Origin of the sequence: Thermosynechococcus sp. TG215, from assembly GCF_031583455.1 — a bacterium.
Classification (GTDB): Bacteria; Cyanobacteriota; Cyanobacteriia; order Thermosynechococcales; family Thermosynechococcaceae; genus Thermosynechococcus.
In genome coordinates this window covers 1,479,657-1,929,029 of record NZ_CP134178.1, presented here as the reverse complement: position 1 = coordinate 1,929,029, position 449,373 = coordinate 1,479,657, and the positions used below count along the sequence as shown (strand labels likewise).

At 53.7% G+C, this 449,373-nt stretch carries 443 protein-coding genes, 7 tRNA genes, 3 rRNA genes, 1 other RNA gene, 10 pseudogenes, 1 CRISPR repeat array and 2 riboswitches (2 of these 467 running past the window's edge); of the genes and pseudogenes, 211 read left to right on the top strand and 253 right to left on the bottom strand.

Annotated elements, in window-relative coordinates:
- A protein-coding gene (locus RHJ02_RS09445; RefSeq protein ID WP_206199950.1) for an LL-diaminopimelate aminotransferase crosses the window boundary here: on the top strand, positions 1-1,119 show its 3' portion. The gene continues 114 nt to the left of window position 1, outside the view; the window shows 1,119 of its 1,233 coding nt (coding positions 115-1,233); the start codon falls outside the window, past its left edge; the stop codon is at positions 1,117-1,119.
- 71 nt (positions 1,120-1,190) lie between these two features.
- Entirely contained in the window at positions 1,191-3,674 is a 2,484-nt protein-coding gene (locus tag RHJ02_RS09440; RefSeq protein ID WP_310800166.1) for an O-antigen ligase family protein, read from the top strand.
- On the opposite strand, the gene RHJ02_RS09435 is transcribed toward RHJ02_RS09440, so the two are convergent.
- Together RHJ02_RS09435 and RHJ02_RS09430 are read right to left on the bottom strand one after the other, a co-directional pair.
- Positions 3,671-4,378 carry a fimbria/pilus periplasmic chaperone gene (locus tag RHJ02_RS09435; protein ID WP_310742956.1) on the bottom strand — a complete coding sequence of 236 codons (708 nt, stop codon included), beginning with the start codon at positions 4,376-4,378 and terminating at the stop codon, positions 3,671-3,673. The genes RHJ02_RS09440 and RHJ02_RS09435 overlap by 4 nt on opposite strands.
- A gap of 69 nt (positions 4,379-4,447) precedes the next feature.
- Positions 4,448-4,521, bottom strand: a tRNA-Met gene (locus RHJ02_RS09430).
- A gap of 194 nt (positions 4,522-4,715) precedes the next feature.
- On the opposite strand from RHJ02_RS09430, the gene RHJ02_RS09425 reads away from it, so the two are divergent.
- From RHJ02_RS09425 to nagA, 9 genes are all read left to right on the top strand, one after another.
- Positions 4,716-5,321, top strand: coding sequence for a hypothetical protein (locus tag RHJ02_RS09425; RefSeq protein WP_206199947.1), 606 nt, complete (start codon positions 4,716-4,718; stop codon positions 5,319-5,321).
- A 52-nt stretch (positions 5,322-5,373) separates the two neighbouring features.
- Complete coding sequence (locus RHJ02_RS09420) at positions 5,374-6,072, top strand: response regulator transcription factor (protein WP_310800165.1); 699 nt, start codon at positions 5,374-5,376, stop codon at positions 6,070-6,072.
- A 73-nt stretch (positions 6,073-6,145) separates the two neighbouring features.
- On the top strand, positions 6,146-8,713 hold the full coding sequence (gene leuS / locus RHJ02_RS09415) for a leucine--tRNA ligase (RefSeq protein WP_310800164.1): 2,568 nt from the start codon (positions 6,146-6,148) through the stop codon (positions 8,711-8,713).
- 107 nt (positions 8,714-8,820) lie between these two features.
- Complete coding sequence (cysC, locus tag RHJ02_RS09410) at positions 8,821-9,306, top strand: adenylyl-sulfate kinase (RefSeq protein ID WP_310743551.1); 486 nt, start codon at positions 8,821-8,823, stop codon at positions 9,304-9,306.
- 59 nt (positions 9,307-9,365) lie between these two features.
- Positions 9,366-9,572: a DUF2839 domain-containing protein gene (locus RHJ02_RS09405; RefSeq protein WP_302678153.1), complete on the top strand. Its 207-nt coding sequence runs from the start codon at positions 9,366-9,368 to the stop codon at positions 9,570-9,572.
- 7 nt (positions 9,573-9,579) lie between these two features.
- Positions 9,580-10,827 carry a D-alanyl-D-alanine carboxypeptidase gene (locus RHJ02_RS09400; protein WP_310800163.1) on the top strand — a complete coding sequence of 416 codons (1,248 nt, stop codon included), beginning with the start codon at positions 9,580-9,582 and terminating at the stop codon, positions 10,825-10,827.
- Between the two features lie 3 nt (positions 10,828-10,830).
- Positions 10,831-12,462: an ATP-binding protein gene (locus RHJ02_RS09395; RefSeq protein WP_206199942.1), complete on the top strand. Its 1,632-nt coding sequence runs from the start codon at positions 10,831-10,833 to the stop codon at positions 12,460-12,462.
- Between the two features lie 50 nt (positions 12,463-12,512).
- On the top strand, positions 12,513-12,740 hold the full coding sequence (locus RHJ02_RS09390; protein ID WP_011057929.1) for a ferredoxin family protein: 228 nt from the start codon (positions 12,513-12,515) through the stop codon (positions 12,738-12,740).
- Positions 12,737-13,888: an N-acetylglucosamine-6-phosphate deacetylase gene (gene nagA, locus RHJ02_RS09385; protein WP_310800162.1), complete on the top strand. Its 1,152-nt coding sequence runs from the start codon at positions 12,737-12,739 to the stop codon at positions 13,886-13,888. The genes RHJ02_RS09390 and nagA overlap by 4 nt, the downstream gene beginning before the upstream one ends.
- Here the strand turns inward: nagA and RHJ02_RS09380 are convergent.
- Positions 13,859-14,128, bottom strand: a complete 270-nt coding sequence (locus RHJ02_RS09380; protein WP_149818861.1) for a CD225/dispanin family protein — start codon at positions 14,126-14,128, stop codon at positions 13,859-13,861. The genes nagA and RHJ02_RS09380 overlap by 30 nt on opposite strands.
- A 226-nt stretch (positions 14,129-14,354) precedes the next feature.
- Between RHJ02_RS09380 and RHJ02_RS09375 the strand changes: the two genes are divergently transcribed.
- A complete protein-coding gene (locus RHJ02_RS09375) occupies positions 14,355-15,221 on the top strand; it encodes a tetratricopeptide repeat protein (protein WP_302676020.1) in 867 nt (288 codons plus the stop codon).
- Position 15,222: 1 nt separating this feature from the next.
- Complete coding sequence (locus RHJ02_RS09370) at positions 15,223-15,762, top strand: GNAT family N-acetyltransferase (RefSeq protein ID WP_310800161.1); 540 nt, start codon at positions 15,223-15,225, stop codon at positions 15,760-15,762.
- On the opposite strand, the gene recA is transcribed toward RHJ02_RS09370, so the two are convergent.
- Both recA and RHJ02_RS09360 read right to left on the bottom strand, forming a co-directional pair.
- Entirely contained in the window at positions 15,729-16,787 is a 1,059-nt protein-coding gene (recA, locus tag RHJ02_RS09365) for a recombinase RecA (protein WP_206199939.1), read from the bottom strand. The genes RHJ02_RS09370 and recA overlap by 34 nt on opposite strands.
- A 74-nt stretch (positions 16,788-16,861) precedes the next feature.
- A complete protein-coding gene (locus RHJ02_RS09360) occupies positions 16,862-17,650 on the bottom strand; it encodes a hypothetical protein (RefSeq protein WP_206199938.1) in 789 nt (262 codons plus the stop codon).
- Between the two features lie 32 nt (positions 17,651-17,682).
- Between RHJ02_RS09360 and RHJ02_RS09355 the strand changes: the two genes are divergently transcribed.
- On the top strand, positions 17,683-18,141 hold the full coding sequence (locus tag RHJ02_RS09355; RefSeq protein ID WP_225901551.1) for a co-chaperone YbbN: 459 nt from the start codon (positions 17,683-17,685) through the stop codon (positions 18,139-18,141).
- 14 nt (positions 18,142-18,155) lie between these two features.
- Positions 18,156-19,313, top strand: coding sequence for a DUF58 domain-containing protein (locus RHJ02_RS09350; RefSeq protein ID WP_310800160.1), 1,158 nt, complete (start codon positions 18,156-18,158; stop codon positions 19,311-19,313).
- On the opposite strand, the gene RHJ02_RS09345 is transcribed toward RHJ02_RS09350, so the two are convergent.
- On the bottom strand, positions 19,310-21,991 hold the full coding sequence (locus RHJ02_RS09345; RefSeq protein WP_310800159.1) for a CHAT domain-containing tetratricopeptide repeat protein: 2,682 nt from the start codon (positions 21,989-21,991) through the stop codon (positions 19,310-19,312). The two genes, RHJ02_RS09350 and RHJ02_RS09345, sit on opposite strands and share 4 nt — an antisense overlap.
- Positions 21,992-22,427: 436 nt before the next feature.
- On the opposite strand from RHJ02_RS09345, the gene RHJ02_RS09340 reads away from it, so the two are divergent.
- Together RHJ02_RS09340 and RHJ02_RS09335 are read left to right on the top strand one after the other, a co-directional pair.
- Positions 22,428-22,688 carry a hypothetical protein gene (locus tag RHJ02_RS09340; RefSeq protein WP_206199935.1) on the top strand — a complete coding sequence of 87 codons (261 nt, stop codon included), beginning with the start codon at positions 22,428-22,430 and terminating at the stop codon, positions 22,686-22,688.
- Between the two features lie 163 nt (positions 22,689-22,851).
- On the top strand, positions 22,852-23,067 hold the full coding sequence (locus tag RHJ02_RS09335; RefSeq protein ID WP_206199934.1) for a hypothetical protein: 216 nt from the start codon (positions 22,852-22,854) through the stop codon (positions 23,065-23,067).
- Here RHJ02_RS09335 and RHJ02_RS09330 read toward each other — a convergent pair.
- Together RHJ02_RS09330 and RHJ02_RS09325 are read right to left on the bottom strand one after the other, a co-directional pair.
- A complete protein-coding gene (locus tag RHJ02_RS09330) occupies positions 23,064-24,521 on the bottom strand; it encodes a DUF58 domain-containing protein (protein ID WP_310800158.1) in 1,458 nt (485 codons plus the stop codon). The two genes, RHJ02_RS09335 and RHJ02_RS09330, sit on opposite strands and share 4 nt — an antisense overlap.
- Entirely contained in the window at positions 24,518-25,459 is a 942-nt protein-coding gene (locus tag RHJ02_RS09325; RefSeq protein WP_310800157.1) for a MoxR family ATPase, read from the bottom strand. Before RHJ02_RS09325 ends, RHJ02_RS09330 begins: the two co-directional genes overlap by 4 nt.
- A gap of 130 nt (positions 25,460-25,589) precedes the next feature.
- Here RHJ02_RS09325 and RHJ02_RS09320 point away from each other — a divergent pair, with 130 nt between their 5' ends.
- The gene (locus RHJ02_RS09320; RefSeq protein ID WP_310800156.1) at positions 25,590-26,330 is read left to right on the top strand and encodes a hypothetical protein; all 741 of its coding nucleotides are present in this window, start codon (positions 25,590-25,592) and stop codon (positions 26,328-26,330) included.
- Positions 26,331-26,458: 128 nt separating this feature from the next.
- Positions 26,459-28,987, top strand: coding sequence for a glycogen/starch/alpha-glucan phosphorylase (locus RHJ02_RS09315; RefSeq protein ID WP_310800155.1), 2,529 nt, complete (start codon positions 26,459-26,461; stop codon positions 28,985-28,987).
- 76 nt (positions 28,988-29,063) lie between these two features.
- On the opposite strand, the gene RHJ02_RS09310 is transcribed toward RHJ02_RS09315, so the two are convergent.
- Positions 29,064-29,426 (bottom strand): DUF6464 family protein, encoded by a 363-nt coding sequence (locus RHJ02_RS09310; protein ID WP_149818841.1) that lies wholly within the window; start codon positions 29,424-29,426, stop codon positions 29,064-29,066.
- 112 nt (positions 29,427-29,538) lie between these two features.
- Between RHJ02_RS09310 and RHJ02_RS09305 the strand changes: the two genes are divergently transcribed.
- Positions 29,539-30,189 carry an exopolysaccharide biosynthesis protein gene (locus tag RHJ02_RS09305; protein WP_206199929.1) on the top strand — a complete coding sequence of 217 codons (651 nt, stop codon included), beginning with the start codon at positions 29,539-29,541 and terminating at the stop codon, positions 30,187-30,189.
- A 34-nt stretch (positions 30,190-30,223) separates the two neighbouring features.
- Positions 30,224-30,850 (top strand): hypothetical protein, encoded by a 627-nt coding sequence (locus RHJ02_RS09300; RefSeq protein ID WP_206199928.1) that lies wholly within the window; start codon positions 30,224-30,226, stop codon positions 30,848-30,850.
- Positions 30,851-30,861: 11 nt separating this feature from the next.
- Here RHJ02_RS09300 and RHJ02_RS09295 read toward each other — a convergent pair whose 3' ends face one another.
- The 4 genes from RHJ02_RS09295 to RHJ02_RS09280 form a co-directional block, all read right to left on the bottom strand.
- Positions 30,862-31,719, bottom strand: coding sequence for an aminotransferase class IV (locus RHJ02_RS09295; protein ID WP_206199927.1), 858 nt, complete (start codon positions 31,717-31,719; stop codon positions 30,862-30,864).
- 12 nt (positions 31,720-31,731) lie between these two features.
- The gene (locus RHJ02_RS09290; protein ID WP_310742943.1) at positions 31,732-32,055 is read right to left on the bottom strand and encodes a DUF1825 family protein; all 324 of its coding nucleotides are present in this window, start codon (positions 32,053-32,055) and stop codon (positions 31,732-31,734) included.
- 85 nt (positions 32,056-32,140) lie between these two features.
- Complete coding sequence (pdxA, locus tag RHJ02_RS09285; protein ID WP_302678138.1) at positions 32,141-33,166, bottom strand: 4-hydroxythreonine-4-phosphate dehydrogenase PdxA; 1,026 nt, start codon at positions 33,164-33,166, stop codon at positions 32,141-32,143.
- Between the two features lies 1 nt (position 33,167).
- Positions 33,168-34,160 carry a 30S ribosomal protein S1 gene (locus RHJ02_RS09280; protein ID WP_149818829.1) on the bottom strand — a complete coding sequence of 331 codons (993 nt, stop codon included), beginning with the start codon at positions 34,158-34,160 and terminating at the stop codon, positions 33,168-33,170.
- Between the two features lie 223 nt (positions 34,161-34,383).
- Here RHJ02_RS09280 and mscL point away from each other — a divergent pair, with 223 nt between their 5' ends.
- Together mscL and RHJ02_RS09270 are read left to right on the top strand one after the other, a co-directional pair.
- Positions 34,384-34,800, top strand: coding sequence for a large conductance mechanosensitive channel protein MscL (mscL, locus tag RHJ02_RS09275; RefSeq protein WP_310438163.1), 417 nt, complete (start codon positions 34,384-34,386; stop codon positions 34,798-34,800).
- Positions 34,801-34,812: 12 nt separating this feature from the next.
- Positions 34,813-36,084 carry a sugar ABC transporter substrate-binding protein gene (locus RHJ02_RS09270; RefSeq protein WP_310800154.1) on the top strand — a complete coding sequence of 424 codons (1,272 nt, stop codon included), beginning with the start codon at positions 34,813-34,815 and terminating at the stop codon, positions 36,082-36,084.
- Between the two features lie 42 nt (positions 36,085-36,126).
- Here RHJ02_RS09270 and RHJ02_RS09265 read toward each other — a convergent pair whose 3' ends face one another.
- From RHJ02_RS09265 to RHJ02_RS09245, 5 genes are all read right to left on the bottom strand, one after another.
- Positions 36,127-37,326: an aspartate aminotransferase gene (locus RHJ02_RS09265; protein WP_310800153.1), complete on the bottom strand. Its 1,200-nt coding sequence runs from the start codon at positions 37,324-37,326 to the stop codon at positions 36,127-36,129.
- Positions 37,327-38,457, bottom strand: coding sequence for an iron-containing alcohol dehydrogenase family protein (locus tag RHJ02_RS09260; RefSeq protein ID WP_206201677.1), 1,131 nt, complete (start codon positions 38,455-38,457; stop codon positions 37,327-37,329). It lies immediately after the preceding gene.
- Positions 38,458-38,526: 69 nt separating this feature from the next.
- The gene (gene psbM / locus RHJ02_RS09255; RefSeq protein ID WP_149818817.1) at positions 38,527-38,637 is read right to left on the bottom strand and encodes a photosystem II reaction center protein PsbM; all 111 of its coding nucleotides are present in this window, start codon (positions 38,635-38,637) and stop codon (positions 38,527-38,529) included.
- A gap of 25 nt (positions 38,638-38,662) precedes the next feature.
- On the bottom strand, positions 38,663-39,760 hold the full coding sequence (locus RHJ02_RS09250; RefSeq protein WP_310438165.1) for an FAD-dependent oxidoreductase: 1,098 nt from the start codon (positions 39,758-39,760) through the stop codon (positions 38,663-38,665).
- Between the two features lie 23 nt (positions 39,761-39,783).
- On the bottom strand, positions 39,784-40,137 hold the full coding sequence (locus RHJ02_RS09245) for a hypothetical protein (protein ID WP_149818813.1): 354 nt from the start codon (positions 40,135-40,137) through the stop codon (positions 39,784-39,786).
- Positions 40,138-40,329: 192 nt separating this feature from the next.
- On the opposite strand from RHJ02_RS09245, the gene tmk reads away from it, so the two are divergent.
- A complete protein-coding gene (tmk, locus tag RHJ02_RS09240; RefSeq protein WP_206199919.1) occupies positions 40,330-41,043 on the top strand; it encodes a dTMP kinase in 714 nt (237 codons plus the stop codon).
- Here tmk and RHJ02_RS09235 read toward each other — a convergent pair.
- From RHJ02_RS09235 to RHJ02_RS09225, 3 genes are read right to left on the bottom strand one after another with little or no spacing between them, the layout of a single operon-like run.
- Positions 40,969-43,587, bottom strand: coding sequence for a DNA polymerase III subunit alpha (locus RHJ02_RS09235; RefSeq protein ID WP_310800152.1), 2,619 nt, complete (start codon positions 43,585-43,587; stop codon positions 40,969-40,971). The two genes, tmk and RHJ02_RS09235, sit on opposite strands and share 75 nt — an antisense overlap.
- Before the next feature lie 36 nt (positions 43,588-43,623).
- Positions 43,624-44,082, bottom strand: a complete 459-nt coding sequence (gene psbQ / locus RHJ02_RS09230; RefSeq protein WP_149818809.1) for a photosystem II protein PsbQ — start codon at positions 44,080-44,082, stop codon at positions 43,624-43,626.
- A 39-nt stretch (positions 44,083-44,121) separates the two neighbouring features.
- Positions 44,122-45,882, bottom strand: a complete 1,761-nt coding sequence (locus tag RHJ02_RS09225) for an NFACT family protein (protein ID WP_206199917.1) — start codon at positions 45,880-45,882, stop codon at positions 44,122-44,124.
- Between the two features lie 90 nt (positions 45,883-45,972).
- On the opposite strand from RHJ02_RS09225, the gene RHJ02_RS09220 reads away from it, so the two are divergent.
- The 5 genes from RHJ02_RS09220 (at position 45,973) to RHJ02_RS09200 (ending at position 48,877) form a co-directional block, all read left to right on the top strand.
- Positions 45,973-46,509 (top strand): RDD family protein, encoded by a 537-nt coding sequence (locus RHJ02_RS09220; protein ID WP_302676047.1) that lies wholly within the window; start codon positions 45,973-45,975, stop codon positions 46,507-46,509.
- Positions 46,510-46,544: 35 nt separating this feature from the next.
- Positions 46,545-46,739, top strand: a complete 195-nt coding sequence (gene rpmG / locus RHJ02_RS09215) for a 50S ribosomal protein L33 (protein ID WP_149818803.1) — start codon at positions 46,545-46,547, stop codon at positions 46,737-46,739.
- A 13-nt stretch (positions 46,740-46,752) separates the two neighbouring features.
- Positions 46,753-46,968, top strand: coding sequence for a 30S ribosomal protein S18 (gene rpsR, locus RHJ02_RS09210; RefSeq protein WP_011057896.1), 216 nt, complete (start codon positions 46,753-46,755; stop codon positions 46,966-46,968).
- Between the two features lie 122 nt (positions 46,969-47,090).
- Positions 47,091-48,164: a metal ABC transporter substrate-binding protein gene (locus tag RHJ02_RS09205; RefSeq protein ID WP_206199914.1), complete on the top strand. Its 1,074-nt coding sequence runs from the start codon at positions 47,091-47,093 to the stop codon at positions 48,162-48,164.
- Positions 48,161-48,877, top strand: coding sequence for a metal ABC transporter ATP-binding protein (locus RHJ02_RS09200; RefSeq protein ID WP_206199913.1), 717 nt, complete (start codon positions 48,161-48,163; stop codon positions 48,875-48,877). Before RHJ02_RS09205 ends, RHJ02_RS09200 begins: the two co-directional genes overlap by 4 nt.
- On the opposite strand, the gene RHJ02_RS09195 is transcribed toward RHJ02_RS09200, so the two are convergent.
- Positions 48,874-49,317, bottom strand: coding sequence for an NUDIX hydrolase (locus tag RHJ02_RS09195; protein WP_206199912.1), 444 nt, complete (start codon positions 49,315-49,317; stop codon positions 48,874-48,876). The two genes, RHJ02_RS09200 and RHJ02_RS09195, sit on opposite strands and share 4 nt — an antisense overlap.
- A gap of 371 nt (positions 49,318-49,688) precedes the next feature.
- Here RHJ02_RS09195 and RHJ02_RS09190 point away from each other — a divergent pair, with 371 nt between their 5' ends.
- Complete coding sequence (locus RHJ02_RS09190; protein WP_149818796.1) at positions 49,689-50,009, top strand: DUF1815 family protein; 321 nt, start codon at positions 49,689-49,691, stop codon at positions 50,007-50,009.
- Positions 50,010-50,093: 84 nt separating this feature from the next.
- Positions 50,094-50,969: an alpha/beta fold hydrolase gene (locus RHJ02_RS09185; RefSeq protein WP_206199911.1), complete on the top strand. Its 876-nt coding sequence runs from the start codon at positions 50,094-50,096 to the stop codon at positions 50,967-50,969.
- A 57-nt stretch (positions 50,970-51,026) separates the two neighbouring features.
- On the opposite strand, the gene RHJ02_RS09180 is transcribed toward RHJ02_RS09185, so the two are convergent.
- A complete protein-coding gene (locus RHJ02_RS09180) occupies positions 51,027-52,265 on the bottom strand; it encodes a DUF4912 domain-containing protein (RefSeq protein ID WP_310800151.1) in 1,239 nt (412 codons plus the stop codon).
- Between the two features lie 317 nt (positions 52,266-52,582).
- Here RHJ02_RS09180 and RHJ02_RS09175 point away from each other — a divergent pair, with 317 nt between their 5' ends.
- Entirely contained in the window at positions 52,583-53,833 is a 1,251-nt protein-coding gene (locus RHJ02_RS09175) for a SufS family cysteine desulfurase (protein WP_310800150.1), read from the top strand.
- On the opposite strand, the gene RHJ02_RS09170 is transcribed toward RHJ02_RS09175, so the two are convergent.
- From RHJ02_RS09170 to RHJ02_RS09150, 5 genes are read right to left on the bottom strand one after another with little or no spacing between them, the layout of a single operon-like run.
- Positions 53,830-55,188: an OB-fold nucleic acid binding domain-containing protein gene (locus RHJ02_RS09170; RefSeq protein WP_310438168.1), complete on the bottom strand. Its 1,359-nt coding sequence runs from the start codon at positions 55,186-55,188 to the stop codon at positions 53,830-53,832. The genes RHJ02_RS09175 and RHJ02_RS09170 overlap by 4 nt on opposite strands.
- A 27-nt stretch (positions 55,189-55,215) precedes the next feature.
- A complete protein-coding gene (locus tag RHJ02_RS09165; RefSeq protein ID WP_206199907.1) occupies positions 55,216-55,848 on the bottom strand; it encodes a hypothetical protein in 633 nt (210 codons plus the stop codon).
- Complete coding sequence (locus tag RHJ02_RS09160; RefSeq protein ID WP_315862888.1) at positions 55,845-56,246, bottom strand: HI0074 family nucleotidyltransferase substrate-binding subunit; 402 nt, start codon at positions 56,244-56,246, stop codon at positions 55,845-55,847. Before RHJ02_RS09160 ends, RHJ02_RS09165 begins: the two co-directional genes overlap by 4 nt.
- Positions 56,222-56,533: a nucleotidyltransferase domain-containing protein gene (locus RHJ02_RS09155; RefSeq protein ID WP_310438169.1), complete on the bottom strand. Its 312-nt coding sequence runs from the start codon at positions 56,531-56,533 to the stop codon at positions 56,222-56,224. Before RHJ02_RS09155 ends, RHJ02_RS09160 begins: the two co-directional genes overlap by 25 nt.
- A gap of 18 nt (positions 56,534-56,551) precedes the next feature.
- The gene (locus RHJ02_RS09150; protein ID WP_149818787.1) at positions 56,552-57,097 is read right to left on the bottom strand and encodes an Npun_F5560 family protein; all 546 of its coding nucleotides are present in this window, start codon (positions 57,095-57,097) and stop codon (positions 56,552-56,554) included.
- Positions 57,098-57,156: 59 nt separating this feature from the next.
- On the opposite strand from RHJ02_RS09150, the gene rsmH reads away from it, so the two are divergent.
- The 7 genes and pseudogenes from rsmH to RHJ02_RS13090 all read left to right on the top strand — a co-directional run.
- The gene (gene rsmH / locus RHJ02_RS09145; RefSeq protein ID WP_206199904.1) at positions 57,157-58,029 is read left to right on the top strand and encodes a 16S rRNA (cytosine(1402)-N(4))-methyltransferase RsmH; all 873 of its coding nucleotides are present in this window, start codon (positions 57,157-57,159) and stop codon (positions 58,027-58,029) included.
- Positions 58,030-58,117: 88 nt separating this feature from the next.
- A complete protein-coding gene (locus RHJ02_RS09140) occupies positions 58,118-58,558 on the top strand; it encodes a hypothetical protein (RefSeq protein WP_206199903.1) in 441 nt (146 codons plus the stop codon).
- A gap of 9 nt (positions 58,559-58,567) precedes the next feature.
- Positions 58,568-60,334, top strand: a complete 1,767-nt coding sequence (locus tag RHJ02_RS09135; RefSeq protein WP_310800149.1) for a penicillin-binding protein 2 — start codon at positions 58,568-58,570, stop codon at positions 60,332-60,334.
- A gap of 24 nt (positions 60,335-60,358) precedes the next feature.
- Entirely contained in the window at positions 60,359-60,910 is a 552-nt protein-coding gene (gene psbP / locus RHJ02_RS09130; protein ID WP_310453708.1) for a photosystem II reaction center PsbP, read from the top strand.
- Positions 60,911-60,920: 10 nt separating this feature from the next.
- Positions 60,921-60,993 (top strand) — tRNA-Ala (locus tag RHJ02_RS09125).
- A 176-nt stretch (positions 60,994-61,169) separates the two neighbouring features.
- A complete protein-coding gene (locus tag RHJ02_RS09120; protein ID WP_206199900.1) occupies positions 61,170-61,472 on the top strand; it encodes a hypothetical protein in 303 nt (100 codons plus the stop codon).
- Positions 61,460-61,657, top strand: a pseudogene (locus RHJ02_RS13090) (hypothetical protein); the annotation flags it as partial. The gene RHJ02_RS09120 and the pseudogene RHJ02_RS13090, both read left to right, overlap by 13 nt.
- Positions 61,658-61,837: a CRISPR direct-repeat array (repeat unit 37 nt; unit sequence GTTTCAATCCTCGATCGCCCCGAAGGGCGATCGCAAC).
- 64 nt (positions 61,838-61,901) lie between these two features.
- On the opposite strand, the pseudogene cas5c reads toward RHJ02_RS13090, so the two are convergent.
- The 4 genes and pseudogenes from cas5c to RHJ02_RS09100 all read right to left on the bottom strand — a co-directional run.
- Positions 61,902-62,495 (bottom strand): annotated as a pseudogene (cas5c, locus tag RHJ02_RS13085) (type I-C CRISPR-associated protein Cas5c); the annotation flags it as partial.
- 89 nt (positions 62,496-62,584) lie between these two features.
- A complete protein-coding gene (cas3, locus tag RHJ02_RS09110) occupies positions 62,585-64,804 on the bottom strand; it encodes a CRISPR-associated helicase Cas3' (protein WP_310822167.1) in 2,220 nt (739 codons plus the stop codon).
- Positions 64,805-65,046: 242 nt separating this feature from the next.
- Positions 65,047-66,168, bottom strand: a complete 1,122-nt coding sequence (locus RHJ02_RS09105; protein ID WP_206199898.1) for an aldo/keto reductase — start codon at positions 66,166-66,168, stop codon at positions 65,047-65,049.
- 1 nt (position 66,169) lies between these two features.
- Positions 66,170-66,685, bottom strand: coding sequence for a bifunctional nuclease family protein (locus RHJ02_RS09100; protein WP_206201676.1), 516 nt, complete (start codon positions 66,683-66,685; stop codon positions 66,170-66,172).
- Positions 66,686-66,946: 261 nt separating this feature from the next.
- Here RHJ02_RS09100 and wecB point away from each other — a divergent pair, with 261 nt between their 5' ends.
- Both wecB and RHJ02_RS09090 read left to right on the top strand, forming a co-directional pair.
- Positions 66,947-68,071 carry a non-hydrolyzing UDP-N-acetylglucosamine 2-epimerase gene (wecB, locus tag RHJ02_RS09095; protein WP_310800147.1) on the top strand — a complete coding sequence of 375 codons (1,125 nt, stop codon included), beginning with the start codon at positions 66,947-66,949 and terminating at the stop codon, positions 68,069-68,071.
- A 26-nt stretch (positions 68,072-68,097) separates the two neighbouring features.
- Positions 68,098-68,748 (top strand): SEC59/DGK1/VTE5 family protein, encoded by a 651-nt coding sequence (locus tag RHJ02_RS09090; protein WP_310800146.1) that lies wholly within the window; start codon positions 68,098-68,100, stop codon positions 68,746-68,748.
- Here RHJ02_RS09090 and RHJ02_RS09085 read toward each other — a convergent pair.
- On the bottom strand, positions 68,735-69,379 hold the full coding sequence (locus RHJ02_RS09085; RefSeq protein WP_310800145.1) for a dienelactone hydrolase family protein: 645 nt from the start codon (positions 69,377-69,379) through the stop codon (positions 68,735-68,737). The genes RHJ02_RS09090 and RHJ02_RS09085 overlap by 14 nt on opposite strands.
- Before the next feature lies 1 nt (position 69,380).
- A complete protein-coding gene (locus tag RHJ02_RS09080) occupies positions 69,381-70,337 on the bottom strand; it encodes a LysR family transcriptional regulator (protein WP_190278237.1) in 957 nt (318 codons plus the stop codon).
- A 95-nt stretch (positions 70,338-70,432) separates the two neighbouring features.
- On the opposite strand from RHJ02_RS09080, the gene RHJ02_RS09075 reads away from it, so the two are divergent.
- Positions 70,433-71,179, top strand: a complete 747-nt coding sequence (locus RHJ02_RS09075; RefSeq protein WP_310800144.1) for a pentapeptide repeat-containing protein — start codon at positions 70,433-70,435, stop codon at positions 71,177-71,179.
- Positions 71,180-71,188: 9 nt separating this feature from the next.
- Here the strand turns inward: RHJ02_RS09075 and ispF are convergent, their stop codons facing one another.
- The 3 genes from ispF to uvrB all read right to left on the bottom strand — a co-directional run bounded on the left by ispF (position 71,189) and on the right by uvrB (position 74,429).
- Positions 71,189-71,671 (bottom strand): 2-C-methyl-D-erythritol 2,4-cyclodiphosphate synthase, encoded by a 483-nt coding sequence (gene ispF / locus RHJ02_RS09070; protein ID WP_302678113.1) that lies wholly within the window; start codon positions 71,669-71,671, stop codon positions 71,189-71,191.
- An 80-nt stretch (positions 71,672-71,751) separates the two neighbouring features.
- Positions 71,752-72,261 carry an allophycocyanin subunit beta gene (gene apcB, locus RHJ02_RS09065; RefSeq protein ID WP_149818761.1) on the bottom strand — a complete coding sequence of 170 codons (510 nt, stop codon included), beginning with the start codon at positions 72,259-72,261 and terminating at the stop codon, positions 71,752-71,754.
- A 158-nt stretch (positions 72,262-72,419) separates the two neighbouring features.
- On the bottom strand, positions 72,420-74,429 hold the full coding sequence (gene uvrB / locus RHJ02_RS09060) for an excinuclease ABC subunit UvrB (RefSeq protein ID WP_310744482.1): 2,010 nt from the start codon (positions 74,427-74,429) through the stop codon (positions 72,420-72,422).
- Between the two features lie 360 nt (positions 74,430-74,789).
- Between uvrB and pyrR the strand changes: the two genes are divergently transcribed.
- Positions 74,790-75,332, top strand: a complete 543-nt coding sequence (gene pyrR / locus RHJ02_RS09055; RefSeq protein WP_302676066.1) for a bifunctional pyr operon transcriptional regulator/uracil phosphoribosyltransferase PyrR — start codon at positions 74,790-74,792, stop codon at positions 75,330-75,332.
- A gap of 15 nt (positions 75,333-75,347) precedes the next feature.
- On the top strand, positions 75,348-76,142 hold the full coding sequence (locus tag RHJ02_RS09050) for a site-specific DNA-methyltransferase (RefSeq protein ID WP_206199892.1): 795 nt from the start codon (positions 75,348-75,350) through the stop codon (positions 76,140-76,142).
- A 113-nt stretch (positions 76,143-76,255) separates the two neighbouring features.
- Here the strand turns inward: RHJ02_RS09050 and RHJ02_RS09045 are convergent.
- A tRNA-Ser gene (locus RHJ02_RS09045) sits at positions 76,256-76,342 on the bottom strand.
- 137 nt (positions 76,343-76,479) lie between these two features.
- Here RHJ02_RS09045 and RHJ02_RS09040 point away from each other — a divergent pair.
- Both RHJ02_RS09040 and RHJ02_RS09035 read left to right on the top strand, forming a co-directional pair.
- Positions 76,480-77,469, top strand: a complete 990-nt coding sequence (locus RHJ02_RS09040; protein ID WP_206199891.1) for a cysteine synthase A — start codon at positions 76,480-76,482, stop codon at positions 77,467-77,469.
- Between the two features lie 88 nt (positions 77,470-77,557).
- Positions 77,558-78,397 (top strand): M48 family metallopeptidase, encoded by an 840-nt coding sequence (locus tag RHJ02_RS09035; RefSeq protein WP_225901546.1) that lies wholly within the window; start codon positions 77,558-77,560, stop codon positions 78,395-78,397.
- Between the two features lie 6 nt (positions 78,398-78,403).
- On the opposite strand, the gene shc is transcribed toward RHJ02_RS09035, so the two are convergent.
- Entirely contained in the window at positions 78,404-80,332 is a 1,929-nt protein-coding gene (gene shc, locus RHJ02_RS09030; protein ID WP_302676068.1) for a squalene--hopene cyclase, read from the bottom strand.
- 87 nt (positions 80,333-80,419) lie between these two features.
- Here shc and RHJ02_RS09025 point away from each other — a divergent pair, with 87 nt between their 5' ends.
- From RHJ02_RS09025 to cobT, 4 genes are all read left to right on the top strand, one after another.
- Positions 80,420-81,133, top strand: coding sequence for a phycocyanobilin:ferredoxin oxidoreductase (locus tag RHJ02_RS09025; RefSeq protein ID WP_206199888.1), 714 nt, complete (start codon positions 80,420-80,422; stop codon positions 81,131-81,133).
- A gap of 85 nt (positions 81,134-81,218) precedes the next feature.
- Positions 81,219-81,512, top strand: coding sequence for a nucleotidyltransferase family protein (locus tag RHJ02_RS09020; protein WP_310742934.1), 294 nt, complete (start codon positions 81,219-81,221; stop codon positions 81,510-81,512).
- Positions 81,513-81,556: 44 nt separating this feature from the next.
- Positions 81,557-82,327 (top strand): peptidoglycan editing factor PgeF, encoded by a 771-nt coding sequence (pgeF, locus tag RHJ02_RS09015; protein ID WP_310438179.1) that lies wholly within the window; start codon positions 81,557-81,559, stop codon positions 82,325-82,327.
- Complete coding sequence (cobT, locus tag RHJ02_RS09010; protein WP_206199885.1) at positions 82,324-83,412, top strand: nicotinate mononucleotide-dependent phosphoribosyltransferase CobT; 1,089 nt, start codon at positions 82,324-82,326, stop codon at positions 83,410-83,412. The genes pgeF and cobT overlap by 4 nt, the downstream gene beginning before the upstream one ends.
- Positions 83,413-83,452: 40 nt before the next feature.
- Here the strand turns inward: cobT and RHJ02_RS09005 are convergent, their stop codons facing one another.
- The 9 genes from RHJ02_RS09005 to RHJ02_RS08965 all read right to left on the bottom strand — a co-directional run bounded on the left by RHJ02_RS09005 (position 83,453) and on the right by RHJ02_RS08965 (position 90,768).
- On the bottom strand, positions 83,453-83,989 hold the full coding sequence (locus RHJ02_RS09005) for a hypothetical protein (protein ID WP_310744480.1): 537 nt from the start codon (positions 83,987-83,989) through the stop codon (positions 83,453-83,455).
- On the bottom strand, positions 83,986-84,954 hold the full coding sequence (locus RHJ02_RS09000) for a metal-binding protein (RefSeq protein ID WP_302678105.1): 969 nt from the start codon (positions 84,952-84,954) through the stop codon (positions 83,986-83,988). Before RHJ02_RS09000 ends, RHJ02_RS09005 begins: the two co-directional genes overlap by 4 nt.
- 43 nt (positions 84,955-84,997) lie before the next feature.
- A complete protein-coding gene (locus tag RHJ02_RS08995) occupies positions 84,998-86,785 on the bottom strand; it encodes a serine/threonine-protein kinase (RefSeq protein ID WP_310800143.1) in 1,788 nt (595 codons plus the stop codon).
- A 94-nt stretch (positions 86,786-86,879) separates the two neighbouring features.
- Positions 86,880-87,680 carry a tetratricopeptide repeat protein gene (locus RHJ02_RS08990; protein ID WP_310800142.1) on the bottom strand — a complete coding sequence of 267 codons (801 nt, stop codon included), beginning with the start codon at positions 87,678-87,680 and terminating at the stop codon, positions 86,880-86,882.
- A 38-nt stretch (positions 87,681-87,718) separates the two neighbouring features.
- A complete protein-coding gene (locus RHJ02_RS08985; protein ID WP_310800141.1) occupies positions 87,719-88,201 on the bottom strand; it encodes a 2Fe-2S iron-sulfur cluster-binding protein in 483 nt (160 codons plus the stop codon).
- A 50-nt stretch (positions 88,202-88,251) separates the two neighbouring features.
- Positions 88,252-88,923, bottom strand: coding sequence for a V4R domain-containing protein (locus tag RHJ02_RS08980; RefSeq protein WP_286626872.1), 672 nt, complete (start codon positions 88,921-88,923; stop codon positions 88,252-88,254).
- A 56-nt stretch (positions 88,924-88,979) separates the two neighbouring features.
- On the bottom strand, positions 88,980-89,465 hold the full coding sequence (locus tag RHJ02_RS08975; RefSeq protein WP_310742931.1) for a phycobilisome protein: 486 nt from the start codon (positions 89,463-89,465) through the stop codon (positions 88,980-88,982).
- A gap of 9 nt (positions 89,466-89,474) precedes the next feature.
- Positions 89,475-90,050 carry a hypothetical protein gene (locus RHJ02_RS08970; RefSeq protein ID WP_310800140.1) on the bottom strand — a complete coding sequence of 192 codons (576 nt, stop codon included), beginning with the start codon at positions 90,048-90,050 and terminating at the stop codon, positions 89,475-89,477.
- Entirely contained in the window at positions 90,031-90,768 is a 738-nt protein-coding gene (locus tag RHJ02_RS08965; protein WP_206199877.1) for a V4R domain-containing protein, read from the bottom strand. Before RHJ02_RS08965 ends, RHJ02_RS08970 begins: the two co-directional genes overlap by 20 nt.
- A 332-nt stretch (positions 90,769-91,100) precedes the next feature.
- Here RHJ02_RS08965 and RHJ02_RS08960 point away from each other — a divergent pair, with 332 nt between their 5' ends.
- Both RHJ02_RS08960 and larC read left to right on the top strand, forming a co-directional pair.
- Positions 91,101-91,481 (top strand): MGMT family protein, encoded by a 381-nt coding sequence (locus tag RHJ02_RS08960; RefSeq protein WP_149818723.1) that lies wholly within the window; start codon positions 91,101-91,103, stop codon positions 91,479-91,481.
- 72 nt (positions 91,482-91,553) lie between these two features.
- Positions 91,554-92,753 (top strand): nickel pincer cofactor biosynthesis protein LarC, encoded by a 1,200-nt coding sequence (gene larC / locus RHJ02_RS08955; protein WP_310742928.1) that lies wholly within the window; start codon positions 91,554-91,556, stop codon positions 92,751-92,753.
- On the opposite strand, the gene RHJ02_RS08950 is transcribed toward larC, so the two are convergent.
- Positions 92,745-92,963 carry an Hfq-related RNA-binding protein gene (locus RHJ02_RS08950; protein WP_206199875.1) on the bottom strand — a complete coding sequence of 73 codons (219 nt, stop codon included), beginning with the start codon at positions 92,961-92,963 and terminating at the stop codon, positions 92,745-92,747. The genes larC and RHJ02_RS08950 overlap by 9 nt on opposite strands.
- Before the next feature lie 29 nt (positions 92,964-92,992).
- On the opposite strand from RHJ02_RS08950, the gene dapF reads away from it, so the two are divergent.
- The 4 genes from dapF to RHJ02_RS08930 are packed head-to-tail and all read left to right on the top strand — an operon-like array spanning position 92,993 to position 96,597.
- Positions 92,993-93,853, top strand: a complete 861-nt coding sequence (gene dapF / locus RHJ02_RS08945; protein ID WP_206199874.1) for a diaminopimelate epimerase — start codon at positions 92,993-92,995, stop codon at positions 93,851-93,853.
- Between the two features lie 7 nt (positions 93,854-93,860).
- A complete protein-coding gene (locus tag RHJ02_RS08940) occupies positions 93,861-94,763 on the top strand; it encodes a VWA domain-containing protein (RefSeq protein WP_310742927.1) in 903 nt (300 codons plus the stop codon).
- Between the two features lie 9 nt (positions 94,764-94,772).
- Entirely contained in the window at positions 94,773-95,492 is a 720-nt protein-coding gene (locus tag RHJ02_RS08935; RefSeq protein WP_206199872.1) for a peptidase, read from the top strand.
- Positions 95,485-96,597, top strand: coding sequence for a DUF819 family protein (locus RHJ02_RS08930; RefSeq protein WP_310453701.1), 1,113 nt, complete (start codon positions 95,485-95,487; stop codon positions 96,595-96,597). The genes RHJ02_RS08935 and RHJ02_RS08930 overlap by 8 nt, the downstream gene beginning before the upstream one ends.
- Here the strand turns inward: RHJ02_RS08930 and RHJ02_RS08925 are convergent.
- Complete coding sequence (locus tag RHJ02_RS08925) at positions 96,589-97,908, bottom strand: class I SAM-dependent methyltransferase (RefSeq protein ID WP_310742926.1); 1,320 nt, start codon at positions 97,906-97,908, stop codon at positions 96,589-96,591. The genes RHJ02_RS08930 and RHJ02_RS08925 overlap by 9 nt on opposite strands.
- A gap of 80 nt (positions 97,909-97,988) precedes the next feature.
- A complete protein-coding gene (locus tag RHJ02_RS08920; RefSeq protein WP_310822105.1) occupies positions 97,989-99,260 on the bottom strand; it encodes an FAD-dependent hydroxylase in 1,272 nt (423 codons plus the stop codon).
- 120 nt (positions 99,261-99,380) lie between these two features.
- Here RHJ02_RS08920 and RHJ02_RS08915 point away from each other — a divergent pair, with 120 nt between their 5' ends.
- Positions 99,381-99,971, top strand: a complete 591-nt coding sequence (locus RHJ02_RS08915; protein ID WP_310744284.1) for a DUF3318 domain-containing protein — start codon at positions 99,381-99,383, stop codon at positions 99,969-99,971.
- On the opposite strand, the gene RHJ02_RS08910 is transcribed toward RHJ02_RS08915, so the two are convergent.
- Positions 99,968-101,125 carry a DUF445 family protein gene (locus RHJ02_RS08910; protein WP_310744970.1) on the bottom strand — a complete coding sequence of 386 codons (1,158 nt, stop codon included), beginning with the start codon at positions 101,123-101,125 and terminating at the stop codon, positions 99,968-99,970. The two genes, RHJ02_RS08915 and RHJ02_RS08910, sit on opposite strands and share 4 nt — an antisense overlap.
- 126 nt (positions 101,126-101,251) lie before the next feature.
- Entirely contained in the window at positions 101,252-101,566 is a 315-nt protein-coding gene (trxA, locus tag RHJ02_RS08905) for a thioredoxin (RefSeq protein ID WP_149818701.1), read from the bottom strand.
- 128 nt (positions 101,567-101,694) lie between these two features.
- On the opposite strand from trxA, the gene RHJ02_RS08900 reads away from it, so the two are divergent.
- The gene (locus tag RHJ02_RS08900) at positions 101,695-103,341 is read left to right on the top strand and encodes an AarF/ABC1/UbiB kinase family protein (RefSeq protein WP_310744471.1); all 1,647 of its coding nucleotides are present in this window, start codon (positions 101,695-101,697) and stop codon (positions 103,339-103,341) included.
- A gap of 4 nt (positions 103,342-103,345) precedes the next feature.
- Here the strand turns inward: RHJ02_RS08900 and RHJ02_RS08895 are convergent, their stop codons facing one another.
- The gene (locus RHJ02_RS08895) at positions 103,346-103,627 is read right to left on the bottom strand and encodes a DUF3593 domain-containing protein (protein ID WP_149818699.1); all 282 of its coding nucleotides are present in this window, start codon (positions 103,625-103,627) and stop codon (positions 103,346-103,348) included.
- Positions 103,627-105,417, bottom strand: coding sequence for a translational GTPase TypA (typA, locus tag RHJ02_RS08890; RefSeq protein WP_206199866.1), 1,791 nt, complete (start codon positions 105,415-105,417; stop codon positions 103,627-103,629). The genes RHJ02_RS08895 and typA overlap by 1 nt, the downstream gene beginning before the upstream one ends.
- Positions 105,418-105,556: 139 nt before the next feature.
- On the opposite strand from typA, the gene RHJ02_RS08885 reads away from it, so the two are divergent.
- Positions 105,557-108,025, top strand: coding sequence for a cyclic nucleotide-binding domain-containing protein (locus RHJ02_RS08885; RefSeq protein ID WP_302678098.1), 2,469 nt, complete (start codon positions 105,557-105,559; stop codon positions 108,023-108,025).
- A 28-nt stretch (positions 108,026-108,053) separates the two neighbouring features.
- Here the strand turns inward: RHJ02_RS08885 and RHJ02_RS08880 are convergent, their stop codons facing one another.
- The 3 genes from RHJ02_RS08880 to RHJ02_RS08870 form a co-directional block, all read right to left on the bottom strand.
- A complete protein-coding gene (locus RHJ02_RS08880; protein WP_206199864.1) occupies positions 108,054-108,509 on the bottom strand; it encodes a hypothetical protein in 456 nt (151 codons plus the stop codon).
- A 15-nt stretch (positions 108,510-108,524) separates the two neighbouring features.
- A tRNA-Tyr gene (locus RHJ02_RS08875) sits at positions 108,525-108,606 on the bottom strand.
- A gap of 71 nt (positions 108,607-108,677) precedes the next feature.
- Positions 108,678-109,190 carry a hypothetical protein gene (locus RHJ02_RS08870; RefSeq protein ID WP_206199863.1) on the bottom strand — a complete coding sequence of 171 codons (513 nt, stop codon included), beginning with the start codon at positions 109,188-109,190 and terminating at the stop codon, positions 108,678-108,680.
- Between the two features lie 41 nt (positions 109,191-109,231).
- On the opposite strand from RHJ02_RS08870, the gene RHJ02_RS08865 reads away from it, so the two are divergent.
- Positions 109,232-111,196, top strand: coding sequence for a CHASE2 domain-containing protein (locus RHJ02_RS08865; RefSeq protein ID WP_206199862.1), 1,965 nt, complete (start codon positions 109,232-109,234; stop codon positions 111,194-111,196).
- Here the strand turns inward: RHJ02_RS08865 and RHJ02_RS08860 are convergent.
- Genes RHJ02_RS08860 through RHJ02_RS08840 form a run of 5 tightly spaced genes read right to left on the bottom strand, consistent with a single transcriptional unit; the run spans position 111,193 to position 114,289 of the window.
- A complete protein-coding gene (locus RHJ02_RS08860; RefSeq protein ID WP_310744981.1) occupies positions 111,193-112,332 on the bottom strand; it encodes a geranylgeranyl reductase family protein in 1,140 nt (379 codons plus the stop codon). The genes RHJ02_RS08865 and RHJ02_RS08860 overlap by 4 nt on opposite strands.
- A gap of 57 nt (positions 112,333-112,389) precedes the next feature.
- On the bottom strand, positions 112,390-112,608 hold the full coding sequence (locus RHJ02_RS08855) for a GDCCVxC domain-containing (seleno)protein (RefSeq protein WP_206199861.1): 219 nt from the start codon (positions 112,606-112,608) through the stop codon (positions 112,390-112,392).
- A 16-nt stretch (positions 112,609-112,624) separates the two neighbouring features.
- Positions 112,625-113,002: a SaoD/DsrE family protein gene (locus RHJ02_RS08850; RefSeq protein WP_149818687.1), complete on the bottom strand. Its 378-nt coding sequence runs from the start codon at positions 113,000-113,002 to the stop codon at positions 112,625-112,627.
- A 36-nt stretch (positions 113,003-113,038) separates the two neighbouring features.
- Positions 113,039-113,194, bottom strand: a complete 156-nt coding sequence (locus RHJ02_RS08845) for a DUF2256 domain-containing protein (RefSeq protein ID WP_206199860.1) — start codon at positions 113,192-113,194, stop codon at positions 113,039-113,041.
- Between the two features lie 9 nt (positions 113,195-113,203).
- On the bottom strand, positions 113,204-114,289 hold the full coding sequence (locus tag RHJ02_RS08840) for a GTP-binding protein (protein WP_206199859.1): 1,086 nt from the start codon (positions 114,287-114,289) through the stop codon (positions 113,204-113,206).
- 208 nt (positions 114,290-114,497) lie between these two features.
- On the opposite strand from RHJ02_RS08840, the gene pyk reads away from it, so the two are divergent.
- On the top strand, positions 114,498-116,282 hold the full coding sequence (gene pyk / locus RHJ02_RS08835) for a pyruvate kinase (protein ID WP_302678094.1): 1,785 nt from the start codon (positions 114,498-114,500) through the stop codon (positions 116,280-116,282).
- 14 nt (positions 116,283-116,296) lie between these two features.
- Positions 116,297-117,250: a serine hydrolase gene (locus RHJ02_RS08830; RefSeq protein WP_206199857.1), complete on the top strand. Its 954-nt coding sequence runs from the start codon at positions 116,297-116,299 to the stop codon at positions 117,248-117,250.
- On the opposite strand, the gene psaK is transcribed toward RHJ02_RS08830, so the two are convergent.
- The gene (psaK, locus tag RHJ02_RS08825; RefSeq protein WP_225901542.1) at positions 117,227-117,478 is read right to left on the bottom strand and encodes a photosystem I reaction center subunit PsaK; all 252 of its coding nucleotides are present in this window, start codon (positions 117,476-117,478) and stop codon (positions 117,227-117,229) included. The genes RHJ02_RS08830 and psaK overlap by 24 nt on opposite strands.
- Before the next feature lie 95 nt (positions 117,479-117,573).
- On the opposite strand from psaK, the gene RHJ02_RS08820 reads away from it, so the two are divergent.
- Positions 117,574-118,266 (top strand): phosphoribosylanthranilate isomerase, encoded by a 693-nt coding sequence (locus RHJ02_RS08820; protein WP_206199855.1) that lies wholly within the window; start codon positions 117,574-117,576, stop codon positions 118,264-118,266.
- On the opposite strand, the gene RHJ02_RS08815 is transcribed toward RHJ02_RS08820, so the two are convergent.
- On the bottom strand, positions 118,216-118,950 hold the full coding sequence (locus RHJ02_RS08815) for a DUF2993 domain-containing protein (RefSeq protein WP_310438196.1): 735 nt from the start codon (positions 118,948-118,950) through the stop codon (positions 118,216-118,218). The two genes, RHJ02_RS08820 and RHJ02_RS08815, sit on opposite strands and share 51 nt — an antisense overlap.
- Positions 118,951-119,091: 141 nt before the next feature.
- On the opposite strand from RHJ02_RS08815, the gene RHJ02_RS08810 reads away from it, so the two are divergent.
- Positions 119,092-119,682, top strand: coding sequence for a Uma2 family endonuclease (locus tag RHJ02_RS08810; RefSeq protein ID WP_310742918.1), 591 nt, complete (start codon positions 119,092-119,094; stop codon positions 119,680-119,682).
- Here RHJ02_RS08810 and RHJ02_RS08805 read toward each other — a convergent pair.
- Together RHJ02_RS08805 and RHJ02_RS08800 are read right to left on the bottom strand one after the other, a co-directional pair.
- A complete protein-coding gene (locus RHJ02_RS08805) occupies positions 119,679-122,237 on the bottom strand; it encodes a DUF3536 domain-containing protein (RefSeq protein WP_310800138.1) in 2,559 nt (852 codons plus the stop codon). The two genes, RHJ02_RS08810 and RHJ02_RS08805, sit on opposite strands and share 4 nt — an antisense overlap.
- Before the next feature lie 107 nt (positions 122,238-122,344).
- Positions 122,345-122,734: a universal stress protein gene (locus RHJ02_RS08800; RefSeq protein ID WP_206199852.1), complete on the bottom strand. Its 390-nt coding sequence runs from the start codon at positions 122,732-122,734 to the stop codon at positions 122,345-122,347.
- Positions 122,735-122,888: 154 nt separating this feature from the next.
- Here RHJ02_RS08800 and RHJ02_RS08795 point away from each other — a divergent pair, with 154 nt between their 5' ends.
- The 8 genes and pseudogenes from RHJ02_RS08795 to RHJ02_RS08770 all read left to right on the top strand — a co-directional run bounded on the left by RHJ02_RS08795 (position 122,889) and on the right by RHJ02_RS08770 (position 130,178).
- Entirely contained in the window at positions 122,889-124,091 is a 1,203-nt protein-coding gene (locus RHJ02_RS08795; RefSeq protein ID WP_302678089.1) for a phosphoglycerate kinase, read from the top strand.
- 409 nt (positions 124,092-124,500) lie between these two features.
- Positions 124,501-124,827 carry an HU family DNA-binding protein gene (locus RHJ02_RS08790; protein ID WP_190278230.1) on the top strand — a complete coding sequence of 109 codons (327 nt, stop codon included), beginning with the start codon at positions 124,501-124,503 and terminating at the stop codon, positions 124,825-124,827.
- Positions 124,828-124,832: 5 nt separating this feature from the next.
- On the top strand, positions 124,833-125,897 hold the full coding sequence (gene cobD / locus RHJ02_RS08785) for a threonine-phosphate decarboxylase CobD (protein WP_310744465.1): 1,065 nt from the start codon (positions 124,833-124,835) through the stop codon (positions 125,895-125,897).
- Positions 125,898-126,321: 424 nt separating this feature from the next.
- Entirely contained in the window at positions 126,322-127,629 is a 1,308-nt protein-coding gene (locus RHJ02_RS08780; RefSeq protein WP_310744464.1) for an aminopeptidase P N-terminal domain-containing protein, read from the top strand.
- A gap of 47 nt (positions 127,630-127,676) precedes the next feature.
- Positions 127,677-127,965: pseudogene (locus RHJ02_RS13080) on the top strand (N-6 DNA methylase); the annotation flags it as partial.
- Between the two features lie 13 nt (positions 127,966-127,978).
- Complete coding sequence (locus tag RHJ02_RS08775; RefSeq protein WP_206199847.1) at positions 127,979-128,854, top strand: DNA adenine methylase; 876 nt, start codon at positions 127,979-127,981, stop codon at positions 128,852-128,854.
- Positions 128,855-129,078: 224 nt separating this feature from the next.
- A pseudogene (locus tag RHJ02_RS13155) lies at positions 129,079-129,231 on the top strand (DNA methyltransferase); the annotation flags it as partial.
- A gap of 314 nt (positions 129,232-129,545) precedes the next feature.
- On the top strand, positions 129,546-130,178 hold the full coding sequence (locus tag RHJ02_RS08770) for a hypothetical protein (RefSeq protein ID WP_310822103.1): 633 nt from the start codon (positions 129,546-129,548) through the stop codon (positions 130,176-130,178).
- On the opposite strand, the gene RHJ02_RS08765 is transcribed toward RHJ02_RS08770, so the two are convergent.
- The 8 genes from RHJ02_RS08765 to mnmA all read right to left on the bottom strand — a co-directional run bounded on the left by RHJ02_RS08765 (position 130,179) and on the right by mnmA (position 138,145).
- Entirely contained in the window at positions 130,179-131,213 is a 1,035-nt protein-coding gene (locus RHJ02_RS08765; protein ID WP_206199845.1) for an AI-2E family transporter, read from the bottom strand.
- Positions 131,214-131,219: 6 nt separating this feature from the next.
- Complete coding sequence (locus RHJ02_RS08760; RefSeq protein WP_206199844.1) at positions 131,220-131,846, bottom strand: DUF3153 domain-containing protein; 627 nt, start codon at positions 131,844-131,846, stop codon at positions 131,220-131,222.
- A gap of 194 nt (positions 131,847-132,040) precedes the next feature.
- Positions 132,041-132,676 (bottom strand): peroxiredoxin, encoded by a 636-nt coding sequence (locus tag RHJ02_RS08755; RefSeq protein ID WP_149818527.1) that lies wholly within the window; start codon positions 132,674-132,676, stop codon positions 132,041-132,043.
- A gap of 119 nt (positions 132,677-132,795) precedes the next feature.
- Entirely contained in the window at positions 132,796-133,491 is a 696-nt protein-coding gene (locus RHJ02_RS08750) for an N-acetylmannosamine-6-phosphate 2-epimerase (protein ID WP_206199843.1), read from the bottom strand.
- On the bottom strand, positions 133,488-136,079 hold the full coding sequence (locus RHJ02_RS08745; protein WP_302678083.1) for a TIGR03960 family B12-binding radical SAM protein: 2,592 nt from the start codon (positions 136,077-136,079) through the stop codon (positions 133,488-133,490). Before RHJ02_RS08745 ends, RHJ02_RS08750 begins: the two co-directional genes overlap by 4 nt.
- Positions 136,080-136,104: 25 nt before the next feature.
- The gene (locus tag RHJ02_RS08740) at positions 136,105-136,785 is read right to left on the bottom strand and encodes a hypothetical protein (protein WP_206199841.1); all 681 of its coding nucleotides are present in this window, start codon (positions 136,783-136,785) and stop codon (positions 136,105-136,107) included.
- 5 nt (positions 136,786-136,790) lie between these two features.
- Positions 136,791-137,021, bottom strand: coding sequence for a DNA-directed RNA polymerase subunit omega (locus RHJ02_RS08735; RefSeq protein ID WP_206199840.1), 231 nt, complete (start codon positions 137,019-137,021; stop codon positions 136,791-136,793).
- A 14-nt stretch (positions 137,022-137,035) separates the two neighbouring features.
- A complete protein-coding gene (gene mnmA, locus RHJ02_RS08730; RefSeq protein ID WP_206199839.1) occupies positions 137,036-138,145 on the bottom strand; it encodes a tRNA 2-thiouridine(34) synthase MnmA in 1,110 nt (369 codons plus the stop codon).
- Between the two features lie 234 nt (positions 138,146-138,379).
- On the opposite strand from mnmA, the gene RHJ02_RS08725 reads away from it, so the two are divergent.
- The 6 genes from RHJ02_RS08725 (at position 138,380) to hisD (ending at position 143,297) form a co-directional block, all read left to right on the top strand.
- On the top strand, positions 138,380-138,664 hold the full coding sequence (locus tag RHJ02_RS08725) for an RNA-binding protein (RefSeq protein ID WP_181494467.1): 285 nt from the start codon (positions 138,380-138,382) through the stop codon (positions 138,662-138,664).
- A 102-nt stretch (positions 138,665-138,766) separates the two neighbouring features.
- Positions 138,767-139,762: a ketol-acid reductoisomerase gene (gene ilvC, locus RHJ02_RS08720; RefSeq protein ID WP_149818542.1), complete on the top strand. Its 996-nt coding sequence runs from the start codon at positions 138,767-138,769 to the stop codon at positions 139,760-139,762.
- Positions 139,763-139,783: 21 nt separating this feature from the next.
- A complete protein-coding gene (gene ruvB, locus RHJ02_RS08715; protein WP_206199838.1) occupies positions 139,784-140,872 on the top strand; it encodes a Holliday junction branch migration DNA helicase RuvB in 1,089 nt (362 codons plus the stop codon).
- Positions 140,856-141,332 carry a DUF29 domain-containing protein gene (locus RHJ02_RS08710; protein ID WP_310800136.1) on the top strand — a complete coding sequence of 159 codons (477 nt, stop codon included), beginning with the start codon at positions 140,856-140,858 and terminating at the stop codon, positions 141,330-141,332. The genes ruvB and RHJ02_RS08710 overlap by 17 nt, the downstream gene beginning before the upstream one ends.
- A gap of 30 nt (positions 141,333-141,362) precedes the next feature.
- Positions 141,363-141,860: a DUF29 domain-containing protein gene (locus tag RHJ02_RS08705; protein WP_302676147.1), complete on the top strand. Its 498-nt coding sequence runs from the start codon at positions 141,363-141,365 to the stop codon at positions 141,858-141,860.
- A 141-nt stretch (positions 141,861-142,001) separates the two neighbouring features.
- The gene (gene hisD, locus RHJ02_RS08700) at positions 142,002-143,297 is read left to right on the top strand and encodes a histidinol dehydrogenase (RefSeq protein WP_206199836.1); all 1,296 of its coding nucleotides are present in this window, start codon (positions 142,002-142,004) and stop codon (positions 143,295-143,297) included.
- A 6-nt stretch (positions 143,298-143,303) separates the two neighbouring features.
- On the opposite strand, the gene RHJ02_RS08695 is transcribed toward hisD, so the two are convergent.
- On the bottom strand, positions 143,304-144,401 hold the full coding sequence (locus tag RHJ02_RS08695) for an ArsA-related P-loop ATPase (RefSeq protein ID WP_302678080.1): 1,098 nt from the start codon (positions 144,399-144,401) through the stop codon (positions 143,304-143,306).
- Between the two features lie 821 nt (positions 144,402-145,222).
- Between RHJ02_RS08695 and RHJ02_RS08690 the strand changes: the two genes are divergently transcribed.
- Positions 145,223-145,504 carry a hypothetical protein gene (locus tag RHJ02_RS08690; RefSeq protein WP_302678079.1) on the top strand — a complete coding sequence of 94 codons (282 nt, stop codon included), beginning with the start codon at positions 145,223-145,225 and terminating at the stop codon, positions 145,502-145,504.
- Here the strand turns inward: RHJ02_RS08690 and RHJ02_RS08685 are convergent.
- Positions 145,473-146,870, bottom strand: coding sequence for an IctB family putative bicarbonate transporter (locus tag RHJ02_RS08685; RefSeq protein ID WP_310800135.1), 1,398 nt, complete (start codon positions 146,868-146,870; stop codon positions 145,473-145,475). The two genes, RHJ02_RS08690 and RHJ02_RS08685, sit on opposite strands and share 32 nt — an antisense overlap.
- 31 nt (positions 146,871-146,901) lie before the next feature.
- Entirely contained in the window at positions 146,902-147,192 is a 291-nt protein-coding gene (locus RHJ02_RS08680) for a hypothetical protein (RefSeq protein WP_206199832.1), read from the bottom strand.
- A 300-nt stretch (positions 147,193-147,492) separates the two neighbouring features.
- Here RHJ02_RS08680 and RHJ02_RS08675 point away from each other — a divergent pair.
- The 7 genes from RHJ02_RS08675 (at position 147,493) to RHJ02_RS08645 (ending at position 155,077) form a co-directional block, all read left to right on the top strand.
- A 16S ribosomal RNA gene (locus RHJ02_RS08675) occupies positions 147,493-148,982 on the top strand.
- Positions 148,983-149,098: 116 nt separating this feature from the next.
- Positions 149,099-149,172, top strand: a tRNA-Ile gene (locus RHJ02_RS08670).
- 12 nt (positions 149,173-149,184) lie between these two features.
- Positions 149,185-149,257, top strand: a tRNA-Ala gene (locus tag RHJ02_RS08665).
- A gap of 144 nt (positions 149,258-149,401) precedes the next feature.
- Positions 149,402-153,016 (top strand): 23S ribosomal RNA (locus RHJ02_RS08660).
- A gap of 129 nt (positions 153,017-153,145) precedes the next feature.
- Positions 153,146-153,262: ribosomal RNA gene (gene rrf / locus RHJ02_RS08655) — 5S ribosomal RNA — on the top strand.
- Together the 16S, 23S and 5S rRNA genes with 2 tRNA genes alongside form the textbook arrangement of a ribosomal RNA operon.
- Positions 153,263-153,419: 157 nt before the next feature.
- The gene (locus RHJ02_RS08650; RefSeq protein ID WP_225901541.1) at positions 153,420-154,754 is read left to right on the top strand and encodes a S41 family peptidase; all 1,335 of its coding nucleotides are present in this window, start codon (positions 153,420-153,422) and stop codon (positions 154,752-154,754) included.
- Positions 154,754-155,077 carry a helix-turn-helix transcriptional regulator gene (locus RHJ02_RS08645; RefSeq protein WP_302678076.1) on the top strand — a complete coding sequence of 108 codons (324 nt, stop codon included), beginning with the start codon at positions 154,754-154,756 and terminating at the stop codon, positions 155,075-155,077. Before RHJ02_RS08650 ends, RHJ02_RS08645 begins: the two co-directional genes overlap by 1 nt.
- Here the strand turns inward: RHJ02_RS08645 and RHJ02_RS08640 are convergent.
- The 13 genes from RHJ02_RS08640 to RHJ02_RS08580 form a co-directional block, all read right to left on the bottom strand.
- Complete coding sequence (locus RHJ02_RS08640) at positions 155,074-156,207, bottom strand: cob(I)yrinic acid a,c-diamide adenosyltransferase (protein ID WP_206199830.1); 1,134 nt, start codon at positions 156,205-156,207, stop codon at positions 155,074-155,076. The genes RHJ02_RS08645 and RHJ02_RS08640 overlap by 4 nt on opposite strands.
- Before the next feature lie 34 nt (positions 156,208-156,241).
- Complete coding sequence (locus RHJ02_RS08635; RefSeq protein WP_206199829.1) at positions 156,242-156,421, bottom strand: hypothetical protein; 180 nt, start codon at positions 156,419-156,421, stop codon at positions 156,242-156,244.
- A 17-nt stretch (positions 156,422-156,438) separates the two neighbouring features.
- Complete coding sequence (locus tag RHJ02_RS08630) at positions 156,439-157,161, bottom strand: Stp1/IreP family PP2C-type Ser/Thr phosphatase (RefSeq protein WP_302676141.1); 723 nt, start codon at positions 157,159-157,161, stop codon at positions 156,439-156,441.
- Between the two features lie 24 nt (positions 157,162-157,185).
- Positions 157,186-158,895: an AarF/ABC1/UbiB kinase family protein gene (locus RHJ02_RS08625; RefSeq protein WP_302676140.1), complete on the bottom strand. Its 1,710-nt coding sequence runs from the start codon at positions 158,893-158,895 to the stop codon at positions 157,186-157,188.
- Between the two features lie 68 nt (positions 158,896-158,963).
- Positions 158,964-160,190 carry an MFS transporter gene (locus tag RHJ02_RS08620; RefSeq protein ID WP_310800134.1) on the bottom strand — a complete coding sequence of 409 codons (1,227 nt, stop codon included), beginning with the start codon at positions 160,188-160,190 and terminating at the stop codon, positions 158,964-158,966.
- Between the two features lie 49 nt (positions 160,191-160,239).
- The gene (gene mutS / locus RHJ02_RS08615; RefSeq protein WP_310744459.1) at positions 160,240-162,864 is read right to left on the bottom strand and encodes a DNA mismatch repair protein MutS; all 2,625 of its coding nucleotides are present in this window, start codon (positions 162,862-162,864) and stop codon (positions 160,240-160,242) included.
- Between the two features lie 76 nt (positions 162,865-162,940).
- Positions 162,941-163,273, bottom strand: coding sequence for a hypothetical protein (locus RHJ02_RS08610; protein WP_206199824.1), 333 nt, complete (start codon positions 163,271-163,273; stop codon positions 162,941-162,943).
- A 98-nt stretch (positions 163,274-163,371) separates the two neighbouring features.
- Entirely contained in the window at positions 163,372-164,775 is a 1,404-nt protein-coding gene (locus RHJ02_RS08605) for a PP2C family protein-serine/threonine phosphatase (protein WP_206199823.1), read from the bottom strand.
- 91 nt (positions 164,776-164,866) lie between these two features.
- Positions 164,867-166,168 (bottom strand): MFS transporter, encoded by a 1,302-nt coding sequence (locus RHJ02_RS08600; RefSeq protein ID WP_206199822.1) that lies wholly within the window; start codon positions 166,166-166,168, stop codon positions 164,867-164,869.
- A complete protein-coding gene (gene recO / locus RHJ02_RS08595; protein ID WP_206199821.1) occupies positions 166,165-166,992 on the bottom strand; it encodes a DNA repair protein RecO in 828 nt (275 codons plus the stop codon). Before recO ends, RHJ02_RS08600 begins: the two co-directional genes overlap by 4 nt.
- A 64-nt stretch (positions 166,993-167,056) precedes the next feature.
- Complete coding sequence (locus tag RHJ02_RS08590; protein ID WP_302678071.1) at positions 167,057-167,377, bottom strand: nucleotidyltransferase family protein; 321 nt, start codon at positions 167,375-167,377, stop codon at positions 167,057-167,059.
- Positions 167,374-167,787 carry an HI0074 family nucleotidyltransferase substrate-binding subunit gene (locus RHJ02_RS08585; protein WP_310800133.1) on the bottom strand — a complete coding sequence of 138 codons (414 nt, stop codon included), beginning with the start codon at positions 167,785-167,787 and terminating at the stop codon, positions 167,374-167,376. Before RHJ02_RS08585 ends, RHJ02_RS08590 begins: the two co-directional genes overlap by 4 nt.
- Before the next feature lie 25 nt (positions 167,788-167,812).
- On the bottom strand, positions 167,813-169,339 hold the full coding sequence (locus tag RHJ02_RS08580; protein WP_206199818.1) for a UbiD family decarboxylase: 1,527 nt from the start codon (positions 169,337-169,339) through the stop codon (positions 167,813-167,815).
- Positions 169,340-169,403: 64 nt separating this feature from the next.
- On the opposite strand from RHJ02_RS08580, the gene lpxA reads away from it, so the two are divergent.
- The 3 genes from lpxA to RHJ02_RS08565 are packed head-to-tail and all read left to right on the top strand — an operon-like array spanning position 169,404 to position 172,239.
- Entirely contained in the window at positions 169,404-170,207 is an 804-nt protein-coding gene (gene lpxA, locus RHJ02_RS08575; protein ID WP_310800132.1) for an acyl-ACP--UDP-N-acetylglucosamine O-acyltransferase, read from the top strand.
- Between the two features lie 54 nt (positions 170,208-170,261).
- The gene (locus RHJ02_RS08570) at positions 170,262-170,795 is read left to right on the top strand and encodes a hypothetical protein (protein ID WP_206199816.1); all 534 of its coding nucleotides are present in this window, start codon (positions 170,262-170,264) and stop codon (positions 170,793-170,795) included.
- Between the two features lie 7 nt (positions 170,796-170,802).
- Complete coding sequence (locus RHJ02_RS08565; RefSeq protein WP_206199815.1) at positions 170,803-172,239, top strand: serine/threonine-protein kinase; 1,437 nt, start codon at positions 170,803-170,805, stop codon at positions 172,237-172,239.
- Between the two features lie 7 nt (positions 172,240-172,246).
- On the opposite strand, the gene RHJ02_RS08560 is transcribed toward RHJ02_RS08565, so the two are convergent.
- A complete protein-coding gene (locus RHJ02_RS08560; protein ID WP_310744457.1) occupies positions 172,247-172,945 on the bottom strand; it encodes a DUF1995 family protein in 699 nt (232 codons plus the stop codon).
- Positions 172,946-172,950: 5 nt separating this feature from the next.
- On the bottom strand, positions 172,951-173,280 hold the full coding sequence (locus RHJ02_RS08555; protein WP_225901540.1) for an Hpt domain-containing protein: 330 nt from the start codon (positions 173,278-173,280) through the stop codon (positions 172,951-172,953).
- 203 nt (positions 173,281-173,483) lie between these two features.
- Here RHJ02_RS08555 and argC point away from each other — a divergent pair, with 203 nt between their 5' ends.
- Positions 173,484-174,536, top strand: coding sequence for an N-acetyl-gamma-glutamyl-phosphate reductase (gene argC / locus RHJ02_RS08550; protein ID WP_206199812.1), 1,053 nt, complete (start codon positions 173,484-173,486; stop codon positions 174,534-174,536).
- 3 nt (positions 174,537-174,539) lie between these two features.
- Here argC and RHJ02_RS08545 read toward each other — a convergent pair whose 3' ends face one another.
- The 3 genes from RHJ02_RS08545 to hemH form a co-directional block, all read right to left on the bottom strand.
- Complete coding sequence (locus RHJ02_RS08545) at positions 174,540-174,710, bottom strand: hypothetical protein (RefSeq protein ID WP_206199811.1); 171 nt, start codon at positions 174,708-174,710, stop codon at positions 174,540-174,542.
- 6 nt (positions 174,711-174,716) lie between these two features.
- Entirely contained in the window at positions 174,717-175,007 is a 291-nt protein-coding gene (locus RHJ02_RS08540) for a hypothetical protein (RefSeq protein WP_206199810.1), read from the bottom strand.
- A gap of 80 nt (positions 175,008-175,087) precedes the next feature.
- On the bottom strand, positions 175,088-176,254 hold the full coding sequence (hemH, locus tag RHJ02_RS08535) for a ferrochelatase (protein ID WP_206199809.1): 1,167 nt from the start codon (positions 176,252-176,254) through the stop codon (positions 175,088-175,090).
- A gap of 120 nt (positions 176,255-176,374) precedes the next feature.
- Between hemH and RHJ02_RS08530 the strand changes: the two genes are divergently transcribed.
- The 3 genes from RHJ02_RS08530 (at position 176,375) to RHJ02_RS08520 (ending at position 178,512) form a co-directional block, all read left to right on the top strand.
- Entirely contained in the window at positions 176,375-177,967 is a 1,593-nt protein-coding gene (locus RHJ02_RS08530; RefSeq protein ID WP_310800131.1) for an Hsp70 family protein, read from the top strand.
- Between the two features lie 12 nt (positions 177,968-177,979).
- Entirely contained in the window at positions 177,980-178,243 is a 264-nt protein-coding gene (locus RHJ02_RS08525) for a DUF3146 family protein (RefSeq protein ID WP_302678062.1), read from the top strand.
- A 65-nt stretch (positions 178,244-178,308) separates the two neighbouring features.
- Positions 178,309-178,512: a hypothetical protein gene (locus tag RHJ02_RS08520; RefSeq protein WP_011058047.1), complete on the top strand. Its 204-nt coding sequence runs from the start codon at positions 178,309-178,311 to the stop codon at positions 178,510-178,512.
- On the opposite strand, the gene RHJ02_RS08515 is transcribed toward RHJ02_RS08520, so the two are convergent.
- The 3 genes from RHJ02_RS08515 to RHJ02_RS08505 are packed head-to-tail and all read right to left on the bottom strand — an operon-like array spanning position 178,490 to position 182,920.
- The gene (locus RHJ02_RS08515; protein ID WP_206199806.1) at positions 178,490-179,635 is read right to left on the bottom strand and encodes a tyrosine-type recombinase/integrase; all 1,146 of its coding nucleotides are present in this window, start codon (positions 179,633-179,635) and stop codon (positions 178,490-178,492) included. The two genes, RHJ02_RS08520 and RHJ02_RS08515, sit on opposite strands and share 23 nt — an antisense overlap.
- The gene (locus RHJ02_RS08510; protein WP_310800130.1) at positions 179,610-181,916 is read right to left on the bottom strand and encodes a heavy metal translocating P-type ATPase; all 2,307 of its coding nucleotides are present in this window, start codon (positions 181,914-181,916) and stop codon (positions 179,610-179,612) included. The genes RHJ02_RS08515 and RHJ02_RS08510 overlap by 26 nt, the downstream gene beginning before the upstream one ends.
- Before the next feature lie 23 nt (positions 181,917-181,939).
- Positions 181,940-182,920 (bottom strand): bestrophin family protein, encoded by a 981-nt coding sequence (locus RHJ02_RS08505; RefSeq protein ID WP_206199804.1) that lies wholly within the window; start codon positions 182,918-182,920, stop codon positions 181,940-181,942.
- 187 nt (positions 182,921-183,107) lie between these two features.
- Between RHJ02_RS08505 and RHJ02_RS08500 the strand changes: the two genes are divergently transcribed.
- Together RHJ02_RS08500 and RHJ02_RS08495 are read left to right on the top strand one after the other, a co-directional pair.
- A complete protein-coding gene (locus RHJ02_RS08500) occupies positions 183,108-183,317 on the top strand; it encodes a chlorophyll a/b-binding protein (protein WP_206199803.1) in 210 nt (69 codons plus the stop codon).
- 227 nt (positions 183,318-183,544) lie between these two features.
- The gene (locus tag RHJ02_RS08495; protein ID WP_206199802.1) at positions 183,545-184,282 is read left to right on the top strand and encodes a hypothetical protein; all 738 of its coding nucleotides are present in this window, start codon (positions 183,545-183,547) and stop codon (positions 184,280-184,282) included.
- Here RHJ02_RS08495 and RHJ02_RS08490 read toward each other — a convergent pair.
- On the bottom strand, positions 184,271-185,536 hold the full coding sequence (locus RHJ02_RS08490; protein WP_206199801.1) for a hypothetical protein: 1,266 nt from the start codon (positions 185,534-185,536) through the stop codon (positions 184,271-184,273). The two genes, RHJ02_RS08495 and RHJ02_RS08490, sit on opposite strands and share 12 nt — an antisense overlap.
- Before the next feature lie 89 nt (positions 185,537-185,625).
- On the opposite strand from RHJ02_RS08490, the gene RHJ02_RS08485 reads away from it, so the two are divergent.
- Both RHJ02_RS08485 and RHJ02_RS08480 read left to right on the top strand, forming a co-directional pair.
- A complete protein-coding gene (locus tag RHJ02_RS08485) occupies positions 185,626-185,787 on the top strand; it encodes an IS630 transposase-related protein (RefSeq protein WP_310800128.1) in 162 nt (53 codons plus the stop codon).
- 201 nt (positions 185,788-185,988) lie between these two features.
- Positions 185,989-186,132 (top strand): transposase, encoded by a 144-nt coding sequence (locus RHJ02_RS08480; RefSeq protein ID WP_310742907.1) that lies wholly within the window; start codon positions 185,989-185,991, stop codon positions 186,130-186,132.
- An 84-nt stretch (positions 186,133-186,216) separates the two neighbouring features.
- Here RHJ02_RS08480 and galE read toward each other — a convergent pair whose 3' ends face one another.
- Positions 186,217-187,269 carry a UDP-glucose 4-epimerase GalE gene (gene galE, locus RHJ02_RS08475; RefSeq protein WP_310800127.1) on the bottom strand — a complete coding sequence of 351 codons (1,053 nt, stop codon included), beginning with the start codon at positions 187,267-187,269 and terminating at the stop codon, positions 186,217-186,219.
- 44 nt (positions 187,270-187,313) lie between these two features.
- Here galE and RHJ02_RS08470 point away from each other — a divergent pair, with 44 nt between their 5' ends.
- Entirely contained in the window at positions 187,314-188,939 is a 1,626-nt protein-coding gene (locus tag RHJ02_RS08470; RefSeq protein ID WP_206199798.1) for a peptide chain release factor 3, read from the top strand.
- Positions 188,940-188,946: 7 nt separating this feature from the next.
- Entirely contained in the window at positions 188,947-189,555 is a 609-nt protein-coding gene (gene recR / locus RHJ02_RS08465; protein ID WP_206199797.1) for a recombination mediator RecR, read from the top strand.
- Between the two features lie 166 nt (positions 189,556-189,721).
- Here the strand turns inward: recR and RHJ02_RS08460 are convergent.
- Positions 189,722-190,261 (bottom strand): annotated as a pseudogene (locus RHJ02_RS08460) (response regulator); the annotation flags it as partial.
- Between the two features lie 248 nt (positions 190,262-190,509).
- Here RHJ02_RS08460 and thrS point away from each other — a divergent pair.
- Positions 190,510-192,327, top strand: a complete 1,818-nt coding sequence (gene thrS / locus RHJ02_RS08455) for a threonine--tRNA ligase (RefSeq protein WP_302676116.1) — start codon at positions 190,510-190,512, stop codon at positions 192,325-192,327.
- A gap of 180 nt (positions 192,328-192,507) precedes the next feature.
- Here the strand turns inward: thrS and RHJ02_RS08450 are convergent, their stop codons facing one another.
- Positions 192,508-192,957, bottom strand: a complete 450-nt coding sequence (locus RHJ02_RS08450) for a SufE family protein (RefSeq protein ID WP_310800126.1) — start codon at positions 192,955-192,957, stop codon at positions 192,508-192,510.
- 151 nt (positions 192,958-193,108) lie between these two features.
- Positions 193,109-193,254: riboswitch (cobalamin riboswitch) on the top strand.
- A gap of 291 nt (positions 193,255-193,545) precedes the next feature.
- Between RHJ02_RS08450 and metE the strand changes: the two are divergent.
- A pseudogene (metE, locus tag RHJ02_RS08445) lies at positions 193,546-195,201 on the top strand (5-methyltetrahydropteroyltriglutamate--homocysteine S-methyltransferase); the annotation flags it as partial.
- Positions 195,202-195,228: 27 nt separating this feature from the next.
- On the opposite strand, the pseudogene RHJ02_RS08440 reads toward metE, so the two are convergent.
- Positions 195,229-196,076 (bottom strand): annotated as a pseudogene (locus tag RHJ02_RS08440) (IS630 family transposase).
- 79 nt (positions 196,077-196,155) lie between these two features.
- Here RHJ02_RS08440 and RHJ02_RS08435 point away from each other — a divergent pair.
- The 5 genes and pseudogenes from RHJ02_RS08435 to RHJ02_RS08415 all read left to right on the top strand — a co-directional run.
- Positions 196,156-196,752: pseudogene (locus RHJ02_RS08435) on the top strand (5-methyltetrahydropteroyltriglutamate--homocysteine S-methyltransferase); the annotation flags it as partial.
- A gap of 252 nt (positions 196,753-197,004) precedes the next feature.
- A complete protein-coding gene (locus RHJ02_RS08430) occupies positions 197,005-197,157 on the top strand; it encodes a His/Gly/Thr/Pro-type tRNA ligase C-terminal domain-containing protein (RefSeq protein WP_255521535.1) in 153 nt (50 codons plus the stop codon).
- A gap of 128 nt (positions 197,158-197,285) precedes the next feature.
- Positions 197,286-197,942, top strand: coding sequence for an NAD(P)H-dependent oxidoreductase (locus tag RHJ02_RS08425; RefSeq protein WP_206199791.1), 657 nt, complete (start codon positions 197,286-197,288; stop codon positions 197,940-197,942).
- A gap of 171 nt (positions 197,943-198,113) precedes the next feature.
- Entirely contained in the window at positions 198,114-198,620 is a 507-nt protein-coding gene (locus tag RHJ02_RS08420; RefSeq protein WP_225901709.1) for a GNAT family N-acetyltransferase, read from the top strand.
- A gap of 44 nt (positions 198,621-198,664) precedes the next feature.
- Positions 198,665-198,931, top strand: coding sequence for a DUF5340 domain-containing protein (locus RHJ02_RS08415; RefSeq protein WP_206199789.1), 267 nt, complete (start codon positions 198,665-198,667; stop codon positions 198,929-198,931).
- Here RHJ02_RS08415 and menA read toward each other — a convergent pair.
- Positions 198,919-199,815 (bottom strand): 2-carboxy-1,4-naphthoquinone phytyltransferase, encoded by an 897-nt coding sequence (gene menA / locus RHJ02_RS08410; protein WP_206199788.1) that lies wholly within the window; start codon positions 199,813-199,815, stop codon positions 198,919-198,921. The two genes, RHJ02_RS08415 and menA, sit on opposite strands and share 13 nt — an antisense overlap.
- 33 nt (positions 199,816-199,848) lie before the next feature.
- Positions 199,849-200,238 (bottom strand): hypothetical protein, encoded by a 390-nt coding sequence (locus RHJ02_RS08405; RefSeq protein ID WP_310453677.1) that lies wholly within the window; start codon positions 200,236-200,238, stop codon positions 199,849-199,851.
- A gap of 201 nt (positions 200,239-200,439) precedes the next feature.
- Here RHJ02_RS08405 and RHJ02_RS08400 point away from each other — a divergent pair, with 201 nt between their 5' ends.
- The 5 genes from RHJ02_RS08400 to RHJ02_RS08380 all read left to right on the top strand — a co-directional run bounded on the left by RHJ02_RS08400 (position 200,440) and on the right by RHJ02_RS08380 (position 208,199).
- On the top strand, positions 200,440-201,465 hold the full coding sequence (locus tag RHJ02_RS08400; protein ID WP_206199786.1) for a hypothetical protein: 1,026 nt from the start codon (positions 200,440-200,442) through the stop codon (positions 201,463-201,465).
- Between the two features lie 70 nt (positions 201,466-201,535).
- On the top strand, positions 201,536-203,683 hold the full coding sequence (locus RHJ02_RS08395) for a polyribonucleotide nucleotidyltransferase (RefSeq protein ID WP_206199785.1): 2,148 nt from the start codon (positions 201,536-201,538) through the stop codon (positions 203,681-203,683).
- 12 nt (positions 203,684-203,695) lie between these two features.
- Positions 203,696-205,879 carry a glycine--tRNA ligase subunit beta gene (gene glyS, locus RHJ02_RS08390; RefSeq protein WP_310800123.1) on the top strand — a complete coding sequence of 728 codons (2,184 nt, stop codon included), beginning with the start codon at positions 203,696-203,698 and terminating at the stop codon, positions 205,877-205,879.
- A gap of 144 nt (positions 205,880-206,023) precedes the next feature.
- Entirely contained in the window at positions 206,024-206,923 is a 900-nt protein-coding gene (locus RHJ02_RS08385; RefSeq protein WP_310800122.1) for a hypothetical protein, read from the top strand.
- Positions 206,924-207,035: 112 nt separating this feature from the next.
- Complete coding sequence (locus tag RHJ02_RS08380) at positions 207,036-208,199, top strand: GuaB3 family IMP dehydrogenase-related protein (RefSeq protein ID WP_206199783.1); 1,164 nt, start codon at positions 207,036-207,038, stop codon at positions 208,197-208,199.
- Here RHJ02_RS08380 and RHJ02_RS08375 read toward each other — a convergent pair.
- Genes RHJ02_RS08375 through RHJ02_RS08355 form a run of 5 tightly spaced genes read right to left on the bottom strand, consistent with a single transcriptional unit; the run spans position 208,196 to position 211,465 of the window.
- Entirely contained in the window at positions 208,196-208,876 is a 681-nt protein-coding gene (locus RHJ02_RS08375) for a C40 family peptidase (protein ID WP_315863409.1), read from the bottom strand. The two genes, RHJ02_RS08380 and RHJ02_RS08375, sit on opposite strands and share 4 nt — an antisense overlap.
- Positions 208,877-208,899: 23 nt before the next feature.
- On the bottom strand, positions 208,900-209,625 hold the full coding sequence (gene purQ, locus RHJ02_RS08370; RefSeq protein WP_206199782.1) for a phosphoribosylformylglycinamidine synthase subunit PurQ: 726 nt from the start codon (positions 209,623-209,625) through the stop codon (positions 208,900-208,902).
- A complete protein-coding gene (locus tag RHJ02_RS08365) occupies positions 209,622-210,227 on the bottom strand; it encodes a hypothetical protein (RefSeq protein ID WP_302676104.1) in 606 nt (201 codons plus the stop codon). The genes purQ and RHJ02_RS08365 overlap by 4 nt, the downstream gene beginning before the upstream one ends.
- Before the next feature lie 5 nt (positions 210,228-210,232).
- On the bottom strand, positions 210,233-210,502 hold the full coding sequence (gene purS / locus RHJ02_RS08360) for a phosphoribosylformylglycinamidine synthase subunit PurS (RefSeq protein WP_206199780.1): 270 nt from the start codon (positions 210,500-210,502) through the stop codon (positions 210,233-210,235).
- Positions 210,503-210,505: 3 nt separating this feature from the next.
- Entirely contained in the window at positions 210,506-211,465 is a 960-nt protein-coding gene (locus RHJ02_RS08355) for an SPFH domain-containing protein (RefSeq protein ID WP_206199779.1), read from the bottom strand.
- Positions 211,466-211,704: 239 nt separating this feature from the next.
- Between RHJ02_RS08355 and RHJ02_RS08350 the strand changes: the two genes are divergently transcribed.
- Genes RHJ02_RS08350 through RHJ02_RS08330 form a run of 5 tightly spaced genes read left to right on the top strand, consistent with a single transcriptional unit; the run spans position 211,705 to position 216,366 of the window.
- The gene (locus tag RHJ02_RS08350; RefSeq protein ID WP_310800121.1) at positions 211,705-213,111 is read left to right on the top strand and encodes a UbiA family prenyltransferase; all 1,407 of its coding nucleotides are present in this window, start codon (positions 211,705-211,707) and stop codon (positions 213,109-213,111) included.
- A complete protein-coding gene (locus RHJ02_RS08345) occupies positions 213,108-213,515 on the top strand; it encodes a GtrA family protein (RefSeq protein WP_310800120.1) in 408 nt (135 codons plus the stop codon). The genes RHJ02_RS08350 and RHJ02_RS08345 overlap by 4 nt, the downstream gene beginning before the upstream one ends.
- A complete protein-coding gene (locus tag RHJ02_RS08340) occupies positions 213,493-214,851 on the top strand; it encodes an FAD-binding oxidoreductase (RefSeq protein WP_310800119.1) in 1,359 nt (452 codons plus the stop codon). Before RHJ02_RS08345 ends, RHJ02_RS08340 begins: the two co-directional genes overlap by 23 nt.
- Entirely contained in the window at positions 214,848-215,582 is a 735-nt protein-coding gene (locus tag RHJ02_RS08335; protein WP_310800118.1) for an SDR family oxidoreductase, read from the top strand. Before RHJ02_RS08340 ends, RHJ02_RS08335 begins: the two co-directional genes overlap by 4 nt.
- Positions 215,583-215,589: 7 nt before the next feature.
- Positions 215,590-216,366 (top strand): SAM-dependent chlorinase/fluorinase, encoded by a 777-nt coding sequence (locus tag RHJ02_RS08330; protein WP_310800117.1) that lies wholly within the window; start codon positions 215,590-215,592, stop codon positions 216,364-216,366.
- On the opposite strand, the gene RHJ02_RS08325 is transcribed toward RHJ02_RS08330, so the two are convergent.
- Complete coding sequence (locus RHJ02_RS08325; RefSeq protein ID WP_310800116.1) at positions 216,358-217,608, bottom strand: VWA domain-containing protein; 1,251 nt, start codon at positions 217,606-217,608, stop codon at positions 216,358-216,360. The two genes, RHJ02_RS08330 and RHJ02_RS08325, sit on opposite strands and share 9 nt — an antisense overlap.
- 72 nt (positions 217,609-217,680) lie before the next feature.
- Positions 217,681-220,692, bottom strand: a complete 3,012-nt coding sequence (locus RHJ02_RS08320; RefSeq protein WP_310800115.1) for an SMC family ATPase — start codon at positions 220,690-220,692, stop codon at positions 217,681-217,683.
- An 89-nt stretch (positions 220,693-220,781) separates the two neighbouring features.
- Between RHJ02_RS08320 and RHJ02_RS08315 the strand changes: the two genes are divergently transcribed.
- A complete protein-coding gene (locus tag RHJ02_RS08315; RefSeq protein WP_206199771.1) occupies positions 220,782-221,390 on the top strand; it encodes a Uma2 family endonuclease in 609 nt (202 codons plus the stop codon).
- A gap of 497 nt (positions 221,391-221,887) precedes the next feature.
- Positions 221,888-222,289, top strand: a complete 402-nt coding sequence (locus tag RHJ02_RS08310; RefSeq protein ID WP_206199770.1) for an AbrB family transcriptional regulator — start codon at positions 221,888-221,890, stop codon at positions 222,287-222,289.
- Between the two features lie 10 nt (positions 222,290-222,299).
- Here the strand turns inward: RHJ02_RS08310 and RHJ02_RS08305 are convergent, their stop codons facing one another.
- The 12 genes and pseudogenes from RHJ02_RS08305 to RHJ02_RS08255 all read right to left on the bottom strand — a co-directional run bounded on the left by RHJ02_RS08305 (position 222,300) and on the right by RHJ02_RS08255 (position 238,009).
- On the bottom strand, positions 222,300-225,947 hold the full coding sequence (locus tag RHJ02_RS08305; protein ID WP_310800114.1) for a hydantoinase B/oxoprolinase family protein: 3,648 nt from the start codon (positions 225,945-225,947) through the stop codon (positions 222,300-222,302).
- 45 nt (positions 225,948-225,992) lie between these two features.
- Positions 225,993-226,430, bottom strand: a pseudogene (locus RHJ02_RS13150) (DUF2290 domain-containing protein).
- Entirely contained in the window at positions 226,405-227,115 is a 711-nt protein-coding gene (locus RHJ02_RS08300) for a hypothetical protein (protein WP_310800113.1), read from the bottom strand. The pseudogene RHJ02_RS13150 and the gene RHJ02_RS08300 overlap by 26 nt, the downstream one beginning before the upstream one ends.
- Before the next feature lie 150 nt (positions 227,116-227,265).
- Positions 227,266-229,956, bottom strand: a complete 2,691-nt coding sequence (cphA, locus tag RHJ02_RS08295) for a cyanophycin synthetase (RefSeq protein ID WP_206199766.1) — start codon at positions 229,954-229,956, stop codon at positions 227,266-227,268.
- 93 nt (positions 229,957-230,049) lie between these two features.
- Positions 230,050-230,916, bottom strand: a complete 867-nt coding sequence (locus tag RHJ02_RS08290) for a cyanophycinase (protein WP_206199765.1) — start codon at positions 230,914-230,916, stop codon at positions 230,050-230,052.
- A gap of 125 nt (positions 230,917-231,041) precedes the next feature.
- Positions 231,042-231,707, bottom strand: a complete 666-nt coding sequence (locus RHJ02_RS08285) for a Uma2 family endonuclease (protein ID WP_206199764.1) — start codon at positions 231,705-231,707, stop codon at positions 231,042-231,044.
- 23 nt (positions 231,708-231,730) lie between these two features.
- Positions 231,731-232,402, bottom strand: coding sequence for a Uma2 family endonuclease (locus tag RHJ02_RS08280; RefSeq protein ID WP_206199763.1), 672 nt, complete (start codon positions 232,400-232,402; stop codon positions 231,731-231,733).
- Between the two features lie 30 nt (positions 232,403-232,432).
- Complete coding sequence (locus tag RHJ02_RS08275; RefSeq protein ID WP_206199762.1) at positions 232,433-233,995, bottom strand: polysaccharide deacetylase family protein; 1,563 nt, start codon at positions 233,993-233,995, stop codon at positions 232,433-232,435.
- Between the two features lie 110 nt (positions 233,996-234,105).
- Positions 234,106-234,909: a phosphate ABC transporter ATP-binding protein PstB gene (gene pstB / locus RHJ02_RS08270; RefSeq protein WP_225901538.1), complete on the bottom strand. Its 804-nt coding sequence runs from the start codon at positions 234,907-234,909 to the stop codon at positions 234,106-234,108.
- Entirely contained in the window at positions 234,903-235,850 is a 948-nt protein-coding gene (gene pstA, locus RHJ02_RS08265) for a phosphate ABC transporter permease PstA (RefSeq protein ID WP_206199761.1), read from the bottom strand. The genes pstB and pstA overlap by 7 nt, the downstream gene beginning before the upstream one ends.
- Before the next feature lie 2 nt (positions 235,851-235,852).
- Positions 235,853-236,866 (bottom strand): phosphate ABC transporter permease subunit PstC, encoded by a 1,014-nt coding sequence (pstC, locus tag RHJ02_RS08260; protein ID WP_206199760.1) that lies wholly within the window; start codon positions 236,864-236,866, stop codon positions 235,853-235,855.
- Between the two features lie 135 nt (positions 236,867-237,001).
- The gene (locus tag RHJ02_RS08255) at positions 237,002-238,009 is read right to left on the bottom strand and encodes a PstS family phosphate ABC transporter substrate-binding protein (protein ID WP_310744447.1); all 1,008 of its coding nucleotides are present in this window, start codon (positions 238,007-238,009) and stop codon (positions 237,002-237,004) included.
- A 271-nt stretch (positions 238,010-238,280) separates the two neighbouring features.
- Between RHJ02_RS08255 and RHJ02_RS08250 the strand changes: the two genes are divergently transcribed.
- Positions 238,281-239,168, top strand: coding sequence for an alpha/beta hydrolase (locus RHJ02_RS08250; RefSeq protein WP_310744446.1), 888 nt, complete (start codon positions 238,281-238,283; stop codon positions 239,166-239,168).
- Here the strand turns inward: RHJ02_RS08250 and RHJ02_RS08245 are convergent.
- Genes RHJ02_RS08245 through RHJ02_RS08235 form a run of 3 tightly spaced genes read right to left on the bottom strand, consistent with a single transcriptional unit; the run spans position 239,165 to position 241,091 of the window.
- Positions 239,165-239,956 carry a YdcF family protein gene (locus RHJ02_RS08245; protein ID WP_310744445.1) on the bottom strand — a complete coding sequence of 264 codons (792 nt, stop codon included), beginning with the start codon at positions 239,954-239,956 and terminating at the stop codon, positions 239,165-239,167. The two genes, RHJ02_RS08250 and RHJ02_RS08245, sit on opposite strands and share 4 nt — an antisense overlap.
- Before the next feature lie 4 nt (positions 239,957-239,960).
- Positions 239,961-240,692 (bottom strand): photosystem II S4 domain protein, encoded by a 732-nt coding sequence (locus tag RHJ02_RS08240; protein WP_310800112.1) that lies wholly within the window; start codon positions 240,690-240,692, stop codon positions 239,961-239,963.
- Complete coding sequence (locus tag RHJ02_RS08235; protein WP_310822095.1) at positions 240,693-241,091, bottom strand: hypothetical protein; 399 nt, start codon at positions 241,089-241,091, stop codon at positions 240,693-240,695.
- A gap of 65 nt (positions 241,092-241,156) precedes the next feature.
- Between RHJ02_RS08235 and rpmI the strand changes: the two genes are divergently transcribed.
- Genes rpmI through lgt form a run of 3 tightly spaced genes read left to right on the top strand, consistent with a single transcriptional unit; the run spans position 241,157 to position 242,567 of the window.
- Entirely contained in the window at positions 241,157-241,354 is a 198-nt protein-coding gene (gene rpmI, locus RHJ02_RS08230) for a 50S ribosomal protein L35 (protein WP_206199755.1), read from the top strand.
- A gap of 41 nt (positions 241,355-241,395) precedes the next feature.
- Complete coding sequence (gene rplT, locus RHJ02_RS08225) at positions 241,396-241,746, top strand: 50S ribosomal protein L20 (RefSeq protein ID WP_149818464.1); 351 nt, start codon at positions 241,396-241,398, stop codon at positions 241,744-241,746.
- A 14-nt stretch (positions 241,747-241,760) separates the two neighbouring features.
- Positions 241,761-242,567 carry a prolipoprotein diacylglyceryl transferase gene (gene lgt / locus RHJ02_RS08220; RefSeq protein WP_302676175.1) on the top strand — a complete coding sequence of 269 codons (807 nt, stop codon included), beginning with the start codon at positions 241,761-241,763 and terminating at the stop codon, positions 242,565-242,567.
- Here lgt and RHJ02_RS08215 read toward each other — a convergent pair.
- The 3 genes from RHJ02_RS08215 to RHJ02_RS13145 form a co-directional block, all read right to left on the bottom strand.
- A complete protein-coding gene (locus RHJ02_RS08215; RefSeq protein ID WP_206199753.1) occupies positions 242,564-243,154 on the bottom strand; it encodes a chromophore lyase CpcT/CpeT in 591 nt (196 codons plus the stop codon). The genes lgt and RHJ02_RS08215 overlap by 4 nt on opposite strands.
- A 61-nt stretch (positions 243,155-243,215) precedes the next feature.
- Positions 243,216-244,736: a uroporphyrinogen-III C-methyltransferase gene (gene cobA / locus RHJ02_RS08210; RefSeq protein ID WP_310744444.1), complete on the bottom strand. Its 1,521-nt coding sequence runs from the start codon at positions 244,734-244,736 to the stop codon at positions 243,216-243,218.
- 3 nt (positions 244,737-244,739) lie between these two features.
- Positions 244,740-246,068, bottom strand: a complete 1,329-nt coding sequence (locus tag RHJ02_RS13145; protein WP_310742884.1) for a M23 family metallopeptidase — start codon at positions 246,066-246,068, stop codon at positions 244,740-244,742.
- 616 nt (positions 246,069-246,684) lie between these two features.
- On the opposite strand from RHJ02_RS13145, the gene RHJ02_RS08200 reads away from it, so the two are divergent.
- Complete coding sequence (locus tag RHJ02_RS08200; protein ID WP_206199751.1) at positions 246,685-247,155, top strand: hypothetical protein; 471 nt, start codon at positions 246,685-246,687, stop codon at positions 247,153-247,155.
- Here RHJ02_RS08200 and ribD read toward each other — a convergent pair.
- Both ribD and RHJ02_RS08190 read right to left on the bottom strand, forming a co-directional pair.
- Positions 247,127-248,266, bottom strand: a complete 1,140-nt coding sequence (gene ribD, locus RHJ02_RS08195; RefSeq protein WP_206199750.1) for a bifunctional diaminohydroxyphosphoribosylaminopyrimidine deaminase/5-amino-6-(5-phosphoribosylamino)uracil reductase RibD — start codon at positions 248,264-248,266, stop codon at positions 247,127-247,129. The two genes, RHJ02_RS08200 and ribD, sit on opposite strands and share 29 nt — an antisense overlap.
- A 9-nt stretch (positions 248,267-248,275) precedes the next feature.
- Positions 248,276-248,590 carry a DUF6679 family protein gene (locus RHJ02_RS08190; protein WP_024125163.1) on the bottom strand — a complete coding sequence of 105 codons (315 nt, stop codon included), beginning with the start codon at positions 248,588-248,590 and terminating at the stop codon, positions 248,276-248,278.
- Between the two features lie 290 nt (positions 248,591-248,880).
- On the opposite strand from RHJ02_RS08190, the gene dnaK reads away from it, so the two are divergent.
- From dnaK to RHJ02_RS08170, 4 genes are read left to right on the top strand one after another with little or no spacing between them, the layout of a single operon-like run.
- Positions 248,881-250,905 carry a molecular chaperone DnaK gene (gene dnaK / locus RHJ02_RS08185; protein ID WP_206199749.1) on the top strand — a complete coding sequence of 675 codons (2,025 nt, stop codon included), beginning with the start codon at positions 248,881-248,883 and terminating at the stop codon, positions 250,903-250,905.
- A 49-nt stretch (positions 250,906-250,954) separates the two neighbouring features.
- Positions 250,955-251,935, top strand: a complete 981-nt coding sequence (locus tag RHJ02_RS08180) for a DnaJ C-terminal domain-containing protein (RefSeq protein ID WP_206199748.1) — start codon at positions 250,955-250,957, stop codon at positions 251,933-251,935.
- 3 nt (positions 251,936-251,938) lie between these two features.
- The gene (locus RHJ02_RS08175) at positions 251,939-253,024 is read left to right on the top strand and encodes an acyl-CoA dehydrogenase family protein (RefSeq protein ID WP_310800110.1); all 1,086 of its coding nucleotides are present in this window, start codon (positions 251,939-251,941) and stop codon (positions 253,022-253,024) included.
- A gap of 46 nt (positions 253,025-253,070) precedes the next feature.
- A complete protein-coding gene (locus RHJ02_RS08170; protein WP_255451731.1) occupies positions 253,071-253,583 on the top strand; it encodes a DNA-3-methyladenine glycosylase in 513 nt (170 codons plus the stop codon).
- Here RHJ02_RS08170 and RHJ02_RS08165 read toward each other — a convergent pair.
- Positions 253,574-255,265, bottom strand: coding sequence for a SulP family inorganic anion transporter (locus RHJ02_RS08165; protein WP_206199746.1), 1,692 nt, complete (start codon positions 255,263-255,265; stop codon positions 253,574-253,576). The genes RHJ02_RS08170 and RHJ02_RS08165 overlap by 10 nt on opposite strands.
- Positions 255,266-255,550: 285 nt before the next feature.
- On the opposite strand from RHJ02_RS08165, the gene RHJ02_RS08160 reads away from it, so the two are divergent.
- Positions 255,551-255,850: a DUF6825 family protein gene (locus RHJ02_RS08160; protein ID WP_206199745.1), complete on the top strand. Its 300-nt coding sequence runs from the start codon at positions 255,551-255,553 to the stop codon at positions 255,848-255,850.
- On the opposite strand, the gene RHJ02_RS08155 is transcribed toward RHJ02_RS08160, so the two are convergent.
- Genes RHJ02_RS08155 through RHJ02_RS08145 form a run of 3 tightly spaced genes read right to left on the bottom strand, consistent with a single transcriptional unit; the run spans position 255,847 to position 257,562 of the window.
- Positions 255,847-256,602 (bottom strand): DUF429 domain-containing protein, encoded by a 756-nt coding sequence (locus RHJ02_RS08155; RefSeq protein WP_310742882.1) that lies wholly within the window; start codon positions 256,600-256,602, stop codon positions 255,847-255,849. The genes RHJ02_RS08160 and RHJ02_RS08155 overlap by 4 nt on opposite strands.
- The gene (locus tag RHJ02_RS08150; RefSeq protein WP_206199743.1) at positions 256,583-257,347 is read right to left on the bottom strand and encodes an EI24 domain-containing protein; all 765 of its coding nucleotides are present in this window, start codon (positions 257,345-257,347) and stop codon (positions 256,583-256,585) included. Before RHJ02_RS08150 ends, RHJ02_RS08155 begins: the two co-directional genes overlap by 20 nt.
- A 38-nt stretch (positions 257,348-257,385) precedes the next feature.
- Positions 257,386-257,562: a hypothetical protein gene (locus tag RHJ02_RS08145; RefSeq protein WP_190278217.1), complete on the bottom strand. Its 177-nt coding sequence runs from the start codon at positions 257,560-257,562 to the stop codon at positions 257,386-257,388.
- A gap of 203 nt (positions 257,563-257,765) precedes the next feature.
- On the opposite strand from RHJ02_RS08145, the gene RHJ02_RS08140 reads away from it, so the two are divergent.
- A complete protein-coding gene (locus RHJ02_RS08140; RefSeq protein ID WP_206199742.1) occupies positions 257,766-258,197 on the top strand; it encodes an NfeD family protein in 432 nt (143 codons plus the stop codon).
- Here the strand turns inward: RHJ02_RS08140 and RHJ02_RS08135 are convergent.
- Genes RHJ02_RS08135 through RHJ02_RS08125 form a run of 3 tightly spaced genes read right to left on the bottom strand, consistent with a single transcriptional unit; the run spans position 258,184 to position 259,251 of the window.
- Positions 258,184-258,612, bottom strand: coding sequence for a ferredoxin (locus RHJ02_RS08135; protein WP_206199741.1), 429 nt, complete (start codon positions 258,610-258,612; stop codon positions 258,184-258,186). The genes RHJ02_RS08140 and RHJ02_RS08135 overlap by 14 nt on opposite strands.
- Before the next feature lie 22 nt (positions 258,613-258,634).
- A complete protein-coding gene (locus tag RHJ02_RS08130; RefSeq protein ID WP_206199740.1) occupies positions 258,635-259,021 on the bottom strand; it encodes a DUF1257 domain-containing protein in 387 nt (128 codons plus the stop codon).
- A gap of 20 nt (positions 259,022-259,041) precedes the next feature.
- A complete protein-coding gene (locus tag RHJ02_RS08125; protein WP_190278215.1) occupies positions 259,042-259,251 on the bottom strand; it encodes a DUF2997 domain-containing protein in 210 nt (69 codons plus the stop codon).
- A gap of 353 nt (positions 259,252-259,604) precedes the next feature.
- Here RHJ02_RS08125 and RHJ02_RS08120 point away from each other — a divergent pair, with 353 nt between their 5' ends.
- Together RHJ02_RS08120 and RHJ02_RS08115 are read left to right on the top strand one after the other, a co-directional pair.
- On the top strand, positions 259,605-260,063 hold the full coding sequence (locus RHJ02_RS08120) for a hypothetical protein (protein WP_310453659.1): 459 nt from the start codon (positions 259,605-259,607) through the stop codon (positions 260,061-260,063).
- Positions 260,064-260,068: 5 nt separating this feature from the next.
- Positions 260,069-260,764 (top strand): Crp/Fnr family transcriptional regulator, encoded by a 696-nt coding sequence (locus RHJ02_RS08115; RefSeq protein WP_206199738.1) that lies wholly within the window; start codon positions 260,069-260,071, stop codon positions 260,762-260,764.
- Here RHJ02_RS08115 and RHJ02_RS08110 read toward each other — a convergent pair.
- The 12 genes and pseudogenes from RHJ02_RS08110 to RHJ02_RS08055 form a co-directional block, all read right to left on the bottom strand.
- Positions 260,753-261,256 (bottom strand): hypothetical protein, encoded by a 504-nt coding sequence (locus RHJ02_RS08110; RefSeq protein ID WP_206199737.1) that lies wholly within the window; start codon positions 261,254-261,256, stop codon positions 260,753-260,755. The two genes, RHJ02_RS08115 and RHJ02_RS08110, sit on opposite strands and share 12 nt — an antisense overlap.
- Positions 261,257-261,258: 2 nt before the next feature.
- The gene (locus RHJ02_RS08105; RefSeq protein WP_206199736.1) at positions 261,259-261,849 is read right to left on the bottom strand and encodes an HAD-IIIA family hydrolase; all 591 of its coding nucleotides are present in this window, start codon (positions 261,847-261,849) and stop codon (positions 261,259-261,261) included.
- Positions 261,842-262,804, bottom strand: a complete 963-nt coding sequence (locus RHJ02_RS08100; RefSeq protein ID WP_310744440.1) for a glycosyltransferase family 9 protein — start codon at positions 262,802-262,804, stop codon at positions 261,842-261,844. Before RHJ02_RS08100 ends, RHJ02_RS08105 begins: the two co-directional genes overlap by 8 nt.
- 263 nt (positions 262,805-263,067) lie before the next feature.
- Entirely contained in the window at positions 263,068-264,741 is a 1,674-nt protein-coding gene (locus tag RHJ02_RS08095; RefSeq protein WP_310800109.1) for a YadA-like family protein, read from the bottom strand.
- A 27-nt stretch (positions 264,742-264,768) separates the two neighbouring features.
- Positions 264,769-265,257: pseudogene (locus RHJ02_RS13140) on the bottom strand (hypothetical protein); the annotation flags it as partial.
- A gap of 927 nt (positions 265,258-266,184) precedes the next feature.
- Positions 266,185-266,592 carry a hypothetical protein gene (locus RHJ02_RS08085; protein WP_302678013.1) on the bottom strand — a complete coding sequence of 136 codons (408 nt, stop codon included), beginning with the start codon at positions 266,590-266,592 and terminating at the stop codon, positions 266,185-266,187.
- The gene (locus tag RHJ02_RS08080) at positions 266,589-267,839 is read right to left on the bottom strand and encodes a competence/damage-inducible protein A (protein ID WP_206199731.1); all 1,251 of its coding nucleotides are present in this window, start codon (positions 267,837-267,839) and stop codon (positions 266,589-266,591) included. The genes RHJ02_RS08085 and RHJ02_RS08080 overlap by 4 nt, the downstream gene beginning before the upstream one ends.
- A 4-nt stretch (positions 267,840-267,843) precedes the next feature.
- A complete protein-coding gene (locus RHJ02_RS08075) occupies positions 267,844-268,890 on the bottom strand; it encodes an MraY family glycosyltransferase (RefSeq protein WP_310453656.1) in 1,047 nt (348 codons plus the stop codon).
- 31 nt (positions 268,891-268,921) lie between these two features.
- Positions 268,922-270,199 carry a serine hydroxymethyltransferase gene (gene glyA, locus RHJ02_RS08070; RefSeq protein WP_206199729.1) on the bottom strand — a complete coding sequence of 426 codons (1,278 nt, stop codon included), beginning with the start codon at positions 270,197-270,199 and terminating at the stop codon, positions 268,922-268,924.
- Between the two features lie 66 nt (positions 270,200-270,265).
- On the bottom strand, positions 270,266-271,411 hold the full coding sequence (locus RHJ02_RS08065; protein WP_302676194.1) for a CO2 hydration protein: 1,146 nt from the start codon (positions 271,409-271,411) through the stop codon (positions 270,266-270,268).
- A complete protein-coding gene (locus RHJ02_RS08060) occupies positions 271,408-272,904 on the bottom strand; it encodes an NADH-quinone oxidoreductase subunit M (RefSeq protein WP_225901535.1) in 1,497 nt (498 codons plus the stop codon). The genes RHJ02_RS08065 and RHJ02_RS08060 overlap by 4 nt, the downstream gene beginning before the upstream one ends.
- Entirely contained in the window at positions 272,889-274,718 is a 1,830-nt protein-coding gene (locus RHJ02_RS08055) for an NAD(P)H-quinone oxidoreductase subunit F (RefSeq protein WP_302678010.1), read from the bottom strand. Before RHJ02_RS08055 ends, RHJ02_RS08060 begins: the two co-directional genes overlap by 16 nt.
- A 99-nt stretch (positions 274,719-274,817) precedes the next feature.
- Here RHJ02_RS08055 and ggt point away from each other — a divergent pair, with 99 nt between their 5' ends.
- Both ggt and RHJ02_RS08045 read left to right on the top strand, forming a co-directional pair.
- On the top strand, positions 274,818-276,545 hold the full coding sequence (ggt, locus tag RHJ02_RS08050; protein ID WP_310742873.1) for a gamma-glutamyltransferase: 1,728 nt from the start codon (positions 274,818-274,820) through the stop codon (positions 276,543-276,545).
- 9 nt (positions 276,546-276,554) lie between these two features.
- Positions 276,555-277,139, top strand: a complete 585-nt coding sequence (locus tag RHJ02_RS08045) for an L-threonylcarbamoyladenylate synthase (protein WP_206199725.1) — start codon at positions 276,555-276,557, stop codon at positions 277,137-277,139.
- On the opposite strand, the gene RHJ02_RS08040 is transcribed toward RHJ02_RS08045, so the two are convergent.
- The 4 genes from RHJ02_RS08040 to RHJ02_RS08025 form a co-directional block, all read right to left on the bottom strand.
- The gene (locus RHJ02_RS08040; RefSeq protein WP_011057956.1) at positions 277,136-277,321 is read right to left on the bottom strand and encodes a hypothetical protein; all 186 of its coding nucleotides are present in this window, start codon (positions 277,319-277,321) and stop codon (positions 277,136-277,138) included. The genes RHJ02_RS08045 and RHJ02_RS08040 overlap by 4 nt on opposite strands.
- A 71-nt stretch (positions 277,322-277,392) precedes the next feature.
- Positions 277,393-277,830: a DUF29 domain-containing protein gene (locus tag RHJ02_RS08035; protein WP_206199724.1), complete on the bottom strand. Its 438-nt coding sequence runs from the start codon at positions 277,828-277,830 to the stop codon at positions 277,393-277,395.
- Between the two features lie 16 nt (positions 277,831-277,846).
- Positions 277,847-278,296 carry a DUF29 domain-containing protein gene (locus tag RHJ02_RS08030; protein ID WP_310800107.1) on the bottom strand — a complete coding sequence of 150 codons (450 nt, stop codon included), beginning with the start codon at positions 278,294-278,296 and terminating at the stop codon, positions 277,847-277,849.
- Between the two features lie 52 nt (positions 278,297-278,348).
- Positions 278,349-279,152: an inositol monophosphatase family protein gene (locus RHJ02_RS08025; protein ID WP_206199722.1), complete on the bottom strand. Its 804-nt coding sequence runs from the start codon at positions 279,150-279,152 to the stop codon at positions 278,349-278,351.
- A gap of 74 nt (positions 279,153-279,226) precedes the next feature.
- Here RHJ02_RS08025 and proB point away from each other — a divergent pair, with 74 nt between their 5' ends.
- Together proB and RHJ02_RS08015 are read left to right on the top strand one after the other, a co-directional pair.
- On the top strand, positions 279,227-280,336 hold the full coding sequence (gene proB / locus RHJ02_RS08020) for a glutamate 5-kinase (RefSeq protein WP_206199721.1): 1,110 nt from the start codon (positions 279,227-279,229) through the stop codon (positions 280,334-280,336).
- A gap of 166 nt (positions 280,337-280,502) precedes the next feature.
- A complete protein-coding gene (locus RHJ02_RS08015) occupies positions 280,503-281,510 on the top strand; it encodes a GntR family transcriptional regulator (RefSeq protein ID WP_190278210.1) in 1,008 nt (335 codons plus the stop codon).
- Between the two features lies 1 nt (position 281,511).
- Here RHJ02_RS08015 and RHJ02_RS08010 read toward each other — a convergent pair whose 3' ends face one another.
- Positions 281,512-281,691, bottom strand: a complete 180-nt coding sequence (locus RHJ02_RS08010; RefSeq protein WP_206199720.1) for a hypothetical protein — start codon at positions 281,689-281,691, stop codon at positions 281,512-281,514.
- Between the two features lie 410 nt (positions 281,692-282,101).
- Between RHJ02_RS08010 and RHJ02_RS08005 the strand changes: the two genes are divergently transcribed.
- The 6 genes from RHJ02_RS08005 to RHJ02_RS07980 all read left to right on the top strand — a co-directional run bounded on the left by RHJ02_RS08005 (position 282,102) and on the right by RHJ02_RS07980 (position 286,889).
- Positions 282,102-282,854: an RNA methyltransferase gene (locus RHJ02_RS08005; protein ID WP_310800106.1), complete on the top strand. Its 753-nt coding sequence runs from the start codon at positions 282,102-282,104 to the stop codon at positions 282,852-282,854.
- 110 nt (positions 282,855-282,964) lie between these two features.
- Positions 282,965-283,912 carry a serine hydrolase gene (locus RHJ02_RS08000; RefSeq protein ID WP_225901534.1) on the top strand — a complete coding sequence of 316 codons (948 nt, stop codon included), beginning with the start codon at positions 282,965-282,967 and terminating at the stop codon, positions 283,910-283,912.
- Positions 283,913-284,683, top strand: coding sequence for an ABC transporter ATP-binding protein (locus RHJ02_RS07995; protein ID WP_206199717.1), 771 nt, complete (start codon positions 283,913-283,915; stop codon positions 284,681-284,683).
- Complete coding sequence (locus RHJ02_RS07990) at positions 284,676-285,530, top strand: DUF6671 family protein (protein WP_310800105.1); 855 nt, start codon at positions 284,676-284,678, stop codon at positions 285,528-285,530. Before RHJ02_RS07995 ends, RHJ02_RS07990 begins: the two co-directional genes overlap by 8 nt.
- A gap of 99 nt (positions 285,531-285,629) precedes the next feature.
- The gene (locus RHJ02_RS07985) at positions 285,630-285,950 is read left to right on the top strand and encodes a hypothetical protein (protein WP_310742869.1); all 321 of its coding nucleotides are present in this window, start codon (positions 285,630-285,632) and stop codon (positions 285,948-285,950) included.
- A 12-nt stretch (positions 285,951-285,962) separates the two neighbouring features.
- The gene (locus RHJ02_RS07980) at positions 285,963-286,889 is read left to right on the top strand and encodes an NAD(P)H-dependent glycerol-3-phosphate dehydrogenase (RefSeq protein WP_206199714.1); all 927 of its coding nucleotides are present in this window, start codon (positions 285,963-285,965) and stop codon (positions 286,887-286,889) included.
- On the opposite strand, the gene RHJ02_RS07975 is transcribed toward RHJ02_RS07980, so the two are convergent.
- Positions 286,873-287,409 (bottom strand): anti-sigma factor, encoded by a 537-nt coding sequence (locus RHJ02_RS07975; RefSeq protein WP_225901533.1) that lies wholly within the window; start codon positions 287,407-287,409, stop codon positions 286,873-286,875. The two genes, RHJ02_RS07980 and RHJ02_RS07975, sit on opposite strands and share 17 nt — an antisense overlap.
- 41 nt (positions 287,410-287,450) lie before the next feature.
- Positions 287,451-288,116 (bottom strand): sigma-70 family RNA polymerase sigma factor, encoded by a 666-nt coding sequence (locus tag RHJ02_RS07970; protein WP_206199712.1) that lies wholly within the window; start codon positions 288,114-288,116, stop codon positions 287,451-287,453.
- A gap of 247 nt (positions 288,117-288,363) precedes the next feature.
- Here RHJ02_RS07970 and RHJ02_RS07965 point away from each other — a divergent pair, with 247 nt between their 5' ends.
- Positions 288,364-289,221 carry a phosphatidate cytidylyltransferase gene (locus tag RHJ02_RS07965; RefSeq protein WP_149821646.1) on the top strand — a complete coding sequence of 286 codons (858 nt, stop codon included), beginning with the start codon at positions 288,364-288,366 and terminating at the stop codon, positions 289,219-289,221.
- A gap of 661 nt (positions 289,222-289,882) precedes the next feature.
- On the opposite strand, the gene ald is transcribed toward RHJ02_RS07965, so the two are convergent.
- From ald to RHJ02_RS07935, 6 genes are all read right to left on the bottom strand, one after another.
- Positions 289,883-290,974 carry an alanine dehydrogenase gene (ald, locus tag RHJ02_RS07960; protein WP_206199711.1) on the bottom strand — a complete coding sequence of 364 codons (1,092 nt, stop codon included), beginning with the start codon at positions 290,972-290,974 and terminating at the stop codon, positions 289,883-289,885.
- A 7-nt stretch (positions 290,975-290,981) separates the two neighbouring features.
- Complete coding sequence (gene pheA / locus RHJ02_RS07955) at positions 290,982-291,830, bottom strand: prephenate dehydratase (protein ID WP_206199710.1); 849 nt, start codon at positions 291,828-291,830, stop codon at positions 290,982-290,984.
- Between the two features lie 69 nt (positions 291,831-291,899).
- Positions 291,900-292,264, bottom strand: an RNA gene (gene rnpB, locus RHJ02_RS07950) — RNase P RNA component class A.
- Between the two features lie 7 nt (positions 292,265-292,271).
- Positions 292,272-292,994 (bottom strand): DUF928 domain-containing protein, encoded by a 723-nt coding sequence (locus RHJ02_RS07945; RefSeq protein ID WP_206199709.1) that lies wholly within the window; start codon positions 292,992-292,994, stop codon positions 292,272-292,274.
- A gap of 98 nt (positions 292,995-293,092) precedes the next feature.
- Entirely contained in the window at positions 293,093-293,602 is a 510-nt protein-coding gene (locus RHJ02_RS07940) for a peroxiredoxin (RefSeq protein ID WP_310742866.1), read from the bottom strand.
- Positions 293,574-293,951 (bottom strand): DUF2996 domain-containing protein, encoded by a 378-nt coding sequence (locus RHJ02_RS07935; protein ID WP_310445776.1) that lies wholly within the window; start codon positions 293,949-293,951, stop codon positions 293,574-293,576. Before RHJ02_RS07935 ends, RHJ02_RS07940 begins: the two co-directional genes overlap by 29 nt.
- Positions 293,952-294,012: 61 nt before the next feature.
- On the opposite strand from RHJ02_RS07935, the gene rimI reads away from it, so the two are divergent.
- The 6 genes from rimI (at position 294,013) to aroC (ending at position 298,756) form a co-directional block, all read left to right on the top strand.
- Complete coding sequence (rimI, locus tag RHJ02_RS07930) at positions 294,013-294,555, top strand: ribosomal protein S18-alanine N-acetyltransferase (RefSeq protein ID WP_310742865.1); 543 nt, start codon at positions 294,013-294,015, stop codon at positions 294,553-294,555.
- A 99-nt stretch (positions 294,556-294,654) separates the two neighbouring features.
- Complete coding sequence (locus RHJ02_RS07925; protein WP_206199707.1) at positions 294,655-295,830, top strand: transaldolase; 1,176 nt, start codon at positions 294,655-294,657, stop codon at positions 295,828-295,830.
- 80 nt (positions 295,831-295,910) lie between these two features.
- Positions 295,911-296,354 (top strand): ChuX/HutX family heme-like substrate-binding protein, encoded by a 444-nt coding sequence (locus RHJ02_RS07920; protein ID WP_310800104.1) that lies wholly within the window; start codon positions 295,911-295,913, stop codon positions 296,352-296,354.
- A gap of 6 nt (positions 296,355-296,360) precedes the next feature.
- Positions 296,361-297,299, top strand: coding sequence for a TIGR01777 family oxidoreductase (locus RHJ02_RS07915; RefSeq protein WP_310800103.1), 939 nt, complete (start codon positions 296,361-296,363; stop codon positions 297,297-297,299).
- 11 nt (positions 297,300-297,310) lie between these two features.
- Entirely contained in the window at positions 297,311-297,649 is a 339-nt protein-coding gene (locus tag RHJ02_RS07910) for an iron-sulfur cluster assembly accessory protein (protein WP_206199704.1), read from the top strand.
- 15 nt (positions 297,650-297,664) lie between these two features.
- Positions 297,665-298,756: a chorismate synthase gene (gene aroC / locus RHJ02_RS07905; RefSeq protein WP_206199703.1), complete on the top strand. Its 1,092-nt coding sequence runs from the start codon at positions 297,665-297,667 to the stop codon at positions 298,754-298,756.
- Here aroC and RHJ02_RS07900 read toward each other — a convergent pair.
- Both RHJ02_RS07900 and murI read right to left on the bottom strand, forming a co-directional pair.
- Positions 298,753-299,475, bottom strand: coding sequence for a Bax inhibitor-1 family protein (locus RHJ02_RS07900; protein WP_206199702.1), 723 nt, complete (start codon positions 299,473-299,475; stop codon positions 298,753-298,755). The genes aroC and RHJ02_RS07900 overlap by 4 nt on opposite strands.
- 77 nt (positions 299,476-299,552) lie before the next feature.
- Positions 299,553-300,446, bottom strand: coding sequence for a glutamate racemase (gene murI / locus RHJ02_RS07895; RefSeq protein ID WP_310800102.1), 894 nt, complete (start codon positions 300,444-300,446; stop codon positions 299,553-299,555).
- 297 nt (positions 300,447-300,743) lie between these two features.
- Between murI and alr the strand changes: the two genes are divergently transcribed.
- Positions 300,744-301,895, top strand: a complete 1,152-nt coding sequence (alr, locus tag RHJ02_RS07890) for an alanine racemase (RefSeq protein WP_206199700.1) — start codon at positions 300,744-300,746, stop codon at positions 301,893-301,895.
- A gap of 7 nt (positions 301,896-301,902) precedes the next feature.
- On the opposite strand, the gene RHJ02_RS07885 is transcribed toward alr, so the two are convergent.
- Positions 301,903-302,352 carry a nucleoside deaminase gene (locus tag RHJ02_RS07885; protein WP_310800101.1) on the bottom strand — a complete coding sequence of 150 codons (450 nt, stop codon included), beginning with the start codon at positions 302,350-302,352 and terminating at the stop codon, positions 301,903-301,905.
- Between the two features lie 103 nt (positions 302,353-302,455).
- Here RHJ02_RS07885 and rfbB point away from each other — a divergent pair, with 103 nt between their 5' ends.
- The 3 genes from rfbB to rfbC are packed head-to-tail and all read left to right on the top strand — an operon-like array spanning position 302,456 to position 304,960.
- On the top strand, positions 302,456-303,535 hold the full coding sequence (rfbB, locus tag RHJ02_RS07880) for a dTDP-glucose 4,6-dehydratase (RefSeq protein WP_310800100.1): 1,080 nt from the start codon (positions 302,456-302,458) through the stop codon (positions 303,533-303,535).
- A complete protein-coding gene (gene rfbA, locus RHJ02_RS07875) occupies positions 303,532-304,419 on the top strand; it encodes a glucose-1-phosphate thymidylyltransferase RfbA (protein WP_206199697.1) in 888 nt (295 codons plus the stop codon). The genes rfbB and rfbA overlap by 4 nt, the downstream gene beginning before the upstream one ends.
- The gene (gene rfbC / locus RHJ02_RS07870) at positions 304,412-304,960 is read left to right on the top strand and encodes a dTDP-4-dehydrorhamnose 3,5-epimerase (RefSeq protein ID WP_206199696.1); all 549 of its coding nucleotides are present in this window, start codon (positions 304,412-304,414) and stop codon (positions 304,958-304,960) included. Before rfbA ends, rfbC begins: the two co-directional genes overlap by 8 nt.
- Positions 304,961-305,017: 57 nt before the next feature.
- On the opposite strand, the gene psbD is transcribed toward rfbC, so the two are convergent.
- On the bottom strand, positions 305,018-306,076 hold the full coding sequence (gene psbD, locus RHJ02_RS07865) for a photosystem II D2 protein (photosystem q(a) protein) (RefSeq protein WP_206199695.1): 1,059 nt from the start codon (positions 306,074-306,076) through the stop codon (positions 305,018-305,020).
- Positions 306,077-306,371: 295 nt separating this feature from the next.
- Between psbD and RHJ02_RS07860 the strand changes: the two genes are divergently transcribed.
- From RHJ02_RS07860 to tsaE, 5 genes are read left to right on the top strand one after another with little or no spacing between them, the layout of a single operon-like run.
- The gene (locus tag RHJ02_RS07860; protein WP_310800099.1) at positions 306,372-307,148 is read left to right on the top strand and encodes a WecB/TagA/CpsF family glycosyltransferase; all 777 of its coding nucleotides are present in this window, start codon (positions 306,372-306,374) and stop codon (positions 307,146-307,148) included.
- Positions 307,145-307,867, top strand: coding sequence for a cell division ATP-binding protein FtsE (ftsE, locus tag RHJ02_RS07855; RefSeq protein WP_225901530.1), 723 nt, complete (start codon positions 307,145-307,147; stop codon positions 307,865-307,867). Before RHJ02_RS07860 ends, ftsE begins: the two co-directional genes overlap by 4 nt.
- Positions 307,836-308,744 carry an ABC transporter permease gene (locus tag RHJ02_RS07850; protein WP_206199693.1) on the top strand — a complete coding sequence of 303 codons (909 nt, stop codon included), beginning with the start codon at positions 307,836-307,838 and terminating at the stop codon, positions 308,742-308,744. Before ftsE ends, RHJ02_RS07850 begins: the two co-directional genes overlap by 32 nt.
- 48 nt (positions 308,745-308,792) lie before the next feature.
- Positions 308,793-309,485 (top strand): magnesium protoporphyrin IX methyltransferase, encoded by a 693-nt coding sequence (bchM, locus tag RHJ02_RS07845; RefSeq protein WP_206199692.1) that lies wholly within the window; start codon positions 308,793-308,795, stop codon positions 309,483-309,485.
- A complete protein-coding gene (gene tsaE, locus RHJ02_RS07840; RefSeq protein WP_206199691.1) occupies positions 309,486-309,944 on the top strand; it encodes a tRNA (adenosine(37)-N6)-threonylcarbamoyltransferase complex ATPase subunit type 1 TsaE in 459 nt (152 codons plus the stop codon).
- Here tsaE and trmFO read toward each other — a convergent pair.
- Together trmFO and RHJ02_RS07830 are read right to left on the bottom strand one after the other, a co-directional pair.
- A complete protein-coding gene (trmFO, locus tag RHJ02_RS07835) occupies positions 309,847-311,220 on the bottom strand; it encodes an FADH(2)-oxidizing methylenetetrahydrofolate--tRNA-(uracil(54)-C(5))-methyltransferase TrmFO (protein WP_310800098.1) in 1,374 nt (457 codons plus the stop codon). The two genes, tsaE and trmFO, sit on opposite strands and share 98 nt — an antisense overlap.
- Before the next feature lie 2 nt (positions 311,221-311,222).
- Positions 311,223-312,626 (bottom strand): cation:proton antiporter, encoded by a 1,404-nt coding sequence (locus tag RHJ02_RS07830; protein WP_310742859.1) that lies wholly within the window; start codon positions 312,624-312,626, stop codon positions 311,223-311,225.
- A gap of 157 nt (positions 312,627-312,783) precedes the next feature.
- Between RHJ02_RS07830 and RHJ02_RS07825 the strand changes: the two genes are divergently transcribed.
- The 4 genes from RHJ02_RS07825 to ndhM all read left to right on the top strand — a co-directional run bounded on the left by RHJ02_RS07825 (position 312,784) and on the right by ndhM (position 315,871).
- Positions 312,784-313,467: a response regulator transcription factor gene (locus tag RHJ02_RS07825; RefSeq protein WP_206199688.1), complete on the top strand. Its 684-nt coding sequence runs from the start codon at positions 312,784-312,786 to the stop codon at positions 313,465-313,467.
- A gap of 46 nt (positions 313,468-313,513) precedes the next feature.
- Entirely contained in the window at positions 313,514-314,875 is a 1,362-nt protein-coding gene (locus RHJ02_RS07820) for a CHASE3 domain-containing protein (protein WP_310800097.1), read from the top strand.
- 131 nt (positions 314,876-315,006) lie between these two features.
- Complete coding sequence (locus RHJ02_RS07815; RefSeq protein WP_310822092.1) at positions 315,007-315,354, top strand: hypothetical protein; 348 nt, start codon at positions 315,007-315,009, stop codon at positions 315,352-315,354.
- A gap of 181 nt (positions 315,355-315,535) precedes the next feature.
- Positions 315,536-315,871, top strand: coding sequence for a photosynthetic/respiratory NAD(P)H-quinone oxidoreductase subunit M (gene ndhM / locus RHJ02_RS07810; RefSeq protein WP_206199685.1), 336 nt, complete (start codon positions 315,536-315,538; stop codon positions 315,869-315,871).
- Between the two features lie 265 nt (positions 315,872-316,136).
- Here the strand turns inward: ndhM and RHJ02_RS07805 are convergent, their stop codons facing one another.
- The 3 genes from RHJ02_RS07805 to RHJ02_RS07795 all read right to left on the bottom strand — a co-directional run bounded on the left by RHJ02_RS07805 (position 316,137) and on the right by RHJ02_RS07795 (position 318,656).
- Positions 316,137-316,307 carry a chlorophyll a/b-binding protein gene (locus RHJ02_RS07805; protein ID WP_011056299.1) on the bottom strand — a complete coding sequence of 57 codons (171 nt, stop codon included), beginning with the start codon at positions 316,305-316,307 and terminating at the stop codon, positions 316,137-316,139.
- A 115-nt stretch (positions 316,308-316,422) separates the two neighbouring features.
- Positions 316,423-317,970: a serine/threonine-protein kinase gene (locus RHJ02_RS07800; protein WP_206199683.1), complete on the bottom strand. Its 1,548-nt coding sequence runs from the start codon at positions 317,968-317,970 to the stop codon at positions 316,423-316,425.
- A 167-nt stretch (positions 317,971-318,137) separates the two neighbouring features.
- Positions 318,138-318,656 (bottom strand): hypothetical protein, encoded by a 519-nt coding sequence (locus tag RHJ02_RS07795; protein ID WP_206199682.1) that lies wholly within the window; start codon positions 318,654-318,656, stop codon positions 318,138-318,140.
- Between the two features lie 245 nt (positions 318,657-318,901).
- On the opposite strand from RHJ02_RS07795, the gene RHJ02_RS07790 reads away from it, so the two are divergent.
- The 3 genes from RHJ02_RS07790 to RHJ02_RS07780 all read left to right on the top strand — a co-directional run bounded on the left by RHJ02_RS07790 (position 318,902) and on the right by RHJ02_RS07780 (position 323,320).
- Entirely contained in the window at positions 318,902-319,720 is an 819-nt protein-coding gene (locus RHJ02_RS07790; RefSeq protein ID WP_206199681.1) for a photosystem II manganese-stabilizing polypeptide, read from the top strand.
- A gap of 13 nt (positions 319,721-319,733) precedes the next feature.
- Complete coding sequence (locus tag RHJ02_RS07785; protein ID WP_206199680.1) at positions 319,734-321,326, top strand: ABC transporter ATP-binding protein; 1,593 nt, start codon at positions 319,734-319,736, stop codon at positions 321,324-321,326.
- A gap of 107 nt (positions 321,327-321,433) precedes the next feature.
- Positions 321,434-323,320: a PhoX family phosphatase gene (locus tag RHJ02_RS07780; protein WP_206199679.1), complete on the top strand. Its 1,887-nt coding sequence runs from the start codon at positions 321,434-321,436 to the stop codon at positions 323,318-323,320.
- Here RHJ02_RS07780 and RHJ02_RS07775 read toward each other — a convergent pair.
- Positions 323,317-324,597 (bottom strand): putative peptidoglycan glycosyltransferase FtsW, encoded by a 1,281-nt coding sequence (locus RHJ02_RS07775; RefSeq protein ID WP_255521439.1) that lies wholly within the window; start codon positions 324,595-324,597, stop codon positions 323,317-323,319. The two genes, RHJ02_RS07780 and RHJ02_RS07775, sit on opposite strands and share 4 nt — an antisense overlap.
- A gap of 93 nt (positions 324,598-324,690) precedes the next feature.
- Between RHJ02_RS07775 and trpA the strand changes: the two genes are divergently transcribed.
- The gene (gene trpA, locus RHJ02_RS07770; RefSeq protein WP_315863719.1) at positions 324,691-325,485 is read left to right on the top strand and encodes a tryptophan synthase subunit alpha; all 795 of its coding nucleotides are present in this window, start codon (positions 324,691-324,693) and stop codon (positions 325,483-325,485) included.
- Here trpA and RHJ02_RS07765 read toward each other — a convergent pair.
- The 12 genes from RHJ02_RS07765 to RHJ02_RS07710 form a co-directional block, all read right to left on the bottom strand.
- The gene (locus RHJ02_RS07765) at positions 325,482-327,206 is read right to left on the bottom strand and encodes a ShlB/FhaC/HecB family hemolysin secretion/activation protein (protein ID WP_225901529.1); all 1,725 of its coding nucleotides are present in this window, start codon (positions 327,204-327,206) and stop codon (positions 325,482-325,484) included. The two genes, trpA and RHJ02_RS07765, sit on opposite strands and share 4 nt — an antisense overlap.
- Positions 327,207-327,403: 197 nt before the next feature.
- A complete protein-coding gene (nblS, locus tag RHJ02_RS07760; protein WP_302676237.1) occupies positions 327,404-329,362 on the bottom strand; it encodes a two-component system sensor histidine kinase NblS in 1,959 nt (652 codons plus the stop codon).
- Between the two features lie 46 nt (positions 329,363-329,408).
- Positions 329,409-331,940: a mannose-1-phosphate guanyltransferase gene (locus RHJ02_RS07755; protein WP_310800094.1), complete on the bottom strand. Its 2,532-nt coding sequence runs from the start codon at positions 331,938-331,940 to the stop codon at positions 329,409-329,411.
- A gap of 175 nt (positions 331,941-332,115) precedes the next feature.
- On the bottom strand, positions 332,116-333,627 hold the full coding sequence (gene atpA / locus RHJ02_RS07750; RefSeq protein ID WP_206199675.1) for a F0F1 ATP synthase subunit alpha: 1,512 nt from the start codon (positions 333,625-333,627) through the stop codon (positions 332,116-332,118).
- A gap of 40 nt (positions 333,628-333,667) precedes the next feature.
- Entirely contained in the window at positions 333,668-334,225 is a 558-nt protein-coding gene (gene atpH, locus RHJ02_RS07745; protein WP_206199674.1) for an ATP synthase F1 subunit delta, read from the bottom strand.
- Positions 334,222-334,752, bottom strand: coding sequence for a F0F1 ATP synthase subunit B (locus RHJ02_RS07740; RefSeq protein ID WP_206199673.1), 531 nt, complete (start codon positions 334,750-334,752; stop codon positions 334,222-334,224). Before RHJ02_RS07740 ends, atpH begins: the two co-directional genes overlap by 4 nt.
- Positions 334,753-334,763: 11 nt before the next feature.
- On the bottom strand, positions 334,764-335,180 hold the full coding sequence (locus RHJ02_RS07735) for a F0F1 ATP synthase subunit B' (protein ID WP_206199672.1): 417 nt from the start codon (positions 335,178-335,180) through the stop codon (positions 334,764-334,766).
- Between the two features lie 61 nt (positions 335,181-335,241).
- Complete coding sequence (atpE, locus tag RHJ02_RS07730) at positions 335,242-335,490, bottom strand: ATP synthase F0 subunit C (RefSeq protein WP_009767951.1); 249 nt, start codon at positions 335,488-335,490, stop codon at positions 335,242-335,244.
- A gap of 73 nt (positions 335,491-335,563) precedes the next feature.
- Entirely contained in the window at positions 335,564-336,322 is a 759-nt protein-coding gene (gene atpB / locus RHJ02_RS07725; protein WP_149818298.1) for a F0F1 ATP synthase subunit A, read from the bottom strand.
- Positions 336,323-336,363: 41 nt separating this feature from the next.
- Positions 336,364-336,834, bottom strand: coding sequence for an ATP synthase subunit I (locus tag RHJ02_RS07720; protein ID WP_206199671.1), 471 nt, complete (start codon positions 336,832-336,834; stop codon positions 336,364-336,366).
- Between the two features lie 15 nt (positions 336,835-336,849).
- Positions 336,850-337,305 carry a Mini-ribonuclease 3 gene (locus RHJ02_RS07715; RefSeq protein ID WP_206199670.1) on the bottom strand — a complete coding sequence of 152 codons (456 nt, stop codon included), beginning with the start codon at positions 337,303-337,305 and terminating at the stop codon, positions 336,850-336,852.
- Positions 337,306-337,359: 54 nt separating this feature from the next.
- Complete coding sequence (locus RHJ02_RS07710) at positions 337,360-337,770, bottom strand: STAS domain-containing protein (RefSeq protein ID WP_225901526.1); 411 nt, start codon at positions 337,768-337,770, stop codon at positions 337,360-337,362.
- Positions 337,771-337,911: 141 nt separating this feature from the next.
- Here RHJ02_RS07710 and RHJ02_RS07705 point away from each other — a divergent pair, with 141 nt between their 5' ends.
- The 5 genes from RHJ02_RS07705 (at position 337,912) to hemB (ending at position 342,285) form a co-directional block, all read left to right on the top strand.
- On the top strand, positions 337,912-338,229 hold the full coding sequence (locus RHJ02_RS07705; RefSeq protein ID WP_206199669.1) for a hypothetical protein: 318 nt from the start codon (positions 337,912-337,914) through the stop codon (positions 338,227-338,229).
- Between the two features lie 18 nt (positions 338,230-338,247).
- On the top strand, positions 338,248-339,693 hold the full coding sequence (locus RHJ02_RS07700; RefSeq protein WP_315863702.1) for a deoxyribodipyrimidine photo-lyase, 8-HDF type: 1,446 nt from the start codon (positions 338,248-338,250) through the stop codon (positions 339,691-339,693).
- Positions 339,694-339,765: 72 nt separating this feature from the next.
- A complete protein-coding gene (gene map / locus RHJ02_RS07695; protein ID WP_206199667.1) occupies positions 339,766-340,590 on the top strand; it encodes a type I methionyl aminopeptidase in 825 nt (274 codons plus the stop codon).
- 5 nt (positions 340,591-340,595) lie between these two features.
- On the top strand, positions 340,596-341,144 hold the full coding sequence (locus tag RHJ02_RS07690; protein WP_149818284.1) for an NUDIX hydrolase: 549 nt from the start codon (positions 340,596-340,598) through the stop codon (positions 341,142-341,144).
- A gap of 154 nt (positions 341,145-341,298) precedes the next feature.
- The gene (hemB, locus tag RHJ02_RS07685; protein WP_149818282.1) at positions 341,299-342,285 is read left to right on the top strand and encodes a porphobilinogen synthase; all 987 of its coding nucleotides are present in this window, start codon (positions 341,299-341,301) and stop codon (positions 342,283-342,285) included.
- Here the strand turns inward: hemB and RHJ02_RS07680 are convergent.
- The 3 genes from RHJ02_RS07680 to RHJ02_RS07670 form a co-directional block, all read right to left on the bottom strand.
- Positions 342,282-342,830 carry an NADPH-dependent FMN reductase gene (locus RHJ02_RS07680; RefSeq protein ID WP_206199666.1) on the bottom strand — a complete coding sequence of 183 codons (549 nt, stop codon included), beginning with the start codon at positions 342,828-342,830 and terminating at the stop codon, positions 342,282-342,284. The genes hemB and RHJ02_RS07680 overlap by 4 nt on opposite strands.
- 61 nt (positions 342,831-342,891) lie before the next feature.
- On the bottom strand, positions 342,892-343,887 hold the full coding sequence (locus RHJ02_RS07675) for a hypothetical protein (RefSeq protein WP_310742850.1): 996 nt from the start codon (positions 343,885-343,887) through the stop codon (positions 342,892-342,894).
- A 98-nt stretch (positions 343,888-343,985) separates the two neighbouring features.
- Positions 343,986-344,567 (bottom strand): PAP/fibrillin family protein, encoded by a 582-nt coding sequence (locus RHJ02_RS07670; protein ID WP_206199664.1) that lies wholly within the window; start codon positions 344,565-344,567, stop codon positions 343,986-343,988.
- A 105-nt stretch (positions 344,568-344,672) separates the two neighbouring features.
- Between RHJ02_RS07670 and RHJ02_RS07665 the strand changes: the two genes are divergently transcribed.
- On the top strand, positions 344,673-345,812 hold the full coding sequence (locus RHJ02_RS07665) for a glycosyltransferase family 1 protein (protein WP_206199663.1): 1,140 nt from the start codon (positions 344,673-344,675) through the stop codon (positions 345,810-345,812).
- Positions 345,813-345,983: 171 nt separating this feature from the next.
- Entirely contained in the window at positions 345,984-351,062 is a 5,079-nt protein-coding gene (locus tag RHJ02_RS07660) for a DEAD/DEAH box helicase (RefSeq protein WP_310744422.1), read from the top strand.
- Here RHJ02_RS07660 and RHJ02_RS07655 read toward each other — a convergent pair.
- The 3 genes from RHJ02_RS07655 to RHJ02_RS07645 form a co-directional block, all read right to left on the bottom strand.
- Positions 351,054-352,208 (bottom strand): class I SAM-dependent methyltransferase, encoded by a 1,155-nt coding sequence (locus RHJ02_RS07655; RefSeq protein WP_310800093.1) that lies wholly within the window; start codon positions 352,206-352,208, stop codon positions 351,054-351,056. The genes RHJ02_RS07660 and RHJ02_RS07655 overlap by 9 nt on opposite strands.
- Positions 352,208-355,150 carry an L-glutamate gamma-semialdehyde dehydrogenase gene (gene pruA / locus RHJ02_RS07650; RefSeq protein WP_286626629.1) on the bottom strand — a complete coding sequence of 981 codons (2,943 nt, stop codon included), beginning with the start codon at positions 355,148-355,150 and terminating at the stop codon, positions 352,208-352,210. Before pruA ends, RHJ02_RS07655 begins: the two co-directional genes overlap by 1 nt.
- A gap of 77 nt (positions 355,151-355,227) precedes the next feature.
- Complete coding sequence (locus RHJ02_RS07645) at positions 355,228-355,407, bottom strand: hypothetical protein (RefSeq protein WP_149818268.1); 180 nt, start codon at positions 355,405-355,407, stop codon at positions 355,228-355,230.
- Positions 355,408-355,535: 128 nt separating this feature from the next.
- On the opposite strand from RHJ02_RS07645, the gene priA reads away from it, so the two are divergent.
- Positions 355,536-357,962, top strand: coding sequence for a primosomal protein N' (gene priA, locus RHJ02_RS07640; protein WP_310800092.1), 2,427 nt, complete (start codon positions 355,536-355,538; stop codon positions 357,960-357,962).
- On the opposite strand, the gene cruF is transcribed toward priA, so the two are convergent.
- From cruF to RHJ02_RS07600, 8 genes are all read right to left on the bottom strand, one after another.
- Positions 357,918-358,832, bottom strand: a complete 915-nt coding sequence (gene cruF / locus RHJ02_RS07635) for a gamma-carotene 1'-hydroxylase CruF (protein WP_302676252.1) — start codon at positions 358,830-358,832, stop codon at positions 357,918-357,920. The two genes, priA and cruF, sit on opposite strands and share 45 nt — an antisense overlap.
- A 79-nt stretch (positions 358,833-358,911) precedes the next feature.
- Entirely contained in the window at positions 358,912-359,598 is a 687-nt protein-coding gene (locus RHJ02_RS07630) for an energy-coupling factor transporter transmembrane protein EcfT (RefSeq protein ID WP_302676253.1), read from the bottom strand.
- Positions 359,599-359,608: 10 nt separating this feature from the next.
- Positions 359,609-360,322: a TrkA family potassium uptake protein gene (locus RHJ02_RS07625; protein ID WP_302676254.1), complete on the bottom strand. Its 714-nt coding sequence runs from the start codon at positions 360,320-360,322 to the stop codon at positions 359,609-359,611.
- 139 nt (positions 360,323-360,461) lie between these two features.
- Positions 360,462-360,740, bottom strand: coding sequence for a glutaredoxin family protein (locus RHJ02_RS07620; RefSeq protein WP_206199655.1), 279 nt, complete (start codon positions 360,738-360,740; stop codon positions 360,462-360,464).
- A complete protein-coding gene (locus RHJ02_RS07615; RefSeq protein ID WP_302676255.1) occupies positions 360,737-361,204 on the bottom strand; it encodes a VOC family protein in 468 nt (155 codons plus the stop codon). The genes RHJ02_RS07620 and RHJ02_RS07615 overlap by 4 nt, the downstream gene beginning before the upstream one ends.
- A 109-nt stretch (positions 361,205-361,313) precedes the next feature.
- Complete coding sequence (locus RHJ02_RS07610) at positions 361,314-361,628, bottom strand: hypothetical protein (RefSeq protein ID WP_206199653.1); 315 nt, start codon at positions 361,626-361,628, stop codon at positions 361,314-361,316.
- A 48-nt stretch (positions 361,629-361,676) separates the two neighbouring features.
- Positions 361,677-363,002 carry an aspartate aminotransferase family protein gene (locus RHJ02_RS07605; protein WP_206199652.1) on the bottom strand — a complete coding sequence of 442 codons (1,326 nt, stop codon included), beginning with the start codon at positions 363,000-363,002 and terminating at the stop codon, positions 361,677-361,679.
- A 4-nt stretch (positions 363,003-363,006) separates the two neighbouring features.
- Positions 363,007-363,840, bottom strand: a complete 834-nt coding sequence (locus RHJ02_RS07600; RefSeq protein ID WP_206199651.1) for a DUF975 family protein — start codon at positions 363,838-363,840, stop codon at positions 363,007-363,009.
- Positions 363,841-364,098: 258 nt separating this feature from the next.
- On the opposite strand from RHJ02_RS07600, the gene RHJ02_RS07595 reads away from it, so the two are divergent.
- The 8 genes from RHJ02_RS07595 (at position 364,099) to RHJ02_RS07560 (ending at position 374,852) form a co-directional block, all read left to right on the top strand.
- Entirely contained in the window at positions 364,099-364,509 is a 411-nt protein-coding gene (locus RHJ02_RS07595; RefSeq protein WP_310742844.1) for a DUF4351 domain-containing protein, read from the top strand.
- Positions 364,510-364,512: 3 nt separating this feature from the next.
- A complete protein-coding gene (locus RHJ02_RS07590) occupies positions 364,513-365,466 on the top strand; it encodes an Rpn family recombination-promoting nuclease/putative transposase (protein ID WP_310800091.1) in 954 nt (317 codons plus the stop codon).
- 3 nt (positions 365,467-365,469) lie between these two features.
- Positions 365,470-366,423 carry an Rpn family recombination-promoting nuclease/putative transposase gene (locus RHJ02_RS07585; protein ID WP_310800090.1) on the top strand — a complete coding sequence of 318 codons (954 nt, stop codon included), beginning with the start codon at positions 365,470-365,472 and terminating at the stop codon, positions 366,421-366,423.
- 217 nt (positions 366,424-366,640) lie between these two features.
- Positions 366,641-371,812 (top strand): hormogonium polysaccharide biosynthesis protein HpsA, encoded by a 5,172-nt coding sequence (hpsA, locus tag RHJ02_RS07580; RefSeq protein ID WP_310800089.1) that lies wholly within the window; start codon positions 366,641-366,643, stop codon positions 371,810-371,812.
- Between the two features lie 17 nt (positions 371,813-371,829).
- Positions 371,830-372,501, top strand: coding sequence for a hypothetical protein (locus RHJ02_RS07575; RefSeq protein ID WP_206199637.1), 672 nt, complete (start codon positions 371,830-371,832; stop codon positions 372,499-372,501).
- Between the two features lie 31 nt (positions 372,502-372,532).
- Positions 372,533-373,585 carry a type II secretion system protein J gene (locus RHJ02_RS07570; RefSeq protein ID WP_206199636.1) on the top strand — a complete coding sequence of 351 codons (1,053 nt, stop codon included), beginning with the start codon at positions 372,533-372,535 and terminating at the stop codon, positions 373,583-373,585.
- Between the two features lie 32 nt (positions 373,586-373,617).
- Positions 373,618-374,202, top strand: coding sequence for a Tfp pilus assembly protein FimT/FimU (locus RHJ02_RS07565; protein ID WP_206199635.1), 585 nt, complete (start codon positions 373,618-373,620; stop codon positions 374,200-374,202).
- A gap of 32 nt (positions 374,203-374,234) precedes the next feature.
- Positions 374,235-374,852 (top strand): prepilin-type N-terminal cleavage/methylation domain-containing protein, encoded by a 618-nt coding sequence (locus RHJ02_RS07560; RefSeq protein ID WP_206199634.1) that lies wholly within the window; start codon positions 374,235-374,237, stop codon positions 374,850-374,852.
- 10 nt (positions 374,853-374,862) lie between these two features.
- Here RHJ02_RS07560 and RHJ02_RS07555 read toward each other — a convergent pair whose 3' ends face one another.
- From RHJ02_RS07555 to RHJ02_RS07535, 5 genes are all read right to left on the bottom strand, one after another.
- The gene (locus RHJ02_RS07555) at positions 374,863-377,103 is read right to left on the bottom strand and encodes a heavy metal translocating P-type ATPase (protein ID WP_310822087.1); all 2,241 of its coding nucleotides are present in this window, start codon (positions 377,101-377,103) and stop codon (positions 374,863-374,865) included.
- Positions 377,100-377,294, bottom strand: a complete 195-nt coding sequence (locus tag RHJ02_RS07550) for a heavy-metal-associated domain-containing protein (RefSeq protein WP_206199632.1) — start codon at positions 377,292-377,294, stop codon at positions 377,100-377,102. Before RHJ02_RS07550 ends, RHJ02_RS07555 begins: the two co-directional genes overlap by 4 nt.
- A gap of 74 nt (positions 377,295-377,368) precedes the next feature.
- The gene (locus RHJ02_RS07545; protein ID WP_206199631.1) at positions 377,369-378,703 is read right to left on the bottom strand and encodes a cytochrome c biogenesis protein; all 1,335 of its coding nucleotides are present in this window, start codon (positions 378,701-378,703) and stop codon (positions 377,369-377,371) included.
- Complete coding sequence (hemF, locus tag RHJ02_RS07540) at positions 378,704-379,720, bottom strand: oxygen-dependent coproporphyrinogen oxidase (protein ID WP_206199630.1); 1,017 nt, start codon at positions 379,718-379,720, stop codon at positions 378,704-378,706.
- 63 nt (positions 379,721-379,783) lie between these two features.
- Positions 379,784-380,425 carry a cofactor assembly of complex C subunit B gene (locus RHJ02_RS07535; protein ID WP_206199629.1) on the bottom strand — a complete coding sequence of 214 codons (642 nt, stop codon included), beginning with the start codon at positions 380,423-380,425 and terminating at the stop codon, positions 379,784-379,786.
- An 87-nt stretch (positions 380,426-380,512) separates the two neighbouring features.
- On the opposite strand from RHJ02_RS07535, the gene RHJ02_RS07530 reads away from it, so the two are divergent.
- Positions 380,513-381,028: a L,D-transpeptidase gene (locus RHJ02_RS07530; protein WP_225901523.1), complete on the top strand. Its 516-nt coding sequence runs from the start codon at positions 380,513-380,515 to the stop codon at positions 381,026-381,028.
- Here the strand turns inward: RHJ02_RS07530 and RHJ02_RS07525 are convergent.
- Positions 381,025-382,389, bottom strand: coding sequence for a CPBP family intramembrane glutamic endopeptidase (locus tag RHJ02_RS07525; protein WP_310742835.1), 1,365 nt, complete (start codon positions 382,387-382,389; stop codon positions 381,025-381,027). The genes RHJ02_RS07530 and RHJ02_RS07525 overlap by 4 nt on opposite strands.
- Positions 382,390-382,514: 125 nt before the next feature.
- Between RHJ02_RS07525 and pheS the strand changes: the two genes are divergently transcribed.
- The 3 genes from pheS (at position 382,515) to acnB (ending at position 386,894) form a co-directional block, all read left to right on the top strand.
- Complete coding sequence (gene pheS / locus RHJ02_RS07520) at positions 382,515-383,525, top strand: phenylalanine--tRNA ligase subunit alpha (protein ID WP_206199627.1); 1,011 nt, start codon at positions 382,515-382,517, stop codon at positions 383,523-383,525.
- 12 nt (positions 383,526-383,537) lie between these two features.
- Complete coding sequence (locus RHJ02_RS07515; RefSeq protein WP_190278069.1) at positions 383,538-384,173, top strand: ParA family protein; 636 nt, start codon at positions 383,538-383,540, stop codon at positions 384,171-384,173.
- A gap of 114 nt (positions 384,174-384,287) precedes the next feature.
- Complete coding sequence (gene acnB / locus RHJ02_RS07510; protein WP_206199626.1) at positions 384,288-386,894, top strand: bifunctional aconitate hydratase 2/2-methylisocitrate dehydratase; 2,607 nt, start codon at positions 384,288-384,290, stop codon at positions 386,892-386,894.
- Positions 386,895-386,902: 8 nt separating this feature from the next.
- On the opposite strand, the gene RHJ02_RS07505 is transcribed toward acnB, so the two are convergent.
- From RHJ02_RS07505 to RHJ02_RS07495, 3 genes are read right to left on the bottom strand one after another with little or no spacing between them, the layout of a single operon-like run.
- Entirely contained in the window at positions 386,903-387,280 is a 378-nt protein-coding gene (locus RHJ02_RS07505; protein ID WP_206199625.1) for a CrcB family protein, read from the bottom strand.
- Positions 387,267-387,689 carry a fluoride efflux transporter CrcB gene (gene crcB, locus RHJ02_RS07500; RefSeq protein WP_206199624.1) on the bottom strand — a complete coding sequence of 141 codons (423 nt, stop codon included), beginning with the start codon at positions 387,687-387,689 and terminating at the stop codon, positions 387,267-387,269. Before crcB ends, RHJ02_RS07505 begins: the two co-directional genes overlap by 14 nt.
- 5 nt (positions 387,690-387,694) lie before the next feature.
- A complete protein-coding gene (locus RHJ02_RS07495) occupies positions 387,695-389,308 on the bottom strand; it encodes a cation:proton antiporter (protein ID WP_310800087.1) in 1,614 nt (537 codons plus the stop codon).
- 138 nt (positions 389,309-389,446) lie between these two features.
- On the opposite strand from RHJ02_RS07495, the gene RHJ02_RS07490 reads away from it, so the two are divergent.
- Together RHJ02_RS07490 and RHJ02_RS07485 are read left to right on the top strand one after the other, a co-directional pair.
- Positions 389,447-390,238 carry a proteasome-type protease gene (locus RHJ02_RS07490; protein ID WP_190278070.1) on the top strand — a complete coding sequence of 264 codons (792 nt, stop codon included), beginning with the start codon at positions 389,447-389,449 and terminating at the stop codon, positions 390,236-390,238.
- A gap of 12 nt (positions 390,239-390,250) precedes the next feature.
- Positions 390,251-390,658, top strand: coding sequence for a ferredoxin (locus RHJ02_RS07485; RefSeq protein WP_149820658.1), 408 nt, complete (start codon positions 390,251-390,253; stop codon positions 390,656-390,658).
- Here the strand turns inward: RHJ02_RS07485 and RHJ02_RS07480 are convergent.
- The 3 genes from RHJ02_RS07480 to RHJ02_RS07470 form a co-directional block, all read right to left on the bottom strand.
- On the bottom strand, positions 390,540-391,121 hold the full coding sequence (locus RHJ02_RS07480; protein WP_206199623.1) for a helix-turn-helix domain-containing protein: 582 nt from the start codon (positions 391,119-391,121) through the stop codon (positions 390,540-390,542). The two genes, RHJ02_RS07485 and RHJ02_RS07480, sit on opposite strands and share 119 nt — an antisense overlap.
- Positions 391,118-392,290 (bottom strand): ABC transporter ATP-binding protein, encoded by a 1,173-nt coding sequence (locus RHJ02_RS07475; protein WP_206199622.1) that lies wholly within the window; start codon positions 392,288-392,290, stop codon positions 391,118-391,120. The genes RHJ02_RS07480 and RHJ02_RS07475 overlap by 4 nt, the downstream gene beginning before the upstream one ends.
- Positions 392,291-392,353: 63 nt before the next feature.
- Complete coding sequence (locus RHJ02_RS07470; protein WP_206199621.1) at positions 392,354-392,614, bottom strand: ParB N-terminal domain-containing protein; 261 nt, start codon at positions 392,612-392,614, stop codon at positions 392,354-392,356.
- A 145-nt stretch (positions 392,615-392,759) separates the two neighbouring features.
- Between RHJ02_RS07470 and RHJ02_RS07465 the strand changes: the two genes are divergently transcribed.
- A complete protein-coding gene (locus tag RHJ02_RS07465) occupies positions 392,760-394,094 on the top strand; it encodes an alkaline phosphatase PhoX (protein WP_206199620.1) in 1,335 nt (444 codons plus the stop codon).
- Positions 394,095-394,187: 93 nt separating this feature from the next.
- Here RHJ02_RS07465 and RHJ02_RS07460 read toward each other — a convergent pair whose 3' ends face one another.
- From RHJ02_RS07460 to RHJ02_RS07435, 6 genes are all read right to left on the bottom strand, one after another.
- On the bottom strand, positions 394,188-394,631 hold the full coding sequence (locus RHJ02_RS07460; RefSeq protein WP_206199619.1) for a DUF4278 domain-containing protein: 444 nt from the start codon (positions 394,629-394,631) through the stop codon (positions 394,188-394,190).
- A gap of 39 nt (positions 394,632-394,670) precedes the next feature.
- Positions 394,671-394,783, bottom strand: a riboswitch (Glutamine riboswitch).
- A gap of 175 nt (positions 394,784-394,958) precedes the next feature.
- Positions 394,959-395,222, bottom strand: a complete 264-nt coding sequence (rpmA, locus tag RHJ02_RS07455) for a 50S ribosomal protein L27 (protein WP_206199618.1) — start codon at positions 395,220-395,222, stop codon at positions 394,959-394,961.
- A 1-nt stretch (position 395,223) separates the two neighbouring features.
- Positions 395,224-395,559 (bottom strand): 50S ribosomal protein L21, encoded by a 336-nt coding sequence (gene rplU / locus RHJ02_RS07450; RefSeq protein WP_206199617.1) that lies wholly within the window; start codon positions 395,557-395,559, stop codon positions 395,224-395,226.
- A gap of 118 nt (positions 395,560-395,677) precedes the next feature.
- On the bottom strand, positions 395,678-396,082 hold the full coding sequence (locus RHJ02_RS07445; RefSeq protein ID WP_206199616.1) for an FHA domain-containing protein: 405 nt from the start codon (positions 396,080-396,082) through the stop codon (positions 395,678-395,680).
- A 42-nt stretch (positions 396,083-396,124) separates the two neighbouring features.
- Positions 396,125-396,571, bottom strand: coding sequence for an Rrf2 family transcriptional regulator (locus RHJ02_RS07440; RefSeq protein ID WP_302676304.1), 447 nt, complete (start codon positions 396,569-396,571; stop codon positions 396,125-396,127).
- On the bottom strand, positions 396,568-398,103 hold the full coding sequence (locus RHJ02_RS07435) for a SagB/ThcOx family dehydrogenase (protein WP_310800086.1): 1,536 nt from the start codon (positions 398,101-398,103) through the stop codon (positions 396,568-396,570). Before RHJ02_RS07435 ends, RHJ02_RS07440 begins: the two co-directional genes overlap by 4 nt.
- Positions 398,104-398,224: 121 nt before the next feature.
- Between RHJ02_RS07435 and RHJ02_RS07430 the strand changes: the two genes are divergently transcribed.
- A complete protein-coding gene (locus RHJ02_RS07430; RefSeq protein WP_206199613.1) occupies positions 398,225-398,755 on the top strand; it encodes a pentapeptide repeat-containing protein in 531 nt (176 codons plus the stop codon).
- Here the strand turns inward: RHJ02_RS07430 and cbiE are convergent.
- Positions 398,746-399,993 (bottom strand): precorrin-6y C5,15-methyltransferase (decarboxylating) subunit CbiE, encoded by a 1,248-nt coding sequence (gene cbiE / locus RHJ02_RS07425; RefSeq protein WP_310800085.1) that lies wholly within the window; start codon positions 399,991-399,993, stop codon positions 398,746-398,748. The two genes, RHJ02_RS07430 and cbiE, sit on opposite strands and share 10 nt — an antisense overlap.
- Positions 399,990-400,604, bottom strand: a complete 615-nt coding sequence (locus tag RHJ02_RS07420) for a cobalt-precorrin-8X methylmutase (protein ID WP_310742831.1) — start codon at positions 400,602-400,604, stop codon at positions 399,990-399,992. The genes cbiE and RHJ02_RS07420 overlap by 4 nt, the downstream gene beginning before the upstream one ends.
- Before the next feature lie 36 nt (positions 400,605-400,640).
- On the opposite strand from RHJ02_RS07420, the gene RHJ02_RS07415 reads away from it, so the two are divergent.
- Positions 400,641-400,725 (top strand) — tRNA-Ser (locus RHJ02_RS07415).
- Between the two features lie 150 nt (positions 400,726-400,875).
- Positions 400,876-401,172: a hypothetical protein gene (locus tag RHJ02_RS07410; protein WP_206199610.1), complete on the top strand. Its 297-nt coding sequence runs from the start codon at positions 400,876-400,878 to the stop codon at positions 401,170-401,172.
- Here RHJ02_RS07410 and murQ read toward each other — a convergent pair.
- The 5 genes from murQ to RHJ02_RS07385 form a co-directional block, all read right to left on the bottom strand.
- A complete protein-coding gene (murQ, locus tag RHJ02_RS07405) occupies positions 401,169-402,095 on the bottom strand; it encodes an N-acetylmuramic acid 6-phosphate etherase (RefSeq protein ID WP_206199609.1) in 927 nt (308 codons plus the stop codon). The two genes, RHJ02_RS07410 and murQ, sit on opposite strands and share 4 nt — an antisense overlap.
- A complete protein-coding gene (locus RHJ02_RS07400; protein ID WP_206199608.1) occupies positions 402,092-402,661 on the bottom strand; it encodes a glyoxalase-like domain protein in 570 nt (189 codons plus the stop codon). Before RHJ02_RS07400 ends, murQ begins: the two co-directional genes overlap by 4 nt.
- 469 nt (positions 402,662-403,130) lie before the next feature.
- Positions 403,131-404,159 (bottom strand): pyruvate dehydrogenase (acetyl-transferring) E1 component subunit alpha, encoded by a 1,029-nt coding sequence (gene pdhA, locus RHJ02_RS07395; protein WP_206199607.1) that lies wholly within the window; start codon positions 404,157-404,159, stop codon positions 403,131-403,133.
- A 128-nt stretch (positions 404,160-404,287) separates the two neighbouring features.
- The gene (locus tag RHJ02_RS07390) at positions 404,288-404,530 is read right to left on the bottom strand and encodes a hypothetical protein (protein ID WP_302676312.1); all 243 of its coding nucleotides are present in this window, start codon (positions 404,528-404,530) and stop codon (positions 404,288-404,290) included.
- A 27-nt stretch (positions 404,531-404,557) separates the two neighbouring features.
- Positions 404,558-404,890 carry a DUF565 domain-containing protein gene (locus tag RHJ02_RS07385; RefSeq protein WP_206199605.1) on the bottom strand — a complete coding sequence of 111 codons (333 nt, stop codon included), beginning with the start codon at positions 404,888-404,890 and terminating at the stop codon, positions 404,558-404,560.
- 57 nt (positions 404,891-404,947) lie between these two features.
- Here RHJ02_RS07385 and RHJ02_RS07380 point away from each other — a divergent pair, with 57 nt between their 5' ends.
- Positions 404,948-405,907, top strand: a complete 960-nt coding sequence (locus RHJ02_RS07380) for an alpha-E domain-containing protein (protein WP_302677938.1) — start codon at positions 404,948-404,950, stop codon at positions 405,905-405,907.
- Between the two features lie 25 nt (positions 405,908-405,932).
- Here the strand turns inward: RHJ02_RS07380 and RHJ02_RS07375 are convergent, their stop codons facing one another.
- The gene (locus RHJ02_RS07375) at positions 405,933-406,571 is read right to left on the bottom strand and encodes an ATP synthase F0 subunit B (RefSeq protein WP_206199603.1); all 639 of its coding nucleotides are present in this window, start codon (positions 406,569-406,571) and stop codon (positions 405,933-405,935) included.
- Positions 406,526-407,032, bottom strand: coding sequence for a pantetheine-phosphate adenylyltransferase (gene coaD, locus RHJ02_RS07370; protein WP_206199602.1), 507 nt, complete (start codon positions 407,030-407,032; stop codon positions 406,526-406,528). The genes RHJ02_RS07375 and coaD overlap by 46 nt, the downstream gene beginning before the upstream one ends.
- A gap of 736 nt (positions 407,033-407,768) precedes the next feature.
- Between coaD and RHJ02_RS07365 the strand changes: the two genes are divergently transcribed.
- Positions 407,769-408,461, top strand: coding sequence for a hypothetical protein (locus RHJ02_RS07365; RefSeq protein WP_310800084.1), 693 nt, complete (start codon positions 407,769-407,771; stop codon positions 408,459-408,461).
- Between the two features lie 40 nt (positions 408,462-408,501).
- Here RHJ02_RS07365 and RHJ02_RS07360 read toward each other — a convergent pair whose 3' ends face one another.
- Entirely contained in the window at positions 408,502-409,227 is a 726-nt protein-coding gene (locus RHJ02_RS07360; RefSeq protein WP_206199600.1) for a hypothetical protein, read from the bottom strand.
- Positions 409,228-409,372: 145 nt separating this feature from the next.
- Between RHJ02_RS07360 and RHJ02_RS07355 the strand changes: the two genes are divergently transcribed.
- Positions 409,373-410,053, top strand: coding sequence for a response regulator transcription factor (locus RHJ02_RS07355; RefSeq protein ID WP_206199599.1), 681 nt, complete (start codon positions 409,373-409,375; stop codon positions 410,051-410,053).
- A gap of 1 nt (position 410,054) precedes the next feature.
- On the opposite strand, the gene RHJ02_RS07350 is transcribed toward RHJ02_RS07355, so the two are convergent.
- The gene (locus RHJ02_RS07350) at positions 410,055-410,963 is read right to left on the bottom strand and encodes a ChaN family lipoprotein (protein ID WP_302677933.1); all 909 of its coding nucleotides are present in this window, start codon (positions 410,961-410,963) and stop codon (positions 410,055-410,057) included.
- A gap of 113 nt (positions 410,964-411,076) precedes the next feature.
- On the opposite strand from RHJ02_RS07350, the gene RHJ02_RS07345 reads away from it, so the two are divergent.
- The 3 genes from RHJ02_RS07345 to RHJ02_RS07335 all read left to right on the top strand — a co-directional run bounded on the left by RHJ02_RS07345 (position 411,077) and on the right by RHJ02_RS07335 (position 413,355).
- Positions 411,077-412,336, top strand: coding sequence for a bifunctional oligoribonuclease/PAP phosphatase NrnA (locus RHJ02_RS07345; protein WP_206199597.1), 1,260 nt, complete (start codon positions 411,077-411,079; stop codon positions 412,334-412,336).
- Between the two features lie 34 nt (positions 412,337-412,370).
- On the top strand, positions 412,371-412,889 hold the full coding sequence (sixA, locus tag RHJ02_RS07340) for a phosphohistidine phosphatase SixA (RefSeq protein WP_206199596.1): 519 nt from the start codon (positions 412,371-412,373) through the stop codon (positions 412,887-412,889).
- Between the two features lie 91 nt (positions 412,890-412,980).
- Positions 412,981-413,355 carry a hypothetical protein gene (locus tag RHJ02_RS07335; protein ID WP_206199595.1) on the top strand — a complete coding sequence of 125 codons (375 nt, stop codon included), beginning with the start codon at positions 412,981-412,983 and terminating at the stop codon, positions 413,353-413,355.
- On the opposite strand, the gene RHJ02_RS07330 is transcribed toward RHJ02_RS07335, so the two are convergent.
- Both RHJ02_RS07330 and RHJ02_RS07325 read right to left on the bottom strand, forming a co-directional pair.
- On the bottom strand, positions 413,324-413,740 hold the full coding sequence (locus RHJ02_RS07330; RefSeq protein ID WP_206199594.1) for a nuclear transport factor 2 family protein: 417 nt from the start codon (positions 413,738-413,740) through the stop codon (positions 413,324-413,326). The two genes, RHJ02_RS07335 and RHJ02_RS07330, sit on opposite strands and share 32 nt — an antisense overlap.
- A 79-nt stretch (positions 413,741-413,819) precedes the next feature.
- Positions 413,820-414,317, bottom strand: coding sequence for an orange carotenoid protein N-terminal domain-containing protein (locus RHJ02_RS07325; RefSeq protein ID WP_206199593.1), 498 nt, complete (start codon positions 414,315-414,317; stop codon positions 413,820-413,822).
- A 303-nt stretch (positions 414,318-414,620) separates the two neighbouring features.
- On the opposite strand from RHJ02_RS07325, the gene RHJ02_RS07320 reads away from it, so the two are divergent.
- The 3 genes from RHJ02_RS07320 to RHJ02_RS07310 are packed head-to-tail and all read left to right on the top strand — an operon-like array spanning position 414,621 to position 418,514.
- Positions 414,621-415,715, top strand: a complete 1,095-nt coding sequence (locus RHJ02_RS07320) for a glycosyl transferase (protein ID WP_206199592.1) — start codon at positions 414,621-414,623, stop codon at positions 415,713-415,715.
- A gap of 2 nt (positions 415,716-415,717) precedes the next feature.
- Entirely contained in the window at positions 415,718-417,592 is a 1,875-nt protein-coding gene (locus RHJ02_RS07315; RefSeq protein WP_310800083.1) for a tetratricopeptide repeat protein, read from the top strand.
- On the top strand, positions 417,576-418,514 hold the full coding sequence (locus tag RHJ02_RS07310) for a 5'-nucleotidase (RefSeq protein WP_225901520.1): 939 nt from the start codon (positions 417,576-417,578) through the stop codon (positions 418,512-418,514). Before RHJ02_RS07315 ends, RHJ02_RS07310 begins: the two co-directional genes overlap by 17 nt.
- 105 nt (positions 418,515-418,619) lie before the next feature.
- Here RHJ02_RS07310 and RHJ02_RS07305 read toward each other — a convergent pair whose 3' ends face one another.
- From RHJ02_RS07305 to rpiA, 3 genes are all read right to left on the bottom strand, one after another.
- Positions 418,620-418,937 (bottom strand): hypothetical protein, encoded by a 318-nt coding sequence (locus tag RHJ02_RS07305; RefSeq protein ID WP_302676320.1) that lies wholly within the window; start codon positions 418,935-418,937, stop codon positions 418,620-418,622.
- Positions 418,938-419,315: 378 nt separating this feature from the next.
- Positions 419,316-419,750 carry a hypothetical protein gene (locus RHJ02_RS07300; RefSeq protein WP_302676322.1) on the bottom strand — a complete coding sequence of 145 codons (435 nt, stop codon included), beginning with the start codon at positions 419,748-419,750 and terminating at the stop codon, positions 419,316-419,318.
- Positions 419,751-419,885: 135 nt separating this feature from the next.
- On the bottom strand, positions 419,886-420,593 hold the full coding sequence (gene rpiA, locus RHJ02_RS07295) for a ribose-5-phosphate isomerase RpiA (RefSeq protein ID WP_206199588.1): 708 nt from the start codon (positions 420,591-420,593) through the stop codon (positions 419,886-419,888).
- 164 nt (positions 420,594-420,757) lie between these two features.
- On the opposite strand from rpiA, the gene RHJ02_RS07290 reads away from it, so the two are divergent.
- Positions 420,758-422,416, top strand: coding sequence for an alpha/beta hydrolase (locus tag RHJ02_RS07290; RefSeq protein ID WP_206199587.1), 1,659 nt, complete (start codon positions 420,758-420,760; stop codon positions 422,414-422,416).
- Here the strand turns inward: RHJ02_RS07290 and pgsA are convergent.
- From pgsA to RHJ02_RS07275, 3 genes are all read right to left on the bottom strand, one after another.
- Positions 422,401-422,907, bottom strand: coding sequence for a CDP-diacylglycerol--glycerol-3-phosphate 3-phosphatidyltransferase (pgsA, locus tag RHJ02_RS07285; protein ID WP_302677929.1), 507 nt, complete (start codon positions 422,905-422,907; stop codon positions 422,401-422,403). The two genes, RHJ02_RS07290 and pgsA, sit on opposite strands and share 16 nt — an antisense overlap.
- Positions 422,908-422,977: 70 nt before the next feature.
- Positions 422,978-424,021: a class II fructose-bisphosphatase gene (glpX, locus tag RHJ02_RS07280; RefSeq protein ID WP_206199585.1), complete on the bottom strand. Its 1,044-nt coding sequence runs from the start codon at positions 424,019-424,021 to the stop codon at positions 422,978-422,980.
- A gap of 165 nt (positions 424,022-424,186) precedes the next feature.
- Positions 424,187-426,421 (bottom strand): glycoside hydrolase, encoded by a 2,235-nt coding sequence (locus tag RHJ02_RS07275; protein WP_302677928.1) that lies wholly within the window; start codon positions 426,419-426,421, stop codon positions 424,187-424,189.
- Positions 426,422-426,672: 251 nt separating this feature from the next.
- Here RHJ02_RS07275 and RHJ02_RS07270 point away from each other — a divergent pair, with 251 nt between their 5' ends.
- From RHJ02_RS07270 to RHJ02_RS07245, 6 genes are all read left to right on the top strand, one after another.
- Positions 426,673-427,440, top strand: a complete 768-nt coding sequence (locus tag RHJ02_RS07270) for an Eco47II family restriction endonuclease (protein WP_206199583.1) — start codon at positions 426,673-426,675, stop codon at positions 427,438-427,440.
- On the top strand, positions 427,406-428,725 hold the full coding sequence (gene dcm / locus RHJ02_RS07265) for a DNA (cytosine-5-)-methyltransferase (RefSeq protein WP_225901519.1): 1,320 nt from the start codon (positions 427,406-427,408) through the stop codon (positions 428,723-428,725). The genes RHJ02_RS07270 and dcm overlap by 35 nt, the downstream gene beginning before the upstream one ends.
- A gap of 82 nt (positions 428,726-428,807) precedes the next feature.
- Positions 428,808-429,890 (top strand): zinc-dependent dehydrogenase, encoded by a 1,083-nt coding sequence (locus RHJ02_RS07260; RefSeq protein WP_310742823.1) that lies wholly within the window; start codon positions 428,808-428,810, stop codon positions 429,888-429,890.
- Positions 429,860-430,168 carry a DUF2499 domain-containing protein gene (locus RHJ02_RS07255; protein ID WP_310742822.1) on the top strand — a complete coding sequence of 103 codons (309 nt, stop codon included), beginning with the start codon at positions 429,860-429,862 and terminating at the stop codon, positions 430,166-430,168. Before RHJ02_RS07260 ends, RHJ02_RS07255 begins: the two co-directional genes overlap by 31 nt.
- A 183-nt stretch (positions 430,169-430,351) precedes the next feature.
- Positions 430,352-432,229, top strand: coding sequence for a cation:proton antiporter (locus RHJ02_RS07250; protein ID WP_310742821.1), 1,878 nt, complete (start codon positions 430,352-430,354; stop codon positions 432,227-432,229).
- Between the two features lie 128 nt (positions 432,230-432,357).
- The gene (locus RHJ02_RS07245; protein ID WP_206199579.1) at positions 432,358-433,716 is read left to right on the top strand and encodes an S-layer homology domain-containing protein; all 1,359 of its coding nucleotides are present in this window, start codon (positions 432,358-432,360) and stop codon (positions 433,714-433,716) included.
- Positions 433,717-433,719: 3 nt separating this feature from the next.
- Here the strand turns inward: RHJ02_RS07245 and RHJ02_RS07240 are convergent, their stop codons facing one another.
- The 3 genes from RHJ02_RS07240 to RHJ02_RS13135 all read right to left on the bottom strand — a co-directional run bounded on the left by RHJ02_RS07240 (position 433,720) and on the right by RHJ02_RS13135 (position 436,215).
- Positions 433,720-435,108, bottom strand: a complete 1,389-nt coding sequence (locus RHJ02_RS07240) for an NAD-dependent malic enzyme (RefSeq protein ID WP_206199578.1) — start codon at positions 435,106-435,108, stop codon at positions 433,720-433,722.
- A gap of 56 nt (positions 435,109-435,164) precedes the next feature.
- Entirely contained in the window at positions 435,165-435,605 is a 441-nt protein-coding gene (locus RHJ02_RS07235) for a hypothetical protein (protein WP_206199577.1), read from the bottom strand.
- A gap of 412 nt (positions 435,606-436,017) precedes the next feature.
- Entirely contained in the window at positions 436,018-436,215 is a 198-nt protein-coding gene (locus RHJ02_RS13135) for an IS630 transposase-related protein (RefSeq protein WP_399364981.1), read from the bottom strand.
- A 432-nt stretch (positions 436,216-436,647) separates the two neighbouring features.
- On the opposite strand from RHJ02_RS13135, the gene RHJ02_RS07225 reads away from it, so the two are divergent.
- Positions 436,648-436,953, top strand: coding sequence for a hypothetical protein (locus RHJ02_RS07225; protein ID WP_310453568.1), 306 nt, complete (start codon positions 436,648-436,650; stop codon positions 436,951-436,953).
- Here the strand turns inward: RHJ02_RS07225 and lepB are convergent.
- Positions 436,950-437,519, bottom strand: coding sequence for a signal peptidase I (lepB, locus tag RHJ02_RS07220; RefSeq protein ID WP_206199575.1), 570 nt, complete (start codon positions 437,517-437,519; stop codon positions 436,950-436,952). The genes RHJ02_RS07225 and lepB overlap by 4 nt on opposite strands.
- 75 nt (positions 437,520-437,594) lie before the next feature.
- Here lepB and RHJ02_RS07215 point away from each other — a divergent pair, with 75 nt between their 5' ends.
- Complete coding sequence (locus RHJ02_RS07215) at positions 437,595-437,987, top strand: DUF1823 family protein (RefSeq protein ID WP_206199574.1); 393 nt, start codon at positions 437,595-437,597, stop codon at positions 437,985-437,987.
- Here the strand turns inward: RHJ02_RS07215 and bioA are convergent.
- The 11 genes from bioA to RHJ02_RS07160 form a co-directional block, all read right to left on the bottom strand.
- Positions 437,963-439,288, bottom strand: coding sequence for an adenosylmethionine--8-amino-7-oxononanoate transaminase (bioA, locus tag RHJ02_RS07210; RefSeq protein WP_310800081.1), 1,326 nt, complete (start codon positions 439,286-439,288; stop codon positions 437,963-437,965). The genes RHJ02_RS07215 and bioA overlap by 25 nt on opposite strands.
- Positions 439,266-439,529 (bottom strand): YlxR family protein, encoded by a 264-nt coding sequence (locus RHJ02_RS07205; protein WP_310800080.1) that lies wholly within the window; start codon positions 439,527-439,529, stop codon positions 439,266-439,268. Before RHJ02_RS07205 ends, bioA begins: the two co-directional genes overlap by 23 nt.
- A 5-nt stretch (positions 439,530-439,534) precedes the next feature.
- Positions 439,535-440,722, bottom strand: a complete 1,188-nt coding sequence (gene nusA / locus RHJ02_RS07200) for a transcription termination factor NusA (protein ID WP_206199572.1) — start codon at positions 440,720-440,722, stop codon at positions 439,535-439,537.
- A 40-nt stretch (positions 440,723-440,762) separates the two neighbouring features.
- Positions 440,763-441,224, bottom strand: coding sequence for a ribosome maturation factor RimP (gene rimP / locus RHJ02_RS07195; protein ID WP_206201652.1), 462 nt, complete (start codon positions 441,222-441,224; stop codon positions 440,763-440,765).
- Positions 441,225-441,439: 215 nt separating this feature from the next.
- A complete protein-coding gene (locus RHJ02_RS07190; protein ID WP_206199571.1) occupies positions 441,440-441,739 on the bottom strand; it encodes a hypothetical protein in 300 nt (99 codons plus the stop codon).
- A gap of 74 nt (positions 441,740-441,813) precedes the next feature.
- The gene (gene arsJ / locus RHJ02_RS07185) at positions 441,814-443,067 is read right to left on the bottom strand and encodes an organoarsenical effux MFS transporter ArsJ (protein WP_206199570.1); all 1,254 of its coding nucleotides are present in this window, start codon (positions 443,065-443,067) and stop codon (positions 441,814-441,816) included.
- Positions 443,068-443,077: 10 nt separating this feature from the next.
- Positions 443,078-444,088, bottom strand: coding sequence for an ArsJ-associated glyceraldehyde-3-phosphate dehydrogenase (locus RHJ02_RS07180; RefSeq protein ID WP_206199569.1), 1,011 nt, complete (start codon positions 444,086-444,088; stop codon positions 443,078-443,080).
- 87 nt (positions 444,089-444,175) lie between these two features.
- Positions 444,176-444,787, bottom strand: coding sequence for a DUF4033 domain-containing protein (locus RHJ02_RS07175; protein WP_302676344.1), 612 nt, complete (start codon positions 444,785-444,787; stop codon positions 444,176-444,178).
- Positions 444,774-445,490: a hypothetical protein gene (locus RHJ02_RS07170; RefSeq protein WP_302677902.1), complete on the bottom strand. Its 717-nt coding sequence runs from the start codon at positions 445,488-445,490 to the stop codon at positions 444,774-444,776. Before RHJ02_RS07170 ends, RHJ02_RS07175 begins: the two co-directional genes overlap by 14 nt.
- Before the next feature lie 74 nt (positions 445,491-445,564).
- Complete coding sequence (locus RHJ02_RS07165) at positions 445,565-446,881, bottom strand: DNA methyltransferase (RefSeq protein WP_310800079.1); 1,317 nt, start codon at positions 446,879-446,881, stop codon at positions 445,565-445,567.
- Between the two features lie 139 nt (positions 446,882-447,020).
- A complete protein-coding gene (locus RHJ02_RS07160) occupies positions 447,021-447,578 on the bottom strand; it encodes an SPOR domain-containing protein (protein ID WP_206199566.1) in 558 nt (185 codons plus the stop codon).
- Positions 447,579-447,662: 84 nt separating this feature from the next.
- Between RHJ02_RS07160 and RHJ02_RS07155 the strand changes: the two genes are divergently transcribed.
- Both RHJ02_RS07155 and RHJ02_RS07150 read left to right on the top strand, forming a co-directional pair.
- Positions 447,663-448,718 carry a thiamine phosphate synthase gene (locus RHJ02_RS07155; protein ID WP_206199565.1) on the top strand — a complete coding sequence of 352 codons (1,056 nt, stop codon included), beginning with the start codon at positions 447,663-447,665 and terminating at the stop codon, positions 448,716-448,718.
- A protein-coding gene (locus RHJ02_RS07150) for a bifunctional 2-polyprenyl-6-hydroxyphenol methylase/3-demethylubiquinol 3-O-methyltransferase UbiG (RefSeq protein ID WP_286626604.1) crosses the window boundary here: on the top strand, positions 448,715-449,373 show its 5' portion. The gene runs 532 nt beyond the window's last position; the window shows 659 of its 1,191 coding nt (coding positions 1-659); its start codon is at positions 448,715-448,717; the stop codon falls past the right edge of the window. The genes RHJ02_RS07155 and RHJ02_RS07150 overlap by 4 nt, the downstream gene beginning before the upstream one ends.

Here is a 449,373-nt window from a genome sequence, read left to right as displayed (position 1 = left end):
CTCGGCATTGGGGATGTCACCGAACCGCTGCCGGCAGCCTGTCGTCAAGCAATGATTCAAGCGGTGGAAGAAATGGGCGATCGCGCCACCTTCAAAGGCTATGGGCCTGAGCAGGGGTATCCTTGGCTACGGGAAAAAATTGCCGCCCACGACTTCCAAGCCCGCGGCTGCGACATTGATGCCAGTGAAATTTTTATTTCCGACGGCTCCAAGTGCGACACAGGGAATATCCTCGATATTTTTGGCGACGGCAACCGCATTGCCGTTACCGACCCCGTTTATCCCGTCTATGTGGATACCAATGTCATGGCAGGGCACACGGGGGAAGCCAATGAACGCGGGGAGTACACTGGACTGGTCTATTTGCCGATTACCGCTGAAAACCACTTCACCGCCACGCTACCCAGTGAACCTGTGGACTTAATCTACCTCTGCTTCCCCAACAATCCCACCGGTGCGGTGGCCACACGGGAGCATTTAGAGGCGTGGGTGGACTATGCCCGTGCCCACCAAGCAATTATCTTCTTTGATGCCGCCTACGAAGCTTTTATTACCGATCCCGCTATTCCCCACTCCATCTATGAAATTCCCGGTGCCCGCGAGTGTGCCATTGAATTCCGCTCCTTCTCGAAAAATGCCGGATTTACGGGAACTCGCTGTGCCTTTACCGTAGTACCCAAGGGTCTCAAGGGGCAAACCCCCAGTGGCGAGGCCGTCGAACTCTGGGCGCTGTGGCAACGGCGGCAATCCACGAAGTTTAATGGTGTGTCCTACATGGTGCAGCGGGGCGCCGAGGCGGTTTACTCTGAAGCCGGTCAAGCCCAAGTACGGGAACTGGTGGCCTTCTATATGGACAATGCCCGTCTCATTCGCGAAAAACTCACCCAAGCGGGCTTTGCAGTCTATGGTGGGGTCAATGCTCCCTATGTCTGGCTGAAGACGCCCCAAGGGATTGGCAGTTGGGACTTTTTCGATAAATTGCTGCACACTTGCTATGTAGTGGGTACCCCCGGTGCTGGTTTTGGGGCAGCGGGTGAGGGCTATCTGCGCCTTTCGGCCTTTAATAGTCGGGAAAATGTGGTTGAAGCCATGGATCGGGTGGTGGCAGCCTTTGCCTAAGAATTCACCTAGAATCAGGACAAGGCTCATCAAAGCGGTTGGAGCGGCTTTAAACCCTTTTAGCATCACCGATGACGGCAAAACATTGGGGCGAACAGGCAGCGAAACAGGAGGGCATTCTGCTGGGGTTGTTCACAGCAGCTGGCTATACCTTTTTTACGCTTCTACCCGATAGTCACAGTCTCATGGTGGCGTGGCCTTGGGTCTTACTCTGGCAAGCCGCGCTGGGGGTGCCTCTGCTTTGGTTTTTGCAGGTGTTGGCCTATCAACGGCGGGTGCAGCCCTTGGGAAATGGCTTTGATGGCGTAGTGCTATTACTCCTGTTGGCATTGGCGATTTCAGGGACGTGGAGTACTTTTCCCCATCAGGCTCGCTGGTATGGCTGGGCACTGTTGGGAGGTATTGCTGTTCTTTATCCCCTCGGGGCTTGGTTGCGCACCCCAGAACGCCGCTGGCAAATTGTGCGCTTTCAAGGCTATCTCACTGCCCTCGTGATTCTTGTCAGTTTAGGCCTTTGGCTGGGCACAGCGATCGCCCCGGCAATTTTTGATACTCCCCAAGGATTAACGCCCCACCTCAATGTGGACACTTTGGAACTCCGCAACTGGGCACCCTTTGGCCACCAAAATTACGTGGCGGGCTATCTCCTATTGGCTCTACCCTTGGTAGGACTGTTGGCCATAGAAGCAGAAGCCAGTGGATCGCGCCGGTTTTGGATGGCGGTGCTGCTTTTGGGTCTAGTTACCCTCTATACAACATTTTCACGGGGGGGCGGCCTCGGCTTACTGGCAATGGTCATTCCCCTTGGCGTGGGTTGGGTTTGGCACTATCGCCGCCAGCGTCGCTCTTGGTGGGGCTTGTTGGCTTTGGTGGGCTTAGCGGTGGTCGCTTTGGCCAACGATCGCCTGCGCCGCAGCTTAGTGGCTCTCTGGCAGGGAGGACAAGGGAGCGAACTAGCCTACCGCTGGATTACCAGTATTGTTGGCTGGCGGATGGGGGCCGCCCATCCTCTGAGGGGCAATGGCTTAGGCAGTGTGCCCCTGTGGTATCAGCACTATCGTCCGGGCTGGGCTGGCCGTGAAGCGGAGTGGATCTATCAACTCCACAGTACCCCCGTACAACTGTGGGCCGAACTTGGCCTTTGGGGCATTGCCGTATTGCTCTTGGGGGTGGGGCTACTGGTTTATTGGGCAATGCGCTATCGTTGCTGGTGGCCGAACTTAACACAACGGGAACAACGGCTGGCGATCGCCCTCTACCTTGCGCTTTGGGGCTACGGCGTACTCAGTCTTACGGATTTTCAACTGGACAATGTTGGCATTGGTGGCCTCTTCCTAATTGAACTTACCCTCTTAACAACCCTGATTCGCACAGGCCAAGGGCAAACTCCTCCCCAACGGTTGCGGGTACGCTGGGCACTCTCGCTGGTGGGCGTGGCTTTAGGAATCATCCTAGTGATGGTGGGTTGGCTGACACCGATTCACCGTGCTTGGGCAAGTAGCAGCGAAGGTTTTCTAGCCCTCTTGGAAACCCCTCCCGACTGGAATCGCTTTACTGAGAAGCTCTTCCATGCTCAGGAACTCGCCCCTTGGGAACCCTACTATCCGCTGCAACGGGGGTGGCACTATGGCCAGCGGGGCATGATGACAGACAACCCCACAGCACGGGCAAACCTCTTGCGTACAGCAACGGTTGAGTTTGAAAAAGGAATTGAGCTGTCCCCCTACCTTGAGTTTGGTTATAGTAACTTGGCATGGCTTTATTGGCGCGAGGGCAATTTGGGTGCAGCAGTTCCTACCTTTGCCAAAGCGGCTCAACTGGTACCGGCTAAACGGGGCAATTTTCTGGGTCTCGGCTTAGCCCTCATTCGTAAGAATCAACCGCAACTCGCCACCCAAGCCCTGATCCTTGAGGTGCTGCGCCATCCCATCTTCATCACCAGTCCGGCTTGGCGGGTTGCTCCCCTCGCACCCTTTTATCAACCAGTTCTGACGGCGGTCACGGAGCGTTATCGTCAGCTTGAGCAGGACATTGCCAGCGATCGCCCCTCAGGCGCCTATGTGCGTCAAGTGTCAACCCTCCTCCGCTGGTGGCAAGGGGAACTCCCTCGGGACACCGACCCCCTAGCTGCATGGCTGCAACCCTTGGCCAACCCCCAAGAGGCAACATTGAAGGCTCCTGCAACGCTGCAAACCTTTCTCAAGGCATGGGATGACCCTAACAACCGCCGTGACCTCTTGGCCTCCGTTTGGTCAGGTAGCCCGGAGCAACTGGAACAGATGGTGCGCTCCATAGCTGGTCAGCCAACACCCCTTGAGTGGTTGCGTTCGGCGGCGCCTGCCGTGGCGATTACCTATACCCGTGCCGGTTTTGGCGTCAATAGTCGCCACATTGATGGCCCCCAACCCACCGACTTTTTCATTGCCATTGACAGTCTGCCAATGGTGACTTTATTCGCGCCGCTGTGGCCAGACAACACCTTTTTGCCAGAACTAGATCAGGCTCTAGAGGGCGATCGCCAGCGTCTTTTTGCTGCTCTTAATCAAAGGCTCTAACGGCAAACCCCCGTGGGTCGCTCAATTTGGGTGGTGGGGGGATGGGCAGCAATGTCCAAGACAATCTGTAGGATTCGCACGGCTGCACACTGGTCTTGGGGCAAAGGCATGGGCATTAAGGGCCGCGTCACCCCTGCAAGAACATATTCCCGTTGCGGGCGCAGCTCAAAGAGCCGTTGACCATTCTCCGCCAAGCCTCTGACTGTGATTTGATCCGCCTCGATATGCACATTGCCCCGATTACTGACAGTCATTTGCAGGGTTCCCTGCTGCACTTGGGCATTGAGGAGTTGCCCCTGCCGCCGAATGACCGCTGGTTTGATAAATACGGGTAGGCTATGCACCGTTACGAGGCGCGTTTCTGAGCCGATTCCTTGAGGGGCTGGAGGAATTTCTGCAACTAAAAGCCGATATGTCCGCTCGACATCAGCAGCCGGCAAGCGATGGCCAAGGCGAATTTCAGCCCGTCCGCCCACGGGCAGATGCAGGAGGTTGGGAAAGGCGACTAGCTCTAGGCTATTTGCGGGTAAGAGATGGAGTTCATCTTCCCCCGTTGCCCGCTGTTGCCACTGCTGCACCCGCACCTTAAAGTCGAGGGGGACATTGCCCGTATTAGCGATCGCCAGTACCGTAAAAGGTTCTTGGGGTGCCAGTTCAATCTTCAGCGCACTCAAGCGATATTGAGCCGTCTGCGCTGTGGACATGCCAAGAATCAAGCTAGGGAGAGGAATTAAAGGAGCTAAGAAGCGCCAGAATCGATTAAACATCATGAATGGCGGGGCATGGATTTGAACCATGGACCTTCGGGTTATGAGCCCGACGAGCTACCAGACTGCTCTACCCCGCGTTGCTCTAGCTTGTCTAAGATAGCGTATTCCCTAGAGGATTGGCAAGCGATCGCTAGAAGATTTATAACATCCTATCAATACCCTAAGTTTTTCTTGGGTCAACTGTAGCAACCCTTACTTCCATCATCCCGACAAACAGATATAAAGAAAGTATTAAGATTACCTAGGTCTTTTTAGACTAACTCCTTGAGCAATGCTGCTACCGCCTCTTCTCCTCGATACTCTGAGGGAAATTTATCAGCGCCAAGGCTCAGCCCTCTCTGCCAGTCCCCTGCGAACTGAAAATCAGCTTCTCCTGTTGATTGAAGGACTCCCAGAAGCGAGCCGTGCCACCCTAGAAACACTACTGGTGTCCTACGCTCGGGCTAAGGCGTCTCTCCCTATCAATTTGGCCTACCTCTTGGCACTAGAGGGTGAAATCCTGAACCTGCTTGGTGTGACATCCGCAGTACGCCCCTTGTTTACGCCACCAGTGGTACAGACGCTGCAAAACTATCTGCCATGGTTTAGGAAGGCAAGCCAGATCGTGCAGAATCACCTCGGTTGTGCCCTTGTGCGTAACTACTGGTTGATTACCCGCCCGACTCATCCTTGGCTGCGCACGATTCGGGTTGAGACCTTTTACACTGAGCAAGTACCTGCTCCCGATCGCTACCTCAATGAGAAGCAGCAAGACCTGCTACAAACATGGTTAGAGCAATTTCTTCTCTACTGTTATCGCCTTGTACCCACACTGCCAGCGGAGGCGATCGCAGCGGGAATTCCAGTGCCGCCTCAGTTGCTACAAGCAGCCGCCTAACTCAAGAGGATTTCGCTAAAATTTTGGTGTCCATCAGCCATCAATTCATGTTGTGGAGCACATTCTGCTGCTAGAGGATGAAACGGAACTCGCCGACCCCTTGGGTCACATCCTGCGCCAAGAGGGCTACCACGTTGACGTGGCCTACGATGGTGAAACGGCTCAAACCTACTGGCAAACGCAGCGCCCCTACCACCTCTTAATTTTGGATTGGATGGTGCCACCGCCTACGGGGCTAGAACTTTGTCAACGATTGCGCCAAGCTGGTGATGAGACTCCCGTTCTCTTTCTCACTGCTCGAGATACGGTGGATGACAGGGTGCGGGGTCTGGATGCCGGTGCTGATGATTACTTGGTTAAACCCTTTGAACTGCGGGAATTGCTGGCACGGGTACGAGCACTGCTGCGACGGCGCCACACGATGGGGTGTACGGCACCGATTCTTTGCTGGCAGGATCTGCGGCTCGATGTCGAAGGTCGCTTGCTCTACCGAGGAACACAGTGTATCTCCCTCTCTGAGAAGGAAACAGCGCTCCTAGCTCTTTTCCTCAAGCACCCGACGGAACTTCTCAGCCATGAATTGATTGCTAGTCAACTGTGGCCGGATCAGACCTGTGTCAATCGCAACCTATTGGCCGCCCAGATTCGACTGCTACGGCGCAAAATTGAGCATGCCGACGAACCCTCCCTCATTCAAACGGTCTATGGTCAAGGCTATCGGCTACGCCTCGTTGCGGCACCGGCAAGCTAAGACCACTGTTGCCGTATCTTGGAGAGGAACGTGCCAGATACAATAGATAAGCTGTTCTTTTGGGAAAACTGTTGTGGACGATCGCTACGACCCCCAAGTGATTGAGGCCAAGTGGCAACAGGAATGGGCTGCCCGCCAGATCGATCGCACCAACACCGATCCGCAAAAGCCGAAATTCTATGCCCTCTCGATGTTTCCCTACCCCTCTGGGAATCTGCATATGGGGCACGTCCGCAACTACACCATTACTGATGTCATTGCCCGCTGTCGGCGGATGCAGGGCTATCGCGTTCTCCACCCGATGGGCTGGGATGCCTTTGGCCTGCCGGCAGAAAATGCTGCCATTGAACGGGGGATTCATCCTCGCGTTTGGACACAGCAAAACATTGCCCAAATGCGCCAAGAACTGCAACGCCTTGGCCTGTCCTACGATTGGGAACGGGAAGTAGCCACCTGTCACCCCGACTACTACCGCTGGACGCAATGGCTCTTCTTGGAATTCTTTGAGGCGGGTTTGGCCTACCAGAAGGAAGCAGCGGTGAACTGGGATCCCGTGGATCAAACAGTTTTGGCCAATGAGCAGGTGGATAGCGAAGGGCGATCGTGGCGATCGGGCGCCTTAGTGGAACGGCGACTGCTTAAGCAATGGTTCCTGAAAATTACCGCCTATGCTGAGGAACTGTTGAATGACTTGGAACAACTGACGGGCTGGCCAGAGCGGGTGAAATTGATGCAGGCCAACTGGATCGGCAAGTCCACGGGTGCCTATCTGGAATTCCCAATTGTTGGCAGTCATGAGAAAATTGCTGTTTTTACCACCCGTCCCGATACCGTCTATGGGGTGACCTACGTGGTGCTGGCGCCCGAACATCCCCTGACACCGAAAGTCACCACTAGCCGCCGCCGCAAAACCGTCGAAGCCTTTATTGCCAGTGTCCAACAGGAAAGTGAACTGGAACGCACAGCGGGCGATCGCCCCAAACGCGGTGTGGCCACCGGTGGCAAAGCCGTCAATCCTTTTACTGGGGAGGAAATTCCTATCTGGATTGCCGATTATGTCCTCTACGAATATGGGACTGGAGCCGTGATGGGCGTACCTGCCCACGATGAGCGCGATTTTCAGTTTGCCAAAGCCCACAAGCTCCCCATTCGCCAAGTGATTATTCCCCCAGACGGCAAAGCCAGTGCCCGCCTCAAGGCCGCCTATACGGAGCCGGGGAGATTGATCAACAGTGGTCCATTTGATGGCATGGACTCCACCGCCGCCAAAGCAGCGATTACCGAGTATGCTGCTACCCAAGGTTGGGGACGCGAACAAGTGCAGTATCGGCTGCGGGATTGGCTCATTTCTCGCCAACGCTACTGGGGTGTGCCCATTCCGATCATTCACTGTCCGCAGTGTGGGGCGGTGCCGGTGCCGCGGTCAGAGTTACCTGTGCTGCTGCCAGAAGAGGTGGAGTTTAGCGGTCGTGGCCCTTCTCCCTTGGCCAAACTTGCGGCGTGGCGCGATGTTCCCTGCCCGAAATGTGGTACCCCTGCCCAGCGGGAAACGGACACAATGGATACCTTTATTGACTCCTCTTGGTACTACTTCCGCTACGCCGATGCGCGCAACAGTGAAGCCCCCTTTGACCCAGCGGCCATCAAGGACTGGTTACCCGTGGATCAGTATGTAGGGGGGATTGAGCACGCCATTCTCCATTTGCTCTACTCGCGCTTTTTCACCAAAGTTTTGCGCGATCGCCAGCTTGTCCATGTCAGTGAACCCTTCCAACGCCTACTCACCCAAGGCATGGTTCAAGGGCGCACCTACAAAAATCCGCGCACGGGCAAGTACATCATTCCTAGCCGCATCGCCGATCTCAGCCAACCCACCGACCCGGACACAGGGGAGCCCCTAGAGGTGGTCTATGAAAAAATGTCCAAATCTAAGTACAACGGCGTTGCCCCCGGCGATGTGATTCAGAAGTACGGGGCGGATACTGCCCGCATGTTCATCCTTTTCAAGGCGCCCCCCGAAAAAGACCTCGAGTGGGACGATGCCGATGTCGAAGGCCAATTTCGCTTTCTCAACCGCGTTTGGCGCCTCGTGCAAACCTTCAAAGCCAAGGGTGGTCAGCTGGGTCAACCCCTGCCGGCAAGCCTCACTAAAACGGAAAAAGAGCTGCGCCGTGCCATTCACACTGCCATCAAAGAAATTAGCGACGATCTGGAAGGCGACTATCAACTCAATACCGCTGTTGCCGAACTAATGAAACTCAGTAATGCCCTTGGCAGTGCCGACTGCCACACTTCGGGGGTCTATAGCGAAGGCATCCAAACCCTACTCACCCTACTCGCCCCCTTTGCCCCCCACATCAGTGAAGAACTCTGGCACCAACTGGGTGGCACCGACTCCATCCACCGCCAGCCCTGGCCAAAAGCAGACCCCACTGCCCTCGTTGCCGATGAAATCACCCTTGTCATTCAGGTCATGGGCAAAACCCGTGGCGCGATCCAAGTGCCTGCCACGGCTAGTCAAGTGGAACTGGAGGAAGCCGCCAAGCAGTCGGAGATTGGCCAACGCTACCTAGCGGGCAAAACGATCAAAAAAGTGATTGTCGTTCCCGGCAAGTTAGTGAACTTTGTCTTAGCCCCCTAGACCCTCACTGGTTGCCGCAGTCCACTTAACTGTATTGACCTCCTATGACCCACTCCGAAGGCTTAACTCTCTAGTTTACTGGTCTCTCTGGGGCTGGTAAAACAACGCTGGCTCACTATGTCCACAAGCAGCTTCAGGCGGCTGGCCATGCTGTTGAACTTCTCGATGGCGATATTGTCCGCCAGCATTTGACAAAGGGGCTGGGGTTTTCTAAAGAGGATCGGGATGAAAATATCCGCCGCATTGGCTTTGTGGCTCAACTGCTGACTCGCCACGGGGTGATCGTGATTGTCTCGGCAATTTCGCCCTATCGCGAGATTCGGGATGAGGTGCGGCATAAAATTGGCCGCTTTGTTGAGGTTTATGTGAATGCCCCCTTGACAGTGTGTGAGCAGCGGGATGTAAAGGGACTCTATAAACGGGCGCGGGCAGGGGAGATTCGCAATTTTACGGGGATTGATGACCCCTATGAGCCACCCTTGAATCCAGAGGTGGAATGCCGCACGGATTTGGAGACGATTGAGGAGAGTGCGGCTAAGGTGTTGCAAAAGCTGGCGAAGTTTGGTGTGGTGTGCCCAATCGTTGAGTCCTAGAGGGTCATTGCCCCGCAAAAGTATCTAGGATAGAGATTGTAACCGTTCGAGCAGCGAGTATGGGTGAGGCAAAACGGCGCAAAGAAACCCTCGGTGAGGCCTACGGTCAAGAAAAGGGGGGCTGGCTCAAGAAGGAGCAACTGCTGCTGATTCAGAAGTGGGTGACGCGGGGCACGTGGGTAGGGATTGGCCTGCTGGTGGTGATTTGGTTAACGGTTCGCTTTATTGGCCCCAGTTTGGGATGGTGGCAATTGACAGCAAATTAGAACGGGTATGCTAGATTTGTTGGCAGCATTGGCATGGTACTGGGGACAGCCGCGCATTGAGGCATTAAAGGCAGTCATCTTTCCCTCTGAGGTGGCACTGTATCAGTATCGCGATCGCTACCTGCAAACCTTGGCTCAGGAAGGCTTCTTGCCCAATCAACAGGGCATCTGGGTTCAAAGTGCTCAGCAGTTACTCGTGAACCACCAAGGCGATCGCCCCCTTGCGGCTGCATCGGTCACTAAAATTGCCACGAGCCTCGCTGTGCTGGATAAATACCCCTTTGACTATCAGTTTCTGACTCGCATCGGCACCACAGGCACGCTGCAAAATGGTGTTCTCAGGGGGGACTTGGTCTTGATTGGCGGCAATGATCCCCTCTTTGTCTGGGAGGAGGCGATCGCCATCGGTAATGCCCTCAATCGCTTGGGCATTCGTCAAGTGCAGGGGAATTTAGTCATCGTTCCCCCTTTTGTAATGAACTTTTACCCTGAACCCCAGACCGCCGCAGCGCTATTCAAACTCGCCCTAGATCACCGCCGCTGGACGCCTGAAATTCAAACGGCCTATGAACAGCACCTGAAGGGACAACCCCGCCCCCAAGTAAGTATGACGGGTGAAACACGCTTCCAAAGCACGATCCCTGCGAGTGTTACCCTGCGCCTCGAGCATCGCTCACTCCCCTTGGGGGAAATTGTGCGGCAAATGAATATCTACAGTAATAATGAGATTGCGGAAACGCTAGCCGAGATGGCAGGGGGTGCTGCAACCGTAGCTCAAGTGGCCGCCCGTAAAGCCAATGTACCCCCCAGTGAAATTCAACTGATCAACGGCTCAGGTCTGGGGGAGGAGAATCGCATTTCTCCCCGGGCGGCGTGTGGGATGCTTTTGGCGCTTCAGAAGATGCTCGCTCAGAAAAACCACAGTTTGGCGGATGTGCTACCCATGGCGGGGCGCGATCGCGGCACCGTTGAGTATCGTCAGTTACCCACCGCCACACTGGTGAAAACCGGTTCCCTTTGGAATGTGAGTGCGTTGGTTGGCGTCTTACCCACAGCAAAATACGGCACTGTCTGCTTTGCGCTTCTCAATGGCGGAGACAACCTAGAAGGGTTTCGGCGGGCACAGGATCGCTATGTGCAGCACCTGAGTCAAACGCTACAAGCGACCCAAAGACTGGGTGCTGAATTTCACCGCCAAGCCCCTGCTCCGCGGTTTGGCGACCCCCAACGCATTCAGCTCCTGAAGGCGCAATAAACGATGACGGCTCAACAACTGGGAATTGTCGTCCAAGGTTCCCTCAGTCAAGGCCTTGAAGTGCGGCTCAGTGGTAGCGTCTCCGTTGAGGAACTGCGGGTTGGTCAATTTTTGGTGGTGCAAGGCCAGCGATCGCGCTTCTTTTGTCTGCTGACGGATGTCGTGCTTGGTACGGCCAATCCCCGCATTCTGCTCAATCCCCCCGCCCTTGAGGATACCTTTTTGCAGGAGGTACTGGCGGGTACGGGCACGTTTGCGACGCTAAGTGTGGCACCGATGTTGATGATCCTCAACGATGAGCAGGATTTACTGCCCGTAAAAACGATCCCTGCCCATTTCAGTCCTGTCTATGAGGCCAGTGAACGGGAGTTTCGCGCCGTGTTTGGCTGGGAAGACGATCCGCAGCGGCGCAACTTTGCCATTGGGACTCCCTTAGATATGGCAGTCCCCATCTGTTTGGACTTGGATCGCTTTGTCGAGCGCAGCAACGGCATCTTTGGCAAGTCGGGGACGGGCAAATCCTTCCTAACGCGGCTGTTGCTGTCGGGGATTATCCGCAAACAGGCGGCGGTGAACTTGATTTTTGATATGCACTCGGAGTATGGCTGGGAAGCCACCCGTGAAGGCAAGTCAGTCAGCACCGTTAAGGGATTGCGGCAACTGTTTCCACAGCAGGTGAAGATCTATACCCTTGATCCCGAATCCACGCAACGGCGGGGGGTGCGCGATGCCCAAGAACTCTACATTGGCTTTGATCAAATTGAGGTGGAGGATCTGGCGCTGGTGCAGGGGGAACTTAACCTTTCAGAAGCCAGCCTCGAAAATGCCATTATTCTGCGCAATGAGTTTGGCAAGGGTTGGATTAGTCGCCTTTTGGTGATGACAAATCAGGAGATTCAGGAGTTTTGCGAAACGAAGATGGGCAGCAAAGCCTCGATCATGGCGCTGCAACGCAAACTGACACGGCTAGAGCAACTGAAGTACCTGCGGAATACCTGTACCAAGAACTACATTGGTCAGATTTTGGACACTCTTGCGGCGGGTCAACATGTGGTGATTGAGTTTGGCTCCCAAGCCAATATGCTCTCCTATATGCTGGCGACGAATATTATTGCCCGCCGCATCCACCAAGCCTATGTGCAGCAGTCGGAGATTTTTTTGCAAACCAAAAATCCCAGCGATCGCCCGCGTCAACTGGTGATCACGATTGAGGAGGCTCACCGCTTCTTGAATGCAGCGACGGTGAAGCAAACGATTTTTGGGACGATCGCCCGCGAAATGCGCAAGTACTTTGTCACGCTCCTCGTTGTTGATCAACGGCCTTCGGGCATTGATAGCGAGATCATGTCGCAAATTGGCACCCGCATCACCGCACTCCTTAACGATGAAAAGGACATTGAGGCCATTTTCACTGGGGTGGCGGGTTCGCAGCAGTTGCGATCGGTGTTGGCCAAGCTGGATTCTAAACAACAGGCGCTTGTGCTGGGTCATGCGGTGCCGATGCCTGTGGTGATCCAAACCCGCAGCTATGACGAAACCTTCTATGCCGAGATCGGCGATCGCGATTGGGAGGAACTCCCTACACCCATGTTATTGGAGGCGGCTCAAGCGGCGAAGTCAGATCTGGGGATCTAGCCTAGAGCTTTAGAATTGATCCTGAATCAACTCTCAGTGAGGAAAACGCTGTGGCGCACACCATTGTCACGAATACCTGCGAAGGGGTTGCCGATTGCGTTGAGGCGTGTCCGGTGGCCTGTATTCATCCGGGACCGGGGAAAAATGCCAAGGGCACCGATTGGTTCTGGATTGATTTTGCCACCTGTATTGACTGTGGCATTTGTTTGCAAGTGTGTCCCGTGGAGGGGGCAATTGTGCCTGAAGAACGCCCTGATCTGCAAGCAACGCCGGCATGATGACTGAGCAATGGCTCGATCGCGTGCGGCTTTTGGGGAGCGATCGCTGGCAACAAGTACAACTCACAAATGGTAAAGTGACGGCGATCGGCACTGACCTGATTCCCCCCGATGGCTCTGAGGTGCTGGACTTCGGCGGCGATTATCTCTCCCTTGGGGGCGTCGATCTGCAAATTAACGGTGCCTTGGGCATTCCCTTTCCTTGGTTAAAGACCACCGAACCACTGCCAAAAATTGGCCGCTATCTTTGGCAAGAGGGGATTGATGCCTACGCCCCGACGATTGTGACTGCTCCCCTAGCGGAAATTCACACTGCCTTGAGGGTGATCCACGAATACGTGCCCAATGCGCAAGAGCCTGAAGCCAAAATTTTAGGTGTGCATTTGGAGGGGCCTTTCCTCAATCCCCAGAAGCGCGGTGCTCATCCTCAGTCCCATCTTCAGCCCTTGAGCCTAGAAAGGGTGCAAACAGTTTTAGGGGAGTTCAGTGACACCGTTCAGATTCTCACCCTTGCTCCAGAGTTAGATACCAATGGTGAAGCGCTGCCCTATGTGCGGCAGTTGGGAATTACCGTGAGTTTAGGTCACTCTTTGGCCACCGTGGAGGAAGCGCAGGCGGCTTTTGATGCCGGTGCCACAATGATCACCCATGCCTTTAATGCCATGCCCCCTCTACATCATCGCGAGCCGGGACTGTTAGCAGCAGCCTTGACAGATCAGCGGGTCTGGTGCGGTGTGATTGGCGATGGGGTGCATGTTCATCCACAAATGCTGAAGGTGTTGTGGCAGTGCGCAGGCGATCGCCTGTTTTTGGTGAGTGATGCCCTTGCTCCGCTGGGGTTAGGCGATGGGGTCTATCCTTGGGATCAGCGGCAGATTGCAGTGAAAAATGGGACGGCACGACTGGCTGATGGCACCCTCTGTGGCACCACTGTGCCGCTGTTGGCAATGGTGGGACGCCTAGTGGATTGGGGAGTTTGCGATTTTGAAGCAGGGTTGACCCTCGCAACGGTGAATCCTCGCCGCGCCATCGGTTTGACGACAGAACTCCTACAGCAGCCGGTGACCCATCTTCTGCGCTGGCGATCGCCCCACCACTATGAACGACTGGCCAGCGAGCTACATCCCCCCTTGCTCAGCCATGATTGAGAGCACCATGAGTACCGCATAAAGGGCACCACCGAGCAATCCCGCAATCACCGAAATCCAAGTAAATAGCTTGGCCTTGTTTGAGGCCTCCAACGCCCCGGCGCGATCGCCTACTGCTAACCTTGAATTGACTTGGGCAGCAAAAATAATAGCGACAATACCGAAAGGCAAACAGCAGCAAATCGTGGACAGAATCGCTGGAACCATGTAGTTAGGAATGTTTTCATTTGAAGGGTTCATTGTTAAATTTCCTTAAAAATCAGGTTTGAATAGGGTTTAAAAAATTGACAGCAATTGATTAGCGATCTTTGAATAAGCACAGGCTAGCCTATTTTTTCTCTAAAGGCAATCATCTCCCTTCCACTTTTGTCAAGAGTTGCCCTCAGTCACCGCAAACGTCGGTAGGGTATGGCAAACTAAAGAGGAATTCACTTAGCTTGCAACACGGAAATTGATCGTGCCTAAAATGCTTGCCCGTTTAACCCTGAGTCTGGGTCTTGTTCTCCTGAGTGGCAGTCTGGCAACGGCACAAGTGGTGTTACCGCGCACCCTTGAACTCAATGCCAAGGAGATGGAGCAAAATGGTTTTATTGTGGCGCAAGAAGCCCTGCAACTGGCACAGTTCCAGCAATTTCAAGAGGCGTTGGTGCGGGCAAAACTGGCAGTGCAGTTGGCACCTCAAGCCCACGAAATTTGGGCATTGCTGGGGGGACTCTACCTCACGGTCAATCAACCCAAGGATGCAGTGCCAGCCCTAGAGCAGTCTTTGAAACTCAATGATAAAAATCCGGGGGCTTATTTCAACTTAGGCTCTGCCCATTTTCGCCTCGGACATTATGGAGCCTCAGTGCGGGCGATCGAGCAGGGATTGGCACTGAAACCCGATGCCAAAGAGGAATGGTTCAACCTTGGCAACGCCTATCTAAAACTGGGACAAAAGGATCGGGCGATCGAGCAATACCGCCGCTCATTGCGCTTGGATCGTCAGTTTTGGCCAGCCTATACCAACATTGGCCTCGTGCTCTATGAACAAGGCAATATCCGCCAAGCGGCAAAAAACTGGGAACAGGCGGCAAACATTGACCCCAAAGCCAGTGAGCCGAAACTTGCTTTGGCCACAGCCCTGCTGCAACTGGGGAATGAAGCAAGAGCACTACAACTGGCAGCGGAAGCCCTGCGTCTCGATAGCCGCTACGGCACGGTGGAATTCCAGCGGGAAAACCTCTGGGGCGATCGCCTAGTGGCCGATACGCAAACCCTATTGGCCAAGCCCCCTCTGCGGGCACTGATGAGCCAACTCCAACCTGAGCAATCTGCCCTTCCTCAGCCCTAGAATGATTGAGATTCGTGCGGCAGAGATCACTGACCTTGCCAGCATTGCCCAATTAGTGGCCTTGAGTTTTCACCCCGGTGGTGGTTGGCAAGCCCTTTGGCGCAGCTTTGTCCAGTTGGGGATGGAGCAGGATTTGCGCGATCGCTGGCAGCGCGAGCGTCCCCACTACCAGTGTTGGCTAGCCGTCATATCCATGGGAACGTCTGCTCTATGTGTGGGGAGTGTGGAAGTGCAGCTCCGTGAGATCAAGGGTGAACCCAAACCTTACCTGTCCAATTTGGCAGTGCATCCGGACTACCGGCGGCGTGGCATTGGCCGTCGCTTGTTGCACACTGTTGAGGGCAGCCTTTGCTCTACCTATTGCGATCTCTATCTGCACGTCCTTGCTCACAATCAAGCAGCACAGCAATTATATGCCCGCTGTGGCTTTGCAGTGGTTGAGGAAGGCTTCACCTTTTGGGGAGAGCGGAAATTGCTCCTACGGAAGTCCTTCGCGGGCGATCGCCCCTATTCTCCGTCACCCATGTCATCGTGGGTATGAGTCACCGTATTGGCGGAGACAACTGCCCCTTGGTCTAGCTTTTGCCGCACCTGCTGTTCGACCTCTTGGGCAAAGCTGGGGTTCTCCTCCATGTATTTAATCGTGTTGTCGCGGCCTTGGGCCAAATTTTCGCCGTTGTAGGAATACCAAGCCCCTTTGCGGCTAATCACACCGGTTTCCTCGGCCATATCAAGAATGCAGCCAAGATTGGAAATACCCTTACCAAAAATAATGTCAAACTCGGCAATGCGAAAGGGCGGTGCCACCTTGTTTTTGGCCACCTTAACTTTGGCGCGAATCCCAAATTCCTCCGTTCCCTTCTTCAGGGTTTGCACCCGCCGAATATCCAAACGCACTGAGGCGTAGAACTTAAGTGCTGTTCCCCCCGTTGTCGTTTCTGGGTTACCGTAGGTAATACCAATTTTTTGCCGCAATTGGTTCAAAAAAATCACGGTGCAGCCCGTTTTGCCAATATTGCCGGTAATTTTGCGCAGGCCTTGGCTCATGAGGCGCGCTTGCAGCCCCACATGGCTGTCGCCCATTTCCCCTTCTAGTTCAGCGCGGGGCACCAAGGCAGCAACGGAGTCCACCACCACAATATCTACGGCTGTCGAGCGCACCAGTTGATCAACAATTTCTAGACCCACTTCGCCAGTGTCTGGCTGGGCAACCAGTAGGTTTTCAATGTCCACGCCGAGGGCAGCCGCATAGGTGGGATCAAGAGCATGTTCAGCATCCACAAAGGCAGCCACGCCACCGGCTTTTTGGACTTCAGCTACGGCATGGAGCGCCAAGGTAGTTTTCCCCGAACTTTCAGGGCCATAAATTTCAATGATCCGCCCCTTCGGCAGTCCACCCCCCAAAGCAAGGTCAAGGGTGAGTGCCCCGCTAGAGATGGTTTCCACTTTCATGCGGGTGGCATCCCCAAGGCGCATGATGCTGCCCTTACCAAAGTTGCGTTCGATTTGGGAGACGGCAAGCTCAAGGGCTTTGCGCTTTTCGGGGGAAAGGGTGGTGTCACTCATAGCAAGCTGAAGAAGTTGGCACTTTTCTAGGTTAGCGGATTGGCGAAATTGATGGCTTAAGCTGCGAGGGTGAGTTAGATCAGCTTGCGACGCACAACGATGGCATTATCACCCACCACCGGATCACGGACAAGCAGGTGACCTTCGGTATCCACCACAATCACGGTCTGATACCCCAAGTCATGGGCAGTTTGCCAAAGGTTCTGGGCTAGTTGATCCTGCTTTGTAGGACTGAGATCATACCAACTGTTGGCCAGCATCAATTCCAAGCGCTGTTCGCTGGGGGTGAGGGTGAGGGTGGGATCAAGAGCGTTGCTGTAGCGATCGCAAAGGGCCAGCAATTGTTGGCGGACGGTGAGGCTGTCACTGACGAAAGTGGAAGGAGCGATCGCCCCTAGTGACGGAGTGGGTGTCGGTGTCGGCTGGGGTATTGGGGCGGGTGTTGCCGCCACTGGTGTGGGTGCCGGGCGGGGTTGCACAAGGACACTGGGTTGGGGACGCTGGGTTGCTTTCACCGTTGGCCGAGGGGGAGATTGAAACCAACTCAGGGGATTCAACCAGAGCAAAATGAGAAGTAGGGCGATCGCGATCCCAGTTAGAGTAGCGCGGTTATAACGCTCCTGGAGATGACTCGGCAGCCGTTGCTGCACCCAGCCCATTCCCTGCCACCATAGGGCTGCCCCTCGACTGACCCATGAACGTTCCGGAGTCAACTGCTCTGGGGCGATCGCCCGTTGTGTGGCCACCCCCTTGAGTTGCTCTGTGGCCTTGCTAAGCAGGTTATTGATCCCCTGTAGCATGGCGATCGCTTCCCGTAACAGCAGGGGGAAAAGTTTTTGCCAAAGGGTGGGCTTGGGGGTCATTTGGGAGCGCCAATCGATCGTATGAGCTATTTTTGATCCTACGGCATCAGATCGCCGCAAATCGCTGCTGCAAAACCGCCGCTGACTGCTACCATGATCCCAAGACAAACCGAGATAACAACGTGAAGGGCATTCAGCAATTTAATATTGAAGGATTCCAGCGGCAAATTCGCAGTGCCCCTGTGCCTGTGATCGTGCATTTTTGGGCTCCTTGGTGTGGCCTCTGCCGCCTCATTGATCCCCTGCTGGATCAACTGGAGCAGTCGCTGCCGCACCGGTTGCAAATTCTTCGGATCAATGCCGATGAAAACTTTGCCCTCAGTCGTCACTTTCAACTGACGAGCCTGCCAACCCTTCTTTTTTTTGAGCGCGGCGAATTGGTGCAGCGGTTTGATCCTGCTCTTGTCAAGGGGGACTTTCGTCAAGCCTTGCAGCAACTGCTTGCCCACTCCTTTCCTAGCCTCTTGCCTGCTGAGTCCCACCGCTCCTAAGACCCGAAGTTGCGATGACTAAGCTGCGTCGCCTCAGTCAGTTTTTAGAGGAACGCTGGGTGACCCCCGCCTATGCGGGACTGCTGCTATTGGGCATGAATCTCTTTCTTTTTGCGGCAGCCATTAATTCGATGGCGGGTTGGCTGTACGTGATTACGGGGATCATTTTTGGTCTGCTCTTGGTGGCGGCGATTCTACCGCCGCGCTATTTGCGGGGATTGGTGCTGGAGCGAGCCAAGGTGGATCCAGTTCATGCGGGCGATCGCCTACGCCTGACCGTCTTTCTGACCAATGCCACCCAAACGCCTCGCCACAATTTGCAAGTGATTGACCCCGTTCCCCGTGGCCTCTGGTCAGCCACCCAGCGCGAATGTCCCCAACAGGCGATCGAGCGGCTGCCACCACAGGAAACAACCACTTGGCAGTACGATCTCATCCCACCGCGGCGGGGGATTTATGAGTGGCAACAGCTTCGGCTGCGCACCGCTGCCCCCTTGGGCCTCTTTTGGTGTCAGCGCTCATTTCCCGTACCGCAGCAGGTGGTGGTTTATCCGCAGGTTTTGCAACTGCAACAGTGTCCTTTACTCGATCAACTGGGGCAAGAGATTTCCCAAGAGTGGCGCGATCGCCAGCATCATCTTCACGTTGCCCAAGAGGGCATCACCCGTGCCTTACGTCCCTACCGCTGGGGAGACCCTTTGCGTCTAGTGCATTGGCGCACCAGTGCCCGCTATGGCGAACTGCGAGTGCGCGAGTTTGACACCTTTAGCGGTGGTAATGCCGTGACCGTTGCCCTTGATACCCGTCCCCACTGGAGCGGCGAAGACTTTGAGCAGGCGGTGATTGCGGCGGCTAGCCTCTACCTTTACAGTTTGCAACAGCAAATTCCTGTCCAGTTTTGGAGTCCCGCCACGGGGATGCTCCACGGTCAGCCAACGGTACTGCGGGCCCTAGCAGCGATCGCCCCCGGCGACACCGATGCTGAGTATCCCATCGATTCCCTTGTCTGGTTCACCAGTCAATGGCCTAGTCCTGAACCTTTGCCCCCCGGCAGTATCACTGTGCTCTGGGGAGAGCCACCCTCACGGCGGCATGGGGCAATTCTGTGGATTGATCGCGATCGCCCCCTCGGCAGCCAATTACAAACCCCTATCAGCTACCCCCTGTCTTAGGGCAGCGGGCGCCACTCACCACTGCTAACAAAGGCCGCCCAAAAATAGGGAATTTGCTTACTGGAGTCATTCATTAACTGCAACTGCGCTTGCCGTAGGGCTTCACTGCGTCCCTTGCCAGCCGCTAGATTTTGATAAAAGGCAACCATCAGTTGTTGGGTCGTGGTGTCATCCACCTTCCAGAGGGAACTCACTTGGGTACGTGCCCCCGCCAAGGTAAAGGCTCGCCGCAAGCCATAGACACCATCGCCATTGAGAATATCGCCACGCCCCGTATCACAGGCGGACATCACCACTAACTCGGTACCATCAAGGTTAATGCCGGTGACTTCAAAAGCCGTTAACACGCCATCATCCACCCCACTCTGCCGTTGATTGAAACCCGCCAAGGCCAAGCCGGAGCGCAACAGTGGATTTTCCCCCCTAAAGGGAGTATTGGCATTGAGACCACGAGTGTTTTGCAGCACTTGGGGAGAGACGGGCGGACTCTCTAGGAAAAATCCATGGGTGGCGAGGTGAAGTACCCGTGGCCGCTGCGTTTGTTTGATGGTAGTTTCGGTGGCACTGCTACCCGTGAGGATCTGCGCTTGGGGCAAGAGCGTGCTTACGGTTTTCACCTCCGTGGCGGTTCCGGGTAACTCCGTAAATGTCAGGCTGCGCAAATCCAGCGATCGCGGGTTCACTCCCCGCTGACTACCGGCCACAGCACGACCACTCCCTTGACTAAACGTGGGATTACCCACTACCAAGGGGGGATTTGCCGGTTTGCCCCGCTGTTGCAGCCGCAGCAAGTCGCGTCCTGAGGTGAGCAGTGTGATCGTATAGGACTGCACCAGATAGCGATCCTGCCGATCCACCAAGGCCTCAAAGGAGAGAGTATTGAGCTGACCGTCGGGAGCCACCAGCAGATGGGTACTGCCCGCTAGGAAGGGTTCCAGAGGAGCCAAGAGGCGCTCATAGGCCGCCTTCAAAGAGGGCTTCGTTACCGTAGCGGGCAATCTTGGATCCGCCATCCGCTGGCGTGCTGCCTTAATGACCGTATCGAGATCAGCGACGGTACCCAAGTCACGCCATTGGGGAGCACCCCTATTTTTCAGGGCATAGAGGGCGTAACGGGGCGCTTCCCAGCGGTTGGCTTTCGGGTTGTAGGGCACATACTGGATAAACTCCAATAGCACAGCATTGGCGGGAATCGCTTGCTGCACCGCACTGAGGGTGACGGGGGTAACGTCTAAACGGAAGCTGACATTTTGACTCATCAGCTGGGCTTCCAGTTGGTTAGCACGCTGTTCGAGTTGGCTAATTTGGCTGGCCGGCGGTGGGCGATCGCGCACAAAGGTGAGGCTAGCAATCTGTGTTCGCACACGAATTAATTCATCCAGTTGCTGCTGCCCCGAGGCATCCAATTGATTGCGCAGGCGACTGGCCGTTGCCGCTAAAACATCCAACAACCGACCTTTACGGCGCAAAATGGTAGTCAAGGCTAGGTTGGCCACTGCTGGATTCTGGGGATTCCCCTGTAAATGGAAGGAAATCGCGGTGTTGGTGGAGTCTTGAAACGTGGCCAGATAGTTGCGCTTGTATTCCTCAGAGCCAACCACGAGGTTGCGGCTAAGGTTGACCTCTTCAATCTCAAGGGCGCGGTTGAGAGCCGTTAAGGCCTCGTTGATCATTCCCTGTGCCCAGTAGGCTTTGGCTAAATTGGCAAGACTCAGCGCCAAGTAGGGATGTTCGCCACCAAGGGTACGCTGCCGCAGGGCAATACTGCGTTGATAGAGGGGAAGCGCTGCCCCGTAATTGCCTTGGACTCGATAGAGTTCAGCCAAGTTGTTGAGGCTAGTGGCCACATCGGGGTGATCTGTCCCCAGCACTTTTTCGCGGATGGCCAAACTGCGTTGGTAAAGGGGTAGTGCCGCGCCATAATTGCTCTGAGCACGATAGAGTTCGGCAAGGTTATTCAACACCGTTGCCACCAAGGGATGTTCTGTCCCTAAGGCGGGTTCGAGGAGACCCAGACTGCGCTGGTAGAGGGGCAAGGCTGTGGTTAGGCTGCCCTGCAAATGGTACATCACTGCCAAGTTGTGCACACTCAAGCCCACATCGGGATGGGTCTTGCCAAGGGCTTGTTCACGGATGGCAAGGGCGCGTTGATAGAGGGGCAGAGCCTCACCGTAGTTGCCTTGATCGGTGTAGAGGTTGGCGAGGTTATTGAGGCTGGTGGCAACATCGGAATGATTGGCGCCAAGGGCTTGTTCACGGATGGCTAAGCTGCGCTGATAGAGGGGAATCGCCTCACTAAAGTTGCCCAGTTCCTTGTAGGTGACAGCAAGGTTATTCAAAGTTGCAGCCACAGTGGGGTGATGGGCACCTAAAACCCGCTCAGCGATCGCTACCAATTCCCGCGAGGGTGCCACTGCTGCGCCATAATTCCCCTGTTTTTGCAACTGCTCAATCTGATTTGTGAGGGCAATGACATGATTACTATCGCCGCCAAAAGAGGTTTTGCGAATCACGTCTAGTTCACTGACGGCGGCACTATAGCGCTGTTGTAGGGCATCCAACCGCTGCATAATATCGCGCAACTGTTGGGCTTCATTTTGTGCGAGTCCCCGCTGGTAAAATCCTGTGGTGGTGGCGATCGCCAACAGAAGCGCAAAACCACACCGATGACCCGACATCTGTCTCATAAAGCACCTGCCGCTGCTGTCATCTCTATCCTAGACAGCTAACTTTCAGAATGCGTTCCCAATGTAACGACAAATTACAGTTATCCCCTAACCCCTAGGCGTTGCCTATAATAGAAGTGTTACGGTTGTTAACAATTCACGATAATCTCTCATTTGCAACCGAACTTAGCAATAGCAATAGCAGCCTTAATGCCTGACGGGCAGGGTTTTCGGCTATTCTTGGGAACACTCGCAGAAACAACAATCGCAGTTAGGGTAGGCTTATCTAAAGGTCATCAATTTGTAAAGACGTGTAATTCATTTTTCAATTCTTTATTTGTATTGATGAGAACGAAGTGCCTATGAAGTATTTCCACTCACCAATCATCCCAACTAATCAATGTTTCTTTAAGTGATTTTCTGCGTCAACTCAGCCGAGAGTATTTTTATGGATAGTGATGGTTATTTACCAGAGATTCTTACCCTTCTAAGACAATTGCTACCTTTGTTGATTAGCCTTTTAGATGATGCCTTTGCCCTTGTCCTGACCCGCCTCGGTTGCCATCTTCCTTGGCTCGAGAAGATCATGCCTTTTGTCCTCAGTGGAGTGACGCTCTATGTGATTATTCATGGCGGTAAGGTGATCCACGAGTTTTGCCAGCAGAAATGGGAATCACCTCAATCCCCGAATGTATCCCCGTTGCAATAGTGTTAGGAAATCCCCACAAATCCCACTGCATTTTGGTAGTCATTTTTACAATCGTGGGCGATCGCCGTTAAGATCAAGGTGAGGCCTATGACCGTTGAATGTGGGTGTGGGAAGCGCACGGAAGCCTGTGTCGCCGTGAACAACGGTGAATTCGAGGCAACCTATGGAACTGCAACGTTCAGTCCCCCCAGCAATTGAGCAAGAATTTATTCGACGTCAGGTGGTGAGTCAACTCCTGCAAGCGCGTTTGCGGGCAACTTGTGGGCTGACGCAGACCTCGACACCCCTTCCCCTAGGGACACCAACGGGCGATCGCCCACCCCTACGGCCATTACAGGAGCCAAGGAATACCAGTGTGATCGAGGCTAGCCAACCCTAGAGTCGGCCACGGGCTTTCAGCAGCAAATAGCGATCCACCAGTTGCTCACTCATTTGATCCGCAGGCGCGTCAAGGACAAGAACCCCCTGTTGCTCCAAGTGGGCAAAGGCACGTTGCCGCTGATGCAGCAGATCGAGAGCGACGGCCTGTTCATAGAGGCTGGTCACTTGATCCACGGCAGCTAAGGGCTGTGGCATCAACGGGCGGTGGGCAAGGGTTTCAATGTGGCGATCGCGCAAGGCAACGCAGAAGGGTAGAAAACGCGGCGTGAGGCGAGCCATGGCTGCGAGGAGTTCTTGGGAAGCCACCTCATCAATGACCTCTGTGAGAACCACCACAAGGGCACGGCGGGTATAGTGTCCCAAGATCGCACTGACGGTGCCCACATAGTCAGATTCTTCGAGAACGGGTTCACAGCGATACACCTGACTCAGAATCTGCCCCAGATGGGAATCGCCACTTTGAGGCGCAATCCACGTGTGCAGTTGCTGATCAAAAATCCCCAAGCCCACCTTATCCCCCCGTCGCAAGCCCGTCAGCGCCAGTGCCAATGCCGCGTTTAAGCCCCAGTCAAAGCGTTTCAAACCAGCGACAGTAGCGGTCATCAAGCGGCCTCGATCCAGCAGAATGATCAGGGGTTGATCCCGTTCGGGTTCCATGGCGCGCACAAGAGGCCGTCCGCGGCGGGCACTCGCTTTCCAGTCCATGAGGCGCAGATCATCCCCCAAGTGGTACTCCCGCAATTCGGCAAACTCGGTGCCCCCCAAGGCATAGCGTCGCCGCCGCAAGCTGCCACTGAAGTCTAAACTGAGGCGAATCGAGAGCGATCGCAAGCCCATCAAATCGGGATAGACTTCCACTTCAGTCACAACGGGTGCAAACCAGCGTCGCCACGCCAAGCCCCAAGAACTGCGCAGCCGCACATCGCAGCCTGACCATTGAAAGGCACCCCGTCGCGGTGGAAACACATGGTAGAGCAATTCCAGCGTACTCTGGGCTGAGGCCGCAAAGGCAAAGTAGGGGATTTCACCCGTAAACTCAGCAGGCACATAGTCGTAGAGTTCAACCCAGATCTGCTCATTCAAGGAAACCTCACCACGGGTGTGCAGCCTGAGGCGAATCGGGTTTTGCCGACCAATGGAGAGCCGTGACTCACAGGCGCGATCGAGGGTCAGTTGCCAGCGACCGATGCGGATATAGTCCCACAGGGACAGGCCGAAAATGACCAGATCGTACAGTCCCATCAGGAGCCATCCCAGCCCCAGAGGCCAGTGGTGCAACCATTCCCGCAACTTCCCTTGGGGAACCGCCTCGGTGATCGGCCATAGCTCTGCTGGCAGAAAGCTGGTCAGCACTGGAAAGAGAAGCCCCAGCAGCAACAGGCCATAGAAGCGAACCGTGGGCACCCAGCGGGGGCGATGGCGACCAAACTGATAACTGGCAGGTGCTTTCATCGGGGGACAGCAACTTTCGCGAGAATACCTTGGATCACTTGGGGCAGCGTGGTGCCGTCTAACTGGGCTTCGGGCTTGAGGATTAAGCGGTGTTGCAGTAGCGGGGTGGCGATCGCCTTCACATCCTCAGGGGTGACATAGCTGCGATCCTCTAACCATGCTTGGGCTTGGGTGGCACGTAACCAGCCCACCGCCGCTCGTGGGGAAGCCCCCAACAGCAGTTCGGGATGTTGACGACTGGCCTGCACCAAAGCCAACAGATACTCCAACACCGCAGGCGCTACATGGACTTGCCGCACTTGCTGCCGTGCTGCCAAGACTTGCTCAACGGTAATCAACGGCTCCAAATTGAGTTGATCGAGATCCCGCGCCTCAAAGCCCCCAAGGGCATTTTCAAGCATTTGCCGTTCTGAAGTTGGCTCTGGGTAGGGGACGACTAGCTTAAATAGGAAGCGATCCAGTTGGGCTTCTGGCAGCGGATATGTCCCTTCAAATTCCAAGGGGTTTTGGGTGGCCACTGTCCAAAATAAACCCGAGAGGGGGAGAGTGGTGCCGTCAAGGGTTACCTGCCGTTCTTCCATGGCTTCGAGGAGAGCCGCTTGGGTCTTAGGCGGTGTGCGGTTAATTTCATCCGCCAGCAGCACTTGGGTAAAAATTGGCCCCTTGCGCAGGCGAAATGTGCGACTGTTAAAGTCAAAGATACTCGTACCGAGAATATCGGCGGGGAGGACATCGGGGGTGAGTTGGATACGGCGAAATTCCGCTGCAATCAGGCGAGCGAGGAGCTTCACAAGGAGGGTTTTGGCGGTTCCCGGCACCCCCTCAAGGATGACATGGCCTTCGGCGAGGAGTGCCACAACCAACCCTTGGGCGATCGCCCCTTGACCGACAACAATCTCATTGAGACGCTGCTGCAGGCGATGAAAAAGCGCTTTCACACCCGTTCTGTCACTGCTAAACTCTCCCAATGCTAGCAGAGGTCTTGACAATCTCCCCTTGATGACAATCAATAAATTATCGTCTAGGAAAATTGGCTAGAATACAGATCGAGGGACTTTGGGCAAACCTGTGACGACAACGACTTCTCCAATTGCCACCGCTGCCCAACAAATCGTCCAGCATCCGCAGCACAACCGTCTTTTTAAGCTACTGTATGCCCTGCACCAGAATCAGTGGCCGACCCAAACACCGCCGTGGACCGTCAGCGAGGTACAACAGGCCGTGATCCAAATTCTTGAGCGGCTGAAAACCCCCACCCTTTTGGGACAGCGCCTAACGGCCATTGTCAATAGTCTCAACAAAGCACAGGCTTATCAGGTTCTCTCAGCGGCACTCCTGCAAATTTTGGTGCCCCTCTACACCCAATCCCCAACGGCCACACTGACCATCGAGGCGCCAACCTTCAGCACCGCCGATCTCTACGATTTGCGCTTGGAAGTCACTCGCTACTGTACCCCCCTGCAGATGAAGCTTCTTGTGGCTGCCCTGTTGACCACCAAACCGGTGCATGCTCAAGGCCTAGAGCGGTTTACCCTCATTGATTTACTGCAACGGCTGACTCGCCGCTATGGGGATTTAGAGATCTTGCAGACGCAGATGGCCGCTGCTTTGGCGCGCTTGCCCGATGACCCTCTCTATGCCAGTGCCGGCGATCGCCTGATCAAACTCCTAAGCACGCTCTATCAACGGTATCAACACAGCCCCGCCCCAGACATGACCCTTGGCACTACCCCACCCACCGTTGCCCCACCAGATCCCTCAGAAACCGAGGAAGAACTCACCTGCCAACTGCTCCCCCACAGTCAATGAACGCTAGGGAAGGGCTGGCCTGCTGGTAAAGAGATTCTGTACTTAGCGGGGAATCCTTGGCGATCGCGGTAGAACAGAAGGGAAGGGCTGACTACTAATCGCGTTAATTCTTTGCGAGGATTCCCACAATGACCAGTCTCATTCCGCCCGGTTGTCCCACGGTGCTGACGGAAGACGATCGCACCGGTACGAGTATTGAAACGCTGCGCCGCGCCTTTATGGATAATCTCTTCTTTATCCAAGGGCGGTTCCCCGAAGTGGCGACGAAAAATGATTACTACTTGGCCTTGGCCTACACCGTGCGCGATCGCCTGCTGTTGCGCTGGCTGAATTCTGCCAAAACCTATCGAGATCAAGAAAGCCGCACTGTTTGCTATCTTTCAGCGGAATTTTTACTGGGGCCACACCTTGGCAATAACCTAATTAACCTTGGGCTCTATGAAGCCGTTGAGGAAGCCATGCGGCAAACGGGTTTAAACCTCAAGGAACTCCTTGATCAGGAGGAAGAGCCGGGCTTGGGCAATGGTGGCTTGGGTCGCTTGGCCGCCTGCTATATGGATTCCCTCGCCACATTAGAAATCCCCGCCATTGGCTACGGCATTCGCTATGAGTACGGCATCTTTGACCAAGAGATTCGCGATGGCTGGCAAGTGGAAATTACGGATAAGTGGTTACGCTACGGCAACCCGTGGGAAATTCCGCGGCCAGAGTTGATTTTGCAGGTAAAGTTTGGCGGCCATACCTATAGCTACACCGATGATCAGGGTCGCTACCGAGTGGTTTGGCACCCCCATCAAGTGGTGCAGGGGGTAGCCTATGACACCCCAATCTTGGGCTACAAGGTGAATACCGCCAATCTTCTGCGTCTGTGGCGGGCAGAGGCGGTGGAGTCCTTTGACTTTCAAGCCTTTAACACGGGCGACTACTACGGTGCCGTCAACCAAAAAATTGCCTCAGAAAACATCACCAAGGTGCTCTATCCCAACGATGAGCAATTGCAGGGCAAAGAACTGCGGCTGATGCAGCAATATTTCTTCTGCTCCTGTGCCCTTCAGGACATGATCCGCCTCTACAAGCAATCGGGGAATAAGGATCTCAGCCGCTTCCACGAAAAGTTCACCGTGCAGTTGAATGATACCCATCCGGCGATTTCGGTGGCAGAACTGATGCGCCTGTTGGTGGATGAGCATCTCATGCCTTGGGATCAGGCGTGGGACATTACTTGCAAGACATTTGCCTACACCAACCACACCCTCTTGCCCGAGGCACTGGAAAAATGGCCGCTAGATCTCTTTGGCTCACTACTACCCCGCCACTTGCAAATCATCTACGAAATTAACCAACGCTTCCTCGATCAGGTGCGCCTGCAATATCCGGGGGATAACGATCGCCTGCGGCGGCTGTCGATTATTGATGAAAGTGGCTGTCGCTATGTGCGCATGGCACACTTGGCAGCGGTGGGGAGTCATGCCATCAACGGAGTGGCGGCGCTGCACTCAGAACTCTTGAAACAAACGGTGCTCAAGGATTTCTACGAACTGACGCCGCAGAAATTTTCCAATAAAACCAATGGCGTCACCCCTCGGCGCTGGATGGTGCTTAGTAATCCCGGATTAACTCGCCTGATTACCGAACGCATTGGCGAAGATTGGGTGAAGCACTTGGATCAACTGCGGCGATTGGAACCCTTGGCAGAGGATCGCGACTTTGCGGCTCAGTGGCGATCGGTGAAGCATGGAAATAAGGAACGCCTTGCGGAATACATTCGCGATCGCGTGGGAGTAACGGTGGATCCCCATTCCCTCTTCTCCATTTTGGTGAAGCGCATCCACGAATACAAGCGGCAGCACCTGTGTGTCCTCAATATCATCACCCTCTATCAGATGTTGAAGGACAATCCGCAACTGGAGATGGTACCCCAAACGTTTATTTTTGGCGGTAAGGCGGCGCCGGGCTACTACATGGCCAAGCTAATCATCAAGCTCATCAACTCGGTAGCCGCCGTGATTAACCGTGATCCAGCGGTGCGCGATCGCCTGAAGGTGGTCTTTTTACCCGACTACAATGTGACTCTGGGACAGCGGGTCTATCCCGCAGCGGATCTCTCACAGCAGATCTCAACGGCAGGCTACGAGGCCTCAGGCACAGGGAATATGAAATTTGCCCTCAATGGGGCGCTGACGATTGGAACCCTCGATGGTGCCAATGTGGAGATTCGTGAAGAAGTAGGAGCAGAAAACTTCTTCCTCTTTGGCAATAGGGTGGAGCAATTGCAGGAATTGTGGCGTAACGGCTACCGTCCGTGGGAGTTTGCCAATAATAACCCGATGCTGAAGCGAGTCCTTGACCTCATCGGCTCTGGTTACTTTTCCCATGGGGATACGGAACTCTTTCGCCCAATTGTGGAACACCTCTGGCAAAACGATCGCTATTGCCTCTTGGCAGACTACCAAAGCTACGTGGACTGCCATCAACAGGTGCTTCAGGTGTATCAAGATCAAGCCCAATGGGCAAAAATGTCGATTCTGAATGTGGCACGGATGGGCAAATTTTCTAGCGATCGCGCCATTCGCGAGTACTGCCAAGACATCTGGCACGTTGAACCGGTGAAAATTGTTCTACCGGAAACGTCCTATATGACGCCCGCTGTGCAGTAGACTGGCCGTCTCTGGCTCAATCTGAAATCACCCTGATGCTCCCCCTCTGCGCGAGGGGGGGTTTCGCAGCAAAACGTTAAGGTTCTCGAGGCTGGTAATCTCGACAGTCTTGGCAGGAGCCTTGAGGGTTCACAGCACACCGCAACAAGGGTGAAAGCGCATTCCAGCGGCAGGTGGGATCTCCAATCACCCACTGTCCATTGACGAGATGGCGATCGCTCGTGGTGTCACTATGCTGCACATAGAGGGCAATTTTTTCCAGTTGATAACGTCCGCCACGAAACCGGTAGCGATGACGGCGTTCTAACACGGTATAGGTTTCCCCTTCATGATCCACATGGCAACCAGGTTGGGGTGTCCAGTCGAGATAAACATGACCCAGCGATCGCCGCGGGTTAATCAGGTGCAACTCTGTCGGTAAGTCGGATGGGGTTGCCATGGCTTCAGGTTGATCGCGGCCTTAGGATCGCCTGTCAACTGTGTTGGGCATAACTAACGATCAATCTATCGTATCCTAGCAGTGGCAACATTTCCACCTCCCGTAATTTTTTATGGCAAAACTGTCCACTGACCTCGAACGTGCCTTTTTGAGTCCTGTGCCCAGCCTCAGCGATGGCGAGGTGTTAACGCAGCAACTGGTGTCCTTGGGGGATATTCTGCAGTTGGCGGGAGAGCGAACCTTCGGCTTTTTGCTGGCTGTACTTTCATTGCCCTCGGCGCTGCCTATTCCAGCCCCCGGTTACTCCACCCCCTTTGGCATTGTGCTGTTACTGTTGGGCTGGCAATTGCTCGTGGGTGCCTCAACCCCTTGGTTGCCCCTGCGGCTGCTGAAGCGCACGATGCCGCGATCCCAGATTCAAAAGATTGTGCGCACAGCTTTGCCTTGGCTGCGGCGGGTTGAATTGATCTCCCGTCCCCGCTTGCGCCCCATTTGCACGACCCGAGGCGGACGTTTGGGCTTGGGAGTTGCCGTGTCACTGATGGCAATCTCGATGATTTTGCCCGTTCCCGGCACCAACACCATTCCAGCGATGGGCATTTTTACGATTGGCTTTGGATTGTTGGATGACGATGGTTTGATTAGTCTGGCAGGGGTGGTCATCTCCTTGATTGGTTTAGCAGTCACCACATCCATTCTCATTGCCCTTGCTTGGGGGGGAAATAGCCTCCTCGATGTATTGAAGGCTTGGCTGCATCCGTAATATAGGAGGTAATCTCCTTCACGACTCAAAGCAAATGAGAACCCTATCTCCTCCCAAGTCCTGTGGCCGATGGTTGAGTGCCGTGGGGGCGATCGCGCTATTAGGGTTGCAGCCCCTCAAAACAGCCGCCAATACCTCGGCAGAAGACTTACCGCCAGCGGTTGCCGAGGCGATCGCGCTGCCGGTCAATGAAAAGCAAGTTGTGGTTAGCGAGCAACCCTCGGCAGTGGGCTTGACCGTACCGAGTCTCTGGTGGGCAGTTCAGCAGTTTGGGGATGGGGTGATTCAGCGCTGGCAGGCTTTTCCGTCCATCACAGCGCCGGGGGGTAGAGTTGAAGCCTTTGTGTCGCCGTCTGCTTGGGGACGCCTGCCCTATTTACGGCGTTTTGCCCTGATCAATCAGTTGGGGAATGCCAGTCGCAGCTTTGGTTATCAGTTGATCCTGCGCGATCGCGCAGCGCGCCCTTTGGGCGATCGCCGGCAGGTCATTTATGGTGCCTACACCTGTCAATTTGATGCCCTACCCCTTGAATACCTGCCAGAAGTCACCGATGCCGCAGGCAACCCGATTCCTTTTTTCCCACCCAGTACCGAACTCGACTGTCAAGTATGGGTGAATCCCAATATTCCCGTCATGTTCCCAACTCAAGAACTTCGCTAAAAGGACTGTATCTAGGCCAGAGTCGCCTTTTCCATCACTGTTAATAATTCCTGCCATAGCTTTTGGGTCACAGGTCCCGGACAGGCGGGAAAGATCACCTCATCCACTTGGCGAATCGGCATTAGCAGGCGCACCGATGAACTCAGAAAGCCCTCACTGGCTCTCGCCAGATCCTGTGGGGTGAGAATCACTTCCCGATGGGGCATGCCCAAGTTTGCAACGATCTGCAACAGCGTCGCTCGCGTAATTCCGTGGAGCATCCCAACAGCAGTGGGGGGTGTCTCGACCACACCCTCACGGACAATCCAGAGGTTACTGGTCGTGGCCTCGGTCATCTGCCCTTGGGCATTGAGCAACAGGGCGTCGTCAAACCCAGCTTGCTGCGCTTCCAATAGCGCCAAGATATTGTTGAGGTAATTGCCCGTTTTGGCGGCAGGATCAAGGGCAGCGGTGCTCGTGCGTTGGCGCTTGCCTATGGTCAGGCAAATTCCCTGTTCGCTCAATGTTGGTTCGGGGGCGATCGCCATCAACACAATCAATAACCTTGGTTGGGTCGTTGGTTCTGGCAGTAACCCAATCCGCTGGTCGGCGCCACGGGTCACGACAATCCGAATGTAATATTCTCCCGCTGGGGCAGCCGCTAAGGTGCGTTGCACTTCTTGGGTAATGTGCTTATCAGACCACGGCACGCTCATGTAGAGATAGGCGGCTGAGGCGCGCAACCGTGCGAGGTGCTCTGGTAGGGCAAAGGGAATCCCGCGGTAGGTACGCATCACTTCATAAACACTATCACCGTAGAGAAACCCGCGATCAAAAACAGAAATCGAGGCCTCTGGCGTAATCACCCCATCCAAATTGCAGAGCAACACTCGCCCTCTCCCCTAGGGTTGGCGTTCCACTTCGGCTTTCATGCGCTCAAGGGTTTGATGCATTTGATCAAACATGGTTTGGGCAGACATACCAAACTGGCTGAGTTGGGTCTCCAATTGTTTGATGGTCATCTGCGCCATGAAGTCATCGGACAACTCAAAGCGCTTCATAAAAATACGGTAGCGCTCCATGAGTTCTTCCATTTTTGCAATATAAATCTTCTTCCCTTCGCGGTCAAACTTGCCGTACTCGGAGCCAAGCTGCATCAACTGCTGGTAGTCCTGAAACAGGTGTTGTGCTTCCTGTTGAACAATTTCTGAATCAAAGAATCCCATATGACTCTGCCCGATACAGCAACAACCCAAATGCCAACGATTGACCGTTTGGTTTGTTATCTAGTTGCATTCTATCAAAGGCACTTTAGGCGGGGGTAAGAGGGAAAACCGATCCTTGACTCAGGGTTTGCGCCCAAGCGATCGCCGCCAGAAAACTCTGGGGGTCTGCCATCCCTGTACCCGCAATATCAAAAGCCGTACCGTGATCCGGGGACGTGCGAATAAAGGGCAAGCCAATCGTCGTATTCACCGCTTCCCGAAAAGCGAGCATCTTCACGGGAATCAACCCCTGATCATGGTAAAGCGCGAGGTAGGCATCGTAGGCAGTTGCCGGGGCAGGGCGTCCCCACCACGCATCGGCAGCTCCAATCCAGAGGGTATCGGGGGGCACAGGACCAATCAGTTCAACTTGGGGATACTGCTGCTGGGCTGCTGCGAGCCATGGAATCAGCCAAGTCACTTCCTCTTGGCCTAAGTGTCCCTGCTCACCACTGTGGGGATTCAAGCCAGCAATGGCAATGCGAGGTCGCTCCAGATGCCGCCGCTCCCTCAGAAACTGCACAAGGAGCGCGAGTTTTTCATTGAGGCGCTCGGGGGTCAGTGCTTTGGGCACCTCTTGCAAGGGGATGTGGGTCGTCGCGAGTAAAGTGGTCAGCACCCAGTTGGTTACAGGCGATCGCCCCAAGAACACCATGCCCACGTGGGCGGTTCCAGTAAAGTGAGCCAGCACTTCTGTTTGACCCGGAAAAGCATAGCCTGCCGCCTGCCAACTGGCCTTAGAAATCGGTGCCGTCACAATGCCTGCCACCTCGCCAGCGATCGTCCGCTGAATGGCTGTTTCTAAGTAGGCAAAGCTCGCCGCCCCACTCACCACACTCGGTTGCCCCGGCACAATCACCGCATCGAGGGGGTGCTCCCAAATCCGAAGCTGGGCAGGATCAATGGCCACCTGTCCCTGCTGGCAGAGGCGAGCGTACGTTTCCTCTAATACTTGGCCTGTACCAGCAATAAAAAACTGCCCTAACATTTCTGAGGGCAGGTGAGCTAGGGCTTTCAGGAGAATTTCTGGGCCAATGCCCGCTGGATCCCCAAGGGTGAGGGCAAGGGACATCCTAGGCTTCTTGAAGAATCGGCTCAGCCGTATCGTCTTCAGTGGCTTCGGGAATGTCTTCAATGACTTCCTCAGTGGTCTCTGCGGTGGCCTGCTGCTGTTGTTGCAGGAGTTGCTGACGATAGCGCTCTGCCATCTCTTCAGCCTTTTCATAGACCAACTGCGGATTTTTCACCATGTCACCGGGTTCTGGCTCCAGTTGCTTGGTGGACAGGGAAATCCGACCCCGCTCAGCATCAAGGTCAATAATCATCACCTTGACTTGGTCATTGACATTGAAAACACTGTGGGGCGTATCAATGTGATCGTGGGAAATCTCGGAAATGTGCAGCAGACCGCTAACCCCACCAATGTCAATGAAGGCACCGTAGGGCTTAATCCCACGCACGGTTCCAACCACCACTTCGCCCACTTCTAGTTTGTTCATCTTGCGTTCGACAAGGGCACGGCGGTGGCTGAGGACGAGGCGGTTGCGCTCTTCATCCACTTCTAAAAACTTCAGGGGTAGCTCTTCACCCACCAATTCTTCTTTGTTGACACGGGTGCTGATGTGGGAACCGGGGATAAAGCCGCGCAGCCCTTCAATGCGCACAAGGGCACCCCCACGGTTGGTGGCAAAGACCTGAGAACGAACGGTGGCATCTTCCGCTTGCAGTTGGCGAACGCGCTCCCAAGCCCGCATATACTCAATACGACGAATCGAGAGGGTAAGCTGCCCTTCCTCATTTTCATCCGCCAAGATAAAGAACTCACGGGTTTCGTTCGGTTGCAGGACTTCTTCCGGACTGTCAATCCGGTTGATAGACATTTCTTGGATAGGGATGTAGGCAGCGGTTTTCGCACCGATGTCAATCAGGGCACCCTTCGGTTCGATGCTAAAGACGGTGCCAGCAACAATGTCGCCGGGGTTGAAGTGGTAATCGTACCGGTCCAGTAAGGCTGCAAAATCAGCATGCGTAAAGCCCACGTCTAACGTTTTTTCCTGATTGACCATGCGAGTGTTTTCCTAGCTCCTTTAACGAAAATGGGGGTGTATAGTGAGTTATCAAGCGGGCAGAAGTGGGTGCCATACGCAATCATACCAGCGATCGCTCGAACACTTTCTGACTGGATCTACAATGTTAGCCTAGAGTTTGCCCGTTGGCTAGCGGCATCGATAAAATTTTGGTCATTGATGAAGATAAATGTTAATTTTTGTGTACTACTGAGGAGTGGGCATGGCGCGACTAAACCGCCGACAGGTCAAGCAATTTTGGCAGGAGTTCCGCGAATTTGCCTTAAAGGGGAATGTGATTGATCTAGCGATCGCTGTCGTGGTGGGGGGTGCCTTTGGCCGCATTGTTACTTCCGTTGTTGAAGACCTCATCATGCCCTTGGTCAATCCTCTGATTCCCGGGGGCGACTGGCGCGAACTGACCGTCGGCTCAGGCATTCGAATTGGCAAATTTTTGGGCAGTTTACTCGACTTTGGGGTGATTGCCCTCAGCCTATTTATTCTCCTGAAACTGATTTTGCCCTTGCTGCCCAAGAAACCGCCTGCCCCCGAACAACGGGAGTGCCCCTACTGCTTGGAGTCTGTGCCCCTCAAGGCGAGTCGCTGCCGTGCCTGTACCTCTGAACTCCCCCCCCTGTAGGAGTCCTCAGCAATGCGATCGTGGCAACGCTGGATCTCTGGGCTGTTGGTGGGGCTATGGCTGGCCATCCTCACCAGTTGTGGAACAACGCCGCCTACCCAAGGCACCCAGATTGAATTCTGGACCATGCAACTGCAACCGAAATTTACTGACTACTTCCATCGCCTGATTGCGGCATTTGAAGCCCAACATCCCGATGTCCATGTGCGCTGGGTGGATATTCCTTGGACAGCAATGCAGACCAAAATTCTCATGGCGGTGTTAGCGGGCACTGCGCCTGATGTGGTGAACCTGAACCCCGACTTTGCGGCGTTGTTGGCAGGACGCAATGCGTGGCTCAATCTCAATGACTATGTGCCGCCAGCCGTGCGCGAGCGTTATTTACCGAATATTTGGCAGGCAACGACGTTAGAGGGCAAGAGTTTTGCCGTGCCTTGGTACCTCACCTCGCGGGTAACGATTTATAACAAGGCGATTCTTGCCGCCGCTGGGGTCGATCGCCCCCCGCAAACCTTTGCCGAGCTAGCCAGTGTAGCCAAGGCAGTGAAAGAGAAAACCGGTAAATACGCCTTCTTTATCACGATGGTGCCCGAGGACTCTGCCGAACTGATGCAGGCCATGGTGCAAATGGGCGTCCAACTGGTGGATGATCAAGGCCGTGCTGCCTTTAATTCCCCTGTGGGTAAAGCCGTTTTCCAGTATTGGCTGGATCTCTATCGTCAGGGACTCTTGCCGCCACAGGTGCTGACTGAAGGCCACCGCCAAGGTATCGAACTCTATCAAGCGGGACAAACGGCGCTAGTGATGACCAGTCCGGAATTTTTGAACGCGATCGCCACCAATGCCCCCACTATTGCAGCCGTTTCAGCCCCTGCCCCCCAGTTGACCGGAGACACTGGCAAGAAAAATGTTGCTGTGATGAATTTACTGGTGCCCCGCCAGAGTCGCCATCCTGACCTAGCCGTAGAATTTGCCCTCTTTGTCACCAACAATGAAAACCAACTCGCCTTTGCCAAGGAAGCCAATGTTCTGCCTTCTACACAAGCGGCCTTAGCGGATTCCTACTTTCGCACCATTGGCGAAAATGCCACCCCTGTGGACATTGCCCGATCCGTCAGCGCTGCTCAAATGAGCCAAGCAGAGGTTCTCATTCCCCCCCTGCGGGATATTAAGGAGCTACAACGACTCCTCTACGAAAACTTGCAAGCTGTCCTCCTCGGACAAAAGACAATTGATCAGGCTCTCAAGGACGCCGAGACCGCTTGGAATAGCCGCCTAGGATGACCTTTGCGAGTGGGTGTGAAATTTCATCAGCCTTCCGGGCTTTTAACATTGACTTAAGCTATCGAAGCGAATATTGGCTTGAGCCATGCGTTTGAGGGCTTCACCTAGGCGATCGCGATCGGCAATGAGGCTAATGCGCACGTATCCTTCACCCCCTTCGCCAAAAGCATTGCCGGGGGTCACAACAACGCCTGTCTCCTGAAGCAGTTTGAGGGCAAAATCTGTCGAACTCATGCCCAGCGGTACGGGCACCCACAGGTACATGGTTGCTTGGGTTGGGGTGAGTTGCCAGCCCAGTTCATTCAAGCCTTGAATCAGAAAATCCCGCCGTTGGCGATAGCGATCGCACACAGAGGCAATGTAGCTATCGGGCAGGCTCAAGGCCACCTCTGCCGCTTTCTGTAAGACGGAAAAAACCCCATAATCTAAGTTCGTTTTCAGGGTACGCAAGCCCTGAATAATGTGGCGGTTGCCCACCACAAACCCCACCCGCCAACCGGCCATATTGTAGGTTTTTGAGAGGGTATGGAACTCAACGCCGATTTCCTTGGCACCGGGAATTTCCAGTAAGCTGGTGGGTTGATAGCCATCAAAGGCCAGTTCAGCGTAGCAAAGGTCATGCACTAGAAGGATTTGATATTCGCGGGCAAAGGCAACGATTTCTTCAAAGAAAGAGCGGGGGGCGATCGCCGCCGTAGGATTGCTGGGATAGTTGAAGTACAAAACCTTGGCTTGGCGGGCAATGTCACTGGGAATCTCACTGAGATCAATGAGCCAGCCCTTTTCCCGTTTGAGAATGAGGGGATAGATGTTGGCACCGGCGATCGCAGGTCCACGAAAATGGGCAGGATAGGCCGGGCTGGGCACGAGGACGACATCCCCCGGATTGACATAGGCAAGGGCAAGGTGCGTCAGTCCCTCTTTTGATCCCAACAGGGGGAGGGCTTCCCCATCAGGATCAAGGGAGACATTGTAGCGGCGCTGATACCAACGGGTAATGGCTTGACGGAAAACCGCTGTGCCTTCAAAGGGGGGATAACCGTGGTAGCTGGGTTCCTCAAAGGCGGCGATCGCTGCTTCAATCACCGGACGCGGGGCGGAGCCATCGGGATTGCCCATCCCCAAGTCAATTAAGTCCAGTCCCTGCTGGCGAGCTTTCAGCTTCAGTTCATCGAGACGCGCAAAGACGTAGGGCGGCAATGCCCCCAAGCGATCGGCCGGCTGAATCCACTCTAACCCCATCTAACGGGCACTCCCATCCAAGACTGTGGCACTGTAGCCGACCACGGTGGACACCATTGCTTCTAGCACCAGATCAGGCGTCACCGGAAACGGCAAATGGTGAATATCGGAGTGGGGGGCACAAGCAACCGTAGCAACATGCTGGAGCTGGGCTAAGCTGGCCTCTTGGAAACCCAAGTCCTCTAGAGTCAGGGGCAAACCCACCTGTTCATAGAACTGGCACAGCTGATGGCGAGCGCTAGCAGCTAGTTGACTGCCTTGAACTAGCTCTTCCAAGCGTAGTTGCACCAGAATACCGTAGGCCACTTTTTCTCCATGGAGGGTGCCCCTACTTTGGGGCAGTTGGGTCAGACCGTTGTGCACCGCATGGGCTGCCACCGTGCGGCATTGGGCACCCCCCAAGCCCCCAATCATCCCTGCCATGAGGACACTGGCATCGACGACATTTTCCCAAGCGGTACTGCCCACATTGGCTAGGGCCTCAGCGGATTGCTGCAAGAGAATATCGCGCAATACTCGGGCTTGCTGTACCGCCGCCACAATCAGGGTTTCTTGACGGTGACCACTACTCACCGAGGCCTCATACCACTTGGCAAGGGCATCGCCAATGCCGGCAAGCAGGGTTCGCTTCGGCGCCGTTTGAATCAGGGCATAGTCCAAGAGCAGCAGATCCGGGCAACGGTGGAGTGCCACATCATAGGCAAAGGCACCGGCCTCCGTATAGATGTTGGAGAGGGCTGTCCAAGCGGCACAGGTGGCTGCAGACGTGGGGATCGTCACTACGGGCAAGTGTAATTGATGCCCCAAAAGTTTAGCGGTATCTAGGGCTTTGCCACCGCCAATGCCAATGATGAGATCGCTGCCTTGCGCCTCTTGGCGGAGCTGGGCAAGGGTGGATTCACTGCACTCACCATGGAATGTCCCTACGCTGAAGGTGAGATCATGGGAGCGGGCGATCGCCTGACACTCCTGCTCAAGCTGCTGATACCGCTGCGGTGAAACCACTAAAAGGGGATGATGCCCCAATTGAACAATGGCTTCCCCCGCTTGGGAGAGAATTGACCAACCGCGATAGACGTGGGTAGGTGCAATACAAAGGGGTGAAAACGAAGCAGCAGTCACAGGCCGTATAAATAAGGACTATTTAGAGCATCTGCGGCAAAAATAGAGTCGTTTTCGCTCTAGCCGTAGAGATCTATCTTAGCTGCTCTTCTTCTGACTTTCCGTTTGCACGTACAAAATAATCAAGAACACTGTTGGCACCAAGACAAACATGGCTGTTGCCACCAAGCCAAAAGGATTCACTTCCATGGTATGTACCCCACAACGCTGGCTTTTATTTTATCAATGCTGTGTCCCCCTTGGGGCGATCGCCCTTGGCCAAGGTCAGCCTCAGGGATTGGGCAATTTTTTGGGCGGTGATGGGAGCCAGCAAAATACCGTTGCGGTAATGGCCAGTGGTCAGCCAAGTGTGGTCGTCTATTTTTTCGATGATGGGTGCCGGACGATCGCTCGGGCGGGGTCGCAGTCCCTGCCACTGTTGGGTCACAGGAGCCGTTTTCAGAACTGGCCAAAGTTCGATCGCCCGTCCATGCAGTTGATCAAGGGTTTGCGGATTCGCGGTGAGGGTGTTGAACTCCACGGTGGCGCCCACCCACACCCGCCCCCAAGGCAAGGGGACAAAATGAATGCCTTCAGCCGTCATCACTGGTGTATTGCCATCAATATGACAGGCAAACTCTAGGGCTTGTCCCAAAACCGGTTCCACAGTGACAGAGCGATCGAGGGCTTGCGTAAGGGGCGTTGTCCCTAGACCTGCCGCTAAGATCAGGTATTCGGTCTCGATGGCTGCTTGATTGAGCTGTAAAATCCATCCCCCTTGGGGCGATCGCTGGAGCTGCCGGACAGGGCTTTGATACAAGAACTTGACGCCCCGTTGATGAGCCGCTTGGCGCAGGGCTTGAGTCAAGGGTTTAGGGGTGACTTGGCGATCGCCCGTTGCCCAAAGTGCACCGTGAATGTGGTGGATATCCACAAGGGGACATTGATCTTGGACTTCTTTTGGCGAGAGCCACTGCACGCCTTGGGGAGCCTGTTCCTGCAACCATGCTTGGGTGGCGATCGCCTCGTCCTTAGTGGTACAGATTTCGATAATGCCTCGGCGCTGGTAGGGAATCTGAACCCCCGTTTCTGCCGCCAACTCCGGAATGAGGGTTTCATAACGTGCCAAACTGGCCTGCCGTAGTTGAAAGTTGCGTCCACGTCGCCGCCGACTGAGGTGGACAATGAGAACACCAAGAGCCGCACCGGTCGCTTGCCAATCTTCCTCCCGTTGTGCTTCAAGGACAAGAATCGGCGTTTCCGCTGGATCAAGCACACGACTCAGTTCGTAGGCGATCGCCGAACCAACCACCCCGGCGCCCACAATGGTCACTGTTGCATTTGCTGGCAGCACCGTCACAGTGTGGCAACTGTATTAACTAATTCCCAATTTTCATTTTCGGCAATGGCGCGACTCACACGGTCAAACCATTCAAAGCAGTGATTATTTTTCTTGAGGGTCAGTTCCTTATTCTTGAGCACCAGATCAAACTTGGTGACATCCTTTTGGGGCGTGGTTTTATCAATCAGGACTTCAACCGTGACCAGTTGGGACATTGAAATGGCATCGAGCGCGCTCTCCCGTGCCACGACGTAATCATCCCCCACATGGGTTACCGTCAAATCGCAGGCTTCTAGGGTTTGCACCAGCTCTTCCTTTAGCCGTGCCCGAGGGAGTGCAATAGTAACAACACGAGCATATCGAGCCATAACCGCCAAGTGGTAAACTAATAATTCGCGAACAATGGTTCTAGTGTAATCACGGAACAGACGGGGCGCTGTCACTGCGGGTGTTCCTAGGAAATCACAGGGAATTGAGCATTACCCCCATTGTAAGGTGACCTGCATTGTATGGCAGGATGCCGCGATTATATCAAACCTTTCTTCAAAATCGCTGAATTCATGCATCCCTACACTGGTTTGTTTATTGTCCTAGAGGGGGGAGAGGGTGCCGGCAAAACGACCCAAATGGGGGCGATCGCCACATGGCTAGAGGAAAGTGGCTGGCTGGCAAAATTACGATCCGCTGACATTGATCCGCCCCTGCTGCTGACCCGTGAACCGGGGGGAACGCCCCTTGGCCAAGGCCTGCGGCAACTGCTGCTCCATAGTGATTTAGAGATTGATCCCATGGCAGAACTCCTTCTCTATGCCGCCGATCGCGCCCAGCACGTGGCGACGAGTATCCGCCCCCAACTGCAACGGGGGGGCATTGTCCTGTGCGATCGCTACACGGCTTCCACCATTGCCTACCAAGGCTATGGGCGGGGACTGGACTTGAGCCTCATCGAGCACATCAACCAGATTGCCACCGCTGGACTGATGCCGGATTTAGTTCTCTGGCTGGATCTGCCGGTTCAGGTTGGCCTTGCCCGCACCCAACGGCGGGGCATAGCGGATCGCCTAGAGCAGCATGCGGTGGCCTTTCATGAGCGAGTTCGTCAAGGATTTATGGCCTTGGCTGAGGCAGGGGGCGATCGCTGGCAGCGAATTGCGGCGGATCAACCCACTGATCAGGTGAGTGAAGCTATTCAAGATTGTCTAGCGGCTCATCTGCACCGCTGGTTTGAGACCTTGAGCCAGCGCCGTACTGGGGGCGATCGCGAATTGGAATAGCTCTCGTCCTTCCTGAAAAATTTGCTCAATGGGCAGCATCTGGCCACGGGTGGTCATAAAGCGGTGATCAGGTGTCGCACAAATCGTTGAGCCATCCTCAAGTTCATACTCATACACGGGACGGAAGCCCTGAAAGTGCCATTGGGCAATGGGCTGGGTATAAAGATGCCCTTGGGAATCAAGGCTGTACACCTGACAGGCCAACTGTTCCTGCACCAAGCGGCGAATCGGGACAGCCCCATATTCCACCGTCATCACCGCCGTCTCGCCACTCAGACAGTATTCAGCAAAATCCAGCATCTGCTTAAAGAGTTCTTGGGCGACTGCGCTGGGCACCCCATTTTTCGCCGCTCCCTCAATAAAGAGGGCTTCATGTTTTTCCATTTCCTCTTTTTTCTTCTTGCCCATCGCGCGGCGGAGCAGATCCGCTTGACCCAGAGAATAGCCTGCCAAGTCCTGCGCCATCCGCATGATTTGCTCCTGATAACAAAGAACGCCGTAGGTTTCCTGCAAAATGGGTTTCAAAAGCTCATGTTGATATTGAATGGGTTCCCGACCATGCTTGCGGTTAATGAATTTGGGGATCAGGCCTGCATCCAACGGTCCCGGTCGATAGAGCGCCAGCACCGAGGAAATGTCTTCCAGATTTGAGGGCTTGAGATCTCGGACAATTTGGCGCATCCCCGAAGATTCTAGTTGGAAGATGCCCTCCAGTTTACCTTCCGCCAGAATTTGGTACGTCTTGGCATCGTCGAGGGGCAATGCATCCAAATCAAGGGCTTGACCGTGGTTTTTCTGGATCAGCTCCCGCGTCTTTTGGATCATTGTCAGGTTCTTGAGACCCAAAAAGTCCATCTTCAAAAGGCCAAGGGATTCCAGATCCTCCATGAAATACTGGGTAATCACCGCCCCATCGTTATTGCGTTGCAGCGGCACCAGTTGATCCAAGGGTTCTGAGGCAATGACAACGCCGGCTGCATGGACGCCATAGGTTTTGTTGGTGCCCTCAATGCGCATCGCCATATCAATCCAGCGGCGCACCAGCGGATCACTGTCGTACTTTTCCTTGAATTCTGGCGAGGGGGTGTCATCGGAGATCATCACCGCCAATTTAACTGGTTTGCCCCGCACCACCGGAATCAGCTTTGCCATTTGATCCGCTTGGCTATAGGGAATATCCAGCACCCGTGCCACATCCTTGAGCACCGCCTTTGAGGTCATGCGGTTGAAGGTGATGATCTGGGCGACGCGATCGCTGCCGTATTTTTCGGTGACGTACTGGATCACCTCCTCGCGGCGGTCAATGCAGAAGTCCGTATCAATATCGGGCATGGACTTGCGCTCAGGGTTCAAAAACCGCTCAAAGAGCAAGCCGTGGTGTACGGGATCAATGTTGGTAATGCGCAGGGCATAGGCCACAAGGGAACCCGCCGCCGATCCCCGCCCTGGCCCGACGGGAATATTGTGGTCGCGGGCATATTTGATGTAGTCCCAAACCACGAGGAAATAGTTCGAGAACCCCATCTGTTGCAGCATTTTCAGTTCATATTCCAGTCGCTGCCGGTAGGTGGGATCCAACTGCTGGCGATCGCTGAGGTGAAATCGCTCCAACAGTCCTTGCCACGCCACTTGCTCTAGGTAGGTATCGGCTGTATGGCCAGCAGGCACTGGAAACTCTGGACTTTGGGGTTCACGAAAGATGTCATAGGGTTCAATCTTTTCGGCCACTTCAAGGGTATTCGCCAAAGCCTCTTCAATGACCTCAGCGGGCAAGTGATCCCGAAACAGCCGAGCCATTTCAGCAGCGGATTTCAGGTATTCCGTGCCGCTATAGCGCATCCGCTTGTCATCGGTGAGCAGCTTGTTGGTCTGGATACAAAGCAGAGCGTCGTGGGCTTCAACGTCATTGCAGGAGATAAAGTGGGAGTCATTGGTGGCAATAATTTTGATCCCCAACTCGCGGCCAATGCGCACCAGTTCAACGTTGACTACCCGATCCTCTTGACTGCCGTGGTCTTGGATCTCAAGGTAAAAATCCTCACCAAAGGTCTCTTGATACCAGGCAGCAACACTGCGTGCCAAATCCGGCTTGCCCTGCAAAATGGCTTGGGGAATCTCACCACCGAGGCAAGCACTGGTGACAATGAGTCCGTCGCGGTATTGCGCCAACAGTTCTTTATTGATGCAGGGGCGAGCAAAAATTCCCTTGCCTTGGAAGCCCTGCAGGTGGGAGATGGTGGTGAGTTTGCAGAGGTTGTGGTAGCCCTGTTTATTTTTGGCCAGCACCACTTGGTGAAAGCGGGGTTTGCGCTCCTGTTTGGTGATGTCGCCATTGATGACGTACATCTCATTGCCAATGATTGGCTTCAGGGGTTTGCCGCGACACAACTTTAACAGTTCAACGGCGCCATACATCACCCCGTGATCCGTGAGGGCGATCGCGGGCATCTCCAATTCCATTGCCCGTGCCACTAGGTCGGGAAGCTGGCTAGCTCCATCGAGGAGACTGTAATCACTGTGAATATGCAGACCGACGAAGGACATGGGCAACGGCTATCAACCTAGGAGAAACGCAGGGGACTAGGACAACTCAGGCAAGCTATTGAGATAGGCCTTGAAGTCCGCTTCAGCATCACGGAAGCCCTCTTGAGCCACGGTGACACTATTCAGATCCGCCCCCTGATCAATTTTCAGGAAGTCATCCGTCAGGGCACGGGTCAAAGCTGTGGGGGTGGGTTGATCCTTGGCCAAGAGATTGCGGTTGAGGGCACGCATATCCATCAGCATTTCACCGAGAGGGCCGCGCATAATGTTGCGGGCTTCCTGCCAATCCCCTTTGGCCACACTGACCTCTAGGTCGGCAAAGCGTTCAGCATTTTTCTCAATGTCACTCAGGTAGTCTTGAATGCGAGTAATTTGCAACTCACTATAGGTGGGCGGAGGGGTGGTCGTGGCACTGGGGCCGCCACAGCCGACTAAAATAATGGCAACAACGCTTAATAGGATTGAAATTAGGGATTTTCGATTTAGGCGCAGCATAGAACCTCAGCAGTCAATGGTGTCGTAAAAAACACGGTTCTATTCTGCCATGATCCCGTGGCGATCGCCGCCAGCACCCCCTTGGGGCAGATCGGAAGAGCCATCACTGACACTCAGAGGGCACCCCCACACCACTGTCGCCTGATCATAGATCACCATCCCCGGTGGAGCGCCCTTCGGTTTTTGCACATACTTGCGGCGAGTATAGACCACGGGTACTTGGGCACTGGCACGGGCTTGACTATGGTAGGCCGCCAAATTCGCCACGTATTGAATATCTTTCTCACTGGGCACCTCCCCCGCTGCGAGGCGGAGAATCACGTGGCTTCCTGGAATCTCTTGGGTGTGAAACCACCAATCGTAGGGACTGGCAACGCGAAACGTAAGATCGTCATTCTGGCGGTTGTTGCGCCCCACGAGAACCGTGAAGCCACTTGGTGTCGTATAGCGTAGGTAGGGACTGGGCGTGGTAGGGGGACGATAGTAATCGGGCGCCGTCAGGTATCCCTGTTGAATCAATTCAGCGCGAATCTCCTCAAGGACATCTAAGGATGTGGCTGTGGCGAGGGTGGCCGCCACCTGATCGAGATAGGCGAGTTCCTCTTCAGCAGCGGTGAGGAGCGGCGTAATGTGCTGCTGGGCACGTTTGAGTTTCTGCTGTTGTTTGTACAGCTCCTGCGCCGTTTGGATGGCACTCTTCTCTGGCGAGAGGGAAATGGCAAGGGGTTCTTGGGTGGCAAAGTCCGTCACGATCAGTTTCGTCATCCCCGGTTGCCACAGGTGAGCATGGGCCATCAGTAGGTCGGCCAAATACCGCTGGCGATCGCCCCCAGCCGCCGCCGCTAAGCGTTCCCGAAAGCCCTCAATTTTGGCGATCAGTTTTTGCCGCTGTGCCTGTAGGCTCTGGTGCAACTGTTGACGGAGTTGCTGCGTTTGCTGTTGCCGCAGTTGGTCTTGGTAGTAGGTGGCAAGCAGCTCATGGATAGTGGCCGTTGGCTGGCTCTGAGTCCCAAGGGGGGGAATGACGCGATAGCCCGTTGATGTCAATTGGGGGACAAAATGCCCGCTCTCTAAACACGCCAGCCAGTGCTGCCAATGGTCAAATAGCCGTCGCCATTCTTCAGCGGTTAGCTCTGTGGTGTGACTTTCTAGGGACAATGCGGCATCCGCCAGTAGTTGCTGTACCAAGGCTGGACTCAGTCCCCGATAGGCCTTCAGAAGTTGCTGCCGCAGCAGTCCGGGAATCACGCTTACCTGTTGTTGCCACTGCTCAAAGGGAATCTCGCAACTGGGCAACGCGGCCGTTAGGGGGGGTGGGGGCACATAGGGTTGACCGGTCAGAATTGGGCGCAAGCGGGACTGTTGGGCATTGACTTGGTGGGCAGCAGTAACAATTTCCCCGGCAGCGTTAACCAGAATCACGTTGCTGTACTTGCCCATGATCTCGGCATAGAGACGCCACTGCGTTGCTGCCTGCGGACGAGGGGCAAATTCCAAGACCAAGACGCGCTCCCAAGGGTTGACTAACCCCACCCGCACAAGGGCAAGGCGATTGAGTTGGGCATGGAGTTGCTGACTAAAAGTAAAGGTGTCGGGTTGGCGGGGGGGCGGTGGTTCAAAGGCAATGCGTGCCGCTTGGGGATGCCAACTGAGGGTCAGCCAATCCTGTTTTTTCAGCGTGCGCAGCGCCAAGGCAATCGTGTGGCGATCGCGCTGGTAAACCGTTTCGAGCCGTGCCGGTAGCCAATGTTGGAGATCGGCACAAACAGCACGCAGGGTGGTCAAATCAACGGGTTGCACCGTCCAAACTCCGCAGAATTTTTTGAGGGAATCGGCCTCAAGCTATACTAGTCTAGCCACTCTCTGGCCTTTTGCCACCGCGTGTTTGCTATGGCACTTTCCCGTCAATATCCACCCCCCTTACCACTGGCTCAGCCTTGGCGACGGGCGATCGCCACCAGCATTGACTTTATCCTCATCTGGTTGACGAGTGTTGTCGGTATCACGCCGGGGGCAGCCATTCAGTGGGGGCAACTGTTTGTTTTTGCCATCGTTTGGTGGTTGCTGCGGGTGGCGATGGTGAACCGCAATAAGGGTCAAAGCCCCGGCCATTGGCTAATGAATGTGCGCCTGTTGGATCAGCGGCAGCGGACACCGGATCTCCTTTCCCTCAGCAAGCGAGAACTGGTGATTGGTGTCGGGGCGCTGTTGACATTGGCAGGCTTGGAGTCCTATGGCCCGAGTATGGCGCTGATTATTTTGGCACTGCCCTTGGCCGTTGACTGTAGCTTGGCGTGGATTGATGAAGAGCACCGCACGCTCCACGATCGCCTTGGCGGCACAAAGGTATATCGCTGTCGGCGGGGCTTTGCCCTTGATCGCAAGCTCATTGAATTGGTGAGCAAAATCCGCAAAGATCTGCCATAATTAGAGATCGGCTCACTGGATAGATAGGCAAGACCATGGCTAAAGCAAAAGGCGCCAGAATCATTATCACCCTAGAGTGCACAGAGTGTCGCACTAATCCGGCCAAGCGATCGCCTGGCGTATCTCGCTACACCACCACCAAAAATCGTCGCACCACCACAGGGCGGTTAGAACTGAAGAAATTTTGCCCCCACTGCAACAAGCACACCATTCACAAAGAAATCAAGTAATTAGAGGACAGCTATGGCATTTTATCGGCGACGCATTTCTCCCATTCCCCCTGGACAGCCCATTGATTACAAGGATGTTGATTTACTACGGCGCTTTATCACTGAACGGGGGAAAATCTTGCCGCGGCGGGTGACCGGTCTCACGGCCAAGCAACAGCGACAACTTGCAGTGGCGATTAAGCGGGCACGGATCATGGCACTCTTGCCGTTCTTGAATCTCGAAGGCTAAAAACTCGCGATCGCTAATTGGTTTTTGCGAAGGGGGAGGTTTAGACTTGCCCCTTTATTTTTGCTTGCTCTCCCTGCCTAAGTGTGCAAATATGAGAATGGTTATCATTCATCTATTTCTCTATGGCTATCCAAGCTCACCTTAAACGCTGGGGGCTGCTGGTAACGCTGGGGGTATTTTTGGGCAGTTGTGCCCCCCAAGCCCAGTCGCCACAGGAGCAAGAGACCTCACAGGCAGAAGCCCAATTCACCATTGTGACGACTTTCTTACCCATCACTGCTTTTACAAAAGCGGTCGCAGGCGATCGCGCCACTGTTGAGCAACTCTTGCCGGCCAATATTGACCCCCATGACTTTCAAGCGCGGCCTGAGGATGTGCGGCTGCTGGCCACAGCAAGGGTTTTGGTCAAAAATGGCCTTGAGATGGAAACCTTTTTAGACAAACTGATTGAAAACGCCGCCAATCCCAATCTCAAGATCATTGATACCAGCGCGGGGGTGGCCACCCTTGCCAGCGAAAAGGATAATCACGAGCACCACCACGATCACCACCACGACCACGCTCATGATGACCACGGTCACAGCCACGGTGAATTCAATCCCCACATTTGGCTAGATCCCCAGCGTGCCATGCAGCAAGTGAAAAACATTCGCGATGGTCTGATTGCTGTGGATCCCGAAGGGTCTGCCATCTACGCGCAAAATAGCACTGCCTTTATTCGAGAGTTAGAAGCCCTAGATGCCCTCGCCCGGGAAAAACTTACTCCCTTTGCGGGCAAAACATTTGTGGTTTATCACGATGTCGCACCCTACTTTGCCGAGAGTTATAACCTGAAAGCGATCTATCTCGTGGGCATTCCGTCGGTTAACCCCTCACCTGCGGATGTGCAGCGGGTGATGCAGGCGGTGCAACAAAGTGATCTGAAAACGCTCCTGACGGAACCGGGGCAAGAACAGGTCTTTGAAAGTTTAGCGCAGGATTTGGGCGTAAAAGTGAGTGTGTTTGATCCCCTAGAGCGTGCTCCCACTGCCGCTGATCTCACGCCGACCTACTTCCTGCAAAGAATGGAGCAAAACATTCGCAATCTGGCTGAGGCTTTTGGGGCGCAACAGCAAGCCTATCGTCGTCCCGATGCGATCGCGGTGGTAGGGACATGGTGGATGCAGGTGAATAGACCGTTAGGGGCAGCACTGTGAACGAATACCTGCTAGAGGTGGAAAACCTCTCGGTGCGGCGGGGCGATCGCTGGGTGGTGGAAAATGTCTCCTTTACCCTCGCCGCCGATACGAATATGGCCATTATTGGTCCCAATGGGGCGGGCAAAAGTAGCCTGATTCAAGCCATTTTGGGCATTATTCCCTACCAGCAGGGACGGGTGACCCTCTTGGGCTATGGTATGGGCTATCGCCGCACGCTCCCCTATGTCCGCCAACAGGTAGCCTACTTGCCGCAAAATTTTCAGTGCGATCCACGCATTCCGATCACCGTGGCTGAATTTGTGGGTTTGGGCTGGGGGCAACCTACGTGGCAGTGGCCTTGGCAGCATCGACAACAGCGCGATCGCGCCATCTTGGAAAGTCTCCAACGCCTGCACCTCGAGCATCTTGCGACACAACCCATGAGTTCCCTTTCCGGGGGCGAAACAAAGCGCGCCCTCTTGGCCTATTGCTTGGTGCAACCCCGTCGTCTCCTGATTTTGGATGAAGCTCCCGCTGGCTTAGATCTCCGAGGTGAGCAACAATTTTATGACCTACTGGAGACCCTCAAGGTGAGTGAGGGCTGGGCAATTTTACAAATTTCCCATCACTTGGAGCGGGTAAGGGCAACCTGTGATCAGGTGCTGTATCTCGATCGCTCTGTCCAAGGACTGGGAACCCCCGAACGGGTGCTGCAACAGTTTGCTGCTTAAACGGGGGATTCTCTCCTAGCAAAGAAATCCAGCAGAATGCGCTGGTGGATGGCGCCTAAGGGGCGATCTTCGCCGAGGGTTTGGGCATAGTGAACCCCAGCCACCACCGAATCGTAGGGTACCAAGTCCATGCCCTGTCCTTCGTTGAGTACCAAGTTTTCCAGTGCACACGTCAAAGGGCCTGTGAAAATATAGCGATGTACTTGGGGATCGCCGTACTCTCCAAAAAAGGTGAGGTGAGGTGGGCAGTAGCCAATCTCCTCATAGACTTCCCGCTGGACGCCCGCGAGCGGTGCTTCTTCGGGTTCAAGATGACCGCCAAAAAGTCCCCAGTGGCCGGCATACAAAATATGGGGACTGTCATCGCGCAGCTGCATAAGGACGCGATCGCCTTGGTAAAGAACCGCAAGGGCAACGGGAACAATCGTGGTTGCTGGCATTGTCTTGCAAGATATGTCGTTAGGGCTACTCTACCCTAGAAACGTAAAGCCAATCCTAAAGTAGATTAAAGCTAAAATGAAGAGTATAGTAGCAAGAACAAATCAACAACCGCTAAAACGTTGAGCAAAGGGTAGCCAGAGGTAAACGTCGCGCTTTGGAGGGCTATCCCCAGCGGGCAACTGTTAAGTCTCCTCTTTCATAGGATGGTTTCGATAACAAATTTGAGCTTCCCTTATTTTTCTATCAAATTTTACAAATGGCTGCAGGAATTTAACAACGTTGGTACGGCCTTGCCCTTTCTTAAGATTGTCTTAATATTTCCCTAGCAGCTGTGCTATAACTTTGTTCATTGCTTGGAGTGCATCGTCCTATGTTTTACCGTTTAGCCGAACAACACCGCCAGTTTATTCGCGATTTAGTGTTGAACCTGCAAGCTCTGGCAATTGCCCTAGAAAACCGAGGCTACATGGCCTCCTGCTACACCTGTGGCGGTGAACTCAACAGTGCCTCTTTCATGGTCAGCTTGGCCGACAACCACCTGATTCGCTTTTTGGTCTCTGACTATGGGATCACTTGGACTGAAATGCGCGATGACCGCGAACTCATGAAACTCGAAGGGGCAGAGGCGATCAATCAACTGCAAGAACTGGCCAATCTCCTCAAGGAAGTCCGTATCCCCACTGCGGTTTAATCCTGTCGGGGCTATCCCTCGATCTTTTGTCGGTGCTAGCTTAAAAGTAGCTGGACTTTCCTTCTACTTTGATCCCCACCCTCAATGACTGAAGCGTCCCTTAGTTGGCAACACCAGTACCTCAGCGTTAACCAAGTACGCCTGCACTATGTCACCCAAGGCAGCGGTGATCTTGTGATTCTGTTGCATGGCTTTCCAGAGTTTTGGTACTCTTGGCGATTTCAAATTCCCGTACTGGCTCGTCATTTCAAGGTTGTAGTGCCAGATCTACGGGGCTACAATGACTCCGAGAAGCCTGCCCACGGCTATGATCTCGATACCCTCAGCCAAGATGTCACGGCGCTGATCCAAGAACTGGGCTATGAACGCGCCCACATTGTCGGCCATGATTGCGGTGGCCTGATTGCTTGGCACGTGGCGGCACGTTTTCCGCAGAGGGTGCAGCATTTAGCCGTCTTGAATACCCCCCACCCCTACCGTGTGGGACTGGAACTCTGGCAACAGGTAGAGCATTTTTGGCGCAACTGGCCACTGTTGGCTTGCCACATCCCCGGCTTGGCGGAATACTGGCTAGGGCATAATCTGCGGAGTTTTTTGCAGGATCTCTTTCAACGCTACTCCATCCGCAAGGCTGCCTTCTCGGCAGAAACCGTGCAACTCTATCAAGCGGCTCTCGAAAAAGCGGGGGCGATCGCTGCGGTGCTCAAAAGTTATCGCCATCTTTTTTCACCCCAACAGTGGTGGCACCTACTGCAACAGCACACGGAAGCCATTACCAGCCCCACCCTGATTCTCTGGGGCGCCGATGATCCCCTCGCCCAACCCAGCCTTGCCAACGGTATCGAAGCGTGGATCCATGCACCGTGGCGGCTGAAATATCTGCCCGACTGTGGCCATTGGGCACAACAGGAAGTGCCGGGGCTAGTCAATCGTGAACTGCTTGCCTTTTTGCGTGCCTAAAAAAATCCCCCCACCATTCGGCAGAGGGAAAGGCATGGATTGAGCCAACTAACTCGCTTAGGCCAGCCACTCCAGCACTGCTTCTTCCTTGGGATTGGTGCGACGTTCGGGGGTTTCGCGGGTGAACTTCATGTGAATGGCGCGGTTTTGTTCCCCATCTGCCGCCACTGCCAAGATCGGGAAGTCAATGAGGCCATCTTGGAAGGACATTTGGAAGCGGAATGTACCATCGGGATTGAGTTTGATCGGGCGCCCATCAATGGTGACGGTGGCATCTGGCTCCGTAGCCCCATAGACAATGAGTTCAGCATCCGCCACCAACCAGAATTTGCGGGGACGAATGGGAGCCGCCGAAGCTGAGAAGCCAACGCCCGACATCGTCAGACCCGACACCGTCGGCACAGCCCATAGGCCAACCCCAGAGGGGAAGACGTAGGAACTGATGGCCATTTCGGGCAACTGGGAGATGGAGCCGGGGACTTGGTGCATGGAACCAAAGAGAGAACCTGCCACCCGCTGCGCTTCGGCTCCTTCGGCCATGGCAAAGATGCCTTCGTAAATGGGATGGGGTTCGGCAGTGCCCGCCAAGGGTGCCCCCAGATCAAAGAGGGTTTTGCCCCGCAGATCCATATCCCAATCCACCGTAATGAATTGATCCCAGACCCAATCTGAGGGGTAGGTGGGGGGAATATGCACAGGGGCAGAACGGGCTAGAACCAACCAGCGGCCATCGGCACAGCGGTAACCAATTTCCACCACATAGTCGCGATCGCTCACGGGGATGGGCAGATACCACTCCCGCGCCAACTCATCGCAGGGGTACTCCTGAACACTGTGGGGAATTTGGCTATCGAGGTTGATATTCGTGGCATCGTAGAGCCGGAGAGCCAGTTGCTGACCCCCTTGCCGCCGCAATTCTTCGCGGTGCTCGTTGGGCACATCCCAATAGGCGTAGGCCCACTGCGGATCCCGGGGCATGAGGACAATGCGGCTTTCACCATAGCCCCCCGGCAAATCCCCAAGGCCTTCATCTACAGAGGCCAAGAGAACATCCTCTTGAGCAGGACCGAGGTCAAATTTTGCTGCTTCCACTTTTTCTTGCGACTCCAGATTAGAGGGGACAGGTTGGACAGAAATGGTAGTGGTGGATCCGTTGGCTTGCGCCTGCTTTTCACGGATGGCAGCGAGGAGTTGATCTTTGCGCATACGGCTATAGCGGGACACTTGCAGTTCACTGGCAATGCGCCGCAACTGCCGCAAGGTCATTTCTTCTAAAGGGGGGCGATCTTTCGGCATGGGTGCCTCCTTATCGTGGGTTGATAGACAGAGCTATCCTTTGCCCTTGATCTTTGGCAAAAAAGTCTTGGGGCGTCAAGGGAATTCGGGCACACTTCTAGGAATTTATACGCAGTTTACTCTTTTGCAGGGATCAAATGTCAGGATTTCATAACATTTATTCTGCACGGGGATCAAGATAGCGGTTTGCTATTCCTGTTCAGCCTCAAACCACCTTCTGCGAGGGGGAAGGGAGTATAGTGAGAAATGTATCCCTGCAAATGCCGTGGGGACTTGCAAGGAAATTCCTGAATGTTACTGATGCCACCACAACTACTATGACGATCGCCCCGAGCCGCTCCCTCGCTGACCTTTGCCGTGCTGACTTTCCGATTTTGGCGCGACAGGTGCACGATCGCCCCTTGATTTACTTTGACAATGCAGCCACCTCCCAAAAGCCCTTGGCAGTTCTCAATACCCTTGAGGACTACTATCGTCGCTACAACTCCAACGTCCATCGGGGCGTACATACCCTGAGTGCTGAGGCGACCACGGCCTACGAAGGGGCACGGGAAAAAGTGGCGCGTTTTGTCAATGCCCCCCATGCCGAGGAGATTATCTATACCCGCAATGCCAGTGAGGCGATTAACCTCGTGGCCTATAGTTGGGGCATGAATACGCTGCAGGCAGGGGATGAAATGATCCTGACGGTGATGGAGCACCACAGTAATTTGATTCCGTGGCAGTTTGTGGCTCAGAAAACCGGTGCTCGCCTCAAGTTTGTGGAACTGACGCCAGAGCAAACGTTTGATCTTGACCACTACGCAAGTCTTTTGAGCGATCGCACGCGGTTAGTGGCCGTCGCCCATGTATCCAACACGCTGGGGTGCCTGAACCCGATTCCCGAGATTGTGCGTCTTGCCCATGCCAAGGGGGCGCGGGTACTGGTGGATGCCTGCCAAAGTGTGCCTCACCTCCCCATTGATGTGCAGCAGTTGGGCTGCGATTGGCTGGTGGCCTCCGGTCATAAAATGTGTGCACCCACGGGCATTGGTTTCCTCTGGGGACGCGCGGAACTCCTGCGGCAAATGCCCCCCTTCTTGGGCGGTGGCGAAATGATTGCCGATGTCTTTCTCGACCATGCCACCTATGCCGATATTCCCCATAAGTTTGAGGCGGGAACGCCAGCGATTGCGGAGGCGATCGCCCTTGGGGCAGCGGTGGATTATCTGAGCCAGTGGGGGATGGAGCGCATCCATGCCTACGAACAGGAACTCACCGCCTATCTCTTTGAACGCCTCCAAGAACTGCCCGGTGTCACCCTCTATGGCCCGAAGTCCGGCGATCGCGCTGCCTTGGCCAGCTTTACCGTTGGTGAGGTGCATCCCCACGATCTCTCGACCATCCTTGATCAGTCGGGGATTGCCATCCGCGCAGGACACCACTGCACACAGCCTTTGCACCGCCATTTAGGGGTTCAGTCCACGGCACGGGCCAGCCTCTATTTCTACAACACCCGCGCTGAAATTGATCAGTTTATTGCTGCCCTTGGGGAAGCCATTGCCTTCTTTAGGGATGTCTTTGCCTAGAGCTTGAGACTCAACAGTTCACTCGCTTCAGCCTGAAAACCGGCACTAGCAAGGGCATGGCGTGCGCGATCGGCATCTTCAACGCGAAACTGTGGTCCTAGGCGTACGTACTGGGCATGGTAGCCATCGGTCACTTTGACCACTACCGGCACCTTGGGCATGTCGCCCACCTGTTGTTTGAGGACTTCCGAGAGGCGACTTTGGGCTTGAATGTCCCCCGCTTGCTCAACAGGCAAATCCACAAGCACCAGCTTCACCGCTTCAAGGGGTTCGGCATCTTCAATCAGGAGTTGGGGGCGATCGTCGCGCATCTCTAGGGTGCCCCACAGCAGTAGCCGATGATCAAGCTGTAACTGCCCATGAATGCGCTCGTAGGCTTTGGGAAAGACGACAGCTTCCGCTTGACCCGTGAGGTCTTCCAACTGCACAATGGCCATCCGCTCGCCGCGCTTAGTGGTAATGGGCTTGAGTCCTGTCAGCAGGGCAATGACACTCACTATCCCTTGACCTGTGTGCTGCTCGAGATCCGCCAAGCTAATAGGGGCAATCATGGCCGCTGGCCGATGAATATCCTTGAGGGGATGGTTCGACACATAAAATCCCAGTAGGTCTTTTTCTTGGCGGAGCTTTTCGGCATCCGGTAGGTCGTCCACTGGGGGCGCACTGGGGGCTGGGTCATAGCTACCGCCGGATTCATTGCTGGAGCCACCCGCCAACATATCAAAGAGGTTGACTTGCCCCACCGCCCGATCCTTGGCGCGCGCCTGTGCCCACTCCAGCACGAGGGGGAGATCCTGCATCAGTTGGTTGCGGTTGCGCTGGGGATGGAGACTATCCATGGCACCACAGGCAATGAGGGATTCAAGGGCACGACGGTTGAGAATGCGGCTATCGCCCCCCGCACGCGGAACCCGTTCGCAAAAATCCGCCAAACTTTGAAAGGCACCCCCCTCTGCCCGTGCCTGCAAAATGGCCTCAATCACTCCCTGACCAACATTGCGTACGGCCGACAGACCAAAAAGAATTTTGTCCCCCACGGGCGTAAAGTCAATATCCGAGCGATTCACATCGGGGGGAAGGACCTCAATCCCCATGCTGAGGCAGGTGGCAATATAGCGCTGTACCTTGTCTTGGTCGCCACTATTCGCCGTGAGCAAGGCGGCCATGTACTCGACGGGAAAGTTGGCCTTGAGAAAGGCGGTTTGATAGGTCACATAGCCGTAGGCCGTGGAGTGGGACTTGTTAAAGCAATTGGCGGCGATCGCTCCATTGGCCAAGAGAAAATTGTGATCCCCAGCTAAACCAATGTCATAGACCGCTTGCCAACCCACTAGCCGCCGGCGGACAATCTTCACGCTTCACCTTTCCAAACGCTGCGCTCTCTATTCTAATCGCCGCACTGTCTCGCGAGCGGGAATCCGCAGATCCCGCAGGGGCATGGCGCTTAAACACTGGTAGTGAGCTGTGAACCAATCAGGCGTTTGCACACCAATACTGGCTAGGGCCGCCACGGTTGGAAAAGGCCACAGTCGCTCAAAGATCACTTCCCCCTGCCAGCCAAATTGCAGAAAATAGCAGCCCACCGGTGCCTGTAAGTGATCTAGGAGTCGCCGTCCGAGGGCATAGAGGGTTTGTCGCTGGCGATCGCTGGCATGGATAGGTAACTGCCATGTCCCTTCAAGGCAGCCAATGATTTCGCCAAAGAGCGTCCCCTTTGCCGTTTGCGCTAGTGGCAACTGATAGAGACCCCCTGTGCTGGTTCGTATCCCCCACTGGGTAACCAAGGCACGCAACGCTTGACACTGCTGCCAAAGCTCGGATGATGCCCAATGGGTGAGGCTATAGTCTAGCACCTGCGGTTGGGGAGCGATCGCGATCGGGGCATCGAGAGGACAGATGGCAATCTCGGCACTGTCTTGGCACTGTTGCAGCAGGGGTACCACTTGGGTCGCGACTTGATCCGCAGACAGTTCGGCTTCCCTTGGCTGTGCCGCACACCAAATCCGTATTTTCAATCCTCTAATCCTCCTGCTGCGAGGGCAGCTAACCAGCGATCCATGAGCATGGCGTGCTGTGCTAACCGCGAGAAAATTGCATCTGCCAAGGTCTCATTGTAGGTGTGGACGGTTAAGTTGCGATCATCCACCATTTTTAGCGCTAAACGGCCTTCCTCTGGAGTAAGTAGGCCAACAGCCAAGCAAGCACGGATCACGCCCTTCGGTGAGGCGATGTCTAATCCTTCGCGTTCCCGTAGATATAGTTGTGCTGCTTTCCAGACGGCTTCTAGGGTGTATTCAAATCGCTGAATTGCAGCATCCCGAATAATCGTATCTGTGCGCTTACCCAAGGGCAATTCTTGCAAAGCAGCTAGCGCTCTTTGGGCAACCACTAATCGTTCCCTGAGCCGATCCACTCAATTCCCTCTGCAATCACTCGCGATCGAAAATCGGCGGACACTTCTGATAAATCCACGACATCGACTGGATAGATCAAATTGGACATCTCTAGGTGCTCCCGCAACTCACTCAACAGCCCCACGGGCAGTGGTGCAAGGGGCAAAATCCCGACATCTAAGTCAGAGCTTTGGCGGAGAGCACCACGGGCAGCCGAGCCGAATAGATAGACCTTGACGGGAAACCCTGTAAAAAAGTCTTCTAGTATTTTTTTGAGTTCCCGCAGATCTTCGTTGGCAGGGGTCACGCTTTGATTCCTGTCCACCTAGGTATTAAAGCTGGGAATCAAGCCAACGCGCGCAGGTTGCAATGAGGGGAATCCCTGCTGTTGTTGCTGGCGGGCTTGAGCGGCCAAGAGGGTTTGCAGATTCCGCAGTTCGGCACGCAGTTGCGCGTTTTCTTTTTCGAGGCTTTCAATTTTGAGTTTCACTTGACTCAGCCGCTCACTAAATTTTTGCCGATAGACTTCGGGCATTTCCTGGATGACGCGCTCTAGCATCTCATTGCGATCGCTCAATTCAATGACTTGAGCTTTCAATTCATTCATTTCCGCTTCACGACTTTGGCTCTGCTGCTGGTAGGCAAGGATCTGTTCTTGATAGGCAGCAATTTGTGCTTCCACCTGTTGCACTTGGGCTTGCAGCAACTTCAGGGCTGCGGCATTGGCTGCCTCGGTCTTGCGGGCTTGGTAAAAGCGCACAAATAACTCAGGATGCTGCACCATGAGTTGATAGAGTTCCTCTGAGAGTTGCTGCACGAGTTGATCCCGTATCAGCAGTTCATCGGCTAAGTTGAGGGAAGTATCGTTCACGGCGGCTGCTCTCCAAGGGACTGTGCTGTGGCAAATTTTACGCTGGTTCTGATCCGCTCATGCAAGATTTGGAATTTTCCACCTACCATCAACCGGTACTGGCAAGCGCAGTTCTGGAGGCATTGCAACCCAAGGCCGGGGGACTCTATTTGGATGCAACGGTGGGAGGTGGCGGCCACACGGCACTGCTATTGCGCAGTGAACCTACCTGTCGGGTGCTGGCGATCGATCAAGACCCGATGGCTCTAGCGGCGGCTCAGGAATTCCTCGCCCCCTTTGGCGATCGCGTCCAGTTTTGGCACGGCAACTTTGCTGATCTGCCTGTGGCTGAGCCGATGTTTGATGGCATTCTCGCAGATTTAGGAGTGAGTTCCGCCCAGTTGGATCGTCCAGAGCGGGGCTTTAGTTTTCGCTTTGATGCCCCCCTCGATATGCGCATGAATCCCGCTAACCCTTTGACAGCGGCAACGGTGATTAATCACTACAGCGAGCGAGAACTGGCGGATATTTTCTACGAATATGGCGAAGAACGCTTTGCCCGCCGCATTGCTCGCCACATTGTTGCCCGTCGTCCCCTTGCCACCACCCAAGAACTGGCGCAGTTGGTTGCCCACTGCCTCAAAGCTTCTCCGCGGCAACGCATTCATCCAGCCACACGGGTTTTTCAGGCCTTGCGGATCTATGTGAACCAAGAGCTAGCGGTGCTCGACCAATTTTTGGCGCGATCGCCCCAATGGTTAAAGCCCGCAGGGCGCATTGCCGTCATTAGCTTCCATAGCTTGGAAGATCGGCGGGTGAAGCAGGCGTGGCGTGGCAATCCCCTCTTGGCAGTTGTGACTCGTAAACCGATTGTGGCGGATGCAGCGGAAGTTGCTCTCAACCCGCGATCGCGATCGGCAAAGCTACGAATTGCAGCGCGTACTTTTGCATGAATTGCCCGAATGATGGTTTATTTATGGGTATCTTTACAGTGCGTCATAATCTTTTAGGGTAATAAATTGCTGAGGAGTGCTGGAGTCTATGGTTGCTGCCCCTAAATTCAAATCCCGATTTATTCCCCAATCGTCGCCAACACTGACGGAAATTCGGCCTCTCCCCAAGCCGCAAATGCCCCTGTGGCAAAAAACTTTGCTGGGGATTCAATGGGTTTCTGGGGTGGCAGCCACCGGTGCCCTTGTGGCTGTACTGCCTCTCTATGGTTGGTCAGCCCTCTCTGAGCAGCAGTGGAGTCAAGCCTATGACCGCTTAGAAACCCTCAAACGGCAGGAGCGGGAGCTACTCGTCAGCAATGAAACCCTCCGCTATCGGGTGACGCAGCAAGTCCAACGCGCGCCCCAAGGTCTCGTGCCCCAAACGCCGCAACACGTTCTTTTTGTGCCCAATGAGGGCAAGATTGCTGCCAAAACTCATTTTGAACGCCCCCCCGTGACACCACCACCGCAGCGCACTGTCAATTACTGATCGCTATCCATGACAACGGCCCGCCCCCAAAACCAATCCCTGCCACCCTTGCGAGTTGGCTTGATCTTTGGCTTTTTGCTGATGGTGATGGGGGGTGTGGTTGCTCGCCTAGTTTATTTGCAAGTGGTTCAGGGGAAAACCTTAGCGGCACGGGCACAGCAACAACAACGGCGCTATACTCCGCCAACCTTGGCACGCTACCCAATTACCGATCGCCGAGAGACGGTTGTTGCTCTCGATCGGCCTGTGTTTACCCTCTTTGCCCATCCAATTCAGTTCAAAGTGGAGCGGCGGGCGATCGCCCGCGATCTGGCTCCTTTACTCAAGCAATCTCCAGAGCAACTGTTGGCCAAGTTCAGTACCTACCCAACGGGGGTACCCATTGCCTACGACATTGATGAGGAAACTGCTGCTAAAATTCGCGCTTTGAACTACGATGGGCTAGAACTCAACCAAGCGTGGCAGCGCATTTATCCGCAGCAGGAACTCATGGCGGGCGTTGTCGGCTATGTGGATCGTGACCACCAAGGTCAAGCGGGGATTGAGTTTAGCCAAAACCAGTTTTTACAGGTTTCCCATAACCGCCAGCTCCTATCAACCAATGCTTTGGGTCAATGGTTACCTGCCCTTGCCCCTGCGGATCCGCGTGCTTTGAGTCAGGGGTACCATGTGCGCCTCACGATTGATACTCGTTTGCAACAAACAGCACGCCAAGCCCTGCAACAGCAGTTACGCAAATTCAACGCTAAGCGGGGCACGGTCATTGTCCTAGAAGTGAAAACTGGTGCCCTGCGGGCACTGGTCTCAGAGCCTTCCTACGATCCTAATCATTACTACCGGGCTGATCCAGCCCTTTTTCGCAACTGGGCAGTCTCGGATCTCTATGAGCCGGGATCAACCTTTAAGCCGATCAACACCGCGATCGCCCTTGAACTCAATGCCATTACTCCCGATACAGTGCTGCCCGATGAGGGGCGGATTACGGTGGGGGGCTGGCCGATTCAAAACAGTGATTTTAGCCAACGCGGCGGCCGCGGTGCCCTCAATATTGCCCAAATTCTCGCCTACTCCAGCAATGTGGCCATGGTGCACATGATGAACCGCATTCCCGCCCGCCACTACTATCGCTATCTGCATCGCTTGGGGCTGACCGAGAAGGTGGGCAGTGATCTCCCCTTTGAAACCGCCGCCCAGTTAAAGCCCCCGGAGCAATTTATTAACTACCCCATTGAACCGGCAACAACGGCCTTTGGCCAAGGCTTTTCCCTGACGCCGCTGCATTTGGCTCAACTATTGGGGGCGATCGCCAACGGGGGAGAGATGGTCACTCCCCATGTCATTGATGGCCTCTACGATGAAAATGGCCAACTGCAAAAACGCCTTGAGCAACGCCCCCCTCGACGGGTCTTCTCGCAGCGCACCAGTCAAGCAGTGGTCAAAATGCTGGGAGAAGTGGTGCGCTTCGGTACAGGGAAACCCGCCCATATTCCCGGCTACCGCTTGGGGGGTAAAACCGGCACAGCACAAAAAGCAATTGGCGGTACCTACAGCAATCTGCGCATCACGAGCTTTGCGGCTATTTTTCCCCTTGATCAGCCGCAGTATGTGATTTTGGCGGTAGTGGATGAACCCAAGGGGGATGATGCCTACGGTTCAACGGTGGCGATTCCGATTGTGCGAGCGGTAACGGAGTCCCTGATTACGATTGAGGGCATTCCCCCCTCACATCCAGAGGAATTGCGCCGCCCCGCTACGCCAGCTTCAGTGTCACAATAGGGGAGAACAGCGCAAAAGGACGGTATGATTCAACGGTTTTTTGCCACAGCGTTGGCGATTCTTGTGATGTTGCTGGGGGGGTGTTCGGCCACCAGTGGGCTACAGGCCTATGTGGATAGCTACGATGGCTATGAGTTTCTCTACCCCCGCGGTTGGGTACAAGTACAGGTGGATGACCCCGTGGATGTGGTCTTTCACGACATTATCGAGACGACAGAAAACGTCAGTGTGGTTGTGAATACGGTTTCCAGCACAAAGTCTCTTGAGGAATTGGGATCCCCTGAGGAGGTGGGCGATCGCCTGCTGCGAAATATCATTGCCCCAACTGAAAGCGGGCGCAGTTCTGCCCTGATCTCCGCGACCTCCCAAAAGGCAGATGACAAAACTTATTACATTCTGGAGTATGCCGTCACTCTGCCGGGGGATGGGGACAATGCTCAGCAGCGACACAATTTGTCGAGTATTGCTGTGAGCCGAGGCAAGGTCTATACTCTGAGTGTTTCAGCTCCAGAGGAGCGATGGCCAAAGGTAGAAGACCAATTTAAGACCATCGTGTCCTCGTTTACCGTATATTAAAGAAAGAATCGGGGAGTTAGCTCAGTTGGTAGAGCGTCGCGATCGCACCGCGAAGGTCAGGGATTCGAGTTCCCTACTCTCCATATTTTTGCCCCCTTTTCAATCCTCGATCGCCTCGTTTCAATCCTTGATCGCTCCGAAGGACGATCGCAACCTCATTCAATGGGGCGAGTCATTCGTATTGAATAGTTTCAATCCTCGATCGCCCCGAAGGGCGATCGCAACTCCGATAGACACCCCTTGCTACCACAGTAGTTTCATGAAATTTGAAATTTCTACACCGCTTGGATTTACGGTTAGAACCTCTGAGGAGTATTGGCAACGGCTGCTCATCAAGCACCCTGATATTGAGGAGTTGGAAGATTGTGTGCGGTTGGCTCTTTCTACACCAGATGAGGTTCGTCGCAGTAGCCGAGATTCAGGAGTATTATTGTTTTATCGGGTACAGCGAGAAAAACGTTGGGTTGTTGCAGTGGCACGACGCTTAAATGGAGATGGTTTTTTAATCACTGCTTATCAAACTGATGCCATTAAAGAAGGGGAGAGAGTGTGGCTCAAATAAGAGTATTTTATGAGCCAGAAACAGAGCTGTTAAGTGTATTCTGGCAAGTTCCACGAAGAAACCAAGTTGCGACAGAACTTGGAGATGGGGTGATTTTGTTCAAGGATGGGGTGACTGGGGAGCCAATTGGTTTAGAAATCCTGTCATATCGTCCCGGGGACGATCGCTTTGATGCTGTGAGTGTCGTTTCAATCCTCGATCGCCCCGAAGGGCGATCGCAACCTCACTAAGGCAGTATTTTGCAAACTGGGGCGAGTTTCAATCCTCGATCGCCCCGAAGGGCGATCGCAACTGCCTTTACCTCCGTTTGTGCCGCCAAATAAGGGGTTTCAATCCTCGATCGCCCCGAAGGGCGATCGCAACTTGGGACACCCTTGAGACACCATTAATCAATCGCGCATGGAAAAACTTTGGCTCTGCTTTCCCAGTAGTTAAATGGGCGCCATTGCCATCGTGGCGCCAGTAGCTGAGGGTCTTTACCTTGGTATCCTGCTCATAGACGACATCCAGCAACATCCACCCCAAATCATCACTGTGGGCAATCGGCTGATCCGCTGGCGTAGGTTCCTCAAAGAAGGCACTAAATTCACGAGTACCTAGGTAAGGCTGGTGGTGGCATTGCCCCTTCCTGACCCGACGGCGAAACTGCTCACAGTACTTGGCAATGTCAGCATTGACATGGGGACGTAGAACAATCTGAGCCTTGATCACATAGGCCACATCCCGCAGTGCTAGGGTATGGCGCTGGGCACGATCCTCATCAGCAAAATAGCGGTAGCTCTCTTGACGGGCGGCGCGATCGCTTTGCAGAGAGTTGACCTCATTGCGGGTAATTGAAAAATGACGAATCGGCTTCAGAACGTGGATTTCTTCCACTTGCCAAATAAACTCAGGTTTCCAAAAAATCGCCTCCAACACCCCCCGCGCGGCACTAGGTGTCATCACTGGATAGCTCACCCGCTCCACCTTAAAGGCAGGATTGGTGAAGCAAGCATAATCCCCCCAAACTTTAACACTGAGCATTGATTTGATTTTAATTGTTATCGCCAGCTTACTTTTGATTGGCTTAGGAAAGCCGATGATGCCGTTCCTCTAGTTTAACTCTGACTGACCTAAAAAATAAGATCGCTGGGATCTGCGACGATGGGGCTTGTTGCGATCGCAATCCCTTTGAGAGGGTCATAGTCACCCTGCCAAGCCCAGAGGCCGGCAGCAATCAGTTCCCGCAGGTGCTCAGTGTCATGAAATTCCTTGGTGCGTAGGTTGACAAGGTAAGGCTGCAATGCGCGGATTTCTTTTGCCCTTAAGCCGCGTTGCTGAATACGGCGAATTAACTGTTTTACTTGATTGTGTTCATCTTTATTTTTTGCTTGATCGGGCACAATGACAACTGGATACGTGTGATCCTCGATGAGACGAAAGCGTTGCGCAACTTCGGGAAAGTTGAATGCCTGACGATACTGCTGAATTTTTTCGGTATCAAGATCATGAACTTGGTAAAGCTGCTGGAAATACCTCTGAAAAACTGTAGGGTCATTTAGGTCAACCATGGCTTGCCTGAGTAAAGTGCGAGTAGTTTCAACAGCGGTGCAATACTCCCCTTGAGGCGTGCGACCCTCTTGGGGGTCAAAAATCACGACTCGTCCCAAGGATGAACGTTGCCCTTCACGGTTACAGCGACCTGCCGCCTGCACAATGCGATCCAGTGACCCCATGGCACGATAAACGACCGGAAAATCTAAATCTACACCCGCTTCGACCACTTGAGTAGAAATAAGCCAGCAGGGTTGATTGTTTCGCAGGCGATCGCGCACCTCCTGTAGGACGGCTTGCCGATGGGCACCGTAGAGCAATGTTGAAAGATGAAACTGGCGATCGCGCTCCTCCTCACCCAAGGCATCCAGAATAGCAAGCGCATCTTTGCGGGTATTCACCACGACGAGGGCTTGATGTTGCTGCTTCAAATCCGCCACAAGGTCTTGCCATGACCACAGGATTGGCAGCTGCTCATAATTGACCCGCTTCAGGGTGCAGAATTGTTGTTGAGCTTCTTCAGGCGGAATGATATCCCTGACATTGTCAAATCCCTCTAGGTAGGGCGTTGTTCCAGCTAAGGCGGGCTGCGTTGCCGTACAGAGCACAACCGTGACTCGATACCGCGCTACTAGTGTCTTCAGAACACTCAGAATAGGAGCTAACAGTTTCAGCGGCAGGGTCTGTACCTCATCTAAAATAATTACACTGTTGACAATGTTGTGAAGTTTGCGGCAACGGCTGGGGCGATTGGCAAATAGGCTTTCAAATAGTTGCACCGTCGTGGTGACAATCAGCGGTGCATCCCAGTTTTGAGCTGCTAGGCGGGCACAGGCTTGGAGCGATCGCGCATCATCTTCATTCTGAAAATCTGTTTGCACTGCGCTGTGGTGCTCCAGAACAGTGTCTTCACCCAGAATCTCCCGATAGACGGCGACTGTTTGCTCAATAATGCTGGTGTAGGGCACCGCAACAATGACGCGATCTAACCCATGTGTTAAAGCATGCTGAAGGGCAAAGGCTAGACTGCTGCGGGTTTTACCACCGCCAGTGGGGACTGCTAAGCGAAAGACTCCCTGCGGCTCCTTGGCTGCGGTCAAGCAATGGTGATAAACATCCTTACGAACCGTATTAACAGGCGTGTTTAGGCTATTGGCCATCAATTGAGTCTGATTCGCTGCAAACGCTGACCATAGCTGCTGTAGGCAGGGGTACTGCCCCCGTTGGGCTGCGGCGGTTGGATCAAAATGGGATTCCGTATCAAGGTAGTCCGCATCCACTAAGCAGGAAAACAGCAAGCGCAGGAACAGTTCAGTATTTAATTTACGAGTTGCAATGTCTAGCTCAGGGCTAGCAATGGAAGTTAACTCTTTTTGAAAATCTGCTGACGGGTCTAAATCAATCCCATCCGCCTTGGCTAGGCCTTTAATATGCTCGTAGGTTACCCGATCAACCTCCGCCAACCGATTCTGCAAATCTGCCATATTAGGCAGGCCGCTATGGTGGCCATAGATCATTGGTGCAAGAGGCTGACACTTCTGGAAAGCGAGGAGCGCACCATACTTAGCGTGAGGAACTTTCTCTTTAACAGCTTGATTTTGGGTACAGGCTTGGAGATAAGCCTGAAAATCAGGGTTGTATTTGCCTAAGTCGTGCCAAAGGCCACCATAGTTGCCCAGTTGAGGTGTACCTAACTTTCCAGCCAGCTTCGACGCTCTACCAGCCACTTTAGAAAGATGCGCTGACAGGGAATGCCATTGACCATCTTGGTTTGGAGTATGAGCATAGTAATTTGACATCATTTCACATAATTCTTTCTCAGCTTATATACTTCACATTGAGATTGAGAGAAAGAATTTTAACCCAACCTTGACAATACTGCGCAACATTGTGGCGGGATGACAAGCTATCTTCACTTTAGATTTTAGCGAAGTCCCTGAGTTGGGAACAGGACGGGAATATTGGGATTGACCCATACTTGACAGTTGAGTTCGGTACTGGGTGGGAAAATAGGAAGTTTTTTCGATTTTTGATTATTTGATTAAATGTTCTGCCAAAGGCGGGTTCGCGAGCTGCCCTGCAACTGCTCATGGGTTTCGCGCAATAGCCGAGGAATCTCCAAGCCACTGGGACAGCGGGGCAAACAATCGCCACATTCAGTACAGCGGTTGGCGGGTTGACCGGGAAACCAATGCCCGGCACGACCAAACATCCCATAGCGATACTTGCCAAATTCTGTCATGTCGTAGGCGACGGCTAAGTTGTGAAGCCGCAGCACTTCGGGGATGTGAATTTCCTCAGGGCAGGGCAAACAAGCATAACATTGTTGACACAAATCGGTGCCCAAGGTTTCCTGCATCACTGCTTGCAGGCGATCGCCCACCGCTTGCTCTTCAGCGCTCAGGGGTGCCACCTGATCAGCCACGGCCAAGGGAAAGGCCAACTCGGCAACGGTGGCCGGTCCAATACTCAAGGTGGTGATGGCCGGCTGACTCAGCAACCAGCGATAGCTCCAATGGAGAGGGTGAAAGGGCGCACAGAGGTCTTGGAGCCGTTGGGAAGGCCGGTAGAGTTGTCCTCCTTTATCGGCTGGCGAAATGATAAAAATCCCCATATCCCGCTCGGCGGCAGCGGCGATCGCTGGGGCATTGCGTTGCTGAAAGTAGGTGTAATGCAGATTCACAAAGTCAAATTGGTTGCTAGCGATCGCCCGCAAAATCACAGATAACGATCCATGACTGGAAAAGCCTAAAGCACCAATTACCCCCTTTGCTTGCAACTGCCGCAGGATTGCCATCCCCTCAGTGCTCAGCCATGCGAGATGCTCAGGGGTGTTGAGGCCATGGAGGGCGACACCATCTAACCGTGAGACTTGAAGACGCTCAAGGGATTGAGCAATTTGCCGCTGGACGTGATCCGCATCCCCTTGGGGCAAGAGTTTAGTGGTGATAAAAACGGGGGGCTGCCCCAGTGCCTTAAGGGCACGACCAATATAGGCTTCACTGGCACCGTAGGCAGCGGCAGTTTCAATGTGGTTCATGCCGTGGGCGATCGCCCCCTCAATGACCGCCTGCATCACCTCTGGACTGCCCAAGGCACGCATCGTTCCAAGGGAAAAAACCGAGAGGTTCAGCCCCGTGCGACCAAAGCGGCGGTAGCGCATTCTAGCCTGCGGAGGAATCCTCTTCCATTCCCCGGCCCTGCTGAATAAAATCTTCAGGGCGAATCGAATCTAAAAAGCGGCGAAAGGCTTGGCGTTCTTCCTCGTCAGCATCGCGATCGACGGGAATCGAGGCATCGGCAACAACCGCTTCCATCACCCAAATCGGGCAATCACAGCGCAGGGCAAGGGCAATGGCATCGCTGGGACGAGCATCAATCTCTTTACGAGTTTCTCCTTGGCGCAGGGTGAGCACTGCATAGTAGGTGTTGTCTTCCAAGGAATGGATCACCACCCGCTCTAGGGTCATATTCCATTCGTTGAGAATGTTGACCATCAGATCATGGGTCATCGGTCGCGGTGCTCGTTGATTTTCCAAGGCCATTAAAATTGCCCGCGCCTCATTATCACCAATCCAGATGGGCAGTGCTCGCCGTCCAGCACCGTCTTTGAGTAAGACAATTGGCGTGCGACGGTTAGTGGCATCGAGGGCAATCCCAGCAACGGTCATTTCAATCATGGCCACCTCAGCGAGCGCAATGGCGGTGCATTCCCTTCTATTATTAACATACAGTCCTTCCCACCAAGATGGCACACCCCTACCACTGTAAGACTCCCTATGGGGGAAGTAACGGAGGGGCGACGCGCAGGCATTCCTTGGGACTCCATGCTTTAGAAAAAGACTGGCGAACGACGGAATCATGGGCAGTGGCAACTAGACACTTTTTTGACGCTCGCTTCTCGGTACACTAAAGTTATTATTTTTGGTATTTAGACGGCTATGATTGCTTCCCCGATCCCGATCTGCATTACGTTGGGTACGCGCCCGGAGGCAATCAAATTGGCACCGGTCATTCAAGCCTTCCAGCGATCGCCCCTGTTTGAACCCTACGTTGTCCTCACGGGACAGCACCGCGAAATGGTGGATCAAGTGATGGCACTGTTTGACCTGCGGGCAGATCGGGACTTGGCCATTATGCAGCCCAAGCAAACCCTGACCGAAATCACCTGTCGTGCTCTCCAAGGCTTGGAGCAACTCTATCAAGAACTCCTGCCCCGTCTTGTTTTGGTTCAGGGGGATACAACAACCGCCTTTGCCGCTACCCTTGCCGCCTTTTATCAGCAGATTCCTGTCGGCCATGTGGAAGCGGGCTTGCGCACCGACGATCTCTACAACCCCTATCCAGAAGAAGCCAACCGCCGCCTTATTTCCCAATTAGCGCAGTTGCATTTTGCCCCTACGGAACAAGCCGTCAAGAATCTTCAGGCGGCCGGGGTCACGGGTAGCATTCACTTGACGGGCAATACCGTGATTGATGCCCTGCTGCAAGTGGCCGATCGCCAGCCAGTGTGCCATGTCCCCGGCCTTGACTGGCAACAGTATCGCGTGATCCTCGCTACCGTTCACCGACGGGAAAACTGGGGTGCCCCCCTAGAAGACATTGCCAATGGCTTCCTGAAAATCTTAAACACGATTCCCGATACCGCTTTGCTCTTGCCCCTGCACCGCAATCCCACTGTGCGTGAACCCCTCAAAGCCTATTTGGGGCATCATCCCCGCGTTTTTCTGACGGAGCCACTGGACTATCCTGCTCTTGTGGCAGCGATTAAGGGAGCAACGCTCCTGCTGACGGATTCCGGTGGTCTCCAAGAGGAAGCCCCTAGCCTTGGTAAACCGGTACTGGTGTTACGGGAAACCACTGAGCGGCCGGAAGCGGTCACCGCTGGCACTGCTAAACTGGTGGGCACGTTTGCGGATACGATTGCCGCGGCAGCCATTGAACTGCTCACGGAGCCAGTGACCTACAACCGCATGGCGACGGCGATTAATCCCTTTGGCGATGGTCATGCCAGCGATCGCATCCTTGAGATTGTGACCCAGTTTTTTGCCCAGCAGACACAGTAAGGAGCCACGGCCATCTGAGGATAGCAATGACAATGTTCTGGGCAGGAATTTTGGTCACCAGTTGGCTGGGCTTGGTGCTGTTAACCGCAGAACTGATTCACGCTTGGTTTCCCAATGCCAAGGAATGGTCACGGAAAGTGGTTCACATTGGTGCCGGTCAAGTGATTCTCATTGCCTATGCCTTGGGGGTACCCACGAGTTGGGGAATTGTGGCCGCAGCGATCGCTGGCGTCGTCACACTGCTTTCTTACCGCATAGCGATTTTTCCCAGTATTAGTGGCGTGGGGCGCCAAAGCTGGGGCACCTTTTTTTATGCGGTGAGTATTGGCACATTAATGGCGCTCTTTTGGAACACGCTGCCGGAACTGGCGGTTCTGGGAATTTTAGTGATGGCTTGGGGAGATGGCTTGGCTGCCCTTGTGGGGATTAACTGGGGACGCCATCCCCTGCCGCGAACCAGTAAAAGCTGGGAAGGAACCCTGACCATGTTCTGTGTGAGTACCGTGGTGGCGGCTCTATCCCTCACCCCCATTGCGGCCTTAGAGTTGCTCTGGATTGCCCCCTTAGTAGGTCTGGGTGCGACCCTTTTGGAACTGATTGCTTGGCGAGGGGTTGATAATCTCACAGTTCCGATCGGTAGCGCTTTGCTTGCCTATGGGTTACTCAATTTGAGTTGATGTTAGGCAGGGTCTTCTCAATAAACTGGCGGGCGATGGCGATCGCGTCTCCATTAATTTCATGAGCCATGGGTAGGGCATGAAACGCTCCCTTCACTCCTGCGGCTTGCAGGGCTTGCCAACTGGCTTGGGCACTGGCAAAGGGCACGACAGGATCGGCTGTGCCATGAATCATCAACACGGGTGGCGAGGCAGCTGTCACCACTGGCGGGCGCACCAAATAGCCACTAAAGACCAATAATCCCGCCAAGGGCAACGTTAACCCCACAGCCAATGTCAGTGCTCCCCCTTGGGAAAACCCCCCTAAAATTGTGCGGCTGAGATCAATGGGCAAGCTGGCAATCCACTGCCGCAGTGCCGCTTCACTGGTGGCTAGATCCATTGCCCGCTCATCGAGCAGTAATGAACCACTGAGGACATCGTGCTGATTCAGGTCATACCACATCCGCCCTTGGGGGACGTAAGGATGGGGAAAGGGGGCTTCCGCTGCATAGGTTTGGGCTTGGGGAGCCAGCAACGATCCAAGGGAAATCAGATCTGCGGCATTGGCACCCCAGCCGTGGAGCAATAGAAGGCTGTGATCTGCCGCGATCGGCGGATCGGGAAAGGTGAGAAATTGGAGGGTTGTCATGCTAGACGGGGTTGAGTTCCTTGGCCGGCGCCGCCACACTGGGATAGGTGAGGCTCGATTCAATCATTTCCCGACCCTCGGTGGACACATAGTCAAAGAAGGCCTGAGCCACGACCGACAGTTGTTTGCCCGCAGGATAGACCAAATGCCAGTGCCGCTGAATCGGGAAATGTTCGACATCGAGAATCGTCAACTGGCTGGACTCGCGATCAAGGGCTAAGCAGTGGTGAGACAGGACAGAAATCCCTAGGCCGCCAGCGATCGCCTGCTTAATGGACTCGTTACTTCCCAGCTCAAGGCGGATATTGATCGGCACACCGTGCTCTGCAAAGAGCTTCTCCACCGCTTGGCGGGTGCCCGATCCCTGCTCCCGCATAATAAAGGGTTCTCCCGCCAGTTCTTGGATCGGGATTTTACTGCGGCCACTGAGGCGATGGTGACTGGGGGCAACCACCACTAAGGGATTATCCAAAAAGCGGTGGCACTCCACATCCACATTCTCCGGTGGGCAACTGGGAATATAGAGATCGTCCATATTGCCTCGAATGCGCTCTACCACCTGTTCATGGTTGGTAACCGTCAGGGCGACATCAATCCCCGGATAGCGCTGGCAAAATGGCCCCAGCAGCCGCGGAATCACATATTTGGCCGTGGTAATGACACACAGCCGCAAGTGTCCCTGCTTGAGACCCTTGAGATTGGCAACGGCCATTTCAAACCGCTCAAGGCGCTCAAAGATGTCTTGGCAGGTGGCCAGCAGTTCCTTGCCGGCTTCTGTGAGATAGAGCCGCTTGCCCACTTGCTCAAAGAGGGGCATACCAACGGCACGGGTCAACTGCTTCATTTGAATCGAAACGGTGGGCTGCGTCAGAAAGAGTTCCTCGGCAGCGCGGGTAAAACTTCCGTGGCGAGCAGTGACCTCAAAAACCTTAAGCTGATGTAGGGTTGCTTGTTTCAAACCCATTCTCCTTTCGTCAGCGATAGAGCTACATAGATGAAATTCTATCAAATTTCACGCCACGATAACGAAATGTGAAGAATCTCAAGGCAAGAATGATGATCAAAGGGCACTTAAATCAGGTAATGAGCGATCGCCTGCGAGGGGGAAAACACCTCTGGAACGAATGGCGGCAAGCTTATCCTCAGCTTACTGTAGATTTGAGGGAAATGAATCTTACGGGCATGGATCTGCGGGGCTATGACCTGCGGGGCTGCAATCTCAGCCGTGCCTGTCTGCGAGAGGTGAACCTTGCCCATGGGGATCTGCGCTTTGCTAACCTCTATGAGGCGGATCTGACAGCGGCGAACCTCGATGATGCCGATTGCCGAGGGGCGTTGTTCTTAAAAGTGGTGGGCGATCGCGCCACTGCCCAGCGGGCAAATTTTCAACTGGCCAACTTGCAGTACGCTCGGTTGACCTATGCCGATTTCTCTTGGGTCACTCTTGAACAGGCGGATTGTCGCCACAGCAATTGGTGTCAAGCAGATCTCAGCCATGCCCGTGCTGCTTCTAGTGATTTTTCCTTTGCGCTGCTGATGGGGGCTAGCCTCAATGAAGCCACGCTGCGGTTTGCTCATTTGGTACAGGCGTCCTTGGAGGGGGTTCAAGCCTATCGCTGTAACTTCTATGCGGCCAATTTAGCCTATGCAGGACTAACGCGCGGCTATTTTTCCCATGCCCTTTTTGTGCGTGCTAACCTCAGTCATGCCATCTGTCGCTGGGCCAATTTTCGCCATGCCAATCTCCAGCAAAGCCAGTGCGAGCAAACGGATTTTCACTACAGCCTGTATGTTCGCTAGTAGTTCATCTTAAGCTTCTGACTGGAGCAGCGCCACGGCATAGGCGGCAATGCCCTCTTCACGCCCCACTGGCCCCAGTTTTTCATTGGTGGTGGCTTTGATACTAATCTGGTCGCGATCAATCCCTAGGGTGGTTGCAAGGCGATCGCGCATCTGGTCGAGGTAGGGTTTCAGCTTCGGACGCTCTGCCACCACTACGGCATCAATGTTGCCCACTTGCCAACCCCGTTCTGCAATCAGTGCCGCTACTTTCGCCAGCAAGACTTGGCTATCTGCCCCTGCCCATTTGGGATCACTGGGGGGAAAGTAATGGCCAATATCGCCAAGGCTGAGGGCTCCCAAAAGGGCGTCCATAATTGCGTGGGTGAGGACATCGGCATCACTGTGTCCCAAGAGTCCCAAGGTGTGTTCTAGTTTGATACCGCCTAAAATCAGAGGCCGCTCGGGCACCAATTGATGGATGTCGTAGCCATTACCAATGCGAATTTTCATACTTGCTGCACAGGACAACGAAGGGGCGATCGCCAATGCCACCGCCCTCTATTGTTGCAGAGTCTTCTATCTTGGCCAACCTAGATATTCACTTCACTCAGTTGCCGACACATGTAGTCAAAGGGTTGTTCGACAATACTCGTGTCCTCGATGCCCGCCGCTGCCACGCGATCGCGCACAATCTCCTTCATGATTTGAATGCCGCGCACCGTTGGTCCAATGGGTACCCCTAGGGAGTTGTAGGTTTCCCGCAGACCTTCGAGGACGCGCTCATTGAGGACATCCACATCCCCGGCCACAATGGCGTAGGTGGCATAGCGCAGGTAGTAGTCCATATCCCGCAGGCAGGTGGCATAGCGGCGTGTGGTGTAGGCATTGCCGCCGGGTTGAATCAGTTCCGGCTGCTCTGTGAAGAGGGCAGAACCCGCTTCCTTCACAATGGCTGCGGCATCGCCATTGATCACTGCTGCCGCTTTAACCCGTACCGCACCGGAATTAAAGTAGGAGCGCAAACTGTCAACAGCATCGCGATCGAGGTAGCGACCGGTGGAGTCATAGTTTTTAATCAGTGTGGTGACGGCATCACGCATAGGTTTTTCTTACTCCTAGAACTGGTAAAACTAGCGTCAACCCGAACGCCAGCCGAAATTGCGCGGATCTAAAATCGTACTTAGCTTATCACGGTAGGGTTTCTCCCCCTTCGCTCCCGTTTACGGACTGTTGCGAACTATTACAAAAGTTCATAATTCTAGCGGTACCCCACGAGGCGATCGCGCAAACGCTTAATTTGATCGCGGTAGCGGGCAGCCTCCTCAAAGGCCAATTCTTGGGCAGCCGCCTTCATTTTCGCCTCAAGGTCTTGGATCAGTTGGGGGATATCCTCTAGGCTCAGTTCCTGTAAGGCTTGGGAAGATAAGACAGGCACCGACTCGGCATTGAGGCGGCGAGACACATCCAAAAAGGCCAAGATGGCATTGCTGGTTTTCTTGACAATGGGTTGAGGGGTGATGCCGTGGGCTTGGTTGTAGGCCAGTTGAATGGCGCGGCGGCGCTCTGTTTCTTGGATGGCTTTTTGCATACTGTCGGTGAGGGTGTCGGCATAGAGAATCGCCTGTCCACGGACGTGCCGGGCAGCACGGCCAATGGTTTGAATCAGCGATCGCTCCGCCCGCAGGAAGCCCTCTTTATCTGCATCAAGGATGGCCACCAAGGACACTTCAGGTAAATCCAGTCCCTCCCGCAACAGGTTGACACCAATCAACACATCAAAGTCCCCTTGGCGCAGGGCTTCAAGAATCTCAATGCGCTCAATGGCATTGATTTCTGAGTGCAAATAGCGCACTCGTACCCCCCGTTCTTGGAAGTATTCCGTGAGATCCTCGGCCATGCGTTTCGTGAGAGTAGTCACCAGTACCCGCTCTTGGCGATCGCACCGCAGGCGAATCTCCCCATAGAGATCATCCACCTGTCCTTGGGTGGGACGGACAAAAATTTCTGGATCCACGACCCCCGTCGGCCGAATAATTTGCTCGACAACTTGCCCTTCAGACACCGCCAATTCCCAATCGCCGGGGGTTGCCGAGACAAAAATACATTGCTTCACCTTTTGCCAAAATTCCTCCGCCTTCAGGGGGCGATTATCCGCCGCACTGGGCAGCCGAAAGCCGTGATCAATCAGCACTTTTTTGCGGGCTTGGTCACCATTAAACATCCCGCGAATTTGCGGCACTGTTACATGGGACTCATCCACCACCAACAGCCAGTCGTCAGGAAAATAATCAATCAAACACTCCGGCGGTTCCCCCGCTGCCCGGCCGGCGAGATGGCGTGAGTAGTTTTCCACACCGTTGCAATAGCCCACCTGTCGCAGCATTTCCAAGTCATAGCGGGTACGTTGACTCAGGCGCTGTGCTTCAAGGAGTTTATTTTGGGCTTCCAAGTAAGCCACTTGGGCTTGCAGTTCCGCTTCAATGGCAGCACAAGCCGCTTCCAGGCGTTCGGCAGGGGTGACAAAGTGCTTCGCGGGATAGATATTCAGGCGTTCGACACTCTGCAATGTTTCCCCCGTCAGGGGATCGACATAGCGAATCGCTTCAATGTCATCCCCAAAAAACTCAACCCGAATGATGCGATCCTCATAGGCTGGGCCGATTTCTAAAACATCTCCCTTGACACGGAAGCGCCCCCGCCCCAGTTCCACATCGTTGCGCGTGTATTGAATGGTGGCCAGTTGCCGCAGCAGTTGTCGCAGATCCGTTTCACTGCCCACCTCCAAGGAAATCGCCGCTTTGAGGTACTCTGCTGGAATACCCAAGCCGTAGATGCAGCTAATGGAGGCAACGACAATTACATCCCGCCGTTCAAAGAGGGAGCGGGTGGCCGAGTGTCGCAACATATCAATTTCTTCATTGATAGAGGCACTTTTTTCGATGTAGGTATCGGTAACGGGAATGTAGGCCTCGGGCTGATAGTAGTCGTAGTAGGAGATAAAGTACTCGACGGCATTTTCTGGAAAGAATGAGCGCAGTTCATTGCACAGTTGCGCCGCAAGGGTTTTGTTGTGGGCCAGCACAAGGGTCGGGCGGCCAAGGGCCTCGATCACGCGGGCGATCGTGTGGGTTTTGCCGGTGCCCGTTGCCCCCAGCAATGTTTGGAAGCGATATCCCGCCTGTACCCCTGCAACCAGTTTTTGAATGGCTTGGGGTTGATCTCCCGTCGGTTCAAAGGGAGCGTGAATACGAAAGGGAGTGCTGGTCATTGCCCAATTTCTAACGAATTCTTACCTAGCTTTTAGGGTAGTCGAGCAACGGAGGAGCGAGCCACCCAAAATCTTGTTCAGAAGGATTGAAGGCGCTTGAAACGGTCAAAACCACGTCCTCGCCTATTTGAGAAAGCAGCCCTAAGATTTGGTATTCTAAATAACAGTTTCTCGTGTATTGTAACAGTTAATTGCGCCAAATCTAAAGAATTGGTAAAAGCTTTCGCTCCCCCAAAATATCGGCAGTATCGTAGGGAAGCAAGATACCTCCTAACTGCGTCTTTGGCCCTACCCGCTTGGCGTAGGGTCTCTTTTTGCGGGAATTTCGCTAAAATCTGTGAATTCCCTACCGTGACGGCTATGGCTGGTGAAGTCGTTGAAATTCTCAGTGCCGATGATCTACGGCGCACTGTCACGCGCTTAGCCTCCCAAGTGGTGGAGAAGGCTCGCGATGCCCTCGACAAATTAGTGTTGTTGGGGATTCATACCCGTGGGGTTCCCCTTGCCAAGCTGTTGGGGCAACAAGTTGAACAACTGGAAGGAGTGAACCTCCCCATTGGTGAGTTGGATATTACATTTTATCGCGATGACTTGGATCGCATTGGCCCGCGCACACCGCGTCAGACCCTGATTCCCGTGGATCTCTCTGGGCGGATTGTGGTCTTGGTGGATGATGTGATTTTTAGTGGCCGCACGATTCGCTCTGCCCTCAATGCCGTCCATGATTACGGTCGCCCCAGTGCCATTTGGTTATTGGTACTCATCGATCGCGGGCACCGCGAATTGCCGATTCACCCCGACTTTACGGGTAAAGTACTGCCCACGGCTCGCGATGAAGTGGTCAAGGTACTCTTGCAGGGGATTGATCAGCGGGATGGGGTAGAGCTATGGAAACCCTCTTAATCTTGGGAAAACTCAATGCCATTCATCTCAAAAAAAGAAGCCTTCTTTCAAATGAAAGATACATGGCTATTCAATGCCAATAGCCTTGATGCTGATTTATTTACTGAGCCTTTTATTGACCTGATTGTGACTTCCCCGCCCTACAATGTGGGTCTTGAATATCGCTCAGTCAAAGATGATGTCCCCTACAGCGATTATCTAGAATTTAGTCGCGCTTGGCTGTCCAACTGTTTTCACTGGACAAAAACGGGCGGGCGGTTTTGCCTTAACATTCCCCTCGATAAAAACAAAGGGGGACAGCGCAGTGTTGGCGCGGATTTGACGGTTTTGGCTCAAGAGGTTGGCTGGAAATATCAGTCCACCATTGTCTGGAATGAGGGTAATATTTCGCGGCGGACGGCTTGGGGATCGTGGATGTCGCCCTCAGCACCCTATGTGATTGCGCCTGTGGAGTTAATTGTGGTGTTGTACAAAGAGGAGTGGCGGCGCAAGTCCGATGAAAAGGCCGATATTACTCGGGAAGAATTTATGGAATGGACAAACGGGCTATGGACATTCAGCGGCGAAAGCAAAAAAAAGATTGGTCACCCTGCACCGTTTCCAAGGGAACTGCCGAGACGATGTATCAAGCTCTTTAGTTTTCCGGGCGATATCGTCTTCGATCCCTTTTGTGGCAGCGGCACAACACTGGTGGAAGCTTTTGCCAACAAACGAAAAGGCGTCGGCGTTGAAATTGATCCTCGATATGCAGAACTGGCAAAGGAGAGACTCCTGAATGAGATTACACTTTTTGATGTGATCAATTTATAGGACTTTTCGAGCTTGACAGGTTCTATTAGCCAAGCTTCTAGGTCAGTCGTGCCACTACATCTATCGCTAGCTAAAGCGAGGTACCCGTTTTTCTAAACTATCGGGGACATCAACGGAGAGGGGGGGATTCGAACCCCCGTTAGGTGTTACCCTAAACTTGATTTCGAGTCAAGCGCATTCAACCACTCTGCCACCTCTCCAAGGATCTCCAATCATAGCAAAGGTGAATGCCAAAGGCACACTTCGCGATTGACTCCGTCACGCTCCCCCTCAAGGCAATTCTGGCGGCAAACCCCTTTACGATAAAAGTATTCAGTTAACTTAAAACAACGACGGCATGGATATTAAACAGGGTTTTGTCGGCACCGTCGGGCAGACGCCGCTGATTCGCCTCAACTACTTTAGTGACCTCACAGGCTGTGAAATTCTCGGTAAGGCAGAGTTCCTCAACCCCGGTGGCTCTGTTAAGGATCGGGCTGCCCTCTACATTATTGAAGATGCTGAAAAAAAGGGCCTTCTCAAACCTGGTGGTACGGTGGTCGAAGGCACAGCAGGCAATACGGGCATTGGCCTAGCCCACATTTGTAATGCCAAAGGCTACAAGTGCCTGATTGTGATTCCCAATACCCAATCTCAAGAAAAAATTGATCTGTTGCGTACCCTAGGTGCCGAGGTGCGCCCCGTTCCCGCTGTGCCCTACAAAGACCCCAATAACTATGTGAAGCTCTCCGGGCGGATTGCTGCTGAGATGGAGAATGCCATCTGGGCAAACCAGTTCGATAACTTGGCCAATCGCCAAGCCCACTACGAAACCACTGGCCCTGAAATTTGGCAGCAGACCGATGGCCGCATTGATGCGTGGGTAGCAGCTACTGGCACGGGAGGCACCTATGCGGGGGTGGCGATGTACCTCAAGGAAAAAAATCCCGCGATTCGCACTGTGATTGCCGATCCCATGGGCAGTGCCATCTATAGCTATGCGAAAACGGGCACCCTCAGTAGCAGTGGCAGTTCCATTACCGAAGGCATTGGCAATAGCCGCATTACCGCCAACTTAGCAGGCGCTCCCATTGATGATGCGATTCAAATTGAGGATCAAGAGTGCCTTGAGATCATTTATCAACTGCTGCACTACGATGGCCTCTTTATGGGTGGCTCCGTCGGGATTAATGTGGGGGCAGCGGTACGCCTCGCCAAGGAACTCGGACCCGGTCACACAATTGTTACTGTGTTGTGCGATGGGGGTTCCCGCTATCAATCGCGGCTCTTTAATCCAGAGTGGCTGGCCAGTAAAGGGCTACGGGTGCCAGAGATTAAAAAACGTTAAGCCTTGGGAACAATGTCTAAAATAGAGGGGTCAGAAGGGGGCAAGTAGCCGCTAGGCGTGGGTGTGGACTTTACGCGAAATATTAGCCGTGAAAAAACAACGTTGGTTTCTCCTCTTTGCCAGCTTGGTCTGTGGGGTGGCGATCGCTCTCCATCCTGTGGCTGCACAGGCTCAAAATCTCTGGCAGCGGTTACTGTTGCAGGGGATTCAGGTCATCCAACTATCGAATATCTCGCCCCGCCAAGAGGTGGCCTTGGGGCAACAGATCCATGAGCAGATGCTGCGGCAAGGGATGCGCCTTGTTCGCAATCCCGCTGCGCAAAACTATGTGCATAGCATTGGTGACCGCTTGGTTAATGTCGGCGAACGTCGAGGTGTGCCCTACCAGTTTCACATCATCCAAGACCGCCAAGTGAATGCCTATGCCACAATGGGGGGCTTTGTCTATGTCACTACAGGGCTAATGCTGCGGGCGGAAAACGAGGCGGAACTAGCCAGCGTCATTGCCCACGAAATTGGCCACATTGATCAGCGCCATGTGATTCGTCAACTGCAACAAATGGCGATCGCCCAAGGCTTAATGACGGCTGCGGGCTTGGATCGCGATCGCGGGCTACAAATGGCCATGGAACTTGCCTTTCGACGTCCTCGCAGTCGTGAGCAGGAACTAGAGGCCGATCGCTATGGGTTGGGGCTATTGGCTCGCAGCAACTATGATCCACGGGCGATGGTGACATTTCTGCAGAAATTGCAACGGGAGGGAGGAGCACCGCCAACGATTTTGAGTACCCACCCTGCGCCGCGCGATCGTCAGTTGCTTGCTGAAAACTTAATTCGCTCTGGTTTGAGCAATGACTGTGTGGTTGCCCCCCAACCCCTGTGTGGCACCGATCCGGTGGCCTATCAACAACAACTGCGCTCCTTCTAATCTCACCTAACTAGCCAACAGATTGCGCCAGCGAGCATAGCGCCCCAAGGCCGTCAGCGGAAAGTGCTGCTGGTAGTAGTGGTACTTCAGGTAAAAGTGGCAGGGAAAGCCCGTACCAGTGAAGTAATCCTCGTGCCATGTGCCATCGGCGCGCTGGGTCTGCAGCAGGTAGGCAATCCCCTTTTCAATAGCTTTTGTGGCGTAGTCTCCTGTGGCATCGCCAGCGGCCAAAAGGCCAATAATGGCCCAAGCAGTTTGGGAAGCAGTGCTATCGCCTTTGCCCTTGAGGGAAGGGTCGTTGTAGCTCCAGCAGGTTTCACCCCAACCACCATCGGCATTTTGACACTGCACCAACCACTCAGCGGCACGGCGAATGCGCCAGCGATCGTAGCGAGGAGCAACAAGGGAGAGGGCTGCCAACACCCCACTCGTGCCATAGAGGTAGTTCACCCCCCAGCGGCCAAACCAACAGCCTGCCGGTTCCTGCTCATGGCGCAAGTAAGCAAGGGCGCGATCGAGGGCACCACTGTCAAAGGCCAACTGACACCGCCCCACCATCTCCAGCACCCGTGCCGTGACATCAGCAGTATTCGGGTCAATCATTGCCTTGAGATCGCCGTAGGGAATGGCATTGAGCCAATCTTGGTCATTGTCCACATCAAAGGCTGCCCAGCCCCCCGGCCGACACTGCATTGAGGCAATCCAAGCGACTGCCCGCTCAATGGCTCGCCGTTTGAGGTTTTCATCAGGCAAGGTCACAGCATGAAGCGCCATCACCACCACCGCTGTATCATCCACATCGGGGTAGAAGCGATTCTCAAATTCAAAGGCCCATCCCCCCGGCTGACCTTTTTTGTTTTTTACGTGCCAGTCCCCATAGTCAAGGATTTGCTTGGACAGCAACCATTCGCCAGCTTTGACCAGGGCGGGATGATCGGGGGCGACGCCTGAATCCACCATGGCGCGCATGACCAAGGCAGTATCCCAAACTGGGGAGACACAGGGCTGGACGCGATACTCGGTGTCGGTTTCAATCGCAAAGCGATCCACTGCTGCCATCCCCCGCTGCACCATGGGGTCATCCACAGCATAGTCAAGGGCACGCAATGCCAATAGGGAGTTGAGCATCGCCGGAATAATGCCGCCCCAGTCGCCACTAGCTTCTTGACGCTCGAGCACCCATTCTTCGGCGGCCTTTAGCCCCTGTTCTCTGAGGGGATTAATGTTCAGGGTTTCAAAGAGCTTGAAAACGTGATCGAGACCAATAAAGACATCACTCCAGTCGCCTTGGCGGGGCAGTTCCCAGATCACATTTGCCCGCCCTTCGGCATAGAGTTCATCGAGGGTAATGGGCGGATCCATGGCATAAACGGGCTTGCGATCCATGACAATCAACAGCGGCACGGTGCTGCTGCGTGCCCAACTAGACATCTCATAAATAGTGAAGGGGCTACCCTCCGGCAGGAGCATGATCCAAGGGGGGAGGGAGGGAATCCCACGCCAGTCGTAGCAGCCAATGAGGGCAAGGTGCAGTTTGGTAAAGATGCGAGTTTTGCTAATGCCACCGCGAGCAAGGATAAATTGCCGTGCCTTCACCAAGGCAGGATCATCGGCGGCCACGCCCAACAGTCGCAGTCCCATGTAAGCCTCAACACTGGTGCTGAGATCGCCGCCATCGCCATAAAATAGCTCCCAACCGCCGTGATCCCGCTGATGGTTGCGCAAATACTGTTCCGCTTTGGCCAAGGGTAGCCGCTGTTCGGTGCCCCAGATTTTGTGGAGCAGGATCACCTCTGCGGTCATGGTCACATTGGACTCTAATTCTGCCCACCAGTAGCCCTCAGCATATTGCTGTGAAAAGAGAAAGTCTTGGCTGGCGCGAATCGCCTGTTGGAGTTGCTTTGGGTCAATGGCAGCGGCAATTTGAGTTTGCATGATTCCTCGGCTGTTAGACTCTTGGTTAGTTTAGCGGGGGCGATCGCTCCCTCGCAAGCGGCACAGACTTGGGTTAGGATCAAGGCTATGTCTCTCCGTCAACACCAGCATCCCCTAATTCAGCGGCTCGCCGATCGCATTGAGCAGATTTGGCAGAGCACTTTGCCCTTAGCCCCCTATACCCTGCCTGAGGATCTCGGTTATGTCGAGGGCAAACTGGAAGGGGAGCGGCTAACGATTGAGAACCACTGCTACCAAGCGCCGCCCTTTCGCAAACTTCACCTTGAACTGGCACGGGTGGGGGAGAGTCTCGATATTTTGCACTGTGTCATGTTTCCAGAGCCGCGCTACGATCTGCCAATGTTTGGCTGTGACCTCGTGGGTGGCCGAGGGCAAATTAGTGCCGCAATTGTGGATCTCTCGCCGGTGACGGGTGAGTTGCCCGCTGCCTATACATCGGCTTTAAGTGCTTTGCCAAAATTCACCTTTAGTCAACCCCGTGAGCTGCCCCCTTGGGGACATATCTTCTCGTCCTTTTGCATTTTTATTCGGCCACAGGGAGACACTGAGGAACAGCAATTTCTCGATCGCATTGGTGAGTACCTCACGCTCCACTGTCAACTTAGCCAGCAAGCTGTGCCCACGGATCAGCCCGAAGCCGTGATTGCCGGCCAACGGCAGTACTGCCACCAGCAACAGCAGAACGATAAAACCCGCCGGGTTCTGGAAAAAGCCTTTGGTGCTGCTTGGGCAGAACGCTACATGACCACCGTTCTCTTTGACTTGCCCCCTGCTGCCTAGAACCCCTTAAGGACTCTCTCCCCGATGAACCGCATCAGCCAGTGGATCGGTCAGATTCAGATTAAAGGAATAAGGAAACATTGGAATGTTGAGTCGTCAATTAGGGATCAATACCTTAGAAAACCGTCGAGAATCCCTTAAAAAATTTGCAGTAAAGACCCTGCAGCTGTTTGGTTCAGTGGCACGGGATGAAGCTCACGCTGAAAGTGATGTTGATTTGTTAGTAGAGTTTGAAAGGCCTGTTGGATTATTTACCTTCATTGAGCTAAAAGAATATTTGGAGGAAATCTTAAGCTGTTCTGTTGATTTGGGCACACCCCAATCTTTACGTTCAACGCTTAGGGAGGAGGTATTAAAGGAGGCGATTCGTGCCTTCTAGGGAGCTACGAGAACGCCATAGTTTAGCTGTCATTGGATCTGACAATGTGGCGCTGGCAAACCACTGACCTCGGGCGCTTTCTCACCTGCGATCTTTTGCAGGGGTTTCAGCATGGCTTCTTTACTCGCGATTGGCAAGGACAAGACCTCAGCACCCTCACCGCAGCCCTAGGCACGACAGCAACACCGCTACGGACACAACAGGTGCATGGCGATCGCGTGGCTTTGGCAGCAGAAGTTTTAGCCCGTGATGAACGATTGGCAGCGGATGCCCTTGTGGCCACAGGGTCTGATCAAGCCCTCTGGGTGTGTAGTGCCGATTGTGTGCCGCTACTCATTGCCGATGTGGGCAGTGGACGGGTTGCGGCGATTCATGCGGGGTGGCGGGGGACAGCGATCCAAATCTCTAGGGCCACGCTCCAGCAGATGCAAGCATTCGGCAGTGATCTTGCCAATTTACGGATTGCCATGGGGCCTGCGATTCGCGGTGAGGTCTATCAAGTGGGGCTGAATGTGGCCCGTGCCTTGGCGCAGACCATTCTTGAGGGGGTGACGGAAACCACTGACCGCGATGATCTTTACCAGCGTCTCGCTGCCTTAGACCCAGAGATGATCTTTCTTGATCCAGACCCTGAGCGACTTCGGGTGGATGTGGCACGGGTGAATCGCTTGCAATTGCTGCAATTGGGGCTAAGGGACGAGCAAATTGCCCTGTCTCCCCACTGTACGTTTCGCGATGCTGAATGCTTTTTCTCCTATCGCCGTGAACACCTCAAGCAGGTGCAGTGGTCGGGAATTATTAGTCGATTAGTATGATTGGCGTTGCCACGGGAGAATCCATTGCCCGCGCTTGGGGCGATCGCCACTGCCAGCACCCCGACTTTCCTGCCCTAGTCTGTGTTCTTGGCTTTACGGAAACGGCATTGATTCCCGGAATCTCGGCAGCGGGTCAAACCCCCAGCGATCGCCGAACCACAGCCCTAGCGGATGGCGAGTTCCTGCTGCGAGGCATTCAACCCTACTACCGCTATCCGCTGCCACCCCTGACGGCGGGTGCGTCCCCTGCTCTAATTAGTCGTGCCCTCATTGAGGCCTTGGCGTTGCCCCTCTACGTCTTTGATGCGGGTTTACCTTTGCCGCGTCTGCCCGAGATGATTGACTTGGGGGGCGCTCCGGCGCGCTGCCTAACCACGGCTGAAGCGATGACAGCCCAAACTGTAGCGCAGCTCTGGGAACAGGGATGGTCTTGGGGAGCCAAGCTCAGCAGCCAATATCCGTGGCTGATCATTGCTGAATGTGTCGTGGGCGGCACAACCACTGCCCTTGCCCTCTGTGAAAGTTTGGGCATCCCCGCTCGCGATTGTGTAGGCAGTAGTCATCGCCAGAGTAACCATGCCCAAAAGTGGTCACTCGTGCAACAGGGGCTTGCCCATCTCCCTGCTAATGCGGATCCTTTCACTTGTGTAGCAGCGATTGGCGATCCAATGCAGGTGGTGGTGGCGGCTATGGCCCTGCGGGCAAGTCAAACCTGTGGTGTGTTGCTGGCGGGGGGGTCACAAATGATGGCGGTCTATGCCTTTGCGCGAGCGATCGCCCAGTGGCGTCAGCTTCCTTGGTGTCCCGCACAAATCGTGGTGGGCACAACCCGCTGGCTGATTGAAGATCAAACGGCTCAGATTCACCGCTTGGCAGAGCGTGTTCAGTGTCCACTCATTTACACGCAACTTGATTTCAGCGCATCCCGTCATCCTGCCCTGCGTGCCTATGAACAGGGGTTTGTCAAGGAAGGGGTTGGTGCGGGGGGGTGTGCCATTGCTGCCCATCTGCTGGCGGGCTGGAGCAATTCAGACATGGTGCATATTATTGACAGGTTGGGCGATCGCTGGTCTAAAGGGATGTGATCTTCTTTGAGAGCGACTTTCATTGGGGAAAAGGGGGAAGTTACTGGGGATTCAGCCACTCGATACTGCCCGGAAGCTGTCTTAGAATATCGGTTTCGACTAAGATGAGGCGATCGCTCCGCCCTGAGCGACGGTACACAGGATATTTGCCTTGATGTTTTTTTAGGGCCTCTGTAGGTTGGGTCACTTGAACGGCGAGATCGACATTCTTTTGCACAAACGCTATCAGTGCTGTGCGCTGCACCAAAATAAATGAGTTCAACGTTTGAAAGGCAATATAGTCTGAGTGACCGCCAAACAACCAGCCTTGATCACGTACCCCCTGCAATTCTATCCAAGTGTATTGATCTTGGGGCTGCGGGTCTTGGCGTTGAATTTTCTTGACTGCCTTGATGTCCACTTTCAGGGACGCATACCCCTTAATCAACAAACAATCCCAGTGCTCATGAATATCAGCAGCTTCGCTCGCGTGGTGAACTTGGAATCCCTGCTTGCGGGCAAGCTCTAAGAAGGTGTCCTCTGCTTTGAGACCACGTTTGAGATTTTCGCCCTGACCGTCATACTGGTTGGGTTTCATGGCTCACTTTCGGTTCCTTCATCTCCTCTCAGCGGTTCACCCATCGCCAACTGACAGGCCGCAAGACTGGCACTGCTGTACATCTGCTCTAGGGTGGCCATTAACTGCGCCACTTCACTGGGAACCTCATGGGGAAAGGGGGGTAACACGGATAGCACCGCATGGGGTTGACCACTGGGGACAAGCACCACTAACTCTGGGGGTAGGGGCTGGCGATATTGGCAAAAGGGAGCATCGGTTTTCGGTGGCTCATAGAGGGGTGGGGGGGTGGGCACCATAGAGGGGGTAGTCGCCGTTGCCCGATAGTGGCGCAGGCGTTGGAGAATCTCCTCTTTGGTTTTGCCCCGCAACTGAAAGAGTAAAAAGGGGTCTTCGTTGAAGTATTGCCCCAGCAAGTAATAAACCGCGCCAATATGTTTGCAGGGATTGACGGGGTCAGGGCAATTGCAGCGGCTATGGATGTCGAACTTAGTAAAGGGAAATAAACTCAATCCAGCTTGGGTAAAGACTTCTTCAATACTGGGGGGCAGTTCTCCCGCTAGGAGCTTCGCGGCATAGAAGGCTTTTTGTGCCATGCCGTCAATGGCATATTGCCACTGCTCTTCACTAAAGGCATCCAAATGCAGTTTGACGTGATAGGGTTCGGGAGCCGTGCCTTGAACTTGGGCATGGACTTGGTTGCCCTTGAATTCCAAGGTGAGCACCCGTCCTTCACGGACATAATTGCGTGCCCGCTCTAGGCGTCGGCGCCAGCCAAAGGACTCTAGCACACCAATCCAGCGTTCACTCCACCAATGTTGACGCCCTTGAGCACTGTCGCGATCGCCCGCTGCTACCTCAACGACGGGTTCAGAGGCTACCGTTGTCGCTGTAACATCAAGGGTGGTGGGAGATGACTGCTGCTTTTGCTTTTGTTTCAGACTGGCCGCTTTGCGGGTAATTTTGAGAATCTGAGGCTGTTTCATGGGGCATATCCCACGGCTATTCTTTCTATCATAGGCGGCTGGCCTAGAGGATGAGGTCAATTTCCCAGGCCGTAATATCCCACGTTTGCAAAATATACTTGCCCTGATGCTGCCGAATCAGCCAAAGGTGGCGATCGCCCGTAAAGCCGAGGCCACAAATCTCCTGCTCACTTTCAGCCGTGCCGACAATTTCGCCGCTGTGGGTCACTAAGTTCAAACGATGGCGACCCGCCACCACATAGCCCCAAGGCGTAGCACAGAGAAATTGGGGACGAAACCGCAGCCCCAAGCGTTGAATCCGCCAAGGCCGCAAATGGAGGAGCATCAATAGAGGTTGCTGCGGATGATCTTCAAACGCTGCTAGTTGCCACGGCTGGTGATGGGCCGGGGTAAACAATGTCAGGTGGGCAGGCAGTTGGGTGTATAGCCGCCAGTGTCCGCGGCGGTCAAAGAGTTGAAAATGGGTGGTGGCATGCTCCGTCTCGGAATGTTGGGAACGACTGATGACCAAGCCATAACGACGATTGAGGAGGAGTGTATCCACAAAAGCTCGTCCCTGCCATCCACAGCGGAGAGTGCGCTGTCCTTGACCATTGAGCAGTTGGACATGAAGTGTTAATTCTCCTGCATCATCAATCTGCGTTTCTGCACACCAATAACCAGTGGCGTCAATGGCTAATCGGTTCAGAGTGGAGCGAAGATGACACTCTAGGGGAATGAGCCCGTCATGGATACAGAAAAGCTGCGGTGGCTGCCCTTGGATGCCCAGCCAAGCCCTCAATTCACCGCCATAGAGTTGAATCGGCAACGGTGGCAGCGGCCATTGGCCAATCACTTCAGGGTGAGATTCCTTGGCTTGCCAGGCCCACAGGCGATCGCCCACCACCCCATAGAACCTTGTGGCCGTACTAGCAACCTGTTGGGGCGGTATCGCTAAAGAATAGCCTTGGGGTTCCCCCAGCCAAACCGCCGCCGGTGACCTAGAGAACAACAACAGCTGCTCATGACGCTCTGCCGCGATCACCTCTAGGGCTAATTGCACCGCCATCGTCATTTCCGCTGCACTTTTATAGCGGCGCTGCGGTAATTTATCCAACGCTTTAGTAATAGTGCTCCGCACCAGAAAGGGCAAGCCTTCAGGAAGGGTATAGGGACGGCTAAGGTGGGCAGTCATGAGTTCAGCAGGTGTGCCGTGGAAGGGGCGATCGCCAACGATCATCTCGTACATGAGAATCCCCACTGCATAGAGATCCGAAGCGGGCATCGTCTGACCATAGAAACGCTCCGGCGCCATATAGGCAGGAGATCCCGTTTGACCGCTGCCCTTGACATCCTCAATGAGGCGTGCGACACCAAAATCGGACACCTTTGCCTGCCAGCCCGTAGCAGTCACCTCCAGCAGGATATTTTCCGGTTTGAGATCGCAGTGGAGAATGCCGCGATGATGGGCATAGGTCAAAGCTGCCAGCACATCCAGCGTAAGGCGCAAAGCGGTGGTCAGGGGTAAGGCCTGTTCTTGCTCTAGGAGCGATCGCAAGGTCCCCCCGGCACAATAATCCATTACCAAACTGCGGCTTACTTGGGGGCTATGGTGCACGCGAATATAGTCAATCGCCTGACAACCCACCACATGGGGATGCTGAAGCGTCAGGAGAAAATTCAACTCCCGCAAAAAGCCACGGGTCAGCAATTGCCGCTCGCTGAGCACCTTAATTGCCACCAGTTCACCCGACTCGCGATTGACCGCCAGATAAACTTGTCCGTACTGGCCTTGACCGGCTAGATCCACCAGCCGGTAACGGGAGGTTTGGGCAGCACGAGCCGTGGCCAACAAGGAGCCTCAACCATCAACGAAAAACATTTCTCAGAATGATTCGCAATTTTGCCCCTGTCAATGCAGGGTCAGCAGCAAAATGAATTGTCCCCTAGGAGAAGAGGATTTCTAAGGGTACCTCTTTATTGTCCTGTTCAATACTCCCCACTTCATGGATACGCTTGGCCAGATCCCGTGCCCGCTGATAACTGCTAATGTCCCCTTGTTCAAAGAAGAGCTTCGCCGCTGTGCGCAAATCCTCTACTGCTCCCTTGCGATCGCCCAAAGTTGAGCGCGCTACACCGCGATTGTGATAGGCCTTGGCATAGCTATCGTTAATTCGAATCGCTTCTGTGTAATCGAGAATTGCTGCTTCGGCATCCCCTAGACGCTGATGGGTCAGACCGCGATTGTAGTAAGCCTTGGCATGGCTGGGATCCACTTGGATCACTTGGGTATTTTTCTCGATTTCCCGCAAGCAATCCAGCACTTCCTCAATTTGTTTTTGCTCGGTGTCAAGAATGCGGGTGTAGTCGTGGAGATCCCGTGCCCCTTGGTTGAGTTGCATGACCTGTTTCTGCACATCCTCAAGGCGATCGCGCACCTGACTAAGGGCCAAGGTAAGGCCGCCGACCTCTGACTGCTGCTGCCCTTGGGACGCCACCAATTCAGCAATTTTGGCCTCCTGTTGCTGCACAAAGGCTTGGAACTGGGCATCCAATTTTTTACGGCTCACTAAGTTTAAGCCCACCGCCAATGAGAGGGGCAAAGGAGCGATCGCTGTCAAAATGGCCTGTTGGGTCGCAGCCGCCGCCACCGACAACACAACCGTTAGCCCTGTTGCGCCCCATTCTAGGGGTGCTAGCCCCCTGCCCGATGGCGTGTCATGGGAATTCAAACTACGGTCTTCCATAAATGGTGCCTCCCTGAGGATGAAAATGAAGTGGTTGGTTAGGCATCCGACGTATTGGCGAGATATTGCCCCACCTGCACTTGGGTATCTTTCAGCTGGGTAATCATCGTGCGGGTAATGAGCTTGCCCGCTTCCACCAAGACGCGGCCATCGAGGGGGTGCAAAATATCCTGCTCAGCCCGCCGCCCAATCAAAGACTCAATATCTTCAACCGCGTTGACATACATTCCTGAGGGTAGCTCCACCACTACCCCCGGCCCCAGTACCCGTGCCTGACAGGCCAAGCGAGAGGTGGCATTTGCCGTTGTAATCACTTCAAGGGTGCGTTGCTCACGCTTACTGATCGGGGAGAGGCTCTCCATCCCCTCTTTGATATAGACATGGCAGGTGGCACACATCCCGCGCCCGCCACACTCCTTGAGCACGTGGAGTTCAGAGTCCAATAGAGCAGACAGCAAATTGTCATTGGTATTAATCGTGGTTTCCCGCGAGATGGGTTCAAGTTTGACAACTTTGGCCACTGCTCTTTTCTCCTTTTAATGACGCATCGAGAGTTACTTTAGGATCATACTCAAGCGGCTTGAGTGCGACATAGCCGCTCCATAATCGTGTCATGATCCTGTCCCTCTTGCAGCCAAGCCTTAGCCGGTTCGACCCGCTCCCGCAAGCCCAAGACAAAGAGGTTATTGGTTGCCCCTAGGGTTTCACAGGCAGTTTGCACACAGTGGAGATCGCGACCGGTCAATTGGCTAAAGAAGGACTCTAAAATCCCCGCCTCGGCAGCGCATTGGGGCTGACCCGTATTTTTGGGAGCCGCCGCCGCAAAGGGGGAGTCCCACGTTTTCACCACCAAAAAGCCCTGCTGGTAGAAGCTCACATCGAGATCAATCGTGCCCCAACCGTGGGTCTTCCAGCATTCCTTGAGACACTGGAGAAACTCCACCATTTCCATTTCCGCAAGGGGACGGCGATAGTACTCGCTGACCTCCTCGACAAAGCGGCGATAAAAGTTCTTGCCCCACCAGCGACCACAGTTAAAGAGAACCACCCCACTGGCCTGTCCCACTTCCTGATCGAGGCCGGCATAGATGGCTTGGAGCAAAATATCCGGTAGGGCAATGAGACGGGCACCTTTGCGGTTTTCAATCAGACCTGTTTCAAAATCCCCCTGTACATAGGCATCGGCAGCGTAGTAGTTGCCGGGGATGATGGGGTCTTTGACCAAATCAGCAACAGAGATCATAGGACATCCTCATTCGTAGGCATAACAAGCACTTTCAGCAGACTTCCAACCCTAATCTAGGCGTGGACAGAGACCACCGCTGGCAGACCCACAAGGGTCGCTTGGGCGTGATCCAACAGCGGCAAAATCAAGTCCTGTTCAGCCTCGGTGAGCATTTCCTTGAGGCGGGCACTGAGAAGCTCGTGGCAACTGCTCCATAGGGTTTGGGTTTGGTGGGCGTTGACCACTTCCGTGAGCCACTCGAGGAGCCGATGCTGCAAAAACTCGGGGTTATTCAGGAGCATGGCCATGGCGGCATAGCGCAGTAGGGCGATCGCTTGACGCAACACTTGCTCAAGGGTTTGGGGATTTTCGGTGGGGTATTTCTTTTGCAGAGTGTCGGCTACAGGCTGGAAGATTTCAATTTCATGATCCCGCAGAAATTCATAGGTACTCAACCGCTGTTGCAGAGACTCGATGTGGTGGCGGAAGACTTTGATGTCCACATTGCTGAGGTAGTTTTCTTCGGCTTTGTAGTAGAGATTCATTAACTCCGTGTGCATAGGGATCTCCTAAAACAGGTTTGATAAGTCTGAGAGGGTGACTTCGGGTTCCATGGGGGCAGGGGGCGGGGGTTCCACTTTCCTCACTTGGGCAATCACGGGTTGGCCTGCCCAAGGAATACTGGCACAGAAGTCTTTGACCGACAGGCGCCAGAGGCACAGACTTGGCTCGAGGGAGATGGCTTGATCCGGACGGCCTTCCCAGTTGAGTTGGCGGAAGAAGGTTTCTACCGACCATGCAGCCCAAGGGAGGGTAGGGGCAGCAACGGGGGGAGCCGCCATTTCCTCCTCTAGGGGGGGTGAGATCGCAGGCAAGATGACCCCAATCCCTTCCCAGTTCATGTGACCAAAGAAGTCCTTGACGCGGTAGCTGGGCCATTCTGTGGGACTCGTGGGAGCGATCGCCCCTTTGACCTCAAGCCCCAGCCAATTGACCCGCTGCCAAAATTCTCCTACTTTCAGGGATTGCCAGTTGAGAACCAAGGTTTCTGCGATCGGCTGCTGGCGCACCAAGCCCAGCCAGTTCAGTTCCTCAAAGAATTCAGCAACGGCTTGCTGTTGCCAATTACCGTTTCGGTTTTTCATAGACCAGTTCTCCACTGCGGAGCCGTTTTTCAATATCTTTGGCGGAGGCTCCTTCGTTTTGCCAGAAGGCAGCGGCATCAATGCGATCTTGCTTGCCGAGCAGGAACTTGCAGTAGGTTTCTCCCATAGCGTAGCACTGGATTTCAATACAACTGAGTTCTTTTTGAATCAGGCCGCTAAAGAAACCGGCAAAGAGGCCTGCGTAGAGGTGGCACACGGGTCGGCCAACATCCCCCAAGGTACGCGCCACAACCGAATCAAAGATGTTGATAAACATGAAGCCGTGTTTTTGCTCACTGAGATCCACTTCCCAGTTACCCCAGCCTTGGGTTGTGTAGGGCCACCACCAAGCTTCGAGGACATAGGGAAGCCGCATTTGCTTGATCCCCTGCTCATAGCCATATTCGGTCGGGAACCATTTGGCAAAGAACTCGGCATCGCGGCGTCCCCATTCTTCACCAATTTTGTACATGACGACGCTGGAGGCAGGGCCAACTTCCTCTTCAAGGCCTTCAATGAGGCCAATGACGAAGTCTTCGGTGACGAGGAGGTTGCGGGCATTGTTCCAATCGGTGTAGGTACCGCGATCGCTATCGAATTCAAAGAAGTCCCAAAAGGCATAGTGATGGTGGCGTTTCGGGTATTTTTTGCGCAGGAGATGGTTAACACCGTAGCGATCGCCAGTGGCGGCTTGGGGTCGGGAACTGGTCATGGTCATAGGGTGACTCCATCAAATAGCGTCAAGAATATCGACAAAGACAATTGGGAACTCAAGTCAAAAAAGCATAGAAGCCATCATTCAGCAAAAAGCAATTCGATGAGAAACACATCATGGTTCAACACAAAACAACGAATTCCACCCTCCCCTGCCTCAGCATTGCTGCTGCTTAAATCATGACCGATCTATCTTTTCGGGGGCAGGTGTTCTTAATTGAATTTAGTAATCCTGTTACCACCCTTAATGTTTAATCTAGGGGGTTCATTTTGATGCTTTCCTCCGTAGGAATACGGATTTAGAGGAGTTGAATGTGCCTTAAAATGTGAAATCTTATGAAGACAGACACGCAGGCACTGACGTTTCAACAAAAAATTTATTGGTTAGTGAAGCAAATCCCCGTAGGACGTGTGGCCACCTATGGCCAAATTGCCGCCCTGTGTGGTTGGCCGCGTCATGCACGCTATGTGGGCTATGCCCTTTATCAAGTGGCACCGAATTCTGACATTCCATGGCATCGGGTGGTTAATGCCCAAGGCAAAATCTCCTACGCGCCCCAACGCCAAGGGACGGATGAGTTACAGCGCTGGCGCCTAGAGGCAGAGGGGATTATTTTTGAGGCGGGCGATCGCATTAACTTGAGGCGCTACCAGTGGCAACCGTCGGTTATAGTTGATGAGCTGTTGATCGCCACAGAAACCTCAGCGGTAGGGTAAGTCTCCTTGCAGTTTCGCTCACTATAAACCCGGTATCATAGTCCTTAGTGCCGCTGCACCTGTGAGTTTGCTATGACGGTTGCCTATTTTGACTGCCCTGCTGGGGTGGCAGGGGATATGTGTCTGGGTGCCCTCCTTGATCTGGGGGTTCCCCTCGACTATCTGCAAAGCCAACTGGCCAAGCTCGGGATTGCCGATGCGTTTGAGTTGACCACAGAAACGGTGCAGCGCAAGGGACAGCGGGGATTAAAAGCACAGGTGCATCTGCGCGATCGCCACTCCCATCACCATCGCCATTGGCCAGACATTGCAGAGCAAATCCGTGCCGCCCACCTCAGCGATCGCGCCCGTGACTGGAGCCTCAAGGTTTTTGAAGCCTTGGCCATTGCTGAGGGCGCCGTGCATGGCATTGAGCCAGAAAAAGTACATTTCCATGAAGTGGGAGCGGTAGATGCCCTCGTGGATATTGTCGGCACCTGCTTGGGGTTGGATTACCTCGATGTTAGTCACATTTACTGCTCGGCGCTACCCACTGGGGGCGGAACGGTCAAAGCGGCCCATGGTCAACTACCAGTCCCTGTTCCTGCGGTCTTACAACTGTGCCAAACCTACCAAGTGCCCCTCTATAGCAATGGCATTGCAAAAGAACTGGTCACGCCTACGGGAGCTGCCTTGGTTTGTGCCCTGAGTGAGGGCTTTGGGGCACCGCCAGCGATGACATTGAAACGGGTGGGCTTAGGCGCTGGGAGTCAAGAGTTGCCCCTACCGAATCTCTTGCGTCTCTGGTTGGGAACCCTGTCGAACTCAGCAGAAACAACTACGGCAAAAACCATTGTCGAACTGCAAACCCAACTGGATGACATGACACCCCAAGCCCTCAGCTATACTCTTGAACAACTTTATGCTGCTGGTGCGATTGAGGTCTTTTACCAACCCATTACGATGAAAAAGTCACGCTTGGGGGTGTTGCTCACGGTGTTGTGTCCCCCCAGTGCAGAGGCCGCCTGTGTCCAGACCCTCTTTCGCGAAACAACGACGCTGGGGCTGCGGCGGCAGGTACAGGAGCGCTATATCCTTGAACGCCAAATCAAAACCATCACAACATCATTTGGTGAAGTACGGGTGAAAGTAGCCGAACACCAAGGACAGCGGCTCAATGTCCAGCCCGAATACGAAGACTGTGCCGCCCTTGCCCGTCAGCATCAGCAACCTTGGCAGGTGGTCTATCAAGAGGCCTTGGCTGTGGCGCTGCCACTGTGGCTCCTAGGCTAGCTTGGGTTTAATAAAGACAATGGCCTGTTTCCAAATAATGGTGGGTTGATCGTAGTGATCGACAACGCACAGGCAATTGGCGTCCTGCCAGCGCACCTTACCAACCACGAGATCACTGGTGCTGAGCTTGACTTCAACCTCGGTGCTATCTTTAATGAAGGTCTGCAACTGGTGAATGCTGGGCAGTGCCGTATTGAATTCGTCGGTCATGGATTTCCCTCTCATACCTTTTCAATTTTATGAGCCTATCTTTTCAGAAGTATCAAGGGTTAGGAAACGACTTCCTCCTCATTGACAACCGCCATCAGGAAGAGCTGCTCTTAACCCCAGAACAAGCGCAACACTGGTGCGATCGCCACTTTGGCGTGGGCGCCGATGGCGTCATTTTTTTGCTGACAGGCACGGGGGATACCGACTACCGCATGCGGATGTACAATGCCGATGGCTCAGTGGCCGAAATGTGCGGTAATGGCATTCGCTGTTTGGCCAAGTTTATTTTTGCCCTTGAGGGTCGCTCCGCCGGCGAAATCGTGCGCTACCGCATTGACACCCTTGCCGGTCTCATTGTGCCAGAGGTACAAGCGGATGGTCAGGTAACGGTGGATATGGGCAAACCCCAACTCTTGGCGCAGCAGATTCCCACCACCTTGGCAGCCGCAGATCAAAAGGTGATTGATGTGCCCCTAATGGTGGGCGATCGCCCGTGGTTGGTGACGTGTGTGAGTATGGGAAATCCCCACTGTGTCACGTTTGTCGAGGATGTCGCTGCGGTTGATCTGGCAACCCTTGGCCCACAGTTTGAACATCACCCCGTTTTTCCCCAGCGTACCAATACTGAGTTTGTCCAAGTCCTAGGGAGCGATCGCCTGCGGATGCGCGTCTGGGAACGGGGAGCGGGCATGACCCTTGCCTGTGGAACGGGAGCCTGTGCCACTCTCGTCGCTGCCGTCTTGACCCATCGCCTGAGTCCTGTGGGCGATCAAGCCCAAGCCACGGTTGAACTGCCGGGGGGAGATCTCCATATTCGCTGGGATTTGCCTAGCCAACATTTGTATATGACCGGGCCTGCCCTCGCAGTCTTTAGCGGTACCTTGCCTTAGGTGAGTTATGACCCGTCGGCGACAACTGTGGTATTACCCTCTTTTTCAGATTCCCCTCATTCTTTTCATAGGCTGTGTCCTGCTGGCACTGCTCTTCTCACTGTTGAATTGGGGACGTCCTAGTGTCGCCGTTGTCCTCTCCCTTGATCTCAGCGGCAGTACGTTTGGCAATAATCCGTTGCAATTTAATCAACCCCAAACTGTAATAGCGCAGCAGGTGCTCGCTGCCAAGCTCTACTTGCAACGCAACCAACGGGAACTCACCAACCCCAACGAAGTCATGATCCACGGCTTTGGCCGCAATGTGGTGTTTCTGACGCCGCGGTTTGAGACCAATAGTGATCTGCTCCTCACCCAATTGGATCAAGCCCTTAATCGCAGTGACTTGCTTGCCCAAGTGGATCCCAGTGCCACCAATCTTTCGGGGGCGATCGCCATGGCCACCCAACAACTGCAACAGATCTCGAATCGCTGCCGCCAACTGCTCCTCATTACCGATGGGGAAGCCCCAGTAGATGCAGGCGTGGTGGCCAATGCCCGCCAACAACGAGTCAAAATCAACGCCATTGTTGTCGGTGATCATGCTCCGCAACTGGCCGCCGCTACCCAAGTCACAGGTGGGCAATACCGCTCTGCCCCCGTCGCCATTCTCGAAGAACTGGTGGGTCAAACCTTTTTTGAGGGCTTCAATAGCAACGCCCGCTGGCCAATCTTTTGGGGCGGAATGGCCGTCATTTGTTTTATGTGGCTCTTGGTCTTGCCCTTGGATCGCTGGGTGTTGCAGGGATGGTTGCATTTGCCGATGAATCTGGCGGGTCAAATTGCCTTGCTCAATGCCTTTTTCTGGACGGTGGCAATTCCCCTTATTCTCTGGCGATTTCCGGGCTGGCCCTTTGTACAGACCTGTTGAGGAGCAAGGATGAAGCGTCGCTGGTGGTTCTTGGTGTGCATGGTTGCCCTAGGATTGATGCTGGGCGGTACCCAAGGGAATTGGGAGTCCTTGGCAGGCACCGCAAACCTGACGCGCCAGAATATCCAACTGCCAGCAGCAGTGCATTATCCGTTGCCCCCCTCCCTCGCTGAGATTCCTAGGAAAGGTGAGGACTATTTTGATGAAGTCCAAGCGGTGGAAGTGGGCTATCTACTGTGGACAGAGTTCCCGGTCACCGTTGCAATTGAACCGCCGCCGTGGGATCCGAACCATGTGTGGCAAGCAGCGGCAGAACAGGCCGTAAAGGAGTGGTCCGCCTATTTGCCCTTAAAAATTGTGGATGCCAGCCTAGCGGCGAATATTCGCTTGCTCTCGCAGCGACCCACGGATCAAAATAACCGCCGCGCCCGCTTTGCTGAAACCAGCTACGAACTCTTTGTGGATAGCCAAGGGGTGCTGCGCCATCGCTGCCGTGTCGTGGTGCGTCCGACTCAAGCTGCCAAGTTTGTCCTTGCAGCGCTGCGCCACGAACTGGGTCATGCCCTCGGCATTTGGGGACATAGCCCCCTACCCACTGATGCCCTCTATTTTGCCCAAGTGGCGGATCCGCCCCCCATTTCACAGCGGGATGTGAATACCCTGCGGCGGGTCTATGAGCAGCCGACACGGTTGGGACAGCGGCTAGCGGAGTTGACCCCCCATGGATGACTTGATCCTTTGGGGCATCCTATCGACGCTGACGGCGCTGGGGCTATGGCTAGAGCAGCGTTTTCCCTGGGCAGCACGCTTGGGGTCTGCGCTGATTGTTTTGATTCTGGCGGCCATTTGTGCAAATTTGGGTCTTATTCCCCAACAATCGCCGGTCTATGACACGATCTACGGCACCATCACCTCCTTGGCGATCGTCTGGCTACTACTGCTGGTGAATTTACAGGATGTGCGGCGCTTGGGGCGATCGGCGCTGTTGGCCTTTGGCCTGGCCAGTTGTGGAACCTTGGTGGGCGCTCTCCTTGCAGGTGTGCTGTTCCATCGTTGGTTTTTGGGGGATACCCCCCGCTTGGCGGGCAGTTTGGCGGCTAGTTATATTGGCGGCAGCATTAACTTTGTGGGGGTTGGGCGTGCCCTCAACCTTTCGGATTTGCTCTTTAGTGCGGCCACGACGGCGGATAACCTGCTCACGGCAGTTTGGCTGGCGATAACCCTTACTCTACCCTCGCTATTAGCCCGTTTTTATCCTTCACGGGATGCAGAGGCAACTGTTAGAGTGATGCCGCTACCGACGACCTCAGCGATCGCTCCTGTGGATTTGGCCATTCTCCTCAGCTTGGCCATAGCTATCTTGGTCTTGTCAACGGCACTGCATCAGTTTTGGCCGCTGATTCCCACCATTGTCTGGCTCACCACCCTCAGCTTGGCGCTGGCGCAATTCAAATGGATGCGCTACCTGCGGGGCACGGGCGCTTTGGGAATGTTTGGCCTGAATCTTTTTTTTACGGTGATTGGTGCCGGTACCCATGTGCCCTCGCTCATTCCGGTGGGACTGGAAATGATTCTCTTTACCACCATGATTGTGTTTACCCACGGTCTTGTCACCTTCGGCCTTGGGGCACTCCTGAAGTTGGATGTGGAACTGCTTGCCCTTGCCTCCCAGGCAGCTGTTGGCGGACCAACCACAGCCGTTGCCCAAGCCACGGGTCGGCATCAACCCCAGTTAATGGGGGTCGGGATTACCTTGGGACTGCTTGGCTATGCGATCGCCAGCTATTTGGGACTGGCGCTTGCCCAAGTTCTTGGCTGGATGGGTTTAGGGTAAACTAACCAGAACAAATAAACTCAATTCCAAGCGGGTCAAAAGGGCTTGCAGTTGTTGCCGTGCCACCCTTGGTTCAATGGGTTCTAGGGTGAGGGGGTCGAGGGGAGCCAAGCGTTGATAGCGATCGCACAACTCTGGAAAGGCCAAGGGCTGATCAAACAAGGGCAGCAGTGTTGCCAATCCCAGCGGATCCACATAGACCGACGTGGGACTAGAAAAGGACATAAATGTGCCCAAGTCTACAATCATGCGGTCATTGAGATACCCTAGCCATTTTTCCTTGATTGCCTCAGTGCGCAGTTGCGGATGGAGATAAATCGTACTTTGATCCCACTGCTCCTCAGACCATTCCCCTAAGTCGGGTACCGCGGCACGGGGTTGCGGACTACACCAAAAATCCAAGAGGCGATGCACGGGATGCAAAAGTTCATACATCTCCAATTGCACTGCCTGGGGCACATCGGGCAAGCTCAGCGCTAAAAAGGTGGGCAGGTTCTCTGGGTCTTTGAAGAGATCCACCAGATTCCAGTGGCGCCAGTTAACCATGGAAATGAATTCCAGACCCGCTGCTTCTAGGTATTGAAAGAGTTGGGGAATCGTGCTGCCCTTATCGCCCACCAGTAAATGATTCGCCAAGAGGGTCTCATTACTCTCCTCCTTCTCATAGTGCGGGTTCCAAGCGCGAACCTTCAGATCGACACCATCCTTGAGTTCTTTCATGATCTCGCGGACAATGTCCATTTCCATTTCTTCGGGGTTGTCGTCCATCAAGCCCATCAGCTTAAAGAGGTTTTGGGCACGAAAGTAGGGGAAGCGTTGCAGCGCACTGTGGAGATTGGCGCGCAAGATACCATCGGGCTTAAGGACACTTTTGAGGGCATTGAGGCCTGCGACGGGGTCAGGCAGCAGATACAACACCTCATCGCAATTGATGTAGTCAAACTGCTCGCCCCAACTGGGCAAATCCAAAATGGAGCGCGCCTCAAAGTAAACGTTGTCAAAGTGATGGAACTTGAGTCGCTCTGCCGCTAACTTCACAGACTCAGGGGATAGATCAATACCGACAATTTCCGCGCCGGGGTTGGCGATCGCCAGCACTAAGGACTTATAGCCAGTGCCACACCCGGCATCGAGAATCCGCTTGCCCTTGGTCTCTGGCACCCAATGATCCCGCACATAAAAGGCGGTCACCAAATCGTGGACAAAGAGAACATTCGGCTCATCCTTGGGAGTTTTGTCAATGGCAACACGGGGATAGGGGCCATAGTCAAACTGGCGGCGAATTTTCTCTAGATCATCCGTAGCAGCCATCTATTTCTCCCAAGTGGTTCATTTCTCTGTCAAATTAATCCTACAGAATGACGGCGCTGGAGATAATTGCGCAGAAAGTTTTAACGCCCTCTGGGGAATTGACGATCGCTCGGTAGGGGTAGCAGGAGACCGGCCATAAACCGCAGCACCAGACGTTTGAAGGGGGCAACAGTTCGCAACAGCCACAAGCCCCAGCGGCGCACCCCCACCAAAGGCCACCACGCATTGGAAAAAAGCCGATTGAGTAGGTCGGTAAATCCAAGGGTTAGGGCATTTTGCCACCAGCGTTGACGGTGAAATTGGATCAAGGACGGGCGATCGCCCAGTCTCTCACAAGGTGTAGCAAGAATTTGTTGCGCCAGTGCCCACACATCCCGCAGGCCTAAATTTAGCCCTTGCCCTCCCACTGGATGACAGCGATGGGCGGCATCGCCAATAACCACAAAGCGATCGGCCACATAGGAATTCACTTGCATTAATTGGGTTGGAAAGACAAAGCGATCGCTCACCCCCGTAATCTGCGCCATCTGCGGGTCAAGATAGGGCTGAAGTTTCGCTAGAAAGGCGCGATCGTCGAGGGCAGCAACGGCTTGTGCCTCTGGGTGGGGCAGTGTCCAAACCACTCGATAGCGATTCCCCGCTAGGGGGAGCACCCCCATGGGGCCTGTTGGCCAAAAGCGTTCATAGGCGATCACGGGTTGGGGATGGGCAACCTCGAGGGTAGCAACCACACAGGACTGACCATATTGCCATCCCTTGGGTTCAATGCCCATCTGCTGCCGCAGGGGAGACTTGCCACCATCTGCTGCCACCACTAAACGCGCTGCCAAATGCGCCACTTGGGGTTCTGAGGAGTGGTCAGAGATGAGGGTGAGGTGGGCGCGATCGCCCTTCACTTCATTGGCCACCACCCGCCACGGACAATAGAACGTCACATTGCCAACAGACTGTAGAACGCTCTGAAGGGTCTCGGCGATCGCGGCGTGCTCAGCCACATAACCAATGGCTTCTGTGCCCAAATCGGCGGGGGAAAAGCGAACGGTCAAGGGGCAATGGCCATCGGAGAGTTGCACCACCTCAAAGGGCTGCACATGGGGCATCAGCTGATCCCACACCCCTATCCCCTCAAAGAAGTAGCGGGACACTTGGTGCAGAGCATAGGCTTGGCCTTTGGTGTTTTCCCGCGCGTAGGGTGTTGCTTCGATGAGAGCGATCGCTAGGCCACTATGGCGTAGGGCGCAGGCCAAGCTCAGACCCACAATCCCCGCACCGACAATCGCCACATCCACGGCGGGCAATTCTTGGCCAGAAGCAACCAGCGATTGTTCTGAGGGGGCAAAGGCCGATGTCATCACCATTTTGATTTGGGCACAAAAAACACTTGCTCCCTCATTCTAAGGAATTTAAAAGATTGCAGAAAAGGGATGGTAATGGCAGACTAAAGGCAGAGCAATGAGTGTATGACTTTCCCTATGACCCCAGAGGCTGAGATTCCGCGCTTGCTTGATCTGATGCCGGCGTCGGCACGGATGCGCTGTAAGTTGGTTTCTCGACCACAACAAAGCAAAGTGTTGCGCTATCAGCCCGCTCTTCCTTGGGGCGATCGCCCGATTGAAATTAACTTTCGCCTGTGGCAGCATCTCGATACCCCAGAGCGCGATCTTTTATTGCTGCGGGCAGTGGCGTGGTTTAACACCACGGGTTTGATCAAACTTGACCTCTACCAAGGACTCACGGTGGCAGGCTTGCTGGGTACAGTCTTACAAGTTGTCCAAGCAGATCCTGTCGGCATTTTGGTAGCCGGGGGGCTAACCACCTTTGCTGGCCTTCAAGTGTGGCAAAATACGCGGGGCATTCCCGTGGAAGTGGCGGCCGATCGCCAAGCCCTGCAATTGGCTCAACGGCGCGGCTACAGTGAACAAGAGGCTGCCAAGGCTCTCCTTGCAGGGATTTCTCAGGTGGCAGAGTTAGAGCGGCGTCCTATTCTTGATGTCACTGAACTCATTCGCTGCCAAAATCTACGCCAGTTGGCGGGTGAATCTGAGGTCAAAGTCCCTGTTTAGACCCCCTGAAGACTTTGCCAGTACAAAAAGCCGGCCTGTGCCACCCCAATCAAAAAGCCAAGAATGCCCCCCAAGCGGACAATGGCTTGCAACTCACTGCGAACAATGCCCTGAATGGCTAGTTCCAGATTTTCTGGCGAGGTGGCCTTGACCCGATCCACAATCACCCGATCCAAATCCAAAATCGGAATCGCCCGCTCAATAATCAGTTCCATATCCCGTTCCAGATAGCGATCGAGCACTAGAGCCAATTCATCGCTGACCACTTCCAGCGAGGCACCCAGACTGGCTGAATCCCGCAGTCGCCGCAAAATACTCAGGGAAATCGTTTCCCACTCCACCGTTTGACTGAGCGTTTCAACGACACTAAAGCCCTGCTCCTGGATATAGCTGCGCACTGTCTGCCGAAACAGTTGCCGTAGCTCCCGCACCGTACCGAGGGGCAAACTTTGTAGGGTGATATTTTGCAGCGCTTCCACCAAGCGTTGCCGCAGTGCCAATGCCGTGATTAATTCTCCAAGGCGGCGGTTACAGGCTTCGCGTTCATTGAGACAATACTCCCGCAGGCGAATTAACGTATTGCGCACCCCCACCAGATTAGCCACCACCCAGTAGGTGCCACTGGTATTTTGGCGTAGTTCTTGATCGAGGACATTAATCGTGCGATCGGTGAGAAAGTCAATAATCGCCAGTCGCAGGCGATCGGGGGGCAACATGACCGACAGCAGCCAATCTGCCAGTTTTTCCGCCTGCTCATCACTCAGTTGCAGCTCCACTAATACCTGATCAAAGAGTTGATTCAGTTGTGGTTCCAGAAAATCTTCCCGCCGCGACCACACTTTAATCAAACGGGGTAGGGCACTGCCAAAAAAATCCCGTAGAATATTGGCCAAAACTTGGGCCGATCGCTGTTCACTTTGAGCCTGAATTTGGCTCAGACTTGTTTGTAGGAGCCAATGGATGACCGCCTTCACTCGTTCCACTTGCAACAGACGCCGCGCTAAGTTTTGCAGCTCCTCTGGCGTCAGGAGAGAACCCAGAATGGCATCAGCAATGCGACGAGCCAGCCGCTCCTGATTGCGGGGAATCAGACCGGGGGTAAAGGGGAGTGGCTTGCCGCCGACATAAATAGGCTTGTAGGGGCGAAAGAGCATGGTAATGGCTAAATCATTCGTAAAGTAGCCGATGACGCCCCCCGCCAACGGTGGTACGAGCAATGTCCAATAGCTGATATTGGCCAATCCTGATTGATTCCTCAAACACCTTTCTTTTGAAGAATTTTACAGGCGGCGAATCGCATCAATCAGAACTTCTGGCGGCTGAACCCCTTCCCAGCGCTGAACCTCACGGCCTCGGTGGAAAAGAATCAAGGTTGGCAGAGCATGAACGTGGTATTGACTCGACAGTTGGGGATAGCGCTCGGAGTCAATTTTGACGACCTCAACAGCCGATTTCAAAACTTGCTTGACCTGCTCTAAAATCGGCGCCATCATGCGGCAAGGACCACACCAGTCGGCATAAAAGTCAACCAAGAGGGGTTTGTCTGTGGTGGCTAGGAGATCGCTGAAGCTACTAAATTGACGTGTGGTCGCCATAGCAAATTCCGATCAGGACTCTAGTTCTCATCATAGACACGGCAGAAGAGAATCGGGGCGAGCAAATCTGAATGCCCGTGAAAAAGGGAGTATTGTTGAGGTTGGGCACTTTTTGTGATTGCTGCTGAATGCTGGTTACTGCCTCTACCTATCGTCCGAGTTGCTGGCTCCTGTTTCGCCGTGTGAGCCAAATTGTGGGGGTGTTGGGGCGCTTTGGGAGTCAACTGCTGTGGGACTATACTTGGCGGCGGCGGAGCGATCGCGCCCAATCTCAACGTGCGCGTTGGCTCGTACAGCAATTATTGGTCTTGGGGCCGACCTTTATTAAAATGGGTCAGTTTCTCTCCACTCGTTTTGATCTTTTGCCCCCGGCATACATTGAAGCGCTAAGAAAGCTACAGGATCAGGTGCCTGCCTTTGACTCGCGACAGGCGATCGCCCTGATTGAGCAGCACTTGGGGCAACCCCTTGCCGATCTCTACGCCACCTTTGATCCCAAACCCCTTGCAGCCGCCAGTCTCGGTCAAGTCCATCGCGCCACACTCCACAGTGGTGAACAGGTTGTTGTCAAGGTGCAACGCCCCCATCTAGAGGCGAAATTGTATCTGGACTATCTGGCCATTGGTGAACTCATTCGCTGGGGCGATCGCTGGCTGCCCTTTCTCCGTCCCTATGCCCTCCAAGAGATTTATGAGGAGTTTTTTAGTATTCTGCTGCGGGAAATTGATTACGTTCAAGAGGGGCAAAATGCCGATCGCTTTCGTGCCAACTTTGCCCAAGACCCCCATATTCGCGTCCCCAAGGTCTATTGGACGCATACTTGCCGCTATGTCCTGACGATGGAGTATCTCCCCGGCATTCGCATTGACAATCGCGCCGCCATCGAAGCCTTTGGCTTGAATCCCCAGATGATTAACCAGCGGGGAATTTGTTGCTATCTCAAGCAGTTATTAGTTGATGGCTTTTTCCATGCCGATCCGCATCCGGGGAACTTGGCCGTGACCAAGGAAGGCGATCTCATCTTCTATGACTACGGCATGATGACGGAAGTGCCAGCCCTGAATCAGCAGCAGATGGTACAAACATTTTTTGCGGTGCTGCAAAAGGATAGCGATCGCGTGATTGCTGCCTTGATTGAACTGGGGCTATTGATGCCTGTTACCGATAGAGTCCCCCTACAACGGATTATGCAATTGATTTTAGATCGATTTACCGAACGGCCTGTGGATTTAGCTGCCTTTCGGGAATTGCAACAGGATGTGTATGCCCTTTTTGAGCAGCAACCCTTTCGCTTACCCGCAAAGATGACCTATATTCTCAAGTCCCTCACAACCCTCGATGGGATTGCCCGCAGTTTAGACCCTGAGTACAACCTGAGTGCGGCGGCCCAACCCTTTGTCAAGGAATTCATGCGTCACTCGCGGGGGGGCTGGCGAGAACTGATTCACCAAACCCAAACCCTAATCAACCAGCGATTACAGCAGCCCAGTCGGGTTGAAGTGCGGCTGCAACAGTTAGAGGATCGCTTGGCTTGTGGCGAACTGCAACTGTCGGTGCGCAATCCCACCATGGAGCGGCAACTGCGGCGCATTGAGAGTTTGTTAATTTGTTTAGTCTATTTGGGATTGGCTGGTTTTACCCTTTTGGCGGGGGCGATGTTGTGGTCAGCCAAAGCTTTGGGGGGGGCGATCGCTCTTTTTACAGTAGCAGCACTAGCGGGTTTGGCACTCCTGCGTAGTTGGCTGCGCTTTCTTTGGTTATGCCGCTGGCAATAGGCGGTTAGGAGGATTCCCTGAGGGCGCGGCGAAAGCCCAAGGCAATCAGGATATTGGCCAAGGTTAGAAAAAATTCTGCCCCCCCGTGCAACCCATCCACATTGGCCAAGGTTGTGCCATAGACCTGTTGGGCATAGAGTCCCGCTGGAATGGTGACAGCAACAAACACCAGTGTCCCATAGAAGCCAATGAGGGCTAAACGGGGGGTGTTGGGGTTGCGGGTCATGAAGTACAAGAACCCCAAATAGGGAAACAGCGAGAGGGCAAAAAAGGCATTCGTCAGCATTAGCGGCGTGCCAGCTTCTTGCTCATTTTCCGCAGTCGGATGGATTGGGGCGTTACCTCCACCAGTTCATCGGGGCCAATGTACTCCAGTGCCCGCTCTAGGCTCATTTCCACAGGTGCTTGCAGTTGCACTAGTTCATCCCCCGTTGAGGAGCGGAAGTTGGTGAGTTGTTTGGCTTTGCAGACGTTGATTTCGAGGTCTTGGGGACGGTTATGCTCACCGACAATCATACCCTTATAGACTTTGGTGCCGGGGGTAATGAAAAAGACACCACGATCTTCGGCGTTTTTCAGGGCATAGAAGGTGGCCGTGCCCTCCTCAAAGGCAATTAAGACGCCATTGCGACGGGTGCTGATCTCGCCTGCCAAGGGACGATAGTCCAAAAAGCTGTGGTTCATAATCCCTTCGCCGCGCGTTAGGCGCATAAATTCGCCCCGGAAACCAATGAGACCCCGCGCCGGAATCACAAACTCCAGTTGCGTCCGACCATTGCCCCCCACCTGCATATCCTGCATTTCACCGCGTCGCTGGCCGAGACGCTCAATACAGCCGCCAACGGCTTCATCGGGAACGTCGAGCACTAAGCATTCGTAGGGTTCGCAGGGCTGACCATTGACTTCACGATAGATCACCTGTGGCTGGGACACTTGGAATTCATAGCCTTCGCGGCGCATCGTTTCAATGAGAATGCCAAGGTGCAATTCACCCCGACCAGAAACGGCAAAGCGATCGGGGGAGTCAGTTTCTTCGACCCGCAGTGCCACGTTGGTTTCCAGTTCCCGAAACAGGCGATCGCGCAATTGCCGCGAGGTCACAAAGGTTCCCTCCTGACCGGCAAAGGGGGAGTCATTGACCGCAAAGGTCATTTGCAGGGTCGGTTCATCCACCTTGATCAGGGGTAGGGCTTGGGGGTTGTTGGGGTCGGTGATGGTTTCGCCAATGTTGGCATCACTAAAGCCCGCGATCGCCACAATATTGCCGGCACTGGCCATGTCCAATTCAATCCGCTTCAGTCCCTCAAAGCCCAAGAGTTTGGTCATCTTTGCCTTGACAATTTGGCCGTTATCCTTGACCAAGGCCGCCTGCTGTCCCACCTGCACGGTGCCGTTGTGAATTTTGCCAATGACAATTCGCCCTAGGTACTCCGAGTAATCCAAGGTGGTCACCTGCAGTTGCAGCGGCGCATCGGGATTGCCCACGGGCGGTGGAATATGGCGGACAATGGCCTCAAAGAGGGGCTGCATATCCTTGCCCTCTTCGTCTAGATCTGTTTTTGCGTAGCCCGCCAAGCCCGAAGCAAAAAGATAGGGAAACTCGCACTGATCATCATCCGCCCCCAGCTCAATAAATAAGTCCAACACCTTATCAATGGCTTTGTAGGGTTCTGCCTGCGGCCGGTCAATTTTATTCACAACCACAATGGGGCGCAGACCTTTTTCCAGGGCTTTTTTCAGGACAAAGCGGGTTTGGGGCATTGGCCCTTCGTTGGCATCGACAATCAGCAGACAACCCTCCACCATGCCAAGGACGCGCTCCACTTCACCGCCAAAATCGGCGTGGCCGGGGGTATCCACAATGTTAATCGTCAAGTCTTTGTAGCGAACCGCTGTATTCTTGGCCAGAATCGTAATGCCACGCTCGCGCTCCAGATCATGGGAGTCCATGACGCACTCAGGAATGTCTTCCCCTTCACGAAAGGTACCCGACTGACGCAGTAGGGCATCCACCAGAGTGGTTTTGCCGTGGTCAACGTGGGCGATAATGGCAACATTACGAATCGGCAGACTCATAGCGACTTCCTGCGGGTTTTGTAATAGAGCGTTGAGGAGCGTAAGAAACCTTTACAATCCTAGCGTAGTTTGGTAAAGGAACTGAGCCATAGGTAGTGAGGTGTTTCCTCATCACTAATTTTGTTGGGGGGTGCCCTCGATGACCGATCGCCTGAGTTGGCTGCAAACCCATACTCCTCTTAGATCGCTTTCTTTGGCAGCATTAGAGGCGATCGCTGCCGCCCTGCGCACAGAATCCATTGCGGCCAATCGTCGCATTGTCCTTGAAGACACACCCGTTACTCATCTGATGATCCTGCGATCGGGAGAGCTGGAAGCCTACCACACCACCCGCGATCGCCCCGCCACTATAACGACCCTGCCACCGGGAACGGTTTTGCACTGGCCAGAACTGGTACTGGAGCAACGGGCACCGCAAACAGTGATTACCCTCACGGACTGTGAATTGTGGACATTGCCCCGCGAGGTGTTTGCCACATTGGCTGATCAATTTCCCGAACTCCGCCAACAGGTGTCGCAGCAGTTGCAAAGTACCCTCAGTGATCTTGCCCACGAGCAGGAGCGGCAGGCAGTCTTGCGCCCCTATCTTGTACCGCGCGTAAAACAGGGAATTGTGGGGAGTAGTCGCTATGCCGTGCGCTTACGCCAAGGGATTAAAGAGGCCGCGAGCGATCGCCAGCCGGTATTGATTTTTGGTGAACCGGGTCTGGAAAAGGACAATATTGCTGCGCTAATTCATTATGGCTCGCGCGATCGTCGCCAACCCCTGATTCGTTTTAACTGTGGCACCCTATCCGCCAATGGGGCAGAACTCTTTGGCAAAGCCACGAAACTAGGTCTCCTTGACTGGGTCGCAGAGGGCACCCTGATCCTCAACAATGTCCATGAATGGCCTGCCCAGCTCTATCCGCAACTGCGCCGCCTTGTGGCCGAACAGACCTATGAACCCGTCGCCGACCCCCCCGTACCCTCCCGCCGCTTTCCGGGGCGATTGATCTTGATTGCCGAAAAGAAAGGCTGCGGTTACCAAAATCTGGTGCACCACCAAATTAAAGTACCCCCACTGCGGGTGACAAAAGCAGATATTGAAGCCTTGGTGAATTACTATATTGCCCTCTACTGCCGGCAACGGGGCATTCCTAAGCCTCAGATTACCCCCGAAGCCCTACGCCGGCTGCAAAGTTATGATTTTCCCGGCAATTTGCGGGAGTTGGCGAGTCTGGTGGAGCGTGCCCTTGTGCAAGCAGACGGGGCGGAGTTACTCACTGAAGAAGTCTTTTGGCCGGAGCGATCGCGCCAACGGCGATTTCGTTGGAACCTACTCAATGCCTATCCCCAATTGCGTGCTTTTCTACGCAGTCCGTGGTGGCCCGATCGCCTCAACTATGGCCTGACCCTTTGGCTTTTTCCGCTGATTGTCGCCATTGGCCTCTGGGGACCCCAAGATCGCCCAGACAACTTTACCCTGAACCTCTTCTGGGCGTGGTGGTGGCCGGTCTCATTGCTGATCTTTCCCTTCTTGGGGCGCATTTGGTGTGCGGTCTGCCCCTTTATGATTTACGGCGAAGTCCTGCAAAGGCTATCCCTCAAGATTTGGCCGCGCAAGCTGCGCCCTTGGCCGCGTCAACTGGCGGAACGCTGGGGGGGCTGGGTGCTCTTTGGCCTCTTTGCCGTGATTCTCCTGTGGGAAGAATTGTGGGATTTACCCAATACGGCCTATCTCTCCAGTTGGCTACTGATCTTGATTACAGCGGGAGCCGTGATTTTTTCTCAGCTCTATGAACGTCGCTTTTGGTGTCGCTATCTCTGCCCCATTGGTGGCATGAATGGCCTCTTTGGCAAACTCTCCATTCTTGAATTGCGGGCACAGCAGGGGGTGTGCGCTGCCAGTTGCCAGACCTACCAATGCTACAAAGGGGGGCCCGCCCTTGGGGAAGGTCAAGAAACGGGGGGCTGTCCCGTCTATTCCCATCCGGCTCAACTAACGGATAACCGCAATTGCGTTTTGTGTATGACCTGTCTCAAGGCTTGCCCGCATCGCTCGGTGGAAGTGAATCTGCGTCCGCCGGCTATTGATCTCTGGACCAGTCATGAGGCCACGGCGGCTGAAGTTTGCCTGCTGTTTTTGCTCTTGGGGGCGGTGGTATTGCACCGTTTACCGCTGCTTCTGGCATGGCTGGGACTTGCAGAGGCCAATTTGGGCGTGCAGGCGATGATTGCGGTGGTGGCGCTAGCTCTGCCGGGACTCTTGGCATGGGGTTGGCATCAGATACACCGACAAGGCTCGGTTCCCTTTGTGCGCTTGGCCTATGGGTATCTGCCTTTGGTGCTGGGTGCCAATTTGGCCTATTATTTGCCCCTTGGTCTAGGGGAGGCGGGTCAGTTGTTGCCCGTAACCTTTGCAACCTTTGGCCTCGATGGCACGAGTTTGCCCAGTTGGCAAGCCCATCCAGCAGTGATCGGGTTCCTGCAAACGACCACACTTGTCGTCAGTACCCTTGCCAGTTTGCTCCTCAGTCAAAAGATTGCGCGATCGCCCCTACGACAGATGTGGCACCCTTGGCTAGGCATTCTCGCTCTCGCTTGGGGAATTGCCTATTTACTTTGATGGGCTGGGCTGGATTCGCAAAACTTCATCAAAGGCGTGGCGTGTCAAAGAACAGCAGCTTAGTGATTAAGCCAGCAGCCAGCACTAGCAGCGTCACCAAGAATCCCCACAAACGAGCATCGGTTCCATCCTGCCGTTTGACAATTTGCTGCAATGTGGTCTCTACTGTGTCAATGCGCTGCCCCAATTGTGTCTCTACGGCACTAATACGCTGCGACAATTGCGCCTCTACGGCATTGATGCGCTGTTCCAGCTTGGCCTCAACGGCATTGATACGCTGCTCTAGCTTGGCCTCAACAGCATTGATACGCTGCTCTAGCTTCGCCTCAACAGCATCAATTTTGTCCTCAAGTCGTTGGAACCTCTCGCCACTGGTGGCAATGTGAATATCTAGCTTTTTCTCTATAGCCTGAAGACTGGCCTGCATCCCTTGGATGGCATCCAACACTTGACTCCATTCAGATCGCGTTACAGGTTCACTCATGCTTTTTTATCTCTATGGGCCGGGCTGGATTCGAACCAGCGTAGGCGTAGCCAACGGATTTACAGTCCGCCCCCATTAACCACTCGGGCACCGACCCTTTCATCGCGATTTTTTAATATACCACATCAGGGGGGAGACTTGAGCTTCCCGTTTTGAGAAAACCATTCCCTACTCGTCGAGGGTGTAGCTTTGCAGGTTTTCTAGGGGTTGCACTTTGAGGAGACGTTCGGCGCGGCGAATCTCGCTGTCGCTACCTTGAATTAGGATCAGGTATTTGCCCCGCTGCAATCGCTTTTCAAAGGGGATGCCCGACTTACCCGTAATCACCACTTGCAGACCACCACCTACGGTGAGACTACCGAGAGCGCCAGCGATCGCCCCAAAGATGCCCCCCAAAAGACTATTGTTGAGGCGATCCAGCATCGGCAGAATGTCAATTTGAGTCGCTTGGTTAAAGGTAAAACCGGCAAAGAAGCCAAAGGGAACAAGCCAGATCAACATCCGTTGCATTTGCTGGCGTGCCACTTGAAAGGGATCGGTAAGTCCCAACTCTGACCACTGTTTGTAGCCTCGACCCAAAAGGGCGACCTTTGCCATGGGGAAGCCGTCCTTTTCCAGCTGGGTATAAACGGCCTCGGCTTGGAGGCGATCGCCCAATGTCGCTACCAAGTAATTTTTCATAGCGATAGGATGAAGAAAATCTCTTGCTTGCTTGCAAAGCTATGCTGCCCCTATTGTCCCACTTTCGCCGCACCTTTGCTGATCTGGGTCTGATTGTCGTAGCCAGTGCCATCGCCAGCACGGTGGTGATTGGGATTCGCGAAATGGGTTGGCTCCAACCCCTGGAATTGGGTGCCTACGATCGCCTGATGCAATTGCGCCCTATGCCCGGCCCCGATCCGCGACTCTTGGTGGTGGCAGTCACCGAAGCCGATATTCAACGTTACCGCTCCCTATCGCTGCCGGATCAGATCTATGCCCAAGCTCTAAAACAACTCCTCAAACATCAGCCCCGTGCCATTGGTCTTGATATTTACCGCGATTTTGCTGTACCGCCGGGACATGAGGAATTAAACCGCCTTTGGTTAAGTTCCGATCGCCTGTTTGCGGTCACGAAACTAGGGGATGCCACTCACCCAACCATTCGTCCGCCGGCGGCCCTCAGTGCCGATCAGGTGGGATTTAATGATGTCACTGTGGATGCCGGTGGCATTGTCCGTCGCAGCTTGTTATTTTTGCCGGACGATCAGGGGAATACGCTGTACTCTTTCTCCTTGCGGCTGGCGCTGCGGTACTTAGCCGATGGGGGGATTGAGCCACGGGGCAGTGATGCCGATCCCAATGTAATGCAGTTGGGGCAGAGTATTTTCACACCCCTGCAACCCAATGACGGCGGTTATGTGGGTGCCGATACGGCGGGCTATCAAATTATGCTCAACTATCGCGGTGATCAGCGGGCAGTGACTTGGGTACCTTTGGAGGATGTGCTCAATGGGCGGGTTGCTCCTGCATTGATTCGCGATCGCGTGGTTCTCATTGGCAACATTGCCGAAAGTGGCAAAGACTTTTTCTATACCCCCTTTAGTTCCGGCCTGCGGGACAATCAGCGCATGGCAGGGGTGTTTATCCACGCCCAAATGGTGGGGCAATTCATTGATGCGGGTTTGGGCGATCGCGCGGTTATATGGTTTTGGCCCAACAGTGTCGAGAACGTTTGGATTGTTCTTTGGGCATTGATTGGTGCCATCCTTGCTTGGCGCGTGCGCCATCCCTTGGCTCTAGCAACGGCAGTGGGCACGGCTCTCCTCATCCTACTGCTGGCCTGTTATGGGTTGTTTTTGAAATTGGGCTGGGTGCCCCTTGTACCGCCAGCATTGACCCTCCTCCTTGGCAGTGGCGGAGTCGTCACCTACACTGCACAACAAGCCCAACAGCAACGGCAAATGGTGATGCGCCTCCTTGGCCAAAATATCTCACCGGAAATTGCCGCTGCCATGTGGGAACGGCGGGATGAACTCCTCAAGGATGGTAAGTTGCCCGGCCAACGCCTGATTGCCACACTGCTTTTTACTGACTTGAAGGGGTTTAGCACCATTTCTGAAGGTATGGAACCGGAGGAACTCTTTAACTGGCTCAATGCCTATCTCGAAAAAGTGGCGGATGTGGTACAAAGCTACCACGGCGTGATTAATAAGTTCACCGGTGACGGCATTATGGCCGTGTTTGGCGTGCCCATTAAACGAACCAGCCGCGAAGGAATTGCCATTGATGCCCGCAATGCCGTGGATTGTGCCTTGGCCTTGGGACAACTACTAGAGGAACTGAATCGTGAATGGGCGGCTCAAGGGTTACCGCAGGTGATGATGCGGGCGGGGATCTACACAGGTCCGATTGTGGTCGGCAGTCTCGGTAGTAAAAATCGCCTCGAGTACGGTGTGATTGGCGACAGTGTGAATACCGCCTCGCGCCTTGAGAGTGTGGACAAGCACCGCCAGCCTAGCCCCTGTCGGATTTTAGTGGCACAGGAAACGCTGGAGTATCTCGGCGATCGCTACGAGGTCGAGGCATGGGGACCGTTGGAACTCAAGGGCAAAGAGCGCAAAATTCAGGTCTTTCGCATTCTCGGCGTCCGCGAAGGGCTGGCGATCGCCCCCAATCAGCCCACCGCCATTGAAGTGGAGATCTAACGTCCGGGAATCAGGGAACTGCTGAGCCGTTGGATGGCACGGCCAGCAATATCGCGATAGCGCAACTCACCACAGAGGACTTGACCGAGCCGCTGGGTAGCGGAGGGGCGTTTCATGGCAAGGTGGTAGCCGACCTTCGGCATGCGATGGAAGAGTGCTGCGAGGCGTTGCGCCCACACTAAATCCGCTCCCCATTCCTCCTGCAATCTTTTGCTGTAGGTGGCCAAGGCATCCACTTCGCCAGCAAGAGCTGCGTCAATGGCTTCAGCAGCCCGCATGCCACTGTAGAGAGCAGGACGAACTCCCTCAGCCGAAAAGGGATCTACCAGACCAGCGGCTTCACCCGCAAGGAGGGCATGGTGGGTATGGAGTGGTTGCTGACCCTCCCATACCCGCAGGGGATGGTATTGAATGGCAGCGTCGGCCAACTGCAGCCCATGGGCAGCGCAATACTGTTGCAAAATCGGTTCCCAATTGGGGCGATCGCTGCCCCGCACAACGGCAACCCCAACGGTTCGCTGGTTCCCCTTCGGAAAACTCCAGAGGTAACCATTTTTCACGAGGCCAAATTCAAAATGCGCCGCGCGATCCCCCCCTAGATTGGGGATGGTCATCACCGCCGCCGTGCGCACCACTTTGGGCTTAAACCCCAGCCACTGAGCCACTTGACTATTGGCACCATCGGCAGCAATGAGATACCGCCCACCATAGGTCGTGGTTGCCGTGTGGATCTGCCAGCGATCTGCTTGGAACGTAATCCCAGTAACCTCGGTCTGATCTGTAACAACCGCACCCCTTTGTTGTGCCTGCTGCAACAGGTACTGATCAAACACCGTGCGATCAACAATCCAGATGGGTTCGGGAATGCTTAACTCGGCTTCAATGGCATCACTGAGCTGCCAACTGTAGCGCACAGTGCGGGTGGTATCGGCAATGGCGGGCTGAAAATCAAAATCAAACCACTGGGCAATGGCGGGTGAAACCCCTCCAGTGCAGGGCTTTGAGCGGGGCAAGGCCAATTTTTCTAGAACTAAAACCTGACGTCCGCGGCAAGCGAGATGATAGGCGGCTGACCCGCCAGCAGCACCCCCACCCACCACAATACAGTCGTAGATTGCCTGCATACGGTTACTCACGGGAGGCAAAAGCGCCCCCACGATAGCGGTTTCCGCAGGGGATAGCAACCCCCAATTCTAGCGATCGCCAGTGTGTTCCAGCTGCCGCGATGGGCAAGGAACCGTGCCGTAGCTACAGAAGACACAACAGTCCCCCGCCTTGGGTTTGAGGTGGGCATGACATTGGGGACACTCCCAGAACACGACACAGGCATCGCTGGGCATCCATTCCGCTTGCTCCGTGTGACAATGGGGACAGACCAAGGTGCTGGAAAACACAACTGACGGTTGACTCATCTTCCTCAGCAGAGACTCAAAGGGTAATGACTTGATCGAGTCCGCTGCCTGCAAGGCTAGCATAAAACTGCGGAAAGCAGCCACACACTACCCCTTCAACCATCCCCTTGGCTTTGACAGAACCGGTGCCACATTCGTCAAATGTTCCTTCGGCCAAACCACGGCGCACCGCACACTGATCACAGGCCATGAGTAAAATCCCCTGTTCCTTGGCAATGCGGGCTAAGCGCTCACCAACGGGATCCCCTAAACGCAAACAAAAGAGGTTATCATCAAAAAACATCATACCCACCACTTCAGCGCCATGATCGCCCCGCTCCAGCTGCGGTAAAACCATCGTTGCCAGCTTAAAGGTGCTGGCCATGTCAGTGGCAAAAATATAGGCAACTTTCATAGAACCATTCCTTTTGATTCAGCCAGCAAAAGCACATTAACTTTGGGCTTGGGAGCGCCGCCGCCGACAGCGCTCAGAACAGTACTTCACCTCCTCCCAGCAATTCGCCCATTTTTTGCGCCATTGGAAGGGCCGGCCACAGACCAGACAAATTTTGCTGGGAAGGTTTTCTTTGCGCCGTTGCTTGGCCATGATTGGGGGTTATGCGTCAGTGACACAGGCGGCCAACTGGGTCAGCAGGGTTGGATGATCCAAATTTTGGCCAATGAGAACCAGTTGATTTTTGCGATCGCCTTTCCATTCCTCATCATCGAGGCTAAAGCGTTTACCACTGAGGTGAAAGACGTGGCGGCGGGGACTTTCCTTAAACCAAAGGATGCCCTTGGCACGAAAGACGGATTCCGGTAGCTGGTGATCCAGAAAATACTGGAATTTGCGCAGTTCAAAGGGGCGATCGCTCTGGAAGGAAACGGAGGTAAAGCCATCCTCTTCAAGGTGGTTGGAGGTCTGATGGGGGTGAGGATGATCATGATCGCAATGGTCATCACACTCATGATGATGGTGGTGACCGTGGTCGTGATGGTGGTGCTCATGGTCGTGTTCTGAATGCTGGGGCGCTGCCTCAGGCTGGAAGTAGCGATCGCTCTCAAACAGCCCCACACTCAAAATCAAGGGCAGGGGCACTTGCGCCTTCACCGTACGAATGATCCGCGCTCCCTCCCGCATTTCGTGAATTCGCCGTTCTAACTCCTGCAAGCGTTCCTCAGTCACCAGATCTGCTTTGTTGAGGAGAATAATGTCACCGTAGGCAATTTGGCTTTGGGCAGCGCTGCTATTGAAAAGATCAAGACTAAAATTCTCCGCATCCACCACCGTAATAATTGAATCCAAACGGGTGAGATCCCGCAGCTCAGTTCCCAAAAAGGTCAGAGCCACCGGCAGTGGATCCGCCAAGCCCGTTGTTTCCACGACTAAATAGTCCACCTTGTCAGGACGTTCGAGAACCCGATAAACTGCATTCACCAAGTCATTGTTAATCGTGCAGCAGATACAGCCATTGGTGAGCTCCACCATGCCCTCATCTTGGGTCACCAATAGCTCATTATCAATACCAATTTCCCCAAATTCATTGACAAGGACGGCGGTCTTCAGTCCCTGTTGATTGGTCAGAATATGATTGAGGAGTGTGGTTTTACCACTACCGAGAAACCCTGTAATGATAGTTACCGGTAGGCCGTGCTTCATTGCCTCCATTTTGGCAGTTGTAGGCAGGGAAGAAGTCGTCATAGGCAAGATGTTAAGAGCGAGAATTATTCTCAAATTATAGCCGCTGCACCTCGCTCAAGGGGTGAGCGATCGCTGTAGGCTAGAAACAAGACCCGATTGCCACCAACAGCCGTTACCGTGGGTAGGACAATGTCCAAAACGCTCCTGCATGTCTCCCCATGTCAAGCAAAATAGGGTAACCTGTTGAGGCCTAACGATTAAGTTGAATATGTCGAACCAGCCGTTGCAACGCCGCACTAAAATTGTCGCCACCATTGGTCCAGCGGTTAGCCATCCCGATAAACTGCGCGCCATTATCCAAGCGGGAGCGACTACCCTGCGCCTGAATTTTTCCCATGGTACCCACGACGATCACCAGCGCAGCATTCGCCTGATTCGCCAAATTTCCTATGAGTTGGGGCAACCCGTGGGCATTTTGCAGGACTTGCAAGGCCCCAAAATTCGCCTCGGGCGGTTTGAACAGGGCGCCATTTCCCTCAAACGGGGCGATCGCTTTACCCTCACCAGTCGCTCCGTCATGGGCAACCAGCACATTAGCTCGATTACCTATCCCCCCTTGGCTCAGGAGGTTCCCGCCGGCGCCACGATTTTGCTGGATGATGGCCGCGTGGAAATGGTCGTTGAAGAAGTGGATAAGGAGGCGGGTGAACTCCACTGCCGAGTGGTTGTTGGCGGCACGCTCTCGAATGCCAAGGGCGTGAACTTTCCAGGGGTTTACCTCTCCATTAAGGCCCTGACAGAGAAAGATCGTGAAGATCTGATGTTTGGCCTCAATCAAGGGGTAGATTGGGTGGCCCTCAGCTTTGTTCGCAATCCCCAAGATGTACTGGAGATCAAAGAACTGATTGCCAATGCGGGCAAGCAGGTGCCGGTGATTGCCAAAATCGAAAAGCACGAGGCGATCGAGCAAATGGATGCCATCCTCTCCCTCTGCGATGGTGTCATGGTGGCACGGGGAGATTTGGGGGTGGAACTGCCCGCCGAAGAGGTGCCGATTCTGCAAAAACGGCTGATTGCTGCCGCCAACCGCTTGGGCATTCCCGTGATTACGGCCACACAAATGCTGGACAGCATGGTGAAAAGCCCCCGCCCTACCCGTGCCGAGATTTCCGATGTCGCCAATGCTATTCTCGATGGCACCGATGCCGTGATGCTCTCCAATGAAACGGCCATGGGGGAATACCCCGTCGAGGCAGTGAAGATGATGGCGACGATCGCGGCGCGCATTGACAACCAACCCCAACTGCGGCAACCGCCTGTTGTCGATGCTGTGGCGGTACGTTCCATTCCCAATGCCATTAGCCAAGCGGTGGGACAAGTAGCAGCTCAACTCAAAGCCAAGGCCATCATCACCCAAACAAAAACAGGGGCAACCGCCCGCAATGTCTCCAAGTTTCGTCCCCAAATTCCGATTTTGGCGGCAACGCCCCATATCGAGGTGGCACGGCGCTTGCAGTTAGTCTGGGGGGTAGAACCACTGCTGACTCTGGATCATCCCTCGATGCGGCAGTCGTTTCAGGCAGCCATTAATGCGGCACAGGAGCGGGGCTTCCTAGAGGAAGGGGATCTAGTGGTGATGACCGCTGGCACGCTGCAAGGGGTCTCTGGCTCCACGGATATGATCAAGGTGGAACTCGTCACCTCGGTGATGGGACGCGGCTGTGGCATTGGTCATGGGTCGGTGAGTGGCCCGGCGCGGGTGGTGCACGCAGGAATGCCAGTTCGCACGTTTAATAGTGGCGAAATTTTGGTGGCCGAGCGCACCAGTGCTGAATTGGTGGAAGCCATTCGCAAAGCGGCAGGCATTATTACCGAAGAGGATAGCCTGACGAGCCACGCGGCGGTCTTGGGGTTGCGCTTGGGCATTCCAGTGATTGTCGGGGTCAAAAATGCCACCCGCCTGATCCGCGAGGGCACGATTCTCACTATGGATGTGGAACGGGGCTTGGTCTATTCCGGTGCGCGCAATGGTGTCGAGCGATCGCCCGAGTAGGAGTGGAACAGGCAATGATTTTTTTTCAGGCCAACACCTATCTCACGGATTTGGTGACGCGGACGCTCCAAGCGACATGGCAACACTTTCCTTGGCTGGGACAAGAGGACATTGCCCTGACCTTATTGGTGTATCCACCCCCCATTCCCGTGAATACGGGCGGAGCGCTGACCGCAGCAGAATTTTGGCGGTATTCGATTCCCGGCGCCCATTATCGCGGCGATGTACCGATGTACCCGGCCAGTGTGGTGAAGTTGTTTTATCTGGTGGCCTGTCATGAGTGGCTCCACAGCGGTATGCTTCAGCCGGATGCGGAATTAGCACGCGCCCTGCGGGATATGATTGTGGACTCCAGCAATGATGCCACGAGCCTCGTGGTGGATATGCTCACGGGGACGACCAGTGGCCCGGTGCTGCCACCGGAACCTTTTCGCACATGGCAATACCAGCGCAATATCGTCAATCGCTATTTTCAATCCTTAGGGTGGCCAGAGCTAACTAATATCAACGTGAATCAAAAAACGTGGTGTGATGGCCCCTATGGACGAGAGCAGGAATTTGTCGGGCGCGATCGCCAGAATGCTAATCGTCTGACCACTGATGCCACGGCTAAGTTAATCCACAGTATTGTGGGCGGTGTTGCCGTGTCTGCTAGCGCCAGTCAAGCGATGATGGAACTGATGGAGCGTTCCCTCGATCCAGAGCTTTTGGCCGAGGATCCAGAAAACCAAGTACAGGGCTTTTTGGGGGAAGGGCTACCTCCGGGGGCAAAGTTGTGGTCAAAGGCGGGACTCACCAGTTGGGTGCGCCACGATGCGGCCTATATTGAACTCCCCAATCATTGCCCCTATACCTTGGTGGTCTTTATTGAGAATCGCACTGCCAGTATGAATACAGAGGTTTTGCCCTTTATTTCCCGTCAAATTGCCAGTGGTATTCCGACCCTAGAGGGCACCGGAGTACTGTAGGCCACTGACAACCCCGGCCGCCAAAAGGTGACCAAAGCTGGTGGTAGCCAGCAATTCGGGCAGACCAAAGCCTTCAAAGAGGGCGGGCAAGGAAACGGGTAAACCGGGGCCTTTTCCCCGTGATTGAATGGCATAGCGGCCAATGGCGATCGCAAACAGGTTGCAGAGGATCACCACCAAACCCACAGACGGCGTCCAAGTGGTATCGGGGAGCGTGGCTAACACCATGGTTCCTCCTAAATGGGTACAATTGCCCATGAATTATACGGAACGGCCTGATCGCCCACCGCTAGTTCTTTACAAAATGGTGCATCTCGTTACAAATGCTTAACTCAACTGTCCCTGTCAAAATTGCTGTCAAAATTTGTGGCTTGACTCTACCCGAACAGGCGATCGCGATCGCCCAAATGGGCGTCAGTGCTTTGGGGTTTATTACCGTGCCCCATTCCCCCCGCTATGTCCCGGCAGCAACCATTGCCGAGATCTGTCGCCAGTTGCCGCCCTCAGTACTGACTGTTGCCGTGGTTGCCAATCTCGATTTAGCAGCATTAGCCCATTTAGTCACAACCACAGGGGTACAGGCACTGCAGCTTCATGGCAGCGAATCGCCCGAGTTTTGCCAACAGGTACGCCATGCCTTCCCTAATATTGTGTTGATCAAAGCCCTGCGGGTGCGATCGGCAGCCAGCCTCGCCGAGATTCCCGCCTACGCCCCGATTGTGGATCGCATTCTCCTAGATGCCTATCACCCGCAGCAGTTGGGGGGCACGGGGCAGCCCTTTGACTGGACATTGCTGAAAGACTTAGCCATTCCTTGCCCTTGGTGGCTGGCGGGGGGCATCACGCCGGAAAATTGCCGTCAAGCGATCGCCCAAACCCAACCCCAAGGGATTGACCTAGCCAGTGGTGTGGAAAGCCAACCGGGGATCAAGGATTTAGGGCGCGTAGCAGCATTGCTGAGCAACCTAGGGATAAATGCAAATCATTCCCTGCACCCTGAGGGCACCCGTTTCTAGCCGCAACTCTTGGATGGCCACCCCCTCACCCAAATCAATGGCCACCGTGGGATGAGGGTCACCTTCCCCTTGCCAATGCACCTTTTCTAAGCAGAGGGTTCGCTCATCCTGCAAGCGCACCTGGGTCATCAAATGCCAATCCGCCTGCTCCCCTTGGGCATTCACCATCGAGAACACCAGTTTGAGGCACCCAGCACCCAATTCTGCCTGCGTATGCCGCAATTGCCACTCCTGCAGATTGACCCCTGCTTTGCCCAAGCCGCGCTGATCGAGCAATTTCAGCAGTTCCCGTAGGCTGGATTGCAGGAGCGGCGCCCCCAAAGAGGCGTCGAGATCGGCTTGGCTGAGAATTAGTTCCCCGCGCACCGGCACTGGTGCCAAGAGTTTTAGGGGTTTGCCTCGCAACACTTGCCCTAGATTAATCTGAATCTGTTCCGCTTGGACGGCTGCTTGGCGCAATTGAATACCGCGATAACTGGCGCTAGCTGCGGCAACGCGCACGTGGGGTAAGTATCCCCGCAAAATCTGGCGATCGCCCCCTTGAATTTGAATTTCCAAGCCTGTTGCCTGCTCCAACTGCGCAGATAACCACCAGTGCAACGCCGGTTGCAAGACCCGGGGAATTAGTCCGCGTTCAGAAGCGGCACCAAACGCCTCAGCCATTTCTGGGGACGTTAACGACATACGTACTCCTCACACACTTTTTGGGTGATACCTAGGCCAACCTATGGGGCTAGTTCGCTGATTTTAACGAAACTGGACGTAGGTTGGGTCTGGTCAGAGGCAACTTTCCTAATTTGCTAGAACTGGGGTAGTGGAAATGCGATGAGAGGCTGCTCAGCCATGCTGACGATCGCCCTACAACCGGTGCTGGAACTAACCGATGAGCAGTTTGCCGCAATTTGCCGCCAAAACCCTGATCTGCGGCTGGAGCGATCGTCCCGTGGAGAACTAATCATTATGCCCCCCACAGGTGGAGAAACTGGCAGGCGTCATCTTCAAATAGCTGTTCAACTGTACCTCTGGAATCAGCAATCCCGATTGGGCGTTGCCTTTGACTCCTCGACGGGATTTAAGCTGCCCAACGGCGCCATTCGCAGTCCCGATGTTGCTTGGATTCGAGGCGATCGCTGGCACGCCTTGACCCCCGAACAACGGCAAGGATTTGTACCGCTTTGTCCCGATTTTGTAATTGAGCTGCGCGCTGCCAGTGATGATCTGCGGCCACTCGAAGCCAAAATGCGCGAATATCTGGACAATGGTCTGCACCTGGGCTGGCTGATTGACCCGCAAAATCAACGGGTAGAAATCTACCGTTCTCAAATGCCCCCTGAAGTCGCGATCGCCCCTCGGCACCTCTTTGGGGAAGACCTGCTCCCCGGATTCGTGCTGGATTTAACGGAGATTCTTCCCTAGGAAGAGAGGGCAACCAATAGTTGGGGATCAACCTTGAGGCGGATAGCTAAGGTTTGTAGGTGCCGCCGATCGCCCTCGCTGAGGTGCGTGCCCTTCTGCCGCAGTTCACCCATCAGGGTATAAAGCTGTTCCTGTGCCCGATCCAGATTCAGGTTCAAACCTAAGGCATCGCCAATGGTGATCAAGTCCTGCAGCAGGGGACTCAACTGGCTAAGGGTGTCACTGTCGAGGTGGTGGGCAAGATAACGCAATCCAGTGCTAATTTGCTGCTCAAGGAGTCGCTGTTGCTCTTGAAGGCTAAGGTGACAACCCAACAACCGTGCTTCACGGGCGATCGCCGCCAATTCTGCCAGATGGTTTTGCAGATCCGCCAAGGGCAAATCACTGAGATCGCTCAGGTCTTGCTCTAAACTCCGCAAATGGCTAATGGCACGATGGGTCAACGCCACCGCTGCCGCGACTTGCAATTCTTGGGGCACACTCAGGCCATCCCGCTGAAACCCCATCAGGATGCCGTAGTTATCGCGATAAACTTGGGTATAAAGCTGATCCAAGCGCGTAAGGGTTTCCCGCGCCAGCACCCCCATGAGACGGTGTCGTTCCTCAGCAAAGAGATCATCCAAGCTGTAGGCTACCCCCCCAAAGCGTTCCGTAATTGCCATCACCACCCGTGCTGCACTCCCCTGTTGGAAGGCTTGCAGGAGATGGGTCTTGATCTGGCTATATTCCCGCCGCCCTTGGAAGGGTTGAATCGCACAGTGGAAATCCCAGCCCCCCAAGTGCAAGACAGCAAAGATCAGCAGTTGGGACTCGGTTGTCATCGTCGAGGTGAGTTGAATCTGGCCGATCGCCAAGGTCAGGCTGCCCATGCGTTGGAGATGATAATCCCCCTGCTCAATCTCATAGCAGTACAGTTGATGTTGGCGGGGGTAGCTATTAAAGAGGGAACTCATGGCATAGTGGGCGGCCACCTGCTGCAAGCTAATTTGAGCCGTTTTCACCAACTGGTGATAGACCGTTGCCCCATCGCCAAACTGCGGCACATTACTGGGGGCAGCGGCCAGACGCTCAATAAACTCGGGTTCCAACTGCACCCCTGCCACATCTGCCGCGAGTTCGATCGCCCGTGCCGCATAGCGGAGAATTTGTACCCCCTCAGGCCGCGAGAGTTCATCAAAAAACCAGCCACAACTGGTAAACATGAGCAGGGCATGGTGCTGCATCTCCAGCAAGCGCAGGGCATCAATTTGCTCGCTTTGACTCAGGGGGCGGCGTTGGTGTTGTGCCAAAAAACGATGCAGAGTCTCCGGCGAGCGATCGCCCAGCACCTCAATATAGGCATCGCGGGCTGCCCAAACATCCTGAAATAGCTCACTGCCCAAGGTTTCATAAATTTCAATTAGCTCATCCCGCAACCAGTTCAGTGCCTCCCGCAAGGGGCGTCGCCACCGTTGATGCCACTCACCGCCCCCACCGCAACCACAATTGTCCTGCCAGCGATCCACACCATGGGCACAGCTCCACGCCGTGACGGGTTTGAGTTCCACCTCCCATGTGGGCGGGAACAGGCTGAGGTAGTAGGCAAAGTTAGTGATCTGCCAGCCCCGCTGTGGAAATTCCACTTTAAAGGCATAGGCGAGGGCTTTTTCACCGCCATACTTGTGATGGCCAAAGGTTTCCCCATCAGTGGCAACGGCAATGATTTGACTGGGGCGATGATCACCGCGCACGGCCTGTCCCAACCGCCCCGCTAGAAATTGCGAGCTAGTGAGCAGATCGCTAAAGCCCATGTCCCGCGAAATGGGGCCGTCGTAGAAGAAGATATCCAAGTAATCCCGCTGGCGATCGCCCCCCGGCAAATAGCAGCGATAGGGACGGGTCGGATCAATTTGGCTGCCACTGACTTCAATCCACTCGCTTTCACCGTCGGCAAGAATGGGACGACAGCGTTGGGCTTGGGAAGGCGCCAAAATCGTAAAGCGAATCCCCTCCTCAATCAGGGCGGCTACGGTGTCATAGTCAATGGCCGTTTCTGCCAGCCACATCCCCTCCGGTTCGCGGCCAAACCGCCGCCGAAAGTCCGCCTTGCCCCAACGAATTTGCGTGAGTTTATCGCGGTAGTTGGCCAAGGGCAAAATCATGTGGTTATACACTTGGGCGATCGCGTTGCCGTGGCCATTGAAGCGCTGACAACTGTGGCGATCAGCCTCAATAATGCGCTGATAGACCTCAAGATCGTAGCGTTCGAGCCAACTAAAGAGCGTCGGGCCGATATTAAAGCTGAGGTATTCAAAGTTATTGACAATACCAATGACCTCACCGCGATCGTTGAGAATCCGCGCAAAGGCATTGGGGCGATAGCACTCGTAGTAAATACGCTCATTCCAATCGTGGAACGGCTGGGCACTGGGTTGGTGTTCAATGGCATTGAGGTAGGGATTTTCGCGGGGGGGCTGATAGAAATGGCCATGGATGGTTACGTACACCCCAAGGGCTTGCAGTTGATCAGCAGCAGGGGAAAACACGGTCGGCGTTACATCTGTTGGATTCAGCATGCAGATCAACCACAAGACAACACATTCACTTTCCTTGATCATCGGCGATCGCCCCAAGGGCTAGGCCGCCTGTGACGAAACTTTAAGCTCCGCAAGATTCAGTTACGCTAGGGTACCACCAAGACCGGACAGGGCGCCAAATTAATCACGCGGTTGCTGACACTTTCTTGAAACCCCTCTGGGGTCAGACCCGTTCCCCGGCAACCCATAATAATCAAACTGGCATTGATCTCATCGGCCACATCACAGATCACAAAGGCAGGTTTGCCGCGCCGCAGCAGTGTTTCCGCCACAATCGCGTGTTGGGCAAAGGCTTCCTTCACTCGATTCAAAAATTCCGCGATCGCCGCCTCTAGCTCCGCATCGGGTTCTGGGGTTTCCTCCACCGAGAGCAGAAACAACTGACTCTGAAACAGTTTCACCATCTCAACCACAGTGGGCATGGCTTCTTGGGTATCACGGCTACGGTCAATGGGAAAAAGAATGGTTTTGAACATAGAGTTCACCTCATTGGAGTCAAGTGGAAGGGCACGCCCTTGGGTAGAATGAGGGTCAGGTGAGGGTTCTGTAACGGGTCACTCCATCGCTGGCTGGGATTGTTATGCCCCTAGTACCATCATCCATGTTTTAACGCATTTAGGAGGCTCTAGCGTGTCTAAAAAATCCGTGGCACAGTTATCGGCTGCCGACTTAGAAGGAAAGCGTGTCCTCGTGCGGGTGGATTTTAACGTTCCTGTCGATGAGAATGGTGTCATCACCGATGATACCCGCATCCGCGCCGCACTGCCGACGATTCAAGACCTGATCAGCAAAGGTGCCAAGGTGATTCTTGTCAGCCACTTTGGCCGTCCCAAGGGTGTGGATGATAAACTGCGCCTCACTCCTGTGGCTCAGCGGCTCTCGGAACTGCTCCACAAACCCGTGGCCAAGCTCGATGACTGCATTGGTGATGCCGTGGTGGCCCATACCCAAGCAATGGCCAATGGGGATGTCTGTCTCCTCGAGAATGTGCGCTTCCATCCGGGGGAAGAAAAAAATGATCCTGAATTTGCCAAGCAACTAGCGGCCTGTGCAGAAGTCTATGTCAATGATGCTTTTGGCACTGCGCACCGCGCCCATGCCTCAACTGCTGGGGTGACGCAATACCTCAGTCCCTGTGTGGCGGGCTTTTTGATTGAGAAAGAACTGGAATATCTCCAAAACGCCATTGAGCATCCCCGCCGTCCCTTGGCTGCGATTGTGGGGGGATCTAAGGTCTCTTCTAAGATTGGTGTGATTGAAGCCCTTTTAGAAAAAGTGGATAAACTGCTGATTGGCGGTGGCATGATCTTCACCTTCTACAAAGCACGGGGTCTCAATGTGGGCAAATCCTTGGTGGAAGAAGACAAGTTGGAGCTAGCCAAACACCTCGCAGCCAAAGCCCAAGAAAAAGGGGTGGAGTTGCTCTTGCCCACAGATGTCGTGGTGGCGGATAACTTTGCCGCCGATGCCAATAGTCAAGTGGTCAGTATCGAAGCGATTCCCGATGGCTGGATGGGTCTGGATATTGGGCCTGCTTCGGTCAAACTCTTCCAAGAGGCGCTCAAGGATTGCAAAACAGTGATCTGGAATGGCCCAATGGGGGTGTTTGAGTTTGATCAATTTGCCAAGGGCACGGAGGCGATCGCCCGCTGTTTGGCTGACCTCACCAGTGAGGGCGTCTCGACGATTATTGGTGGTGGCGATTCTGTGGCAGCGGTTGAAAAAGTGGGCGTTGCCGATCGCATGAGTCACATCTCCACGGGCGGGGGGGCGAGCCTTGAACTCCTCGAAGGCAAAGAACTTCCTGGTATTGCCGCCTTGGATGATGCCTAGGGGATAGATCATCGCCAATACGCTGTGATCAAATCCTCCGAATCCAAGCATTAAATTCATGAAATTTGTGAATGCCCCATCGTCTCAGCCATGGGGCTTTTTTGTTCTCTGGGGCGATATTCAGACCTTGGGACACCGTGATTTGTTAATTTTTCTAACAACTGTCACTGCCCCAAACTATCCCTGCAAAGAGGATGGAATAGACTAAAAGACTGATGAATCAAGGGTTTGAGAAATTTCTAATGGATAAAAGTGGCTGAAAACCACATATCTTAAAGGTTTCAGGGTTCCAGTTGGGGTCTGGCTATTCTAGAATGAGGCTTGAAAGCAAGCAGAGGCAAGGGTTTCGTGCCTTTCACCCATTTGTTCCTCAATTAACAACCTTTAATGTTTCTGTGGAGTTATCCCCATGAATAAAGCTGAACTCGTGGATGCTGTGTTTAGTCGTGCCCATAGCACCAACAACGTCACCAAAAAGCAAGTTGAGGCGATTATCTCAGCCACCGTCGAGGAAATCATGGAGGCCGTGGCCAAGGGAGAAAAAGTGACACTAGTGGGCTTTGGTGCCTTTGAACCGCGGGAGCGCAAGGCCCGTGAGGGACGCAACCCGAAAACGAAAGAAAAAATGCAAATCCCAGCAACTACCGTTCCCGCCTTTTCAGCAGGGAAACTCTTCAAAGAAAAAGTTGCACCGCCTGCAGCTCCCGAACCGGCGGCCAAGGGCAAGAAAAAATAGTCTGAATGCCCCCCCGCCACGGTGGCAATTTAGCTTGGGCGGCAGCGATCGCTGGCTGTGCTCCCGATGAGATTTTGGATTTTTCGGCCAGTCTCAACCCTTGGGGGCCCCCTGATTCAGTGATTGCCGCCCTACAGACTGCTTTGCCCACGATTCGCGACTATCCCGATCCCGATTGCCGTCCCTTAGTGGATGCTATTGCCACCCTGCATCAACTACCGAGGGATTATTTTTTGGTGGGCAACGGCGCGGCGGAGTTATTGACTTGGGTAGGTCGCGAGTGTGGCGATCGCCAGCAGATTTATCTTATTACTCCTGCCTTTGCTGACTACCGGCGGGCACTGGCGTCTTTTGCTTGCCCCATTGTGCCGATTCCCCTAGCCCGGGTGCAAAGCGACTTTGGGGCGATCGCGCCCTCCCTAACCCCTGAAGATGCCATCCTCATTAACAATCCCCATAACCCCAGTGGACAGCTCTGGTCTCGCAATCAGCTCCAGCCGTTGCTAGAGACGGGTGCCTTAGTGGTCGTGGATGAGGCCTTTATGGACTTTTTGCCGCCGGCGGCTAGTGAATCCCTAGTGGGGGTTGTGCCTCAGTACTCGAACTTGATTGTTCTGCGATCGCTAACGAAGTTCTATAGTCTGGCGGGTCTGCGTTTAGGGTATGGTGTGTCCTCTCCAGAACGTTGGCAACGCTGGCGATCGTGGCGCGATCCTTGGAGTGTGAATAGTCTAGCAATCATTGCCGGTGTCACAGCTTTGGGCGATCGCCCCTTTCAGGAACAGACGTGGGCATGGTTACCGCCAGCGCGTCATGCCTTTGCGGCGGCCTTAAATACTATGCCCGAACTGAAGGTGGTGACCGAGAGTAAGGCAAACTTTCTACTCATCAAAGCAACGGACGCCATTTTGCCCCTGCAAACCTACCTCCTCCAGCAGCATCGCATTTTGATTCGTGATTGTTGCAGCTTTCCCGAATTGGGCGCTTCCTACTTCCGAGTGGCGGTGCGCCGTGACAGCGAAAATCAGCGGCTCCTCGAGGGGTTGCGGGCTTATTACCAACGCCAGTAGGAATTGCATCCCCCAAAGCCAAGGTGGTATAGTAGCGGTACTTAAGGGGGCGTGGCGGAATGGTAGACGCTGCGGACTTAAGAAATTGAGCCTTAGTAGAGAAATCTATTAAGTGAATGCTCTCAAATTCAGGGAAACCTACGTTTGTCCATAGGGCAAATAGGGCAATCCTGAGCCAAGCCGTTTCTCAAACCCAGACTGGAAACGGAAGGTGCAGAGACTCGACGGGAGCTACCCTACCGTAGATCCTCTACGCGGGTAAAGGGAGAGTCCAATCCTCAACACCCAAGGGGTGGTCGCGAAAGCGGCAGGAGGATGAAAATCCGTTGACCTTAAACAAGTCGTGAGGGTTCAAGTCCCTCCGCCCCCACCAAACCACTTCAGGGTCATCATTCCCAAGGGTTGACCCACTTTTTAAGGCGCGATGAAAACAGAGTACCAGCAACGACAGCAGCAGTTTTTAGAGAAATTGGGCACGGGTGTCGCTGTTTTCTGTAGTGCCCCGCGCGCCATCATGCACAATGATGTGGACTACAACTTTCGCCAAGAAAGTAACTTTTATTACCTCACGGGCTTTAATGAGCCAGAGGCCGTTGCTGTTTTTGCGCCAAACCACAGTGAGCATCGCTATGTTCTCTTTGTGCAGCCCAAGGATCTCAGCCAAGAGATCTGGACAGGGGCACGCCTTGGGGTAGAAGCAGCCAAGGAGCAATTAGGTGCCGATGCCGTATATCCCATTAGTGAGCTAGAGCAGCACCTCCCTCGCTATTTGGAGACGGGGGATCCGCTGTATTACCACTTTGGTCACAATGAGCGCTTTAATCAAGTGATTCTCAAGCACTATCAGCGCCTCTTGGCGACACTACCAAAACGGGGCACAGGCCCACGGGCGATCGCCGATCCCAGTATTCTCTTGGCACCGATGCGGCAAATTAAATCAGCAGCAGAATTGGCCTTGATGCGCCAAGCGATCGCCATCACTGTCGAAGCCCATCAGCGTGCCCGCGAAGTGGCTGCCCCCGGACGCTGGGAATATGAAATTCAGGCAGAGATAGAGCATCTCTTTCGCCTACGGGGGGGCGATGGCCCGGCCTATCCCTCGATTGTTGCCTCGGGGTCGAATGCCTGTGTGCTTCACTACACTGAGAACCAACGGCAAATGGCAGCAGGAGACTTACTTTTAATTGATGCTGGCTGTGCCTATCGCTACTACAACGCTGATATTACCCGCACCTTTCCTGTGAGTGGCCAGTTCAGCGGCGAGCAACAGGCGATCTATGATATTGTCCTCGCTGCCCAAAAAGCCGCCATTGAGCAGGTGCAACCGGGGAATACCTACAACCAAATCCACGATGCGGCGGTGCGGGTGATCGTTGAGGGTCTAGTAGAGCTTGGCCTGCTGCGGGGAGCGATTGACGATCTGATCAACGAAGGCAAAGAGAACAATACCCAGAAATATCGCACCTTCTTTATGCATGGCACCGGTCACTGGCTGGGTCTCGATGTCCATGATGTCGGTCTTTACAAGCACAACAAAGAAACATGGGTCACGCTGCAACCGGGTCAAGTGCTGACAGTGGAGCCGGGAATCTATATTCACCCCGAAGCAACTCCTGCTGAGGGTCAGCCCGAGATTAGCGATCGCTGGCGCGGCATTGGTGTGCGCATCGAAGACGATGTCTTGGTCACCACCGAGGGGCACGAAGTACTGACAGCAGCTGTGCCGAAATAATAGAAAGCAGGAAGTCCTCCTCATTGAGTCCTTTACAGCAAGTCCCCGTGGAAAAAACTGTCAAATCCAAACGCCGCGTTCCTGACCATGGTGAAGTCTCACCCCCCAGCACATCGTGCAGGCCATGCTAGATTTAGTCCAGCCAGAAACCGAACGCATTAACTCGCGTTTCTTGGAACCCACCTGCGGTACTGGCAACTTCTTGGTAGAAATCCTCGCGCGGAAGCCCGTTATGCCAAGGTTCAACTTGAATATGAGCGCTACACGGTGCTGGCAGTGGCATCAATTTATGGTATCGACATCGTAGAGGACAATACCGAGAAGTATCGCAAAAGGCACTCATCGTGTAATGAAGAGAAACGGCACACCTTCCCCAGTCGTCAAGCGAAGCAGAAAAAGGATAATAGCATTTGGTTGGTATGGTGGAAAATATTCACACCTTGATTGGCTTTTGCCTCTATTGCCCTCTTGCCACCATTACTGTGAGCCATTTGGGGGCTCGGCTGCTGTTTTATTGAACCGAGAACCTTCAGCTGTAGAAACATACAATGACGTTGATGGTGAGGTTGCAAATTTCTTCCGCGTCTTACGAGATGAGTCAGAGCGTTTGATAAGAGCAATTGGTCTCACCCCTTTTTCACGTGAAGAATTTTCAATCGCCTGTGAAATAGACCCATCTTTAGATCCTGTTGAACGTGCAAGAAGGTTTTATGTACGCGCCCGTCAAGTGCGAACTGGTCTAGCTCAATCTGCAACACTGGGACGCTGGGCAAATTGCAAAAACACGAGTAGAGCAGGTATGTCAGGAGCTGTGTCTCGCTGGCTTGGTGCAATTGAAGACTTACCAGATATAGCCCTGCATTTGTTGCGTGTTCAAATAGAAAATAGACCCGCTATTGAAGTCATACGTTTGTACGACTCACCAGATACGCTTTTTTACTGTGATCCACCTTATGTCCATGACACGCGGGGCGATAGTAACGCTTACGCTTATGAAATGAGCAACAAAGAACATCGTGAGCTGGCGTCCGTGCTGAATTCAGTTCAAGGTCTTGTTGCCATTTCAGGTTACGATTGCGATTTAATGGACGAGTTGTATCCTTCTCCGAATTGGTACAAAAATATCGCCCCGAGCAAAACAATACATTCGACCAAAGATGAGCGAACTGAGATTCTGTGGACAAATTATGCCCCCAAAGCGATCAATCAAAAGACATTATTTTAGGAAAAAACAATGAGTACACCTGATAAGGCTCTTACAAACATCCTAAAACGTGCTTCTAAAGATATAAACAATTCAGCTATTTCAGACCATGATATTCGTTCACGGGTTGAGTATGTGTGCCGACAGATTAGTAATCGGGCGTGCACAAGACTTCTTATGGCTTGCCTGTTAGCCAAAATAGACCGACCAGATGTTGATCCCCGAAAGCCATACTAGGTTTTTTGCACCAATTTTTGCATTTTTTCCACAGGTCACGAGCCAAGTTTTTGGACGCGTATCAAAAGCTAGTATTGAATGAACCCGATAGCGCAGTGAGTCAGCCTCTCAAAGAAGCTTTCTTAGCATTAAGGCAAGCTGCGGAAGCAGATAGAGAATAACACCTTAAGATCGGGTTGAAAAAGAAAAAAGATTTCGAATTATTGGTCAATCTGGGCGTGTTCAATAGTGCCTCGATGAATGATACCGTCTATAACAAACGCGTAGCGGTGAGAAATTGCCAAGGGGCGATCGCTCCCCTGAAGTTTCACATTCATCCATGCAGTCCAACACTTTAGCCAACAATTTTTATTAAAACTTTATTTATTAAAATTTTACATTTTTAGATTGTTGCTCAATTTTGACTGTGGTAGATTTATGCCAATGCCATCCCTTAAGTTGACAACTATTTTTTAAGCCTATGGCCACAGCGTCAGTGTCTACACCCGATTGGCTGCTCAACCTCATGCTCCTTGCCATCGAAGAGGGGCGGCAGTGGGGATACCAATTTCTCCATGATCCTCGCTGGGGGGGCGATCGCGATCGCATGGCCAACCATGCAATTTATGAAGCCACCCTCTGGTCAGTGGGTTCTGGAGTCGCCACTGGCGTCATGGGCTGGGCTGGCGTGCCCCTCGATATTGCCTACTTTTACCATGCCCAAATCAAGCTGGCAGCGGCGCTGTTCACCATCTATGGCCTAGATTCTGAAAACGAAAATGTGCTGATGATGCTGATTCCCACTGCCTTGGGGGTTACTGCCGCTGAACTTGCAAACCACTTCGGTACCCAATTTTGTCGGCAAATCTTCAAGACCTTTGGCCGGCGGGCGGCGCAAAAAAATTTATCCCAAGTGCTGATGGCGGTCTTCAGGCAGCTTCCGCGTCCCCTTTTGCAGCAGATTTTTGGCAAGGTCTCGAGTAAAAGTCTCACCCTACCTGCGCGAGCCGTTCCCCTTGTGAGTGGCGTGATTGGTGGGGCTACAAATGCCGTCATGATGAACATTTGCGGTCATGGGGTGTGTACGGTGATCAAAACGTTTCGATCGCCTAGTTATTCGATCGCCTAGTTAGGTGTCTTCGACAGGCTCAGACTCGAGGACGGTTTTCAGTGTTGCGGCTAGGGGAATGGCCAGCAAAATTCCCAAGAAACCCGCCACCCGTCCGCCAATGAGTAGCGCAATAAACTGCCAGAGGGGATTCAGACCCATCAAGTCCCCCAGTAACTTCGGGGTAAGCACGTTATCCTTAATTTGTTGCAAGACCACAGCAATCACGAAAATATTCAAAGCCAGCCACGCATCCTGAAAAAGGATAAGCAGTGTTACTAAACCAATGCCCAAGGTCGCCCCCACCACAGGGATGAGCTGGGCAATACCAATGATCAGGGCAAAGAGAAAGCCAAAATTGACCTTGAAGGCGATCATAAAGGGAATCAGGGCAAGAAACATAAACAGCCCCAAAAAAAGCTGTGCCGAGAAAAAACTGCGAATATTCAGCCGCAGCGAGTAATCCACCATCTGCCGCCAAGGCTTGGGTACCAGTTTCATGAGTCCGCGCCAAATCTCACTGCCATAAAAGAGCATATACACCGTTAGGATCAGCACGAGGAGCACATCAACAAATTTAGTTAGGGTTGTAATCGCCACACCCGGTAACATGGCGGCAATCCCTTTGAGCTGGATCGTCAGCTCTTCCATCAAGTCATTCACCCCCACAGGGAACTGGTAGCGGCGCAGCACTTGATCTAGATGGCGCAAATTTTGATTGCCCGTATCCGCCAACTCTGGCAGTTGATTTAGGAGTTCTTCCGCCTGTTGAATAGCAAGGGGGAGCAGCAACAGCATCAAGACACTGACCACCAAAAGGGTAATCAGTAACACCAAGGCGATCGCATTCCGCCGCCGCAAACCACGAGCACAGAGGCGAATCACCACTTGATTGAGCAAAAAAGCCAAAATGGCGGCAATGACAAGGAGATTAATCGGATATTCAAAATAGAGGTAAACTTGCTCCGCCACCCAGAGATTGAGGACAATCAGAGGTCCCGCTATTAAATAGGCAAGATACCGTTGCCAACTCTGCGGCGGGCCAGACCATCTCATGGGACTCTAGGTTGAATGACTCCTAGGCAGGCGAGTGCGTAACCAATTGCCCAGCACCAGCAAGCCCACGATCGCCAGTGTGCCCCAACCCAAGGGACTTGGATACCAATAGGCTGCCTCTAGGTGATTCAGATAACCGGGCATCAATGTCCAAGTCAGGCGATCGCCCCCCCGCTGAACATGAGGATTGACCACGGTATCAGCAGTAGTGGCTGGACGCTCAATCGGGCGCGCCCCCCAAGGGGTTTCTAGGGCAAGTTGAAACTTCAGGAGCGACTGCGGTGCCACAAGAACAGCTTGATCACGGGACTCAATACCCAAGGGGCGCAGATCAATGTCATAGCGAAAGCGCTCCCGCACAAAGAGCAACCAGTTCTGGTCAAAAATATCCGCCTCAGCAGTGACTTGGGGAAGATAGGGCACACCACCAATGCGGTTGAGGATAGTGGCCAATTGCTGGCTGGTGTCAAAGGGAATCGTCACCTGAAGATGCGTTTTATCCCGTTCCTTGATCGTTCCCCCCAAGCGGCGCGCCTGCTGAATCACCTGTTCGGTAAAAGGGAGATCGGGTTGGGGCAGCGTCAGCGTGTAGGTGAGGTTCCCCCCAGTTTGTCCCTGATGCTGGATGACCATATCTGCTTGGACGCATCCACTCAAACAGACCACAAGGGGTATCAAGAGCCAAAGTATCCAGCGCTGCATTCCGCCTCTATTCCTTTCCTTGGTTTTGCTGTGCAAGATTATCCTATCTTGGGATGCTGCCAAGGCACAAAAAAACACCCCGAACAGCTCAGGGTGTCGCCATGACTTGTCTAGGCTAATCTAGGCTATTTGTTGGGTTGAGGTGTCAACCGCAGATAGGGCTTAACAGCATTGAAGCCCTTGGGAAACTTCTGCTTCGCCTCTTCATCGCTGAGGGAAGGCACAATCACGCACTCTTGACCCTCTTGCCAGTTGACGGGGGTGGCCACACTGTAGTTGTCCGTCAGTTGCAGCGAATCAATCACCCGCAGAATCTCAGCAAAGTTACGCCCCGTGCTGGCGGGATAGGTCAAGGTCAAGCGCAGGCGTTTTTGGGGGTCAATGATAAAGACTGTGCGCACCGTCAGGTTGTTGAGGGAGTTGGGGTGGATCATGTCGTAGAGGTTGGAGACTTTTTTATCTTCATCTGCCAAAATCGGGTAATCCACCTTGACGTTGTTGACTTCTTCAATGTCTTTGATCCAGCCGAGGTGGGACTCCACACTATCCACACTCAAGGCCAAGGTTTTGACATTGCGCTTCTCAAATTCTGAGCGTAACCGCGCCACTTCGCCCAGTTCTGTCGTACAAACGGGGGTGTAATCCGCTGGGTGGGAAAACAATACAACCCAGCTATCCCCTGCCCACTCATAGAAGTTGATTTCCCCCATAGAAGAGGCTTGGGTAAAGTTGGGTACGACATCCCCAAGTTTTAGGCTCATAGATGGTGGCTCCTAGGCTAACGATGTATCTTTAGCTACGGATTCTATCTTGCCACAAACTCTCGTTTATCGGTCGGAATATAGAGGAAAATATACAAACCGATAGAATTGGATAGGATTTAGGGTTGAGAATTTTCAATCGTCGTTGCTTTTAGGGTCTGGACATACTGCTGCACCTTGAGGTCAATGCCTGTAATATCGGTGCCCACGACCACTGCCCAAGCCCCCAAAGTCAAAGCTTTTACAGCCATTGTGGGACTGGCAATCCCCCCTTCACAGAGAATAGGCACGTTGAGGTGCTCAACCAGCTGACTCAGGAGCGCCCAACTGGGGGGTGGGGTATGCGCCGTGGTTTCGGTGTAACCCAAGAGGGTCGTGCCCACCCAATCAGCACCGGCAGCAATCGCCGCTTCAGCACTTGCAAGGGAGTCAATGTCGGCCATGACGGGCTTGCCCAGTTCATCGTGAATTCGCTGAATCAAGTCCTGTAGGGGTTCAGGGCGCGATCGCGCTGTGGCATCGAGGGCAATCACATCAGCACCTGCTGTCGCAACGGCCACCGCATCGGCAAAGCGAGGCGTAATATACACAGGGTACTCGGGCAAAACTTGCTTCCAGAGACCAATAATGGGCACCTTTACTGCTTGGCGCACTGCCTGAATATGGGCCGGGGTATTGATGCGCACGGCCACTGCGCCCCGCAAAACCGCTGCCCCTGCCATAGCGGCAATGATTTCTGGCGCCGCCAAAGGGGAATCTGCCGGGGCTTGACAGGAGACAATCAGACCGCCGCGAATTTGCGTTGCTAGGTTCATGGCGTTTCGAGGTGTAATTTCTGACGGGCGATCGCCCCCAGTTCCAAGGACAGACCACTCACTTTTTCTAGGAGGTACAGACAATGCTCTGGCCGCAGGAACGTGCCATCATTGCGACAGACTCCCGTGTAGATGAGGCTGACGGCAGGCCAGTGGTCTTGGTGCTCCTTGAGGCGGATCTGCAGCAGGCGATCGCGCAAATTCACCACTTGGGTTTTCCCTGACTTGGTGGTTAGCTCATAGAGAATTTCAGGGGTGGCTCGCAAATCCTCTAACCACTGTTGCCAAGTGTCCCGCTCCACAGGTTCAGGGGTACGGATGAGCAGTTCATAAGTAGCTGCCCGCAGGGCTTGACTTGCTGCCGGTTCACTTAAGGGCACCACTGCACAGGTGTAAAGGGGCACCTCCGCCGGCAGTTGTTGCCGCAATTGCTCCAGCACCGTTGACGGCTCCACCTCGCGATAAAATTCCAGATCAACAATTTCGCCATAACTGGTCACCCCAAGGGGCAAGGCGCTGGCGGTGGAGATGCGGGGTGAAGGATGAAATCCCCCCGTAAAGGCAATGGGTAGATGGGCACGGCGTACTGCTCGCTCAAAGAGGCGCAGTAGATCTAAATGGCTGAGAAGCGTCATTTCCCCAGTTTTCCCAAAGGTGAGGCGCAGACGTTGCACCCGTTCTTGGGGGGCTTGGGGTTGACCTTGAATAGGCGGAATCGGGGGGGGCGGCACGACCACGTTATGGCCAAAGTCAATGCCACAGACGCCACAATGGGAGCAGCCCTCAAAGGAACAATCGGGAACGACCACCGCTTCTAGGGCACGCTGCAAGTCTTCCTTCAGCCATGTTTTACTAATGCCCGTATCAATGTGATCCCAAGGCAGGGGCGCATCAAGGTTGTGGCTGCCACCACTAAAGACATTCCACTCACCCGCTTCCAGTTGACGGTATTTCCAGTCCAGACCCGCTTCTTGAATGGCTTGCGTCCAAGCGGCATAGGCGCGATCGAGGCTTTCCCACCAAGAATCTTCCCGTGCCCCCAATTCCCACGCGCGGCGGATCACTGGCCCCAGTTGGCGATCGCCCCGACCGACAAAGTCTTCCATTGCTGAGATGCGCACATCGGTAAAGTTGGCCTTTAGCCCCTTGATCGTGCGGAATTCCGCCTTCAGTAGCTCCTGTTTGCGTAGAAACTCACTGGTGGAGACGGCGTGCCACTGAAAGGGTGTATGGGGCTTGGGGGTAAAGTTAGAGATGGTCAGGTTAAAGCTCAGGGGCTTGCGTCCTTTGATCCAGCATTCTCGCTTCAGCCAGCGGATCGTTTCAGCAATGCCCAACACATCAGCATCAGTTTCCCCCGGCAGGCCAATCATAAAGTAGAGCTTGACCTTATCCCAGCCCTGTTCGTAGGCAGTTTTGACCCCCCGCAGCAATTCCGCATTGGTCAGCCCCTTGTTGATAATGTCCCGTAGCCGCTGCGTTCCCGCTTCCGGCGCAAAGGTCAGTCCCCCTTGGCGCGTGCCACCGACAATGTGGGCAATGTTTTCATCAAAGCGATCCACCCGCTGGCTGGGGAGTGAGAGGGAGATGTTCTCGTTTTGCAGGCGATTTTTAATTTCCACACCCACGGCGGGCAGAGCTAGATAGTCGGAGCAACTCAACGACAGTAGCGAAAACTCGTTGTAGCCCGTGGCGCGCATCCCCGTTTCAATGGCGGCAATCACCTCATCGGGGGCAACATCGCGGGCAGGGCGGGTGAGCATCCCCGGTTGACAAAAGCGACAGCCGCGCGTACAGCCCCGGCGAATTTCCACTGTCAAGCGATCGTGAACGGTTTCTACATAGGGCACCAAGCCAATGGCATAGTGGGGCATCGGGGTAGCTACTCGCCGCAAAATGCGCTCGGGCACATCGGGACGATTGGGTTTGACGGCGCCATCCCCTTGGCGATCGTAAAATTGCGGCACATAGACCCCCGGCACCTGTGCCAAATCCAATAGCAAGTCCTGCCGACTCAAGCCGGCTCGTTTGCCTTCTGCCACCACGAGGCCAATTTCGGGCAAGAGTTCTTCGCCATCCCCAAGGGCAAAAAAGTCAAAGAAGTCAGCGTAGGGTTCAGGGTTTGATGTCGCTGTCTGTCCACCGGCAAAGATAAGGGGAATCTCTTCTAGGGGTGCCTGTTGGCGTTCTCGCCAAGTCAGGGGTAGGCCGGCCAAGTCGAGCATTTCCAGAATGTTCGTGGCACCCAACTCATAACTGAGGCTAAAGCCAATGAGGTCAAACTCCCGCAGGGCGCGGCGCGATTCCACAGCAAAAAGGGGAGTTTGGGTCACTCGCAATTTGGCGGCTAAGTCCGCTGCGGGTAAGTAGGCGCGATCGCACAGTTGATCGGGGACGGCATTGAGAATGTTGTAGAGAATAATGTGTCCTAAGTTCGAGGCGCCCACCTCATAGATTTCCGGATAGCTGAGCACCCAGCGCACCGTTGCGGCCTGCCACGGCTTATGAACTGCCCCTCGCTCATTGCCCAAATAGCGAGCAGGTTTGAGAATCTCTGGGGTGAGCAACTCAGTAATCGGAACAGCCATGACTCATGAACCCAATTGCAAACATCTAGGGCAGTAAAAAACGGGATTCCCCAGTGGGCAGCGGGCGGGGGGATTCGGGGGGCGCCAAAAGTCCAGCACTGCCGGGTTGGGGAACAGGGGGCAGAACGGTGGGGGGTCTCCATGTCGGTTCTGGCAGTGTTGTTTGGGGTTGGGGACGCTGGGGTGTAGTCGTGGGTAACCCCGCTTGCTGGGCGTAGAAGGTGGCCAGTGTGCTCACCAAGGCATCCCGTTGTTGGCGATTGAGTTGGCGAATGGCAGCCATATCCCCTTCCATGGGGTTGACTGTCAGGTAAGAACGTCCCGGATAGGTTTCTCTGCGCAGGAAGTCATTCAGCCCCAAATAGTCAGCAAGGGAAATTTTCCAGTCAAAACGGTAGAGGGGCGATCGCCCTTTGACAGTGGTGTGATAGACAATGAATCGCTCAAGGAGGGTACTTTCTGGTGCCGGCTGACGGTTGTCTTGACGGATATAGTGGTTTTCCTTCGGCAAACCGGGCAACTTCGGATAGAGGGTTTCTGCCACCAGCCGCGGGTTAATGAGAATTTGGGCAGGGGCATCGGGTAGGTTGGGGTCAGGTTGCGATCGCCCCACACTCCAAGTACTGCTCAGGGGCAGCCACAGAAGTGCCAGCAAGCACCCCCACGTCACCCAGCCCAAAAACGTCCAGCCCCGTCGTCTTCCCATGGCGCCTAATCTGCCAGTAACTCCGGTTGAGCAATTTCATCGGACATTTCGATAATGGCACGGGTCACCGGCTTCAGGGGCAGATCATCGAGATCTTCACTGGCCTCTAGCCCCCGCCGCTGTTTCGCCCGGTTGGCAATTTGCACCGTAATCCGATAGCGATTGGCGGAGTGCTTGATTAATTCTTCTGCTCGGCGGTTAATTTCCAAGGATGAGTAATGAAGGCGCTTTTGCATGGTCAGTCTTTTCCTTAAACGTGGGTGGCCATTGCTTGTAGGGGTTGTGGTGTCGGTGTCACAAAGGGCTGGATAATGCCGCCCCCCAGCAGGCGATCGCCCGCATACCAAACCGCCGCTTGCCCCGGCGTTACCCCAAATTGCGGTTCAGTAAACTCCAATTGTACCTGCTCAGCGTTGGCAGCGGGAATGATAGTCACCGGCACTGGAGGAGTACGATAGCGAATTTGTACCGTGGCTGTGATCGGTTCTGTGGGGGGGGGAATCGAGACCCAGTTCACCCGGGCCACTGTACACTCACGACGGCCGGCGGTGGCGCGATCGCCGACAATGACGCGATTGTGTTCCCGATCCAAGGCCACCACATAAAGCGGTTCAGGTGCCGCAATTCCCAAGCCTTTGCGCTGGCCAATCGTATAGTGGTGAATCCCCTGATGGTACCCCAGCACCCGGCCATGGACATCGACAATTTCCCCTTGCTGACTGGGCAGATACTGATCCAAGAATCGGCGCATGGAGCCATGGGCTTCAATCAGGCAGAGATCTTGGCTTTCCGGTTTACTGGCGGTATGCAGGCCATACTGCGCCGCGAGGGCACGGGTCTGCGCCTTGGTTTGCTGACCAAGAGGAAACAGCACATGAGCCAGAATCTCTTGGGGCAAGTCATAGAGAAAGTAGCTTTGATCCTTATGACGATCCACCGCCCGCCACAGTTCATAGCGATCGCTGGTGGGATTGTATTTCACTTGGGCATAATGCCCGGTAGCAATGTAGTCAATCCCCAGTTGCTCACGGCTATAGGCGAGCATCGGCCCAAACTTCACCAAACGGTTGCATTGGGAACAGGGCAGCGGTGTCACCCCACTGGCGTAGCCACTGACCAGATAGTTCACAATATATTTCTCGAAAATTTCGCGGCTATCCACAATATGGTGAGGGACTCCCAGCTCCTCACAAAGACGCGCCGCATCCACTAGCCCCTCAGAGCAGCACTGCCCCTTACCCTTCATCAGCCACAGCGTCAGACCAACAACGGGGTACCCTTGAGCTTTGAGGCTAGCAATGGCCACGGAACTATCAACACCGCCGGAAAGGCCCACAACAACCGCCGGTAAATCGGACATTGTTAAGATTCACAAAAAATCTACCTCTTTTAGGGTAGCATCCCTACTTTCGCAGCGCAGGCGATCGCAATCGGCTATAATCGGAAGACAAGGTTGGCGAGTAATCGCCGCTTGAGTTTTTTAAGTAGAGCGATTCTTGAGTTCGGTTTTAGGGAAGGTTGGTTACGTGACAGTCGTCTCTCCGAAGTCAGCGTCAACACAGGGTTCAATTTTTGCTTTGGAGCAGATCAGATTATGTCTATTTATGTCGGCAACCTTTCCTACACGGCCACCCAAGAAGACCTAGAGGCCGTTTTTGCCGAGTACGGTTCCGTCAAACAAGTCTATTTACCGGTGGATCGGGAAACAGGCCGTAAGCGGGGCTTTGGTTTTGTGGAAATGTCCACGGATGCTGAAGAAGATGCGGCGATCGCTGATCTCGACGGTGCCGAGTGGATGGGACGGCAACTCAAGGTCAACAAGGCACGCCCCCGTGAAGCCATGGGCGGTGGGAACAATCGTTATTCCCGTAATCGCTAACTCCCGCAACTAGCCCTCTAGGAGGTGCTATATCGGCTCTGCCAATGTGGTAGAGAAATAATAACGACCTGCTGAATGCAATTGGAAAGGAACATCATCACTATGGCGCGCATGTATTACGACGCAGATGCCCAATTAGAACTCCTCAAGGACAAAACGATCGCCATCATTGGCTATGGCTCCCAAGGCCACGCCCATGCCCTCAACCTGCGGGATAGCGGTCTCAATGTTGTGGTGGGTCTCTATGCCGGCAGTCGTTCTGCAGAGCGCGCCCGTGCCGATGGTCTAGCGGTGCACTCCGTGGCGGAAGCTGCGAAACTGGCCGACTGGATTATGATTCTTCTGCCCGATGAAGTTCAGCGGGTTGTTTATGAGCAGGAGATTGCCCCCCACCTGCAAGCGGGGAATGTCCTTTCCTTTGCCCACGGCTTTAACATTCACTTTGGCCAGATTGTGCCCCCCGACAATGTGGATGTGGTGATGGTGGCGCCCAAAGGCCCTGGTCACCTCGTGCGCCGCACCTATGCCCAAGGGGAAGGGGTACCCTGCCTGTTTGCGGTCTATCAGAATGCCAGTGGTCAAGCCCGTGATCTCGCCATGGCCTATGCCAAAGGAATTGGAGGCACCCGTGCCGGCATTCTGGAAACCACCTTCCGCGAAGAAACAGAAACCGATCTGTTTGGTGAGCAAGTGGTGCTCTGTGGTGGCCTCAGCGCCCTGATTAAGGCTGGCTTTGAAACGTTGGTGCAGGCCGGTTATCAGCCAGAGCTGGCCTACTTTGAGTGTCTCCATGAAGTGAAGCTGATTGTGGATTTGATTGTGGAAGGGGGGCTTGCCAAAATGCGGGACAGCATCTCCAACACCGCAGAATACGGCGACCTCACCCGTGGCCCACGGATTATTACCGAGGAGACCCGCGCGGAAATGCGCAAAATTCTCCACGAAATTCAAACGGGTCAATTTGCCCGTGAGTTTGTGCTGGAAAATATGGCGGGTAAACCGGGCTTTACTGCAATGCGGCGACGGGAGGCAGAACACCCCATTGAACAGGTGGGTCAAGAACTGCGTTCCATGTTTAGCTGGTTAAAACGGGCTTAAGCTTTGCCCTAGGGGGCAGCAATGGCGATTATTTCGTCGCAAAATTCACCGCCGGAGCGATCGCGCCCCCCTTTACTGCTTTCCAATCAACCCACCCCAGAGGAACAGCACTCGCCGGCTGAGGAGTCCCTACGTCCCCGCTTTTTGCAGGACTACATTGGCCAGCAGGAACTCAAGGATGTGCTGCACATTGCGATCGAGGCAGCCAAGGCACGCCAAGAACCCCTTGATCACCTGCTGCTCTATGGCCCGCCGGGCTTAGGGAAAACCACCATTGCCTTGATCTTAGCGGCAGAAATGGGGGTCAACTGCAAAGTGACCAGTGCCCCAGCTTTGGAACGCCCCCGCGACATTGTGGGTCTCTTGGTGAACCTGCAAGCGGGGGATATTCTCTTTATTGATGAGATTCACCGCCTCTCCCGCATGACCGAGGAACTCCTCTATCCCGCCATGGAGGATTTTTACCTTGATCTCACCGTGGGCAAACAGCAAACGGCACGCACGCGACGACTGAAACTCAATCGCTTTACCCTTGTGGGAGCAACCACCCGTGCCGGCGCCTTGACCTCGCCCTTGCGCGATCGCTTTGGTTTAGTGGAGCGCTTGCGCTTTTATCATCCCGAAGAACTCCAGCAGATCGTTCAGCGGGGGGCAGCCCTCTTACAAACTCCCATTACTCCTGAAGCCGCTCTAGAAATTGGCCGCCGCAGTCGGGGTACACCCCGCATTGCCCTGCGGCTCCTAAAGCGGGTACGGGACTATGCCGATGTGAAGCACGATGGCACGATTAGCCTAGAGGTGGCTACCGCTGCCCTTGAACTGTTCAATGTGGATCCAGCAGGCTTGGATTGGAGCGATCGCCGGCTCCTCAGTCTGATAATTGAGTCCTATCAAGGCGGGCCTGTGGGCATTGAAACCCTTGCTGCAGCCACTGGTGAGGATGTGCAAACCATTGAAGAGGTCTATGAACCCTACCTGCTCCAGATGGGCTATCTGCAACGAACCCCCCGAGGCCGCGTTGCCACTCCCCGCGCTTGGCAACACCTAGGCTATACTCCACCAGAAAACCAGTTGCCGTTGTTATCTAGTCCCCATGACCCCTTGTCTTAAGACCCAACTCCTCTATGAGACCGACTATTACCTTTGGCTTAAGGAGACCGTTGCCCACCTCAAGGCAGGGAACTTTGACCACTTAGATGTGGAAAATTTAATTGAGGAGATTGAGAGCTTGGGTCGAAGCGAAAAATGCGCCCTATTCAGCTATCTACTGCGTCTTTGTGAGCATCTTCTCAAGCTCAAATACTGGGAAACTGAGCGACAATACTGCTATAGGGGTTGGCTGTTGGAGATTAGTCATTTCCGTTTAGAAATTGCGCTAATTTTGCAGGATAGCCTCAGTCTTCAGCCATTTGCAAAGGCAGCTTTCCTAGACTCCTATCAAAAGGCAAGGAAAAATATGTTGAAAGCGATTGGGTTATCCCCTGACGTGATTCCGGAAGTCCCCGCCTTCACAATGGAGGAAGCTCTAGATGAGGAGTGGCTGCCTTGGCAATCTGACCTCAATTCATAGAATCCACTGGCCTGCGAGAAGTGTTCTGGTATGACCCCTCCCATTAAAACGAAACCTGCATCCCTCTACACCGCAGACTATTACCTTTGGCTTAAGGAGACCGTTGCCCACCTCAAGGCAGAGAACTTTGACCACTTAGATGTGGAAAATTTAATTGAGGAGATTGAGAGCTTGGGTCGAAGCGAAAAACAGGCGATCGCGAGCTATTTAATGCGACTCTGTGAGCACCTCCTCAAAATTAAATACTGGGACACGGAACGGGAATACTGCCTGCGGGGTTGGCAACGAGAAGTGATGAATTTTAGATTGCACATTCAGGAAATACTCGAAGCCAGCCCTAGCTTGACATCCTTTGTACAGGAGATTTTCATCAAACAATATCGCAATGGGAGAAAACTCTTTCTCAGCGCTAGTGGGGTGAATCCTCATTTGATTCCTGAAGCCCCCGAATTTAGCCTTGAACAAGCTCTCGATCAGAACTGGCTGCCTTGGCAATCTGATGCGAACTCCGAAGGCTCAGTCTCGTGAATCGCGATCTTGCCCTAAGCACTCGTTGTTGGCCAGCCTTAGCCCGCCCCTGTAATTGGAAAATCGCTGTAAGCTATTGATAGGGTTGATTAAGGTTTTTTAACCTTTCCCCGACTCTCTGCCTCGCCTACGTGAACGACCATGTTGCGGATCATCACCCAGTTAACCGACCTACGCGCTGAACTACGCCGCATTTGCGATCGCACCGATAGCGGGGAGATGAGCGACCAAGAGGCTACTGTTGAGGCAATTTTGCGCCGTGTGGCCAAGGAAGGCGATCGCGCCCTGATTGAGTACACTGCCCAGTTTGATCACATTGACCTCACCCCCGAAACCTTACGAGTGAAAGGAGATGAACTGGATGCCGCTTACCAACAGGTGTCCAAAGAACTCCTCGATGCCATTCGCCTTGCCAAGCAGCAAATTGAAGCCTTCCACCGCCAGCGCGTGCCCAAAAGTTGGGTGCAATTTGGTGAAGATGGCATTGTCCTCGGCAAACGCTACACTGCTGTTGATGCTGCCGGACTGTATGTGCCGGGGGGACGGGCTGCCTATCCGAGTACGGTGTTAATGAATGCGATTCCCGCTCAGGTGGCCGGTGTGCAGCGGATTGTCATGGTCACCCCTCCCGGTCAGGGCAAAGGTATTAATCCTGCGGTTCTCGTTGCCGCCCAAGAAGCGGGAATTCAAGAGATTTATCGCGTTGGTGGCGCCCAAGCCATTGCTGCCCTTGCCTATGGCACAGAAACGATTCCGCGCGTGGATGTGATTACAGGGCCGGGAAACCTCTATGTCATGCTTGCCAAAAAGCAAGTCTATGGGCGGGTTGGTATTGACTCCCTAGCAGGGCCTTCAGAGGTCTTAATCATTGCCGATGAGGCGGCCAATCCTGTTCACATTGCCGCTGATTTGCTAGCTCAAGCAGAACACGACCCCTTGGCAGCGGCCATTTTACTGACTCCGAGTTTGCCCCTTGCAAAGGCGGTGGTTACAGCGGTGAACGAACAATTGGCTGACCATCCGCGCCGGGTTCTCACCGAGAAGGCGATCGCCCACTATGGCCTGATTGGCATTGTCGAGAGCCTAGAACAAGCGGTAGAACTCTCCAATCACTTTGCCCCTGAACATCTGGAATTGGAAGTCGAAGACCCTTGGAGCCTTGTCGAGCAGGTGCGCCATGCCGGTGCGATTTTCCTCGGCTATTCCACCCCTGAAGCGGTTGGCGACTATCTCGCGGGTCCCAATCACACCCTGCCCACCTCTGGTGCCGCCCGTTATGCTTCTGCCTTGGGCGTAGAAACGTTCCTCAAACACTCCAGCATTATTCAATACACCCCTGCTGCCTTGCGCAAACAGGGGGGAGCGGTCATGACCCTCGCTGAAACAGAAGGCCTGATTTCCCACCGCGACTCTGTGCGTCTGCGCCTTGAACCTTAGAAAGTCTTAGAAACTGACGATCAAGTAGGGAGCTTCAAATTTACCCCCGCGAACGGGTTTGCCTTTGAGGCTAGGGGGTAGCTCAATGTGGCGCCGCTGATCGCCAGCTTCCACCGTCAGTTCCCCACTAAACTCGCTGAGTTTCACCTGATCTTTGCGAAATCCCGGTAGAAAAATGCGCACCTGTTGTTGCGTCTCATCAAACTCATAGGGAGCCGGTGCCGCTCCTAGCTGGTTCAAGTCTGGAAGATAGGAAACAAGACTTTGCCAGTTGTTCCAGTCTTTAGGAAGAGCGGAAATGCGTAGCGGTGCAAACGTGCGGCTGACCTCTGGCGTGGGTTCCCCCATACAAAAGACCTCAGAAATAGGGACATTCACCTGTTGAGCACTGCCCCATAACCATTCGGTTTGAGCGGTTGAGATCACTGTGCCATCCGTTAGCAGAAACACCGATAACCGTTGCGAGTCCGCGGCAATCTGCACACCGCGATCGATCCACTCCTTCGCCTCACCGAAACGCTCACGCACTTTTTGGGTGTCAATATTGGCCGCCATAATTGCGCTGGCGATCGGCCCCCCAATCGCATTGGCGATCGCGTTGAGATCCAGTTGATCCAGCAAACGTTGAAAGCGGCGATAGTACCATGCCAACCCTTGGGGCAACCCAATCAGCCGCAGTGTATCTTGACTATTCCCCCCCACATAGACAATCACATCGTACTCACCGCTGCTGTAGTGCACGCGCAGCGCATTTAGGGTCAGCAAAGTATCCATCCCCGGCAAGATCACCAATTCGCCCGCATAAACCTTACCCACCAATTCTTGGGGCAAATAGGGTTCCACTAAACGGCTAAGTTCTTGCCATGCCGCGTTGAGACTTTCAGTGGCCATCAGCTCGGCGATCGCTAATCCCTCCGACAGCAACTTGGGTTGCCAACCAATCGCCCGATCTGGACTGCCAATGAGAAATTGCAGGGAAGTGGCTGGACTCGGCACCGCTAACAAGGTTCGCTGCTGTCGCTCGGCAAACCACTGGGCAATGGCCAGACCCAGTGCCGTTTGTTGTTCTGGGGTTGCTCCTAGGAGAGTAACAATGCGTGTCATGGCAAGTTTGAGGACGGTAGTTGCTTGGACTATCCTATCGACAAACGGTTATCCCAAGGTTGTCTAGACAACCCCTCATAAAATCGCCTCTATGGGCAGCAAAATCCCCTCAACGATAAAACCTACTCACTAGGGCGATCGCCCTCCTTCTAGGAGCTTCTAGACCCTTCTCAGGCCAAAAAAATTTTTCGCGGCGCAAACAGATCCTTATTAGAGCATCCTGAACCTAAATTCAAATCCTTTTTCACAGTTTTCCCCAAATTCCCCAAAGTTTTCCCCAAGCACTTGGAAGTTCTGATCCTCTAGCCATCTCAACCTTTCGTTTTGTTCTTGTCTTCCTAATGTTTCCCAGTATCACAACCCTCTCAACCAAGATTTCCTCAAGCTCTAAGCCAGCTTCAAACTAACCCCACGTTCCCCAAATCACATCTTTTATTTTTCTCTGTCAGAATCTTATTCCCCTTAGATCTAGAGATCTACTACTGCTACTAAATTATTTAAATAATATTTATAGTAGTAGTAGGGGCTGTGGAAATGTGGAAAAATTTTCGGAAACCCGCTTGCAGAGCGACTTTGAGCCACTTCCCCCCTGTGGAAAACTTGTGGAAAAAGTGGGGGGTTTTTCCACAAGCCATTATCTTAGTGGAAAAAGAATAAAAAGTTTTCCACAGTTTTTCAGAGTTTTTCCGGGGTTTTCCACAGGTTTTCCCCAGAATTTTCCACAGGCTTTTTGGAGTTTTCCACAGGCTAGAGGGGGAAGATTTCCGTATTTCTACGATTCCCCTTGCCGGCGATCGCTCGCACACTGAAAAAAAGAGATTGTGCCAACCGATACGAACGTTCCTGTGGACTCCCTGATGTTTTCCCTAGAATCCCCCACAGCCAGTCTTGAGCAAGTGATTGGTCATCTTCCTCCTGTTGAGCAGATTCGGATGCTGATGTACCACCCTTACTTCACCGGTCGCTGCCCTGCGTGTCGGCAACCCATCCATCACTCCCAACTCAAGATAGGTCAGTGCCATTGCTCCCACTGTGGCTGGCAAGATCAAGCGGGCGATCCCGAGCTTATGCCTAGGTTGACGGCTCAGCATCCAGACCGTTAGCGGCTGTATTCTCTGTTCGGTCTGCCAACGGCGCAAAGCTGGCAACGATCGCCACCATCAGCCACCAAAGGGTAGCCACCTCCGGGCGAAACCAAATCGTATCTACCAACCCATGGGTGAGCATTCCCACCATGGTTGCCACAGCTCCCATCAACCAGAACCCTTGAGGGTTTGCTGTTGTCCGTAACGCCCGCAAACAACGCCACGCGCGATCGGCGAGCACCGCCAACAACCAGAGAAAGACACTAAAGCCCATCACCCCTACTTCCACAAGGATTTCCAGAAAGATGGAATAGGCACTCAATGCTGTGAAGCGCACATTCACCTGATAGAGTGGATAAATCTGGTTAAAGGCCACATTCCCCGGTCCAATGCCGAGCCAAGGCCGTGCCCAAATCATCTGTTGCACTGCCGTCCAAACATTAATGCGGAAATTATTGCTACTGTCCCCTCGGGCAACAAAAATACTCGCTGCTCGCTCCCGCAGCGGCGCCACACTCACAATCGCACCAATACAGAGGGCGATCGCCAGCCCCCCCACAGTTGGCACCCCCCAACGCCGCCATTGCAGCGGTAACCTTGGCCAAAACCAAATCCCCAGCAACCCCACCCCAGCGATCGTCGCCGCAACCAACCCCAACCAACCACCACGGCTAAACGTCAATATCAGGCTTGCTGTATTCATCCCCAGCATCACCACCGCCAACAGCTTTGGCAGCCAGCCTCGCCACACCGCGATCGCCGCCGCACTCAACGGCACACTAGGCAACAAATAACCCGCCAACAGATTGGGATTTCCCAAAAAGCTATACACCCGTGTCACATTTGCCAAGGCCGACTCTGGATCTGTCCACGTCGCCAACGGCTCCGCCCCAAAAATCCACTGCCGTATCCCCTCCACACTCACCAGCAACGCCGTCAGCAGATAGACCGTCAGCAAGCGCGATCGCCACCGCTCATTGCGCATCACCCGCTCCGCCAGCGCAAAAAACAGCAAGTACAACGTCAGCTTCGACAACCCCACCATCGCCGCCCGAGGAACCGGCGACAACACCGTTGCCAACAGCGCAATCCCCCAATACAGCAGCACCAGCAAATGTGCCCCCGACCAGCGGCCTTCCCGTTCCCCCGCCAGCGTCCACAGCAACCAAAACCCACCCCCTGCTGCCAGCAGCATGCCAATCATTCCCGAGGGCATCAACGGCGCCAGTACCAGCACCAAGCCCACCAGCAGCGCCGCACAATGTGGCAGCCATCGCCCCAGCCAACTCTTCTCCTGCCATCCTTGGAGCAAACCCAAAAGCCGCCCCACCCCACTGTGGCTTCGCCACCCCTCCACATCCAACCGCCGCAGCAGCACATCCATAGCACTATCCCTTAAGCACAGGTATCGTCGATCAGCTTACGCCCAAGCACCGTCGCTGAAAATCCTCCCAAGGAATTCCGCGCTCCAAATACACCGGCGCACTAGGCGTGTAGGGACTACGCAGCCGATCCACCGCCACAATCACCGCCTCCTGCGGCAAAAGGGGAACATCCGCATCCACCACCGTTGCTCCCGTCAACGACGACGACACCCCCTTAAAGATCAGCACCACCTCCTCTTGCTCCCCCACCCGTGCCTCCACCAGCAACACCTCCTGCGGATGGGCACGACTATAGGCCTCCAGCAGCGCCAACGCTGACATGCTCACCCTCCTGAAACGAAAATCTGAAAAACTTTTTAGCCCCAAAAGCCGCTTGTAGAGAGCGTTTCAGCCAAATCCAGAAAAAAATCCGAAAAAAATCTCGAAAAAGGGGTTGACACGCCTATGTAGGCTTGTTAGATTGATAAAGCACTCGATGAGGCGCGCAGCCGAAACGAGTCCTGAACCTAGACAAATCAACGTTTGAAAGCCAAAGCGTTAACCCTCGTCAAGGTACTCAAGTAAGTACATTTTCGATGTAGGTTACACCTACTAGAGCAAAAAGTCAAATTCTCTTTCTTCAAAATGGAGAGTTTGATCCTGGCTCAGGATGAACGCTGGCGGTCTGCTTAACACATGCAAGTCGAACGAGCACTTCGGTGCTAGTGGCGGACGGGTGAGTAACACGTGAGAATCTACCCTCAGGAGGGGGATAACGGCTGGAAACGGCCGCTAATACCCCATATGCCGCAAGGTGAAATCTTTTTTGGCCTGAGGATGAGCTCGCGGTGGATTAGCTAGTTGGTGGGGTAATGGCCTACCAAGGCGACGATCCATAGCTGGTCTGAGAGGATGATCAGCCACACTGGGACTGAGACACGGCCCAGACTCCTACGGGAGGCAGCAGTGGGGAATTTTCCGCAATGGGCGAAAGCCTGACGGAGCAAGACCGCGTGAGGGATGAAGGCCTTTGGGTTGTAAACCTCTTTTCTCAGGGAAGAACACAATGACGGTACCTGAGGAATAAGCCTCGGCTAACTCCGTGCCAGCAGCCGCGGTAAGACGGAGGAGGCAAGCGTTATCCGGAATTATTGGGCGTAAAGCGTCCGCAGGTGGCTTTCCAAGTCTGCCGTCAAAGCCCGAGGCTTAACCTCGGATCGGCGGTGGAAACTGGATCGCTAGAGTGCGTCAGGGGTAGGGGGAATTCCCGGTGTAGCGGTGAAATGCGTAGATATCGGGAAGAACACCAGTGACGAAAGTGCCCTACTGGGACGTTACTGACACTCATGGACGAAAGCTAGGGGAGCGAAAGGGATTAGATACCCCTGTAGTCCTAGCCGTAAACGATGGACACTAGGTGTTGCTGGTATCCACTCCAGCAGTGCCGTAGCCAACGCGTTAAGTGTCCCGCCTGGGGAGTACGCACGCAAGTGTGAAACTCAAAGGAATTGACGGGGGCCCGCACAAGCGGTGGAGTATGTGGTTTAATTCGATGCAACGCGAAGAACCTTACCAGGGCTTGACATGTCGCGAATCCTGCGGAAACGTGGGAGTGCCTTCGGGAACGCGAACACAGGTGGTGCATGGCTGTCGTCAGCTCGTGTCGTGAGATGTTGGGTTAAGTCCCGCAACGAGCGCAACCCTCGTCCTTAGTTGCCAGCATTCAGTTGGGCACTCTAGGGAGACCGCCGGTGACAAACCGGAGGAAGGTGGGGATGACGTCAAGTCATCATGCCCCTTACGTCCTGGGCTACACACGTACTACAATGCTGTGGACAGAGAGTTGCCAACCCGCGAGGGCGAGCTAATCTCTTAAACCACGGCTCAGTTCAGATTGCAGGCTGCAACTCGCCTGCATGAAGGCGGAATCGCTAGTAATCGCAGGTCAGCATACTGCGGTGAATACGTTCCCGGGCCTTGTACACACCGCCCGTCACACCATGGGAGTTGGCCACGCCCGAAGTCGTTACTCTAACCCGCAAGGGAGGGGGACGCCTAAGGCAGGGCTGATGACTGGGGTGAAGTCGTAACAAGGTAGCCGTACCGGAAGGTGTGGCTGGATCACCTCCTTTTAAGGAGACCCAATCTGTTCAGGTCGCAACGTCACCTTCTTAGAACAGATTCAATGCGGTCTAAGCACGAGGTTGACCTTGGCTTTCAAACCCTGCTAGGTTAAGCAGACAGGCATGGGCTATTAGCTCAGGTGGTTAGAGCGCACCCCTGATAAGGGTGAGGTCCCTGGTTCGAGTCCAGGATGGCCCATATCACATGCCTGGGGGTATAGCTCAGTTGGTAGAGCACCTGCTTTGCACGCAGGGGGTCAGCGGTTCGAGTCCGCTTACCTCCACGTCACTCCATCAAAGGTTGACGTGTCTGCACATCAAACTTCAGCGACAGAACCTTGAAAACTGAATAGCGATTAGTCAGGTAGTTATCTTGGATAGGACAACCACTTGTTCTATCTAGAAACACAGACACCAATGTTGACTGTGGTCAAGCTACAAAGAGCCTACGGTGGATACCTAGGCACACAGAGGCGATGAAGGACGTGGATACCGACGATACGCTTCGGGGAGCTGGAAACAAGCTTTGATCCGGAGATTTCCGAATGGGGTAACCCAGTGACTCTAACGCCAATCCATAACGTTAGAGGGCGAACCTGGCGAACTGAAACATCTTAGTAGCCAGAGGAAAAGAAAGAAAACTCGATTCCCTTAGTAGCGGCGAGCGAAAGGGGAACAGCCTAAACCAACGGGCTTGCCTGTTGGGGTCGTGGGACAGCAACGTGGAATTGAGCGGCTAGACGAAGTAGTGGAATGCTACACCAGAGAAGGTGAAAGTCCTGTAGTCAAAAGCTTAACAATCCTAGCTGTATCCCGAGTAGTCCGGAGCACGTGGAATTCCGGATGAATCTGCGAGGACCACCTCGTAAGGCTAAATACTCCTGTGTGACCGATAGCGTATAGTACCGCGAGGGAAAGGTGAAAAGAACCCCGGAAGGGGAGTGAAATAGAACATGAAACCGTAGGCTTACAAGCAGTCGAAGCTCGATTTAACGAGTGACGGCGTGCCTGTTGAAGAATGAGCCGGCGACTTATAGGTACTGGCAGGTTAAGGCAAGAATGCCGAAGCCATAGCGAAAGCGAGTCTGAATAGGGCGTTTGTCAGTATTTATAGACCCGAACCCGGGTGATCTAACCATGGCCAGAATGAAGCTTGGGTAACACCAAGTGAAGGTTCGCACCGACCGATGTTGAAAAATCGGCGGATGAGCTGTGGTTAGGGGTGAAATGCCAATCGAACCCGGAGCTAGCTGGTTCTCCCCGAAATATGTTGAGGCATAGCGGTTGTGATTATAGCAGGGGGGTAAAGCACTGATTCGGTGCGGGCTGCGAGAGCGGTACCAAATCGAGTCAAACTCTGAATACCCTGTGTACACACAGCCAGTCAGACGGTGGGGGATAAGCTTCATCGTCGAGAGGGAAACAGCCCAGACCACCAGCTAAGGTCCCTAAATCATCACTAAGTGGCAAAGGAGGTGGGGATGCTCAGACAACCAGGAGGTTTGCCTAGAAGCAGCCATCCTTAAAAGAGTGCGTAATAGCTCACTGGTCAAGCGTTCCTGCGCCGAAAATGAACGGGACTAAGTGATGTACCGAAGCTGTGGACTTACTACGTAAGTGGTAGGGGAGCGTTCTGCATTAGTTTGAAGCACTAGCGTAAGCAGGTGTGGACGAGGCAGAAGTGAGAATGTCGGCTTGAGTAGCGAAAACATTGGTGAGAATCCAATGCCCCGAAACCCCAAGGGTTCCTTCGGAAGGCTCGTCCGCGAAGGGTTAGTCGGGACCTAAGGCGAGGCCGAAAGGCGTAGTCGATGGACAACTGGTCAATATTCCAGTACTCATCTTGGTTTGTGCAGAGGGACGGAGAAGGCTAGATCAGCCGGATGTTGGTTACCGGTTCAACTGTCCGAGGTGTTGAGGAGCGGTGAAAACGCTCTGAGCTAAGGCAGGAGTACGACCCACTACGGTGGGGAAGTGATTGATGTCATGCTTCCAAGAAAAGCTCTAAGCACGTTAAGCCAAGATACCCGTACCCGAAACCGACACAGGTGGGGGGGTAGAGTATACCAAGGGGCGCGAGATAACTCTCTCTAAGGAACTCGGCAAAATGGCCCCGTAACTTCGGGAGAAGGGGTGCCACCGAGAGGTGGTCGCAGTGAAGAGGCCCAGGCGACTGTTTACCAAAAACACAGGTCTCCGCTAAGTCGTAAGACGATGTATGGGGGCTGACGCCTGCCCAGTGCCGGAAGGTTAAGGAAGCTGGTCAGCGCAAGCGAAGCTGGCGACCGAAGCCCCGGTGAACGGCGGCCGTAACTATAACGGTCCTAAGGTAGCGAAATTCCTTGTCGGGTAAGTTCCGACCCGCACGAAAGGCGTAACGATCTGGGCGCTGTCTCGGAGAGAGGCTCGGCGAAATAGAAGTGTCTGTGAAGATGCGGACTACCTGCACCCGGACAGAAAGACCCTATGAAGCTTTACTGTAGCCTGGAATTGGGTTCGGGCTTTGCTTGCGCAGGATAGGTGGGAGACGTTGAAGTATCCCTTGCGGGGGATATGGAGTCGCCGGTGAGATACCACTCTGGCAAGGCTAGAATTCTAACCTTCTGCTGTTAGCCAGCGAAGGAACAGTTTCAGGTGGGCAGTTTGACTGGGGCGGTCGCCTCCTAAATGGTAACGGAGGCGCGCAAAGGTTCCCTCAGGCTGGTCGGAAATCAGCCGTAGAGTGCAAAGGCATAAGGGAGCTTGACTGCAAGACCTACAAGTCGAGCAGAGACGAAAGTCGGCCTTAGTGATCCGACGGTTCCGCGTGGAAGGGCCGTCGCTCAACGGATAAAAGTTACTCTAGGGATAACAGGCTGATCTCCCCCAAGAGTTCACATCGACGGGGAGGTTTGGCACCTCGATGTCGGCTCATCGCAACCTGGGGCGGTAGTACGTCCCAAGGGTTGGGCTGTTCGCCCATTAAAGCGGTACGTGAGCTGGGTTCAGAACGTAAATCATTGCGTCACTTCACAGTAATGTGGAGCAGCAAACCGACTAAAATCGGTAGAATCTTGATCAGTGACGAACGGCTGATTAAGACAATACCGAGGGTAAGCAAGAGTCTCGTGACAGACGATTTAACGCTGAGTTACATTGCTGGTTTTTTGGATGGTGATGGTTGCATCAATCTTCAACTAGTGCGACGTAAGGATTACATCCTTGGTTATCAAATTCGTGCTAGCATCACCTTCTTTCAGTCTTCTTCGCATCGTTCCTTCTTGGAGTGGTTAAAGTCTATTTTCCAAGCAGGGTTTGTGAGAGACCGAAAGGATGGCTTAAGCGAGTATGCAATTGTTGATGCGCCATCTGTCTTAGAAGTGCTGCTAACTCTTCGCAGCTACCTTAAACTCAAGAAGCCACAATGTGATTTAGCAATTACTGTTCTACAGGAAGTTGTTCAATCAAGGCGATTAACGCCAGAACAATTCCTAAAACTTGCTCAGCAGGTGGATCAATTTGGTGAGCTGAATGCTTCCAAAAATCGTTCGATTCGCTCTGATCAAGTAGAACAGTTCTTGAGATCACGACAACTCTTGATCCCGTAGAGACTGAAGCCTAGGCTTGAGTTAGCCATCAAGCGTAAGCTGAGATGCTCTGAGGTTGTCAGAGACATCAAATGTCGGCTCCTGATTCGTTAATGGCGAGAGTCAGGATGAAGATATAGTCCATGCTCGTAGTGATACGAGAACAACATGCGTGAGACAGTTCGGTCCATATCCGGTGCAGGCGTAGGAGCATTGAGAGGAGTCCTCCTTAGTACGAGAGGACCGGGAGGAACGCACCTCTGGTGTACCTGTTATCGTGCCAACGGTAAACGCAGGGTAGCCATGTGCGGAGTGGATAACCGCTGAAAGCATCTAAGTGGGAAGCCCACCTCAAGATGAGTGCTCCCATGGCGTAAGCCAGTAAGGTCACGGGTAGAACACCCGTTAATAGGCTCTCGATGGAAGTCCAGTAATGGATGAAGTCTAGGAGTACTAATAGACCGAGGGCTTGACCTCATCAATCAACAGGTGTCTGATTCAATTAACTATACTGACAATCGCTATTTAGTTGAAAGGTTATTGATCCTGAATTTATCTAGCAACTCTTTAGTCTAGGTTCTCAATTCAAGAAAAATTCATGTTTCGCCTAGTGCCTATGGCGCGGTGGAACCACGCTGATCCATCCCGAACTCAGAGGTGAAACGCCGCAGCGGTGAAGATAGTCGGAGGGTCGCCTCCTGCAAAAATAGCTCGGTGCTAGGCAAAATATTCAAACCACCCCATCTAGGTTGTCTAGGTGGGGTCTTGATTTTTAAGAAATGTTTAAGGGATGATCGGTTTTGGATAGAGGAGTGACATCGATGGGTAGTTCGGTCTATATTGCATCAAATATCGCTCTCCTCAAAAGGTTTTTAGGGTCATGCCTCAATTCATGCGTTTGATGGGTCTTCAGCACTGGGTGCTGGTGGGTTCCTCGGTGGTGGCAGCGGTGCTGGCGGCGGCGTTACCAAGCTATGGACGAATGCAGGATAGCCCCAAGATGTTGGTGGATGAGGTATGGCAAATTGTGCAGCAGGAATATGTGGATGAGTCGTTTAATCAGGTGGATTGGCTGGCGGTACGGCGGCAACTTTTGGCGCAGCGCTATACGTCGCGGGAGCAGGCCTATGCAGCTATTCGGGGAATGTTGCAGCAGTTGAATGACCCCTATACGCGCTTCATGACTCCAGAGGAGTTTACGGCTTTGCGCACGCAAACGTCGGGGGAAGTTTCGGGGATTGGTATTCGCTTGACGGTGGATGAAAAGACACAACAGTTGACCATTTTGGAGCCGCTGGAAAATTCACCTGCAACTAAGGCGGGAATTCGGGCGGGCGATCGCCTGCTGGCCATTGATGGTCACTCTACTCGGCGGATGTCGATTGAGGAGGCATCGCGGCGGATTCGGGGGCGGGTGGGGACTCCCATTGAACTTCAGTTGTTTCGCCCTAATCGCGGTACCTTTCGCCTGACGCTGACACGGGCATTGATTGAACTCCCTGCGGTGCGATCGCTGGTGAAGGAGGAAGGCGGTGCCCGCATTGGCTATATCTATCTGAGTGAATTTACTGCCCATGCAGCGGATCAGTTGCGCGCGGCGATTCGCAAGCTAGAGGCGGAGAAGGTGGAGGGGTTTGTTTTGGATTTGCGGGGGAATCCAGGAGGACTATTGCAGGCAGGCATTGATATTGCCCGCATGTGGTTGAATCAAGGTTTGATTGTGCGTACGGTCGATCGCAGTGGCCACAGTGAGCAGGCACGGGCGAATCAATCGGCATTGACGAATTTGCCCCTCGTGGTTTTGGTGGATCACCGCTCTGCTAGCAGTAGTGAAATTCTCACAGGGGCATTGCAGGATAACGGTCGTGCGATTGTGGTGGGCACGCCAACCTACGGTAAGGCCTTGGTACAATCCATTCATCAATTGAGTGATGGTTCAGGATTGTCGGTGACGGTTGCCCATTACTACACGCCCAATGGCACAGATATTAACCGCACAGGGATTACGCCGAATGTAATGGTGACGCTGCCGCAAGAGGTGAGTACCAATCCCCGTTTGTGGACGACAGCAGCCGATCGCTTGTACCAAGCAGGGGTGGCTCAATTGCGCCAAGTCATTTATCGCAGTCAAGCGCCTAAGCCTGTGAATACGGCGCAAACAGGGGAGCAGGAGCAGTTTCGCCAGCCCCTTGGTGTCCCTTGTCCGGTGCAGTGATGGTTGTTTCAGAGATTGATCAGGAATACCCCGCTGAGATTCAATTGGCCTTTCATGCCCTTGGGGAGCCGTTGCGGTTGAAGGTGATTGAGATTCTGCATCGGGAGGAGCTATGTGTCTGTGATCTGTGCGATCGCCTGCACCTGACCCCCTCAAAACTCTCGTTTCATCTGCGGGCACTGCGGCAAGCCAATCTCGTGCTGTCGCGTCAAGAAGGGCGGTGGGTCTATTACCGCCTCAATCGTCCCCAATTTGAAGTCCTAATGGCCTATTTGCAGCAGTTTACGGTGGGGGAAACGGTGCTGGCTCGCATCTGTTCTTAAAAATCAATGCCGCGCTTGAGATCAACGCCTTTTTCAGCATAGTGCTTGTGGCAGATCATCTCCGAGTGGACGCTGGCGAGTTCAAAGTAGGCGGGGGGATATTTGCAGCGACCGGTAATAATGATTTCCGTGGTGCGCGGCTTGCGCAGGAGTGTTTGGACAATCGGTTCGACGGGGAGAAGCTCGAGGTCAACGGTGGGGTTGAGTTCATCGAGAATAATGGTCTTGTAAAGGCCAGAGGCAATGGCGGCTCGAGCAATTTCCCAGCCGCGTTCGGCTTCGATGTAGTCAATTTCCTGCTGCTGACCGCGCCAGACAATGGCATCCCGACCACAGCGGTGATGATCCACTAAATGGGGATAGCTCTCTTTGAGGGCAGCGATCGCGGCATCTTCGGTGTAGCCTTGCCCCCCCTTGAGCCACTGGAGAATGAGCACACGGTGGGATTGATCGCGGCTAATTCCTTTGCCGATCGCCTGAAGGGCTTTACCGAGGGCACTGGTGGACTTGCCTTTGCCGTCACCCGTATAGATTTCAATGCCTTCAATGCCCTGTTCTTGAGCCGTAGGATGCACAAGGGGACGCATCTCGGAGTGGAGGTCAGCAATTTGCAGGAGTTGGGCAGGAGCCCCCCGGCCAGTGGCAATAATTTCTAGGTGTTCGGGCTTGCGGCGGAGGGTGTTGACAACTTCATCAACGGGCAAAAGGCCTAAATCTAGGACGGGGTTGAGTTCATCTAAAACAATGACGGAATAGAGACCAGAGGCGATCGCTCCCTTGGCAATATCCCAACCCCGCTGGGCTTCTTGGCGATCAAATTTGGTAATTTCTTCGGCGGTAAAGTATTCTGCGCGCCCCGTCCGCACTTGATCGATTAAATGGGGAAACCCGCGCTGCAGCGCTTCAATGGCGGCATCTTCGGCATAGGCACGGCCGGGTCCTTTGAGAAAGCGCAACAAGAGTACCCGAGTGGGCCAGGCAGAGGCAATACCCAGACCAATGGAGCGCAGAACAACCCCGAGGGCAGCTTGGGATTTGCCCTTACCGGCACCGTCATAGACGTGGAGCTGACCGCTCACCCGTCCGGGGCGAATCTGAGCGGTTTGAATGCCAATACCTGCACGGGTCATAGGGGTGTGAATCAAAGAATCTAGAGGGATTGTATCAAGGGCGGGGTGGGGTTTTGAGAACAACTGCTTCAACCGTTAGATCTGTGGTAGTGGTGGCGGTAATCGCCCAACGCAGGGGCTGACCATGGGCTTGCAGGGTCTGTTCGATGGCCTCATGGAAAGGCGGGGAGAGGGTATGTCGGGGTAGGGTCAGACGGATAAATTCCGTTTGCATAGGTTTTGCTTGATGGGTTAAACACCAATGACAACGACGGTGACATTGTCACGGCCACCGTGGGTTTTAGCTGCATTGACAAGGGCGGTTGCTGCTTTTTCGACATTGGGTTCACTGAGGTAGATACTGATCACCTCGTCGGTGAGTTCTTCAGTTAAGCCGTCACTGCACAGCAGCAGGCGATCGCCCGGCTCTAGATCAATGGGTTGAATATCAATTTGGGTGAGGTCTTCGCGGCCTAGGCACTGGGAGAGGACATGGCGCCACGGATGCTGCCGCGCCTGCTCAATGGTCAAGCTACCCAGTTGTACGGCTTGGGCAATCCAAGTGTGATCGCTGGTAATTTGCTGGAGTTGGTCTTTGCGCCAGCGGTAGATGCGGGAGTCGCCCACATGGGCACACCAAGCGCGATCGCCCTTTTCATCAACGAGAACCACCACAGCCGTTGTCCCCATATCAGCACGGGCAGTATTTTGGCGTTGCTGCTCAACAATGGCCTGATTGGCAGCGAGAAAGGCTTGGCGGAGTAGGGTCACAGGGTCATGCTGCAGGTCTTCAAGGTGGGTTTCCAAGAATGCCTGAATATGTTCGACAGCTAAACGACTGGCTTCCTCGCCCCCAGCGTGCCCACCCATGCCATCGGCCACAATAAAAAAACGCTGATGCTTTTCGTCAACATAAAAAGCATCCTGATTGCTTTTGCGAATCAGACCACAATCAGTTAAGCCGGCAACGTCCATGACCCCCCTATGTTGGGCTGCTTGTTAAAACATTTTTTCATACTTATCGAGTTTAAGCATTAGTCGCCAATAGAGGATACCAAACCATACCGCTAATGCGGCTGCCACACCCGCCAAGAGGAGATACTGGTTCACGAGTAAAATTGTCGCCACTAAGGAAAAACTGCCAATAAGGACGACATAATTTAGCCCTAAGTTAATGTTACTCAGGCGCCGCAGAATGCGATCGCTCTCACTGGAACGGACGCGCAAGCGCAAATCACCATTTTCCAGTTTATCGAGCACCTCTTCAAGGCGACGGGGCAAGCCAATGGCACTGCTGCCCACTTGAGCCGCTTGACGACTCAGTTCAGAGAAAAGACTGCCATTACTGGGATCGGGGAAGTTTCCGTTGGTCATAAGTTCGGTCGCAAATGGTTGGGCAACTTGCATGAAGTTAAAGTCTTTGTCGAGTCCTTTGCCTACCCCCTCTAGGGTGGAAAACGCCCGCATCACAAAGGTAAAGGTGGCGGGAAACCGGAAGGGTTGGTCATAGGCAATTTCGTAGAGGTCATCGCTAATTTGAGCCACCGATTGGGCTTCAAAGGACTGGTTCATGAAATTGTCGAGGAGATACTGAATCGAGCGACGTACCGGCCCTAGATCGCCTGTGGGAACCAACGCTCCTAGCTCTACAAGGCACTGTACCACCTGTTCGGCATCCCGTTGGGCAATGCTTAAAAATGTTTTCAGCAATTTATCGCGAGTCACAGGTTGAATGCGCCCCATCATGCCAAAGTCGTAGAAAATCAGTTGGCCGTTGGGGCTGACGGCAATGTTGCCTGGATGGGGGTCAGCGTGGAAAAAGCCGTCATTAAGAACTTGATAGAGGTAGGCCTTGGCACCGAGTTCAGCAAGGCGTTTGCGGTCTAGACCCGCCGCTTCAAGGGCTTCGTAGTGGCTAATTTTAATCCCCGGTAGGTACTCAAGGGTGAGCACACGCCGTGAGGTGTAGCGCCAATAGACGCGAGGAACACAGGCCCAGTCGCGATCGCGAAAGTTGCGGCGGAAGGTGTCGGCATTGCGTCCCTCATTGAGGTAGTCAATTTCTTCGTAGAGAATGCGACAACACTCATCGTAGATGCCCATCCAGTCGCGCCCTTGCCCCCATTTGGGGTGGTTTTGAAAGTATTGGGCAATGCCTTTGAGAATCGCTAGATCAATGTCAAACAACTGCCGCAGGCCGGGGCGTTGGACTTTGACCACCACTTCTTCGCCTGAGAGCAGTTGCGCTTTGTGGACTTGACCCAGACTGGCGGCAGCCATGGGGATGGGATCAAAACTGCGAAACAGTTCAGGGATATGGCGGCCAAAGTCTTCGTAGATGATTTTTTCGACTAGCTCGTAACTAAAGGCGGGGACGCGATCTTGGAGCTTGCTCAGTTCTTCGACGTATTCGCTGGGGAAGAGATCGGCACGGGTGGAAAAGAGTTGCCCCAGTTTAATGAAGGTGGGGCCAAGGTCAAGGAAGGTTTCGCGAATCCAAATCGCTTGGGCACGGCGTCGCGCCGCACGCTTAGCATCGGTCATACCGCCCCAGTAGCTCCAAGATTTGGTGAGGAGCCAACGGCCAAAGAGAAATCGCCAGACAAAAAACCAAATATCAAAGAAGCGCCGCGTTTTTGAGTAACGCTCGCGATTCCAACGGTAGGATTTGCCGGTGGGCGTCAAACTGGCCGAAACTGGTGTGGACACACGCTTTTCCCTAGTGGGTGATCTCAACAAATTGTAACGAATCCCTAACGATACCAAAGAATAATAGGCTACAGGGCATAGCGATCGCGCCCCATGCCGAGGGCAAAACGCAGGGAATCGGGCAGGCTTTTGCTACTAGCGGTTAAAAAGAAGGTTAGCCCCAAGAGGCTAAAGACCGCCGCCATGCGAAAGATGAGGCGATAACCCAAAGGATCAATCAGCCCCCCCAGCACTGGCCCTGCCAAGGCCATCCCCAGATCAAAGCCCCCTAAACTGAGGCTGAGAACCCGTCCCCGCTCATCGGTGGTGGAGCGATCGGCCATCAGGGCAGCGACCATGGGAATCAGGACACCGCCGGCAAGACCTTCAAGAATCGCCGCCCAGAGGATATCCAAGGGGGTTTGGGCTTGAGCGAGGAGCACCATTGAGACCACATAGCAGGCAAGGCTGGCGGAGATAAAAATGCCCCTTCCCCAGTGATCGGAGGCAGAACCCGTGGCCACACGACCGATAAAGCTGGCGATCGCCGCCACGGAGTAAAACAGCCCTGCGGAAATGTCGAGCCGCTCAGCCGCAATAAACAGGGGAATAAAGGTGGCGATCGTGCCAAAGGTCAGCCCTACACTCAGCATCACCAAGCTGGGAATCCGCAGCCGTTCTGAAAGCAAGAGCCGCCAAAAGAGGGCTTTCTCTGGGCGAGACCCTCCACAGTCCTGTGGGATATTCACCGCCCGCACGCCTGCGGCAGCCATGAACCCAAGGGCAGCTAAGCTACTGGCAACCATGAAGACCAAGCTATGACTGTAGTTCATTTGCAGCCAACTGCCGAGACTCGGTCCGAGGGCAACCCCAATGGGATGGACAAGGCTGGTGTAGCCAATGATTTCACCGCGATGCTCAGGTGGGGCAATATCCGTCACCAGTGCCATGTAGCCGGTGGTAAAGCCAGCGATGCTCACGCCATGGAGAAGGCGCACCACAACAAGGAGGGGTAGGTTGTGGCTGACGATATAAAACAGGGGAGCGATCGCGGCCACCGCGAGGCCAATCAGCAGTGTAATTTTGCGTCCCCGGCGATCGGCCAGAGGCCCTAACCACGAGCGGGAAGCAATCAGCCCTACGGCAAAGGCACCCATGACAAACCCCACCTGATGGGGCGTGCCCCCCTTCTCAGCAATGTAGAGGGGTAACGTGGGCAACATTGCCGCAATGCTCGACCAAAACAAAAGGCCGGCTACGATGAGCCTCAACAGGGTTTGCCGCAAGGGTGGGGGTAACTTCAGCAGGAGAACCACGGATCCCCCTTGTTAACAAAACGTTACATTTTCTATTCTAGCCAAGGAATTAAAAGGGTAGCTCGCCCTGATCAATTTCGGGGGTAGTTGGTGTGCCATTCATTTGGCTTTTGCGTAGTCCCACGGCAATTTTGCTGTGCTTCTCAATTTGGCGCATCACTTCACGGGCACGTTGAATCACGATGGGGGGCAATCCGGCAAGGCGTCCCGCTTCAATGCCGTAGGAGCGATCGGCACCGCCGGGCTTGACTTGGTGGAGAAAAATAATCTCGTCGGGGAGTTCTTTGACCACCACTTGGTAGTTGGCCACATTGGGCAGTAGCGTTGCCAGTTGATTCAGTTCGTGGTAGTGGGTGGCAAAAATGGTGCGGGATTTGAGTGTGGTGGCTAGGTATTCTGCCACTGACCAAGCGATCGCCAGCCCATCAAAAGTGGCCGTACCGCGCCCAATTTCATCGAGGAGAACCAGGGAGCGATCGCCCGCATGGTTGAGGATATTGGCCGTTTCATTCATCTCCACCATAAAGGTAGATTGACCCGTGGCGAGATCGTCAACGGCACCCACCCGCGTAAAAATGCGATCGCACACTCCCAAAGTAGCACTGGTGGCGGGCACATAACTGCCCATTTGCGCCAGCAGTTGAATCAAACCCACCTGCCGTAGATAACAACTTTTGCCACTGGCATTGGGGCCTGTCAGCACCATCAAATCAGCGCTTGTACCGAGTTCCGTATCGTTGGGAACGAAAAACCCCGCTGGTAACATCTGCTCGACCACCGGATGGCGCCCGCCGTGAATCTGAAGCTGGCGATCGCGGGTCATTTGCGGTCGGCAATAGCCCTGATACAACGCCACCTCTGCTAACCCCAAAAGGGCATCTACCGCTGCCACCGCTGCCGCAATCTCACGAATCGTTGAGGCCTGAGCGGCCACCTGCTCCCGCAACTGCACAAAATACTGGTACTCCAGTTCAAAAAGATGGCTTTGAGCCGCCAATAGCCGTGCTTCCCGTTCCTTGAGTTCCGCCGTGATAAAGCGTTCCTCATTTGTTAGGGTTTGTTTGCGGATATAGTCATCGGGGACTTGGTTCAGCTTGGCGCGGGAGACACTCAGATAGTAGCCAAAGACTTTGGTATAGCCCACTTTGAGCGTGGTAATGCCTGTGCGTTGCCGTTCTTGGGCTTCTAAATTAAGAATCCACTGCTGATCTTGCTCAATTTGCTGGCGTTGCTGATCTAGTTCGGGGTAGGCACCCGATCGCAGGAGACCCCCTTCGGTGAGACTAATGGGGGGCTGATCCACAAGGGCTGCGCTGAGGGTCTCTGCCAATTGCTCAATTACGGGAGGAAGTTGAGCTAGGGCTTGGAGATAGGGAGATTCAGTGTCGGCGACCACCGCTGCTAAGGACACCAACGTGCGGAAGGAGTCCCGTAGAGCTGCTAGATCCCGTGCATTGGCTGTCCCTGAGCCGGCGCGACCGGCTAAGCGTTCAAGGTCATAGATTTCCTGAAGATGGCGATGCAAGCTCTGGCGCAGGCTACTATTGGCCATTAATTCAGCAATAGCCTCTTGGCGAGCATTAATTTGTTCAATATCCAGCAGTGGTTGCAGGAGCCAGCGGCGTAATAGACGCCCCCCCATGGCGGTTGTGGTGCGATCGATCGCCCACAGGAGCGAGCCTTGGAAGCTGCCATCGCGGACAGTTTGCGTCAGTTCTAGATTGCGGCGGGTTTGCGGGTCGAGAAAGAGATACTGGGCGAGGGAGTAGGTACTGAGGTTTTGCAGGGGCACCGGTTGTTGGCGATGGGTTTCATCCAAGTAGGCCAAGAGGCCACCGGCCGCCCGCATAGCAAGGGGCAGATGCTCACAGCCAAAGCCTTCAAGGGATTTGACCTGAAAACGTTGACACAGGCGTTGGCGTGCTTCCGCTGCCTGAAAATCTTGGGGCGATCGCAGAGTGTAGCACCACTGGGGCGGCAATTCAGGGGGCAATTGATCCTGAGCTTCACCCGGGCGCAAAACGCGATTAATGTCTGGAGCCTGACTAGGCAGGAGAATCTCTGCAGGTTGTAAGCGGTTGAGTTCAGCAATTAACTCGGCGCGATCGCTGCTTTGGGTGGTACAAAACTCCCCCGTCGAAACATCGGCATAGGCCAATCCCCAATGGCTCCCAGAAAGCAGAACAGCAGCTAAAAAATTATTGCGGCGCGGTTGGAGCAGTTCTGTGTCCAACACCGTTCCTGGCGTAAACACTCGGGTCACTTCCCGCTTCACCAGTCCTTGAGCTTGGGCGGGGTCTTCCACTTGATCGCAGATGGCAATGGCGTAGCCCTTTTCAATAAGGGTGCGGCAATAGCGTTCAAGGGCATGGTGGGGAATGCCAGCCATGGCCACCCGGCCAACTTCTTTGCCCCCCTCTTTACCGGTGAGCACCAGTTCCAGCTCGCGGGCAACGGTGCAGGCGTCTTGAAAAAAGGTTTCGTAGAAATCGCCTACGCGGTAGAGCAGCAGCGCTTGGGGATAGGCATCTTTGAGTTCAGCATAGTGCTGCAGCATCGGCGTCAACAGCGATCGCTCCACCTCATCGTGGCGCACCTGTAGACCAGGGTTGCGTCCTAAGCGCAGGGCAGGGGACTCAGTCTCAGAATGGGGCAGCGGGCGATCGTCGGACATAGCAACGTCACAACTTCCTGTGGTGTGCTCCAAAGGGACTTTATATTATAGTTTTCCCTATCGTGGCGTAGCGCACCTAATACTCATCTCCCGTAGTCTCCATGAAGAGCCACTCTGCCAGTCCCGGACTATGTTCCCCAAGGATGGACATTGCCTCTTGAAAGCGGCTACGTTGCACATTGGCCTTGCTGATGCGTTCCGGATACGTAGTCATCAAGAGATAGGGTTGGCTTTCGCTGGATTGGACAAAGGTTTCCACACCAGTAACAAGGGGATGGATTTCAAAAAAATGGTGGAGCGTCATTGCTTGATTCAGCATTTTCGCTTCGACAAGACCCAAATAACGGGTGAGGGTATCCCAAATGGCCTCATCATCGCAGCGGAAGCTGACCTCGACAAAGTAGCGCATCCCCACCTCACACGCCTCTGTGGCTATCTTAACCGTTTGTATTGATCTTATTGTCAAGATGCTTGGGGTGACTGCTGGACAAGCGGCGGCTCTATCCCCTATTGGTCAATGACTCGCAGAATCACCAACGTCATATCATCGCTGCGCCGGCCATTGGCATTGGTAAAGGCATCAACGGCATCGAAGATGTAGTCTAATAAGGCCTGAGCGCCCAAACCCTTGGCACAGCCCTCTTTGAAGACTGCTGCGAGGCGCTCTTCCTCAAAGCGTTTACCTTTCGGATTATCGGCTTCTGTGATGCCATCCGTGTAGTAAACCACCGTGTCGCCGGGTTGCAGTCGCACTTCTGCCTCTTGATATTGGCTGCGAGTATCCAAACCAATAAGCATGCCGTAGGTGTCTAGCCGATGGATAGTCCCCGTTTCAGCCCGCCACAGCAGGGGGGGAAGGTGAGCCGCATTACTGTAGGCCAAGAGCCGGGTTTGGGGATTGTACTCAGAGTAAAAGAGGGTAACAAAGCGATGGGAGCTTTCTAAATCCGGCTGCATCGCCCGATTGAGGTGCTGCAAAATTCGACTGGGACGGTGACCATTGAGGGCTTCTGCCCGCAGCATGCCGCGGGTCATGGTCATGATCAATCCGGCCGGTACCCCCTTACCCATCACATCCCCAATGGCAATGCCCCAACGGCCTTGCTCGATCTCCTTTTGATCACCGAGGCCATAGGTAATGGGGATAAAGTCATAGTAGTCTCCCCCCACCCAACTGGCGGTGCGGCACTCGGCGGCTAGCTCGAGGCCGTGGATTTTGGGGCAGCGGTGGGGCAAGAGTCGCCGTTGAATTTCTGCCCCAATTTCCAGTTCCCGATCCAAACGCTGGCGATCGCGCAACTTTAAGGCCAGTTCATCATTGGCAATGGCCACGGCTGTTTGATCCGCGATCACCTGCAACAGTTGCTGCCGTGTTTCATTCCACTCGTATTCGGGTTGCTGACTAAAAACGTAGAGCCGCCCCCGCTCCGTGAGTCCCGAATCCTTGACGAGAATCGCCGTGCCGTAGAACTGAATGCCTTGGGGGAGACGTTCTCGCAGTTGCTGATCCAAAAGTTGCTCAAGCCGAGGACGGCTGATCTCGCGATCGCTCCCCGCATCAATTGCAGCCATACCAACGCTATTGGCAAGGGTGCGGGTGGCCGTTTCTAGGGCGGCGCGAATATTGGGGCACTGATCGCTGGCGTGACAATGGAGTTGTTCAAGACGAGCCTGACCATCGGCGCGAAATAAAACCAGGGCCGCGGCCTCCGCCTCCGTCACGCGGCAGGTAATCAGTGGGATCAGTTCAAAAAATTGATTCAGGTTGTTGAAACTCCGCAGCGCAAAGCTCAGGGAGGCCAATAGCTCCTGAATTTTACTATTTTCCCGCTGTAACCGCGACACCATTTCCTTGAGGGCGATCACAGGGCTAGAGGAGGTCGTAGAGGATGAGGGGAAGGCAGGTGACATGGCAAGTTACGCCAGCAAAAGCGTCAATTGACTCTACAGCGTAGCGCAAAAAACGTCAAGATGAAAGGATTTAAGATTTTTTATGGAACTTTTAGAGCAGGCCGCCAGTCACCATGCCGTTGCGATGGTTGAGGGTCATCAGCGTCCCACCAAGGGCGATCGCCCCCCCCAAGCCAATGAGTACGGGTTGCAGCCCCCACCACGTCTCCGCTAAACCAACCACCGCCAAGGGCACACTGAGGGCAATATTCACGAGGTTATTTTGCAGGCCAAAAATCGCCCCTCGCTGTTCGGCTGGGGTCATCAGTTGAATTAAGGTTTGCATTGGAATCGCCACAAAGGCGGCAAAGAAGCCCAAACCAATGATGTAGCCCATGCTCCAAGCCAAAGAATCTAGACTCAAGGACAGACCAACAAACATGCCCCCCATGCCCCAACAGCCCAATAAACTCGACCAGCCGTAGGCAAAGTGCTTGCCCACTGTATTCAAAAGCAGTGCCCCTAGCCCGAGTCCGCCGGCCGCAGCCGCCAAAAGAAACCCAAATTGATCCGTATCGAGGCTGGGTAAGACCTCCGCAAGGCGCACCACCAAAACCGACATCGCCGCGACAATGGCAAACAGCAGGATGAGTTGCAGCAGGGCAAAACGCAGGGCTGTATATTCCTGCAAAAGCTGAAGGCCTTGGCGGAGTTCTTGCCACACTTGACGATAGCGGCTTGGTGGCAGATGACACTGATCCGGTGGCCGCAGCAGCATGAGTAGGAGTGCTGCCCCGCCATAGCAGGCACTGACAAAGACAGCCCCACCCCACTGGGAGTGCCAGTGGCTCGCAAGATTCAAAAGCGGCTCACCCGCAGCGAACCCCACCACGAGAGCAGCCATCATCGTCAGGGTATAGAGGGAGTTGGCCGACAGCAGATGGGACTTATCCACCAGCAGCGGAATGGCTGCCTGTTCTGCGGGGGCAAAAAATTGGGTTAAACAGGAAATCGTAAACGTGATCAGCAACAGCGCCATAAACCCAAACCATTGCCCGGCGCCAAGGAGAATCGTGATCGGAATCCCTAAGACAAGGAGGGCACGGTAGAGATTGGTCACGATAAGTACCTGTTTTTTCGACCAGCGATCCACCAGCACCCCCGCCACCGATCCGAGGAGAATGGCCGGAATCGTAAAGGCCACCATAATTGCTGACACCCAGCCACTAATACTCTGGTCTGCCGCTTGGAAAAACTCTGTAGTGAGGGCAATTACAAATACAAGGTAAATTTTGTCAGCCAACTGTGAGCAGACCTGCGCCAACCAAAGAGCAATAAAATTGCGGTTTTGCCAGAGGGGAGGCACCGGTGGTAGGGGGAGATCTATGCGAATGTCTTGCTGCTCAATGGTCATGGCTGGGACACCGCAACAGGTGAAAAACAATGATCAAGGAGGGGAGGCACCTGCAGCGTTTGCTCAAGGTGAAATTGCAGGTACTGGCGCAATATGCGTTCAAGGGACAGCCAAACACTGAGGGGATAGGTCTCGGCTTGGGCAAGGAATTCATCCCGTGCCAAGGATGGGGTGGTGGGCAGTGCAAGCCATTGCCCGAGGCGCACTTCACTGGCTGTCAGTTGGCGATCGCCCCCCGAAGATCCCCTGTCGTTCCCTTCTTCTGTAAGGATAAAAACGCCACCGCTGGCAAAACTAAAGCCCACCCGCCAGTCGGTATCCGCTGCAGGCACAGCAATTTTGCAGCCACTTTCATGGCACTGGTACCATTCTGGGGCAATGCCCCCCAAGCGCAAGATGCCCCACAGGCCGCGCACCAATAGCGCTAGGGCAGCGCGACTCGAAACCCCCTGAAGCTGGTCTAAGGTGGTACAGAGCCAATCAAAGAGATCCGGTTGAGGCTGCTGCGGATGGACTTGGTAGAGCACCACCTCACCGAGATACTGGGCAGCGGTCAGAGTGGTCAAGTGGCTGTTGAGGCCTTGGTAGGTGGCGACTGTTTCTGCTTGCAGAATGCGATCTAAATTGCGGCCAGGACTAATAAAAAGGTCATTGACGACAAACAAATCCACCCGTCCGCCCAGTTTCGAGCGGCAGCCACGGCTATGGGGGGCGACTAACTTCAACAGCCCGCGATCGCGACTAAAGACACTGAGCAGGCGATCGCTTTCCCCCAGGGGCATGGCCTTGAGGTTAATGCCAATTGTGCGGTAGGTGCGACCCATCCCAAGTATCCAGACAATAGCGGCAGATTGTTCGCCTATCTTTTAGCCTATCGCGGCCTGTCCCCTAAACAGTGATCAACTTGTTGCGGGCAAACCATTCCACCCCATGCTGGTTAATCTCTTCCCGTAGGGTTGCATTCTCAATACTGTGATAGATGAGGAGATCCACCCGTTGGGCAATGGGCAGTTCAGCGATCGCCTCGGCAAGGGCAGCTTGATCACTAAGGGTGAGGTTCTCGCCAAAGAGGGCAATATCAATATCCGAAGTTGTTCTGAAGGTACCGATCGCCCGTGAGCCAAAGAGGACGATTCGTTCTACCTTGGGATTGGCCGTTAGAGTGTCAATGATGGCTTTGCGTTTTTCTGGGGTGAGTCCGTCCGTCATTGTTGATATTTTTCCTGTAAGCAGTTGTACAGTTTCCGAAAAACAGGAGTAAACCTGTGTTTGATCAGTCGTTCCGCCTCTTTTGTCGTTTGCTCTTCGTAGGTATGGCTCAAGAGATTTCGCCTTGCCAAGGCATCTAGCAGTATCTCCGTGTCTTCCTCGGTGAGATAGCCTGTCTCAAAGGCCTTGCGAATAGCTTCTCTGGGAGTTTTCACATCCAGCCCCTCATAAAAAAGAAGGTCTCTCAATGTTTTCCACGCTAGCTCAAGGGTGAACTCAAACATTTGTACCAGACCGGCTCGCTCTAGTTCCGAATACTCCTCCTGAGCACAGGCGGTTTCTAGGCGGATTAGGGCGCGACCAAAGTTCTGCAACCGCTGTTGCCAACGCATCGCATCTCTATTCGTCATGTTTTATGAACCGTTGTTTCTTCGATTATCGCCAACGAAAGGCGGGGTCTAGCTCATAGCCGAACCGCGTTGCATCTACGGCTGTTAGGTCAATATCGCCAAGGCCATATTCCTGCCAGCGTTCTGTGACTCGCCGTGCCACCTCAGGATCCGATGTGAGGGGATCGCCCCAAGGATGGTCTGTTTCTGGAGGAATTTTCGTGGTGGCATCAATGCCCATGCGTCCCCCAAGGCCGATTTTTTCGCTGGCAAAGTCAAGGGAGTCAAAGGGGGTATCTCCCAAAATAAAGACATCGCGGCTGGGATCCACCTTGGAGCTGATCGCCCACACCACCTGACGCGGATCACGAATATTGATCTCTTTGTCCACAACAATCACAAACTTGGTGTAGGTAAATTGGGGTAGGGCACTCCAAAAGGCGAGGGCAGCGCGGCGTGCTTGGCCAGGATAGGCTTTGTCAATGGAAATAATCGCCGCCTTATAACTGAGGGCTTCCATGGGCAAAAAGAAGTCCACAATCTCCGGTACCTGCTGCCGCAGAATGGGTGTGTAAATGCGGTTGAGGGCAAGGGCAATCATCGCCTCTTCCTTGGGCGGGCGGCCACTAAAGGTGGTGAGATAGATGGGATTGCGGCGATGGGTCAGGCAGTGGAAATGAATGACGGGCGAATCTTCTACACCACCGTAGTAGCCCATGTGATCGCCACAGGGGCCATCGGGCAAAACTTCACCGGGGGTAATGGTGCCCTCAAGGACAAATTCTGCGTGGGCAGGCACCTCCAAATCAACGGTTTTGCACTTGGCCAAATGAATGCCCCCACCGCCATAAAGCCCGGCAAAGAGCCACTCCGACAAATCCACGGGAATTGGCGTTGCCGCCGCCATGATGATTAGAGGATGCACCCCCAAGGCCACAGCCACTTCTAAGTTTTTGCCACGGGCGGCAGCTTTGCGGAGATGGCGTGCCCCTCCCCGCACTGAAAGCCAATGCACGGTCATGGTGGTTGGGGATTGCAGTTGCAAGCGGTAAACCCCGACATTGGGAATGCCCGTCTCACAGTCTTTGGTAATGACGAGACCAAGGGTAATAATTTTGCCTGCATCCTTGGGGTAGGGGCGAATCAGGGGCAGTTGCCGTAGATCCAAATCGGGGGCTTTGATCACCACCTGCTGACACGGGGGTAACAAATCGCGACTCGGCTTGGCACGGACAACATCAAAGAGAATTTTGCCGAAATCAAGGGCTTGACTCAGGGTTTTGGGCGGCTTCGGCTGTTGTAGCTTAGCCAACTTTTCCCCTAGGGTTTCCAGGTCTAGGGGGTGTTCCATTTTCATGGCCCAGCACACCCGCTCTAGGGTTCCCAAGAGATTAATGGCGACGGGATAGGGGGAACCAATGACGTTTTCAAACAGTAACGCTGGCCCGCCGGCAGCCAACAGGCGGTTACAGATTTCCGCCATCTCCAGATCGGGATCAACGGGTACGGTGATGCGTCGCAGTTGTTGCCGCTGTTCTAAAAGCTGGAGATATTGCCGCAGGTCGTTCGTCATCGGGGATCAAAATCGCTTAATCTCTTTTATGTTAAGAATCTTTAGCCAATCGTGCAGGAATGTCATGGCGGTTCATCCCACGGCGGTGATTGAGGCGGGTGCCCACATTGGGGAAGAGGTAGAAATTGGTCCTTTTTGCTATGTGGCGGCCACGGTGGAGATTGGACGCGGTACGCAGTTGGCTCCCCATGTCACTCTGTTAGGATATACCCGTCTTGGCGAGAACTGCAAAGTGCATAGTGGGGCGGTGATTGGCGATCTCCCCCAAGATGTGGCTTATCAAGGGGGGATTAGCTATGTCCACATTGGCGATCGCTGTACGTTGCGCGAGGGCGTGACCATTCATCGGGGAACCCAACCAGAAACCGTCACCCATGTCGGGCATGATTGTCTGTTGATGGCCCACAGTCATTTGGGTCACAATGTTTATGTGGGAAACCATGTGACGATCGCCAATAATACTTTGATTGCCGGGTATGCCCATGTGGGCGATCGCGCTTTTATCAGCGGGAACTGCCTTGTGCATCAATTTACGCGCATTGGGCGTTTGGCCATGCTCTCCGGCGGCACTGCCATTCAAAAAGATGTGCCCCCCTTTTGTATGACCCGCAGCCTGAGTACCAATACGATCATGGGCTTGAATGTGGTGGGTTTGCGGCGAGCGGGCTTTTCGGCTCAAGACCGACAGCTCCTCAAAAAGGCCTTGGATATTGTCTACCGCTCCCAATTGACCACCTCCCAAGCCGTTCAACACCTGCGGGAACAGTTTATCCATCCCCTCATTCAAGAGTTTTGCGATTTTATTAGTGCCTCAGAACGAGGGATTTGCCACTTTGTCCGCCGGGGAGAAGGGGGTGATTTGTCCTGAGGAGGATCAACTTTTCGAGTACGATCGCCCAACAGACGCTTGCTCCTATTCCCCATGGCTGAAGTGCTGTTATTATCCCTGATGAGCGGTAGCCTCGGTGTCTCAGCACTGCTTTACTATCAGTGGTGGGGCTGGCAGGAGCAACTCAGCCAACAACGCGATGAAGAAGAGGAACAGTTGACCACCTACCCCTCCAAAGAAGAACAGCGTCAAGTATCCCCCAAGCTGGGAGGTTGGGAATTCAAAATCCTGCGATCGCGCCGCAACCAATTTCATGATCCCGATGTCCTGCGCAAAGTCTGCCAAGAGGAAGCCCAAGGGGGCTGGATTTTATTTGAGAAGCTCGACGATCGCCGATTGCGCTTTAAGCGGCCCATGGCCCTGCGGGAAAAAATCAAGCCCAGTGCCAACTACGATCCCTACCGCAGCTACTATGGGTCTCGGTTTGAATGGGAATCTTTGTTGTCCGTGATACTCTTGATGATGATGGCAACCTTACCTGCATATTTAGGCTATCGCTTGGTTATTCTCAGTCAACGCTTAGCCCCACTGCCAACCACTCCTCCATCTGCTCCATTGCGTCCCTAAGGTGCCTATGTCCTCCCTGAGTTTGCTGAGTGTGGGCACAACCCTCCAAGGGGGAAAATATCGCCTCGATGCCCTTTTGAGTCAGGGGGGCTTTGGTGTCACCTATCGCGCCACCCACACCCTGCTCCATCAGCCAGTGGTGCTCAAAACATTGAACTTGCAGCAGGAACCCCCGAAGCGGATTCATGATCTGGGGGAGCGGTTTATCCAAGAAGCGCAACGCCTTGCCCAGTTTAATCATCCCCACATTGTGCGCGTCAGTGATTGCTTTATTGAGGGGGGGCGTCCCTTCATTGTCATGGACTATATCCCCGGACGCACCCTTGCCCAAGTGATCCAAGAAGAAGGCCCCCTACCGGAAAAAACGGCTCTCCACTATATTCGCCAAGTAGCTAGCGCCCTTGAATTAGTGCATGAGCATGGGCTGCTGCACCGCGATGTCAAGCCCGATAACATCATGCTGCGGGACGGCACAGATCAAGTGGTGCTGATTGACTTTGGCATTGCCCGTGAATACACTGCTGGGGTGACGGAAACAAATACGGGATTGCTCTCAGCAGGTTATGCGCCGGTGGAGCAGTATTTACCCCGCCACCAATGGACGCCGGCAACGGATGTCTATGCCCTAGCAGCAACGCTCTATGCCCTTTTGGCAGGACGCCCTCCTGTGGCCTCGGTCTTGCGCGATCGCGTGCCTCTCGAGGATTTACGCCAGTTTCAGCCCAATCTTAGTCAGCGCACCATTGATGCCATTGAAGCAGGAATGGCTTTGGATGTCCGCGAACGTCCCCAAACGGTGCAGGCGTGGCTGCAACTGCTCATGGGACAGCCCGTGGCGCGTCAAACCACAGCAACGGTAGCGGTGATGCCGCAGTACCGATCCACTATCTTGGCAAATACTCAACCGGAGGGGACAGCCGTCGTTGCTCCCCCCAAACAACGCAATTTTTCGCCGTGGCTATGGCTGTTGGGAACGGCAATCTTTGGCAGCTTAGCAGGCATTGGCCTAGGGCTATTTTTGCGCAACCAACCCGTGGACACAGTCACCCCTCGCCCCCCGCGTCCTCAGGAACAGGAATTTCCACCCACCCTGCCGACCATTGTGCCACCTGTAGAGGTGACGCCCACCCCCACCCCGACACCGACGCCAGAGCCGGAACCCACCCCTACGGAACCGACGCCCACCCCAGAGCCAACGGAAACGCCTACCCCTAGCCCGAGTCCTGAGGAAACATCCCCAGAGCCAACGCCGACTCCTCCGCCATCCCTCTCTCCAAAACCCCCAAAGTCCCCAAAGCCCCCAAAGAACGCAGAGCCTCCCGTCGCCCCTCCCACCGCCGTTGAACCATCTCCACCAACACCTACGCCCTCACCGCCACCGACAGAGGCAATGCCCGAGGTGTCACCCCCCCCAACCAGTAACACTGAACCGGCCACCCCTTAGAGATTGGTTAGTTCTGGAGTGCTCGCAAAAAGGCACTCAAGCGACTAAAGACTCCCTGACCACGGGGTTTGCCTTGGGGCGTCAGGGCATGCTCAATGTCTTCACTACTGGGGCGTTGCTCAAATTCTGCTAGGCAGGTGGGGGCGGTTTCGCCGTATTGCCAAATTTGCCACGGTTGCGGATAACAGCGCCAGAGAATGATGGTTTCTGCGAGGGGACGAAGGTAGTAGCAGGGTTCAAGGGTGTTGAGAAATCGCTCCCGCAGCCGCCGACCGGCGTAGCCAATACCAACGACGGCCACATCCTGAAGCCTTGGGTTCAAAAGGATAAAGGGGCGATCGCCCGCCGTTTCACACATCTGCTCAATGGCATTGGCTTCTACAGGGGTTGGGGCAACGATGACAATGGCGCGATCGCTCGCTGTAATGGGTGTCAGTAGTTCATTCACGCCCCGCACACCATAGGCAGTTTCACCCCATTCGCGACGGGCAAGGGCGGCAGATCCAGCATCGGCAAAAAAGACCTTGAGATCACGACCTAGTTCCTCAAACAAAGGGAGGTAGCCAGCGGCAAAGGCCATCGCATTGAGATCGGGCAACAGGATCTCGATTTGCAGGCGATTTTTACCCTCTTGAAGCGCCGCTTGGGTGGCCTGTTGAGCTTGGCTGAGGGCAGTCTCCAGACTATCGGGGGGCAGGATCGACATGGGTCTTAAGCGGAGACCTCACTGGCAACGGTGGCAAACAGGCGTTGTAGCTCTTCCACTAGGGTTTTCGCTTGGGCGAGCGTTTGCGGGGTCGTGGATTGTTCCAGTTGGGCAGCGATGGTTTGCATGGCAGTAATGCCGACATTGCCACTGGCGCCCTTGAGATGATGGGCATCCCGCTTGATTTGATCAACGTTTCCCTGATTGACCGCTTCCGCCAATGCTTGGAGACGCTGCTGGGCATCCTCAACAAAGGTTTGCAGCAATTCCATTTCAAACTCGCGATCGCCCCCCGAAAGGGCAGCCAAGTAGTCCCAATCAATTGGCGATGTCATCGATTCACAATTCCCCACAGGTTACTCGTCGTTATTTTAGCCTGTACCAGCCAAGGCGGTTCAAGGGTTAGGTGAGGAAACGCAAGGGGAGATTTGTAATAATTCTTAACTTTATCACCGTGGTCTGCCCCCTTGGCGAAACAGGGGATTCGATGGCACTATCGCAGTGGTGAGGCCAACAACAGCGGCAGGATTGAGGAACGATGGGCGATCGCGTGACGGTGGGGATTGTGGGGGCCTCTGGCTATGGGGGCGTCCAACTGGTGCGTTTACTCCTTGACCATCCCCAAGTGGAGATTGCATACCTTGGCGGTGAGGGGAGTGCGGGTCGCCCCTACACGGAGCTATATCCCCATTTGCAGGGTCGGGTGAATCTCACGGTGGAACCCGTATCCGTGGAGGTGATTCGCGATCGCGCCCAAGTGGTGTTTCTCTCGCTGCCCAATGGCATTGCCTGTAAGCTTGCCCCGCAACTCCTTGAGCAGGGCTGCAAAGTGCTGGATTTGTCGGCAGACTATCGCTTTCAGGATTTGAAAACCTACACCCAGTGGTACGGTGAACCAAGGGAAGATGAGGCTACGACCCGACAGGCGGTCTACGGCTTGCCAGAACTCTATCGCGATCGCATTCGCCAAAGTGCCCTTATTGGTTGTCCGGGGTGTTATCCCACCGCTAGCTTGCTGGCTCTAGCACCCTTGATCAAGCAGGGTCTGATTGAACCGAATACGGCAATTATTGATGCCAAGTCCGGTACCTCCGGCGGCGGTCGTCAGGGCAAAATCAATCTCCTGCTTGCGGAAGCTGACAACTCCCTTGCTCCCTACAGTGTTGCTCGACATCGCCACACGCCAGAAATTGAAGCCATTTGTAGCGAATTGGCCGGCCAAAGCGTCCTTGTGCAGTTCACGCCGCACCTTGTCCCCATGCCGCGGGGGATTTTGGCCACTGTCTATGCCACACTGCGGGATCCGGGTCTAGTGCGTGAAGATTTAATCACCATCTACCAAGCTTTTTATCGCCATTCCCCTTGGGTGAATATCCTGCCCCCCGGCCTCTATCCCCAGACGAAATGGGCATGGGGCACCAATGCCTGTTTTATTGGCATTGAGGTGGATGAGCGTACTGGACGCATTATTGTTATGTCCGCCATTGATAACCTAATGAAGGGACAGGCTTCCCAAGCGGTGCAATGCTTGAATCTAATGATGGGCTGGCCAGAAACGCTGGGCTTACCGCAGGTTGCCTTTTATCCCTAGGACTCAAGTTTCATCCTGTTCGACCAAGGGCAGGCGATCGCCCCGTAATAGCTCAGTGCTGCTTGCACTCAAAGACAATCCCATCTGCCATAATCCCTGCCCTAGGCACAAAGCCGCCAGAAAGGGAGCGGTACTCAAGCTTAAGAGTAACGTTGTCGGTGTCAAGCCAGCCATCAGGATTTAGGACTCATCACTATCTGAACCATCCGCCTCCTCATCAGGAGGAACATTGGCAAAGAGCAAGTCTCGGGATTTCTTCAGTTGCTTCCAAAGCACCTTAATTTGATTGTAGGCCTCCTCAGAGCTGATCTTACCGCCCGTTTCCAGACCACAAATATAGCTCACCCGTTGAGCAAATTCCTGCAAATTGGCATTAAAGGCCAAGTTTTGCGGCGTAAATGCACCATGGTAGCGGCTGGTGGGGAAGAGGAATTTTTCTTTGTCAAATTTCGGTGTGGGCGATTCAGACACAGGGGTAGCCCTTTGCCAATAAGGTTATCCTTATTCTAGCGACAATTTCTAGGGTTCTATGGCAGGAGTTGAGCAAAGTCTCAAAGCAGTCCAAGCATGTGCAATGGCCCTTGGCCACTGATTAACTCAATGATCAAGGCTAAAAATCCCAACATTGCCAAGCGACCATTCCAACGTTCGGCAGCGGAGGTCATCCCCCATTCCCAGCGCTCTTGAGGGTAGAGCTTCACCCGCTTGCGGGACTTATTCACCTCAGCAAAGGTACGCGGTGGTGCTGCAAGGGCATCCTTCACCAGTTGGGCAAGGGCACTAATAAAGCCACTGTGATCATTAAGAGCAGGCACGCGCCGAAAGACTTCAATGCCCGCTTCTTCGGCAATCTCGCGGTACTCGATGTCAATTTCTTGGAGGGTTTCAATGTGCTCTGAAATGAAGCTAATGGGAACAACAACAAGGGTTTTCACCCCTTGAGCGGCCAACTCAGGAATCACATCTTCGGTGTAGGGTTGCAGCCACTCCACTGGCCCCACCCGACTTTGGTAGGCCAACACATGGGCATTGGGGCGATTCAGGGCAGCCATGATGAGCTTCACGCAGGCTTCGATTTCCTCTTGGTAGGGATCCCCTGCTTCGGTGACATAGCTTTTGGGAACGCCGTGGGCACTAAAGAAAATCACGGCTTCGTCGGGGTTGGGGCATTGGTCGAGTTCTTGGCGAATCAAGTCCGCCATAGCCGCCACATAGCCGGGGTGGTTGTACCAAGAGGGGATCAGCGTATAGCGAATCTTTTGCAATTCAGGGTCTTGGTTCCACAAGCTCTCTAGGAGGCGAAAACTAGAGCCACTGGTGCTAATGGAAAACTGTGGGTAAAGGGGTAAAATCACTAGATCGCGAATTTGATCCGCTTTGATTTGGGCGATCGCCTCCTCGGTAAAGGGGTGCCAGTAGCGCATACCAATGTACAAATTGGCCTCAATGCCAATGCGTTCTAGGGCGTCTTTCAGGGCACGGGCTTGCTGTTCAGTCATGCGCCGTAGGGGGGAGCCGCCACCAATTTGGGCATAGTTGGCCTGAGAACGCCGGGCACGACTGGTGGAGATAAACCAAGCAAGGGGATTTTGTAGCCAACGGAAGGGCAGGCGAATGATTTCGGGATCAGAGAACAGGTTGTACAAAAAGGGGCGCACATCCTCGGGGCGATCGGGCCCCCCCAAATTGAGAAGTAGTACACCTGTTTGGCTCGCCATGCCCAAAATCACCTAAATCTTTTCGCGATCGCTTTCTTATTGTGACATACTCTCAGGATCTCAGGGGGAGAAAATCTCGCTAAGGTAGGGATGAGAGAATGCGGTTGATGTGTGCAAACGGTGACCTACGCAATTGATTTTGGAACCAGTAATACGTTGGTGGCGCGGTGGAATTATGCCACCCAAGCAGCCGAAGCGGTAACGCTCTCTGGACTCTCGGTGGGGTTTGGTGAGGTACCGGCGCTCATTCCTAGCTTGGCCTATGTGGAGGATGCCAGTGTTCCTCTGGTCGTGGTAGGGCAGCAGGTGCGCGATCGCGGCTTGGATGGGGTGGGCGATCGTCGCTTTTTCTCGCGGTTTAAGCGGGGGATTGGCGCCACCGTACAGGGCTATTTACCCGAGCTGGATGGCTGTTCTTTGAGCTTTGAAACCATTGGCACGTGGTTTTTGCAAGCCCTGTTGAAGGACCTGAAACACACTAGCGGCGGCGATGTCGAACAGGGGTTGATCTTCACCGTGCCGGTGGATAGCTTTGAAACCTATCGCAGTTGGCTGTTGCAGGTGTGTGAGGGGTTTGCCATTGAGCAAATTCGCCTCTTGGATGAACCCACGGCTGCGGCCTTAGGTTATGGCGTGGCCGATCGCCCGCTGATCTTGGTGATTGATTTTGGCGGGGGCACCCTCGATCTCTCCCTTGTCGAACTCAAGAGCGATCAACGCCAAAGCCGTCCCTTGGGATTTATTCTCAAGTGGGGCGATCGCCAGTGGGCCTCAAGCGACAACCAACGGCCTCGCACAGCGCGGGTGATTGCCAAAGCAGGCTTGAATTTAGGGGGCACGGATATTGACCACTGGATTGTCGATGAGTGGGTAAAACGCGGCATGACCGCCAATAGCCTACTGCTGCGCCTTGCCGAGCGCTTAAAAATTCAACTCTCGCAGCAGCCCTATGCCCAAGAGGTGTACTTTGACAGCGAAACATTTCACACCCTAGAGATCCGCCTCGAACGCTCGGAACTGGAGGAGCTACTCCATCAGCAGCAATTTTTCCAACGTCTGGATGATGCTCTCACCCAAGTGCTCCAACAGGCACGCCGCCAAGGCATCACCCCCGACACGATTGATGCGGTGCTCCTAGTGGGGGGGACAACGCAAATTCCCGCAGTGCAAAAATGGGTTGCTGAGTATTTTGAGGCCACAAAGATCAACGCCCAACAGCCTTTTACAGCGGTGGCCATGGGTGCTCTAGCAGTGACCCAAGGGCTGGATGTCAAGGATTTTCTCTACCACAGCTACGGCATTCGCTTCTGGGATGCTAAGCTCAACCGTCATGGCTGGCACCCCATTATCCAGCGGGGACAACCCTACCCCATGGGCGAACCCGTGGAATTGATTTTAGGGGCCTCGACGGAGGGACAGCCCAGTATTGAACTGGTGATTGGTGAATTGGGGGACGAGCAAGGGGGTGTGGAGATCTTTTTTGATGGCGATCGCCTGATTACCCGTAGTGCCGGTGAACGCACGGTGCAGCCCCTCAATGACACCCCCCAAGGCAAAACCCTCGCCAAGCTGGATCCCCCTGGCTATCCGGGGAGCGATCGCATTCGGGTCCTCTTTCAAGTGGATGGCGATCGCCAACTGCGGGTTACCGTTGATGACTTGCTCACCCAAGAGCGTCTCATCAATAATCAAATCGTCACCCAATTGCGTTGACCGAATTGCATTGTGGCTTCCCATTCCCTACCCCAAACTACTGCCTATGTCCGCATCATTGCCCAAAGTTGGCAAGAGGGTCACATTCGTGGCCACGTCTGCGCCAGCGAGTACCAGTGGGAATTTTGCTGGCAATTCAGGGCGAAAAAGCTGCAAATCTCCCCAGCCTTTGGGCGTGCTCTGATCAAAGAACCCTTGGGGCGGTTTCTCGAAGCCCAAGACTACCAATTAGAGCCGGGGGGTGATTATGAATTTGTTGTCCGTGCCAAGTTTTAGGTGCGTTCCGCTGTGCCTAAGCTACAATCAGTGAGGAAACCTGTGCTGATATTGCCAGATAGCCTATGTTCTTGAGCGAATTAGCGCCCCTTGTCAAAGAGTTGAGCCAAAAACCCGTTGCCTTTATGGGCGGCTTTGTCTCTGGATTGTTGGGGTTGAGCCTTGATCAAAAGCCAGTCAGCGATTGGCTCAAGCAGTACGGCGACTATCAGCCCCCCAGCCCGCCGCCACCCCCCCCCAGTGACTTCAAGAGCATTCGAATTGAGTAAGGACACGAGCCACTGCCTGCCGTTGATCCCGTAGGGTCAGCCAGCGGTGGTAGGTTTGGGTATGAATCGCCACACTGTGTCCCATCATCCGTGCGGCAACGGTATCGGGTAAGCCATAGTGAATTGTGCGCACCGCCCACGCATGGCGCAAGTCATAGGGACGAAAGGGCAAGCCGTAGCGACGGAACTGTTGATTTACCCGCTGGCCAATGCGTTGGAGGGTTGTTTGGGTCAAATCCGTATTGATCCTCGGCAACTGGGGCGATCGCAAGCCAAACACCTCAACCCACTGGGGAGGAAAGGGCCACACCTGATGGCAACCTGTTTTGGTGGTTTCCTGCACCTCGATCATCCCTGCCGGGTCACCTGTGACGAGCCCACTTAAATCGCAGAAGAACACTTCATGATTGCGCAGGCCATAGGCCGCCATCAAGCCATAGACATAGCGCCACTGGGGATTGGGAATTTGCTGGTAGGCGGCTAGAATCTCCTCATCACTGGGTAACTCCCGTGGTTGGAGCGATCGCCGGGAATAGGTGCCCCAAAACTGAGCTAGGGGAATCGGTAACTCCACCCCTAGGAACCGACAAAACCCTTGAAAGGCGGTACAGGCCACCTGCCGTTGTCGCTTATCAGCGGGGATTTGCTGCAACAGGCCATAGATCAGTTCTGGTAATGAATGGTCGGGATGGGCAGCGGCGGCTTTGAGCAACTGACGCAGATAGGGCGCATAGGCCATCTCCCACGTAGTGCAGCTGCGATCTTGAGCCAAGAAGGCCGTTTCAAAGGCGGCAATTTGCTCTCCTAGGGATAACTCCCCAAGGCGCCCTAACCCCTTGACCCGTTCATAGTCCTGCCAGCGAAAGGTGTTTTCCAGTAATTTGGCGGCAATGATTTTGGCTTCCTTTTCCGCTGCCTTAAGACCGCTGGGGGTGGCGGGTAACCCTAGACTTAAACGCTGTTGGTGGGGGCGGAGCCGATGGCTGCCCGGTCGTGGCGGCAGGGTACCCCTCAGGCTGAGACGTTGGCCGCGTTGTTCAATTTGCAGACCCAACTGCGCTAGTTTGAGGCGTTGATTGACCTGCTGAAGTTGTTGGTCAAGTTTCTGAGGGGACGTGGCCATTGCTGAGGGACTCAGAACTCAACTCGCTGCCGAAATGACCAAAACTGCGGCGAGGACGTTTTTTCCAAGGAATATCGAGAACCCCCGCTTGGGAGCGGCTACGACTGGACTTGTGCTCAACTTTGACGGGGCGATAGTCCGTGAGGATGCGCAGGCTATTCAGTTCGGCCAAGAGGGTGGCGCCATTGCTAATCAAGACGGCAATCACGGGGTGCAAGCTCAAAAAGACCCCCGCTAAAACCACACTGACATTGGGAATGACCACAAGGGCGATATTTTGATTGATAATGTTCATCACTTCTTGGCTGAGTGCGATCGCCTGCACCAGTCCCTCAAGGCGATTATTCATCAAGAGAAGATCTGCGGTTTGCCGCGCCGCATCACTGCCTTCAGAAAGGGTAATGGAAATATCAGCGTAGGCCATTGCTGCTGTATCATTGAAGCCTTCGCCCACATAGGCCACGACTTTTTCGCCACCATTTTTAAACTTCTCTAGAAGTTCAACTTTGTCCTCTGGCATTTTATTGGTATAGATTTGACCAAGACGAAAGCCAGTGGCATAGCCCACCGCATTGGCGACTTCGTGGTGATCTCCCGTCACCATATAGCACTCAATACCCCGCTGTTGCAGAGCGGCAATCACACTAGCGGCTTCAGAACGCACGGGGTTGCTATAGAACACCAGTGCCACCAGTTCACCATTACAGGCAACACAGACAAGGGAGCGGTTCCAAAGCACGCCTTCATGGGTGCGCAGTTCATCAAGATCAATGGGCACTTGGCGATCGCCCATCCATTGGGGTGTGCCCACCAAAATCTCTTGCCCCTCGACGGTTGCCGCAACTCCCTTACCCGGTTCATAGACCCAGTTGCTATAGGTTCCCCCCTCAATCCCGCGTTCAGCCGCATACTCAAGGATGGCAAGGGCAAAGGGGTGATTGATTGACTGTTCCACAGTTGCCAGCCAATAGAGCAGCGTTTGTTCACTCAGGCCGGGCTTGAGGAGATTGACCCCCACAATGGTTCCCTTCACTTCCGTCAGTGTGCCGGTTTTGTCAAAAACAATGACATTGACTCGTGAGAGGAGTTCAAGGGCGCGGCCATTACGAAAATACACCCCGACATGGGGCGCATGGGTGAGGGCTGCCAAAATCGCAGTGGGAATGGTAATGCCAATCCCTGAGCCAAAGTCCAATTGCAGAGGAGCGATCGCCCGATGGGCATCCAAGGTGACCCCATAAACAATGGCAGCCACGCCCATTGCGGGCAAAATGGCTTGGTTCGAGATTTCCTCAGCGTAGTTTTCAATGCGAGTATCCAGTTGCGGCGCTTGGCGAGCCAGTTGCAGCGCTTTGCCCACCTGCGTCTCTTCACCAACGGCTTCAGCAACAACGCAAATTTGTCCCCGCACCACAAGGGAAGAGGCCAGCACCGTTTGTTCAGGTTCACAGGGCAATAGATCCGACTCTCCCGTGAGAAACTGCCGCTGAATCACGGCGGATCCCCAGAGCACGGTACCATCCACGGGCACCGCGGATCCGGCGGCCACAATCACGCGATCGCCCACCTGTAGCTCGCGCACAGAGACATTTTGGCGAGTGCCGCCCCGCTCTACCCAATAGGTGCGCTGTTGATCGAGGGGGTCAAAGACTTGGTTTTCCCCCACTTGAGCGGTCATATCCCGCAGTGACCCCCCCACTTGACCCATAAAGGCAGCTAACACCGGCGCCATGTATTCCCCTTGCAGCGTATGCAGAATCGTCCAGAGGGATTCCAGTTGGGTGACGTTGAGATGGCGGTGTTCGAGGCTCTCTAGGGCTTCTTGGAAGGTGGGCAGTGCCACAATCACAATCACAGTGGCGACAATGGCAGGGTAGAAGGGGGTTTGTACTGGTAGTAGCGCCACGATCGCCAGCGCCAAGGTGGGTAGCGCCATTTTCTCGATAAAGTAAGCGGTGTTCCAAGGGGAGGACACCAACTTATCAATGGGCAGCATCCCCGGTAAGGGTAAACGTTCATCTGCTGCGGCCTGAATCAATTGGCCAAAGCGGTGAAGGGGATTGTCAACTTCGGGACTGTACTGAACAATCAGGCTAGCAGCGGGCAAGTTGAGGCGAATTTGTTGCACACTGTCTTCTTGAACAAAGAGAGCTTGCAGTTGCCGCCCATAGCGATCGTCATATTGCAGGCGGGGAATCCGCAACCGCACTCGCCCCGGTAAGTGATGCACCACTTCGTAATGAACCCTTGCTGGCGGCGGGGAAAGCACAGTTGCAGTCATGATCAATTACCCCTAAGGATCGGTTAAGAAAAGGGCTGGGCGGAGCGATGGCCATGGTTCGGCGCACTAATGAGGTCATTGATATTCTGCTGCATGGTTAGGCAAATTGCATCCAAGGGCAGATCATTGAGGTCACGGCCAAAGGGATTTTCGATTTCGATGCCAATTTCTTCAACGCCAAAGAGGGTAAAGGCAATGAGTCCCACCATTAGGCCTGTCCACCATACGAGGTTATCCACCAGTTGAAAGGGTAGCAGCAAGCAATAGAGAAATAATAGCTGCTTGAGATGAATGGCATAGGCAAGGGGCATCGGTGTTTTCAAAATTCGCTCACAGGCACCCATGGCATCCACCAATTGCACCAGCAGTTCATCCATGTAAGTGAGTTGGTACAGGGACAGGGAGCCACAGCGGTGTTGGTGGTGCAGATAGTCCTCAATCCACAGGGCAATGCGCAAGGGGACATTTTGCACCGTTTGTAGCTCTTTGTATTGATGGGGCTTGAGCAGGGGTTCTAATTCGGCAAAGGATTCTCCTCGCAGGTGTTGCTTGGTGGCGATCGCAAACACCCCCACTAAATGAACGGCATCAATTTTGGCTTGGTGATCCTCCGGACTATTTTCGTCAATGGCAGTCCACATCAAGCGGGTTAGGCTGCGGGAATTATTCACAATGTTGCCCCACTGGCGGCGACCTTCCCAAAAGCGCTCATAGGCAGTGTTGGTGCGAAAGACGAGGAGCAACCCCAGCACAATCGAGGGAATGAGACTGCCTAGCACTGGCCAGTGGACATTGATCACATAAAGGTCGATCACCGTCACCAAGACGCCAAAGCCACCGCAAAAGAGCACTTCCGAAAGAATGGCCGGAATGACCGAGCCACGCAAACGCAGCGCCAGACGTAACCATTGCGGCGGTTGCAACAAAAACTTCGCCACGCCCGACCGATCTCGGGGTAATTGGCGTCTGAAGGGGTGAAAACCGAGGAAAGAGAAGCGGCTCATGAATACCAGTGGGCGATTCCCACCCCAATCTTTAGCACACTGGCGTGCTGAAACCGTGTTTTTACCGCAAAGAACAACCGAAGAGACTGCAAATCTTAAGAAAATCCGTTACCCCTTGCCATTCCCCGCAAGAAGTGTTAAGTTATATTAAGAACATGAAACACTTTGTAACAAACGGAGGACAAAAATGAGAAGCGGCAGCATCATTGATGATCAAGGCAAAATGAACAACTTTGCCATTGAACCCAAAATGTACGTGATGAGTGAACCGCAAGCCGGGTTTACTCCCTATGCAGAACTGTTCAATGGTCGCTTGGCCATGATTGGCTTTATCTCCCTGCTGGCCTTGGAAGTGATTACGGGTCACGGTCTGATTGGCTTTTTGAATAGCCTCTAGGTCGTCGCTGCGCTCTTAGGCATATCCGTTCTTCAGCAGCCCTTGCGCCGTTAGAAAGAACAAATAACTCATGGAATGGGTCAGCCTGCCTCTCGGGGTGGGCTTTTTGCTTGTAGTCTTTATTGGAATTAGTCTTTATTGGAATTAGTAAATCATAAATTATTGTTTACATCTTGCTTCTATGGACAGAGCTATGTAAACTAACCAAAGAATTGTCTATTTAACCTATGCTGCGAGAAAAAATTTTGCGCATCCTCGGCTACTCGACCAAATGCCTGTGGGCTGATCTGGCAGTTTTGTTTGGTTTGGGTTGTGCAGGCGTGGGCATTGGCTATGGCAATATGGCTGTAGCCACCGGCGGTGTCTCAATTAGTCTCAGTGCGGCTTGGTTTTCCATTCGCGAGAATCAGCAAGCTCTCCTCAGTCAGCAACCTCAAAGGGCGATCGCCCCAAGGGATCAAACAGATGTCAGTTTAGATCACTTCCAGCGAGAATCCCTAGAGCAAATTCTTGATCTATGTCGCAATTTCTACAGTAGAGCGCATTCACAGCTTCCCAGTAATTTCCAAGAGAAAGATGTGCAAGTTGTCCTTGAAAGGCTCTTGAGAAGTACGTTTCCCAACTCGGATATTAGACGGGAGTACCCTATTCCTCAGCCCTACTCCCATGGTCGATTGATTGACTTTATGCTTGTTGATGAGAAGGTTGCAATTGAGGTCAAGGTAGTCTCAGCACAGGGAGGGCGGAATCGGTTATTTAAAGAATTAGCAATAGACCTTGAAGCGTACCGCCATAGTGAAATGAGTTTTAGAAAATTGATTTGTTTTGTTTACGATCCTAATAATCAATTACCCAATCCGCGTGGCTTTGAAAATCACCTGAGGGGCGATCGCGGGGGATTTGAGGTCATCACAATCGTGGCACAAAATCCTTATCAGGCTAATGGAGTCGCTTCAGCGGGATAGGTGAGTGACAATCACGCAGTTTAAGGCCTTGAAAGGATCGCGAGACAATTGCTTTTGGGGCAACACTTTGCTTAATATCTGTCTCAGGGCATTCAGCACCTTTTCCTGCATATCTTCAACCTCGGCCAGTCCTGCCAGTTGATGGACAACGTTATTGCGTTGCTGATAGTAGGCCTCGATCCGCTGGAAGTGAGGAGCAAGATCCGTTGTTTGGGAGTCATACTCTAAAACTGCTAGCAAAAGCTCCCGCGTCACGACATCAAGGAACAGGCGATCGCCATTTTTGCGCTGGTAGCTTCTGAGGTATTGCCAAAGTCGACCGTGATCGTGGTGTTGCAGCAAGTTCAAGCTGCGTTCTCGCGTTGCCCCATCAGTTGTAATGTCAAGACCCACCGTCTCTTGTACAAAGTATTGCAATAAGTTTTCGTACAAACTCATGGCCAAGATTAGGGCTTCTGCATAGCGCCCCACCGTAAATAGGCCAACAACTTGAAAGTAAGTGTCCCGAAAGAGGGCATGGCGATTGTTCTGCCGCAGTTGGGCGATTTCCTGAAACCAGAGCTTTTCAATCTCAGTTTTGTAGGGGTTGATGGCATCAAAGGCTTGGTGGTAGTTGCGGGCAAGGCGATATTTACCATAGCGAATCAGTGCTAAGGCCAGAGGAGCCTCAATAGAGCTATGCTTGAGGGAAATTTCAGCCCCTTGGTAGTCATAACTATCCAACTGCTGTTGAATCCCTTGACGATCTAACGCTTGGCGAAAGACATTTAAGTCCACCGCAAATACTCGCTCTTGACCCGGTCGAATTTCTTGGGGATTGCGGACTTGCCATAGCCGGAGTCGGTGTTGCGTCTCGATCGCCTGTAAAATGCCCCAAGCCGCTTTCATGGCGGGGGTACCAGAGGAACCATTCAGTTCTAGCCAGTCGTTGGAGCCTTGATAATACTTGGCTAGGTGTAGTGCGCGCTTGGCCTCTTGGACGGCGATGACAGGGTTAATTGGGTCTGCGGAGAGTTCCCTGCTGACCACTTTTAGGTGAATTGCCGCCTCGCCAATTTGCAGCTCACTGTGAAGCCAGTCCTTGGTGTCGATCGCCCGTTGTTGAAAGTCTTCTGTGTAGAGCAATAGAACCCGTTTGATCGGCTGCTGTTGGGCTAAAAACTTTGCCAGTGAAACAATGGAGCCTTCTTGGTTGGTTTTCTCAGAGTACGGATCTTGATGACCCACAAAGGAAAGGAGAATGCTACAACCCATAGTGGTTTTCACAGAAGGTCTCTTGTCTATGTTGCCGCAATCATCCCCTATATTTCAGGCTGTGTCGGAATTGCTTGGTCTGGCAATCAGTGAGCTGCGCCACTATCCATCGCTGGCTGAAGCGAGACGACTTAGCCGCCACAGTTGTCCCCCGTCGTCCTTGGAAGCTAGATTGGGCAGCCTTGGCAGCGGATGTTGCTGCCCATCCCATTGATGAGACAGCGTTTGACTCTCAGGTGTCCTGTGAGTAGGGGCGGTCAGCGCGAGGCTAACGGATTGATGGAGAGTTGGGAAGTGTCAGAAAAGTAGAGCGTTTAGTGGCAAGACGGTATAGACACCAGAAAGACTTTATCGCCCCAATGCTGTTTTGCGGGTATTTGAATGGGTGAGGGTTTGTGAGCTGACTGAGTGAGTACTGTTTGCCGGCGTTAGAGAGACCATTGCTGTTGATTATGGACAATGCACCAATTCAACCGATTCATCCCCAAGGGGGGATGCAGGCAGTGGTAAAAGCGGCGGGTCACGCGGTGTTATTTTTACCGAAATCCTCTCCTGATTTGAATGTGGTTGAGCATGACTTTAGTGGGCTGAAGTGAGTGGGCTGAAGCGAGCGCGGAGGTATGCAGGGTCAAACCGTTCTATGGATAAGGTGATTCGCAAGTATTGTGCTGGATAATGTCTCATTCTTGATTGGAATAACTATATATTGCTACAATCGTGCCTGATCCGTGGCGGTATTGGTGCCATCGCCAAGCGTGATCAATGATTTGCTCGATGTCAGGGTACTGCGGCTGCCAACCTAAAATCTGACGGGCGCGATCGCTATTGGCAACGAGGATTGCGGCGTCTCCTGCTCGGCGATCGCCCTCAACGACTGGAATCGAACAACCTGTGACCCTCTGAGCGGCTTCAATAATTTGCCGCACCGAAAAGCCTTGGCCATTCCCCAAGTTAAAAATTTGCGAGTCGCCGCCACTCAGGAGGTACTTTAATCCCAGCACATGGGCTTGGGCTAGGTCCACGACATGGATGTAGTCGCGAATGCAGGTGCCATCGGGAGTAGGGTAATCTGTGCCATAAATGCAGATGTGGGGGCGTCGTCCCATCGCCGCCTGCAACACTAGGGGAATCAAGTGGGTTTCTGGATGGTGATCTTCCCCTAAGCGGGAGTCGGGATCGGCGCCTGCGGCATTGAAATAGCGGAAAATTACCGACTTGAGGCCGTAGGCCCTGCCCATATCGGCAGCAATTTGCTCCACCATCCACTTGGAGCGCCCGTAGGGGTTAATGGGAGCACAGGGACAGGTTTCGCGAATCGGCACCTCTGAGGGCAAGCCATAGACGGCGGCTGTGGAGGAAAAAACAAAGTAAGGCACCTCGGCGGCGACCATGGCCTGTAAGAGGGTCAGGGCACCATAAACATTATTTTGATAAAAGCGATCGGGGGAGCGGACAGACTCGCCCACTTCAATATAGGCAGCAAAGTGCATTACTGCCGTCACGGGATAGGTTTGAAAAATCCAATCTAAGAGGGAGCGATCGCCAATATGACCCACAATGAGTTCTGTTTTAAGAACAGACTCGACTAAATCGCGGTGCCCTCGCTCAAGGCTATCTAAAATCAGAACCTGAAAGCCGGCTTGCTGCAGTGCCAAAACGGTATGGCTGCCAATATAGCCCGCGCCCCCGGTGACCAGAATTAGCGGCGAATTATTACCATTATTAATTGTCATTAAAGTCCATCTGTTACACTAGGAAAGCTGCTACAAATTCTGCCATGACCAGTGACTTACACCATGAAATCACCCAAGAGGTGAAACGACGTCGTAATTTCGCCATTATCTCTCACCCGGATGCCGGGAAAACGACGCTGACGGAAAAGTTACTGCTTTACGGTGGGGCTATTCACGAGGCGGGAGCCGTCAAAGCACGACGGGCACAGCGGCAAGCCACCTCTGACTGGATGGAAATGGAGCAACAACGGGGGATTTCGATTACCTCGACGGTCTTGCAGTTTGAGTACCAAGGCTATCAGATTAACCTCTTGGATACCCCCGGCCACCAAGACTTTAGTGAAGATACCTATCGCACCCTTGCGGCGGCTGATAATGCCGTGATGCTGGTGGATGCGGCCAAGGGTTTAGAACCCCAAACCCGTAAGCTCTTTGAGGTGTGCCAACTGCGGGGTCTGCCGATTTTTACATTCATCAACAAGCTGGATCGGCCGGGGCGGGAACCCCTTGAACTGATTGATGAAATTGAACAGGAGCTGGGGCTGATTCCCTATCCTGTGAACTGGCCGCTGGGGATGGGCGATCGCTTTCGCGGCGTCTATGATCGCGTGCGCCGCAACTTTCACTTTTTTGAGCGCACGACCCACGGTAGTCGTGCTGCGGCGGAAACCATCCTTGCCCTTGGCGATCCGGCCATTGACGCCTACATTGAGCCCTATCGCTTGGAATATCACCAACTCAAGGACGAACTGGAACTGCTAGATGGGGTTGGTGCTGAACTCGACCTCAATTTGGTGCATCAGGGAAAAATGACTCCCGTCTTCTTTGGCAGTGCCATGACCAACTTTGGCGTGCGCCTGTTTCTGGAGCACTTTTTGACCTATGCGTTGCCACCCATGGCCTACAAGAGCGATCGCGGGGCGATTGATCCGACGCAGGAGCATTTCACTGGCTTTGTGTTTAAGCTGCAGGCCAATATGGATCCGAAACATCGCGATCGCGTCGCCTTTGTGCGGGTCTGTAGCGGCAAATTTGAGAAGGACATGACCGTCAACCATGCTCGCACCGGCAAAACCATCCGCCTTTCTCGTCCCCAAAAACTCTTTGCCCAAGGTCGCGAATCCCTTGAAACGGCCTATGCGGGCGATGTGATTGGCCTGAATAATCCAGGCATGTTTGCCATTGGCGACACCCTCTATGTCGGCCCCAAATTGGAATATGAAGGCATTCCCTGTTTTTCCCCAGAACTCTTTGCCTATCTGCGCAACCCCAACCCCTCCAAGTTCAAATCCTTCCAAAAAGGGGTGAATGAGCTACGGGAAGAGGGTGCCGTGCAAATCATGTACTCTACCGATGAATCGAAACGAGAACCGATTCTGGCGGCAGTTGGCCAATTGCAATTTGAAGTGGTGCAGTTTCGCCTATTAAACGAATACGGTGTGGAAACTCGTCTTGACCCTCTCCCCTATACCGTTGCGCGCTGGGTACTGGATGGTTGGGAAGCCCTTGCAGCCATTGGCCGCATCTTTAATGCTGTCACCGTCAAAGACAGTTGGGGACGGCCGGTGCTGCTCTTTAAGAATGAGTGGAATCTGCAACAGACAATGGCAGATCATCCCAAACTGCGCCTGAGCGCGATCGCCCCCCTTGCCGCTGTTGTGTCTGCCTAGCTGCCCCATGAGTAGTGTCTATACCCGTCCCCTTGCTCGTCTCATTGAGCAGTTGCAACGCCTGCCGGGCATTGGCCCCAAGACCGCCCAACGTCTTGCCCTTCACCTGATCAAACGTCCCGAGGCTGATATTCAAGCCTTGGCGCAAGCTCTCCTTGAAGCGAAACAGCAGGTGGGGCTTTGTTCCGTGTGTTTTCACCTCTCTGCCGAACCCGTGTGTGACATCTGTGCCTCCCCCCAGCGAGACAATCATCTCCTTTGTGTGGTGGCTGATTCCCGCGATGTCATTGCCATTGAAAAAACCCGCGAGTACCACGGCAAGTACCATGTCTTGGGCGGACTCATTTCGCCCCTAGAGGGCATCACCCCCGAACACCTGCACATTCAACCTCTGATTCAGCGCGCCAGCCAACCGCAGGTGCAAGAGGTGATCTTGGCCATCAACCCCAGTATTGAAGGGGAAACGACCACTCTCTATGTGGGGCAGCTGCTGCGGCCTTTTGTGAAGGTCACTCGCATTGCCTTTGGCCTACCGGTGGGCGGTGATCTCGACTATGCCGATGAAATGACCCTTGCCCGTGCCCTTGCCGGTCGCCGGGAAATTGAGTGGCAGTAGCTTAGTGCCCCCCCTGCAATCGCCGCAATGCCGTCACAATTTGGTGAATGGCTCGCTTCAGTTGCTCGACCTCGTGGTGTAACCGCTGGTTTTCCGCTTCCAAAGCGGCGAGGCGATTGTCATCCCCACCACTGCCTGTTGCCGCTGGTTGCTGTTGCAGTTGCGCAACCGTTGCTTGGAGTTGAGCAAAGTCATTTGCCTTGACAGATTGTGCCTGCAAAGCTTGAATGGCACCTTCAAGGGCGGCCAGTTTGTCATAGACGGGGGTGAGATCCACAGCGACGGGAGCCGCTACTTCCGCAGGAGCTGCTGCTTTGACGGGTCTGGGCTTACGGGCTTTGCGAAAGGCCTCTTGAATTGCTGCTTCGAGTTGTTCTTTTTCAAAGGGCTTCTCAATGAACTCAAACCACTCAAAGGGTTCTTGGAGCTTTTCGGTGACCTCTTCCTTGCGCCCTGACATAATTACGAGGGGGATAGCGCCAAGGAGATCATTTTTCTCCAATTCTTGATAGACTTCCCAGCCGCTCACCTTCGGCAGCAGAAAATCCAGCATGATCAACGTCGGCTCAGACTGCTCAATGAGTTGCAGACCTTCACGGCCATCCTTGGCCTCAAGGATTTCGTAGTCGCCCTCTGGCAACATCTCGCGGACGCGCATCCGGATTACTTTACTGTCATCAATGACAAGGACTTTGCGGCTAGTCACGGAAACACTCCATTCTATACAAGATTCCTATAGCAAGAGATTGTGAATAGAGGGCGGCAGTGGCATGACCACTACGTGATTTCAACCTTAGCATAGCCCTATCTTTTGGAGTTGGCCACTCGCCTTACACTGCGGCAAAGCGTCCCTGAACCCAAAAATTTGGGGTCAAAGACCCACCCTTGAGGGCAGGAGAATGTCACAATAGAAGTCTCAGCCGGATGAAAGATTTGTTAAATAGATCAGCCCCTATGCCAGAGTTTGCTGCTGCCCCTATCCACCTTCCCAAAACCAGTGAATCGGAGCGGATCAAGCGTATTCGCCACACCACGTCCCATATTTTGGCAATGGCAGTCCAGAAGCTGTTTCCCAAGGCGCAGGTCACAATTGGTCCTTGGACTGAGAGTGGATTTTATTACGATTTTGACCACCCCGAACCCTTCAGCGAAAAAGACTTGAAGCTCATTGAAAAGGAGATGGTCAAGATCATTAAGCGCAAGTTGCCGGTGATCTGCGAGGAAGTGACCCGTGAGGAGGCCGAGCGCCGCATCCGGGAGCTAGGGGAACCCTACAAGCTGGAAATTCTCCAAGACCTCGAGGAGCCAATTACGATTTACCACTTGGGGGATGAGTGGTGGGATCTCTGTGCGGGACCTCACGTTGAAAATACGGGCGAGATTAACCCCAAGGCGATCGCCCTTGAAAGTGTTGCCGGTGCCTACTGGCGCGGCGATGAAACCAAAGCCCAACTGCAGCGCATCTACGGTACTGCTTGGGAAACCCCAGAACAACTGGCGGAATATAAACGCCGCAAAGAAGAAGCCCTGCGCCGTGACCACCGCAAACTGGGCAAAGAGCTGGGTCTCTTTATTTTCGCTGATCCTGTAGGACCAGGGCTACCCCTGTGGACTCCTAAGGGAACGATTCTGCGCTCAACCCTCGAGGAGTTTCTCAAAAAAGAGCAAATGAAGCGGGGATATCTACCGGTGGTGAGTCCGCACATTGCCCGTGTGGATCTATTTAAGACCTCTGGCCACTGGCAAAAGTACAAAGAGGATATGTTTCCCCTGATGGCCGAAGATGCTGAGGCAGCAGCCAACGAGCAGGGCTTTGTCCTCAAGCCAATGAACTGCCCCTTCCACATTCAAATCTATAAAAGTGAGTTGCGCTCCTACCGTGACTTGCCCCTACGGTTGGCGGAGTTTGGTACGGTTTATCGCTATGAGCAGTCCGGGGAATTGGGGGGCTTGACGCGGGTGCGGGGCTTTACCGTTGATGACTCCCACCTTTTTGTCACGCCAGAGCAGTTGGATGCCGAGTTTTTGAATGTGGTTGATCTCATTCTCTCGGTCTTTCGCTGTCTGCGTTTAAATAAATTCAAGGCACGGCTGAGCTTCCGCGATCCCAAATCCGACAAGTACATTGGCTCCGATGAGGCTTGGTCAAAGGCGGAGTCAGCAATTCAGCGAGCGGTAGAACAGTTGGGCATGGAGCATTTCTTGGGGATTGGGGAGGCCGCCTTCTATGGCCCCAAGCTCGACTTTATCTTTGAGGATGCCCTCGGTCGCGAGTGGCAGTTGGGAACGGTTCAGGTGGACTACAATTTGCCTGAGCGCTTTGATTTGGAATACGTTGCTGAGGACAATACCCGCCGCCGACCGGTGATGATTCACCGTGCCCCCTTTGGCTCGCTGGAGCGGCTCATTGGCATTCTCATTGAGGAGTACGCAGGGGATTTCCCCTTCTGGCTGGCACCCGAGCAAGTGCGCCTGTTGCCCGTGGGGGATGAGCAACGCCCCTATGCCGAACGTGTGGCCGCTCAACTGCGAGAGCAGGGCATCCGCGTGAGTGTGGATCGCACGGGCGATCGCCTAGGTAAACAAATCCGCAATGCTGAAACCCAGAAAATTCCTGTGATGGGCATTGTGGGTGCCAAGGAAGTCGAAAGCGAGACCGTGAGTATCCGCACCCGTGCAGCGGGAGATGTCGGCGCCTTGTCTGTTGAACAACTCATCGAGAAACTGACATCGGCAGTGAATGCAATGGATGCCGAGATTCAGTGGCAGTAGGCCGAGCCTTCTGGCGAATAGGGAGTATAAGCAGAAGTGTTAAATCCGCAAACGAAGCTTAATGTCCCCGTTGCGGGGATTGTTGCGTCATCCTACAACTAAGGGATTATCCTCCTTCGTAAGGGTGTTCTCTAGCACCCAGCCCAGCTTTTGCTGCTGTAGTTCCATCAGCTGAGATTTTTAAGTGTGACACGAAGTCTCAGCCAAGTGATAGGCTAGGGCTTGCTGTTGCATTGTTCGAAAAATGTTGTAAAAGCCATTGGCTCGCGAGGGGGTTAAGCTGACATTCAGTCCGGTTTGCTGAATAAAGTCAGGTTTTAACTGGAGGATTTCTGCAGGTGTCAACCCACTCAACCCTTCAACCAATAGCCCCACTAATCCCTTCGTCACTTGAGCGTCAGAATCCCCCTGAAAAATCACCTTGCCCTGCTCTAAAGAGGCCGTCACGTACACTTGGGAGACACAGCTAGGTACGCGGTTGGCGGCAACCTTCTGCTCCTCAGGAAATGGCGGCAGGCGCTTTGCAAAGCTCAGCAAGTATTCATAGCGCCGCTTTGGATCTGATATCTGTTGGAACCGCTGAACAATGCGATCGAGGGAAGCCGGTAAAGGCTGGCAGGCGGAGGGCATATTTACCTAGAAGAACGCTGCTGAGAAAAATGATAACTATTTCTCATTTTAGCCTCAGCAGTTGCACAATAACGGCAGCAGTCAACCTAGGGGCAGCTTTTCATACCAATAGACCGCCGTGCTCTTACCCTTAACTCATAACTTGTGTTAGCCTTGAATGTACTCACTCGGTTCTGGTGGGGATCAGCCATCAGACGCAAGGGGGAAAGTGCAGTGCAAATCTGCCGCTGTCCCGCAGCTGTGATGAGAGGCACTACTCTCTCAGTCAGAATGCCCGCCGAGTTGTGAATGTCGTTATGCCAACATCTGCGAGGTACAGATGATGTTCTTCATGCTTCAATTTTCATTAATTTGCCTAGGTAAAGAACCCCCCTACCGCCCTTTTCTCGCAACGTTGCTGCCGTTGCTGTAGCACAAGTGATTTTGGAGATTTTCAAGCACCTACAAGCACTTAGACAAGGGGTTGCTCTTGCAGTGACCCACGTTAGGTTCTGCTGATGATGCTGGAAGTGTACTGCTTGTTGGGCTGAAAACAGCTATCTTTCTTTGTCTATTGAGAGAACTGTCAAAACTCAGGGTACTGCAACAATGACCATTCAAACTGCAACGCTAGGCTACCCCCGCATTGGTAAAAATCGTGAGCTGAAAAAGGCATTGGAAGCCTTTTGGAATGGCAAATACAATCAAGAAAATTTGCTACAAACAGTTCAAGAGATTGAATTGGCAAATTGGCAAACGCAACTGCAGGCTGGCATTGATCGCATTGGCGTTGGCGATACCAGTTTTTACGATCCCGTCCTTGACTGGAGTGTCCGCCTCGGCCTCATCCCACAGCGGTATCAAGCCTTTACAGGGCTGGAGCAATACTTTGCAATGGCTCGTGGCAAAGAGAGGATTCCAGCTCTTGAGATGACCAAATGGTTTGACACCAACTATCACTACTTGGTTCCCGAAATGAGTCAGCCTCTTCAGGCAGCGGACTTTAGTGATTTTCTGGGCATCATTGGTCGCGCCCAAAGGGTCTTGGGCGATCGCGCCGTTCCCATGGTGCTAGGGCCTTTAACCCTGCTACGGCTGAGTCGGCTGCAGATGAATCTAGAGGAAGCGTTGTCTTGCCTAGTGGAGCGCTATCTTATCCTGTTGGCTGAATTGAAGAACCTAGGGGTGGTTGAGGTACAAATCCACGAACCTGCCTTGGTTTTTGGGGACACCAACAACTTCAGGGAATTGTATGAATCAACATTTGATGCGCTCTGTCAAGTTGGCTTGCCGATTTACCTAGTGACCTACTTTGATGATCTCGGCGCTGCCTATCCTTGGGTGGTGACGTTGCCCGTAGCCGGCATTAGTCTAGATTTTACCCGTGGGCAGAACTTGGCATTATTGCAGCAGTATGGTTTCCCAAGGGATAAACAGCTGGGAGTGGGTATTGTGGATGCCCGAAACATTTGGAAAATTTGCCCAGAACCTGTCGTGTCAACCTTGGCAGTGATTCAGGGTATCACAACTAATATCCGGTTGCACCCCTCAGCCTCTTTACAATTCGTCCCCTACGATGCAGCACGAGAAGTGAAGTTACCAGAGCCATTGCGGCGGGTGTTGAGTTTTGCCGAACAAAAGTTGGATGAGGTGGTGCTATTGGCACAGACGCTGCAGGAGAGTCCCAAAGCCCTTGCCCAGCACCCCCAATTGGCAGAGATTGAAGCCCAGTGGCAGGCCTTTAAGGAATTTAGCCCTGTGAATCCAGTGGTACAACAGCGGTTGCGCAATTTAACCGTCAACGATCTGGAACGGGCTATGCCCTATGAACAACGCCGCCAACTGCAGCCCACCTTACCGCTCTTTCCGACAACTACCATTGGTTCTTTTCCGCAAACCCCAGAAGTGCGGCAATTGCGGGTGAAGCTCAAGCGCGGAGAAATCACCCTTGCTGAGTACCAAGCAGCAATTGATGCTGAAATTGCCAAATGCATTCGATTGCAGGAAGAAATTGGCCTAGATGTATTGGTGCATGGTGAGTTTGAACGCACCGACATGGTGGAATTCTTTGGCCAGAAGCTCACTGGTTTTGCCTTTACTGAACACGGCTGGGTGCAAAGCTATGGCAGTCGCTGTGTGCGTCCACCCATTATTTATGGGGATGTAGCGCGAACCGAGCCAATGACGGTGCGAGAGTTTAAGGTGGCGCAATCGTTGACACAAAAAATCGTCAAGGGTATGCTGACGGGGCCGGTAACAATGATTATAGCTATTCCAATAAAGAATGAGACATTATCCAGCACAATACTTGCGAATCACCTCATCAATCGAACTGTTTGACCCTGCATACATCCGCGCTCGCTTCAACGCACTGAAGTCGTGCTCAATCACATTCAAATCAGGAGAGTATTTCGGTAAAAATAACACCTCGTGACCCGCCGCTTTGACCGCTTCCTGAATCGCCCCTTTCGGATGAATCGGTGCATTATCCATAATCAACAACGAAGGTCTCTTTAATGCCGGCAAACAGTACTGACTCAGCCAGCTCACAAACCCTACCGCATTCAAGTATCCGCAAAACAGCATTGGGGCGATGAAGTCTTTCTGGTGTCTATACCGTCCTGCGACTAAACTCTCTCTTTTCTGACGCTTCCCCGCTCGCTCTCCATAAATTCGTTCGCCTCGTGCTGACCACCCATACTCACACTCTACTCGAGAGTCAAACCCCGTCTCATCGATATAGACTACCGTTTCCTCCCCATGGCTCTCTACCCATGTGTCGAGCTGTTGTTGATACGCTTGCCGCTCTTCTTCACACCGTTCTTGGTAACGCATCTGTTTTTTTTTCGGGTGATGCCCATCTGGGCGAGGGCATAACTAATGGTGGAAACTTGAACGCCAAATCGCTGGGCACGGTCGATTAAACGGTCATCGGGATGGGCAGCAACATCGGCTGCTAAGGCCGCCCAATCCAGCTTCCAAGGACGACGGGGGACAACTGTGGGGGCTAAGTCGTCTCGCTTCAGCCAGCGATGGATAGTGGCGCGGCTCACCTGAAAAATTTGAGTCGCTTCACTGATTTTGCCACCTTGCTTGATATAGGAGACAACCCGCTCTCGTAAGTCCAAGCTATAGCTCATATTCTTGAGTAACATTCATGACTCTTTGAGTATAGCCTATCCCTCTTGAAAATATCTCATCTCCTTTCGAAATAGCTATAACTGGTCTTTTACCCGCACCGATATTCCGCGTAGCGAACAGGCGATGCAGATTGCCTTGGCTCTACGGGATGAAGTGGCCGATTTAGAAGCTGCTGGGGCAAAGATTATCCAGATTGATGAACCCGCTTTACGGGAAGGATTACCCCTCAAGCCGGAACGTTGGCAGGAGTACTTGGCTTGGGCCGTCGATGCGTTTCGGTTGGCGGCTGGTGTGGCTAAGCCAGAAACTCAAATTCATACCCACATGTGCTATTCGGAGTTTGGCGACATTATTCAACATATCGAGCGCCTAGATGCAGATGTGTTGTCCATTGAAAATAGCCGCAGTAACAATGAAACGCTGTTTGAAATTACTGATGCCGGCTATCAACAGCAGGTGGGCAATGGTGTTTATGATGTTCATAGTCCGGCAGTTCCCACTGTTGAGCAGATGGTTCAGCAGCTGGAGACTGCGATCGCCCATCTACCCAGTGACCAGATTTGGGTTAACCCAGACTGCGGTCTGAAAACCCGTCGCTGGGAGGAAGTGATTCCCTCACTGAAAAACATGGTGGCCGCCGCCCAGCAATTGCGAGGGGCTCGTCTTACCAGCTGAGGATCTGTTGTTGCTGCCAGCGCACCGTTGCCCCCTTAAAATCGCAGGATTTTTCCACCACTCAAAACTGCGTTTCCATTCCTGCGATTAGGGGCGCAATGCTTGTAAGAAGGCTGCCTCGCCTAAAGACCTGCTCCATGATTGGTAGGGGCACCTGATCCTCGGCTGATAGGATATCCGCGTGAGTGTGGATCGTACGGGCGATCGCTAGGTCAACAAATCCGCAATGCTGAAACCCAGAGAATTCCTGTGATGGGCATTGTGGGTGCCAAGGAAGTCGAAAGCGAGACCGTGAGTATCCGCACCCGTGCAGCGGGAGATGTCGGCGCTTTCCCTGTTAAGGAACTGGTTGAAAAACTCACCTCTGCCATGACTGCGATCGATGCCGATATTCAGTGGCAATAGTGGGCAATTGATCTACAGGGCAGTTGACCTCACCTTTAATAGTTTGTCAAAATGAGCGGCGAGTGGTTCTCGCGATCGCGTAGCGTACCCTTCGGGTAATCGCTCTAATCAATTCTCTAGGGAACAGAATGACTGAAACACCGATTTCACCAACAACGGTTTTGCAACAACTACAATGGCGCTACGCCACGAAGAAATTTGACCCCAATCGCAAAATTCCTGCGGATCTATGGCAAACACTTCTACAAAGTCTGGTACTGGCTCCTTCTTCCTTTGGCCTGCAACCGTGGAAGTTTTACGTCATTGAGACGCCTGCGCTACGCCAAGCCCTGCTCCCCCACACTTGGAATCAACGGCAGGTGGTGGATGCCTCCCACTTAGTGGTATTTGCCATTAAAACCAATCTCAATGCTACGGACGTTGATCGCTACCTTGCACGGCAAGCGGAAGTCCACCAAACCGCAGTGGAAAATCTGCAAAAGTATGGGGACTTGGTCAAGGGCTTTTTGCAGTCACCCCCCTACCCCCTCAATGTTGATGAATGGTCAACCCGCCAAGTCTATATTGCTTTGGGTCAGTTTATGCTGACGGCGGCGCTGCTGGGCATTGACACCTGCCCGATGGAGGGTTTCTTGCCCCAAGAATATGATCGCCTTCTCGGTCTACCTGCCCAAGGTTATCATGCCGTCGTTCTATGTGCAGCGGGCTATCGAGCGGCCGATGACAACTATGCGACTTTGCCCAAGGTACGCTATCCCCTAGAGGCAGTTGTGGAAGTGCGCTAAGGTTCACGAATTGACCCCGCTGGACATAGGCTAAGCTAGAAATAGCTCGGTACAAACGTTTGTATGTCTTTGCACACCGATGATCCCATTGACCACAATTTAGTTGATTTAGAAATCGTTCCCGCCAAAGAAGAAGAGCGCTCTGAACCCACCAACATTATTATTCGCGAGATGGGCATTGACGACATTGCCCCTGTATTTCACCTTGGTGAGGAACTCTTCACCAGTGATCTGTATCCCTCGCTGTATCGCATCTGGGATGAGTGGGAGGTTATTGGTTTCTACAACACCGATCCCGAATACTGTCTGGTGGCCGAAGCTGACTCGCAAGTGGCAGGGTTTATCTTAGGCACAATTATTAGCAAAGCCCCTTGGGTCTATGGCTACATTAACTGGCTGGGGGTACATCCGCAGTATCAACGGCGGGGGATTGCCGACAAGCTCGTAGATAAGCTCATTGAACGCATGATTGAGGAGGGGGCGCGATTTATGCTGGTGGATACCGATCCGGCCAACACGCCCGCAGTGAAGTTCTTTACCCGTAAGGGCTTTGGCAATCCGCGGCGGCATGTCTTTTTTTCGTTAAACTTAACCAAGCACGAAATCTATGGCCGGCTGATTGCCTACGAGCGCGATCGCTCCGAGCGGTTGACCTATCGCCGTCCCCGCCGCCGCTAGAAAGCGGAAATCTAGATAGTTGTTCCTTGGAGGTGTCTGCCCCGGTGACTCTTTCTTCTGCCCCCTCAGATGAGATTCCTGTTCCTGCCCACATCCATTACGAGTTAGCGCTGCAAATTTTGGAACAGGTCTCGTTGCCCGCCCTCCCTCCCCACTCCAGTGGTTACCAGCAACTCCATAGTGCGGTCATTCATCTGCGCAAAGCCCTGCGGCTGCAAAAGCAGTTTGAAGAGGAATGGCAATTGAGAGGCGGCAGTGTGGAGTACCAATGGTCGCTGAATCGCGATCGCCCCCCAGCTCAGAGCAAGTAACCCAATCCCAAGAGCAAGCTACTCCAAAAATGCAGTTGCACCGCAATAAATTTCGAGTTCTTGATCTGCTCAGGGACACTGTGAAATTGCGCCATCCGCTGGCACAAATAAATCGCCCAAGGCAGTGAACTCAAAGCCAGCAGTGTTGGCCATGGCAGGATTCCCCATGCGACACTGGCCAGCAACACCCCATAAAAAAGACCACAGGCACCATAGACCAGTTGAGCACTGCGAGCTGTCCCTAAGCGCACGACCGGCGAACGTTTGCCAGCGGCTAGATCATCGGCCACTTGGTGAAAGTGGGAGCAAAAAAGAATCAGTGTTGTCGTCAGACCATTGAGGATAGCCACTGGCCAAATACTAGGGCTAAAGGTTTGCACTTGGCTATAGTAGGCAGCAGCGATCGCCAAAGGTCCAAAGCAGATAAAACAAATCGGCTCCCCCAAGCCCAAATAGCCCAAACGAAAGGGCGGGCCTTGGTAGCTATAGCCTAGGGCACAGCAGAGCAATACCAACCCTAAAACCGTTGCATCCTGTTGCAACCAACTAATGGCCGCAATCCCCAGTAGCCCCAAGAGTAAGCAGAGGTTGCTCAGCCAGAAGATGAGTTGCTTTTTGCCCGTGAGATTGACGACTGAATGGTACTTGTGGCGATCGATCCCCGTTTCGGCATCAAACACATCATTACTGAGATTCAGCCAAACCAAAATCAGCACTGCCGCTGTCAGAAACAACCCAAAAGGCCACCAGTGCACCCTTCCCGTTTCGGCGATCGCCACCGCCGTGCCCAACCAAATGGGCATCACTGCCACACTGTACATGGGCAGTTTAATCGCCGCCCACCACAAACGGGAGCGATCTATCGATTCTGACGGACTAGCCATCTCACCCATACTTGAGTCACCTTCGTCAGCATATCATTGCCGCTCCTGTCCATAGATCGCTTGTTTCGCTGCCCAAATGGCCTGCCGCAACGCTGGATTATTCAGCTTATAGCTATAGATGCCCAAGTCCCGCGCTAAGGCCACCAGTTGTGGGCGAGTCAGCCGCTCTAGCTCCGCGATCGTCAGCGTTTCGATAGTGGGTTGAGGCGGACACAGTCGGCGTTCAAGGGCGGCCACTTGCCGTTCTAGGGCACTCAGTCGCTGCAAAACTGTGGGACAGGCCATCTCCGTCGGCTGAAGAGATTGTTGCAAAATTTTACGAATTGCCTTACTAAGGGAACCGCATCCCTGCTGGACTTGCCAGCGTTGGAGTTGGCCATAGAGTTCAGCATCTAAACGAACCGTGATCTTTTTGTGGGGCATGCCTGAAATTCTAAAAAAAAACCGACAAACTTACCTACAGTCTGTCGGCTCGTTGTGTGTTCCCTGTTGATGACTCGGATAGTACTGAGTCACTATTTAGTATGACCCATCCCCCGATAGAATGACTGTGACGATGATCACAATTTAGCCGCCTTTTATTGCGTTTCACCAAATTCTCTCATTAGACTTTCCAAATTCCCTATGACCTCTCCCCTAGACGGTACGATTATTTTGCCCGGCAACCCCCTGAGCGTCCCCCTACGGCGGCGTTTACTCCATGTGAATGGGATAGGGAGCGATGCTGCCAAGCAACGGCGGGATTTGAACCGCCTTGCCGAACTCACAGCGACTTATCCTTTAGAAATTCGGGGCATTCACAATCAGACCCATGGCTTCCAAGCGGATCTCTTGGAAAGTTTCCTCGGTAAGGCAGAACTCTACCGTTTTTGGCTCCAGACCCCAGCCCCAGACCCCAGCAAAGATCGCCGCTATGAGTATGCCAAACTCCTTAGCCAACTGGTGAGCAAAGACCTTGCCGATGATGCCGATATTCTAGCGATCGCCCAACCGAGCCAACTGCAACAGCGCCCCCTCGATATCAATAGCACCGCTGACTTAACGAAACTCCTTGACCTCTCGTTCCTACAAAAATTAGGCTGGGGGGATTTTGTCCAGTATCTCTACGGTGCCTTTCCAGCCGGCGCGCCGCGTCCCACCCTGCGGTTGGCCTATGAAATCGTCAAGGGGTTACAAGCGGGAGCCGAATTGTACCTTGTCGCCCATAGTCAAGGGTTAATTATTACTGCCCTTGCCTGCCACATTGTCCACCAATTGCTGCTGCCACAAACGAAATGGATGGAGATGGTTCATCTCATTGGCTATGGCCCGGCCATTTTCTTTGCGGATTTACCGCCAGAGCTACAGCCGCGAACCATCCTAATTCAACACCGTCAAGATGTGGTGGCCGAAACCCTGAGCAATCTTCGCAATGTCGATCTGTGGACTAACTTGCAAACCCAGATGGAAAAAGCCATTCACTACGCTGATGATCTGTTGAAAGTGCTCGGTCAAGATAGCCACCACTCTGCCAGTTTCTATTTGGGGTTACAGGATAGCCCCAGCAGCCGGCGATCGGCAGAACTGATACAAATTTTATTAACCCAAAGCTGGACAGCGACCCCCAGTCTTGCCGTCCTTGGGGGCACACGGCTGATCCTTGAACTTTAGCGGATGAGTGGCAGAAGCGGCTATCCTAGTAGAGAGAAAGAAATAGGAAGAAGGAAAAAATAGAACGCCAATGAAGGGTCTAGAAAAGATTATCCCCCTAGATGGGCGGGATATTAAGGTGGTATTGCAAAAATTTGCCCCCCAAGCTGCCGGTTCCATTCTCATTAGTTCGGGAGAAACGGCTGTACTCGTGACGGCGAATCGTGCCGCCGCTCGCGAAGGCATTGATTTTTTACCCCTTGTGGTGGATTACGAAGAGCGCCTCTATGCCGCTGGGCGGATTCCCGGCGGTTTTTTACGGCGTGAGGGTCGCCCCCCCGAAAAAGCGATTCTCATTGGTCGCCTGATTGACCGGCCGCTGCGCCCCCTCTTTCCCCAATGGTTGCGCGATGATCTGCAAGTAGTAGCCACGACGGTTTCCTTGGATGAAAATGTTCCCCCCGATGTATTGGCGGTAACGGGAGCCTCGATCGCTGTTCTTTTGGCGCAAATTCCCTTTAATGGTCCAATGGCAGCAGTGCGGGTGGGCCTTGTGGGGGATGAGTTTATTATCAACCCCACCTACAAAGAAATTGAGCGCGGTGGCTTAGATCTGGTCGTGGCCGGCTCTCCCGATGGCGTGGTGATGGTGGAGGCCGGTGCCAATGAGCTGCCCGAAGCCGACATGATTGAAGCTATTGACTTTGGCTATGAGGTGATCCAAGACCTGATTCAAGCGCAGCGGGATCTCCTCAAGGAATTGGGCATTGACATTGTCCACGCGGAACCGCCGGCGATCGACCCCACCTTGGAAAACTTCATCTACGATCGCGCTGTTGAACCGGTCAAAGCCATTCTCAAACGCTTTGAAAAGGACAAAAATGTTCGCGATGCTGCCCTCGATGAGGTGCAAGGGGCGATCGCCCAAGAAATTGCTGCCCTGCCAGCGGATCACCCGGTCGCAGTGGCGGCAGCGGAAAACCCGAAAGCCCTGCCTACCCTCTTTAAGGCCGTGACGAAAAAACTCATGCGGCAGCAAATTATTGAAGAAGGGGTGCGAGTGGATGGCCGCCGTCTCGATGAAGTGCGTCCCATTTGGTGTGAGGTGGGGGTTCTGCCAGAGCGGGTTCATGGTAGTGCCCTCTTTAATCGCGGCTTGACGCAGGTGATGTCTGTGACCACCCTCGGTTCTCCTGCCGATGCCCAAGCCCTTGATGATCTGCATCCCGAGGACAGCAAACGTTATCTGCACCACTACAACTTTCCCCCCTACTCTGTGGGTGAAGTCAAACCCCTGCGATCGCCCGGGCGGCGGGAAATTGGCCATGGTGCCCTCGCCGAGCGTGCCCTCGAACCGGTCATTCCTCCCAAAGAGGAGTTTCCCTATGTGATTCGCGTCGTGTCGGAGGTGCTCTCTTCCGATGGTTCTACCTCCATGGGATCCGTTTGTGGTTCCACCCTCTCCTTGATGGATGCCGGGGTACCGATCCGTAAACCCGTCAGTGGGGCGGCCATGGGGCTGATCAAGGAGGGCAATGAGGTGCGCATCCTCACCGACATTCAGGGGATTGAAGACTTCCTTGGCGACATGGACTTCAAGGTAGCCGGCACCGATAGCGGTATTACCGCTCTGCAAATGGATATGAAAATTACTGGCTTGCCCGTTGCCGTGATCAAGCAGGCGATCGAACAGGCACGTCCGGCACGGCTCCATATCCTTGAGAAAATGCTGGCGGTGCTGGACAAACCCCGTCCACAACTGCCCCCCAGTGCGCCACGGCTGCTGACGTTGCAAATTCCCCCCGATATGATTGGCCTTGTCATTGGTCCCGGTGGTAAAACCGTGCGCGGTATCTGCGAGCAATACAACGTCAAGGTGGATATTAGTGAAGAAGGGCTGGTCACCATTACTGCCCCCAATGAAACCAACGCCAAGCAAGCACGGGCGGCCATTGAGGGTCTGACGCGAAAGCTCAACGCCGGTGATGTCTATCTGGGCAAGGTGACGCGGATTATTCCCATTGGCGCTTTTGTCGAGTTTCTCCCCGGCAAGGAGGGGATGATCCACATTTCCCAGTTGGCGGAATATCGCGTTGGCAAAGTCGAGGACGAAGTGAAAATTGGCGATGAAATTGTCGTCAAAATCCGTGAGGTGGACAGCAAAGGTCGCATTAACTTGACCCGCCTTGGTATTCATCCCGACGAGGCCGAAGCCGCCCGCAGTAGCTCCGTTATCTAGCCCATGGTCACCATGCCCAAGTCATCACCGCATACGTTCCTCTTGGAGGTGGGAACCGAGGATCTCCCCGCCCGCTTTGTCAGTAGTGCCCTGCGCCAGTGGCACACCCTGATTCCCCAAACCCTCAAGGAACAGGGACTGGAGGGGGAAGTCAAAGTCTGGGCAACCCCGCGCCGCTTAGCGGTACTGATTGAGGGGTTACCGCCCCAGCAACCCGATCAAGCAATTGAAATCAAAGGGCCAGCGGCCAGCGTGGCCTTTCGCGAGGGGGAACCTACCCCTGCCCTATTGGGGTTCTTGCGATCGCGCCAAGGTCGTCTTGAGGAAATTGAAATCCGTCCCACGGAAAAAGGAGAGGTAGTCTATCTCAAGCAAGTTCGCCCCGGCCAACCGACGTCCCAACGATTGACCGAGTTGGCACCACAGTGGATTGCCGCCCTTGAGGGTGCCCGCTTCATGCGCTGGGGGGATGGGGATTTGCGGTTTTCGCGTCCCATTCGGTGGTTAGTGCTGCTGTGGGATGAGCAGGTACTGCCCTTGGTCTTGGAGAGCCATTCCGTGCGCATTGCCAGCGATCGCACCACCTATGGCCATCGCGTCCTTTCTCAAGGGGCTATTGTCCTCAAGCATGCCCAAGACTATGAAGCTGCCCTTGAAACGGCGGGAGTCTTGGTAGATCCAGAGGTTCGCCAGCAACGGATTCGCGAGCAAATTGCTGCCCTTGCTGCGGAAGCGGGGGGATGGGTGGATTTAGAGGTGCCCCTTTTGGAGGAAGTCACCCACCTCGTGGAATGGCCAACGGCGGTTTTGGGAAGTTTTGAAGCGCGGTTTCTTGCCCTGCCCCTTGAGGTGATTACCACCGTATTGGTGTCCCATCAGCGGTATTTTCCCGTGTACACCGATGCCACTCGCCAAGCGCTGCTCCCTGTATTCATCACGATTAGCAATGGCGACCCGGCGGCCACCCCCTTGATTCGTGCTGGGAATGAGCGGGTGATTCGTGCTCGCCTAGCGGATGCCGAGTTCTTCTACAAGGCGGATACGGCACAGCCCCTAGAGCACTATCGTGACAAACTAGCCACGGTTACCTTCCAAGATGAATTGGGATCCATGGCCGACAAAGTGGAGCGGCTAACCACACTGGCTCGTCAAATTGCCACCGCCTTAAATTGTGCGGCTGCGGACGTTGCTGCCATTGAACGCACGGCCTGCCTGTGCAAAGCGGATCTAGTGACGCAGATGGTAGGGGAATTTCCGGAACTCCAAGGCTACATGGGGCAAGTGTATGCCACGGTCTCCGGGGAAGCGCCAGCGGTGGCCACGGGGATTTTTGAACATTACCTGCCGCGTTTTGCCGGCGATCGCCCGCCCCAAAGTCTCACGGGTCAGGTGGTGGGACTCGCCGATCGCTTGGATACTCTTGTCTGCCTTTTTGGTATCGGCCTGTGTCCCACGGGGTCATCAGACCCCTTTGCCCTACGGCGGGCAGCCAATGCCGTGATCACCATTCTCTGGCAGGGGGAACATCACTTGGATTTCCTCGCTCTGCTACAGGAGTCTGCCCAAGCCTTTTGTCGCCAATTTGCCGCCAAGCTCAGTGCCGCTGACTTAGAGCAGCAACTGCGGCAGTTTTTTAGCCAACGGCTGCGAACCTTACTGCAAGAAGATCTTGGCATTGAGTATGACTTGGTGAATGCCGTCATTCCAGAGGATCAGCCGGAGTTGCAGACGCGTGCCCTCAGGGATGTGGTGGATGCCCGCGATCGCGCCCAATTTCTCCAAAAACTGCGCCAATCTGGTGAACTGATGACGATTTACCCCACGGTAAACCGGGCAACTCGCTTGGCACGCCAAGGCACCCTAGGGACAGACTGCCTGAATATCCGTGCCGTCAAGGCCAAGCACCTCGCAGCCCCCATTGAAAAGGAATTCTATGCCGCCCTCAAGGACATCTTGCCCACCGTCCAGCAAGCTCAAGTGCAGCGCGCCTATGGCGAGATTGTTCGTGCCCTAGCCTCCTTGGCTCCGATTGTTAGTCGCTTCTTCGATGGCGAGGAAAGTGTACTGGTGATGGCAGAGGATGCAACGGTACGTGCCAATCGCTTAGCGCTCCTTGGTCTATTGCGCAATTGTGCGGCAATTATTGGCGATTTTGGGGCGATCGTCCAAATCGAGAGCGTTGCATCCAGCTCATAGTTCTCACAACTTTTGGCAGGAACAAAAGTGTTGCTTAGCTCACAGCGGCAACGCATAATTGAGAGTACCCCAATTGAGAATTGCCGTGGCCTGTTCATCTGAGCAGGCGCTCAATTGGTGTTTAGACTGTTTGCGAGAATTGCCATGACTGCTGAACCCCCGGCCAAGCGCCCCCGCGCCAAGAAGACCCCAGCGACTCCGCCAACGCCTTCCCCTGAGTTAGAAACCAAATCTCGCCCAGAAATTCTCGGTGTTGCGGCAGCGGGTAGCTCACCGCCCAAGGTCAATACTGCTCCTGAAGAAGCGATTTCTGAGCAAGAAGATCTTCCTTCCCGTCCCCAGCCGATCCCACCCCCCAGTGAACGGATGCAATATCGGGCGATCGGGGTTGTGCGCGGTCGCTATGTACCCGCTTCGGAGGAGGAGTTCAACCGCGGGGTGATGATGACCGAGGATGGCGTGGAAATTGAAACCGTCCTCTTGGGGCAGGTGATGAACCTGATTAAAAAATATCTCGACCTGAATGAACCCCACCTCTGGGTGGTCTATCCCCGCACCCGCGACGTTGACAAAGAAGCGGTGAAGCTGCACCTGCAAATTGTGGGCGTATGGGAGCCGGAGCGCCTGCAACAGGCCAATGCCACAGCAGCGGATCCCGGCGTCAGTGACGGCTACTTTTCTGTACGCGGAGAAGTGATCTTCAACTCCCAAGAAAAGAACTTTGTCGTCGTTAAAATTCAACAGTTGCCGCGTCGGCGGGGCGAGAAACCCAAAGCTTTCAAACTGAAACTAACAGGAACCGTGCCTATGAAGTCACCCGGATACTTTTGGGACTTTCAGGTACAGCGACAGGGCACAAGTCTAGTGGTTCAGGAGGCAGCCACGGTGGGTATTTTGCCCCCCCGCAAAATCAAGAAGCCCAAGAAAGCCAAGGCACGGCCAGCCCGTCCCCAGCGCCCTCAGCGTCCCGGTTCATCGACCATATCGCCGCGTCCGACCCCCTTTCGCCCGGTTCGGCGATCGCCCAATCCCCCATTGAACTAGCGCCAAGGCATGGCTTGTCGAAGTGTTGTAAATTTTTGTAAATTTGTTGCACTGTCAACAACAACTTAGACACCGTACTTGATCCTTTAGCCCACCTACTGCGAGGAACACCATGACGATTCAACTAGGGGGACATCGCACCGCCCGTCGCGCCTACGGTATTGATGAAATTGCCCTTGTCCCCGGCAACCGCACTCTTGATCCCCAGCTGGCCGATACCCGCTGGCGCCTTGGTTCCATTGAACGGGAAATTCCGATTATTGCCAGTGCCATGGATGGGGTCGTGGATGTTACGATGGCCGTCAAACTCAGCCAAATGGGGGCACTGGGCGTCCTCAACCTTGAGGGGATTCAAACCCGCTACGAAGATCCAGCACCGATTCTCGAACGCATTGCCAGCGTCAGTGTTGATGAATTTGTGCCCCTGATGCAGCAGTTGTATGCCCAGCCGATTCAGCCCCACCTCATTGAAAAACGCATTCAAGAAATCAAATCCCAAGGGGGGATTGCTGCCGTCAGTTTAACCCCAGCGGGGGCTAGTCGTTTTGGCGATGTTGTGGCAGCGGCGGGGGCCGATTTGCTCTTTGTCCAAGCCACGGTCGTCTCACCGGCTCACCTTGCCCCTGAGGGGACAGAACCACTCGATCTTGCTGCTTTTTGTGAACGGATGCCAATGCCCGTCATTTTGGGGAATTGCGTCACCTATGAGGTGGCCCTCAGTCTCATGCACTGTGGTGCAGCAGCGATTCTGGTGGGGATTGGGCCGGGGGCAGCCTGTACTTCCCGGGGCGTGCTTGGGGTGGGGGTGCCTCAGGTCACGGCGATCGCTGACTGTGCAGCGGCACGGGATGCCTATTTTGAAGAGACGCAACGCTATGTGCCTGTGATTGCCGATGGGGGCCTTGTCACGGGTGGCGATGTCTGCAAGTGTATTGCCTGCGGCGCAGATGCGGTGATGATGGGATCCCCCTTTGCCCGTGCCAAAGAAGCCCCCGGTCGCGGTTATCACTGGGGGATGGCCACGCCTAGTCCGGTGCTGCCTCGGGGGACGCGCATTCATGTCGGCACCACTGGCACCCTTGAGCAGATTCTGCGGGGACCGGCTCAGTTGGATGATGGTACCCACAACTTTCTTGGGGCATTGCAAACCAGTATGGGCACCCTTGGCGCCAAGGATCTGCGGGAAATGCAGCAGGTGGAGATTGTCATTGCTCCTTCCCTGCTCACGGAAGGCAAGGTCTATCAAAAAGCGCAAAAACTGGGCATGGGTCGCTAGCCTAGGGGCAGATAGCTATAGTCAATGCGGCCACCGCCGCGAAACTGCTGCTGATAGGCGATGCTGACGGTATCTTCACTGGGGTAGAGGGTATCAATGCCAATGCCATTGCGGCCATATTCTTTGCCAGAGCTATGGATATACTGTCCCTGCCCCAGATAGAGACCCACATGGGTCGCCTTTTCACGCGTACCGAAAAACACCAGATCACCCCGCTGAAGCTGGGGTAAGGTTTCCTCAATGGAGTTGCTCCCTAGGGGCGTGGCAAAGGCCTCCTGCTGATAAGCATCACGGGGCAGCCAAATGCCTTGACTGGCAAAACTGGCCTGTATCAAGCCAGAACAGTCGTAGTTGGGAGCAACGGTTCCGCCCCAGAGATATTCATGGGGAACCTGCTGTGCCGCGCAGCAAAAGGCAATCACCTCTTCAAGGACAGCCTCGATGTAGGCGCGATCGCGGGCAATGGGTTGATAGGACTGAGTGGCGGGTGTGAGATGGCGGTAATCCTGTGGATCCAGCCAGCCCCAGTATTCATCCTCAGCAAGTTGCACGTAGGTACGTTCAGCCCCCAAAGCAGGTGCCCAGAGCAAGCGTCCTGCTGCCCCTTGGGTCGCCAAGCGATCGCCCGTGGGGGCATCATAGAGGTTGACGGTTGCCGTCAGTTGATGAAGTTGCATCGCCTCCAAAGACGAAAACACCTCTAAACCTCAGCCGCAGCCATCAAAAGCGATTTGAACAATTGCAGGCCATCCAACGTGTGATCACTGGGGGAGTGGCTCAAGGCGGGGTCAGCGGCGCGCTCAGGGTGGGGCATCATTCCTAACACATTGCCAGCAGCATTGCAAATACCCGCGATATTGTTGAGCGAACCATTGGGATTACTCTCAGGGGTGACATTCCCTTGGGCATCGGCATAGCGAAAGAGGACTTGGCGGTTGGCTTCCAGTTCAGCGAGGGTGGCGGCATCGGCGTAGTAGCAGCCCTCACCGTGGGCAATGGGCAAGCGAATCACCGTTTTATCGCCATAGGCCTGTAGCCACGGGCGTTCCTTGGCTTCTAGGCGCAAATACACGCGATCGCAAATAAAATGCAAGTCCCGATTGCGCACTAGAGCACCGGGGAGCAGTTTGGCCTCGGTCAGGATTTGAAACCCATTACAAATGCCCAGCACCCATTTGCCAGCGGCGGCATGGTCTTTGACGGCGGACATAATTGGTGAGAAGCGGGCGATCGCCCCACAGCGCAAATAATCACCAAAACTGAAGCCCCCCGGTAGCACAATCAAATCATAGTCACTCAGATGGGTCTCTTCGTGCCACAGCAGTTGCGTTGGCCATTGGAGAATCTCACTCGTGACGTAGGCCACATCGCGATCGCAATTGGATCCGGGAAAAACCACAATCCCCACGTTTAGGGCATGACTCACAGCAATCCATCCATCACGTCAGTAATCGGCTTTAACTTGGCAGGGGCATGGAGTAGCTCAATATCCCGTAGCCAGACCACACCGCGTCCCATGAATTCCACCCCAATTTTAATCAAGCCGGGGGTCTGGGGTTCTGGTTTCAGGTGAAAAGGCACTTCGCACAGATGCCAATCGCGATCGCCCACGAGGGAAACCGTGCGCGAAAATGTCCAACCAAAGGGTTGACTGCGGCTGAGAACCAGTTGCCCTCCCTCAGGCAGCATCCCGGTTTTCACTAGGGCGCGACACAGGAGCAACTGATCTCCCCCTTGGGCAGAAGGCACTTCCAACCACAGGTGGGCTTCCGGCAGTTCAAAGAGAGGAATCGTTTGCGGCCAGTGGGACTCCAGATACCAAGCGGCGCCTTCAACCCTGAGACCAGAGCCAGCAATGGGTTGATCGACACCCGCCCGAAAAAGGGCAATGCGTTGGAACGGGGCTGCAGGTTCCGGTACCTGAAGCAAGGGAGCAAGGGTCTCCGCCAAGGACTGTAATCCCGATTCAATCCCGGCCTTGATGCCCGCCTCGATACTGGCTAATAGATCATCCCACCAGTTGAACATCGTGCCTATCCTGCCGCAGTTGCCAGCTCCTGCAATTCAATGCGAAAGGTTTCAATCACGGGGTTGGCCAACAGTTGATCGGCAATGTGGGTGAGTTGTGCCTCGGCAGTGGCGCGATCGCTGGCCTCTAGGGTGAGTTCCACCAGTTTGCCAATGCGCACCGATTGTACATTCGTATAGCCGAGATGATGAATCCCCGCCTGTACCGCGACGCCTGCGGGATCTAACACCGATGGTCGCAGCGTAACAAAAACCTGTGCCTGAAATTGTGCCATGGACTATACCTCGCGGGGGGACTGCTCGATCAGGGACTTCACACCCTCAATCGTTGCCGGGATACTGCTGGGATCCATAAATAGTACTTTACTGCTATCACTATGGCCAATGGTGCGTCCCATATCTAAATAGCCCTGAGCAAGGAGAAACTGGAGCGCTTCCTTCGCCTTCGGATCTTCACGCAGTGCTGCGGCAATAATCTTCATTGCTTCTGCAGTTCCTTGGGCACGCAAAATCTGATCTTGGCGCTCCGCTTGGGCACGCAACACCACCACTTTTTGTTCTGCTTCCGCTGCCAGAATAGCGGCTTTTTGTTCGGCCTCGGCGGCTAACACTTGAGCTTCCGCTTTACCTCGAGCCGAGTTGATCGCTGCTTCCCGTTCCCCTTCAGAGGTGAGAATCGCAGCGCGTTTTTTGCGCTCAGCGGACATTTGCAGTTCCATCGAGTCTTGAACCGCCTTCGAGGGGGCAATATCCCGCAGTTCCACACGGGTCACCTTCACCCCCCAAGGATCGGTGGCAATATCCAGATCCCGCAGGAGATTCTCGTTCACCTGAGTGCGGGCGGTAAAGGTTTCATCCAGCTCTAGCTTCCCCATTTCTGCTCGAATCTGCGTTTGCACCAGATTCACCATTGCCATCGTCAGGTTTTCCACCTTGTAGTAGGCGCGCTCCATATCAATAATCCGCCAATAGACAACGGCATCCACCGTAATCGTCACATTGTCACGGGTGATACACTGCTGCGGCGGAATATCTAAGACCTTTTCCCGAATCGTTTGCTCAAAGACCACGCGATCAAGGAGCGGCACTGTAAAATTTAGCCCCGGTTCCAAGCGACGGCTATAGCTGCCTAACCGCTCCACCAAGGCCATATTGCCCTGATTGACAATGCGCACAGAGTTAGCGATACCCCAGCCTCCAAACCCCAGTAGAAACAGCAGGCCAAAGAGTTCACCCATAGTTTCCGTTCCCGAATCAGTTCACTACTACTCTAGTATCTGGCAGCCTAGGTTGGGCTACAGCAGCGACTAATTCATAATCTGTTACTCGCCTTTAGCTGACCTAGGAGTGCTGATTCTGGCACCATGGAGCAAGGATTTCGGTTAATACCCTCATGCAGCTCATGGAAAAAAATGGGTTAAGCGGTAGCTTACTTTAAGCTGACCAAGAACATAGCGCAAGTCTTAAACGGTAAAAGATGGTTTATCTTCTTATCGATCTAGACAATACACTGCTGAGGACGGATATTTTGCTGGAATTAATCTGTTCTTCTTTGGCTCAGTCTCTAGTTATATTCTTTCAAATAAGAAGCTTTCATCGCGCCCAAATCAAAAGAAAATTAGCTAAACTCTCTGAAATAGATGTTACAGCACTGCCCTATAACTCGGAGGTTATTCAGTATATCCAAGCTTGGAAAGCAAAGGGGGGTAAGGTTGCTCTCGTCACTGCCACTGATCAACTCATTGCTGATAAGATTGCTGCCTATTTAGGGCTTTTTGATGAGGTTTATGGTTCTGATGGCCAAGTTAATTTGAAGGGAGGAAATAAAGCAAGGTTTATCGTAGAGCGTTTTGGTGAGAAAAATTTTATCTACATGGGGGATTCTGAGGCTGATTTGCCTGTGTGGGCAGTTGCGGCCAAAGCAATTACCGTCAATGCCTCACCTCGGCTGCGCAAGAAAGTAGAGCAAGTTAATCCTAGTGTTGAACATCTAGGTACCGCAAAACGAAGCATTCAACCCTACCTGAAAGAAATCCGCCCCCATCAATGGGTGAAAAATAGTTTGGTCTTTGTGCCAATGCTAGCGGCACATCAATTTGATTTACCAACCTTTTGGATTTCGCTCGTGGCAGCGGCTGCTTTTAGTCTGACGGCGTCCAGTGTCTATGTCTTAAATGATCTTTTGGATTTGCAGGTCGATCGCGCCCATCCTCGGAAGCGTCATCGTCCCTTTGCTGCTGGCGATCTTCCCCTCTGTCATGGCATTTGGATGATTTTGGTGCTTTTAGGACTGGGAATGGCGATCGCCACCACCATTAGTTGGCCATTTCTGGGCATTCTGCTGGCCTATTATGGTCTCACAACTGCCTACTCCTTTTACCTAAAGCGACGGATTATTATTGACATTTGCACGCTGGCTGGTCTTTACACCATTCGCATCTTTGCGGGTGCGGTTGCCACAGGAATTTCCCTCAGTGTCTGGCTTTTGGCCTTCTCCATCTTTTTCTTCTTTTGCCTAGCAACAGTCAAGCGGCAAGCAGAACTGGTGGATCATCGTCACCGCAAACAACTCAAGGCCAGTGGTCGGGGCTACCACATTGACGATTTGCCGATTATTAGCATGATGGCCATTGGGGCGGGTTATGTCTCAATTTTGGTGCTGGCGCTCTATATCAACTCTCCCCAAGTGCAGCTTCTTTACACAAGACCACAGGTGCTCTGGGGCATTTGCTGTGTGCTTCTATACTGGATTACAAGAACCATTATGATTACCCATCGGGGTTTGATGCACGATGATCCAATTGTTTATGCAATTAAAGATCGCCCAAGTCAACTCTGCTTCTTGATCTGCCTATTTCTCTTTATAATTGGTGGGATTCTATGAGTTTGCAAACTCTGATTATTCGCTATACAGTTTTTGCGGTTATTGCCACCTTTATGAATTTATTTTTTCAAAGGATGATATTACTCATTGATAATAGTTTCCCTTATTTTATAACCGCAGTGGCGGTGGGTACCCTCGTGGGTTTGGTAGTGAAATACTATCTGGATAAGCGCTGGATTTTTTTTGATCATAAAAAGGGTGCGCATCACTATAGCCGTCAATTTAGTCTGTATGCTTCGATGGGGATTTTCACAACGACCATCTTTTGGGGATTTGAAACTGTATTTTGGTTGATTTGGCAAAGCCATTTCATGCGCGAAATTGGCGCCATTATTGGTCTAGCCATTGGCTACGTGGTCAAGTATCACTTAGATAAACGATATGTCTTTTCCCATCACCCATAGGAGCTATCTACAACCGCTCTGCGGCTGGGGACGTTATCCTGTGCAGACCTGTCATGTGTATTGTCCGCGCTCAGAATCCGAAATTCTGCAGCTGCTCAACAGTGGCTTGTCGCTCATTGCCCGCGGTAATGGCCGCGCCTACGGCGATAGCGCCCTCAATAGCGAAGCAACGCTGCAAATGCGCCACTTCAATCGCCTATTGGGGTTTAATCCGCACACGGGTCAATTGATTGCTGAGGCGGGGGTGCTGCTGGCGGAGATTTTAGAGATCTTTGTGCCTCGCGGTTGGTTTCCCTTGATTACCCCCGGTACAAAGTTTGTCACCGTGGGGGGCATGATTGCGGCTGATGTTCATGGCAAGAATCACCACAAAGAGGGCAGTTTTGTTCACAGTTTGGACTGGCTGGATCTCCTCACCAGCGAGGGGCAAATTTATCGCTGCTCCCCTTCCGAAAATCAGGATTTGTTTTACTGGACGGTGGGGGGAATGGGCTTGACGGGGGTGATCCTCAGGGCAGCCTTTCGGTTGCGCCCCATTGAAACCGCTTGGATTCGCCAAACCACCCGCATCGCCAAGCATTTAGACGAGGTCATTGATCTCTTTGAGGCGGCTCAGGACGTGACCTACTCCGTGGCTTGGATTGATTGTCTGGCGACTGGTTCGCAGTTAGGACGGTCTGTGCTCATGCTGGGCGAACACGCCACACGGGAGGAGTTGCCAGTCAAATATCGCCAAAGTCCACTGCGGACTCCGCAACGACGCAAACTCTCGATTCCCGTGGATTTTCCCAATGGTGCCTTGAATTCATTGACCGTGCGTGCCTTTAATCAACTGTATTTCCTCAACAGTCAACGCAAAGCGGGTCAGTCCTTTGTGGATTGGGATACTTTCTTCTATCCCCTTGATAGCTTATTGGGATGGAATCGCATCTATGGGCGGCGCGGTTTTGTCCAGTTCCAATGTGTCTTGCCCCTGAGCACTGCCCGTGAAGGTTTATCGGCCTTACTGCATTGCACGTCAGCTGCAGGAGCGGGATCCTTTCTGGCGGTCTTGAAGAAGTTGGGGGATCAACAGGGTTATTTTTCATTTCCCATGGCGGGTTATACCTTGGCCTTGGACTTTCCGATGTCGCAACGCACCCTCAAGGTTTTGGATCAACTGGAGGAGATCACCCTACACTATGGGGGTCGCTTTTACCTTGCCAAGGATAGCCATTTAACGCCGATGCGCCTGCGCCAGTCCGATGCTCGGGTAGAGAGGTTTGTTCAAGTTAGGAATGCCCATCAGTGGCAGGTCAACTTTGCGTCGGAACAGTCGAAGAGGTTACATCTATGAGGGCGCCTGTGCTGATTTTGGGGGCAACTTCTGATATGGGGCGGGCGATCGCCCACCGCTTTGCAGCTAAAGGCTACCCAATTCAATTGGCGGCACGGCAGGTGGGTCGCCTAGAGCCAGATAAAGCAGATTTGGAAATACGCTACGGCGTGCCCGTCAGTGTCCATGAATTTGATGTTTTAGCGGTGGAGACCCATGCAAGTTTTATCCAGAAACTTCCGGAGCAACCAGCGATCGTGATCTGCGTTGTTGGCTTCATGCCAGACCAAAAGGCATGTGAGCAAGATTTATCCCTTACCCTTGAAGTGATGCGCACCAATTATGAAGGTCCAGCGGTTGTTTTGAGTCTCTTTGCCAATGTGTTTGAGCAGCGGGGGTTTGGGACGTTAGTGGGGATTTCCTCTGTGGCGGGGGAACGGGGGCGGGCAAAGAATTACTGCTATGGCTCTGCCAAGGCGGGGTTTACAGCCTTTTTGTCGGGGTTGCGGCAGCGCTTAGCCAAATCGGGGGTTCGAGTCTTAACGGTTTTGCCAGGCTATGTGAGGACACGGATGACCGAAGGCATGAAGTTGCCCCCCCTACTCACTGCTCAGCCGCAGGAAGTGGCCAATGCGATCTTCACAGCCATAGAAAAAAAGAAAGATGTGATCTATGTGCGACCCATTTGGCGCTGGATCATGGTGATCATTCGTTGGATTCCTGAACCCTTGTTTAAGCGACTGTCTCTGTAAACCGCCCATGGCTTGCTGCATTACCCTACTGACGGACTTTGGCCATCAGGATATTTATGTCGGTGTGATGAAGGGGGTGATTTTAAGTCTTTATCCCCAAGCCCAAGTGATTGACCTGTGCCATGAAATTCCGCCGCAGGATTGTCGCACGGCCAGTTTTCAACTGCTGCAAGCGGTGCCCTATTTTCCCCCGCAAACGGTGCATGTCGTGGTGGTGGATCCGGGGGTGGGAACCCGTCGGCGGGCGATCGCCCTTGATCTGGGGATCGGGTATTGTGTGGGGCCCGATAATGGTGTCTTTAGTCAAGTGTGCGATCGCTATCCTCCTCAGCGAGTGGTTGAACTCACCCAGCCGCAGTTTTGGCGCACCCCCAACCCCAGTGCTACCTTCCATGGGCGGGATATTTTTGCCCCCGTGGCCGCCCATTTAGCCGCAGGAACCGATTTGGCGCGCCTTGGCTCTGCCATTGAGCCAGACAGTTTGGTGCGCTTGCCCCATCTCACCTATGAGATTACCCCCCAAGGCATCCAAGGTTGGATTCAAGCGATTGATCACTTTGGGAATGTGATCACCACACTCCCTGCGGCGCTTTTAGCCAAGGACTACCACCACATTCAGATTCAGGGGCAGCAGATTCCCCTCGTCCACACCTATGGTGATGTTCCACCTCAACATCTGATGGCATTAGTAGGCAGTCATGGGTTTATTGAGCTAGCCGTTAATAGGGGCAATGCCCAGTCGCTCTTAGGCTGCCAGAATGGCGATGCTGTGTGGCTAGTTTGAGGGGGGATTGCTCAGGACTGTTTTTGAGGCAATGCGGGTGCGCTTGAGGGCGGCTTCACTGAGGGTAGATTGTTGCTGTAGCTCTTGAGCCGAGGCTTCAAGGACTTTTGCTGCTTCCGTATCTCCCATTTGCAGAGCCGTTTTGGCAGCACTTTGCAAAAAGGTGGCAGCGCCCGCGGTATCTCCCGCTTGCAGCTTTGTTTCTGCCAACTGGGTTTTGCGGTATTTTTCGAGGGTGAGTATACTCTGCTGTACTTCTGGATCCACTTGGGCGATGTGATCGGGTTCTGCCGTGAGCGTCAGGGGAATCCTCTCGGAGAAAAGGCCAGTGGCTTGCTGCACGGGGTCATCGTAGCGGACTTGGACAAAACCAATGAGGTGAGAGCCTGGGGGCAAGGGTTGGGTACTCAGGGTGATCAGGAGTGTGCGTTTGACGGTAGCGGAAACATCGCCAACCCGAATCACATACTCGTGGGGGGTGGGGCTGTCGTAGGTGAGTTCAATCGTATCGGGAGCCACTTGGTTGACTGGTTTGAAGTTCCCTAGTTGTGCCGCCTCACTCAGGGTCAATAGGACATGGGCATTGGTGTAGTCCACGCTGCTAATGTGGCTAAAGAGCGCTTGAAAACAGGCGATTGCCTGCTCAGCATACTCAATAAACATCAGCCGCCCGCCGCCTGCATCGGCAATTTGCTCGAGGACATCCTGATTCCAGTGAACGCCAAACCCTAAGGTATTAAACGTAATGTTGTACTCTGCTGCCAGCTTGGCCAGTTCAAGGCAGCGTTGGTTATCGCCGTGCTCATTTTCGCCATCGGTGAGCAAAAAGGCTTGGGAGATGGTTCCCTGTTTGGCTTTGGCCAACTCTGTCAGAGCCAGTTTCATCCCCAGATCAATGGCAGTGCCACCACTTGGCTCAAGGGTTGCAATTTGCTCCTTGATTGCAGTTTTATCCTGCACAAATTGATTGGGCACTAACACCTGAGCTTTGTGATCAAAGGCCACGATACTCAGGCGATCCGTCGGCAGTAACCGATCCACCAAGGACTGCGCGGCTCGCTTGACCATTGCCAAAGGTTGCCATGCCATTGAGCCACTGTGATCCAAAATCAGGCAGAGATTGAGAGGAGCGCGCTGCTGTTGTTGTCGCTGTGCCGCTAACGTTAGTTCCAGTTGGCGCTGTGCCCCCTGTCCGGCACTGACAATGGGATCGCTGAGTTTGGCAATAAGTTCAACCGTCATTGGCAAAGTGTGCTGTTGCTGACCCTACTCTATCATTTTGCCGATATTGTGCCGCAAGCTGCTACCCCTGTCCTAGGTAATGATGCTGAGTTGGGAGGCTCCCCCTATTTTGGTGACTTCGATGCGGGTTTGAAAGGCTTCTTTGAGGGTAGGCACATGGGTAATGGCGAGGATGCAGTGAAATTCAGGGGCGATCGCGTTCAGGGCGGCAATCAGCCGTTCACAGCCCTGGGCATCTTGAGTACCAAACCCCTCATCAATAATGAGAAACTGAACATCACTGCCGGATCGCTGTGCCAACAGTCGGGCCAAGGCTAAACGCAACGCAAAATTGATGCGAAAGGCTTCACCCCCCGAATAACTTTCGTAAGGTCGAGTCCCTTGGCAATCGGCAATGAGAATATCGAGGGTCTCAATGGGCTTAGTATCAGCGCCACTGCGCCGCCGACTGCGTTGGGTAATGAATTGGACATGGAGTTGATGGTTACTCAGGCGGCCTAGGATATGGTTGGTTTCTGCCTCCAGATGGGGCAAGACGGTTTCAATGAGCATGGCAGGAATGCCATTTTTGCCTAGGGCTTGGGCTAGTTCGCAGTAGAGGCGGTATTGATGGCGGAGGTGGGCAAGGGTTTGCTGTCCCTGTTCGTATTCCTGGGCTAGGCGATGGAGTTGCTCTAATTCAGCGGTGAGTTTGCCCTGCTGGGCAAGGTTAGCTTCGAGGGTCTGCTGCTGCTTCAGGAGTTCCTGTTGACGTTGGTTCAGCTCGGCGGCAAGGCGGCTGGCGGCGCGTGCAGTGTCCTCAAGGGTAGCAAGTTTGTCAGTAATGCGTTGCAGTTGTTCCCGTTGTTGGTGCAGCGTTTCCTCTAGGTGCTGGAGGTCTTGGCGGAGTTGGGGTTGGCGCGATCGCCCCCGTTGCAGGGTCTGATAGGCCTCATAGTCCGGTTCTAATGCCGCCAGTTGTGCCTGAATTTGGGCATGCTGCTCAGGATCGTAGGCTAAGGCCGCCAACTGCTGATCAATGGTGGCCAAGGTTTGTGCCAAGGGGGAGAGAGTTTCAAGGGCATTGAGTTGGCGTTGCAGTTCTTCCTGTTGTGCCACTAGGGCCGGCAGTTGTTGCTGAATTTGGCGGTATTGCCGCTGCGCTTGGCGGAGTTCCTGTTCCTTGGCTTCGGCCCAACGCCATTTTTCCACTTGCCCGCGGGCGATCGCCAAATTTTTCTCGTCATAGTTCAGGCGTTTCAGTTCCGTCTCAATGGCTTGCAGTTCCCCAAGGGTTTCCTGATGGCCGTTCCTCAGCTGCCGCTCAATCTGCTGAATTTCTGCGGCCAAGCGATCCAATTGCGGTTCTAAATCCTGTGTGCTCTGGAGTTGCTGCTGGAGTTGCCCCCGTTGCTCAAACAGTTGCGTCAGTTGCGAGATCTCATAGCCCACGGTAATATATTCCCGCCGTAGGACTTGAATTTCCCGCTCGGTGACCGCCAATTGCTCACGAATCACCCACAACTGATTCAGCAGATCCTCTTTTTCGGCGGCATTGCGGCGCAGGACAGCTTCGTGGTGCTCGGCATCGAGGGGACGTTGACACAGGGGGCAAATCGCTCCCGGCTGATTCAGCAGTTCTAAGCGCTGCTCCAGTTGATTAATTTGCCGCTCATATTCCCGCTGGCGGGCTTGCAGTTGCTCTAGGAAGCGGCGGCGCTCTAGTCCCTTTTCCCGCACATGGTCTTGATAGATGCGCTGTTTTTCAAGGGTTTCAATCTGGGCAGTAATCAATGTCACTGCCTCTTGGAGAGCGGGTTGTCGTTCCACCTGTTGATGGAGATGCCGCCACAACTGTTGCAATTCATCGCGCCGGCTGCGGAGGCGTTGTTCCTGCTGTTGCCGTTCCAGTTCAAGGCGCTGTTTGACTTGCAGAAGGGGAAAGACTTTTTGTTGAAGCTCTTCCTGGGCTTGGAGCTGAGCGCGCGATCGCTGTAACTGTTCAAAGGCAGCGACAATCTGATTTTCTTGCTTGAGGAGCTTTTCAAACTGCTGGCATTGTTCCAGAAGAAATTGCTGCTGGCTCTCCAATCCATGCAGGGTGCGTAGAAGGTCTTGGCGCTGCTGGTCGAGGTTCTGCTGCTGGCGATCGCGCTCTTGGCGCAGCCGTTGATAGTCAGCAAAACACTGCTGCAATTGCGCTTCAGCGGTTTTCAGGCGCTGCCATTGGCTAACGGCGGCTTCCAAGAGGGGGGCACGGGCTTCTAGATCCGCAATCGCGGCCTGTTCTTGGCGGAGCGTCTGGCACTGCTGCTCGAGATGGGCGATTGTTGTCCCGAGGGTGTCTCGCTGCTGTTGCAGGTGTTCATAGTCCCGCTGTTGCAGTTGATAGACGTGGTAGGCGGCCTGTTGCTCTTGGAGCCGTTGTTGACACTGCTCGACTTGCTGCCGTTGCTGTTGAATCTGCTGGCTCACCGCTGCCTGTTGGGCGCGTAACTGCGGTTCTTGGGCGAGTTGCTCCCCTAGGCTCTGGAGGCGTTGTTCCAGAACGCTGATTTGGGCTTTGTAGTCACGGGCGCGATCGCGAGCCGCCTCCGCTAGGGTCTCGTATTGATCCAAGCCTAAAAGGGTGGCCAAGAGTTGCTTGCGCTCACTGGGGCGTTTGGCCATAAATTCATCGGCACGGCCTTGGCGCAGATAGGCACTGTTGACGAACGTGGCGTAGTCAAGGCGCAGAATTTGAATGATTTTTTCCTGTGTTGCTCGTAGCGATCGCCCCGTTAGCGAGGTATAGCCCGCTACTGTTTGAATCTGCAACTCTAAAACCGTATGTTGCTCGCGGCGCCGCAACCGTACCACCCGATAGGTCTGCCCCTGAACGCTAAACTCAAACGTCACTTGGGCTTCCATTTCGCCGTAGTAGATCACATCATCCTCACGGCTAGCGCGGCTTTGCCCCCACAGTGCCCAGGCGATCGCCTCAAGAAGCGAGGACTTGCCCGCCCCATTGGCACCACAAATACAGGCCAGATGTAACCCCGCAAAGGGAAGAGTGGCTTGGCGATAGCTGAGGAAATTGCGCAATACCAGTTGACGTGGAATCATAGGGCACCACACCCTTGATGTTTCCACAGTTTAGGGCATTCTCTAGCGAAGAATGCGTCACTTCTGAGACTCTGCCTAAAATTAAGATCATGATCACTACTACTTGCCAACCCACTCCAACCCCCCAACCAGTGCGATTTACGGTGCAGGACTACCACCGTTTACTGGAACTTGGGTTTCTGAGTGAAGATGACCACATTGAGCTAATTCGGGGGGAACTGGTGCGCATGGCGGCCAAGGGAACAGCGCACGAAAGCTGTCTGCGGCGATTATTGCGAATTTTACCGAAGATTGTGGGCGATCGCGCCACGCTTCAGTGCCAGTCGCCGATTACGATTGCCTTTGATGGTGAGCCAGAACCCGATGTGGCGATCGTGAAAAACCAAGAAGATGACTATGCCTCAGCCCATCCCACACCTGCGGACACGCTCCTGGTGATAGAAGTGGCGGATTCATCCCTAGAGTACGATCGCACAGTGAAACTATCGCTTTATGCTGAAGCCAAGATTCCCTATTATTGGCTGTTCAATGTTAGCGATCGCACACTGGAAGTCTATAGCGAACCTGCTGAAATTACACCGCGGCAGTTTGGCTACCTCAGCAAGAGAATTATTCCGACCAGTGGCGTTGTGCAATTGCCGCAGTTCCCCGAACAAGTGCTTGAGCTTGCTTCTATTTTCCCAAATAATTCACAATGATCAGCAGGCCAACTCGGGTTTGACACTCTTGGGCTTTTCCACCTCACACTGAAGCGACTGTTGTGAGCGTATTCAATTCTTGCAAAAAGTGCCGTAAGTTTGATTAGCGTCATTGTTTTGAAGGATAGAGCATCTACCGCCCTTATCTTAAATAGGGGACACATAAATGCTGATAGAAATCTCTTCCGTCGTGACTTTTGTAGCGTTGAGTCTGTGGACACCTGTGAAAAGGGCTGTAAAAGAGGTGGCGTACTTTCTACACTAGCCCTCACCTTTTTTGAGCCTCTTGCGTCCCTGTGAAAAGAGTGTCAATGTAACTCGTCTAAAGGAAATGTAAAACCCTGACTCAAGGGCGATCGCAACTTGAATTCTGAAAAAAATTATGGTTTGCTAAAAGTAGACACTCATTCATTACGAGTCCGCTGTCAGACTTTGGCACTCTTTGATTGAATCGCCAATGAATAGACAGTATTGGATCATTGAAAAGGTAGGTTAAAATGGGACGCAAACAAGTAGAACCCTTGACAGGTGCTGCTTTATTAGAGAAGTACAAACAATTGGAACATCTCAGCCACGAGGAAAAAGCAAAGGCCTGTGGCTACTATACGATCACCCAAAGTGGTAAGGAGCGCATCAGCAAAATGAAGTTTAATAAGGCGCTTCTTGAAGCCTTGGGGATGAATCTTGATACGAAGTCAGGACGTGGTGGTAGCCGAGGCGGTCGCAGTGCTAGTTATCGAATCACGGTACAAGCCAATGGTAATTTGCTCATTGGTTCAGCTTATACCAAGCAAATGAATCTCAAGCCGGGGGATGAATTTGAAATTACCCTTGGCCGTAAGCACATTCACCTTAGACAAGTGAGCAGCAACGGTCAACCCACCGACGATGAAGATTAATTTGATATATCTAATCTGAGAGTTGAGGTACCCCAAAGCCACCACCACCTGGGGTACAAATGCGCAGGCGATCGCCTGCTTGAACATTGATTGTGGCGGTTCCTGCTAAGGGATGGGGGATTTGGCCGAATTTCAGCCATTGATTTTCACCAACTGCACCGCACTCACCACCCGCAAGGCCAAAAGGGGGAATTTTGCGCGACTGGCTGAGGAGGCTGACGGTCATGGGTTCACGAAACTCAAGGACACGAATTGCCCCATCTCCTCCCGGTTGCTGCCCTTTGCCCCCACTGCCCCGGCGACGGCAAAACTCCCAAACAATCACGGGGTAGCGGTTTTCTAACACTTCGACATCGGTGAGTCGAGAGTTGGTCATGTGGGTTTGCACGGTACTGGCTCCGGCAAAGGTGGCTCCTGCCCCAGCGCCGCCACAGATGGTTTCGTAGTATTGATAGCGATCGCTGCCAAAGCTGAGGTTGTTCATCGTTCCCTGAGCCGCTGCCATAATGCCGAGGGCACCGTAGAGGGCATTGGTAAGGGTTTGCGAGGTTTCGACATTGCCAGCAACCACCGCCGCCGGAAACTGGGGGTTCAACAGTGAGCCTTGCGGCACCCGCAGTTCAATGGGACGCAAACAGCCCGCATTCAGGGGAATGTCCTCCTGTACGAGGGTTCGGAAGACATACAGCACAGCCGCCTTGGTAATGGCAAGGGGAGCATTGAAATTGTCATTGGTTTGCTGGGAGGTGCCCTCAAAGTCGAGGCAGGCGGTGCCTTCGTGACTATCAATAGTGATTTGCACCTGAATTTGGCTGCCGTTGTCCATGGCCACGCAAAAGCGACCCCCTTGGAGCGATCGCAGGCATTGGCGCACACACTCAGCGGCATTGGCTTGGCTAAATTCCATGTAGGCAGCCACAACCTCGCGACCATAGCGATCGCACAGGGTAATCAGTTCTTGTACCCCCCGCTGATTGGCGGCTATTTGGGCTTGCAGATCCGCCAGATTCTGCTCAGGATAGCGAGCCGGCCAAGGGGCTTGGCTCAACAGTTGATAAATGGCGGCCTCTTGAAACTCCCCGCCCTCCACCAGCAGCACATTATCAAAGAGAATGCCCTCTTGACGGACATCGGTACTATTGGCCGGCATGGATCCGGGGCTGATCCCCCCAATGTCAGCATGGTGCCCCCGTGAGGCAACAAAGAAGGCGGGTTGCGCTTCCCCCTTGAGAAATACGGGGGTAATTACGGTAATATCCGGCAGATGGGTGCCACCGCGATAGGGATTATTTGTGGCAAAAACTTGACCCGCCCGGAGGGTGTTGCCTTTCTCAGCCAGCAGTGCCTTAACACTTTCGCTCATTGACCCCAAATGGACGGGGATATGGGGGGCATTGGCCACAAGGTTGCCGGCAGCATCAAACAGAGCACAGGAAAAATCCAACCGTTCTTTGATATTGACCGAGGCACTGGTCTGCTGGAGTGTGACGCCCATTTGCTCAGCAATGGCGCGAAATAACTGCTGAAAAATCGCAAGTTGTACAGGATCGGCAACGGTGGGAGCTATCTGCTTTGATGGTTTCGGAGATTCCTGAAGGGGACGTAGCCACAGCCCCCCTTGATCATCCACTTCGGCCTGCCAGCCTGCCTCAACCACATTGGTACCCGTAGCATCTAAGATCAAGGCCACCCCTGCAATGATCTGATGGGCAGGGAGGCGATCGCGCTCATAGACGGGTGCTTTGTGCCATTGGCCTTTGCTGTAAACCGACACATGGGCAAGGGGCGTGAGTTCTGTGGCGGCAGGGGGCATCGTGACCGCTGGAACTGCCTGAACAGCAACGGCTTCAACTGCGACTTGACCGATGCGGAGCGATCGCCCCCGTATAGTAAACCCATAGCGATCGCGATGGGCTTGGGCAAATGCGGCTGCCATCCTTTCCAAATCTGCCCAGGGCACCCAGAGGATTGTATCTGTCCCCACATAACCTAAGCCGATGCGCACTTGACTTTGAATCTGCAGGCGATCGACCCCTTGGGCAACAAGTTCATCTATTGCTTGCCCTTTTAGCTGCTCAATTTGGCCTTGCAGCTCCCCCAGAACAGCGGCGGTGAGGGGTTGTTCAATCGTTTGCTCCTTGAGTACCCGCAGCTCCGCCTGACCAATGCCGTAGGCCGAGAGCACCCCCGCATAGGGATGGAGATACACCTGCGGCATTCCCAACACCTCGGCAATCAAACAGGCGTGTTGGCCGCCGGCACCGCCAAAACAGCAGAGGGTATAGTCGCGCACATCGTGCCCCTGCTCTAGGGAAATTTTCTTAATTGCCTGTGCCATGGTATTCACGGCCACTTCAATAAAACCAGCCGCCACATCGGCAACACTGCGGGCATCTCCGGTGCTCTCGTAGATCTCTTGGCGCAGTTGAGCAAATTGCTGTTCCACCGTCTCGCGATCCAAGGGCTGTTGACCATCGGCGCCAAAGACAGCGGGGAAATAGGCGGGCTGAATTTTCCCCAAGAGGAGATTGGCATCGGTCACCGTGAGAGGTCCGCCGCGACGATAGGCAGCAGGTCCGGGATTGGCACCGGCAGAGTCTGGCCCCACTTGGTAGCACCCCTTATCAAATCGCAAAATCGAGCCACCGCCGGCAGCGACGGTATGCACGGCTAGGAGGGGCGATCGCAGCCGCACACCCGCAATGGTCGTTTCCTGCCACCGCTCATACTCTGGCCAAGGGGCATCCGGATTGTGACGATAGTGGCAGACATCTGTCGAGGTGCCCCCCATATCTAAACCAATCAGCCGCTCAATCCCTGCGGCTAAAGCGGTGCGCACCACCCCCACCATCCCCCCAGCAGGGCCTGAAAGCAGACTATCCTTACCGCGCAAGCAGGCCGCCGCCACCACACCGCCATTGGACTGCATACAGTAGAGGGGAATCTCCCCCAGCTCCCCCTGCACCCCCTGTAGATAGCGATGCAGCACCGGCGACAAATAAGCATCCACAACAGTCGTATCGCCCCGGCTGACCAGCTTGATCAGGCCACTTACCTCGTGGGACACCGACACTTGGCTAAACCCCATCTCCCTTGCCAAGGCTGCCACCTGTTGTTCATGGTCAGGGTAGCGGTAGCCATGCACGAGCACAATGGCGCAACTGCGGATGCCTTGGTCATAGACCGCTGCCAATTGGGGCTTCAGGGCTTCTAAGTCAAGGGGGACGAGAATTTCCCCTTGGGCACTCACCCGTTCTTTGACTTCAATGACATGGCTGTAGAGGGGCGGCGGTTGCTGAATCGCTAAGCCAAACAGATCCGGGCGGTTTTGGTAGCCAATGGCTAGAGCATCCCCAAAGCCTTGGGTAATCAGGAGCACCGTTGGCTCGCCTTTGCGTTCTAAAAGGGCATTGGTGGCTACCGTTGTCCCCAGTTTCACAATTTCAATGGCTTCACTGGGAATGGGGGCATCCGGCGCCAACCCCATGAGAGTACGAATTCCCGCTACTGCTGCATCGCGATACTGCTCTGGATTCTCTGAGAGCAGCTTGTGCACCACCATTTGACCATCGGGACGGCGGGCGACAATATCCGTAAACGTGCCCCCGCGATCGATCCAAAATTGCCATTTGGCTTTCATTGCAACCGCATTGTTCATGATCACTCTATATCAGGAATGACAACGTGAACCATACCACTTTCATCAATTTTTTGCATCGCCCAAAGTTAGATGACAAGCTGGGTGTGTCTTATTGATAGCCGCTTGCTGATCAAAGTCAAACCGCAAAGGAAAAGCAATAGTACGTCTATTAATAATCTAAAGGAAGTGCGTGTCTTCAAAATAAGATGCTGGATCTTCTTGAAATGGCAGTAGTTGAGGAGATGGATAATAAGCAAGGCGATGCTGAATGAGAGTATTTCTTTGGAACCGATAAATAAGTTGAAGCAATCCACTATCAATCATTTTTACACTATAGCATCTATTATTTGTAAGTATTTGGTGAATTACTGAATAATCCGTTTCACTTATTACTAATGCAATGTTTTCACAGTGATCAAATTTGACATCCCATATGGATTTGGGGTGCCTAACTATCTTAGGAAAGTTTTGATCATTAATTATACCAGTGCCAAATAACATCATAAATTTCTGGTACTTTTGTGACTGTATCAAGTGCTAGCTGGCAAGCACTGTCAAAAGCTTTTTCACTACTATCAAAACGACTCCTAGCTGTTGAAAAATCAAGAAACTCACTACCCGTAACTCTACAAAATTCATAATAAAGTCCATCCCGTTCTTCATCCCCCTTAGCTCCCCATGCGTTAACTATCCGCACTTTTGTCCAGTCTGGTTCCTCATTGGTTTGCGATATACAGAACTGATTAATTAGGCGCTTGAATTGTCCTTTTAAGGCTCTCGTCTGGAAGGTTACTGCAATGTACCAATCAGGGTGTTGACTATGTAAATAAGCAGCCTTTAGAGCAAGGATAATAGTTTTACCGGAGCCTGCTAAGCCACGAATCCGTTGGACGCCATCAATGGTTTCAATCACCGCCCGATGTTGCTGATGGTCGAGGGTAGCAATTGAATCTTCTAGTTGCTTAAGCTTTGCTCCACGAGAATTCGGTCTATTAATTTGGCGTTGCTGAGACTTTTTCCGTAAAGAGGAGAGATTCTCAATGGCTGAAAGTCCTTCTGGTGTCGGTAGAAGATACCCCAGAAAACACTCTCCGTGGATGTTTGAGATTGCTTGAAGTGCATGTTCAAGTGCTTTAGAAGCAACTGGCTTATTGTTAATGCCGTGGATGAAATGAATCTCGTTCATAATTGATTATTTATGAATTCTTTCTAATATAAAGGGAGTACGTAAAAGCGGTGAGATCCTCCAACCTTTTTGAAAAGGCCTATACTGTGCTTCTCGCTGTTGATCAGAGTGACTTGATCAGATCAGCGTTGCTAGTGGTCGAGAAACTGCCTAATGGGAGATGGAGGGATTGAGATCACCACTAGTGGAAATTCCCTCACTGTGAAAGCCATTGGTCGTTTCCCCTTGGAGTCGTTGATGATGCTGGTGAATCAGTTGAATGGTGCGGCTGATTTCCGCTGGAAAGATCACCACTAGGGAGCCTTGGGGGGCGCGATCGAGGGCAAATTGAATCGCTGCTACCTCGTCATGGATGATGTCGTATTGGCGTTGGACACTGTGGTGATGTACTCCCCGCTCAATCCAATAGGCGGCATCGCCGCGCGGCCGGCCACGGGTATCGTCATCTTCTTTAATGATGATCCAATCAAAGATTTTTGCCGAGAGTTCACCCAGTTGTTCTAAGTCTTGATCACGGCGATCGCCCGGTCCGCCAACGACACCAATGCGCTGCCCTGGCCATTTTTGGACAAATTCACCAATGGCCTCATACCCTGCTGGATTGTGGGCATAGTCCACCAAGACACTAAATTGCCCCAAATCAAAGAGGTTCATCCGCCCGGGGGTTTGCTCCACTGAAGTTCGGAAGGTGGTCAAGGCAGCGCGAATATGCTCAATACTGATGCCTTGGGCAAAGGCGGCTAGACTGGCAGCGAGAGCATTGGCAATCATAAAACCGGCTCGACCGCCAAGGGTAATGGGCACATTTTCTGCCTGCTCAATCCGTAGCGTCCAGTCCCCTTTCAAAATCGAGAGATAGCCATTTTCATAAACGGCGGCGAGACCCCCCTGCTGAATGTGCTGCCGAATAATCGGATTGTGGGGATTCATCGAGAAATAGGCCACTTGGGCTTTGACTTGGCGTGCCATTCCCGCCACGAGGGGATCATCGGCATTCAAGACAGCATAGCCATTCGGCCAAGCGGATTCCACCACCACGGCCTTTAAGTCCGCCAACTGTTCAACGGTGTCAATATCACCAAGGCCAAGATGGTCAGCCTGCACATTCAGCACCACCCCGACATCACAGTGGTCAAAGCCCAAGCCGGAGCGGAGAATACCACCGCGCGCTGTTTCTAGGATAGCAATCTCAACCGTGGGGTCTTGCAGGATCAGTTGGGCACTTTGAGGCCCCGTGGTGTCCCCTTTTTCCACCAGATAATCGCCAATATAGATGCCGTCTGTGGTGGTGTAGCCAACGGTTTGCCCCGTTTGTTTGCAGATATGGGCAATGAGACGGGTGGTGGTGGTTTTACCGTTGGTGCCCGTAATCGCAAAGATCGGGATGCGGCAAGGCGTTCCCGGTGGAAAGAGCATATTCAACACCGGTTCGGCGACATTGCGGGCAATCCCTTGGCTGGGGTTCGTGTGCATGCGAAAGCCGGGAGCAGCATTGACCTCGACAATCACACCGCCAACTTTAGGCAGGGGCTGACTAATATCGGGGCTGACAACATCAATCCCCGCAATATCGAGGCCAATGATCCGAGCCGCCCGCTGGCAAATCCAAACATTTTCCGGGTGAATTTCATCGGTGCGATCGACGGCAATGCCACCGGTACTCAGGTTCGCCGTGGCGCGTAGATAACAAATTTCCCCCGGTTGCAAGACTGTATTTAGGGTATAGCCCTGCTTTTCCAAGAGTGTCCATGTGTCGTGATTCACCTCAATGCGAGTGAGGATATTATCGTGACCGTCTCCCCGCTGCGGGTCTTGGTTGGTTTTCTCAATGAGTTCTTCGATAGTGGAGCGGCCATCGCCAATAACATGGGCTGGCACCCGTTCAGCAACGGCGACTACTTTGCCATTGACCACTAGAACCCGAAAGTCGCGACCCGCATGATAGCGTTCCACAATCACTGATTTGGAGACACTGCTGGCAATTTCAAAGGCTTCTTCGGCCTCTTCTAGGCTGTTGATGTCAATCGTAATCCCCCGACCGTGGTTGCCGTTGAGGGGCTTAATGACAATCGGGTAGCCGCCGATGTCCTCAATGGCTTCAGGGAGGTCTTCAATGTAGCGGACGACGGTTCCCTTGGGCACAGGAATTCCGGCATCCTGAAGCAGTCGCTTTGCCCCTTCTTTGTCCCCTGCGAGTTCCACGGCCAAGATGCCACTGCGATCGCTCAAGGTGGCCTGCATGCGATGACTGCGGGCACCATAACCCAATTGAATAATCGAGCGACTGCTCAACTCAAACCAAGGAATATTACGGGCTTCCGCCTCGCGGACAATCGCTTCCGTGCTTGGGCCTAGGGAGGCTTTGGCTTTTAACTCGCGGAGATCGGCGAGATCCTGATCCAGTTCGCGCTGGGGATAGGTGCCCGTATCAATAATGCTTTGACAAAGTCGTACCGCTGCGCGGCCGGCATAGCGACCCGCTTCTTCCACTTGGTATTCATAGACGACTTGATACACCCCCGGCGTTGAGGTCTCCCGCGTGCGGCCAAAACCAACGGGCATCCCTGCTAGTTCTTGGAGTTCGAGGGCGACATGCTCAACCACATGACCGAGGTAGGTGCCTTCCCTTAGGCGGGTGAGAAAGCCCCCCTCATGGCCAAGGGAACAAAAATGATTGTAGAGACTGGGTAAAACCCGCACCAACCCATCCACAAAGCCGGGAATCTGATTGGAGGGGGTGTTGGCCACCTCTTCTAGATCTAAACGCATGACAATCAGCTTATGACGCCGAATGCTCCAATAATTAGGACCCCGCAGCGTTTGTAATTTGAGAATTTTCATAGAAGAGTGGCTTTTTTAAGGACAGCTTACCATTTTTAGTTTTGAGGCGAGTGACGCAATAAACTGTATCTTAAGCAACACTTTCCTGAAAACTTAATTTAGGGGAGGCAAAATACATTTGTGCTGCACTTGATGGGTGCGGAGATTATAGCAGTCACCATCACTGAGGATGTGCAGGCGCAAGTTGTAGATACTCAAGGGTTCGTTAACATCCACATGGGCATAGCTCGTGTAGCTGACATCCCGAGGATCAACAATGGTGACAGAACCACGACCAAGAACCCGCAGCATACCATCAGCTTCAAACATGGCACAGGTATCTTCATCAATGCCGACTCCCAGCTTGTCGGGGTGAGCAGAAATGGCGCTGATCAGGCGCGCGAGGCGATTGCGATTGTGGAAATGCTGATCCACTAAAACATCGGGAAGAATACCCAAGCCTGTGGCCAAATCGACTAAGGAGCGGTTTGGAGCTTCATTGCTGCCCCCACTGGCAATCATGCACTCACCCATGACAGCGGCACCGGCACTCGTGCCCCCAAGAATTGATTTGCCTTCCCAGACTTGATGACGCAATTGGTAGAGGAGGGGGGTTTCATCCAGCAGCGCCGACAAACGCAGTTGATCGCCCCCGGACATAAAAATGCCAGTACAGCGACTCAAGCGAGCTAGCATCTCTTCCTGTTCGGCATCAGCGCGATCGCCCACCAATAGAACGTCCACTTCGCGCACGCCAATTTCGCGGAAAATATCGTGGTAGAGTCGCCCCATGGCATCGGGTTCACGGGAAGCAGAGGGAATGACGCCAATGACAGCATCTAGGCCGCCAGCACGTTGGCAGAAGGTGGTGAGAATTTGTCGCCCACGTACTTTGTCTTCGGCTCCCCCGATCGCCATCACTAAACCTTTGTGACCAGAATGTTGATTGGTCGTTTTGGAAATGGGGTCTAATTGCAACATAGGGCTACGGTGAATGAAACGGTCAATCGGCAGACAGATATCGATGCATTTGGCAAGGGCGATGCCAATATTCCCCTATTGACACGGGGATTCTATACAGCATAATGCCAGATTAGGGAAATTTTTTAAGTTTCGGTCAAGATTTGCACAAACGCTTGATGTTCGGGGGTGGCAATTCCCTGTTGGAGTACCTGCAAAACCGTACCCAGATCATGGGTCAGTAATGCCTCAGGGGCAAGCCAGAGTCCGGGAAATTGACGACTGCGAATCATCCCCTCAGTATCGGCAGCAAGTGGTTGGTATTCCCCCGTTTCAAGTGAGAACCAGTGGATCTGGCGATCGTAGGTACACCAGACGAGGTATTCCTGAACGCCATTGCGGCGGTACACCCGGAGCTTATCGTGCAGGTCGTAGGCGGCACTGCTGGCGGCAATTTCAACCACGAGTTCCGGTGCCCCCTCGATATAACCATCCTCACTAATGCGGGAGTTGCCCCCGCTTTCAAGGCGGAGCACAGCATCGGGCTGCGGTTCATTATCGCCATCTAGGCGAACGGTCGGATTGTCATAGACAAGAACCCCCGGCGTAGCTGCTTTGTAAAAACCGAGCCAAGCCATGATCTCGGCATGGGGCTGACTGTGACTGACACGAACGGGTGAAGCCACGTAAACAATTCCCTCAATCAGTTCTGCTTTTTTCAGCTGAGGCATGGCCGCGTAGCGCCGCTCAAATTCGTCCCGTGTCAGGCGATCGCCATTTTCAAGGGGCGGCAGAGAATACTTTAGTGTCATGGCTCTCTCTCCTCAGAACTTCTCTATCGCTGCTGGCGAGCCACAAACGCTTGATGTTCGGGGGTGGCAATTCCCTGTTGGAGTACCTGCAAAACCGTACCCAGATCATGGGTCAGTAATGCCTCAGGGGCAAGCCAGAGTCCGGGAAATTGACGACTGCGAATCATCCCCTCAGTATCGGCAACAAGTGGCTGGTATTCTCCTGCTTCAAGCGAGAACCAGTGGATTTGGCGATCGTAGGTACACCAGACAAGATATTCCTGAACGCCATTGCGGCGATACACCCTGAGCTTATCGTGCAGGTCGTAGGCGGCACTGCTGGCGGCAATTTCAACTACAAGTTCCGGCGCGCCCTCAATATAGTCATCGGCAGTAATTCGCGATCGCCCCCCGTGGCTGAGGCGTAAAATTGCATCGGGTTGCGGTTCATTATCGGCATCTAGGCGAATAGTCGGGGCATCTGCCGCTTCGACCTCCGGTGTGGCTGCACAGTAGGTGCCGAGCCAAGTGATTAGGAATAGGTGAGGTTGACCGTGACTGCGGTAGCGTAGGGGAGAAGCCACGTAAACAATTCCCTCAATCAGTTCTGCTTTTTTCAGCTGAGGCATGGCCGCGTAGCGCCGCTCAAATTCGTCCCGTGTCAGGCGATCGCCACTTTCAAGGGGCGGCAGTTGCACTGGGTGTTCAATTGTCATGGCAGGCTGTTGGGGATTCGCGTGCTGCCTTTATTTTAGTTGGTGCATTCTGCGGCTATATTGTCGTTGCTTGATCCGGGCAAGGGGGGCAACAAAGGCCGTGTTGGGAATGGTGTCTAGGGTGGCGATCGCCCGCTGCCACAAGATTTTGGCCACTGATGATTGTTGTGCCTTAGCGGCAAGCGTCGCCTGCTCCGCCAGTTTGAGAGCCGCTTGATATTGACCTGCAGCAGCTTGTTCAAAGGCCAGCCGTTGTTGCACCCAAGACAGGGCTGCCTGTTGCTCCCGTAGGGTGGCTGCTAGGTATTCCCGTTCGGCGATCGCCCATGGGGGTGTGGTCCTTAAATCTTTTTCTAAAGCTTGAATGCGGGTCTCCAGTTGCAGAACCAACTGCTGAAGCTGCGCCGTTTCTTGAATCGTTAGCCAAGAAGGGGGTTCTGGTAGACTTGTTGGCTCTTGAGCCGCAATCAACTCAGGGACAGTGACAAATTGATAGCCTTTAGCCCGCAGTTCGGCAATGATGCTGGGCAAGGCCGCAACCGTGGCTCGCCGAGAGCCACCCCCATCATGGAGCAGGACAATGGCACCGGCATGCGCCTGCTGAACAACTGTGTTGACAATGCGATCGCTCGTTTGGCGAGGTAACCAATCCTGTGGATCCACTGACCACATCACCACACCGTAACCCTGTTGGCTGGCGCGACTCACCAGACCATTATGGAGATTTCCCCCCGGTGGTCGAAAGAGCTTGATATTTGCCCCGCTGATGTCTTCAATCAATTGTTGACTTTGATCCACCTCGTGCTGGGCAGCGGCAGGATTAAAGTAATGGTAGCCGTGGCTCCAAGAGTGGTTGGCCAAGACATGACCTTCCCTAACAATGCGCTGCGCTAATTTTGGGCGCGCTGCAACGGCTCTGGCAATAGCAAAAAATGTCCCTTTGACCTTTTCTTGGGCAAGAATGTCGAGCACTTGGGGCGTGTAGGTCGGATCAGGGCCATCATCAAAGGTCAGTGCCACCAACTTTTGCTCAGGGGGTAAGGTAACCTGATTAAACACACGGCCACGGAAGGCCTCAGGGGGTGAGTAGTGGTACCACAGGGGTGGGCGGGCGGGAGCCAGAGTGGGCGCAGCATTGAGAATGACCGATCGCACTTGTTCAACGCTGGGTTCTGGTGCTGCTGCCAACCAAACACTGGGAGACTGCCATTGGCCGACGGCTCCTAAACCAAAAATCCCTAAGACACTGGCCGCTAAAGCTAAGGGTTCAAGCTGGCGATCGCGAACTGTTGTGGGTGTGGGGGTTGCAACCGGCCGAGGCCGCAGACGTACTCCCCATGCAGGGCGCTGCCCCCCCAACTGTCGCCCATAGACATCAATGGATTGGGGGAGGACAGGACTTAAAAAAGCAACCAAGACATCAAGGCAGGTGCGTTGATTGGGAATTTGCTCTGCCTCTAGGAGAATTTTCCAGCCTTCGGCGGAGTGAGCGACACGCACATAGGTGGCCTGCGGCGCAAGGCGGAGCGCCAATTCACGGGCGATCGCCTGAGGTGAAATCTCCCTGACCGTTGACTCCAGCGATGCCACCATAACTGCGCTCCTAGAGCGAGAACAAATAACTACTAGCCCTAGGGTAGCGATCGATTCACAACCACACCTTACCTCTTAGACCACATTCTCAAGCGGACTTGACGCAGCGATCAACCAAAGCGACCACTCACGTAATCGGCGGTCTTCTGTTCCACTGGCTTCGTGAAGATGGACATGGTTTCGTTGTACTCAACGATTTCACCCAAATACATAAAGGCGGTGAACTGGGAAATACGAATCGCCTGCTGCATGTTATGGGTCACAATCAGAATCGTCACTTGCTCCTTGAGTTCGCTAATCAGGTTCTCAATACTGACCGTGGCAATCGGATCCAATGCCGATGTTGGCTCGTCAAAGAGAATAATCTCTGGATCAGTGGCTAGGGCACGGGCAATACAGAGCCGCTGCTGCTGACCGCCCGACAGAGACGTGCCCGGTTCCTTCTGACGATCTTTGACTTCATCCCACAGGGCAGCACGACGGAGCGATCGCTCCACCACCTCATCGAGGATCGCACGGTTATTGATGCCGCGCACCCGCAATCCATAGGCAACGTTTTCGTAAATCGACTTGGGGAAAGGATTGGGCTTTTGGAAGACCATGCCAATCTGCATCCGCACTTCGATTGGATCCATTTGCAGGAGGTTACGCGGTTGCTCATCCCCCAACCAAATTTCCCCCTCGTAGCGATTGCCGGGATACAGATCATGCATGCGGTTAAAGCAACGCAGCAACGTGGTCTTGCCACAACCTGAAGGCCCAATCAGTGCCGTAACTTTCTTTTCATAGACCGGCAAGTTGATGTTTTTCAGAGCCTGCTTGCCACCGTAGTAAAAGTTCAAGTCCCGAACTTCTGCCAGCTTTTTCAGTGGCTCGTTCTCGGTAGTCACGACCCGATCTGTAGGTTTTACCATTTGATACTCTTCCTAAAACGATAGCGTAGATAAATAGCTGTTGCATTCACCGCCAGCGTCAACACCAGCAGGACAATCCCAGCCGCTGCAGCATTCACTTGAAAGGCCTCTTGCGGACGGGAAACCCAGTTAAACATTTGAATCGGCAGCACCGTAAAGGGAGACCAAATCCACTTAAACGAAATGTAGGGAAACTCGCTTTGAATCGGTGGATCTGGCAAGAACGTGATAAACGTCAAAGCACCAATGGTGATCAGGGGCGCCGTCTCGCCAATCGCGCGGGAGATACCCACAATAATCCCCGTGAGAATCCCCCCCATCGAGTAGGGCAGCACATGATCAGCAATCACCTGCCAGCGACTCGAACCAACCGCATAGGCGGCTTCCCGAATCCCCTGGGGAATGGCGCGCAAGGATTCACGGGTGGTCACAATCACCACGGGTAAAATCAACAATGCCAGTGTAAACCCGGCAGTCAGAATGCTTTCGCCCCAGTTGAGAATATAGACAAAGAAACCGAGAGCCAGTAGGCCATAAATAATTGAGGGCACACCCGCCAGATTGGTAATGTTCACCTCAATGAAATCCAACAGCCAGTTTTTGGGAGCATATTCTTCGAGGTAAATGCCCGCCGCAATGCCCAAAGGAATAGCCACAAACGCCGTTACAAGAATGACCAATAAACTACCCACCCATGCCGTGAGGATACCTGCCTCTTCGGGGTCACTACTCGGCGGTGAAGTAAAAAACTTCCAGTTCAGCATGGGTAAGCCGCGCAGGAAGAGGTCACCCACAAGAAAAACAAGGGTGAGTAAGGCGACTAGCAGGGAGAACCAACCTAAAACGATAAAAAACTGTTCCCAGCGCTTGCGCTCCCGAATCGAGGCCGCGATCGCGATCGAATTGCGGAGGTTATTGAGAATCGTTCGTTGGCTACGCATGGCTAGTACACCTCACGATAACGGCGACTCAAGAAGTAGCCCAGCACGTTTAAGATCAAGGTTGCAAAAAACAGCATGATCCCTGCGGCAAAAATCGACTGATACTCTAGTGATCCGTGGGGCAAGTCCCCCAAACTCACTGACACAATGAAAGCAGTTGTGGTTGAAGCCCCCTCTAGAGGATTAAACGTAAACTTCGGCTGTAACCCCGCGGCCACGGCCACAATCATTGTTTCGCCAATTGCCCGTGCCAGCCCCAAAATATAGGCGGCCATAATGCCAGAGATAGCAGCCGGCATGAGAACCTTGATTGCTGTTTGCAAACGCGTTGCCCCCATTGCATAGGATCCCTCCCGCAGTTGCAAAGGAACAGCTTGGAGGGCATCTTCTGTCAAGCTGGCAATATAGGGCAGCACCATTAGCCCCACCACAATACCTGCCCCCAACATATTAAAACCAGGCAGCTCAAAGTATTCCCAAGGTTCTTTACCAGGATTAAAGAATTGCTGAACGCCAAGAATGATTTTCTGGAGAAAGGGAGTGACCACCAAAAGGGCAAAGTAGCCGTAAACCACAGTGGGAATACCCGCCAAGATTTCAAGGATAGGCTTGAGGATCTCCCGCGTTTTGGCAGGTGCAAACTCACTCAGATAGATGGCCGCAATCGTGCCAAGGGGAATAGCCACACAACTGGCCACAAAGCAGGTCGTGAAGGTTCCGGAGAGCAAGGGTAAGATACCAATTCCCACCGGCTCAATTAGAGGTGACCAGTCCGTGCTCGTAAAGAACTCCAGCAGAGCCTCAAAGAGAGATTCTTGGTGCACTTCCATCACCTTTTCAAAAAAGATGACTGTCTCGGCAAAAAGGATATAGATGATGACCAGTGTTGTTACGACCGATGAGATCGCTGCCAAAAAAAGAATGCTAGCAATGATCCGTTCGCGCCAAATCCTCACAGTACGGGATGGCAAGGCGACGGGGAGCTTCGTTGAGTAGGGTAGGGGCTGTTCTACCATGGGTATTATTCCAGCAAGCAAAAATCTTTTAGTTGGAATTTATCTTTTCAGAGAATCAACGACTGAGGTTGACAAAATGGGAAAAAAGGGTGGAGGGCTGATACCTCACACCCTTCATTAAATCAAAATATTAATCTATTGGGGTTGCATCCTCAGCAGTTGGTTGATTGTCAAGCCAATAGCCTCTTTGCCCCCAAAGATCGTACCCACACGGTTGCGGTTGAAGTTAGCCAGAATCGTGCGGTAGGCACTAGCCGGCAGAGGCACATACTTCACCTTTTTCACCATGGCCGGGGCATTATTTAGGTAGTAGGTGACAAACTGCCGTACTTCAGGCCGCTGCGCTGACTTAGCGTTGACGTAGATAAAGATGGGACGGGAGAGGGGCTGGTATGTCCCATTCAGCACGTTTTGCTCGGAAGGTGGAACAGGGCCTTTGCCGCTGTCAATGGCAACCGCTTTGAGCCGATTGCGGTTTTCCGCATAGTAGGCAAAACCAAAGTATCCAAGCGCACCGCGATCGCGAGCGATACCTTGGACTAACACATTATCATCCTCGCTGGCGGTGAAATCCTTGCGACTGACTTTTGATTTACCATTGATGGCCTCAGTGAAATAGTCAAAGGTTCCAGAGTCAGCACCTGGCCCAAAGAGTTTCAAAGGAACATTGGGGAAGCCTTGGCGCACTTGGCTCCAGTTATTGATTTTAGAATCGGGTTCCCAAATCTTTTTCAATTCAGCCACTGTCAAGTTTGTTCCCCAAGTATTTTGGGGATGAACCACCACGGTGATGGCATCGTAGGCCACTGGCAGTTCAATAAAGTTGATACCAGCAGCGCGGCAGTCGGCAATTTCTTTGGCCAAAATGGGGCGTGAGGCGTTGGAAATATCCGTTTCACCGCGGCAGAACTTCTTGAAGCCACCGCCTGTACCAGACACACCGACGGTTACACGGACTTTGCCCCCTTGGGATTTTTGGAAGGCTTCAGCAACAGCTTCGGTAATGGGGAAAACAGTGCTGGAGCCATCAATGCGAATCGTAGGTGTCCCTTGGGAAAAAGCAGCGGGAATCAGGCTACCCGACAGAGCCGCGACGGCTGCAACTACCCCTAGGCGGGCATAGCTTTTTGCAGATGTAAACATGGTGATGTTTCCTAGCGGAGTAAACAACGTTTTGCAAGTAAAGTACCTTCGGGGTGACGGTTGCCCACACATTTCAAAAAGGCAAACCGATCAAACTACCCTTTCGTCAGAATAAGCAACAGATTCAAGGGATTAGGTTAAGGCAAGGGAAAAATTTGGTTAAAATTGCTACTGAATGTTAGGGTTCAGTCATATTGTTGAGAGGAGTAACAACTTTACCGTTGATCGCGTTACATAGAGTTTTTTCAAGCAATTTGCAGGAGCGTTAGGAATGCCGTCATTGGCCTCTAGAACTTATCAGTGGCAGGGTCTTTCCTGCGCCTATCGCTTGAGTTCGGAAGAAGGGCAAACACCGATTCTTTTTATCCATCCAGTGGGGGTTGGCCTCTCTGGGCGGTTCTGGGATCGCTGTGTGGGTCATTGGCAGTTCCAAGGGGAAGGTTACTCATTCTACATTCCTGACTTGCTCGGCTGTGGCCAGAGCGCCCTACCCCACATTGCCTATTACCCCGAAGATTGGGCGGCTCAGTTGCATTTCTTCATCACATCTGAGATTCGCCAAGCGGTGATTCTTGTTGTCCAAGGGGCATTGTTTCCCGTAGCGATGGAGCTAGTGCACCTTGATCCCCAAGTAGTCAGGGCAATGATCCTCAGTGGCCCGCCCGCCGCCACTTTGGTGTCTGAAAACACTAATCCCACATGGCAAAGGGTGCGCTGGAATCTTTTTGATTCTCCCTTGGGTTGGGGCTTTTATCTCTATGCCCGCCAAGAACATTTCCTGCGGCAGTTTTCAATCAATCAGCTTTTTGCCAAGCCTGAGGATGTGGATGATGAGTGGCTAAAGATGCTGGCCGCTGGTTGTGCTGACCTTGAGAGTCGCCATGCGGTGTATTCATTCCTGTCGGGTTTTTGGCGGCGAGACTATCGTCAGAAAATGCGGCAGACTCAGCAGCCAGTGCTTGTGGTGATGGGGGATCAAGCCTCGAGTATCAGTCGGGAGGGTGGGGCTGAATTGCCTGAAGAACGGTTGCAGTTTTATACCAAGACATTTCCCAATGCTGAGGGAGTGGTGATTGCGGGGCGCAATGTCTTGCCCTATGAGTCAGCCCCTGCTTTTGTGGAGGCCTGTCAAGGGTTTCTGCGTGCTCAGGGTCTCTAAAGCCAACCTCTGAGTTTGTAAACGAGCAGACCTTGGTATTCCCGTAGGGCGATCGTGGTGATGTCCACGTTGTAGGGATTGGGGATCAGGCTGAGCAGCAGGTTTTGCCAAGTGGGCGATCGCGCGATCGACAGGTACCGATAGTCCGTGGGTGCCGGGATCACCTTCATTCCCAAACGGCGAAAAATAGCCACGGAGCGGGGCATGTGGTAAGCAGAGGTCACCAGCAGCAGATCCCCCTGAATTTGATGCTGCTCCAGAAGCGCTTTGACATTCACGGCATTTTCATAGGTGTTCAGTGAGGTGGTGTCTAGCAGCATCTTGTCTGTCGGCACACCGCAGGTGGCAGCAATTTCCGCCATGTCTGCTGCTTCGCCCCGCTGAAAGGCTTCGCCCAGCCAGTCAATACGCCCTCCACTGAGGATGAGATAGGGGGCATAGCCTTGGCGAAAGAGGTGGGCACCGTAGAGGATGCGATCGCCCCCTTCCGTGACTTCTACCCACGGCCTCGGCGCCGTTTGCGGGACAACCGCCCCACCGAGAACCACGATCGCGGCAGCTTTGGGCATGGGATCAGGGGGTAAATACTGTCGCTCTAGGGAAGCAATGAGAGCCGTTGCCACATAGTCATTGCCGCTCAGGAGTAAAATGCTCAGGGCAATCACAAGGGCGATCGCTGCCTGTTGGGGAGCACGCCAGAAGCGGACAGTGGCAAAAACCAATGCCCAACAGGCTAAGGACAATGGATACAGCAGTGGCGGCAGTAATTTCGACAGCAGCAGAGCCATAGTGTTAGCGAATGCGCTCCATCTGGATGCGGTAGCGCTCTTTCTTTGTCACTTGAATCTCTTGAATCCGCAATCGCCCTTTGCCGCGAATGGCAATGAGGTCATTCACCTTGAGCAGATAGCGCGGTTGTTGCACCACTTGCCAGTTGACCCGCACTAGCCCTTGGCTAATCCACTCGCTCATTTTACTGCGGGAGACGCCAAAGCCGGCTGAGGCCACTGCATCTAAGCGCAATGATGCTTCGACGGTACTGAGGGATTTCCGTTGGGGGGGCGCTACGGCCAGTTCTGACCAGTCACAGAGATCGACGGTCACCGCTACAGTCCGCACTTGTTTTAAGTGTTCTTGTAAAGTAGGGACTTTTTCAGGGATGAGAATGACCTGTGCCCCCCGTTCCCCAAGGAGAATCACATCCCCATAATCGCCGTCATCAAGACCGGCATTGGCGATCGCTCGCTCAAAATCACTGTAGGTGGCGGGATCAAAGAGAAAGTTGCCTGTGATTCGCACCAAAGCAAGGGGAGGCTGTTGCTCCTCAAGACTGAGTTCAGTGGGGGCGATCGCCAGCCGACAGCGTTCCGCTTGCGGGTACCCCCCCCAGGCGAGACCATGAACATCGGCTCGTTGCTCAAGGGTGCGGAGTGCCTGCACTACCTGATCTGGCGGCAAAAAGAGGGTATGCACCACCGACCAAGTTTTAATGGCTCTCTCAAGGGCGATCCCTAGGTCAAACATTTAGGCCTCAAGAAATTCGGGTAATTCCAGCCACTGGGCTAAGTGGGCTTTCACATGTTGGCAAAATTGGGAGCGATCGCCAAATTTCTCGGTGCGGATTGTTTTGCGCTGCGCATCCAATGTCCAGCCATAGTCACTGCTGAGGCGGATTTTTCCCTGCCAGTCAGCGATCGAAAGCATTAACTGCGGGGCGGGGCTATTGTCCACCCCCTTGACGCGAAAGACATAGTTAAAGGTGTTTTGCTTGCCGGCAGCAACCGTTGAGGCTTGACCAAACCGCTCCTGCAAGCGCGATCGCACCCGCTCCACAAATGCCGCATCGCCTAAATCTTCTAGGGTGCGCATGGCCAAGGTAAGGGCAAAATAAAACTCTTCGACAGGAATGAACTCCAGTTCCATGCAGCTTGCCAAGACTCTCTTCAAAATAGTACACTAGTAAGCTGTGTCTAAAATAGGGCAAGGCTATGCCAAAGCTAAAAACACGTCGTGCTGCTGCCAAACGATTTCGGACGACGGGCAGTGGTAAGTTTGTCCGCCGTAAGGCCAACAAAAATCACTTACTCGAACATAAGGGGAGCGATCGCAAGAATCGTCTTTCCCACAAAGCCCTCGTCGATCCACGGGATTTTGAGCGAGTATTGCTGATGCTGCCCTACGCTTAATTGATAAATTTTCAGTTTTTGATCAAGGGTGAAATTGAACTATGGCAAGGGTCAAACGGGGTAACGTTGCCCGCAAACGGCGTAAAAAAATTCTCAAGCTCGCCAAGGGCTATCGTGCGGGGCACTCCAAGCTCTTCCGCACCGCCAATCAGGTGGTCATGAAGGCACTGTGCAATGCCTATCGCGATCGCCGGCGGCGCAAACGGGACTTTCGGCGGCTCTGGATTGCGCGGATTAACGCTGCTGCGCGTCAACATGGCATGAGCTACAGTCAACTCATGGGCGCCCTCAAAAAAGCCGATATTCAACTCAATCGCAAGATGCTGGCTCAATTGGCCGTGTTGGATACGGACGCCTTTGCCACTGTCATTCAGACTGCTCGCGCTGTTTAGAACCTATTCTAGGCATGATCGCCACTTTCCAATCCCCCGGTGCCACCCTTGAGCTAGGGTTCATCACCCTACGGTGGTACGGGCTACTCATTGCCGCCGCCGTCTTTATTGGTATTTGGCTGAGTCAACGCTTGGCACGCCAGCGGCAGATTGATCCTGATCTGATTGCGGATCTGTCGATTTGGCTTGTGGTTGCCGCTATTCCCGCTGCACGGCTCTATTACGTCGCCTTTAACTGGGGCTTTTACCAAAAGCACTTAGATCAAGTGGTGCAAATTTGGAAAGGCGGCATTGCCATTCACGGTGCCATCCTCGGCGGTATGCTAGCGATGGCGATCTTTACCTATGTGCAGCGGCTTTCCTTTTGGCAAGTGGCGGATGTCATTGCCCCTTCACTAATTTTGGGACAGGCCATTGGACGCTGGGGCAATTTCTTTAACTCTGAGGCCTTTGGTGCCCCTACGGATTTGCCGTGGAAACTCTATATCCCTGCGCCGCAGCGTCCCCCGGCGCTAATCAACGAAGCCTATTACCACCCCACGTTTCTCTATGAGTCCCTTTGGAACCTAGGAGTCTTTGTTCTCCTGCTGTGGCTCTTTCGTCAACCTCGCTATCAAAAACCGGGAACGCTCCTGATGGTTTATGCCATTGCCTACAGCTTGGGTCGCTTCTGGATTGAAGGACTGCGCATGGACAGCCTGATGTTGGGGCCGCTGCGAATTGCCCAAGTGGTTAGCTTGGTTGCGATCGCCCTAGGGGCTTGGGGACTCTTTCGCCTTTATTACCAAGGCAAACCGTTACCCGATTGGCAAACCGCCTAGGCAATAATTTCATCAGCAAAGCTCTGCCAGCGCACAAAGTGAAAGGGACCTGCCACGGAGCCCCAAACGTGCTCATCGGTTTCGGGATCCCGTCCGCGATCGTGGCTAATGAAGCGATCGCCATCAATTTCAAACGTGCTATCAAGATAGGTTTCCCGTCCTTTACGCACGACTTTACAGGCTTTGCCCGGCTCCACTTCACCGCGAAAGCTGTGCCCTGTCCAGTAGGTGAGCATATTGCAGCCACAGAGGAGTTCCAAATCATCGGCTGTCATCGCCTGAAGCCGCTGGCGATCGCGAGCTGCGCCAAAGAAGCGTTTTTCATCCTTGAGTACGTAATTTTTAATCACAATGTGATCATTGGCGGGCACCAGTTCTAAAACCCGTGTGCGGTAGGGGACACCTAGAAGATAGTCATAGGCCTGTTCCACATAAAGGGCAATGCCCTCCAAAAGACCACTGGGCAGGGGGCGCATACACACCCGAATATGGGCATAGAAGGGGGGATTCTCAAAGGCTTGGGCTTGGTTACTAAAATCCGCCGCCATCCAACGGCCAAGGGTCAGCACATCGGTTGCGTGTGTCATGCTCCACAATTGCCTTACAACAGTCCTTTTTTCACACTAGCGGATTGGTGCACCCAAAGCACTAAGTGATCCGTAATAACGCCTGAAGGAGTCCCTCAAGGGTATGCTCTGTGGCTTCAGTATCCACCCGTCCCAAGAGTTCGCGACAAGTTTGCGAGGTTTGCGGGCCAATACTGGCAATCTGCACATTCTGAAGTAACTCTGCCGCCTGCGCACCCACCAATTGGCAAAAGTGTTTCACCGTCTTAGAACTGGTAAACGTGACCATATCCACTTGACCCCCTTGCAGCGCCCCTAAGACTTGGGCATCAACGGTTTGGGGACAGCGGGAATCGTAGGCGGGCACCTCAACAACCTCAGCCCCAGCCGCTGTAAAGGTCTCTACTAGCACGGGTCGCCCACCCTTTTCAACCCGTGGGAAGAGAAAACGCAACCCCGCTACAGGTTCTGGGAATTCTGCCACTAGGGCATCGGCGACAAATTCACTGGGGGTGAAGTCAGCCACTAAGCCGTAACTGCTGAGGGTTTGGGCGGTTTTTTCGCCAACAACAGCAATCTTGAGACCGGCGAGGGTACGACTATCCTTGCCATGATGCTGTAACCGTTCCATAAAAAAGCTAACGGCATTGTGGGACGTGAGAATGAGCCAGTCAAAGGTATTGAGTTGCGCCAAAGCCTGATCGAGGGGCTGCCAAGAACTGGGGGGAACGATTTCCAGTGTCGGCATTTCTAAAACGGTGGCACCGGCGGCTGTCAGTTGCTGCGTAAAGTCACTCGCTTGCGCTGCTGCCCGGGTGACGAGAATGGTTTTGCCGTGGAGCGGAGACATGGCTGATGGGGAAATCTTCAAAAATTCAGGGAAGACCAGATCTACACTAGCCAAAGGGTAGCGTTTTTGGGCGATCGCGCCAATGACAACGACCGCAGGAGCCATGTCTGGAAAGTCAGGCGTCTTCAGGTAACTCTCTAGGGTGCCAAACCAGAATTGTTGCTGGGGTTGCCCCGCCCAGTGCAGGATGGCCAATCCCTCAGCGGGCGATCGCCCCTGCCTCAACAATTGCTCGGCAATATATCGCAGGGAACGGGTGGCCATCAAAAAAATCAGCGTCTCCATTTGGGCGATCGCTGCCCAAGGAAGGGTTTCTGGCGCATGTCCCGACAGAATCGCTACGGACTGGCTCACATCCTTTGCCGTCAGACACAATCCCGCCAGCAGTGGTGCCGCCAGCGCTGACGATAGACCCGGAATCACCACCGCCTCTAGACCTGCCCCTAGGACAGCATCCAGTTCCTGATGCAAACGGCCAAACAGCCCCGGATCGCCACTTTTGAGGCGGACAACCCGCTGGTACTGCTGGCCATAGGCCACTAAAAGGCGGTTGATTTCTGATTGGGGAACTGCCTCAGCCCCTGCCCGTTTGCCCACCGCGACTCGCAAACAATCGGGGGGTGTGAGTTCGAGGAGGCGAGGGGAGAGCAGGGCATCGTAAAGTACCACCTGCGCCTGCTGCAGGCAAATCCATGCTTCGAGCGTGAGAGAGCGAGGGGTACCTAACCCCGCACCCACAAAATAAACCGCCAATGACTAGCCTTGGGTACGTTGCAGGAAGATCATTGGGTTGACCGCACCCCGCCCTGGGGGATGTATCTCAAAGTGAACGTGGGGCCCTGTGCTGCGACCGGTGCTGCCCATTTCGGCTATCTGCTGACCCTGCTCAACGTATTGGCCCATGCGCACCAAGTTGCGATGGTTATGGGCATAGAGCGTCAGGGTGCCATCGGCGTGGCGAATTTCCACCAGGTTGCCGAAACCACCAGAATTCCATTGGGAGTAGGTAACGACACCGGCGGCAGCAGCATAGATGGGCGTGCCAATGGGAGCAGCAATATCAATCCCGCGGTGCATCCGTCCCCAGCGCGGACCAAAGCCAGAGGTCAACACACCACGCGCCGGCCAGATAAAGTTGGTGGTTAGGCTAGGTAGAAAGCGATCGGAGTTGGGCAGAGGGGGTAGGTCGAGATTACTGGGTAAAGAGGGAGCCACAATTGAGCGTGCCACCTTGACGGGCACAGGGGGGGCAATGGGCTGTACAGTGGCAGGTGTTGGTGCTGTTACTGTTGTTGTTTGCGGGCGATTTGCAACAGTGGGCTGGGGTAGCGCTGGGCGAGCAGGCGGTTGTTGGACTGAAACCAAGGCAGGGGTGGTATGCCGCCGCCGCTCAGCAGCACGGCCAAAGGGAACAGGCTCTAGGGTTGCAGTTGAGGTCGATGCGGCTGGAGAGTTCACAACTGCCACCCGCTGCGAGAGTTGAGTCGTTTCCCCCTCGGCGGACTGTGGTTCAACTGCCGTCGTGGTTTGCTCCAAAGAGCCACCCATCGCAAAGGGGGTATCAATGGCCAAGGAAGCAACAACAGAGGTGGTGGCCTGCGTCACCAAATCCGCCAAGCTATCGGTGCGAACCCGCCGATCCACCACTTTGAAGGTCGGCTCAGAAGGACGGCTGAGACGGTCAAAGGAAGCAAAGGCAGAGAGGGTCAGCGCCGGTCTTCTGAGGGTGAGGGGGGCAAAACTGACTTGGGACTGGATGGTGCGTTGCCATGCCGTTTGGGTGACGCCCAAGAGTAGGTCGGTTTTGTCGGCGGATAAAAGATTTTCAAATTCCGCAAGCGGGTCTTGGCTTTCAGTACTGAAGAGGGAGGGGAGGTTGAGAGATTCGGGGCGAATGTCCTTTGAACCCAGATCGCGATCGCCTGCAAGAGTGGTCAAATCAAGGGCTTGCGTAGGCTGAATCAGAACAAAGGTACCCAGCAGGGGCAGACAGGAACAAAGGGAGCGCAGCGAACGACCAAGCATAGCAGCAGGCGCAAGAGGTGCATCCTGAGAGGCGGTAGGGGTACGACTATCGTTGCTCAAGGTAATCCTCCTCGCACACAAAATTGACAGTGATTCGACAAAGCGGTGAACCGAGAACACACATCATGAGCAATCGTCCAAGGTAGCCAGAGGCCACTCGCCGCATCTATGCCTAAAACTGTCCCAATCTGTTGTTTATGCAAAGGGTGTTTTGGCACCACGACGAAACTTCTAGGTGACTTTACCCAATCCACAACCAAATGACAAGCCACCCCCTTGCCTCGTCCTGCCCTCTCTGGGGGGGTGAATTACTTGCTGCAAAATAAAAATACGAATTTTCTACCTACTGGTCAATAATCAAAAAAACCTGAATTCATCACGACTTGGGCTTAATTACTACCCATGAAAGAAAAATCATTATTTCCAATAAATAAATAAGTAGAGTAAAGTTAGCTAATCAGTGTGTATAGTTTTTTTTAATAATGTAAGTCAGTTGACATCCTTCTCAGCGTTGGTCGTTCAATCAAAATTGTCCTATAACACTTGTGCCAAATTGCGCTAAAAGTGGCACATATTCATCTTCGCTCTTAGGAACAATTAGAGCAAGCTTGCTTGGTAAAATAAACCAGTTTGTAACGATTTTTGGCGATCGCCTTTTTGATGGAGCGTTGTCCCCATGACTTACCACAAGCTGTGGTTTCAACAAACAGCAAGCCGCCTCAAAGTCTTGCGTCCTTTTCCTCCCTTTAGTGTTGTCCAAAACTTTATTCGCGAATATCTTCCCAACCTCATTGACTATATGGATGGCCAAGGATTGGATCTGCGGGATCCACAGCACTGGTGGGAGAGTATCCACATTGACGGCATTTTGGAATTAGAAAATAGCGAGGGGGAAACCCTGCGGGTGGCGGCTGGGATTATTGAGCAGTGGCGCAATGCCAACGCTGCTCTGCGCCTGATTACAACCCCGGCAATGGCCAAGCTGCGGCGCGAGTCCCTCAATGTCAGCCAGCATTGGCTTTTTTATGTCTCTAGTCGCAAGCCCTACCCGGAGTCACTGTGGATTGATTTGCTCTATGAGCAGGCGGATACGCCCCCCACAGAAACGGGCTGTACCATTATTGAATTGACGGAACCCGAGGCCTAGGCGGTAGGTAGCCCACCACGAGAATGTCCTCGCCCACGGTTTGCCAAGTCACGTCCTCGAGGCACAAGGCCTCATTCATCTTGGTTAAGCCGAGATCGGCCACTGGGGCGGGGGCATCGGAGCCACCAATAATTTTTGGCGCAATAAATGCCCACACTTTCTGTACCATGCCTTCGGCGATCGCTGCCGCTGCAAGGGAACCGCCGCACTCCCAAAGCACCGTCATAATGCCCCGTTGATGCAGCTCTGCCATAACGGTGGTCGGTGTTAGCGGCTCTCGGTGCACCACCTCCACGCCCCGTGCCTGCAATTGGGGAATGAGGGGATGTTGGGGTGAAGCAGCGGTAACCACCAATGTTGGAGCCGTGGTCGTTTCCCACAAAGAGGCATTCGGCGGTAGATCAAGGGTACGACTCATCACCACCCGTAGGGGATTGCGCTCATGGCGCGAGGTCAAAAGGGGATTATCCAGACGCACGGTATTGCCCCCCACAATCACGGCATCGCATTCAGAGCGCAGTTGATGCACCATGGCGCGTGCGGCTTCACCACTCACCCAGAGACTGTGGCCGGCACTGGAGGCAATTTTGCCATCGAGGGTCATGGCGTATTTGAAAATGCCAAAGGGACGCTGATAGCGCACCCGATGCACAAACGCTTCGTTCAGGCGTTGACACTCTGCTTCCCGCACGCCGACGGTGACTTCTATGCCTGCTGAGCGCAGCCGTTCTACCCCCGCCCCCGCTACTTGGGGATTCGGATCAATCATGCCCACCACCACCCTGGGAATACCCGCCGCTATAATCGCCTCGGTACAGGGGGGCGTGCGGCCATAGTGGTTGCAGGGTTCAAGATTGACGTAGAGGGTGGCCTTGCTGAGGAGGGGGCGATCGCTCTCGCTGACGCTGCGCAGGGCAAACACCTCGGCATGGGGTTCCCCTGCCTTGGGATGAAACCCCTCTCCAATCACCCGTCCCTCCGCCACAATCACACAGCCCACGAGGGGATTTGGAGCCGTACAGCCTTTGGCACGAGCGGCTAACTCAAGGCAGCGCCCCATGTACTGGGCATCAATCGTGGCTATCTCCTCCACAACGGGGGCTGAGCGCATGGGTAAGAATCAACGCTCGTGTTCGGTTTCCGAGGAATGCTTCGGCAGTTGCTCCGCCTCTGGACACTCATCCGCAATGGGTAACTCCGCATAACCCCGCGGAACTGCTGCGAGCCGCCGTGAAATCGAGCCAATGCTTTCGATATTGACGATCTCTTCCCAAGCACACACTTCGTCGTCTTCCTCCGTTTCGTAGCGGATGGTAACAACATTCCCTTCGATGTCCACAATGCGTGCCCGGTCAATCAGGCGTTGTTGATCCCGCAAGTAAATCCAGACTTCTTGGCCGTCGGTATAGAGTTGATAAAGCTTGCGGTGTAGCATAGAACGGTCTCCTTCTCGGAATTGGGCGTAGCAACAGTTGATAAGCTGTGCTGCAACCTCTTGCCTGTCATCTTACCGCTAGACTTCAAAAGATGAGCAGCGGTGAATGGGAGGTGTGGGGACTGAGGTTGTTCATATCGTTGTAGCGATCGCGCAGCACAGGGGAAAGAGTGATTCTCTGACGGTCTGGGGCAGATCTCGTACAATCGAATAAGCGTAACAAAGGGTAAATAATCCGTTACTATAACGCTATTCATTTATTCTAACCAGTGCGGAGTCGTTCAAACGGCATGGGCAAAATTGTTGGCATTGATTTGGGGACAACCAATTCCGTCATTGCTGTGTTGGAAGGGGGAAAACCCGTTGTGATTGCCAATGCAGAAGGCTCCCGCACCACCCCCTCTGTGGTGGCCTTTGGCAAAGATGGCGAGCGCCTTGTGGGTCAGTTGGCGCGGCGACAGGCGGTGCTCAATCCCCAAAACACCTTCTATGCCGTGAAGCGGTTTATTGGCCGCGAATACAGTGAACTGACGGCTGAATCCAAGCGGGTACCCTATACGATTCGCCGCGATGAATCGGGTAAAGTGCGCATCAAGTGCCCACGCTTGCAACGGGAATTTGCCCCCGAAGAAATTTCAGCCATGGTCTTGCGCAAGCTGGTGGAGGATGCCAGCCGCTATCTAGGGGAACCCGTCACCGATGCGGTGATTACTGTCCCCGCCTACTTTAATGATTCGCAGCGGCAAGCCACCCGTGATGCTGGGCGGATTGCGGGTCTGAATGTGCGGCGGATTATTAATGAACCGACGGCAGCAGCCCTTGCCTATGGCCTCGATCGCCAGAAGGAGCAGACGATTCTCGTTTTTGACCTTGGCGGTGGCACCTTTGATGTCTCCATTCTCGATGTTGGCGATGGCGTGTTTGAGGTGAAGGCCACCAGCGGCGATACCCAACTGGGGGGCAATGACTTTGATAAGTTGATTGTGGACTGGCTAGCCGAAGACTTCCTCGCCAAAGAGGGCATTGATTTACGGCGCGATCGCCAGTCGCTACAACGGCTCACCGATGCTGCCGAAAAAGCCAAAATTGAACTTTCAGGCTTACTGGAAACCAATATCGATCTGCCCTTTGTCACCGCCACAGCGGATGGGCCAAAACACATTGAAACCACCCTCAGTCGTCGCCAATTTGAAGACCTGAGCCAAGACCTGCTGCAACGGCTGCGCTATCCGGTCGAACAGGCACTGATGGATGCCCATTTAACCCCCGCTCAAATTGATGCCGTGGTGCTAGTGGGTGGCGCGACGCGGATGCCCATGGTGCAGGATCTGGTGCGGCAGATGATTGGCCGTGAACCCAACCAAAATGTCAACCCCGATGAGGTGGTGGCTGTTGGTGCCGCCATTCAAGCAGGCATTCTCGCCGGGGATATGAAGGATATCCTGCTGCTGGATGTAACCCCCCTTTCCTTGGGTGTGGAAACCATTGGCGGCGTCACGAAGGTGCTGATTCCCCGCAATACAACGATTCCGGTGCGCCGCTCCGATATTTTCTCAACCTCAGAAAATAACCAAAGCCAAGTGGAAATCCACGTCGTTCAAGGGGAGCGAGAACTGGCAGAACACAATAAGTCCTTGGGACGCTTTAAGTTAACGGGAATTCCGCCAGCGCCTCGGGGGGTGCCCCAAATTCAAGTATCCTTTGACTTGGATGCCAATGGCCTGCTCCAAGTGGTGGCCTTGGATCGCTTTAGCGGTCGTGAGCAAAGTGTGGTGATTCAGGGGGCATCAACCCTCAGTGAAGAGGAAATTCAGCAGATGCTCTTGGATGCCGAGACCAACGCTGCCAGCGATCGCCAGCGGCGGGCACGCATTGAGAAGCGCAACCGTGCTCAAGATTTGATTCACCGCGCTGAACGTCAATTGCGGGAAGCGGCTCAGGAATTTGGCTATCAATTTGCCGCTGATCAGCGCCGGAGTATTGAGGCCCTAGTGCGGCAATTGCAGGAGGCCATTCGCAATGAGGACGATCGCCAGATTGACCTCACCTATGCGGCTCTTGAAGAGCGGCTCTACGACTTTGTCCGCCAACTGCGCCTCAGCGAAGAAGCATTGGAAGACGATGAGGATGTCTTTAAGCTGCCCAACCTCAAGGAAGCAGTCAATAAAGGCCTTGATGCGGTGCGGGGTCGAGAGCGGCGGCGTGACGATTATGAGGATGAGTGGGATGAGCCACCCCGGACGCGGCGTTCTCGGGGGTATTCCCAGCGCAGTGATTCAGCCGCATGGGAGGATTGGGATGACGACGACTGGTAGAACTTGTTTGCATTGTTTGCCGCAACTGTGAGTGTAGATAGGACTGTCGATGCGTAATTTTCGAGATTACTACCAGCTTTTGGGCGTGGATCGAGGTGCGAGCACTGAGGAAATTAAACGTGCCTATCGGCGGCTGGCGCGGCGGTATCATCCCGATATGAATCCGGGCGATCGCGCTGCTGAAGAGAAGTTCAAAGACATTAGTGAAGCCTACCAAGTCCTAAGTGATCCGGCTCGCCGTGAGCAATACGATCGCTACGGTGAATATTGGTCACAGCCCGGCTTTCGCACTCGCCCTTCCCAACGTACCACTATGGCTCGGCGCAATGGCACCAGTGTCAGGGAAGAACCCGACCTCAGTGAAGATAATTTTCAAGAGTTTTTGGATCAACTGTTGGGTCGGCGATCGCCCCGCACCTCTACGGTTGCTGCGGATCCCCCCCGTCGCTCGCCTACGATAGACACAGACTACTTTCGCCCCGGCACCGTCAAAACCGCCTATACCGCTGTGAGTCGTCGCGACGCTGAAGCCACCCTAGAAATCCCCCTCGAGAAGGCCTACGAAGGGGGACGGGAGCGGATTCGCCTTGGGGATGGACGCTCCTTAGAAGTGACGCTGCCACCGGGGATGGTTACGGGTCAGCGGATTCGGCTGCGGGGTCAAGGTACAGGTGGAGGTGATCTCTATCTGAAAATTCAAGTGACGCCCCATCCCCTCTTTCGCCTTGAGGACTACGACATCGTCTGTGAACTCCCCGTGACCCCCAGTGAGGCTGCCCTCGGCGGCCAAATTGAAGCCCCGACCCTCGATGGTTGGGTGAAAATGATGGTGCCAGCAGGGGTACGCACAGGCCAACGTTTGCGACTGGCGGGTAAGGGCTATCCTCGCCCCGATGGCGATCGCGGTGACCAACTGGTGGAAATTGTCATTACACTGCCGCCCCAACTGAGTGATGCTGAACGCGATCTCTACCGGCAACTTCAGGCCATTGAGTCCTACAACCCCCGTGCCCATCTGGCGTACTCCTAAACTATGGATGCCTTGGTCTTTGCTGACCCCGCAGCGCAGCCTCTCCTAGAGGACATTCAGACCTACCTCAGTACCGTTGTTGCGCCAATTGCCAACCGCATTGATCAGCAAAAGTCCCTTTTATCGGAAAGTCTGCAAGCCCTAGGGAATTTGGGCATTTTTCGTTTGGCGGTACCCAAGGCAAGGGGGGGATTGGGGTGCGATCGCCGTACCCTGTGGCATTTGAACTTGCAACTAGCGCAAACCTCCGGTGCCCTTGCCTTTTTGGTGGCACAACATCAATCCGCCTTGGGGATCATTCTTGAACATCCTGAAGGGAACGTTGCCCAAACCTACCTAGCGGACTTAATGAAGGGGCAGATGTTGATTGGTGTCAGCTTTTCCCACCTACGCCACAACCCAGTGGATCTACAAGCTCAACCGACCAGCGAGGGCTACCTCTTGCGGGGAACACTGCCTTGGCTCAGTGGCTTTCAGCACATGACGATGTTTGTCGCCGCAGCTCCCCTACCGGATCAGCGTCTTCTCTTTGCCCTCATGCCCTTTATCAATGCCCAACAGGCCACTGGCGGAATTTTGCACCTCTCATTGCCCTTGCCCTTGGCCGCTGTGCCCTCAACTCAAACGGTGCAAGCAGAAGTGGTGGATTGGTTAGTCCCGCCGGAAGATGTAGTGGGTATCAGTGAGGTGGATTGGATGGCCGTCCGCGATCGCCAGCAATTGCTGCGGGGCAGTGCCGCCCCCATGGGTTGTGGCCGTGCCAGTTTGCAGATTCTCGCTGAGAGTGCCGACGCCAAAGACCTCTATCACCACTTTCGCGATCGCTGGCACCGCCTTTACGACCAGATTCAAGAAGAGCTAGAGAACCTGAATCCCCCCCACCATGCAAAACTGCGCGCCGCCGCCATTCACCTTGCCGTCCAAGCGGCTCAGGCTGCCCTGATGACAACGGGTGGCAGTGCCTTGATGCTCAGTCACACAGTGCAGCGTCTCTATCGCGAAGCCATGCTCTACACCGTCTCTGGCTTGAATGCCCCCGTGCGCCATGCCTTGATGGAGGATTTGTTGCTTGAAAAGGGTTCCCACTGAGCAAGATCAGTGTCTGCCCCTTGAGTGGTTGGCTCGCCCTGCCCCAGTGGTTGCCCAAGAATTACTGGGGTGTCTTCTCGTGCGACAGCAGGCCAATGGTCAACTCTACCGCGGCCGTATTGTTGAAACTGAAGCCTATATGGCCGGCGACCCCGCGTGTCATGGCTACCGTCGCCAAACGGCTCGCAACGCCCCGATGTTTGCGGCACCAGGGACAATCTATGTCTATCAAATCTATGGCATTCACCACTGCCTGAATATCGCCAGCGATCGCCCCAATTTTGCCAGTGCTGTTCTCATTCGTGCCCTTGAGATGCTTAGTCCGCCCTTGCCCCCCCGCAGTGCTGCTGGTCCGGGGAAACTGTGCCAAGTCTTGGGGATCGATCGCCAGCTTTCGGGCTTGATGCTAGGGAAAGAGAGCGGCCTCTGGTTAGAAAAGCCACCCCAACCCCTAACAGCCCCTGTGGTACAAACCACTCGCATTGGTATTTCCCAAGGTCAGGAGATTCCGTGGCGGTGGTATGTGCAGGGCAACCCGGCGGTCTCCCGTTATTCGTAGCTGCCCGTTGTCACCTCCAGCAATTCCTCCGGTTGGTGGAGAAACTGAATGGCCTTTTCGAGGGCTTGTCGGCGATTGCTCACCACATGGTCTGCCGGCAACCGATCCAAAATACGGAAGCGCTGCAGCCGCTGTTGCACCTTATCCGCCGAACCATTCACGAGAAAAATTGCTAAACGATGCTTTTGTGCCTCTTGGATGAGTGACTCAATGGCCAACGTTGCCGTTACCCCCAACAGGGGCACACTGCTGACATCCAGAATCAGCACCTTATAGTCCGACATGATCGCCTGCCGCTGGGAAATTGCCCAAGCGGAGCCAAAACTCATTGGACCCCCAAGGTGGAGGAGCAACAGTTGACCCTTGGCTTCGCGGAAGAGTTCTTTTTCCTCGGGGGTGAGGGGCGTTTGATCATCGGCGTGGGTAATCGCCTTCACATCCTCCGATTGCAGATCCGCCAAGCGCTTGATCGTCAGCATATTGGCAATAAAGACACCCACACCCACCGCCACAATCAAATCCACAAAGACCGTCAGCAGCATCACACCATACATAATGAAGGCCGCCCGCAGGGACAAGAGGTGGGCACGCTTGAGAAAATTCCAGTCAATGATGTCAATCCCCACCTTGATCAGAATCCCCGCCAACACGGCATTGGGAATCGGTTCCGTCAAAGGCGCAGCCCACAGCACCACCATCAGTAGAATGACAGCGTGGATCATGCCCGATAAGCAGGTGCGTCCCCCCGCTTGAATATTCACCACTGTGCCCATCGTGGCACCGGCACCGGGCAGACCACCAAATAAGCCGGACAGTAGGTTACCAATACCTTGGCCAATCAGTTCCTTATCGGAATCGTGCTGGGTGCGGGTAATGCTATCGGCAATCACCGAGGTCAGGAGCGAATCAATACAGCCGAGCATCCCCAGCATTGCCCCGTCCACAATCATCGTTTTCAGCGCAGGCAGTGTAAACGTCGGCGGCACAAACGCTGGCAGCCCCGTGGGAATCGTGCCAATGCGGGTCAAACCGGCATCCGCAAAAAACACCATTGACAAAATCGTGCCTAAAACCAAGGCGAGAAGCTGTGGCGGCACAATTCGCCGAATTTTCTGGGGCGTGAAATAAATGAGTCCGAGGGTGAACAAGCCCAAGGTAAGGGCAGCCGAGTTCAAGGTTTGAATCCACTCTGGCAAGTTTTGCACTGCCCCCAAGACCCCCCCTTTACTGCTGTGCCCCAACAGGGGACCAATTTGCAGCAGGATCATGATTAGGCCAATTCCCGACATAAAGCCAGAAATCACGGTGTAGGGCATGAGGGTGATGTATTTACCCAACCGCAACAGACCAAAGAGGATTTGAAAACCGCCCGCCAGCATTACCACCGTAAAAGCCATGTATAACCCCTGTTCGGGATATTCACTGGTCAGGCGGGTGATCACTGCCGTCATCACGACGGTCATCGGCCCTGTCGGATTGGAAATGAGTGTTGGCGTGCCCCCAAAGAGAGCCGCAAAAAAGCCAAGAAAGACGACGCAGTACAGTCCCGCCGTTGCACCAGCCCCAGAGGTGACCCCAAAGGCCAAGGCCATCGGCAAGGCGACAATGGCGGCAGTCAGCCCACCAAAGAGATCGCCGCGCCAATAGCGAAAGTGAACTCGATTAACTAAATTTGTTAGCATTTCTGCCCCTTTTGGCGAATCTAGAGAGGGTGTCATAGCGAAATCGCTGTTAAGAGCACTCCCTATGGGAGTATCCTCATAACTTGTAGCTATGGTAAGAAAATATTTAATTGATATAATTCTATGCTTTAGGGGAGACAATCGGTCTAGGGAAAACATCAAAGAATTTCTTATCTGTCCTATAGGCAAAAAGGGGAGAATCGGCAGAGAGCGAGGCTTGCTCACTGTAAAACTTTGTTACACTCAGGGATTGAGAGCAGCAACTTACGAGGTCATGACACTCCTATGAGTCAATCGCCGCTGGATGCCTTTTTCCTTGGTCGAGCAACCGCAACGCTCCTGCGTGATCAGGCGCAGCATCTATTTGTGGAATTCCTAAGTCAACTGGGGCGATTTGATGCCGAGCAGCAGCAGCGGCTCCATCAATTCATGGAAGAGGTGCAAGCTCGTGCCCGTCAAGAAGCAGAAATGGTGGTGCCTCGGCGTAGCCAACAAGTGGATTGGCAAGCTTTGATTGATGATTTGCGGGCGGAAATTGCTGCTCTACGCACGGAACTGCAACGCTACCGCAATCGCGAAAGCTAGGCACGCGGAACAACAATATAGCCAGTTTTTAAGTAGGCATCGGTTGATGCTGGCTTTGGGGAAAAAGACTCACCACCCAAAACCCAGTGGCGATCGCGCCCCCAATACCACCAATAGGCTGCCGTGTAGGCACAGAGAACGGCATCGAGTTGATCTTCAAGAGCCTTGAGGTCTCGCCCGTTGCTGGGGATTTCGATAGTGAGTTCTAGTGCTAAGGGTGGCTCACAGTGGGGAAGCTGGGTGGCCATTAAATCCCTAAGCTTGGCTAACCCTTTGGCTCGTTCTGCAAGGCGGCCTTTTTTGTATTTAATGATTTGGTCAAGCTGAAAGAGGGCGATCGCCGTGGCATGGGGGAAGACTTCAATTTGAAATCGCCCGTGTGCTTGGGGGGCGATTGTAGGCGCATGGCGAAACCCCCGTTGGCTAAGGGCTTGACTAAAACCCGTGGTGTGCTGCGCAAAGGGGGATTGCTGATTGGCCGGATAGCAGCCGGCGTGATAGCGCCCAAGCAGTTGGTGAGCTTGGCGATCGCAGGTACGCATTCCCCGCGAATTGGGAATAATGAGGGGGGCATCCACCGCCACCATGGCTGCTTGCGCAGAGGGTGCATCGCGATCAATCCATGCCAAAAGTTCATCCGTATCACGGGAGCGATCGCAAGCGACCAGCGCCAAATCTTGTCCCTGCCACTGCAAACAGCAGTACCCCGACGCTCCCCCCCGCCACGCCAGATCAACGCCGAGAAACCGCATTCACTGCCATCAACTGTTGTTGCGGTGGATGATCTTGAATCAGCAAAGCAGCAGCCACAACTCCCACTGGCGGTACCAGCACTAACCCCACGAAGGGAATGAAGAGTGCCAAAAACTGCGCTAGACCAAGACCATAGATTTGTGGCGTATAGGCACGGGTCAAGAGCTTGCGCTCTCTCAAAGAGGTGCTGTGTTTTTCAAGGAGGTAATCAAAGCTGCTTCGCCCTAGAAAGAAACTGTTAACGATCGCCATCACGATAGGTTGCAGCGGCCCTGTTAGAAATGAAAGCAGCAGGAAGATCACCTGCAACACTGCATCCCGCAGCGCAAACCAACCACCGATAATAGCGTTCAATAGATCGCGCCGCCACCCCACCTCAATCGTTTGTCCCGTGGTAATTTTTTCAACACGGTTGAGCAGCGGACCAAGGAAAGGAATCACCACAAGGGGAATCAGCGTTTGATAGCCAATTAGGGCCAAAAAGACAGCAATGAGGGTTGCCAAAATATCAATGAACCCTTGGTATAGCCACTGCCATTCCCCACCCACAAACCAATAATCACCAATGACTTGAACAGCCCAGAAAGCAGCAATGATAAGCGTTACCCCCAGAACGAGGCTCAAGCAGGCAGGTAACAGTAGATAGCCCCAAAGACGATAACGGGCGATAAAAAAAAGACCACGACCAAAGGCAAAGAAACCCGCCTGAAACCGCCGTCCTGCTGCCCAAAGCTGCTTGATCACTCAATCATTCTTCTAGAAGCCCCTAGGAAAATCCTAGCCTATCCACGGCGGGGCGGTGTTCCTTCATCATCCGGCGGCGGCGCATCGGCAACAAAATCAGGGGTATTGACCTGTTCAGCACGGGAAACTGGCGTTGCTGTCGGTCGCCATAGCCAACTGGTCAACAGTCCAAGGGTGAGAAGTCCCACCAAGAGGGGAATGAATAGATCCGTCATCGTTGTTCGCCTCATTGAAGTCATTATTGTACAGAATCGGATGAATCTCTCTTGAGTGCTGGCTCTCTTGACGCAGTGGGACTCTTGTAAGTTCCAGTGCAACCTTTCGCAAGAATTGAATACACTCAAAACGGTTAAACCTGCTCGCTGTAGCCGCAGAGTTTGAGCTATCGTTGAAGTGGCTGCCTTCGGTGATAAGAGCAATGCCCCTGTCTCCCTTTTGGATTTGGTTAATTGTTGCCATCATTCTTTTTGTGATGGAGCTTGTTTTGCCGACGGCTTTTATGGAAGCCACTCTCGGTCTCAGCGCCCTGATTGTTGCCTTTCTCTCGTTTCTGATTCCCAGCTTTTCAATACAGATTCTCCTCTGGATGCTGCTCTCTGTTGTGGTGGCCTTTCTCCTGCGGCGGTATCAACCAAAGCGAGTTCCCCCCGTCCTCAAGGAAGCCGCCGAGGCGGAAACACTTACGAAAATCCCCGCTGGCGAGACGGGGCGAGTGCTGTACGAAGGGATTTCTTGGCAAGCTCGCTGTGGTGATCCCCGCTTGGCCATTCCCGAACATCAGCGGGTGATTATCATTGGCCGTCAGGGAACGACGCTGATTGTGATGCCCGAGGATGCTATTCAGTCCTAGGCGGCGATCGCCGTTTCTTGCGGTGCGTGGTGGCTGGATCAATGGGGAAACCGGCAAGGGGAACCACCTGCTCAAGGCGTTCTTTCTCAAGCCGTTTTAATTCCGTGTAATCTACCCAGTGGATACAGTCAACGGGACAGGTATCAATGGCTTCTTGAATCAGTTCAAGGGGGTCACCATCTTGGCGTACCACCCGCGATCGCCCGTAGTTCGGCTCGATGTAAAACGTATTTCGCGCCACATGGGCACAGTGTTTGCAGCCAATACAGGTAATTTCATCGACATAGACACCGCGCTGACGGTGAGTGCCCCCGAGTTCAGGTTCGTAGCCGCTGCGAGGTTCACTTTGGCGAAGTTGGCCGCCAAGTTCTGGCTCTAAACCAAGGGGTTGCCCCTCTGCCCCGTGCCTCTCCATTGTTTTGAATGATCTTCAACGGCTAGGAACGCCAGCGTTGCAATACGAGCTTGACACTCCCATCGGCCTGCTGTTCTGTGGCCTGCACTTGGAAGCCCTGTTCAGTAGCGGATTGCAACACCGCATGGTAGGCATAGCGCTGAGTGACTTTATTCAAGAAGCGATCCACTGACCATGCCTGCTGCCAAAACTCCAAATCTGCCACTAGCTCATACTCGGTGCCATTCCAGCGAAAGCCAATGTCATAGCCGTTGTCTTGGGGAACAACGACTTGAGCCGTTTGGGTTTGACCGCGAAAGCCGCGCACTTCTTGGCAGCCAGATTGCCATGGTAAGCCCAAGTCCGTTAGGGCAGACTGGAGGGCGGGTAAACTGCGAATTTGGGTTTTGATTTGGCTGAAGTGCGACATGGATCACCAATCCTCAACGATTACCACTGGGAGGGGACAGATTGAACAACCAATTGATTTTCTTCCTCTTGGGGAGCGTAGTATTCTGCGGTGGGCTGTTGGCTAATGACACACCCCAGCTGCGCTTCAATGGCAGCAGTCACCTCAGCACAGGATGCCCCAGAAATTCCCGTCACCGTTTCAACGACACGGCCATCGGGATAAATCACGAATTCAAGGGTTTCTAGCATTGGCACAACCTACTCACTCGCAGTTATGACAAACCGCTCACGAGGATAAAATTCAAGTCCTAACCTATGGAACTCATTGTGACGAAGGCTAACCAAAGGAGTCAAGGGCTTTAATAAACTTTACACTCCGCAGCAGTTTCCTCCGGCTGCCTGAAGACCTGAAGAATCAGTCATCTATAGAGCCAAGTCTGCGTCGAGAATTGATAAGAGATATGTGAATTGCTTTTCTTGGACGGGACGGCGGCCTCAGGGCGATCGCGACCTCACTCAATCCCTCTGCAAAAGGCGGTATGATATTCAGAAATTCGTTTCGCCTTAAACTCTCAGAAAACCATAAAAAAACTTAAAAAAATATGGGGCAGTCTTTTTCACCATTAACAGTTTTGGCCTTGGCATTCCTACGGGGGGTATCTTCCTCTCTGTGGCCAGCGATCGCCCGCGGCGAGTCCCAAGAATCCATCAATGTCAATCCCCAAGACCAAGTACACAGTGCTGAACAATTTCTCGATGCCCTCTTTGGCAATCACGTTGATTTAGCGTTGAGCTATTTACATCCGCAACTGCAACGGGAGTTTTCACCGAAAAAATTGAAGCAACGCCAAGCCAATTTTCTGAGGCGGGTAGGCGTGTACAAAGAGCGTCTTGGGAGTCAGATCAACGACAATATTGTCAGTATCAAGGTAGCCTTTTCTAACGTTACAGATACATTGATTGTGATGATGGATAGCAATGGTAAGATCACAGGTATTGATTTCCCTGCAGCGCCTGATGACCTGTCTGCTCAGCCTCTGCTTTCGCCCTCTCGGCCTTGACCTTTATGCAAGAACGGCGTAGTTCTCCTGCACCTGAATTATCTTTACAAAATACGCCCTTTTTTCGCGACTTACCCCAGGCAGTGGTGGAGAAAGCCCTAGCCCATGTAGTGACACGTCAGCATCCCGCCAACCGCGTGATCTTGCTGGAGAATGACTGGGGCACATCAGTTTACTTCATCCTCAGTGGCTGGGTCAAAATTCGCACCTACAACATTGATGGCAAAGAAGTCACCCTGAATATCCTCGGTCCCGGCGAACTCTTTGGCGAAATGGCTCCCCTAGAGGAAGTGCCCCGCTCAACGGATGTGATTACCCTAACACCGACAGTTGTGGCCAATATGCCCGCAACGGATTTTGTCAATCTTGTCAATACGGAACCTCAAGCGGGCATACGCCTCGCCAAGTTGATGGCACGACGGCTCCGGCAACTGAATCGGCGGCTGCGGCTGCGGGAATCGGATAGTATGTCACGGGTGGCGGATATTCTGCTGTTTTTGGCGGATGGTCAAGGGCGACAGGGAGCGGATGGCCTAGAAATTCCGAATCTGCCCCACCGCGAACTGAGTAGCTTAAGTGGCATGGCACGGGAGACGGTAACACGGGTGCTTGGGAAGCTGGAGCGCAGGGGGATTATTCGCCGCAACCCAGAGAGCCTGTGCATTACGAATCTACGTGCCCTAGAAAGTTTACTCCTTTAGGACTAAGAACAATAATGATTGCCCTGAAGAGGATGGCAGCAAGTAATGCCCAATGCTCCAGCCAATGAACACCCCTAAAATTGCCATTTGAATCAGCACTAGCATAATTTGCCAGTTGTGGTAGCCAGCAGCTTTCATTTCAATGCGCACAAGAATTTCGGTGCCAATGAGAATGGCGATCACACTAAAGACGTGAAAGGCAATAATGGCAAGGGTGACAGCGGTACTCAGCACCAGTACGGTCAAGAGACTGGGGGTGCCCACGCGCATAATTAAGCTACTAAAGATATTTCTAGGGTTGCTCTGGCGCGATCGCAACAGGCTAGAGGTGCCCCCCACAACAAACACTATCAGAATTGCTGCCAAAAAAGAGGCATAGGCTGACCACAGCCAAGGATAGGCAGACAAATACCAGCCCACGAGGACGTAGCCCAGAACCACCAGCAACAGTAGAGCAAGGGGAAACTTGGTATAGTCTGGCGATGCGCTCATCGCTAACGGGGTGCAAGGTGCGTACAAATCCACTCTACGGCAGCGGCTAAATCTGCTGCAATGTAATCGGGTCGACTGGCGTGCTGGTAACTCCCCTCAAGAACGCGATCGCCAAAGCCGGTTTGTACTAAAATCCCATAGCAGCCGGCATTCCGCGCCAGATCAATATCGGTCGCTTTGTCCCCCACCATGACACTGCGGCTGAGATCTAAATCATGATCCCAAGCGGCCGCTACGAGCATTCCTGTATTGGGTTTGCGCCATGTTGTCCAGCCCGCATAGTCGGCAACCACTCCCCCTTCAGGACGGCTGAGATCAGGACAGAAATAAACCGCATCCAACACCGCACCGGCACTGGCGGCTAGCAACTCCTGAAGTCTGTGGTGCAGGGCATGAACATGATCGATGCTGTAATAATCTCGCGCAGGACCTGATTGATTGGAGGCTAAGCAGCAAAACCACCCCGCATCATTGAGCCGTCGCACTGCCTGAGCCACACCGGGGATGAGCTGTAAGTCCTCAAGGCGGTGAATATAGCCCACCTCTTGGTTCAGCACGCCATCGCGATCGAGAAAGACAGCCGGTCTAGCCATGGCGAGCCGCCTCAATCACGGCTGACACGGGAATATCGGCCATGTTGCCAGTAGGGGATTTGACGGCTCGAAAGCGCGGATCGTTGGGCAGGAGTTTGGCAGGATCCGTAGGGCCAAAAAGCGCCACAAGGGGAGTCCCCACCGCCACGCCAATGTGCATCGGGCCACTGTCGGTACAGAGAATCTGTTGTGCCTGTTGCATTAGAGCTGCCAGTTTGCGCAAGTCTGGAGGACGGCTAATCTTAATTTCCGGTAGCGCCTGCGTTAGCGCACTCACCCATGCGTGATCTTCAGGCCCACAGACCACGATAAAGGGCAGGTGCGGCTCCTGCTGTTGCAGCGTCTGGATGATCTCAACCCAAGCAGCGGGGGGGTAAATTTTGTTAATTCCCTTGGTAAGTGCCATCTGACTTGAGCCACCGTGCAAGAGGCGATACCGCCCAGTAATTCCTAGGCGTTGCTGCTCTGCCGTTGCCCACTGTTGATCCGCCTCAGCAATCACGGCCTTGGGCAGGGGACAGGGGGTAGTGATACCAAAGGCTTGCAGTAAGTCGTGGTAGGTGGCGGCGCTGTATTGATCAAGGTTGACAGGTACCGCATCGGTGAGAAACCCCAAGGGATTGAGCTTCGCAAAGCCCACGCGCTTGGGAATCCCCGTCAGCCACAGCAAAAAGCGCACCGCCTTACTGCGCCCTAAGGAGAGAATGGCATCGTACTCCCCATCCCGCAGCATACCAATCAGATTTACCCAGTCAGCCAAGGCATTGCGGTCTTTGAAGTCAAAGGGAATCACTTGGTGGATTGTAGAACTCAGTTGGTAGGCAGCAACCGCACGGGGCTCAGCAACCACATCAATTTGACTATTCGGAAAGTGGGTTTTGAGGTCCTCGAGGGTAGGAAAAAACAAAATTTGATCCCCAATACCCCCTGGCACCAGCGCAACAATATTTTTCATCAGCGACCTCCAACAGCAAAAAGCCTTGAATCCAAAGCCCCACAAAAGCCACTGCCTTTCCAGAAGGAGACCACTTGGCGGGGCTTGATCCAAGACTGAGCCGTTGCTGGCTGATTTAGCATGAATGGTGGATTCTGGTTGACCACAGACACATCCATAGGGCTAGGTTTCCTTGGGCAGTATTGAGGAGGCTTAGCTGCAATTTTAAAGGCTAGCGTCTTTTCCCAAATGTGGACATCAAAGCCCCCTAGTTCCCTATTGTTCTAAAAACGGGCGCCGATACCAATGCGTGCTAAGGGATAGCCTGCACTAGAAAAACTTGCCCCGGCATCAATAATCACCGGTCCGATTTGGTGGGCTATGGCCATCCCAGCTGCACTGTATCCACCGTAGGTTGCAAATCCCACATTAAATGTGGTTTGACCAGAACGTGCCGGCACAATCGGCATGAGTGCTGCTGCCGAGGCAATGCCCGCAAAGGCCTCTCCCCGTAATTGATTGATTTGAGCATCGGTGTAAGCATTCGCTGCTCCCAAGGCCACTGCTCCTATGCCGTCAACATAGGCTTTATTGACAGCATCCGTCGGATTGATGGGGGTGGCCACATTGGTAATTCGGCGTTCTGCTCCTGGGGCGCCCACAGAAACCGTGTTGGGAGCTGTTGTTACAGAGCCAGCGCCAATGGCCACACTGTTGGGATGGATGGCCTGTGCCGATGGGCCAAAGGCAATGGCATTATTGGCACCCGTCGTTGAATTGTTGCCAATGGCAATACTATTAGCACCCCCAGGGTTAGCAGCATTTCCCAAAGCAATGTTACCGCACGTTACTGTTGCGTTAGTGATTGAACAAATTCCTGTAGCAAACAGTTGGTTGATGAGGGCAGAGAGCTGACTGCCATTAATTGCATCCGTACTCGTTGGTGCAATGATGCCAGGCGCAACATTGACAACCTTGCGTTCAGCACCGGGGGCACCAACAGACACAACATTGGCCTGTGTTGTTACAGAGTTTGCCCCAATGGCCACACTGTTGGCATGTTGAACTGTGGCACCTCTACCAATGGCCACACCATCAGTAGCACCACCCACGACTTGGGCAGTCTGACCAATTGCAATACTATCAGCCGGATTTGCAGTACTTTGGTGGCCAATGGCAATACTACGAGCCCCCAGCGCTTGGTTGCCTGAACCCATTGCGGTGCTGTCAAGCCCTTGGGCTCGGTTACCAGAGCCTACGGCAGTGGCGTTTTGTTGAGTAGCAAAGTTCTGTCTGCCCACAGCGGTGGCGTTTGCTTGGGTGGCTTGGTTGCCTGAACCCATTGCGGTGCTGTCAGACCCTTGGGCAGTGTTTGTAAAGCCAACTGCGCTGCTCCGAACTCCTTGGGCTTGGTTACCAGAGCCTACGGCGGTGGCGTCCTGTTGAGTAGCAAAGTTCTGTCTGCCCACAGCGGTGGCGTTTGCTTGGGTGGCTTGGTTGCCTGAACCCATTGCGGTGCTGTCAGACTCTTGGGCAGTGTTTGTAAAGCCAACCGCGCTGCTCCGAACTCCTTGGGCTTGGTTACCAGAGCCTACGGCGGTGGCGTCCTGTTGAGTGGCAAAGTTCTGTCTGCCCACAGCGGTGGCGTTTGCTTGGGTGGCTCGGTTCTGCATCCCCACAGCGGTACTGTTTTCGCCAGGGGTCAGGTAGGTGTTGGTGGTGCCATCATAATTATTCTGCATCCCTACAGCGGTGGCACTTACTGCATTCGCTGAATTCTGCATCCCCACGGCGGTGGCGTTTGCTTGGGTGGCTTGGTTGCCTGAACCCATTGCGGTGCTGTCAAGCCCTTGGGCTTGGTTACCAGAGCCTACGGCGGTGGCGTTTACTGCATTGGCTTGGTTCACAAACCCCACAGCTGTGGTGTTGTCTGCATTGGCTTGGTTCACAAACCCCATTGCGGTGCTATTAGCTCCTTGTGCAGTGTTTGCAAAGCCAACCGCACTGCTCTGAAATCCTTGTGCGGTGTTTGCAAAGCCAACTGCGCTGCTGTCATTTCCCAGAGCTTGGTTCGCAAACCCCATTGCCGTGCTTCTATCTCCTTGTGCGGTGTTTGCAAAGCCAACTGCGCTGCTGTCATTTCCCAGAGCTCGGTTCACAAACCCCACAGCGGTACTGTTGTCGCCAGGGGTCAGGTAGGTGCCATCATAATTATTCTGCATCCCCACGGCGGTGGCATTTACTGCATTCGCTGAATTCTGCATCCCCATTGCGGTGCTATTAGCTCCTTGGGCTTGGTTCGCAAACCCCATTGCGGTGCTATTAGCTCCTTGTGCGGTGTTCACAAACCCCACAGCTGTGGTGTTGTCTGCATTGGCTTGGTTCACAAACCCCATTGCGGTGCTTCTATCTCCTTGGGCTTGGTTTTGCATCCCCACGGCGGTGGCATTTACTGCATTCGCTGAATTCTGCATCCCCATTGCGGTGCTATTAGCTCCTTGGGCTCGGTTCTGCATCCCCACAGCAGTGTTGTTATCACCCTCGGCTCGGTTCTGCATGCCAATGGCGGTGTTGTTACTGCCAGTTGTATTCGTAGTGCCATCAGCAACGTTCTGATAACCGACTGCGGTATTGTTATTGCGAGCTGCATTGGCAAAAGAACCTGATCCACTGGGTGTTCCAGTTGTACCGACTCGATTTTGTGCTCCTAGGGCAGTGTTATTGTTGCCTTCGTCTTCAGTTAGAATAGGCCGTTCAACGCCGATTGTGTTGCTAGAGCCAAAGGCATGATTCTGAGCATTAACTCCGTCAATTTTGTTATTATGACCAACAGCGGTGTTTGTGGTATTTATGTTTGACCCAAGGTTATTGTTGCTACCGATCGCATGATTGGCGACAGTGCCACCATTTACTGTGTTGCTAATACCAACAGCAATAGACCGTTGCAAGGCAGGGAGTAAATTGTTATTTGCGCCACAAATTAGGTTTTCGTTCCCTGCACTGGTAGTAGTGGTGGAATCGAAGAAACCAGTACCACCAAGATTCCCACAGTCTCGAGTTTGAGACAATGCAGGTGTGGTGACCAGAATAATGTGCACTGCTGTGCTAACAACACAAGCCAAAACGGGGTGTAGTCTTTTGTACATGAGGGTAGGCCTCCCAAGGTTAAGGTGTAAATACAACAGTCAAGTGCTTTGTAGAATTTTGCACTTTCCTATGGGCTACTCTTTCCTTAAACCCAAAAAGACACAAGTCCTACAGTCGCTAAAAAAGCGAAGGAAAACCCTGCCTTTTTAGTATCCCCCGTTAGCTCACTATTTAAGTAACCCTAGTCAGACTTCGCTTAATTGTCAAGCTTAGTCAAGCACAATTTAGATTTTTTTCGTTTTTAATCGACCCCATCAGTTCCCGATCGCCCGTTGCAGGCGATCGCGCCATGCCAAGGCAAGGGTGAACTCTGTAAAAGGAATGCGATAACAGTCTCCTGTAAAGGTTTCTAGCACCAGTTGAATTGCTCCTTTAGAATGAGTAGTTTGTGTGTCAATTCGTTGACCGTTACACTCAATCCAAATGTTTTGAATAGTCGATAATTCGCAAGTTTGCAAATGAATAATGCCCTGTTGGGTAGGGTGTCCCCACGTCAAGCGATCGCCCTGCTGACCGAGGACAGCGGCAATGTCATATTTACTGGTTTCAAAATTTTTTGCCCACTGGCGATAGTGTTCCACCTTCCGGTACTCGACCCAGCCCAACCGTGCGAGCACGATAAAAATAGCCAATAGGGGTAACCAGAGCAGACCGTGACTCATCGATTCACCAATAACTGCCGCCGCAATACATCGAGGGCATTCATCGCACTGAGATGCCGCACCCAATCCCGTCCCCGTTGACCACTAAAGCGAAATTCACGGGTCATGACCTCGCCATTGGGCAGTGCCACGCCAATATACACCAGTCCCACTGGCTTACTGAGCGTCGCGCCGCCGGGGCCAGCAATCCCGGTAATACTGACGCCCCAGTCACTGCCTAAACGCGTTTTCACGCCTAAAGCCATCTGGGCAGCCACCACGGCACTCACGGCGCCTTCTTGCTCTAAGTCCTCAGGATTGACCCCCAGTAGAGTTACCTTGACATCATTGGCGTAGGCAATTACGCCCCCCTTAAACGAGAGGGAACTCCCCGGCAAACGGGTTAGCATCTCCCCAAGGCCACCGCCGGTGCAGGACTCTGCCACTGCCACTGTTTGCTGTCGTTCCTGAAGCAGCCGCGCCACTGCACTGGCAAGGGTATCCTCATCCGCACCGTAGCAATCTAGGCCGACAATTTGGCGGATTTCTGCTTCAACGGGTTGAATCAATTGCTGGGCCTCCGCTTCATCTTTGGCACGGACGGTAATGCGGAGGCGGGTTTCCCCATTGCTGGCATAGGGCGCCACCGTGGGATGCTCACGGGCAATTTGGGCAGCCACTTTTTCCGCAAGTACCGATTCAGGGATGCCCCAGAAACGCAGCACACGGCTGTAAATTACCTCTTTTCCCCAGCCCTGGGAGCGCAAAAAGGGCACCGCAGTTTCTTGCCACATCTGCTTCATTTCGGCGGGAACACCGGGAAAGGTGAGAATTGTCAGACCCGTGCGCGGCTGCCAAATCATACCGGGGGCACTGCCAATCGGGTTGGGCAAAATCTGGGCGCCCGCAGGCAGGAGCGCCTGTTTACGGTTACTGGGACTAAAGCCGCCGCGATGGGCATACTTGCGTTCTAGATCGGCAATAATTTCAGGACGTTCTTCGAGGGGCGCTTGAAAGAAATCGGCGATGGTTTCCGTTGTCAGGTCATCGGGCGTGGGGCCAAGGCCACCCGTGAAAATCAATAGGCGGGCGCGATCGCAGGCAATAGCGAGGACTTTTTTGATGCGAGTGGGATTGTCGCCCACCACGGTTTGATAGTAGTGGGGAATCCCCAAGCTTGCCAGTTGCTGGGCCAAAAACTGGGCATTGCTGTTGAGAATTTCCCCCAGCAGCAATTCTGTGCCCACGCAAATAATCTCTGCACTCATTGTTTCAGGCATCTTCGTTGTTGCGCACCCGTTCCCATACATACCAAGCGGCAAAGCCCATCAAAAGGGAGGCGGCCACGGCATAGCCCCATCCCCCCGGCAAACCGGCCAAGGCCAAGGCCAGACTCCCCACCCATAGCGTTAGGCAATAGATAAACAGCACCGTCATCCGCTGGGAAAGACCGGCGTTGAGAAGGCGATGGTGTAGATGTCCCTTATCGGGGGCAAAGGGAGACTGCCCTTTCAGGAGGCGGTTAAAAACAACGGTTGAGGTGTCCACAATAGGCACAGCCAGAATTAATAGGGGCAGCAAAATTGCCACCGCTGTGTAGGCTTTCACAAGGCCAATGACCCCTAGGCCGGCAAGGGTAAAACCCATGAAGTAGGCGCCGCCATCGCCCATGAAAATTTGTGCCGGATTGAAGTTATAGCGTAGAAACCCCAAGGCACCTCCTGCCAAGGCAGCTGCCAATAGTCCTGCCTCCGGCTCCCCCATCAGCATACAGACAAACAGCATCGCTGAGGCAGCAATACCCGACACTCCCGCTGCCAGACCATCCACACCATCAATGAAGTTAATGGCATTGGCAATCCCCACTAGCCACACTGTGGTCAAGGGCAAACTGAGCCAGCCGAGGTCAACAGTTCCCACCAAAGGCACTGTGATAATGCGAATTTTGACCCCCACCGCCCAGACAATACCCGCCACCAGAAATTGCAGGACAAGGCGTAGGAGCGCCGGCAAGGTCAACAGATCATCTGAGAGGCCAATCAGGAAAAAGGCCACCCCGCCAAGGGTGACCCCCCAAATCTCATATTCTGCTGGCTGAGGTAGGACGCCAAATCCTCCCGCATTCCAAACAATCAGCAGCGCCACCAGATTGCCTAAAAAGATCGATACCCCCCCTAAACGCACCATGGGACGAGTGTGAATCTTACGGGCATTGGGGCGATCGACAAACCCTGCCTTCTGGCCAAAGTCATTGACAATGGGGGTGACCAACAGAACAACGGCAATGGCAGCAAGGAAGGCAATCAGGTGGTACAGCATCTGTTCAGGGCATTGGCAGCAGGATTCCCTCTCAGGCTAGCACTGGTTGCGGCAATTGCAAGTGGGGATAGAGGGGAAATTGAGTACAGAGGGCAGCCACCCGCTCGCGGCAGCGGTTTTTAATCACCTCATCCTCGGGGGCATGCAGGCGATCGCTAATAATTTCGGCGATTTCCGTAAACTCAGCCTCAGTGAAGCCACGGGTTGTCAACGCTGGGGTTCCTAACCGCAGACCACTGGTGACAAAGGGGGAGGCAGGGTCAAAGGGAATCGTATTTTTATTGGTGGTGATATTGATTTCCCCCATCAGGCGATCGGCCTCTTTGCCCGTTAGATTTACCGATCGCAGGTCAATCAGCATCAAGTGGTTATCGGTGCCCCCAGAGACAAGGCGCAGTTGTCGCGCTTGCAGCCCCGCAGCGAGGGCTTGGGCATTGCGGATCACTTGGCCAGAATAGGCTTTGAACTCGGGCTTAAGGGCTTCACCAAAGGCCACCGCCTTAGCGGCAATAACGTGCTCCAACGGCCCCCCTTGGGTACCGGGAAAGACGGCTTTATCGAACTTTTTGCCCAACTCTTCATCACGGGTAAGAATCAGGCCGCCGCGAGGGCCGCGCAGGGTTTTATGGGTGGTGGTGGTGACCACATCGCAAAGGGGCACAGGATTGGGATGGTGACCTGTGGCAACCAAACCGGCAATGTGGGCAATATCGGCCATGAGGTAGGCCCCCACTTCATCGGCAATTTGGCGAAACTCGGCAAAGGGAATGACGCGCGGATAGGCGGAATAGCCGCAGATGATCAGCTTAGGACGGTGCTGCCGCGCCAAATCCCGCACTTGATCCATATCGAGGCGTTCTGTTTCAGGATGGACACCGTAGTGAACGACGTTAAACCATTTACCAGAAACGTTGACGGGGGAACCGTGGGTGAGATGGCCACCGTGGGACAAATCCATCCCCATAATCGTGTCGCCGGGATTGAGCAGTGCCAAAAAGACGGCAAAATTGGCTTGGGCGCCGGAGTGGGGTTGCACATTGGCGTGGGCGGCGGCAAAGAGTTCCTTGGCGCGATCGATGGCCAGTTGCTCTACTTCATCCACAAATTCGCAGCCACCGTAGTAGCGTTTACCGGGCAATCCCTCGGCATATTTGTTGGTGAGAACTGTGCCTTGAGCGGCCATCACCGCAGGAGAAGTAAAGTTTTCGCTGGCAATCAGTTCAAGGTGTTGCTGCTGCCGCTGGACTTCCCGCTGTACCATTTCAGCGACCAAGGGATCCGTTTGCGCAAGCCAATCAATATAGGTCATTTTATTGTCAATGGAGGGAGATGAACTGCCTTACTATCTTATCGCGGATCGCTGCCTGAGCCTTGGTTAGTTGCTCAGTTGCACGTTCCAGAGGCGGGAGGTTTCGAGGCGATCCAGCCACGTTTCGTAGAATGCCCGATTGGCGGCTTGCTCTTGGGGGTCAGTGGTCGTCCAAGGATAGGGGGCAAGGGCAGTGATTGCCGCTGTGGTGACGCAAAACATTGATTTTTGGAAGGTTTGGCAAATTTTCACGCGCAGATCGTCTTCCCCTCGGCCTTGGCGACGATAGAACTCTAAAAGATAGGGAGGGAGATAGTGGCGCATATCCTGCATGAGCAGTGTGGGAGGAATACCAGCCGCACCCGTGGGAATGGGATCCGCAAACAGGGCACCATAACCAAACTCGCTTTGATCGCGGGAAATTTGTTGCGCTTGGGCATTGAAGGAAATGAGGCCAAAGAAGGGGGTACCCCGCAGGAACACCGCTTCGACATAGGGAATGGCGGTGTCGGCTAAAAAGGTAAGACCAGCGCTAGCCGGTAGAATATCGTAAGTTTGGCCGTGAATGGTAACGCTGTAGGTAATGGGGCGATCGGCAGCCGCAATCAGTCCCGCGCGAATATGATCTACGACATCGGGAATGCTGCGAATCTCACCCGCATCGTAGCGATCGCTCAAGGTGAGAAAGATGGGATACATCACCGTCCAAAACTGCCCCAAGCCACTGTAGTAGCAGAGCATCCGCACCGTTTCCAGCAAAAACTCTGGAAAAAGCTGGTTCACGAATTGCATCAGGGGATTGCCCCGCAGTTTAGCGGCGATCGCCTTGGCCGCCAATTGCCGAAATTCTGCCGAATCAAGGAAGGCATCAAGACCGCCGCCCCCATGCCACATCATGGCACGCATACAGTATTCGGCGTATTCGTAGTTAATGCGGTCGTGCCACCAGTGGCGCAGCAGCTTGGGAATGGTAATCTCACCGTTGAAGTATTTGAAAAAGGGAAAGAGCACCAGAAACTGCCGCTCACTAATGTCGCAGAGATTTTCCGCGTAGGCCTTGAGCACCACCCCATAGCTTTTGAGGATGCCCACCACTTCCATCACATGGGTTGGCGTATCCGGTAACAGGGCTTGACCATTCAGCAACCGCTCTAGGATGGCGGTACGCAGTTCTTGATGCAGGGAGGTTGGAGCAGCAGTAATCAGGGTCATGGTACGGGCAGCGTAGCAACAGCAGTGGTGAGAAGGCTAACGGTGGTTTCACTCCAATGGATCAGCCAGTTGGGAATAATCCCTAAGATCAAGATTAGCGTGGCTAATAGGAGGCTCGGCAGGCGATCGCCCCACGCCACGGGCGGCAAATCCGTCAATTCATTGGGCAAACGACCAAAAAAGACGCGGTTCACCAGCAAGAGAAAATACACTGCTGTTAAGCCCGTCCCCACCATACACAGGAGTGTTTGCACTGGGAAGGTGAGGAAACTACTGCGGAAGATCAGGAACTCCGCCACAAAGCCCACCATGCCGGGGATACCGCCACTGGCCATGACACCGACAATCATCAGGCTACCAATCAGGGGCAACCCCCGCTCAGGGTTCAGCAATCCCCGCAGTACCTCAATGTTGCGGCTGCCGGTTTTTTCATAGACAACCCCCACCAGTAAAAAGAGGAGGGCGGAAATTAACCCGTGGCTCATCATTTGGGCAATAGCCGCCAAAATACTCAAGGGAGTGGCAGTGGCAGTGGCCAAGAGAACAAACCCCATGTGCCCAATGGAACTGTAGGCCACCATTTTTTTCATATCCGTTTGGGCGATCGCCATTAGGGAACCGTAGAGGACACTGACTACCGCCCAAGTGGCCAACCCCGGCGCCAAAACTTGCCATGCCTGCGGAAATAACTGCACGCCAAAGCGCACTAGCCCATAGGTACCCAATTTCAGGAGTACCCCCGCCAGCAGCACAGAAATCGGCGTGGAGGCTTCAACGTGGGCATCAGGTAGCCACGTATGGAAGGGCACGAGGGGAATCTTGATGCCAAAGCCCACCAAAATCAGCCCCAACAGAACCAGCTGTGAACTCAGGGGTAAGAGGGTGGATAACTGGGGGTCAAAGTCAAAGGAGGGGGCATGGGCTAACCACACCAGTCCCAGAAAGCCAGCCAAGAGCAGCACCCCAGAAATGGCTGTGTAAATTAAAAACTTGGTGGCGGCATAACTGCGCCGTGCCCCACCCCAAATCGCAATCAGAAGGTAGAGGGGAATCAACTCCAATTCATAGAAGAGGAAAAAGAGCAGCAAATTATCGGCCAAAAAAGCGCCACTGACACCCGCATTCAACAGCAGTACCAGCGGGTAATACAACCGCGGACGGGGCAGATTGACAGAAGTGGCCAAGAGGGCAATCAGCGTCAGGAAGTTATTTAAGACCAATAGCGGCAGCGACAGGCCATCCACGCTCAGGCGATAGCTCAAGCCCAGTGGCTCCAACCAAGGAATCACCTCGGTTAATTGCGGTGCTGCATTGGCGGGGTCAAATAGACGGGCGATCGCGAGACTGACGACAAGGGCGATCGCCATCACGACAGCGGCTAAACTGCGGTAGGTGCGTCCCAGACTTTCAGCGGGTAACAGGCTGAGGGCAAGGGCACCGAGTAAGGGCACCCAGAGAAGGAAACTTAACAGCGGCATTACAGTAGTAGCCATGCGATCGCCCCCCCAAGAATCGCCACACCAATGAACACCAGCAGCAAATAGGCTTGGGATTGACCACTGGCACTGTACTTGAGCAACTCACCCCCCACAAGGGATGCCACACCCGTTGTATTCACAATGCGATCGACAATGTGGCGATCCACCCAAGCGCTCAACTGCGAGAGCGATCGCACTGCCCAGACCACGGTATAGCGATAGAGTTCCTCAATGTAAAGATCGTAGGCTAACAGATCCTGCACAAAGCGCAAGGGCACCTTGATCGGACGTGTCCACTGGCGTTTGAGGGTGACAAAGCCGCCAAGGAGAATTCCAGTGAATCCCGACACCACAAGCAGAACCACAATCCACCAATCAATCGTTGTCGGTAACAACTGCACTCGCTGCAAAATGAAGGGCACCAGCAAGTTCAAAATACTCAGGGTGACCATTGGCACTGCTAGCGGCCAAGGCACTTCGGGGGCGCGGCGGGTTTTGGGTTGGGCAGACCCCAAGAAGACCAAGCGAAAGACACGGGTGAGGTTGACAGCCGTTAGGGTATTAACCAGCAAAATCAGCCCCACCAAGCCAAGCTGGGTTTGCCAGTAATAGTCAATGCCGCGATAAAACGACCAAAAGGCACCCAAGGGCAGACAGCCAATTAGGGATAGACCGCCGATCACAAAGGCTGAACTTGTGGCTGGCATCCGTCCGCCTAAGCCCCCCAATTCCGTCAAATCCTGACAGTTAGTGGTCATAATCACACTGCCAATACTCATAAACAGCAGTGCCTTGGCGATCGCGTGGGTGAGCAAGACAAACAGGGCAAAATCTGTCCAGTTGGTGCCGACGCCAATAAACACCAACCCCAGATAGGCGCTTGTCGAGTGGGACAGTGCCCGTTTAATGTCAATCTGGGCAATGGAAACAAGGGATTCACTGATGGCAGTCACCGCCCCAATCAGGATCAGCGCAATGTTTGCCCCCGGGCAGGCCACCAGAATCGGCTGTAGCTTAATGAGAATATAGGCACCCGCCGCCACCACCACTGAGTTGCGCATAATCGAAGCGGGGTTGGGCCCTTCCATCGCTTCATCGAGCCACAGGTGCAAAGGCACTTGAGCACATTTACCCGTGGGACCTGCAATCAAGGCTAAGCCCAGTAAAAAGCCCCAACCGTCTGGTAAATTGGCGTCTTCTGCCCATTGGTAGAGATCGGGAAAATCATAACTCCCCGCAAGGCTGCCGACAGCGACTACCCCCATGAGGAGTAAGATATCCCCCACCCGTTTGGTGAGAAAGGCATCCCGTGCTGCTTTGACCACAAGGGGCTGAGCATACCAGAAGCCAATCAGCAAATAGGTCGAGAGGGTCAGCATCTCCAACAGACCATAGCTGAGGAGCAACGAGTTACTGATCGCAATGCCACTGAGGGCCGCCTCAAAAAAGCCCATCAAGGCAAAGAAGCGTGCCATGCCCCAGTCCTTTTCGAGATAACCTAGGGCAAAAATCTGCGCCAAGATGCTCAGACCCGTCACCAACTCCATAGCCCCCGTGGTGACACTGTTGATGAGCAATGAAAACGAGAGATCGAGTCCCGGTGCCTGTAGCCAATGCCAAACAATCGTTGCGGTGGCGCCACTGCGAGTTTGTTGCAATAGGAAAAAGCCATGCACAAAAGCAACAATCGTCATCAGCAGATTGAAATAGGCTGCGGGTCGAGGCCCGGTGCGCCGCACAACACCGGTGGCCCAAGGCAACGTCAGGGCTGCACCCACTAAGCCATAACAGGGTACCCACCAACTGGTTTCTAACAGTGAATTTGGCATGGCAAAAATGAACCTTGGCGGTTGAGGACGTTTGCAATACTGCTCTCTTCGTGTATTTTACAGGCTGGGGTTCCGCAGCAGTTTTGAGCCAAATCAATCATGGGGCAAGGATTCACTCTAGGGAAGGTTGAGCAATGGGGGCGATCGCCCTTCCTCGCTATTGTCCTAGCGGTAACATTTTTTGCCGCCCCACCCGCCCCAGCTCAAACGATTAGCCAGCGGGGAATGGTGACAGCAGCTCAACTCGCAGCAGCAAACGTAGGAAGAGATATCCTCAAGGCAGGGGGCAATGCCGTGGATGCAGCCGTGGCAACCGCATTCATGATCGCCGTCGTTGAACCCTATGCCGCTGGGATTGGTGGCGGTGGCTTTGTCCTTGTGTATCACGCCCAATCTCAAACCCTGCGTGCCCTTGATTTTCGGGAGCGTGCCCCCCTGCAAGCGACACCAACGATGTATCTCAACGCGAAGGGAGAGGTGATTCCCCGCGCCAGTTTGGATGGGGTCTTGGCCGCAGGCACCCCCGGCACCGTTGCTGGCTTAGCCGCTTTGCACCAGCACTATGGTCAACTGCCTTGGTCGCAGGTGGTGGCACCCGCCATTCAGGCTGCCCAACAGGGGTTTGCGGTTACCCCACGTTATCAGCAGTGGGCAACGATGCGCCAAGCCGTTCTGCAGCACGATGCTACCGCCGCGCGCATTTTCCTCAGGGATGGCCAAGTTCCCCCCTTGGGCACGGTGATTCAACAGCCGGAGCTAGCAAAAACCTTGGGGGCGATCGCCCGTGATCCCCGCAGCTTTTATGAGGGTTGGATTGCCAGAGCGATTGCCGAGTTTATGGCACAGCAAGGGGGCAAGATCACCCTAGAGGATTTACGAACCTATACCCCCGTTTGGCGAGAGCCAATTTGTGGCACCTATCGTGCGTTTCAGATCTGTTCGATGCCACCCCCCTCTGCTGGTGGTGTGGCCCTTGTGCAAATGCTCAACCTCTGGCAACTGTTGCCCCCTGCTTCTACCCCCAGCGATCGCGGTCACTACCTAGCCAGCATCATGCAAATTGCCTACGCCGATCGCGCCCGTTACCTCGGGGACAGTGACTTTGTGCCGGTGCCGGTCACGGCCCTCACCCATCCTCGCTATGCCCAACAGCGGGTCACTGAAATTCTTCCCCGTCGTGCCCGTCCCCAACGTGCTGTGAGTGCCGCAACCCCAATTCAACTTGCAGAGTCAGACAACACCAGTCACCTGAATGTTGTCGATGCCCAAAGAAATGCTGTTAGCCTAACCTTTACGATCAATGGTCCCTTTGGGGCGGGTGTGGTGGTGCCGCAAACGGGGATTCTCCTCAACAATGAAATGGATGATTTTGCCATTGCCCCCAATCAACCCAACCTCTTTGGTGTGGTTGGTATTCAATCAGAAAACGCCCCCCTTGCCAATGGCATCGAACCCGGCAAGCGTCCCCTTTCGAGCATGAGTCCAACAATTGTCCTCAAGGATAATCGCCCCAATATGGTTTTAGGCTCCCCCGGCGGCAGTCGCATTATTACCACCGTGCTGCAACTGTTTCTGAACGTCGTTGATTTAGGGCAGGATGCCGCCACCGCCGTTGCCCGTCCCCGCATTCATCAGCAGTGGGCACCGGATACCCTCTTTGTCGAGCCAACGATTCCAAGTTCTTGGATTCAAGCGTGGCAACAGTGGGGCTATCGGGTAGAACAAAGCCGCCCTTGGGGAAATGCCAGCTTAATTCGCGTTTTGGATCAGGGACAATTGGAAGGGGCAGCCGATCCGCGGGGGGAAGGTGCTGCCATGGGTTGGTAGAGGAGAAATATGGCACAGGTGAGTATGGCTGCCTTAGTCGCCGCAGTGCGAGCGGGCAATTGGTTGATTAGTTTTCCCACCGATACGGTGCCCGCCTTGGCCAGTCGGTGCGATCGCGGGGAATTGATCTATGCTGCCAAGGAGCGCCAACCGTCTAAACCCTTGATCCTCATGGGCGCCAATCCTGAGCAACTCTGGCCCTTTGTGCGCGGTAGTGCTGCTGAATGGGAGCAGTGGTCTGCTATGGCGGCGCGTTATTGGCCGGGAGCCGTGACCTTGGTGTTGCCCGCTGCTGAACTTCCTGCGGGTTTGAACCCCCTAGGTACAGGCACGATTGGCTTGCGGGTTCCCGATTGGCCGCCTGCCCAAGCCCTCCTCGAGCAAACAGGACCATTGGCCACCACCAGTATTAACCGTTCAGGTCAGCCGCCACTCATTGAATGGGGGGCGATCGCCCGTGAGTTTCCCCAAGTGCTGACGCTCCACCCGTGGCAGTTACCCCCTACCCCCCCAGAACCTTCAACCGTCGTGCAATGGCAATCGGGGGAATGGCACGTCCTGCGCCAAGGGCGAGTGCAGATGAAAACACCCTAATACTGGGAATCAATTTCCCCAGAGGCGACCCGTTCGAGGAGTTCCTGTAAAATTTTTTCCTCTTCTTCGGAAATTTGGCCATCGGAAAGCACTGCGTCAATAATTTGGCCATGCTCTTCGAGGGTAAGAATTTTATCTTCTAGGGCTTTTTCCACTAGAGCTTTAATTTGGGCTGTATCCATACTGCGACTCCACGTCGTCACTGCCAGTATAGCCTTGATGCCATGAGTATGCTTCAGAACGCTGAAGTTTTTTACTTCGTGGCAGGAAAGTCGGGATCAAAGAGTTGCCCCAGTGTATAGGGGCAGGTTTCAGGGAGATCTGAGTAGTCCAAGGGGGTTTCACGCACCACTAAATCTTTGCCAGATTCATAGGCCTCAGCAATCGCCTGGGGTAAGTAGGGTTCTAGGCTGGGGTTTTGATGGATCAGTCTCTGCACAGCTCGCCGTTGTTCGCGAATGGCTGCTCGCCAGCTTTTACTGCGTTTTTGTGGCTGATAGTCCCACTTCAGGAGATGTCCAATGAGAATCCCGAGGCGATTTTCTAGCTCCCGACGCTCCTGCCGTCCCAAGGCTTCGATTTCCTCTACTAGGTGGGCAATATCAAGATGGCCAAAGTCGCCTGCCTTGAGCAACTTCGCCTGCTCTAGGGTCCAGGCATAAAAGTCCGTGTCATACAGAGGAGAGGTCATGGCCTTTGATGGTGAACTATTCCGTGGGATACAAATCTCGCGGGAAGTCTGGGTCGAGCAATTGTTCTAGGGTATAGGGACAGGTTGGGGGTAAATCTGGATAGTCTAGGGGCGTTTCCAAGCACACTAAGTCTAGTCCTGCCAAATAGGCTTTGGCGATCGCCTTCGTTAGATAAGACTGAAGGCTAGGATTTTCCTCCAATAAATCCTTAATCTCGCGTCGTTGCATCTGAATCGTGACTCGCCAACTTTTACTGCGTCTTTCTGGCTGGTACTCCCACTTCAGCAAATGCCCAATCAAAACACCGAGGCGGTTTTTTAGTTCTTGCCGCTGCTGCCGTGCCAAGGCTTCGATTTCCTCTACTAGGTGGGCAATATCAAGATGGCCAAAGTCGCCTCCCTTGAGCAACTTCGCCTGCTCTAGGGTCCAAGCATAAAAGTCGCTTTCATAAAGATTGCTTTGCATGATTTTTGATGAGCTGATCCCCTCAAGCTGCATTTTAGATAATGTACGCATTTTAGATAATGTACGCTGCAAAAAATTGCCCCAAGCTGGGACTGGCACTCACCAGTGTATGAAAGATACGACTCCCGGCTTCCTGCCCCGGCTGAATGGGAAACATTCTCTGCCACGGTTCTGGCGGGTCTAACCATTGCCAGTGGGCACCAGCGGCATGGACAATTGGCCAAGCGGGGGCAACATCCCAAATGCGAGGTGTGCGCTCCACAGCACCGAGCGTATAACCCGCAGCAACGGTCAGCAAGTTGTAACTGGCGGATCCCAACATGCGAATTTTGCAGGGGAAGGAGCGCTTGAGCACATCAGTACTGCGGGCACAAAGACTAAAAAACGTCTGCAACGTTGGCTCACTGACCTTGACGCGAATGGGTTTCTCATTCAAATAGGCACCGTTGGCATGGTCAGGGGCTTGATAGAAGCCATAAAACGTCTGCTGCAAGCCGGGAACGTGCACATAGCCAAATACGGGTGTGCCTTGGTAGAGCAGACTGAGGGCAATACACCAAATGGGCAGACCATGACTATAGTTAGTCGTGCCATCAATCGGATCAATGATCCAACACCACTGTTCACCACCGTAGGTATGGTTGCCCTCTTCACTCAGGCAGCCATGGTGGGGAAAGCGCTCTTGCAGCATCGCGGTGATTTTCTGATCGGCCCAAAGGTCGGCGCGGGTAACAAGGCTGCCATCGGCTTTGCGATCGCTGGGGGATTGCCCTGCCCACTCCAGCAAACGGGGGGCAACCACCTGTTGAATCTGTTGACAGGTTTGCAGCACCTCAGACCAAAACCCTGAGTTCATTGGCTGTCTCCCACCGCGATACAATGAGCACGTCTGATCCTATACCCACTGGTCAATATCCGTCCCGACTCCCCATGGCACAAACACTGGTCGTCAAAATTGGCACATCGAGCTTAACGGGGGGTAAAGAAGGAAATCTAGCCTTGGCCACCATTGCCCAACTGGTGGAGGTCTTGTGTCACTGTCAACGGCGGGGCGATCGCGTGGTACTCGTCTCCTCTGGGGCGGTGGGCGTGGGTGCTGTGCGCTTGGGCTTAACAGAGCGTCCCCAACAATTAGCCCAAAAACAAGCAGTGGCAGCAGTGGGGCAGGGACACCTAATGCGCATGTACGATGATCTTTTTTCAGTCCTGCGCCAGCCGATTGCCCAAATCCTCGTGACGCGGCAAAATTTTGTCGATCGCCAGAGCTACCTGAATATCTACAACACGTTCCAAGCGCTGTTTGAACTGGGCGTCATCCCCATTGTCAATGAAAACGATACGGTGGCGGTGGATGAACTCAAGTTTGGCGACAATGATACTCTCTCAGCCCTTGTGGCGAGCCTTGTGGAAGCCGATTGGTTATTTTTGCTCACGGATGTCGATCGCCTCTACTCAGCGGACCCGCGCATTGATAAAACAGCCGTTCCCATTGAGCGGGTGGTCTCCTTAGCCGAGTTAGCCCAAACGATTCAAATTGGTGCTGCTGGCTCCCCTTGGGGCACCGGGGGCATGGCCACCAAAATTCGGGCTGCCGAGATTGCCACCGAAGCCGGCGTACGCACTGTCATTACCGATGGGCGATCGCCCACCAACCTGCTAAAAATTCTTGCGGGTGAGCCCTTGGGCACCCACTTTGAACCCCGTCCCAAAACCATCAATGCCCGCAAACGCTGGATTGCCCGTGCCCTCATTCCCAAAGGCGAGTTGTGGCTCGATGAGGGTGCCGTTAAGGCCATTACTGTGGGTGGCAAGTCCCTCTTAGCAGCAGGCATCACCCGTGTTGCAGGGGAGTTTCAAGCCCAAGATGCTGTTAAGCTCTGTGACCCCGCAGGCACTGAAATTGCCCGTGGCCTTGTCAACTACAACAGTGAAGAAATCCGGCGTGTGCAGGGGCAACAGTCCAGCGAACTAGCCAAGATCCTCGGCTATGCCGCTGCCGATACGATTGTCCACCGCGACAACTTGGTGGTGACCCTGTAACCGTGCTTTATCGCCCCAAAAAGAACGATCGGTAGCAAGTGCGGTAAAATTACTCACTAACTGTGACGGTTTATGCAGCGATTGGGGGTAGGTTTTGCATCTGGCATAGTCACACCAAGGAGGGCGTATCCCTCTAGGACAGTACCTGATGGGCGAAAGGACACGTATGGTTCAATTCCACATCCAACCAGATAGCGAAATTCCTGCTTCAACTCAGCTCTTTAACCAAATTAGTTTTGCGATCGCTGCACGGCAATTTCCGCCGGGGTATCGCTTGCCCAGTACGCGGCAGCTCGCCATGCAAACTGGATTGCACCGCAACACGATCAGCAAAGTTTACGAACGCCTTGAAGCTGCTGGTTTAGTCGTGCCCCAAGTGGGGTCGGGCATCTATGTGCGTGCCCTCGGCCAAGAGGAAACCCGTCCTCGCCAACGCCGACCCGCTGTTGTGCCTGTACACCGCATTGTTCAAGAAAGTGTCGATACCCTCCTCGAAATGGGCTATTCCCTGAGTCAAATTCGCGAGTTATTCCTTGCCGAGATTGATGCCCGCCAGAAAGCCGGAGTGAGGGTTTTGGTGACGGTGCCCCGCCACGATCAAGGGGCTGGCGAACTGATTGTTCAGGAACTGCAACAACTGCTGCCAATTCCCGTCGAGCTGATTTTTCTTGAAGACTTAGAAACCGTCCTTGATGGCGATACCTCTGCAACTGTCGTTACCGTGCGCTATTTTGCCAGCATGACGGAAGCGATTACCCGCGATAAGGACGTGCGAGTATTTTTCATCGACATCTACAACTACCAGCGGGAACTGGAAGTGGTGCGACAATTGCCAAAAGGCTCCTGCTTGGGGTTGGTGAGCCTGAGTTCCGGTACCCTCGGTGTGGCCGAGGTGATGATCCACAGTTTGCGAGGGGATGAGCTACTCTTGGTGACGGCTCAAGCCAACGATAGCTATAAGCTCAATGCCTTGGTGCACCGTGCCCACACGATCATTAGCGATCGCGCCAGTGGGGAACGGGTCAAAGCAGCTATTGCGGCGGCCCGTCATGAGTTGATTCGCATCCCCCGTCTCATTTGCTGCGAAAGCTACATTGATCCACAGTCGGTTGAGCTGCTGAAACGGGAAATTGGTCTGACGGAGGATCTCCCCCTCGAAGCTAAAGCCTCTTGACTCAGGGATTGAGGTCATTCAGGCTATGGGACAATTGCACGGTGATGGCTTGATTTTTTGCTTGATTGTGCATTGCATCCAGTTGTAGGTTCGTAAGATAACCTAAGCCAGCGGCTAGACCACAGTACAGGATGCCGACGGCACTGAGTTTTGGCCAATGCAAGCTCATAAAACGCCACATGAGTTAACTCCTCATTGACAGAACCACACCACATAAGTCAAGACCCCTGCTGCCAGCCCAAAACCCAGCCCTCTTCACAGGGATGGAACACAGTTAAAACGGTGAAAGTCTCTATAGGAGAGAAGCCCCCTTTGTGTCCCCCATGTTTTAGAACAGAGCTGTACCTAGGAAATCTCTGGAGAACTTCCTAAGCAAGGGAACGCGGTTTGCGAGTAGGGGTCACACCTAAAAAGTTATTTCCAATTTTACTGATTGCGCTAAGAACCGTACTCAGCGTGTTACAGTTATTAAATTTTATGAAATATGCAGCAAAGTCCTGAATTTGTAAGGACTTGAGAAAGATTAAAGAAGTCTTCTAAAATCATCTAGAAAATGTTAATTATTTTTTTATTTTGGCTCAGCCAGCAAGCGTGGATACCCTGCCTTCGGTACGCATTGTGCTCGTTGAACCCCAAGGGGAGATCAATGTCGGCAGCATTGCCCGTGTGATGAAAAATATGGGGTTACAGCAGTTGTGGATTGTCAGTCCCCGCTGTGATCCCAAGGGAGAGCTAGCCCGTCGCTGGGCGGTTCATGCAGAGGATGTGCTCCAGCAAGCCAGAATGACGGACTCCCTCGCAACGGCACTGGCGGATTGTCAGCGGGTCTTTGCCACGGTGGGGCGAGATGTGGCGGATTTGGCGTTACCTCTGTGGACACCGCGTCAGGCGGCACCGCAACTGTTGGCTGTCCCGCAGTCGGCACTGGTCTTTGGTCGCGAGGATCGGGGACTCACGAATGCAGAATTGGAGTGTGCCCATGGTTTGGTGCAGATTCCTACGGCTAATGCTTATCCATCTTTGAATCTGGCGCAAGCTGTTGCCGTATGCTGCTATGAGTTGTGGTTGACGGCCTGCGACAGTGCGGGAACTTTTCCCCAAGGGTCTGCCGTCCCCTTTGAGCGGTTGCAGGGGTTTTATGACCATTTAGAGGAGGTGCTGCTCCAGATTGGTTTTTTGTATCCCCATACCGCTGCTAGTCGTATGGCCAAGGTGCGATCGCTCCTCGGGCGTGCCTACCCCACGGATGCCGAAGTGGCGCTGTTGCGGGGCATGGTTCGTCAGGTGGAGTGGGCGATTCAGCACGCAGCCACGATTGCTTCGGACACCTTCCCTCTACAGTAAATGGCATGGTTGCTCAGTCGCGTTCAATGGTTTCGTCCTCTACGCTTTCCTCACTGTCTCATCCGTCACCGCTTCCTAGCCCAACGCCTCCCCGTCCCAATTTGTTCTTAATGACTTTTCGCTTTGGCGTCAGTGTGGTTGCCCTTGCCACCATAGTCGGCACACTGCTGTCGGTGTTGCAGCCTGAAAAACTGTCCCTAGAGACCACGGCCAGTCAGGCGATCGCTCCTGAAACACCAACCCCCAACTTGCCCCCAGAACGTCCCCTCCCCACTCTGCAACAGCAAATTCAACAACTGGTGAGCCGTCAACCCAATCTGACGGCGGGGCTGTACTTTTTTAACCTCGACTCCGGGGCATCTCTGAATGTAGGCGGCGATGCGGTCTTTCCAGCGGCCTCTACGATTAAATTTCCCATCCTTGTTGCCTTTTTCAAGGCGGTGGATGAGGGACGAGTCACGCTCCATGAACGCCTCACCATGCGTCCGGATCTGATTGCCCCTGAGGCCGGTACGCTGCAGTATCAAAAGCCCAATTCCCAGTATCCTGCCCTTGAGGTGGCCGATTTAATGATTACCATTAGCGACAACACGGCAACGAATATGATTATTGATCGCCTTGGGGGCGCAGCCGTGCTCAACCAACAGTTTCAGGAATGGGGCTTAGAAAATACAGTGATCAACAATCTGCTACCGGATATGAAGGGCACCAACACCACTAGCCCCCGCGACTTGGCAACGCTGATGCTGAAAATTGGTCAGGGGGAAATTGTCTCCCCCCGTAGTCGCGATCGCCTGCTGGACATTATGCGGCGCACGGTCACTAATACCCTCTTGCCCGCTGGCCTTGGCAAAGGGGCTACGATTGCCCACAAAACTGGCGATATTGGTATTGTGGTGGGAGATGCGGGCATGGTGGATATGCCCAATGGCCAACGCTATGTGGCAGCAATGATGGTGAAACGCCCCTACAATGATCCCCGAGGTAGTGAACTCATTCGCCAAGTCTCGCGCATGGCCTACCAAGCCTTCGAGAAACTTCCCCCTTCTCAGCCCTAGATGTCGCAGCCACTCCTGACCTTAGAGAATGTGTGCCGCTACTTTGGCGGCCTCAAGGCGGTTGATTGCGTGTCCTTTAGCGTGGCAACGGGGGAGATTTTTGGCATTATTGGCCCCAATGGCGCTGGTAAAACCACCCTTTTTAACCTGCTGACGGGGTTAATTCCTCTCACCTCAGGAGAAATTCAGTTTCAGCAGCAGCCCCTGCACCTGCTTAAGCCCCACCAGATTGCTGGGTTGGGCATTGCTCGCACCTTTCAAAATATTCGCCTCTTTCCAGAGATGAGTGTTTGGGAGAATGTGCGCATGGGACAGCATCTCCATGCCTCTGCCGGTTTTTGGGCAAACCTCTGGGGAGCAGCGCCCGTACGGTATGTTCAGGAGCGCTTGGAAAACCGCGCCAAGGAACTCCTCTACTGGGTGAATCTCTATGAGCGGCGCCACGAGCGGGCAGGCAACTTACCCTATGGTGAACAACGCCGCCTTGAACTGGCGCGTGCCTTGGCACTGCAACCCCGCCTGCTCTTGTTAGATGAACCGGCTGCGGGTATGAACCCCAAGGAAAAGCAAGACCTCTGTGAGTTAATTCGCCGCCTCAAGGAGACCTTTGACCTGACGGTGATTCTCATTGAGCACCATGTGCCCTTGGTGATGAGTTTGTGCGATCGCTTGGCAGTATTGGACTTTGGTCAACTCATTGCTTTAGGGGATCCCCTGACGGTTAAAAATGATCCCAAGGTGATTGAGGCATACCTCGGCGGTGATGTTTAAGGCGACGGATTCCTATTTCCAAGGACGAACAGCCATTCTTGCCACCAAGCATGGCAAAGAGCAGGCGATCGCCCCGGTGCTGGCGCGTCTAGGGGTAACGGTGGTTGTGGCCTCGGATTTTGATAGCGATCGCTTTGGGACGTTTAGCCGTGAAATTCCCCGCTGTGGCACCCAAGAGGAGGCAGCTCTCGCCAAGGCAGAAGCGGTGCTGACACAAACGGAGGCAGACTTAGTGGTTGCCAGTGAGGGGAGCTTTGGCCCTCATCCGCAATTTCCGATGCTTCCGAGCGATCGCGAACTCATCCTGCTTGTGGATCGCCGCCATGACCTTGTCTTGCGGGGGGAGGTGCTCTCCCTAGAAACCAACTTTAACCATGCCACCGTGAGTCATCTTGAAGAGGCCTTGGCCTTTGGCGCACGGGTGGGCTTTCCATCCCATGGTTTGATTGCAATGGCGCAGGCGGATCCTCTACCCAATACGCCAATTTTCAAAGGGATTCAAAGCGAGGAACAGTTGCAAAGGGCGATCGCCACCTTGGAAACCGATTGCCCCACCATTCACCTTGAAACCGATATGCGGGCCCACATGAACCCGACGCGCATGCAGGTGATTGCTCAAGCGGCTGCTGACCTCGTTCAAGCAATGGCTCAGGGCTGTCCTCAGTGTGGTTGGCCGGGGTTTGTGGCTCGTGAGAAACTGCCGGGGCTACCCTGTGAACGGTGTGGCGCACCCACCAGCGCCATCAAAGCCAGCCGTTACCGCTGTCAACGCTGTTTGCACCAACTCACAGTGCCAGTTCCTGAAGCCGTTGCCGATCCCAGTCAATGCTACTTCTGCAACCCCTAGGCAAGGACAAAGACTTGGTATAATCCCTTGTACAGCCCTCGGCACCGATTAAGCCATCCTATCGTCTGCATTCCTAGCGCATGTTTTGAGGAGTGACCCATGACACCTCGCTATCTCACCAGTCTTGCCCTTGCTGCACTCACTCTCAATCTCGGGGGTATGGCGCTTGCCCAGACTGCAAACACGAATAACCCAATGGAAGGCTGGCAACAAAACGGCAATGCCAATGATTTGGGAAGTATTCTTAATCCCCAGAATGGCAACTTTTCCGTGCCCGGACTGATGAATCGCCTGCGTTTGATCGATGGTCGCGATCCCAACGAAGTAGTGGCGGATCAAATGGAAAATCTTAATGCTGAAGCAGAGGCCTTTCGCAAACGACAGCAGCAACAATTTCAAAATCTAACGGTTACGCCCTAGGACGGGGATGGTATGTCCCCAAGGGTATTGATTTTGGGCTTAGGTCATTGGGGACAAACACTGGCATACCTATTTGAGCAACAGGGCTGCAGGGTCTCCTGCTGGGGGCGATCGCAGGGGGCACTCTCGGCTGCTCTTTTCCAAGAGATTCACTTATTGGTTTCGGCTCTCCCCATCAAAGCGGTACGGGAAGTCGCTGCCCAAGTGGCCGCCCTCAAGCCCCCCCTAGACACCATCCTTGTCAGTGCCACCAAGGGTTTAGAAGCAGAAACCTTTGCCACAGCAGCGGATATTTGGCAAACCTACTGCCCGCATCACGATCTCGTCGTTCTTTCTGGCCCCAACTTGGCCGGTGAAATTCAACAGGGACTACCGGCAGCGGCAGTGGTGGGGGGAAAGCCAGCAGCCACCAAGCCAGTGCAAGACTGTTTGGGCAGTACCACCTTTCGCCTCTATAGCAATGAGGATCGGCGGGGTGTGGAAATGGGGGGCATCTTCAAAAATGTGATTGCGATCGCCTGTGGCGTCAATGATGGTCTGGGTCTTGGCGTCAATGCCCGCTCTGCCCTGATTACCCGAGGACTGGTGGAAATGGTGCGGGTGGGTACCCACTGGGGCGGACAAGTGGAAACTTTCTACGGCCTTTCAGGGTTAGGGGATCTCCTCGCCACCTGTACCAGCGCCCTAAGTCGCAACTATCAAGTGGGGTGGCATCTTGCCCAGGGTCAATCCCTCTCCCAAGCCCTAGCGCTGACCAAGGGGACGGCTGAAGGGGTGAACACTGCTCGCGTGCTCTGCACCTATGCCCAGCAGCACCAGTTAGATATCCCGATTACGGCGATGGTGAATGCCGTTCTTAGTGGCCATCTCACTCCCCAAGCTGCCCTCAACTGTCTTTTGGAGCGTCCCTTCAAGCCGGAGATTATTCCTGGTCAGTAGCTTCAGTCCTTGGCTGTGAACTTGCCCAAGGTGCCGGCAGCGCCGCAGGAGCCGTTTCACTGACGGGAATGGCCACAGGGGGACGGTCAAGACTGAGCATCAAACCAACTGCCGTTGGCTCAATCGGTAGAGGAGATACCGCTGGCTCAATGCCGGCAGGACTGGTGATAGCCACAGGCAGACTGGAGAAGGGATTGGGAATTAGACCCGTCAGCATTGCCACGAAGGATGCCGCTAGGGTTGCTCCTGCACTCCCTAAGACCCAAATACGACGGGGGCGATGGGCCTTAGCAATCACTTCAGCGGCCAAACGATCCGCTGGACAGGGGGTCAAGGGTACGGGCAGTTCTTGCATCTGTTGCTTGAGGGTCAGGAGTCGCTGATAGAGGCGTTGGCCTTCGGGGTCAGTGGCCAGCCATGCTTCCACCTGTTGCCGTTCTGCAGCCGTCACTTCACCATCGAGGTAGGCGCTCAGGAGTTCAAAGGTATCGCGTTTGCAGTGATCCAGTTCGTCCATCATAGGGGTCTGTCCTTGCAGGAAAAGGGTAGGGGTGATTCGCATCAGGTTGAAGGGAGATCGAGGTGGGGTTGGAGTTCTAGTTGGAGTCGCTGTCGGGCACGGGCGATTCGCGATTTCACGGTTCCGAGGGAAACCCCAGTGATTTGGGCAATTTCTTCGTAGGAGAGGCCTTCAATTTCCCGCAGAACAATCGTTGTCCGAAAGGTTGCCGGTAGGTTGGCGATCGCCCGCCGTAATTGATCATAGAATTCATCCGTACGCAACCGGTCATCGGGACTGGCATCACTGGCGGCAAGTTCCCAGCTCATTTCACCCTCTTGGGTTTTCAGGGGTGCATCCAGCGACAGGGGCGGTTGATGGCGTTTGCGTTTGCGCAACTCATCGTAAAACAAGTTGGTGGCAATGCGGCTGAGCCAACCCCGAAATTTGCTGGCGTCTTGGAGTTTGTGAATGTTGCGATAGACCCGAATCCAGACTTCTTGCACAAGGTCGGCGCGATCGTCCCAGTCGGGCGCGAGGTGATAGATAATTCGCTCCACATGGGATTGGTATCGCCGCAACAATTCAGTAAAGGCAGCACGATCTGGGGTTCTGCCGGCTTGACAGCGGACAACCAACTCTTGGGGTGTAAGTTTTGTCAGCGGCAGCGTCACCCGAGCACTGGTCTCCTCAACACGCGTCCAAGCAAGGGGAAGACTGGATGTCATGGATACAATCGACCTCAGACCAATCGCTTTTCATGACGCCCTTGCCCCCATGATGTTCCCTGATCCGTTATAGCTTGCCAAGGACATTGCCATGCATCCTGTTTTGGCTGCGAGTCTGTTAATGTTTCCTTAACGTTGGTGAATTTAGATTAAACTTTTTATTGTAGCGGCGATCGTTCTTTGGACGCGCTACGCAAATACTCAACGCGCGGCTCAATGTAACCCCTTATCACCGCCCCTCACCACCATGCTCTGGATCCGCATTGCCAGTGGACTTGTCGCGATCGCTCTCGCGCTGCTGATGACCTTTCTAGGCGGTTGGTATTTTTGTCTGGGCATTGGGGCACTGATTTATCTGGGTCAACTGGAATACTTTGAATTAGCCCGTGCCAAAGGGAGTGCGCCGGCGGCTAAAACCACCCTCGTGGTGAGTCAAGTGCTCCTGATCACCTCACTGCTGCGTCCAGACCTTGCGGATGCTGTCTTTCCCGTCGCAGGTACCTTCATTTGCTTCTACTTGCTATTTCAACCCAAGCTGGCCTCGATCGCCGACATTTCCACTTCAATCATGGGGCTATTTTACGGCGGCTATTTGCCAAGCTATTGGGTGCGCTTGCGGGGATTGGAGCAACAGGCAACATTACCTTTGGGAGGATTTTGGCCAGAGCAGTTTCAACTCACCGCTTTGCCCTTGGGGTTGCAGGTAACCCTCTTGGCCTTTGTCTGTATTTGGGCGGCAGATATTGGTGCCTATGCTGTTGGTAAGCTCTTTGGCCGGACACGGCTTTCCCACATCAGTCCCAAGAAAACCGTAGAAGGGGCAGTGTTTGGCGTTTTAGGGAGTTTAGGCGTCGCCCTTTGGGGAGCACATTCCCTCGGCTGGCCACTCCCTTGGCTTTTGGGTGCAATGTTTGGCCTCATGATTGGCATTGCCAGTCTATTGGGGGACTTAACGGAGTCAATGATGAAACGGGATGCCGGCGTCAAAGATTCTGGCCAGTTGATTCCCGGGCATGGCGGCATTTTGGATCGCGCCGATAGCTATGTTTTTACGGCACCCCTTGTGTTTTACTTTGTGACGTTACTATTGCCCTTGTGTCAATGAGTTTCTTGCCATTCAATCTACCAAAATTCGCCGCAGTGCTCCGTCTATACCGCAAAGCGGTTAGGTAGTGGTGAGGCGGCGGGCGACCATAGGGAGCAGTCACTCAATCTCAGCTTGTTGCTGGATATATTGAGCTAGCACCGAACATCGGGTGCGACTGATAGCTATAGTCCACTCATGATCACCCTGACGTACGAGTACAAACTAAAACTAACCCAGCAGCAGGCTAAGCAGATCGACTACGATCTAGACGTGTGTCGCCAAGTTTGAAATGATGCGCTGAGGGAGCGCAAAGACTGGATTGCTGCGCGCAAATGTCCAGTCAATGCCTGCTCTGTGCCTAGCGAGTACATCATCCCAGCGGATGCCCCCTACCCCAGCTTCAACGTGCAGTGCCAAGGATTAACCCAAGCAAAGCAGACCAACCCTGATTTAGCGTCGGTTAACGCCCAAGCATTGCAGCAAGTCTTGAAGCGGGTGGTTGGCCTCGATGTTGGCCTGGAATACTTTCTCTCCACCTCGGACGGACTTCAACTAGCATGGCCTAGGTTTTTCGTAGAGATGCTGTGAACGGGGAATCTCCTGCTATACGCCTAGCCTTAGCGGGATGAGCGTCAATGAGAACGGGGCTCAGCCTGTCCAGAGGTACTTGATCGTCGGCCTAAAGATCAGGAAAGACAACCCGCACATCAGGATGGACTAAATGGTGCTGCTTGACCACTAGACCCTTGGCAAGGGCAGGGGAGAGTTCGAGGGCGCGATCGCCATGATCGGCGAGGCAAAGAATATAGGGCAAGGTGCTATTCGTCAGGGCTTGGGTGGCTGTCCAAGGCACAGCTCCCGGCATATTCGGCACGCCATAGTGAACCACACCAAAGGCGGTATAGGTGGGGTTGGAATGGGTCGTGGGTCGCAGCGTTTCCACACAGCCCCCTTGATCCACGGCCACATCAATGATCACAGCGCCGGGGCGCATCGTTTGCACAAGGGACTTGGGCACCAAACAGGGAGGACGCTGACCCGGCACAAGGACAGCACCAATCACTAAGTCCGCTTGGGGCAATAGCTCAGCAATGAGGTGAGAACTGCTGTAGAGGTACTCCACCCGGGCGCCAAAGAGGGTTTCTAGGTACTTGAGACGCTCGACATTAATATCGAGAATGCTCACCTGTGCCCCCAAACCCACAGCCATCCGCGCCGCCTCTGTGCCGACGACACCGCCCCCTAAAATGACAACCCGCCCCGGCCGCACCCCCGGAATGCCACTGAGGAGCACTCCCCGCCCCCCTTGGGTACGCTCTAGGAAGCGGGCACCAAACTGCACTGCCAAGCGACCGGCAATCATGCTCATGGGGGTTAGCAGCGGGAAGCTGCGTTGGTGATGATGCGTTTCTTCAACACTTTCATAGGCGATCGCGGTAATCCCCGATTCCAACAGAGCCACCGTCAGCTCCCGACTAGCGGCAAGGTGCAAGTAGGTAAAGAGCAGTTGGCCAGAACGCAAATAGCGATACTCCGAGGGCAAGGGTTCCTTGACTTTGACCACCAGTTGGGCATCCCACGCCGCTTGGGCCGTGGCCACAATTTGGGCCCCTGCGGCAACATAGGCCTCATCGAGAAAGCCTGAACCCACCCCCGCGCCACTTTCAATGAGAACCTCATGACCGCGCTCCCGCAGACTTTGCACCCCTGCTGGCGTCAGACCGACGCGGAATTCTTGATCCTTCATTTCTTTGGGGACACCGATACGCATGGCCAACCTATTCTCCGAGGTCTAGAAATTGATAACTACCAAAGACTTTCAAGACATCTGTAGCGTCCTTAAGCGCCAGGAGACAATCAGCCACCACATCAGGGCGACCATTCACCTCTAAGTCAACAAAGAAGAGATAATCCCCCAAAGCACGTTTGCTGGGGCGCGATTCAATGCGGCTGAGGTTAATCTGGCGATCGCTAAAGAGTTGCAGCACCTTGAGCAGGGCACCGGGGGCATTGGCCTTCAGGCTAAAGGCAATGGAAGTGTGGGTATCCCCCGGCTGGGGCCAGCCGTCCCCCTGTTGGCGACTCACCACCCAAAACCGCGTGCAATTGTCGGGAATATCCTGAATTTCGGTGGCGACAATGGGTAGTTGATGGAGTTGGGCGGCTCGCACGGAGGCGATCGCCGCCACCCGATCGGATTGAGCCACGTATTGCAGCCCTTCGGCGGTGGAGGTCACCGGACATTGGCGAGCATGGGAAAGATGGGCTTGTAACCAGCGCTGGCACTGCCCGAGAGCTTGGGGATGGGAATAGACCGCTTGAATTTGGGCGAAATCTGTGGTTTGGGCAATGAAGGCATGGACAATGGGGCGGATAAAGGCGTACTGAATGTGCAGCGTATCCAGTCGCCATAGTGAATCAAGGGTAATGTTGACACTGCCCTCAACGGAATTTTCACTGGGGACTAGCGCCAAATCCAACTCGCCGGCGGCCAACGCCTCCAAACAGCCAGCGATCGTCGTCAAAGGAATCAGCGTCAGGGGTTCTCCCTGTTGCCATTGGGCGTAGCTTTGAGCGGCTTCTTCACTGTAGGTGCCCACTGGGCCAAGATAACCCAGCTTCACCATAGAAGATCCAGACAAGGGGGGCAAAGACTCAAGGACACATCCTCACAAGGGATTTGCAAAAGGGTCTAATGAATGAGTTAGACGTAAGCCGGGTTCTGTTCAAAGGGTGGTTATCTATCTGGGACACTTGTTACCAAGTGCCTCTAGCGGCTCTGGCTAGCAAAGAACTGGGGAAAAGACCAACCCTAGTTCCTTAGCGCTAGCACACCTTGCTTCCAGCCGGGGTTTACCGAGCCAACACCTCTCGATGTTGCTGGTGCGCTCTTACCGCACCGTTGCACCCTTGCCTGTGAGGTTTCCCTCCATCGGCGGTATATTTCTGTGGCACTATCCTCGCGGTCACCCGCACTGGGCGTTACCCAGCAAGCTTGGTCTTTCGGAAGCCCGGACTTTCCTCAGGAGTGAGAGACTCCCGCAACCACCACGCTAACTCATTCAGTTTTATTGTACTAGGGGCGCTTGGGCAATACTCCCTAGACCAACGGCAGATAATACGGCGACCCATTCACTGCGGGCTAGGTTCCGTGTGGCTTCATTCCCTTGCAGCTCGGCCAAAATCGCCAAGGTTTCGTACCAAAGGCCTGCATCAACTGCTGCCCCAAGGCGATCGCCCCCACTCTTGCCCTGAAGTTGCTTTGCCAAATCCGTGGCCGGCTGCACCCGCGAAATCACGCCACTGACAGAGATAAAGGCGGAGGGATCATCGGCATCAGCACCACACAGTAGGGTAAAGGTCCAGCGGTAGTCTTGGCCGGGTTGGAGTTGCACATTGGGCTTCAGTGCCAGAATCCCCGGTTCAGCGGGTAGATCCACCACCATTGTTGCTAGGGGACGATGCTCAGCATCAGCAATCACCACTTCCCCCTGCGTGGCTTTGCTCTTGGGCACAAAAACAAAGAGGGTTGGTGTCGCCACAGCCGTTTGGCCAAGGTGGGTATCAGGGAGTAAGGCGGTTAAACGTTCACTGCCGCTAACACAGGCTCCACGGGTTGCCCCCCCAAAGCGACTACCGGGAACACCACGGTTCGGCAGATTCGCCCGCAGTCGCGCCACAAGACTGGAAGGCTGGCTCACCACAGGCGTCGTTCCCTGAGCAAGGCTGAGAGAACCAAGGGACAACAGAAAGAGGGGCACCGCAGGTACAAGGGCAAGGTAGGAACGCATGGCCAAACTCCTAAGAAGAATAGCTCTACCCTAGCCCTAGGGAGTCGGCCTTGGCAGTGAACTCGCTTACCGTTGGGGTGTGATTGCGATCGCTTGCTCTAGGCAGTGGCACTGGCCAACTGCCGCAAAATCTTGAGCGCCTCATCTACGTGGGCTTTGAAGTTGAGCATAGAGTCAAAAACGTAGCGCACCACACCCTCTTGATCAATGACATAGGTGACTCGCCCCGGAAAGAGACCAAAGAGCGAAGAGGCACCATACTGCTGGCGAACCTTGTTGCCGGGATCACTGAGGACGAGAAAGGGGAGTTGGTGATTTTTCTGGAAGCCCTGCTGCCGCTCCACGGGGTCGCCACTAATGCCAATCACTTCAGCGCCCAGTTCTTGGAAAACACTGTAGGCATCGCGAAAGGCACAGGCTTGAATCGTGCAGCCGGGGGTTTCTGAGGCGGGGTAAAAGTAGAGGACAACGTTCTTTTTGCCACGAAAGTCGGAGAGCTTCACCTTGCGGCCATTGGCAGCCGTGAGTTCAAAATCAGGGGCGCGATCGCCCACTTGAATTGCTGTGGCCATACTCTCGCTAATTGCCTCCCAACCACTTTTGGCCATTCAGGCGCTGCATCACCCCAAAGACCAGTAGATCAAGCGTTACTTTACGCTCATCCCCCAAAAATGGCTCAATGGTGCTGGGGGCAATGCCACCGCTGCTACAGACAAAAGCCTTCGGCCCTTGGATATCCCCCTCTAGGAAGTAGAGGCGAAACTGATACATTCCCTTGCCCCACTCACCCATCACGGTATTCTCCTCTAGGCGCAGACTCACATCCCCCACTTTGGCGCTGAGGGCGTTCTGGAGAGCAGGCAAAAAAGCCTCATTAATAAACTCAGCAAAGGGTTTATCCTCAATGGCGGGGGGCTTTTCTTTTTTGGGGGCTTGGGTGGGCGTCTCTTCTGCCATAGCGCTGCTATAGGGTACCATTTCCTCTGCATGATAGCACTCTCCCTTGCAGGCAACGGCCATGGGGCAATTAGAATTACGACGCCCAACGATTAAGGATTTAGATAGCATCGTTCAACTGGATCAGGTGTGTCTGGGGGGCTTTTGGTCGCACCAAGGCTATGCCCGTGAGTTGGAGAATCCGCAACATACGCTGCTGGTGGTGGCCACCCTTGATGGGGTGTGGGGCTGTGGCGTGAGCTGGGGGATTGCCGATGAATTGCACCTGGTGCTGTTGATGGTGCATCCGCAGTACCGGCGGCAGGGGTTAGCAGGGTTACTCCTATGTCGGCTCTTGCAACTGGGGCATCAAGGGGGCGATCGCCAGTGGGCAACGTTGGAAGTACGCGCCAGCAATGCAGCCGCCCAACAACTCTATCAGCGCTTTGGCTTTGAACTGGTCGGACGGCGTCCCCACTACTACGAGAACCCCCCAGAGGATGCCCTGATTCTTTGGCGCAATCACCTCAATACTCCCGAAATGGGGCAGGAACTTGAGCGGCACTGGCAGCACTGGCGATCGCGGGTTGAGGCGCAAGGTTGGTCGCTCATCGATGACACCTAGAGAGCCGAGGGGTGACATATTGCGCTTTGTTACGGCGCTTTCCCCGACCCTTGGGCTGGCGAACGATAATGAAAGGGACACGTTTGGGAGACTTGTCCCATGAACTTGCTGGAACAGTTGCGACAAATGACAGTTGTGGTCGCCGATACGGGAGACATCCTCGCCATCGAAAAATTCACCCCCCGTGATGCCACCACCAATCCCTCGTTGATTACGGCTGCTGCCCAAATGAAGGAGTACCAGCCCATTGTGGATGAAACCCTGCGCAAAGCCAAAGCTGATTTGGGGTCTGGTGCTACTCCCCGTGAGATTGTCTCCCTTGCTGTGGATCGCTTGGCGGTGGCCTTTGGCTTGAAAATTTTGCAAATTATCCCCGGTCGGGTCTCAACGGAAGTAGATGCGCGGCTCTCCTACGATACAGAAGCTACAGTGCAAAAGGCGCGGGAGTTGATTGGCCAATACGAAGCCGCAGGCGTGGGGCGCGATCGCGTGCTGATTAAAATTGCCTCGACCTGGGAAGGCATCCGCGCTGCCGAAATTCTCGAAAAAGAGGGCATTCACTGTAATTTAACCCTACTGTTTGGCTTCCATCAGGCGATCGCCTGTGCTGAGGCGGGTGTGACATTGATTTCCCCCTTTGTTGGGCGCATTCTCGACTGGTACAAGAAAAAAACAGGTCGTGCCGAGTATCCAGGGCCTGAGGATCCAGGGGTGATTTCCGTCACCAAAATCTACAACTACTACAAGAAATTCGGCTACCCCACGGAAGTGATGGGCGCCAGCTTCCGCAACATTGGCGAAATTATTGAACTGGCGGGTTGTGATCTGCTGACGATTTCACCGGCACTGCTACAGGAGCTGCAAAACACCAGTGGCGAGCTAAAACGCAAACTGGATCCGGCGATCGCTGCCACCCTTGACATTGAAAAAGTCGCTATGGATGAAGCCACCTTCCGCAAGATGCACGCGGCTGATGAGATGGCCAGTGAAAAACTGGATGAGGGCATTAAGGGCTTCACCAAGGCACTGGAGACCCTTGAGGATCTCTTGACGCAGCGACTGACCCGCCTTGAAGGGGCGGAAACCCTCACCCATGCAGCAGAAGAACTCTTCCATGTCTATGACCTCGATGGCGATGGCATTATTACCCGCGAAGAGTGGCTGGGAACGGATGCAGTGTTTGATGCCCTCGATGCCAACCACGATGGTAAGGTGACCCCGGAGGACATGGGAGCAGGCTTGGGGGTGGTGCTGCACTTGGCCAAGGCCAAATAACAAAGACCAACTTGGCAGTCTTGCATCAGCATCCTCTGTGCGTCACAGTGGAAGAAGCGTTCATAGCTGATGCACCAACGATGTCTGATACTTCTCCCTCCTTTCAGCAATTTCTCAGGGATTGTGAGCAATTGGGGCTACTGCGCCTTGTGGTTACAAACGAAACTGCCGTTCTGGAGGTGCGATCGCCCCTCACCAAGGTTTTCTATGCTGAACTGCCCAAGGGGCGCTATGCCAATATGCACACGGAGGACTTTGAGTTTCACTTGAATATGGATCAGGTGGCCAAAATTCGCTTTGAGGAAGGGCAAGCCAAGCGGGGCAACTTTCCTACCTACGCCATTCGCTTTCTCGATGCCAATGAGAAATCCGTCCTCAGTGCCTTTTTGCAGTGGGGTAAGCGCGGTGAATACGCCGCAGGTCAAGTGGCAGCTTGGCACGCCCTGCGGGAACGCTACGGTACAGAGTGGCAACCCGTGGTGGCCGCCCTTGAGGCAAAAGCGTCCAGCGCAACCCATGGATAGGGATCTATGAGAGTCGTTGTAACCGGTGCTACTGGATTTGTCGGGCAGCAGGTCGTCAGCGCCCTCAGCGATCGCGGCGATCACGTGGTTGCCTTAGTACGCTCCCCGGCGAAAGCCGCCAAACAATTCGCTGGCATGACCCATGTTGAATGGGTGGGCTATACCCCCAAAGCCGCTGGGGACTGGTTTGCTGCCCTTGAGGGGGCGGATGCAGTAATTAACTTGGCAGGAGAACCCCTTGCCAATGGTCGCTGGACAGCGCAGCGCAAACAGGAGATCTACGATAGCCGGGTTGTCGGCACACAGCAGTTGGTGCGGGCGATCGCCCAATGTCAACAGCGCCCGCGGGTATTGGTCTCGACCTCTGCCATTGGCTACTACGGCACTAGCGATACAGAAACGTTTGTCGAAACCCATGCAGCGGGAAATGATTTTCTGGCCAAGGTCTGTGTGGACTGGGAAGCGGCTGCCCAAGGGGTAACGGATTTAGGGGTGCGGTTCGTGATTCTGCGTTTTGGCATTGTCCTCGGCGAGCAGGGGGCACTGGCCAAGCTCCTATTGCCCTTTCAGTTATACCTAGGGGGGCTCCTTGGGTCGGGTCAGCAGTGGTTTTCGTGGATCCATCAGCAGGATTTAGTGCGCCTGATTCTGGCCGCAGTGGATCAAGCGGGAATGCAGGGGGTTTACAATGCCACCGCCCCAGAGCCACTGACGATGGCGGACTTTTGCCGGGTATTAGGAGAGGTGATGCAGCGCCCCTCTTGGTTGTCTGTGCCCGCCGCCGTTCTCCAATTGCTGCTGGGGGAAGGTGCCGATGTGGTGCTCAAGGGGCAGCGGGTCTTGCCAGAGCGGACGCTGGCTACGGGATTTCAATTTGACTACCCCAACGCCAAGGCAGCTCTCACCAACCTCCTCAAACCACGATATACTGATGGTTCCCGCTAGTTTGGTGCAAGATGGTGGAATTGACCCCCGCAGCCATTCAAGAGTTGGAACGTCTCCAAGCCCATGGCGTCAGTCGAGGCCAAGCAGCCATTCTACGGATTCAGGTGCAACCTAGTACCTGCGGTGACTGGCGCTACGATCTTGCCCTTGTGACCGAACCCGAGCCGACGGATGTGCTCACCCAGTCCCAAGGCTGGACGATCGCGATCGCGGCGGAAGCGGCTGAGATGTTGCGGGGGTTGCGGGTGGATTACATCGAAGACTTAATGGGGGGCGCTTTTCGCTTCCACAATCCCAATGCCAGTCAAACCTGTGGCTGTGGCATGGCCTTTCGGGTGAGCGGATCGTAGGTTTCAGAAATCACTATGGGCAATACGTTTGGGCATCTCTTTCGCGTCACCACCTTTGGTGAATCCCACGGGGGCGGTGTAGGGGTGGTTGTGGATGGCTGCCCTCCCCGATTGGAACTGTCAGAAGCGGATATTCAAAAGGAACTGGATCGCCGCCGCCCCGGCCAAAGTCGGCTCACGACCCCTCGCCAAGAGAGCGATCGCTGTGAAATTCTCTCCGGTGTCTTTGAGGGCAAAACCCTCGGCACGCCCATTGCGATTCTGGTGCGCAACAAGGACACTCGCCCCGAAGATTATGCCGAAATGGCACGGGTCTATCGTCCCTCCCATGCAGATGCTACCTATGACGGCAAATACGGGATTCGCAACTGGCAAGGGGGGGGCCGTGCCTCGGCACGGGAAACCATTGGGCGTGTGGCCGCGGGGGCGATCGCCCGCAAAATTCTGGCTCAAGTCGCGGGTACCGAAATCATTGCCTACGTCAAGCGGGTCAAGGACATTGAAGCCGTTGTTGATCCTGATACCGTGGCAGCGGCTGCCGTTGAGGCGAATATCATGCGCTGTCCCGATGCCACCACCGCAGAAAAGATGATTGCCCTTGTGGATGAGGTGCGGCGGCAAGCCAACTCCATTGGCGGTGTCATTGAGTGCGTGGTTCGCAATGTGCCTGTCGGCCTAGGCTCCCCCGTCTTTGACAAACTAGAAGCAGATCTTGCCAAGGGGGTGATGTCGCTGCCCGCCAGTAAGGGCTTTGAAATTGGTTCTGGCTTTGCCGGTACCCTGCTCACGGGTCAAGAGCACAATGACGAGTTTTATACCGATGAACAGGGAAGAATTCGCACCCGCACCAATCGCTCTGGGGGGGTTCAGGGGGGCATCTCCAATGGCGAAAACATTATTTTGCGGGTAGCTTTTAAGCCCACCGCCACCATTGGTCAAGCCCAGAAAACCGTGAACCAAGCGGGTGAAGAAACCATGCTAGCGGCAAAAGGGCGGCATGATCCCTGTGTGTTACCGCGAGCGGTGCCGATGGTCGAGGCAATGGTAGCTCTCGTTCTCTGTGACCATCTGCTCCGGGATCATGCCCAGTGTCATCTGCTGTTTTAGCGACTGCGATTGAGGGCAATCAGTAACCGCAGGATAAAGATAAACAGGTTGATGTAGGTCAGGTACATCGAAAGGGCAGCAGAGAGGTACTGATCATCGCGGTAGGTACGGGGCAGCACAAAGAAGTCCACCACCGCAGCCCCCACAAAGAGCACGACACCAATGCCAGAAATCGCAATTTCCAGAAACGTGGGTGTAAAGACACCAAAGAAGCTGAAGACTAACTGGAGAACGAGCACCACCAGCAGGGCAATAATCCCCAGTTGTACCGTTTTGGCAAGGGCAAAACCATCACGTTCCGACAGATTGGAACCAATGGGACTAGCGGCCATAAAGGTAATGCCACAGCCACCAGCGGCAATGATGATCCCCATAATGCCCACGGTGCTGAGGGCAAGGGCAATCAATCCAGAGAGCGTATAACCCGACAGCAAACTGTAGGTGGCCAACAGGGGTAGGGCTAGCCCATTATTCCCTTTGCGAGCGGCTCCCTGTGCCACAAAAAAGAGGACAAGTTCAGCAATAATGGCAACAATGAATGTGGGCATGAACAGTTGAGGTGCGGCGCTGATGACGCCGAGGCCACCCCAGCTACCCACCGCCGTCAGGACGAGGCCACCACCGACAAAGGGCAGGGCATTGCGAATCACATTAGGCCCTACAATCGCGCTACTACGCGCCTCGCGAATCGCCTCTTGAAAATTACTGGTACTACTCACGGGAATCCTCCAAGGGTGGTGAATAGACAACACAGCCAGATGGCATAGTTCTATTGTGCCAAAATTCCCAAGGGCACCTAGCTGGCAACAACCACGGAGACCTCTGGTGGCGGGGCGGTTATCTCTAATGGCGGATAGAATTGGGTCAAGACACTCAAGGATAGATGCTCCACCGTTGGGTAGTATCCCAGCCATCGACTGGCTAACTGGGCAAATTGTTCGGGTATCCCACTGACATAAAAGTGCACTTGGCCTTGGGGGCAAGGAGTCGCTAAATTCATGGCCTCTAGTTTGCGCACTGTTGCACGGGCAACGGCATGGGCAGGATCAAGGTGATGAACCGTTGCGGGCAAATACTGCTCAATCACAGGGCGCAGGTGGGGGTAATGGGTGCAACCATAAATGAGGGTATCGGGGTCAAATTGAGCTAGGGGGTTTAGGGTCTGACAAACAATGCGGTGGACGCGATCGCCCTCTAGGCAATTGCTTTCCACAAGGGGGACAAACTCAGGGCAAGCCACTTGAGCGATCGCCACTGTGGGTGAGAGTTCCTGAAGTGCCCGTGCATAGGCACCGCTTTTAACCGTTGCGGGGGTAGCAATGACACCAATGCGCTTTCCCAGCGTGACCGCCATCTTGGCAGCGGGGACAATCAAGCCAAGGATCGGAAAGGGAAACTCACTGCGAACCTGTGCCAAGGCAAGGGCTGAACTGGTGTTGCAGGCCATCACCGCCATCTTGACGCCTTGGGAATGCATCCACGCCAAAATCTCCCGCACATATTGCAGGATTTCACTGCGGCGGCGAGTTCCATAGGGCAACCGTGCTGTATCCCCAAAGTAGAGAAACGATTCTTGGGGTAAAAGGCGTTGGAGTGCCTGTAAAACCGTTAAGCCGCCCACCCCACTGTCAAACACGCCAATCGCTCCCAGAGGATTTAGCCCTAGGGATGTCTTGTGCCAGTTGTCCACTCGAACCTCGACCTCACACCAACAAAAATGACATTGCCCCGTTCAGCAAGAGGGCAACCACAGCCAATCTACTGCCCTTTTTACGGAGATGGGACACGCTCAAAACCGCGAGATCTCCTTGATGGACTCTAGGTCATAGAAAAGGGCTGTAGTGCCACTCTAGCAGGTTTTGCTAAGAAGCGAATGATTGACGCTAAGACTGAACATCGGGTGCTATACATTGAATCACAGAGCACCCGTGGCTGTAGGGTTGGTCACCCCCTGTGGGGAAGTTATGGTGTGAGGATAGGAAAAACAATGCTCAGTCAGGAACAGCTCACCAGTTCCCAGGAGTGTGAGCGCGCATGGATTGAAATTGATTTGGCGGCCTTGGCAGCGAATACCCAACATCTTCGCCAATGGCTGGCACCAACAACGGAACTTTTAGCCGTGGTGAAAGCAGATGCCTATGGTCATGGTGCCCTCACGGTGGCACAGACGGTTTTAGCCCACGGTGCAACTTGGCTAGGGGTGGCAACAATCCCCGAAGGGATTGCCCTACGGCAGGCGGGGATTACAGCGCCAATTTTGGTCTTGGGATCCGTCAATTTGCCCGTGCAGGTGCAGATGATGGCCGAGTGGCAGCTTCAGCCCACCCTCTCTACACCCAAGCAAGCCTTGATTTTCTCTGACTACGCTGATCACCGGCGGGAACCTCTTGATGTCCATTTGATGATTGATACAGGCATGTCCCGCTTGGGCTGTCCGTGGCAGAATGCAGTCGAATTTGTGCAGTTTGTGCAGCGGTTACCCCACCTGCGCATCCAAGGAATCTATTCTCACTTTGCCAGTGCCGATGACACCGATCCCAGTTTGATGTGGCAGCAGCAGGCCTATTTTGAACAGGTGTGGGAACAGATTTCGGCCCTAGGTTTAGGGGCTGTGCGCCGTCACATGGCGAATTCGGCAGCCACCTTGGCCAACCGCAGTAGTCACTATGACATGGTGCGCGTTGGTTTGAGTCTCTACGGCGTGTATCCGGCGCCCCATTTACGGGGGGTGGTGCCGCTGCGACCAGTGATGCAAGTGCGATCGCGCATTACCCTGTTGAAGGAGATTCCCGCCCATACGGGCATTAGCTATGGCCACCAATTCATTGCCCCCAAGCCGATGAAAATTGCCGTTGTGGGCATTGGCTACGCTGATGGGGTGCCCCGCCTTCTTTCCAACAAGCTCGAAGTCTTGGTTCAGGGAAAACGGGTGCGCCAAGTGGGGGCTATTACGATGGATCAACTGATGATTGATGTCAGTGACATTGATGGCCTTCAGGAGGGGGATGTGGTGACCCTTCTTGGCGAAGATGGCGGGGACTGCCTAACCGTAGAAACTTGGGCGGACACCCTAGGCACAATTACTTGGGAAATTCTCTGTGGCTTCAAGAACCGCTTGCCGCGTATTCCCGTATCCTAAAATTTCGCTACTCTCCTTCAGAGGTGAGTTCGCCAATGTCCTCAAACCAAAGCTGGGGATGCTGCGTAATAAAGTCCCGCATTAACTGCTGGCATCGCTCCAAGTTCAGGTCAATCACCTCAACGCCGTGGGCTGCCATGAACTCCCGCGCCCCCGGAAAGGTCTGGGATTCACCCGCAATCACTTTTTTGATGCCAAACTGCACCACAGCACCCGCACAGAGATAGCAGGGCATTAGGGTTGAGTACAGCACCGTATCCCCATAGCGACCGATGCGACCCGCATTGGCCAGACAGTCAATCTCCGCATGCAGAATCGGACTGCCCCGCTGCACCCGTTGGTTGTGGCCGCGACCAATGATTTGGCCATTGCGCACCAAGACCGAGCCAATCGGAATGCCACCTTCTCTGAGTCCTTGTTCTGCCTCGGCGATCGCCGCCGCCATAAATTCATCCATGATTGTCCGCCTGAGCAAATGTTCATTCCTAGTAAACGTCTTTTTCTGAACGGGTGTCTAGTCTTGGTATGATGCAAGCCAGAATCTGGTGGTATCAGTGTCCATGATCAAGTTTTTGGTAACGGGTGGGGGTGGTTTTATTGGCGCCAACTTTGTGCGCTTAGCCCTTACGGAAGGCTGGGGGGCGGTACTCAACCTCGATAAAGTGACCTATGCCTGTCACCCCGGCACTTTGGCCATGCTCGAGCAATTGCCCAATTATCAATTTGTCAAGGGGGATGTGGGCGATCGCCCCCTTGTCCAAGAGCTATTGCAAACGTTTCAGCCCGATGCCGTGATTCACTTTGCTGCCGAAAGCCATGTCGATCGCTCCATTAATAGTCCCCAAGACTTTATCCAAACCAATGTTGTGGGCACCGCCAATCTCCTAGAGGAGGTCAAAACCTACTGGCAGCAGTTACCCACTGGAGCACAGGAGCAGTTCCGCTTCATTCATATTTCCACCGATGAAGTCTATGGCAGCCTTGGCCCTGAGGATCCGCCCTTTCGTGAAGACAGCCCCTATGCCCCCAACAGCCCCTATGCCGCCTCAAAGGCTGCCTCAGATCACTTGGTGCGAGCTTACCACCACACCTACGGTCTGCCCACCCTGACATCGAATTGCTCCAACAACTATGGTCCCTACCAGTTTCCCGAAAAGCTGATTCCGCTGGTGATCTGCCAAGCCCTAGCGGGGCAACCGCTGCCGATATATGGCGATGGTCAAAATGTGCGGGATTGGCTCTACGTTGAAGATCACTGCCGTGCGGTCTATACCGTTTGGCAAAAGGGTCAGGTGGGGGAAACCTACAACATTGGTGGCAACTGCGAAAAGCCGAACCTTGAGGTCGTGCAAACCCTCTGCGATCTGCTGCAAACCCTTGTGCCTCGCGCTGATTTGAATTACTGCAGCTTGATTACCTTTGTGAGCGATCGCCCCGGTCACGATCGCCGCTACGCCATTGACGCCTGTAAAATTCAGCGGGAACTGGGGTGGCAGCCCCAAGAAACGTTTGGCAGTGGCCTTGAAAAAACCGTGCAGTGGTATCTTGCCCATCAAGACTGGGTGGAAGCAGCGCGCACCGCCGACTACAGTGCTTGGCTGGCAACCCACTATGGCAGCGTTCTTAGTCATTGCCCATGAAAGGAATTATTTTGGCTGGTGGCTCTGGAACCCGCCTCTATCCCCTGACACAGGTGCTCAGTAAACAACTGATGCCCATTTATGACAAGCCAATGATTTACTATCCCCTCTCAATTCTGATGCTGGCGGGGATTCGGGAGATCCTCATTATTTCTACCCCAGAGCACCTCTATCTTTTTGAAAAGCTTCTAGGGGATGGTCATCAGTGGGGCTTGTCCCTCAGCTATTGTGTGCAGCCTCAGCCCAATGGTCTCGCGGAAGCTTTTATCCTAGGGCGGGAGTTTTTACAAGGAGAACCCGTCTGCCTCACCCTTGGGGATAATCTACTCTACGGCCATGATTTACCCCAAAAATTGCAACAGGGGGCGCAATTGACGGAAGGGGCAATGATTTTTGGCTATCGGGTGGCCAATCCGCAGCAGTACGGTGTGATTGAGTTTGATGCCAGCGGTCGCGTCCTCGGCATTGAGGAAAAGCCAGCGGTGCCCAAGTCCAACTATGCGGTGCCCGGCATCTATTTCTATGACCATCAAGTGTGCGATCTGGCAGCCCAGCTTCAACCATCGGCGCGGGGGGAACTGGAAATCACCGATCTCAACCGCCTCTACCTTGAAAAGGGACAACTGCGGGTGGAATTGCTGGGACGCGGCTATGCGTGGCTGGATACGGGTACCCATGATCTGCTGCAACAGGCCAGCAGCTTTATTCGCACACTGGAGGAACGGCAGGGGGTGAAAATTGCCTGCTTAGAGGAAATTGCTCTGCATCAGGGCTACATTACCCCAGAGCAACTTTATGAACTCGCCCAACCCCTGCGCAAAAGTAGCTACGGTCAATATCTCTTGCAGGTGTGGGCAGAAGTCACTGGAGGCAGTCATGCTTAAGGTACAACCGCTAGCGATCGCTGACGTTCTGCTCTTGGAACCCCGTGTCTTTCGCGATCAGCGGGGCTTTTTCCTAGAAAGCTTTAATCAGCGGGCTTTTATGGCCGCTACAGGCTTAGAGGTGACCTTTGTCCAAGACAATCACTCTGCCTCACAACAGGGCGTGCTACGGGGATTACACTACCAGCACCAACAGCCCCAGGGCAAACTCATTCGCGTGATCGAGGGGGAAATTTTCGATGTCGCAGTCGATTTGCGGCGCTCTTCGCCCACCTGTGGCCAATGGGTGGGGACTTGGCTGAGTGCGCAGACCTTCCGGCAACTGTGGATTCCCCCTGGCTTTGCCCATGGTTTCTGGGTGCAATCAGCCACTGCCCAAGTGCTCTACAAAACAACGGACTACTACAATCCGGGGGATGAATATACGCTGCTGTGGAATGATCCAACCGTCGGCATTCAATGGCCGATCGACAGCGAACCCCTCCTTTCTGCCAAGGATCAGCAGGGCAAGTCGTTCAACGAACTTCCCCTATTTGCTTGAGATAAAAAATCCCTCCCCAATTGGAGAGGGACACTCAGACGAGGATACGATTAGGCTCTACAGAGCGTTACCACGGGGGAGTACCTCTTCTGGGAAGACAAAGTTTTCATGGGGTTGGTCTTGGGGCGCCATCCAAGCGCGAATGCCCTCGTTCAAGAGCAGGTTCTTCGTGTAGAACGTCTCAAACTCAGGGTCTTCCGCTGCCCGAATCTCCTGCGAAATAAAGTCGTAAGACCGCAGGTTCAACGCCAGACCCACCACGCCAATCGCACTCATCCACAGCCCCGTCACGGGCACAAACAACATGAAAAAGTGCAACCAGCGCTTGTTCGAGAAGGCAATGCCAAAAATTTGGCTCCAGAACCGGTTGGCCGTCACCATCGAGTAGGTCTCTTCCGATTGGGTGGGGCTAAAGGCACGGAAGGTGCTGGCGCCTTCGCCATCTTGGAAGAGGGTGTTCTCCACTGTGGCACCGTGGATGGCACACAACAGGGCACCGCCGAGCACACCGGCCACCCCCATCATGTGGAAGGGGTTCAAAGTCCAGTTGTGAAACCCTTGGAAGAACAGCAGGAAGCGGAAGATGGCAGCCACGCCAAAGCTGGGGGCAAAGAACCAACTGGATTGCCCCAAAGGATACATCAAGAAGACGCTGACAAAAACGGCAATGGGGGCACTGAAGGCAATGGCGTTGTAGGGACGGATGCCCACCAAGCGAGCAATTTCAAATTGCCGCAGCATGAAGCCAATGAGGCCAAAGGCGCCGTGGAGGGCGATAAAGGTCCACAGACCGCCCAGTTGGCACCAGCGGGTGAAGTCCCCTTGGGCTTCGGGACCCCAGAGGAGCAGGAGGGAGTGCCCCATGCTGTTGGCGGGGGTGGAAACGGCAACGGTGAGGAAGTTGCAGCCTTCGAGGTAGCTGGAGGCGAGGCCGTGGGTGTACCAAGAGGTCACAAAGGTGGTACCGGTCAGCCAGCCCCCGAGGGCAAGGTAGGCGCAGGGAAACAGCAGGATGCCTGACCAGCCGACAAAGACAAATCTGTCACGCTTGAGCCAGTCGTCGAGGATGTCAAACCATCCCCGTTCTGCTGGCGCTCGTCCAATTGCGATCGTCATAAAACTCAACTCCGAAAGGAAGTGATAAAGGCAGATTCGTGAGGTAGCTCAATGGGACGATAAGAGCCAAGTTTACGAATCTTAATAACGACTCTAATCTAGCAAAGGCGTTTTGTGGTTTTCAACAAGGCATACCTCGTCGAGGAACTGTGTATCTAGGGTATAGCCCTTTTCCAAACCATGGCAGAACATAGCGAGCTGTCGTCCCTCCTAGGAAGCTGTTTTGCTCACGGTGTTCAATTCCTGTGAAAAGGGTTGTAAGATACTCGGTGTTTCTTGCCCTGAATTCTGCCCTATGGGTCGCTCAATTCTAATTCCCGCCATTCCCGTAAAGGTCTCTGTTCTTGGCTTTCCCCTTCATTTGGTGGACAACGCTCCTGAGTGGCTGCTAATGCAACAGCGGGATGGCCATGGTCAGCACGTGATCACGCTCAATTCAGAGATGGTGATGCTGGCGGAGCGAACACCAGAGTTTGCTGATGTTTTACACCGTGCTGATTTGGTGATTCCCGATGGATCGGGGGTCATTCTCTACCTCAAGTTGCATGGCCTCTCGGTGCGCCGTCTGCCGGGGATTGAATTTGCCGAAGACCTCCTGCGACTTGCCAATGAGGCGCCCCAGCCCAAGCGGGTCTTCTTCTATGGGGCAGCGCCGGGGGTGGCAGAAAAAGTGGCTGAGCGCTGGCATCGAGAGTTGCCCAACCTGAACATTATTGGTGTGCAGTCAGGCTACCACGATGCCGATACAGAGGTTGCTCTCATTGAAACGCTAAAGGAGACACAACCCCACATTATTTTTGTGGCTTTGGGAGTTCCCCGTCAGGAATATTGGATTGATCGCCATCGTCACATTTGTCCAGAAGCGATTTGGGTTGGCGTGGGCGGTAGTTTTGATGTGTGGGCAGGGGTTAAAAAGCGAGCACCCAAGCTAATGCAAAAACTCCATCTAGAATGGCTCTACCGTCTGTATCAGGAACCGTGGCGCTGGCGGCGGATGTTGGCTTTGCCCCAATTTGCATGGAAGGCGCTTCTAAGTCGTTTGTATGGGCGACAGCGTTTCTCGTCCCGATGACAGCAGTGACCCCAGTGGTACCCCCCTGCGAACCCACCTCTGAGGGGGTAATCGTTGCAGAACTGTGGCAAGTCACGAAGTCCTTTGGTGGCACTTTGCCCTGCTTACATCGCGTCAATTTACAACTGCGACGGGGAGAGTTTTATTTTCTCACGGGTGCTTCGGGGTCGGGTAAATCTACCCTCTTAAAACTCCTCTGTGGCCAAGTTCGCCCAGATCAGGGCATAGTTCGCCTCTTTGGTGAGGAAGTCAATCCCCAACAGGATCGACGGATGGCACAGTTGCGGCGGCGCTTGGGGGTAATCTTTCAAGACTTTAAGCTGCTGGGCGATCGCTCCGTGGCAGACAATGTGGCTTTTGCGCTGCTGGTGCGCGGTATTCCCAAAGCAGAAATTCAGCAGCGGGTACAAACGGTGCTCAAACTGGTGGGCCTGAGCCACAAAGCCAATGCCAATCCCCAATCTCTATCGGGGGGAGAGCAGCAGCGGGTGAGCATTGCTCGGGCGATCGTTGGTGGGCCTGAGCTATTGCTGGCGGATGAACCCACGGGCAATCTGGATCCGCAAACCAGCCAGCAAATTCTTGCTCTGCTCCATCGCCTCCATCAACATGGGCTAACGGTTCTCTTTACCACCCATGACTTAGCCTTGACTCGCTTAGTCCCCCATCGGATTCTCCATTTGCACCATGGCAAACTTGAGTCCCTTACCCACCCTTGACTTTTTGCTTCCAGAAGTGCGCCGCAGTCTCTGGCGCGGTGGTTGGCTCAATGGCGCAGCCGTTATTGCTGTGGCCGTGACGCTCTTTATTTTTGGTTGGGGCTGGCAAGTGTCGCACCTCCTTGGCGCTAGTGTCGAGTCCTTGGGCAATCGGCTAGAAATTACGGCCTATGTGTCGCCTGAACTTCCCGCAGCCAAAGTGGCCAGCCTTAAGGAGCAGTTGGCGGCATTACCGGGGGTAGCCGACTTCACTTGGATTGATCGCGATCGCGCTTGGGCACAATTGCAAGCTGATTTAGGCCTCAAAAGTGAACAGGGTGGCTTAGCCCTCTTTGACACCAATCCCCTCAGCGATGAAATCAAGATCCGCGCCCAAAGCCTCGAACAGGTGGCTCCCCTAGCCAGCCAAATTGCCCAAAAGGAAGGCATTGAGTCGGTGCAGTATCTTGAGCGTGCCCTAACGGGTCTGCAAAGTGTGCAGCGGGTAGTGCGGGCAGTCACGTTCATTTTGGTGCTGCTCCTGAGTTTAACGGTAGTTGCCTTAGTGAGCGCCATTTTACGGTTGATTATCCTTGTGCGCCAACCTGAAATTGAGATCATGACATTGGTGGGCGCCACCCAAACTTGGATTTATACCCCCCTATTTATTCAAGCCGCTAGTCTAGGTGGCGGCGGTGGTTTACTGGCGTGGATAGTTGGCTGGGGCAGTAGTCAACAGCTTCAGCAGTGGTTAACCCAACAGGCCAGTTTTCGCGCCCTTGCCAGCAATGTTTCCCTTGAATGGTCGCTGGGCTTGGGGGTGTTCCTGATCATCATTGGGGTAATTTTGGGGCTAGTGAGTACCCGATTGGCACTGCCAACCACCTCTCAGCGGTAGGCGGCTATGCCACAATAAATGGGGCAATGACGATTGATTCTAAGGGCTATGGCACAATTTACGGCTGACGAGAAAGCAATTGTTCAAAATTATTTCAACACGACCGGCTTCGATCGCTGGCGGCGCATCTATGGCACGGATCAGGTCAGCAAGGTGCAAGCGGATATCCGCATGGGACACCAACAGACCATTGATACGGTACTAGCATGGCTCAAGGCTGATGGCTCCCTCAAGGGTAAACTCATTTGTGATGCGGGCTGTGGGGTTGGTAGTCTGAGCATTCCCCTTGCAGAATTGGGGGCACGGGTCTATGCCAGTGACATTTCCGAGAAGATGGTGGCCGAAGCCCGCGATCGCGCCGCTGCTCAATTGAATGGCCACCATGAACTCATCCTCAGTGTCAGTGATCTTGAAGTCCTGCGGGGACAATACCATACCGTCATCTGCCTTGATGTCCTCATCCACTATCCCGACAGCCAAATGGCAGGGATGCTAGCCCACTTGAGTTCCTTGGCGATGGAGCGACTGATCCTCAGCTTTGCCCCCAAAACACCAAAATATACGCTGCTGAAAAAAATTGGTGAATTCTTCCCCGGCTCCAGCAAGGCCACCCGTGCCTATCTCCACAGTGAGGAATTTATTGTGGGGATTTTGCGAGACTTGGGTTGGCGGATTGAACGCAATGCCATGACCAAAACCCGCTTTTACTTTTCGCGACTCCTAGAAGCAGTGCGCGCCTAGATGACGAACCTCAACCTCAGCTTGGCGGATCTGCAAGCCTTGGGGCGCCAGTGGGGGACATGGCTGCCGCCGGGGACAGTGCTCTTGTTAGCGGGGGATCTAGGGGCAGGGAAAACCACGTTTGTGCAAGCCTTGGGGGAGGGATTGGGCATTGCGGATGTCATCCAAAGCCCCACTTTCACGCTGATTCAGGAATACCCCGAAGGGCGTGTGCCCCTCTATCACTTTGATCTCTATCGCCTTACCCCTGCTGAAGTGGCGGAGTTGGCACCGGAACGTTATTGGCTTGGGGAAGAAATTGATCTCGGAATTGTTGCCATAGAGTGGCCCGATCGCCTGCCAACGCTACCCCCAGACTACCTTAGGCTCCAGCTTCAACGACAGCAGGATCGCACCTGTCTAACTCTAGAGGCTGTAGGGGCAGCGACATCGCTGTTGCCCAAATGCTTAAATCTTTGAGGGCGCGATCGCGATAAGCGGCATAGCGCAAGGCCTTTTGCCGAACGTTTTGCTCTAGGGGTGGCAGAATACCAAAGTTGGGGGGCATGGGCTGGAAGGTTTTGCTCTCCGCCGTACTGATGTAGTGGAAGAGGGCACCGGCCATCGTGGTTGGCGGCAATACCAAGGGTAGGAGTCCTTGTGCCAAGCGAGCCGCGTTCGTTCCTGCTAACCAGCCCCCCGCCGCTGCTGCTGTATACCCTTCGGTACCGGTAATTTGACCCGCCGCCAAGAGGGTGGGGCGATCGCGAAACTGGAGACTGGCACTCAACAACTTCGGCGCATTTAAGAAGGTATTGCGGTGCATCACCCCCATGCGCACAAACTCCGCCTGCTCTAAGCCCGGAATCATCCGAAACACCCGCTGTTGCTCCCCCCAGCGCAAATTGGTTTGAAAGCCCACCAAGTTCCACAGTTGACCATGGCGATCCTCTTGGCGCAGTTGTGCCACCGCATAGGGACGCTCTCCCGTACGCGGATCTCGCAAGCCCACGGGTTTCAAAGGTCCAAAGCGCAGCGTATCCACCCCCCGCCGCGCCAACTCCTCTACGGGTAAGCAAGCCTCAAAAAATTGAGCATTCTCACGCTCAAAGTCCTTCAAGGGTGCCTGTTCAGCTTCACAGAGAGCCTGCCAAAAGCGCTGATATTCCTCAGCAGTGAAGGGACAGTTGAGATAGGCTGCTTCCCCGCGGTCGTAGCGGGAGGCCAAAAAGGCCACCTCACGGTTAATGGACTCCCCAACCACAATTGGGCTGGCAGCATCGAAAAAGCTGAGGTAGTCCAGTCCGGTAAAGCGTTGGAGATCCGCACTCAGCGCCTCACTGGTAAGCGGCCCGGTGGCTAGCACGACAATCCCGGTCTCTGGCAAATGGGGGAGTTCTTCGCGCCGCAATGTCACAAGGGGATGCCGTTCGAGGGTTTCAGTCAACTCACGACTAAACTGGGCACGATCCACCGCTAGAGCACCGCCGGCAGGCACTTGATGGCGATCGGCAGTGGCAATAATCAACGACCCGAGGGCACGCAGTTCATGGTGCAATAACCCCGTGGCGCGATCGCTGGCCTTGGCACCAAAGGAATTACTGCACACCAACTCTGCCAACTCCGCCGTATGGTGAGCTGGACTAGGCACATGGGGGCGCATTTCATACAGCACCACCGGCACACCCGCTCGAACAATTTGCCAAGCCGCTTCTGTACCCGCTAGACCACCACCAATGACCGTAATCGGTTCCATTGCTATCCTTCTGGGGGAGACTCCACTGCAACTTCTGAGCTGGGTAACGCCTCTGAGTCTTCTACCTCTGGCTTGAAGACCAAGCGCAACAGGGGTGGCGCAACGAACGTGGTCACAATCACCATGACGATAATACCGGCATCTAGAGCCTTCGAGAGCACACCGCTGGCCGACCCCACAGCCGCAAAAATCAAACCCACTTCACCGCGAGGCACCATACCAATGCCAATGGCCCAACGGTTAATTCCCGGCTGGCCAAAGACCGTTGCCCCTGTTACCACCTTACCAAGAATGGCCACCAATACAAGGAACGAGGCAATGATCAGACCCGCACGATTGGCCGGTTCTAGGGGATTGAGAACGCTAATATCGGTGCGTGCGCCAACACAGACAAAGAAAACTGGCACTAGCATATCGGCAATGGGCAAAATCTGCTCCTCTAGCTCACGTCGTTTTTCCGTTTCCCCCAAGACTAAGCCAGCGGTAAAAGCACCGAGAATCGCTTCCAATTGCAGCATCACTGCCACATAACCAAGGACAAAGGCAAAGATAAGAGAGGGAATCAGTAAGTTGCCGCGCGTTGTCAGGCGATCGACCATTCCCAAAAAGAAGGGACTCAGCAGCCGCCCCACGACAACAGACCCCACCAAAAAGACTACAGAGCTAATGATCAAGTAGATCACATTGCTAATCTCGACCGTGCCCGTTTTGGCTAGACTGGCCACCACTGCCAGCACAATAATGCCGAGAATATCATCGAGAACGGCTGCCCCAATGATGATTTGACCTTCCGGAGAAGTAAGACGTTGAATTTCGGCAAGGACTTTGGCTGTGATGCCAATACTGGTTGCCGTCAGAGCCGCCCCTGCAAAGATGGCCGGTACCAAGTCCACATGAAACAGCGTCACGAGGCCAAGGGTTCCTGCTGTAAAGGGAACCACCACCCCGCCCACAGCAACGATAGCTGCCTGCGGCCCCACCCTCAGCAAACCCTCTAGATCGGACTCCAAGCCAATCTCAAAGAGCAGGATCATGACACCAATTTCTGAGAGGACGGCAATGACCTCACTGGCAGTATTGGCAACCACCGTAGCCAGCGGGTCATCCATACCGGTGGTCTGCTGAATAAACGCCGTCAGCACAGAGGGCTCAGTGGTTCCCCCTTCGGAAAAGACCAACAGGTGCAAGACCGAAATACCAACCACCACACCGCCCACCAGCTCACCCAACACCGGTGGAAAGTTAATGCGGGCACAAATTTCACCGCCCATTTTGCTCGCCAAGTAAATCACCACCAGACTCAGTAAAACAGCGGCCAAAATTAAAGGTGCTGCTTCCGCCAAGTTCACTGATTCTGCTGCCGCATTGGCAAAAAAGGGTTCAAACAGTAGCGCTATCAAAGGCATAGAAGCAAAGGCTCAAAACTCTTTAACTCAGTTAAGCATGCCTTCCCCTTTTGCTCAACCTGCCTCTGGCCTGAACCGAATCCTATTTCTTTCTGTCTAAACTAGGTTGGATTTCAGTCGGTTTATCATCGTTTTTTATAGCAGCGGTCACTCGATCATGCGCATTCTCTTTGTCGAAGATGACCCCCAGCAGCGACAGCCCATTTGCCTAGCACTGCAGCGGCAGGGCTACACCGTTGATACTGCACCCGATTTGAAAACAGCCTACTGGTTAATCCATGAGGTGGATTATGAATTGCTCATTTTAGATTGGCTTTTACCCGATGGTGAAGGCACACAGCTGTGTCGCTATTACCGCCAGCAGCAAAAAACTGCGCCAATTGTCTTTCTTACCGCAAAGGACACGACGGCGGATAAAGTCACTGGCTTAGATGTGGGTGCCGATGATTATCTCATTAAGCCCGTGGATCTATTGGAATTATTGGCACGCATCCGCGCCCTGCGGCGGCGATCGCCCCTCTGGCAGGGGGATGAACTAACCCTTGAGGGATTAACTCTCCACCTAGAGACTCGGAAGTTGAGCTATCAAGGTGTGGAAATTCAGCTTAAAAGTCGAGATTTTCAGTTGCTCAGCTACCTGATGCGCCATCCACGCCAAGTTCTCAGCTGCCAGCAAATTGAAAGTCAACTCTGGGAATGGGATAAATCCCCTGAGAGTAATGCGGTTGCTGTGCGAGTGAAACGGCTGCGGGAGCAATTGAAGCAACTGGGTGTAGAGCATTGGCTCAAAACCCACTATGGTAGTGGTTATTCCTTGAATCCCCAGCAAAATGTTTCTTAGGAAAGTAGTTGGATCAATTCGCTATCGTGCTGGCTTAATTATTGCCATGCCGATTATCTTTCTGTTCATTATTGTCGCGTCATTTATATGGTTGAAGCTAAACCTAATTGAAGATGATGAATGGGTGTTGCATACGCAAAAAGTACGACTAGAAACGCAAAAACTACTTAACTTACTGCTGGACTTGGAAACGGGTGTGCGTGGCTATAGCCTGACAGGCAGTCACCGCTTTCTGCAACCTTACATCGCGGCAAAATCCCGTATTTTTCCATCATTGGAAAAAATTAGAGAGCTGGTACAGGATAATCCTGAGCAACTTAAGGCTTTAGACTCAATCGAGGAAACCCTTCAGCAAAACATTCAGATTTTTGATCATTATGTGTATTCAGAAAATTTTGCATCTATGACTCATTTAGTCAGTAAATCCAACCAAGAGCAGAATATTGATTGGAATAAAAGTCGGATTTTAATGGAAAGAGCACGGCAAAGCATTTACGAATTTTATAAAAATGAGGAGGTGCTGTTGGGCGATCGCCGTCAACATCAAATTGAGTATCGAGAACTCGCATGGTCAATTATTATTGCTGCGGCAGTCATTGGTGGGATTACTAGTCTATTCTCAATTCATTTATTTTATCAATTGGTTACAGAGCTAGAGTCAAGAGAAAATGCTCTGCAAGCAAACAATGCTAAATTGTCTATTGTCTGTGATCAGCTTCAACGATTTACAGCCAATGCCTCCCATGAGTTAAGGGCGCCGTTATCTGTAATTTTAAGCAATAGCCAGCTTGCACTCATGATTTTACAAGAAGACGAAGAAACTTCTCGTGAATCTCTGATAATAGTGGAGCAAAATCTAGCCAAGATTTCTCAAATTGCTAAACAGATGGCGCATCTAGTGAGTGACCTTTTATTTTTGGCTCGCCATGAAGGACAACTCGCAAATTGCCAATCCTTTGATCTGAATTCTTTGATTGCTGAACTTGCCCAAGAATGGCAACTGTCAATGGTGCAGCGTGGGATTACGTTTATGGTTCAGTTGCCGGAGTTACCACTTATCGTAAAGGGTGATTTTTTACTCCTGAAACAGGCGATCGCCAATCTTCTGAGTAATGCCTGTGCCTATACCCCCCAAGGTGGCAAGGTAAAATTGGCAACTCACTCAACAGAGCGCGATGTTCAAATCGCTGTTGTGGATACGGGGGTCGGCATTCCAGAAGCTGCGCTGCCCCATGTCTGCGATCGCTTTTATCGCATTCATCAAGGTCAGAAACAACCGCAGGGCTTTGGTTTGGGGCTAGCGATCGTCAAACAAATTGTTGATGCTCATCAAGGACAGCTGCAAATTCACAGTCGCGTGGGGGAGGGAACAACGGTGACCATTACCTTACCCCCAAGCGGACGTTGACGGACGTTGACATAGTTCTGTCATTTTTTTTCCTTAATCTAGGGATTGAAGCATTGAGGACACAGAAGATGGTTAGGAAGTATTTATGGGCTTTGGGTATGTCTCTTTTTGTAGGTACTACGGGCGTTTTGATGCCACCGATAGCTCAAAGTGTTGCCCAGTCGGTAACTCCGATTCGTAATTTAGGCAATGTCTATGGCATTACCATTCGCGGCACCGTACGCAGTGCGGTTGGCAATCATTTCATTCTCGACGATGGTACTGGCCAAGTCATTGTGGATGCCGGTCCCCGTTGGTTCCACCAAATTAATCTTCAGCCCGGCGAAACGGTCACGGTGGTAGGGAAATATGATGACTATGATTTTGACGCCTTTCGCATTACCCGCGCCAATGGCGAGGTGACTAACATTCGTCCCCATGGTGGGCCTCCCCCTTGGGCAGGTGGCCGGCGACGCTGGGAGCAACGACAGGCACGGTAAATTCTTATAGAGGGGGCAGTTGCCCCTTTTAGCGATCGCTAGCCAAAATCAGCCTAGAATCCAGCCTAGTTCTATTACGGATTCTTGGGTTAAGGCATGAGTTTTTCGAAACTTTCCGCGCAAGGATTCTTGGTATAGTATAAGCGTTTACGAACTACGGTTCACTCGTCATTGGTTAGCCATGCTACTGAAGTCTACAACACGCCACGTTCACATCTATGCCGGCCATGTGGTTGATGGGGAAGTTCATCCTGATACAGAAACGCTGACGCTGAATGTGGATCCCGATAACGAGTTGGAGTGGAACGACGCCGCCCTAGCGAAGGTGGAAGCCAAATTTCAGGAGTTGGTGGCAAATGCCGCTGGCGAGGACTTGACGGAATATAATCTGCGGCGCATTGGCTCGGACTTGGAGCATTTTATTCGCTCTTTGCTGATGCAGGGGGAAATTGGCTACAACCTCAACAGTCGTGTGCGCAACTACAGTCTGGGGATTCCTCGTGTGAATCACTCCTAGATTTATTCGATTTATTCATACTCAATTGCGGATTATTTAACAGGTACTTTGACAGCGGCATTTCCCGCTACAGTCCTGACCTATTGGGATGGATAGAGGGAGTACAATCCTCTCTGCTAGTCGCTTTCACGGTTTTGAAGGTGTGCTCTCTTTGTGAAAGGCGCTGTGTTTGCCTTGTAGTACCGCTGAATTGGCCAAAAAAAAGAGGCCATTACTGACCTCAAAATGACACTTTGACCGCTGAAAATTGGGAGAGAGTTAAGGTCTAGAGGAGACCCCAGAAGTGAAGCACGCCTTGTTTGGTGATCAGTTCTGTGAGTAGCGCCGCCACAAAGCCGATCATGGCGAGGCGACCGTTCCAAATTTCAGCTTGGGGGGTGAATCCAAAGACCCATGCGTTGCGATCTTCAGCTTTGATGGTTTTGGTATCTTCCATGGTTTTGACTCCTGATCGAACCCTGTACCCTCACTGTAACAATTCTTTACTAATTCCGCAACATCTCTTAATATATTTTTCTCTATTGCTGTCCTAGAGGGCGATCGCAATATCCCTAATCAATGACTGTGGCCATCTTCACGTTCTCCAGCTTGGCGAGGATTTGCGGCTTGTAGTTTTCAAACTCTGCTTTGAGGAGATTACGGCTCACAATCGCTGGGGCAGAACTGGGCAAGCTTTTACTGGTTTGCAGCCAATCCCGTAGCAGTTGCCGCTGGAAGGTAGCGATCGTAAACATGCGGACATTGATGCAGTGTTGCGGATCCTCAAGGGAGAAAAAGAGCAGCGGATAGTAGCCGGTCTCCGAGAGCAAAACGCAGAGTTCTTGGTTGCGTGGCAGTTTCATATCCAAATAACAGGGCAACCAGCGGGGCCCTTGCTTGGGATCGTAGATGGCAGTAATCCAGAGGATCATCGGGTGGGGACTGGTGGTAAAGAGAAACTGGTTGTAGCGAATATTGAGCATGCGCCGATCAATTTCTGGGCGAGGCAGCATCACCCACAGCGAGGCGGCTGATTCCCGCTGTGCATACAAAGGCATCGGAAAGACAATTTCCGCTACGGGTTTATCGGCAGGCCAAACACTTTGCCAGCAGACTTCTTCAACCGTTGCAAGGGCAACAGGCGGTTGAGACTGGCGTTCTGAGGGTTGAGAGACTTTTGCAGCGACCTCTACCCCCGGCTGGGTGACTCGACTACTCCCAAACTGTTCCTCAAGGGCTGTTAAGACCTTGATAATTTCACCGACGTTTTGGGGGCGATCGCTGGGGGACTTGGCCATGCAGGCCATGATCAGTTCCTCAAGGACAGGAGGAAGATACAACCCTGGACTGGCCACATTGAAGGGCACTGGCTTTTGGAAGTGGTGTGCCTTAAACCAACTGCCAATGGAGTGGGTGTCCGCCTGAATGGGCATCTTGCCGGTGAGTAGCTCATACATGGTGATGCCAAGACTGTAGATATCCGAGCGGTGATCCAACTCTCGCCCTTCAATTTGCTCTGGGGAACAGTAGGCCAAAGTGCCCATAAACGACGAGGTTTGCCTTTTTTCAGAGACATCCCCCAAAAATTTGGCAATCCCAAAATCCAATAGCTTCGCAAGTTCCCCCATCGTGCCATCCTGAATCACAAGGACGTTGCTAGGTTTAATGTCACGGTGAATAATGGGGCATTTTTGGCCTTCGATGATAATTCCCTCATGGGCTACCTGCAGACCAAGGCACATATGGCGTGCAATTCGCAGAAATCGGCTTAAGGGCAGGGGTTCTTCTAGGAGCAAATCACTGAGGTTTTCGCCTTCCAAAAATTCCATGACGTAGAAGGGAATTTCCTCGTTGTTCATGCCGTAGTCGAGCACCCGCACCACGTGCATACTTTTCTGACCGAGGAGAGCACCCGCGCGCGCTTCTTGGGCAAAGCGGGTTTTCATGCGATCGTTGAGCAGGGTTTGCGACAGGAATTTAACGGCAACCGGAACGCCGCCAAGGAGAATGTCCTCTGCCCGATACACCCGTCCCATTGAGCCTTTGCCAATCAGCTCCGTCAGCTGGTACCGATTCATCAGAATTTGGCCAATGTTGGTATCGCGGTGCGGTTCTGACATAGTTGCCTCAAGGGGAAATCGGCTGGCGAGGTCGCAAACAGGGAAGCATTGTGTTGCTAGGTCGCTATGGTTATACGTCTATTATCTCTAGAGTCTTTAGGTTCTGTTTGATCCATTGGGGCGATCGCTCCCCCCTAATCCGTAGTTTCCTAAGCCTTTTTAGGGTTCTAAGCATTAGGAACGCCTAACCAAGACATCAATGACGAACTGGTAATCTGAATCTCTTTATCGAGATCGGGAACGGGAATAAAGACCACACCGCCACTACAGGAAATTTCCCCCACCGATCGCCACTGATTCGCGGTATAGATATGGACATAATTAACTGCGCCCCGTCGCCAACTGCGCCACATCTCACTGGCAGCACAATCATAGAGTTGATAGCCTTCGGGAATGGCGGCACGGGTAAAGGGCACCAGTTGTGCCTTATTTTGAGCGAGATCAGGGAAGAATGATCCATGGGTCAATGCTTGTCGCAAAGATTCCCACGCATCGCAGTAGCGCTTGATCATGATCTGCGGTTGACCATGCTCACTTTTGCCCGTGGCAATGACGCCCGCTTTGTTGTCCACCAGTTGCCAAGTCCCTAAAACCGATTCAATGCGATAGTTGGGATTTGAGGCAAGGCTCTCAGCCCCATTGACAACATCGGCAACAAAAACAGCAAACAACTCGCTGTCATCCATGAACTCACTCCCGCTCCTGCTTTTTTATAGTTTACTTTGCCGCTCCAGTCGGAGAGAGGTCGGTCATTGTTTTTGCTCTTGTGAAATTAAAATATCTGTGAAAATTTCCTTTCTGAGGCGATCGCAAAGCTCCGTATAATCATGGATTGATAAGGTAGTTGCATGGCTGCCTTCACTGGACTCTTACGCAGGGGTATCTCCCACACTCTGACTGCTTTGAGATGCTTTGACTTCTGAGGTTAACCATGAAATATCGCATTTTAATGGCGACGCTGCTGGCGGTATGTTTAGGGATTTTTTCCTTGAGCGCCCCCGCCTTTGCCGCAAAACAGACTTTAACCTATGACGATATTGTCGGCACTGGTCTGGCCAACAAGTGCCCCACGCTTGATGATACGGCACGCGGTGCCTACCCCATTGATAGCTCCCAAACCTATCGCATTGCCCAACTGTGCTTACAGCCCACGACATTTTTGGTCAAGGAAGAGCCTAAGAACAAACGCCAAGAGGCCGAATTTGTCCCCACAAAACTGGTGACCCGCGAAACCACGAGCTTGGATCAAATTCAAGGGGAACTCAAGGTCAACAGCGATGGCAGCCTCACGTTCATAGAAGAGGATGGGATTGATTTCCAACCAGTGACCGTGCAAATGCCCGGTGGCGAGCGTATCCCACTGCTGTTTACGGTGAAAAACTTGGTGGCGAGCACTCAGCCCAACATTACTAGCATCACCACTTCAACGGATTTCAAAGGGGAATTCACCGTTCCTTCCTACCGCACTGCCAACTTCCTCGATCCCAAAGGACGGGGCTTGGCCTCTGGTTATGATTCGGCGATCGCCATTCCCCAAGGTAAAGAAGAAGAGCTGGCTCGCGCCAACGTCAAACGCTTCTCCTTGACCAAGGGTGAAATTTCTCTGAATGTGGCGAAAGTGGATGGCCGCACGGGTGAAATTGCTGGCACCTTTGAAAGTGAGCAACTCTCCGATGATGATATGGGTGCCCACGAACCTCACGAAGTGAAAATTCAAGGGGTCTTTTACGCCCGCATCGAACCTGCCTAGGATCGACCAGCCCATGGCGACTCTTTTAGAACTCAGGGAACTGCGGGTCGCCTACCCTACAACGGAGACATCATCTGCTGCAACATTCGTGGTGGATGGTGTTTCTTTTTGTGTGGCCGCTGGGGAGCGGTTTGGCTTAGTGGGGGAGTCAGGTTGTGGCAAATCCACGATTGGTAAGGCCATTTTGCAATTATTGCCGACTGGGTCACAGGTTGCTGGGGAGATCGCCCTTCAGGGGCAATCCCTTTTGGGGCTGACCACTTCCCAATTGCGGCGACTGCGGGGCGAGCAAATTGGCTTGGTCTTTCAAGATCCGATGACGCGCCTCAATCCCCTCATGAGCGTCTATGACCACTGCGATGAGCTATTGCGGAGTCATTGCTCTGCTTGGAGTCGCTCCCAACGGCGGCAGCGCATTGTTGAGGTGTTGGATCGGGTGAAAATTTCGGCCAATCGCCTGCATCAGTATCCCCATGAGTTGAGTGGCGGGATGCGGCAACGGGTGGCGATCGCCCTTGCGTTGCTCTTGAACCCACCCCTGATCATTGCCGATGAACCAACAACGGCGCTAGATGTGACTGTCGCGGCGGAAATTCTCGATGAACTCACGCGCCTGTGCCAAGAAGAGCAGCGGGGACTGCTGCTGATTTCCCACGATCTGGCATTGATGGCCAAGTATTGCGATCGCCTTGCGGTCATGCACCAAGGCAAGATTGTTGAACGGGGAGCGGCTCGTCAAGTGCTGCAACAGCCCCAACACCCCTATACCCAGTCCCTACTTGCGGCCACCCAACTCACCGCTAAAGAAACCCCACCCTTGGACACTGCCCCAGAACTGCTGCGGGTTCACAATTTACAGCGGCACTACCGCTTGGGGGGATGGCTACAACCGCAAACCACGATTCGAGCGGTAGATGGCGTCGATCTGACGTTGCGCCGGGGAGAAACCCTTGGCCTTGTGGGCGAATCTGGCTGTGGTAAAAGTACGCTCTCGCGCTTGATTCTGCAACTGATTCCCGCCAACGCCGGTGAAGTGGTCTTTTTGGGGCGCAATTTAACTCAATTACCCGCGGCACAACTGCGCCCAGTCCGCCGCGATCTGCAAATGATTTTCCAAGACCCCCATGCCTGCCTTAATCCCAAAATGACCGTGGAGCAAAACTTGCTGGAGCCACTGCTAATTCATCGGCTGATGGCCAAAGAGGCTGCCCAAGAACGGGTACGCGAGATGCTGGCACAGGTGGAATTGACCCCCCCTGAAGCCTATGTTCATCGCTATCCCTATGCCCTATCGGGGGGACAACGCCAACGGGTGGCGATCGCCCGTGCCCTGATTACCCATCCCCAACTGGTGGTCTGTGATGAGCCGGTGAGCATGCTCGATGCCCATATTCAACGCCAGGTGCTGGCACTGATGCAGCAGTTAAAAGAACAATTCCAACTCACGTATCTCTTTATCACCCACGATCTGGGGGTCGCCCGCTATTTTTGCGATCGCATTGCCGTCATGTACGCTGGCAAGATTGTTGAACTGGCGCCCACCGCCCAATTGTTTGCCCAGCCGCAACATCCCTACACGCAAAAATTGCTGGCCGCTGCTCTGTAGCTGGTCTTAACCACTTTTCCCCCATTTCTTAGGCAAACCCTAACCCAACTTCCCTAAGTTATAAACTGGCTGCCCACAGTGGATGAATTTGGAACGAGATACGCTTCATGGCTGAATATTTTGGTGATCTGTTACCCCGTGTCCTAAGCCGACGCACCGTACTAAAAACTGCTCTTTTTGGCGCGGCGGGTTTAACCCTTGCAACCCTGACCAAAGGGTGTGCCACTGCACCGGCTTTAGGCTTTCCAACGATTTACCCCAACACCGACGATAAAATTACGCTGCCTGAGGGCTTTGAGCATGGCGTCGTGATTCGCTGGGGCGATGCCCTCGATGGTGGTGAAAACTTGAATTGGAATCGCATTCACCAAACAGTCACCGCAGCTGATGTCCAGCGGCAGCAGCAGTGCTTTGGCTACAACTGTGATTTTGTTGGCTACCAGACCACACCCGATGGCAAGCATTTGCTCGTTGTGAATCATGAATACACCAATCCTGAACTCATGTTTCAAACGGTGGGCGATCGCCCCAATCAATGGCAAGCCGCACTCCAGCGGGAAGCCCATGGCCTCTCCATTGTCGAGATTGCCAAAAACGCCAATGGCGGCTGGCAATATGTGAAAGCCTCGCCCTACAACCGCCGAATCACAGGTTCAACGCCCTGTGAGATTTCTGGCCCTGCCAAAGGCCATGCCCTTTTGAAGACGGCTGGGGATCCCACGGGGACACGGGTCAACGGCACCCTCAATAACTGCTCAGCGGGCAAAACCCCTTGGGGCACGGTACTCACCTGTGAAGAAAACTTCCATAGCTATTTTGGCGGCAGTGATAGCAACCTCACGGGCATGGTGAAGGAGCTACATAAGCGCTATGACATTCCCAATGAGCGAGCCGATCGCTATGGCTTTTATCTCTATGAAGATCGCTTCAACATCGCGAAGGAACCCCAAGAGGCCTTTCGCTTTGGCTGGGTTGTGGAAGTGGATCCTCTTTCTCCGGATCGCGCCCCCATTAAACGCACAGCCCTAGGACGGTTTCGCCATGAGGCGGCGACAACGGTGATTGCCCCCGATGGTCGAGTTGTGGTGTATATGGGTGATGATGAACGCTTTGAGTATGCCTACAAATTCATTACCAAGGGCAAGTACCAAGCCAACGATCGCGCCGCCAATTTGAATCTGTTGGATGAAGGGGAACTGTACGTTGCTCGCTTTAATGACGATCTGACGGGTGAATGGCGAGCGATCGCCCGCGTTGAGGGCAGTACAATTAGCCCCAACCCCAACCTGCCCACAGCCTTCCAACAGGATCCTGCCCTGTGTTTTATTTACACCCGCGCCGCCGCCGATGCCCTAGGGGCAACAAAAATGGATCGACCCGAGGACTTCGAGTGGAATCCGGTCACCAAAAGTGTTTGGCTGGCGCTGACCTACAACGAGAAACGGAAGGCTAAGGCCACGGATGGCGCCAACCCGCGTCCTGAAAATGTGATGGGGCATGTGATTGAAATGATTGAGCAGGGCAATAACCCAACCGCCTTGCAGTTTCAGTGGCGTTTACCTTTGCTTTGTGGAGATCCCTCCGCCCCAGAGAAAAACCGCCAGTTAGTGCTGTATGGTGAACCCACCAACGCAGAGGTACCGCCAATCTCAGCACCGGATAACTTGACCTTCGATCGCGCCGGCAATGTCTGGATTGCCACCGATGGCAATGGCGGATCAACCCGCTTGGGTAAAAATGATGGCGTTTATGTCCTCAATCCGCAGCGCCGCGAACTGAAGATGTTCCTCTCTGGCGTGCCCGGCTGTGAAATTTGTGGCCCTGAATTTAGCAGTGACTATCAAACCTTTTTCTGTGCCATTCAGCATCCGGGGGAAGGGGCAAAATCCACAGCTGATCTGTCAACACGCTGGCCCTATGGAGAAGAGGTGGTCGTGCCTCGGCCTGCCGTGATTGCCGTGTGGCGCTCAGATGGCCGGGAAGTGTCAGCCTAGGGTTTGCGGGAAGAATAGCGATTGATCCCTTCAGGACGCAGGGGTACGACTGGGGCAGCCCGGCGGCGGTGGGTTCTAGACGTTTTGGCGCGAGTGTTTGTGGCAGCGGGGAAGGCAATCACCTCTGCCTGCTGTCCTTCACGGGCACAGCGAATCAACAGGCCAGCGATCGCCATACTGGCCATAATTGAGCTACCGCCATAGCTAAAGAGGGGAAAGGGTAATCCTGTTGTCGGTAGGATACCAATGGCGACACCTATATTAATCAAGGCCTGTAGGAGCATGATCACCGTTGCCCCCAAGGCAATGAGCTGGATCAGGGGATCCCGCGCCTGATTCACCACCCGCATTCCCAGCCAACCGTAGGCTGCCAGCAGTCCTAGGAGCAAGAGGCACCCCAATAGCCCCATTTCCTCGGCATAGACCGCAAAAATAAAATCCGTGTGCTGGATGGGCAAATACGAGAGCTTTTGCTGTGAAAAGCCATAGCCCGTGCCCAAAACGCCCCCCGAAGCAACCGCCAAGAGACTCTGCACCAGTTGGTAGCCATCCCCCATCGCATCCGCCCAAGGGTTGAGGAAGGACATCACCCGCCGCCGTTGATACTCGTTAATGCTGATGCTGAGGACTGCCAAGCCCAAGCCACTCATGGCTGTTAACAGCAGGGGCGCCAAGGGTAAACCTGCACCCAAGGCAATGAGCCACAATGTCATGCCGCAGAGGGCGGTGGTACTGAGGTTCGGTTGAATTAAAATTCCTAGCAGCGTCACGGCAAAGGCCGTTAACCAAAAACAGCGTGCCTTGAGATGCAGCCGCCGCCACGAACTAAACACCCAAGCCGCTTGCAGGACTAAAAAAGGCTTCATCATCTCCGAGGGCTGGAGTTGAAAAGGACCAAGACTAATCCAGCGGGTGGCGCCCATCACCGTTGTCCCGACCCCCGGTAGGCGTGTTGCCCAGATCAGCAGCAGAAACAAAAAGAACCCTGGAATGGCCATCTGGAGCGATCGCCGCAGGGGTAGCCGTAGAAACAATTGAAACCCTGCCCAGCCAAGGGCAAGCCACAGCAACTGGCGCGTAAAGTAGTACAGCCCATCCCCTGTTTCGGCCAAACCGACGGGAAAACTAGCGGAAAAGAGGACGACCAAGCCAAGACCAATCCACACTAGGGTCAACCAATGGAGCAATCGTGCTTCTAGGGTCCACTGCCGCAGGTCGCCAACCGCTTCGCTGCGCCGCAGGCGATCGCCAAAGGGGAGAAAACGCCACCAACTCACGCTTAGATGACCCTCACTGGCACCGGCCACTATAGGAACAGTATCTAATCTGGCACAATTATTATGCATCTTTGAGAGCGACTGCCTGTGACTGTGCCTACAATTTCTGAACGCTTTGAGCAATGTCGTGCCCGCCAACGCTGTGCCCTGATTCCCTTTTTGACCGCCGGTGACCCTGATTTAGAAACGACGGTTGCTGCCCTCAAGGCCTTAGATGCCCATGGTGCAGATCTGATTGAACTGGGAATGCCCTATTCCGATCCCTTGGCCGATGGTCCCGTGATTCAGGCAGCCGCTACCCGCGCCCTGCAACGGGGAACTCGCCTCGAAGCAGTCTTAGAAATGACAACGGACTTACACTGCCAACTGAGGGCACCACTCATTTTATTTACCTACTACAATCCCATCTACCATCGAGGGGTCTCTTCATTTCTGAAAGCCGTTGCCCAAGCCGGGATCAAGGGCTTAGTGATTCCGGATTTGCCCCTTGAGGAAGCAGAACCCGTTCTTGCAGAAACAGCGCATCTAGGCTTGGAATTGACACTACTGATTGCGCCCACCACATCGCCCGAACGGATGCAGGCGATCGCCACCGCCTCCCAAGGTTTTATCTACCTTGTCAGCACCACGGGCGTCACAGGGATGCGCCAAGAAATGGCCACTCGCGTTCAGGAACTATTGGGCACACTGCGGCAAATTACCCCCAAGCCCATTGGTGTCGGGTTTGGCATTGCCAGTCCAGAGCATGCCCGTCAAGTGCGCGATTGGGGCGCCGATGCTGCCATTGTCGGCAGTGCCTTTGTCAAACGGCTGGCAGAACCAGAGCAGGGAGTTGCCGCTGTCGCCGAGTTTTGTCAGTCACTCCGCACAGCCCTCGATACGCCCTAGGGACGCACCGTCAACGTAAAGTAAATGCCATCGGACTGCAAACTGCGGGTTTGACCGGGCAGATCAATCAATGGTGCCGCGTACTGGAACTGAATGTCTAAGTTGGGTGTTGGTTGCACCAAGAGTCCCATGCCTAAACCGGCAATCACATTGTTAGGCACTGCACCCGCAGGATTACGGCTATTGTTCCAGACCACCCCCAGATCAAACAGGGGCCCAATGGAAATAATTGGGCGACGATTGGCAGTGCGCAGTACGGGAAAACGGGCTTCCCCAGAGAACCGCAGGCCATTATCCCCAGAGAGGGCATTGGTTGAGTAACCCCGCACCGACAGGGGGCCACCAATGACAAATTGGTGAAAGGGGAGCAGGCTATTGGGACTCAGTTGCACATCCGTACGCAAAATCAAGAAGTTATCTGCCCAGAGGCGTTGCAGCCGCTGTCCCTGTCCCAGCCAGCTAAAGAAAGTACCATCAGGGGTTGGACTGGGGTTTTCGGTGGCGCCAAAGATCGGCAGGCCAAAGTTGAACTGCGAACGAAAGACCCATGCCCCTTGGGGATCACGGCGGATATATTCTTGGCTCACTTCCAGCACTCGGGTGGCACTATAGCCCGATGAATCAGAACCAATGGAAATGGGGGTTGGCACTCCCAAAACAAAAGTCTGTGCCGACTGCATCAGGAAGCCAATGCCAAAGGCTAGTTCCTCACGGATATTGCGAATCACCGGTTGGCGAAAACTGGCTTCGTAAATAGAAGACTCACTGCGAATATTCAAGCCAGCAAGGGCGGGGGGGCGGGTAATTTCGCTGTCTGCTTGTACGGTGCGAATGGTGAGTGTGCCATTCATGGCATTGAGGGGCAGACTGTAGCCAAACTCCACAGTGTTGGACGCTCCCCAGTCAAACGTGCCTAGGTTATTACCGATGGCGTAGGAACCGTAGACGCTATCGCCGCGACCACTGAGGTTGTTGTATCCCAAAAAGGCCGTGGCCCGATCCGGGGCGATCGCTGGCGGCGTATTGTTATCCAAACCAAAAGCAGCATTAAACCAGCGGGCAGGTACCACCCGTACCACCAAAATACTGTCCTGGGGCGTCGTGCCGGGTCGCAGACTGGCAGAAAGATTGGCAAAGAGAGGATCCGTTCGCAGCAGGCGCAACTGCTCTTCCAGACGATTGGAGTTAAGGGGCACGCCGGCACCGAGGGCAATACGACTGCGAATATAGCGTTGGATAATTCCTTTATTCCCTTCAATACGAATGTCCTCTAGGCGGCCTTCAAGCACTTGAATCGTGATTACCCCATCCCGTGCCACCTGCTCGCCTAAAACGGCGCGAGAGGTCAAATAGCCCCCCTCAAGATAGAGTTTTGTAATCGCATCGGCAGCGCCTTGTAGCTCCGCAAGCGTCACCTGACGCCCTTCCAAGGGCTTAATAATCGGATCAAATTCCGCAGGCCCAAAGATAGTACTGCCTTCAACAACAATTTTTTGTACAGGTATTAAAACATTTTCTGACTCGGGGGTTGGCCTAGGGGGTGAAGGGGGCGGTTCAAGAGCGGGTGGCGAAGGGGAGGGTAGAGGGGGTGGTTCCGGTAGGGGGGGCTGAATATCCTGTTGGGTGGGGGTGATAACTGGAATCGCTAAAGCAGGTAACACCGCTCCCGTACTGCCGAGAACAGAGAGAAGGGCAACGGGTGCAAATAAGTTTGTTTTCACGTCCTCAACCCCAATGCTTAGTTATTTGGTTTTAGATAGGGCAGCAAAATCAATACAAAAATTTGTCTCTTTTCCTGAGGGTCAAGCCCAAGGAACCATTGGCGTGAGGAGTTATTGATTCTTGCCTTCAGATTTTAGCCGATTATTTGTGGTTGTTGGCAACGATCGCCCCCATCAACACTGACTCCGAACCTGTTTCAAGCGGGGGGAAGTGCCGTTTCAGCAGTGCCATCAGGGTTATTAACGAGGGAGGATTCATCAATGGCCAAATCAAACCAAAAGGTACTGCCGACCCCCAATTCACTAATTAAATGAATTTGTGTATTGTGCTTGTGGATAATATCTTGGACAATGGCCAACCCCAGCCCTGTCCCCTCTAGGGTATGCACGCGATTCTCAACGCGGAAAAACCGTTCAAAGACGCGGGGTTGATCCTCTGGGGCAATGCCCATACCCGTGTCGGCGACTTCAATGCGCACCCGTTCCTGCTCTGGATCGCTGGGGGGATGCCAGACATAGGCACGAATGGTTACCCGTCCATTTTCGGGGGTAAACTTCAAAGCATTCCCCACCAAGTTAGTGAGGGCACCAATGAGTAGATCGTAGTTGCCCCAAACCGGTGGCAAGGGGTTTTCCACTTCGGCAGTGAGGGTAATGGACTTATTGGCAGCATTGAGTTGGTAGGTGCGCATGATCTGATCAATCACCTGCGCCATCTGTACCGAGCCAAATTGATAGGGGCGACCCGATTCGAGGCGAGAAATATCGAGGAAATCATTCACAAGGCGGGTCAGGCGATCGGTCTCGTGATTCGCGGTTTCCAGAAACTCCTGCTGCTCTTTTTCACTAAGACTGCTGCCGTACTCTTGAATGGTTTCGATGATCGATTTGATATTGAATAGAGGTGTGCGCAATTCGTGGGAAACATTGCTAATCAATTGCGCTTTGGCTTCGTTGAGTTCCACCTCGCGGGTGATGTCCTGAATCGTAATCGCAATGCCCTTGGGTTTTTCCCGTTGCACATCCATAACCGTTGTCAGCAAAATGCGTACCGATCGCGAGCTGGGTTCTTGGAGCGTGACGCGAAATTCTCCCCCTTCCGATTCGCCCTTGGAGGCTTTGTAGAGAGGACAGGTGAGTTTTTCACACACCGGCGCCGGAAAACAGTTCAGGGCATTTTGACCAATGACATTCATCCCCTCCCAATTAAAGAGACGTTGAGCCGTGGGGTTGACCAAAATAATCCGCATGTCAGTGTCCAACAGGATTGCCCCATCGGCAATGGTGGAAACCAAGGTATCCAGCTTGGCTTTTTCCGCTTGCAGTTCTTCAATGTTTTGCGCTTCGTAGGAAGCAAGCCGCTCTGCCATGTCATTAAAGCTAGCAATCAACTCCCCCAGTTCACCACCAAAGGGCAGGTTAATGCGTTGCTTAAAATTGCCGGCGGCAATGTTTTTCACCCCCTGTACCAACTCTTTGATGGGTTGGGTAATGGTGAGGGCATTGAAGACGCCCCCCAAGATCACCATGATCCAGAGGGAGACAAAGACGGCGATCGTGAGATCCCGCGTGAGATTGGCAGAGGCAATAAGCGTTTGGTTGGGATTAATGCCCAAAGCCACAACTCCTAGATTTTCACCATTAAATATCAACGGCACAAAGACATCGGCCACAAGGCCGTCGGGGGTTTGGTGTTGGCGCACAAGGGGTTCTTGGCTGGCACGGTAGGTGTCCGGCAGTTGAATACGGCGGCGCAGGGTCAGCGCACTTTCCACTTGGGGGGCAGAGTAGGGGAGGCCATAGTAAATTTCCCCATCGGGATCGGCATAAAGGATGTAGCGAATACTGGCACTGCGCTCGTAGAACTTACGGGAAAATTCGGCAACAGCGGCGGTATCCCCCTTGGCCACGAGGGGAGCCACATCGGCAGCTAAGAGCAACCCCAAATCGCGGCCATAGCGGGTGTCATTGAGGTGGGCATTGGTTTGAATGGTATTCACCGCCCAAAAGGTGAAACCACTCATGATGATCGAGACCACGAGGGTTGCTGTGGCCATGAGGCGGGTTTGAATCTTGAATTCTGACCACCAACGGGCAATGCCCCGCAATTTATCGCTCAAGTCCCCTTGGGTTTTCTCGGTTTTCAACACCACCATTGCGCCTAACGTACGAAAAATTTTCCCTGATTCTACGGGATTTTGCTCACATTTTTATTGTGGCATCTGAGAGGGGTTCCAAGCGGGCAAACTCTTCAATGCGGCGGCTATAGCGTTGCAACATCTGCTCACTCCAAGTGGCATCGGGACTATTGACGTAGAGGTGTACCAATGGCTCACTGGCATCGGGCAGAATCAGTACCCAGTGGTCAGTATTGGGTTCACCAATTTTGACGCCATCAATGAGACTTAAGTGATTGCGGGGATGGGTTTCCACCAAGTGGCGCATCAATGACCCTTTGGCAATCCAAGGACAGCGAATCGGGCGATGATAGTAGTGGACGCGGGGCAGTTCTTGGCGCATGACGGTGAGGGGTTTGCCAATCAGTGCCAGCAGTTCGATCAGGGTGGCGATCGTAAACATGGCATCAAATCCCGGATGCAGTTGTGGGAAAATAAATCCCGTTTCCGCAGAACCGCCGAGAACCACACCGCTGTGGTGTTGGCAGGCTTCCATGAGATCAGTGGGGTTGGTGCGACTGCGAATCACTTGTCCGCCCTGTTGGTGGGCGATCGCCTCCACCGCACTAGAAGTTGTGACCGGCACCACGACAGTGCCCCCCGGATGGGTCAAGAGGATCAAGTAGGTCATCAACGCTGTGAGTTCTTGATCACTGAACACCTGACCGGCATTGTCCACTAAGGTCAACCGTTCACCATTGGCGGAGACTTGCACCCCCAAACTGGCAGATAGCGCTGTCACCACCTGTCCCAGTTCCCGCAGGAGTCGCTGTCGCTCGAGAATATTGAGGGGGGTTGGGTGCAGGGTGGCATTGAGAACAACGGCATCACAGCCAAACTTACTGAGGATTTGTGGCAAGACAACCCCAGAAACGGCATAGGCATAGTCAATGACAATTTTGGCGGGGCTACCATAAAACAGTTGGGTATTTAGCCACTTTTCAAAGCCCTGGGCATAGGCGGCCACGCAGTTGTTGGGATGGGTCATGACACCGACATCCGTAAGTAGGGCGCGGCGAATATCTTCGCGGAAGTAGGCGGTTTCAATTTGCCGCTCTTTGGTTTTGCTCAGGTTGATGCCCTTATGGTCAAAAAACTCAATCAAGAGTTGATCGGCGCGATCGGGATGGGCACGCACATGAATTCCGCCGCTGACTGAAAGGGTTTGGGCAGCAAAGCGGGCAATCGGTAGGGCGATCGCCTCCAAATTGAGGACATGAATCCCCACCGACATCAAACCCGACATCAGAGCATGGGACACCATCCGCGACACATTGCGCTGATCTCGCGACACCAGCACACTAGTTCCGGGCTCAAGGATTGAAGCATAGGCGGCCGCCAGCCGCACAGCAAACTCCGGTGTAATGTCCACATTGGCCACACCGGCTACCCCCCGCTGGCCAAAGAGATAGCGTTGCCCCGTTGTGCCCCAGATCAGGCTTTCATTGACAATTGCACCCGCTTCAATGCGTTTGCCCGGCCAAAGCCGCACCCCCTGACTGAGGCTAGCTTCCTCCCCGACCACACAGCGACTGCCAATAATTACCCCTTCGTGCACCCTCACATGGCGATCGACATGGACATGGCGAGCCAAAATGCAGTGCTCTAATTCACTGTCATCCCCAATAAAACAGCCACTCCAAGCCACCACTGAGCGCAACCGACTGCCATTACCAACAATCACGTTATCTCCCAAGATCGTCCCTGCCCCAAGGGTGACCCCCGCACCAAAGCGGCAGTTATTGCCCAAGACTAGCGGCGCCTGTAGCTGAACTGTTTGCGGCAATGTAGTGTTGTGCCCTACCCAAATTTGCGGCTGAACTTCGTGCCCCTGAATTTCCAAGTGCACGCGGCCATAGAGGGCATCCTGTTGCACCTGTTGATAGGTTTGCAGACTGCCGACATCGCACCAGTAGGCATCGGTGATATAACCATACATCGGCACATCCGCCTGCAACAGCAACGGGAATAAATCCCGCGAAAAATCCCGCTCGATGCCGCTATTGAGATAGTCCATGACAGCAGGGTTGAGGATGTAGATGCCTGTATTCACCGTATCTGTAAAGACTTCCCCCGCTGAGGGCTTCTCGAGAAACCGCCGCACGCGACCATCGCTATCAGTAAAGACAATGCCAAACTCCTTCGGTTGAGGTACACGGGCAAGGATCAGGGTTACGGGAGCACCGTGCTGCTGGTGAAAACGTAGGGCATCGGTTAAATCGATATCGGTAATGCTATCGCCACTGACCACCAAAAAAGGATCCGTTAGCAAATTGGCAATGTTTTTGACTGAACCTGCTGTGCCAAGGGGCTGCTCTTCCTCAACGACATAGCTCAGGTGCACCCCAAACTCATTCCCATCGCCAAAATAGTCGCGCACGACATCGGGGAGATAGTGCAATGTCATGACCACATCATCAAGGCTATGGCGGCGTAGGAGATTGAGAATATGCTCAGCAATGGGACGATTGACCACCGGCACCATTGGCTTAGGTAGATCACAGGTGAGGGGACGCAACCGAGTACCACTTCCCCCGGCCATGAGGACGACACGCACTGTTTTCTCCTTTGTCAAACCTCGCCCTAGGATCCCAGTGTAGGAGAGGACGGCAGGCTCAGGGGGATGGCTTCAGGAAACTGCAATGATTTTTGACACTTGAGAGTAGCCTAGGCATAAAAAAACCTACCCTAGGTAGAGGGCAGGTTCAGAGCATGATATAACGCGATCGCGCCTAGGCAGTAAAGCCAGCTTTGTATTCGGCGATCGCCTCTTTCAGCAAGGCTTCAGCTTTTTCATCCAGTTTTTGGGTGGTGCGGATGATTTCGCCGTATTCGGGCTTGCTTGTGTGTAGGTAGTCCCGCAGACCGGCAACAAACTTGGCCACTGCCTCAACGGGGATGTCGTCAAGGTAGCCATTGGTACCGGCGTAAATGGTTGCCACTTGGTATTCCACCGGAATGGGTGAGTACTGGGGCTGCTTGAGAATTTCCCGCAGGCGTTGGCCTCGTGCCAGTTGGTTTTGGGTGGCTTTATCCAAGTCAGAGGCAAACTGGGCAAAGGCTTGCAGTTCATCAAATTGCGCCAATTCCAGCTTCAGTTTGCCAGCCACCTGCTTCATGGCTTTGATTTGAGCAGCAGAACCCACCCGTGACACGGAAATCCCCGCGTTGATGGCAGGACGCAAGCCAGCGTTGAAGAGGTCAGAGGAGAGGAAGATTTGACCGTCAGTAATGGAAATGACGTTGGTGGGAATGTAGGCAGACACGTCACCGGCTTGGGTTTCAACCACAGGAAGCGCCGTCATGCTGCCACCGCCGAGGGCATCGTTGAGTTTGGCGGCACGCTCCAGCAGGCGGGAGTGGAGATAAAACACATCCCCAGGGTAGGCTTCACGACCGGGAGGACGGCGCAGCAGCAGCGACATTTGCCGATAGGCTTGCGCTTGTTTGGAGAGGTCGTCATAGATGACGAGGGTGTGCTTGCCTTGGTACATGAAGTACTCAGCAATCGTGGCACCGGTGTAGGGGGCGAGATACTGCAAAGCGGCTGGATCACTGGCGTTAGCGGCAATCACAATCGTGTAATCGAGTGCACCCCGCTCCCGCAGCACGTTCACCACTTGAGCGACACTGGACGCTTTTTGACCAATGGCCACATAGACGCAAATCACATCTTGGCCTTTTTGGTTCAGAATTGTGTCAATGGCAACGGCCGTTTTTCCGGTCTGGCGATCGCCAATGATCAGTTCTCGCTGACCACGACCAATGGGAATCATGGCGTCAATAGCCGTAATCCCCGTTTGTAACGGCTCACACACCGATTTGCGCTGGACAATACCGGGTGCGGGGGATTCAATCAGGCGGGTTGCCGTTGTGTGGATCTCGCCTTTGCCGTCAATAGGGCGCACTAGGGCATCCACCACCCGACCAATCACTGCTTCACCCACAGGAACTGAAGCAATTCTACCGGTGGCTCGCACCGTACTGCCTTCTTCAATACCGAGGCCATCGCCCATCAGCACCACCCCCACGTTATCCTCTTCGAGGTTAAGGGCAATTCCCACGGTGCCGTCTTCAAATTCCACCAATTCTGAGGCCATCACTTTGTCGAGGCCATAGACACGGGCAATGCCATCGCCCACCTGCAAGACAGTACCGACATTATCGACTTTGATCGACTGTTCGTACTGCTCGATTTGCTGGCGAATAATGCTACTGATTTCGTCGGGTCGGATACTTACCATAGAAGTCGCTCTCAAGGGTTGAACAGTTTACAAAGGGACGTTAGGCGGCTTGCGCCAAGGTGAGACTGAGGCGGCGGAGCTGACCCCGCAGGCTGGCATCAAAAATTTGGGAGCCAACCTTAATCACCACACCACCAATTAGTTCGGGATCGCAGGCAGTAACCAGCTCCACATCGGCAGCACCGGTCATGGCTTTGACCTTTTCAACCACGGCACGGCGTTGATCGTCGTTGAGTTCGACGGCACTGGTGACTTCCGCCAAGATCACATTGCGGAGTTTGCGCACAAGGGCACGATACTGCTCACAAATAGAGCCAAGAAAGTTAATTCGCCGCCGATCCACGAGCAACATTAAGAAGTTGAGGAAGTAGCCATGCACCTTCTCCACGGTCAACTGCCGCAGCACGTTCTTTTTGGCCTCAGGCTTGATCAGGGGATTGGCGAGAAACTGTTGCAGTTCACTGGAGCTGGCAAGGAGTTCCAGAATTAACTGCGTGTCCTGCTGAAACTGATCAATGAGGTTGTGGGTTTGCGCCAACGACAGCAGCGCCTCGGCATAGGGTTCAACCAGTTCACCACGGACAGTGGTCTGCATCATTTGCCTCCTAGTAGGGCAATACTGCGATCAACAAGGGTACGCTGAAGGTCTGGATTTTGGCTCAAACGCGCTTTGAGTTGGTTTTCGGCCTCGGCAAGTGCCATAGCGGCAATCCGCTCACGAATTTCGGCGATCGCCCGCTCAGTGGCGGCACTCGTATCTTGGGAAGCGGTTTCCTTCAAGCGCTCAATTTCCCGCTTGGCTTGGGCAATGAGTTCTTCCTTTGCAGCCTTGGCACGGGCAAGGGCGTCTTCGCGAATGCGTTGTGCCTCCTGCTTGGCCTGAGCCAGTTTTTGCTGCTCTTCGGTAAGGCGGGCAGCGGCCACTTTCTGGCGTTCTTCGGCTTCCGCAATGGCTGTGGCAATTTGTTGCTGGCGATCGCCCAAGGTTTTGCCAAGTACGCCCCGCCCAAAATACACCAATACCCCAATAATGATGGCAAGGTTGATCACATTGGTTTCGAGCAAATTGGTGTTAATGCCAAAATGCCCCGCTTCTTCCGTTGCCAATAAAAATACTGCGTCCATGACCCACACTCCTAGGCCAGTAACTTCGCTAATAACTGTTCACTCAAGCTGGCAACTTGACCCTCAAGCGCTTGCAGTGTCGCCTGCTTTTGCTGATCAATCTCTGCTTGAATCTTGAGTAACTCTGCCTGCACGGCCTGCTGTGCTTCGGCAATTTCGGCGGTGGCAATTTTTTGTGCCTCGGCTCTGGCCTCTTCAATCAAGGCTTGGGCTTGGCGACGGGTACTGGCCAATTCCTGCTCATACTGCTGAGCCAGTTCAGTGGCCTGTTGCAACCGCTCCTTGGCCTGCTGCAAGTTGGTTCGGATATATTCATCCCGATTGTCCAGCGCCTGACCCAAGGGCTTGTACAGCAGCGCATTCAAAATGACGGTCAAGATTAAGAATTGCACAGCCATCAGGGGTAGGGTGGCATCAAAATCAAACATCAGCCTCTCCAGAATGGGGGATCGGGGGAAAGCTCATCCAAGCCTCCCCCACTGGGGTTAATTAGGATGCAAAGGGGTTGGCAAACAGGAGCACCAGCGCAATCACCAGACCGTAGATGGTCAGCGACTCCATGAATGCCAAGGTCAGCAGCAGTGTACCCCGAATTTTACCTTCCGCTTCCGGTTGCCGCGCAATCCCTTCCACGGCTTGACCAGAGGCATTCCCTTGACCAATCCCAGGCCCAAGCGATGCCAAACCAATTGCCAGAGCAGCAGCCAAAACAGAAGCAGAAGCGACTAACGGATCCATAGTTGATTTCCTCGAGACGTAGTAGGACGAAACAAAATTTCCAGAGATAACAATAGCAGGGTATGTACCCCTTTTAGGAGTGCGCCTCTTCGTGCTCGCCGCCATGTCCCTCCATGGCCTCCCCAATATAGGTGGCTGCAAGGGTGGCAAACACAAGGGCTTGAATGGCACTGGTAAAGAGTCCCAAGGCCATCACGGGCAAGGGCACAAACAAGGGCACCAGCAACACCAAGACCCCCACCACCAATTCATCCGCCAAGATGTTGCCAAAAAGACGGAAGCTCAGGGAAAGCGGTTTTGTAAAATCTTCCAAGATGGCAATGGGAAGTAAGACGGGCGTTGGCTCGATGTACTTGGTGAAATACTTCAGCCCCCGCTTGCGTAGCCCGGCGTAGAAATAGGCCAAGGAGACCAGCAAAGCCAAGGCCACGGTGGTATTGATGTCATTGGTGGGTGCTGCTAGCTCCCCTTCTGGCAGTTCGATGAGTTTCCACGGTACCAGTGCGCCTGACCAGTTACAAACAAAAATGAACAGGAACAGTGTCCCCACAAAGGGAACCCAAGCTCGGTACTCGTGCTCACCCATTTGGCTCTTGGTCAAATCGCGGATGAATTCCAGCGCGTATTCCATCAAGTTTTGAATACCACTGGGCACCCGTTGGATATTCCGCGAGGCGGCAAAGGCCGCCGCAATCAGAATGGCCATCACAAACCAAGTGGTGATGAAGACTTGACCGTGAACTTTTAGGTTGCCAATATGCCAGTAGAAATGGTGCCCCACCTCCAACTTGGCAAGGGGAAGAGCTGTCCAAAGGTGTATCAAAGGCATCATGCCTCCGCGCTCGGTTGTCTAAGCACTACAGTGAGCCAGCGTTAAGGGGACGGCAAAACCGTACGAAACATATAGACCAGAATGGCGGCTTTGTAGGTTAAGAACCCCAAGAACACTGGAATAATATGTAGCTCTTGCCAACGGGCTGCCAAAATAATCACAACCACGACGACAAGGAGCTGCGTTTTCCCCAGCTTTTTCTGGTCGTTTCCTAGGCGCTCCACACTGCGGGCGAGGAGCCGCAGATAAATTAGGCTCGCACTTGCCCCCAAAAGGTAATTCAACGCTGTGTTCAGGCCGTAAATCAGCCAAACCGCTCCAAAGGCGATCGCCATCAGCACGAAGCTTGTCGTGAATAATTCGCGACAGAGTTGATAAAACTCGGCCATCGAGCCGCCCTTCTTTGGGGAATTGGCAATGGTTGATGGCACAGAGGGTGCTGAAGCAGAATCGGGAACGGTCACAGCAGAATAGGGAGCATCCGAGGATGCCTTGAACTGGCCACTAAGCATCCTATCACGCAGTGGTTACATTTCATTACGGGATTCTGCTTCGTCGATATTGCTGTTCATTTCATTGCGAATGTGCCGCTCAAGTAGTTGAAAAATCTCCTGTAGGCGTTGCGGATTGGTGAGGTAGAGGTATCCCAGTAGGGCTTCAAAGCCAGTAGCTTGACGGTAAATTTTTGCGGCAACTCGCTTTGGGCCATCGGCAGCCGCATTGCGACCCTGACGAAAAATCGAGCGTTCGGTTTCGGTGCAATGCTGCCAGAGGAAGTCCATATAACGGGCTTGACTTTCGGCACGCACATGCGCCACCACTTGGCGGTGGTAGGTATTAATGCGTTGAGGGGGGGTTAGAAAAAGCCAGCGGATAAAGAGTTCATAAACGGCGTCGCCAACGTAGGCCAAAGCCGCCGGTGGCAGTTGATGGGCGGGAATTTTGGGGGGAACAAGGGGCAATAATCCAGCAGAGTCCAGCATGACGTTTCAGCTAAAAAGACCCCCCTTAGTTTTACTGCCACAGGAACAGAATGTTTAGGAATGGGTTTCGCCAGTAATTTGGGCGATCGCCGTCGCCAGATCCGGCTGAAGGGGCAAAAAGTTCTCTAAACGCACGAGTTTGACCGTTTGGGTGACGCGGGGATTGGTGACAATTTGCAGTTGACCCTGATGCTCTTGGGCTTTTTTGGCCAGTTGTACCAAAATGCCGAGGCCAGAGCTGTCAATAAACTCAATTTTTGAAAGGTCTAAGATGACGTTGGCAGGCCCATCGTCAAAACACTTACTAATGACCTTGCGAAAGGCCGACTCGGAGAACGCATCAATAAGACCCGTCAGGCGAAACACTTGATAGTTATCGCGAATCTCACGGGTACCCCTTAGGCTTTGGGTGAGGGCAAGTGGTTCAGAAATGAGAGCCTCCTTTGCCGATAACTGTACACACAAAACGATAGAAGACAAGTATAGATAAACGTGGCATCCTTGTCTATGACTTGATCGCTAACTCAACAAAAGTTTGGAAGTGCAGCAACCGCAGGAAGCTCTTTGCCAGAATCGCATCAGGTATCGCCCCTAGGAGTCGCCCCAATGAAATTCTCCAAACTCGTGATGAGCCTTCTCAGCAGTAGCGGTCTGGGATTGCTGAGTTTATCTATTTTCGCCCAAGAAACGCCAGCGGCGACTTATCCCCCAGAGGCGATCGCGGTCTTTATGCAGGAGTGTCAAACCAAATTTGCGGCGCAAGCGCCTCCCGGCTTTGGCGATCGCGGCGATCGCTATTGCACTTGCCTGATAAACCGCCTCCAAGAAAAAATGAGCTATGAGGAATTTCAGAAAATGACTGCCGACAATGAACCCCCGGAAGTTAAAGCCGCAATCAATGAATGTATTGGCGCTATTTTCTAGTGCGCCTAGGATGGACGGGTGATGAGCCTGCGCCTCTTTTGGCATCGTCGCGATCTGCGCCTGAGTGACAGTGTGGGGTTGGCGGCTGCCTACACCCAAACTCCCAAAGTGGTTGGCATTTTTTGTTTTGACCCGGCGATTCTCAGTGCCTCGGACATTGCGGCGGTGCGGGTGACATACCTCGTGGGTTGCCTACAGGCCTTGCAAGAAGCCTATCAGCGACTTGGGGGGAGCTTTTTAATTTTTCATGGTGACCCGCGTCAAATTCTGCCCCAAGTGGCCAGTGGCTTAGGGGCGGTGGCGGTGCATTGGCATGAGGATGTGGAACCCTACGGTCGCGATCGCGATCGCGCTGTGGCTGCTGCCCTCAAGGAAAAGGGAATTGCTGTGGAAACTGCTTGGGATCAACTCCTGCATCCCCCAGAGGCCGTACAAACAAAACAGGGGCAGCCCTACACCGTCTATTCCCCCTTTTGGCGCAACTGGTCAAGCCTAGCTAAACCAGAGCCTGTCCCCAGCCCCAGCCACCTCGAACCTCTGACAGAAGCTGAACAAGCGACAGCCACAGCCCTAGGGGCGATACCGCTGCCCACTGCCAAGGATTTGGGATTTCATTGGTCAGGAGAACTGATCCTTGCTCCCGGTGAAGCCGCCGCCCAAGCACAACTGGAGACATTTATTGGCCAGCACATTCAAGACTATGGTGAGCAGCGCAACTATCCAGCGCAACCTGGAACCTCCCTCTTAAGCCCTGCCCTCAAGTTCGGTGTCATTGGTATTCGTCGTGTCTGGGCAGCCAGTCAGGCCGCTATGGCCGCAGCCCGCAGTGAAGAGGCACAAACGAGTATTCGCACGTGGCAGCAGGAATTGGCGTGGCGGGAGTTTTATCAGCACGCCCTCTATTGGTTTCCCCACTTGGCGGAGCGTCCCCATCGTGAAGGATTTGCCACTTTTCCTTGGCTGAATCACGCAGAACACTTTGCGGCTTGGTGTGAGGGTCGCACCGGTTACCCAATTGTGGATGCCGCCATGCGCCAACTCAATGAAACGGGTTGGATGCATAACCGCTGCCGCATGATTGTGGCCAGTTTCCTCACCAAGGACTTGATCATCAATCCCCAATGGGGTGAGCGGTACTTTATGCAAAAACTGATTGATGGCGACTTGGCAGCCAATAATGGCGGTTGGCAGTGGAGTGCCTCTAGTGGGATGGATCCAAAGCCGCTGCGGATTTTTAACCCAGCCAGTCAAGCGCAAAAATTTGATCCTGAGGCGGAGTATATTCGCCGTTGGCTGCCGGAGTTGAAATCCCTAGACACGGCAGATTTGGTGACGGGAACTATTTCTCCCCTAGAGCGGCATCGCTGCGGTTATCCCTTGCCAATTGTGGATCACGGCCAGCAACAGCGGCGATTTAAGCAGCTCTATCAAGCGCATGTTCGTTCACCCATCCCTCAAGGATAAAATTGACATTCCCCTGATCAGCGCAACAGCGTTATCCTGAAAAAGAACGATTTTTGCGGTTGCATCGCGCCCATGAATATCCTTGGTAGTCTGCTCACTCCCCCCACCACCCCCATCCAAACCCGTCCCCGCCGTGGCATTGAAATTAAGTCCAAGCGAGAAATTGAGATTATGCGGCAGGCCTCGCGCATTGTGGCGACGGTGCTCAAGGAAATTTCCCAGATGATCGAGCCGGGCATGACGACGGCGGATCTCGATGCCTATGCCGAGAAACGCATCCGCGAAATGGGGGCAACACCGAGCTTCAAAGGCTATCAGGGCTTTCCGGCCTCCATTTGCGCTTGCATCAACAACGAGGTGGTTCATGGCATTCCCAGCCCCCGCAAAGTGATTCGCAATGGCGACATCGTTAAGATTGATACCGGTGCCTACTACAATGGCTTCCATGGCGACTCTTGCATTACGATTCCGGTGGGGGAAATCTCCGAGGAGGCGGCCAAGCTGGTAAAAGTGGCTGAAGAAGCCCTCTACCGCGGCATTGAGCAGGTCAAAGAAGGCAACTACCTCATGGATTTGGCGGGTGCTATTCAAGATTATGTCGAAGCCAATGGCTTTGTTGTGGTCGAGGACTTTACTGGCCACGGCGTGGGGCGCAATCTCCACGAAGAACCTTCGGTATTTAACTTCCGCACCAATGAACTTAAGAATGTGCGGCTACGGGCGGGGATGACCTTGGCCATTGAACCCATTGTGAATGCGGGGTCAAAACAGGTGCGGATTTTGCGCGATCGCTGGACAGCGGTTACGGTTGATAATTCCCTCTCTGCCCAATTTGAGCACACGGTCTTGGTCACCAAAACGGGCTACGAAATTCTCACCGATCGCACCCTTGTCTAACCCCTATGACGAAAATCCCCCCCGAAGTCCTCGAACGCCACTGCTTTTGCCGCAGTCGTAAGTTTACCTTTGAGGTCAATCAATATCGCTTGCCCCATGGGTCTGTCTCGATCTTGGGAACTGTGCGGCATCCAGGGGGGGCATTAGCTGTGCCGGTGACCCCAGAGGGCAACCTGATCCTTGTCAAACAATACCGCTTTGCCACTGAGGAATATCTGCTGGAGTTCCCAGCGGGCACCGTTGAGGATCACGAAAAGCCTTTTGCCACCATTGAGCGCGAGATTGAAGAGGAAACGGGCTACCGCGCCCACCATTGGCAAAAACTGGGAGAGTTTTACATTGCCCCCGGCTATTCTGATGAAGTGATCTACGCCTACTTGGCCACTGAGCTGGAAAAACTAGAGACACCCCCGCCTCAGGACACCGACGAGCACATTGAAATTGTGGAGTTTTCTCTAGCTGACTTGGCCGCTGCGATTCATAGTGGTCAAGTGAAAGATGCCAAGACCGTCACCAGTTTCTATCTGGCCTTGCCCTATCTGCAACCCGCTTGAACACTGAAGTTGTTCGTAAACGTTTGTAAGCATCCTGCACCGCCTACAGTCTTGATCCCTCAAGGTGAGATAATGCGGAAATAATCCAAAGGTTGTACGTGCTGATTCACAGCCGTTTGAACTGGGACATTACTGAGTTTTTGATTGTTGAATTATGGAGCTAACCCATCGGCCTCGCCGTTTACGCCGCACGGCTCAAATTCGTCGCTTGGTGCGCGAGCATACCCTAACCACAGGCGATTTGATCTATCCGGTCTTTGTCATGGAGGGGGAAGATCAGGTGCAGGAAGTCCCCTCAATGCCCGACTGCTATCGCTATACGCTGGATCGCCTGATTTTAGAGCTGAAGGAGGTCTATGCCTTGGGAATTGGGGCGATCGCGCTATTTCCCCTTGTGCCTGAGCACCTCAAGGACAATGCTGGCACCGAAAGCTACAATCCTGAGGGTCTTGTCCAGCGATCGGTACGTGCCATTAAGGCCGTCTTACCCGACCTGCTGATCTTTACCGATGTCGCCCTTGATCCCTACAGCAGCGAAGGCCACGATGGCATTGTCAAAGATGGCGAAATTCTCAATGACGAAACCGTAGAGGTGCTGGTGAAACAGGCAGTGAGTCAAGCGGCTGCCGGGGCTGATTTTGTTGCTCCGTCAGATATGATGGATGGCCGTGTCGGTGCCATTCGGGCGGGTCTAGATGCCGCAGGCTATACCCACGTGGGGATTCTCGCCTACTCTGCGAAATACGCCTCCGCCTACTATGGTCCTTTTCGCGATGCTTTAGATTCGGCACCGAAGTTTGGTGATAAAAAAACCTACCAAATGGATCCAGCCAATGTCCGCGAAGCAGTGCGGGAGGTCAGCTTGGATATTGAGGAGGGCGCCGATCTGGTGATGGTGAAACCTGCCCTTGCCTACATGGATGTCATTGCCCAACTCAAGCAGGTGAGCGATGTTCCTGTGGCCGCCTACAACGTTTCCGGGGAATATGCAATGGTGAAAGCCGCCGCCCGCAATGGCTGGATTGATGAGAAAAAAGTGGTGCTGGAAACCCTTCTTGGCTTTAAGCGGGCAGGTGCTGATGTCATTCTCACCTACCATGCCAAGCAGGTGGCGCAGTGGCTGCAAGAGGGATTGAATTAGGCGCTTGCTTCTCGTAGTTGACGGGTGGTCTGAATCCAACTGGCAATCATTTTGTCCACTCGCTCATCGAGCTTGGGATCCCTCAATTGCCCCTCGGGTGTGAAGGCTTGCCACGCCTGACCAATGGCCACCTGTTCTGGAATCACCCACGCATGTACCCAGCGCAAGATCACCCGCAGATCATTGAGGGCATTGCTGTTGGTTTGGCCACCGAGGACACTCATCATGGCGACCACTTTGCCGCTGAGGTGTTCAAAGCTGAGGAGATCAAGGGAGTTCTTGAGCACACCGCTAACGCTGCCGTGGTACTCCGGGGTCACCAGCAAAATACCATCGGCTTCCTTGACCTTGGTTTGAAAGATGGCGACATCGGGGTAGTCGGGGTAGCTCTCAGCACCGGTACAAAAGGGGAGCGTCATTTGCCGTAAATCCAGACGTTCAACGGTAACCCCTTGGGCGGCTGCTTTGGCAATGGCAACATCTAGGGCGCTTTGAGAGTAGGAGCCATCCCGCAGACTCCCTGCCCAACCAATGAATTTGACCATAAACAAACTCGTAATGACTATGGCTTATTATACAAAATTGAGATTTGTTCAAACATCCTCCCTAAGAAGGAACCTCACTCAGGGAAATGGATCCACCCGTGGCCATTTGGGCAATGACGCGTTGTAACTGCGCTAGCGATCGCTCGGCCTCGGTGTAGCGATCCTTCCAGTGTTGAACAGCGGTTTCCTGCTCCCGTGCCTGCTGTGCCTGATGGAGAATTTGCTCTTGGAGTTCGGCAATTTGGGCTTCTAGGTGTTGTAGGCGTTCCTGTTGTTGACTAGTGCGCGCCTCCAGCTCTTGGTTGTAGTGCTGGGTGGTCATATATTGCAGGCGCTGTTGCTGATACTCCCGCTCCAGTTCTTGGAGCTTGGTTTGGGTTTTTAGGAGGGTTTTACTCAGTCCCTGAATAACATTGTTTTTGCTGACCTCTGATCCTTGCGCCTGTTGCAGCGCAGTGATGATCCGTTCTTGGGTTTCAATTAAATGGTTGGCTTGGGTGAGGCGACGGTTGAGATCATCCAGTTGGGTTTGGCGATCGCTCAACTCTGAGCGGGCTTGTTCAAGGCGAGTTTGCAGCAGCGCTTTTTCCTCTTGGACTTGGCGCAGTTGGGATTCAAGGAGTTGATATTCCTGTTCCCGTTGCCGCAGGAGGCGATGGCTATTCACCAATTTAGCCTCGAGGGCATCTTGAGCCTTGAGGAGCCGATCCACCTCCTGATGCAGGTGCTCAATTTCCGTTTGCGATTGCTGAAGAATCGTTTCCAAGGATTGGCGATGGTGGCTCATTTCGGCCAACTCGTGGGCACAGGTGGCTTGGGAGCGCAATTGTTCTTGGAGGGCAAGGATTGCCTGTTGTTGAATCTGAGCCGTTTCTTCCGTACGCGCCAGTAAGTCTTCTAAAAATTCTTGATTGCGCAGTTGCTGCTTCAGCTCGTTGATATAGTGTTGGCATTGATCAATGGCCTGCTCCAACTGCCGGATGCGCTCTTGGCTACTGTCACTCCCTGAAACAGCAGGAGCCGCTAGGGAACCTGCAGCCAGAGGCTCAGAAGGCATCGGATTCCATGGAAAACTGAGTTGCTGGGGTAGCTGTACTTCCATTGCAGCAGGGGTCGAGCCACTGTTCCCTAGTTTAACGGTACAGGGAATTGTCCCTAAACCCGGCTTAAGACAAAGAGGCTCCCCTCATTACCGCGGGCAATTCGCAGGTCTTCATCCAAGTAGGTAATCTCCAGCCAGCCCTGTTGATCATTGCTGTTGAGGGGCACATCCAGAGCAATCAGGGGTTGACGGCTGTGGAGTTGGGGAATGAACTGGGAGGGAGAATAGTAATTGAGCCACTGACGCAGGCCAACAATCGAACGTTCAAAATACACTTGTACCCGCTGTTGGGTCAAGGGTTCAAAGCGCGCCAAGACACTGATAATCCCCTCTAGGAAGGGCAAGCCGTAGAGTTCAGCAATATTGTAGATGCGCTGCTGCTGCGGACGAATGCACTGATAAATTTGCCCCAGCTTGACAATTGGGGAGCGATCTAGAGCAAGCAGCGCCTGACTACTGGTGTAGATGAGTCGCCAATCCCCAGCAAGTTTTTCGAGGGCATTGAGGGGATCTGGGGTGGGATTCATGGTTTCAAGGGAAGCGGCAAGGGCGGCCACCTGTTTGCGATCGCGCGGTGTGGCTAGAATGCCTCGATTCAGGCCAGCGATCGCCATTAGTAACTCTGTCTTTGCCACAGTTCACCCCTCCTAGTACAAGCAACTTTTTTGCCCCTATGGGTTGCGTCAAGACCCCCCTAATTCGAGAATGGGAAAAATCCCCCTCCCATTCAGGTTAGCGAAATGCGGATCGCGCTATTTACCGAGACCTTTCTTCCCAAGATTGATGGCATTGTGACCCGTTTGTGTCAAACCGTCCGACATCTGCAACGGAATGGCCATCAGGTGTTGGTGGTGGCTCCCGAAGGCGGGCTAGACCATTATGAAGGTGCGCAGATCTACGGTGTCTCCGGTTTTCCCCTCCCATTGTATCCTGAACTCAAACTCGCCCTGCCGCGACCCGCCATTGGTCAAGCCCTAGAGGCCTTTGCACCCGATCTGATCCATGTAGCGAACCCAGCGGTCTTGGGGGTAGCGGGTCTGTACTATGCGCAGAAATTCCACTTGCCTTTGGTCGCTTCCTACCACACCCATTTGCCGCAATACCTGAAGTACTATGGCTTGGGGTTTCTTGAAGAGGTGCTCTGGTCGCTGCTGCGGTTGGCCCATAACCGTGCTCAACTCAACTTGTGTACCTCAACGGCAATGGTGGCAGAACTGAAAGCGCACGGCATTCGCCATCTGGATCTCTGGCAGCGGGGGGTAGATGTGGAGTTGTTTCATCCGCAGCGCCAAAGTCAAGAAATGCGTTACTTTCTCAGCCAAGGGCATCCAGAAGCCCCCCTATTGCTCTACGTTGGTCGCCTCTCCGCGGAAAAGGAAATTGAGCAGATTAAACCCATTCTGGAGCAGATTCCTCAGGCGCGACTGGCACTCGTGGGCAATGGTCCGCATCGGGAAGCCCTTGAACAGCACTTTGCCGGTACCCCCACGCATTTTGTGGGCTATCTGCGGGGTGAACGCTTGGCAGCAGCTTTTGCCTCGGCGGATGTCTTTGTCTTTCCCTCGCGCACGGAAACCCTTGGCTTGGTTCTTTTAGAAGCGATGGCCGCAGGCTGTCCTGTGGTGGCTGCCAACAGTGGGGGGATTCCGGATATTGTCACTGATGGGGTGAATGGGTTTTTGTTTGACCCAGCGGATTCTACAGGAGCGATTACGGCTTGTCAGCGCCTCTTTGACTCTCCGAGCGATCGCGAGACCCTACGCCAAAATGCCCGCCAAGAAGCTGAACGCTGGAGTTGGGCGGCGGCCACCCAGCAACTAGAGCAGTACTACCAGTCAGTTTTGCCAACCAAACATCAGGATACAGTTTTAACTTGCTAAATGCGGTAAATATTGCTGGCATAGCTAATTTCCTTTATAGGGGGCGATCACAGTCCCTAAGCCATGCAATACACTTGATGATCGCAAGTAAAGATTTCTAAAATTTATGCATATTATTCCTTGAAATTTAGTATGCTATAGCGTGACAAAGCTAAGTTATTAACAAAAATAATGGGAAGAAAAGAGAAAAAGTGGTTCGATAAGCTTACCCAAGTTCGCGCCCAAGCTGCTGATATGCTTGAGCAGCCTTTCATGCGTGGTCTCCAGCGTAGTGTTGTGGACAAATACTCTGACCAAGCACACTTCATTTATGAATTACTGCAAAATGCTGATGATGCTAAGGCAACTATTGCCAAGTTCAGACTTAAAAAAGATGGACTGTACTTTATACACAATGGTTCTATTTGGTTTACTATTTCTGATCCCGACAGAGAAAAAGAGGATAGAGAAAATGGCACTTTAGGCCATATTAACGCAATTACTTCAATTGGAAACTCAAACAAAACTCAAGCTTCAATTGGTAAATTTGGAATTGGCTTTAAGGCAGTTTTTCAGTACACCCAAACACCACACATCTATGATCCACAATTTCAGTTCAAAATTGAACGCTTTATCGTGCCACGTATGCTAGATGCTGATCTTGATTGGCGAGAGTCATCAGAAACAGTTTTTTTCTTTCCTTTTGACCACACAGAAAAACAAGCTCAAGAGAGTTATGACGAGATTCTTAAAAAATTAAAGTCTTTAGAATTTCCTACTCTATTTCTCTCTAACCTAAAATTCATTTCTTTTGAAGCAGGTAATGTTAATGGTCAGTATATTAAAGAAGTTAGAGATGAGACTCAGCAACAAGATATCAGAGTTCAACATCTAAAGCTGTCATTAGTTACAAATGAAAGAAAAAATATCGAATACTTATTAATGTTTAGCAGAACCAATGATAAAGGTCATACTTATTCTATTGGCTACGCTTTAGAAAAAAATAAAGCACTACGCCCCATTCATCGTCCTGCATTTTGTTTCTTTCCAACTAGAGAAGAAACAAATCTCAACTTTATTTTGCATGCACCATTTCTGCTGACAGACAGTCGAGAAGGTATCAAAGCTGGAGAGGAACATAACCAAAAGCTTATTGAGGACTTAGCACAACTTGCTGCTGATAGCCTTCCTGTACTACGAGATGAAAAACTCATAGATGATAGTATCATTGATATTATTCCCTATAATGAATTAATGTTTGATAATCAAGATAATAGTAGTAGAATTTCATTCAGGCCATTTTATACAGCCATCAAGTCTAAGTTTAAGGAAGAAGCATTACTTCCTTCTAGCAAAAACCGATTTGCAAAATCAGACAATGCCTATTGGGCATCTATTCCTAGAATTACACAGATCATTTCTAACGAGCAGTTGGCATTTCTAACAGGTAATCAAGATGCCTGCTGGGTATTTACTTCATTTGGTCGAGATGAATGTCATCGAAAAAATAAGCAACTCGTGAATTATATCGATGAAATTATATCTGATTGGTTAGATGAAGATGACATTCTGAATAATTTTGAGGATACATTTAGTGCTTTCATAAAAAAACAAAACTATAAATGGTTGTATAGATTCTATGAGTGGATATCTGAATCCAAAAAAAGGATGGATATAGCAAAAAATAGAAATATATTTATTGATAATGATGGAAATGTTACTTCAGTATACGATCAAGAAGGTAAGCTAGCTCTATTTCTTCCCAATAGTGATCATGACGACTATAAAGCCTTATCATACAAGCTATTTATGGCTACCCAACGAATTATAGGCAATGGTAATAAAAAAAGTGCTAGGGAGTTTTTTGCTCGCTTCGGCATCAGAGAATACACCGTCAAGGATGAAATTGAGGCTGATATTAATAAGATAGCTAGAGGACAGATCTCACCAGATAATTTCTTGGCTAAGTCATTCAAATACTTCAAAAATGAGTGCCCGCATAATGAAATGGATCACTTTATTTCAAGAATTAAGAAGATAGACTTCCTGCCTTATCAAGCAAAAAATGGTCAAAGGGGATATTCTCGGGGAACAGCACTGTATTTTCCAACTGATGCTCTAGTTGCTTTTTATAAATCCAAGCTGGACACCAAGTTCCTAGATTGGGAATATCTCGCTGAGAAATATCCTGAATCTGATCATGAAATCTTAAAAAAATTTTTAGGTTTATTAGGCGTCAATAGTCAAGAACCATCTAAACGTGATGAGATATATGAAATTATCCTACCTCAATATGAAGATGATGAATCTCTACAGAAACTTAGTATCAATGAGCGACTTACTCATTTAAAGACTTTTTTTGATTATTTCATGTCTCTTCCCCAATATGAGACCAAGATTTTTTTGAATAACATTAAAAAAATTCCCTTTCTTGCTTGCTTTACACAAAATAAAAGTAATAATTCAGAAATTCACTGGAGTAAACCGAACGAAATAATATATTTCCCGACTCCTAAATTAAGGAAATGGTTTGAAACTAAACCAGATACAAGGTTTTTACTAGAAGATGAATACAAGAAGTTTATAGATGAAAAAGATGAAGAAAATCTCAAAACATTTCTACGTGAGCTTGGTGTTAATTCTATTCCAAAAATAATTGACGTCCCTAGCTATGAAGTTCACTATAATTGGTCTGGCATAGGAGTGACATGTGATGACAAAAAAATTGATGGTTTAGAGGAATTATTAGAGAAAGTGAATCATGAAAAATCTATTCTCCTTTGGAATATTCTTACTCGCTATTGGTGGAGTAGTTATAAAAGTGCTATGACGGTATCTCGAAGGCGTTTTGGACCACGTGGAGGTTACAAAGGAGAATACGAATATGACACAAGTGTTAGTGAGAGGCTACGCAAAAGTAAGTGGCTCCTAAACAAGTCGGGTGATCTGGTTTCTCCTGATGCTATTACAATTCAAGAACTTTCAGATGAATATAATCAACGTGACGCAGGAAATTTTATCGAATTTTTGGGAATAAAAAATAAATCAGAAAAAACTTCTTATTTAAGTGAGGAAGAATCTCGGAAAATTGAGCAAGCTGATAGATTCAATAAAGTACTAGAAGAACTGGGAATTTCCGAAACTGAAGCAATAGATATTCTCAAAAAGGCTGCTCGCAGAGAAAGTACTCAATTAGAGGATAGAAGTTGTCAGTCTTCTCTAATTCAAGAAATTGAAAAGCGTCGCTCTTCAGTTAAGGCTCCTAATAAGGAGGATGACAGTATTCAAGATGCAGATGACTATGCTCCACAATCAGTTAACTATGACAAAAAGCTAGATCGTGCCAAAGATCGCTACGCTAGTGAACTTGATCGCATAGAACGTGAAGAAGCTCTATATCGGAAAGCTAAAAAATTGCCTCGGTACAGCTATGGCTGGTTTATTTCACTACTTGAACTAGAGTGCATGCAAAATCTTGAAAAATTTTCAAATAGCAAGGCTATTTCTATTCGATTTAGTAAAGTAGACTTGGACAATCAGTCATCTAGGACTATTCTTCTAAAGGAGCCGAATCGTTTTATTCCACCCTCGATTGAAGATTTTTCGGATGTACGTCTAGATTTGTGTTTTGCTGATGGGCGAAAGGAAAAACTGCATATTGAATCATTTACGGCAAAAGAATTTATACTTCTTGGTAAGCTTACTTCTGAGGATGACCTGAAGGGTCTTGATCTAAGTAAGGTACTAGAAGCTTGTATCGAAATACAAAATCCATCTTTTCTCTTAGATAAACTAATGAAGCGCTTTCGTGAACTAGGGTTGGACAATCAGTTCGATATGAAGGCGAACCTAACGCCTCATATTGAGTTTGTATTCGGTCCACCTGGTACAGGTAAGACTACTTACCTTGCAGAGAAAGTGCTGATTCCAATGATGCAAGGTGCTAATCCAGCCAAGGTACTTGTTCTTACACCTACTAATAAAGCAGCCGATGTTTTAGTGGCTCGTATTATAGAGAAAATGGGCACAAATATTTCCTATCAAAACTGGCTTATTCGTTTTGGAAGCTCTAGTGATGAGTATATTGAAAAAGCAGGTGTGTGTCGCGATCGCTCCTTTGATATTAGCCAGTTAAGTCATTTCATAACAGTCACGACGATTGCCCGTTTTGTCTATGATGGATTTTCTACCAAATCTGGTAGGCAGAAGTTACGTGAAATAGAGTGGGATGCAATAGTGATTGATGAAGCTTCAATGATTCCACTTGTCAACATTATTTATCCACTATACAGCCACCGGTCTTGCAAATTTATTATTGCGGGAGATCCCTTCCAAATTGAACCGATTTCTGAAGTTGAAGATTGGAAAAGTGAAAATATCTATACACTGGTTGGCCTCAGTAAAGTAGGCTCTTTTGCAAGTCCTACTACAGAGCCACATCGGTACCGAGTAATAAACCTAGAAACACAATATCGGAGTATTCCTGCTATTGGCGAAGTTTTCAGTCGATTTACTTATGACGGTATTTTACGGCACCATCGAACAAATGAAATGCAGCGTCCATTAAATTTTGGTAGCCTTACCATTCAGCCAATCAATCTTATTAAGTTTCCCGTTAAACAATATGAAAGTATTTACCGACCTAAGCGACTGGAAAGTGGAACGCCTTACCATATCTACTCAGCGTTGTTCACTTTTGAATTCGTTCGCTGGCTTGCAAGCCAAGTCCATTTAAGTTCGAAGTTACACATCGGAATCATTGCTCCCTATCGTGCCCAAGCTAGCCTATTGAATAGGTTAACTGACTCATGGTCTCCTAAGCCGAGTACTATTGAGATTGAAGTCGGTACCATCCATGGTTTCCAAGGTGATGAGTGCGATATTATTGTTACTCTTTTCAATCCACCACCAAAACTCTCTTCAAGTTCTCAGATGTTCCTTAACAACCAAAATATTCTCAATGTGGCTATCAGCCGAGCGCGAGACTATCTCTTTATTGTGATGCCAGATGATGATACAGAAGGCATAAATTACTTACAGAAGATTCGTGAAATTGAACAACTTGTGAAAGACTCAGGTAGTGGATTCACTGAGTATACCTCTAGCACCATTGAAGAGATAATCTGGGGTAACCCTCAATATCTAGAAGAGAACACTTTTTCAACAACCCATCAAACAGTCAATGTATACCGTCAATCAGAGCATAAATATGAAGTCCGTAGTGATGATTCAGCAATTGATGTTCAAATTCACGAAAAACCGTTAACTTAGTGCTGTATCTAGTTCGCCTAATAGCGGCAGATCGAGGGTGGCTTGCTTGCCTTGGAGAACGACGTAAAAGCCACCGAGGCCAAGGGGGTCAATGAGTTGGTGCAGTGATTGATGGCGGTTGAGGGCTTGGAGGAGATTGCCATTCCTCTGCTGTTGCGCCAGTAGGCGATCGCCCAAACCCAAGGCCATGAGAAATAAACTCTGGCGGGTGACATAGAGGGTTTCAAGGCCAAAGTGCTCCCCATAGCGCGTCAAGGCCGTCACATCCACATGAGCCGTAATGTCTTGCTCGCCAACAAAACAGTAGGGATTGTCATGGTAGCGGTGTTGATAGTAGCACTGCAAGGTACCCTCACAGCGGGCGGGATGATAGTATTGCTGGGCGGGATAACCATAGTCAATGGTGAGAACAAAGCCCCGCTCTAGGTGCTGACTCAGATCCTTGAGCCAGGGGATGAGGTTCAAATTAACCTCGGTACGGTAGCCGTCGCTGTAGCCCTGCTGCTGCGGATTAATGCCAACGGTGGCAAAGTATTTGTGAATGCGATCGTCGCTAAGGGGACGCAAGACTTCTTGCAACGCCCCTTGGGCATCGAGACTGACATAAATTTCCTGCCAACCGTCCCCCTGCCATTGCAGCCGATGCACGGGAAAAGCATCCACGAGTTCATTACTAAAGATGCAGCCGGTGATTGGTTCAGCAGGAGTGTCAGAGCCTCGCCAGCACAGGCGATCGCCCCAAGGAGCCAAGCGTTGCCGTTGGCGTTCCCGTAAAGTGGGGGACTGCTCTTGAATCTGGTACTCCAAGGCGGTAAAGAAATCGGGGTAGGTCGCTTGGCTATAGCCCAAGACCCCAGCCGCAAATTGGCCTTCACCCGCCCCCATCTCCAACAGGGTAAACCGCTGCGGTCGCTCCAAGGCGTGCCACATCTGCACAAAAGCCTCAGTGAGCAGTTCCGCAAAATCCCTCGTCAGACTACTGGACGTGATAAAGTCGCCGCGCCGACCAATCTGTATTTGGGGACGGTTGTAGTAGCCCCACTGCGGTGCATAGAGAGCCAAGGCCATAAACTCACAGAAGGAAATGGCGCCCGCTGCCCTGATGCGCTCCTGAAGGTCGGCCAATAGCTGAGTGCCCTTTGACATCAATCATCCACTCCGGCAATGGGGGCAAACCCTTGGCGCTGCACATTCTCGGTAATGACACGCGGTTCCAGAAATTGCAGCAGGTAATCGCGGCCACCCGCTTTGGAACCAATCCCTGAGAGCTTAAAGCCACCAAAGGGCTGCCGATCCACGATCGCCCCCGTAATCCCACGGTTGATGTACAGGTTCCCTACGGCAAATTGGGCTTTGGCCTGCTGAATATGGGACGGCGTCCGCGAATACAGCCCCCCCGTCAGGGCATAGGCCGTGGCATTGGCAATTTCAAGGGCTTGGCTGAAGGTTTCTGCCCGCAGTACCGCTAGCACCGGGCCAAAAATTTCCTCTTGGGCGATCGTGGCGGTGGGGGGGACGTTGGTAAAGATGGTAGGAGAGACAAAATACCCCACCTCCGGTACCGGTACACTCAAGGTCAGTTCCGCTTCCCGCTGTCCCTTGGCAATGTATTCCTGAATGCGATCGCGGGCGGCTGCGGTCACCACCGGTCCGACACGGGTACTGGGCAAATGGGCAGGCCCAATATTGAGGGACTTGGTGGCCTCCACTAAGCGCTGCACAAAGGGTTGATAGATGGACTCGAGGACAATCACCCGTGAACAGGCGGAGCATTTTTGGCCGCTGTAGCCAAAGGCTGATTGCACCACCCCCGCCACTGCCTGATCTAAGTCGGCACTTTCGTCAATGATAATGGCGTTTTTGCCCCCCATCTCGGCAATCACCCGTTTGATGTGGGTTTGTCCCCGCTGCAACACCGCTGCCTCAGCAATAATGCGGCAGCCCACCTCTTGGGAGCCAGTAAAGGCAATGAGATGCACATCGGGATGTTTGGTGAGGTAGGGGCCAATCACGGAGCCACGGCCGGGGAGAAACTGAAACACCCCGCGGGGAAAACCAGCGGCAATGAGAATTTCAGCCAGCTTCGCTGCAACCACAGCCGCCGGATCCGCGGGCTTGAGGATGGTACAGTTGCCTGTGACTAAGGCGGCCACGGTCATACCGGTGGGAATCGCTAGGGGAAAGTTCCAAGGGGAAATGACGACTGCAATGCCGCGACCTTGGTAGTGGTAATGGTTGGTTTCGCCGGGAAAGTTGCGGTCATAGCCGCTGCTGAGGCGCTCCATTTCATCAGCGTAGTAGCGGCAAAAATCAACAGCTTCGGAGACTTCAGCATCCCCTTCCGCCACCACCTTGCCCACTTCGTAGCACATCCAAGCCACCAGTTCATGGCGTTGTGCCTCGAGGAGATCCGCTGCCCGCCGGAGCAGGATGGCCCGTTCGGCTACGGGAGTCTGTTGCCACTGCGCTTGAGCAGCTTTGGCAGCCCGGATTGCATGCTCGGCATCCTCAATGGTGGCCAAGCCAACGCGACCGACAACTTCTTCGGGCTGTGAGGGGTTGAGGGACTCACTGTATTCGAGGGTATTGACGCGATCGCTATTGATGATGGGGGTATAGGTTTGCCCTAGTTGGCGATGGACATGAATTAAGGCCGCTTGAATCGCTTCCCGCTGGCTGGCGCGGGCATAGTCGCTATTGGCAGCATTGAGAAAGGTTGAGGTCTTGCCCGTGGTCAGATGAACGTTCACTGCCCTAAAGTCTGCCGTTGGTTCTGGCGGTGCCAAGAGTGCGTCAATATTTACCGCTCCCAATTGTTGGCGCAAAAAGGAACTATTGGCCGTATTTTCCAAGAGCCGCCGAATCAGGTAGGCCATCCCCGGAATCAGCTCACCGTAGGGACAATAGACCCGCACCGTCTGCCCCGCTTCCACAAGAGCCTTGGCAAGTTTATCGGCCATACCATAGAGAACTTGGCATTCCATGGCCGTGGGCGGAATGTGCTGATGTTGGGCGATCGCGATCGCCCGCGCTTGGGAACGAACATTATGACTCGCAACTGCTGTGCGCAAAAGCGTGTGGTGACTCAGGAGCAGTTCAATCACCCGCTCAAAGTTGGCATCGGTATCTTGCTTGTGTTGATAGACGGGCAATGGCCAGTCATTTTGTACCGCCTTAATGAGTTCTTGATCCCAGTAGGCGCCCTTGACCACCCGCACGGTGATTGGTGTCCCCCGCTGTTGCACCCAAGTAATTAGGTCTTGGGCATCTTGGTAACTATCCCGCAAATAGGCTTGCAGGGTCAGCCCGACATCAGCGCGATCGCGAAACTCTGGCTCTAGCAAAATGTCCTTGAGGATTGCGAGGGTAATGTCTTTGTAGGCATACTGCTCCATGTCAAAGTGCACCGCTACCCCCAATTCTTGGGCACGATGCAACAGCCGCCGAATCGGTTCCCCCACCTTGGCACGGCAGCCAGACACATCCAAAGGATCAAACTGCGAGTAGAAGGCCGTCAGCTTCACGGAGACTTGGACTGGATTCACCCCTTCCCGCTGACCCAAGGGGCTGAGTTGCTGCATCAAGTCAAGGTAGCGATCGCAATACTGCTGCGCCTCTGCCTCCGTAATCACCGCTTCCCCAAGAATATCCATCGTCACCAGCATGCCCTGCTTGCGTAGGCGGCCAATGGTTTTCAGCACCTGCTCGGTAGTTTCACCAGCAATGTACTTGTGGGCAAGGGCTTGAACGGCTGTTGTGAAGGTGGTTGCCGCTGCTTGGGCGGGCAGGGAATCCGGCTGAGCAAAGTTCAAGAGTTTTTTTAGGCCTTCCGGCAACTCCACACTGGGGTCACTGAGGTACTCCTGCAAGTGGCGTGCCACCTCGGCTTTACTGCGCAGACTCGGCAGGCAGTCAATGAGGCGAAAGAGTTGCACCCGTAGCCCCGGATGTTCCATCGCCCAGCTGAGGAGTTTATCTTCAATGCGCATTTGCTCCCGCAGTTGACTGAAAAAGTTGCGGGACTCTTGACTAGCCGCCCACAGTTGACGGGCGATCGCGATCGTTTGTGCTTCGTAAAGACCAGTCATGAAGAATCTTGGGTGAGGAGCAGTCTTCCCTATTTTCCCACGCCCTCTCAAGCAAACTAAAGTAAACAACTAAATTCTCAGCGCGGACGAATAAATCGGCGGTTGGCTCGCACCAAGCAAATGCGATCCTCGTCACCAATGGAGACCTTCAGCCAAGGCAAACCGCGACTATCGGTAATCGTGGCAAAGCCTGCGGGTGTGATATTGGCTCTTAAAACAGTGCCTGTGGGAAAGCGGCGCACCACCGGCCAGCGCATAATCGCCAGCTCCCAGCCTAGCGAGCAAATCTGCGTTGTGGAATAGCGAAAATCTAAAGAAGAAGTATGTACAGTGGTTGGGGACGTTTTTATCTGCCTGTCTGAGTGAAAACCAATCAAACCATCTGATGGCCTTAGCACCTCAACAACCCTCTCTCTACGCCAGTGTGCTTGTGGACTGTCCGGCGGCAAGCGAGGCTTACACTTACCAAGTTCCTGCGGGTTGGTGTCTTCAAGGGGGCGAGGTGGTGGAAGTACCCTTTGGCTCCCAAGTGGTGCGGGGGATTGTCCTCGAGGTACTGGAAACTGTACCGCCATCAGTTGAGCCACAACGCTTGCGATCGCTCCTTGACGTGGTTGACCAGCAGCTTTTTCCCAAGGACTATTGGGTGCTCCTAAAACAGATTGCCACCTACTACTGCACGCCTTTAATTCAAGTGGTGCGCACTGCTCTACCGCCGGGGGTCTTGGGGCGATCGCAACGGCGGGTGCGCCTGCGGCCACAACAGGGGATTCTCCCCCTGTCAGAACAAGGGCAACATCTGCTGCGCTTTCTCCAGACCAAAGGGAGTGGGGACTACAGTGTGCGCTACCTCCAGCAACAGCTTCCCAAGGCTCAGCGTGCCCTCAAAGAACTCGAACGCCTTGGCTGGGTGGAAACCTACTTAGCGGCACCCGCCAGTCAACAGCCAAAACAGCAACAGGCGGTGGTACTCCTCAATAGTGAAGGGGAGACCTTAACCCAGCGGCAGCGCCAAATCCTCCGCTATTTGCAGCAACAGGGTCGCGATTGCTGGCTGCAAGAGGTACTCAAGGCTACTGGCACCACCGCCCAAACGCTCCATCGCCTTGCTGCCAAGGGATACATTGCCATTGTCGAGCAGCAGCATTGCCGCATTGAACAGGGGGTAACGGTGACATCGGATCGACCAAAAGCCCTCACCCCTGCCCAAGCCACTGCCCTGCAAGCTATTTCCGAACACCTAGACTGTGCCCAAACCTTTCTCCTGCACGGGGTGACGGGGTCGGGCAAAACGGAAGTCTATCTGCAAGCAATAGCTGAGTGCCTAGGGCGAGGGCGATCGGCCTTGCTGCTAGTGCCGGAGATTGGCTTGACGCCTCAACTGACGGATCGCGTGCGTGCTCGCTTTGGTGAACGCCTGTTGGTCTATCACAGTGGTCTCAGTGAGGGGGAGCGCTACGATACTTGGCGGTTGACGCTGATGCCGCAGCCACGGGTAATCATTGGCACGCGATCAGCGATTCTGCTGCCCTTGGTGGGCTTGGGTTTGATCATTCTGGATGAAGAGCACGACAGCGGCTACAAACAGGATCAACCTCAGCCCTGCTACCATGCCCGTACCGTTGCCCAATGGCGATCGCGCCAGCAACAGTGTCCCCTGATTTTAGGAACCGCTACCCCTGCCCTCAGCACTTGGCAGGCTGTCCAAACCGGCCAGATTCAGATCCTTTCCCTTCCCCAGCGTATCCACGCCACCCCCCTGCCCCCCATCACCGTCGTGGATATGCGCCAAGAATTACACCGTGGCAACCGTTCCATGCTCAGTCGTCCGCTGCAAGACGCTCTAGGGAATCTTCAGGGACAGCAGGCAATTCTCTTTGTACCGCGGCGGGGTCACAGTACCTTTGTCTCCTGTCGCAGTTGTGGCACAGTGATCTACTGTCCCCATTGCAGCGTCTCTCTCACTGGACACCTCTTTGGCGCGGAGATGGAAGTGCTGCGCTGTCACTATTGCAACTATAGCCAAGCCGTACCGCAGCGTTGTCCCAGTTGTGCCTCCCCCTATCTCAAGCCCTTTGGTGGCGGGACGCAGCGGGTGGTGAGTGAACTGAATCGCCTCTTTCCGCAGTTGCGAGTTCTGCGCTTTGACAGTGATACGACCCAACGCAAGGGTGCCCATCGCCGGTTACTGGCTCAGTTTGCCGCCGGCGAAGCTGATGTGATGGTGGGGACACAAATGCTGACGAAGGGCATTGATCTGCCGCAGGTCGCCCTCGTGGGAATTTTGGCTGCCGATAGTCTCCTGCACTTGCCCGATTATCAGGCGGCAGAACGCACGTTTCAAATCCTCACCCAAGTGGCGGGGCGATCGGGCCGGGGGACACACCCCGGTAAAGTCATTCTCCAAACCTATGTGCCGCAGCATCCAGTGATTACAGCGGTCAAAGCCTATGACTGGGACACCTTTGCTACCCAGGAGCTAAGTAGCCGTGCCCCCTTGGGCTATCCCCCCTATGCCCAACTAATCCTTCTGCGCTTGAGTGGTCCCGATGCTGAGGAGGTGGCCGCAACGGCTCAGGCGATCGCCCAACAGCTCCAAACGTTAGCCCCAGTTTCTCAGGGAGAATGGGAAGTACTTGGCCCCGCCCCGGCCGCGATCGCCAAAATTGCTGGCCGCTACCGCTGGCAAATTTTACTCAAGGGCAAACTAGAACGAGTTTCTCACCTCAGCCCAGCTCTCATGCACCTCAAGGCGCAGTGTCCCCGCTCAACCCGCCTCAGTATTGATGTTGACCCCTTGAACTTTCTCTAGGGGGGCTTCAGTAAACCACCACAGTGCTGTGACCGGCACGACCCCCAAAACAAATCCCAGCGTTGCCGGAATCCAAAAACGTTGATCCAAAGATGTGAGGGTAATCATCGCCCCAAAGGCAAAATTCACCAGATACACCACCAAGGGGGTAATGAGTTGCCCACGGTTCACCACCATTGGCTTTGGCCACCAAGTGATCATCGCCAGCCCCATAAATACGGCTCCTGTGCCCGTCCATCCCAGAATGTTGCGGTAAGGCATCCCAAAGAATTCACCGACATCCTGAAATTGCCAAAAAGGAATGGCAGTTTGACTCATGGCCGGATCAAGGACAAAATCCCAAGCGGTTAAAAAGATTGCTCCCAAGCCCACGGTGATCAGGGCTGCCCCCAAGCCCACGCCCTTGCCTTCCCGCAGCGGACGACTGATGAAGCCACTGTAGGCCAAAAGAAACGTGACTAGCCCCATATAAAACCAAGAGAGGGGAATGGTGAAGGGCACCAGTCCAGCAATTTTGTGCCCCAAACCACTGAGGTAACCATAATGGCCAAAGGGAAAGCCGGTACTCGTCCCCAACAGTTCACTGGTAAGGGAAATGCCCACCGCTGGCAGCAAAAAGCCAAGCAGTTTGCCAAGGCCAAAGTTGCGATAGGTGTGAAGGGCGATCGCCAGTGCGCCGAGGACAATATAAACGACACCCCCACTCCCCATACTCCATTGAAAAAGCTGCTGACCCCAGGCGGGCAACGCCAGAATAAACTCGGGATGGGGAACGACGAGGAGCAACCCCGCTAAGCCAAAGGCCATCGCCACAATATGACCAACTAGGCACACCTGCTCCGCAACGAAAAGCGCGTTCTTGGGTTTCATAGGGGCAATCTCAAAGGGGCAATCGTTTACAAATGTTAATATGTTAATGTACCACTGTTCCCACTGTCGTCTATCCACCTCAAAAAGGCAGTTGGATTTCGCCAAGGGCATCATAGATTGCCAACAATCCTGCCCCCAAGCTAGCACTCAGCGTTAGCCCCCAACTCCAAGGCGCCCCTTCAGAAAATTGCGGACGACGCTGAAGCACTTGCCCATAGCCCCGCAGCCGCATTGCCAGATAGATCTGCTGTGCCCGTTCCTCGGCGCGAATGAGAAAGATACCAATCACCTGTGCCCACGGGCGAAGGCGGCGCCAACTCAAGCGAAATCCCCGCAGAAAGAGTGCCTGCTGCATTTGTGTCAACTGACTCTCTAGCTCAAAGAGATAGCGATAGGTCAAAGCCAGCGTATCCACCAACAAGGGCGGTAGTCCCCACCAGCGACAGACCCGCACCCATTCACTAAACGTCAAGCTTTCTAGCAACACCACGCCAAGGGCAAGACACAAGACCAAGCGCCATGTGAGGAGCAGTGCGATCGGCCACGCCGTAACCGCCAACAGTAACCACAGTCCCAGAAAAAAGAGCCCCATCTGCTGCAGACGTTTGCCCAAGCGCTGCCAAGGGACATGGCTCAGGAGATAGAGGAGCGCCACAAGCAAGGTCGCGATCGCCAGACTGTCTAACCGCCGCAAACTACTAATGCAAAACATCCACAGGAGAATCGCCATCACCCGTGCCGGCGGCGACCAGTAGCGAAAGCTCAAGGGTTATGCCCTAATTAATGTGTTGACTACGCAAAAAGCGATCAATATCGTTATTGGCACCAATCACCACCATAATGTCCCCTTTATTGAGCTTTTGGTTGGGACTGGGATTGATCTCAAACTTATCATCAAAGCGCAGGGCAATGAGGTTGAGGCCATAGCGACTACGGAGTTCCACCTCGGCAACTGTGCGATTGTGAAATGCCTCAGGCACTTTGACTTCGACAATACTTTTTTCGGGGTCAAGGTCAAACCAATCGAGAATCGCTGGGCGGGTGAGCGATCGCGCCAGTTCACAACCCGCCTCATACTCTGGAAAGACCACCCGATCTGCCCCCACTCGCTCTAGGAGTTTTTTATGAATCTCTGAGGAAGCCTTGGCAATGACATTGGGCACGCCTGCCTCCTTTAGGTTCAATGTCGTGATAATACTGGCGTCGAGATGGTTGCCAATGGCCACAATTACCGTTTCAAACTCAAAGAGACCCGCCTCCTTGAGGGCTTGGGGATCCGTGGAATCCAGTTGAATCGCATGATCCACAATGTGATCCTGAAGCACTTGATTCACCAATCGCTCTTGGTTATCACTGCCGAGCACCTCATAGCCCATGCTGTGCAGGGTCTCGCACACCCCCCGGCCAAACCGCCCTAGGCCAATCACCGCATACTGCTGCGAGATCTTGACCCCCCGCCCGCGAAAGAGCATTGCTCCAAAATCCACCATTCCTGAGTTTCCTATTGGCTTTGCGATGCCGATGATGACCCTTTTCTAACATATGGGATACATAGGGGGGATGCAATCTAGCAATTAAATTTTTGGCCGTATTCGATCGCTGTGAAAAGGGCTGTAATTGATCATGCCCTTAAGGAGTGGATGCTGAGCCGCCTGAATGGGTCAGTTCTTGGAGTCGCTGACGAATGTGTGCAGCACTGGCACGGGGAGAAAAGCGCGGTACGGGAAGCACTTGCGTTCCAATCACTAGGTAGAGAACAGGAATCTCGTATTGATAGGCTTGCCACCAATCCTCGCGGCTGGTGATGTCGCGTACCTCAAGGGTAAATTCCTTCAGAGTGGCCAGCTTCTCTTGTAGTCCTTCACAGAGGTGACAGCCGGGCTTGCTATAGAGAATCAGATGGGTCACGGTTGCGGCGCAGAAACGAGGGGGGTATCGCCAATATGACGGTGATCCCGCAGGCCAAAAATGGCTTCTGCATGGCGGTAGTGCTTCATTTCAATCAGGTTGTGGAAGGGGTCTGCGAGAAAGAACGTTTGGTGCTCTAGGGGGGTATTGGCAAAGCGGGTACGCGGTGGCTGGTAAAAGTCAAGTCCCTTCTTGATCACGCGATCGCAGAGGTTTTGCCAGTCGGCCTGTGCCAAGAAAATCAAGCCAAAGTGGTGCGGATAAATGCTCTTGGGTGGGGTTAAGGGTTCATCCGTGACATGAGCCACTAGTTGATGGCCATAGAGCTTCATGATCAGGCAGTGGGGATTTTCGCGCCCCGGTTCACAGCCCAACCCATCAATGTAGTAGGCCTTGGTGTCCGCCAAATTACTGACAGGAAAGGCAAGGTGAAATAAAACGGGAGCGATCGCCAACTGAGCCATAGATTTCTCTCGAACTGAAAATGGCTAAATTAGCCGCTATTTTAGCAGGAGAACCGGCTTTCGGTCTGCTTCCCAAGTCGAGTCAAGTATCAATCCCCAGTATTGTTGTTTATCGGCAACGGAATGGATAACAGGGGTAATAGGGATAATAAACCGGTGAATAGGGGGGCGGGTAAATTACGGGGCGAGGCGGATAGGGCACTGGCACAATAATGTAGGTTTGAGATTGCTGCGGCGGACGGTAAATGACGGGATTGTAGGGACTGTACTGCGGTGTCCGTGGCCGCCCAAAGGACTCTAGCCCTGGGAAAAAGACATCAACCCCCGGCTGATTAGGAAAGAGGGGATAGGCGGCACGACTGGGGGGAGCGATCGCCACCAGCGTAGCTAAGCTACTGATGGCCAACGGCAGGAAGCGTAACATAGATGCCTCCAAGGAGAGAGTGATCCGCTGATTCTGACGTGGCGGTGCCTAGGGAAGTTCCCGTAGAACACGACTCAAAATATCCACCATTTGATCAATGTGCGATCGCTCCACAATCAGCGGTGGTGAGAGGGCAATAATATCCCCCGTGACACGAATCAGTAGTCCCGCTTCAAAGGCACGACAGAGGGCATCATAGCCCCGTGCCCCTCCTTGCCCCTCCCGTGGCGCTAATTCAATCCCTGCCACCAAGCCCAAGTTGCGAATATCAATGACATGGGGCAGACCCCGTAGGCTGTGGATGGCCTCCTGCCAATAGGGCGCCAGGGAAGCCGCCCGCTCAAATAGGGCTTCTTTCTCGTAGATCTCTAGGGTTGCCAAGGCGGCCGCACAGGCAAGGGGATGTCCCGAATAGGTGTAGCCATGGAAAAACTCAATTTGCCCCGCGGGGCCTTGCATGAAGGTGTCGTAAATCTCATCGCGGACAATCACCGCTCCCATGGGTACAGCGGCATTGGTTAGACCCTTCGCAACCGTGATGAGGTCTGGAGTCACACCAAAGTACTGACTGGCAAAGGGGGCACCCAACCGCCCAAAGCCAGTAATTACTTCGTCGAAGATGAGCAGGATACCATGGCGATCGCAAATGGCACGCAGGCGTTCCAAGTATCCTTGGGGCGGAATCAATACCCCCGTAGAGCCAGCGAGGGGTTCAACAATCACTGCCGCAATCGTCGAGGCATCATGCAGCGCCACTAAGCGTTCTAGCTCATCGGCTAAATGTGCTCCCCAAGCGGGTTGCCCCTTGCTGAAGGCATTGTGCTCAAGGTTGTGGGTGTGGGGCAGATGATCCACTCCTGCCAAGAGAGAACCAAAGAACTTGCGATTGGGCGCAATTCCCCCCACTGAAATTCCACCAAAGCCGACCCCGTGATAGCCCCGCTCACGCCCAATGAGCCGTTGTCGTGTCCCTTCTCCCCGCAGCCGATGGTAGGCAAGAGCAATTTTCAAGGCTGTATCCACGGCCTCAGAGCCAGAGTTGGCAAAAAAGACATGGTTGAGGGGATCAGGGGTAATGGCACGCAGGCAATCGGCCACCTGAAATGGCCCCGGATGTCCCATCTGAAATGTGGGGGCAAAATCCAGTGTTGCTGCCTGTTGGGCGATCGCGCTGACAATTTCTGGACGGCAGTGGCCGGCATTGACACACCACAACCCGGCGGTGCCATCGAGAATCTCACGGCCATCAATGCTCCTGTAGTACATCCCGGCTGCCGAAACAAGGAGCCGAGGGCTTTGCTTGAACTGGCGGTTGGCCGTAAAGGGCATCCAGAAGGGGTCGAGGTTGAGATCCGCAAGGGTGGGCAGCGTCATCAGACTAAAACTGGTTCGTATTATCCGTCGTGGGCATGAGCCCAATAATATCGCGGTAGGCCGCCACAATGACACAACTACTCCAAGGAATAGTCACCAGCATCCCCACACAGCAGAGGCAAAAGCCCAAGATATTGAAGAAAATGATTGACACGCTGAGAAAAAAGAAGCTCCACCAATCGCGGGAAACTAAGCGGCGGCTGGTTTCTAGTGCCGGCCACACATCAAACCGGTGTTCCACCACCAAAGGCACAGCAAACATATAGGCTACCCCAAAGTAAACCCCCGGCAGCAGCAGGATGGCACCCACCAAGATGAAAACGGGGGTCAGGGCATCCGGCACAGCGGGAAGCTGCTCCAGTAACGCTAGCAGTTGTTCTAAGTCGGCATCGGGTTCCGCTGCTTCAGCCGCCGCCCGCCTTAATATGCTTTGCCAGAAGGGCAACCCCGCAATCATGAATAGAATGCTGGCACTAATCACAAACACATTCGTAATCAAACCGATGATCAAGTTCGTCAGAAAAATTGGCAAAAAGTAGTTGTTTTTGAACGCATTAAAAAAGTCGCTAAATTCGGGTCTTTGGTTGCGGGCAATGCGAAAGCTGAAAAAGTAGTAGCCTGCGGCGAAGAGGCCTGCCAAAATCGTGCTAACAATCGGGCCAGCCCCCGGAATGTTGTTGAGCACACCATTGATAATCATTGCCAGAATGAGAAAACCAATGTAGGCAGCGGGTTGAGTGCTGAAAATTTGCCAGCCCTCATTGAGGTATTGACCAATCCGTACTTGATAGGGGCGGTTGGCGATCGCTTGGGGAGTATGTTCTGACTCACTGTACATAATGGCGGTTCCAAGGGGTTGCCTCTAGCCTAGCGATCGCTTCGGGTTGCGCCAATTGTCAATGTGTCACTTCTTCACCTTTCTAAAACATCGGATATAAGTCTTTCCTGTAGCCATAATGTTGAGTGTGTTCAATCCAATCCATGGGACAAGACTTGTATTTAATACCAGCTCTTTGTAACATTGAGCTTAATAAATAGGTCTTAAACGAGGGAATTGTCTATCCTAAAACTGAAGTCATCTCAGTAGGAGACCTTCATGGCTCGCCTGCTTGTCCTCACAATTACAGAAAGCTCTGAAGAACTGCAGCGACGCCTACAACATGAAACCGATGCTCGACAGCAGGAACGCTTGCAGATGCTCTACTGGCTGAAGCAAGGACGTGTCCACAGCCGCCCACAAATTGCCCAATTGCTCCATTGCAACGAGTCCACCATTACTCGCTGGCTGAACGCCTATCGCCAACGAGGACTCCAGCAGTTATTGGCAGTCAAGACGCCCCCCGGAGCCGCCCGCATCATCCTAAGACGGCGGTTTGGCGAGTTACCAGCTGGCCTTGAGGAGCGCATTCGCCAGCTCCCTGCCCATCAAATCGAAGCATTGGCAGAGGCTCTCTTGGACTTCACTGCCCTAGAGGAAGTGTTTGCGTGGCTAGAACGCTCCAGCTAGCCCATGCGCCGCGACTCCCTTTTTTATCAACTCTTTGCCCAGCTGCCCCAGACCCTCTTTGACCTCTTGGGCATAGACACGCCTCAGGGGTATCGTTTTGAGTCCGTGGAGCTGAAGCAAACGGCCTTTCGCATTGATGGCGTCTTCGTGCCCCCTGACCCCTCAGGAACGGTCTATTTCTGTGAGGTGCAGTTTCAGCGGGACACTACCTTCTACGAACGCTTCTTTGCGGAAATCTTTCTCTATCTGCGGCTGTATCGCCACACCTTCTCTGATTGGCAAGCGGTGGTCATTTATCCCCATCGTCAAGTGGAACAAGTGTCCTTTGAACCCTATGAGGTGTTGGTGAATAGTCATCGCCTGCGGCGGGTGTATCTGAATGAATTGGGGTCACTTGAGGCATTGCCATTGAGCCTAGCGCTGATGCAGTTGATGGTGGTACCTGAAGCAGAAATGCCGACAGCAGCACGGTTGTTGGCAGAGCGGACTCGCACAGAGGCAGTGCCAAGGCCAGAAGTCATAATGGAGTTAATCACCACCATTGTGTTGTACAAGTTTACGGAGCTGAGTCGGGAGGAGGTGCTGCGTATGCTGGGGTTTACGACGGAAGAGTTGAAGCGGACGCGGTTTTATCGGGACGTCTATGCTGAGGCACGGGAAGAGGTCTATGCTGAGGTACGGGAAGAGGTATTACAGCAGGGACTGCAGCAAGGATTACAACAGGGATTGCAACAAGGGCTGCAACAGGGATTGCAGCAGGGATTACAACAGGGATTACGGCAGGGAGAGACCCTTGTTGTTTTACGCCTCCTAAGACGGCGGTTTGGCGAGTTACCAGCTGGCCTTGAGGAGCGCATTCGCCAGCTCTCTTCCCCTCAAATCGAAGCTCTGGCAGAAGCCCTCTTGGACTTTACGACTCTTGAGCAAGTCTCTGCTTGGCTAGAGCGCTCCAGCTAGCCGATGCGCCGTGACTCTCTTTTTTACCAACTGTTTGCCCAACTACCCCAGACCCTCTTTGACCTTTTGGGCATAGACACGCCTCAGGGGTATCGTTTTGAGTCCGTGGAGCTGAAGCAAACGGCCTTTCGCATAGATGGCGTCTTCGTGCCCCCTGACCCCTCAGGAACCGTCTATTTCTGTGAGGTGCAGTTTCAGCGCGATAACAGCTTCTACGAGCGCTTCTTTGCGGAAATCTTTCTCTATCTGCGGCTGTATCGCCACACCTTCTCTGATTGGCAAGCGGTGGTCATTTATCCCCATCGTCAAGTGGAACAAGTGTCCTTTGAGCCCTATGAGGTGTTGGTGAATAGTCATCGCCTGCATCGGGTCTATCTGAATGAATTGGGGTCACTTGAGGCATTGCCATTGAGCCTAGCGCTGATGCAACTCACCGTGTTACCTGAAGCAGAAATGCCGACAGCAGCACGGTTGTTGGCAGAGCGGACTCGCACAGAGGCAGTGCCAAGGCCAGAAGCCATAATGGAGTTAATCACCACCATTGTGTTGTACAAGTTTACGGAGCTGAGTCGGGAGGAGGTGCTGCGCATGCTGGGGTTTACTACTGAGGAACTGAAGCGGACGCGGTTTTATCGGGACGTCTATGCTGAGGTACGGGAAGAGGTCTATGCTGAGGTACGGGAAGAGGTCTATGCTGAGGCACGGGAAGAAGGTCGACAGGAAGGTCGACAGGAAGGTCGACAGGAAGGTCGACAGGAAGGGCGGAAGGAAGGGTTGCAGCAGGGAGAGACCCTCGTTGTGTTGCGGCAGTTAAGGCGGCGGTTTGGCGAGTTACCAGCTGGCCTTGAGGAGCGCATTCGCCAGCTCTCTCCCCCTCAAATCGAAGCATTGGCAGAGGCTCTCTTGGACTTCACTGCCCTAGAGGAAGTGTTTGCGTGGCTAAATCGCTCTTCCTAGCCTAGGCATCATAAATCGCTAGTTGGAACATTTAAGTTGTGTGTTTGATCGTGTGGCAATAAGTATGATTGCTGTGCGCAACAATTTGAAAAATTGTCTGGAGGCTGAAATTTTTTACCAAGGAAAAACCATACTAATTACTAGCCTATTTCAGATCTATTGATCGCTCTATAACTAGTGGTAGGTTACTGCTCCCGTGCGTTGACTAGGTGCCCCTATGAAAAAGAATGACCGACGCTTTGGCCTCTCAAAACGGCAGTATCGCAAATTGACCCAAGCAATTCGTCATTTGCTTTACCAGCTGCGCCTCTGGATACGGCGACGGCTGGCACCCCTAGGGAGAGGGGGGCGGCAACTGCAGTTTGGGCGCCGGGGGTTTGTGTTGCCGACGGCGGTGATTGTGTTGGTGGTGCTGACATTAACGGTGGCAGCACTGATGATCCGCACGCTGAATCGCACCGCAGAGGTGGGGGGGCAACGGCAGACCATCCAAGTTTTGAATGCCACTGCACCGGCCATTGATAGGGCGCGTGCCAAGCTAGAGTACTTCTTTAGCCAAGATCCGCTGCGTCCGAATGGGGTGCCGGGGGAAGAAACCATTGAACAGATTATTGGCAATCGGCTAGGGACCCCCCGCAACCCCGACCCCTATACGATGGCTGACGAGCAGCGGATTGATATTAATGGCGATGGGCAGGTGGATAATGCTTGGGTGTTTCAACCCACTAGTGACTCGATCGTGGCCTACTCGATCTTGATGCGGCGACCGAGCAATGCGCAACTCGATGAATCGGATGCGCAAAAAGCTGGTCAATTGATCACCCGCAGTCGGCCAATGGGGATTACTGAACTGGGGAATCAGTGTAGTGAGCTGGGCGGCGCCGCAGGCCAACAGGTGGAAGTGGGCTGGGATGAAGTGGGCAGTGCTATTTTGCGCAAGAACTTTCAAATTAATGCCTTTGTTTATGAAAACCGCAATGGTGGTCAGGCGCTGTCGACGATTGAGTTTGTGCAGGAACGCCAAATGGAGCGGGGCAATAAATGGGGGGCATGGTTCCGCAATGATTTGGAGATTTTTCCGGGGCCGGTGTTTCGCTGGAATGGGGCACTGCACACCGAGGGGAGTGTCTTTTTGACGGGTGGTACTGGTTTCACCGCCTATCTGATTAGCGCGCCGAAGTCCTGTGTTTATACCCGCGCGGCTTCAGAGATTACGGCAACGGAAATCCGCAACCCAGAAACCAATGAGATTGAATTCCAAGGCCAATTTATGGCGGGGAGCTTGCGGGATAACAACACCAATGCGGGAACTGTTGAGATTCACTCTTACCGCGAGCCGCCCAGTGACCCCTACACCACTAGGGATGCGGATCCACCTGCTCAAAACGTCAGGTTTACGGCGGAGCGGGACTCTGTAAAGGATGGTCTGAACCCCGCGGATGTCGCTCTCAACCCAGTGGCTATTGTGACCGAAGACCGCAGTCGGGCGCGCGGGAGTGATCCAACCAATGTGACGGTACGGGATACTGCACAGAATGATACTGATACTAACTACTGGTCGAATCAGTTTTATGTGCAGCAGGGGCGCTTTGACAATAAAACCCAACCTAAGCCCTACGTGGATGATACGTACCGCGCTGATGACCGCTATGGCCCTAAGCCCGTGTATGACGTCAAGATGCCTGCTTCTGATCCGCTGCGGCAAATTCCGCCAGGCGCTAAGGTGGGCGACCCGATTGAGGGGCGCGATCTGCTGACTCGTAATATTGCCCCCTCCGACAGCCAAAATAAACGGGAGGATTTGGGACTGGATGGCTATTGGGAGCGGCGGGCACGCCAAGAAGGCCTACGAATCATTGTGGGAGAACGCTTGGAACTGGGCAAACCTCTTGATCGACCTGCTGATCCACCTGCGGGTAATACCGCTAGTAACAACCGCCGCAACGAGTTTTATCAGCACCGCACGCTGCGGGATGATTTGGCAGCCGTGCAGGCCACAGCCATTTATCACTACAAAGCGAGGGGAACAACGGTTGACTCCAGTATTCCCGATCCGTTTACGGAGCCTTATCCGGGGCAAAACACAGGGGGCTATGAGCCGATCGCCTGCTTGGCGACTACTCACCACCACGGCACACCGCAAACTGCCCTGCGCAGCATCATGTTCAACCAGTACGATGGCATTCCAGGCTTGTCCCCTAATTTCCGCTTCTTTGACTTCTTTACTGGGCGCGGCACCAATGGTTGGGAGTTTCAGCCTCCTGATTTCAACAGTCCAGAGATGCGAAAAGCGATGCGGAACCTCGTGGACTATGCGGGTGATGGTGTGGATGGGGCGTTTCCGCCCAAACAGGAAATAGGGGGAACCAAAATTCATCCCGATCCTAAAAAGACCCGTGCTGGGAATTTCTCGAACCTTGCCCGCGCGCTTCAACTCCTAGAGCAAAGAGGCAGCTTGAGCGCTCTAAGCTTGGCCGATCAAAGTACAATCCACACCGCAGGCTGTATGTTGGGAATGCTGGCTCATAGTGTGGATACCCTTGAAGATGAAGATCTTTACCAAAACCTCAACCCGAGTGATCTGAATAAGCTGAATAATGCGATCGGCACTTTGCTTACGAACAATAAAGTGATTTTCAATAGTTCTACCATCGAGGTCAAGCGCAACGACGCTGAGCCATTGAGGTACCGCGGTGGCTATTGGGATGCCAATGCCTACATCACCGCCCTGATCCCTAATGCTCCCCCTAATGATCGCTGGAGTGAGCGCCCGCTGCAAGAAACTAATGCCGATGTCAATGCCCGTCTTGCCCGCTTAATTGCCCTCAAGGAGCAGGTGAAATATGACCTTAATCCAGAAGAGTACACGTGTGGAATTCCTAATGGGTATAGCAACTTGCGGAAGGCTTTTTGCCTAGGGCAAGACAAACGAGGATTTGTGATTGGTGAGGCGTTTGAGATGCCTGGCATTGGTGAAACAAGGACTGTCAAGCTTGAAGATGCCCCCAGCTATAACTTTGACCTGCGTCCCCGTAAAGTAAGCGAAGGTGGTGATAAGGGCAAAAGTGTCTATGTCACTGGTGCGGGGTGGATGATTCTGGAGGACTTCAACCGTGACCGTGATGACCATGGCAAGATCCTCACAGTAACGTTGAAAAACCCGGGCCCCGATGAGGGCTTCCCAGACGGCGTCCCAGGTAATGCGCCACCAGAACCAGGAAGGAAAATTCCAGCAGGAGCTTCTGCGTGGATTTCGAATTACGACGCCCCCCCCCCAGACACTCGTACTGGTACTATCAGCGTTGCCGTTCCGTTTCCCAATAACCCAAGCAATGACCCAAGCGACCCTACCGAGGTTACAATCACATACACGCTAGGGCCCACGTCACCGCCCCAACTCCAAGTTGGAGACATTGTGGCAATTCGCCGTCCCATCAATCCTACTGATCCTAACAGTGATCGCGTAGAGGGAGTCTTTGAGGTCATTAACAGTCCTGCTCCACCAACTCCAATTAAAGCAACCCTACGCTACATTGGCGGCACAGAACGTACGGGTACAGGTACAACTCCCATTGCTGTGAACTCGACACTGGTGGTGCTCAAACGCCAAGGTGACAGTGACCTGCCTCTCGGTACCTTTAATACGGTGATTAAATATCCAGCGTTGCGGGAGATCTTCAACCCGCCGGGGGGGCCGTCTGTAACTCCGAGGGCTATTGCAGCAACCCCACGTATGAATCCAACAGATTTCCTTACCCCTATCGAGCCAGTTGCTGGGAATAACCCCTATCCCCGCCGCCTGAATCAAATCATTGGCTTTGACGGCAATGCCTACAACGTGGCCTTCCTTGATAACACCCTCTTCAATGGTCGTGAAGAGATGGCGGTGCGGGAAATGGATATTGACCTTGACCTGCTGCGGCGCACTTCTATTGGTGGGGATACATGGCTGCCGATGGGGGGCATTGTCTATGCCTTCCGGGAGGATGCAGTGCGCGAAGATGGCATTGCCCGACCTGCCATTACAGGTCAAAACTGGATGAATACTAATCCCAGCAATCCTCATGATCCCATCCGAGCCGCCAACGGCATTTCGACAAAACCAGTGGATTTCTTTGCCGATCCAATGCGGCGACCCAATGGCTTTCGATTGTGGAATGGTAAACGGCTTGACCGGGAAGGAATCCCCGCAAGTAAAAATATCGCTGGCCTCTCCTTTATCAGCGATAACCCAGTCTATATTCAGGGGGACTTTAACCTCCACAGTACCAACGGCACAACAAACAATCTGGAGGAATTTACCACAACCCTAGACGCAAACTGGAGCAACTTCTATAGCCGTAATACGCTCGATAATCGCTTTGCTCGGCCTAACTCCGACACTTGGCGACCCGCAGAAATCCTCGGGGATGCGGTGACGATTCTCTCTGACAATTTCTGCAATGGCTCTGCCAATGATTATTTTGCTGAGGCTTACAACGATGATATTCAAAGGCTTGACAACAACTCCCCTGAAAACCTCGCCACAAACTATGTGCAAAACACTGGAAGTGACGCACGGGTTAACAACAACAACGGCAACAATCCTGGCCAAATCTACCTGACCTGTGCCAACAATGCAAACCTGCGCACCTCTTTCTTGAATGCCAACCGTCCTAGGGACAACTTACCTAACGATACAGTTTGGCTGCGGGAAAGTCCCTTTGATCCCAGTTCACCGATTTACGTGGATCGCAATGGCACGCCTTGGGCGATTAATTACCGAACAGGTGAACGGGTGGATCGCGAGGGTAAGGCCCTCACAAGCTATCCCGATGGTGAACATGGTCAAGCCCAAGCCGATAAACCTTACAACAACAACAACAGCTACTATAGGTTTAGCGATCCTCGCTCTCGCAACAGTGCTAAAGATACCCAAGTCAATGCGGTAATCATCAGTGGCACTGTGCCTTCGCGACCGACCCAATCCTATGGCGGCATGCACAACTTCCCGCGTTTTCTGGAGGGATGGGGTAACCTTACCATTCAGGGATCCTTTATTCAACTGAACTTCTCGACCCAAGCCACAGGTCCTTTTGATCAAGACCAGTGGGAAATTCCCAACGATCCTCGCTGCCGCGATGTCAACACCGCCTTCAATTGTCCAGCGCAATCTGTAGAGTTAATTCGGTACTACGGAGCGCCGACTCGACGCTGGGGCTATGACGTGGGTCTGCAGCTGGCACCGGCAGGGCCAGTGGCACGGCGATTTATTACCCCAGGGCGGCAACGCAATGAATTCTACACTGAGCTGCGTGCCGACGATCCCTATATCCTACGCCTACGCTGTGCCCAACGTCCTGACGGTAGTGGACGAGTTGATCCAACGGTGTCTAATTGTCCTGCCTAACGATGGAGGTGAGTTCGATGATTCGGCAATTGCAGCGGCTGCAGCCAGCCAATGGGGGGCTGACCTTGGTGGAGTGTTTGATTGCCATTCTGGTGGTGAACCTCTCTGTGGCCATGTTGGCCGCACCGCTGCTGTTGGTGGCGGCTACCCGCTTGCGCAATGATCGCATTAACCAAGCCACAGAGATTGCCCGTGGCGAGTTGGATCGGCTGCGGGTGATGATGGAGCAGGGCATCGACATTCGCGAAGACCGTGGCCTGCTGCCTCCTGCAAGCACTGTTGGCGCCTCCGTGAGTAATCCCTCCGTCCTCTCTAGGCAAGCCCCGCCCACCAGTCTGACAAGCTGCAACTTGCCCAACAATGCCACCACGGCCTGCGAGCGGCAGCTGAACAATGCCCGCTTTGGGGTGCAAATCTATCGCGGTACCCTGATTACCGACACTGCCCGCAGGGTCTTGGCTTACCCGGTGCAGGTGCGGGTCTATAGCGCTGCAGCCTTGCCGATGGAGCCAGAGAGCAACCCCGACCCTATTGAGCCAGAAGCGGTGATGATGACCAGCAGCATTGTGGGTGCCGAAAGACGGCCCTTGGCGGTGTTGACAACGGTGCTGCTGCGCAGTGACGCTCCTAACACCCTGCCGCTGATGGCTGTGCCGGAGGGAGATGGCGGTTCAGGTTCTGGTTCATAAGGTGTTGTTGTCGCAAAGAGGAGAGGTTGCAATGAAACTGCTGGGTTGGTGGCGGCGGCGATCCAAGGGCTTTACGATTACCGAGATTCTGGTTTCCTTGGTCATTGCCGGGGTGATCACCGCCTCCTTAGGCTCAATTTTAATCGACATGATCCAAACCGAAAGCCGCGAGGCCGCTTTGAATCAGCTGCGCCAAGACCTCAAGGCGACGCTGGATGTGATCAGTACGGATCTGTCCCAGGCAGTGTTTGTCTATAACGGCAACTGCTTAGCTGGCAGCGGCTCCTGTGGCGATACCTCCCGCTCTGAACCCCTGACAAACTACCTGCCCGACTTTCCAAATACCATGCGGCCGGTGTTGGCAATGTGGATTTTGGAGCCCTTTCCCTACTACCAAAACCAACTGGGGTATGCCCGATTCGTCATGCCGCGGGATTGCTCAAGGGTATGGTCAACAGATCAGGCAAATGCGGAAGCACACTGCCAAGAGCTGAGAAGTGGCCGCCGCAGTTATACCTTGGTGGTGTATTACATTGATACCGCTCGCCAGTCCTTTTGGTCACCGGAATCGGATTGGCAGGGGCAGGCACGACTCGTGCGCTACCAACTGCGCAAATATAAGGAAGCGGCGAGGGCTAGTGATGCTAACTACGACTGGCTGGGGATTAACCAGGGGTATGTTGACCCTACAGGAAGGACCAACTTTGCCCGCTGGCCAATTGATGTGCAAACTGGTGCCAATCTGCAATCTAGTCGCCCTGTCAAAAACATTGAGGGCTATCTACGGGTCACCGATTTGACGGTGGTCACAGACTTTATTGATACTGATACCAGTATGCCAAGGCCAGACTGCCCAACGGGGACAATTCGCACTCCCCGAGACACCAGTGATGCGCCGGCACCGGCAGGCTTTTTTGCCTGTGTGCAAGAGCGCGGCTCAAGCTTTAATGCCGCCACCTTTGTTTATCTGCGGGGCAATCCCCAGGGCTTGCCGGGGATCCGTGAAGAGGATATACAAAATCGGCCCGTGCTGACCACCACGGTGCTGAGCCGTTCGGTGCAAGGAAAAGTTCCCAATTTTTAGCTAACCGCCTAAGGAAAAGGAGCGCCGCAGCCATGAACAGCCGCCAACGGGGCTACACCATGACCGAGATACTGGTGGTCATTGTCCTGATTGCCATTCTTGTGGGCATTGGCACCATGACCCTGTTTCCACTGCTGCAACGGCAACGGGTGCGCGCCGCTGTGAATACTGCCCGCAATGTACTGCGCCTTGCCCAGGCCAATGCCAAAAGGGAAAAGCTGCCTTGGATAGCGGCATTTCGCAATACCGATTTTGGCCCGCAGTGGTCGACCAATCCCGTCAACCGGGATAGGAGGGACTGGCAGTGGCAGCCCCTAGTGGATGACGATGAGCAGTTGGTGATGGTTATGTACGCCACTGACTTTAACTCCACAGAGGTGGGGGAGGGGAATCGAATTTTGGAATGCTGGCAGCCCCAGGCGCAATCAGCGGCAGTCCAACAGTGTGAGTTGGCCTTTGACCATCAGGGGCGGGTGATCACGCCGGTGACGCCCCGGCGGATTGCCTTTAGCATCTATTCCCGTGAAGAGGAGTACCTCCAGTGCGTGCGAATACCAACCATTTTGGGGGGGATGCGCATTGAGCAGGGACAATCCTGTGGCGCGTATCGTGAGTAAGGTGTCGGTAGAGCAGTGTTGAAGAGTTAGAGATGGCTATGACAGAACATGGGGACAGGGGTAGGGACAGTGTATATCTGAAGCTGCTGTTTTTTCTGCAGGAGCGGCGGCGGTGGGGAGCCAATGGCGGATTGACGTTTCCGGAGGTGCTGGTGGTGATGGTGATTTTAGGGGTGATTGCCCTAATTGCCTTGCCTTCGCTGCTAAACCAACGGCTCAAGGCACAACTGGCGGGAGCCAAATCAGCGGTGGGGGCAGTTAACCGTGCCCAGGAGGCCTACCGGGTGCGCCACAAAATTTTTGCCACCAAAATTGCCTACCTAGGTATCTATAACACCCAAGGGGGGGGCTATAGGGTGGATGGCTACTATCCCTTGACGCTCACCTATGACCAAGTGAGGGACGAAAAGACTGGCCGCATCCTCCATGGTGGCGGTAATCCGTGGTATGCCGCTGTGCATGCCCAAGCCATTGATCCAGCCGGCAAGGGGGTGTCGGGCTGTGTCTGGGCAAAGCCGGGGGATTTTGGGGTCACGAGTGCTTCGGTGAAGGAGGGAGCAACGGCAGCACCCCCTGGGGATTGTTGGGCAGAGCCACCCCAAGGTTCTAATGACCCAGTCAAGTATTTTCCAATTCAGACAACGGAGTAATTTTAGGGGGTTAGAATGCCGACGATCGTCGAAAAGAGCGCAGGCGCAGGGCATTCATCACCACGGAGAAGGAACTAAAGGCCATTGCTGCACCGGCCACCATGGGATTGAGGAGCCAGCCGCTCAGGGGGTAAAGGATACCAGCGGCAATGGGAATGCCAGCCACATTATAGATGAAGGCGAAAAAGAGATTCTGGCGAATATTTTGGATGGTGGCGCGGCTGAGTTGTAGGGCGGTGACAATGCCCTGAAGATGACCGGCAATGAGGGTGATGTCACTGCTGGCGATCGCTACATCGGTACCCGTGCCCAGAGCAATGCCCACATCGGCTTGAGCGAGGGCCGGGGCATCATTAATGCCATCCCCCACCATGGCCACGCACTTCCCTTGCCGTTGCAGTTCAGCAATGATCGCTGCCTTTTGATCGGGGCGGACACTGGCAACGTAATGCTCAATTCCCACTTGCTGGGCAATGGCCGCAGCTGTTACGGCCTGATCGCCCGTCAGCAGAATCACCTCTAATCCCATGCGCTTCAGGGCAGCCACTACCGCTGGGGCTTCGGGTTTCAGCGTGTCGGCAAGGGCGATCAGCCCCCTGACTTGGGCATCCACCGCTATCCAGATGACCGTTTTCCCCTGCTGTGCAAGGGTTTGAGCTTGAGGCTGCCAAGGGGTGATGTCAATCTTGTGGCCTGCTAGAAAGGCTGGCGTACCAATGAGCACCCATTGATCCTCAACCATGCCCTGTACCCCTTGACCAATCGTGGCCACAAAGTCGCGAACCGCTTGCGGCGATACCCCCTGCCCTTGGGCATACTCGACCACAGCGGCAGCCAAGGGATGTTCCGAGTGCCATTCCACACTGGCGGCCAGCCGCAAAAGGGTTGTGGCATCCGCCTGAGGATAAAAATCGGTGACGCTGGGATGGCCTTGGGTGAGGGTGCCTGTTTTGTCGAGAACCACAGTTTGCACCCGATCGGCCAGCTGGAGACTGCGGGCATCTTTAATCAAAATGCCATACTCCGCTGCTTTGCCGGTGGCCACCATGATTGAGGTGGGGGTGGCCAAGCCAAGGGCACAGGGACAGGCAATGATCAAAACGCCAATGGTGGTCAACAGGGCTAGGGTGGGATTGCGGCCAATGGTCAGCCACAGCAGCCCCGTCAGGAGAGCGATCGCCAGCACCGTCGGTACAAACCAAGCCGTGATGCGATCCGCCAGTTTTTGAATGGGGGCTTTTGAGGCCTGGGCCTGCTGCACTAGTCGAATCATTTGTGCCAAAAAGGTTTGCTGTCCCACCCGTGTAGCACGCATTTGTAGGCTGCCCGTTTGATTGAGAGTGGCACCAATGACCTCATCCCCCTCGCGTTTTTCCACCGCTAGGCTCTCCCCGGTCACCATGGATTCATCCACCGTCGAAGCCCCAGCCACAATCTCACCATCCACGGGAATTTTCTCGCCGGGACGCACCAGCAATCGATCCCCCACTTGCACTTCAATCAGGGGCACCTCCACGGCTTCCCCGTTACGAATCACCCGTGCCGTTTTCGGTTGCAGGGCGAGGAGTTTGCCAATAGCGGCAGCAGTTTCCCGTTTGGCGCGACTTTCGAGAAAGCGTCCTAAGAGAATCAGGGTAATGACGACGGCTGAGACTTCGTAATAGACCTCTGGCATGTGGCCATGGAAGGCTTGGGGAAAGAGCGTCCCAAAGAGCGAGTAGAAAAAGGCGACACTGGTGCCCAGAGCCACTAGGGTGTCCATCGTTGCTGTGCGATAGCGCAGTGCCCGCCAAGCGCCCTCATAAAAGGATTCGCCACTCCAAAACTGAATTGGCGCTGTCAGCAACAGTTGCAGCCAAGGATGGTGCAGCCATGGGGGGATCCAAGGGAGATGCCAGCCCGTCATCATGGGTAGATTCCCCACTAGCAGTAGTAGGGTGGCGCCACCCGCAAAGAGGAGTCGGCGTTTGAGACGGTGCAGCTCAGCCCGATAGGTCAATTCTGCGGTGGCGGTGTCAGTTACCAAGCCTTCTTCAGGCAGTCGTTCTGCGTGATAGCCCGCTTTGGCGATCGCCCCCTGTAGATCTGACCAGGTCACTTGCTGGGGATCGTAGGTGACCGTGGCCTGAGCGGCGGCAAAATAAATTTCACAGTCCCTGACGCCCGGTAGCGATCGCAGGGCAGTTTCAATGACATTGGCGCAAGCGGCGCACTGCATCCCCTGCACCTTGAAGCTGAGCTGGGTGATCATTGGGGCGTATAACCGGCTTGGCGAATGGCACTGCGGATGTCTGCCGCTGCGGCTTGGGTCTCAATGGCTAGCTCTTTGGTTGCGAGATGGGCGGTAACAGTCGCACGGGTGTCAACCGCTTGAATCGCTTGGATAATGGCATCACGACAGGCGCCACAGGCCATGTCGGGCACGCGCAGCTTAAGAACCATGGTGATCTTCCCCTGACACTCCTGCGATTCATCGTGAAGTCTCCAGTGAACGAGAGAGTCAAGGGGGAGTCCGGCTAATTTTGTTCAACGGCTAGGGGCTGGTCTTGGCGGTTTAAGGCATTGGCGATCGCCACCAATTCCTGCTCAAAGGCCAACTGGGCGCGATTGGTGCGGCCACCCACATAGAGGAGATCGGTTTCCTGCAGCCCCCACACCTGGGAGTGGGACACATAGCTCATGATCACCCCCGCCATCAACAGGGCAAAGCCCGCATAAAACAGGGGAATCCCCGGATCGGCTTTAATTTGTAGCCCTGTACTGCCCACAAGTTCAATCAACGTCAGCGTCACACCGTTAATCTCTGTACTCATGCCGGTGCGCAAGCTGGTGAGAAACTCGCCCTTGGGGCTGTAGATGAGCACCGTGCCTTGGAGATCCCGCGCAATCAGGGAAATCCCCTCCGAGAGATCCGGTTTCGTGGGCAGCCATGTGCCCCAAAGACGACCTTTGCCTTCTGTGTCCAGCTGGGCCATTGGCAGTTGCAGCACGGGACTGTTGTTTAGGCGAAAGCGAATGGCGGCAATACTCCAGTCCGCCTGATAGAGGGTGACCCCGCCATACTTCAAGGGCTGGTTGACATGGATTGTGCCCCGCTTCACCTCCTGACCGTCGGCATCCAGTACCGAGAGATCCGAGTAGAATTGGTCAATGTCACCCGCATCAGTGTAATCAATCCAAAAGCGATTCACCTTGACCGACCAGTGTTGGGGGATGCGCGCCAGTGGCCCCGCCTGCACAATGTGCTGAAGATGAAAGGTTTCACCACTGGGAATCAGTTCCTGCGCCATAAAGCCCGTCAGCGCCCCCAAAATCCCCCCCAGCAAAATCAGAATCATACTGACATGAACCACAATCGGGCCTATGCGACCAACAATGCCTTTGCGGGCATAGAGTTGATTATCGGTTTGCCAGACGCGGTAGCCCTTTGCGCTCAAGGCAGCGGCCAGTTCCTTGAGGGAGCCTTGGGAAATCGTGGTGCTCAGGGCCAGTTTGGTGAATTGACGCGGTTGGGAGTAGTACTGCCAGCGTTGGGCGGTGGTGAGGGCAGGCACCTGCCGAGTGAAGGTACAGGCCGTTAAACTCGCCCCAAAGAGCACCAACAGAGTGAGATACCAAGGGGTGCGATAGACATGATCTAGCCCTAGGGCCAGCAGCACCCGCCAACTGAGAAAACCAAACAGGGCAGGGTCTGCGGGATAGTTTTCTTGGTAGAAGCTGAGGGATTGCCCCTGCTCAATCACAGTGCCGGCGATACTGGCGATCGCAATCACCAGCAGCAGGAGAATCGCTAGGCGCAGATCACCTAGGAGGGCAAGCACACGGCGCAACACAGGGGCACTGATCCTCATTTAGCTTGGCCAATTCACCCAGTCTTGGGGCTTGAGAAAGGTGGTGTACAGTTCCGCTTCGCGGCTGTTGGGTTCCGGGGTATAGCCGTATTCCCAGCGGACAAGGGGGGGCAGAGACATCAAAATAGACTCGGTGCGGCCATTGGTTTGTAGGCCGAAGATGGTGCCGCGGTCATAGACTAGGTTGAATTCCACATAGCGGCCGCGCCGATAGAGCTGAAATTGCCGCTCGCGATCGCCATACTCGAGGTGACGCCGCCGTTCCACAATCGGTAGGTAGGCTTCTAGAAAGGCTTGGCCACAGCTTTGAATAAAGGCAAACAGGTCTTCCCACGAACGATTGCCGATGGAACCGACCTTTTGACTGTAGCGAGCAGCTTCGCCATGGGGATCAGGGCCGCGGTAAAGCTCGCGATCGCTGCCATCTTGGTAGTCAAAGAAAATGCCGCCCACGCCACGGGTCTCGCCACGATGCTTGAGGTAGAAGTATTCATCACACCAGCGTTTGAACACAGAGTAGTACTCGCTGTGGTGGCGATCGCAGGCAGCCTTATGCACCTGATGGAAGTGTTTCGCATCCTCAGCAAAGGGGTAGTAGGGGGTCAAATCTGCGCCACCGCCAAACCACCACACAGGACCTGCTTCAAAGTAGCGGTAGTTCAAATGCACCGTTGGCACATAGGGATTGCGGGGATGGAGCACCATGGAGGTACCCGTGGCATAGAAGCCATGCCCCGCTGCCTCTGGCCGCTGCGCCAAGATTGAGGGCGGCAATTGCTCCCCCCACACCTCTGAGAAATTAACGCCCCCCTGCTCTAAGAGCTGACCATTTTTCATCACCCGCGAGCGACCACCGCCCCCTTCGGGACGTTGCCAACTGTCCTCTTGAAACTGGGCACCGCCATCGGCTGCCTCTAGAGCCTGACAAATCTGATCCTGGAGGTCTTTCAAAAAAGTCGCTGCCCGTTGACGCGAGTCGCTGGGCACAGCAGGGGTAGCAGAAGTGGCAACAGTCATAGTAAATATCGAAATCCTAATAAACGGTCTTCAGTGTCAAAAAAAAGTCGCTTCAAAGCGTGTCTAGGCTTTATTGTACTGTTCTGCCAGCACCTGGGCGAGCTTGGCGGCAAGGGCAGCTACCCACTGTTCATCCTGTTTGGTATAGCGGCGGGGGGCATTAGTGCCGAGAATCATCACCGTTTGCGCATCCACCGGTTGGCAGATCACCCCTTGGGTATTGGGGGGCAAATAGTCAAATTCAATGCGTCCGGGGTAAAGGGCTAAATTCACTAAATAGATGGGGCGTTGGGTTTGCAGGGCGCGCTGCACAATGGCACCCGTGGCCGTCATTGGTTTGGGCCCCAGAATACCGCGCCGCAGGAGGGGGCGATCGGCGCGCCAAATGACAATGGACTTTGTCGGCGTATTCTTCAGCAAGGTATAGGACAGCCACGCCAGCTCTGTTTTCAGGGCAGCATCCAGATCATCGGCAAGTTCAAATCCCTCTTCCCCTTCAAGGATCACCGCTTCCGCAGGACGGGGCTGCACCCGCTGCCAAATCAGCGTCGTCAAAATCAAGACCGCCGCAAGGATCACCCCCACGACATCGGCACGGGCTTGGGAAGGGGTCAGCAGGGGGGTCAAGAGGCGATTGATGAGGAGAAGTGTGCCCCCCAAAACCCCCGTTGCAAGCGGTAAATAGCGGAGAACTTGGTCATTCATCTAGAATTTTGAAAAATTTTTCAGTAGCAACGTAACTATCTATTATTCCCCAATGCCAATCTCACAGTGGTAGGAGTGAATTGCGGAATGAAAGCACAAGGCTTCCTAAAAGCTGGCCAGCGAGCGATCGCGGTTATTGGATGGGTGAGTTTGAGTCTTTGGGGTCGTCTCCCCTTTGCCCTTGCTACTGCTCCTCCACCGGCGGTCACCGCTCCCCTACGTCTAGAAATCAGCCTATCACGGCGCCAATTGACCCTCTATCAAGGACAAACTCCCCTGCGCCGGTATCCCGTGGCCGTAGGTCGTCCGGGGTGGGAAACCCCCACAGGTCAATTTCAAGTGCGGGAGATGATTCGCGATCCCGCTTGGAAAAATCCCTTTACCGGGGCAGTGATTGCTGGTGGACATCCCCGCAACCCCTTGGGGCGGCGTTGGATTGGCTTTTGGAGTGATGGCACCAATTGGGTTGGGTTGCACGGTACCCCCCATCCGGATTCCATTGGTCATGCGGTTTCCCACGGTTGCGTGCGGATGTACAACCGCGACATTGAGGAGCTTTTTGAGAAAGTCAAGCCGGGTGTGCCTGTGATTGTGGTGCGCTAGAAAGGGGCAACAAGGGCAGCGCCAAAAAAGACGACGGCGATCGCATCCACCAGACCATGCAGGAGAACGCCCGCCCAGAGGCGCTGGGTACAGGCAAAGGTGAGGCAGTAAAAGAGGGAGGCCAAGGTTGCCATGATGATATACACCGCTCGGTAGGCCATGAGGGGCAGTTGAATATCGGCATTCGGCTCATTGCCTACATGGAGAATACCAAAAAGCAGCGAACAAATGAGAATGGCACCCCAAGCAATGACCACCGGCCGCTGGCGATCGCCCCCATAGTGCTGCCACAGATCCCGCACGAAAATCATCAAACCACTGCGAAAGAGCACCTCCTCAAAAATGCCCACCCGCATTGCAAAGAGGCTGACATAGACAAACACCGCCAAAGGCGAAGGCGTCAAGTTAAATTTCGCCAAGGGCAAAAAGCCCAATAGACTCCCCAAGGGCACCATGGTTACCAAAGCCGCCAAGAACATTGCCGCCAATAAACGAGCATCGCACCAGCGGGGTTCAAAACTATAGCCAAAGTGCGATCGCCCCAGCCCCCTGCCAAAAATGATCACCAAAATAAACAGTTGCAGTGCCACAAAAGGGCCAAAGCGAAAGTAGGGGGTCGAGAACCAGTAGAGGCTAAAAAGCGAGACCGCAATTAGGGGAATGTCGTGCAGTCCCAATCCCGTGGGGGTCGCCCGTGGCGGGTGTCGCCGCTGCCAATCGCCCCAAGCACATAGGAGCAAATAGATAGGGGTAATGATGAATCCTTCTGTGTACGCTTTGGGGAAGGCTGGCGAAATCAACCCACTGTGGCTGAGCAACAAATAAAGTGCTGCTCCACTGATCCAAGCCCACAACACTGGTGTCGGTGTGGTTTGCTGCCGCAAGAGGACAGGGACGCGCACCATGGCCCAGACGCCTCCGAGAAAGATCAGCAAGTTCAGCCACGGCTGATCAGCAAAGATTAAATTGGTGAGAACCCGCTGCCAAGGAAAGCGGCCTGCTTGGGGGAGAATCAAGCCAATGGCAATGTACAGTGCCAAACTGAGGAGTAACCGCCCCGGCCAGCGTTGGGTCATCTTATTAAAATCCCGCTGGCCACTTGCCCACCATAGCACTGGAAAACCACCAATGATGACGACGGCGGCGGCCTCCACCACACTTTCGAGCCACGGCCAAGGGGTTGCAGACAAATCGTGCAGGTAAAGGAGTTGTGCCCAAAACCACAGCCCACAGGCAGCGATCGCCATCTGTTGCTCGCGGTTCGCAGAAAACCGCGGTGAACGGAGAAAGGCTTGGGGTGCGCTGGCTAGCCACTGACTGACCGTCTGTTTAGGCTGGCTGGTGAGGTTGGGAATCGGCATTCGAGAACCATCGCGATCGCAACTGCGGGCATAGCGTTATAATCAAGGCTTATTCCCAACAGGTGGGAATGCTTTATCTTGACCGAAATTGTTGCCATTTGTGCACCCCGCAACTGCATTTTGCCATGACGACCCCCACCCTTGATCGTGATCGGCTCAGCCAACAACTCAAAGATTTAGAAGCCAAAGCCCTACAGGCGATCGCTGCAGCCCGCACCCTCGATACCCTAGAGCAACTGCGCGTTGCCTACTTGGGCAAAAAAGGCGAACTCTCACAAATTCTCGCCCTTATGGGCAAACTGCCCCCTAGCGATCGCCCCACCATTGGTGCCCTCGCCAACACCCTCAAGGAAAAACTGCTCCAAGAACTAGAAGCCCGCCGCGAAACCCTGCAAGCCGAAAAAATTGCTGCGCAACTGGCGGCTGAAAGCCTTGATGTCACCCTGCCGGGCGTCTATCGTCCCCAAGGGCACATTCATCCCCTCAATAGCACCATTGACCGCATCCTCGATATTTTTGTGGGTCTCGGCTATACCGTTGCCAATGGCCCCGAAATGGAAACTGACTACTACAACTTTGAGGCGCTGAATACACCTGCAGATCACCCGGCTCGCGACATGCAGGACACCTTCTACCTGCCCGATGGCAATCTGCTGCGCACCCACACCTCCTCGGTGCAGATTCGCTACATGGAACTCAATGATCCGCCCATTCGCATTGTTGCTCCCGGCCGTTGTTATCGGCGGGATACGGAGGATGCCACCCACGCGGCTGTGTTCCATCAGATTGAGATTTTGGCAGTGGATGAGGGGCTGACCTTTACCGACCTCAAGGGTACCGTCACGACGTTTCTGGCGGCACTCTTTGGTGATGTTCCCATTCGTTTCCGAGCCAGCTATTTCCCCTTTACCGAACCCTCGGCGGAGGTGGATGTGCAGTGGCAGGGACGCTGGTTAGAGGTGATGGGCTGTGGCATGGTGGATCCTGCTGTGCTCAAAAATGTCGGCTACGATCCAGAGGTCTACACGGGCTTTGCCGCCGGATTCGGTGTGGAGCGGTTTGCCATGGTGCTGCATCAAATTGATGATATTCGCCGCTTTTACACCAGTGATTTGCGCTTTCTGCGGCAGTTTTAGGAGGATAGGGCCTTGGCTGAACCCCGTCTGCTGGCGGTCCTCAATGGCAAGGGAGGCGTTGGTAAAACCACAACGGCAATCAACCTAGCAGCCACCTATGCCGAGCAGTACAGGGTGTTGTTGGTGGATACGGATCCCCAAGCCTCAGCCACGTGGTGGTTTCAGCGCAGTGGCCAATCCATGGGCTTCGATCTCGCCCAGGAGCTTAACCCCAAACTCCTCAGCAGGGTACGCCAGCTTTCTGGCTATGACCTGATTGTTGTCGATACGCCGCCGGCCTTAGCCTCCAGTGCCCTAGCAGCGGTGGTACCGATCGCCGACTATCTGGTGCTGCCCACCCCCCCCGCCCCCATTGACCTTGCCGCCCTCATTGAAACAGTGAAGCAAGTGGTGCAACCGTCTAACGTTCCCCACCGCGTCCTGCTCACCCGCGTTGATCCCCGCTGTGTCAATGAAGCCCTCGAAGCCCAAAATACGCTCTTGCAGTTGGGGGTAGCAGCCTGTCACTCCTTTATCCGCGCCTACAAAGCCCACGAACGGGCGGCTCTCGACGGCGTACCCATTACCCAATGGAAGGGCAAACAGGCGAAGGAAGCTCAAGCGGATTACCGTCGCGTTGCTGAAGAGTTACAGCGGGACTGGCGATAGGGGCAAGGGTAGCAAAGGCAACCAAACCCCCAAAGGGGAATCTGTACTCTAAAATCTAGATCCGCACTTAAATGATTTTGTTCTCCCTTGTATCCGAATTGAGGTCAGCAGAGCGTGGACACAACCGTACTCAGCCAATACCGTCAGCAAACCCAAGAACGTGCTGCCTTGGGCATTCCCCCCTTGCCCCTGACGGCGGCAGAAACCTCGGCGGTTTGTGATCTACTGCAACACCCCCCAGCGGGAGAGGAAGACTACCTACTGCACCTGATTCGCGATCGCGTGCCCCCCGGTGTCGATGAAGCGGCCTACATTAAAGCCGGCTTTTTGACGGCGATCGCCAAAGGAGAACTCACCAGTCCCCTCATCACTCCCGTTGCAGCGGTGGAACTCCTAGGGACAATGCTGGGGGGCTACAACGTTCAATCCCTCATTGAGCTGCTGCGCCATGAAAACCCAGAACTTGCCCGTGCGGCGGCCACTGCCCTCAGCCATACCCTCTTGGTCTATGACGCCTTTCACGATGTCCAAGACCTGATGCACCAAGGCAACCCCTACGCCCGTCAGGTGATGGAATCTTGGGCCAATGGGGATTGGTTTACCTGCCGTGATCCGCTGCCGGAGGCCATTACTGTCACCGTTTTTAAGGTCGCCGGTGAAACCAATACCGATGATCTTTCCCCTGCCCCCCATGCCACCACCCGCCCCGATATTCCGCTGCACGCTACGGTGATGCTGGAAAGCCGCTTGCCGGGGGCACTGCAAATCATTGCCGAACTGAAGCAAAAGGGCTACCCCCTTGCCTATGTGGGGGATGTGGTTGGCACCGGTTCCTCCCGCAAGTCCGCCACCAACTCTGTGATTTGGCACATTGGTCGCGACATTCCCTACGTTCCCAATAAGCGCACAGGGGGCGTCTGTCTTGGTGGCAAAATTGCGCCCATTTTCTTCAACACCATGGAGGACTCCGGCGCCCTGCCCATTGAGTGCGATGTTACCCGCATGAATATGGGGGATGTGATCACGATCTACCCCTACCGCGGCGAAATCACCAATGCAGCGGGGGAGGTCATCAGTACCTTTACCCTCAAACCCGAGACCCTCTTGGATGAAGTGCGAGCGGGGGGGCGCATTCCCCTTCTCATTGGGCGTACCCTCACCGACAAAGCACGGGCTGCCCTTGGCCGAGAACCCAGTCCCCTCTTTACTCGTCCCAAGCCCCCCGTTGAGAGCAGTAAGGGCTATACCTTGGCGCAAAAGATTGTCGGTAAAGCCTGTGGTCTCCCCGGCGTCCGCCCCGGCACCTACTGTGAACCGGTCATGACAACGGTTGGCTCCCAGGATACGACAGGCCCAATGACCCGCGATGAACTCAAGGAGCTGGCCTGCCTTGGCTTTGGTGCGGATTTGGTCTTGCAAAGTTTCTGCCATACGGCGGCTTATCCCAAGCCCGTTGACATCAAAACCCACAAAGAACTGCCGGACTTTATGACCTCGCGAGGGGGCGTCTCGCTACGACCGGGAGATGGCATTATTCACTCTTGGCTCAACCGCATGCTGCTGCCGGATACCGTGGGCACGGGGGGCGATTCCCATACCCGTTTTCCCTTGGGCATTTCGTTCCCAGCAGGTTCTGGCTTGGTCGCCTTTGCAGCGGCCTTGGGGGTGATGCCTTTGGATATGCCGGAGTCGGTGCTCGTGCGCTTCAAAGGTGCGTTGCAACCGGGGGTGACGCTGCGGGACATTGTCAATGCCATTCCCTATGTGGCCATTCAGCAGGGTAAGCTCACCGTTGCCAAGGAGAATAAAAAGAATGTTTTCTCCGGACGGATCATGGAAATGGAGGGGCTGCCGCACTTGCAACTGGAGCAGGCCTTTGAACTCACCGATGCCACAGCGGAGCGATCGGCCGCAGGGTGCACGATTAAACTCAGTGAAGACACTGTGGCGACATACCTGCGCTCCAATGTAGCCCTCCTGAAAAATATGGTGGCCCGTGGCTACGGCGATGCGCGTACGATTCTACGGCGGGTGAAAAAGATGGAGGCATGGCTGGCCAATCCCAGTCTCCTCTCGGCGGATGCGGATGCCGAGTATGCCGATGTGATTGAGGTGGATCTAGATCAAATCAAGGAACCCCTTGTGGCTGCCCCCAATGACCCCGACAATATCAAAACCCTCTCCGAATGTGCCGGCGATCCAGTGCAGGAGGTCTTTATTGGCTCCTGCATGACCAATATTGGCCACTACCGTGCCGCTGCCAAGGTACTGGAAGGAGAGGGGGCGGTGAAGGTGCGCCTCTGGATTGCACCCCCCACCCGTATGGATGAGCAGCAGTTGCGCGAAGAGGGCTACTACGGTATTTTTGCTGCTGCTGGGGCACGCATGGAGATGCCGGGCTGCTCCCTGTGCATGGGCAACCAAGCCCGCGTTGCTGATCACACCACGGTTTTCTCCACCTCCACACGGAACTTTAATAACCGCATGGGCAAAGGGGCACGGGTCTATCTGGGATCCGCAGAGCTAGCAGCAGTTTGTGCCCTACTGGGGCGCATTCCCACCCGCGAGGAGTACCTAGAGATTGTGACGCGGAAAATTGATCCCTTTGCAGCGGATCTCTATCGCTACCTCTACTTTGACCAAATTCCCGACTACGAAAACCAAGGCCGCCTCATTTCCAAGGAGGAGGAAGCGAAGCTACTGGCCAGTATTGGCGGCTAGCCGTTGATCTACATCCAATGGGAGAGGCCAATGCCGGCTTCCACACAGAGAAACCCGAGGATAGGCGTACTCAGCCAGTACAGCCACGCAATGCGGGGGTAGCCTTCACGGCGCAGGTTCGATACCTCGAGGGTAAACGTAGAAAAGGTGGTCAAAGACCCCAAAAAACCGACAGTGATGCCATGGCTGAGCCACAGCGGTGCCCCCCAACGGGCTAAAACAGGGCTCAAAAAGCCCATAAGAAAGGCACCCATGAGATTCATGCTCAGGGTACCGAAGACAAGGGTGCCAAAGCGGCGATCGCTCCACAGACCCACATAATATCTGGCCAAGGCACCGGGCACCGCTCCAATGGCAATGGCCAATACACTCTCAGGTGCGATCATCCCACTTCTCCCAATGGGCTAGACTCCGCAGCGTTAGGCGGCTGCCCAACTCCAGTGCTAATAATCCCAGCCCTGTACTGCCGAGCCAGTAAAAACCCTCGACTGCCGCATCTGTGATTCCCAAGAGCTTGTCGTTATCCAACTCGTAGGATGAAAAGGTTGTGTAGGAACCAATAAACCCCGTTGTCAATAGCAAGCGCAAATCGGGATGCAGGACAAAGGTGCGGGCAAAGGCAAGGGGAGCAATCACCCCCAGCAGAAAGCAACCCGTGACATTGACGACGAGCGTAGCAAAGGGCACATTACCCGTAAGATAGGGTTCCAAATAGGCCTCTAGTAAAAAGCGGCTTAAGGCCCCCGGAATCGCACCCAAACTGACAGCTAAGGCCGGTCGCAATCGGGGATGCATAGGGATCACGAGCGGGGTTCCTCCACAATCAGCACGGGTCGGGTTGAGGTCTCAAGAATACTCTGGCACACAGATCCCATGAGCACGCGCTTCAGACCCCCTTGACCATGTTTGCCAAGGATAATTTCGGTCACGTTGTAGAGGGTTGCCGTATCCAAAATGGCTTGGGGAATTGGGCCAGCGGTCACAATGAAACGATAGCGAATGTCTGCGAGGTACTGCTTGACTTGGGCTTGGAGTGTGGCCACTGCCTTGGGATCAGGAACATCCTGCACATGGAGCACAATCACTTCCGCATCAGCACGCCGCGCTAATTCCGCCGTCTTTTGGAGAACGTAGGGGGTGACACTCGAAACATCCACCGGTGCTAAGAGCACAACCCGTGGTTGCAGCAGAACTTTGGTGGCATCCACCTCGCCCTTTTGCAGGAGCTTTGGTGCAAACGTGGGAATTGCCCATGCCCCCAAGGGAGCCGTAATCAGGATCGAGAGAACCGCGATCGCCAGCATCGTTTCACCCCCCGCCACCCCAGCGGATAAGGGTAAAGCACCGATCGCCGCTTGCACCGTTGCCTTTGCGGAATTCCCCGGCAGCAAAAAGAGGCGTTCGGAGAGTGTCCAATGACTGCCAAGGGTGGAAAGATACCAACCGATGCCCCGCCCAATCAAGGTACCCACCGCCAAAATCACCAAACCCACACCGAGGGAACTTTGCAACACCCCCAACTGGACACTGGCACCCAACAGCACGAAGAGAAAAATCTCTGCCACCTGCCACAGCACATCAAAGCCGCCCCGCAATTGCCGCGCTAGGGGGGCATCCATCTCAATCAAGAAGAAGCCGGCACTCATCACCGCAAGGTAGCCGGAAAACAACGGCAGGCGATCGGCCAAGCCCACCGCTCCCAAGGCCACTGCTGCTGCCACGAGGGTTGTTTGCACCCGATTTTGACTCCAGTTTTGCTTGACCAACAAAAAGACCAGCGCCCAGGCCAAGCCATAGCCCACGATCAAGCCACCACCAATTTCAAGGAGTGCCTGCACACTCACCCCCAAGGCGGGCGGCAAAGCCCCTAGGAATCCTCCCTCATGCTCAGACCCCATCAGCAGACTAAACAGCAGCAGTATGACTACATCGGAAATAGCACTGCCCGAGAGAATCGCATCACTAATCCCCTTGTCCACGCCCCAGCCCAAACTTTTTAGCCGTAGCATGCCCGGCACAATGACAGCCGGGGACTCCGGTGCCACGATCGCCCCCAACAATAGCCCTTGGCGCAAATCAAATCCCAGTAGCCGCATCGCCACCCCAGCCACAACGACCATTTCACACAGTGCGGGTAATACCCCGAGGCGTAGCGCCACCGTGCCCTGTTGTACCAACTTCTGACGATCCAAGCCCAGCCCCGCCTTCATCAAAATCACCATCACCGCAACAGCACGGAAGGTGGGGGCTGCCGTTAGGACATCGGTTTGCAACAGATTCAAGGCCGCAGGCCCGAGGACAATCCCCACGAGAATCATGCCGATCAAGGCCGGTGCCCCTAGTCGCCGTGCCAACTGACCCCCAAAGAATCCCAGCATGAGAATCAGGGCAAGGGTTTCTAGAATGGCTGACATCGCTGCAAACTTCGCTGTGACACCGAACCCTACCCTATCGGATGATCAGGTCAATTTCCAATGCCCAGCGTCCGTAGCGATCGCTGCAAATCCCTTATACACTCTATAGTGCTTGGTTATTGGCGGAGCATAGGCAAAATGACATATTGCTTGGGAATTCTCACCACGTCGGGTCTGGTGATGGCGGCAGACTCTCGCACCAATGCGGGGGTGGATTACATTTCCACCTATCAGAAACTCTTTGATTTTTCGGTGCCGGGGGAGCGGGTGATTGTCATTTGTACCGCTGGTAACCTTTCAATTACTCAGGAAGTGCTCACGCTCATTCGTCGTGATCTCAAGGGTCAGTTGGAGCACAGTCTCAACTCGCTGCCCAATATGTACGAGGTAGCCCGCTATGTCGGTGGTAAGCTGCGGGAGGTCACCGATAGTCATCGCCCTTGGTTGGCCAAAGATAACATTGACTACCAATGCACCTTTCTGGTGGGGGGGCAAATTCGTGGCGAGGAACCCTACCTCTACCTGATCTACAGTCAGGGCAACTTTCTGCAAGCGACCCCCGAAACTCCCTTTCTTCAAATTGGTGAAACAAAATATGGCAAGCCGATTTTAGACCGCACGTTGCGCTTCGATACGCCGGTAGATGCGGCGGCAAAGTATGCACTGCTCTCCCTTGATTCAACGATGAAATCCAATATCTCCGTCGGCCCTCCCCTTGACCTGATCATGTACCGCACCGATAGCTTTCAGATCTGTCACCGCGCCGAATTTGTCTTGGGTGATCCTTTTTTGTCGAAGGTGCGGCAGTTCTGGGAGGCCTCCCTGCGGCGAGCTTTTGAGGAAATGCCCGACATTGAATGGAATCGGCGTCAACCCTCCCCCACGTCCTCAATGGTGCTACCAACACCAGAAACCCTTGTTGCAGATTAGAAAAAGCCAACTATGACATCTCCTTCGTTAGCGCAGCAAGTAGCAGCTCTCGGCATTGATCACATTCAGCGGCATCTATTCCTATGTGCTGATCAAACCAAACCCCTGTGCTGTGACAAGGCAGTGGGTTTAGAAGCATGGGAGTATTTGAAAAAACGCCTCAAGGAATTGGGCTTGGATCAACCGCGCCCAGAGGGCTGTATTTTTCGCACAAAGGCCAATTGCCTACGGGTGTGTCAACAGGGCCCCATTTTAGTGGTCTATCCCGATGGCGTCTGGTATCACTCGGCAACGCCAGCAGTTATTGAGCGGGTGATTCAGGAGCATGTGCTGAGGGGGCAGATTGTCCAAGAGTATCTACTGGCGTCACCACCGCCCGAAAGAGCAGGCGATCGCCCCACCAATAGCCCGCATGGCTAATGCGCACAGGGGTGCCTTTCTCTAAGGGCACGCGATCGCTTTGGTGCTGGTGCGGATCAAAGGGAACACAGGCTCCAACCTCACCAATCAACCGAATCCCCCACTGCTCGAGGAGTTGAAACACCGGCTTCACAAGGGGCAAAATTCTCTGGGCGGGGGCAGTGGGGTTTTGGCTAGCGGCGTAGGCGGCAGTGGGCCAGAAACGCAGAAACGGCTCCAGAATCTGAAGGGCTTGGTGTTGCAGGGCAGCCTCAGGGGACGCTTCACCATAAAACCACTGCCAAAACTCCAAGGGCGTCACCCCCAGAACCTGGGCAAGGTGTTCGAGGGTCTCTAGGCGCAAGCGACGCAGCTCCCCTGACCAAATGGCATTGGCTTGGTGGCGGGTAAATCCTTTACGGCGCAGTTGACTCTTGCGGGTAATGCCGGCCATGGCGAGGCGGGCTTGCAGGCGTTGGCTCATGGTTCTAGTCGCTGCCCCGTTTGCTCATCAAAGAAGTGGAAATGCTGGGGATCAGGACGCAAATACAGGCGATCGCCCCGCTGAATCGGCTGTTGTCCTGGTAAGCGCACCCGCAACGTTTCTCCTGTCGCACAGAGGTGAACCGTCAAGCCCGTTTCATGGCCAAGGGCTTCCACGAGATCCACTTGAACGGGCAGGACATCGGTCTCTTCAGCTGTGGCCAGCGCGAAATGTTCTGGACGAATCCCTAACCATGCCTTCGCTGTCGAGGGGAAGGGCGGGTTCAAGGACAACTGCCAATGGTGGTACTGAATCTTCCCTTGGTTGAGGGTCACGGCTAAGAAATTCATTGGCGGTGAGCCAATAAACTCAGCGACAAAGCGATTGGCAGGGCGTTGATACAGGTCGAGGGGGCTGGCAATTTGTTGGATTTGACCTTGGTGCAGCACCACAATGCGATCGCCCATCGTCATTGCTTCCGTTTGATCATGGGTCACATAAATGGTTGTGATGCCCAATTGCTGCTGCAGTTGGACAATTTGAGCGCGGGTTTCGGTGCGCAGCTTGGCATCAAGGTTTGAAAGCGGTTCATCCATCAAAAACACTTGGGGATTGCGGGCCATGGCTCGTCCGAGGGCCACCCGCTGCTTCTGACCACCGGACAGTTGTTTGGGATAGCGATAGAGCAAGTGACCAATTTGCAACATCGCCGCAATCTGCATCACCCGCTGGTGAATCATGCGTTCGCGGGGAAAAGACAGTTGCATCCCCTTGGGGAGCGATCGCGTCCAGCGCGTCAAAGTTGCTTCAATGGGGGCGGGGAGGAGGCCATTCATCTGGGCGTTACGGCGCAAGCCAAAGGCCAAGTTGTCATAGACCGTCAAGTGGGGATAAAGAGCATAGCTTTGAAAAACCATGGCAATGTCCCGCGCTTTGGGCGGTAAACCATTGACCACGCGATCGCCCACCCAAATTGTGCCCGTGGTTGGTTCATCCAAACCCGCAATGAGCCGCAGCAGGGTACTTTTGCCACACCCCGAAGGCCCCACCAGCACCAAAAACTCGCCCGCACCGACCCTCAGATCAATCCCTTGCAGCACCGTGACATCATGCCCGCGCTGGGGGTCGCGATAGACCTTGGTCAGTTGTTCAAGGCGTACACCGGTCACGATCGCTATCCTAGAGGGGCTAATTGGCTAGAATCCCACACTGAGGCGAATCTGACAAGATGCCTAGGCAAGGTGCAGCTTCAGTACCGAACGGGGCGCCCGGCGGACTCGTGCCCGAATCGTCGGCAGTCCGAGCCGTTGACAGGCTTCGTAGCGATGACACCCCGAAAAGCCATAGTACTGCCCTTCGACTTCAAGGACATCAATGGGTTCCTGCTGGCCAATTTCCGCAATGGAGGCCATCAACGCTGCGACTTTTGCAGGATCCGTTTGCCGAATCAGGGGACGACGAATGGCATTGAGGGGCAAATCGATCACTCGCATTGACTTATCCAAACTCATTATGACTTTATTTTAGCAAGCGATCTGCAATCGGCCACAAAATGCCCTTGAATAACTTCCTAAGTTTGCAGTAAGACAATAGGGGTCGGCTTTTAGCCGTTGGTTGTGCAGTTTACATGGGTTTTTTATGGGTTTGCAACGTCGTCGCTTCCTCACCCTTGCCGCCGCCGGTATGGGGGCAGCACTGTTTCCCCAAGGATTACAGCTTCTCTATCAACGGGCCGCCCAAGGTGAACTGCTGACCACACGCGGATTTGGCCCCTTGGTGCAGGATCCCAATGGCCTGTTGGATTTGCCGGCAGGCTTTCAGTATCGGGTATTTTCCAAGCTGGGCGATCGCCTGAGTGATGGTACCCCCGTCCCGACGCTCCATGATGGCATGGCCGCCTTCCCCGGCCCCGATGGCACGACCATCCTTGTGCGCAACCATGAGATGTATCCGGGGCTACCCCGTGCCTTTCAGGGGGTGGTGGCTCCCAAGGAGCGGATGTATGACCCCATTGCCCCCGGCGGCACCACTACACTCGTGGTGAGCAAAGATCGGCAACTCCTCAAGCATTACGTTTCTTTGGCCGGTACCTCGCGCAATTGTGGTGGCGGCAAAACCCTTTGGGGCAGTTGGATTAGCTGCGAGGAAACCATTTCCACGCCCGAACATCCTGCCAACCGCGGTCCGGTGCAAAAACGCCACGGCTACAACTTTGAAGTACCGATCAGTGCCCAAGGCCCCGTGACGCCAGTTCCCCTCAAGGCAATGGGGCGCTTTCAACATGAGGCGATCGCCATCGACCCGCAAACGCATATCGTCTATCAAACAGAGGATCGCGGCGATAGTCTCTTTTATCGCTTTATTCCCAAGGAACCCACCAACCTTGCCGCTGGCGGCCAACTCCAAGCCTTGAAAATCAAACGCTACCCGAAAATTAACACCGGTCAGGATTTTCCCCTGCGCAAACCCTTTGAAGTGGAATGGGTAAATATCACCCAGCCTGACCCCCCCCTCGACACCGTGCGCTATGAGGGCTACGACAAAGGGGCAGCCCAATTTGTACGCGGTGAAGGCCTCTGCTACCACAATGGCGAATTTTACTTTACAGCCACCAGTGGTGGTGAAAAGCGGCTAGGCCAAATCTGGCGATACCGCCCCGGTCGCACCGCAGCAGATGGTGGCACGATTGAGCTGTTTGTCGAGTCCCCCGGCAAAGAGGTTCTTGATTATCCCGATAACTTGACGATGGCCCCTTGGGGAGACCTCATTTGCTGCGAAGATGGCGACGATGCCATTAATCGCCTCATTGGTATCACCCCCCAAGGAGAGCTATACACCTTTGCGCGCAATGCCCTCAATGATCAAGAACTGGCGGGGGTTTGCTTCTCACCCGACGGCCAAACCATGTTTGTCAATCTCTACCATCCGGGGATGACCTTTGCCATTTGGGGGCCCTGGGATCGGCGGGGTTAATGCCCACAGCAAAAGGGAGCCAAGAATGACCTGACTCCCTCGTTATTTTCCTACTGACTCAACTCAACACTTCAACCCAGTGTCATTGCTGCCTTAGCTCAGCGCCACAGGGGAGCGATCGTAGGTGGCACCAAAGACGGGGTTAATTTTCCCTTGGATTTGGTTCCAGTAGTGGGCTGCCGTCACCGGCATGCCGATTGCTTCTGCCATCCGGGCAAGGAGGGTTTGTTCACGGCTTTTAATCATCACATGATGTGCCATCGCCAAGGAGCGAGCCATTTCGTTAACCGTTGCTGTCATGGGCACAGAAGCCACATTATCGGCCAAGCGCGCAGCGGGAACACCAGCGGGCTGTTTACCTTTTTGATACTTGACACCCCGATAGGTCATGATTTTTAAGGAGTCTTCCGGTGGATTTGTCGGAGCAGCCACACGATAGGTGCTACCGCGATACTTGGCCACGACATCCGTTGCTTGGGTGTTGATCGCTGGAGGAACGTAGTTGTATTGAACGCCGCGATAAGTAAGAGTCGTCATAATTTTCGCCCCATTTTTATTACAAGGTGGACTGGCTGAGGCGCGTTCCTTCGGGATCTGTTTCCCTACTTCCGTCCCTCGCGAAGGTACAACGCTGACAATTAAACTCGGTCTGAAAAGCGTTTACTGATGTCCTGCGAGAGATGAACGATTTATTTCTGTATCTAATTTAACAATTTCTCGACCTTAAAGCAAGCTGTTCATAGAAATTTACAATACTCGGGTCAACACTTCCTTAGGAGAGTCATTGACTAAGACAACAAAAAAGGCCAACCCAGAGGATTGACCCAAATTAGATGATTTTTGAATGTTTATCGAGGAGTGGTTTTAGCCCTCGGCTAGGGGATAGACACTCACGCGCTTGCGATTTTTGCCATAGCGCTCAAAGGTGACCACACCCGCGATCGTTGCAAAAAGAGTATCGTCACTGCCGCGACCGACATTGGCGCCGGGGTGAAACTTTGTCCCCCGCTGCCGTACAAGAATGTGACCGGCCTTAACCACTTCACCACCAAAGCGCTTGACACCCAGACGCTGGGCATTGGAGTCACGACCGTTGCGGGTACTACCTGTTCCTTTCTTGTGTGCCATGTTAACCTCCTAGGGATTCACCGTTAAGACGAATCTCGTTGATCATGATGCGGGTCAGTTCTTGGCGGTGGCCTTGTTTTTTGCGGGTTTTCTTTTTCGGGCGCATCTTATAGACAATCACCTTGGGGCCGCGACGGTGCCCCATCACCGTACCAGAGACAACCGCACCACTAACGTAGGGTTGACCCACGTGGACTTGGCTATCGGTTTGCACCAGCAACACCCGTTCTAGATCAATTGTGCCCTCTGGCTCGACGGGGAGCCGCTCCACATCGTAAAAGCGCCCGGCTTCAACGCGCAGTTGCTTGCCACCGGTCTCAATGATTGCGTATGCCATAGAAACTAAAAAACTCCTTGCCGTGCAGGTGAGGGGATGCGTGCCTCTTGGAAAACCTGTTCCGTGCAAACTCAACAATTTTCCATCATAAAATTTATCCCCTGTGGCTGTCAAACCCCTAGCCAACCCAAGGCAGACTGCCGGTTGAACGTTTGCTCAGTTTGGGGCGCTCATCGAGGGAGATGTCCTTAAACATGTCTGGATAGTAAAAAACAATGAGGGTGGTACCCACACAAATGACATCTTCATGGTGGAGGAGGGTGCTGTGCTGAATTGGCAGGCCATTGAGGAGCGTGCCATTGCGACTGTGGTAATCACTAATGAAATAGAGGGGCTGCCCCTTAAAGAGAAAGGCGTTGATGACGGCATGCACTCGCGAGACGTAGGTATCTTTGAGGAGAATATTGCAATCCAGTTGGCGACCAATCGTCCACTGGCGATCGGGACTGAGAATAACTTCCCGTTTCGGCAAACCACGTTCGCGAATGATCAGCCATGCTTTGGGGTAGGTTGGTGCTGACATGGGTGTCTCCCCCCACTCTGGGATGCCCTTAGCCTAGATCGCCTAGACGACAAACGTTGCCCCATCCCCTTGAGCCGCTTGCCAACTACGGGCATCAAAGTATAAATCCTCAAGGGAGATACTGGCCAAGGCATCCTGAAGTTTTTGGTGGAGTCGTTGCCAGAGACTCAAGGTCACCCAATCCGCTGTGCCATCTTCCGGTTGGGGAGGATGCAAAAACAGGGGGGTCGGCGATTCACCAACGGCAGTAAGGATATCCCGCAGGGAAATGGCGGCCGGGGGACGGGCCAGTTGATAGCCCCCATAGACGCCTCGCAGCGATCGCACCAAGCCAGCCCGCCGCAATTCAATCAAGAGTTTTTCCAGATAGGGGGCAGGAATCTTTTGCCGCTCAGCAATGGCGCGCACGGAGGCAGGCCCATAGTTGGGTAACAAACTCAAGTCCAATAGAGCCTTGATACTGTAGTGGCCACGGGTGGTGAGGGTCACGCTGCTTTGCCAACGGTGGTAATGTACAGAACCGCTTCTTGCGGGGGAATGCCCAAGAGATCGTTGACCTGATCATCAAAGAAACCGCCAATGCCACTGACCCCTAGCCCCAAAGCGGTGGCAGCCAAATTGATCCGCTGTCCAAGGTGGCCAGCATCCATGTGGAGGTAGCGATAAGCCCGTTCCCCATAGCGAGCGATCGCCCGCTCCAGATTGGCGGTATGGAAAATCACCACAGCGGCATCGCGACCGAGGTCTTGATTGAGGCAGAGGAAATGCAACTGCTCTTGAAAGTTCTTGAAGCGAATTTGGCGTAACTCATGCTCGGCCACAGCATAGTAGTAGCAGCCCTCCTCTAGATCCTTGACCCGCGTCACGGCAATAAAGGTTTCCACCAATGTCGGGTCAAAGAAACTAGGGGCTTCATCTAGGCCTTGATCGCGGTAGTCCTGAGGATGGTAGGCAAAGGTGAGCAGGGCAGCCAGTTGATCCACTTCAATCCCTTGGCCACTGTACTGACGAGTCGAGCGCCGCTGCAGAATGGTTTGCTGGAGAGCGGCTAGATTGGTTTCCCAGTCAATGATGGTTTTGCTGAGACTCACCCGCAGACCAAAGGGAAAGTTGTATTTACTAGCAGGGGGTTCAGTAGGCTCCTTGGCAGGGGGGCTGGGAGTCTCTTTGGCCATGCCGTAGATCATGTCACTATTGGTGAGGGCACTGGCACAATGGTAAGCTTTCAGTAGCTCGCCACTGGCGATCGCCCCATAGTCATAGCAGGTGGCAGAGGCCAACACTGCGGGGAACGTGGACAAGTTTTCGCCCACTTCGAGTAAATTGGCAAGGGCAACCACCGCCAACACCCCCTCCTGTTCTGGATCAAGGTAAAGCAGTTCATTCATTTGGGCATCCACAAAACCACCAATGAAGTGAGCGCGAAAGTCATTGATATTGGCGGCCAGTTCCACATTCCCCAAGAGGTGCCCAATGTCGAGGCAAATGCGGCGATAGGCGCGATCGCCATAACGCCAAGCGGAACGGTAAAAGACGGCTGTCACGATCAGCGCAATGTGCGTCCTTTCTAGCGCTGGATGCCAAAGACAAGCGGCCTGTAGGGCTGACCAAGAATAGCTTTGCCACACCTGCACAAGGGCATGGTCTTTCACTTGGTAGTTATAAATGCCAGCGGGAACGGCGGTGTCGTTGCGAGTGAGGAGATAGATTTCCGCTGGATATAGCCCCCCGGCAGAAGGTGCTGCCCGCATATAAAAGGGCTGATCGGCATAGGGAACCACCCCAGTAATGCCATAGGTACAGTACAACAACCGTGAGAGTCGCTGCCAGTGGGGGTGGGTTGCCCCCTGCTCAAGTTCTAAAAACGGCTTGAGGGAGAAGGACTGACCAAGAGGATAGGTTTTGCAGGGACTGGGCTGGCGACTAAAATCGAGCGGTGCTGCCTGTTGGGCTAAGGTCTCAGGGGTGTACTTGGTGCGTTCGTGGTAATGCTGTGCCAAGGAAAGCGGTTGAAACCCCATTGTGGTGCCTCACCAAGTTAAGAAACCATTAAGTAATATGAACTTCTTCAATAAATCCCCCTACAGTCAAAAAGGTTTAGGTAGAAATACTTAGTCACAGTACAACGCTCTTTATACCATTATGGCCAAATTCAGCAATGAGGAACTATTGGCAGCCTATGCAGCGGGGGAACGAGATTTTCGGGGCAGCGATCTGACGGGTCTGAGCCTTTTTGACACCAATCTCAGTGATGCCGATTTCAGTGAGAGTAATTTGGAAAATGCCTATTTGCCCTATTGCCAGTTGAATCGAATTCAAGCGATTGCCACCAATCTACGCCACAGTGAATTAGGGGATGCTCAGTTGTATCAAGCGAACCTTGCGGCAGCGGATCTTGAAGGAGCCAACCTTGTCCGCACCAACCTGCGATCGGCCAATTTGGAACGGGCAAACCTGCAAGGCGCTAATCTTCAGGGGGCGGATCTGCGCTATGCCAATTTGCGACAAGCGAATCTCCAAGGGGCCAACCTGCAACAGGCCAATTTAGAGCAGGCAGATTTAACGGCAGCCCAGGTACAGCGGTGTAATTTTTTTCGGGCAACGGGTGTTGATCTGTCGGCTGCGGTGTGCGATCGCACCACGGTTTATCCCGATGGCTATTTTTACCCCTGACTCAGGGTGATGAGGGTGACTGGATTGAGGGGATGGAGGCGGTGGCCTTGACCCAAGGGAACGGAGCGGCTGAGTTGCATGTGTAGCACTTGCGGGCTGATTTGCTGGGTTTGACACCAGTGGAGAACTTGGCCTTGGTGTTCGAGGGTGGCGATCGCCAGCACCAACCGGCCGCCAGCTTTCAAGTGTGACCAACAATAGTCGAGATTGGCCAGTAATTGGGCACCACTGCCGCCAATAAACACGCGATCCGGTTGCGGCAAGCCACTGAGGCTCTGGGGTGCTGCTCCTTGGATTGGGATCAGATTGGTCAAACCAAAAGCCTTGCGGTTGCGCTCAATCAGTTGAAAGCCAATCGCCGTTTTCTCGATCGCATAGATGGTGGCTTGGGGGGCAAGGCGGGCGATTTCCACAGCAACACTGCCGGTGCCGGCGCCCACATCCCAAACGGTTTCGATAGTGCCGGTGAGGGCAAGTTCCGCCAAGGCCAATACCCGCACTTCCCGCTTTGTCATCAAGCTGGGGCGATCGCCAAAGGTGAAAAATTGATCATCCCCTAGGCCAAAAACGGGCTGTTCCCGAGGGGGTAGGTGCTGGGGTTGACGCAGGAGCACCACCAAATTCAGCGGATGTACCGGCGGAAGCATTGTCACTGGTTGGGCTAAGTCCCACGGCAGAATGGCTTCGTCTGCACTACCCAAGGCCTGACACACCCACGCCCGATAGGACACCGGCAGGTGCAATGCTTGGTATAAGCGGCTAATGGCAGCAATATTAGCCTCACCATCGGTATAGATGGCAATTTTCTCCACCCCCCGCTGCAACAGCGGCACCAACCCCGCTAAATCGCGACCATGGGCACTGTAGATCACGGCATCCTGCCAAGGGAGCTTGAGCCGACTAAAGGCCAACTGCACCGCACTGAGGTGGGGATGAAACGTCAACTGATCGGGAGTAAAGACTTCGAGCAGCCAGCGTCCCAGCCCGTAAAACAGGGGATCGCCACTGGTGAGAATGACCACTTGGGGGTTCGGGGTTGTTGCCAAGTGGGTTTGAATCGCCTTGAAACTGGCGTTAAAGTCCCGTAGAGACAAGCGGCGGGCGTCTCCATGGGGAATCAACTGAAGATGGCGATCGCTCCCCACCAAAAGCGTCGCTGTGCGAATAATTTCCTGAACTGTTTCCCCCAACCCTGCCAGCCCCTCTAGGCCAATGCCCACCACATGAATCGGGGTCACACTGACTCCTTGCTATCGGCCAACTCCAGCAGGGCATTCACAATCGCTGCCGCCACAGGCGATCCCCCCTTGCGACCGGCAACACGAATTTGAGGCACGGGCAGTTGGGCAAGGGCTGCTTTTGACTCTACAACATTGACAAAGCCAACCGGGACACCAATGACGCCCGCCGGCGGTACACGGGTTTGTTGCAGGCGATCGCACAGGGCAAGGAGCGCCGTTGGCGCATTCCCAACCACAAACAGGGCATCGGGCCACTGTTGCCAAGCGCGGATCATCCCTGCTTCGCTGCGGGTTTGATCGGGAGCGGTGTGGCTGCCATCGTCAAGGGCGGTAATAATTGGATTCTGAAAGGTACGGCTGACCATGGTTTGAATGCCGACCCTGACCATGGCCACATCGGTAATAATCGGCACACCTGAGCGCAGGGCTTGTGTCATGTGGGCGATCGCCCCCGGCGAAATCTCCAGCAGGTTCTTAAACTCAAAATCTGCCGTGCTGTGGATAATTCGCCGCAAAATCGCATAGCTTGGGGCATCAAAGGGGTGAGGACCGATCTCGCGATCAATGATGGCAAAACTGGCTTGGGCAATGGGATGCAGCAGAGACACAGGACTTCTGATAGGATAGTAGAACTGCCTAAACGTGGAGAGATGGCCGAGTGGTCGAAGGCGCAGCACTGGAAATGCTGTGTGGGGCAACTCACCGAGGGTTCGAATCCCTCTCTCTCCGTCCTATTGTTATCTTGCCACTACAGGGGGTATCCCTTGCTGCAACCAAGGGAGAGGTGGCTGCCCTAAAATAGAAAACATAGAGAATACTCCCAACGCAGTTAGGGGTTCTTAAGTGCTTAATTTCTAACCCCCTTGAGGATTCTTTACTATGCGTTTCTCCTCAATCCCTTGGATAGTAATTGCCAGTATGCTGCCTGCTGTACCTGTCTTTGCTAATTCCGCTGCCATTGGCACGATTCAAGTTAGCCCCGAGTTGCGATCGGCACTGCAATCAGCCCCCGATCCTGCGGCAAACCCCAATGCTGTCCCACCTGCGAGTAATATGGCAGAGATTGAAAACAGCCTAGAGATTTCGCCTGTGCCTACTCGCCCCGATCCAAAGGTGTACAGGCAGTTTGAGGAACCCCGCAATAATCGCGGTCTTGGCTTCAAAGTGGGCATTTAGGGGTTCAGGGCAGCACTTTTGGCCGCGTGCAGTTGGCCATTGTGTTGATCGAGTAGAGCTTGAGCGGCAAGGGCATCCAGTTCTGTCCAGTACATGAGCAGGGCACGCTTCACTTGGTAGCCACTGCGTTCGAGGAGAGCTGCTGCTGCTGCGCGATCAATCCCCGTGAGATCCGTGAGAATCCGCAGGGCACGATCCAAGAGCTTACGATTGGTGACCGCCACATCCACCATGCGGTTGCCATAGACTTTGCCCAACTGCACCATCACCCCCGTGGAAATGATATTCAGTGCCATTTTTGTGGCAGTACCGGCTTTCAAACGGGTGGATCCAGCAAGGAGTTCAGGCCCCACCAGTAGGCGAATGTCAATGTCGGCAGCCCGCTGTACCTGATCCGAGGGAACACAGGCCATAAAGACCGTAAGTGCCCCTACTGCTTGCGCTGCATCCAGTGCCCCATGAACATAGGGAGTGGTTCCGCCAGCGGTAATACCCATCACCACATCTTGGGCAGTAATCTGGCAATCGCCCACCACGGCGGCGCCATCTTCGTAGCGATCCTCAAGGCCTTCGGAACTGCGCACAAGGGCAGCCTCACCGCCGGCCAGAATGCCTTGAACCAAATGGGGCGGTGTACAAAAGGTGGGTGGACATTCCGCAGCATCCAAAACCCCCAAGCGACCACTGGTGCCGGCACCAACGTAGAAGAGGCGTCCCCCTTGGCGGAGGCGGGCTGCTGTGGCGGTAATGGTTTGGGCTAAGACCTCGCGGGCTTGGGCGATCGCCCGCAGCGTTTGGGCATCTTCCTGATTAAACAGATCAACTAGTTCCAAGGGAGTGAGCTGATCCAGATTCTGGCTGGCGGGATTGATCTGCTCCGTCAAGAGATGACCACGACTAGGGAGTTCTTGGAGGTCTGTCATGGCCGCGCCGAAATTTCTGCCATTTCAATCACGGTGCCGTCGTAGTCCTTGACAAGGAAATTGAGGGGGCGATCGCTGCGCATTTTGTAGCGCAACTGCCGCCGTTGAATCCGCAGCAATAGGAGTTCGAGGCACTCACGGTCAAAGCAGACATGGCGCTGACGGTGGCGTTCCCCCTTGCTGGCACCACTAATGACATGCAGTTGCGTATTTTTCTTGAGTTGGTACCACAACCCATCACTAGGGCTGGGGCGCTTGGGGCTGCTGTAGCTCAAGGCCGAGGGCACATAGAGCGGATCCATCGAAGCCACGCCAAGGGTTTGCTCATAGTTGTAGTAGTAGTGCAGCGGTACATCAGCGATCGGCAAATGCAACTCCTGCTCGTAGAACTGCCGCGCGTGCTCCAAATCCGAGACCATGATCGTATAGACCTTGGGGGCACTGGACAAAAAGAGCCACATCGCCCCTGCGTAGCCCATCAGCAGCATGATCATGATCCCCTGGGTGGAGAATACCCCATCCCAGAGACCATCCAGCCAGGCAAACAAAGGAGGAGTCAACAACATGCCAATGTTCTAGGGAAAGCTCCTTTTATTCTAGTGACTATCCTAATCAACAGACCCAGCAATGGTTTATTCATTGATAAAAATATATTCTTGACGTTGCTGAGACTGGGATCAGCCAAGGGCTGTAGGGAGGTGGGGCTAGGTTATAATCCCTTAATCTGTAAATAATGTTCTCTTAAACACGAGTTTCCCCTAGAACTGTCGTTGTGAGCTATGCCCCTCAGCGCATTTCGCCAGACGAGTGTTTACCAAAAGACAACACCCCAGCCCCCTGCAACATGCCAAATTCCACTTATTTGTGTTTGCGGTTGCTTCTTAGGCATTGTTTCCTAGTGTTCGGTGGACTTGGCCAACAGTGGGATATTGCTTTGTCCGAGATTGTCCGAACCGTTTTACCGCGTGAGTTTGCTCCTGTTGCAAAATTGTCCTATTTTTCGGGCAATGCCCCCGTTGCTGGCAGCGACCCAACCTATTCATCTGCAAAGATGTAGTCGTAGAGTTCTTCGGGCTTAGGCTCAGGACTTTCCTCGGCAAAGGCCACAGCATCATCCACAATCGCTTGTACTTTTTGCTCAATGGCACGCAGGTCTTCGCTAGTGGCCAGTTCCTGCTCCACGAGGTAGGCACCCAGCTTTTTGATCGGATCGCGCTTCAGCCAAAATTCTTTCTCTTCTTTGGAGCGCAGTTCATCGGGATCGGCAAGGGAGTGCCCTCGGAAACGGTAGGTCAAAGCTTCAATTAGGGTGGGGCCTTCACCGGCACGGGCGCGGGCGATCGCTGCCTCAGCCACTGTACGCACCGCCAGCACATCCATGCCATCTACTTCCTCACCCACCATGCCAAAGACCTTGGCCTTCTTGTAGATTTCTGTTTCGGAACTGGCACGCTCATGGGCCATACCGATCGCCCACTTGTTATTTTCCACCACGAAAAGAATGGGTAATTTCCAGAGGGCTGCCATATTCAAGCACTCAAAGAACTGGCCATTATTGCTGGCACCATCACCAAAGAAGCAAGCGGTGACCTGATCGGCCTTGGCATCGCCCATCACCTGACGGCGGTACATCGTCTGAAATGCTGCCCCCGTTGCGACTGGAATCCCCTCAGCGACAAAGGCAAAGCCCCCCAAGAGATTATGCTTAGCAGAAAAGAGGTGCATTGAGCCGCCCCGGCCTTTGCTACACCCCGTCGCCTTGCCAAAGAGTTCAGCCATTACTTCACGGGCAGGAACACCGGCGCTCAGGGCATGAACGTGATCGCGATAGGTACTGCACACGTAATCATCGGGACGCATCGCCTTGATCACACCTGTAGAGACTGCCTCTTGACCGTTGTAGAGGTGGACAAAGCCAAACATCCGCCCCCGGTAGTACATTTCGGCACACTTATCTTCAAAGGTGCGCCCCAGTACCATATCTTCATAGAGCATTAACCCCTGCTCACGAGTAATCGTGGTTTGGGGAATGGACAAAGAGGGCAGACTACGCTCTTGAACCATAGCAGGCAGTGATCAACTTAGGGTAAACGCCGTACCAACAGGGCAAGCCGCCGTTGGCATCACACTATTGTACTCAAATTACAGCCCTTTTCTTAAATATGAGAGTAACAAGGGAATGCCAGCCTCGGCTAATCACAGTAAATGAGTATTCCTGCCCCTTGCTGGTTTGCTAAAAAGAGAAGCAGGATAGATGTGGGCAGCAGCCATTGCCTCTGGTCAAAACGTTTTGCTAGGGTCGTTTGCAGACCGTGCCATGCAGTTTCTAGGATGCAACTGGGTAAGTCTCCTTCCTCTGCGGCGGCGATGAGTGCTTCAAGGTCTGCTGGCGGTTCATTGTCGGGAATGGCGATTAAAATTGCCGCAATACTCATTCATGAGGTTTCCAATTGAATTAGCAACTAACTTCCCAGAAGGAAGGCAACGAGGAACAAACCATAGAGGAGACCGAACTTCAAGGCATTGAGAATTTCGCCAAAGAGAGTTTGCCGCAGTTTCCAGCGATCGCTATAGAACATAGCACTAATCACTTCAGCAATAATTGCTACGATGCTCGAGGCCACAATATCTAAATAGCCCAATTGACCTGCACTCGAGGAAATGGCTAAGCCCAAGAACACCCCAAAGAGAAAGGCAATACTCAGTGTTGCTAGCCGTCGCCACGGATTTTTTAACTGCTCCTGAATCCCGGCGCCTAAACGATCAAGCAGGGTATTAAGACGGGTTTGCTGCATATACTCAGGACGGGAAAAGGTTGCTAGAGTGGGCAGAGAGTGAATGCTTGCCAGTATATGTTAAGTCGTGTTGCCGATGCGGTCTATTGGTTAAATCGCTACATTGAGCGGGCAGAGAATATTGCTCGTTTTGTTGATGTCAACTTGAACATGCTGCTGGATCTGCCCACGAGTCTTTCAAGTCAATGGGATCCCCTAGTGCTAACAACGGGGGATTTGCCCTTTTTTCAGGAACACTATGGCACGGCCACGGCTGAAAATGTGATTCAGTTCCTCACCTTTGACACCACCTATCCCAACTCGATCATCTCCTGTCTGCGGACGGCACGGGAGAATGCCACATCCATTCGCGAGGTGATTTCCTCAGAAATGTGGCAGCAGGTGAATGCCTTCTACACAATGGTGCGGGAGGCGGCTAAAGCCCCGGATCAATTGGAGATTGCCAGCTTTTTGGAGCAAGTGAAACAGGCCAGTCACCTTTTTGCCGGCGTGATGGATAGTACGATGAGCCACAATGAAGCGTGGCACTTTGGTCAAATGGGGCGGCTACTGGAGCGAGCCGATAAGACCTCGCGGATTCTCGATGTGAAATACTATCTGCTGTTGCCCTCAGTGGAAGATGTGGGCACGCCCATTGATGAATTGGGTTGGATTGCGCTCCTCAAGTCCGCCAGTGCCTATGAGATGTATCGTAAACGGGGTTCGCATCGGATTACACCCGCAGGGGTCGCAGAGTTTTTGATTCTCGATGCCGAGTTTCCCCGCGCGATCCGCTTTTGTCTGTTGCAGGTGGAAAAATCCCTCTACAAAATTACAGGGACGCCCTTGGGGAGCTGGCACCAGCCCGTGGAACGCCAACTGGGACGCCTGCGATCGCAACTGGACTATTTGACGATTGATGAAATTATTGGTCAAGGCATGCACGAGTTCCTCGATCACTTGCAGCAGCAAATGAATGAGGTGGATACGCAAATTTTTCAAACGTTTTTTACCCTAGAGCCTGTGAAAGCCCGCTAGCGTGACAATTGAATTGGGGTATTGCCTAGGGTTGACGGTGGGCTTGGTGCTGCTTGAGGTATTGGCGCCCATTTTGAATCACCGCTAGCATTTCCTTGAATTGGCGTTCCATTTCCGCAAGGGTGCGATCGGCATAGGCATCCGCTTCCTGTTGCCGCTCTTGACATTCATGGCGGGTCACTTGGCGCAGATGGGCTAGTTCTTTTTCTGTGTTTTGCCGTAGCAGATTGATTTCCTCGATCGCGCGCTGGCGCATAAACTCCACCTCTTGCTGCACCTGCTGGCGAATTTTTTGGGCTTCGAGTTCTGCCTGCTGGCGAATCCGCAGTTCATCGGCAATTTGGGCAGCGCGTTGCTCTGCGGCACGGATAATTTCTTGGGCGCGGTGCTGGGCCTGTTTAATGATCTCATCCCGCTGATTGAGAATCCGCTGCGCTGTCTTCACTGATTCGGGGATCGCCTGTTCAATGTGGGCAAGTTGGTTTAGGATCTGCTCTTCATCAATGAGTTTGCGGCCGGTCAGCGGGATCTTCGTCCCTTCGAGAATCAGGAGTTCTTCCAGCTTTTCCAATTGTTGCAGGAGTTGCAGCGGTACGGAAGGGACATCAAGCGCTTCATTTACTCCAGTGGTCGTTGAGATGCGATCGGCGTTTGAGTAAAGCATGCTTCTAAATCCTTTGCAACAGTGGCTGGTACTAGATGACGAACATTACCGCCAAATCGGGCAATTTCTTTTACTAAGCTACTACTTAAGAAACTATACTCATTGGACGTGGTGAGGAACACGGTCTCAATCTCTGGCCAGAGGCTTTTATTGGTGTGGGACATCTGCAGCTCGTATTCAAAGTCCGACAGAACCCGTAGCCCCCGCAGAAGAACTGTTGCCTGTTGCGATCGCGCGTACTCAACGGTGAGGCCATCAAAGGTATCCACCCGCACATTTTTTAAGTGGACAGTTGCCGCCTGCACTTGTTTGATCCGCTGCGCCACGCTAAAGAGGGCTTTTTTCTGAGGGTTATGGGCGATCGCCACAATCACTTCACTAAAGAGACGAGCACCCCGCTCAATAATGTCCAAGTGCCCTAGGGTAATGGGATCAAAGCTTCCAGGATAAACAGCAAGCATAGGCGGCTCAATAACGAGATGAGAGGTTAAACAGCATCAAGGGTAAGACAATCATCGCTGATTTCTCGGAACAGCGGATACCATTGCTGCATTGGCAGATCACTCGCGATCGCCCCAGAAATTTTCTGACTGTATCTTTGCCGATCAACCCTACAACCAAGGGGATGAATGATCCCCGTCTGTGGATAGAAATGGAGCTGCTGCAATTAATAAAAATTAATGTAAAGAGTTGTAATCAGAATATAAAAAAATCAAATCATTTATTGACAACATTTGTAGCCTTGGCTACCAAATTTAGGCTCAATATGAACTAATGTAAACGATTTCTTAAATTTTGCAGTGTCACGTAGCGGCTATGTTACAGAATGGTGACGCAAAACTATTTGTATCAATTAATACTTGACACTATTTGTATCAATCAATACTTGACGATCTCAGATCTGAGCATTTATAACAGAAACATGTTTCATCCAACACAGTTAGAGTTCTCTTTTAACTTAAATACCGTAAATTTACTTGTAAACCTGAAGTGATTGGTGTTTCCCTGATGACGATGATTAGTTTTTTGAATAACTATTTGGTTATGTTAACTTGCTTCCCTAGTCCCTGCGTTTGTTAAACAAGTATTAAGTATTCATCATTGACTTAACTTCTTACACACCTGAAAGTACGTGCATGTCACGTGCCTCTCTCCCTTTTGCAGCTATGTCCTGTCCTAACTGTGAGGGTTCCCCCTATGAATATTTCTCCAGTCACTCGCTATTATATGCGGCGCTTACTGGCAGAGCATCCCGCCATTCAATCCTATGTTGCCCGTGACACACACCCACTGGGCATTGAGGAAGAATACCTAGAGCGTTACATTAATCTAGATCATTTAACCTATCCACAACTGAATCAATTAGAATTTCTCATTGAGTTACATCAAAAAATAAAAGTTAACGAACCACATCAAACTCACCAGCTTCAACAGATTGAGCAGAAAATTTTTGACCTCATTGGTATTCAACTTCCTGTCTCCCACAGTGCCTTAACAGATTTGATGTCTTTCTTTAGACAGGTTGCGGAAACTCAAGAGCAGATTCCTGTGCCTAGGGTAAACCATGAATCGACAAACCTTGCTGATTACTATGAATACTGTCGGCGAATTACAGAAGTAACGGTACGCTACCTTGGCAAAATGATTGTCACTAACTATTGGTTATTGACACGACCCCGTGAAAGCTGGTTGGCGCAAATTCAAGTGGAGCAGTTCCACAACCGTAACTTCACGCCCCACGATCGACTTTTAACCAACTATGAAGTCGAAACCTTGCAACGGTGGATCCATGATTTCATTCGGCATTGCTGTCGTGTCCTGCCCACTCTACCGCGCCTTCTCTTGGCGGCAGGAGTTCCTTCCCACCTGCTCTACGATCTCGTTCGTTAACGGTCAGGTTATTCCCGAAACGGGCTTCCCTATGCAAATATCAATGGAAATCAAAAGGTTCTAGGAGCGTTTGCAGCACGGTGGGCAACTTCTCGGCTAGCTCTTGGGAATGGCTATAGATGAGGCGCTGGCGACTGGGAACTTCAATGGGAAGAGGCGCCCGCTGGCTGGGGTGCTCCTGCTGAATAACAAGGAGTTGATTGCGGCGTTTACTGGCTAGGGCATAGCCCAGTTCGAGGGCAACCATTGCATGCAACTGTTCATTCCCACTCCCATCTGCAATAAAGAGCAGTGAGCGACGCAATTGGGTGATCACGGGACTATCCAGACGCAGAGGAGCCGTGGCTGAGCGTGGGCTTTCGACCAGTTCCAAGGGGAAGCGACTAGGGGTATTGGTCACAAATGCTTTGAGGGCGGTGCGAATCTCGTCACTACTGGGGCTATCGGCGGCACTGAAAAAGAGGGTTGGTTCCAAGTAACTCAGGCGATCGCTCTTGATGAAATAGATTTCATGACTGAGAACATCAATGTTGGCAATTGTATAGCTGCCACTGCCCTCAATATAAAATTCCACCGTTTCCCCAAGGCGATAGCGTTGAAACCACTCCGAACGCTGCACCGTTTCTAAGTCATCGAGAAAATCTGCCCGCAATGCCGTTTTCAGCAAGCTACTTTTGTTGAGCCGTAGATCGTGGGGACGTTGCTCGATGTGTTCGAGGGGTTCATACTGCGGTAGGTACCATGCCCGCAGCGCAATAATCGCCATTCAATTATTCCACCTAGGTATTGCCAATTATGTTAGAGCATAAATACAGTCCTTTTCTGGGGTACACAGATGAGCACTGGCTGAGCGTATTCCATCCGTGTGAAAAGGGCTGTAAATTAAGTCCTACTGGCATAGGAGACAGCCAATGACAGCAAAATTATTGCTGGTGGATGATGAGCCGGGGGTGCGCGAGGCGGTAACGGCCTATTTAGAGGACAGTGGCTTTGAGGTGACAGCAGTGGCCAATGGTCAAGCGGCTCTGGAGTATCTAGAAACCAATGTGCCCGACCTGATTATTACGGATATTATGATGCCGCAGATGGATGGCTATGCTTTTTTGGAAACAGTGCGCCAACAGCCCCATCTCAACCATATTCCCGTTATCTTCCTCACAGCGCGGGGCATGAAGCGCGATCGCATCCAAGGGTATGATGCTGGCTGTGATGCCTACCTAGCCAAACCCTTTGACCCCGATGAACTGGTGGCCATCATTAAAAATCTGCTGCGGCGGCAAGCGGCTGCTCGCGATGAGGCCGAACCCAATCTGGCCAATCTAGCCCAACAAATTGCCGAACTGCGGGCAATGCTCGTCCAACAGGGCAAACGCAATCCCACGGCTCCCCCAATTCAACTGGATCTCACCCCCCGCGAAGCCAGTGTGCTGCAACTGGTGGTCAAGGGTCTGATGAATAAGGAAATTGCCAGCCAACTGAATACCAGTGTTCGCAATATTGAAAAGTATGTCAGTCGCCTCTTTGTGAAAACCGGTACCAGTAGCCGCACAGAACTCGTGCGCTTTGCCCTTGAACATGGCTTGGCTGATTAGGTTAGAGAGAGGGATCATTTTGCCAGAACCAGTCGGCAATGCGGGGTTTGGCTTTTTCCGTTGCTGTCGGGTTGAGGAGGATAATTGCTTGGCGGAGGTTGGGGGAGAGCCGTCGCTGTACCCGTTGGGGAATGCCATCGCCAAAATAAACATGACCCCGCCCTGTCAGCACCACAATCAGGCGATCGGGATGCCGCTGATGCTGTTTAGCAATGACTTTGGCCATGGTTTCATCCCAAAGGACTTGAGCTTGGTAAAAGAAGTCAAAATTCATACTGTGGCTCATCCCTTGATGGGCAGCAACAAAAATCTCCTGCAGGCGATCGCGATAGGCAGTGTTGCTCAAGTCAATATCTGATAGGGGTGGAATATAGCGAAAATCATCTTCCCCTAAGCTCTCGAGACCTTGGCGTGCCACTTGGCGGGTGACTTCGGTGGGCGTATTTAGGGCAATTAGGGGAATCTGCTGCTCCTTGGCAAAGCGAAAAATCGGTGCATAGAGCGACCAAGGGAAGCCCCAGCGCTGAGCATATTGGGTTTGCTCCAGCAGTTCCATTTCCGTAATTTCACCGCCAATGTAGGCATCAAGGGCGCTTTGAAAGGGGCGCTGCATCATTTCTAGGGCGATCGCTAGGGGGCGACCCCGCCGTTGCAATTCCTGCAAAATCAACAGTTGCGCCTGATGGTCAGCAGCGCTGTCATGGGTTTCACCCAAATAGAGGATGTGTTTCTGCTGCCACTCATCGTAGGCTCGCTGCAAGGATACCAATTCACTGCCTCGCCACACCTGCTGCGCTTTCACACTGTGGGTTCCCGCCAAAAACAGCGCGATCGCTAAAGTAAAAGCTAAAGGCTGCCAAGCAGGGGACGATCGCCACTGGCGCAACCGCTGTCCAAGGGGGGATGCCAAACGATAAAATATCTGCCAAGATCGAGATAGAGTCGTTGACGGTATGGTGACGACAATTATCTTCTGCGCGTTCCCCATTGGGTTCAACCCTGTTATCCAACGCTGAAACAACTATGCAATCTCCCTATCCACTTGAACTCAGTGACCCTGCTGCCAGTGACGTCGGTTCTACTCATCCTGAACTGAATGGTAACGCACTGGTGAAATCGGAGACGACCTCTACAGAATTGGCCAAGGCGGAAGTTCGCTTGAGTGACCCTCGTGCCGAAGCGCTGCGGCAAATGTTGGAACGCCATCGCGGTACGCGGCAGTTGATTATTCTCCAAGATTTTCCTGACCCCGATGCCCTCTCTTCGGCATGGACCTATAAGCTTATTGCTGAGCAGTTTGAGATTCAGTGCGATATTGCCTACGCCGGTGCCCTGAGCCATCAGGAGAATATCACCCTAGTGCGGCTGACGGGGATGCCCCTTGTGCGCTGGGCGGTGCAAGGTACGAAAAATAAAGATCAGCGGGATTGTACCTGTTACCAAGGCTACGTTCTCATTGACAACCAAGGCACCACCAGTCAATTGCTGCCCATGGTACAGGAGGCAGGCCTGCCCGCGATCGCCATCATTGATCACCACAGTCTCCAAGAAGTCATTCAAGCCGAGTTTACAGACATTCGACCCACGACCCGCGCCACGGCTACCATCTTTACCCAATACCTGCAAGCGGGGCTACTCACCCTCGACAGTAGTAACCCAGTTCACGTGAAATGTGCCACGGCTCTGATGCATGGCCTGCGCTCTGACACCGATTGCCTCAAACAAGCCAAAGAAGAGGACTTTCTCGCAGCCGCCTTCCTGAGTCGTTTTATTGATTATCAACTGCTGAACACCATTTTGCAGTCCCACCGCTCGAAGCAGGTGATGGATGTGATCGAGCGATCGCTGAAAAACCGCTCCATTCACAACAATTTCTCAATTTCTGGCGTGGGCTATATCCGCTACGAAGACCGCGATGCCATTCCCCAAGCGGCGGATTTCCTTGTGACTGAAGAGAACGTCCACACTGCCGTTGTCTATGGCCTCGTCCACGACGAAGATGAAGAAGTGGAACTGATTATCGGTTCGCTGCGCACAACAAAAATTACCCTTGACCCCGACGAATTTATCAAAGAGGCCTTTGGTAAGGATCGCCAAGGACGCTTCTTTGGTGGCGGTCGCTCCCAGGCCGGCGGTTTTGAAATTCCCGTGGGCTTCTTGTCGGGTCTCAATGAAAATCCAGAATACGCTAAACTCAAGTGGAGCGTTTACGATACGCAGATTAAGCAGAAGCTCCTCCACCTCGTCAATCCGAAGAACAATGTCCTCCACGGTACGGAGTAAGGCACTGTTTGTAGTAATCAAGTTTTAGGTCTTTATGACGGAGCTAACAGTCTTTTTTTTCCGCCACGGAATCGCGGTCGAACGGGAAGTGTTTGAAGGCAGTGATAGCGATCGCCCCCTGACGGCCAAAGGCGAAAAGAAAACCCAGCAGATTGCGCGGCGGTTATTGGATCTAGGCATTGAAGCAGAACTGATTCTCTCCTCCCCACTAGTGCGGGCACGGCAAACCGCAGAAATTCTCCTTGAAGTGGGGGTTGCCCCCGATCTGATGATTTCTGACCTGTTGGCGCCAAGCGGTCGTTTGCCAGATTGGCTGCAGTGGCTGAACCACTGGCGTCAAGACCATGAGGGAGCCCTGATTGCCGTGGGTCATGAACCCAATCTTAGTCACTGGGCAGAACTGCTCATCTGTGGCAAAGCCTTGGGACACCTCCAGCTCAAGAAAGCCGGCATTATTGGCCTGCAGATTCCAGAAACCGATCCCCTTGGTAATAGTCAACTCTTTTGGCTGACGCCTCCCAAGTTTTTACTCAATGGCAGTGGCCTTGCCTGACTACAGGTGTCCATTCCGATGCTTCGACCCTCTCGCCACTGCTCTCCCTAAAGCGACACAATAGAAGTACAGCCTGCCACAGGATAGAATCGTGAATTCTGAGTCGGAAATTACGGAGCATTTACCGCCCGATGTTCTCAGTTGGCTGTATGCCTATCAGCGGGAGCATCAATTTACTAGCCTTGAAGCGGCAATTGTTGACATTGTCTGCAAGTTTTATATTCAAGCGGAGCATTTGCCTGAACGGCTGGCGGATCTAGAGCGACGGGTGAATGCCCTTAGCCGTGAAGTGATTCATCTGCGCCAACAACTGCCCGAAAACTACGATCGCCTACGGGAACAGTTGGCAGCGGTGCGTCTGAGTCATTCGGGCATTCTCCACAATTTGCGCGATCGCGTGGAGGCCTTAGAGTCCGAGGTGTTTTCCGGTCGCCCTAGCGCTGCTGACGTAGAGGCTGATAGTTGAGGAGTTCCTCCAAGGTTGCCAGCAAATCCACTTTCACAAATGTGATTTGATCCTCAGCATTGAGGCCAAATTGCCAAGCCACATTGACGCTAAAAAGGCGGAGTGTAACTTTACCCACAAGGCGGTAGCGACGTTCTGTGCCCTCTGTGCTTAGTAGTTCTCCTTTAAGGGGTTCTGCCCGCATACCCACGGCTTCAAGGTGGAGATAATGGGCGATCGCCCCCCGACCCACCACAGCATCCTCAAAGGGCGGATAGAGAACTCCTTCTTCAGCAAACAGAGCGGCCACAGCCTCGTAGCGTTCCTCATTGAGGGCAGCAAAATAGGCAGTTATAGTTGGCTCATCAATGCCGAGAATGGGACTTCCTTGAACAGGATGGGTCATGGTTTCAGTTCCTCAGTGGTTTGTATCTGGACAAAAAAAGGGAGCACATTGCCCCCTTGCGTAACCCATGGCATCTTAATTAGACGGCAAGTGGATCCACCCCCATGGCGACCACTGCATTCCGCAGGACAGTAATCTGTTGACCAAAGTCAAGGGCTTTGATGGCTGCAAACACGCGATCGGCATCGCGGCTGAGGGTATAACCGGGGGGCACAGGTACCACAAACCCCTGTTTCATCAGTTCTGCCAGTTGATACCAGAAGGCGAGCTTGGTGTTGGGGCTAAAGACACCGTAGGCACGGGTGAGAGGGGTGTCCACATTGGCCACCAAGTCGCGCATGAATTGAAGTTGATCATCGAAACTGAGTGCTTTGACCTGATTGAGCAGCCCTTCCGCCAGTTGTAGGCGAGCCGTACCGGGAGCGGCGGCTGTAATCGAACGACCCGTTTCGGTGTAGATGAACCACAGAAGTCCTAGTTTGTCATCCACACTCAGGCAGTTGAAAAGAGTGGTAACCTCTTGAACGGCTGTGGCCAGTGTCGAGGGAGTGAAACGAGTATCGGTGGTATAGGTCATACAGCTTCAGAGATGTTGAACGTCTAGCGTGTTGCTATGCTTATCTCTGCCTCCTAGTCAACAGTATGTTACATATCTTCATAAAAAGCAACACAAGTTTATAAATACCAGTAATAAATCTATCTTATGCTTCATTTGAATAGAATGAAATAAATCTATTATAGCCACCCAGAGCGAGACGGGTCTGATTTGAGCCATCTGTTCCCCGCCTGTTCGCACTTCTTCAGAAAAAAGCGGTTTGGCACACCAATCGAGAGTTGTTACAAATGTTAAGATTGCATCGGTTTTGGCAAGAACACACCTGTGGCTCGACCGACCCTCTACGTGGCAATCACAAACCATGGCTTTGGTCATGTGGCGCGGACAACGGCGCTGGTGAATGCCATTCGCCGCCAAGTGCCGGATCTCTTGCCACTGATCGTGACGGCAGCTCCCTATTGGTTGTTGCAGGCGAATCTGGAGGGGGAGTTTATTCATCGTCCCCGTGCCCTTGATCTGGGGGTCGTACAAGCCGATAGTTTGCAAATGGATTTGCCTGCAACCCGTGCCAAGCTCTTGGAACTTCAGGCGGCAGCCCCTGAGTTGATCCGCGCCGAGGCAGAGTTTATTCAGCAAAATCGGGCACAGTTGGTGCTAGCGGATATTCCCCCTTTGGCGGTGGCGATCGCCCATGCAGCGGGGGTGCCCTGTTGGATGGTTAGTAACTTTGGCTGGGATTTTATCTATCGCTCCTTTGGCGATGACTTTAGCGAGATTGCGGATTGGGTGAGTAATCTTTATAGCGGGTGCGATCGCTTGTTTCAACTGCCCTTTGCGGAACCCCTCAATGCCTTTCCCCACAAGGAATCCGTGGGACTGACGGGAGCCGAACCGCGTTTTGAGCCAGAGGAGTTGCGGCGGCGCCTTGGCCTCACCACTCCCCGCGATCGCACAGTTCTTTTAACCTTTGGCGGCCTGAGCTTGCAAGCGATTCCCTATGAGACCCTCAAGGGGTTTCCCGATTGGCAGTTCCTTACCTTTGATACCAGTGCCCCTGAGGACTTACCGAACCTACGGAAGCTCTGTGGCCGCCAATTGCGCCCGGTGGATGTGATGCCTCTCTGTGGTCGAGTCGTGTCCAAGCCCGGCTATGGCACCTACGCGGAGGCCTGTCGCTTGGGGGTACCGGTGGCAACGATTCGTCGTGATGATTTTGCTGAAGGGCCTGTTTTGGTGGCGGGATTGCAGGCACATCATTTCCATCAAATTCTCACCCATGAAGAATTTTTTGGTGGTCACTGGCACTTTTTGCACGCAGAACCCCAGCCGCCCCAAGACCCCACCCCCTTGGATCTCAATGGCAATTCTATGATCGCCACCGCTGTTGCCTATTATTTGAATAACTGCTCATCACAATAGCCGTGGGTATCTTTAGATGGCGAACCGCCTCGCTGCTAAAAAAGGCTTGGCAACTGTATCAACAACAGCACTGGAGCGGAGCACAACAGTGCGCACGTCAAGTTATTGAAGAGACCCCGCAGCCAGAGGCCTATTACCTATTGGGGTTAATTGCTGAACAACTGGCACAGCCCCTTGAGGCACAGGCAGCCTATGAGCAGGCGATTGCCCTTGAGCCGTGGCATGCCCCTTCCCATTATCGCTTGGCAGTTGTTCTCCATGATTTGCTGCACCAACCGGCGGCTGCGCTACCCCACTACCAACGCGCCCTTGAGGTGAAGCCGGAGTGGGTGGAAGCCCATAGCAACTTAGGAAATGCCTATCTGGACTTGGGGGACACTGAACGGGCGATCGCCTGCTACCAAAAAGCCCTATCCTTGAATCCCGACTTGCCCACAACGCTGTATAACTTAGGCCTCTGCCTACACGCCCAAGGCAAACTCACAGAAGCGAGTGCTTGCTACGAACAGTCACTGTACCTTGAACCGGGTCAAGCCGATGTCCACAACAATCTGGGCAGTGTCTATCTTGAACTGAAAAATTATGAGGCAGCGATTCGCCAGTTTCAGGCCGCCTTGAGTGCTAATCCAGAACTGTTGGCAGCCCACTACAATCTGGGGTACGCTTTGCATCTACAGGGTAACCTCGCGGCGGCGCGCGATCGCTACCAAGAAGTGCTCCTGCGGGATAACAAGCACCAACAGGCGCTATTGCAACTGGGTCAAATTTGCCTCAGCGAAGCGGATTTTACGGGAGCAATCAGCTACTACCAACGCTGTCTGAGTCTTGACTCCCTCAATGGTGCGGCTCATGCCGGGTTGGCCACAGCGCTCTTGGAAACGGGGGATCCGCAAGCAGCTCTCCATCACTTTCGCCAGGCCGTTGCCTTAGACCCCGATGCAGTGGATGTGCGCCTCAACTTTGCCCTTGTGCTGCTGCTGCTGGGACATTTCCCAGAGGGATGGGAAGAATATGAATGGCGCTGGCAGCAACCCACTGGAGGATTACGCACCTATCCGCAACCCCGTTGGCAAGGTCAATCCCTAGAGGGGAAAACCCTCTTTGTCTATAGTGAGCAGGGGCTAGGGGATTGCATTCAGTTTGTGCGCTTACTGCCCTTGATGGCGCGGCGTGCCCAACGGGTGATTTTTGCTGCTTACCCGCCCTTGGTGCGTCTTTGTCAAACACTGCCGGGGATTGAAGTGATAAGCACCGAGGAGACGCCTCCCCCCTTTGATTACCATACCCCCCTGCTGAGTCTGCCGCGCTACCTAGGTATTGATAAAGACCACTTTCCCAAGTTCAGTCCCTATTTTCAGTTACCCACCCCCCTGCCCCGCAGTATTTTTCATGTGTCCAAACCGCGGATTGGTTTGGTCTGGGCTAGCCATAGTCAAACGCGCACCACGGCGCAGCGGTCTTGTCCCCTTGAGTACTTCCTGCCTCTCCTGCGGGAATTTGATGTCCAATGGTATAGCCTGCAAAAGGAGCGATCGCGCCTCGAGGGTGAACAATTGCAGCAGGCGGGAGTGATTGACTGCCAGCCCTACATGGGGGATTTTCTGGATACGGCGCTGTTGATCCAGCAGTTGGATGCTGTGGTAACAATTGATACGGCTGTGGCACACTTGGCGGGTGCCCTAGGGAAGCCCCTGTGGATCCTGTTGCCCTTTGTGGCGGATTGGCGGTGGCTCTGGCAGCGATCGCGATCGCCTTGGTATCCTTCGGCGCAGTTAATTCGTCAGCCCCAGCGGGGAGATTGGCAAGGGGCGATCGCCCAATTGCGGACTGCTCTTGAATCCCACTATCGGATGCTCAGCAATGGGGTATCCAATTGAGAAGAAATTAGTGATTGCGGTGGCCTCCAGTGCCCTCTTTGATTTGGGGGAGGCGGATGATGTCTTTCGCAATGAGGGGACCGAAAAGTACCGCCAATTTCAGCGGGAAAGGAAATACGATGTCTTGCCGAAGGGGGTGGCATTTCCCTTTATTCGCCGCTTCTTGAATCTCAACCGTGCCTATCCCGAACAAGAACCCGTGGAGGTCGTGCTCCTTTCCAGAAACGATCCCGATACTGGTCAGCGGGTCTTCTATTCAATTCAGCACTACGGTCTGAACATTACCCGCGCCGCATTTTTGGGCGGCAAATCCCCCCATCCCTACATTCCTGCCTTTAATGTGTCTCTGTTTCTCTCGGCAAATGCCAAGGACGTGCAGCAGGCGATCGCGGCTGGGTATCCAGCGGGCATGGTGATTCGATCGCCCATCACCGATCACGAAGACGATGCTGAGTTACGGATTGCCTTTGACTTTGATGGTGTGCTAGCGGATGATGAAGCGGAAGCCGTCTTTCGCCAAGGGGATCTCGAGCAATTTCAAGCCCATGAACTGCAAAAGGCCAACATTCCCCATAATCCGGGACCCTTGAGTGATCTTTTTAAGAAACTGGCAGCCTTTCAACAATTGGAAATGGCAAAAGAGCAGCAGGATGCCAGCTATCAGCGGCTGTTACGGATTGCGATTGTGACCGCACGCAATATCCTTGCTAGTGAACGGGTGGTGACCACCCTCAACAGTTGGGGCGTCATGCCGGATGAAACCTTTTTCCTTGGCGGTATGGAGAAAATACGGGTTCTCAAGCAACTCAAACCGCATATCTTCTTTGATGATCAACTGACCCATCTAGAATCAGCAGCGGGTTCGATTCCCTCAGTGCATGTCCCCTTTGGTGTGCGCAATTGTGACATTCTCCCTCCCTAACCCAAGGGTATCGTGAAGGCTTCCAATATCGCTATCGGAACTTGACCGCAATTCCCCGTACCACCAAGCAGTGCTATTGGCAGTGCAGTACGCTGGCGGCATTTATTATGGGCAGACCCGACGCCCATTCATCTGAACAACGGAAACATCTAGCTCGCGATCATCAAGTTCAAGTTTGCCACTGGCAGTAACAACGCCGCCCACCCTAAGAACGCCATTGCGCAGGGCAGGTTTGCAGGCATCCGGTAGATCGAGCTTGTAGCGTTGGTTATTGGCCTCAAGTAAGACTTCATCATCATCAACAACCGCCGTAATTCGACCCGTAAGCGTGGCGGGCACCTCCTTACCAGCACGGCTGGCGATCGCTCCTGTGCTCAACATTCCTGCCACTCCTAATGCCAATACCAACCAACGCAATCGCATGGCACAAATCCTCAAGTAGAAAGTTTCCCAATAATTTGACGAGCGATCGCCCCCAAGAGTTCAATTAAGTTTTCTCTGCCGACGGATCTATTCAAATTTCCTAAAGTCTGATTTTGGCGTTGAATCCCTCGGAGTCTCTCTATAGGAGGCTTTGAGTATTTTTAGTAGCTTTGTAGAAAATAATTTGACACCCCTCGCAGGGGATCCCTCGGAACAGGGGGCTGCAATCCGCTCAGGGAGAGGCTATACTAACGCGGAAGTAAAATAAATGAAAATTGGTAAAGTGCGCTAAAAATAAGCACAAAAAAAGGTCAGTGTCGTTGCCACCGACCCTTGAATAGATGAAGATGAGTTAAGTTTCTAGGAGTTTATTCCTCATTAGCGGGGAACAACGGCAGGCTGCACTTGGATGCCCCATGAACTGAGCGTGCCTACATTACAGCCACCTTGCCGTCCAATCGCCCCAATTTGAATCGTGTGATTCCCCCGCTCCCAGTTGCCACCAATGGGCAAAAAGGCTGAACGGTTGGGGCCAAGGAACTCCGTTTCGACCCGCTGTCCCTGACGATTGGTGGTGAAATATTTCACTTCCGAGCAGTGGGTAGCAGGCGCAGTGACTTGGAGGGCATAATCCCAATACGGACTTTCAGAGCGGAAGTTGTAATGCGCCATTTGATCGCAAACTTGGCCACTGCTGTTGCAGTTGACGATAATCGGTGGGTTTGCCTGTGCTGCCGTAGTAGCAACCACAACACCTGAAACCACAATACTGCTTAGGGTGATCAACCGACGGGTGAAGGAGTGGAGAGACATTGGAGGCTCCTATGGAGTGGATACCCCAATTATTGATGGCAATCCTGTCGCCGCCTGAGACCTCAATCACTGATGGGTTGAGAGATTGATCACCGGAAAGTAACTGTTGCTTCCTCGCAGGAAATGGAAAAACTGCTAGGCCATTTCACGCACACGGGGCTGGCCATCCACAATCTCACCAATGAGGATGACATCGGCCACGTTGACAAACAGGCCATTTTCGACAACACCGGGGATGTTGTTCATCGTTTTCTCTAGTTCGGCGGGGTTAGAAATGTCATCAAATTTGACATCAAGGACAAGGTTGCCTTGATCCGTCACCACTGGGCCATCTTTTTTCACCCCCATGCGCAGTTCGGGCTGCCCCCCAAGAGCTTTCAGGGCACGAGTCACCGGAGCCACGGCAAAGGGTAACACTTCCACGGGCACAGGGAAGGTAGAACCCAATTTCTGCACCAGTTTACTGCTGTCCACCACCACCAAGAACTGATCCGCAAGGGAATCAACAATTTTTTCACGGGTGTGAGCCGCCCCACCCCCTTTGATCAAGTTTTTGGCGGGATCCACTTCATCGGCACCGTCAATGGCGATGTCTAATTTCTCCACATCATCAAGGGTGACTAGGGGAATGCCATACTTTTTGGCGAGGACAGAGGCTTGAAACGAGGTGGGCACACCAGCGATGTTGCTCAGTTCCCCATTGCGCAGGCGATCGCCCAAAAATTGAATGACAAAGGCCGTGGTTGACCCAGTGCCCAAGCCAACAATCATTCCAGACTGCACGCGATCGGCAGCAGCTTTGGCAACGGCCTGCTTCATTTGCTTGACTGCATCCTCACTCATGGGCAAATTCCCTCATTTTTTCCAAAAGCACAATACCATAGCGGCCGCCCTTTACAGCCCTTTTCAGAGAGTCGGAACCTAGCCCTCAGGCTGCCAGTCCTTGGAGTTGCAGGTGACGTTGCAAACAACGATAATGCTAGTGATTAAGTGAGGGTATCTCAGGGATGGCGATCGCGCGCACGCGGAAAAAATGGCAGTGGTTCTCTCTGTTGGGCGCAGCAGCAACCGTTTGGGCACAGGCGGGACTGGCTGCCGAGCAAATTAGCCTTGTTTATCCGCCCTTCGGCACATTCAACATCCAAGTGAGTGACCTTGCCACATTTGCCAAAACGGGGAATGCGAGTTCGGAGCTAAGATTTTTAATTCGGCTACTTCCCAACGCTCAAGAATCCAACTTGCGCGAAGGCTTGACCACACGCATGGACTTAGAACCAACAACCGTTAGCCAGTTTGTCAAAAGTCCCATTGGTCAAAGCTTTTTAGAGCGCATTGGCCAAGTTATTCGGGCAGATAATGATGTCAATGGAGGCCCAGCCCTTGGGGAAGCCCTGAAAACCGCCGCCAGTTCCCCCGCAGGCATTACCCTGCTCTCAGTACTACAAGCCTTTCCCGGCAAGAGTGTTAAAGTCAATGGTGAACTCGGTCTGAAGGCAGTGGGTGCCTTTACCCGTGCAGTGAATCAAGAACAGCGGGCGCAAGACTTTATCGAACGCTTGGCGCAACTCCAACCAAGAACGCCACTGCCTGCCAGTGGCCTTAATCCTGCCCAAAAAGGACCCTTCCAGTGGCAAAAGCAAAAACTTGAATTCACCAATCCCAATCGCACCACAGGCCTCATTCCCGCAGATCTCTATGTCCCCATAGGGATGATCGCACCAGCCCCCCTCATCGTCATTTCCCACGGTTTAGCCTCAGACCGCACGACGTTTGCCTACTTAGCAGAGCACTTGGCCAGTCATGGATTGGCAGTTTTGGCAGTCACTCACCCCGGTTCGGATGCCAGCCGAATTAATAGTTTTCTCTCCGGGGCACCCCTCGACTACGAGAACTTGCCAAAGGATTGGGCACAGCGCCCCTTGGATTTGAAATTTGGTGTGGATGCTGTCGCGGCGTTAGTTCAGAAAAATCCAGCCCTAAAAATTGACACCAATAATGTGGGGCTATTTGGCCACTCGATGGGGGGCTTTACCGTGTTGGCGGCAGCAGGGGGGACTGTTGACTGGAATGCCGTCAAACAACGCTGTCTAGCAGCCGCTCGTGATCTCTTTATCTTTAATATCTCAGTGCCCCTGCAATGTCGTAGTCTCGGTCTTGCCGCTGTGCCCTCTACACCGGCGGATCCACGGGTCAGGTCTGTGATTGCCGTCAATCCAGTGAGTAGTATCCTCATTGGCGAACGGGGCATGGCCAATATCAAGGTGCCCACACTCATTGTTTCCAGTAGTCGGGATGTCTTTGCGCCACCCTTAGAGGAGCAGATCTGGCCTTTTACATGGTTACAGGCGCAGCCCAAGTACCTTGCCATGCTCGTGCCCGGTACCCACTTCTCGGCAGTGGGGGTCAGTGAAGCGGGAGTATTACCGGTTCCCAATGATCTCATTGGCCCGAACCCACAGTTGGCACAGCCCTTTTTCAAGGGACTGGCGGGGGCTTTCTTTGGCGTCTTTAATCAAAAAAACGAGTCCTTGCGTCCATTCCTGAGTCAAACCTTTGTCAATCAGGTGACCCAGCCCACTTTTCAAGCCTATTGGGTGGATCGCATCAATCCCCAGCAGTTGCAGGAGGTGCTCGCGGGGCGCATTGGCACTCAACCACGAAGATAAAGTGCCCCAGAAATCAGTGTGAGGGCGATCGCCCCCCCATAAACAATGAGGATTCCCCCCTGCCAACTAGGCGGTAAGGGAGCGAGAAGCAATGCCACGGCCATAATCTGGCTAAGGGTTTTTGCTTTACCCCAGAGATTGGCGCCCTGAATTTGAGATTGCTGAACCCGCCAACTAGCAATGCCTAGTTCCCGAAAGAGGATCAACGCCACAGACCATGCGGGCACCTCTCCCCATTCAATGCACAGCAACAGGGGCACCAAGATTAGCAACTTATCCACGAGCGGATCCAGCACCTTGCCCAAATCCGTCACCTGATTGAGACGGCGAGCAATGTAGCCATCCAGCCAATCCGTGAGGGCTGCCACCAAAAATAAACCCACCCCCCACCAACGGTACACGGCACTGTGATTCAACGAGAGCAGACCCACTATCACGGGCACGATCAACAGGCGCGCAAGGGTAATTGCTGTGGGTAGAGTTAAGGGCATCGCTATTCCCGAAGATAAAAAGAAAACCCCCTCACCGGGAGGGAGCTAATTTTCTTTCACCGAGCAGCGCTTAGTACAACTGCAGCGACTTCAACTGTTTATCGAACATGTGAATGGTATCGACAAAGCGAGCCGTTTTCGACTGCGTGGAAATGACCAAAGATTGGGTACGGGCGCCACCTTTGAAGAAGCGCACCCCTTTCATGAGCATACCGGGCGTAATACCACAGGCCGCAAAGAGAACGGTTTCGCCGGAGGCCAATTCCTCCGCTTCATAGACCTTGTCGGGATCAGTGATGCCGGCTTTTTTGAGTTCTTCGAGGTTGCCTTCGCGGGTGCGATTCGCCCATTCCTTGGTCATGACCACAGCGGGATCATAGACCAGTTGCCCCTGGAAGTGCCCACCCAAGGCACGCATGGCAGCAGCGGAAATCACTCCTTCAGGCGCAGCACCAATACCCATGAGCGCATGAATGTTGGTACCAGAGAAAGCACAGGAGAGAGCAGCGGAGACATCGCCATCGGAGATCAGTTGAACACGGGCACCCGCATTGCGAATTTCTTGAATCAAGTCATTGTGGCGATCGCGCTTCATCACCACCACCACTAACTCATCAATGGCGCGGTCAAGGCATTCCGAGAGAATTTTCAGGTTTTCTGTCGCCGAGTTGCGAATATCCACTTTGCCCTTAGCAGCAGGGGGCGCCGCCAATTTCTTCATATAAAAGTCGGGAGCCGCAAACAGCCCCCCTTTTTCAGAAATAGCCAGTACTGCCATTGATCCAGGTTGGCCATAGGCGCAGAGGTTTGTCCCTTCACAGGGGTCAACGGCAATGTCAATTTCAATGAGTTCTTCGGGGTTACAGTATTGGGCAGCATCGGGACGGGTACAAATGCCCACTTCTTCGCCAATGTAGAGCATTGGGGCTTCATCCCGTTCCCCTTCGCCAATCACAATACGACCGCGCATATGGATTTGATTCATGCGGTTGCGCATGGCATCCACGGCGACCTGATCCGCCATGTGTTTGTCACCTTTGCCCATCCACCGCGCTGAGGCGATCGCCGCTTGCTCGACAACTTCTATAATCTCTAAGCCGATGACGTTATCCACACAACCCTCCTAACTGCACAAGTTGATCCCGCAGAGGTTTCCTATCTGAGCTTACAGAACTTTGGTACGCAGAAAATAATTTCTCGCTGCAAATTATTTGCCCTCAACCGTAGCTGCATTGCGAAGCCTGAGCGATCGCTTGTTGTTAACGCTTCGCCTCAAGGTCTAAGGTGTGGTCAAAAAGAGCAGTTGCTCTGTGGGCAGATGATCCAAGTAATAGCCATCCTGTGCCAACACAATCAATAAATGCAGGCCACAATCGGGATGCAGGTGCAGATCTGCCCAAGGAATGGCCACTTCTAGGCAGATGCCCAAGGCATAGCGGGCATGGTTGGGTCGCTCTTCCCACTGGTAGTTGGCGATCGCCTCTTTGAAAGCAATCTGTTGCTTTTCAAAGTCAATCACCAATTGATGGTGGTACAGGTAGTTGAGGGGGGCTGCGTCGGGGCAATCTCGCAGATCAGAGAGGGGGCTATTGTACGTCACCATGTTGGGGTAGTACCAGCAAAAGTGCAGGGTGCTGATGTCATTCCCAAAGGGCTGTTTCTGGTTCGGAGTATCAAGACGCAGATAGATATTTAGGTGATCCACCCCATACCAGAGGCGACTGATCAGCGTTTGGCGGTGCATCGTCCCGCGGCTGCCACCGATTTGAATCCGGCCAGCAAAGTTCCAGTCCTGCTCATCACCGCGCCCATCAATCTCAGGGTGAATAAAGCCTTGGGGCGGGTAGGTATCCTTGGCTTCGTGGACTTCTAAGGGATCATTGAGAACCTCAGGAATTGGCTCCCCCAATGCTGTGTAGAGCGCCATCAAATGCTCACGGAAAAGCTGATCAAACATGGCATCGTGGTTCGAGGAGTGGCCTTCACCAAACCACCAAAACCAGTCAGAGCCTTCAGCCGCCAAAAGAGCTTGCCATGCTGCCGGATTCTTCGTTTCAGTGGCTTCGGGGTGGCGTTCAAGGGTTTGGCGGGCAGCCCCTAAATAGTCCCAAGCTTTGTTTTTTACCGGATCGCCAATCCATGTACAGAAATTGCCATCAATCCAAGAGCCGCTGTGAAGAGCAGAACCCGAAATCACCGCACGTGGGGGATATTGTTGCAGATACTCCGCCACAGAAACACAGGCAAAGTGCTCGTTCTCGCTCAGGCCTTGGTAAAGCCTTTCTAAGAAGGGCAGGCCGTCGCGGGGATAGTACTCCCAGCAGTTTTCACCATCGAGGGCAATGGTCACAAGCCATGGTTGCGCCAAACTGGATTGACCAGTCCCTTCATGGGCAATGAGTTGCTGGCGAATGCCCTCCAGCTGCTTGAGCAGATCCGCTGCCGCTGCTTCGGGAGCCATGGCACTGTAGGTAAAACCAATCAGATCCGAGAGGCGATGATCGCGAAAGACAATGTTGAGATCCCCTTTGGCCGTGGTCAGGCGGTAGGGTTGGTAAAGAACATTGGCCTGTTGGACAACCCCTGCTTCGTTGCGGTAAAAATAGGTTCCCGTTGTCCAGCCCAAGATGGCTTCATCGGAGCAAATCCACTCAAAGCCCTGCTCGACAATGGGTTCAAGAATGGCTGGACTCACGGATTGCTCTGACGGCCACAGTCCGCGGGGCGATCGCCCAAAGAATTGTTCATAAAGAACTCGCGCCCGCCGCAAATGCCGAGGAACATCTTCGGGATATTGAAACCGCTGTTGGGGCAGGGCAATGTTGGGAACCGCTACTTTGGCGGCATCGGTATCCACCAAGAGGGGCAAAATCGGGTGGGTATAGGGGGTTGTGGTGACTTCAATTTGACCCGCCTCTTGAAGGGCGCGGTGCTGGGGAATGATTTGGCCAAGAATTTCCCGCTGTTTGGCAATGATCCGCTGGCGATCGCTGAGGCTAAAATCCCGCCCTTGGGATAGCCATTGGGCAATCTCTGGCTCCTCCCAATAGAGAGGATCAATCCACGCTAAATTGTGCCACGCTAACAAATCCCCATAATCTTGCGGCTGCCAATTTTGCCAACACCATGTTTTGCCGTGAGTTTGCCGCTGCTCGTAGAGTTCGCGATAGCGGGGATGGGGGTCAATCATTGTGCGGTGGTGGGCATCAAAGAAATGCTCAATGATAAACCAGCGCTGTTGATCCGTGAGTTGCTCGACCGGCGTCAGTGTGGCTGTGAGGTAGGGATCAAGAGCCGTACCGTTGACATAATCCTGAATTTGCAGCAACAGGGAGGGGACAAGGTTGACGGTTTGCTTGAGGCGGGGATATTTGGCGAGGACTAAGATCAGATCTAAGTAGTCCTTCGTGCCGTGGAGCCGTACCCAAGGGAGCAGGTATTGACCGGTGCGACAACTTTTGTAGAGGGGTTGGTGCTGGTGCCAAATGAAGGCAACGTGCAAGGGATACGCCACAACAAACTTGCCCCCAGTACTCAGAACTCTTCCTCTAGTATTTCAGGGGAGTCTCTTTTACCACCACTTTGTTACGTAAGATGTCAAAAGCAGTACAAATCATAATATACTGCTTTTCTAACGTATGAGTTATGCTCCTGTCCCACTGCCTGCTGTCAGCGCATTAGTTTTGACTGTTTTGAAGGTATTCTATCCCTATAAAAAGGACTGTACCCTGCTCTATAGAGCCTTTGTGTTTTCAAAAATCAATTATGTCCCCTAAAAATCAGTATCATTTAGGATTTATTAGCGACGAAGATATGCGTGCTCATGTTAAACAAACAATCTTAAAGTATCGCTTGTCAATTGATTTCACAGAATTTAAGAAGCTCAAAATTGATCCAATAAAAGCAACTTTCGATATTGCTGTTTATCATCTCAGCGATGAGGAATTTATTGAAAGAGAAATCATAAGACAAATTGACAAATCTAACAATAATCACATTGGCTATTTTCATCAAAACATTTTTCGATATATTCAAGACTGGGAAGTTCTTGAATCAGGTTATGACATAGTCAATCGCAAGAAATCTTACTATGCGGAAATTAAAAACAAGTTTAATACTATGAATAGTAATGCGAAAGAAAATATTTTCCGCAAAATGCAACAAACTATTGATAGTGACTCAAAAGCAATTTGTTTTTTGATTGAAGTGATTTCAAAAGAATCTAAAAACCTTCCTTGGTCTGTTAAAATAGATGATAAAGTGGTCAAAAATGAAAGAATAAGAATAATTTCAATTGATAAGTTTTATGAGATTGCCACAGGCGACAAGGATGCATTTGCAAAATTGTGCAAACACTTACCACAAATCATTCAAGATGTTATTGAATCTGAAGGAGTTGAAATTGGTTTCTCATCTGAGAGTAAAAATATCAGGGAAAGTTTAAGGAAAGTCCATCCCAATCTCTTAGCAGCTCTGTATTATTTGGCATTTTCCAACTATGAAGGATTTAAGGATTTTACACAAAACCAATGATGTTCTATCGGCTGAGCTCATCGCTGATATTCTCAGTGTGACAAAAGCCACCATACAAAAGTGGGAGCGCCAAGGTTTTTTGACCTGTCGTGAAGAGGATGAACGGGGCAAACGCTACTATCCCGTAGCACAACTGCTTCAGTTTGCAAAATTTCGGGAACTCGTTTTTAGTTCTTGGGAGCAAGAGCAATTCATCCAACCTTTGCGGCCTTACCAAACCCTTGAATTGTTTGCCGGGGCAGGAGGGCTGGCCTTGGGACTCGAGCAGGCGGGGTTGCACGTTGTCTGTCTGAATGAAATTGATAAAGATGCCTGTGGAACGCTGCGGCAAAATCGCCCCCAGTGGCAAGTGATTGAGGCGGATATTCGCACCCTCAACTGGGAACATCTGATCGAAACCGAAATTGATTTATTGACGGGTGGGTTTCCCTGTCAGGCCTTTTCCTATGCAGGGGAAAAGTTGGGCTTTGCCGATACCCGTGGCACGCTATTCTTTGAATTTGCGCGAGCCATCAAAGAAGTCCAACCGAAGGTATTTTTAGGCGAAAATGTGCGCGGTTTACTCAGCCACGATCGCCAGCGCACCATTAGAACTATTGAAGCGGTGCTTTCCGAAATTGGTTATACGCTAATGCCGCCACAGGTTCTCAATGCCCTGTTTTATCGCGTCCCCCAAAAGCGACAGCGATTATTCTTGGTGGGCATTCGCAATGATTTGGTGCCCTATGCTCAATTTGCTTGGCCGAGTCCTTGTCCGCAAATTATGACGTTGGCGGATGCCCTCAAAGCTGGGGTTCTCTATGAGAGCGATGTGCCTCCCTCTGCGGGTCAGCGTTACCCTGAGCAGAAAGCGGCGATTTTGCAACAGGTTCCCGAAGGGGGGTGTTGGCGCGACTTGCCCCCAGACCTGCAGCAGGCCTATCTGATGGGAAGTTTTCGTCTTGATGGTGGCAAAACGGGGATGGCACGGCGCTTGGCATGGGATGAACCTGCGTTGACATTGACTTGCTCCCCTGCCCAAAAGCAAACAGAACGCTGCCACCCCACCGAAACACGACCGTTGACCGTGCGCGAATATGCGCGTATCCAAACGTTCCCCGATGATTGGCAGTTTTGTGGTTCTCTTTCAAGCCAGTATCGGCAGATTGGCAATGCAGTGCCCGTGAATTTGGCGGCAGCGGTGGGGCGATCGCTCGTGAATCTATTGAATGCTCTTGAAATCCAATCACCTCAGCCCACGATTTGCTTGTCGGCAGCAAAACAACTAGAGTTTTCCTTTGCTTGAAGCCGCAAAGGGGTATCATCCAGACTTGCTCTCGGTGCAAGGGACAATTATCTTTAGGGGTGATGAGTTTGCAAAGGTCTCAATGAAAGCCCAAGTGTTCCGAGGGGTGAACCAACTCAGCTACGAGGACATTCCCATCCCTGAGATTGCGGCGGATGAAGTCCTTGTGCGCGTCAAGGTCGTTGGCTTGTGCCAATCGGACATCAAAAAAATTCGCTATCCCCTCTATGAGCCGCCTCGTATTTTTGGCCATGAAACGGCGGGTGAAATTGCGGCGGTGGGTGAGGCCGTGACGGGTTGGCAGGTGGGTCAGCGGGTGGTGGTCATGCACCATATTCCCTGTATGCACTGCGCCTACTGCTTGAATGAAAACTATTCAATGTGCCATGTCTATAAGACGGTGACGACAACGGCGGGCTTTATTCCCAGTGGTGGGGGCTTTGCCGAGTATGTGAAAGTGCCGGGGCACATTGTGCAGCATGGCGGTCTGATTCCCATTCCCGATCACATTAGTGATGAAGAAGCCAGCTTCGTTGAACCCACCAACTGTTGCCTCAAGGCAGTGAAGAAAGCAGGTGTTGCTCCCGGCCAAACGGTGCTGATCACTGGGGCAGGGCCTATTGGCCTAATGTTTATTATGTTGGTGAATCTCTTTGGGGCACGGGCGATCGCCACCGATTTACTGCCCTCGCGAATTGCCAAAGCCAAAGAAGTGGGCGCTGCTGCCGCCTTTGATGCCCGCGATCCCGATCTCAGTGCCAAGGTGCAAGCCCTGACCCATGGCTTGGGGGTGGATGTCAGTCTCTTGGCGGTTCCCAGTGAGAAGGCCTTTTTCCAAGCCCTAGAGTGTACTCGCAAGGGGGGCAAAATTCTCTTCTTTGCCGAGTTTCCCGATGAGGTGGAGATTCCCCTCAATCCCAACATTCTCTATCGCCGTGAGATTGATCTCATGGGCAGCTACAGTTCCTCCTACCGCTTACAGTCCTTAGCCTGCGACATTATCTTTAACCGCCGCATTGATGTCAAAGCCCTGATCAGCGATCGCTATCCCTTGGTCAAACTTGCCGAGGCGGTGGAACAGGCAGTACATCCCACGCCTGAGACTTACAAAATCCTCATCTATCCGGAGGCCGAATGCACGCCCTGTCAATTTCCACATGGATAGTGCACATTTCCAGTGTGCTGGAGTGGATGGCCGCCATTTGGTTTGTGGCACAACTGGATCGCCGCTGTCCGGAGCAGGGATGGCGGTGGTTGGCGTGGGCAATGCTACCAGCGTTGGTGAGTGCCATGTGTGCCTGTACGTGGCATTACTTCGATAATGCAGTGACACTGGCTTGGTTGGTGGATCTGCAAGCGCTGCTCACGTTCATTGGCAACTGTACCCTCTGTGGTGCAGCAGCATGGCTGTGGTGGCGATCGCGCCCTGTTTCCCCTCTCTAGGAGAGTTTTACAAAATTGATTGAAATTGGCAATGCTCAAGGACTTCCAGTATCCTGTAATCAGGTTCCCCCGCAATAGGGTGTGACAAATGTAACAGTCCAATACTGAACTTTGACGTAGAACAAGGAGGAACGCTTGCCCGTCAGTCTAGCCCTAAACGCCTAAACCTCTGTGGAGGCTGCGATGGAAAGTAGTGCCGAACTCACCGCCTTGTTCGTCATCACCGTTGTCCTAGGCATTGGTGCCCAAGTGACTGCCCATTGGTTACGGCTGCCGAGTATTGTCCTGTTGTTACTGGCGGGTATTCTTTCAGGCCCCAGTGGCTTGGGGCTAGTCCATCCGGAAGTTTTAGGCGAAGGCCTAGAAGTGTTAGTGCCCCTGTGTGTGGCCTTGATTCTCTTTGAGGGGGGCTTGAGCTTAGACCTGAGCCGCGCTGACCAAGATATTACGGGTAGCCTCTGGAAGTTAGTGACGCTGGGGGGATTGGTGACGTTTGTGGCTGGCGCCATGGCCGCCCATTGGATTGGCGAGTTTCCGTGGCAACTGGCCTTTCTCTATGCGTCCGTGGTGGTGGTGACCGGGCCTACGGTGGTAGGGCCGCTGCTGCGTCAGGTGGGTGTAGAGCACAAATTGGCGGTCATTCTCGAGGGAGAAGGCGTGCTCATTGACCCCATTGGTGCCATTTTGGCGGTGATGGTGCTGAACGTAGTTCTCAATCAAGACCTCGGCATGGGGGCGATCGCCCTCGGGATTATTCAGCGCTTGGCGGTGGGGGTCTTGATTGGTGGTATTGGTGGCTGGTGTCTCAATCGCTTCCTGCACCGCGCTTGGTTTTTGGCGGAAGATTTGCGGAACCTGTTGGTGCTGGCAGTGCTGTGGGGGCTATTTTGGCTCTCGGATCAACTGGTGAGCGAATCCGGCTTGATGATGGCGGTGGTTCTGGGGCTGGTACTGCGTTGGTCGGATGTGCCGGGGGGGCGGCTACTGCGGCGTTTCAAGGGTCAACTGAGTACGCTCTCGATCTCGGTCTTGTTTGTCCTGCTGGCTGCGGATCTCTCGATCGCTGGTCTATTGGAGCTAGGTTGGTCGGGGGTGTTCACGGTGTTGTGCTTAATGTTCCTGATTCGTCCCCTCGGCGTTGTCCTATGTACGTGGGGCAGTGATCTCAGTTGGCAACAAAAAGCCTTCCTCAGTTGGATTGCGCCGCGGGGAATTGTTGCGGCTTCAGTGGCTTCGCTATTTTCGATTACCCTCACCAATGCGGGAATTAGTGGGGGGGATGCCATTAAAGGACAAGTGTTCCTGACGATTTTGATGACGGTTTTCGGCCAAGGCCTAACGGCGCGCTGGGTGGCAACCCAACTGAATGTGCGTGCCCAAGGGGCTTCAGGGGTGATGATTGCTGGCTGTACGCCCTTGGGTCGTTTGTTGGCGCGGATCTTGCGCGATCGCGGCGAAGAGGTGGTGATGATTGACACCGATCCTGAGGCCGTTGAACAAGCCCGCCGTGAACATCTGCCCGTCTATCTCAGTAGTGCCCTTGACCTGAATATTTTGCAGGAGGCCGGCATTACTCAATTGGGCACCTATCTGGCTGTGACTAGTAATACTGAGGTGAATGCGGTGCTGGCACAGCGCGTCCTCGAAGAATTTCACCCGCCACGGGTCTTGGCCGCCCTTGAGGTAGAGGATTGTCCCCTCGGTCTGAGTCCTGCCTTTGCTCGGCAACTGTCCATTAAAAAATGGAACCAATACATCAATAGCGATGCTGTGCGTCTTGGCCAACTGGTCATTGAGGAGGAGCAATCGCAATTGCAACGCCAGCACCTTGACGCCTTGATCCGCTCTGGGAAAGTGCTTCCCCTGCTTGTGGAACGGCCAGAGGGATTGCGGGTGGTGCGAGCCAATGAAGAGTGGCAAGTGGGCGATCGCCTGATTTACCTGCTCCACAGCCCCAAACCCCACACCCTACCGGCGGCCTTAATTTCGGGCTGGCAAATGAATACCCAAGTGGAATCGGTTCTTGTCCCCAGTGAAGCCCCTACCCCCAAGGGAACCTAATCTCCGGCACTGCGTCCATAGGCATCAGCAGAGTCAACGATTGACGTGTTTTCCCAATCAAAATTGCTGAGGGGAATCCAAAACCCTCTCAGATAACTTGAATACCCTCTTACTTGGAGAGATTTGCTATGCAGAGCCTCGCACAGCGCAGCTTGGCCGTTTTGAGCTGCGGTTTAATGAGTTCTGGTACCCTTGCCCTTCTAGCGGCTGTTCCGGTGCAAGCCCAATCCCGTTTTACCGATACCCAAGGCATTTGGGCACAGGCCTGTATTGACCACTTGGCCAGTCGCAACATTATCAGCGGCTATCCCGATGGCACCTTTCGCCCCTTTGCCCCCGTCACCCGTGCTGAATATGCAGCCATGCTGGGGAAGGCGTTTCCCAATGCGCCTGTGGTGCGTGCCCCCAGTATGTTTAACGATGTCCCCAGCACATTTTGGGCAGCGAGTGCGATTCAAAATGCCACCCGTACTGGCTTCTTGAGTGGCTACCCCGGCAATGTGTTTCAGCCCAATCAAAATATTCCGCGTGTTCAGGCGATCGTGGCTCTAGCCAGTGGCTTGCAATATCCCACACCGCCTTCTGTGGAGGGGGTCTTAGGCCAGTTCAATGATGCGGCAGCAATTCCCGCTTATGGACGTGCGGGTGTGGCCGCTGCCACCGCTAAACAAGTGGTGGTGAACTATCCCAATGTGCAGTTCTTTGCGCCAAATCAACTGGCCACCCGTGCCGATATTGCCGCATTCCTCTGTCAGGCGACCCGTGCCCCCGGTGCCCAAGCCCTTGTGCCGACGCAGTACATTGCGGGTGTGGCTACCACCTCGCCTATTGCGCTCCCAGCCGGTCAGCAAATTCCGGCTCGTTTCCCCGATGCAGAGCGGATTGTCCTTAGCCCCAATGAAAGTGTTGCGATCCGCTTGGTGACGGCTGCCGATGTCCGCGATAGCCAAGGTCGTGTTGTGATTCCCGTGGGCAGTGAAATTTTTGGCCAGATCCAGCCCGCCCAAGGGGGGTCTCAATTTGTGGCCAATACGGTGGTGATCAATAATCGCCAACTCCCGATCGCTGCTAATTCCCAAGTAATTCGTACGATTCGCGATGCCCGTGATCCCAACATTGGCAATGTCTTCCGCAATGCGGCCATTGGTTCGGCGGTGGCTGCGGGGATTTCTGGCTTGGCGGGAGACCGCAGGATTACGCCCCTAAAAGTGCTCACGGGGACAGTGACGGGGGCAGCGATTGAAACCAACCAAGGACGGCCTGCCACCTCCATTATTCGCGATACGCTGATTGGTGCTGCTTTGGCCACGGGTGCTTCTGCAGTGATTGGCGATCGCAAGATTACGCCCGAAAAAGTGATTACCGGTGCAGCCGCCGGTGCCACCATTGGTGGTGCGATTGATCCAGCCGTGCAGCGACTAGTGGTGATTGATGCCAATACGGATTTGGGCTTGACCCTGACTCAACCCTTTACTGTCTCGCAATAGAGACTAGGCACGCGCTAACCCCAGCGATCGCGCGCAGTCCTCGACAGCCTTGGCCACTGCCGGTGCCACCCGTGGATCAAACACTGAGGGGATAATATAGGCTGAGTGCAGTTCCGAGGGACTGACCAAGGCCGCGATCGCTGCTGCTGCCGCGAGGAACATCTCCTCCGTCATGCGGGGTGCCCGACAGGCAAGGGTACCCTTAAACACCCCCGGAAAAGCGAGCACATTGTTGATTTGATTGGGATAGTCACTGCGGCCAGTGGCCACCACCGCCACATGGTCATAAATGAGTTCGGGTTGGATTTCCGGCACGGGATTGGCCATTGCAAAAACAATCGCTTTTGGGGCCATGCGCTGCACCATTTCCAATGTCAGGACGCCGGGGGCACTCAAGCCAATAAAGACATCGGCACCCTCTAGAGCATCAGCCAGCGTTCCTGTTTCAGCGACGGCAAATTCCTGCTGTGCTGGTGTTTGTGCTTTGTCTTTTGAGAGGATGCCTTGGCGGTTGCAGAGGGTTAGATGGTGGGCGCCGGCTTTGCGCAGGAGCTTGGCCACGGCGATGCCGGCTGCCCCCGCCCCGTTAATGACAATGCGCACCGTATCTAAGGATTTAGCCACTAGTTGCAGGGCATTTTTAAGGGCGGCAAGGGTGACAATGGCCGTGCCGTGCTGGTCATCGTGAAACACAGGGATATCCAATTCCGCTTGCAGACGGGCTTCGATTTCAAAGCAGCGGGGGGCGCTAATATCCTCTAGATTGATGCCACCAAAGACGGGGGCGATGCGCTTGACGGTGGCGACGATTTCATCCACCTCCTGTGTGCTCAAGCAGATGGGAAAGGCGTCCAGACCGGCAAATTCCTGAAAGAGCATGGCCTTGCCCTCCATCACCGGTAGAGCAGCCTCTGGGCCGATATTGCCCAATCCCAAGACCGCACTGCCATCACTGACAATGGCCACCGTATGGCTTTTGATCGTCAGTTTGTGCACCAATTGAGGATCGTCAGCGATCGCTTGGGATACCCGACCGACGCCCGGCGTATAGGCCATCGCCAGATCGTCGTATTCCTGAAGGGGATGCTTGCTTCTAACGGTGATTTTGCCCCCCTCATGGAGCCGAAAGGTGCGATCGCTCACCTCTAGCACCGTGGCTTGGGTGTCAGATTTCACAGCATTGACAATGGCCGCAGCATGATCGCGGCTGGCAGCCACCACCACCAGTTCCCGTAGGATTTTATTAGCGGTTTTCTCGATCAGGGTGATGGAACCCACTTGCCCCTGTTGCCCACCAATGATCTGGAGAACGGTTCCTAATTCCGTTGGATCTAAGGAAGTCTTCAATCGCAGCGTCAGACTATAGGCAGGCGTCGGGGTCAACTTAACCATTCAGACTTAACCAAAAGTTAACGGCAAAAGGTACCGTCTGATGATAGCACCTCTGCCTAGCTTCCGGTTTGGGTGGCAATGGGCAGCGGCTCAGCTTTGCAGGCAGCCAAAATGGCGCGATCGCTAGCACTAATACGACGCAAACTATAGAAACTGGGTAAATCAATTTCTGCTTGGTAGGGTTCCTCCTCATAGGTGGGTAGAACCGTCACCTGCAACTGGCGATCGCCCACGGTACCCCGAAAACAATCAAAGGAGGAATTGGGCATGTAAAACGCCCCATAGACCTTCTGATCTTTGACTTCAAAGACAATATAGCTATGACCCACCTGTTGGGGTTGGGGCGACTCGCCAAGGAGATACAGGCCATTGACCAATGGAGATTGATTTTGTCGTGCCAAGAGCGGTTGAGCGATCGCCAGCCCATTGGTGAACCCAAGGGTAACAACTCCCAATACAACTGAAAGTAACCAACCCAAACGTGCCAACGAAATCATTCTATTTCCCTACCTGAAACGCGAAGTGGCCTAAACCAGCGTTTTGAAGCGTCAACCGTAGCGAAGGGCGGTGTCGTTACGCTGATACTTCGATCCTGACAGGTGAATAGCCGTTTTTCGTTGGAACTATGCCAGTAGTGGCACAGGCACAAATTGACCCCTAAAGAGGATAGTCCTTGCTAGCGTTCCCATTTAGTCCACTGCCTTGAAGGGAAGGGAGTTTATACCATTATTTGCTGAGCAGTAGAAGATGGCAGATTGTTTGAGTTCGCTGGATGAACAGAGTTCAAGCGACAAGAAGCGATATCCTATACCAGCTCTTTGCAACCATGAAACCGATGCCCGACAGCAGGAACGCTTGCAGATGCTCTACTGGCTGAAGCAAGGACTTGTCCACAGCCGCCCACAAAGCTCACTCTCCATCAATTCGTTGGCCTCGCGCTGACCACCCATACTCACACTCCACTCGAGAGTCAAACCCCGTCTCTAAGGCCGCCCAATCCAGTTTCCAAGGACGACGGGGGACAACCGTAGGGGCTAAGTCCTCTCGCTTCAGCCAGCGATGGATGGTGGCGCGGCTCACCTGAAAGATTTGAGTTGCTTCACTGATTTTGCCACCTTGCTGGATATAGGAGACAACCCGCTCTCGTCAGTTCAAGCTATAGCTCATATTCTTGAGTAACATTCATGACGCTTTGAGTATAGCCTATCCCTCTTGAAAATATCTCACTCTCTTTCGAAATGACTATATCTTCAAATTGAATTGGTATAAGACTCAATCATGAACTTTTGTACAGGATCGTAACTAGGTTTGGCTATAAAGACTACAATAGAAGTGTAGGGAAGGCGACTGAGTCCCCTACAACTCTAAACAGCTCCTCACATTTTCTTATTACTTTTTTGCAGTTAATACCTTAGTATTCACTGTTCAAGACTCAAAGCCTCACGTTTCTAAAAGCGGGGGAAGGAATCTAAGGAACTGTTACGAGTGATTTCATCAATGACTTCTCGATAAAGAGAAGGCGGGGGAATTATGTTCAGCATGCAGTTTTGGCGGCAGTCTCTTGTCGCGACGATCGCCTTGAGTGTGTTAGCCGTGTTTTCTTGGACACCTTTGGCTCACAGCCAAACCCATAGCACGCTACAGGTGGGAGCGACGGTCATTAAAACCTGTCAAGTCAGCCGCCCTGCCCAACCGCCAAGCCTGCGCAATGGCAACTACAGTTTGCAGACTGATTGTCTCCAAGCAACGCAAACAACTCCTGTGGGACAAGTGGTACCGTTACCAGTTGAATGGGGACTGGTGGAGGATGCTAACCCCACACTGATGCGGCTAGTCACCTATTAGGCAGCCGGGGACGAAATTTTACCCGCATGGTTGAGGGGCCAATAGCAGGCGATCGCCCGACCAATGACATTCTCAAGGGGCAAAAATCCCCAGATATGGGAGTCATTGCTGTGGTTGCGGTTATCTCCCATAACAAAGAGCATATTCTCTGGCACTGTCACTGGGGAGAGGGTATAAACGGGTGGCTCAGCAATGTAGGGTTCTGCAAGGGGGCGATCGTTGACCCAAACTTGACCATCATGCACGGCAACCGTGTCCCCGGCGGTGGCAATCACTCGTTTAATGAGGGCTTGATCGGCGCGATAACCAAGGGCCTGCAAGAGGGGTGGGGTATAGAAGACAACAATATCCCCCGGTTGAGGCGATCGCTGGCGATAGGTGATCTTTTCCACCACAATGCGATCGCCCGGCCAAAGCGTTGGCTCCATAGACTCTGAGGGAATAAAGCGCGACTCCGCCACAAAAATACGAATCAGTAGCGTGATCAGCACAGCCACCCCAATCAGGAGGGCATTATTGCGTAGCGATCGCCAGCGGGAAGGGGAATTCGTTGCCGAAGCAGACATATAAGGGCAGATTTAGAGAAACCACCCTTTTTATGGTACCGGTTTCAGTAGACCGACTGATTACAAAGAGTGTGAATGGATAGCTCTGATTCGCCACTCCCCCCTCTCACAGAAGCCACGTTGTGGCAAATTCTCAATGATGAATTGGATGATGCTACGGTCAATCAGCTCCTGTGGCACTGCTTGGGCTATCGCTATGACGCCCACAGCCAAACTTGGCAGAGCGATCGCGTGCCTCCAGAATGGCGACAAGACTATCCCCAACCGCCAGACTTCATTGGCAGCCGCCCCGCCATCGTCAAGCTCACCCGCTCTATTCCCCCTGCCCACAAGCAACTTCTCAAGGAACAGTTGGGCTTTGCTGGCTATGAAATCAAGGAACTCAACCCCCGCCGTACGCGCCGTGCCACTGCGGTCAATTGGCTCCTGAGTTATATGGCCACTCAAGCAGAGACTGCGGTGAAATAACCTGCGGCCACCTCGATCGCCACTTGGCGGATGGCGCGATAGACTGCGGCCAGTTCTTGATCACTAATGCAGTAGGGGGGCAGGATATAGAGCGTATTGCCCAAAGGTCGCAGCAGCACACCTAACTCAATAAAGCGGCGGCGCAGTTGGGGCACAAAGTCACTAAAGTAGGAGGCCGCCGTCGCCAATTCCATGGCCGCGATCGTGCCACAGGTGCGAAATTGCTTGAGATTGCTGACATCGGCAAGATACTGCTGGTAACACTGCCAATGGCGCGCCTCTAGACCTTGGTAGGCTTCAGGTTTGGCAAGCAGCAATTGAAATGAAGCCACACTCGCGGCACAGGCCAAGGGATTGCCGGTATAGGAATGGCTGTGGAAAAAGGCGCGCGCCGGATCATCGGCATAAAAGGCTTGGTAAATGTCCTCAGTGGCCAATGTGACGGCAATGGGCAAGCAGCCTCCCGATAACCCCTTAGAGAGACAAAGGAGATCGGGTTGTGTCCCCGCTTTCTCACAGGCAAAGAGGGCACCTGTGCGGCCAAACCCCGTCATCACCTCGTCATAGACGACTAACACCCCATAGGCCTTGGCAATTGCAGAAAGGGCTTGCAAAAACGAGGGACGACACATGCGCATTCCCCCTGCCCCCTGTACGAGTGGCTCAATGAAGAGAGCGGCATAGGCATCGGGGTCTGCCTTCAGGGTATCCTCCAGTTGAGCGATCGCCTGTGCTTCCTTGGTCTCCACCTCTGGATCCCCCGCATAGGTTGCTGGGTAGGGCAGGATTGTTAAGGGGGGGAGCAGCGGTTGAAAGGGTTGCCACCACGGGGAACTTTGGCCGACAGTCATTGCCCCAAGGGTATCGCCATGGTACCCGCCGGTAAAGCCAATGAAGCGCGATCGCTGGGGTTGATCTCGCCGCTGCCAATACTGGTAGGCCATCTTCAGCGCCACTTCCACGGCGGTTGAGCCATTGTCGGAAAAAAAGACCCGTTGTAACCCCGCTGGCGTGTGGGCACACAGCAGTTGGGCAAGCTGCTCCGCTGGTTCATGGGTAAAGCCAGCAAAAATGACGTGCTCAAGGGTTTGTGCCTGCTCATAGAGCGCTTTAGCCAGCACAGGATGGCTATGGCCATGGAGCGTCACCCACCAACTGGAAATGGCATCAATAATCTGACGGCCATCGCTCAGTTCAAGGCGAGCACCTTGGGCACGCACCACCTTCAGGGGCGGAGCCGCCGTTTTCATTTGTGTAAAGGGCTGCCAAATGGGGGAGTCAGTCATAGTTGCGATGGGCATCTAAGCGAGCAGCAAGGGTCGTAAAAATATCCTCGGGAATGGGACAGCGGAGCGATCGCGCCAAGCGTTTTTTTTGTTTGGCCACCTTGAGACACTCGGCAGTGGGACACAGATAGGCCGATCGCCCCATTCCCTGATCCAGTTGCACGCGGTGATCCGGCCAGCAGCGCACAATGCGCCAGAACTCCGAGCGATCGGCCAAGCGGCCACAGGCCACACAGCGGCGTTGAGAAACAACCATCCTCCCTAACTGGCAACTTGTTCTTCGAGGGCGGCCATGGCCAAGCGATCCTCCTCTTCGTAGTTGTATTGGGAGCTATCGCGCACCTCAATTTTCCAGCCCGTTAGGCGAGTTGCCAAGCGCACATTTTGGCCTTCCTTACCAATGGCTTGGGAGACCTTATCCGGTGCCACAAGGACATGGGCAATGCGGGCTTCGGGGTTAATCAGCCGCACCTCCTCCACTGGCGCTGGACTCAGGGAATTGGCAATATAGGTGGCTGGATCCGGCGACCAGCGGATCACATCAATTTTTTCCCCCCGCAGTTCATTCACCACTGCTTGAATGCGGGATCCCCGTGCCCCAATACAGGCACCCACCGGATCGACATCCCGCTCTAAGGTATCCACGGCAATTTTGGTGCGGGGGCCGACTTTATGATTCGGGGGATTGGCTTCGCGAGCAATGGCCACAATCCGCACCACTTCATCCTCAATTTCTGGCACCTCATTGGCAAAGAGATAGACCACCAAGCCAGCATCAGCACGGGAAACCTCCAATTGGGGGCCGCGCTGAGGTCCCTCTTTGACGCGCTTGAGATACACCTTGAATGTGGAGTTGGCGCGGTAGTTGTCGTTGGGAAGTTGTTCCCGTTTCGGCAGTTCGGCCTCCACTTCCGGTTGGCTAGCATCGCTGCGCACAGCCATAATCACCGATCGCCGCTCAAACCGCAGGACGCGCCCCATGAGTACGGTGCCCTCGAGGTCTTTGAATTCCTCTTGGACGAGGCGACGCTGTTGATCTCGCAATTTCTGCGCCAGCACTTGCTTGGTTTGCATGGCGGCCATGCGGCCAAATTCCTGATGGTCAGGGGTGACATCCAACAGCACCGTATCGCCGACACGGGCATCCTGCACCACCTCAATCACATCGGCAAGGGCAATTTCGCGATCGGGGTTCGCCACTGTTTCCGTAATCGTTTTGGTGGCCAAAACGCGGAAGCCCTCCTGCTCGGTGTCTAGTTCCACTTCAAAGTTGGCAAAGTGGTCTTCTTCAAAGTGACTATGATCCGGGCGCAGACTGCGGCGATAGCGTTCGTATCCCTTGAGCAGTGCTTCCTTGAGGGCTTGATGTACCGCGTGCTTGGGCAAATTCCGCTCTTGGCTGATTTCATTGATCATGGCCCGTAGGCCGGGTAAGCGATAGATGGTCATCGTCCGTTACAACCTCGTTCATTTAGTAGATCAACTGCTGCTAAGGCTCACTGCTGGGGCTGTACAGTTGGACACTGGCAATCAGTGAGCGGGGAATCGCCAGCGATCGCCCCCGTTGATTGAGATAGACATTCACCGCGTCACGGCGAATCAGGTTGCCCTCCCAAAGGGTTTTGCCCCGATGGGGTGCGGTGGTCGTGACCCGTACAGGAAAGCCACGAAAGGCATCAAAGTCGCGATCGCTACTCAAGTAATCCGACAGGCCCGGACTCGACACCTCGAGAACGTAGGCAAACTCCAACTCTGGCAGCCCATCCAAAGCCATCTCCAGTGCCCGACTCAGCCGTTCGCAATCCTCTAAGCTGGTGTCATTCTCAGGATGGCGCACCTCCACCCGTAAAATCGGGGGCGATTGATGGGTCAGCCACTGCACACTCACCAGATCAAGGTGTTCTTGGTCGGCAACCTGCTGGGCAAGGGTTTGCACCACAGGCAACAGCATCTGTATCTGCATAGGAAATAAAAAAGGCGGGACATTGCCCACCACACCCAAACAATCTCAAAAAGTGACAGCCTCCCTTCCCGAGGGGAAGGAGATTTTTGAACCGTTCAGAATAGAACGTTCATGGGTGCTGCCAATACACCACTCTTCCTAGCACTTAGTATAGCAGCTAACAGTGGGCGATCGCCACCCTGACCAACAGACCCGAGACGCTCCTAGCGATCGCTAAAATCACCATTCGTCAGTTCATCACCGTCGTAATCCTCTTCCCCCAGCTCCAAATCCTCCAAGACGGGATTCAAGAGCACTGCCATCTCCGCCTCATGGTGGGTGAGCCACTGGCCTTGGGTGCGGAACCAGCGGGGCGGGTTAATGTAGCGAGCATAGTACCACGGGGGAGCAGTGGGCTGGCTAATTTCCGCCTGTACTCGAATTTTCTCACCCGCATAGTAGGCATCTTCGGGTTCCACTTCCAACCACACTTTTTGGCCGATGATTTCTTGGGGGAGCATCATAAGGGCAATTCCTCGGGGAACCTCACCATATCTCAATTTTATTCAGTTCTAACCCCTAGGGGAAAATGTTGCAGTTATTCACCATCCCCCACAACCAACGAGGGGTAGGGCTGCTGCCGTTTCGGATCCTCGAGCTTTAGGGAAATGAGTCCAGCACAGAGGACAAAGACCATCGAAACCCACAGACAGCCGACAATGCCCCAAATTTGATAGATGAGGCCAGAGAGAACCGTTCCCGCTAGTCGCCCGCCGGAATTGGCCATGTAGTAGAAGCCAACATTCAAGGCCACCTTTTCATCATCGGTGTAGGCCAGCACCAAGTAGGAGTGGACTGCCGAATTCATGGCAAAAATCAAGCCAAAAAGGAGCAAGCCGCCAATAATGACGGCATTGGGATTCCAGTGGCTCATCAAGCCCAAGGCAATGACTGCTGGCACAATCGTCAGTGTAAACGTCCAAAACTGAATAGTGGCGGCTTGGGGAGGGCGACCGCGATTGATGTATTTCAACAGCAGGGGTGCCGAGGACTGGACACCTCCATAGCCAATGACCCACAGGGCGAGAAAGCCCCCCACTTCATAAAATGACCAGTTGAGAACACTTTGGAGATAGACGGGCAAACCCACCACAAACCAGACATCCCGCGCCCCAAAGAGGAAAAAGCGAGCAGCAGAAAGAATATTGATCTCCTTGCTCTTGGAAAAGAGTTGGCGAAATTTGATTTTCTTTTTGATCTGCCCCATCCCCCGTGGCAATAACAAACCGCTGAACAGGATCAAGATAAGCGCGATCGCCATGATCCACAGAGACGCTCTATAGCCCGCCAATGTCAGCAACACACTGCCAACAAAGAAACCCACCCCCTTGAGGGCATTTTTAGAACCCGTCAGAATCGCCACCCACTTAAAGAGCTGTGACTCTGCCTCCTGGGGCACCACTAAGCGAATAGCGCTCTTAGAACTCATCTTTGTCAGGTCTTTGGCCACCCCCGACATCGCCTGTGCCGCCATCACATAGGGCACCGCAAACCACAAAGGCCATTCTGGCGTTAGGGGCGTGAGCATGATCAGCGAGATCACCTGTAAACCAATGCCCGCGTAGAGGGTGACATTCAGCCCTAAACGGGAACCAATCCAGCCACCGAGAAAGTTGGTGACAATGCCAAAAATTTCATAGAAGAGAAATAGGAAGGCAATTTGCAGCGGTGTGTAGCCAATCTGGTTAAAGTAGAGCAGCACTAGCATCCGCAGTGCGCCATCGGTAATCGTGAACCCCCAGTAGGCGAGGGTAACAATCATATAGTTGCGGACACTGGTGGACACAGCCATAGCAGACTCCTTAGGGCAACGTAGTGGCGACGTGACGAGCTAATTCGGCCATGCGATTGCTGTAGCCCCATTCGTTGTCGTACCATGCGAGAATTTTCACCTGCGTTTCATCCACAACCATTGTGGAGAGGGCATCGACAATGCTGGAACGGGGGTCGTTGCAATAGTCAATGGAAACAAGAGGGCGCTCCTCATAACCGAGAATTCCGTTGAGTTCCCCGGCGGCGGCAGCTTTAAGAGCTGCATTCACTTCGGCCACACTGGTGGGGCGGCTCACTTCAAAAACACAGTCGGTGAGCGACGCATTCAACAGGGGCACCCGTACCGCCAAGCCATTGAGTTTGCCTTGGAGTTCAGGATAAATCAGCCCAATAGCAGTGGCTGAACCCGTGGTTGTCGGCACAAGAGACATCAGACTAGAGCGGGCACGGCGCAAGTCCTTGTGGGGGGCATCCACCACTGTTTGCGTATTGGTGACATCGTGGATCGTGGTGATCAAGCCGTGGCGAATGCCAAGGGTTTCGTGAATGACCTTAACGACGGGGGCAAGGCAATTTGTCGTACAGGAGGCGGCGGTGAGCAAGTGGTGTTCTTGGGGATTGTAGAGATGGTCATTGACGCCCATGACAATGTTGAGGGCCTGTTCCTTGACGGGGGCAGCAACAATCACTTTTTTCACCCCAACTGCAAAGTAGGCCGCCAGTTGCTCAGCGGTACGGAATTTACCGGAGCATTCCAGAACAATCTCGACTCCTCGTTCTTGCCAAGGTACCTCTGCTGGGGTTTTTGCTTCCGAAAAGCTAATGATCTGATCGTTGATGGCGATCGCCCCCTCTTTGGCCTGAATGGCTTGGGGCCAGCGGCCATGAACCGAATCAAACTCTAGTAAATGGGCGGCAGCGGTTGTGCCTCCTTTAATCTCGTTAATGTGGCGAAACTCCAGTTCAGGCCAACCCCACGCGGCACGCAAAACCAAGCGACCAATGCGGCCAAAGCCATTAATGCCGATGCCAACGCCCATCGTTGCTGCTCCAGCGGGACATCCCTACGTTATTTCAAATAATCTTGAATTGTCAATCGCCAAAAATGATTCGCCAACAGAATGGTCTTAAATGTGGGGGCAGGGGGTCTGACTCGGATCGTCCCAACAGTGGGGAATGGTTGGCTCAGGAATCGGCTGGGCAGGGGTACCAAAAACCATTTCGCAACTGTAGTCGCTAAAGTTGGGCGTCATCGTCAAGGGAATGCCAAATCGCTGCCGAAAGAATTGCTCTGTGGGCTTTTTGCACAGGTTGATACAGAGTGCCACGCATTGAGATTCAGCAAGATAGCGGCATTTTTGAATGCGCACGCCACTGTGTTGCCATTGGCGGGGTTGATCGGGGGGAATGACCTCGACCCAGTAGCGATCGCTGGCTCCCACTAACCAGCCCGTGAGGCGGGTGGCAAACCACGCATTCCACTCACAAACCCAGCGAGTCGGGCGAAAGAGTGTGCGTACCAAGGTGCTGATGAAGGGGGGAACTAACCGATCAAAGACGGTGGCCACGATAGCCTGCTGCTGCGCGGGCGATCGCCTCTGCTTCACTTGCCGTGTGATTTCAACAAAGCCAACGTAGTCGAATCGCTGTGGCTCAACCCCAATGACACTAGCGATCGCTCGAATCAACCGAGCCAAGCACCATCGCTCCAACCAGTTGAGGGACTCAGGCGGCATCATCAAGATGATCGAGCACCTCAAGGGCAGCACGGCGAACGATTGCATCCGTTTCCTGTCCCAGTAGCAGATATAGGGCTTCCTGCACTTGGCGACGCTCTGCCCCCTTAGAGATGCGAGCTAATTGGCGAATAGCCACTAGCCGATGCAGCGGTTGCGGATGGGTGAGGTCAGCAAACCATTGGGACACCTGTTGGGTCTGATGCTGCTGTTGCAGTTGCCCCATGAGCGTCCCAAGCAGGGCAATGACGGCCACTAAAAGGATGCCGAGGATCACAAGCGCCACCACGAGCCATGGATCTGCGGTGTGTTGACCCAAATGCAGAAGGGTATAGGTACCCAAACAGGCCAGCAAACCCCCGACCACCGTAAAGGCGAAGGGATGGTGTAGCCATTGGGACATCTGTTGGCGCAGGTCTTGCCATAGGGTCAACAGTCGGCGTTGCCAGCGACTGAGGAGAAAAATCGTACCCACACCACTCAGGGTGGCCACCATCAAGGGGCCATCGGTTTGCCACAGGAGAAGACCTGCCCCCAATCCGCCGATGACCAGCAAAAGACGCTCAGACAGCAGATTAAACACAAAAGATTTCCAGCGCAGTCGTTGCGATCGCGTCGCGTGCCCTTTGGCCAATCGCCTGTGGTGCAGCGGAGTTGAGCGCCGTTGAGGTTGCGGCAATGACCATTTTGCCCAAGAGGTAACCATAGGGTGGGTGTACTGCCAGTTGATGCCTTATTTTACAGTAATTCTTAAGGTACAGCCCATCTGGACTGACTCGACTATCCTTTCCAGCGTAGGATCACCACTTCTTCGCGCAGTTGCTCCTTCGTGGCGCTGGCAAACCGTGTTCGGAAGAGATCTGTGCGCACAACCTCATAGCCAAGGGCTTGGGCAATGTCAGCCAATAACTGACCTGTGCGAATCATCACCCGCAAATAGGAGGCTTGATCACCCACGACGTAGGCCAATTGGGCATTGGGACGCAACCGCGATCGCAGGGCAGCCAAGTGACGCGCCATGCCACCAAAATAGAGTTTGGTGACTCTACCATAGAGTTTCTCAAAGCCAGAGGTCTTCCCCAGTTCAATTCTGCGGCGTTCAATGGCATCTGCAATGGCCTGAATTTCAGGATGATCTCGAATCCACTGATCGTCATCATCGGCTTTATAGACATTGCGTGTGTTAGAACGGATCAGACCCTTCTTGAAAGCTTGTAAATCCGCCTTGGTTTTGATAAAGCCCAAGACCACCGATTCGAGGCGGGTTGTTCTGGTGTAGTCCTTTTCATTGGGATACGGGGGTGAGGTGATCACCGCATCAACGGACTGCGGCGGCAATACTCGGTCAGGACATCTTGCATCCGCCAGATAGACGTGGGCAGGGGCATCATTTTGATTTTTGACCTGCCGCAAATCCTCCACCATTTCATCAATTTTGGCGAGCCAAGCACTAATCACTGGTGTATCAACTTTAGGCTTGCCAACACCCACTTCAGGGCCAAAGCGCAAATTACTCACGGCAAAAACCAGTATGTTGGCGATCGCCAGCAGTTGATGCCGATAGACCTGTTCTATTCTGTATTTCTCTAAGCAGTCAAGGAGTACCAAGACCTTGTGCAAGGGAATCGGGCTGATCGACCCTGTAAGGATGAGTTTATGTTGTTCTGGCGAGAGTTGGCGTAACGGTAGATCCGCAATATTCCCCTCAAAAGGCACCGAGTCCCCTATCCCTTGCTGCCGCAGGATGTCAAGGGCAAATTCTGCGATCTCACAGGAGTGACGGTAGAGTAAATCCGGATCAACATCCCAATCCGTCTTAACACACGTCGCAAAATGGGCAAATGGATTGGCTTCGGTACCCAATGAGGGGATTCCACGCAGCTTCGACTCAACCAGCGTTGTGCCTGTGCCGCAAAAAGGGTCGAGGATGACACTCTCTGCATTCAAGCCAAAGTCTTCTATGTAGTCCCTCACAAGATGGGGCGGATAAGAGAGCACAAACCGATACCAGTCATGAAAGGCGCGGTCTTGCTCATCTATCCTGTTGATATTGCTATTGTCTTTGGGAACGGTTGTATCCTCAGAATGTTTTAGCAACTCAACTCCTGTGGCGATTTGCTCCTAATCCTCTAAGTCTATGAAAAATTGATTGCTTGGGCAGGGGGTTCACTTCACTGCTGAAAAAGCGGGCACTCTTTAGGCCTCTTCGCGTCGTTCCTGAGCCAATTGAGGTTGTTTAGGGCAGACGTTGAATCTCAGCGCGGAAGCCATTGACCTCCATAAAGGCACGCATTTCGTTGGCATTGGCCTCGTTTTGGAAACTGCCCACTTGTAGGGCGCGGCGCTGGCCAAGGGTAATGGGTATCACTTCGGGAACGAGCGATCGCAGGCGTTCTTGATTGGCCAGATCATCCTCCCGCAAATCCAAAACAATGACTCGAAACCGCGTTCTGGGGGCTACGGGAGCGAGTGTTGCCAAGTTTGCATCAGAAATGTCTGGTGGGGGCGGCAATTGATTCATCGCGCGATCGCGACCCACAAATCCCATCGGAATCGGGTCACTAGGCACCGGCAATCGTTCGAGGGAGTTGTCAAGCTGCTGCGGCGGTGGGGTGGGAATTGGCGCCGTACTCACCTCTGGGGCAGGCACAGGAATCGGGATGACGGTATTCACCTCTGGCGGTGGCACGGGGATGGGAATCGGTTCTGCCGCCAATACGGGCGTCCCCCAACCCATTAGGATCAAACATAGGTGACTCAACCACGGCTGGGAGTGAATGCTGAAACGGCTCATCAAAAACTTCATTGCGCTATCAACAATGCCGATGAACGGTGAACAGAACTGTGTTGATTCTTTTCTGTGGGGATCGGACGTGCTATGCAAAATTTAGCTCCCGGATTTGAGGGGCAACGCATCCGGCGGATTCTCGATGCCAACCTTGACCGTGCCCGCGAAGGTCTGCGGGTGATTGAGGAATGGTGCCGCTTTGGCCGCGAAGATGCTGCCCTGAGTGCAGAATGTAAAGATTTGCGCCAAACCCTTGGCCGCTACCATACCCCAGAGTTGCGGGCGGCACGACAAACGGATCAGGATCCGGGGACTGCTTTGCGTCATCCGCAGGAGCGCGATCGCCAGACCCTCGGCGAGGTGCTCACTGCTAACTTTGCCCGTGTCCAAGAAGCGCTACGAGTGATTGAGGAGTACGCGAAATTAACCGATACTGAGCTGAGTGACACCGCCAAAGCCCTCCGCTATCGCGTTTACATTCTCGAGCAAGCCCTGATCCTCAACCCGCGCCACGCTCGAGCGCAACGCCTGCAAGGGGCAAAGCTCTATCTGGTGACTGCCCCCAGCGATCGCCTGCTGGAAACCGTCGAAGCTGCTTTGAAGGGGGGACTGCCCCTTGTGCAATACCGCGACAAAACCAGTGATGATCACACCCGTCTAACCACGGCTCGCCAGTTACAAGCGCTCTGCCAACGCTACGGCGCCCTGTTTTTGGTCAACGATCGCGTGGATATTGCCGTGGGTGCCAATGCCGATGGTGTCCACCTCGGACAGACGGATATTCCCATGGAACTGGCTCGGCAAATTTTAGGGCGCGATCGCCTCGTGGGACGCTCGACCACCAATCCCCAAGAACTGGAGCGTGCCATTGCTGAAGGTGCCGATTATGTGGGTGTTGGGCCGATTTTTGCGACTCCTACCAAACCCGGTAAAGCGGCTGTGGGCTTTGACTATCTCCAATACGCCCGCAAACACGCCCCGATGCCGCAGTTTGCCATTGGCGGCATTGATCTCAGTAATATTGATGAGGTGGTCAAAGCCGGGGCGACTCAGGTGGCCGTTGTCCGCGCCATTATGGATGCGGCTGACCCAGAGGCAACCACCCGAGAATTATTACGACGCTTATCTCAAGGGGAACCATCATGACCTCGGCGGCTGAGATTACTGCTGCTGTGCGGCAACTGTACAATACCTATCCTTTTCCGCCGGAACCGCTCCTTGATGAGCCACCACCGGGGTACAACTGGCGCTGGTCTTGGCCGGCGGCCTATAGCTTTTGCACAGGACGCTATCCCTCCCAGTTGGACGTTGCCATTCTCGATGCCGGCTGTGGCACTGGTGTAGGAACGGAATATCTCGCCCATTTGAATCCGCAGGCAAAGATTACTGCGTTGGATCTCAGTGAGGGTGCTTTGGAGATTGCCCGCGAGCGCTGCCGGCGATCGGGCGCCACCAATGTCGAATTTCACCACCTGAGCCTAGAGGATGTGGCACAACTGGGGCAAAGGTTCCAGATGATTAACTGTGTGGGCGTGCTGCACCATCTGCCGGATCCGCAGCGGGGCATTCAAGCTCTCGCCGATGTGCTTGCCCCCGGCGGCATTTTGCACATCTTTGTTTATGGAGCCTACGGTCGCTGGGAAATTAAACTGATGCAGCAGGCCATTGCCTTACTTCAGGGGAGCGATCGCCACAACTATCGCGAGGGGGTGGCCATTGGACGGCAACTCTTTGCCGCATTGCCCCAGAACAATCGCCTGAAAAAGCGTGAGCAGGAGCGCTGGAGCCTCGAAAATCAGCG

What these genes read in the sequence shown, in the direction of transcription:
- RHJ02_RS09440 (WP_310800166.1), top strand. Translation starts at nt 1,191, where the DNA reads ATGACGGCAAAACATTGGGGCGAACAGGCAGCGAAACAGGAGGGCATT.
- RHJ02_RS09435 (WP_310742956.1), bottom strand. Translation starts at nt 4,378, where the DNA reads ATGTCCACAGCGCAGACGGCTCAATATCGCTTGAGTGCGCTGAAGATT.
- RHJ02_RS09425 (WP_206199947.1), top strand. Translation starts at nt 4,716, where the DNA reads ATGCTGCTACCGCCTCTTCTCCTCGATACTCTGAGGGAAATTTATCAG.
- RHJ02_RS09405 (WP_302678153.1), top strand. Translation starts at nt 9,366, where the DNA reads ATGGGTGAGGCAAAACGGCGCAAAGAAACCCTCGGTGAGGCCTACGGT.
- RHJ02_RS09400 (WP_310800163.1), top strand. Translation starts at nt 9,580, where the DNA reads ATGCTAGATTTGTTGGCAGCATTGGCATGGTACTGGGGACAGCCGCGC.
- RHJ02_RS09395 (WP_206199942.1), top strand. Translation starts at nt 10,831, where the DNA reads ATGACGGCTCAACAACTGGGAATTGTCGTCCAAGGTTCCCTCAGTCAA.
- nagA (WP_310800162.1), top strand. Translation starts at nt 12,737, where the DNA reads ATGATGACTGAGCAATGGCTCGATCGCGTGCGGCTTTTGGGGAGCGAT.
- RHJ02_RS09380 (WP_149818861.1), bottom strand. Translation starts at nt 14,128, where the DNA reads ATGAACCCTTCAAATGAAAACATTCCTAACTACATGGTTCCAGCGATT.
- RHJ02_RS09375 (WP_302676020.1), top strand. Translation starts at nt 14,355, where the DNA reads ATGCTTGCCCGTTTAACCCTGAGTCTGGGTCTTGTTCTCCTGAGTGGC.
- RHJ02_RS09370 (WP_310800161.1), top strand. Translation starts at nt 15,223, where the DNA reads ATGATTGAGATTCGTGCGGCAGAGATCACTGACCTTGCCAGCATTGCC.
- recA (WP_206199939.1), bottom strand. Translation starts at nt 16,787, where the DNA reads ATGAGTGACACCACCCTTTCCCCCGAAAAGCGCAAAGCCCTTGAGCTT.
- RHJ02_RS09360 (WP_206199938.1), bottom strand. Translation starts at nt 17,650, where the DNA reads ATGACCCCCAAGCCCACCCTTTGGCAAAAACTTTTCCCCCTGCTGTTA.
- RHJ02_RS09350 (WP_310800160.1), top strand. Translation starts at nt 18,156, where the DNA reads ATGACTAAGCTGCGTCGCCTCAGTCAGTTTTTAGAGGAACGCTGGGTG.
- RHJ02_RS09345 (WP_310800159.1), bottom strand. Translation starts at nt 21,991, where the DNA reads ATGTCGGGTCATCGGTGTGGTTTTGCGCTTCTGTTGGCGATCGCCACC.
- RHJ02_RS09340 (WP_206199935.1), top strand. Translation starts at nt 22,428, where the DNA reads ATGGATAGTGATGGTTATTTACCAGAGATTCTTACCCTTCTAAGACAA.
- RHJ02_RS09335 (WP_206199934.1), top strand. Translation starts at nt 22,852, where the DNA reads ATGGAACTGCAACGTTCAGTCCCCCCAGCAATTGAGCAAGAATTTATT.
- RHJ02_RS09330 (WP_310800158.1), bottom strand. Translation starts at nt 24,521, where the DNA reads ATGAAAGCACCTGCCAGTTATCAGTTTGGTCGCCATCGCCCCCGCTGG.
- RHJ02_RS09315 (WP_310800155.1), top strand. Translation starts at nt 26,459, where the DNA reads ATGACCAGTCTCATTCCGCCCGGTTGTCCCACGGTGCTGACGGAAGAC.
- RHJ02_RS09310 (WP_149818841.1), bottom strand. Translation starts at nt 29,426, where the DNA reads ATGGCAACCCCATCCGACTTACCGACAGAGTTGCACCTGATTAACCCG.
- RHJ02_RS09305 (WP_206199929.1), top strand. Translation starts at nt 29,539, where the DNA reads ATGGCAAAACTGTCCACTGACCTCGAACGTGCCTTTTTGAGTCCTGTG.
- RHJ02_RS09300 (WP_206199928.1), top strand. Translation starts at nt 30,224, where the DNA reads ATGAGAACCCTATCTCCTCCCAAGTCCTGTGGCCGATGGTTGAGTGCC.
- RHJ02_RS09290 (WP_310742943.1), bottom strand. Translation starts at nt 32,055, where the DNA reads ATGGGATTCTTTGATTCAGAAATTGTTCAACAGGAAGCACAACACCTG.
- pdxA (WP_302678138.1), bottom strand. Translation starts at nt 33,166, where the DNA reads ATGTCCCTTGCCCTCACCCTTGGGGATCCAGCGGGCATTGGCCCAGAA.
- RHJ02_RS09280 (WP_149818829.1), bottom strand. Translation starts at nt 34,160, where the DNA reads ATGGTCAATCAGGAAAAAACGTTAGACGTGGGCTTTACGCATGCTGAT.
- mscL (WP_310438163.1), top strand. Translation starts at nt 34,384, where the DNA reads ATGGCGCGACTAAACCGCCGACAGGTCAAGCAATTTTGGCAGGAGTTC.
- RHJ02_RS09270 (WP_310800154.1), top strand. Translation starts at nt 34,813, where the DNA reads ATGCGATCGTGGCAACGCTGGATCTCTGGGCTGTTGGTGGGGCTATGG.
- RHJ02_RS09265 (WP_310800153.1), bottom strand. Translation starts at nt 37,326, where the DNA reads ATGGGGTTAGAGTGGATTCAGCCGGCCGATCGCTTGGGGGCATTGCCG.
- psbM (WP_149818817.1), bottom strand. Translation starts at nt 38,637, where the DNA reads ATGGAAGTGAATCCTTTTGGCTTGGTGGCAACAGCCATGTTTGTCTTG.
- RHJ02_RS09245 (WP_149818813.1), bottom strand. Translation starts at nt 40,137, where the DNA reads ATGGCTCGATATGCTCGTGTTGTTACTATTGCACTCCCTCGGGCACGG.
- tmk (WP_206199919.1), top strand. Translation starts at nt 40,330, where the DNA reads ATGCATCCCTACACTGGTTTGTTTATTGTCCTAGAGGGGGGAGAGGGT.
- RHJ02_RS09235 (WP_310800152.1), bottom strand. Translation starts at nt 43,587, where the DNA reads ATGTCCTTCGTCGGTCTGCATATTCACAGTGATTACAGTCTCCTCGAT.
- psbQ (WP_149818809.1), bottom strand. Translation starts at nt 44,082, where the DNA reads ATGCTGCGCCTAAATCGAAAATCCCTAATTTCAATCCTATTAAGCGTT.
- RHJ02_RS09220 (WP_302676047.1), top strand. Translation starts at nt 45,973, where the DNA reads ATGGCACTTTCCCGTCAATATCCACCCCCCTTACCACTGGCTCAGCCT.
- rpmG (WP_149818803.1), top strand. Translation starts at nt 46,545, where the DNA reads ATGGCTAAAGCAAAAGGCGCCAGAATCATTATCACCCTAGAGTGCACA.
- rpsR (WP_011057896.1), top strand. Translation starts at nt 46,753, where the DNA reads ATGGCATTTTATCGGCGACGCATTTCTCCCATTCCCCCTGGACAGCCC.
- RHJ02_RS09205 (WP_206199914.1), top strand. Translation starts at nt 47,091, where the DNA reads ATGGCTATCCAAGCTCACCTTAAACGCTGGGGGCTGCTGGTAACGCTG.
- RHJ02_RS09195 (WP_206199912.1), bottom strand. Translation starts at nt 49,317, where the DNA reads ATGCCAGCAACCACGATTGTTCCCGTTGCCCTTGCGGTTCTTTACCAA.
- RHJ02_RS09190 (WP_149818796.1), top strand. Translation starts at nt 49,689, where the DNA reads ATGTTTTACCGTTTAGCCGAACAACACCGCCAGTTTATTCGCGATTTA.
- RHJ02_RS09185 (WP_206199911.1), top strand. Translation starts at nt 50,094, where the DNA reads ATGACTGAAGCGTCCCTTAGTTGGCAACACCAGTACCTCAGCGTTAAC.
- RHJ02_RS09180 (WP_310800151.1), bottom strand. Translation starts at nt 52,265, where the DNA reads ATGCCGAAAGATCGCCCCCCTTTAGAAGAAATGACCTTGCGGCAGTTG.
- RHJ02_RS09175 (WP_310800150.1), top strand. Translation starts at nt 52,583, where the DNA reads ATGACGATCGCCCCGAGCCGCTCCCTCGCTGACCTTTGCCGTGCTGAC.
- rsmH (WP_206199904.1), top strand. Translation starts at nt 57,157, where the DNA reads ATGCAAGATTTGGAATTTTCCACCTACCATCAACCGGTACTGGCAAGC.
- RHJ02_RS09140 (WP_206199903.1), top strand. Translation starts at nt 58,118, where the DNA reads ATGGTTGCTGCCCCTAAATTCAAATCCCGATTTATTCCCCAATCGTCG.
- RHJ02_RS09135 (WP_310800149.1), top strand. Translation starts at nt 58,568, where the DNA reads ATGACAACGGCCCGCCCCCAAAACCAATCCCTGCCACCCTTGCGAGTT.
- psbP (WP_310453708.1), top strand. Translation starts at nt 60,359, where the DNA reads ATGATTCAACGGTTTTTTGCCACAGCGTTGGCGATTCTTGTGATGTTG.
- RHJ02_RS09120 (WP_206199900.1), top strand. Translation starts at nt 61,170, where the DNA reads ATGAAATTTGAAATTTCTACACCGCTTGGATTTACGGTTAGAACCTCT.
- cas3 (WP_310822167.1), bottom strand. Translation starts at nt 64,804, where the DNA reads ATGTCAAATTACTATGCTCATACTCCAAACCAAGATGGTCAATGGCAT.
- RHJ02_RS09105 (WP_206199898.1), bottom strand. Translation starts at nt 66,168, where the DNA reads ATGCGCTACCGCCGCTTTGGTCGCACGGGGCTGAACCTCTCGGTTTTT.
- RHJ02_RS09100 (WP_206201676.1), bottom strand. Translation starts at nt 66,685, where the DNA reads ATGATTGAAATGACCGTTGCTGGGATTGCCCTCGATGCCACTAACCGT.
- wecB (WP_310800147.1), top strand. Translation starts at nt 66,947, where the DNA reads ATGATTGCTTCCCCGATCCCGATCTGCATTACGTTGGGTACGCGCCCG.
- RHJ02_RS09090 (WP_310800146.1), top strand. Translation starts at nt 68,098, where the DNA reads ATGACAATGTTCTGGGCAGGAATTTTGGTCACCAGTTGGCTGGGCTTG.
- RHJ02_RS09085 (WP_310800145.1), bottom strand. Translation starts at nt 69,379, where the DNA reads ATGACAACCCTCCAATTTCTCACCTTTCCCGATCCGCCGATCGCGGCA.
- RHJ02_RS09075 (WP_310800144.1), top strand. Translation starts at nt 70,433, where the DNA reads ATGATGATCAAAGGGCACTTAAATCAGGTAATGAGCGATCGCCTGCGA.
- ispF (WP_302678113.1), bottom strand. Translation starts at nt 71,671, where the DNA reads ATGAAAATTCGCATTGGTAATGGCTACGACATCCATCAATTGGTGCCC.
- apcB (WP_149818761.1), bottom strand. Translation starts at nt 72,261, where the DNA reads ATGCGTGATGCCGTCACCACACTGATTAAAAACTATGACTCCACCGGT.
- uvrB (WP_310744482.1), bottom strand. Translation starts at nt 74,429, where the DNA reads ATGACCAGCACTCCCTTTCGTATTCACGCTCCCTTTGAACCGACGGGA.
- pyrR (WP_302676066.1), top strand. Translation starts at nt 74,790, where the DNA reads ATGGCTGGTGAAGTCGTTGAAATTCTCAGTGCCGATGATCTACGGCGC.
- RHJ02_RS09050 (WP_206199892.1), top strand. Translation starts at nt 75,348, where the DNA reads ATGCCATTCATCTCAAAAAAAGAAGCCTTCTTTCAAATGAAAGATACA.
- RHJ02_RS09040 (WP_206199891.1), top strand. Translation starts at nt 76,480, where the DNA reads ATGGATATTAAACAGGGTTTTGTCGGCACCGTCGGGCAGACGCCGCTG.
- shc (WP_302676068.1), bottom strand. Translation starts at nt 80,332, where the DNA reads ATGCAAACTCAAATTGCCGCTGCCATTGACCCAAAGCAACTCCAACAG.
- RHJ02_RS09025 (WP_206199888.1), top strand. Translation starts at nt 80,420, where the DNA reads ATGTCTCTCCGTCAACACCAGCATCCCCTAATTCAGCGGCTCGCCGAT.
- RHJ02_RS09020 (WP_310742934.1), top strand. Translation starts at nt 81,219, where the DNA reads ATGTTGAGTCGTCAATTAGGGATCAATACCTTAGAAAACCGTCGAGAA.
- pgeF (WP_310438179.1), top strand. Translation starts at nt 81,557, where the DNA reads ATGTGGCGCTGGCAAACCACTGACCTCGGGCGCTTTCTCACCTGCGAT.
- cobT (WP_206199885.1), top strand. Translation starts at nt 82,324, where the DNA reads ATGATTGGCGTTGCCACGGGAGAATCCATTGCCCGCGCTTGGGGCGAT.
- RHJ02_RS09005 (WP_310744480.1), bottom strand. Translation starts at nt 83,989, where the DNA reads ATGAAACCCAACCAGTATGACGGTCAGGGCGAAAATCTCAAACGTGGT.
- RHJ02_RS09000 (WP_302678105.1), bottom strand. Translation starts at nt 84,954, where the DNA reads ATGAAACAGCCTCAGATTCTCAAAATTACCCGCAAAGCGGCCAGTCTG.
- RHJ02_RS08990 (WP_310800142.1), bottom strand. Translation starts at nt 87,680, where the DNA reads ATGGAAGACCGTAGTTTGAATTCCCATGACACGCCATCGGGCAGGGGG.
- RHJ02_RS08980 (WP_286626872.1), bottom strand. Translation starts at nt 88,923, where the DNA reads ATGATCTCTGTTGCTGATTTGGTCAAAGACCCCATCATCCCCGGCAAC.
- RHJ02_RS08975 (WP_310742931.1), bottom strand. Translation starts at nt 89,465, where the DNA reads ATGCACACGGAGTTAATGAATCTCTACTACAAAGCCGAAGAAAACTAC.
- RHJ02_RS08970 (WP_310800140.1), bottom strand. Translation starts at nt 90,050, where the DNA reads ATGAAAAACCGAAACGGTAATTGGCAACAGCAAGCCGTTGCTGAATTC.
- RHJ02_RS08965 (WP_206199877.1), bottom strand. Translation starts at nt 90,768, where the DNA reads ATGACCATGACCAGTTCCCGACCCCAAGCCGCCACTGGCGATCGCTAC.
- RHJ02_RS08960 (WP_149818723.1), top strand. Translation starts at nt 91,101, where the DNA reads ATGAAGACAGACACGCAGGCACTGACGTTTCAACAAAAAATTTATTGG.
- larC (WP_310742928.1), top strand. Translation starts at nt 91,554, where the DNA reads ATGACGGTTGCCTATTTTGACTGCCCTGCTGGGGTGGCAGGGGATATG.
- RHJ02_RS08950 (WP_206199875.1), bottom strand. Translation starts at nt 92,963, where the DNA reads ATGACCGACGAATTCAATACGGCACTGCCCAGCATTCACCAGTTGCAG.
- dapF (WP_206199874.1), top strand. Translation starts at nt 92,993, where the DNA reads ATGAGCCTATCTTTTCAGAAGTATCAAGGGTTAGGAAACGACTTCCTC.
- RHJ02_RS08940 (WP_310742927.1), top strand. Translation starts at nt 93,861, where the DNA reads ATGACCCGTCGGCGACAACTGTGGTATTACCCTCTTTTTCAGATTCCC.
- RHJ02_RS08935 (WP_206199872.1), top strand. Translation starts at nt 94,773, where the DNA reads ATGAAGCGTCGCTGGTGGTTCTTGGTGTGCATGGTTGCCCTAGGATTG.
- RHJ02_RS08930 (WP_310453701.1), top strand. Translation starts at nt 95,485, where the DNA reads ATGGATGACTTGATCCTTTGGGGCATCCTATCGACGCTGACGGCGCTG.
- RHJ02_RS08925 (WP_310742926.1), bottom strand. Translation starts at nt 97,908, where the DNA reads ATGGCTGCTACGGATGATCTAGAGAAAATTCGCCGCCAGTTTGACTAT.
- RHJ02_RS08920 (WP_310822105.1), bottom strand. Translation starts at nt 99,260, where the DNA reads ATGACATCGGCCTTTGCCCCCTCAGAACAATCGCTGGTTGCTTCTGGC.
- RHJ02_RS08915 (WP_310744284.1), top strand. Translation starts at nt 99,381, where the DNA reads ATGACCCCAGAGGCTGAGATTCCGCGCTTGCTTGATCTGATGCCGGCG.
- RHJ02_RS08910 (WP_310744970.1), bottom strand. Translation starts at nt 101,125, where the DNA reads ATGCTCTTTCGCCCCTACAAGCCTATTTATGTCGGCGGCAAGCCACTC.
- trxA (WP_149818701.1), bottom strand. Translation starts at nt 101,566, where the DNA reads ATGGCGACCACACGTCAATTTAGTAGCTTCAGCGATCTCCTAGCCACC.
- RHJ02_RS08900 (WP_310744471.1), top strand. Translation starts at nt 101,695, where the DNA reads ATGCTGGTTACTGCCTCTACCTATCGTCCGAGTTGCTGGCTCCTGTTT.
- RHJ02_RS08895 (WP_149818699.1), bottom strand. Translation starts at nt 103,627, where the DNA reads ATGCTGACGAATGCCTTTTTTGCCCTCTCGCTGTTTCCCTATTTGGGG.
- typA (WP_206199866.1), bottom strand. Translation starts at nt 105,417, where the DNA reads ATGAGTCTGCCGATTCGTAATGTTGCCATTATCGCCCACGTTGACCAC.
- RHJ02_RS08885 (WP_302678098.1), top strand. Translation starts at nt 105,557, where the DNA reads ATGACCGATCGCCTGAGTTGGCTGCAAACCCATACTCCTCTTAGATCG.
- RHJ02_RS08880 (WP_206199864.1), bottom strand. Translation starts at nt 108,509, where the DNA reads ATGAGTGAACCTGTAACGCGATCTGAATGGAGTCAAGTGTTGGATGCC.
- RHJ02_RS08870 (WP_206199863.1), bottom strand. Translation starts at nt 109,190, where the DNA reads ATGAAAAATTACTTGGTAGCGACATTGGGCGATCGCCTCCAAGCCGAG.
- RHJ02_RS08865 (WP_206199862.1), top strand. Translation starts at nt 109,232, where the DNA reads ATGCTGCCCCTATTGTCCCACTTTCGCCGCACCTTTGCTGATCTGGGT.
- RHJ02_RS08855 (WP_206199861.1), bottom strand. Translation starts at nt 112,608, where the DNA reads ATGAGTCAACCGTCAGTTGTGTTTTCCAGCACCTTGGTCTGTCCCCAT.
- RHJ02_RS08850 (WP_149818687.1), bottom strand. Translation starts at nt 113,002, where the DNA reads ATGAAAGTTGCCTATATTTTTGCCACTGACATGGCCAGCACCTTTAAG.
- RHJ02_RS08845 (WP_206199860.1), bottom strand. Translation starts at nt 113,194, where the DNA reads ATGGCCAAGCAACGGCGCAAAGAAAACCTTCCCAGCAAAATTTGTCTG.
- RHJ02_RS08840 (WP_206199859.1), bottom strand. Translation starts at nt 114,289, where the DNA reads ATGACGACTTCTTCCCTGCCTACAACTGCCAAAATGGAGGCAATGAAG.
- pyk (WP_302678094.1), top strand. Translation starts at nt 114,498, where the DNA reads ATGTCGAACCAGCCGTTGCAACGCCGCACTAAAATTGTCGCCACCATT.
- RHJ02_RS08830 (WP_206199857.1), top strand. Translation starts at nt 116,297, where the DNA reads ATGATTTTTTTTCAGGCCAACACCTATCTCACGGATTTGGTGACGCGG.
- psaK (WP_225901542.1), bottom strand. Translation starts at nt 117,478, where the DNA reads ATGGTGTTAGCCACGCTCCCCGATACCACTTGGACGCCGTCTGTGGGT.
- RHJ02_RS08820 (WP_206199855.1), top strand. Translation starts at nt 117,574, where the DNA reads ATGCTTAACTCAACTGTCCCTGTCAAAATTGCTGTCAAAATTTGTGGC.
- RHJ02_RS08815 (WP_310438196.1), bottom strand. Translation starts at nt 118,950, where the DNA reads ATGTCGTTAACGTCCCCAGAAATGGCTGAGGCGTTTGGTGCCGCTTCT.
- RHJ02_RS08810 (WP_310742918.1), top strand. Translation starts at nt 119,092, where the DNA reads ATGAGAGGCTGCTCAGCCATGCTGACGATCGCCCTACAACCGGTGCTG.
- RHJ02_RS08805 (WP_310800138.1), bottom strand. Translation starts at nt 122,237, where the DNA reads ATGCTGAATCCAACAGATGTAACGCCGACCGTGTTTTCCCCTGCTGCT.
- RHJ02_RS08800 (WP_206199852.1), bottom strand. Translation starts at nt 122,734, where the DNA reads ATGTTCAAAACCATTCTTTTTCCCATTGACCGTAGCCGTGATACCCAA.
- RHJ02_RS08790 (WP_190278230.1), top strand. Translation starts at nt 124,501, where the DNA reads ATGAATAAAGCTGAACTCGTGGATGCTGTGTTTAGTCGTGCCCATAGC.
- cobD (WP_310744465.1), top strand. Translation starts at nt 124,833, where the DNA reads ATGCCCCCCCGCCACGGTGGCAATTTAGCTTGGGCGGCAGCGATCGCT.
- RHJ02_RS08780 (WP_310744464.1), top strand. Translation starts at nt 126,322, where the DNA reads ATGAAAACAGAGTACCAGCAACGACAGCAGCAGTTTTTAGAGAAATTG.
- RHJ02_RS08775 (WP_206199847.1), top strand. Translation starts at nt 127,979, where the DNA reads ATGAAGAGAAACGGCACACCTTCCCCAGTCGTCAAGCGAAGCAGAAAA.
- RHJ02_RS08765 (WP_206199845.1), bottom strand. Translation starts at nt 131,213, where the DNA reads ATGAGATGGTCTGGCCCGCCGCAGAGTTGGCAACGGTATCTTGCCTAT.
- RHJ02_RS08760 (WP_206199844.1), bottom strand. Translation starts at nt 131,846, where the DNA reads ATGGTCATCCAGCATCAGGGACAAACTGGGGGGAACCTCACCTACACG.
- RHJ02_RS08755 (WP_149818527.1), bottom strand. Translation starts at nt 132,676, where the DNA reads ATGAGCCTAAAACTTGGGGATGTCGTACCCAACTTTACCCAAGCCTCT.
- RHJ02_RS08750 (WP_206199843.1), bottom strand. Translation starts at nt 133,491, where the DNA reads ATGAACCTAGCAACGCAAATTCGCGGCGGTCTGATTGTCTCCTGTCAA.
- RHJ02_RS08745 (WP_302678083.1), bottom strand. Translation starts at nt 136,079, where the DNA reads ATGGCTGTTCCGATTACTGAGTTGCTCACCCCAGAGATTCTCAAACCT.
- RHJ02_RS08740 (WP_206199841.1), bottom strand. Translation starts at nt 136,785, where the DNA reads ATGGGAAGACGACGGGGCTGGACGTTTTTGGGCTGGGTGACGTGGGGG.
- RHJ02_RS08735 (WP_206199840.1), bottom strand. Translation starts at nt 137,021, where the DNA reads ATGCAAAAGCGCCTTCATTACTCATCCTTGGAAATTAACCGCCGAGCA.
- mnmA (WP_206199839.1), bottom strand. Translation starts at nt 138,145, where the DNA reads ATGTCCGATTTACCGGCGGTTGTTGTGGGCCTTTCCGGCGGTGTTGAT.
- RHJ02_RS08725 (WP_181494467.1), top strand. Translation starts at nt 138,380, where the DNA reads ATGTCTATTTATGTCGGCAACCTTTCCTACACGGCCACCCAAGAAGAC.
- ilvC (WP_149818542.1), top strand. Translation starts at nt 138,767, where the DNA reads ATGGCGCGCATGTATTACGACGCAGATGCCCAATTAGAACTCCTCAAG.
- ruvB (WP_206199838.1), top strand. Translation starts at nt 139,784, where the DNA reads ATGGCGATTATTTCGTCGCAAAATTCACCGCCGGAGCGATCGCGCCCC.
- RHJ02_RS08710 (WP_310800136.1), top strand. Translation starts at nt 140,856, where the DNA reads ATGACCCCTTGTCTTAAGACCCAACTCCTCTATGAGACCGACTATTAC.
- RHJ02_RS08705 (WP_302676147.1), top strand. Translation starts at nt 141,363, where the DNA reads ATGACCCCTCCCATTAAAACGAAACCTGCATCCCTCTACACCGCAGAC.
- hisD (WP_206199836.1), top strand. Translation starts at nt 142,002, where the DNA reads ATGTTGCGGATCATCACCCAGTTAACCGACCTACGCGCTGAACTACGC.
- RHJ02_RS08695 (WP_302678080.1), bottom strand. Translation starts at nt 144,401, where the DNA reads ATGACACGCATTGTTACTCTCCTAGGAGCAACCCCAGAACAACAAACG.
- RHJ02_RS08685 (WP_310800135.1), bottom strand. Translation starts at nt 146,870, where the DNA reads ATGGATGTGCTGCTGCGGCGGTTGGATGTGGAGGGGTGGCGAAGCCAC.
- RHJ02_RS08680 (WP_206199832.1), bottom strand. Translation starts at nt 147,192, where the DNA reads ATGTCAGCGTTGGCGCTGCTGGAGGCCTATAGTCGTGCCCATCCGCAG.
- RHJ02_RS08650 (WP_225901541.1), top strand. Translation starts at nt 153,420, where the DNA reads ATGCCTCAATTCATGCGTTTGATGGGTCTTCAGCACTGGGTGCTGGTG.
- RHJ02_RS08645 (WP_302678076.1), top strand. Translation starts at nt 154,754, where the DNA reads ATGGTTGTTTCAGAGATTGATCAGGAATACCCCGCTGAGATTCAATTG.
- RHJ02_RS08640 (WP_206199830.1), bottom strand. Translation starts at nt 156,207, where the DNA reads ATGACCCGTGCAGGTATTGGCATTCAAACCGCTCAGATTCGCCCCGGA.
- RHJ02_RS08635 (WP_206199829.1), bottom strand. Translation starts at nt 156,421, where the DNA reads ATGCAAACGGAATTTATCCGTCTGACCCTACCCCGACATACCCTCTCC.
- RHJ02_RS08630 (WP_302676141.1), bottom strand. Translation starts at nt 157,161, where the DNA reads ATGGACGTTGCCGGCTTAACTGATTGTGGTCTGATTCGCAAAAGCAAT.
- mutS (WP_310744459.1), bottom strand. Translation starts at nt 162,864, where the DNA reads ATGTCCGACGATCGCCCGCTGCCCCATTCTGAGACTGAGTCCCCTGCC.
- RHJ02_RS08610 (WP_206199824.1), bottom strand. Translation starts at nt 163,273, where the DNA reads ATGCGCTACTTTGTCGAGGTCAGCTTCCGCTGCGATGATGAGGCCATT.
- RHJ02_RS08605 (WP_206199823.1), bottom strand. Translation starts at nt 164,775, where the DNA reads ATGTCACCTGCCTTCCCCTCATCCTCTACGACCTCCTCTAGCCCTGTG.
- RHJ02_RS08600 (WP_206199822.1), bottom strand. Translation starts at nt 166,168, where the DNA reads ATGACCATTGAGCAGCAAGACATTCGCATAGATCTCCCCCTACCACCG.
- recO (WP_206199821.1), bottom strand. Translation starts at nt 166,992, where the DNA reads ATGGGTCGCACCTACCGCACAATTGGCATTAACCTCAAGGCCATGCCC.
- RHJ02_RS08590 (WP_302678071.1), bottom strand. Translation starts at nt 167,377, where the DNA reads ATGACGGACGGACTCACCCCAGAAAAACGCAAAGCCATCATTGACACT.
- RHJ02_RS08585 (WP_310800133.1), bottom strand. Translation starts at nt 167,787, where the DNA reads ATGACGAATAGAGATGCGATGCGTTGGCAACAGCGGTTGCAGAACTTT.
- RHJ02_RS08580 (WP_206199818.1), bottom strand. Translation starts at nt 169,339, where the DNA reads ATGACGAACGACCTGCGGCAATATCTCCAGCTTTTAGAACAGCGGCAA.
- lpxA (WP_310800132.1), top strand. Translation starts at nt 169,404, where the DNA reads ATGGCGGTTCATCCCACGGCGGTGATTGAGGCGGGTGCCCACATTGGG.
- RHJ02_RS08570 (WP_206199816.1), top strand. Translation starts at nt 170,262, where the DNA reads ATGGCTGAAGTGCTGTTATTATCCCTGATGAGCGGTAGCCTCGGTGTC.
- RHJ02_RS08565 (WP_206199815.1), top strand. Translation starts at nt 170,803, where the DNA reads ATGTCCTCCCTGAGTTTGCTGAGTGTGGGCACAACCCTCCAAGGGGGA.
- RHJ02_RS08560 (WP_310744457.1), bottom strand. Translation starts at nt 172,945, where the DNA reads ATGTCGATCCTGCCCCCCGATAGTCTGGAGACTGCCCTCAGCCAAGCT.
- RHJ02_RS08555 (WP_225901540.1), bottom strand. Translation starts at nt 173,280, where the DNA reads ATGACATCGCCAATTGATTGGGACTACTTGGCTGCCCTTTCGGGGGGC.
- argC (WP_206199812.1), top strand. Translation starts at nt 173,484, where the DNA reads ATGGGCGATCGCGTGACGGTGGGGATTGTGGGGGCCTCTGGCTATGGG.
- RHJ02_RS08545 (WP_206199811.1), bottom strand. Translation starts at nt 174,710, where the DNA reads ATGGCTGGCTTGACACCGACAACGTTACTCTTAAGCTTGAGTACCGCT.
- hemH (WP_206199809.1), bottom strand. Translation starts at nt 176,254, where the DNA reads ATGGCGAGCCAAACAGGTGTACTACTTCTCAATTTGGGGGGGCCCGAT.
- RHJ02_RS08520 (WP_011058047.1), top strand. Translation starts at nt 178,309, where the DNA reads ATGTTCTTGAGCGAATTAGCGCCCCTTGTCAAAGAGTTGAGCCAAAAA.
- RHJ02_RS08515 (WP_206199806.1), bottom strand. Translation starts at nt 179,635, where the DNA reads ATGGCCACGTCCCCTCAGAAACTTGACCAACAACTTCAGCAGGTCAAT.
- RHJ02_RS08510 (WP_310800130.1), bottom strand. Translation starts at nt 181,916, where the DNA reads ATGACTGCAACTGTGCTTTCCCCGCCGCCAGCAAGGGTTCATTACGAA.
- RHJ02_RS08505 (WP_206199804.1), bottom strand. Translation starts at nt 182,920, where the DNA reads ATGAGCCGCTTCTCTTTCCTCGGTTTTCACCCCTTCAGACGCCAATTA.
- RHJ02_RS08500 (WP_206199803.1), top strand. Translation starts at nt 183,108, where the DNA reads ATGAGAAGCGGCAGCATCATTGATGATCAAGGCAAAATGAACAACTTT.
- RHJ02_RS08495 (WP_206199802.1), top strand. Translation starts at nt 183,545, where the DNA reads ATGCTGCGAGAAAAAATTTTGCGCATCCTCGGCTACTCGACCAAATGC.
- RHJ02_RS08490 (WP_206199801.1), bottom strand. Translation starts at nt 185,536, where the DNA reads ATGGGTTGTAGCATTCTCCTTTCCTTTGTGGGTCATCAAGATCCGTAC.
- RHJ02_RS08480 (WP_310742907.1), top strand. Translation starts at nt 185,989, where the DNA reads ATGGACAATGCACCAATTCAACCGATTCATCCCCAAGGGGGGATGCAG.
- galE (WP_310800127.1), bottom strand. Translation starts at nt 187,269, where the DNA reads ATGACAATTAATAATGGTAATAATTCGCCGCTAATTCTGGTCACCGGG.
- RHJ02_RS08470 (WP_206199798.1), top strand. Translation starts at nt 187,314, where the DNA reads ATGACCAGTGACTTACACCATGAAATCACCCAAGAGGTGAAACGACGT.
- recR (WP_206199797.1), top strand. Translation starts at nt 188,947, where the DNA reads ATGAGTAGTGTCTATACCCGTCCCCTTGCTCGTCTCATTGAGCAGTTG.
- thrS (WP_302676116.1), top strand. Translation starts at nt 190,510, where the DNA reads ATGCCAGAGTTTGCTGCTGCCCCTATCCACCTTCCCAAAACCAGTGAA.
- RHJ02_RS08450 (WP_310800126.1), bottom strand. Translation starts at nt 192,957, where the DNA reads ATGCCCTCCGCCTGCCAGCCTTTACCGGCTTCCCTCGATCGCATTGTT.
- RHJ02_RS08430 (WP_255521535.1), top strand. Translation starts at nt 197,005, where the DNA reads ATGGGCATTGTGGGTGCCAAGGAAGTCGAAAGCGAGACCGTGAGTATC.
- RHJ02_RS08425 (WP_206199791.1), top strand. Translation starts at nt 197,286, where the DNA reads ATGACTGAAACACCGATTTCACCAACAACGGTTTTGCAACAACTACAA.
- RHJ02_RS08420 (WP_225901709.1), top strand. Translation starts at nt 198,114, where the DNA reads ATGGGCATTGACGACATTGCCCCTGTATTTCACCTTGGTGAGGAACTC.
- menA (WP_206199788.1), bottom strand. Translation starts at nt 199,815, where the DNA reads ATGGCTAGTCCGTCAGAATCGATAGATCGCTCCCGTTTGTGGTGGGCG.
- RHJ02_RS08405 (WP_310453677.1), bottom strand. Translation starts at nt 200,238, where the DNA reads ATGCCCCACAAAAAGATCACGGTTCGTTTAGATGCTGAACTCTATGGC.
- RHJ02_RS08400 (WP_206199786.1), top strand. Translation starts at nt 200,440, where the DNA reads ATGACCTCTCCCCTAGACGGTACGATTATTTTGCCCGGCAACCCCCTG.
- RHJ02_RS08395 (WP_206199785.1), top strand. Translation starts at nt 201,536, where the DNA reads ATGAAGGGTCTAGAAAAGATTATCCCCCTAGATGGGCGGGATATTAAG.
- glyS (WP_310800123.1), top strand. Translation starts at nt 203,696, where the DNA reads ATGCCCAAGTCATCACCGCATACGTTCCTCTTGGAGGTGGGAACCGAG.
- RHJ02_RS08385 (WP_310800122.1), top strand. Translation starts at nt 206,024, where the DNA reads ATGACTGCTGAACCCCCGGCCAAGCGCCCCCGCGCCAAGAAGACCCCA.
- RHJ02_RS08380 (WP_206199783.1), top strand. Translation starts at nt 207,036, where the DNA reads ATGACGATTCAACTAGGGGGACATCGCACCGCCCGTCGCGCCTACGGT.
- RHJ02_RS08375 (WP_315863409.1), bottom strand. Translation starts at nt 208,876, where the DNA reads ATGCAACTTCATCAACTGACGGCAACCGTCAACCTCTATGATGCCCCC.
- RHJ02_RS08365 (WP_302676104.1), bottom strand. Translation starts at nt 210,227, where the DNA reads ATGTTCAACTGGTGGGATGATCTATTAGCCAGTATCGAGGCGGGCATC.
- purS (WP_206199780.1), bottom strand. Translation starts at nt 210,502, where the DNA reads ATGGCACAATTTCAGGCACAGGTTTTTGTTACGCTGCGACCATCGGTG.
- RHJ02_RS08355 (WP_206199779.1), bottom strand. Translation starts at nt 211,465, where the DNA reads ATGGGTGAACTCTTTGGCCTGCTGTTTCTACTGGGGTTTGGAGGCTGG.
- RHJ02_RS08350 (WP_310800121.1), top strand. Translation starts at nt 211,705, where the DNA reads ATGGTTTATCTTCTTATCGATCTAGACAATACACTGCTGAGGACGGAT.
- RHJ02_RS08345 (WP_310800120.1), top strand. Translation starts at nt 213,108, where the DNA reads ATGAGTTTGCAAACTCTGATTATTCGCTATACAGTTTTTGCGGTTATT.
- RHJ02_RS08340 (WP_310800119.1), top strand. Translation starts at nt 213,493, where the DNA reads ATGTCTTTTCCCATCACCCATAGGAGCTATCTACAACCGCTCTGCGGC.
- RHJ02_RS08335 (WP_310800118.1), top strand. Translation starts at nt 214,848, where the DNA reads ATGAGGGCGCCTGTGCTGATTTTGGGGGCAACTTCTGATATGGGGCGG.
- RHJ02_RS08330 (WP_310800117.1), top strand. Translation starts at nt 215,590, where the DNA reads ATGGCTTGCTGCATTACCCTACTGACGGACTTTGGCCATCAGGATATT.
- RHJ02_RS08325 (WP_310800116.1), bottom strand. Translation starts at nt 217,608, where the DNA reads ATGACGGTTGAACTTATTGCCAAACTCAGCGATCCCATTGTCAGTGCC.
- RHJ02_RS08320 (WP_310800115.1), bottom strand. Translation starts at nt 220,692, where the DNA reads ATGATTCCACGTCAACTGGTATTGCGCAATTTCCTCAGCTATCGCCAA.
- RHJ02_RS08315 (WP_206199771.1), top strand. Translation starts at nt 220,782, where the DNA reads ATGATCACTACTACTTGCCAACCCACTCCAACCCCCCAACCAGTGCGA.
- RHJ02_RS08310 (WP_206199770.1), top strand. Translation starts at nt 221,888, where the DNA reads ATGGGACGCAAACAAGTAGAACCCTTGACAGGTGCTGCTTTATTAGAG.
- RHJ02_RS08305 (WP_310800114.1), bottom strand. Translation starts at nt 225,947, where the DNA reads ATGAACAATGCGGTTGCAATGAAAGCCAAATGGCAATTTTGGATCGAT.
- RHJ02_RS08300 (WP_310800113.1), bottom strand. Translation starts at nt 227,115, where the DNA reads ATGAACGAGATTCATTTCATCCACGGCATTAACAATAAGCCAGTTGCT.
- cphA (WP_206199766.1), bottom strand. Translation starts at nt 229,956, where the DNA reads ATGAAAATTCTCAAATTACAAACGCTGCGGGGTCCTAATTATTGGAGC.
- RHJ02_RS08290 (WP_206199765.1), bottom strand. Translation starts at nt 230,916, where the DNA reads ATGTTGCAATTAGACCCCATTTCCAAAACGACCAATCAACATTCTGGT.
- RHJ02_RS08285 (WP_206199764.1), bottom strand. Translation starts at nt 231,707, where the DNA reads ATGACACTAAAGTATTCTCTGCCGCCCCTTGAAAATGGCGATCGCCTG.
- RHJ02_RS08280 (WP_206199763.1), bottom strand. Translation starts at nt 232,402, where the DNA reads ATGACAATTGAACACCCAGTGCAACTGCCGCCCCTTGAAAGTGGCGAT.
- RHJ02_RS08275 (WP_206199762.1), bottom strand. Translation starts at nt 233,995, where the DNA reads ATGGTGGCATCGCTGGAGTCAACGGTCAGGGAGATTTCACCTCAGGCG.
- pstB (WP_225901538.1), bottom strand. Translation starts at nt 234,909, where the DNA reads ATGGTAAAACCTACAGATCGGGTCGTGACTACCGAGAACGAGCCACTG.
- pstA (WP_206199761.1), bottom strand. Translation starts at nt 235,850, where the DNA reads ATGCGTAGCCAACGAACGATTCTCAATAACCTCCGCAATTCGATCGCG.
- pstC (WP_206199760.1), bottom strand. Translation starts at nt 236,866, where the DNA reads ATGGTAGAACAGCCCCTACCCTACTCAACGAAGCTCCCCGTCGCCTTG.
- RHJ02_RS08255 (WP_310744447.1), bottom strand. Translation starts at nt 238,009, where the DNA reads ATGTTTACATCTGCAAAAAGCTATGCCCGCCTAGGGGTAGTTGCAGCC.
- RHJ02_RS08250 (WP_310744446.1), top strand. Translation starts at nt 238,281, where the DNA reads ATGCCGTCATTGGCCTCTAGAACTTATCAGTGGCAGGGTCTTTCCTGC.
- RHJ02_RS08245 (WP_310744445.1), bottom strand. Translation starts at nt 239,956, where the DNA reads ATGGCTCTGCTGCTGTCGAAATTACTGCCGCCACTGCTGTATCCATTG.
- RHJ02_RS08240 (WP_310800112.1), bottom strand. Translation starts at nt 240,692, where the DNA reads ATGTTTGACCTAGGGATCGCCCTTGAGAGAGCCATTAAAACTTGGTCG.
- RHJ02_RS08235 (WP_310822095.1), bottom strand. Translation starts at nt 241,091, where the DNA reads ATGGAACTGGAGTTCATTCCTGTCGAAGAGTTTTATTTTGCCCTTACC.
- rpmI (WP_206199755.1), top strand. Translation starts at nt 241,157, where the DNA reads ATGCCAAAGCTAAAAACACGTCGTGCTGCTGCCAAACGATTTCGGACG.
- rplT (WP_149818464.1), top strand. Translation starts at nt 241,396, where the DNA reads ATGGCAAGGGTCAAACGGGGTAACGTTGCCCGCAAACGGCGTAAAAAA.
- lgt (WP_302676175.1), top strand. Translation starts at nt 241,761, where the DNA reads ATGATCGCCACTTTCCAATCCCCCGGTGCCACCCTTGAGCTAGGGTTC.
- RHJ02_RS08215 (WP_206199753.1), bottom strand. Translation starts at nt 243,154, where the DNA reads ATGACACACGCAACCGATGTGCTGACCCTTGGCCGTTGGATGGCGGCG.
- RHJ02_RS08200 (WP_206199751.1), top strand. Translation starts at nt 246,685, where the DNA reads ATGACTTACCACAAGCTGTGGTTTCAACAAACAGCAAGCCGCCTCAAA.
- ribD (WP_206199750.1), bottom strand. Translation starts at nt 248,266, where the DNA reads ATGCGCTCAGCCCCCGTTGTGGAGGAGATAGCCACGATTGATGCCCAG.
- RHJ02_RS08190 (WP_024125163.1), bottom strand. Translation starts at nt 248,590, where the DNA reads ATGCTACACCGCAAGCTTTATCAACTCTATACCGACGGCCAAGAAGTC.
- dnaK (WP_206199749.1), top strand. Translation starts at nt 248,881, where the DNA reads ATGGGCAAAATTGTTGGCATTGATTTGGGGACAACCAATTCCGTCATT.
- RHJ02_RS08180 (WP_206199748.1), top strand. Translation starts at nt 250,955, where the DNA reads ATGCGTAATTTTCGAGATTACTACCAGCTTTTGGGCGTGGATCGAGGT.
- RHJ02_RS08175 (WP_310800110.1), top strand. Translation starts at nt 251,939, where the DNA reads ATGGATGCCTTGGTCTTTGCTGACCCCGCAGCGCAGCCTCTCCTAGAG.
- RHJ02_RS08165 (WP_206199746.1), bottom strand. Translation starts at nt 255,265, where the DNA reads ATGCTAACAAATTTAGTTAATCGAGTTCACTTTCGCTATTGGCGCGGC.
- RHJ02_RS08160 (WP_206199745.1), top strand. Translation starts at nt 255,551, where the DNA reads ATGAGTCAATCGCCGCTGGATGCCTTTTTCCTTGGTCGAGCAACCGCA.
- RHJ02_RS08155 (WP_310742882.1), bottom strand. Translation starts at nt 256,602, where the DNA reads ATGCGGTTTCTCGGCGTTGATCTGGCGTGGCGGGGGGGAGCGTCGGGG.
- RHJ02_RS08145 (WP_190278217.1), bottom strand. Translation starts at nt 257,562, where the DNA reads ATGACGGATCTATTCATTCCCCTCTTGGTGGGACTTCTCACCCTTGGA.
- RHJ02_RS08140 (WP_206199742.1), top strand. Translation starts at nt 257,766, where the DNA reads ATGCCCCTGTCTCCCTTTTGGATTTGGTTAATTGTTGCCATCATTCTT.
- RHJ02_RS08135 (WP_206199741.1), bottom strand. Translation starts at nt 258,612, where the DNA reads ATGGAGAGGCACGGGGCAGAGGGGCAACCCCTTGGTTTAGAGCCAGAA.
- RHJ02_RS08130 (WP_206199740.1), bottom strand. Translation starts at nt 259,021, where the DNA reads ATGTCGCACTTCAGCCAAATCAAAACCCAAATTCGCAGTTTACCCGCC.
- RHJ02_RS08125 (WP_190278215.1), bottom strand. Translation starts at nt 259,251, where the DNA reads ATGCTAGAAACCCTTGAATTCGTGATTTATCCCGATGGCCGTGTCGTT.
- RHJ02_RS08120 (WP_310453659.1), top strand. Translation starts at nt 259,605, where the DNA reads ATGGGGCAGTCTTTTTCACCATTAACAGTTTTGGCCTTGGCATTCCTA.
- RHJ02_RS08115 (WP_206199738.1), top strand. Translation starts at nt 260,069, where the DNA reads ATGCAAGAACGGCGTAGTTCTCCTGCACCTGAATTATCTTTACAAAAT.
- RHJ02_RS08110 (WP_206199737.1), bottom strand. Translation starts at nt 261,256, where the DNA reads ATGAGCGCATCGCCAGACTATACCAAGTTTCCCCTTGCTCTACTGTTG.
- RHJ02_RS08105 (WP_206199736.1), bottom strand. Translation starts at nt 261,849, where the DNA reads ATGGCTAGACCGGCTGTCTTTCTCGATCGCGATGGCGTGCTGAACCAA.
- RHJ02_RS08100 (WP_310744440.1), bottom strand. Translation starts at nt 262,804, where the DNA reads ATGAAAAATATTGTTGCGCTGGTGCCAGGGGGTATTGGGGATCAAATT.
- RHJ02_RS08095 (WP_310800109.1), bottom strand. Translation starts at nt 264,741, where the DNA reads ATGGGGTTTGTGAACCAAGCCAATGCAGACAACACCACAGCTGTGGGG.
- RHJ02_RS08085 (WP_302678013.1), bottom strand. Translation starts at nt 266,592, where the DNA reads ATGAGTCACGGTCTGCTCTGGTTACCCCTATTGGCTATTTTTATCGTG.
- RHJ02_RS08080 (WP_206199731.1), bottom strand. Translation starts at nt 267,839, where the DNA reads ATGAGTGCAGAGATTATTTGCGTGGGCACAGAATTGCTGCTGGGGGAA.
- RHJ02_RS08075 (WP_310453656.1), bottom strand. Translation starts at nt 268,890, where the DNA reads ATGCTGTACCACCTGATTGCCTTCCTTGCTGCCATTGCCGTTGTTCTG.
- glyA (WP_206199729.1), bottom strand. Translation starts at nt 270,199, where the DNA reads ATGACCTATATTGATTGGCTTGCGCAAACGGATCCCTTGGTCGCTGAA.
- RHJ02_RS08065 (WP_302676194.1), bottom strand. Translation starts at nt 271,411, where the DNA reads ATGACCCTGATTACTGCTGCTCCAACCTCCCTGCATCAAGAACTGCGT.
- RHJ02_RS08060 (WP_225901535.1), bottom strand. Translation starts at nt 272,904, where the DNA reads ATGGCTACTACTGTAATGCCGCTGTTAAGTTTCCTTCTCTGGGTGCCC.
- RHJ02_RS08055 (WP_302678010.1), bottom strand. Translation starts at nt 274,718, where the DNA reads ATGCCAAATTCACTGTTAGAAACCAGTTGGTGGGTACCCTGTTATGGC.
- ggt (WP_310742873.1), top strand. Translation starts at nt 274,818, where the DNA reads ATGGGGCAAGGATTCACTCTAGGGAAGGTTGAGCAATGGGGGCGATCG.
- RHJ02_RS08045 (WP_206199725.1), top strand. Translation starts at nt 276,555, where the DNA reads ATGGCACAGGTGAGTATGGCTGCCTTAGTCGCCGCAGTGCGAGCGGGC.
- RHJ02_RS08040 (WP_011057956.1), bottom strand. Translation starts at nt 277,321, where the DNA reads ATGGATACAGCCCAAATTAAAGCTCTAGTGGAAAAAGCCCTAGAAGAT.
- RHJ02_RS08035 (WP_206199724.1), bottom strand. Translation starts at nt 277,830, where the DNA reads ATGACCTCTCCTCTGTATGACACGGACTTTTATGCCTGGACCCTAGAG.
- RHJ02_RS08030 (WP_310800107.1), bottom strand. Translation starts at nt 278,296, where the DNA reads ATGCAAAGCAATCTTTATGAAAGCGACTTTTATGCTTGGACCCTAGAG.
- RHJ02_RS08025 (WP_206199722.1), bottom strand. Translation starts at nt 279,152, where the DNA reads ATGAACTCAGGGTTTTGGTCTGAGGTGCTGCAAACCTGTCAACAGATT.
- proB (WP_206199721.1), top strand. Translation starts at nt 279,227, where the DNA reads ATGGCACAAACACTGGTCGTCAAAATTGGCACATCGAGCTTAACGGGG.
- RHJ02_RS08015 (WP_190278210.1), top strand. Translation starts at nt 280,503, where the DNA reads ATGGTTCAATTCCACATCCAACCAGATAGCGAAATTCCTGCTTCAACT.
- RHJ02_RS08010 (WP_206199720.1), bottom strand. Translation starts at nt 281,691, where the DNA reads ATGTGGCGTTTTATGAGCTTGCATTGGCCAAAACTCAGTGCCGTCGGC.
- RHJ02_RS08000 (WP_225901534.1), top strand. Translation starts at nt 282,965, where the DNA reads ATGACTTTTCGCTTTGGCGTCAGTGTGGTTGCCCTTGCCACCATAGTC.
- RHJ02_RS07995 (WP_206199717.1), top strand. Translation starts at nt 283,913, where the DNA reads ATGTCGCAGCCACTCCTGACCTTAGAGAATGTGTGCCGCTACTTTGGC.
- RHJ02_RS07990 (WP_310800105.1), top strand. Translation starts at nt 284,676, where the DNA reads ATGTTTAAGGCGACGGATTCCTATTTCCAAGGACGAACAGCCATTCTT.
- RHJ02_RS07985 (WP_310742869.1), top strand. Translation starts at nt 285,630, where the DNA reads ATGACACCTCGCTATCTCACCAGTCTTGCCCTTGCTGCACTCACTCTC.
- RHJ02_RS07980 (WP_206199714.1), top strand. Translation starts at nt 285,963, where the DNA reads ATGTCCCCAAGGGTATTGATTTTGGGCTTAGGTCATTGGGGACAAACA.
- RHJ02_RS07975 (WP_225901533.1), bottom strand. Translation starts at nt 287,409, where the DNA reads ATGATGGACGAACTGGATCACTGCAAACGCGATACCTTTGAACTCCTG.
- RHJ02_RS07970 (WP_206199712.1), bottom strand. Translation starts at nt 288,116, where the DNA reads ATGACATCCAGTCTTCCCCTTGCTTGGACGCGTGTTGAGGAGACCAGT.
- RHJ02_RS07965 (WP_149821646.1), top strand. Translation starts at nt 288,364, where the DNA reads ATGCTCTGGATCCGCATTGCCAGTGGACTTGTCGCGATCGCTCTCGCG.
- ald (WP_206199711.1), bottom strand. Translation starts at nt 290,974, where the DNA reads ATGCGTATCGGTGTCCCCAAAGAAATGAAGGATCAAGAATTCCGCGTC.
- pheA (WP_206199710.1), bottom strand. Translation starts at nt 291,830, where the DNA reads ATGGTGAAGCTGGGTTATCTTGGCCCAGTGGGCACCTACAGTGAAGAA.
- RHJ02_RS07945 (WP_206199709.1), bottom strand. Translation starts at nt 292,994, where the DNA reads ATGCGTTCCTACCTTGCCCTTGTACCTGCGGTGCCCCTCTTTCTGTTG.
- RHJ02_RS07940 (WP_310742866.1), bottom strand. Translation starts at nt 293,602, where the DNA reads ATGGCCAAAAGTGGTTGGGAGGCAATTAGCGAGAGTATGGCCACAGCA.
- RHJ02_RS07935 (WP_310445776.1), bottom strand. Translation starts at nt 293,951, where the DNA reads ATGGCAGAAGAGACGCCCACCCAAGCCCCCAAAAAAGAAAAGCCCCCC.
- rimI (WP_310742865.1), top strand. Translation starts at nt 294,013, where the DNA reads ATGGGGCAATTAGAATTACGACGCCCAACGATTAAGGATTTAGATAGC.
- RHJ02_RS07925 (WP_206199707.1), top strand. Translation starts at nt 294,655, where the DNA reads ATGAACTTGCTGGAACAGTTGCGACAAATGACAGTTGTGGTCGCCGAT.
- RHJ02_RS07920 (WP_310800104.1), top strand. Translation starts at nt 295,911, where the DNA reads ATGTCTGATACTTCTCCCTCCTTTCAGCAATTTCTCAGGGATTGTGAG.
- RHJ02_RS07915 (WP_310800103.1), top strand. Translation starts at nt 296,361, where the DNA reads ATGAGAGTCGTTGTAACCGGTGCTACTGGATTTGTCGGGCAGCAGGTC.
- RHJ02_RS07910 (WP_206199704.1), top strand. Translation starts at nt 297,311, where the DNA reads ATGGTGGAATTGACCCCCGCAGCCATTCAAGAGTTGGAACGTCTCCAA.
- aroC (WP_206199703.1), top strand. Translation starts at nt 297,665, where the DNA reads ATGGGCAATACGTTTGGGCATCTCTTTCGCGTCACCACCTTTGGTGAA.
- alr (WP_206199700.1), top strand. Translation starts at nt 300,744, where the DNA reads ATGCTCAGTCAGGAACAGCTCACCAGTTCCCAGGAGTGTGAGCGCGCA.
- RHJ02_RS07885 (WP_310800101.1), bottom strand. Translation starts at nt 302,352, where the DNA reads ATGGATGAATTTATGGCGGCGGCGATCGCCGAGGCAGAACAAGGACTC.
- rfbB (WP_310800100.1), top strand. Translation starts at nt 302,456, where the DNA reads ATGATCAAGTTTTTGGTAACGGGTGGGGGTGGTTTTATTGGCGCCAAC.
- rfbA (WP_206199697.1), top strand. Translation starts at nt 303,532, where the DNA reads ATGAAAGGAATTATTTTGGCTGGTGGCTCTGGAACCCGCCTCTATCCC.
- rfbC (WP_206199696.1), top strand. Translation starts at nt 304,412, where the DNA reads ATGCTTAAGGTACAACCGCTAGCGATCGCTGACGTTCTGCTCTTGGAA.
- psbD (WP_206199695.1), bottom strand. Translation starts at nt 306,076, where the DNA reads ATGACGATCGCAATTGGACGAGCGCCAGCAGAACGGGGATGGTTTGAC.
- RHJ02_RS07860 (WP_310800099.1), top strand. Translation starts at nt 306,372, where the DNA reads ATGGGTCGCTCAATTCTAATTCCCGCCATTCCCGTAAAGGTCTCTGTT.
- ftsE (WP_225901530.1), top strand. Translation starts at nt 307,145, where the DNA reads ATGACAGCAGTGACCCCAGTGGTACCCCCCTGCGAACCCACCTCTGAG.
- RHJ02_RS07850 (WP_206199693.1), top strand. Translation starts at nt 307,836, where the DNA reads ATGGCAAACTTGAGTCCCTTACCCACCCTTGACTTTTTGCTTCCAGAA.
- bchM (WP_206199692.1), top strand. Translation starts at nt 308,793, where the DNA reads ATGGCACAATTTACGGCTGACGAGAAAGCAATTGTTCAAAATTATTTC.
- tsaE (WP_206199691.1), top strand. Translation starts at nt 309,486, where the DNA reads ATGACGAACCTCAACCTCAGCTTGGCGGATCTGCAAGCCTTGGGGCGC.
- trmFO (WP_310800098.1), bottom strand. Translation starts at nt 311,220, where the DNA reads ATGGAACCGATTACGGTCATTGGTGGTGGTCTAGCGGGTACAGAAGCG.
- RHJ02_RS07830 (WP_310742859.1), bottom strand. Translation starts at nt 312,626, where the DNA reads ATGCCTTTGATAGCGCTACTGTTTGAACCCTTTTTTGCCAATGCGGCA.
- RHJ02_RS07825 (WP_206199688.1), top strand. Translation starts at nt 312,784, where the DNA reads ATGCGCATTCTCTTTGTCGAAGATGACCCCCAGCAGCGACAGCCCATT.
- RHJ02_RS07820 (WP_310800097.1), top strand. Translation starts at nt 313,514, where the DNA reads ATGCCGATTATCTTTCTGTTCATTATTGTCGCGTCATTTATATGGTTG.
- RHJ02_RS07815 (WP_310822092.1), top strand. Translation starts at nt 315,007, where the DNA reads ATGCCACCGATAGCTCAAAGTGTTGCCCAGTCGGTAACTCCGATTCGT.
- ndhM (WP_206199685.1), top strand. Translation starts at nt 315,536, where the DNA reads ATGCTACTGAAGTCTACAACACGCCACGTTCACATCTATGCCGGCCAT.
- RHJ02_RS07805 (WP_011056299.1), bottom strand. Translation starts at nt 316,307, where the DNA reads ATGGAAGATACCAAAACCATCAAAGCTGAAGATCGCAACGCATGGGTC.
- RHJ02_RS07800 (WP_206199683.1), bottom strand. Translation starts at nt 317,970, where the DNA reads ATGTCAGAACCGCACCGCGATACCAACATTGGCCAAATTCTGATGAAT.
- RHJ02_RS07795 (WP_206199682.1), bottom strand. Translation starts at nt 318,656, where the DNA reads ATGGATGACAGCGAGTTGTTTGCTGTTTTTGTTGCCGATGTTGTCAAT.
- RHJ02_RS07790 (WP_206199681.1), top strand. Translation starts at nt 318,902, where the DNA reads ATGAAATATCGCATTTTAATGGCGACGCTGCTGGCGGTATGTTTAGGG.
- RHJ02_RS07785 (WP_206199680.1), top strand. Translation starts at nt 319,734, where the DNA reads ATGGCGACTCTTTTAGAACTCAGGGAACTGCGGGTCGCCTACCCTACA.
- RHJ02_RS07780 (WP_206199679.1), top strand. Translation starts at nt 321,434, where the DNA reads ATGGCTGAATATTTTGGTGATCTGTTACCCCGTGTCCTAAGCCGACGC.
- nblS (WP_302676237.1), bottom strand. Translation starts at nt 329,362, where the DNA reads ATGGTGGTGTTGAAAACCGAGAAAACCCAAGGGGACTTGAGCGATAAA.
- atpA (WP_206199675.1), bottom strand. Translation starts at nt 333,627, where the DNA reads ATGGTAAGTATCCGACCCGACGAAATCAGTAGCATTATTCGCCAGCAA.
- atpH (WP_206199674.1), bottom strand. Translation starts at nt 334,225, where the DNA reads ATGATGCAGACCACTGTCCGTGGTGAACTGGTTGAACCCTATGCCGAG.
- RHJ02_RS07740 (WP_206199673.1), bottom strand. Translation starts at nt 334,752, where the DNA reads ATGGACGCAGTATTTTTATTGGCAACGGAAGAAGCGGGGCATTTTGGC.
- RHJ02_RS07735 (WP_206199672.1), bottom strand. Translation starts at nt 335,180, where the DNA reads ATGTTTGATTTTGATGCCACCCTACCCCTGATGGCTGTGCAATTCTTA.
- atpE (WP_009767951.1), bottom strand. Translation starts at nt 335,490, where the DNA reads ATGGATCCGTTAGTCGCTTCTGCTTCTGTTTTGGCTGCTGCTCTGGCA.
- atpB (WP_149818298.1), bottom strand. Translation starts at nt 336,322, where the DNA reads ATGATGCCTTTGATACACCTTTGGACAGCTCTTCCCCTTGCCAAGTTG.
- RHJ02_RS07720 (WP_206199671.1), bottom strand. Translation starts at nt 336,834, where the DNA reads ATGCTTAGTGGCCAGTTCAAGGCATCCTCGGATGCTCCCTATTCTGCT.
- RHJ02_RS07715 (WP_206199670.1), bottom strand. Translation starts at nt 337,305, where the DNA reads ATGCTGGACTCTGCTGGATTATTGCCCCTTGTTCCCCCCAAAATTCCC.
- RHJ02_RS07705 (WP_206199669.1), top strand. Translation starts at nt 337,912, where the DNA reads ATGAAATTCTCCAAACTCGTGATGAGCCTTCTCAGCAGTAGCGGTCTG.
- map (WP_206199667.1), top strand. Translation starts at nt 339,766, where the DNA reads ATGAATATCCTTGGTAGTCTGCTCACTCCCCCCACCACCCCCATCCAA.
- RHJ02_RS07690 (WP_149818284.1), top strand. Translation starts at nt 340,596, where the DNA reads ATGACGAAAATCCCCCCCGAAGTCCTCGAACGCCACTGCTTTTGCCGC.
- hemB (WP_149818282.1), top strand. Translation starts at nt 341,299, where the DNA reads ATGGAGCTAACCCATCGGCCTCGCCGTTTACGCCGCACGGCTCAAATT.
- RHJ02_RS07680 (WP_206199666.1), bottom strand. Translation starts at nt 342,830, where the DNA reads ATGGTCAAATTCATTGGTTGGGCAGGGAGTCTGCGGGATGGCTCCTAC.
- RHJ02_RS07675 (WP_310742850.1), bottom strand. Translation starts at nt 343,887, where the DNA reads ATGCCTTCTGAGCCTCTGGCTGCAGGTTCCCTAGCGGCTCCTGCTGTT.
- RHJ02_RS07665 (WP_206199663.1), top strand. Translation starts at nt 344,673, where the DNA reads ATGCGGATCGCGCTATTTACCGAGACCTTTCTTCCCAAGATTGATGGC.
- RHJ02_RS07660 (WP_310744422.1), top strand. Translation starts at nt 345,984, where the DNA reads ATGGGAAGAAAAGAGAAAAAGTGGTTCGATAAGCTTACCCAAGTTCGC.
- RHJ02_RS07655 (WP_310800093.1), bottom strand. Translation starts at nt 352,208, where the DNA reads ATGTCAAAGGGCACTCAGCTATTGGCCGACCTTCAGGAGCGCATCAGG.
- pruA (WP_286626629.1), bottom strand. Translation starts at nt 355,150, where the DNA reads ATGACTGGTCTTTACGAAGCACAAACGATCGCGATCGCCCGTCAACTG.
- RHJ02_RS07645 (WP_149818268.1), bottom strand. Translation starts at nt 355,407, where the DNA reads ATGCGCTGGCCGGTGGTGCGCCGCTTTCCCACAGGCACTGTTTTAAGA.
- priA (WP_310800092.1), top strand. Translation starts at nt 355,536, where the DNA reads ATGGCCTTAGCACCTCAACAACCCTCTCTCTACGCCAGTGTGCTTGTG.
- cruF (WP_302676252.1), bottom strand. Translation starts at nt 358,832, where the DNA reads ATGAAACCCAAGAACGCGCTTTTCGTTGCGGAGCAGGTGTGCCTAGTT.
- RHJ02_RS07625 (WP_302676254.1), bottom strand. Translation starts at nt 360,322, where the DNA reads ATGGTGGATTTTGGAGCAATGCTCTTTCGCGGGCGGGGGGTCAAGATC.
- RHJ02_RS07615 (WP_302676255.1), bottom strand. Translation starts at nt 361,204, where the DNA reads ATGGCTCAGTTGGCGATCGCTCCCGTTTTATTTCACCTTGCCTTTCCT.
- RHJ02_RS07610 (WP_206199653.1), bottom strand. Translation starts at nt 361,628, where the DNA reads ATGTTACGCTTCCTGCCGTTGGCCATCAGTAGCTTAGCTACGCTGGTG.
- RHJ02_RS07605 (WP_206199652.1), bottom strand. Translation starts at nt 363,002, where the DNA reads ATGACGCTGCCCACCCTTGCGGATCTCAACCTCGACCCCTTCTGGATG.
- RHJ02_RS07600 (WP_206199651.1), bottom strand. Translation starts at nt 363,840, where the DNA reads ATGTACAGTGAGTCAGAACATACTCCCCAAGCGATCGCCAACCGCCCC.
- RHJ02_RS07595 (WP_310742844.1), top strand. Translation starts at nt 364,099, where the DNA reads ATGGCTCGCCTGCTTGTCCTCACAATTACAGAAAGCTCTGAAGAACTG.
- RHJ02_RS07590 (WP_310800091.1), top strand. Translation starts at nt 364,513, where the DNA reads ATGCGCCGCGACTCCCTTTTTTATCAACTCTTTGCCCAGCTGCCCCAG.
- RHJ02_RS07585 (WP_310800090.1), top strand. Translation starts at nt 365,470, where the DNA reads ATGCGCCGTGACTCTCTTTTTTACCAACTGTTTGCCCAACTACCCCAG.
- hpsA (WP_310800089.1), top strand. Translation starts at nt 366,641, where the DNA reads ATGAAAAAGAATGACCGACGCTTTGGCCTCTCAAAACGGCAGTATCGC.
- RHJ02_RS07575 (WP_206199637.1), top strand. Translation starts at nt 371,830, where the DNA reads ATGATTCGGCAATTGCAGCGGCTGCAGCCAGCCAATGGGGGGCTGACC.
- RHJ02_RS07570 (WP_206199636.1), top strand. Translation starts at nt 372,533, where the DNA reads ATGAAACTGCTGGGTTGGTGGCGGCGGCGATCCAAGGGCTTTACGATT.
- RHJ02_RS07565 (WP_206199635.1), top strand. Translation starts at nt 373,618, where the DNA reads ATGAACAGCCGCCAACGGGGCTACACCATGACCGAGATACTGGTGGTC.
- RHJ02_RS07560 (WP_206199634.1), top strand. Translation starts at nt 374,235, where the DNA reads ATGGCTATGACAGAACATGGGGACAGGGGTAGGGACAGTGTATATCTG.
- RHJ02_RS07555 (WP_310822087.1), bottom strand. Translation starts at nt 377,103, where the DNA reads ATGATCACCCAGCTCAGCTTCAAGGTGCAGGGGATGCAGTGCGCCGCT.
- RHJ02_RS07550 (WP_206199632.1), bottom strand. Translation starts at nt 377,294, where the DNA reads ATGGTTCTTAAGCTGCGCGTGCCCGACATGGCCTGTGGCGCCTGTCGT.
- RHJ02_RS07545 (WP_206199631.1), bottom strand. Translation starts at nt 378,703, where the DNA reads ATGAGGATCAGTGCCCCTGTGTTGCGCCGTGTGCTTGCCCTCCTAGGT.
- hemF (WP_206199630.1), bottom strand. Translation starts at nt 379,720, where the DNA reads ATGACTGTTGCCACTTCTGCTACCCCTGCTGTGCCCAGCGACTCGCGT.
- RHJ02_RS07535 (WP_206199629.1), bottom strand. Translation starts at nt 380,425, where the DNA reads ATGAATGACCAAGTTCTCCGCTATTTACCGCTTGCAACGGGGGTTTTG.
- RHJ02_RS07530 (WP_225901523.1), top strand. Translation starts at nt 380,513, where the DNA reads ATGAAAGCACAAGGCTTCCTAAAAGCTGGCCAGCGAGCGATCGCGGTT.
- RHJ02_RS07525 (WP_310742835.1), bottom strand. Translation starts at nt 382,389, where the DNA reads ATGCCGATTCCCAACCTCACCAGCCAGCCTAAACAGACGGTCAGTCAG.
- pheS (WP_206199627.1), top strand. Translation starts at nt 382,515, where the DNA reads ATGACGACCCCCACCCTTGATCGTGATCGGCTCAGCCAACAACTCAAA.
- RHJ02_RS07505 (WP_206199625.1), bottom strand. Translation starts at nt 387,280, where the DNA reads ATGATCGCACCTGAGAGTGTATTGGCCATTGCCATTGGAGCGGTGCCC.
- crcB (WP_206199624.1), bottom strand. Translation starts at nt 387,689, where the DNA reads ATGCATCCCCGATTGCGACCGGCCTTAGCTGTCAGTTTGGGTGCGATT.
- RHJ02_RS07495 (WP_310800087.1), bottom strand. Translation starts at nt 389,308, where the DNA reads ATGTCAGCCATTCTAGAAACCCTTGCCCTGATTCTCATGCTGGGATTC.
- RHJ02_RS07490 (WP_190278070.1), top strand. Translation starts at nt 389,447, where the DNA reads ATGACATATTGCTTGGGAATTCTCACCACGTCGGGTCTGGTGATGGCG.
- RHJ02_RS07485 (WP_149820658.1), top strand. Translation starts at nt 390,251, where the DNA reads ATGACATCTCCTTCGTTAGCGCAGCAAGTAGCAGCTCTCGGCATTGAT.
- RHJ02_RS07480 (WP_206199623.1), bottom strand. Translation starts at nt 391,121, where the DNA reads ATGAGCCAACGCCTGCAAGCCCGCCTCGCCATGGCCGGCATTACCCGC.
- RHJ02_RS07470 (WP_206199621.1), bottom strand. Translation starts at nt 392,614, where the DNA reads ATGCGAGTGATCGATTTGCCCCTCAATGCCATTCGTCGTCCCCTGATT.
- RHJ02_RS07465 (WP_206199620.1), top strand. Translation starts at nt 392,760, where the DNA reads ATGGGTTTGCAACGTCGTCGCTTCCTCACCCTTGCCGCCGCCGGTATG.
- RHJ02_RS07460 (WP_206199619.1), bottom strand. Translation starts at nt 394,631, where the DNA reads ATGACGACTCTTACTTATCGCGGCGTTCAATACAACTACGTTCCTCCA.
- rpmA (WP_206199618.1), bottom strand. Translation starts at nt 395,222, where the DNA reads ATGGCACACAAGAAAGGAACAGGTAGTACCCGCAACGGTCGTGACTCC.
- rplU (WP_206199617.1), bottom strand. Translation starts at nt 395,559, where the DNA reads ATGGCATACGCAATCATTGAGACCGGTGGCAAGCAACTGCGCGTTGAA.
- RHJ02_RS07445 (WP_206199616.1), bottom strand. Translation starts at nt 396,082, where the DNA reads ATGTCAGCACCAACCTACCCCAAAGCATGGCTGATCATTCGCGAACGT.
- RHJ02_RS07435 (WP_310800086.1), bottom strand. Translation starts at nt 398,103, where the DNA reads ATGGGGTTTCAACCGCTTTCCTTGGCACAGCATTACCACGAACGCACC.
- RHJ02_RS07430 (WP_206199613.1), top strand. Translation starts at nt 398,225, where the DNA reads ATGGCCAAATTCAGCAATGAGGAACTATTGGCAGCCTATGCAGCGGGG.
- RHJ02_RS07410 (WP_206199610.1), top strand. Translation starts at nt 400,876, where the DNA reads ATGCGTTTCTCCTCAATCCCTTGGATAGTAATTGCCAGTATGCTGCCT.
- murQ (WP_206199609.1), bottom strand. Translation starts at nt 402,095, where the DNA reads ATGACAGACCTCCAAGAACTCCCTAGTCGTGGTCATCTCTTGACGGAG.
- RHJ02_RS07400 (WP_206199608.1), bottom strand. Translation starts at nt 402,661, where the DNA reads ATGTTGTTGACTCCTCCTTTGTTTGCCTGGCTGGATGGTCTCTGGGAT.
- pdhA (WP_206199607.1), bottom strand. Translation starts at nt 404,159, where the DNA reads ATGGTTCAAGAGCGTAGTCTGCCCTCTTTGTCCATTCCCCAAACCACG.
- RHJ02_RS07390 (WP_302676312.1), bottom strand. Translation starts at nt 404,530, where the DNA reads ATGAGTATTGCGGCAATTTTAATCGCCATTCCCGACAATGAACCGCCA.
- RHJ02_RS07385 (WP_206199605.1), bottom strand. Translation starts at nt 404,890, where the DNA reads ATGCAGCAAACCCGTCTTAATACCCTGCTTGATCGTTTAGGCGCCGGG.
- RHJ02_RS07380 (WP_302677938.1), top strand. Translation starts at nt 404,948, where the DNA reads ATGTTAAGTCGTGTTGCCGATGCGGTCTATTGGTTAAATCGCTACATT.
- RHJ02_RS07375 (WP_206199603.1), bottom strand. Translation starts at nt 406,571, where the DNA reads ATGCTTTACTCAAACGCCGATCGCATCTCAACGACCACTGGAGTAAAT.
- coaD (WP_206199602.1), bottom strand. Translation starts at nt 407,032, where the DNA reads ATGCTTGCTGTTTATCCTGGAAGCTTTGATCCCATTACCCTAGGGCAC.
- RHJ02_RS07365 (WP_310800084.1), top strand. Translation starts at nt 407,769, where the DNA reads ATGAATATTTCTCCAGTCACTCGCTATTATATGCGGCGCTTACTGGCA.
- RHJ02_RS07360 (WP_206199600.1), bottom strand. Translation starts at nt 409,227, where the DNA reads ATGGCGATTATTGCGCTGCGGGCATGGTACCTACCGCAGTATGAACCC.
- RHJ02_RS07355 (WP_206199599.1), top strand. Translation starts at nt 409,373, where the DNA reads ATGACAGCAAAATTATTGCTGGTGGATGATGAGCCGGGGGTGCGCGAG.
- RHJ02_RS07345 (WP_206199597.1), top strand. Translation starts at nt 411,077, where the DNA reads ATGCAATCTCCCTATCCACTTGAACTCAGTGACCCTGCTGCCAGTGAC.
- sixA (WP_206199596.1), top strand. Translation starts at nt 412,371, where the DNA reads ATGACGGAGCTAACAGTCTTTTTTTTCCGCCACGGAATCGCGGTCGAA.
- RHJ02_RS07330 (WP_206199594.1), bottom strand. Translation starts at nt 413,740, where the DNA reads ATGACCCATCCTGTTCAAGGAAGTCCCATTCTCGGCATTGATGAGCCA.
- RHJ02_RS07325 (WP_206199593.1), bottom strand. Translation starts at nt 414,317, where the DNA reads ATGACCTATACCACCGATACTCGTTTCACTCCCTCGACACTGGCCACA.
- RHJ02_RS07310 (WP_225901520.1), top strand. Translation starts at nt 417,576, where the DNA reads ATGGGGTATCCAATTGAGAAGAAATTAGTGATTGCGGTGGCCTCCAGT.
- RHJ02_RS07305 (WP_302676320.1), bottom strand. Translation starts at nt 418,937, where the DNA reads ATGCGATTGCGTTGGTTGGTATTGGCATTAGGAGTGGCAGGAATGTTG.
- RHJ02_RS07300 (WP_302676322.1), bottom strand. Translation starts at nt 419,750, where the DNA reads ATGTCTCTCCACTCCTTCACCCGTCGGTTGATCACCCTAAGCAGTATT.
- rpiA (WP_206199588.1), bottom strand. Translation starts at nt 420,593, where the DNA reads ATGAGTGAGGATGCAGTCAAGCAAATGAAGCAGGCCGTTGCCAAAGCT.
- RHJ02_RS07290 (WP_206199587.1), top strand. Translation starts at nt 420,758, where the DNA reads ATGGCGATCGCGCGCACGCGGAAAAAATGGCAGTGGTTCTCTCTGTTG.
- pgsA (WP_302677929.1), bottom strand. Translation starts at nt 422,907, where the DNA reads ATGCCCTTAACTCTACCCACAGCAATTACCCTTGCGCGCCTGTTGATC.
- RHJ02_RS07270 (WP_206199583.1), top strand. Translation starts at nt 426,673, where the DNA reads ATGTCCCCTAAAAATCAGTATCATTTAGGATTTATTAGCGACGAAGAT.
- dcm (WP_225901519.1), top strand. Translation starts at nt 427,406, where the DNA reads ATGAAGGATTTAAGGATTTTACACAAAACCAATGATGTTCTATCGGCT.
- RHJ02_RS07260 (WP_310742823.1), top strand. Translation starts at nt 428,808, where the DNA reads ATGAAAGCCCAAGTGTTCCGAGGGGTGAACCAACTCAGCTACGAGGAC.
- RHJ02_RS07255 (WP_310742822.1), top strand. Translation starts at nt 429,860, where the DNA reads ATGCACGCCCTGTCAATTTCCACATGGATAGTGCACATTTCCAGTGTG.
- RHJ02_RS07250 (WP_310742821.1), top strand. Translation starts at nt 430,352, where the DNA reads ATGGAAAGTAGTGCCGAACTCACCGCCTTGTTCGTCATCACCGTTGTC.
- RHJ02_RS07245 (WP_206199579.1), top strand. Translation starts at nt 432,358, where the DNA reads ATGCAGAGCCTCGCACAGCGCAGCTTGGCCGTTTTGAGCTGCGGTTTA.
- RHJ02_RS07240 (WP_206199578.1), bottom strand. Translation starts at nt 435,108, where the DNA reads ATGGTTAAGTTGACCCCGACGCCTGCCTATAGTCTGACGCTGCGATTG.
- RHJ02_RS07235 (WP_206199577.1), bottom strand. Translation starts at nt 435,605, where the DNA reads ATGATTTCGTTGGCACGTTTGGGTTGGTTACTTTCAGTTGTATTGGGA.
- RHJ02_RS07225 (WP_310453568.1), top strand. Translation starts at nt 436,648, where the DNA reads ATGCAGTTTTGGCGGCAGTCTCTTGTCGCGACGATCGCCTTGAGTGTG.
- lepB (WP_206199575.1), bottom strand. Translation starts at nt 437,519, where the DNA reads ATGTCTGCTTCGGCAACGAATTCCCCTTCCCGCTGGCGATCGCTACGC.
- RHJ02_RS07215 (WP_206199574.1), top strand. Translation starts at nt 437,595, where the DNA reads ATGGATAGCTCTGATTCGCCACTCCCCCCTCTCACAGAAGCCACGTTG.
- bioA (WP_310800081.1), bottom strand. Translation starts at nt 439,288, where the DNA reads ATGCCCATCGCAACTATGACTGACTCCCCCATTTGGCAGCCCTTTACA.
- RHJ02_RS07205 (WP_310800080.1), bottom strand. Translation starts at nt 439,529, where the DNA reads ATGGTTGTTTCTCAACGCCGCTGTGTGGCCTGTGGCCGCTTGGCCGAT.
- nusA (WP_206199572.1), bottom strand. Translation starts at nt 440,722, where the DNA reads ATGACCATCTATCGCTTACCCGGCCTACGGGCCATGATCAATGAAATC.
- rimP (WP_206201652.1), bottom strand. Translation starts at nt 441,224, where the DNA reads ATGCTGTTGCCTGTGGTGCAAACCCTTGCCCAGCAGGTTGCCGACCAA.
- RHJ02_RS07190 (WP_206199571.1), bottom strand. Translation starts at nt 441,739, where the DNA reads ATGATGCTCCCCCAAGAAATCATCGGCCAAAAAGTGTGGTTGGAAGTG.
- arsJ (WP_206199570.1), bottom strand. Translation starts at nt 443,067, where the DNA reads ATGGCTGTGTCCACCAGTGTCCGCAACTATATGATTGTTACCCTCGCC.
- RHJ02_RS07180 (WP_206199569.1), bottom strand. Translation starts at nt 444,088, where the DNA reads ATGGGCGTTGGCATCGGCATTAATGGCTTTGGCCGCATTGGTCGCTTG.
- RHJ02_RS07175 (WP_302676344.1), bottom strand. Translation starts at nt 444,787, where the DNA reads ATGATGCCGCCTGAGTCCCTCAACTGGTTGGAGCGATGGTGCTTGGCT.
- RHJ02_RS07170 (WP_302677902.1), bottom strand. Translation starts at nt 445,490, where the DNA reads ATGGTTACCTCTTGGGCAAAATGGTCATTGCCGCAACCTCAACGGCGC.
- RHJ02_RS07160 (WP_206199566.1), bottom strand. Translation starts at nt 447,578, where the DNA reads ATGAGCCGTTTCAGCATTCACTCCCAGCCGTGGTTGAGTCACCTATGT.
- RHJ02_RS07155 (WP_206199565.1), top strand. Translation starts at nt 447,663, where the DNA reads ATGCAAAATTTAGCTCCCGGATTTGAGGGGCAACGCATCCGGCGGATT.